Raw genomic sequence first — 460,071 nt, forward strand, 5'->3', positions numbered from 1 at the left:
CTGATCATCCTTAAACAGTCGGCGCGTTCGTTTGTCGACAAACTCGATTTCATCACCTCCGTCGGTCACGGCGAGGGTGGCGATTCGCGCAAACGTCTGGGCCTGCCGGGTGCCGGGCCGGTGGGGATCATCACCGACCTGTGCATCATGGAACCGGAGGAGGGCACTAACGAGTTCGTGGTCACCGCGTTGCATCCGGGCGTGACCCGCGAGCAAGTGGTCGCCGCCACCGGTTGGGCGATCCGTTTTGCCGAATCCGTTGAAACCACTGCTGAGCCGACCGAAGTCGAGCTGACCGCGCTGCGTGATCTTGAAGCGCGCACCGCCGCCGCCCACGGTCAGGCACCGGGAGAAGCATGATGCGTGACGTGTATATCTGCGACGCGATTCGCACCCCCATCGGCCGTTTCGGCGGCGCACTGTCCGCCGTTCGCGCCGATGACCTGGCCGCCGTGCCGATCAAAGCCTTGATGGAGCGCAATCCATCGGTGGACTGGAATGCAGTCGATGAGGTGTTCCTCGGCTGCGCCAACCAGGCCGGCGAAGACAACCGCAACGTTGCACGCATGGCGCTGCTGCTCGCCGGTCTGCCGGACAGCGTGCCCGGCGTGACCCTCAATCGTCTTTGCGCTTCGGGCATGGACGCCATCGGCACTGCGTTTCGTGCGATCGCCAGCGGCGAAATGGAGCTGGCAATTGCCGGCGGCGTCGAGTCGATGTCCCGCGCGCCGTTCGTGATGGGCAAGGCTGATGCGGCGTTCTCGCGCAACATGAAACTGGAAGACACCACCATCGGCTGGCGTTTCATCAACCCGCTGATGAAGGCGCAGTACGGCGTCGATGCCATGCCGCAAACCGCTGACAACGTCGCCGACGACTACAAAGTCTCGCGCGAAGATCAGGACGCCTTTGCCCTGCGCAGCCAGCAACGTACCGCCGCCGCTCAGGCCGCCGGTTACTTCGCTGAAGAAATCGTCGAAGTGCGCATCGCTCATAAAAAGGGCGAAACCGTGGTCAGCCAGGACGAACATCCGCGCGCTGACACCACGATCGAAGCGCTGGCCAGACTGAAACCGGTCAACGGCGCGGACAAAACCGTCACCGCCGGCAATGCCTCTGGCGTTAACGATGGCGCCGCGGCGCTGATACTTGCCTCGGCTGAAGCGGTGAAAAAACACGGCCTGACCGCCCGCGCGAAAGTGCTCGGCATGGCCAGCGCCGGCGTCGCACCGCGGGTGATGGGCATCGGCCCGGTGCCAGCGGTGCGCAAACTGACCGAGCGCCTCGGCGTAGCGGTCAGCGATTTTGACGTGATCGAACTCAATGAGGCGTTTGCCAGCCAAGGCTTGGCGGTGCTGCGTGAGCTGGGTCTGGCGGATGACGCTGCGCAGGTCAACCCGAACGGTGGCGCGATTGCCCTCGGTCACCCATTGGGCATGAGCGGCGCACGACTGGTGCTGACTGCCCTGCATCAGTTGGAAAAGACCGGTGGCAAGAAAGGTCTGGCGACCATGTGCGTCGGTGTTGGCCAGGGTTTGGCCCTGGCCATCGAACGCGTCTGACGCGCTGCGGCACTTACAAGAATTGAGGAAAGCGAAATGACTGACAAGCCTGGTTACCGTCGCCCACAGGCAGGCACTCAGCCTGACTACCTGCACCCGACTTATCAATCCACCAACCTGCGCTCGCCGTCCAAGCCTTTGGTGTATCTGCCCCATTCACTCTCGGAAATCACCGGTCCGACCATCGGCGCCGAGCACGTTGCCGAGAAAGACAACGACCTGACCGCGCAGCACGCCGGCGAGCCGTTGGGCGAGCGCATCATTATTCACGGCCGTGTGCTCGATGAAGACGGGCTGCCGGTGCCGGGGATTCTCGTGGAGATCTGGCAGGCCAACGCCGCCGGTCGCTACAACCACGCCCGCGACCTGCACGACGCGCCGCTGGACCCGAACTTCACCGGCACCGGCCGCACCGTTACCGATGCCGACGGCTGGTACCAGTTCCAGACCATCAAGCCCGGGGCTTACCCGTGGGGCAACCACCACAACGCCTGGCGCCCGGCGCACATCCACTTTTCGCTGTTCGGGCCGAGCATCCTTACGCGTCTGGTCACGCAAATGTACTTCCCCGGCGATCCGTTGCTCGCGTATGACCCGATCTACAACTGCGTGCCGGACACCTCGGCCAAGGAACGCCTGATCGCCAGCTTCGATCTGGAAAAAACCATTCCGTCCTACGCCCTCGGTTACCGTTGGGACATCGTGCTGCGCGGGCGTGAAGCCACGCCGATGGAGAAATAAGATGACCCTCTATGCGACCACGTCCCACACCGTCGGGCCGTATTACCACATCGGCCTGACCTGGCTGAACCGCGAAACCCTGGCCAACGAGCTGACCCTTGGCGAGCGCGTGGCGATCACCGGCCAGGTGGTCGACGGCAATGGCGATGTCGTCAACGACGCCATGCTGGAAGTCTGGCAGGCCAACGCCGTCGGCAAATATGACCACCCGGAAGACCAGCAGGACAAACCGCTCGATCCGAATTTCGAAGGCTTCGGTCGGGTGCCGGTGGACGCCGAAGGGCGCTTCCGTTTCACCACGATCAAACCCGGCACCGTGCCCGGCTTGAAAGGCTCGACCCAGGCGCCGCATCTGGTGGTGCTGGTGTTTGCGCGTGGCTTGGTCAAGCATCTGCTGACCCGTATTTATTTTGAAGGCGAAGCGGCGAACGTTGCTGATCCGTTGCTGGAGTGTGTGCCGGCAGAGCGTCGCGCAACGTTGCTGGCGAAGCAGGATGCGTCCGGTGTTTACCAGTGGAACGTGATTCTGCAGGGCACTGATGCCGAGACGGTGTTCTTCGATTATTGAAAGAACACCATCAATCCCTGTAGGAGTGAGCCTGCTCGCGATGGCGGTGTGTCAGATTTAAATGGTCTGAATGACACACCGCCATCGCGAGCAGGCTCACTCCTACAAGGGAACTGTGTTGCAGATGGAACTGTGGAACGGGACTGTTGCAAAGTATGTCTAGACTGTGACTGTCCCTATCGAGTGAAAAAACAATGACAACGCCCACCTCCCATTACACCGGTGAAGAGCGCAGCAAGCGCATTTTCGCCATTGTCGGCGCTTCGTCCGGCAACCTCGTCGAATGGTTCGACTTCTACGTCTACGCCTTCTGCGCGATCTATTTCGCCCCGGCGTTTTTCCCCTCCGATAACCCTACCGTGCAACTGGTCAACACCGCTGGCGTGTTCGCTGCCGGGTTCCTGATGCGGCCGATTGGTGGCTGGGTTTTCGGCCGCGTTGCTGACAAGCACGGGCGCAAGAATTCGATGCTCATCTCGATCCTGATGATGTGCTTCGGCTCGTTGCTGATCGCCTGCTTGCCAACGTACAAGGACATCGGCGTCTGGGCGCCGGTGCTGTTGTTGTTTGCGCGCTTGCTGCAAGGCCTGTCGGTCGGCGGCGAGTACGGCACCACCGCGACCTACATGAGCGAAGTCGCGCTCAAGGGCCAGCGTGGTTTCTTCGCTTCGTTCCAGTACGTGACGCTGATCGGCGGGCAACTGCTGGCGGTGTCGCTGGTGGTGGTGCTGCAACAGTTCCTCACTGAAGAAGATCTGCGCGCCTACGGCTGGCGCATTCCGTTCGTGGTCGGTGCGGTGGCGGCGCTGATTTCGCTGTTCCTGCGTCGTTCGCTGAAGGAAACCACCAACGAAGAAACCCGTGCACACAAGGATGCCGGGAGCATCACCGCACTGTTCCGCGATCACAAGGCGGCGTTCATCACCGTGCTCGGCTACACCGCTGGCGGCTCGCTGATTTTCTACACCTTCACCACCTACATGCAGAAATACCTGGTGAACACCGCCGGCATGCACGCCAAGACCGCCAGCTACATCATGACCGGCGCGCTGTTCCTGTATATGTGCATGCAGCCGCTGTTCGGCATGCTTGCCGACAAGATCGGCCGGCGCAACTCGATGCTCTGGTTCGGCGCCCTCGGCACGTTGTTCACCGTGCCGATCCTGCTCAGCCTGAAAAGCATCAGCAGTCCGTTCCTCGCCTTCGTGCTGATCACCCTGGCGCTGGCGATCGTCAGTTTCTACACCTCGATCAGCGGTCTGGTGAAAGCCGAGATGTTCCCGCCGGAAGTGCGCGCCCTGGGTGTCGGCCTGGCTTACGCGGTGGCCAATGCAATCTTCGGCGGCTCGGCGGAATTCGTCGCCCTGAGCCTCAAGGCCGGCGGTATGGAAAACGCCTTCTACTGGTACGTCACGGCGATGATGGCGGTGGCCTTCCTGTTCAGTCTGCGGTTGCCCAAGCAGGCGAAGTATTTGCACCACGATCTCTAACCCGAAGTGCGCGGGCCGTTCTGGCCCGCGCCGGCAAGGACTGTTTATGACTCAGCGACCGGGCAATCAATTGTTCGATGCCTACTTCACCGCCCGCGATATGCGCGAGGTGTTCTGCGATCAGGGCCGGGTGCAGGCGATGCTCGATTTCGAAGCGGCGCTGGCCCGGGCCGAAGCGCGGGTCGGGTTGATTCCTTCTTCGGCCGTGGCACCGATCGCCGCAGCGTGCGATGCGCACCTGTATGACTTCGCCGCATTGGGTGAGGCGATTGCCACGGCCGGCAATTCGGCGATTCCGCTGGTCAAGGCGTTGGGCAAACAGATCGCCTCGAGCGATGCCGAAGCCGAGCGCTATGTGCATCTGGGCGCGACCAGTCAGGACGTGATGGATTCCGGGCTGGTCCTGCAATTGCGTCAGGCGCTGGCGCTGATCGAAGACCAACTGGCGCATCTGGCCGACTCACTTGCCGCCCAGGCACAACGTTTCGCCACCACACCATTGGCCGGGCGCACCTGGCTGCAACACGCGACGCCAGTGACGCTGGGCATGAAGATCGCCGGTTGGCTGGGCGCTATGACGCGCAGCCGCCAGCGTCTGCGAGAACTCAAGCCACGGCTGCTGGTGCTGCAATTCGGTGGCGCGTCCGGCACGCTCGCGGCGCTGGGCGAGCAGGGGTTGCCGATTGCTCAAGCGCTGGCCGAAGAACTGCAACTGAGCCTGCCCGAGCAACCGTGGCACACCCAGCGCGATCGCATCGTCGAGTTCGGCGCGGTGCTTGGCTTGATTGCCGGCAGCCTCGGCAAATTCGGTCGCGACATCAGCCTGTTGATGCAGACCGAGGCGGCGGAAGTGTTCGAACCCGCCGCACCGGGCAAGGGCGGTTCGTCGACCATGCCGCACAAGCGCAACCCGGTCGGCGCGGCGGTGCTGATCGGCGCGGCAACGCGGGTGCCGGGGCTGGTATCGACACTGTTCAGCGCCATGCCCCAGGAACACGAGCGCAGCCTCGGTTTGTGGCACGCCGAATGGGAAACCCTGCCGGAAATCTGCTGCCTGGTGTCCGGTTCGCTGCAGCAGGCGCGTTTGCTCGCCGATGGCCTGGAGGTCGACGCCGCACGCATGGCCAGCAATCTTGAACTGACTCAAGGCCTGGTGCTGGCCGAAGCGGTGAGTATCGTCCTCGCGCAACGAGTGGGCCGCGACACCGCGCATCATCTGCTCGAACAATGCTGCAAGCGCGCGGTGGCCGAACAACGCCATTTGCGCGCCGTACTCGGTGACGAGCCGCAAGTCACCGCCGAACTCAGCGGTGCTGAACTCGATGATCTTCTGAACCCGGCGCATTACCTCGGTCAGGCGCAAGTCTGGGTCGAGCGCGCGGTGGCCGAACACAACGCTTTGACTGTCTGAAGGAGAGGGCTGTGGCTTTCGTTCAACTCGCCGATGGCGAACTGCATTATCAAATAGAAGGCCCGGCCGATGCGCCGGTGCTGGTGCTGTCCAACTCGCTGGGCACCGACCTGCACATGTGGGATGCGCAGATGCCTGCGTTCACCGAGCATTTTCGCGTGCTGCGTTTCGACACTCGCGGCCACGGACAATCGCTGGTCACCGAAGGGCCTTACAGCATCGAGCAACTGGGCCACGACGTGCTTGGTCTGCTGGATGCGCTGCACATCGAGCGCGCGCATTTTTGCGGACTGTCGATGGGCGGGCTGATCGGTCAGTGGCTGGGTATTAACGCCGGGCATCGTTTGCACAAGCTGATCGTCTGCAACACCGCAGCGAAGATCGGTGATCCGTCGGTGTGGAATCCACGCATCGAAACCGTGTTGCGCGACGGCCCGGCGGCGATGGTCGCGCTGCGTGATGCCTCGATCGCGCGCTGGTTTACTCCGGACTTTTCGGCGGCGCATCCCGAGGCGGCGAAGAAGATTACCGACATGCTCGCCGCGACCAATCCGCAGGGCTATGCGGCCAATTGCGCGGCGGTGCGCGATGCCGATTTCCGTGAACAACTGGCTTCGATCAATGTGCCGTTGCTGGTGATTGCCGGCAGCGAAGATGCGGTGACGCCGCCGTCCGGCGGGCATTTCATCCGCGACCATGTGCGCGGCGCCGAGTACGCCGAGTTCTATGCGGCGCATTTGTCCAACGTGCAGGCCGGCGCCGACTTCAGCGACCGGGTGCTGGCGTTTTTGCGAGCTCAGTGAGGAAGATTTTGTGGACGAGAAACAACGTTACGACGATGGCATGCAAGTGCGCCGCGCGGTACTGGGTGATGCCCACGTCGATCGCAGCCTGACCACGCTGACCGAGTTCAACTCGGAATTTCAGGAAATGATCACCCGCCACGCCTGGGGCGACATCTGGACCCGCCCGGGCCTGCCCCGGCACACCCGCAGCCTGATCACCATCGCCATGCTGATCGGCATGAACCGCGAAGGCGAACTGAAACTGCACCTGCGCGCCGCGGCCAATAATGGCGTCAGCCGTGGCGAGATCAAGGAAGTGATCATGCAGAGCGCGATCTACTGCGGGATTCCGGCGGCGAATGCGACGTTTCATCTGGCGGAATCGGTTTGGGATGAATTGGGTGTTGAATCCCGGGATTGATGTTGCCTGAGCCATCGCCTTCGCGAGCAGGCTCGCTCCCACAGTTGGAATGCGTACCCGTGTAGGAGCTGCCGAAGGCTGCGATCTTTTGATTTTGATTTTTTAAAAACAAGATCAAAAGATCGCGGCCTTCGGCAGCTCCTACAAGGGCCGGTAGTTAGAGCAGGCTGATCGGGTAGCTGACGATCAAGCGGTTCTCATCAAACTCGTTATTGCTGAAATCCCGGCGCATGGTCGAGTTGCGCCATCTGACATTCAAGTCTTTCAACGTGCCGCTCTGCACCGTGTAACCCAGTTCCGATTCGCGACCCCATTCCTTGCCGTCGGTAATCGTCCCGGTGTGCACGTTGTCGCCGCTGATGTAGCGGTTCATCAGGGTCAGACCGGGGATGCCCATGGCGGCGAAATTGTAGTCGTGGCGCAGTTGCCAGGAGCGTTCCTGAGCGTTGTCATAACTGGCGTTGTAGCTGTCGTTGGCGAGGGTGCCGCCGCTGGTGCCGTTGACCCGCATCCACGCGCTGTCGCCGGTCAGTTTCTGCAGGCCGACGTAGAACGTGTTGCCGCCGTATTTGGCGGAAAACATCCCGTACCAAGTCTTGTTGTCGAGATCGCCGGCGCGGGCGCTGCCATCTTCCTTGCCATAGAAAAAGCCGAGGTTGGCGCCCAGCGTCCAGTCGCCGAGCGGCTGGCTATGCAGCACGTTGAGGTACTGCTGGCTGTAGATGTCCTTGAGCTGCGCGTTCCATAAGCCGATCTGCGTGCGCTTGTCGTTGAACAGGTATTCGCCGCCCTGGAAGTTGAAACGGTCAGAGGTGAACGCGGCTTTGCCGGTCATCGACATGTCGCTCATGCTGCTGTCGTCGCGCGGGCTGTTGGCGCGGACCTGGCCGCCATAGAGGGTCAGGCCAGCGATTTCCTTCGAAGTGATCTGGCCGCCACGAAAAGTCTGCGGCAACGAACGACCGTCGTCCGAACGCAGGATCGGCAGCACTGGCATCCATTCGCCAACCTTGACCTCGGTCTGCGAGAGTCTGGCCTTGAACGCGACGTTGGTGCGACCGAAGTTGTCCGCCGGGCGACCGTCATGGTCCAGTGGCAACAACTGCGTACCGCCCGTGCCTTTGCCGCCGTCAAGCTTGACCGAATACAGCCCGAGCACGTCCATGCCGAAACCGACGGTGCCTTGGGTGAAGCCGGATTTCGCGTCGAGGATGAAACTCTGCGTCCACTCCTCAGCCTTGCCCTGGGCCTTGGTCGGATTGGTGAAATTGCGGTTGATGTAGAAGTTGCGCAGGTTGAGGTTGACCTTGGCGCCTTCGACGAAGCCACCTTCTTCGGCGCTGGCTGGCAGGGCCAGACCGGCGACGGCCAGGGCGATCACACCGGGCAATGCATAAGGCACAGGGAAAACTGTCATGGACTTGGGTCTCTCTTGTTTTTTAGGCCGAACGGCTGCGCTGTCGCGGCGGGTGCGGCGCAGGCAAAGTGATGCGAGTCTGAGGTGGAGCGTGGCGGTCAGCCGGGCGGGGCAGGGCGCTGGAGCATGGGGTCGAACCTTGTTGTTATTGGTTTTCTGGGTCGAATGGTGCGGGGCGCGGATGATTGGATTCAATTGGGAAAAGCGGGTTTTGGGCGGTTATCGAACGCAAGATTCCTCCGGATTAGGGGTGAGTGTGAGGTCCTCTTCGCGAGCAGGCTCGCTCCCACAATTGGAATGCGTTTCCCTGTGGGAGCGAGCCTGCTCGCGAAGAGGCCAGTTCGGCCGCCAAACCTTTCCGACAGGCAACAAAAAGCCCACCAATAAGGTGGGCTTGATGTATTCAGCCGATGATCAGAACAGCTTCATCTTCGGCGCTTCTTCTTTCAGCGGTTCGTTCTGCGCGGTCTGCGCATTCCAGCCACCGCCCAAGGCCTTGTACAGGTTGACCGCACTGGTCAGCTGCGCGAGGCGGTCGGTGATCAGTGCCTGTTGCGCGCTGAACAACTGACGCTGGGCATCGAGGAAGGTCAGGTTGCTGTCGACGCCGATGCGGTAGCGACGTTCGGCCAGGCGGTAGTAATCCTGGTTGGCCTGGACGAAGTCACGCTGCGCTTGCAACTGCTCGGTGTAGGTCTGGCGTGCAGCGAGGCCGTCGGCGACTTCCTGGAAGGCTGTCTGAATCGACTTCTCGTAATTCGCCACGCCAATGTCCTTCTGGATCTTGGCGTAGTCGAGGCTGGCGCGCAGGCTGCCGGCGTTGAAGATCGGCAGGTTGATCTGCGGCTGGAACAGCCACGTCCCCGAGCCGCCCTTGAACAGGCCGGACAGATCCGGGCTCAGGCTACCCGCGTTGGCGGTCAGGCTGATGCTCGGGAAAAACGCTGCACGGGCCGCGCCGATGTTGGCGTTGGCCGCCTTCAGGTTGTACTCGGCCTGCAGAATGTCCGGACGACGTTGCAGCAGATCCGAAGGCAGGCCGGCCGGCACGTCGCTGAGCAGGTCGTCGGCCAGCGGTTTGGCCGCTTGCAGATTGGCCGGAATACCGGTGCCGAGCAGCAGGGTCAGGCTGTTTTCGTCCTGCGCGACTTGGCGGGTGTAACGCGCCAATTGTGCCCGGGCGTTTTCCACGGAAGTGCGCGACTGCGCCAGATCCAGCGCCGAAGCCACACCGACTTCGTTGCTGCGGCTGGTCAGCTTGTAGCTTTCTTCGAAGGCACCGAGGGTGTCCTGAGTCAGCTTGAGCAGTTCCTTGTCCGCCTGCCAGGTGAGGTAAGCATTGGCGACGTTGGCCACCAGACTGATCTGTGTGCTGCGACGTGCTTCTTCAGTGGCGAAGTATTGTTGCAGCGCTTGCTCGCTCAGGCTGCGCACTCGACCGAACAGGTCGAGTTCGTAGGCGCTGACCCCGACCGTGGCCGAGTAGGAGCTGCTGATAGTCGACTCGCCGGTCTGCGAGGCACGGGCCGGCAGACGCTGGCGGCTGCCGGCGGCAGTGGCCGACACCGCCGGGAACAGGTCGGCGCGCTGGATGCGGTACTGCGCCGCGTAAGCGTCGATGTTCAGCGCCGCGACACGCAGGTCGCGGTTGTTTTCCAGGGCGACCTGGATCAGCTGCTGCAGGGCAGGGTCATGGAAAAACTGCTTCCAGCCCTGTTCGGCCGCGGCTTGCGCCGGAGCCTGGGCCGGCGAATACGCCGGCCCCTGCGGGTACTGGCCTGCGACCGGAGCCTCAGGCTGCTGATAGTCAGGTATCAGCGAGCAACCGCTCAGCACGAAGGCGGCGACTGCGATGGAGAGTAGCGACTTGCTCATTGGCCAGCCTCTTTAGGAGTTTCAGTAGTCTCATCCGCGTCGGTCTTTTTGCGCTGACCGATCGACGACACAGTAACGAAGAACAGTGGGACCCAGAAGATCGCCAGGATCGTGGCCGTGAGCATACCGCCAATCACGCCGGTACCGATCGCATGTTGACTGCCTGAACCGGCGCCGGTGGAAATCGCCAGCGGTACCACGCCGAGGACGAAGGCCAGCGAGGTCATGATGATCGGGCGCAGACGCATGCGGCAGGCTTCGATTGCCGCTTCACGCAGGGTGCGTCCCTGTTCATGCAGTTCCTTGGCGAATTCGACGATCAGAATGGCGTTTTTAGCCGCCAGACCGATGGTCGTCAACAGGCCTACCTGGAAGTACACGTCGTTGGACAGACCGCGCAGACTGGTCGCCATCAGTGCACCGATGATCCCCAGCGGTACCACGAGCATGACCGCGATCGGAATCGACCAGCTTTCATACAGCGCCGCCAGACACAGGAACACCATCAGCAGCGACAGGGCGTACAGCGCTGGCGCTTGCGAGCCGGACAGACGTTCCTCGTAGGACAGACCGGTCCAGGAGATACCGACACCGGACGGCAGCTTCTTGGCAATCGCTTCGACTTCGGCCATCGCTTCACCGGTGGAGTAGCCCGGCGCCGGAGCCCCGAGGACCTCGACCGCTTCCACACCGTTGTAGCGCGCCAGTTTCGGCGAACCGTAGACCCACTCGCCCTTGGCGAATGCCGAGAACGGAACCATGGTGCCTTCGGCGTTGCGCACGTACCACTTCTTCAGGTCTTCCGGGCTCATGCGCGAGTCCGGTTGGCCCTGCACGTAGACTTTCTTCACCCGACCACGGTCGATGAAGTCGTTGACGTAGCTACTGCCCAGCGCGATCGACAGGGTGTTGTTGATGTCGCTGATGGTGATGCCGAGGGCACTGGCCTTCTCGTCATCGATTTCCAGCTGGAACTGCGGTTCATCGTTCAGGCCGTTCGGACGCACCTGGGTCAGCACCTTGCTTTGCGCCGCCATGCCGAGGAACTGGTTACGCGCTTCCATCAGTTTTTCGTGACCGATACCGGCACGGTCCTGCAGGAACACGTCGAAACCGGTGGCGTTACCCAATTCCAGAACCGCTGGCGGGGCGAAGGCAAACACCATCGCGTCGCGGAAGCTGAAGAAGTGTTGCTGGGCACGCGCAGCGAGATTGAACACGCTGTTATCGGCGTTACGTTCGCCCCACGGCTTGAGCATGATGAACGCCATACCCGAGCTCTGCCCACGGCCAGCGAAGTTGAAGCCGGTCACGGTGAACACCGAAGCCACCGCGTCCGCCTCACCGCCGTCCTTGTTGGGACGCAGCAGGTACTCACGCATTTCGTCCACGACCACTTGTGTGCGCTGGGCACTGGAACCGGCCGGGGTCTGCACCTGAGCGAACAGAACGCCCTGGTCTTCTTCCGGCAGGAACGCGGTCGGGATGCGGGTGAACAGCCAGATCATGCCCACGACGATCAGCAGGTACGCCAGCAGGTACGGAGCCTTGCGGGTCAGCATGTTGCCGACGCCGCGCTCGTAGCTGCGTACGCCACGGTCGAAGTTGCGGTTGAACCAGCCGAAGAAACCTTTCTTCGGGGTACCGTGCTCGCCTTTCGGAATCGGCTTGAGCATGGTCGCGCACAGCGCCGGGGTGAAGATCAAGGCAACCAGTACCGACAGGGCCATGGCCGACACGATGGTGATCGAGAACTGCTTGTAGATCACACCGGTGGAGCCGCTGAAGAATGCCATCGGCAGCAGTACCGCCGAGAGCACGAGGGCGATACCCACCAGCGCGCCCTGGATCTGTCCCATGGACTTCTTCGTCGCTTCCTTCGGCGACAGGCCTTCTTCGCTCATCACCCGCTCGACGTTCTCCACCACGACGATGGCGTCGTCCACCAGCAGACCGATGGCCAGCACCATGCCGAACATGGTCAGGGTGTTGATGCTGAAACCGGCAGCGGCGAGGATGCCGAACGTACCGAGCAGTACCACTGGCACGGTCATCGTGGTGATGACGGTGGCGCGGAAGTTCTGCAGGAACAGGAACATCACCAGGAACACCAGCGCGATCGCTTCGACCAGCGTGTGCACCACGCCTTTGATCGACTCGGTCACCACCGGGGTGGTGTCGTACGGGAACACCACTTCCATGCCTTGCGGGAAGAACGGCTTGAGGCTGTCGATGGTGTTGCGCAGTGCTTTGGCGGTGTCGAGGGCGTTGGCGCCGTTGGCCAGTTTCACCGCCAGACCGGACGCCGGGCTGCCGTTGAACTGGGCGCTGATCGCGTAGTTCTCACCGCCAAGACCGACTTCAGCGACGTCTTTGAGGCGAACCTGCGAGCCGTCCTTGTTGACCTTGAGGAGGATTTCCTTGAACTGCTCGGCGGTCTGCAGACGGGTCTTGCCGATGATCGTCGCGTTCAGTTGCTGGCCCTGCACAGCAGGCAAGCCACCGAGCTGACCGGACGAAACCTGAACGTTCTGCGCGGCAATGGCGTTTTTCACGTCGACCGGGGTCAGGTTGAAGTTGTTCAACTTGGCCGGGTCGAGCCAGATACGCATCGCGTACTGCGCACCGAAGACCTGGAAGTCACCGACACCGGCAGTTCGCGAGATCGGGTCCTGCATGTTCGACACGATGTAGTTGGACAGGTCGTCCTTGGTCATGCTGCCGTCACGCGACACCACGCCGATCACCAGCAGGAAGTTCTTCACTGCCTTGGTCACGCGGATACCCTGTTGCTGCACTTCCTGCGGCAGCAGCGGGGTGGCCAGGTTCAGCTTGTTCTGGACCTGAACCTGCGCGGTGTCGGAGTTGGTGCCTTGCTCGAAGGTCGCGGTGATGGTCATGCTGCCGTCGGAGTTACTTTCCGACGACACATAACGCAGGTTGTCGATACCGTTGAGCTGTTGCTCGATGACCTGGACCACGGTGTCCTGCACGGTTTGTGCGGACGCACCTGGGTAGGTCACCTGGATCGCAATGGCCGGTGGCGCAATGCTCGGGTATTGGTTGATCGGCAATTTCAGGATCGAAAGTGCCCCGACCAGCATGATCACCAGGGCGATCACCCAGGCGAAAATCGGACGGTCGATGAAGAATTTTGACATGGGTTACTCCCCTTTGCCGCCGGCGGCTTTGTCAGCTGCCTGTGCGGGGGCCGGGTTCTTGGTGCCGACGTTCGTCGCCTCGGTCGCTTTGACCTCGACGCCCGGTTTGACGTACTGCAGCCCTTCGGTGATCAGACGATCGCCGGCTTTCAGGCCGTCTTCGATCAGCCACTGGCTGCCGACGGTGCGGCTGGCCTTGAGCTGACGCAGCTCGACCTTGTTGTCAGCGCCGACCACCAGTGCCGTCGGGGTGCCTTTGAGGTCGCGGGTCACGCCTTGCTGCGGCGCGAGAATCGCTGCGCTGTTGACGCCGGCCTGCAGCTGGGCGTGAACGAACATGCCTGGCAGCAGGGTGTGATCCGGGTTCGGGAACACCGCGCGCAGGGTCACCGAGCCAGTGGTCTGGTCAACCGAGACTTCGGAGAATTCCAGCTTGCCGTCGAGCTTGTACTGGCTGCCGTCTTCCAGGGTCAGCTTGACTGCCGCGGCGTTGTCGCCGGCCTTCTGCAGACGGCCGCTTTCCAGTTCGCGGCGCAGCTCCAGCAGTTCCACCGACGACTGGGTGACGTCGACGTAGATCGGATCGAGCTGTTGAATCACCGCCATCGCGTCGGCCTGACCATTGCTGACCAGTGCGCCTTCGGTCACCGAGGAACGGCCGATACGGCCGGAGATCGGCGCATAGACCTTGGTGTAACGCACGTTGATCTGCGCGCTCTGAAGGGACGCTTCCGATTGCAAGCGGTTGGCCAGCGCAGTGTCGTATTCCTGACGGCTGACGGCCTGCTCATCGACCAGTTGCTTGTAGCGGTCGGAGATCGACTTGGTCGAACGCAGCTCGGCTTCGGCGCTTTTCAGCGTCGCTTCATAGACCGACGGATCGATCTGATACAGCTGCTGGCCGGCCTTGACGTCGGCGCCTTCCTTGAACAGACGCTTGAGAATGATGCCGTTGACCTGCGGGCGAACTTCGGCGATGCGGAACGCACTGGTGCGGCCCGGCAGCTCGGAGGTGAGGGTAAAGGCTTGTGGTTGCAGAGTGACGACGCCGACCTGAGGGGGCGGAGCGGCAGGGGCCGCTTCTTCCTTTTTACATCCGCTGAGCAGCGATGCCAGGGCGACGGCAGTGACCAGAGCGGTAACAGCTGGCTTGAATTGCATGAAGATCCTCGGGTCAGGCGCGCGAGAAGCGCACAAGAAGTGTGAAAGAGTAAAAATCGGGCACCGGGTGGATAAGTAGCTTGCTAAGTAATATACTTACGTTCATGGTTGTTTGTAAACACCTGCGCCGCGTATCCACCCTGTTACAAAAGTCGTCGCAAGGTTTGAAATTGTAGGCCGGGGAGTCGATTCACGAGAGATCGCCCCCTCTTTATTCAGCGGATATTCAGCCATCCCTGAAACATCCTGTTTGAGGTTTTACTGCCATGGTCCGTCGTACCAAAGAGGAAGCTCAGGAAACCCGCAGCCAGATTCTGGAAGCGGCCGAGAAAGCCTTCTATGAAAGGGGGGTTGCCCGCACCACCCTGGCGGACATCGCGACCCTCGCCGGCGTGACGCGTGGCGCCATCTACTGGCATTTCAGCAACAAGGCCGATCTGGTGCAGGCCATGCTCGACAGCCTGCACGAACCGCTGGATGAACTGGCCAAGGCCAGTGAAAGCGAAGACGAGCCAGACCCGCTCGGTTGCATGCGGCAATTGCTGATTCATTTGTTTCATCAAGTTGCACTGGACCCGAAAACCCGGCGCATCAACGAAATTCTTTTTCATAAGTGCGAGTTCACCGATGAAATGTGCGATCTGCGCCAGCAGCGCCGGACGGCCAGTCTCGATTGCAACCTGCGCATCGGCCTGACCCTGCGTAATGCGGTGAATCGCGGCCAATTGCCGGAAGATCTCGACACTGCCCGCGCGGCCATCAGCATTCATGCCTACATCGACGGCCTGCTGTACGGCTGGCTGCTGGCCCCGGACAGCTTCGAATTGCACGCCGAGGCTGAACGCTGGGTCGACACCGGGCTGGACATGCTGCGCCTGAGCCCGAGCCTGCGCAAATGAAACAAAATGCGCAATTGCCCGGGGAGATGTCAATCAGCCGCCATGGCTGATGATCGCGGCGGGGAGTTTAAACGCAGCGAGCCATGCATTTTGTAGGGAAATTGTGTAGCTCTTGTGAAACCGTGTTTCGCCGCTTTCCCCTCACCCTGGCCCTCTCCCAGAGGGAGAGGGGACCGACCGGGCTGCTCTTACAAGATACGCCGACCTGGAATATCTCCGCCGAACTCAGGTTCTGAAAGCTCTGCAAATCGGCTCCCTCTCCCTCGGGAGAGGGCTGGGGTGAGGGGCTACGCGTCGTGCCACGCAACAAATCTGAAGCCGAACAACAAAAAGCCCCTGACTCTCACAAGTCAGGGGCTTTCTTATTTCTGCGCTACAGCGTGATTACAACGTCGGATAGTCGATATAACCCACCGGACCCTTGCCATAGAAAGTTTCCGGATGCGGCTCGTTCAACGGCGCATCAGCCTGCAAACGGGCGGGCAGATCCGGGTTGGCAATGAACGGCACGCCGAACGCCACCGCGTCAGCCTTACCGCTGGCCAGCCACTCGTTGGCGCTTTCCTTGGTGAATTTTTCGTTGGCGATGTACGGGCCGCCAAAGGCTTCTTTCAGTTGCGGGCCGAGGCTGTCGGCGCCTTCTTTTTCCCGTGAGCAGATGAACGCGATGCCGCGCTTGCCCAGTTCACGAGCGACATAGGTGAAGGTCTCAGCGAGGTTGTCATCGCCCATGTCGTGGGAGTCGGCACGCGGTGCCAGGTGCACACCCACGCGGCCGGCGCCCCAGACGTCGATCGCGGCATCGGTTACTTCCAGCAAGAGGCGCGCACGGTTTTCCAGCGAGCCACCGTACTGATCGGTGCGCTGGTTGGTGCTGCTTTGCAGGAACTGGTCGAGCAGGTAACCGTTGGCGCCATGGATTTCCACGCCGTCGAAACCGGCGGCTTTGGCGTTTTCTGCACCGGTGCGGTAGGCGTCGACGATGTCGGCGATTTCAGCGGTTTCCAGGGCGCGCGGGGTTGGGTAGTCGGCCAGTGGGCGCACCAGGCTGACGTGGCCCTTTGGCTGGATGGCGCTTGGTGCAACCGGCGTTTCACCGTTCAAGTACGAAGGATGGGAGATGCGGCCAACGTGCCACAGTTGCAGGAAGATCTTTCCGCCGGCGCCGTGAATCGCCTTGGTCACATTGGCCCAGCCACGCACTTGATCGTTGGACCAGATGCCCGGGGTGTCCGGGTAGCCAACGCCCATCGGCGTTACCGAAGTGGCTTCGCTGAGGATCAGGCCGGCCGAGGCGCGCTGCACGTAGTATTCGGCCATCAGCGCGTTCGGCACACGACCTTCGTCGGCGCGGCAACGGGTCAGCGGGGCCATGATGATGCGGTTGTTCAGCTCGATGTCGCCAAGTTTGATCGGGTCGAAAATAGTCGCCATGTCTAAAAGTCTCTCTTGATAAGGAAGTTGATCAGTGGGAAGCAGCGGCCAGCTCGGCATTGCCGTTCTGGCGGAAAGTAATCAGGGTCACCAGCAGGGCCAGTACGGCGAGTGCGGCGGCGGCCAGTGGCACGCTGGTCAGGCCGTAGCCGTGGGCGATGACGCTGCCGCCGACCCAGGCGCCGAGGGCGTTGCCGACGTTGAAGGCGCCGATGTTCAGGGTCGAGACCAGATTTGGCGCAGCCTTGCCGAAGGTCACCACATTGACTTGCAGCGCCGGCACAGCGGCGAAACAGACGGTGGCCCAGAGGAAAAGGGTGATCTCGGTCGGGATCAGCGCAACGCTGGTCCAGCTCAGCACCGTGGAAACCACGGCCATGCTGATGAACACGCCGATCAGCGTGGCGGCCATGCCTTTGTCGGCGAGTTTGCCGCCGATGATGTTGCCGACGGTCAGGCCCAGACCGATGAGCATCAGCGTCCAGGTCACGCCACGCGGCGACACGCCGGTAACTTCGCCGAGCAGTGGGGCGACATAGGTGAACAGGGTGAACACCGAGGCGGCGAACAGTGCGGTCATGCTCAGCGACAGCCAGATGCCGGCGCCCTTGAGCGCGGCGAGTTCAGCGCGCATGTCGAGTTTCTCTTCATCACGCTTGGCCGGCAGGAAGCGGATCAGGCCGATCAGCGCGATCACCCCGATGACGGTCACCGCCCAGAAGGTCGAACGCCAGCCGGCTTCCTGACCCAATGCGGTGCCCAGCGGCACGCCCAACACGTTGGCCAGGGTCAGACCGGTGAACATCAACGCCACCGCCGAGGCACGTTTGTTCGGCGCGACCAGACCGGCGGCCACCACTGAACCGATGCCGAAGAACGCACCGTGACACAGCGCCGTGACCACCCGGGCAAACATCAGCACGTTGTAGTCGCTGGCGATGGCGCAGAGCAGGTTGCCGACAATAAAGATGCCCATCAACGCCACCAGCGCGGCCTTGCGCGGCAGCTTCGCGGTGGCCAGCGCCATGAACGGTGCACCGATTGCCACGCCCAGGGCGTAACCGGTGACCAGCCAGCCGGCACCGGGAATCGATACGCCGAGGTCCGCCGCCACGTCGGGCAGCAGGCCCATGATGACGAACTCGGTGGTGCCGATGGCGAAGGCGCTCAGGGCGAGGATGAGGAGCGAAAGGGGCATGCAGTTTTCCTTGTCGGCTGGCTGACGTTAAGGGTCAGAGCTCTTTACTGAGGGTGCTGAGAAACGCCTGGATGACGTCCTCGTTACGTTTGAAGAAATGCCACTGCCCGGCCTTCTGGCTGCTGATCAGCCCGGCCCGCTGCAGGGTCGCCAGGTGTGCCGACACGGTTGATTGCGACAGGCCGCAACGCTGATCGATCTGCCCGGCGCAAATACCGTATTCGTGGTTGTGCAACTGCTCGGGGAATTCGTTTTTCGGGTCTTTCAGCCAGTTGAGGATGTCTCGCCGTACTGGGTGCGCCAGGGCTTTTATTATTTCGTCGAGGTCGAGGTTCATGGCGTGGGCTCGTGGGGGCAGTAGCGATATATCGCGATGAGGTGAACTTTAAATCGTTGGATCGCGATATACCAATATGAAAACGGTCTGAGCATCTTGTAAATCGCTATATCGGGTTATAACGATACAAGGGTGCTGAATGTTCGAACCCAGTGCTAAGCTGCGCCCATGAACTATCTCGCGCATTTGCATCTCGGCGGCCAGCGCCCCGGTCAGTTACTCGGCAGCCTGTATGGCGACTTCGTCAAAGGTCGTCTGCAGGGCCAGTTCGACCCGGAGGTTGAAGCGGCGATTGCGCTGCATCGGCGGATCGACGTGTTCACTGATCGCCATCCGCTGGTGGACATTGCCTTGGGGCGGTTTACCGAAACGCGGCGGCGCTACGCCGGGATCGTCCTCGATGTGTTTTTCGATCACTGCCTGGCGCGGGACTGGCGTTTGTATGCCGATCAACCGCTGGAACAGTTCACCGCAGACGTCTATCGGGTGCTGTCCCGCGAACGGCAATTGCCGGAACGGCTGGCGAAGATCGCGCCGCACATGGTTGCCAATGACTGGCTGGGTTCGTATCGCGAATTTGCCGTGCTGGAGCAGGTCCTGCGCGGGATCTCGCGGCGCCTGACGAGGCCTGAAGAGTTGGCGGGAGCGATGCAGGAGTTGCGACGATTGTATGAGCCGCTCAGCGAAGACTTCAGCCTGTTCTACCCGCAATTGCAGGATTTCGCCCGGCACGCCAAACCACCGAAAATCTAATGTAGGAGTGAGCCTGCTCGCGATAGCGGTCTGTCAGGCACAGTTGCATCCACTGACAGACCGCTATCGCGAGCAGGCTCACTCCTACAATGGAAATGTATTTCAGGCAGCAATTGCCGGGCGCATTGGCGATTGTCGGCTTTCCGGAATCGATCCAAACAACACCTTCTGCACCGCCTGCTGCGCTTCGAACGCCAGCGCCGCGCGCTCGCGGCCCTGACAGGCAATCGGTTTGAGCAGATGCACTTCGACATCGCCGCAGTCATGGCTGAACAGGCGCATCAAGTGCGAGAGCAGATCGTCGTCACCAATGAACGGCGCCAGCGTGTCGATTTTGCCCTCGCGCAGGTAACGGATCGCCACCGGTTGCAGCATTACCTCGGAATCGATCGCTGCCGACAGCAGGCGACCATGAAAAGTGCGCAGCGAACGGCCGTCGGTGGTGGTGCCTTCAGGGAACATCAGCAGTGAATGTTCGGTTTGCAAATGACGGGTCATCTGTTTGCGGATCAACTGGCTGTCGCCCGAACCACGGCGGATGAACAGACTGCCGGCCTTGGCCGCGAGCCAACCGGCCACCGGCCAGGTGCGCACTTCCGCCTTGGACAGAAACGACAGCGGCGTGAGCATGCCCAGCAGCGGAATATCGGTCCACGACACGTGATTGCTGACCCACAGCATCGGCTGTTTCGGCAGCTCACCGTGCACGCTCACGCGAAAGGGCAGGGCGTTGCTCAGCCGCGCCATGAAGAAGCGCGACCAGCGCTGGCGCCGCTCCATCGAATGGGCCAGACCGATGCGTTCGAACACGCCGAAGACGCTGGCCATGGTCAATCCCAGCGTCACCACCAGCAGCACTCGCGCGATTCGCGCGTACACCCGCAACCGGCTCATCACACCGCCGCCTTGAAGTGCCTGGCGTAGCGCGGGCAGAGTTCGTCGCGCTTGAGCAGGATGAACACGTCGGCGACCTGGAAGTCTTCGTCCCAGCACGGCTCGCCGCAGATCTTCGCACCGAGGCGCATGTAAGCCTTGAGCAGCGGCGGCATTTCGGCGATGACGTTGGAGGGGATATCCAGCGTCGGCAGCGGATTTTTCGGCTCGGCCCGCAGGTGTTCGGTGCACAGATAACGTTCGCGCAAACGCTGCATGATTGCGTGGGCCTGAATGCCGCCGTCCTGCATCGGAATGCTCGCGCAACCCATCAGATAGCTGTAGCCGCCCTGATTGAGTACTTCGGCCAACTCGCCCCAGAGCACGGCGATGGTGCCGCCGTTGCGGTACGCCGGGTCGACGCAGGTGCGGCCGATTTCCAGGATCGGGCCTTGCAGATGCGCGAGCCCATGCAGGCTGAATTCTTCTTCGCTGTAGAACTTGCCGAGGCTGCTGGCAGCGGTGTGATCGAGCAAACGCGTGGTCGCGACCAGACGCCCGGTGTTCAGATCACGCACGCCGATGTGGCTGCAGTGAACATCATAATCATCCATGTCCAGACCCAGTTCCGCGCCTTTCAATTTGGCGTTGAACTCGCCGCTAAAGACGGCGAAGCGCAGGGCCTGGGCTTGCTGCAAGGCTTCGGCGCCGATCAGGCGTTCGGCTTGCAGGCGGCGTTCATTGCCGGTGTCGCTGATGCGGGCGATTTGCGTCATGTGAATCTCCGTACGGGCCTTTAACCCGTCGTGGGTTGCAGCCGATCGACTTTCTTTATGCAGCCGTGTTGTGCAAAGTCAGGCTATGTAGCCCCGGTGTCATCGCCATGAACGTTCGGTGATGCTTATATGACAGCCCACAAGGAGGCGCCCGTGCCCTGGACAGAACTGCTGCACCGCCGTGAACGCCTGCCCGCCGCTGCTGATCTGGCCGAAGGTTTTGCAACGTTGTCGCAGGCGCTGGGCAACGTCACGCCGTTCGAATGGCGGTGGCCGGCGGGGGCAAGGGCGAAGCGCCTGGAAGGCTCTGGCGCACGTCTGACTGGCCCTTTCGCGAGCAGGCTCGCTCCCACAGGGGGACCGTGTTTCTTCAGTTGAAACACTGTCGAAATGTGGGAGCGAGCCTGCTCGCGAAGGCGGCCTCAAAAACACACACATCTGTCATCAACGCCACCTAATCTCAGCAGACCAACCCCAGAGCCTCAACCATGTTCAAAGGCCTGTCCCTGTTCCTGCTGCTGATCAGCCTCACCGCTCACGCCGAACAATGGCCGAATGAGCAATGGCCAATCGGCTCGCCGATCGCGGGCCCCGCCGTCGAGGCACTGGAAAGTTACGCCTTCCCGCCCCGTGACGACGCCACCCGTAAGGGCATCCGCACCGACGCCTTGTTGATCATCCGCGACGGCCAGATCGTCTACGAACGCTACGCCGGCCCGACCACCGCTCAGAGCCCGCATTTGACCTGGTCGATCAGCAAAAGCCTGCTGGCTACGGTGCTCGGTGTGGCCTACGGCGAAGGCCGGTTCAAACTCGACGACCCGGCCCTGAAGTTCTACCCGGCGCTGGAAAAACACCCGGCGATCAGCCTCGGCCATCTGCTCAACTGGGCGTCCGGTCTGGACTGGCAGGAAGACTACGAATACGCCCCGCTGAAATCTTCGGTGGTAGCGATGCTCTATACCCGGGGCCATCGCGACATGGCGGCATTCACTGCGAACCACGACGCTTATGCCGCACCGGGTCAGGCTTTCCGTTATTCCAGCGGCGACAGCAATCTGCTCGCCGCCGCGCTGAAAACTATCGTGGGGCCGCAGCGTTATGCCGACTATCCGTGGACAGCACTGTTCGAACCCTTGGGCATCCGCCATGCCGTGTGGGAAAGCGATGCCCGCGGCACCTTTGTCGCCTCGTCCTATGCTTATCTCACTGCACGGGATCTGGCGCGGGTCGGTCTGCTGATGGCGCGCGGCGGGCGCTGGAACGATCGGCAGTTGCTGCCCGAGGATTGGCTCGCGTTCAACCTCACACCGTTTGCCGGCTACAAGGCGCATCAGGACGAAGCCGTGCCGGGCGGCCATTGGTGGCTCAATCGTCCTGTCGATGGCGCAGCATCACCGTGGCCCGACGCCCCGCCCGACACCTTCGCCGCCCTCGGCCACTGGGGCCAGGCGCTGTATGTGATGCCCAGCCGGAAGCTGGTGATCGTGCGTTACGGCGATGACCGCGATGGCAGCTACCGGCACAACGAACTGCTCAAACTTGTGTTGCAGGCGGTGCGGCCATGAAGCGTTTTTTGCTGGTGCTGCTGTTGTTACTGCTCGGCTGGGGCTGGTATGAACGCGAGAATCTCTGGGCGTTTGCGGACATCATCAGCGCCTACACCGCCAAGGAATATTGCTCGTGCCGGTATGTGATGAACAACGATGCCGGGTATTGCCGCGGCTATGTGAAGCAGTGGCTGCCAACCAGCGGTTTTACCGATGACCCGTCGAGCAAAACCATTACCGTCAGCGGCATGGGCCGCAGCAACAGTGCGCAATGGCTGAGCGAACGCCAGGGCTGCCGCTTACAGCCTTGAAAGATCGCAGCCTTCGGCAGCTCCTACTTTGGAATGCATTCCCCTGTAGGAGCTGCCGAAGGCTGCGATCTTTTGATCTTGATGTTGCAATAAACCCAAGGGCGGTTAAGGTTCGTGCAGGTTTATCGCCCCCACGAGTGTTCAATGTTCAACCGCTCCCTCTATACAGTCTTCGCCAGCCTGCTGTTGACCGCCGCTGCACTGCCGGCCCAGGCCAATTGGTATCTGGACGGCGAATCGTCGCGGCTGTCGTTCGTCAGCACCAAAAATGCCAGCGTCTCGGAAGTGCAGCGCTTTCTGGTGCTGCACGGCAAGGTCGATCCCAACGGTCGCGCCGAAGTCGAAGTCGAGCTCGAATCGATCAACAGTGGCATTCCCCTGCGTGATGAACGCATGCGCAAAGAGCTGTTCCAGATCGAGCAATTCCCCGCAGCGACCATCACCACGCAGATCGACCTGCGCCCGATCAACGATCTGGCCCCCGGCGCGCAGCTGGAATTACGCCTGCCGCTGACCGTCAGCCTGCACGGCAAGCAGCACGAATACCCGGCCGAGTTGCTCGCCACGCGTCTCGATGATCGGCGCTTTCAAGTGGTGACCCTGGAGCCGCTGGTAATCAACGCCGAGGATTTCGATCTGGCGTCGGGCCTGGAAAACCTGCGCAAACTCGCCGACCTGTCGGCCATCAGTCTGTCGGTGCCGGTGGGTGCGGTGCTGATCTTCACGGCGCGCTGACATGCGCGGTGCGGTGTTCCCCTGGCGTGACGGCAACCGTTTCGAACTGTTGATCGACGGCCCGCAATTCTTTCCGCGCATGCTCGAGCACATTGCCCTCGCCAAAGAGCAGATCGAACTGGAGCTGTATCTGGTCGAGGCCGGCGCCTGCGCCGAAGCCATCGTCCAGGCTCTGGTCGCGGCGGCCGAGCGCGGTGTGCGCGTCCGGTGCCTGTTCGATGATTACGGCAGTCTCGCGTTTACCCTGACACTGCGTCAGCGCCTGACCGAGGCGGGCGTCGAGCTGCGTTTCTACAATCGCCTGAGCTGGCGGCGCTGGGTCGGCAACTTCTACCGCGATCACCGTAAATTGCTGCTGGTCGATCAATGCCTCGCGGTGGTCGGCGGCACGGGCGTGACCGATGAATTCTGGACGCCGGGCCATGATGTCAGCGAGTGGCACGAAGTCATGGTCGAGATCAGTGGCCCGTTGGTGCTCGATTGGCAATTGCTCTTCGATCGGCAGTGGATTGCCAACCGTTACCGCCGCGCCTGGCGCCCGGCCGCGCATTTCGGTTTGCCGCGTCTGCCCCGCGTACCAGACAAGGGCGAGGGCATGGGCCGTGTGGCTTACGCCGATGCCCGTCAGCACCGCGACATTCTGCAATCACTGTTCCGCGCCTTGAACAGCGGCCAGCAACGCATCTGGATGGCCACGCCGTACTTTTTGCCAACCTGGCAAATCCGCCGCTCCTTGCGCAAAGCCGCGGCACGCGGTGTCGATGTGCGTCTGTTGCTGACCGGGCCGCGGACTGATCACCCTTCGGTGCGCTACGCCGGGCATCGCTACTACCCGCGCCTGCTCAAGGCCGGGGTGCAGATCTTCGAATACCAGCCGTGCTTCCTGCACCTGAAAATGGTTCTGGTGGACGATTGGGTGAGCATCGGCTCGTGCAACTTCGATCACTGGAATCTGCGTTTCAATCTGGAGGCGAATCTCGAGGCACTGGATCCGGCGCTGACGGCAGCGGTGGAGGCGAGCTTTGTGAAGGACTTCGGCTTGAGTCAGTTGGTGAGCCTGGAGCAATGGCAGCGCCGGCCGTTGTGGCGGCGGGTGAAGCAGCGGGTGTGGGGCTGGGTGGATCGGTTGGTGGTGAATATTCTCGACCGCCGCGGTTGAAGCAAGATCAAAAGATCGCAGCCTTCGGCAGCTCCTACAATGGCAGGGTGTACACCCTGTAGGAGCTGCCGAAGGCTGCGATCTTTTGCTTTCATGGGTTACAGCAGTTCAAAGCTCTGCTGCGTCACCGCCTGCGAATCCAGGCCGATCTGTACGTTGAACTTGCCAGGCTCGGCTGCGTATTTGAGCTGGGCGTTGTAGAACTTCAGGTCGTCCTCGGTGATGGTGAAGTGCACGACTTTCTGTTCGCCGGCCTTGAGCATGATCTTCTGGAAGTTCTTCAGTTCTTTCACCGGGCGGATCATCGAGCCGGTGACGTCCTGGATGTACAACTGCACCACGGTTTCGCCATCACGCTTGCCGGTGTTCTTGACCATGACGCTGGCGTCGAGCTTGCCCGTGGCATTCAGCGTGGTCGATGACAGCGCCATGTCGCTCAGGGCAAACGTGGTGTAGCTCAGGCCGTAACCAAACGGAAACAGCGGGCCGGTGGTGTCATCGAAATATTGCGAAGTGTAGTTGCCCGGTTTGCCCGGCGTGAATGGCCGGCCGATGCTCAGGTGGTTGTAGTAGGTCGGGATCTGGCCCACGGAGCGCGGGAAAGTGACCGGCAGTTTGCCCGACGGGTTGTAGTCGCCGAACAGCACGTCGGCGATGGCGTTGCCGCCCTCGGTGCCGCTGAACCAGGTTTCCAGAATCGCGTCGGCCGACTGGTTCTCTTCGAGAATCGTCAGTGGACGGCCGTTCATCAACACCAGCACCAGCGGTTTGCCAGTGGCTTTCAGCGCGCGGATCAATTCGCGCTGGGTTTGCGGGATGTTCAGGTCAGTGCGGCTCGAGGATTCGTGGGACATGCCACGGGACTCACCGACAGCCGCGACGATCACGTCAGCATCCTTCGCCGCTTTCAGCGCTTCGTCGATCAGCACATTGGCCGGGCGCGGGTCATCGACCACTTCCGGGGCGTCGAAGTTGAGGAAGTTGAGGTAATCGAGGACCTTCTTGTCGCCTGTGATGTTGGCGCCACGGGCGTAGATCAGGTTGGCCTTGTCGCCAATCACCGCACTCATGCCATCGAACAAGGTGACCGATTGCGCCGGACGCCCGGCGGCGGCCCAACTGCCCATCATGTCGATCGGCGCCTTGGCCAGCGGGCCGACCAGGGCGATTTTCGCGTCTTTCTTCAGCGGCAGGGTTTCGTTCTGATTCTTCAGCAGCACCAGACTGCGACGCGCCACCTCACGGGCCTCGGCGCGGTGCAGGCGGTTTTCGGCGTAGGTGTCGGCCGGATCATCTGCAGCCTTGCCGATGCGCAGGTACGGATCCTTGAACAGGCCCATGTCGTACTTGGCCGCGAGCACTTCGCGCACGGCGTTGTCGATGTCTTTCTGTTCGATTTCGCCGGACTTGAGCAGCCCCGGCAGCTCTTTGCCGTAGAGGGTGTCGTTCATGCTCATGTCGATGCCGGCCTTGATCGCCAGCTTCGCCGCTTCACGACCGTCGCGGGCGACGCCGTGCTTGATCAGTTCGAAGATCGCGCCGTGGTCGCTGACCGCCAGGCCCTTGAAGCCCCAGTCCTTGCGCAGCAGGTCGTTCATCAGCCAGGTGTTCGCCGTGGCCGGAATGCCGTTGATCGAGTTCAACGCCACCATCACACCGCCAGCGCCGGCATCGATCGCCGCGCGGTAGGGCGGCAGGTAATCCTGGTACATCTTCACCGGGCTCATGTCGACGGTGTTGTAGTCGCGCCCGCCCTCGACCGCGCCGTACAGGGCGAAGTGCTTGACGCTGGCCATGATGCTGTCGGCGGCGCTCGGGGTTTCGCCCTGATAGGCCTTGACCATGACTTTGGCGATGCGCGAAGTCAGGTAGGTGTCTTCACCGAAACCTTCGGAACTGCGGCCCCAGCGCGGGTCGCGGGAGATATCGACCATCGGCGCAAAGGTGATGTCGAGACTGTCAGCGGCGGCTTCTTTCGCCGCAACCCGACCGGACTGGCCGATGGCGTCCATGTCCCAGCTCGACGCGAGGGCCAGCGGAATCGGGAAAATCGTACGGTGACCGTGGATCACGTCGTACGCGAAAAACATCGGGATCTTCAGGCGACTGCGCATGGCAGCGTCCTGCATCGGACGGTTTTCCGCGCGGGTGATCGAGTTGAAGGTGCCGCCGATGTTGCCGGCGGCGATCTCCTTGCGGATCAGCTCGCGGGGCATTTCCGGGCCGATGCTGATCAGGCGCAACTGGCCGATCTTCTCGTCGAGGTTCATTTGTTTCATCAGATTGCTGATGAAAGCGTCCTTGTTCTCCAGGGGTACCGGGGTCGTGGCGGCCAGTACCTGATGACTGGCCAGGCTGACGAACAGACCCAGCAAACACAGCTTCTTCATGAATTTTTTCTCAAGGGCCCAAACGGTGAGGCAACACCGGCCAGCCAAAATGTAGGGAGCGACTATTGTTGTTCGGGTACCGGCGCAAAACCCTGAGCCGGAAAACCGCAGCCGACCGCGGCAATGTGAACACGAAGGGCACTTTTTAGCCGATTAACCCGTCGCATGCCAGTGGCGGCGCCGATTATGCCCCAACCGCTGGCCGGGAATGCCCAGCGCTCGGTTTTTAAATCAAATGTGTCATGGAGCATCACTGCAATGAATATCAGCCCAACCTCTCGTTCACGGCTACAGATCGCCACGTTGCTGGTGTTCGCCACGCTGTTGACCGCGTGCGGCATCAACAATATCCCGACCCTCGATGAACAGGCGAAAGCCGCCTGGGGCCAGGTGCAGAACCAGTACCAGCGCCGCGCCGACCTGATTCCCAATCTGGTGGAAACCGTGAAGGGCTACGCGGCCCACGAACAGGAAACCCTGACTGCAGTGATCGAGGCACGGGCCAAGGCAACGTCGATTCAGGTCGATGCCAGCACCCTCGACAATCCCGAGAAGCTCAAGCAGTTCCAGCAGGCGCAGGATCAACTGACCGGCGCGTTGAGTCGTCTGATGGTGGTCTCCGAGCGCTACCCGGATCTGAAGGCCAACCAGAACTTCCTTGCCCTGCAATCGCAACTCGAAGGCACGGAAAACCGGATTGCCGTGGCGCGTCGCGATTTCATTCTGGCGGTGCAGAAATACAACACCGAGATCCGCACCTTCCCCGGTCGCCTGTGGCACAGCGTGATGTACAGCGATCTGCCGATGCGCGAAACCTTCGAAGCCACCACGCCCGGCGCGGAAAAGGCCCCGGAAGTGAAATTCTGATTCGAGGTTGCCCATGCGTGTGTTGAAACTGGGCCTGGTGCTGATGCTGTGGCTGTTCGCCGTCAGCGCCCGGGCCGAATTGACGTTTCCGCCGCTGAGCGGACGCGTGGTCGATCAGGCACAAATGCTCGAGCCAACGGTGCGCGCGCAACTCAGCCAGCAATTACAGGCGCACGAACAGGCCACTGGCGAGCAATTGGTGGTGGTCACGCTGCCGGACCTGCAGGGCACGACCATCGAGGATTTCGGCGTTCAGCTCGGTCGGCACTGGGGCATCGGCCAGAAGGACAAGAACAACGGTGCGCTGCTGATCGTCGCCCGTGACGAGCGCAAACTGCGCATCGAAGTCGGCTATGGCCTGGAAGATCGCCTGACCGATGCGCAGTCGTCGGTGATCATCCATCAGGTCATCACCCCGGCGTTCAAGACCGGCAACTTCAGCAAAGGCATCAGCGATGGCGTTGCGGCGATGCTGGTGGTATTGGGCGGCAATCCGCTCGATGAGCCGTCCACGGTGTACGAATCCAGCGGCGACCCGGCGGATGATTTCATCTCGCGGCATCCGGCGCTGTTCATGTTTCTGGTGATGTTGTTCATCCTGACGGTGTTTGTCTGCCAGATGCTCGGTATCCTGCCTGCCGGTCGGGGCGGCTCCGGAGGAGGGGGCGGTTTCGGCGGTGGCGGCGGCTTTGGCGGCGGTGGCGGCGGCGGTGGCTTCAGCGGTGGCGGGGGCAGTTTCGGCGGCGGCGGTTCGTCCGGCGGCTGGTGAGATCAAAAGAATAATGAGCAGGCACTTTTCGACATGGCATTACTGACTGAACACGAACAACGCAAAGTCGCCGAGGCCATTGCCCGGGTCGAACGCGACACCGACGCCGAACTGGTCACGGTGCTCGCTGCCCGCGCCGACGATTACGCGTACATCCCGCTGCTCTGGGCCAGTCTGCTGGCGCTGGTGTTGCCGGGCATCGTGCACTACCTCACGGGCTGGCTGACCCTGCGCAGTCTGTTGCTGGTGCAGTGGGGCATGTTCATCGTCCTCTGCCTGCTGTTTCGCCTGCCAAAGATCACCACCCATCTGGTGCCGCGCCGGGTGCGCCACTGGCGTGCCTCCAACCTGGCGCGGCGGCAGTTTCTTGAGCAGAACCTGCACCACACCGTGGGCAGTACGGGCATGCTGATTTTTGTCTGCGAGGCTGAGCGCTATGTGGAGATTCTGGTGGACGAGGGGATTTCCAAACGGCTGGATAACAGCAACTGGGATGCGATTGTCGCGGCGTTTACCGAACAGGTCCGCCAGGGCCGCACGCTGGAGGGGTTTGTCACCTGCGTAGAGGCCTGTGGCGAGTTGTTGAAGGTGCATGTGCCGGTGACGCAGGTGCGGAACGAGTTGCCGAATCGGTTGGTGGTTCTGGGCTGATATTCCTTCTCGCTTGAGATCCAGACCCTCACCCCAGCCCTCTCCCAGAGGGAGAGGGAGCCGACCGAGGTGTTCTGTCGAGTTCCGCCGACCTGAAATGCCGAGTCGAACTCAAATCCTGACAGCCATAGTCGACTCGGTCGTTCAGGTCGATGTCGAGCGCAAGACACCTCGATCGGCCCCCTCTCCCTCCGGGAGAGGGCTGGGGTGAGGGGCTTCTGGACCGTTGGGTAAATAAGAGGGTGTCCCCAATCCCCATCCCCCCTAAAATACCCGCCATTCCCGATTCCGCCCGTCCGAGGCCGTTTGTCCATGTCCGTTTCCGCACCTTCCGCGCCGTCCGCCAGACCGGCCCCAGATCACCACGCCCAGTTCATCGAGCTGCTGCAAACCAGCCTCGACGACAACGGCTTCATCAAACTGGTGCTGGCCAAGTACGTCGGTGAAGAGGCGGATCTGCAGCGGGTCATCATCAAGCCGGTGACGGTCAAGGCGCAGCCGTGCCTGTCGTTCGTTTATCGCTACAAGACCCGCGACATCACCAAGAACCTGCCGCTGAGCGAGGGCGTGGCGCTGATTGCCGGGCTGCTGCCAACCTCGTTCAAAAATGCCCACTTGCTGGCGCTGACCGACGAAGCGCAGCTGGAATACAGCAAAAAGGGCAAGAGTTCGCTGTTCAAGAGCAAGCCTCAGCAATTGCGCGAAGCGCCGTCCGCCGAGCACAACCGCGAGAAAAACCGCTTCCTCGAATTGAGCCGCCCGTTCCTCAAGGACCTGGGCGTGACCAACGCTCAGCATGAACTGATCCCGGCGATGTCGCGCAAGTGGAAGCAGATCAACAAGTTCATCGAAGTGTTCAGTCACGCCTTGACCTCCTCGCCGCTGGCGCTGGACAAACCGGTGCGGGTCGCCGATTTCGGTTCGGGCAAGGGCTACCTGACGTTTGCCATTCACGACTACCTGCGCAACACCCTGAAGGCCGAGGGCGAAGTCACCGGCGTCGAGTTGCGCGAAGAAATGGTCAACCTGTGCAATGCCGCAGCGGCGAAACTCGAGCACCCGGGGCTGGTGTTCAAATGCGGTGACGTGCGCACGGTGGCGCCGAGTGAGCTGGACGTGATGATCGCCCTGCATGCGTGCGACATCGCCACCGATTACGCGATCCACACCGGCATCCGCTCGGGCGCGTCGATCATCATGTGCTCGCCGTGCTGCCACAAACAGATCCGCCTGCAGATCCAGAGCCCGGCGCTGCTCAAGCCGATGCTGCAATACGGTCTGCACCTCGGCCAGCAGGCGGAAATGGTCACCGACAGCCTGCGCGCGCTGTTCCTCGAAGCGTGTGGTTACGAGACCAAGGTCTTCGAGTTCATCTCGCTGGAACACACCAACAAGAACAAGATGATTCTCGCGGTGAAACGCACCGAACCGGTCGATCCGTCGCAGCTGTTGGCGAAGATCGAAGAGCTCAAAGCCTTCTACCACATCAGCGAACACTGCCTGGAAACCCTGCTGCGCGCCGACGGCTATATGCCTTGAGAGGCAGCTGCAAGCTTCAAGCGGCAAGCTGCAAGTGAAGCATGACGCTGGTGTGCCTGATTTGGGTGATCCTGCTTTTTCTTGCAGCTTGCAGCTTGCAGCTTGCAGTCGGCTCAGGCGACAGATCGCAGGTGCTGGTCTTTACTCTGAAGCGCGAGATCTCGCAATCGCCCCCAAGGAGGAACAGGCATGTCCGGATGGTACGAAGTGAGCAAAAGCAGCAACGGCCAATTCAGGTTCGTGTTGAAAGCGGCGAATGCCGAAACGATTCTGACCAGCGAGCTCTACAGCACCCGCGCCAGTGCCGACGGCGGCATTGCTGCGGTTCAGAGCAACAGCCCGCTGGATGAGCGCTACGAGAAAAAGTCGACCAGGGATGGCCATCCCTACTTCAATCTCAAGGCGGCCAATCACCAGATCATCGGCAGCAGCGAGTCGTATTCATCGGATGGCGCCTGTGACAAGGGCATCGCCAGCGTGAAGGCCAACGGCCCGACCACAGTCATCAAGGACAAGACCCTGCCGGTCCTCTGAGGGTACCGAATTCCCTTGTAGGAGTGAGCCTGCTCGCGATGAGGCGATCAGATCCAACTCAGATGTCGCCTGTCGGACCGCTATCGCGAGCAGGCTCACTCCTACAGTTGGAATACATTCCATTGTGGGAGCGAGCCTGCTCGCGAACGCGTCAGCCCGGCCAATATCAAACCTCAACCGGTACCGACAATTTCGGATCACCGAGGGCATGGCTCTTGGCATCAAAAAACCGCAACTCAACCCCGGTACCTTCAAACACCTTGGCGTAGTGACGCTTCTGATGCTGGATGAACGCCGCGCTGCGCGGATAAATCGAGATCGCCACGCACTTCGGGTTAGCCAACCGCAGCGCGCGTACCAGATGCGCATCCTGCTCGCCCAGGGCATGGCCGAAGATGCACAGGCTGTCGCCATGGGCGAGTAATTGCTCATAGCAAAACAACAGATAATCCGAGCTGCGAATAGTCTTGAGCTTGTCGGCGCTCGGTCCTTCGGTGACGAACAGCGGCACGTCATCCAGCGTCTTGATCGTATTGTTGATCGCGAAACTGCCGAGCAGAGTGCCCTCGGTCGAAGTCAGTTTGCGCGCGGTGCCGTCCTGATTGCGCACCAGATGCAGACCACCGTGCAGGTACAGCAGGCGCGGCTTGTCCGTGGCGCTTTGGCTCAGGTCGAAACTGGCGTCCGCGCCGTTGAACAGATCGTCGATGGCTTCGCCCGGGTGTTGCAGCGCCCAATAGTTGAGCAGGTCGTAGTTGGTGGTGAACACCGTGCGATAGCGCGCCAGTTCTGCATTGAGCACCGTCAGCGTCGAAGGCTGCACCAGCCGCCACGGGATGTGCACCGCGTGCACGGTGTTGATCAGCGCTTCCTTGATCGCGTAATAGCGATTGCGCGGCGCCGCCGAGCTGACCGCCAGGGCCTTGTTGACCCGGCTGGTGGTTTTCAGGGCGCCCAGCACTTGCTCGAAGCTGCGGGTTTGCAGCGCGTCGAATACCGCCAGTTCCGATGGGCTCAGCGGTTTCTCTTCGACCGTACGGGCGTTTTCGAACAGCGAGTCGTAGCCGAAGTCATCCCATACCGCGCGACTGGCGCCGTTGCCCACCAGCAAACCGCTGAAAGCGGTCGTGGTGCGCAGGGCATTCCAGTCTTCGAGGGTGGCGTCGACATTGAGAAAATCGGTCATTGCGTGGGCGGTCTCAAAACAAAGGGCAGATGGACGGCGACTTTATCACGAGCGGACATTGAGCCAGATCAACATTGCTGGTGACCGATCGGTCGATGCTGTGTGCACCCGCCGAATCGAGGCAGTCGATCCGGCTCCAGTCAGGAGACACACGATGAGCAGCACCTTCTTCATTCCGGCGGTCAACATCATGGGCAGCGGCTGCCTCGATGAAGCGATGCTCGCGATTCGCAATTATGGCTTTCGCAAGGCGCTGATCGTCACCGACAGCGGGCTGGCCAAGGCCGGCGTGGCCGCAATGATCGCCGAGAAACTGGCGATGCAGGATATCGATTCGGTGATCTTCGATGGCGCCAGACCGAACCCGAGCACGGCCAATGTCGAATCGGGTCTGGGGCTGTTGAAGGAAAGCCAATGTGATTTTGTCGTGTCACTGGGCGGCGGCTCGCCGCACGATTGCGCCAAGGGCATTGCCCTGTGCGCGACCAATGGCGGGCAGATCGGCGATTACGAGGGCGTTGACCGCTCCAGCAAACCGCAACTGCCGCTGATCGCCATCAACACCACCGCGGGTACGGCCAGCGAGATGACCCGCTTCTGCATCATCACCGACGAATCACGCCACGTGAAAATGGCCATCGTCGACCGCAACGTCACGCCGCTGCTGTCAGTCAACGACCCGGAGTTGATGGTTGCGATGCCCAAGGGCCTGACCGCCGCCACTGGCATGGACGCACTGACCCACGCCATCGAAGCCTACGTTTCGACCGCCGCCAACCCGATCACCGACGCTTGCGCGCTGAAGGCCATGAGCCTGATCAGCAGCAACCTGCGTCTAGCGGTGCGCGACGGCAGCGACCTGGCGGCGCGGGAGAACATGGCTTACGCGCAATTCCTCGCCGGTATGGCCTTCAATAATGCGTCGCTGGGTTTCGTCCACGCTATGGCGCATCAACTGGGCGGCTACTATGACTTGCCCCACGGCGTGTGCAACGCCGTACTGTTGCCGCATGTGCAGAGCTTCAATGCGCTGGTCTGTGCTGATCGACTCAGGGATGTCGCTCACGCCATGGGCGCGGATATTCGTGGTTTCAGCGCGGAGGAGGGTGCGCAAGCGGCGATCCATGCCATTCGCAGCCTCGCCAAAGACGTCGAGATTCCCGGCGGACTGCGTGAGCTGGGCGCGAAGCTCAGCGACATCCCGGTGCTCGCCGCCAATGCCTTGAAAGACGCCTGCGGACTGACCAATCCGCGAGCTGCGGATCAACGCCAGATCGAAGAGATTTTCCGTAATGCGTTTTGAGTGAGGGCGCGAAGGCGAGCGACGCCGAGTAGTTCATCGCCTGTTCGTGCCGCGACGGTAAATGTCCGCACACGGCCCCAATCTGAAGTTTCGCCGGCAATGTTGTGAACAGCGGATATCCGGTACTGCCCGACCGGTAAGCGGTGCTCAGCCGAGGTTGCCCATTTTTGGTCGCTTTCGACCCCGGCCCGGGCAATCTCCAGGCCGGTGTCCAGATCGAAAATACTGACGAAACCTTCGGCCCGAGTGACATCTCCCGAGAACACCGGAGGCGCGTCTACCTGTGCTCCCTCTATCGGTTTGAGAACGAGCGGGACGTCGATGGCGGGCCGCAGTCGCACCTCATATGCGCGCTCGTCACTCCATTGCGACGTGTTGCCTGCGTATGTCTGGTGTGCGTGAATCCTTTGCTGGCCCTGAGCCTGAGCGCCGCTGATGCTGAATGCCCATCGTCCATTTGCGCTGACCTTTCCTGCGCCGAGCGAATGGGTATTTTCAATGTTCCAGACCTGCACAAGCGCATCGGGTATGCCGCTGCCGAGCAACAGTGTTGCAGGCCCGGTCGTGCTGCCCTGTTCTGGATAGGTGATGGTCGGGGCCGGTGGCGGTTGTGAAATTTGCTCGTCGCGAGTGCTCATCGTTCTTCTCGTCTACGGCGGATATGAACGCTGAGGTTGGCATGACGTGCCTGACTTAGAACCTGTAAGAACTACCAGTCCTTCAGGCTTTTTTGATCGGTGAGTAATTTCGTTTTCTTCTGAAAAACTGTCATTTATGTCAGTTGTCTGCAATGGCTTCTTCAGGTCGAATGCTCCGGACAAGGGGATCGAGTCGATCTCTTCAAGAGCATACGAACATGTCGAACTCCGCCGCGGCAAACTCACCAAACGCGCAGTCAGCCGGGGAGCTCGATGAGCTGTTTGGGCAACGAACGCTCGAATTTCCCGGCGCGAGCAAAACCATTGGCAGAGGCGTGGCGATCACCCCGTCGGGGCAGATCATGGTCAGCGCAACGGTCGAGCAGTCGGGCCATTCGTACTACGGCCTCGCGCGTCTGGATGGCAATGGAAATCCGGATCCGGCCTTTGGTGATGGCGGCTATCTCTGCGGCCAGTTCGGTACCGGCCTGCTATCGCAAGGCGGATCCTTGATCGTTGATGCGCTCGGACGGATCTGGATGTGCGGTGTGGTCGGCGTGGTCACAGACAAGGCTTTGGAATACCAGCAAGTCATCGCCCGGTTTTCCCCCGACGGCTCGCCGGACATCGAGTTCGGCGGCGACGGAAGCGGCTATCGGATTGTGCCCATGCGTATTCCATCGCTGGGCGGTGCCACGCATGGGCATCTGATCCTGGCGAAATCTGTTCCACAGGTGGCCGAGCCGGACAGACTGCTGTTTGTCACCTCGCAAAAGGGCAGTGGCTTGCTCACGCGGCTGCATTTCGACGGCTCGGACGATTTGACGTTCGCTGCCAACGGCTGGATGCCCCTGACCCTGCCGAGGGTGGCCATTTCCTTGCTCGGGATCGTCCAGCTCGGCAGTGGGCTGATTCTTGTGCACGGCAAGACAGAAATAACCAACCAGGGATTGGTCATGGCGTTCGATCACAGCGGCAACCTCGCAAAAGCATTCGGCGACGAGGGGATTTTGCTGCTGAATATCCAACGGGATGGCAAGCCGCTTGAAAGCAGCGTGGCGGAGATTGTTGTGCAAACGGCAGCGCGACTGCTCCTGCTTGGTTCGGCGGTCGAGTCATCTGAAGGTGAGAAACTTCAACATGCGTTCATCAGCGGTATCACTTACACCGGTGCGATGGATGAAACGTTCAATCGCAAAAATCCTGTGATCACCCCAGCGACAGGGGCTCTGGACCTCAGGCAATGGCAAGCGGGTTTCGCGCTGGACGATATCGATGGCCAACGAATCGTTGCGGTCGGACAGACCTCGGGCAGCACGCGTGGCTTGCTGACGGCGGGCTTTCTGGTTGACGGCGCGGAGGATGATTGTTTCGATGTCGACGGCGCGAAGGATATTTCGTGGCCCGCCATCGATGCCTGTGCGCAAGGCTCTTCGATCCTGGTATTGGGTCGCAAGGACGACAGCGCGAAGTTGGTCCGCTTGCTGACCGCCTCTGCGACGAAACGCCGTGACAGCACTGGCCTTTGAGCAGGCACAGGTAAAACCGGGCTATCCTGCCGACTCGAATGAACCTGTCTTCGAGTCTCCCATGCTGCAAAAAAGCCTGATCCGCCGCCTCGACCTGATCACCCTGCAACTTTTTGTCGCCGTCCACGAGGAAGGCACACTGACCCGTGCGGCCGCGCGCGAAGCCATTGCGGTGTCGGCGGCGAGCAAGCGTCTGATGGAATTGGAGGAGGCGCTGGGCATCGCACTGTTCGTGCGCCAGGCCAAAGGCATGGTCCTCACCGCGGCCGGTGAAACCCTGTTGCACCATGCGCGACAGATGCTTTTCAACGTGGAAAAAATGGGCCTGGAGCTGGGTGAGCACAGCCACGGGGTGCGCGGTTACGTGCGCATGCTGGCCAATCTTTCAGCAATCATTCAGTTTCTGCCCGAAGACTTGCGTGACTTCTCTGCGCAGCATCCGCAGGTCAAGACCGACCTCGAAGAACGGCCCAGCGCCGGGGTGATTCAGGGCGTGCTCGATGGCGTCGCGGACCTCGGCATCTGCTCCGATGACAGCGATACCAAAGGCCTGCACAGCGTGTTGTACCGCCAGGACAAACTGGTGGTGGTGATGCTCCCGGAGCATCCATTGGCGACGCGCGAATCGGTGACCTTCCACGAAACTCTCGACAGTGACTACGTCGGTTTGCACGCGGCCAGTTCGATCAACATGCGCACCCATGCGGCGGCGCGACAGGCCGGCAAAGTTCTGCGCATCCGCATTCATGTGCCGGGATTCGATGCGGTGTGCCGGATGGTGCAGGCGAACATGGGCATCGGCATTCTGCCGCAGCGAGCCTATGAGTTATTTGGTCAGGCACTGGGATTGCACGCGGTGCCGCTGACCGATGCCTGGTCGGACCGTGCGCTGATAGTGGTGGTGCGCGATGAAGCGGGATTGTCGCCGGTGAGCCGAATGTTGTTTGAGCATTTGCGTGCGCCGTAGATCTTCATTGCGGCTGATGGCCTCTTCGCGAGCAGGCTCGCTCCTACAGGGGATTTGGGTGAACTCAAATCTGTGGGCGACGCAAAACCTGTAGGAGTGAGCCTGCTCGCGATGGCTGACCTGAGGTCACCGAAACTTTCTGGAGCATTCGCATTTCGCGAACGCTCATTGCCGAGAGACGGCTGGATTGTCCAATCATCGTTCCTCTAGCCTTGGCCACCTATTCCAAGAACAAGAGGTACCCCGCGATGACTGCCCCTTTGAGTGCGATCAAAGTGATCGAGATCGGCACCCTGATCGCCGCGCCGTTTGCCGCGCGCATGCTTGCCGAGTTCGGCGCCGAGGTGATCAAGATCGAAGCCATGGGCCAGGGCGACCCGCTGCGCAAATGGCGCAAGCTGCACGAAGGCACGTCGCTGTGGTGGTACCTGCAATCGCGCAACAAGAAATCCCTGGCACTCAACCTCAAATCTACTGAAGGCATCGAACTGGTCAAGCAACTGGCCGGCGACGCCGACGTGATCATCGAAAATCTGCGCCCCGGCGCGCTGGAAAAACTCGGTCTGGGTTGGGACGTGCTACATGCGCTGAATCCGAACCTGACCCTGGTGCGTATCTCTGGCTACGGCCAGACCGGCCCGTACCGCGACCGGCCCGGTTTCGGTGCGATTGGCGAGGCCATGGGCGGCATCCGCTACACCACCGGCAATCCCGATTCGCCACCGGCGCGGGTCGGCGTCAGCCTCGGCGATTCGCTCGCCTCGCTGCACGCGGTGATCGGCGCGCTGATGTCGTTGTTGCGGGTCAAGACCGGGCAGGGCGGCGGGCAGATTGTCGATGTGTCGCTGGCCGAAAGCGTGTTCAACGTCATGGAAAGTCTGGTGCCGGAATACGACATGCTTGGTCATGTCCGCGAACGCAGCGGCGGCGCCTTGCCGGGTATCGCGCCCTCCAACACTTACCTCACCGCCGACGGTGCCTACGTGGTGATCGCCGGCAACAGCGACCCAATCTACAAGCGCTTGATGCACACCATCGGCCGCGCCGATCTGGCCGACGCAGAAGAATTCGCCCACAACGACGGCCGCGCCGCCAAGAGCGGATTGCTCGATGCGGCCATCACCCACTGGACCAGCAGCCTGCCGATCGACGAAGTTCTGGCTGCCCTCGAAGCCGCCGAAGTGCCGGCCGGGCGCATCTACTCGGTGGCCGACATCGTCGCCGATCCGCACTATCAGGCGCGGGACATGCTGCTCAATGCCCAATTGCCCGGTGGCGCAACAGTGAAGATGCCCGGCATCGTCCCCAAGCTCTCGGAGACCCCCGGCGGGGTGAACTGGTCCGGGCCGAAACTGGGCCAGCACACCGACGCTATTCTGGCCGGGCTGGGCCTGACTGAACTCGATATCGAACGCCTGAAAGGCCAAGGGGTCGTGCAATGATCACTGACTATTCGCACCAGCTGATCGTCCAGGAAGTCTCGCCCCGCGACGGTTTGCAGATCGAGCCGACCTGGGTGGAAACCGCTGACAAGATCGCCCTGATCGATCAACTGTCGCAGGCCGGATTCAGCCGCATCGAAGCCGGCTCGTTCGTTTCGCCCAAAGCCATCCCGGCCCTGCGTGACGGCGAGCAGGTGTTCACCGGCATTCAGCGCCAGCCGGGGGTGATCTACGTGGCGCTGATCCCCAATCTGAAAGGCGCACAACGGGCAGTGGCGGCGAAGGCCGATGAGTTGAATCTGGTGATGTCCGCCAGCCAGACCCACAACCTCGCGAATATGCGCATGCGTTGCGAGGATTCGCTGGCAGCGTTCGCTGACATCGTCGCGTTTGTCTGCGGCTCGGGTGTACGCCTCAACGGCAGCATCGCCACCACCTTCGGCTGCCCGTTCGAAGGCAAGATTGACGAGGATCGCGTGCTGCAGATCGTCGACGCTTATCAGGAGCTCGGCATTCAGGGCATCAGCCTCGCCGACACCACCGGCATGGCCAATCCGCGTCAGGTGGATCGTTTGGTACGGCGTGTTCTGCAGCGGGTTTCGCCGGCCGATCTGACCCTGCATTTCCATAACACCCGTGGCCTCGGTTTGTGCAACGTGCTGGCCGCTTACGAGGCCGGCGCACGGCGCTTCGATGCGGCGCTCGGTGGTCTTGGTGGTTGCCCGTTTGCGCCGGGGGCGTCGGGCAATATCTGCACTGAAGACCTGGTGAATCTGTGCGAGGAAGTCGGCATTCCCACCGGGATCGATTTGCCGTTGCTGCTGAAACTCTCGCGCGGCTTGCCAGATCTGTTAGGCCACGAAGTCCCCGGCCAACTGGCCAAGGCCGGGCGCAACTGCGACCTGCACCCGATCCCCACCTGATACACATCAATCCCTTGTAGGAGTGAGCCTGCTCGCGATAGCGGTGTATCAGGCGCCGCATAGGTTGCCTGACACACCGCCATCGCGAGCAGGCTCACTCCTACAGTTGAAACCGCATACCAGACAACAAAAACAATCGGACGCCCATCGGCAGTCCGCCTGGAGAAAAGCTATGAGCCTCAATGTAATGGAGGCGGGCGTGAGTCCGTCCGTCGATCACGACGCCGAGAAAGCCCTGGTCAGCAAAGTCGCCTGGCGCCTGATGCCGCTGATCATGGTCTGCTACCTGTTCGCCTTTTTCGATCGCATCAACATCAGCTTCGCCAAATTCCAGTTGCAGACCGACCTGAGCCTGAGCGACACCGCGTACGGCCTCGGCGCCGGGCTGTTCGTGGTCGGTTACGTGCTGTTCGAAGTGCCGAGCAACATGATGCTGTACAAGGTCGGCGCACGGCGCTGGATTGCGCGGATCATGATGTCGTGGGGCGTGGCAACGGCGGCGATGGTCTTCGTCAACAGCGAATGGCAGTTCTATGCGCTGCGCTTCGTCATCGGCGCGATGGAAGCCGGTTTCGCCCCCGGCGTGCTGTATTACCTGACGCTGTGGTTTCCACAGCACTTCCGTGGCCGCATCACGTCGATGCTGTTTCTCGCCTCGGCATTCGCCGGACTGGTCGGCGCGCCGTTCTCCGGGCTGGTGCTGCAACACCTCGACGGCGTATTGCAGATGCGCGGCTGGCACTGGCTGTTCCTGCTCGGTGGCGTGCCGTGCATCGCGCTCGGTTTTCTCGTGCTCACCCAGCTCAAAGACCGCATCGAGGATGCGCACTGGCTGACCGCTGACGAGAAGAAATTGCTTTCCAGCCGCATCGCCCATCACGAGCCGCACAAAAGCGGCGGCTCGTTGCTCGCGGCGCTGAAAATCCCCGGTTTCCTGACGTTGGGTTTGATTTACTTCCTGATCCAGGTCGCGTCCTACGGCCTGAATTTCTGGGCGCCACAATTGATCCGCAGCGCCGGCACCGAAAGCCCGGTGATGATCGGCCTGCTGACCGCCATTCCCTACATCTGCGGGGCGATCAGCATGGTCGTGATCGGACGCTTGTCAGACGCCACCGGTGAGCGGCGCAAGTTCGTCGCCGGGCTGGTGATCGTCGGCGCGATCGGCTTCTTCAGCGCGGGGATCTTCGCCAGCCACACGACATTCCTGATCGTCGCGCTCGGGCTGCTCGGTGCGGGCATCATCGCTTCGATCCCGAGCTTCTGGACCCTGCCACCGAAGTTGCTCGCAGGTGCCGGTGCCGGCGCGGCAGGCGGGATCGCGGTGATCAATACCCTGGGGCAGTTCGGCGGGATCGTCAGCCCGGTCATGGTCGGACGCATCAAGGACCTCACCGGCAGCACCACCCCGGCGCTGTACGTCATCGGCGTCGCCGCGCTGATTGCTGCAGCATTGCTGTTGTGGGGCTTGCCGCAGAAGTTGCGGACGCTGGACAAGTATTGAGATTGGCGGCGTCCGTGATGACGCCTTCGCCAGTCGGCTCGCTCCCACATTTGGAATGCGCTTTCCTGTGGGAGCGAGCCTGCTCGCGAATTCCGACTTCAGACGCATGAGAAGACTGGCTGGCCTGATCTGTTGAATCCTCCGATGCAGAAAGGGATAGTGCTCGCCTGGAAATATCTTCAAGGAGCAGGAATTGACAATGAAGTCCATGTGGATCAGCGCTGCGGTGCTCTACGGATGGTTAATGACTGGGCAGGCGTGGGCCGATTGCACGCCGCCTGCGATCAGCGGGGAAGCGGATTTTTCTCTGTGCAAGGACTGGCCGGCTTATTCGCAGTTGACGATTACCGCGCTGTCGACGTTCGTGCCCGATCCCGTCAATGCCGACGGCGGCAGGGTGGGTTCATACAATCTCGATTTGGCCGTCATCTCGGCAGGCAGTGCCCAACCGCTGGCGACCTATCATCAGCCGTCGGCGTTTCTCTCCGATGCCATCGCGCTGGAGAGTCTGGAACTGGATACCGCGCGCTATAAACTCACGCCCGACCTGCGTGCATTCGGCGTACGCGCCCATTTCAAAGGCTCCTCACGCGTCAATCCGCTGGATGAAACGTTGCTGTCGCTCTATGTGAAAGAGGGCGACAAGTTGCGCCCGGTGCTGGATCGCTTGGTCGTCTACAGCTTCAGCGGCGAATGGGATGGCAACTGCGCGGGCGAGCGCTCGGAGACGGTGCGCACGCTCGAGATGGGCAAAACCGGTGCCCATGGTTATGCCGATATCATTGTCCGCTCAGTCACCACGGGCCTGGCCGGTGAGGGACCACCTGACAGCTGCGAAATGAAGACCACCCACGAAAAGCCAGTGCTGACCACGTTGCGCTACGACGGCAAAACGTACGTGTTGCCGCAAGGTTTCAAGGGCATGTGACTGGCGTTTTCACGACGCGCAGTGATCGGACGTGATCGCCTGATATAGACTTTGTGCCACGTATTCTGGCGCTTGCAGGTTTTCCATGACTCCATCATTGCTGTTGGCCGTTCTGGCATCGGGTTTCATCTACGGGATCACGCCGGGGCCGGGTGTGCTGGCGGTGTTCGGGATTGGCGCGGCGCACGGGCGGCGGGCCGGGGCGGGGTTTCTCTGTGGGCACCTGCTCGGCGATGTGATCTGGTGCAGCACCGCGCTGGTGGCGATTGTTGGCGCGCGGGAAATCGGCAGCACTGCATTTGATGTGCTCGGCGTGCTTAGTGCGGTGTACCTGTTCTGGCTCGGCTGGCGTGCGGTGCGTGCCCAGCGTCGCAATGGCGACGAAGCGCAGGGCGCGGCGCGCCAGCCGTTCTGGCACGGCATCGTCTTCGGCCTGACCAATCCCAAGGCGTACCCGGTAGCGGTGGCGACCTTCACCGCGCTGCTGTCGAGCCGCGCCGAATTGCTCAACTGGTCAATGCTGCCGGCGCTGATCGCCCTGAGTTTCATCGGCGGTGCGCTGGCTTACGCCATTCTTATCGGTGTGGTTGGCGCGCAACGAGTGCGTACGGTGTATCAGCGTCACGAACTGCTGATCACCCGTTTGTGCGGCGTGATGTTTATCGGTTTTGCCATCAATGCGCTGGTGCACGCGCTACCGGGGTTGATGCCGAACAAGGGCTGATGCTGAGCAAGCACCGTTCGTCGCGCCTGGGGCAGTTTTTCTAAACCTTTGACCGTCAAAGCATTACTAACTGAGGCGGACGCTTGTCCGCCGCGATATCTTGAGCAGCGGGAGAAACACGGCCCGCTTGAATTTTCCACGAAGGAGGGCGCGACCATGAGCCGGATGGCCACCCGTTTACGTAACGTCAGTTTTGCAGCCCTGCTGGGCCTGTGCGCCAGCACTGCATTCGCCCAGTCGCCTGCCGAATTCATCAACGATGCCTCCGCCAAAGGCATGGCCGACATCGAAGCCAGCCGTCTGGCCCACGGCAAGACCGAATCGAAAGAGGTCAAGGATTACACCATCGTCGTCATCAACGACCGCACCACGGCCAACCAGCATCTGGCGAAAATCGCCAAGAAACTCGACCTGCCGGTGGCGCCCCGCGAGGAACTAGCCGACAAGGCCAAAGAGTTGATGCCGCAAGTGAAGGACGGCGCAACCTTCGATCAGGCCTATGCCGCCAGTCAGGTCAAAGCCACCGAAGAGGCGATTACCCAGATCGAACAACAGGCACAGACCACCGACGTGCCTGAGATCAAAGCGTTTGCCGATGAGACCTTGCCGAAATTGCAAAGTCATCTGGAGAAGGCCCGCGCGTTGCAGGCCAGTCGCTGAGTTCGCTGCATTATTGCAACGCGACCGAGACCTTCAGTTGAAATGCGATGCGTGCCCTGTGGGAGCGAGCCTGCTCGCGAAAGTTGTGTGTCAGTCAATGAGGTTTTGACTGACCATCCATCTTCGCGAGCAGGCTCGCTCCCACGAGTGTGTTTACACCCTGGATTTGTTCAGCACTCGTTCAAATCCTGCTTGGGCTTGCTCTTGTCACCCAGCCCCTCTAGATCAAACACCTGATTCTCACCCAGTGCGCGGTAATGCCGGCGCAGCGCTTCCAGCTGTTTCAAATCCAGCGCCTCCAGCCCGAGCATCGCGTTCTGCGCCTCCTTGTTCACCCGCAGCAGCTCATCGAGTTTCAAATGCAGAATGTCGGTATCGCGGTTCTGCGTGTTCTGAATCAGGAACACCATCAGAAACGTGATGATCGTCGTCGAGGTATTGATGATCAGCTGCCACGTGTCGTTGTAACCAAAAATCGGCCCGCTCAACCCCCACAACCCGATCAGAATCAACGCCCCCATGAACGTCTTCGGGCTACCGGCCCACAGGGCAAGTTTCTGGGCAATCTTGGCGAATTTCATGATGGAAGTCCTTGTTTTGGGAGCCTGAAATTCAGACATCGGCGTTGCGCTGAAAATTCTGTTTACAACTTCCTCGCTCACTCATACGTCGGGCAGGACTCGCCAATCCAAGGCTTCTATATGGACACCTTTCATTGTGGAGGTTTGAGACTAGTATCAAGTGGCAGTCAAACTGCCATTAGCTCATTCCACGGATAGAAACCCGTAAGAGGCGCCTCATGGAATTCTTCGAAAAGTTAGCCAGCCTAGCCGCAAAAGTCCGCTTGCAGAGCGCTGCGATCCAGACTGAGGAGGCAACGAAAAATGCATTCGTCATGCCATTTATCAGCACGGTTCTGGGTTATGACGTTTTTGACCCGACCGAGGTGACCCCCGAGTTCGTCTGCGATATCGGCACCAAGAAAGGCGAGAAGATCGACTACGCGATCATGAAAGAGGGGGAGGTGCAGATTCTGATTGAATGCAAAAAAATCGGTGAACCGTTGCACATCAATCACGCCTCACAGTTGTTCCGCTATTTCCATGTCACCAGCGCTCGAATCTCCATTCTTACCAACGGCCAAGTCTATAAGTTTTTCACCGATCTGGATGCGCCGAATAAAATGGACGAGAAACCGTTCCTTGAATTGGATTTGTTGGACATTGATGAGTATTCAGTCCCCGAGTTGGTGAAGTTGACGAAGTCAGCTTTTGATGTTGATTCCATCATCAACGCAGCGGGGGAGTTGAAATATGTCAGCCAAATCAAAAAGGTCCTCGCCGCGCAGGTCAGCAAGCCAGACGATGACTTTGTAAAGGTTTTCGCTTCTCGGGTTTATGACGGCGTGATCACACAGAAAGTGCGCGACCAGTTTCACGAGCTGACCAGAAAAGCTGTCGGGCAATTTTTGAATGACCAGATCAATGATCGGCTCAAATCGGCAATGAGCGGCGCTATCCAGCCAGCGCTGGCCTCCCTCCCGTCAGTTCCTGCCGGAACTGATCCGGTAGATCCGCGTGACGAATCAGATGATAAGGTTTTAACGACGCTGGAAGAGCTGGAGGGCTATCACATCGTTCGGGCGTTGGTTCGATCTGTCGTTGATGCCAAGCGCATTGTTCAGCGCGATACGCAGAGCTATTTCGGTATCTTGCTGGACGATAACAATCGCAAACCGATCTGCCGTTTGCATTTCAATCGATCACAAAAGTATCTCGGCATCTTCGATGAAGAAAAAAACGAGACCCGGCATGCGATCAATTCGGTGGATGACATCTATGAGTTCTCGGATCATCTGAAAAAAACTGTCGGCTATTACGATTGATGGAGAGTCGACCATTCACTCAGACACCTCTTGCAACGCTCGCACTGGAATTGCTTTTCATGCTGCCTGTATCGTGAAAAGCAATTGAACGCCCCGACAGGAGAACGCAATGAGTTGGTCTGCCAAGCAATACGTCGCTTTCGAAGATGAACGCACCCGCCCGGCCCGTGATCTGCTGGCGGCAATACCCACGGCGCAGGCGCGGGCGGTGGTGGACATTGGTTGCGGGCCGGGCAATTCCACCGGGTTGCTGGTGCAGCGGTTTCCTGAGGCAAGGGTCAGTGGCCTCGACAGTTCGGCAGACATGATTGCCGCCGCGCGCAAGCGCTTGCCAGATTTGCAGTTTCAGGTGGCCGAGATCGACAAATGGGCTGACCAAGGTCCGTTCGATGTGATCTTCGCCAATGCGGTGTTGCAGTGGGTGCCTGATCACCATTCGTTGCTGCCGGCTCTGGCGAGCAAGCTTTCAGAGGGCGGCAGCCTGGCGATCCAGATGCCGGACAACCTCAACGAACCGTCCCACCGCTTGATGCGCGAAGTCGCTGCGGATGGACCGTGGGCGAGCAAGCTTGCAGGCGCTGCGGGACAGCGTACCGACATGGCAAGTGCCAGCGAGTACTTTTCGATGCTGCGGCCGCACTGCACGCGGGTCGATGTGTGGCGCACGACTTATCATCATCCACTGGCGGACGGAGCGGCGGGGGTGGTTGAGTGGTTCAAGGGCAGTGGTTTGATTCCTTTTCTGAGCCCGTTGACCGAGGAGGAGCGGGCGCAGTATCTGCAGCAATATCTCGCGGTGGTTGCAGAGGCTTATCCAGAGCTGGCCGACGGCTCGGTGCTGTTGCCGTTTCCGCGTTTGTTTATTGTTGCGACTCGCTGAATCACGCCTCTAAGTTTCTTGAGTTCGCCACGTTATCTCAGGTCGGCGCATCTCTCGAAAGCAACCCGGTCGGTTCCCTCTCCCCCGGGAGAGGGTTAGGGTGAGGGGCCTTTCGGAGCATGAAACCCGATCATCGCTGCACTGCCACCAGCATCATCATCGGCCGCTCGCGTTCTTCGGCCAACGCCGGTTGCGCTGCGACCTCTTCGTCACTCGGTCCCCACTCATTGACGTGACGAATATTGAAACCCGCTGCGATCAACGTATTGAGCAACGTGCCCACGGTCCGATGCTGCTTGATCACGCCGTCGGCCAACCAATTCGTCACCCGCTCGCCTTCCATCTGATAGCTTTCCAGCGGCCAGCGCTTGCGACCTTCGTTGTCGATCAGCCAACCCGGATTGCGTGGCGCCATGAAAATCGGATGTTCAATTGAAAAGACAAAATGCGAACCCGGTTTGAGTGCGGCATACAGCTGCGCGAACAACCCCGGGAGATCTGTTATGTAGTGCAGTGCTAGCGAGCTGTAGGCGAGGTCGAAACTGCAGGCGGGCAAGGCGAGGTGTTCGAGGTCGGCGCGTTCATAGCGCACATTCGCGACGGTCGTCGATTGCCGTGCGCGGTCGAGCATCCTCTCGGAGACGTCCAGCCCCAGCACGCTGGCCGCGCCTTGCTCGACTGCCCAGCGGCTGAACCAGCCATACCCGCACCCCAGATCAACCACATTCAGACCGTGCATGACCGGCAGCAATGCCTTGAGCGCTGGCCATTCCGGGGCGGCATCGAGGCCGCCGATCGAGCGATTCATCTGGCTGTAGCCGTGGAAGAACTCGGGATCATCGTAGATGTTTTGCGTCATGTTGACGGTGTCCTTTCAATCCGTTTGCGTTGAATGTGTCGGAGAAATTTCTCTTTTCCCAGCGCTTTTACACGTGGTGCGCCATGGCTGTTTAAAGTCGAATCGCGTTACGTCCCGATGCCTACAAATCCTTGCGCCGCTGCCTACCGGTACGCCAGAATCCGCCGGCTTGTGCGCCTGGAGGGCGGTCGGTAACTTGGTTCGCGTCACTGATTTCCAGTGATCGGGTTTAGCAGCCCGGCCAGCATTGACCAACGGTTGCACATGTACCTTCCAGTCAGGCTTCGCCTGCACTTGATGGTGGCTGTGCGCATGGCACCCTCGGGTGCGCCGGGTTTTGGACTTCCTACCGGTCTGCTAACTTGCGTACAGCTGCCACCCTTTCGTATAGCAGCGGGATGGTCGCAGTTACCACTACAGGAAGATTCCATGTTCAAGGTAACGCCAAATCCGCCGGAAACCGACCCGGCCTCTCCGTACGAGTCCCTCGACTCAAAAAAACTCCACGAAGCCGCCGGACGCGCCCTCGACCACTATCTCATCCCACCGAAAACCACTTCACCGCCGTACCAGACCAGCAGCATGTTCCAGGTCAACCCGAGCACCGACACCGAGTCGCTATTGGTCAATGCCAGCGAATCCCTCGGCTCGGCCAGCGTCATGCTCGGCGATTTCGCTGCCTTGCTCGACGGCAGCCAGCGCAAAACCCTGCTCGGCATCGCCCAGGTCGTCAAGCTGGGCGAACTGGCGGTGAATCAGGTTTTGGATAATGTGGTGCCGGTGGGTTAGCCGGCGTTGATTTCCGGGTAAAAAGAAACCGGTCGTTGCGACCGGTTTTTCGTGCGATATATTTTCTTCAGACACTGGCGAGCAGGCATTCATAAGGAATACGCAAGCCATCGTGCAGACGTTTGATCATCGCCAGACTCAGCTTGCGTTTGCGGTTCAGCACCTCCGAAACGCGGCCACTTGTGCCAATAAAGGGCTCAAGATCCCGCGGTGTCAAACCTTGCTGATCCATACGAAATTTGATGGCTTCAATGGGATCAGAAGGCGGCATCGGAAAATGCTGCTCCTCATACTTTTCGATCAGCAGAGCGAGAATTTCCAACTCATCGCCCTCCGGCGAGTCGATTTCTGCACCCCACAGCTGTTCCATGCGCAGCAATGCTGCGCTCAGGTCTTCCGGGCTACGAATGGGTCTGATGTTCATAAAACGGTCTCCGCGTTGATCTGGTCGTATTGAGCGTGAGTCCCAACGAAGCGAATAAAGCCGAGTTGCCGTTGGTAGTCGATCGCCAGAATCACTCGATATTTATTCCCGCCGATGTTGAATAGCACCCTGGCTCCCTTGAGGACGCTCGCAAGACGCTCGCAGAAAAGGCGGGGGTTTCCGAATCCACCATCAAGCGATTCGAAGCGACCGGGCTCGTGACGTTGGAGGCTTTGATCCTGATCGCCACTGCGCTTGATGAACTCGACGCTGTGACCAAACTGTTCAAACCTGAGCACCCGGGCTCGCTGGATGAGCTGAAGAATGCCAGGCGCAAGAGAGGGATGCGCTGATGATCAAGCCGTTCAAACAAACAGAAGCGCTGAATGTTTTGAAAGACGGCGCCAAGGTTGGTGAGCTGAATAAAGTCGCGGGCCGCTGACTTCGGTGGCCGCGCAAGCGGATCATGGAGATCTGCAGGGATTACTAATACCTCAAGGCCGAAGAATACATCGAGCAGACTCTCGCTGCGCTCGCCGACTGGAGGAAGGTATTCACTCGACTGAATGTCCCACACAAAGCCGGGGAACCGATCTTTAACGTACTGGCGAAGCTGCATCAGGATTTCGAGAAGTAAACCCAAGAGGTAGGGCTCACACTTTCCACGAAAGTCTTTGCCGCGAATACGCGTGAAATCCCGCGCACAAAAAAACCGGTCATCAAGGCCGGTTTTTCTATTCCTGCATCCCCCGTCAGACAACCCAACGCGAGATCAATATTCGGTGGAGCGGGTAGAGGGAATCGAACCCTCATCTAAAGCTTGGGAAGCTTTCGTTCTACCACTAAACTATACCCGCTCAGAGCGGCTGACTTTGTACCAGACTCGGCCACGGATTTGAAGTTTTCTTTTCTTCGTCATGGCTTTGCCACGCAGAAATCAGTCGATCGCGAGCAAGTGGTCCGCCGGTGCAGTAAGGCACCTCAGGCTTGCAGCCTTGCCCGCGATGACGCGGTTTCAAATGGCCAGTGCATGTTGATCCTGCACAAACGAGTAGCGCGTTCGGCTGGCTTGCGGCGCGGGTTTCAGAAAGCCGAGCAGGGCGTTCTGGCTGTCGCGGCAGGCGGCTTTGTGCTCCATGTCGAGGAAGTGCCCGGTGGCTTGCAGGGTGGTGAAGCTGCTGTGGGCAACGTGGTTGCCGAACAGTCGCGCATCCTCGGCGGCGGTGTATTCGTCCCATTCACCGTTGAGAAACAGCACCGGCACGTTGATCTTTTTCGCCGCATTCAGATAGCACTGCCGGTCGCTGTGCAGCACGTCGTTGATGTGAAAGTGCATCTGCCCGTATTCATGCTCGGCGAGGCTGCTGACGTGGCGATAGTTGAAGCGTTTGAACAGCGACGGCAGGTGTTTGCCGATGGTGTTGTTGACCAGATGGCCGACCCGGTCGCCGTCGCGGCTGCCGAGGTAGTCGACGCCGCGCTCGAGGTAATCAAGCATGTGCGCATTGATCACCGGTGAAAACGAGCTGATCACGGCTTTTTCGATACGCCGGGGCTGCTGGGCGAGGGCGACCAATGTTGCCGCACCGCCCCAGGAGAAGGACAGCACGTGCTCGGCAGCAAAGTGGTCGATCAGCTCAAGAAGAATCTGCCCTTCGACTTCCTTCGTCAGATGTTTCTCATGCCGGTTGTGGGCTTTTGACCGGCCCGCGTAGGGCTGGTCGTAGCAGACCACGTTGAATTGCGGGTGCAGGTTTTTCACGGTCTGTGCAAACGACGCAGTCGTGGCCATCGAGCCGTTGACCAGAATGATGGTCTTTTCTGCGGCGTCTGCGCGATAGAACTCCGTGTAAACCCGATACTGACCCTGTATATCCAGCACAGCGATTTCTGGCCTCATGTCATAAGACTCCTGGCAAGCAAGCGGGTATGCGCGCAATCGAGATTGCACGAGCTTTGTGACAGGTAGGCATACGCCTGGAATGTGCTGGCCCATGTCGATCCGGTACGGCAGGTCGACGGGTGTTGTTATTGGCGGGCAGATTGCCGGCTGAGGCGCAGCCCCTAAGGGCAGACGACCGACAAAAAGTTTCTTGGAAGTATGTGGTGACTAATCGGTCACATTTCGCCCGACGTCCTGATTCAAGCAGGGGAGCCAGGATCACGCAAGTGCGGTTGGTAAATTGTTCGACAACTTCGGCTGAGCGGTAGCGGGCTTAGAACAAATGGATCTCTTCGGTGCGTAAAACGCGGTACTCGCCCGGTTTTAGCGCGTGGTCGAGGGCCAGTTCACCGATGGATTCGCGATGCAGGCGCAGCACTTTGTTGTTGAAGAAACCAAACATGCGCTTGACCTGATGGTAGCGGCCTTCAACGATGCTCAGCCGCGCCGAGCGTGGACCGAGCAGCTCCAGATGCGCCGGTTGCGTGGTCAGATCCTCGAAAGCGAAGTAGATCCCCTCGGCAAATTTCAGCGCGTAGCCTGCGTCGATGTCCTGCTCGGTTTCGACGTAATAGACCTTCGGCATTCTGGTTTGCGGCTGCGTCAGTCGCCGCGACCAGGCGCCGTCGTTGGTGATCAGCATCAGCCCGGTGGTATTGAAGTCCAGACGCCCCGCGATGTGCAGCTGTTCCTTGTCCGGTTCATCGAGCAGGTCGAGCACGGTCGCATGCTGCGGATCGCGGGTGGCGCTGACGCAACCCGGCGGTTTGTGCAGCATGAAATAGCGCGCCTGTTTGCCGCTTTGCAGCACCTCATCTTCGACTTCGACCCGGCTGAATTCCAGCACCTCACTGTGCGGGTCGCTGACGATTTTTCCGTCAATCCGCACGCGCTTTTCCACCAGCAACAGGCGAACCTGCTGACGGTTGTAGCGGGGCAGATTGCTGAGGAAACGGTCGACGCGCATGGTCAGAATTCAACGGAAAAAGGGTCGCGCATCTTACGGGATCGGCCGCCGGCCTGCTTGCAGTTGCGCTTCGACCTGCGCGCAGCGCGGGCACAGGCAGGCTTGATTGCGCAGCTCGACCGGCAGCGCCTCGAGCACTGCCGGATCGATGGTTACGCCGTAACACCAGCATTCGCGGTCGGCGGTGCGCGGGTCGGCGAGGCTGCAATCGTTGCGGGCACCGCAGGCCGGGCAGTGGTCGGGTTTGACGTCGAGATCAGGCATAAGTCGAGTGCGGCATTTCCATGCAGGTGCGGTTGCGCCCGGATTGCTTGGCGCGGTACATCGCATGATCGGTCCGGGACAGCAGGCTGTGCAAGGTGTCATCGCGTTGCACGGTGGTGGCGCCGATGCTCACCGTCAGATGCAGGCTGTGGCCGTCGTAGGCATATTCGTGTTGCTCGACGTGCTGACGGATTTTTTCGGCGATTTTCTGCGCGGTCTCGCCGTCGGTGTCTTTCAACAGAACGATGAATTCTTCACCGCCCCAGCGGCAGACGATATCCGCGTGGCGCAGGCAACTTTGCAGATCGCGGGCGAACCCGATCAACACCTGATCGCCGGCCATGTGCCCGTAAGTATCGTTCAACGTCTTGAAGTGGTCGAGGTCAAGCAGCAAAGCGGTCAGCGGCCGGGTTTCGCGTTGAGCCTCGTGCAGTGCCTGTGCGGCAAGAATGTCGAAGCCGCGTCGATTCGGCAGTTCGGTGAGGCTGTCGAGGGTGGCATGCGCCTGAATCTTTGCCTGGAAGCGTTTGATCACCCGATTGAGCAGCGCCAGCACTATCAGCGTCACCAGCAGGCAGATCAGCAGGTTGAGATACAGCGACTGGCGGATTTCGCTCAGCGCGCCGTCCTCGCGTTTATCGACGAACAGGTACCAGTTCAACTCGGGAATAAACCGCACGTTGAGAAAATGTCCCTGGCCGTGGGTGGAGTATTCGTAACTGCCGCTGTGCGGCTTGGGCAACTGGCTGACCAGACTTTTCATGCTTTCCAGTTCGCCGAGGCCCTGGCCGATGTGCGCGCCTTCCGGGCCGCCCTCGGCACCGGTCAACACGAGACGGCCGAAGGTGTCGACGAAGTACACGCTGCGTTGATAGCGCTGTTGATACTTGTCGATCAGCTTGATCACCGCATCCACGGTCAGGCCCACACCCGCGGCGCCGATGAAGCGGTTGTGGTAGTCGTAGACCTTGTAGTTGATGAAGAACGTCAGGTTGTCCTTGTTGGCCAGATCCGGGTCGACGTTGATCTCGTACGGATCCCGCATGTCGCGTACGCGGAAATACCAGGCATCGCGCGGCTCTTCAATTTTGACCTGCTTGAGCACGCCTTTGGCGTGGTAGTAGGTGAGCGTGGCATTGGAAACGAAGAATGCGGTGTAGGCGCCGTAATGGGTCATGACTTCGTCGAGGTAACGGGTCATCTGCTCGGGGTTCTGTTCGCCGTTGACCACCCAGTCGCGCATGAACGTGTCGCGGGACATCATCGAAGAAATCAGGATCGGCCGGACCAGATCTTTCTGGATTTCCGAATAGACTGTGTCGGAGGTCAACGGCAGTTCGGTGTTGACGATGTTGTCGCGGATCGACGCGCGGGACGCGAAATAGCTCAACAGCGAGGTGGCGAGAAACCCGGCGCCGAGCAGGGCGACCAAGGTGAGCACCAGGGAACGTTGCGAGTACAAGGGAGAACGAAGCGGCATGGCAGATCCGTTGGCAGTGGCCCGATGGGATGCATTCTAGTGGGATGGTCGGGAAAACACTGCGGGATTTGTGCCTGAAATGGCGGGGGATATGACTCGGCGGTGTGTCAGGGAAATCGCATCCGTCTACCGGATAGAAAAGCTGATTGTGGTGATGGCGAAATTGGTGATCGGCTCGGTATCAGTCAAATGATCGCCTCTGAAACTCATCTGCGTCAGATAAACAGGATTTCATAATCACTTGTTTCAACTTGTTGCAGGAACGCACCAGATTCGGAAAACGCTGTCTGATTTTTCGACAGTCACAGAATTGTTGACTGTCGCCTGCCAGCGTCGCTGGTGTGGCCAACCCGCGGTCCAGGAGGCCGCCATGTATCGCCGAATCGTACTGCTTGCCGTGATGCTTTTTTCCCTTGGCGGATGCGTCCCATATTCATACGGAGACAGCTATTACAGGTCAGAGGTCTACACATCACCCGCACCGGCCTATTACAGCGGTGGCGGCTCCTATTACCGTAGCGGCGGCACCTATTACACCCAGCCGCGCTATTACCAGCCAGCGCCGCGGTACTACCAGCAACCGCGTTATTACCAGGCCCCGCGTCACTATCAACCGGCTCCGCGCTATTACGAAAGCCGTCGCTGGCATGGCAATGATCGCGGACGTTGGGACGGCCACCGTCGCGGCGGTTGGGACAACGACCACCGTGGCCGCGGCAACTACGATCGCCACAGCGGTCGCCGTGACTACAACGGCCGTGGCAACCGTTGGTAATTAACCGTAAACAAACAAGCGGCGCATCAGGCGCCGCTTTTTTTTGCCCGTCGAAAAGTCGTTTCATTCGCCTTCTCCCAAGGGATTCCCGGAAGCGTCCTACAGTTTCATTTCGTGGCATTTGTTAGCGTTTGTGGATGCCGAACGACGTGAGAGATCCTCAGCTCAATAGCGGCGAAAAATGGACGTTAGCGCTATGAAGCTTCTGGTTATTCACCAAAATTTTCCGGGTCAGTTCCGCCATGTGGTGCTGGCGGCGATGGCCCGGCATGACGAGGTTGTGGCGATAGGCCGGGACACGGCACCGGGCGTCGTCGGGGTGAAAATCTATCGCTATCGAGCGACCAGCCGAGCGCCCGGCAATATGCACCCCTATCTGATTCGCTACGAACAAGCCGTGATGGATGGGCAGCAGGTTTTCGCAATCCTGAGCAGGCTGAAACGGTCGGGTTATCGACCAGACGCGATTCTCGCTCATCCCGGATGGGGAGAGACGCTGTTCGCCAAGGACGTCTATCCCGATACGCCGCTTATCCACTATTGCGAGTACTACTATCGAGCGCAGGGCGCCGATTCCGGCTTCGACCCCGAGTTTGCGCGGGCCACGGCGGAATCGTCACGGCTGCGGGTGCTCAATTCGCTGCATCTTTTGAATCTTGAACAATGTGATATCGCAATTTCGCCTACGCAGTGGCAGCGCAGCCTTTTTCCGGCCGCTTACCGGTCGGCTATTCGGGTCATTCACGAGGGTGTCATACAAGGTTCTGATAGGGCGAAAGTCGGGGCCGTCAGGTTGCCTGACGGAATCGAGCTCAGAGCCAGGCAGCCGATCGTTACCTTTGTCGCGAGAAACCTTGAGCCTTATCGCGGCTTTCACAGCTTTATGCGAGCGATCCCGCGTATTCAGGCTGAGTGCCCGGGTGCGCAAATCATCGTGGTTGGCGGCGATAGCGTCAGTTATGGGAGTAAGCCGGTCGGGTATGCAAACTGGCGCAGCAGAATGGAGGCGGAAGTAAGTTTTGATCACTCCAGAGTGCATTTCACCGGAAAGCTTTCTTACCCGACTTACCGGGCGGTTCTGCAGTGTTCGAAAGTTCATGTCTATTTGACGTATCCGTTTGTTTTGTCGTGGTCGTTATTGGAGGCGATGGCGTCTGGTTGCGTGGTCATTGCGTCGGATACGGCCCCGGTAAAGGAAGTGATCGTTGATGGGATTAATGGAGTGCTGGTGGATTTCTTCGATCATCAAGAAATTGCCAAAAATGTATGCAAGGTTTTGAAATCGGCGGGTGAGTACGATGGTCTTGCCAGCGCTGCGAAGTTGACGGCAAGTCGGTTCAGTGTGAAATCGGGCGTGAGCCAATACTTTGAGATTTTTGAAAGGGCGATGTCCGGGCATGACGATATATCAACCGTTCCGCAGTTTGATCGGGAGGGTTGAAATGTCCAGGAAGTGGCGTAAGCAGGCGATCAAGTGGTTCAAAAGGTTATTGAAGTATGGCCTGTTGGTGTATGTCTGTTACTGCGTAGCGGAATTTTATATCCAAAAAGAACAATCCGCCGAGTCGGCGGCTATTCACCAGGCAACCGAGAAAGCCTGTCAGAACAAGCTGGCGAGCATGAAGCAGGTGCCGATATTAGGCGGTGCCTATGTGGATAAGACGCTGGTCCCGGAGTTTTACGTTGGCATGCCTGAAATGGTGAATAAGAAAGCTTGCCTGGCAATTGCTCTGAAGGGGTTTTTCTGGTGGACCGGCGCGGGACTGCACCGTTACCAGGATCTGCGCCTGGAGCCGATACCCAAAAGTTGGCGGCTTTATAAATTGAATGCCGGACTTTTTACCAGAAAAGAAACCACCGAGCCTCATGAGCGCGGTTATCGGCACGTCAACTGGCCGGATGAGTTGATTGTGAAATTGAAAAATTATCCGGGGCTGGAGATTTGGCTGGATGCACCTCCGCCGCATTTCAAGAATGAAGATTCGGTCAGAACGTTTGTCATTACTGGCTGGCCGCGGCGAGATGGAACCCCTCGGTTGATCAACTGTGATGGCTTGATTCGTCCGGCTTCGGAGGAACAACTGACTGACGAGAAACTGGCACGGTTCAGCCGAGCTGAATTGGAAAACCTTGATTTCGGAAAATTGAATTTTTTCTGCACTATCAATCTGGATAACTTCGACTTCGCTGGGGGACACGGGAGCGTAGGTCTCGGACTAGCGTCATTACGCGAAGCACCTGAGATGCTCAAGTACCTCAGTGATTATCTTTCACGCTCTGTTATTACAAGGAAGTAACAATGAGTTATGTTTTTAGCGATATGGAAAAAACAGAAATTTTCAACGCAGCCAATATTTGCAAAGGAATGAGGCTGCGCTCAAAACAAATTCAGTACGATGCGCTGGAACTAGCAGGAGCCAGCTGCGCTCCTCTGTATCAAAAGCTGTTCGATATTATTGGCGAAAAAGTGTCTGAGGTTTTCGCTGTCGATAAAGAGGCTGGAGAAGTGCTGAAAAACGCCAGGCTCTGGCTGGCCGTGGCTATTGATGCCAACGGTGGAAACGGTGCCTACTCGGCGCTGATTCGTGGTTACACCTCGCGGCAAGGTGAACTCAGACTGAATACAATTTTCAGTGAAGACCTGATGCAGCTTTCATCTAACCAGGTTGCCGTCAATTTCATCAATACCCTGATCAACGGATCCCTCGCCGGTCAACTGGCGCCCTGGACCGTTCCGTCGATCAGCCAGATCGCAGAAATCGATGCCAGCGCGATTGGCGAGGCACTGTTCAAGGAGGTTTGCGGGGAGGACGATACCGCCGTGAAACGCAATTCCGGTTGGTCCGGAACGGTCGGCTTCAGCCTGTTGGGCGGTAAACCGCCCTATGAGACGTGGAGATTGATCTCTGCCGGCGAACAGGATGCGGAAGATGACGGCCCACCCATTCAGGCAAAAGCCAACCGGCTCGACGACTATAAAAACATTCTCTTCGCCATCGATTCCTACAGCGTCGGCCTGCGAGCGGCGATCAGCAATTTCGGCATCAACCCACTGCAAAGTCTGCTTTCAGTGGTGCCGGAGCAGATCAACATTGCTCTAGCCAGTGGCAGTGTGAATCCACTGATCCAGCATGTAGTGAAAGGCACACCTGTCGCCGCCGTGGTCGACCTGATTTTGCGCTACGGCCAGAATGAATTTCTCGACATGTTCAGGCGCACTTACGACGGCGATTCTGCTGCTTCACCCACCTCCAACGAGACCTTCGCCAGCAACGCTTACGCATTCTTCTCAGCACTCTCCCCAGAGCAGTCGCAAAGCATCGTCACCCGAACAATCGGCGAGTTTGGCAATGCGAGTGCATGGGCGAAACTGGCAGGCGAGGAGACACCGCTCGGCCTGGCGTTGCGCAATTCCTTACAGCAACTCAGCGAAGTCGTCATAGAGCGAACCGACGGTTATCCCGGCCGCAAATTTGAACTCTACGATCCGTTGACCGGCGAAGGTTTTATCACCGCGCAGTGGCTGGCGGATCGTGCGCAGATGCTGGCGCGGTTGATTGCCCGGACCCAAGGCTCGTTTGGGGAACACACGCTGCAGAAGTATTCCTACGCCGATCTCGCCTCAGGCAAACAGGCGCCGATGACCACCGGTGTGTTGAACCCGCTGGTCACGTTCGGTGATGACGATGGGCGATCTTTCGCCGGCGGCACCAATGCCGATCATCTGTATGGCGGCGTGGGAAATGACTCGATCGCCGGATTGGCGGGTAACGATGTCATTGAAGGAGGCCGCGGCAATGACTCGCTAAGCGGAGGCGATGGCAATGATGCGCTGTACGCAATGGGCGGTGATGATGTGCTGATCGGAGGTAAGGGCAACGACACTTTGATCGGAGGCGAGGGCAGTGACCGCTACGAGTTCTTCAGCGGCGATGGCATTGATGAGATTTTCGATGCCAACGCCAATGGGCAGCTGTGGATCAACGGCGCGCCGATCCCCACGCTGAAGCGCCGCACACCTTCGAGCAACATTTGGTCTACCGAGGATCAGGCAATCACCCTGACGCTCATTGAAGACACGCTCAACATCAAATACGGCCAGAGCGATCTGGTGGTGATCAAGAACTTCCAGCCCGGGATGCTTGGCATCCGACTCCCCGACCATGAGCGGCAGCCGGTCAGCGTTGCAGATCTGACACTTCAGGGCGACTGGAAAGCCAAAGACGCTGATCCCACTACCCCCGGCGATCAACCCTCCTTTGATGAGCTGGGCAACGTTGTGCTGCTGCCCAAGGTAAAACAGCGCAACAAGGCCGACGTACTTTACGGTTCCGCTGCAGACGACGTTATTCTCGGCCTGGGTGGTTCTGATCGATTGTTCGGCAAGGCTGGAGACGATCGATTATTCGGCGACAAAGAGACCACAATCGAAAAGGCCATGGCCGACGGTGACGCCAAGGGCAAGGCAAGTCGCGGCGACTGGCTCGACGGCGGGCAAGGCGACGATTTGCTTATCGGGACGGCATCGCGAGACGTTCTGCTCGGTGGCAATGACCGGGATACCTTGATCGGTGGCGCTGGCGACGACGTTTTATCCGGAGACGAAACCACCGGTGCGCTTGAGCAGGGTTGGGCGGTCAAGCGCGCTGACGTCCCCATAGCTGGCGGTGTCACCAGTCATCGAACGGTCTATTCAAAGGCCTCGACAAACAGCGCCTCCGAGGGCGGTGATGACGTGCTGTATGGGCAGGGTGGCAAGGACTTCATCAACGGCGGCTGGGGTCAGGACCTGCTCGACGGCGGGGCTGACGACGATTTGCTCGAAGGCGAGCAAGGGAACGACACCCTGGCCGGTGGCAGCGGCGATGACACGATGCTCGGTGACAATCTCGATTGGGGCGGTGGTCTACCCAGCAAGCATCATGGCAACGATGTGCTGGACGGCGGTAGCGGTGATGACTTGCTCGCCGGTAACGGTGGCAGCGACGCGTTGTATGGCGGCCTTGGCAACGACACTTTGCAGGGTGATGACGACGTAATCGACGGCGTCAACGGTAACGCCGCAGATTTTTTTGGCGATGATCTGCTAGACGGTGGTCCCGGTGACGACAGGCTCTGGGGCGGCGGTGGCGATGATCTGCTCTTCGGCGGCGAAGGTAATGACGATCTGATCGGCGATAGCCCTGACCATCCTGTTGGTTATCACGGTAACGACTTTCTCGATGGCGGCGCGGGGGATGACACCCTGCGCGGCATGGGGGGCTCGGACACGCTGCTGGGAGGGGCAGGAGCGGATTTCCTGGATGGCGATGTGTCTGACCTGCAGCCGGGCGGAATCAACAATGACCTGCTTCAGGGCGGCGAAGGAAACGATACCTTACAGGGTGGCTTCGGTGCCGACACACTGTACGGCGGCGCGGGTGACGACATTCTTGCCGGCGATTACGAAAATAGCGCTGAAACCGAGCTGAATGCCGATTATCTGGACGGTGGCTCAGGTAACGACACGTTGCTCGGTGGCGCCGGCAACGACACGTTGCTGGGCGCAGAAGGCACGGACTACCTTCGCGGTGATTCCGGCGACAACGTGTTTGATGGCGGTCCCGGTCACGACGTGTTGGACGGGCTGGAGGGTGCTGACATTTATTATTTCGGCACTGGCGATGGCCTGGATGTTGTTACCGATTCTGGTGGCCGCAACATCATCAGGTTCGGCGCAGGGTTTTCTGCGCAGAGTCTGCAAGCCGACATTATCCAAGTTACCGTCGGCACGGTGTTGCGACTGGCCAATGGCACGGGCGACGCGATACTCATCAAGAATCACGAGAAGTGGAAGGACTCCACATTCAGTTTCAGCGACGGCGTGGTACTGGGTTATGACGATGTCTTGCACAAAACATTGCCGCAGATGGAGGTGCCTGAGTTACCCGTACCGGAAGGTGTAAGCGCCTCAGGAACCGTTGAAAGCAGAGTTGAGGACCCGCTTCAGTCAGACGATGTAACTGCTCCGAAGCCACGCCCAGTGGCATCTGTTCAAACGGTTGACTGGACCGAGGAATTCCTCGCGCAAATCAATTCAAAACGCTCCGCCCGCAGACACGCCACTGGTTTTACCCTGAATGAACAAGGGGTCTGGGTTCGCAGTCATATCACCACCAGCGGCACCGGTTACACCACCCACACTGAGCTGATCGATCACAGCGTCGAAGCAGGTTCACTGTCTGTAACGCCGCAGTGGATGAAAGCTGATGGCGGGCGAGCCGTAGTCAGTGAAAGGCAGTCGAAAACCACAACGCGGGTCGAACATAAACAGGTGAAAGCCGAGGGAACAATGCCCTCCTCAAGCTTGGCGCCTCGCTATTATCGATCCGGTTCTGCCAACGGTTTTTCATTCAATATCGCAGATGTATTGGTTGAAGACCGGCAGGAGTCCGGCGCCCTTGAAGGCTGGTACGTTTATCCGGCGGCAAGTTTCAGTTCGAGCGAAACCGTGCGCAGGGAATTCCGTTGGGATGCCGAGAGCACAACGATCAAAAACAAAATCGTCCAAGGCGACGACGTCGGTGGGCGAGTCAATATCGAAGTGGAGAACGTTTTTCACGGCGGTGCGGGAGATGATCTGATCGTCGCTTATGCAGGCTCCCCACTCGACTACGGCACTGTCGGTGACAGAACACCGGGCGCGTATTTATCCGCAGGGGCAGGGGACGATACCTTGCTGGGCTCCGAGGGCGCCGACTATCTGCTCAGCGGCTCAGGTGACGATTGGCTCTACGGCGAAGACGGCGCCGACACCTACATCGTCCAAGCGCACGCCGGAGCGACAACCACGATTGCGGATGTACCGAACCCGGTTTTCCACCGAGCAGAAGTTGGCGCTGCGGGGTGGAAAGACGAGTTCGGATCGATCGATCAGGACACGGTCGTTCTGCCAGCAGATGCACAGCGCGATGCACTGCACTTGAGCTGGGGTGCTGCGTTGATAGAAACCACCCATGTCGAGCTGGAACCCAACCCAGGTCGCGCGGCTTACCGCAATCCGCCGAGGGCGAAAATGCTCCATCCGACTCTCGATATCCAATGGGGCGGGACGCAGAAAGTCCGCATCGTCTTGCCCCTCAACGGTGAACTTGAGGGGGCCGGGATTGAGCTCGTAAAGTTCGGCGATGGGTCGGTCGTAAGTGTGAAGCAACTCTTGGAATCAAGTCAGCTGAGCCCCGCGCCCGACACTTCTCATACTGGCGTCATCGTCAGCAATCCCACGCGTTTCACTGCCTTGCGAGACGGACGAGCACTTCCCTTGGTGGGCGGTCGTGGCAACGACACGATAACCGGCGCCGGAGAGATTCGCGGCATGCAGGGTGATGACATGCTTACGGGCAGCCCCGGTGATGATCTGCTGCTGGGGGGGGCGGGCAACGACACGCTGTCCGGCGGCGCTGCAAATGATATCTACCGATACGATGGCCTCGGCAGAGATGTGATCATCAACAGCGGAGGTGGCCTGGATGGAATCGATTTTTCCGAGCGCAGGCTGACTATCGACAACCTGAAATTTCACCGTGATCGCGATGATCTGGTGATCGTGGTGGATTACGGCATGGCACCGAAAATCCGGGTTTCCAATCATTTCGCCGCAGGTGAAAGCGCTATCGGCTTCATAAGAGTCAGCCAAGGAGCGACGATTCAGGACTACACCGCAGGGCAAATTGCTGAACGTCTGCACCCGCTTTCGCCACTGAGGGATGTCGAAGACATTTTGATAAAGGGCGACGATGAAGCGCAGCGGGCGATGATGGAAATCATCCAGTTTTACGAGCTGAATGTCTGAGTCGTATGGCGCCCGATTGAGCCAGCTCGCGATGGAAAGCCAGTCGCCATCGCGAGCAACGCGTCAGCTCAATACCGGGTCAGATCCGCCAAGGGATGTCGCCCCTCCCAGACTTTATGGAAGTGCGCCTCGACCACCGCATCCGGCACGTTATTGATATCCGGCCAGTGCCAGTGCGGCTTCTGATCCTTGTCGATCAAACGTGCGCGCACGCCTTCGCTGAATTCCGGGTGCCGGCAGCAGTTGAGGCTCAGGGTGTATTCCATCTGGAATACTTCGGCCAGCGACATATGCCGCGCGCGAAGGATCTGTTGCCAGACCAGATGCGCGGTCAGCGGCGAGCCCTCGGCCATGGTTTTCGCCGCGCGGGCAATCAACGGATCGCTGCTGTCACGGTGCAGGCTGATGGCTTTCCACGCACAGGTGACGTCGCTGACGTCGAGCAATTCGTCGATCTGCTGGCGACGCGGCAGCCATTGCGCTTCGGGCATTTGCTCAAGAGCCTCCTGCTGCAGAGCCTTGAGCAGGCTGTTGAGCTGCATGGCGGTCTGTTCCTGCCAGTTCAATTGCAGCAGGCCTTCGATCAGTTGCGGTTGCTGTTCGTCGAGCAGGAAGCGGTCGGCCAGATCCAGATCCAGCGCATCGCGACCGTTGATGTGCGCGCCGGTCAGCCCGAGGAACAAGCCGAGCCTGCCCGGCAGCCGTGCGAGAAACCAGCTGGCGCCAACATCCGGATACAGGCCAATGCTGATTTCCGGCATCGCCAGACGGCTGCTCGGCGTGACGATCCGCGTGCTGGCGCCCTGCAACAGACCCATGCCGCCGCCCAGCACGTAACCGTGGCCCCAGCAGATCAGCGGTTTGGGATAGGTGTGCAGGCTGTAATCCAGGCGATATTCCGCGCTGAAAAACTGCGCGGCCAGTGGCGGCACTTCGCCGGGATGAGCACGGCAGGCTTCGACCAGGCTGCGCACCTCGCCGCCGGCGCAAAAGGCCTTGGCACCGTTGCCGCGCAGCAATACGCAGACGATTTGCGGATCATCGGCCCAGACTTTCAATTTGTCGCTGAGGACGTTGATCATCGGCAGGGACAGCGCGTTCAGCGACTTTTCGGCATCCAGGCTGGCGATGCCGATGCGGGCGCCGTCGGTGCCGGTGCGTTCTTCGAAGTGCAGATTCATCGTGACCTCGATCGGAAATGTGAGCGATCAGTATGATCGCTGTGGGGGAAAGTGCCGGATCTGCGTCAGATCAATTGACAAGCGTGGCCGGCTTTCCTAGGGTTCGCCCCATTGTTTTTGCCGGAAATGACCATGACTGCTGACGACCGTATCAAACTCGAACCGAGCTGGAAGGAGGCACTGCGTGCTGAGTTCGACCAGCCTTACATGGCAGAGTTGCGCAGCTTTCTGCAGCAGGAGCGGGCGGCCGGCAAGGAGATCTACCCGCCTGGGCCGTTGATTTTCAATGCGCTGAACTCGACGCCGCTGGACAAGGTGAAAGTGGTTATCCTCGGTCAGGATCCCTATCACGGCCCGGGCCAGGCCCATGGTCTGTGCTTCTCGGTGCAACCGGGCGTGCCGGCGCCGCCATCATTGGTCAACATCTATAAAGAGCTGAAGCGCGACCTCAACATCGACATTCCCAACCACGGCTACCTGCAGAGCTGGGCCGATCAGGGCGTGCTGCTGCTCAACACCACCATGACCGTCGAACGCGCCAACGCCAATGCGCACAAGGACAAGGGCTGGCAACACTTCACCGACCGCATCATCGAGGTGGTCAGCGAACGGCAGCCGCATCTGGTGTTCATGCTCTGGGGCGCCCATGCGCAGAGCAAGCAGAAGCTGATCGACGCCACCAAGCACCTGGTGCTGACCTCGGTGCATCCATCACCTTTGTCGGCCTATCGAGGGTTTTTGGGCTGTGGGCATTTCAGCCGGACCAACAAGTTCCTCGAACAGAATGGCGAGACGCCGATCGACTGGCGCCTTCCACCAATCTAAAAGCATCGCGAGCAGGCTCACTCCTACTTTGGAATACATTCCCCTGTAGGAGTGAGCCTGCTCGCGATTGGGGCGACTCGGTCTTAAGACTCATGCGGCATTGCGATTCCAGTACCTGAACAACGGCTCCGCCAGAAACAGCACAAACAGCAGCCGCATCACCTGCAGCGCCGTCACCAGTGGCACCGACAATTGCAGTGTCTCCGCCGTCAGACTCATCTCGGCAATCCCCCCCGGCATCATGCCCAGAGTCAGCGAACGCAGATCCAGATGGGTCAGCGCACTCAAGCCCAACGCCGACAGCGACGCGATCAACATTGTCAGCGCCGTGCCGATCAACGTCCGGCCCATGAACGACGGCGCGCGTCGGAAGAATTGCCGATTGAAGTGACAGCCCAAACCGCTGCCGATCAGCCATTGGCCAATCTGGCTGCCGCCGTTGGGCAAACCGATGTGCAAATCCCAGGTGATGCTCACCGCCGCGCTGACCAGCAACGGCCCGAACAGCCATGGATTGGGTTGGCGCAGACGCTGCCAGAGCCAGGCGAGCAGGGCACCCGCCGGAAACAGAATCGCCAACCAGCGCCAATCGACGCTGCCGGCATGAGAAATCGGCGTGCCGTCACCGAGCAGATACTTGAACGCCGCCGGCACGCACAACACCACCACCAGTACCCGCAGACTTTGTCCCGCCGCGACATGGCTGAGCAAAGCACCGTTGCGCGCGCCGAGGTTGACCATCTCTCCGGAACCGCCGGGCATGCTCGAGAAAAATGCGGTGGCGCGATCTTCGCCGGTGCGGCGCATCAGCCACACCCCGACCACCGCCGACAGGCTGGTGACCAGCGCACCGAAGAAGATCAGACCGAAATGACTGAGCACCTGCTCCATCACCAGCGGGGTGAAGTGCAGGCCGATACCGATGCCGACGATCCACTGCCCGCACTTGCGCCCGCTAGGGATTTCCGCCAGTTGCCACGGGGTCAGGCAGCGCACGAGGATGATCGCCAGCAATGAGCCGACCATCCACGGCAGTGGCCAGCCGATCTGACTGGCGATGAAACCGCCCAGCAGACCGACCAGCGGGGTGCCCCACCAGGCTTTCAGGGACGAGCGATCAGACATCGGCGATAGCGCGACGAGCGACCGCGCGTTTGCGCCAGATGCGAATCAGCGGGAACAGCAGCATCAGCGCGGTCAGCACCCACACACCGAAAGTGATCGGGCTCGACCAGAGGATTTCCAGCGCACCGTTGGAAATCGACAGCGCGCGACGCAGGTTCTGCTCCATCAGACCGCCGAGGATGAAGCCCAGCAATACCGGCGACAACGGGAAGTCGAGCTTGCGCAGGATGTAACCGAAGATGCCGATGCCGACCATCAGGAACAGGTCGAAAGTGGTGGCGTGAACCGCGTAGACGCCGATCCCGGTGATGATCGCGATGACCGGCACCAGTGCCCAGTTCGGCACGGCGAGGATGCGCGTGAAAATGCGGATCATCGGGATGTTGAGGATCACCAGCATGATGTTGGCGATGAACAACGACGCGATCAGGCCCCAGACGATATCCGGTTGTTGCTGGAACAGCAGCGGGCCTGGGGTGATGTTGTACAGCGACAGCGCGCCGATCATCACCGCCGTGGTGCCCGAACCCGGTACGCCCAGTGTCAGCATCGGCACCAGCGCGCCGCAGGCCGAAGCACCGATCGCCGTTTCCGGTGCAGCCAGGCCACGGGCATCGCCCTGGCCGAACTTGCCGCTCGCACCGGCGATGCGTTTCTCGGTCATGTAGGCCACGGCGCTGGCCAATGTCGCGCCCGCACCCGGCAACACGCCCATGATGAAACCGAGCAGGCCGCAACGAATGTTCACCACGAACACCGAAGCCGCTTCCTTGAAGTTGAACATCATGCGCCCGGTCGCTTTTACCGCTTCCTGGCCGCGATGGGTTTTTTCCAGCAGCAAGAGGATTTCGCTGATCGAGAACAGACCCAGCACCAGCACCACGAATTGAATGCCGTCGGTCAGGTGAATGTTGTCGCCGGTAAAACGGTACACGCCGCTGTTCGCGTCGATGCCGACGCTGGACAGGAACAGGCCGATCAATGCCGCGATAAAGGTCTTCAATGGTCGATCACCGGCCATGCCGCCGAGACAGACGATCGCAAACACCATCAACACGAAATATTCCGCCGGTCCGAAAGCAATCGCCCACTTCGCCAGCAGCGGCGCAAACAACACCATCCCGCACGTGGCGATGAACGCGCCGATGAACGAACTCCACGCCGACAGCGACAACGCCACACCGGCCATGCCTTGGCGGGCCATCGGGTAGCCGTCGAGGGTGGTCATGACGGTGGATGCTTCGCCAGGAATGTTCAGCAGGATCGAGCTGATCCGGCCGCCGTATTCGCAGCCCAGATACACCGCCGCGAGCAGGATCAGCGCTGACTCCGGCGGCAAACCGAGCGCGAACGCGATCGGGATCAGCAGCGCCACGCCGTTAATCGGGCCGAGGCCCGGCAGCAGGCCGACGACGGTGCCGATCAAGGTGCCGGTCAGCGCCGTGACCAGGTTGTACGGGCTCAGCGCGACGCCGAAGCCTTGACCCAAATAACCGAGGGTATCCATATCAGTTCTCCAGCACGTCGAGCAGGCCAAGGGGCAGCGGGACTTCCATCACCCGATCGAACAACAGGTACAGACCAATGGCCATCAGCGTGGTGACGACGATGCTCGGCACCCAACGCCCGCCGTACAGGCGTGCCATCGGAATGCCGATCACGATGCTGCTGAGGATGAAACCCAGCGGTTCGAACAGGCCGGCGAACACCAGCAACAGTGCGACGCAGATTGCAATCTTGGTCAGGGTTTCGCGGTCCAGCGGCGGCTCGTCTTCACTGTGTTTGATCGGCGCCGGGCGGAACACCATGTACAGCAGCGCCAGGCCCATCAGGCCAAGCATCAGCAGCGGGAAGGCACGTGGGCCGACCGGTTCGTAGGAAAAAGCCGCCTGGTACGGCCACGCCATCAGTGCCAGACCGGCGCAAACCAGCAGCAACACCGAGGCGAAAATGCGTTGAATAAGCATGAGAACTCCTGTGCCGCGCCCCCGAAGCGGGGAGCGCGGCCACTAGACAGAGACGATCACTGGATCAGGCCGAACTCTTTGGCCAGCACTTTGTAGTCGGCGACCTGCTTCTTCACATAGGTGTCCAATTCCGCGCCAGTCATGGCGAACGGGAACAGTTCACGCTGATCGCGCAGGGTGGCGAACTCGTCGGAGGCCAGCAGTTTGTCGAACGCGTCTTTCCACCAGGCGTAGTCTTCGTCGCTGACTTTCGGCCCGAGGTAGAAGCCGCGCACCACCGGCCAGACGATGTCGTAGCCTTGCTCGCGGGCGGTCGGGATGTCTTTCATTTCCGGCTCGTCGAGACGCTTGTCGGCGAACACCGCGAGCAGGCGCATGTCACCGCTCTGGATGTGTGGCATGGAGTCGGAGATGTCGGTACTGCCGACCTGGATGTGACCGCCGAGCAGAGCAGTGGCGATTTCGCCGCCGCCTTCGAGTGCCACGTAACGCAGTTCGCGCGGGTTTATCCCGGCGGCCTTGGCGATCAATGCAGTTTGCATCCAGTCCTGGCTGCCGACGGTGCCGCCGGAGCCAATGACCACCGAGCCTGGATCTTTCTTCAAGGCCTGCACGAGATCGTCGAGGGTCTTGTAGGGCGAATCGCTTTTCACCGCGATGGCGCCATAGCTGGTGCCGACCGCCGCGAGCCAGCGCACGTTGGTTTCATCGAAGCGACCGAACTTGCCCTGAGCCAGGTTCAACAGCGAACCGCTCGACCAGGCGACCAGCGTGCCGGCATCCGCCGGACGTTGCGCAACCACTGCGTTGTACGCCACCGCACCGACACCGCCGGGCATGTAGGTCACGCGCATCGGCTTGCTCAGCAGCTTCTGGTTGACCAGTGCGCTCTGCACCAGTTTGCAGGTCAGGTCGAAACCACCGCCGGGGGAGGCGGGGGCGATGCATTCAGGCCGTTTCGGCTCGGCCAGCAGTTGCCCGGCAAACAGCATCGCGCCAGCGGCGAGCGCAACTTTACGCAGTGATAAGTTCATCTGAGTCTCCTTGGGAGTTGTTGTTATGGACGTGCAGAATTACCAAAGGGCAACGCTTTGCTCAGCAGCGGGCGCAGGTGTTCGTTGCGCGGACGCATTGACTGGAATATCGGAAGGAAAAACGGCGTAGCCCGTCACGGAAAAACCGGCGAGGGCGGGGTTGCAGCGAAGGGTGTCGGCCTGTGAGAAAGCCCGGGTGTGCATGTACGACATGCGGGGTACTCCGATTATTGTTCTTATTGGTCGAAAACGCTTCGTGGCGTTTTGCGTTGCGCTGTGTGGCAGCAGCGGCGACAGTCGAAACTGTCCGTGAACCGACTCTAACCGGCTAACCTTTCAGCAACCTTTCAGTTGTCTTTCACGGTTTTCAGGCTTCACAGCGGCGGTTGCGGCTGTAAACTCCGCGGCAAAGCGCGGCGTCGGCCGACTCTGAACGAGGTAACAATCCATGCGTGTCCTGCTCGTCGAAGACCATCTGCAACTGGCCGAAAGCGTGGCTCAGGCGCTCAAGAGCACCGGTCTGACCGTGGATGTGTTGCACGATGGCGTGGCTGCCGACCTGGCGCTCGGCAGTGAGGAATACGCCGTGGCGATTCTCGACGTCGGCCTGCCGCGCATGGACGGTTTCGAGGTACTGGCCCGTCTGCGTGCCCGCGGCAAGAACCTGCCCGTCCTGATGCTGACGGCGCGCAGTGACGTTAAGGACCGCGTACATGGTCTCAATCTCGGTGCTGACGATTATCTGGCCAAGCCGTTTGAACTGACGGAACTGGAAGCGCGGGTCAAAGCCTTGCTGCGCCGCAGTGTCCTGGGCGGCGAGCGTCAGCAGCGCTGTGGTGTGCTGGCGTATGACCTCGACACCCGACGCTTCACCCTCGGCGAAGAATTGCTGACCCTGACGTCACGCGAGCAAGCCGTTCTCGAAGCGTTGATCGCGCGGCCGGGGCGAGTGATGAGCAAGGAACAGCTCGCCGCCCAGGTATTCGGCCTCGACGAAGAAGCCAGCCCCGACGCGATCGAAATCTACGTGCACCGCTTGCGCAAGAAGCTCGACGGCCAGCCCGTGGCCATCGTGACTTTCCGCGGCCTCGGCTACCTGCTGGAAAGCCGCGATGCATAAGCCCAGCAGCCTGCGCTGGCGGTTGCTGTGGAACCTCGGATGGTTGCTGGTGGTGCTGATGCTCGCCAGTGGCTTGAGCGCTTACTGGAATGGTCGCGAAGCCGCCGACACCGCGTATGACCGCACACTGCTGGCCTCGGCGCGAACCATTGCGGCGGGGTTGTCGCAGCGCGATGGCAGCCTCAGCGCCGACGTGCCTTACGTGGCACTGGACACCTTCGCCTACGACAGCGCCGGGCGCATCTATTATCAGGTCAACGACATCCACCAGAAGCTGATTTCCGGCTACGAGAATCTGCCCGGGCCACCGCCCGGCACGCCGCGCACGGATAGCTATCCGGCGCTCGCCCGCTTCTATAACGCCAAGTACAACGGCCAGAACGTACGCGTGGTCAGCCTGCTCAAAGCCGTGAGTGAGCCGAACATGAACGGCATGGCGGAGATTCGCGTGGCCGAAACCGACGAAGCGCGCGTCAGCATGGCGCGCAGTCTGGCGGCGGATACGTTGCTGCGTCTGGGCATGCTGGCCGTGGGTGCGTTGTTGCTGGTGTGGTTCGCAGTGAGCGCGGCGTTGCGCCCGCTGGAGCGCTTGCGCACCGCCGTCGAAGAGCGCCAGCCCGACGACTTGCGGCCTCTGCCGCTGGTCGAAGTCCAGCATGAACTCGGGCCATTGGTTCGCGCGCTCAACCATTTCACCGAGCGCCTGCGCGGCCAGTTCGAGCGGCAAGCGCAGTTCATCGCCGATGCTGCCCACGAATTGCGTACGCCGCTGGCGGCGCTGAAAGCTCGGCTGGAATTGGGCCTGCGTTCAGACGAGCCGGAGACCTGGCGTACAACCCTCGAATCATCCGCACAAAGCACTGATCGCCTGACGCATCTGGCCAATCAGCTGCTGTCGCTGGCCCGCGTCGAAAACGGTGCGCGGGCGATCGCCGAGGGCGGCGCGCAACTGCTCGATCTGAGCCAATTGGCGCGCGAGCTGGGTATGGCCATGGCGCCTCTGGCGCACAAGCGCGGCGTAGCGCTGGCCTTGGAGGCGGACGAGCCGGTGTGGCTGCGTGGCGAACCGACCTTGCTCAACGAACTGTTGAGCAATCTGGTCGATAACGCACTGGCGCATACCCCGCAGGGTGGCAATGTGATCTTGCGGGTGACGGCACCGGCAGTGCTTGAGGTAGAAGACGACGGGCCAGGCATTCCGCAGGAAGAGCGCGATCGCGTGTTCGAGCGGTTTTACCGGCGTAATCAGCAGGTCGCCGGATCAGGCCTGGGCCTGGCGATTGTCGGCGAGATCTGCCGGGCGCATCTGGCGCAGATCACCTTGCATGACGGTGAGCAGGCGGGGTTGAAGGTGCGGGTGAGTTTTATCGCTGGGTGATCCTCTTTGCGAGCAGGCTCGCTCCCACATTGAAAATGCATTTTTCCTGTGGGAGCGAGCCTGCTCGCGAAAGCCGCGCCTCGGTCCCGGATCAGTAAAACATCGACCGCGACTCTTCCAGATCCGCGCAAAACTGTTTGTTCTCCGGATCAATCCCCAGCTTTCTGAACGCTGGAACACTCAGCGGATCAATCCGCGCGAAAGGATGGTCGGTACCCTTGCGGCAATACAGGTTCGCTACTTGCACCAAATCGACGTAATCGATTTTGGCCGAGTCGCGCTGAAAGTCCTCGTACAGCAATGGCAGTTGCACCAGCCGTTCGGGAAACTCCCAGACCCGCAGCAACTTCTCGCCCAGCAATGGATGAATCTGCTCGATCACATGAGTGAGGCTGACCGCATCCGAGAGCAACTCGTTGTGGTCTTCGGCGTAGGTCAAAATCGGCAACACACCAATCTGATGCACCAAGCCGCCGAGCGCCGCCTGATCCGGCTTGAGCTGAGTGTGACGACGACACAGCGCATAACTGACACCGGCGATCTCCAGGCTGCTGCGCCAGACTTCGCGCATCTTCTGTTCGACCACTTCGGAGCGGGCGTTGAAGATCTGCTCCATGACCAGACCGATCGCCAGGTTGCTGCTGTAGTTGATGCCCAGGCGGGTGATGGCGGTGTGCAGGTCAGTAACTTCCTGCGCGGCGCGTAGCAGCGGGCTGTTGACCACTTTGATCAGGCGCGCCGACAGCGCAGTGTCACGGCCGATGACTTTGCTCAGATCGCTGACGCTGATTTCCGGATCCTCGGCGGCCTTGCGGATTTGCAGGGCCACTTCCGGCAACGTTGGCAGAACCAAGTCATCGTTATCGATGGCCGCAACCAAATCCTGTTGGACCTTTTCCGCCAGTTCGCTCATTTGGACTCTCTAGGGTGTCGCAACAATGCTGCGATCAGCGCTGGATTTCGCGGTCGCGATCCAGTTCGTAAGGCAGGTCGAGCAGATGCAGCGCGGGGCCTTCGAGGGCGCCCAGATGCAAGTCACCGGCTTCGGCAGCTTCGGCCTGCAACACGGCCAGGAGTTCAATGTTTCCCTCGGCATTGGCCGCCAGCACTACTTCGCCGATCGAGCTGCTGTGGCTTGGGGCGAACAACTGAGTGCCGGGCTCCGGCAGCTCAGCCGTGTCAAGGCGCAAGCGATACAGGCGACGTTTGAGCTTGCCCAGGTACTGCATGCGCGCAACGATTTCCTGGCCGGTGTAGCAGCCTTTCTTGAAACTCACGCCGCCGACCGCCTGCAGATTGAGCATCTGCGGGATGAACAGCTCGCGGGTGCTTGGCATGACCTGACCGATACCGGCGCGGATCTGGCCGAGCAGCCATTGATTCAGATCGCCCTCGGACAGCGTCGTGGACAGTTGGCTCTGGATGTTCTGCGCCTGGGCGGCGGGCACCCAGAGTTCGGCGCGCTCGGGCGAGACGCGAATCGCAATCAGGCTTTCGTGGCGCACGACGCTATCGGTTTCGGCCGGCAGTGCCAGACCGAGGCTGGTCAAGGCTGCGTCGCCATGCTCCAGGCCGAAGCGCACCCAGGCGGCGCTTTCATCGGTCAGTTTCGATTTGGAGAACACCGCGTACTTTTTCAGGTCGGCCAGTTGTGGCTCGAGCAGCTCGCTGGCCATCGCCATCACCACACCGTCACCTTCCAGCAGGATACGGAAGCTCGACTGCATCCGGCCTTTCTGCGTGCAGCGGGCGCCGAGGCTGGCGCGGGTGTCACTCAGGTAATTGATATTGCAGGTCAACTGGCCTTGCAGGAATTTTCCGGCGTCCGCACCGCGAACCGCGAGTACGCCTTCATGAGACAGGGTGCAGAAAGAAGCAGAATCGGCCATGGGTCATCGCAGGGTAAATAGACTGGGGCACATCATAAGGGGGCAGGGTTGAAATGGGTAGTTGATAAAGGATCAAGGGTGCCCGACCAAAGCCGACTGCGCGGCCCGCGCCGGGGCTGTATACTGCCCGGCAAATTCGAGGAGGGCTCCATGGTCGAACAAGTTGAACTGAATCGCCTCTTTTGGCACAGCCGTCGCGGGATGCTTGAGCTTGACGTGTTGCTGGTGCCGTTCGTGCATGAGGTTTATCCGCACCTCAATCAAGTGGATCGTGATCTGTATGTGCGTCTGCTGACCTGTGAGGATCAGGACATGTTCGGCTGGTTCATGGAGCGCAGCGAGTCGGAAGACGCTGAGCTGCAACGCATGGTCCGGATGATTCTGGATCGTGTTCAGCCCAAGTAATACGTTCGAATGCCGCTGGCATGCCTCACGGCAGTTGCTGGCGGCGTATCTGTTGGCCCAGGCGTTCGCCGTGGGCTCGTTGTGTCTACTGTCGATTCCGCTGTGGGCCAGTCTGGCCGGTGTTTCCGGCTGTCTGTTGCATGGCTTTTGGGTGATGCCCCGGCAGATTCTGCTGAGTCATCCGAATGCATTTTGCGGATTGCGACGCGACGGCGATGGCTGGCAGGTCTGGAATCGCGCGTGCGGTTGGCAGGCCGCGCAGTTACGACCGGACAGCCTGGCGCTGCCGCTGATCGTGGTTCTGCGTTTTCGCTTGCGCGGGGAATGGCGGGTCAGATCGATCTGCGTGCCACGGGATTCGCAGGCGGCGGATCTGCACCGACGCCTGCGAGTGCGGCTCAAGTTCAGCCGGCGTAGGTGGGCGGCACCAGAATAGTGTCGAGCGCTTCCGGCAGCAGGTCCGGGTAGTCGAGGGTGTAATGCAGGCCGCGACTTTCCTTGCGTTCCATGGCCGAGCTGATCATCAACTCGGCCACCTGCGCCAGATTGCGCAGCTCGATCAGGTCACGGCTGACTTTATAGTTGCTGTAGAACTCGTCGATCTCGTCCAGTAGCAAGCGCACCCGATGCTGTGCCCGTTGCAGGCGCTTGTTGGTGCGCACGATGCCGACGTAGTCCCACATGAATCGACGCAATTCGTCCCAGTTGTGCGCGATGATCACGTCTTCGTCCGAGTCGGTGACCTGGCTGGCGTCCCAGACGGGCAGGGCGCTCGGCGCCGCAACATGATCCAGCTGCGCGAGAATGTCTGTCGCTGCCGAACGGGCATAGACGAAGCATTCCAGAAGCGAGTTGCTGGCCATGCGGTTGGCGCCGTGCAGACCGGTGAAGCTGGTTTCGCCGATGGCGTAGAGTCCGGGCACGTCGGTGCGACCGTGCTGATCAACCATCACACCGCCACAGGTGTAGTGCGCCGCGGGAACCACCGGGATCGGTTGACTGGTGATGTCGATGCCGAAGCCCAGGCAGCGCTCATAAACAGTCGGGAAGTGGCTTTTGACGAACGATTCGGGCTTGTGACTGATGTCGAGATAAACGCAGTCGATGCCCAGGCGCTTCATTTCATGGTCGATGGCCCGCGCGACGATGTCACGCGGCGCCAGCTCGGCGCGTTTGTCGAAGCGGTGCATGAAGCGCTCGCCGTTGGGCAGCTTCAAATGCGCACCTTCGCCACGCAGGGCTTCGGTGATCAGGAAGCTTTTGGCTTGCGGGTGATAGAGGCAGGTCGGGTGGAACTGGTTGAATTCCAGATTGGCCACCCGGCAGCCGGAGCGCCAGGCCATGGCGATGCCGTCACCGCAGGCGCCGTCCGGGTTGCTGGTATAAAGGTAGACTTTGGCGGCGCCGCCCGAGGCGAGGATCACGAAGCGTGCGCCGTAAGTATCGACTTCGCCGGTGGCGCGGTTCAGCACGTAGGCGCCGAGACACCGCTCGCCTTGCAGGCCCAGTCGGCGCTCGGTGATCAGATCGACGGCGACACGCTGTTCCAGCAATTCGATGTTCGCGCGCTCTTTGGCCCGGGCCAACAAGGTCTTGAAGATCGCAGCGCCGGTGGCGTCGGCCGCGTGGATGATCCGCCGATGGCTGTGGCCGCCTTCGCGGGTCAGGTGAAATTCGAAACCGCCATCCTCTGTGCCGGACTTTTCGTCACGGGTAAACGGCACGCCCTGGTCGATCAGCCATTGAATGGCTTCGCGGCTGTGCTCGACGGTGAAGCGCACGGCATCTTCGTGGCACAAACCGCCGCCGGCATTAAGGGTGTCGTCGACGTGGGATTCGACAGTGTCAGTGTCGTCCAGCACGGCGGCGACCCCACCTTGAGCCCAAAAGGTCGAGCCGTTGGCGAGATCGCCCTTGCTCAATACGGCAATGCGCAGATGACCGGGCAAGGTCAGCGCGAGACTCAAACCGGCAGCACCGCTGCCAATCACCAGAACATCGTGTTGGAACTGTTGGCTCATTTCAGGATTCCGCTCAAAGCGACCCGGATCGGGGTTGGCGCAAGACAGCTGGATCGGCGAGTCAAGACAGCCACACAGCCCACTAGTATATAGAGGGGTTGGACGGCACAATAGCCGGGCCCAGATGGCATTGTGAGACTACAGCGGGGTAAAAAGCGCTGTGCTTCGTCGGAAGATTTTTTCCCAGTGTGTGGGAAAAGACACCTGTATCGGCGCTGAAACAGACTTTTCCGCCCACGGTTGCGCAATGTCAGGTGGGTCCGGCTATAAATAATTGGAACTTTTGCCAAAGGCCCAAGATCAATAGACGGTGCCAGAAACCAGGGACAGTGTCGGCTTCAGTGCGGAATCTGCGTTTGGATTCCTGCCGGCGAAACCGATAACAAGATTATTCGCGCAGCCGGTTTATCCCGCGCTGCGTTTTTCGTGCGTGCCAAATCAGAGCCCGCAGGAAACTTGCTTGGAGGGGGAGAACTTTTGCGAAAAGCCCGAGTCTATGTTTGCAAGTCTGGTCGTTTAGTAATGCAAGTCTCCTCCGGGCTTATCGAGGAGTGTTCATGCTAACCCAGGAAGAGGATCAGCAGCTGGTCGAACGCGTTCAGCGTGGCGACAAGCGAGCTTTCGATCTGCTGGTGCTGAAATATCAGCACAAAATTCTCGGGTTGATCGTGCGTTTTGTGCACGACACCCATGAAGCCCAGGACGTTGCTCAGGAAGCCTTTATCAAGGCGTATCGGGCACTTGGAAATTTCCGCGGTGACAGTGCGTTTTATACGTGGCTGTACCGTATTGCCATTAACACGGCGAAGAACTACCTGGTTTCCCGCGGCCGTCGGCCGCCGGATAGCGATGTAAGTTCGGAGGATGCAGAGTTCTACGATGGCGATCACGGCCTCAAGGATCTCGAATCACCAGAACGTGCGTTGCTGCGGGATGAGATCGAAGGCACTGTCCATCGGACCATCCAGCAACTGCCAGAGGATTTGCGTACGGCTTTAACTTTACGTGAATTCGATGGTCTGAGTTACGAGGACATTGCGAGCGTCATGCAGTGTCCGGTGGGTACCGTGCGCTCCCGGATTTTCCGCGCTCGGGAGGCCATCGACAAAGCCCTGCAACCGTTGTTGCAGGAAAACTGAGACAGCGGCGACAGCCAAGAGAGGAACGCCATGAGTCGTGAAGCCCTGCAGGAATCGCTGTCCGCAGTGATGGATAACGAAGCGGACGAACTGGAATTGCGTCGAGTGCTCAGCGCACTGGATGATGTTGATACCCGTGAGACCTGGGCTCGTTACCAGATCGCTCGGGCAGCCATGCACAAGGATTTGCTGCTTCCGCGTCTGGATATCGCTGCGGCAGTGTCTGCTGCGCTGGAAGACGAAACGGCTCCGGCCAAAGTATCCCGCAGCCCATGGCGTAACCTGGGTCGCCTCGCTGTTGCCGCTTCGGTGACCGTGGCCGTACTGGCCGGTGTTCGCCTGTACAACCAGGACGAAATCGCTGGCGTCGAATTGGCGCAGCAGTCGAATCAACCAACTCTGGCCACTCCACAGGTCAAGGGTCCGGCAGTTCTGGCTGGTTACAGCGAAAGCTCGGAAGCGACTGGCCCGATGGCCAATGGCGTTCTGCAAGGTCAGCCAGGCTGGCATGATCAGCGTCTGCCAGGCTATCTGCGTCAGCACGCTCAGCAGGCTGCACTCAAGGGAACTGAAAGCGCGCTGCCATACGCACGTGCTGCAAGCCTGGAAAACCGTTAAGGAGGATCATGCGCGCCATCCCTCTACTTTCGCTTCTGCTCAGTGGCTGGTTCGTTGTTCCAGCCCACGCTGATGAGGCCCAGGACTGGTTGATCCGTCTGGGCCAGGCCGAGCAGCAGCAAAGCTTCAACGGTACTTTCGTTTACGAGCGCAACGGCAGTTTTTCCACGCACAACATCTGGCATCGTGTCCAGAATGGTCAGGTCCGCGAGCGGCTGTTGCAGCTCGACGGCTCGGCTCAGGAAGTCGTGCGCATTGATGGCCGTACTCAATGCGTCAGCGGCACCCTGATTGCGGGATTGGGTGATTCACCCAACGCTGCTGCCCGTGCGCTGGATCCCAAAAAGCTGAAGAACTGGTATGACCTAGCGGTTATCGGCAAGTCGCGCGTTGCCGGCCGTGACGCGGTGATCGTGTCGCTGACCCCTCGTGATCAGCACCGTTACGGTTTCGAACTGCATCTGGACAAGAAAACCGCGCTGCCGCTCAAGTCGTTGCTGTTGAACGATAAAGGTCAGTTGCTCGAACGTTTCCAGTTCACCAGTCTCGACACTGATGAAATCCCTTCTGACAAGGAATTGCTGGCAGACGCCGATTGCAAGCCGATCAATATCGGCAATGACAAGGCTTCCGCAGCGAAGACCGTGCAGAACTGGCGTTCGGACTGGCTGCCGCCAGGCTTCGAGCTGACCAGCAGCAGTTCGCACAAGGATGCGCAGACCAAGACCCAGGTCAGCAGCCTGATGTACGACGATGGCCTGGCGCGGTTCTCGGTGTTTCTTGAGCCGTTGAACGGTGCAACCGTCACCGACACCCGTACTCAGCTGGGTCCGACCGTCGCGGTATCGCGTCGCCTGACCACGCCGCAAGGTGAAATGATGGTCACGGTGGTGGGCGAAATCCCGATTGGTACTGCCGAACGAATCGCTCTATCGATGCGTAACAACGATGGCGCTGCGACCAGCAAGCAGTGAGCTGATTTCAGTCATTTCCACTTCGTCGTCGAGACGTCGAAATGTTTGCTGAGCATTTTCATTTGCAAAACCCCTGAAAATTTTTTATAGGTCAGAGCCTCACGGCTCTGGCCTTGTTTGTTGTTCCCGGAACAAAAATGCCGGTCTGTGGTTTCCGGTGTTCCTTTGCTCCATATCGCTTAACCCTGCTCGTCGTAACGGGAGCTGTATGTCGATACCTAGTTTGAAGTCTTACCTTTCCATCTTCGCCACTGTGCTATTGCTCGGTCAGGCGGTCCCTGCTGCGCAAGCGGCCGATCTGCCTGATTTCACCCAGTTGGTCGAACAAGCTTCGCCAGCGGTGGTGAACATCAGTACCACGCAGAAACTGCCGGACCGCCGCGTCAATCAGCAGATGCCGGATCTGGAAGGCCTGCCACCGATGTTGCGCGAATTCTTCGAGCGCGGCATGCCGCCTCAACAGCGCTCGCCACGTGGCGACGGGCGCCAGCGTGAAGCGCAATCGCTGGGCTCGGGTTTCATCATTTCGCCGGATGGCTACATTCTCACCAACAACCACGTGATCGCCGATGCCGACGAAATCCTCGTCCGTCTGGCTGACCGCAGTGAGATGAAGGCCAAGCTGATCGGCACTGATCCACGTTCCGACGTGGCATTGCTGAAAATCGAAGGCAAGGATCTGCCGGTGCTCAAACTCGGCAAATCCCAAGACCTGAAAGCCGGCCAGTGGGTCGTCGCGATCGGTTCGCCGTTCGGCTTTGACCACACCGTGACCCAAGGCATCGTCAGCGCCGTCGGCCGCAGCCTGCCGAACGAAAACTATGTGCCATTCATTCAGACCGACGTGCCGATCAACCCGGGCAACTCCGGCGGTCCGCTGTTCAACCTGAACGGTGAAGTGGTCGGCATCAACTCGCAGATCTACACCCGCTCCGGCGGCTTCATGGGTGTGTCGTTCGCGATCCCGATCGACGTGGCGATGGACGTTTCCAACCAGCTCAAGAGTGGTGGCAAAGTCAGCCGCGGCTGGCTGGGCGTGGTCATTCAGGAAGTGAACAAGGATCTGGCCGAGTCGTTCGGTCTGGACAAGCCGGCCGGCGCCCTTGTTGCGCAGATCCAGGATGACGGCCCTGCGGCCAAGGGCGGCCTGCAGGTTGGCGACGTGATCCTGAGCATGAACGGTCAGCCGATCGTCATGTCGGCTGATCTGCCGCATCTGGTCGGCGCGCTGAAGGCTGGCGCCAAGGCCAATCTGGAAGTGATTCGTGAAGGCAAGCGCAAGAACGTCGAGTTGACTGTCGGCGCGATCCCGGACGAAGACAAAGAGCTGAACGCGTTGCCGAAGTCCGGCGCTGAAAGCAGCAGTAACCGCCTCGGTGTTGCGGTCGGCGAATTGACCGCTGAGCAGAAGAAAACCTACGACCTTAAAGGTGGTGTGGTGATCAAGGAAGTGCAGGACGGTCCTGCGGCGCTGATCGGTCTGCAGCCGGGTGACGTGATCACCCACCTGAACAACCAGGCCATTGGCTCGGCGAAGGAGTTCACCGACATCGCCAAGGCGTTGCCGAAGAACCGGTCGGTGTCGATGCGCGTACTGCGTCAGGGTCGTGCCAGCTTCATCACCTTCAAACTGGCTGAATAAGCCCGCAACAGGGTAAAAAGAAACCGCCTCGAAAGAGGCGGTTTTTTTGTGTCTGCACTTTATGTCTTGCGGGAAGACTCAGCCCAACATGTCCTTGACCATGCGCTCCTGCTCCATCAGCTCGCGCTGGCGGGCATCGATGCGCGAGGACAGCGGGAAGTTGCTGCCGGCCTTGCGCTTGGCGAAGTCCAGTTGCTGAATGGCCTGCCGATAGTCGCCGACCAGCGCAAAGTATTCGGCCCGCGCCTGATGCAGGCCGATGATGTTGCCCGACAGGCCGCGGGTTTCGGCAACCTGATACCAGACGTCCGGATCATCCGGGCGTGACTTGAGCAGACTGTCGAGCGCCTTCTCGGCATCGGCGGCGCGATTCTGTTTCAGCAGCAGATCGACGCGCACCTGGTTCAGCGGATAGTTGCCCGGGTATTGCGTGAGCATGCGGTCGACTCGCGACTGCGCATCGGGCAGACGATTGTTGGTGATGTCCAGATCGACCTGCGCGAGGTTGTAGATGATCTCGTTCGGCGATTTGGTCAACAACTGCTTGAGGTTCTCCCGTGCTTCGTTGAGTTGGCCACCCTTGATCTGGGCGATGGCCAGGCCGTAACGGGCGACATCGTTTTTCGGATTCTCATCGAGCAGGGCGCGGAACCGCTTGGCACCCAGCCCCGGGGTTTCCTCGTAGATCAACTGCACCCGCGCGCGGATCAATTGGTAGCGCATGCTGTCTTCGATGCCGCCCGGTTTCGCCTGTTCGGCGCGGTTGCGGGTGTCGGCGATCCGCGATTCGGTAACCGGGTGAGTCAGGAGGAATTCCGGCGGCTTGGCGTCGAAGCGGTACTGGCGCATCAGGCGTTCGAACATGGTCGGCATCGAGCGCGGGTCGTAACCTGCCTTCTCCAGGTTGAGAATGCCGATGCGGTCGGCTTCCTGTTCATTCTGCCGCGAGAAGCGCCGTTGTTCCTGCAGCGCCGCAGCCTGAGTGCCGGCGATGGTAGCGATGCCGGCATCCCCACCACCGGCCGCCGCAATGACAATGCCGGCCAGCAGCGCGGCCATCATCGGCACCTGCATGCGTTGTGAGGCTTCCACTCCGCGAGCAAAGTGACGTTGCGACAAGTGCGCCAATTCGTGAGCGAGCACCGAGGCGTATTCGCCTTCGGTCTGGGCGTTGAGGAACAGGCCGCCATTGACCCCGACCACGCCGCCCGGAGCGGCGAAGGCGTTGAGTTGCGGGCTGTTGATCAGGATGAATTCCAGGCGTCGGTCGGAGACCTGGCTGGTCTCGACGAGCTTGTACACGCTGGATTCAACGTAATCCTTGAGCTGTGGATCGTTGAGCTGGGAAACCTGACTGCGCAGCATGGCCAGCCAGGCGCGGCCGAGCTGGTATTCCTGTTGCGGCGAGACGATGGCAGAACTGGCGTCGCCAAGTGACGGCAGATCGTCGGCAAAGCCTGGTGAGGCGAGCAGGCAAGCGAGCGTCAGCAGGGTAGGGCGCAGAAAAGTCATGCACAAAGCCTTGAAGGACAAAGACCTTACTGTAGCCGGACACCGAAGCCGCGACCAGATATTCTAGGCAGCTCGATAACCCGAACGGAGTGACGCAATGACTGACGCTGTAGACCATGACGTGGAACTGGACGCCAGTGGCCTGAACTGTCCGTTGCCGTTGCTCAAGGCAAAAATGGAACTCAATAAACTGCCAAGTGGTGCCGTGCTCAAGGTGATCGCCACGGACGCCGGTTCGCAGCGCGACTTCCGTACCTTTGCCAAACTGGCCGGTCATGCGCTGCTGCGTGAAGAGGGCGAGTCCGGGATCTACCGTTACTGGTTGAAGAAAGCCTGAAGCGACCGCGTTAACAATCGAAGGGATTATTGATGTTCAAAGTGTTACGCGACTGGATTCAGCGCTACTTCTCCGATGAAGAAGCCGTGGTACTGGCGGTGCTGCTGGTTCTCGCCTTCACCGCCGTGCTCACCCTCGGTGGCATGCTCGCCCCGGTGCTCGCCGGCATGGTGCTGGCGTATCTGATGCAAGGCCTGGTGGTCACGCTCGAGCGGCTGCGCGTGCCCGGCGGCGTGGCGGTGGGGCTGGTGTTCGCGCTGTTCATGGGCGCGCTGATGCTGTTTATCGTCGTGGTCCTGCCGCTGTTGTGGCACCAGTTGATCACGCTGTTCAACGAACTGCCAGGCATGCTCGCCAAGTGGCAGTCGTTGCTGCTTCTATTGCCGGAGCGCTATCCGCATCTGGTGTCCGACGAGCAAGTCTTGCAAGCGATCGAAGCGGCGCGGGGCGAGATCGGCAAGTTTGGCCAGTGGGCGCTGACGTTCTCGCTGTCGAGTTTGCCGCTGCTGGTGAACATCATGATCTACCTGGTGCTGGTGCCGATTCTGGTGTTTTTCTTCCTGAAGGATCGGGCGATGATCGGCGAGTGGGTGCGCGGCTATCTGCCCCGCGAGCGCGCGTTGATCACCCGCGTAGCGCAGGAAATGAACCGGCAGATCGCCAATTACATCCGTGGTAAAGGCATCGAGATCGTGATTTGCGGCGGCGTGACCTACATCGCTTTTATCGCGCTGGGTCTGAACTATGCGGCACTGCTGGCGTTGCTGGTCGGCTTGTCGGTGGTGGTGCCGTATGTCGGCGCCGTAGTGGTGACCGTGCCCGTGCTGCTGATTGCGCTGTTCCAGTGGGGCTGGAGCGATCAGTTCATTTATCTGATGGCGGTCTACGGAATCATTCAGACGCTGGACGGCAACGTGCTGGTGCCGCTGTTGTTCTCGGAAGCGGTCAACCTGCATCCGGTGGCGATCATCTGTGCGGTGTTGTTGTTTGGCGGGTTGTGGGGATTCTGGGGCGTGTTCTTTGCGATCCCGCTGGCGACGCTGTTCAAGGCTGTGCTGGATGCCTGGCCGCGCAAGGAGCCGGTGGTGGCGCCGTTGCTTTAGCGGTTGATCCGGATTTTGCAGAGAGGCTATTCGCGAGCAGGCTCGCTCCCACAGTTGATGGCATTCCAACTGTGGGAGCGAGCCTGCTCGCGAAGGCGTCTTCAAAGACGCAACAGAAACCTCAGGCTTTATTCAGAGCTTCAGCTGCCGCCAGCACGGCATCAACATGCCCCGGCACTTTCACGCCACGCCATTCCTGACGCAGCACGCCGTCCTTATCAATCAGGAATGTGCTGCGATCGACGCCCAGGTATTCCTTGCCATACAGCTTCTTCAGCTTGATCACGTCGAACAACTGGCAAACCGCCTCGTCCTTGTCGCTGATCAGCTCGAAGGGGAATTGCTGCTTGTCTTTGAAGTTTTCGTGCGACTTCAAGCTATCGCGGGAAATGCCGAAGACTTCGGTGTTGGCAGCCTTGAAAGCCGCATATTGATCACGAAAGCCCTGACCCTGAGTGGTGCAGCCTGGGGTGCTGTCCTTCGGGTAGAAGTAGATCACCACTTGCTTGCCCTTGAGTTCGGACAGGCTGACGGTCTGCCCGCTGGTCGCAGGCGCGGTGAAATCCGCAACCGGTTGGTCGATGACAACGGCCATGAAAGCTTCCTTACATTGGGTTTTGTGGGCGCCAGGGCTCGATCAGGGCATCCAGGTTCATTGCGTCGGCGAAGTCGAGGAACTGATCGCGCAGCCAACTGATCTGGGTGCCGGCCGGCAGAGTCACGGTGAACGTGGCGTTGAGCATGGTGCCGCCGGTCTGGGGCGCCTGGTAGGTGTCGCAGGTGAGGTTTTCCAGTTCGACGTTGTGGTCCATGAAGAACTGGCACAGCTCATTGATGATGTCCGGGCGATAGGCCGAGCTGACGTACGCCACGTAAGGCAGGGCCTGCGGACGATTTTCCAGGGCCGCGCTGCGCACCACGTTGACGGTGAACGCATGACGCTTGGCCAGCAGCGGCAGGCTGCCTTCGAGGCGCGCCAGGGCGTCCCAGCTACCGGAAACTTCCAGCACCAGGGCACTGCACTCGCCGTGGCGGGTCAGGCGGGAGGTGACGACGGCGCAGCGGTTTTCATGGCTGGCGCGGCACAGGACGTTTGTCAGCTCCATGGGGTTGGCGCCGAGGGCACTGATGACAAGGAATTGTTCGCGAACTGTGGGGGTGGACATGCAGCATTCCTAAAGCGATGAGCGGTCGGTAGGTTGACGGGCGTTGCTGGTCGGGAGTGCCTGTTCTGGCGGTCCGTATAAAGAGACCCGGCCTGCACTCGCGGCTCGCTCCACTGTGCGGGAGCGCGTCGATGCGACGCAGGAACGGGGCCTGGGAGGCCGAAAAGGGAGGCTGGAACCCGGCGTACAAGCTGATCTGTACCGATCAAAGTCTGAAGGGTAGCGAAAAGCGGCGCCAAGGGGAATGGCGGCGGCGCAGTACTTCGCTTGTGCAAGCATCTTGGCGCCAGTACCATTACCGCTCTCTTTTTCCGGCAGGAGCGGTTTCATGATTGCGGGCAGTATGGTGGCACTGGTCACTCCCATGGATGCACAAGGGCGTCTTGACTGGGACAGCCTCAGCAAACTCGTGGACTTCCACCTCAAGAACGGCACCCATGCCATCGTCGCCGTCGGGACTACCGGCGAGTCGGCCACCCTTGATGTAGAAGAGCACATCGCCGTCATCAAAGCCGTGGTCAAACAGGTTGCCGGGCGCATTCCGGTCATCGCTGGCACCGGCGCCAACTCGACCCGCGAAGCCGTCGAACTGACCCGCAACGCCAAGGCCGCCGGCGCCGATGCCTGCCTGCTGGTGGTTCCTTATTACAACAAGCCGACCCAGGAAGGTCTGTACCAGCACTTCAAGCACATCGCTGAAGCGGTCGACATTCCGCAGATTCTCTACAACGTTCCCGGCCGCACCTCCTGCGACATGCAGGCCGAGACCGTGATTCGCCTGTCCAGCGTGCCGAACATCATCGGCATCAAGGAAGCCACTGGCGATCTGAAACGCGCCAAAGCGATCATCGATGGCGTGAGCAAGGATTTCATCGTGTTGTCCGGCGATGATCCGACCGCAGTCGAGCTGATCCTGCTCGGCGGTAAGGGCAACATCTCGGTCACCGCCAACGTCGCCCCGCGCGAAATGGCTGACCTGTGTGAGGCCGCGCTGAAAGGCGACGCCGACACCGCACGCGCAATCAACGAAAAACTGATGCCGCTGCACAAGGACCTGTTCATCGAAGCCAACCCGATTCCGGTGAAGTGGGCTTTGGTCGAAATGGGCCTGATGCACGAAGGCATCCGCCTGCCACTGACCTGGCTGAGCACTCCTTGTCATGAAACGCTGCGCTCGGCCCTGCGCCAGTGCAGCGTCCTGGTTTAATTGAGGAAGTACAACGCATGAAGCGAATGGCCGGACTTTCCGCACTTGCCTTGATTATCTCCAGCACCAGTGGCTGCGGATGGGTCTGGGGGCCGGAAGGTTATTTCCGCGACCGTGGAAGCGATTACCTGCAAGCGCAACAGACTGCACCGATGCAATTGCCACCGGATGTGAGCACTGCCAAGCGTCTCGATCCGCTGTTGCCGATCCCGCGCAACGTGGCCGACGACACCGCGACCGGCGAATACGTGGTTCCGCGTCCTCAGCCGCTTTCGGCGGTTGCCGATGCCACCGATTACTCGCTGCAGAAAAGCGGTGATTCGCGCTGGGTCGTGGCTCAGCATCCACCGGCCGAAGTCTGGCCAGTGGCGCTGCAGTTCTTCCAGGACAACGGTTTCCGTCTGGATGAACAGCGTCCGCAGACCGGTGAGTTCACCACCACCTGGCAGCACTCCGACGAACTGTCCGCTTCGATGGCCAAGCGCCTGAGCGCGGCCGGTATCGCCAGCGACAGCGAAACCCGCGTGCGCGTACGCATCGAGCCGGGCGTGCAGCGCAACACCAGTGAAATCTACGTGGTCAGCGCCGAGCGTCCTGCCGGCAGCACCGCCGACGTGGCTTTCACCAACCGTTCGGTCAACACTGGCCTGGACGCTGCGCTGGTCGACGACATGCTCGCGAGCATGAGCCGCACCTCCGAGAAGGGTGGTTCGGTGTCGATGCTGGCCTCGCGTGATTTCGATGCGCCGAGCCGCGTCAGCCTCAGCGAAGACGGCAGCGGCAACCCGGTGTTGAACGTCGGTACCGATCTGGACCGCGCCTGGTCGAGCGTCGGCCGTGCGCTGGAACAGGGCGAATGGCGCGTTGAAGACATCAACCGCAGCCTGGGCCTGTACTACATCAACCTGGCCGAAAAAGCCGAGAACAAAGACGACAAGCCTGGCTTCTTCAGCGGCCTGTTCGGCAGCGCGCCGAGCAAGGAAGAAGTCGAAGCCCGCGCCGAGCGTTATCAGGTTCGCCTGAGCAAGGTGGGCGAGAACATCCAGGTCACCGTCGAAAAGAACATCAACACCGTCGCGCCGGCCGATGTCGCGCGTAAAGTGCTGAGCGTGATTCAGGACAACCTGGGCTGACCCGATATGCGTTTTGCCGTTCTCGGCAGCGGTAGCCAAGGGAACGGCACGCTGATCGCCAGTGCCGATACGTACGTGCTGGTGGATTGTGGTTTTTCCCTGCGGGAAACCGAAAGACGTCTGTTGCGCCTGGGTGTGCACCCGGCGCAACTGAGCGCGATACTCGTGACCCACGAACATGCCGACCACGTGCATGGCGTGGGTTTGCTGTCTCGGCGCTACAATCTGCCGGTGTACCTCAGTCGCGGCACGCTGCGCGGGATGCGCAAACCGCTTGAACCGGCAGGCTTTCTGGCCGGCGGCGAGCAGATGCAGATCGGCGCACTGAACGTCGGGGTCATTGCCGTGGCCCATGACGCGCAGGAGCCGACCCAGTACGTCTTCAGCGATCAGGAACAGCGGCGCTTCGGCCTGCTGACCGACCTGGGATCGTTTTGTGAGCGGGTGCTGGATGGCTACCGGGACCTCGATGCATTGATGATCGAGTCGAACCATTGCCGCGACATGCTCGCCCGTGGTCACTACCCGTACTTTCTCAAGCAGCGGGTGGGCGGCGAACGCGGACATCTGAACAACCATCAGGCGGCATTCCTGGTGGCCGAGTTGGGCTGGCAGGGCTTGCAACACCTGGTCCTGGCCCATCTGAGCAGCAAGAACAACCTGCCGCAGCTGGCCCGGCAATGTTTTGTCGACACCCTCGGGTGCGACCCGGACTGGCTGCAACTGGCCGATCAAGATTCAGGGCTCGACTGGCGCCACATCGCCTAGCCCACCTACTTAGCAAGCGGAGCCCATCATGGAAAAACGTGAAGAACTCTACCGCGGCAAAGCCAAATCGGTTTACAAGACCGACGACGCTGACCGCTTGATCCTGCTGTTTCGCAACGACACTTCGGCGTTCGACGGCAAGCGCATCGAACAGCTTGATCGCAAAGGTATGGTGAACAACAAGTTCAACGCCTTCATCATGCAGAAACTCGAAGCGGCCGGCGTACCGACCCAGTTCGACAAACTGCTGGGCGACAACGAATGCCTGGTGAAGAAGCTCGACATGATCCCGGTCGAATGCGTCGTGCGTAATTACGCCGCCGGCAGCCTGGTCAAGCGTCTGGGCGTCGAGGAGGGCATGAAGCTCAACCCGTACACCTTCGAACTGTTCCTCAAGGACGACGCCAAAGGCGACCCGTTCATCAACGAATCCCACGTCGTGGCGTTCGGTTGGGGCACCGCCGAGCAACTGGCGCGCATGAAGGAACTGTCGCTCAAGGTCAACGAAGTCCTGAGCAAACTGTTCGACGACGCCGGCCTGCTGCTGGTCGACTTCAAGCTTGAATTCGGCGTGTTCAGCGACGGCTCCATCGTCCTCGGCGACGAGTTCAGCCCGGACGGCTGCCGTCTGTGGGACAAGGACACCAAGAAGAAGATGGACAAGGACCGCTTCCGCCAGGGCCTCGGTGACGTCATCGAAGCCTACGAAGAAGTCGCCGCTCGTCTGGGCGTACCGCTTTAATCGACGCAAGCATCTGATAGCACGGAAAAAATTTCGTTTGGGGGGTTCGCAACCAACGAAAGTGTTGTTATGATGCGCGCCGTTGGAGAGATGCCAGAGTGGCCGAATGGGACGGATTCGAAATCCGTTGTACCTTCACCGGTACCTAGGGTTCGAATCCCTATCTCTCCGCCATTATTGAACAAGACAAAGCCCCCGTAATCATTGCTGATTACGGGGGCTTTTTCGTTTCTGGCGTTTTGTTCGCGACGCTTTTCGGGTACAACCTGCCGACTGCACAAAAGGACAGCTCGATGAGTGAAGTTCAGCCGTTGGCGGGTGGTGGCGAGGTGAAGCCGCAGGCCGTGAGTTTGCGCGAGGCGTTCTGGTTCTGGTTGAAGCTGGGGTTTATCAGTTTCGGCGGGCCGGCCGGGCAGATTTCGATCATGCACCAGGAGTTGGTCGAGCGGCGGCGGTGGATTTCCGAGCGGCGTTTTCTGCATGCCTTGAACTATTGCATGTTGCTGCCCGGGCCGGAGGCGCAGCAGTTGGCTACCTACATTGGCTGGTTGATGCATCGAAGCTGGGGCGGGATTGTGGCCGGTGCGTTGTTTGTGTTGCCGTCGCTGTTCATCCTTATTTTCCTCTCTTGGCTGTACATCGCTTTCGGTGAAGTACCGGTGGTGGCCGGTTTGTTTTATGGGATCAAGCCTGCGGTAACGGCCATTGTTGTGCAGGCGGCGCATCGCATCGGTTCGCGGGCGCTGAAGAACAATTGGCTGTGGGCGATTGCGGCGGCGTCGTTTACCGCGATTTTTGCGCTCAATGTGCCGTTCCCGCTGATCGTGCTGGGCGCGGCGGTGATCGGCTACTTCGGCGGTCGACTGGCGCCTGAGAAGTTCAGGGTCGGCGGGCATAGCGCGGCGAACAAGTCTTTCGGCCCGGCATTGATCGATGACGACACGCCATCGCCAGCACATGCCCGATTCAGTTGGACGAAACTGGCGATGCTCGCCGTGATCGGCGCCGCGCTATGGGCATTGCCGATGGGCGTGTTGACTGCGCTGTTTGGCTGGCATGGCACGCTGACGCAGATGAGCTGGTTCTTCACCAAAGCTGCGCTGCTTACCTTTGGCGGGGCGTATGCGGTGCTGCCCTATGTCTATCAGGGCGCCGTCGGTCACTACGGCTGGCTGACGCCGACGCAGATGATCGACGGCCTGGCGCTGGGCGAAACCACTCCCGGACCGCTGATCATGGTAGTGGCGTTTGTCGGGTTTGTCGGGGCTTATGTGTCGCAGGTGTTTGGCGCCGATCAGGTGTTTCTCGCCGGCGCGGTCGCCGCTGCGCTGGTGACGTGGTTCACCTTTCTGCCCTCATTTCTGTTCATCCTCGCCGGCGGTCCGTTGGTGGAGTCGACCCACGATGAACTCAAATTCACTGCACCGCTGACCGCGATCACCGCCGCGGTGGTTGGGGTGATTCTCAATCTGGCGTGTTTCTTCGGCTACCACGTGCTCTGGCCGCAGGGCTTCAGCGGCCGCCTGGATTGGCCGTCGGCATTGATTGCCATTGCCGCGGCCATTGCGCTGTTTCGCTTCAAGCGCGGGGTGATTCAGGTGCTGCTGGGCTGTGCGCTGATCGGGTTGCTGGTGCATTTGCTGCGTTGACCCAGGTGGGCCCAGCCAGTTCGAATCGCGGACTGACAACCCGATCTTTTGTCATTGGTTCCATTTAACCAAGTGCGAGTCGTACCAGCGGCAAGCCGCCGTTTCACTTGCCCGTACGGTTCGAACCATTTGTCCTGTTACCGCAAATTTTTTGAAATTTCCCCAAAGACAATGCTTCACAAAAGGGTAGGCAGGCTTTCACCCGACGACTTGCCACGCTTATCCGACTGAGGAGATTTGTCATGTTTCTACATAACAAGCGACTTCAATACACCGTTCGTGTTGCCGAGCCCAATCCGGGGCTGGCAAATCTGTTGCTCGAGCAATTTGGCGGCGCACAAGGTGAACTGGCGGCGGCTTCGCGCTATTTCACTCAAGCCCTGGCCGAGGAAGATCCGGGACGCAAAGACCTGCTGATGGACATCGCCACTGAAGAACTCAGTCACCTGGAGATCATTGGCTCGATCATCGTCATGCTCAACAAAGGCGCAAAAGGCCGGATGGCCGAAGGCGTCGAGCAGGAGGGCGAGCTGTATCGTTCGCTCAATGGCAACGGCAATGACTCGCACATCACCAGCCTGCTCTACGGTGCCGGTTCACCGTTGACCAACTCGGCCGGCGTGCCGTGGACAGCGGCGTACGTCGATACCATCGGCGAGCCCACCGCCGATATGCGCTCCAATATCGCTGCGGAAGCACGGGCGAAAATCGTCTATGAGCGCTTGATGAACGTGACCGATGACCCCGGCGTGAAAGAGGCGCTCGGCTTTCTGATGACCCGCGAGATTGCCCACCAGTTGTCTTTCGAAAAAGCCCTGCACTCGATCCAGCCCAACTTCCCGCAAGGCAAGCTGCCGGGCATGCCGGAGTTCACCAACGTGTACTTCAACATGTCGCAAGGCACCGAAAGCATGCGCGGTCCGTGGAACCAGGGCGACGATTGGGAGTTTGTCGAAGACCCGACGCCAGCAGTCGACGGCGGCGATGGTCTGGCCACCGTGCAACTGGACAGCGCCGACGAAGCGCTGCTGGAAAACATGAAGATGCGCACCATGTCCGACCCCAACAGCGAGCCCGTCACTGGAGCGGATCTGGGCTCCGGCGCGCAAGCCAAGCCTGGGTTGTGAGGCACGTGGGGCGCGCCTGACATGCGACGGCGCGCCCCGGTTGATCATTGGGAAATCATCAAGAAGAGGACTCGACAATGGCTACTCCACAGGAAAATCTGCTCGACTGGCTGCGTGACGCCCACGCCATGGAGCAACAGGCCGAGCAGATGCTCAAGGCGCAGTCCAAGCGTCTGGAGCATTACCCGAAGCTCAAGGCGCGCATTGATCAGCACATCGAAGAAACCCTCGGCCAGCAGAAACTCATCGATGAATGCCTGCAACGTCTGGGCGGGGATTCGTCGACGATCAAAGACCTGGGCGGCAAGCTGATGGCGTTCGGTCAGGCCGTCGGCGGCTCCTTGATGAGCGACGAGGTGATCAAGGGCGCCATGGCCGGTTATGTATTCGAAAACATGGAAATCGCCAGTTACACCGTGCTTATTGCAGCGGCGAAAGCGGCGGGGGACAAGCAGACACAGAAGGCCTGCGAAAAGATTCTGCCGCAGGAAGTGGCCATGTCCGAATGGCTGCTCAAGCACCTGCCGCAACTGACCGAAGCGTTTCTCGAACGCTCGGCGGATCCGGACAAGGAAGCCAAGAAGTAAACCCGCGTGCCAGCGTCCGCCTGTCAGCCGGGCGGACGCGGTAGCGGATTATGGCGCGACCTGCAGCGGTTTGCGCTCAGTCGCCACCGGCTGCAAATGTCCCGACCGATCCAGGTGATAACGCTGCAGGTCACGCGCCAGAATCAGTTGGCCGTGATACAGCGACGCCGCTTCACTACGCACATCTTCGATCGACGGACTCAAAGCCGGATTGGCCTGATAGCGGGCGCTGAAATGCGTCAGCACCAGATTGCGTACGCCGGCGGACTCGGCAAAACCGGCGACAGCGGCGGCGCTGCTGTGGCCGTAACTGGCGCGAGCGCGGTCGATCGCTGCTTGCACAAATGTCGCTTCATGCACCAGCACATCTGCCGATTGCGCCACTTCGGCCAGCAGTGCCGGGCGATCGTTATCGCCGCAGACAATGATGCGCCGATCAGGTCGTGAGCTGAGCAAGTAATCCCGCGCATGCAACAACTGACCGTTGTGCTCTACGTCCTGACCATGGGCCAGCTGACCCCAGAGCGGGCCGCGCTCTATGCCTTCGGCCTCGAGGCGCTGCACGTCCAGACGCGGCTCCGGATCGGACTCGGTAAATACATAACCATGACACGGCACACGGTGGGACAGCTCGACGGTCTGCACTTGAACGTTGACGTTGCGCCACTCTGTGAGCGTTTCCACGGCGTGCAGGTTGATCTCAAAGGGCAAGTGCGATTGCGTCACCTCAAGGCTCATTCTCAGCCACGGATGCAGCGCTGTCGGCAGCACAATATCCAGCGGCCGCGTGCGCCCCGACATGCCCGTGCTCGCCAGCAACCCCGGCAGGCCGAGGCAGTGATCGGCGTGCACGTGAGTGATGAAAATCCCCCGCAGCTCGCTCAGCGACAGCGGTGTGCGCAAAACCTGATGCTGGGTGCCTTCACCGCAATCGATCAGGTACCAGCCCTTGCCCGCAGACGCGATCAATGCCGTGGCGCTGACATTGCGCTGGCGGGTCGGCACGCCGGCTGACGTGCCCAGAAACAACAAATCCACGGTGGTTCTCCCTGGCGGTTCGGATTTGACTATGCAGGCTGCCGAACGCGATAACCGCGTGCAGTGCTCGGTGTGCTTTCGACAATCAGCGACACGCTTCGGATCCCTCGACAGTCTGCGGCAACTCATCGGACACCTGCGCTGCCGGCGTTCGATCGCGGCACTCCGATCGGTGATGGTGGTCTCAGCGAAACGGAAGTAACTCAGCGGAGGTCAACTTGCCTAGAAATTCCAGGCCGATCGTCGACCGAGCCGATGTGGCGGTCCTTTCGCAAGAGCGCAAAGATGTGTTCTTCGCGGCGGTGCAGGTCAGCCGCATGGCCATGATCGTCACCGATCCTGCGCAGGCCGATGATCCCATTATTTTTGCCAACAATGCCTTTCTTGAACTCAGTGGCTACGAGCGGGAAGAGGTGCTCGGGCGCAACTGCCGATTTCTGCAAGGCGAGCAGACCGATCGCGCCGTGTTGCAACAGGTCAAACAAGCGTTGAAACATCACCACGAAACCTGCGTGGAAGTGCTCAACTATCGCAAGGACGGTTCATCGTTCTGGAACGAGCTGTTTATCGCGCCGTTATTCAACGAGCGCGGGCAACTGGTGTATTTCTTCGCCTCGCAAATGGACGTCAGCCGACGCCGTGACGCCGAGGACGGTTTGCGTTACAGCGAGAACATGGAAGCACTGGGGCAGTTGACCGGTGGCATCGCCCACGATTTCAACAACCTGCTGCAAGTGATGATCGGCTACATCGAGCTGATCCAGCACACCGCTAAACGCCCGAGCATCGACCCGCAGCGCATCGTGGTCGGCGCTGGTCACGCCCGTGCGGCGGCGGAAAAAGCCCGTCTGCTGACTCAGCATCTGCTGGCGTTTTCCCGGCGGCAACGGCTTGAGGGCCGGGTGATCAATCTCAATGCCTTGCTCGAGCGGTCAACGCTGCCGGCGCCGGAATCCTGCGATCCGGAGCCGCAATTCGAGTTGGCCGAGGATTTGTGGAATTGCCGCCTCGACCCGGCGCAGGCGGAGATGGCGCTGAACCATTTGCTCTCCAACGCCTGCGATGCGCTGGTTGACCAGCAGCAACCTACGATCACCGTGCAGACCCGCAACGTCGATGTACCGGATCCGACGGATCCGCATCAGGGCGGACTGGCGGCGGGGCGTTACGTCTGCATCGCGGTTGCCGATAACGGCGTGGGCATAGCCGCCGACGATCTCGACAAAGTGATGGAGCCTTTTTTCACCACCAAAGAAGAAGGCAACGGTGCCGGTCTCGGGCTTTCGATGGTCTACGGCTTCGTCAAGCAATCCGGCGGCGTGGTCAAAATCGAATCGACGCCGGGACTCGGCACTACGGTGCGCCTGTTCTTCCCGGCGGACGACAGTCAGCCATCGGCAAGTGGTGCGCCTTACGCCGCCGAAAACCTTAAGGGCACCGAGCGCATCCTGATCGTCGAGGACCGCGCCGAAGTCGCTGAACTGGCGCGCTTTGTATTGTCTGAACAGGGTTATCACACTGACCTCGTTGCTGATGCGAGCGAGGCACTGGCCGTGTTGCAGAGTAGCGAATACGACCTGGTATTCACCGACCTGGTCATGCCCGGCGAGATGAACGGGCTGGCACTGGCGCGGGAGGTCAGCCAACGCTATCCGGCCATTAAAATCCTGCTCACGACCGGGTACTGCGCGGACGAGTCGACGCCGGATGTGCTGACTGACAATGAATTCGAATTGATCGCCAAGCCCTACGCACCGGTGGACCTGTTGCGCAAGCTGCGCTCGATGCTCGATTAAAAAAACGAACTGTCGTCGTGCGGCAGGCGTCCATCCTTAAGACCCCATTGAGCAACCAGTGAGGGGACTGATCCCCGAGGAGATGTTGGTCATGAGCGATTACCCGATGGACGAAACCGATTCCGATCACCGCAACCGTCAGTTCGGCCAGGCGCTGGGGCTGGACGCCGACGAGGTCGAGCTGTGGGTCAGCGCGATCGAGGAGGACGGCAGCGGCATGGGCTATGTCGTGCATTTTTCCAGCGAAACGCCGGTGGATGTGCTGGCCAAGGTGCAGGGGCTGGGTGACGACCTGATGATCAATATCGGGCCGATTGACTGAGCGTCAACGAGGACGGTTCATGCAGGAGCAACCTTTGGTGGTGATAAGCGGCGCCAGTGCTGGCGTCGGGCGCGCAGTGGCGCATCGGTTTGCCGCTGGCGGGTATAGCATCGGCTTGCTGGCGCGCGATCCCGCAGGATTGGCCGCTACGCAACAGGAGCTGGAAATGTATGGGGTCGAGGTGGCTGCCGTCAGCGTCGACGTTGCCGATGCGCTTGCCGTGCAGGAGGCCGCGCAGCAAATGGAAGCGAGGCTCGGGCCTTTGACGGTCTGGATCAATGCGGCGATGGTCACAGTGCTCTCGCCGATAGAGCAATTGTCCGCCGCCGAGATTGAGCGCGTCACCCAGGTGACCTATCTCGGCACCGTCCACGGCACGTTGGCAGCGCTGTCGTTGATGCGCGCGCGCAACAAGGGGCTGATCATTCAGGTCGGCTCGGCGCTGGCATATCGCGCCATTCCGTTGCAGGCCGCTTACTGCGGGGCAAAATTCGCCGTGCGCGGTTTTACCGACGCGTTGCGCTGCGAGTTACTGCATGAGCGCAGCGGTATCCGCGTGTGCATGGTGCAATTGCCGGCGATCAACACGCCGCAGTTCGACTGGGCACGCAACAAATTGCCCAGACGCCCGCAACCTGTGCCGCCGATCCATGACCCGGACGTGGCAGCGCGAGCGATTTTCAGCGTGGTCAAACACCCGCCGCGAGAGTTGTGGCTGGGATGGTCGACGATCAAGGCGATCGTTGGCCAGTCGGTCATGCCAGGTTTGCTGGATCGTTTGCTGGCGCGCAGCGCCTGGACCGGTCAGCAGACCAGTGAACCTGAGGACAACGAGCACCCGGACAACCTGTTCGAAGCGCAGCCAGGTTTACATCAGACTCGTGGCCGCTTCGTCGGCCGTTCCAAGGAGGCGGCGCTGGCGTTCACCTCGACCCAAGTGATGGCGGTATCTGCGGTAATCGCCGTATTGGTGGGTGTGATTCTTTTGCAGTTTTGATCGTTCCGCGGTTCGCTCAAGGGTTGACGGACTTGAGCGCGCCCGCTGACGGTTTGAGTTTTTCCTGCAGATCCCGAGCAGTTTTCGCCTGTTTCTCAATGCCCGGCAAGGCTGCTTGAGCGAACGCCTTGAGCTGCGGATCTTGCGACGACATGGCTTCTTTCTTGAACAGCATCAGCTTTTGCTCGAGGGTTTCGGCTTGGCTGTCGATGTAGATGCGATCGAAGGAATCGTCCCGAGACTCGAGGCGCAGTTGCTTGGCTTTCGAGGCTACTGAAGGTTCTGTCGGCACCGCCATGCGTTGGCTCTCCCCCAGCTGCCGGAGCTGTTTATCGAAACGCTCATGGTCGGCAATCATTTGTCTGGCGAACGCTTTGACCTCGGGCAGGGTGGCTTTTTCCAGCGCGATATGTGCGCTGTTGTTCTGGAACAGGCTCTGCTGGGCCGCTTCTTCGACGAAAGCATCGAGGGTGTCCGCGTGGCCGGGCTGGGCGCTCAGGGCCAGTATTGCAAGGCAGATTGCGGCAAGTGATTTCATCGCGCGTAACCTCTGCGGGATCAATGGACGGTCAGGTGCATGGCAGCAACAATTGCAGCACATGCACCTTTGATGAGCATAGCGGATGAGTATTCAAGCAACCGTTCTGAATGGCGACCAACGGCCCGTCTTTCCAGAAACAACAAGGACCGTCGCCTGGCTCAAATCTCCTTGATCGGCGTCTCGCCCTGTACGGCTTTGATCAGGTTGATCACATGCAGGCAATCGGCCTTGTTCACGTACGACTCACCACTGGCTACCGTCTCGTGGTTGCGCGCACGCAGGCGCCAGCGCCATTGGCCTTTGCCGGTGCTCGGGGTGCCTCGGGTTTGTCGGTAGATTTCGAAATACATACGGTTCGCTCCCTGCGATCGATAGGCGCGCCAACCTGTGTGGCGCATCGACGCAAGCCTAGCGCAGAGGGTTTTTTTGGCTATCGCGGATTTGTTTCCAATCGTTCGCGGATGTTTCTGCAACGCTGTCTCGGAAACGTTTATGGACGCAATGCCCAAGGCCTTTCTACACTGCCGCTATTCCGGGGAGCAGGGGCAGTGGATGAACCGCAATGAACTTCGCAAGGCCGACATCAACCTGATGGTGGTGTTCGAGACTCTGATGCTCGAACGCAACGTTACCCGCGCCGCGGAGAAGCTGTTCCTCGGCCAGCCGACCATCAGCTCGGCGCTCAACCGTTTGCGCACGATGCTCAACGACCCGCTGTTCATCCGCGTCGGTCATCGCATGGAACCGACGGCCCGTGCCGAAGATATTTACCGCCATCTCAAACCGGCACTCGACTCGCTGTCGGCGGCGCTGAGCCTGACCCGCGATTTCGACCCCGCCACCAGCACCATGACCTTTCGCATCGGCCTGTCCGATGACGTCGAATTCGGCCTCCTGCCGCCGCTGTTGCGTGCTCTGCGCCAGGAAGCACCGAACGTGGTGTTCGTCGTGCAGCATGTCGATTACTGGCGGATTCCCGATCTTCTCGCGGCTGGCGATATCACCGTCGGCATCAGCCAGACCCGTGGCCTGCCGGCCAACGCCAAACGCAAACTGCTGCGACATATCCAGCCGAGCATCCTGCGCGCCGACGCCTCTGATACGCCGCTGACTCTCGACGAATATTGCGCTCGCCCGCATGTACTGGTGTCGCACACGGCCAATGTCAGTGGCTATGCCGATGAATGGCTGGCGGAGCTGGGCCGGACGCGCCAGGTGGTGTTGTCGGTGCCGCAGTACAGCGCGCTGCCGGCGCTGCTGGCGGGCACCGACCTGATCGCCAGCCTGCCGGACTACACCGCAGCGGCGATGGCGGCGTCCGGGGCGCTGTTCCAGGAACCGTTTCCGTTCAAGACGCCGACGCTGGACCTGTCGATGGTCTGGCTCAGCCATGTCGACAGCGACCCGGCCGAACGCTGGCTGCGTTCGCGACTGGAAGCATTCATGAGCGAACGGCCAACTGAGCGCCACGATCCCTTGTAGGAACTGTCGAGTGAAACGAGGCTGCGATCTTTTGATTTTGATCTTCAAATGAAGGATCAAAAGCTCGCAGCCTCGTTTCACTCGACAGCTCCTACAGAAAGTCCGCTCAGCGGCATGTGTTATACGTACGCCCCCGCACCCCCTGACTGGAGATCCGCAATGCCACACCTGCACATGGAATACACCGCTAACCTGACGCAGTTGAACGCCGACATTGCCCTGATCAGGCTCAACAACACCCTGGTCGGCTCCGGTCAGTTCGGGGCGGAGTTCGATATCAAGAGCCGCGCGATCAAGGTCGAACACTTCAAGGTCGGCACGGCTCTCGGCGAGCGTGCCTTCGTCCATGTGAAGCTGGCCTTGCTCAGCGGGCGCTCGGCAGAAATCAAGAAGCAGTTGTCGCAAAGCCTGCTGGCGGTGTTGCAGGAGCTCTGCGAATGGCCGGCCGGGCTCGAAGTGCAACTGTGCGTCGAACTGCTCGACATCGATCGCGAGTCCTACACCAAGACCGTGATCGGCATCTGAGGCTCAGGCGCTTTCCAGCTCGCTGCACACCTGAATCACCTGCTCGCGCAGCCAGACATTGGCGCTGTCCTGATCGACGTTCTGGCTCCACTGCATATCGAGGGTGAAGCCCGGCAAACCGTTGGGTGCCTCGCAGTGTTTGAATACCGCGTCGTTGGTCAGCAAACGCTGGATGCGCCGGGGCAGGGTGAGGATGAAGTCAGTGCCGGTGATCATCTTCAACGCGGCGCTGTAGCTGTTCGATCGCGCGACGATCTGGCGTTTCTGCGCCTGGCGCGCCAGCCAGCCGTCGACCATGTTGGTGCTCGATGTCCACGGCGTCGGGAACACATGCCGACGCTCGGTAAATGCTTGAAGGCTCAAACGCGGTTGCAATGGCGTGGCGCGCTTGTCGAAGACGCAGACCAGGTCATCTTCAAGCAACATCCGTGATTTCAGATCCGCATGCTGGCGGTGAAAGTGCGGGCCGAAACTGATCACCAGGTCGAGTGAGCCGTCGCGTAACTCATCGGCGGGCACGTCGGTTTCGAACTTGTGCATGTTGACCATCACCGGCAAATCGTCGAAGTCGAAGCGCTTCAACAGGCGCGGCAGGATCAACTGCTCGAAATATTCCGGGGCGCAGATGTTGAAGGTCACCGCCTGCCGGCTCGGGTCGAAGGCCGGTGCTCCGGCGTGGCAGAGGTTGATGCTTTCGAGGATCTTCTGCACATGGCCGTACATGCTGCAGGCCTTGTAAGTCGGGCGCATGCCCGTGCGGGTGTTGATGAACAATTCGTCTTCGAAACTGGTGCGCAGTTTCTTCAGGCAATAACTGACAGTGGACTGACTGACAAACAGGGTTTCCGAGACATCGGTGACACTGCTCTGCTCATACACAGCAACAAATACCATCAAATCCTGCATGTCGAGCTTGCGAAGCAAATTACTGTTCAGCATGAGTTCCGTCTCGCTGTGCCCCTTGCGCAGAATTCGCGCAAACGTGTGCGTACGATCCTAGCGGAACGATGGTGCCAGGAGAAACCCTCGTAGGACATTTCACGGACACATGTGGGACAGAAACTTTTAGTAACACGACGTTGCCTATTTCGTGCGGAAAAGATGGCCAGAGGCCTCTAGCCCGGGCAAGGCAAGTGACGTGTGTAATGGCGAGGATTGAAGCGCACGACCATCAGCAACATGCTCACCATCACCACAGTCAGCGCCCACCACGCGCCTTCAAAACTGCCCAGCCGATCACGAATTGTCCCTGCCAATAGCGGCGAGAGGCCAGCGATCAGGTAACCGATACCCTGCACAAATGCAGTGAGGCCACCGGCCTGCTGCGGGTCGTCGCAATGATCGAGCGCGACGATCAGGCTCATCGGAAACAGACCGCCAATACCCAGTCCCAACAGACACGGCCAGAGCAGGGCCAGCTGCGCCGGTGCGAGAATCAGCCCGCAGAAACCGCCGATGATCAGTAACAGCAGAGCCGCCAATATTGCGCGTCGATCACGGCTTCGGTTGGCAATCGCAGGCACCGCCAGGCCGGAAATGACCTCCATCGCTGTGAGAAAACCCAACAGCAGCCCGGCGTGTTGTTCGCTCCAGCCCTTTTCCACGTAGTACGGGGCGAGCCAGGCGAGGACACAGGTGTAGGACGCCGTACCGAGGCCAAAGAAAATCGCCAGCAACCAGGCGCGACGGCGGGTGATAACAGACTCCCGCTTGATCCCTCTTGATATGGCACGCGCGGGCTGTAGACACCAGACCAGCAAGGCGAGCACCGCCAGCCCGGCCCAAACGGCCAGCCCTGCGCGCCAGTTGCCGGTCTGCACCATCACCAGTGGCGCCAATGATGCGGCAATCGCCGCGCCGCCCATGATCGACGTCACGTAGACGCCCATGCATAACGCTACTTTGTCGGGAAAGCGCGACTTGATCAGCGCCGGCATCAACGCTTGAATCATGGCGATGCCGATGCCGGCCACTATGGCGCTGAGGATCAGCGCAAGAGCTGAATCGATAAACAACCGCGACAGCGTCGCCAGCCCGATGATCAGCAACGACAGCAGCACCGTGCGCTGTGCGCCGAAGCGCTGGCTGACGCTCAGGCCGAAGAACATCGCCAGCCCCATGGCCATGACCGGCAACATCGTCAGCAGGGAGGCAGCGCTGAAGCTCAACGGGATATCGCCACGGATCGCCGACAGCAACGGTCCCACGGCGGCCATTGATGGGCGCAGATTAAGTGCGACAAGGATGATCGCGAACATCAGCCAAGCGGCGGGGCGGTGATGATTCATCAGCAGGCCTTCGATTGCGGAAGCTGATGATTAGGCGTCGCGTCGCGCAGATCGGCAAATCAGAAAATCCCGCGCCAGACCTGAAAACTCGATAACACCGCATCCCCCTGTAGGAGTGAGCCTGCTCGCGATAGCGATGTATCAGATGAATAAATATTGACTGACACACCGCTATCGCGAGCAGGCTCACTCCTACAGGGGGCGTAGGTGGGCAATTAACTGAATGAAACCTGAACCATTCGCAAATACGCGCAAACTTCCAGAACAATGCCCGAAGGCAACTAATCATTAGCATATTTTTCACGAAAAATTGATCCATGGCTGCCTAAAGTTTGTCATGCCTCGGTGAATGAAATTTTCACAAGTGACGAGGCTCTTCTTTCAGGAACAGTCACTCATCATGTTGAAGTTAAAAGCCGTGCGCCCGGAATGGGTGACGTTGTTCGCCAGCGCCTTTTTGTTGCTCGGTTTCAACCTGGTGCTCTGGCAACATCTGTTCGAGATAACCGCTGCGGATGGCAAGGGCAGCGCCCTGCGCCTGGCGTTCGGCGTAATGATCTTCGCCGCGTTCAATATTGTCCTGACGTTGTTCGCTTTCCGCCCCCTGCTCAAACCGTTATTGACCCTGTTGTTTTTAATCAGCGCTGGCGTGGCTTATTTCATGAGCCAATACGGCGTGATGATCGATGCCGGCATGTTGCGAAACTTCGCTGAAACCAATGCGACGGAAGTGCGTGATCTGCTGTCGTTGAAGTTGTTTGCTTATATTGTCTTGCTGGGTGTTTTGCCCTGTTTGTTGTTATGGAAAGTGCCGGTCACTTATCGGCGCTGGCATCATGAGTTGTTCAGCAAAGTTATTGTCAGTGTCGCCTCTGCGGCGGTGATCGGTGGCGTGGCACTGGCCAACTATCAGGGGTTGTCTTCGTTGTTTCGCAACCATCATGAAATTCGCCTGATGCTGGTGCCGAGCAATTACATCGGCGCGTCCCTCGGCTACCTGCAAGAGCAAGTCGTCTCGGCGCAGCAGCCGTTCATCAAGATCGGCGTAGATGCCCAGCGCAATCCCGACTTGCAATTCCAGCCCCGCAAATCGCTGACCGTGCTGGTGGTCGGGGAAAGTGCGCGGGCGCAGAACTTCGGCATTCTCGGTTACGACCGGGACACCACGCCGCAACTGGACAAAGAGGCGGGGCTGATCGCCTTTACCGATGTGCATTCCTGCGGCACGGAGACCGCGGTCTCGGTGCCATGCATGTTCTCCAACATGGGCCGCAAGGATTACAACGCCAGCAAGGCCAAGAATGAAGAGGGTTTGCTCGATGTGCTCAAGCGCGCCGGCATCGATGTGATCTGGCGCGATAACCAGTCCGGCTGCAAAGGCACTTGCGACCGGGTCACGGTGCAGGATGTCAGCAAATTGCAGGACCCGGCGTTGTGCGCCAACAGCGAATGCCGCGATGAAATCCTCCTGCAGGGTTTGCAGAGCTTTATCGATCACCTGGATAAAGACACGGTGCTGGTTCTGCACCAGATGGGCAGTCACGGCCCGGATTACTTCAAGCGTTATCCCAAGGAGTACGAACACTTCACCCCGGTCTGTGAGAGTAACGCGCTGAATAATTGCAGCCGCGAAAGTATCGTCAACGGTTACGACAACACGCTGGTCTACACCGACCATGTGCTGGCGAGCCTGATCGATGTGCTGCGCAGCAATCAGGACAAAGTCGACACCGCCATGCTCTATCTGTCGGATCACGGTGAATCGCTGGGCGAATACAACCTGTTTCTGCACGGCACGCCGTACATGCTGGCGCCCGAGCAGCAGAAGCATGTAGCGATGCTGGCGTGGTTCTCCGACAGCTATCAGAAAGCCTACTCGGTCGATACGCATTGCCTGCAACTGAGCCGCGACAAGCCGCTGAGTCAGGACAACTTGTTCCACTCCATGCTCGGCCTGCTCGAGGTGCGCAGCAGCGTGTACCAGCCGGCGCTGGACATGTTTGCCGGCTGTCGCGGCGCGGTGATCGACGGCGTACTGGCCAAGCAGTGAGGCATTTCCTGCCCGTCGCGCTGATGCGACGGGCCTTTCTGTTTCCGCTGTCAGACTATTCTTGCTGGCAGGCAAGACATTTCCTTACAGCTCTTGCCCTTCAAAGGCGCGTAAATCGCCAGTGGCGATATATACTGCGCGCCATTCTTCAAGGGAGAGCCGTGTGGCTATCGATATTCACTGGATTCGCGACAACGAAAGCCTCGCGCAGTTTTGCGCTGAGTGGCAGCAACTGCCGTTCGTTGCCCTCGACACCGAATTCATGCGGGTCGACACCTTCTACCCGATTGCCGGCCTGTTGCAGATCGGCGACGGCAAACGCGCCTACCTGATCGATCCGCTGACCATCAACGCCTGGCAACCGCTGGCCGCGTTGCTGGAAAACCCGGCGGTCCTCAAAGTCCTGCACGCCTGCAGCGAAGACCTCGAAGTGCTGTTGCGCCTGACCGGCAGCCTGCCGGCGCCGCTGTTCGACACGCAACTGGCCGCCGCTTACCTGAACCTCGGTTTTTCCATGGGCTACTCGCGATTGGTGCAGGAAGTGCTCGGCATCGACCTGCCCAAGGGTGAAACCCGCTCCGACTGGTTGCAGCGTCCGTTGTCCGAAACCCAGATCAGCTATGCCGCCGAAGACGCCGTGCATCTGGCCGAGGTGTTCGTCGAGTTGCGGCCCAAGCTGTCCGACGACAAGTTCGCCTGGGTGCTGGAAGATGGCGCCGAACTGGTCGCCAACCTGCGCCGCGAAACCGATCCTTACGAGGTCTATCGCGAGGCGAAACTGGCGTGGAAGCTGTCCCGCGCGCAACTGGCCGTGCTGCGTGAGCTGTGCGCCTGGCGCGAAAAAGAAGCCCGCGCCCGTGACTTGCCGCGTAACCGCATTGTTCGTGAACACTCGCTGTGGCCCTTGGCCCGCACGCAGCCGGATAACCTCGCGGCGCTGGGCAAGATCGAAGACATGCATCCGCGTACCGTGCGTCAGGACGGCCAGTTTCTGCTTGATCTGATCAAGCGCTCTGGCAGTGTGGGCCCTGATCAATGGCCACCGGCAGTGCCGGAGCCGTTGCCGATCGAAGCTGCTGCGTTGATCAAGCAACTGCGCGCGCTGGGTCAGGCCGAGGCCGAACGCCTCGGGATCGCCCCGGAACTGATGCTGCGCAAGAAAACCCTCGAAGCCCTGGTCAAAAGCGGCTTCCCCGAGGGGCCTTACCAATTGCCCGATTCGCTGCGTGGCTGGCGCCGCGAATTGCTCGGTCAGAAGCTGCTCGACAGCCTGTCCACCGCCGGAGAACAGCCTTGAAACGTATTTGCTCCATCTACCAAAGCTCCAAGCGCAGCGGCATGTATCTCTATGTGCTCAAGAGCGATGCGCTCGAGCGCGTGCCGGAAGCGCTGATGACGGCTTTCGGCAAAGCGAAGCATTCCTTCGATCTGGTGTTGTCGCCCGAGCGCAAGCTGGCCAGCGAAGACATCACCGTGGTCCTGGAAAACCTCGACAAGCAGGGCTATCACCTGCAAATGCCACCGGCCGAGGACGAGTACATCGAGCACTTGCCCGAAGAGTTGCTGCGACGCAACGACCCGGTCTGACCCGCGAGGCCCTGTCCTGGGCCTCGGTTAACCCTGGAACTGTTTTTACCGCGATGGCCGGCTCGATCCCGGCGGCCGTCTGCACGGTTTGCGAAAGGTTTGAAGATGCGCGTTCTGATTGCCGAACACGACCACGCGATATACGCCCGACTGCTGCGTCAGGCACTGCCCGAGCTTGAAGTCCTGACCAGCGGCGACTCCGCCGAACTGGCGCGTCAGGCCGCCGATTGCCCGGTCTGGCTGGGCCAGCCGGACCTGCTGGCGACCCTGCTGCGCCAGGGCCATCAACCGCAATGGCTGCAATCGACCTGGGCCGGTATCACGCCGCTGCTCGCCGACGGCTTGCGCCGCGATTATCGCCTGACCCGTGCGGTGGGGATTTTCGGTCAGGTCATGGCCGAATACGTGCTGACCTACATCCTCGGCCATGAGCGCGAAGTGCTGGCGCGGCTGGTCAGCCAGGTCGAGCGCAAGTGGGACAACCGCAGCGGCCAGAGTCTGGTCGGGCGCAAGGTACTGATCGTCGGCACCGGTGACATCGGCCAGAGTGTCGCGCAATTTCTCCTGCCATTCGGCGTCGAGTTGTACGGCATCGCCAGCAGCGCCCGCGAACAGGCGCCGTTCGTCGAAGTCGGCGCGCTGGCCGATCTTCCGCGTCTGGTGGGCGAGGTGGATTACGTGGTCAACCTGCTGCCGAACACCGAACACACCCACGATATCTACGACGCGGCGCTGTTCAAGCAATTCAAGCCGACCGGGTTGTTCATCAACGCCGGGCGCGGTGTCGCGGTGGTCGATGCCGATCTGGTCGAGGCCTTGAAGGAAGGGCACCTGGCCGGTGCGGTGATTGACGTCTGCCGTCAGGAGCCATTGCCGCAACGCCATCCATTCTGGACCGCGTGGGGCTTGCTGCTGACCGGGCACAGCTCGGCACCAACGTCGCCGGCGCTGATGGTGGATTTGTTTGTCCAGAACCTGAAGGCGTATGAGGCGGGTGAGGCGTTGCGTGGGGAAGTGGATTTCACCCGCGGTTACTGATTCTGCGCGGTACCTCTTGTAGGAGTGAGCCTGCTCGCGATAACGGTGTCAGTCAACATTGATGTCGACTGACACGGCGTCATCGCGAGCAGGCTCACTCCTACAGTGGTTTTATGGCGTGGCTTATAAAGTGAAATCGCCCTCAGCCACCAGCTCGCTCAGCGGACGACGCGGGCTCGGCGTTTCGCGGGCTTGCAGGTACTCGGCCAGGGTTGCCTTGTCACCGAGCTTGCCCACCGCCACCGCCGCATGCAGGGCATATTCCTCAGGAATGTTCAGCTCCTTGCGGGTCAGCTCCTGATCGAAACCGGCCATGCCGTGGGTGTGCCAGCCGCTGAGGCTCGCCTGCAGCGCCAGATGGCCCCACGCCGAGCCGGTATCGAACGTGCTCCAAAGTGCTGGGGTTTCCTCGGTGGCTCCCGGTGCCACGAAAGTGGTCTTCGAAATCACGATCACCAGCGCTGAAGCATGCTGCGCCCAGCTGCGGTTGAATTCGTTGAGCAGGCCCAGATAACGCTGCCAGTTCTGCGTATCGCGGCGTGCATAGAGAAAACGCCACGGTTGCGAGTTGTACGCCGACGGCGCCCAGCGCGCGGCTTCGAAGAAGCTCAGCAAGGTCTCTTCAGGGATCGCTTCGCCGTTAAAAGCGCGGGGCGACCAGCGCTCGGTGAACTGCGGGTGAATGGCGTAATCGGCAACGCGAGGGTTGGCACTCATGCACGGATTCCTTGCAACGGATGGGGAGAAGTTCGCTGCAAAACCCTACTGGGCGGCGCTGGGGCTGACAAGCGGATTTACCGACAGTCGCCAGCGCTTGGCCACCGCGCCCGCTGGCACTAGACTGGCGGCCTTTTCACCACCTTGATGTTGATGCTTGAACCATGGCCGCCATAGTCGAACCGTTCTGGAAACGCAAAACCCTCGATCAACTCGATCACGAGGAGTGGGAATCGCTGTGCGACGGCTGCGGTCTGTGCTGCCTGCAAAAGCTCGAGGATGAGGAAGACAACAGCGTCTATTACACGCGCATCGCCTGCAAACTGCTGGATCTGAAGACCTGTCAGTGCAGCGATTATCCGAACCGGATCAAGTTTGTCCCTGACTGCATCCAGCTCACCCCGGGGCAGGCGGAAGAGTTCAAGTGGCTGCCGCCGACCTGCGGTTATCGTTTGGTCAGCGAGGGCAAGGATCTGCCGTTATGGCATCACCTGGTGTGCGGTGATCGCGATGCTGTGCACCACGAGCGAATCTCCCAATCCGGACGCATGCTCGCCGAAGGCAGCGTGCCGGAGGATGACTGGGAAGATCACCTGATTTTTCGCGCGGGCTGATGGTGAAGCGATTCGAAACCGCTATCGCGAGCAGGCTCACTCCTACAGGTGAACGCGTTTCAATTGTAGGAGTGAGCCTGCTCGCGATGGCGTAATTCGCCTCAACGCATTATTTGGATCAAACGCCGGCTTTCGGCGAGGTCAGCGAATCATTGCCGGTAACGGTCGCCGTTTCCGTGGCAACTTCGGCGTTGGTCTTCAGCTTGCTCAGTTCTTCCCCGGCGCGTTCGATCTTCGCCCGTACGTTGTTCATGTCCTGACGACCTTTCTCCAACAGGCTTTTCGCCGAGCAATGGCCGGTGATGCCGCGGGCCACGGCCATGCCGCCGAGCGCCACTTGAATCAGGCCGAACACGCCGCCACGGCGCAGGCCCTTGCCGACCATCAGCACGCCGCCGGTCAACGAGCCGACGCGTTCCCAGCCGTGCACGTTCTTGTGCGAAGGCGACTGGAACGGGGTGGATTCGATGCGTTCTACGCGTTTGAGCTCGCTCATGATCTATCTCCAGGCAGGGTGCGATTGATAGATAAGCTGACTGCCGCGGCGGTCAGCTTGTTCCATCGAATGTGCGACGCTTCAGCGGAATTTCGGCCCGGAGCGGGTGTTCAGGCCTTTGGCCATGCGGTCGTAAAGCACGACGTTGACCGTAGCGGCGAGGTTCATGCAGCCGGTGGTCGGGATGTACACGACGTCTTCGCACCAGTCGCGAATCTCCTTATCCAGCGAACCGTCTTCCGGACCGAAGATGTACAGCGCGCGGTCGGGATGGGTGTATTCCGGCAATGGGCGGGCGCCTTCCACCAGTTCCACAGCGACGGGCACGCAGTTGAGCGGGAGGATTTTTTTCAGGTCGTCGATGCCGATCAGCGGGATGTCGTAGTGCACGCGCTTGGTGTCGGTGACGAAATCGGCGGCGCGTTCATAACGCTTGCCGGTGTAGAACACCGAGGCCACGCCATAACAGCCTGCGGCGCGCATCACCGAACCGACGTTCTCCGGTGATTTGGGGTTATACAAACCAATGCAGCTGTACCGTTTGTCTGCCACGAGCGGGGTGCCTTCGGGAAAAAGAGGGCGATTATACGGGGATAAGATCAAAAGATCGCAGCCTTCGGCAGCTCCTACAGTCTAATGGCGTACACCGTGTAGGAGCTGCCGAAGGCTGCGATCTTTGCTTTTAATCTTCTTTTTTCATCAGGCCAGCGAGGGCCGCAAACGGGTTATGCGTGGCCTTGGCGATTTTCGGTGTGCTCAGCGAGCCGTCGCCGAAATACTGCTGGTCGGTGTAACGCGAATGCTCGTTGTCGTGGCAATACAGGCACAACAGCTCCCAGTTCGAGCCGTCCTGCGGGTTGTTGTCGTGATTGTGGTCGCGGTGGTGCACGGTCAGTTCGCTCAGGCGTTTGCCGGAGAACTCGCGGGCGCAGCGACCGCAGACGTGCGGGTACATCTTCAGGGCTTTGTCGCGGTAGCCCATTTCCTTGTCGCGCTGGTTGTCGGCGAGGATGCGGTCCAGCTTCGACGTGTTGGTGGGGGTGGACGAACTCATGGGTTCACCTTTGTAAAAGACTGATGACGGTTATGCGCAGAGTTTAGCTCAGCCCTTGAGCTTCTCGGCAATCCAGATCGTGTGGCGGGTGCCCTTGTTGCCGTGGGCGAAGACCTGGACTTCTTCGGCCTTGAAACCGGCCTTCTTCAATTTGTCGGAAAACTGCCGATCAGCGCTGGCCGACCACACCGCCAGCACGCCTTTGGGGCGCAGGGCCTTGGCGCAGGCACTCAGACCAGCGGCCGAGTACAACCAACTGTTGGCTTTCTGGGTCAGGCCTTCAGGGCCGTTGTCGACATCGAGCATGATCGCGTCGAACCCGTTCGGCTCGCTTTGCAGCACCTTGGCCACGTCTTCCATGCGGATCACCGTGCGCGGATCGAGCAATGGCCGGCCGGACTTTTCTCCGAGCGGGCCGTGATTCCACTCGACCACGCCGGGCACCAGCTCAGCGACCACCACTTCGGCGGCCTTGCCCAAATGCTTGAGTGCCGAGGCGAGGGTGAAGCCCATGCCCAGGCCACCGATCAGCACGCGCGAATTCGGCCGGCCGGCGACCTTGCGGCAGGGAATCTCGGCCAATGCGTCTTCGGAACCGTGCATGCGCGTGTTCATTAATTGCCCGCCGTCGCCGCCCTGGATCTTGATGACGAAGTCCTCGCCATACTCGAACAGGCACAGGGCACCGCCGTTTTCGGGGATCGGGGTGGTGTCGAGCAGAACGAAACGTTTCATGGAAATCTCTAAAGGGGGGGAAGGCAAGCAGGCGCGTTGGGAGTAGCCTGAGCACAGACTAAAGGCCAAACGGAGCCCTTGATGAAGCGCACCATTCTAACGGTCATTACCCTGGCCGCGCTCGCGATTACTGCTGCGCAGGCCCAGCAGAGCATTCCGGTCAGTCCGACGCCACAACCCGGCTCGCCCGGCACCGCGACGCCGACGCCGTATCCGCAGATCACCCCGATTACCCTGCCCAAGTCGGGCGCCGGCAGTGGCAGCCCGCCGCTGGTGCCGATCGAAATGCCCAGCCCGCCGAGCAAGGATCAACCGGTGCCGGGTATCGAGCCGAACGGCAACAAGGCTAAATCCCCCGGCGGTTAAACCTGTTGCGCAGCCAGTTGACCGTCGGCCATGCGCAGGCGTTTGGACAGCGAGACGGCGAGGGCGCGGATGATCTTTGCGGCGATTTTTGGTGCGTCGTTGAGCATTTTTTCCAGCGAGTCCTTGCCCAGGTTCAGCAACTGACAGTTGCTTGCCGCGATGCACGTGGCCGAACGCCGTTCGCCATCGAGCACGGCCATTTCACCGAAGGCACGGCCGCTGCGCAGGGTGGCCATGGTGATGACCTGACCGTCGACGCCGGTTTTCTGCACGGCGACCTGGCCGGTGTGGATGATGCACATGAAACTGCCGGCATCGCCCTCGCGAAAAATCGCTTCGCCTTCAGCCACGGTGCTGATGCTGAAGTAGCCGGAAGCTGCCGCGAAGTCGGCGAGCTGCAATTGATCGAACAGGCCACAGTCCATCAGCCAGTCGCGGATTTCGTTGTTCAGGAAGGTCGGTTCGGACATGTCGATGCGGTCTTTTTGTTTTCACATTTTCCGGGTATCACACGTTCCTTGTGTAGGAGCTGCCGGAGGCTGCGATCTTTTGATCTTGCTGTTAAAAAATCAAAAGATCGCAGCCTTCGGCAGCTCCTACACAGGGGAATCGGTGGAGGCGTTGAGTCTGCTGTTAAGACCCAGGCCACCCGCAGAGTTCCTCAGGCAATCTGCAAAACCTTGAACACAAACGCATATTCGAGTGCTACGTCACGTAATCCCTGATAGCGCCCGCTCATGCCGCCATGCCCGGCGCCCAGTTCGGTCTTGAGCAGCAGCAGGTTGTCGTCGGTCTTGGTCGCGCGCAATTTCGCTACCCACTTGGCTGCTTCCCAATATTGCACACGGCTGTCGTTGTAGCCGGCGATTACCAGCAGTGGTGGATAAGCCTGCGCGGTGACGTTTTCGTACGGCGCATAAGCCTTGATCCGATCATAGACGTCCGGTTCTTCCGGGTTGCCCCATTCGTCGTATTCGGTGACGGTCAGCGGCAGTTCTGGGTCGAGCATGGTGTTGAGTACGTCGACGAACGGCACTTCGGCAATCGCCACGCCGAACAGGTCCGGACGCTGATTGAGCACCGCGCCGATCAGCAGGCCACCGGCGCTGCCACCGCTGATCGCCAGTTTGTCCGCCGTGGTGATGCCGTTGAGCACCAGAAACTCAGCGCAGGCGATGAAGTCGGTGAAGGTGTTGGGTTTGTGTTCCTGCTTGCCGGCGCGATACCAGGCTTCGCCCAGCTCGCCGCCGCCGCGTACGTGGGCGATGGCGAAGGCCATGCCGCGATCGAGCAGGCTCAGGCGCGCGTGGGAAAACCACGGATCGAGACTGGAGCCGTAGGCACCGTAACCGTACAGATACAGCGGCACGGGTTTGCCGACCATCTCGCGCTTCATCACCAGACTGATCGGCACCTGCGTGCCGTCCGGGGCGGTGGCCCACAGGCGCTGACTGACATAGGCGTCGGCATCGAACGGGCCGAGCACCGGGGTTTCCTTGAGCACCGTTTGCTCGCCCGTGGCGAGAATCAACTGGCGCACCTGGGCCGGGCGATTCAACGCTTCGTAGCGCAAACGAATGCGATCGCTCTCGAACTCCAGGCTGTTTTGCACATGGAGGCTGTAGGCCGCATCGGGCAGTTGCACGCGATATGAAGCTTGGCCCTGCGGATGAACTTCGATGATCGGCAGACCGCCTTCACGCAGGCTCAAGGTCACCGCCTCGGTGTTGAGGCTGACGCCGTCGAGCATCACTTCATCGCTGTGCGGGATCAGGTTCTGCCAGTCGGCCTCGCTCGGCGGTACGCCGGTATCCGCAGCCTGATACAGGGCGAAGTTGATGCCGTCGCGGTTGGTGCGGATGAACCACGTCCAGACGCCGTCGAGCAGGCCGTGGTCGACGTCGTATTCGTGATCTTCGACCCGGGGCGCCAGACAGGCGAACGGCAGGTGCGGCTGATTGGCGTCCAGCGCCCAGACTTCGCTGGTGGTCTTGCTGCCCAGCGACAGCAGCAATTGCTGCTCGGAGCTGGCTCGGTAGCAATGCAGGAAGAAACGCCCGTCCGGCTCGTGAAAAACCTCTTCGGCGGCGGTGCCATCGAGTCGATAGCGGAACAGTTTGTGCGGGCGATGGGTGTCGTCGAGCACGCCGAAGAACAGGGTCAGACTGTCGTTGGCCCAAGTCATGCTGCCGTCGCAGTCTGCGAATTCGAGTTCGCTGACCTTGTCGTTGGACAGTTCCTTGACGAACAGCGTGTAGATCTCATCGCCCGAGTCATCGACGCTGTAAGCCAGGCGCTGGTGATCGGGGCTGATGCTGAAAGCACCGAGCGAGAAGAAGCCGCCATTGGCCAGCGCATTCGGATCGAGCAGTAGCTGTTCGCGGCTTTCGTCGAGCGTCAGGCTGTCGTCCGCCGGACGCGGGCAGCGGTAGTGCCGGGCGTATTCGTCACCGGCGGTGGTGCGCGTGTAATACAGATACGGGCCCCAGGGCGAGGGCAGGGACAGGTCGGTTTCCAGAATCCGGCCCTTGATCTCGTTGAACAGGCTTTCGCGCAGTTCGGCCTGATCAGCGGTTTGCGCTTCCTGATAAGCGTTTTCGGCCTTGAGGTAGTCGAGCACCGCGTCGGTATCGCGCTCCTGCAGCCAGGCATACGGGTCGGCGCCGGGCGCCCGGTGGGCAATCGGGGCTGGGATGACATTGGCGGATTGGGGCATGGAAGGCTCTCGGACAGATATACAAATAGGGTTTTTCGCAGCATTTGAAACTGCCGCAATCCCTGTACGAGTGAGCCTACTCGCGATAGCGGTGTGTCATTCAAAATGACTTTGACTGATCAATTGCTATCGCGAGCAGGCTCACTCCTACAGGGGATGTGTCTATTGGGACAAGCCGCATGGGCGAAAAGTCGTTACTATAAGCGCCTCTTTGCCTGCCTTGCCATGGACACCATGACCGAGAACGACTATCTGATCGCCTGGGGCCTTTACGCCTTTGCCGCCGTAGGCTGCCTGCTGGTATGGATGCGCCTGACCACCTGGATGTGGCGCTGGCTGCGCGAGCCGCTGCGTGTGCTGATGGCGGTGTTGCTGTTCAGCCCGACCATCGTCGATCCAGTGAAAGCCAAGGTTGCGCCGGCCATCGCCATCACCGCGCTGGACACGCTGTTCAAGGTCGGCAACAACGCCTGGCGCGCGGTTTCCGATCTGTTCATGTACGGCATGATCGCCTTCGGGGTCTATCTGGTTTTCGTCTTGATCCGTATGCCGATCGAGCGTGCTTCGACAGCCCGACGCGAACGCGCCGAGGCCGCCAAGGCTGCGGCCCGTGCCGAAGAACGCGAAGATGATCAGCCGTTCGGCGGCGCCGGTGACGACCGCTACGGTCGCCCGCCCGTGCCGAACAATCCGCAGCGCATGCGGGTCGAGCCGCGTCTGTAACCCGAGAGTCCGCACATGTGTGAATTACTGGGCATGAGTGCCAACGTGCCGACCGACATCGTGTTCAGCTTCACTGGCCTGATGCAGCGCGGCGGCCGCACCGGCCCGCACCGCGACGGCTGGGGCATTGCCTTCTATGAGGGCCGGGGCTTGCGGCTGTTCCAGGACCCGGCGGCGAGCAGCGAGTCGGAAGTCGCCAATCTGGTGCAGCGTTATCCGATCAAGAGCGAAGTGGTCATCGGCCATATTCGCCAGGCCAACGTCGGCAAGGTCTGCCTGTCCAACACCCACCCGTTCGTCCGCGAACTGTGGGGGCGCAACTGGTGTTTCGCGCACAACGGGCAGCTCGCCGACTTCACCCCGATCAAGAGTTTCTACCGCCCGGTCGGCGATACCGACAGCGAGGCGGCGTTCTGCGATTTGCTCAACCGTGTGCGCGCAGCCTTTCCGGAACCGGAGGATATCGAAGTGCTGCTGCCGGATCTGGTCGCCGCCTGCGCCGAATACCGCAGCAAAGGCGTGTTCAATTGCCTGCTCAGCGACGGCGACTGGCTGTTCTGTTATTGCTCGACCAAACTGGCCCAGATCACCCGGCGCGCACCGTTCGGCCCCGCACGGCTCAAGGATGTCGACGTGATTGTCGACTTCCAGGCCGAAACCACGCCCAACGACGTGGTCACGGTGATCGCCACCGAGCCTTTGACCGAAAACGAAACCTGGACCCGCTACGAACCGGGCCAATGGAGCCTGTGGCGACGCGGCGAATGCGTCAGCCAGGGCAAGACCGAATAAGGATTTGCACCCATGTTGCTCAGTTATGTACGGCTGGTGTTGTTTGCGGCGGGCCTGTTGATCGGTGTCCAGGTGCCGGGGTTCATCAACGATTACGCCCAGCGGGTCGAAGCGCATCTGATCGAAGCGCAGACCGGCCTGCGCGGCTTTCAGGGCACCGCCGATCAGTTTTTCAAGGGCGACATGCAGGCGCTGGTCGCGCATTACCGGGCGAGCGAAGACCCGATTTTTCGCAGCGATGCCGACAGCCTGAACACCTTGCTCACTCGCCAGGTCGCGCTGGATAAACAATTCCAGGCGATGCAAGGCCCGTGGTACGTGCGCTTCCTGCAAGTGGTGCTGGCCGCCGATCCGGACATTCGCAAGGAAACCTGGAATGGCTACAGCTATCAGATCCTGCTGACGCCAGAGGCAATGATCTGGGGCATGAGCGGGGCGTTGCTGCTGTCGTTCGGCATCGAATGCCTGTTCCGCCTGATCGATTGGGTAGTACTCGGCGGCCGCCGTCTGCGCCAGAGCCGGCCGATCGAAGATCGCGACGTACGAGGCCTTTGAGATCGCTCATTTCCCCTGTGGCGAGGGAGCTTGCTCCCGCTGGAGTGCGAAGCGCTCCCGTCCATTTATTCTGAACGAGCGCAGGTAACGATTTTACGACTGCTGCGCAGCCGAGCGGGAGCAAGCTCCCTCGCCACAAGTGTGCTCAGTCAGTGAGGGTGATGCAGTCCTTGCCCACCTTTTGCGCATACCCCGCCAAGACCTGCTGACACAACGTCACTATCTCCTCGACCCACTCAACCCCGACCCGCCACGACACCACCACCGGCAGATTCGCCGGCCGCTGCGCGATGTCGAGCAGGGTCAGTTCGCCGCGTGCCAGTTCCTCGGCCACCAGCACCGGTGGCAGCGCGCCGATACCGAAGCCGTCACGCAACAACCGGGTGATCGCTGACACCGAGTTCACGCAATTCAAGCGTGGCGCCATGACGCCGTTGGCCTGCATCAGCGCGACGATATCCTGATGCGGTCGTGAGTTTTTCGAGTAAGTGACGATCCGCTCCTGCGCCAGTTCGGCGAGGTCGGCGTAGTCGCGGTTGTAGATCGAATTGCTCGCGACGATCCAACCCAACGGATGGCTGGCCAACTCCAGACTACGCACGCTTTCGTGACGGATCAGATCGGTTTGCAGAACCAGATCGAGGAAGCCTTTTTGCAGCTGATCGCAGAGATTCAGCGCCGTATCCGCGACCAGCTCGATTTCCACTCGCGGGTACAGATCGGTCATCTGCGCCACCAGCGGGCTCAGCCAGGTATGGATCACCGTATCCATCACGCCGATCCGCACCCGCCCGACCTTGCTCGAACGAGTCTCGATCGACTGTCTCAGCGCCGCCATGGTGTCGAGCATCTGTTCGGCATAATCGAGCACCTTCAGACCTTCCGGGGTCAGGCTGACGCCGCGTGAGTCGCGTAGAAACAGCTTCACTCCCAGCTCGCCTTCGAGCACTGCGATGCGGCTGGAAATCGACGCCTGAGTGGTGAACAGCTTGTCGGCGGTCAGGCGAAAACTCTTCAGGCGCGCGACCCAGACAAAGGTCTCGAGAAACTTCAGGTTCATGGGCAAGGCTCGGCTGACAAATTTTTCTTATGCCTAAGGCGGGTTTTTATTCGTTGGACGGCGCGGGGCAGGCGACGAAAAATCGGCGCATCCGGTTCCCACGATAGGCGTCGTCGGAGCTTCGAACAAGACCAATAAAAGCCCTGCGGAGATTTGCCATGAGTGCTCCTGACACCCTCCCTTTATCCAAGCCTGCGGCGCGGCCCGGGCCGTTCGACTGGTATCGCAACATCAACCAGCAGGAGCGCCGCACGTTCTGGAGCTGCAAGATCGGTTACGGTCTGGATGGCATGGACACGCAGATGCTCAGCTTCGTCGTGCCGACGCTGATTGCGATGTGGGGCATCACCACTGGCGAAGCGGGGCTGATTCACACCAGCACCCTGATCGCGTCGGCGATCGGCGGCTGGGTCGCCGGGATTCTCTCCGACCGCATCGGCCGCGTGCGCACCCTGCAACTGACAGTGCTGTGGTTCGCCTTCTTCACCTTCCTCTGCGGCTTCGCGCAAAACTATGAACAACTGCTGATCGCCCGGACCTTGATGGGCTTCGGTTTCGGCGGTGAATGGACCGCTGGCGCGGTATTGATCGGCGAAGTGATCCGCGCCAGGGATCGCGGCAAAGCGGTGGGCATGGTGCAATCCGGTTGGGCGCTGGGCTGGGGGCTGACGGCGATTCTGTATGCGCTGCTGTTCTCGGTATTGCCACCGGAAGATGCCTGGCGTGCGCTGTTCATCCTCGGCATCGTGCCGGCGATATTCGTGATTTTTGTCCGACGCCTGGTGAAAGATCCGGAAATCTATCGCGAAGCCAAAGCCGCGCAAACGCCAGAAAACCCGGCGAAGTTCTACGAGATTTTCGCACCGGGCATGCTCTTCACCACGTTTCGCGCGTCGTTGCTGACCACCGGTGCGCTGGGCGGTTATTACGCAATCACCTCCTGGTTGCCGACCTTCCTCAAGAACGAACGCGGTTTGAGCGTGCTTGGTACCGGTGGTTATCTGGCGATGGTGATCGTCGGTTCCTACGTCGGTTACGTGATCAGCGCTTATCTGACCGATCTGCTGGGGCGGAAAAAGAATTTCATTTTGTTCGCGGTCGGCTCGTTCACCATCGTTCTGCTGTACACGCAGATGCCGGTCAGCAACGGCGTGATGCTGTGGCTGGGGTTTCCGCTGGGCTTCTTTGCCTCGGGGATTTTCAGCGGCATGGGTGCGTTTCTCACTGAATTGTTCCCCACGCGGATTCGCGGCTCGGGCCAGGGTTTCTGCTACAACATCGGCCGCGCGCTGGCGGCGTTGTTCCCGCTGCTGATCGGCCTGCTCAGCCAGAAAGTGCCATTGAGCATGGGCATCGGTGCCTTCGCGGCGGTGTCCTACGGCGTGGTGATTATTGCGGCGTTGAGCCTGCCGGAAACCCGCGGCAAACAACTCGACGCGCAGTAACTGATAACCTGCTGGGCAGTGTCCTACAGATAAAAAGACGAGCAGCTACAGGAGTGTTCACCGTGAGCCGCCTGCTATTGAATTGCGACATTGGCGAGAGCTTCGGCAGCTGGACCATGGGTCTGGACGCCGAGGTCATGCCCTTCATCGATTGCGCCAACGTTGCCTGCGGTTTCCATGCCGGCGACCCGAGCATCATGCGCAAGACCGTGGCGCTGGCCCTTGAGCACGGCGTACAGATTGGCGCGCATCCGGCCTATCAGGATCTGGTCGGATTCGGCCGGCGCTCCATGGCCTATTCCGCGCAGGAGCTGCAAGACATCCTGCATTACCAGATCGGTGCGCTCGATGGCATCTGCAAGGCGCAGGGCGGGCGGGTCAGCTACGTCAAACCCCACGGCGCGATGTACAACGACATGATGGCCAACCCGGCGCAACTGCGTGCGGTAGTGCAAGCCGTGGCCGCGTATGACCGCAATCTTCCGCTGATGCTCATGGCGACCCGCGACAACGCTGCGGCGCAGCAAGTCGGCGATGAATATGGCGTGACGCTGTGGTTCGAAGCTTTCGCCGATCGCGCTTACGACAGCGCCGGCCGGCTGGTCTCACGGCAGTTGCCGGGCGCGGTGCATCACGATCCCGAGAAAATCATCGAGCAAGCGCTGACCATCGCCCATGGCGGCGAGCTCACCGCTAGCGACGGCAGCGCCTTGATCCTGCGCGCCAACACCTTGTGCGTACACGGCGACAACGCCAGTTCGGTGGCCGCCGTGCAGCGCATTCGCCAGGCCTTGCAGCAGTCGAGTGCGTCATGAATCCACGGATTGAAGTGGTGGCGCTTGATTGCCTGATGCTGCGTCTGTTCGATGAAATCGCCGAAGCCAACATGCCGTGGATGCTCGCCGCCACCGAGCGTTTGCGCACGGCGTTTGGCGCCCAACTGATCGATCTGGTGCCGTCCTATACGACGTTGATGGTGCATTACGATCTGACGCTGCTGAGTCCGGCTCAGGCGCGCGAATTGATCGCCGAAGCGCTGGTCGATCTGTCGCCGAATGCGCGCAGTGCCGGACAGTGTCACGTCTTGCCGGTCTGGTACGACCTCAGTGTCGGCCCGGAACTGAGCCTGCTGGCTGAACGTAGCGGGCTCGCTGTGGCGGAGGTGATCCGTCGGCACAGCGCACGGGAGTATCAGGTATTCGCCCTTGGTTTTGCGCCGGGCTTTGCCTTCATGGGCCTGGTCGAAAAGATTCTCGCCACGCCGCGCTTGAGCACACCGCGCAAAAAAGTCGCCGCCGGCAGCGTCGGTATCGCCGAGCGGCAGACCGCGGCTTATCCGGTCGTTTCACCCGGCGGCTGGAACCTGATCGGCCGCACCCCGGCGAAACTGTTTGATCGCCATCGCGACGGCTACAGCCTGATGCAGCCCGGTGACACGGTACGCTTCGAAGCGGTCGATCACGCCGAATTCATTCGTCTGGGCGGTGACGACACACCACTGGAGGCGCTGGCATGAGTCGACTGACGATCGAAGCCAGCACACCGCTGTGCCTGTTGCAGGATGCCGGGCGGTTTGGCGTCCGGCACCTGGGCGTGACCCAGGGCGGCGCGGCGGATTGGTGCTCCATGAGCTGGGCCAATTGGCTGCTTGGCAATGAGCTGGATGCTGCGGTGGTTGAAATCACCCTCGGCGGGTTTGCCGTGGTGGCTGAAGAGGATTGCCTGCTGGCGCTGGCCGGGGCGGATCTCGGCGCGCAGGTCGATGGACAGCCAATGACGCCGTGGCGCAGTTTCAAATTGAATAAAGGACAGAAACTGCAATTCACCCAACCCTTGCTTGGCGCCCGGGCTTATCTGGCGGCTCCCGGCGGTTTTGCCGCGCCGTCCGTGTTGGGCAGTTGCGCGACGGTCGTGCGCGAAGAGCTCGGAGGGCTTGATGGTCTGGGCGTGCCGCTGACAAAAGGAGCGATCCTGAGTTATCACGGCGAACCCCGGCCGGTGCGTGACGTACCACAGACGCAGCAACCGGACCTGCGCTCGGTTAAACCGCTGGATCTGGTGATTGGTGCACAGATCGGCCAGTTCAGCGGGCAAAGTCTGTTTGATGTCTTCAACAGCACCTGGACAATCGACAGCCGCGCCGACCGCATGGGCATCCGCCTGCAGGGCGCGACGTTGCACTATCAGGGCGCGGCGATGATTTCCGAAGGGATTCCCTTGGGCGCGGTGCAAGTGCCACCGGACGGGCAGCCGATTGTGTTGCTCAATGATCGCCAGACCATCGGCGGGTATCCGCGGCTCGGCGCGTTGACGCCGCTGGCACTGGCGCGGCTGGCGCAGTGCTTGCCGGGAGCGAAGGTGAGATTGCGGCCGGTGGTGCAGGACGTCGCGCACCGCGAGCATGTCGAATATTTGCAGCGCTTTAAAGATCGCTAAAAGCTTCGCGAGCAGGCTCGCTCCCACAGGTAAAAGCATTCCAATGTGGGAGCGAGCCTGCTCGCGAAGGCGTTCGTCGGGTTAACGATTATTTGGAAAGAAACCGCATCCCTTCCTCAAGCCCGCGCAACGTCAGCGGATACATCTGATCCTCGATCAGGTCGCGGACAATGTTGGTCGACGAGGTATAGCCCCACGTGTCCTTCGGATACGGGTTGATCCAGATGAGTTTCTTGTATTTCTCCATGAAGCGCTGCATCCACACGTAGCCCGGCTCTTCGTTCCAGTGCTCGACACTGCCGCCAGCCTGGGTGATTTCATAAGGCGCCATGGCGGCGTCGCCGATGAAGATCACTTTGTAGTCGGCACCGTACTTGTGCAGCAGATCCTGGGTCGAGGTGCGCTCGGAAGTGCGGCGCATGTTGTTCTTCCACACTGATTCATAAATGAAGTTGTGGAAGTAGAAGTACTCCAGATGCTTGAACTCGGTCTTGCAGGCCGAAAACAATTCCTCGCAGATCTTCACGTGCGCATCCATTGAGCCGCCGATATCGAACAATAGCAGCAGCTTCACCGTGTTGCGCCGTTCCGGGCGCATCTGGATATTCAGCAGGCCGGCATCCTTGGCGGTGTGGTCGATGGTGCCATCGATGTCCAGTTCTTCCGCCGCGCCCTGTCGAGCGAACTTGCGCAGACGACGCAAGGCGACCTTGATATTGCGGGTGCCCAGTTCCACTGAATCGTCGAGGTTCTTGTACTCGCGCTGATCCCAGACCTTGACTGCCTTGCCCTGACGCTTGCCGGCATCGCCAACCCGGATGCCCTCCGGGTTGAAACCGCCGGAGCCGAACGGACTGGTGCCGCCGGTGCCGATCCATTTGTTGCCGCCGGCGTGACGTTCCTTCTGTTCTTCCAGACGCTTCTTGAACTCCTCGATGAGCTTGTCCAGCCCGCCCAGGGACTGGATCTGCGCGCGTTCTTCATCAGTCAGCGAGCGCTCGAACTCCTTGCGCAGCCAGTCTTCGGGAATCAGCGCCTGCAAGTGGTCGTCGAGTTTTTCGAGGCCATTGAAGTAAGCGCCGAATGCACGGTCGAACTTGTCGAAATGACGTTCGTCCTTCACCAGAATCGCCCGCGACAAATAATAGAACTCGTCCATGTCGGCGAAGGTCACGCGCTGTTTCAGCGCGTTGATCAGGTCGAGCAGCTCACGCACCGACACCGGTACCTTGGCTGCACGCATTTCATTGAACAGGTTGAGCAGCATGGCAGCAGCCTCTTAGCGGGTGCCGCGACGGCTCATGAACGCCAGGCGCTCAAGCAGTTGCACGTCCTGTTCGTTCTTCACCAGCGCACCGGCCAGCGGCGGGATGGCTTTGGTCGGGTCGCGCTCGCGCAGCACCGCTTCGCCGATGTTGTCGGCCATCAGCAGTTTCAGCCAGTCGACCAGTTCCGACGTTGAAGGTTTTTTCTTCAGGCCCGGTACCTTGCGCACGTCAAAGAACACGTCGAGCGCTTCGCTGACCAGATCCTTCTTGATGTCCGGGTAGTGCACGTCGACGATTTTCTGCAGGGTAGTGCGGTCGGGGAAAGCGATGTAGTGGAAGAAGCAGCGGCGCAGGAAGGCGTCCGGAAGCTCTTTCTCGTTGTTGGAGGTAATGATGATGATCGGGCGCTTCTTGGCCTTGATGGTCTCGTCGACCTCGTAAACGTAGAACTCCATCTTGTCGAGTTCTTGCAGCAAGTCATTGGGGAACTCGATGTCAGCCTTGTCGATTTCGTCGATCAGCAGAATCACCCGCTCCTCGGACTCGAACGCTTCCCAGAGCTTGCCTTTCTTCAGGTAATTGCGCACGTCGTGGACTTTTTCATTGCCCAACTGCGAGTCGCGCAAACGGCTGACCGCGTCGTACTCGTACAGGCCCTGATGGGCCTTGGTGGTGGACTTGATGTGCCAGGTGATCAGCTTGGCACCGAACGACTCGGCCAGTTGCTCGGCGAGCATGGTCTTGCCGGTGCCCGGTTCACCCTTGACCAGCAGCGGCCGCTCCAGGGTGATGGCGGCGTTGACTGCCAGCTTCAGGTCATCGGTGGCGACGTAGGCCTGGGTGCCTTCGAACTTCATCTGCAAATCCTCGAACGGTAACGCCAACCTTACGGGCAGGGCGGGAGCGAATAATCGGATGCCCGACTATAACGCGCACGCCGCTCGACTGTGAACGCAGACGGCGTATTCAGTCTCTGAATGGGGCGTCACATGTTGACTCAGTCTCGGCGGATGGCCAGTATTCCGGTATCGCCGATTTGGCGATAGCCTTTCTTACTTGGTAGATAAAAAGGCAGAAAATCGATGTTACCCATGAAACGCCCGCGTCTGCGATCTGCGCACGTCCTGTCGGATTTCAGGTTGGCGCTGACATTTATCAATGGTCAGGAACTGACAGTTGATCTGGGGATGGATATCCATACTTATCCAGGTCTGCGGCCACTGCTTGATCGCGAAGTCTTCGCGACTGCCGTAGTCAGTGACGATGGCTGGATCGTCGAATGGCTAGAGCCCGACATACAGATTGGCGCAGACACCTTGTACATGGATGCGCTGGCGCAAAATGCCCAAGACGAGAACACGCGCATTTTTATCGACTGGCGCGCCCGTACGGGACTTTCGCTCAGTGAGGCGGCCGAGGCGCTGGGTGTGAGCGCTCGGAGCATCAGCCGTTACAGCAATGGGCGTGAGGCAGTGCCACGTTCTTTGGCGTTGGCCTGTCTGGGCTGGGATTCGCTGCAACAGCGCTCATCGATCGCGGCCGAAGACACTGGTAGATATGTCGTCAACCGCAAAACTTAACCCTCATCCGGCTTCGGCCTTTCATACCGCGCATTGAAGGCCTGGATAAACCCGTTGCGCAAAATCTGCAAAAACGCCTCGAACGCGTTGACGTTCTGCTGGTGCACATTGCCACTGAGTTGGACCCGGGTGGCGAACTGGTTTTTGTTCTGGTTTTTCAGAACGGTCTCGGTGCCGCCGACCAGTGCTTCCCAGACCGAGCGGAACAGGCCTTTGTTCTTGTTCTCGACGTCCTGCTGCCAGTTGAAAACGTCGACGTCGCGCAGCAGGGGTTTGATGTAGCCGGTGAGTAGGGCTTTCTCTGCCTTGGCTTCGATGACCACATCGCCGTGGCCGGCGTTGAAGTCGAACTTGCCATAGGCCGAGGCGAAGTCGTTCATGCGTTTGAGCTCAATGTCGCGGGCACGCAGGCGGAATTCGAAGTCTTCGAAGTTGCTCAACGGATCGAAGGTGGCGGTGGTTTCCAGTGGCGCGTGGCCCAGCAGCAGCGCCTTGCCTTCGAAGCGGGCGTCGCGCTTGCCTTCCTTGTCGACCACGTTGGTCAGGTTGTAGATGCTGGCGTTGACGTTGCTGGCATTCATGTTCACCGGCGGCTTGGAATTGAAGTTGCGAAAAGTGATACGGCCGTCGTTGATCTGCACTTCATCGAGGGTGATCGGCAGCAGCTTGCCCAGTTGCTCGCGCCAGTCGGTGCCCTGACCGGTCTGCGAGTTCTGCTTGTTGGGGCCGCCGTCGACAAAGTTGATTTCGGGATTGAGGAACTGCACCTGCGCAACCACGGCATGGTCGTACCACAGCGAATGCCAGCTCACCGAGAGGTCGATCAACGGCGCATCGACGAACGGCACCGGCACCTTGCCGTCGACCTTGACGATTTTCAGACCGTTGATTTTGTACGCACCGCGCCACAGTGCGAGGTCGACATCGGTGATCTGGCCACGGTAATCACCCATGTCCGCGAGCTTGTCATTGAGGTAGTCGCGTACCAGATAGGGCAGGGCGAAGTGCAGAGCGACCAGCAGCACCACGACACCCGCCAGGGTCCAGAGCGGCCAGCTGTAACGACGTTTCATGCCATTGTTCCTTCAAGAGTGTGCCTTGACGATTCAAAGCGATTGACTGCGTGCGTTCGCAGACGTTCGCCCCGACTGGACTGTGATCGGTAACAGGCTTACCTTGAAAGGCTGAATTCAACGCTGCATAAGGACCCAGCCATGAGCCGTATCTACGCTGACAACGCCCACTCCATCGGCAATACGCCGCTGGTCCAGATCAACCGCATCGCGCCGCGCGGGGTCACGATCCTGGCCAAGATCGAAGGGCGCAACCCCGGTTACTCGGTCAAGTGCCGGATCGGCGCCAACATGATCTGGGACGCCGAAAGCAGCGGCAAACTCAAACCGGGCATGACCATTGTCGAGCCCACCTCCGGTAACACCGGCATCGGCCTGGCCTTCGTCGCTGCTGCGCGTGGCTACAAACTGATGCTGACCATGCCGGCGTCGATGAGCATCGAGCGCCGCAAGGTCCTCAAGGCCCTGGGGGCGGAACTGGTGTTGACCGAGCCGGCCAAGGGCATGAAGGGCGCCATCGAGAAAGCCGCGGAAATCGTCGCCAGTGATGCCGACAAATATTTCATGCCGGCGCAATTCGATAACCCGGCCAACCCGGCGATACACGAAAAGACCACCGGTCCGGAAATCTGGAATGACACCGATGGGGCCGTCGACGTGCTGGTGGCTGGCGTCGGCACCGGCGGAACCATCACCGGCGTCTCGCGGTATATCAAGAACACCGCCGGCAAACCGATTCTGTCGGTGGCTGTGGAGCCTGCGTCTTCGCCGGTCATCACCCAGGCGCTGGCCGGTGACGAGATCAAGCCTAGCCCGCACAAGATTCAGGGCATTGGCGCCGGTTTTGTGCCGAAGAACCTGGATCTGTCGATGGTCGATCGTGTCGAGCAGGTGACTGACGAAGAATCCAAGGCCATGGCTTTGCGCCTGATGCAGGAAGAGGGGATTCTGTGCGGTATTTCCTGCGGTGCCGCCATGGCGGTGGCAGTGCGTCTGGCGGAAACCCCGGAGATGCAGGGCAAAACCATCGTCGTGGTGCTGCCGGATTCGGGTGAGCGTTATCTGTCGAGCATGTTGTTCAGTGACCTGTTCACCGAGCAGGAGAACCAGCAGTAATCCTGTTGATTCAGGTCAGCCGAGGTTCAGGCGCTGCATGTTAATAAAGGCTTTGTTGCGCGATGCATAACACTGAATCTTGTATCAGGCGGGTTTTTCCCGGAGCCGGTAGTGTTTATCATGGCCGGCTGCCATGCCGGGAAATGGGCATTGCGCAGCGTTGTCTTTATTCAAGGAGTCGTTGATGACCGTTTCGTTTGCCGCCAAGGCGTTTGTGCTGTTGCTGTTTCTGGGCAGCACGCTCTATGTGCATTTGCGCGGCAAGGCGCGTTTGCCGGTATTGCGCCAGTTCGTCAACCACTCGGCGCTGTTCGCCCCGTACAACGCTTTGATGTACCTGTTCTCCGCAGTGCCGTCCAGACCGTATCTGGATCGCAGCAAGTTCCCGGAACTGGATGTGCTGCGCGATAACTGGGAAACCATCCGCGACGAAGCCATGCATCTGTTTGACGAGGGCTATATTCGCGCCGCCGAAAAGAACAACGACGCCGGTTTTGGCTCGTTCTTCAAGAAAGGCTGGAAGCGCTTCTATCTGAAGTGGTACGACAAACCGCTGCCATCGGCCGAAGCCCTGTGCCCGAAAACCGTGGCACTGGTCAGTGCCATTCCCAACGTCAAGGGCGCGATGTTCGCGCTGCTGCCGGGCGGCAGTCACCTCAATCCGCATCGTGACCCGTTCGCCGGCTCCCTGCGTTATCACCTCGGTCTGTCGACACCTAATTCTGACGATTGCCGGATCTTCGTCGACGGTCAGGTTTACGCCTGGCGCGACGGCGATGACGTGATGTTCGACGAGACCTACGTGCACTGGGTCAAGAATGAAACCGATCAGACTCGCGTCATTCTGTTCTGCGACATCGAACGCCCACTGAGCAATCGCCTGATGACCCGCATCAATCGCTTCATCAGCGGCTGGCTCGGCCGCGCCACTGCGCCGCAGAACCTTGATGATGAACGCGTCGGCGGCATCAACCAGGCTTATGCCTGGAGCAAGAACTTCAGCGACCGTTTCAGCGGCGTGGTCAAACAGTGGAAACGCCGGCATCCCAAGGCCTACCGCGTCATGCGCCCGGTGCTGGCGGTGCTGGTGCTGACGTTGTTGGGGTATTGGCTGTTTGGTTGAGGCTGGATCAGGCAATGAAAAACCGCTCTTTGGGAGCGGTTTTTTGTTAGCGGAAGGAAAAGGACGACCCGGCTAATACGCCGCTTGGCTCTTCAACGGCTGGATTGGCCAGTGCATTCCTGATGCGATGCATGTCGGTTTCAGATAACTCAACAGATGGCTGCTTTTTCTCCATCTTTCTGGATTTGGAGTTTGATGCTTTCTTTTCAACGACAGCTTTCATGGGATCTCCGACGTTGATGAGTAAATGAGCAGGTGCTCAGATACTAGACTTGGTCAATGCGCTTCACAAGACGGCCCTCAGAGTCGAATTCGAAACCCAGTTGACGGTATAGAGGTATAGCTCCCGAAAGAGGCTCCTGAATTTCGATCTGCTGGCTGCCGATGATACGGGCGAAGTGAGTGACCGCAGTCAGGGCGAAGGTCGCTATGCGGCTCTTGAGTGGGTGTTCGTCTGGCTGCCCCTCAAGACGCACAATCCTGACTCTCAGCCGGCTTTGGTTCGGATTGGCGAAACAAAGTCCGCACAGTTCACGATCAAACCAGATTGCCAAATCGAAGCTCATTGGTTCTTTGGCTTTCCATCGGACAATTTCCTCCCAGCAGAAATGCGGATCGAGCCATTGCTCATAAGCTTTCATGGCGGACGCATCAATCGCCTCGAAGTGAACCCTGGAATAATCAACGTCAACAATTGCGCGCGTCTCAAGTTCGCTGTGTAGCTTCGCAAATGTAAGTGCGGCCCGCTTCCTGGCCTCTGACCGATAAACCTGATACCGCAAATACGTCCGTTCCCTTGGCATATGATCTCTTGCATTCCATGTCTCCTGACAATCCATTGCCACCGCCAATCACCCTAATCATCCCGCCCCAAACTGTCGCTGCCGGCCCTTTGCCCAAGTCATTGCAATCTGTGTCCCGGGCTGGTTATAGTCAGCCCGCTTGAGCGCCGTGCTCACGCTTTCATTTCCTCAATAAAGATCTGCCTCCATGCCTGCATCCCTCATCAATGCGGTAGTCGATTCAGCGGTCAACGCTGGCGTCGTGCCGTGCGGGAATCAGCAGCCTGTGCAGATCAGTCATTACCCTCCACCTGTCAGTAGCCCGCCGGTGTGCGCAGTTGTATCGCCGCCGGGCGTTGGTGTTCGGGGCTGATCGGCAGTTTCTGCTGACCCCTGCGCCCGCCAGAAAAAACTACTGGATTTCAGCTTCGGCTGAGTTGGCTTCTTGCCTGACTACAGGTGGTATTCATGTTTGTCCTTTCGAAACAATCCGTGCTCGCGGCGGCGTCCACGAGCCTGTTCGTTCTGCTGTGGAGCAGCGGGGCGATTTTCTCCAAATGGGGCCTGGCCCACGCTTCACCCTTTGCCTTTCTGTTGATTCGCTTCGCCATCGCCCTGTGCGGGCTGTTGCTGCTGGCGCCGCTGCTCGAGTTGAAGTTGCCCAAGGGCGGCAAACCGATGCTGTTTGCGATCACCACGGGGTTGGTGTTGCTCGGGGCGTATCAGATTTTTTATCTGTTGGCGCTCGACTGCAAAGTCACGCCGGGGGTGATGGCGACTCTGATGGGGGTACAGCCGATCCTCACGGTGGTGCTCATGGAGCGTCAGCGTTCGGCGAGCCGTCTATTCGGCCTGGGGCTGGGGCTGGCCGGGTTGATCATGGTGGTTTATCAGGGCATCGGTCTGGCCGGAATGTCCTGGGCTGGCATGTTGTTCGGCTTGCTCGCGCTGGCGAGCATGACCCTGGGCTCGATCATGCAAAAACGCATCACCGACAATCCTCTCGGCACGCTGCCAGTGCAGTATCTGGCGGGGCTGTTGCTGTGTGCGATCTTCGTGCCGTTCCAGCCGTTCCACTTCGAGCACAGCACAGGTTTCATCGTGCCGGTGTTGTGGATGGGCCTGGTGGTCTCGGTGCTGGCGACGTTGTTGCTGTATCGGCTGATCGCGCGGGGCAATCTGGTGAACGTCACCAGCCTGTTCTATCTGGTGCCGGCGGTGACAGCGGTGATGGATTATCTGATTTTCGGTAATCGGTTGGCCGCGTTGAGTGTGCTGGGGATGCTGCTGATCATTATTGGATTGGCTTTTGTGTTCCGTAAAACCGGATAAAAGAAAGATAAGCGGTGGCTGTTCGGGCGCCATCGCGAGCAGGCTCACTCCTACAGGGGAACGTATTCCAACTGTAGGAGTGAGCCTGCTCGCGATAGCGATTTTGCCAACAAAGCGGATTACCGATTGATCATCTCACCAGGCTTCACCACCGCCGGCTTCAACACCAGCCACAACGCCGCTGCAATCAGCAACCCGCCATAAATGTGCGCCATCGACAACGGCTCATCCAGCAACAACGCCCCCCACAACACGCCGAACGGCGGGATCATGAAGGTGACGGTCATCGATTTCACCGGGCCGATCGAGCTGAGCAGGCGGAAATAGATGATGTAGGCAAACGCCGTGCAACCCAGACCCAAGCCAAGTAGCGACAGCCAGAGGTGCCAACCGCCCCAACTGACCGGCGGTGCAGTGATCACGCTGTAGGCGAACAGCGGAAGCAAGAACAACGTCGCCCCGAGCATGCTGCCCAGTGCCGACAAACGGCTGTCCAGCCCACCGGCCTGATCCAGCCAGCGCCGCGCGAGAAATCCGGCAAAGCCATAGCAAGTAGTTGCCAGCAGGCAGGCAACCGCGCCCATCAGCAGTTGCAGGTCGAAGGCCACGGGACCCGCCCGCGTCAATACGCCGACGCCGAACAGGCCGAGGAATACGCCGCCCAGCTTCGCAATCGTGAGTTTTTCGCTGAAGAACAGACCACCAATCAACACGCCCATCAGCGGCGTGGTGGCATTGAAAATCGCCGAATAGCCGGCCGGTAGCACTTGCGCCGCCACCGAATACAGCGTCGCCGGGATCCCCGAGTTGATCACCCCCAGCAGCATCACGGTTTTCAGCTTGCCCTTGAAATCCCAGCTGATGCGCATCAGCCCAAGGATCACCAGCAACCCGGCGGCCGCAATCGACACGCGAAAGAACCCGGTCGGGATCGTGCCGATCACCGGCGCAATGATGCGCATGAACAGAAAGCTCGCGCCCCAGATAGCGGCCAGCGACAACATACGGAAAATATCGACAGGGCTCACGGCGGGCTCCTTCCTTGATCGGGACGAGAGTGTTGCCGAGCGTCCGGATCATGGCAACCGCTATTCGGGCTTTTAATTTTGCCTGCCGATGCATCGGCTAGAGAAAGCGCGTCAACGGTCAGCCCTGTATCGGTTTTGGCAGAAATTGCGCTTTTCCTGCGAGCCGTTCCGTGACTAAGCTCAGACGAATCGAATTCCCGCCGAGGTTTCCTCTATGTCGCAGCAATGGCCAGCCACCGAGATCGCCCGGATGATCCTCTCCGGCTTCGACGATTACCGCGAGCATTTCCGTCGCATCACCGATGGCGCGCGGGAGCGCTTCGAGCAGGCGCGCTGGCAGGAGGCGCAGGCCGCGTCGGCGGCGCGGATCAGTCTGTATGAGGAAAAGGTCGGCGAAACCGTTGCTCGCCTGCGCGAGTATTTCGACGAAGAAGCGCTGATGAACGTCAGCTGCTGGCCGCTGGTGAAAAGCGCCTATATCAGTGTTATCGATCTGCGCTTCGACGATGAGCTTTCCGAGACCTGGTACAACTCGATTTTCTGCGGGTTGTTCAGCCACGACCTGATCAGCGACGGCTGCATGTTCATCCATACCACGCGCCCGAGCCTGCGCCGAGCCCGCGCTGCGCAAACCCGCACGTACAAGCCGCAGGGCCAGTTGTCCGCCATGCTCGCGAGCATTTTTGCCGATTACCGCTTCAGCGAGGATTACGCTGATCTGCCCGGCGACTTGCTGCGGCTCGAAGCGCAGTTGCGCGAAAACCTGCCGGACTGGGTGTGCAAGGACCCGGAGCTGAGCGTCGAGCTGTTTTCCTCGGTGCTTTACCGCAACAAGGGCGCCTATCTGGTCGGGCGCATCTACACCCGCGATGAGCAATGGCCGCTGGTGATTCCGCTGCTGCACCGCGAAGGTCGCGGCATTCAGATCGACGCGTTGATTACCGACGAAGCCGATGTGTCGATCATCTTCTCTTTCACCCGCTCTTATTTCATGGTCGATGTGCCGGTGCCGGCGGAGTTCATCGGTTTTCTGCGACGCATTTTGCCGGGCAAGCACATCGCCGAGTTGTACACCTCGATCGGCTTCTACAAGCACGGCAAATCCGAGTTCTACCGCGCGCTGATCAATCACCTGGCCAACACTGACGACCAGTTCATCATGGCCCCGGGCGTGCGCGGCATGGTCATGAGCGTGTTCACCCTGCCGGGTTTCAACACCGTGTTCAAAATCATCAAGGACCGTTTCTCACCGTCGAAAAACGTCGACCGCGCCACAGTGATCGAAAAGTATCGGCTGGTGAAAAGCGTCGATCGGGTCGGGCGCATGGCCGATACCCAGGAGTTTGCCGACTTCCGTTTTCCTCTGAGCAAGTTCGATCCGGCGTGTCTGGAGGAATTGCTAGAAGTCGCGCCGTCGACGGTGTCGGTCGAGGGCGAAACCGTGCTGATCCGCCACTGCTGGACCGAACGCCGGATGACCCCGCTCAATCTCTATCTGGAAAATGCCAACGACGCCCAGGTACGTGAAGCGCTGGAGGATTACGGCCTGGCGATCAAGCAATTGGCCGCGGCGAATATTTTCCCCGGCGACATGCTGCTGAAAAACTTCGGCGTCACCCGCCACGGGCGAGTGGTGTTTTACGACTACGACGAAATCTGCTTTCTGACCGAGGCCAACTTCCGCCACATCCCGGCACCGCGCACGCCGGAGGACGAAATGGCCTCCGAACCGTGGTACTCGATCGGCCCGCTGGACGTGTTTCCCGAGGAGTTTCCGCCGTTTCTGTTCGCCGATGCCGGGCAACGCAAATTGTTCGATCAGTTGCACGGCGAGTTGTATGACGCCGATTACTGGAAGAGCCTGCAGGAGGCGATTCGGGCGGGGAAGGTGATTGACGTCTTCCCATATCGGCGCAAAGGGCGCGATAGCGAATAACAGCAGCGGCAAGCGCCAAGCTACCAGCTGCAAGTCACAACGGCTTCTTACTTGCGGCTTGTAGCTTGGCGCTTGCAGCTGCTTTTCTGCGACAATCCGCCCCCTGCATAAATAGACGACCGAATTGCCTACCCGATGACCGACGAATCGCCCTCCATCGACAAACTGCTGAAAAACCTCGATCACGCCATGCTCGCCGACCGTCACCGGCTGCGGCGGCAGTTGCTTGAGCTGCGCAAGAAGCCCGACGAGGCCAAGCTGGCCCAGTGGGTGGCGCGGATGCAGGCGTCCTGTGATCAGGTGCTGGCGCGCCGTGCCAGCCTGCCGGTGATTCGCTACGACGACAGTTTGCCGATCGCGGCCAAACGCGACGAGATCAAAAAGGCCCTGGAGCAACATCAGGTGCTGATCATCGCTGGCGAAACCGGCTCGGGCAAAACCACTCAGTTGCCGAAAATCTGTTTGGAAATCGGTCGCGGCCAGCACGGTCTGATCGGCCATACCCAGCCGCGTCGGATCGCCGCGCGCAGCGTCGCCAGCCGCGTCGCCGAAGAACTCGGCACGCCCCTCGGTGCACTGGTCGGCTATCAGGTGCGCTTCGAAGATCAGAGCGATGCCAACACCCTGATCAAGCTGATGACCGACGGCATTCTGCTGGCGGAAACCCAGAACGATCGTTACCTCGAACGCTACGACACGATCATCGTCGACGAAGCGCACGAGCGCAGCCTCAACATCGACTTCCTCCTCGGTTACCTGAAAACCCTGCTGCCGCGTCGCCCGGATCTGAAAGTCATCATCACCTCGGCGACCATCGATCTTGAGCGTTTCTCCAAGCATTTCGATGATGCGCCGATTGTTGAAGTGTCCGGTCGCACGTTCCCGGTGGACACCTGGTATCGCCCGCTGACGCTGGAGCAGGACGAGGAGGGCAACCGGGTCGAGGACGACCTTACCGTCGATCAGGCGATCCTCGCCACCCTCGACGAAATCGCCGCCTACGAGCGCAGCGAACGTCGCAGTCCGGGTGATGTGCTGGTGTTCCTGCCCGGTGAGCGCGAGATTCGTGATGCCGCGGACATGCTGCGCAAGGCCCAGCTCAAGCACACCGAAATCCTGCCGCTGTACGCGCGTCTGTCGCCGGCCGAACAGCAGCGGATTTTCCAGTCGCACCCGGGCCGTCGTGTGGTGCTGGCGACCAACGTCGCCGAAACCTCGCTGACCGTTCCGGGTATTCGCTATGTGATCGACAGCGGCACCGCGCGCATCAGTCGCTACAGCTATCGGGCCAAGGTCCAGCGCTTGCCGATCGAAGCGATTTCCCAGGCCAGCGCCAATCAACGCAAAGGACGTTGCGGGCGAGTCGAGCCGGGTATCTGTGTGCGTTTGTACAGCGAAGAGGATTTCCTCGGTCGTCCGGAATTTACCGCCCCGGAAATTCTGCGCACCAACCTCGCCGCCGTTATTTTGCAGATGCTCCATCTGCGTCTCGGCGAAATCACCGCGTTCCCGTTCATCGAACCGCCGGACGGCAAGGCCATCAGCGACGGTTTCAACCTGCTGCAGGAGCTTTCGGCGGTGGACCGCAACAGCCAGCTGACGCCGCTCGGTCGACAGTTGGCGCGCTTGCCGGTCGACCCGCGCATGGGCCGCATGCTGCTCGAAGCGGCCAAACTCGGCAGCCTGCAGGAAGTGCTGATTGTCGCCAGTGCGATGTCGATTCAGGACCCGCGCGAGCGTCCGCCGGAGCGTCAGCAAGCGGCGGATCAGGCCCATGCGCAATGGAAGGATCCGGATTCGGACTTCGCCGGGCTGGTCAATCTGTGGCGTGGTTTTGAAGAACAGCGCCAGGCGCTGACCGCCAATCCGCTGCGTAACTGGTGCCGGAAGAATTTCCTCAATTACCTGCGCTTGCGCGAGTGGCGAGATTCCCATCGTCAGTTGAGCCTGATCTGCCGCGACATGCAGCTGAGCCTGAACAAAGAGCCGGCGGATTATCCGAAACTGCACAAAGCGGTGCTGGTCGGCTTGCTCAGCCAGATCGGCCAGAAAACCGAAGACGGCGATTACCTCGGCGCGCGGCAGCGGCGCTTCTGGATTCATCCGTCGTCGGGCATCGGCAAGAAGCGCCCGCAGTGGCTGATGACCGCCGAACTGGTGGAAACCACCAAGCTTTACGCGCGCATGGTCGCCAAGATCGATGCCGACTGGATCGAACCGCTGGCCGGGCACCTGATCAAGAAGAACCACTTCGAACCGCATTGGGAAAAGAAGCGCGGCCAGGTCGTGGCCTACGAGCAGATCACCCTGTTCGGCCTGATCGTCGTCGGTCGCCGCCCGGTGCATTACGGCCCGGTCGATCCGGTGGTCTCCCGTGAGCTGTTTATCCGCGAAGGGCTGGTGCGCGGCGAGATTCAGTCGCGGGCCAAATGCCTGAGCGCCAATCAGAAACTGCTCGAGCAGCTCGACGAACTCGAGGCCAAGGCGCGCCGTCGCGATATTCTCGCCGACGAGGAAACCCTCTACGCCTTCTACGATGCGCGTCTGCCGGCGGAAATCCACCAGACCGCGACGTTCGACAGTTGGTACAAGGTCAACAGCCAGAAAGACCCGCAACTTTTGATCATGCGCGAAGAAGACGTGCTGGCCCGCGAGGCCAGTGAAGTCACCGCCCGTGATTACCCGGACACCCTGCACATCGGCGATCTGGAGCTGGCGCTCACTTACCATTTCGAACCGAATCACCCGCGCGATGGCGTGACCTTGCGCGTGCCGGCGCCGCTGCTGCCGATGCTGCCACCGGAGCGTCTGGAATGGCTGGTGCCGGGCCTGATCGAGGCCAAGTGCATTGCCTTGGTGCGGAACCTGCCGAAAGCCCTGCGCAAGAATTTCGTGCCGGTGCCGGACTTCATCAAAGCCGCGCTGCAGCGCATGACGTTCGCCGAAGGTTCGCTGCCGCAAGCGCTCGGTCGCGAACTGCTGCGCATGACCGGCGCACGGGTCAGTGATGAGGCGTGGGCGGAAGCCGCGCAACAGGTCGAAAGCCATCTGCGCATGAACCTGGAAATCGTCGACGGCCAAGGCAAGTTTCTTGGCGAAGGTCGCGATCTGGCTGAGCTGACCGCACGCTTTGCCGAGGCCAGTCAGGCCGCGCTGGCGGTGCCGCAGAGTGCGAAAAGCCAGCAACCGGTCGAGGCGAAGGTTTTCGCGCCGGTGGCGGAAAAGACCCAGCAGAAGATCGCCGGGCTGTCGATGACGGTTTACCCAGCGTTGGTGGAAGAGGGCGGCACGGTCAAGGAAGGGCGGTTCTCGACCCCGGCCGAAGCCGAGTTCCAGCATCGTCGCGCCTTGCAGCGCTTGTTGATGCAGCAACTGGCCGAGCCGGCCAAGTTCCTGCGCGGCAAGTTGCCGGGGCAGACTGAACTGGGCTTGCTTTATCGTGAGCTGGGCCGCGTCGATGCGCTGGTGGAAGACATTCTGCTGGCCAGCCTCGACAGTTGCATTCTCGAAGGCGAAGACCCGCTGCCCCGGGATGGTGCCGGGTTGGCGGCATTGGCCGAGCGCAAACGCGGCAACTGGACCGAGCACGCCGAGCGCGTGGCGCGGCTGACCCTGGAAATCCTGAAGATCTGGCACGGTCTGCAAAAACGCTTCAAGGGCAAGATCGATCTGGCCCAGGCCGTAGCGTTGAATGACATCAAGCAGCAGATCGGCAATCTGGTCTATCCGGGCTTCGTCCGTGAAACGCCGATGCAATGGCTCAAGGAGTTGCCGCGTTACCTGAAAGCGGTCGAGCAACGTTTCGAGAAACTCGGCGCGCAGGTGCAGAAGGATCGGGTCTGGAGCGGCGAACTCGCGGGCCTGTGGGCGCAATACCAGAGTCGCGCGGCCAAGCATGCGCAGGAAGGCAAGCGCGACCCGCAACTGGAGTTGTACCGCTGGTGGCTGGAGGAATACCGCGTCTCGCTGTTTGCCCAGCAGTTGGGCACGAAAGTGCCGATCTCCGACAAGCGCCTGAGCAAACACTGGAGTCAGGTCGAACCCTGACCTTCAGAGTTTGTGTAATCCCCTGTGGGAGCGTGCCTGCTCGCGAAAGCGTCATGTCTGGCACCCTTTGTGTGACTGACACACCGTCTTCGCGAGCAGGCTCGCTGCCACATCGGGAATGGCGGAATGTCGGGAATGGCGCCAAAAGCCTAGGTTTATGGCAAACTTCGCCCCCATAACCCGCCGTTTCGCGACCCAGAGCCTTCGGCCGTGTCGCGCTGCGGAATAAAACGATGCCAGGTTTGCGTCCCCCGGATGGGAATAGACCCTTTGCGTGTTGGTACGACGGTTCCAGCACTTTCTGCCTGAACAGATTAGAGAAACGACCATGCATAACGTCGTCATCAGCGGCACCGGCCTGTACACACCGGCCAACAGCATCTCCAACGAAGAGCTGGTGCAGTCTTTCAATACCTACGTCGCCCAGTTCAACGCCGATCACGCCGAGGCCATTGCCAGCGGTGAAGTCCAGGCCCTGACCGAATCCAGCGCCGCATTCATCGAAAAAGCCTCGGGCATCAAGAGTCGCTTTGTCATGGACAAGGACGGCATCCTCGATCCGCAACGCATGGCCCCGCGCCTGCCGGAACGTTCCAACGACGAATGGTCGGTGCTCTGCCAAATGGCCGTCGGCGCGGCTGAACAAGCGCTGCAACGAGCCGGCAAAACCGCAGCCGACATCGACGGCGTCATCGTCGCTTGCTCGAACCTGCAACGCGCTTATCCGGCCATCGCCATCGAAGTCCAGGAAGCACTGGGCATCGAAGGTTTCGGTTTCGACATGAACGTCGCTTGTTCTTCGGCCACCTTCGGCATCCAGGCCGCCGCCAACAGCGTGCAACTGGGCCAGGCGCGGGCGATCCTGATGGTCAACCCGGAAGTCTGCACCGGGCACCTGAACTTCCGTGACCGCGACAGCCATTTCATCTTCGGCGATGCCGCGACTGCGGTGATCATCGAACGCGCGGATCTGGCGACCTCGCCGTACCAGTTCGACGTGGTCAGCACCAAATTGCTGACCAAGTTCTCCAACAACATCCGCAACAACTTCGGCTTCCTCAATCGCGCTGCCGAGGAGGGTGTGGGCGCCCGCGACAAGCTGTTCGTGCAGGAAGGCCGCAAGGTGTTCAAGGATGTCTGCCCGATGGTTGCCGAGCTGATCGGCGAGCATCTGGAAGAGAACCAGCTCAACGTCGGCGACGTGAAACGCTTCTGGCTGCACCAGGCCAACCTGAGCATGAACCACCTGATCGTGCGCAAGCTGCTCGGCCGCGAAGCCAGCGAAGAAGAAGCGCCGGTGATTCTCGACAGCTATGCCAACACCAGCTCGGCCGGTTCGGTCATTGCCTTCCACAAATACCAGGATGACCTGGCCTCGGGTTCGCTGGCGGTGTTGAGCTCGTTCGGTGCCGGTTACTCGATTGGTAGTGTGTTGCTGCGTAAACGCTGAAACAGGTTAATTTCCCCTTAATCGCGTCGATCTTTCCTACATTCGAAGCGAGTGAAACGCTGTAATTTTTCGGACGTCGCGGCAGGTGAATACCTGCCGCGTTCATTTTCGAAGTCCGGACAAGGGGATTGATGGATGGCGGCTGATGACACCCAACTGCTCGCGCGCTTGCTGGCGGGGGAGCAAAAGGCTTTCAAGGAACTGGTTACTACCTATCAGAGCGCCATGCGCGCGGTGGCTTACGCGATTGTCGGCCAGCGTCATGTCGAGGAAGTCGTGCAGGATGCGTGGCTGTCGGTGGTGCGCCATCTGGGCAGCTTCGAGGGCCGTTCCAGCCTGAAGACCTGGTTGCTGACCATCACCGCCAACTCGGCCAAAAGTCGCTACAAGCTCAATCGCCGGGAAGTCCTGCTCGATGACCTGCCATCGCCGCACGGCACCATCGGCGACGATCGGTTTTCATCAAGCGACGGTCACTGGCTGGTGGCGCCGTTCGCCTGGCATCAGGACACCCCCGAAGCGCTGCTCACCGAAAACGAACTGCGCGAATGCCTCGAACATACGTTGCTGAGTCTTTCCGAGTTGCAGCGCAGTGTCTTGCTGTTGCGCGAACGCCAGGGCCTGGAGCTGGAAGAGATCTGTAATCTTCTGGAGATCTCGCTCTCCAATGTCCGCGTGCTGCTGCACCGGGCACGCTTGAAGGTTTTTGCGACCGTGGAACATTTTGAGGAGACGGGAGAATGTTGACCTGCAAGGAGCAAGTGGCACGATCCAGCGATTATCTCGACGGCCAACTGAGCTTTCGCGAGACGCTGATGGTGCGTCATCACCTGTTGTTCTGCCCCAACTGCCGGCGTTTCCTGCGGCAGATGCGCTTGATGCAGGCGACGCTGAAGGCGTTGCCGGAACAACCGGACGAGCATGTCGATGCGTTGGCCGAACGCCTCGCCGATCAACGACGAAAAGATAACCCCCTGTAGGAGCTGCCGAGTGAAACGAGGCTGCGATCTTTTGATCTTGTTTTCAAGATCAAGATCAAAAGATCGCAGCCTTCGGCAGCTCCTACAGGGGGTTCTGCATCCTGCAGAGACAATCCGGCGCGGATGAAACGAACGGATGATGGGGATCGTCCCGCCCGCACCGGGCTATCACTTTTTAGAACTTCGCTTCAGCATCCAGCTGCAGGGTGTTGGCATCTGCATCGCGCTGGCCGCGGCTGGCGAAGTCGGCCTTGGTCAGGAAGTACGTGGCGCCGACGGCGAAGTTCTTGTCGATGTCGTAACCGACCTTGAACTTGTGCCCGCGGGAACCGGTGGTGCCGTTGGCAAAGTCGGAGTCGGTGAAGGCGCCGACCACGGCGTTGCGCTGCACGTCACGGTAGTTGTAGTCGAGGTTGAAGCCGAAGACTTTCGACTTGGCACCGAGCAACCACGCAGTGTCCTGATCGGTCACGGCATCGTTGTTCTTCACGTACTGGCCGTAGAACGACAGCGGCATTGGCAGGCCGCCGATATCGATCTGGCTGAACCCTTCATACAGACGGAATTCGTTGTTCGCCGAGTTGCCGTTGACTGCCAGCGCGCACGGCGTCGAGGTGCCGGTGCAGCGGCTGTCTTCGTCGTTCTGGTAGGCGTAGACGCTACCGCCCAAAGTCATCTTCAGGTTATCGGTGATGTTGAAGCGGCTGCCCAACTGGCCAGCGGTCAGGCGCAGGTCGTGACGGAATTGCACGCCGTCGCCGTCAACGTTGTCCTTGAGGTTGTAGTTACCCAGGCTGCCGAACAGTTCGGCGCTGCCGCCCAGTGGGTACTTGTAGGTAACGGCCAGACCTTCCGGGTTGATGTCGCTGTCCCAGATCACGTCGCCCATGCTCACCCACGGTTGCAGCATCTTGCCGCCGATCACGTGCAGGTTCTTGATCTGATCAGGGTGGTAGTCGATGTAGCCCAGATCGAGCCAGATCTGCTTCTTGTCGAAGTAGTTGTCCTGGTCCTGGTTGGTCGAGCGGGCATCGTCGCCGCCGCCAGTGGCGATGCGGATGCCGGTGTCGACCTGTGGGTTGATCTCGGTGTAGGCGCCCAGACGTGCACGGATGCGCTGGCGATCCTTGTCGCGGCCACCGTTGTTCGGCTCGCCGTCGATCTTGATGGTTTCCTGACGGATGCGCACGTCACCCTTGAACTGGGTCTTGGCCGCCCAGGCCAGTTTCTGGTCGAACAGGCTCTGTTCGTTGGTCTTCTTCGCGACCGCTGCCACTTGTTCGTTGGTTTCCTGCTGCGCCTGTTGGGCGATTTGCTGAGCCTTCTGATCCTTGGCCAGTTCTGTTTGCAGCTCGATGTACTGCGCCTGGGAAATCGACCCGTTGGCCTTGAGCATGTCGAGCAGTTTGGCGTCGACTGCAGCACTGGCCGGAACGCTCATGGCCAGCAACAAGCCGCCGCACAGGGCCGCTGCAGTTTTCGTGGAAGCAAGACGCATAGCAATCTCCGAAGATGAAGGGGATGGCTGAACCATCCTGGGCACAACCGACCCGAAGGCCGGAAAACTGTGTCCGGGTTAGAACCCGGCGCTCTAAAAACAGGCGCCAGTATCGCGATGGTTTATGACAGAGCGGTGGCACAGTGATGGCAGGTTGATGACGATGCATATCCGGCGTGAACTATCGAGTTAGAGCGCTGTCGGCCGATTGAGCGTGTGCAACCGGGTCGCGATCAGCGATACTCGCCGGGCTTTGTCGCCAAGCTGTGGAGTGCCAGTGAATGCCGTTGCAACGCCTGCAAGACCTGTCAGAAATCGCCCCGGCCACTTGGGATGCGCTGGTCCCGGACAACCAGCCTTTTCTGCGCCACGCCTTCCTCAGTGCGCTGGAAGACAGCGGCAGTGTCGGCCCTCATTCAGGCTGGCAGCCCGAGCATTTGCTGCATATCGAAGATGATCGACTGATCGCCGCGCTGCCCAGTTATCGCAAGTGGCATTCCTACGGCGAGTACGTGTTCGATCACGGCTGGGCCGACGCCTGCGCACGTGCCGGCATCGATTATTACCCCAAGCTTTTGACGGCTGTGCCATTCAGTCCCGTGAGCGGCCCGCGCCTGCTGGCGGCCAGTGTCGAAGACGGTTTTGAACTGCTCAAGAGCCTGCCCGGCTATCTGGAGATCGAAGGGCTTTCCAACGCGCACATCAATTTCACTGACCCCTTCACCGACGCGGCGATGGCCGAGCAACCGGGCTGGCTGCAACGCATTGGCTGTCAGTATCACTGGCAGAATCGCGGTTACCGCGACTTTCAGGATTTCCTCGACGCCCTCAGCTCACGCAAGCGCAAGCAGATGCGCAAGGAACGCGAGCAGGTGGCGGGGCAGGGCTTTGACTTCGAGTGGCTGCAAGGGCGGGAACTGGACGAGGCGCAGTGGGATTTTGTTTACGCCTGCTATGCCAACACCTACGCGGTGCGGCGTCAGGCGCCGTATCTGACCCGCGAGTTTTTCAGCCTGCTGGCCGAGCGCATGCCCGAGGCGATTCGCGTGGTCTTGGCCAAACAGGGATCACGGCCGGTAGCAATGGCTTTCAGCCTGGTCGGCGGCGACAGTTTCTACGGGCGTTATTGGGGTTGCCTGGCCGAGTTCGATCGGCTGCATTTCGAGACGTGTTTTTATCAGGGCATGGATTACGCGATTGCCCATGGCATCCAGCGCTTCGATGCCGGGGCGCAGGGCGAGCACAAGTTGATTCGCGGCTTCGAACCGGTGATCACCCATTCCTGGCACTACCTGCGCCATCCGGGGCTGAAAGCGGCGGTGAAGGATTTCCTCCAGCAAGAGCGCGCCGGCGTTCTGGCCTATGCCGAAGAAGCGAGAACGGCGTTGCCCTATCGCCAGGCCTGACCTCTGTGGGAGCGAGCCTGCTCGCGATAGCGGTATGTCAGTCAATGTTATCAATGCTGACACTCCGCCATCGCGAGCAGGCTCACTCCTACAGGGGAATGTGGTGCATTAGTCGATGCCGACAAAGCCTCCGGTCTGGTGCGCCCACAACCGCGCATACAGGCCGCGATGCGCAAGCAATTCGGCGTGGGTGCCGCTCTCGGCGATCTTGCCGTTCTCCAGCACCACCAGGCGATCCATCCGCGCAATGGTCGAGAGACGATGCGCGATAGCGATCACGGTTTTGCCCTGCATCAAGGTCTCGAGGCTTTCCTGAATCGCCGCTTCCACCTCAGAGTCCAGCGCTGAGGTGGCTTCGTCCATGATCAGGATCGGCGCGTCCTTGAGCAGCACCCTTGCAATCGCGATGCGCTGGCGCTGACCGCCGGACAGTTTCACCCCGCGCTCACCGACGTGCGCATCGAAACCGGTGCGGCCTTCAGCGTCGGACAGCAGCGGGATGAACTCATCGGCGCGGGCCTTGTGCACCGCCTCCCACAGTTCGGCGTCGGTGGCGTCGGGTTTGCCGTAAAGCAGATTGTCGCGGATCGAGCGGTGCAGCAGCGAGGTGTCCTGAGTGATCATGCCGATCCGCGCACGCAGGCTTTCCTGGCCGACTTCGGCGATGTTCTGCCCGTCGATCATGATCCGCCCACCCTCTACGTCGTACAGGCGCAGCAACAGGTTGACCAGGGTCGATTTGCCGGCGCCGGACGGGCCGATCAAGCCGATTTTCTCGCCCGGTTTGATCGTCAGGTTGAGGTCGCCGATGATGCCTTTCTTCTTGCCGTAGTGAAAATCCACGTGTTCGAAACGCACTTCGCCCGAGGCCACGGCCAGCGGTTTGGCCTGCTCGCGGTCGGTGACGCCGACCGGTTGCGAGATGGTGCGCAGACCGTCCTGAACCATGCCGATGTTTTCGAAAATGCCGGTGACCACCCACATGATCCAGCCGGACATGTTGACGATGCGGATCACCAGACCGGTGGCCAGGGCAATCGCGCCGACGGTAATCAGCGACTGCGTCCACAGCCACAACGCCAGCGCCGTGGTGCCGACGATCAGCAGGCCGTTCATGGTGGTAATCGCCACGTCCATGCTGGTGACCACGCGACCGGCCAACTGTGCTTTGACGGTCTGTTCTTCGATGGCTTCCTTGGCATAGTGCTGTTCGAAGTTGGTGTGAGCGAACAGCTTCAGCGTGGCGATGTTGGTGTAGCCGTCGACGATGCGCCCCATCAGTTTCGAGCGCGCATCCGAGGCTTCCACCGAACGCTCTTTCACCCGCGGCACGAAGTAGTACAGCGCGCCGATGTAGGCGACGATCCAGGTCAGCAGCGGGATCATCAGGCGCCAGTCAGCTTCGGCGAACAGCACCAGCGAACTGATCGCGTAGATCACCACGTGCCACAGCGCGTCCACCGCTTGCACGGCAGAATCTCGCAGTGAATTGCCGGTCTGCATGATGCGTTGGGCGATGCGCCCGGCGAAATCGTTCTGGAAGAAATTCAGGCTCTGCTTGAGCACGTAGCTGTGGTTCTGCCAGCGGATCATGCTGGTCATGCCGGGGCTCAGGGTCTGGTGCACCAGCAAGTCGTGCAGACCGAAGAAAATCGGTCGCAGCACCAGGGCGACCACCAGCATCCAGGTCAATTCGAGGGCATGGTCGCTGAAGAAATTCGGGTTGGGCGTGCCTTGTGCCAGGTCGATGATGCGGCTCAGGTAACTGAACAGCGCTACTTCGATCAACGCGGCGAACAGGCCAACCACGAGCAGGGCGGCGAAACTCGGCCAGACCTGCTTCAGGTAATAGGTATAGAAGGGCCAGACACGGTCCGGCGGGGACGCCGTCGGGGCGTCGCGGAAGATATCGATCAGTTGTTCGAAACGGCGATAGAGCATCAGATAACCGCCCGGGATACGGGCTCTCCTTTTATCAGTGCGAGCGGCGCAGGCTCAGCCCGGCGCCGCTCGGTATGCCCGGCGAAACTCAGTCGATGCGCTTGGCCGACTTGATGATCACAGGGTCGGAAGGCACGTTTTGCATGCCTTGTTTGGTGATGGTCGGCGAGTTGACGATGATATCGACGACATCCATGCCCTTGACCACTTTGGCGAACACCGCGTAACCGGCGTCACGGCCCGGATCGAGGAAGGCGTTGTCGGCAACGTTGATGAAGAACTGACTGGTCGCCGAATCAGGGTTGGAAGTGCGCGCCATCGACAGGGTGCCACGAACGTTGTGCAGGCCATTGCTGGCTTCGTTCTTGATCGGCGCCTTGGTTTCTTTCTGTTGCATCTGCTGGGTGAAACCGCCGCCCTGAGCCATGAAGCCCGGGATCACGCGGTGGAAAATGGTGTTGTTGTAGAAGCCGCTGTCGACGTATTCAAGGAAGTTCTTGGTGCTGATCGGCGCTTTGACCGGGTCCAGTTCGATTTCGATCTGGCCGTTGGTGGTGTCCAGCAGCACGTGGGGCGCCTTGGCCGGGGTGGCAGCCATCAGGTTGGCGGCAAACAGTACAGAGCCGGCGGCGAGGGCGAGTTTTTTCAGCATGGGTCAGTGATCCTGAGAGTGAAGGTCGGCTGTGGCGAGAAAATCCAGCAGCGTTTGATTGAAGCGTTCGGGTTGATCGAGCGGGGTGGCATGGCGCGAGTCGGCGATGACCACCAGCCGCGCATCCGGCAGCAGTCTTACATAGGTTTCCTTTAACGCCACCGGTGTGTAATCACGGTCGGCGCTGATGACGAGCGTTGGACAGGACACCCGGGAAAGTCGTTCCTGAACGCCCCAGCCAACAATTGCATCGAAGCTGGCGAGATAAGCACGTTTGTCGTTTTTTGCCCAGCGTTCAGCCATTTTCCGCCGCAGATCAGCCTGTTCCGGCTTGGGAAAAAGTTTGCCGCCGAGGGCTTTGCCGATGGTCTCCAGACTAAGCAGGCGCATCAGGCTCCAGCGCTTGAACCACTGCCAATAATCATCGCGCGTGCGCAATTTGACCTGTGGCGCGCTGTTGACGATGGTCAGGCTCTTGAGCGCTTGCGGCTGATCGACGGCCAGCTGAAAACCGATCATCCCGCCCATCGACAGCCCTACGTAGTGCACCGCGCCGAGGCGCAGGTGTTCGATCAAGGCCAGCAGGTCGGCGCTGAATGCGGCGATGCTGTAGCGCTCGCGGGGTTTGTCCGAGCGCCCGTGGCCGCGAATGTCCGGGACGATCACCCGGTACCGCGCGGCCAGCGCCGGGATCTGCATTTCCCAATCCAGCGTGCTCGAGCCGAGCCCGTGAACCAGCAGCAACGGCGTACCGTGGCCATATTCCTCGTAGTGCAGGTTGCAACCTTCGTGCTCGAAATACGCCATCGGTGAACTCCGTGTCAGGCTTGCTCGGGGGCGGCGAACGGGGCATCCAGCGGCAAGGTGTCGAAGGTGCGCAACAACTCGATGAGGATTTGCGTGGCCGGGCCCAGGGGTTTGTCCTTGTTCGAATACAGATAGAAACTGGAGTTGCGGCTGCCGCCCCGATCCAACGGTAGCAGCTTGAGCGAGCCATCCTTCAATTCCCGGTCAATCATGTGTCGCGGTAGCCAGGCAAAACCCAGGCCGCTGCTGACGAAGGTCGCGGCGGTGGCGAGGCTGCCGACGGTCCAGCGCTGTTCGGCGCCGAGCCAGCCGACATCGCGCGGCTGCTGGCGACCGGAGTCGCGGATCACCACTTGCATCTGGGTTTCCAGGTCCTGAAAGCTCAGCTCGCGATTGAGCCGATGCAGCGGGTGATCAGGATGGGCGACGGCGACGAATTCGACATCGCTCAACTCCGCGCCGAGGTAGCCCGGAATGCTCAGGCCGGTGATGGCCAGATCCGCGACGCCTTCGAGCAGCACTTCCTCAACGCCCGACAATACTTCTTCGCGCAGACGCACGCGGCAGCCGCGACTCTGCGGCATGAACGCGGTCAGGGCGCGGACGATCCGCGCACTCGGGTAGGCGGCATCGACCACCAGCCGCACTTCGGCTTCCCAGCCTTGCTCCATGTGATGGGCCAGATCTTCCAGCTGGCTGGCCTGTTTCACCAGTTGCCGCGAACGGCGCAGCAACACGCCGCCGGCCTCGGTGAGCACGGCTTTACGGCCGTCGATGCGCAGCAACGGCACGCCGAGCTGGTCCTGCATGCGGGCGACGGTGTAGCTCACCGATGACTGCGAACGGTGCAGGGCCTCGGCGGCCTGGGCGAATCCGCCGTGGTCGACCACGGCCTGCAACGTTCGCCATTGATCAAGGGTCACGCGGGGCGCTTTCATCAATAGCTCCTCTTGTCCTAAGCTGGCCGTCCCTCATGGAGACTGCCGAATGAAAAAATTCTGTTGTGTGGTGCTGGCGCTGCTGCCGTTGACCGCGTTTGCCTATCCGATCGATGTGCAGAAGGATCTCAACGGCATGAAGATCGACTACGAGACCTTCGACACCGATAACGACATCGGCTCGATCCGCGTGGCCAACTACGGTGATGTCGACGCGACCTGCCGGGCCGTGTTCAGCAACGGGCCGGAAGCACCACGCACGCGCAGCATCGATGTGCCGGCCGGCACGCACAAAAACGCCACGGCCAAGTTCACCCGCGAAATCATCAAGCTGCGCATCAAACTGACCTGCACCCCGAAATAACGGGTTCCACTTGTAGGAGTGAGCCTGCTCGCGATAGCGCTGTGTCAGTCGACATGGGTGTATCTGATACACCGCTATCGCGAGCAGGCTCACTCCTACAGAGCTATGCGTTAGCTTATAAACGAATTTATCGATGGGTTACAGCGGATATTTGCGCTTTTTCATCGATTCGACTCTGTTTAACCTTCACTCCATCGACTTACAACATTCTCGGATGGAGGCTACACACCATGTCCCGCGTTCTGATCATCGAAAGCAGTGCCCGCCAGCAAGACTCGGTTTCCCGTCAACTGACCCAGACCTTCATCGCTCAGTGGAAAGCCGCGCACCCTGCCGATCAGATCACTGTGCGTGACCTCGCCGTGAACCCGGTGCCGCATCTGGACGCCAACTTGCTGGGTGGCTGGATGAAACCCGCCGAACAGCGCAACGACAGCGAACAAGCGTCGCTGGATCGTTCCAACGAATTGACTGATGAGCTGCTCGCCGCCGACGTGCTGGTGATGGCTGCACCGATGTACAACTTTGCAATCCCGAGCACGCTCAAGGCCTGGCTTGACCATGTGCTGCGTGCCGGAGTGACCTTCAAGTACACCGAGACCGGGCCGCAAGGCTTGCTCAATGGCAAGCGTGCCTTTGTGTTGACCGCTCGCGGTGGCGTGTATGCCGGTGGTCCGGCGGATCATCAGGAACCGTATCTGCGTCAGGTGATGGGTTTCATCGGGATCAACGACGTGACCTTTATCCATGCCGAGGGCATGAACCTTGGCGGTGACTTCCAGGAGAAGGGGCTGAATCAGGCCAACGCCAAATTGTCTCAGGTCGCTTGATCGGTTAATCGCCAGATAATCGCTGGATGGTCTAGTGACCTGGCGCAACCCCTTCAAGGTTCCACGCGCATCGAACCTCCCTTTGCACTTTTGCTCCTGAGTGCTGTAGCCCGATTGAACGCTTTAGCGAGATCGGGCTTTTTTTTGTCTGGGTTTTCTTGGCGGCCTTTGGGCCGACCAGGTTCTTGGGGTTTTGGGTGAATATCCGTTTCTGCGGTGTTGCGGCTGGCGGTTCCGCTCTTACAGCGGGTCACTTTTTCAAACGCCAAAAAGTAACCAAAAGGCTGTGCCCCAACGTTCGGCCCGCTCGCTGGGGCTCGGGGTTCCTTCGCTGCGGGATCGATCCGGGCGCAGCGGCTCCGGTTTGCTTCGCTGCACCTACACTCGCTGTGTACGACTGCGTCGTACGGTCGCTGCGCTCCCACGCCCGGATCAATCCCTCCGCTCAGCCTGCCGACGGGGCGGGTGGATCAAGATCAAGAGCGGTACTCGAGCTTGCGCTCATTGTGTTGAGTGGTGGAGGGCCGGTTTTTGGCTTTTTTGGATTCGATGCGGTATTTCATGTGCGTAGCTTGCCCAAACACCTCGGTCAGTCCCCTGTCCCTCCGGGAGAGGGCTAGGGTGAGGGGCTTTTGATCTTTGCAGGACCCGCATTCGGCTCGATATGCCACGTCGGCGTTTCTCGACCAATCCCCTCGGTCAGTCCCCTCTCCCTCCGGGAGAGGGCCAGGGTGAGGGGCTTTTGATTTTTTCAGGCCTGAGTTCGATTCGATATCCCAAGTCGGCGCAGCTAGCCCAAACACCTCGGTCAGTCCCCTCTCACTCTGGGAGAGGGCCAGGGTGAGGGGCTTTTGATTCCGGCGCCGTTTGCTGTTGGAGCCCATCCGAAAAACCGCTATCGTCGCCGCCATTCGATTTTCGAGGCGAGCATGGGCTATCTACTTTTTGTCACGCTGATCCAGGCGTTTTCCTTCAGTTTGATCGGCGAGTACCTGGCCGGGCATGTCGACAGTTACTTTGCGGTGCTGGTGCGTGTGGTGTTGGCCGGGCTGGTGTTTATTCCGTTGACGCGCTGGCGTTCGGTGGAGCCGGCGTTCATGCGGGGCATGTTGCTGATCGGCGCGTTGCAGTTTGGCGTGACTTACGTCTGCCTGTACCTGAGTTTCCGTGTGCTGACGGTTCCGGAGGTGTTGCTGTTCACCATTCTCACGCCGCTGCATGTGACGCTGATCGAAGACGCGCTGAACCGTCGCTTCAACCCATGGGCGCTGGTTGCCGCGCTGGTGGCAGTCGGCGGTGCGGCGGTGATTCGTTTCGACAGCATCAGTCCGGACTTCTTCATGGGCTTCCTGCTGCTACAACTGGCCAACTTCACCTACGCCGCCGGGCAGGTCCTGTACAAGCATCTGGTGGCCAGGCACCCGAGTGATCTGCCGCATTACCGGCGCTTCGGTTATTTCTACCTCGGCGCATTGGCGGTGGTGCTGCCGGCGTTTCTGTTGTTCGGCAAATCGAATTTTCTCCCGGAAGCACCGCTGCAATGGGCGGTGTTGCTGTTTCTCGGGCTGGTGTCGACGGCGCTGGGCTTGTACTGGTGGAACAAGGGCGCGTGCATGGTCCACGGCGGGACGCTGGCGGTGATGAACAATCTGCATGTACCGGTAGGGTTGTTGTTGAATTTGCTGATCTGGAATCAGCATGAGGAACTGGGGAGATTGTTCCTCGGCGGCAGTGTGATTCTGATGGCGGTGTGGATTAGCCGGTTGGGTATTCGCAAATCCCAGGCCACTGCATAACCCCGTGTAGGAGCTGCCGAAGGCTGCGATCTTTTGATCTTGAAAGTCAAAAGATCGCAGCCTTCGGCAGCTCCTACATGTGATTCGTGGGTTACATCAGGTGTTTTTCCGGCTCCGGAATATTCGCCGTGCCCAACACCGCCGGCAGCAACCCCGCGCGCAAATCCCCGCCACTTGGCTGCTGATACAAACTCAGCCCAAACTCCGGCAAAACCGCCAGCAGATAATCGAAAATATCCCCCTGAATCCGCTCGTAATCGGCCCACACCGTGGTGCGGGTGAAGCAGTAGATTTCCAGTGGAATGCCCTGGGCGGTGGTCTGCATCTGCCTGACCATGCAGGTCATGTTCGGCTGAATCTCCGGGTGACTCTTCAGATACGCCAAAGCGTAGGCGCGAAAGGTGCCGATATTGGTCATCCGGCGGCGGTTGGCCGACATTGCGGCGACATTGCCCTGGGCTTCGTTCCAGGCCTTGAGCTCGGCTTTCTTGCGGCCCATGTAGTCGGTCAGCAGGTGCACTTGCGAAAGCTTTTCTTCCTCGTCGTCGCGGATGAAGCGCACGCCGCTGGCGTCGATGAACAGGCTGCGCTTGATCCGCCTGCCGCCGGACTGCTGCATGCCGCGCCAGTTCTTGAACGACTCGGACATCAAGCGCCAGGTCGGGATCGAGACGATGGTTTTGTCGAAGTTCTGCACTTTGACCGTGTGCAACGTGATGTCGACCACGTCGCCATCGGCGCCGACTTGCGGCATTTCGATCCAGTCGCCGACCCGCAGCATGTCGTTGCTGGTCAGCTGCACACTGGCGACGAATGACAGCAGGGTGTCCTTGTAGACCAACAGGATCACCGCCGACATCGCACCCAGGCCCGAGAGCAGCAACAGCGGCGAACGGTCGATCAGGGTGGCGACGATGATGATCGCGCCGAACACGTACAAGACCATCTTCGCCAGTTGCACATAGCCTTTGATCGAGCGCGTGCGCGCATGCTCGGTGCGCGCGTAGATGTCGAGCAAGGCATTGAGCAGGGCGCTGACCGAGAGCAGCAGGAAGAGGATGGTGAAGGCCAGCGCGACGTTGCCGAGAAAATTCATCCCGGTCTTGCTCAGTTCCGGCACCAGGTGCAGGCCGAACTGGATCACCAGCGACGGCGTCATTTGCGCCAGTCGTTGAAACACCTTGTTGTGGCGCAAGTCGTTGATCCAGTGCAGCGCCGGTTGGCGGCCGAGCATGCGGCTGGCGTGCAGGATCAGATAACGCGCCACGCGTCCGAGTACCAGCGCGATGACCAGCAGCACCAGCAGTGCCAGTCCCGATTGCAGCAGCGGGTGCTCTTCGAGTGTGCCCCAGAGGTCCTGGGCTTTGAGCCAGAGCTGTTTGATATCCATGAGCGAAACGTTTCTTCTGTAAGACGCGAGGGCCGATTAGAGCATTTAAGACGCTGTGTATTGCAGCGAGTGACAAATCGGGCAACAAAAAAACCACTGATTGTCGGCGTTTGCACAAAGAAACTCGGCCTGAGCGCTCGAAACCGGTAACCTATGCAGCTGTTTTTTTGCATATCTTCGAGGTAGCACCCGTGTTTTCCCAATTCGCCCTGCACGAACGCCTGCTCAAAGCCGTGGCCGAGCTGAAATTTGTCGAGCCAACGCCTGTGCAAGCCGCGGCCATTCCGCTGGCGCTCCAGGGGCGTGATCTGCGGGTGACGGCGCAAACCGGTAGCGGCAAAACCGCCGCTTTCGTTCTGCCAATCCTCAATCGCCTGATCGGCCCGGCGAAGATTCGCGTCAGCATCAAGACGCTGATCCTGCTACCGACCCGTGAACTGGCCCAGCAGACTTTGAAGGAGGTTGAACGCTTCGCGCAGTTCACTTTCATCAAGTCCGGCCTGATCACTGGCGGTGAAGACTTCAAGGTACAGGCCGCAATGCTGCGCAAAGTGCCGGACATCCTCATCGGCACCCCGGGGCGGATGATTGAGCAGCTCAATGCTGGCAACCTTGACCTCAAAGAAGTCGAAGTGCTGGTGCTCGACGAAGCCGACCGCATGCTCGACATGGGTTTCGCCGAAGACGTGCAGCGTCTGGTCGATGAATGCCCGAACCGTCAGCAGACCATGCTGTTCTCCGCCACCACCGGCGGTTCCGGTCTGCGCGAAATGATCGCCAAGGTCCTGAACAACCCGGAGCACTTGCAGCTCAATGCGGTCAGTCAGCTGAACTCGACGACTCGTCAGCAAATCATCACCGCCGACCACAATCAGCATAAAGAGCAGATTGTGAACTGGTTGCTGGCCAACGAGACCTACCAGAAGGCCATCGTCTTCACCAACACCCGCGCCATGGCCGATCGCATCTACGGCCGCCTGGTGGCTCAGGAATACAAGGCGTTCGTGCTGCACGGCGAGAAAGACCAGAAGGACCGCAAACTGGCGATCGATCGTCTGAAGCAGGGCGGTGTGAAGATCCTCGTTGCCACTGACGTTGCGGCCCGTGGTCTGGACGTCGACGGTCTGGATCTGGTGATCAACTTCGACATGCCACGCAGCGGCGACGAGTACGTGCACCGCATCGGTCGTACCGGCCGTGCCGGCAACGATGGTCTGGCGATCTCGCTGATCTGCCACGGCGACTGGAACCTGATGTCGAGTATCGAGCGCTACCTCAAGCAGAGCTTCGAGCGCCGCACGATCAAGGAAGTCAAAGGCACCTACGGCGGCCCTAAAAAGGTCAAGGCCTCGGGCAAAGCCGTCGGCGTGAAGAAGAAAAAGACCGACGCCAAGGGCGACAAGAAGAAAACCGCCGCCAAGACGCCGACCAAGCGCAAGAGCGTCAACCGTCCGAAGCCGGATTCTCTGGTGAGCAGCGACGGCATGGCCCCGCTCAAGCGTCGCAAGCCAGCAGAACCTGCGGCTGAGTAAGCTTTAGAACGCGCATAAAAAAACCGGACATTGTCCGGTTTTTTTTCGTCCTCAACTTTCGGCCTTTTTCTCTGCCGAACCCAGTTCCTTCAAACGCTGGTCGATCAACTGGCACTTGTCGGGCACATCAGCGCTGGCCGTCTCCAGATCCATTTTCTGCAACTCGGCGTTGATCTCCTTGGCCTTTTCCGGATTCTGTTCGGTGAGCTTCGAGACTTCCTTGGCCAGTTGTTCGCGTTTGATCGTCGCCTCTTCTGGCGTACAGGCCCAGACGGGCAGGGCGCAGGCGAGAGTGGCGGCGAGGGAGAGCTTGATCAGGGTCTTCATGGGCAGGCCTCAGTTCCGGTTAAGGCGGGTTAACCGGTTGAGGGCTGAAGCCTGGCAAAAGTTCAGAAACTGTGGGGTCAGCGTTGCGCTCAATCGGCATGACAGCAACTCGACTTTGTCGCACCTTCATACCGATCATGATGCCGCACCCATCCCATGATCTCGTCCTCGTTCCTGCCCTTGGGCGTCAGATCAAGATAGTGGTAAGCGCCAACCAGCATGTCCAGACCGCGTGCGTATGTGGAATAGGTGTGGAAGATCTCGCCTTGTTCATTGCGATAGAACACGCTCAGCCCCGGCATTTCTTCCTCGGCGCTGTCGGTTTTTTCGTAATTGTAGGTAGCCTTGCCCTCAGCGACATCTTCAGCCCGGGCGCAGACGCCGAAGTCGTAGTTGAAGTCGCAACCTTCTGACGAGACCCAGTCGAATTTCCAGCCCATGCGCTGTTTGAATGCCTGAAACTCGTCGAAAGGCGCGTGGGAAACGGCGACTACCGCGACATCGTGGTGGGCCAGATGCTGATTGGCGCCGTCGATGTGATCGCTGAGGAACGAGCAGCCCTGGCAGCCTTCCTTCCAGCCTTTGGCAAACATGAAGTGGTAGATGATCAACTGACTGTGGTTGCCAAACAGGTCGTTGAGCTTGAGCTCGCCGTTCGGCCCCTTGAAATGATAGTCCTTGTCGATTTTTACCCAGGGCAGGGCGCGGCGCTCGGCGCTGAGGCGGTCGCGTTCGCGGGTAAAGGCTTTTTCGTGAGCCAGATGCTGTTGACGGGCGGCGAGCCATTCTTCGCGTGATACCACCGGGTGATTTGCAACGTTCATGACGATGTCTCCTGCGGGATGAGCCGGCTGTTTTGAGACTAGTCGTTCAACGGGCAGGGGAATCGACACACCGCCGGTCGGTCGGCGTGACAACATGCGGCTGAACGGCTGCGCGGCGCTTGGGTCACAACCTTGAACGCGGCACAAATCACCCGCACCGGAGGTTGAATCAGGATGACGACTTATAACTGGGATTTGATTGAACGTTTGCTGCACGAAGTGCAGAACAGCGCGGGCCACAGCTTCGCTCCCCGCGCTTATGCCGAGGACCATGCGGCCGAGAAAGCCAGCGCCGGCGAGCCGATCGAGAATCTCGATCACCTTAAAACCGTGGCCTGCGGTTACGAGAAGCTCCTGCTGGAACGTGGATTCATCGAGCCGCGTGCGGAGCATGAAGGCAGTACCGGCAATAACTTCAGTCTGACACCGCGTGGCTCCAGCCTGCTGAGCCTGATCGACAGCAGCATTCCCGGCAATGACCACCCGCGGCAGGTGCTGGATGAGCAGGAAGATGCGCTGGATGAAGCGACGTTTGATGAAGTCGCCTCAAAAGCCCAAATTGCCTGACTGACCAACGCCCTCCTGTAGGAGTGAGCCTGCTCGCGATAGCGGTCTGTCAGTTGAATATGTGCTGAATGGATAACTGCTATCGCGAGCAGGCTCACTCCTACAGGGGGATGTGTAATGTCTTAAGGTTTCTTCGCGGCCTTCAGGCATTTCAGGTCATTGAAATCCTTGCGCACGCCTTCGATCTTTTTCAGCAAGCGCTCACGTTGTTGCGGCGTGCTCTCCGCCATCAAGTCCACAAACAACGAGCGCGCCTGGGCTTCTGTGTTGGCGTAGGCCTTACGGTAATCCGCTGTCCACAACCGCTCCCGATTGACCAGAAGCGTCTCGGTACGTTGTGGGAATTCCGGACTTTTGCGTTGCGCAACGGCGGCACTGAACTGTTGCTGCCAATGCGCACGGTTGGCGATCCATTGGGTGTTCTGATCGCCCAAAGCGTTGGTCCAGGCCACCACGCGTTGTTTTTGCGTGTCGCTCAACGGACCCAGCCAATCGTTCAAGCGCTTTTCCATGCGTTCGCCGCGTTCCTTGATTTGCTGGGCCAAGGGTGGTTTTACGTATTCCTGCTGGCGTTTGCGCAAATCCTTGGCAAACGCGTCATTCATTTCCGCCACCTGTTTGTCGTCCAGACCCTGCAGCAGTTCGATCGCCGACGGGGTGATCTCCCGGGCGGTTTCGGCGATTGCCTGTTTGGCTTCGGCGGTGCGCTCCTGCAGCGCGGCGTCGGTGACCTGGTTGCTTTCGACCATGGCCTGCAAACGGTCCAGCCAGTCCAGGTAACCGGGTAACTGCGTGGTGCAGTGCCAGCTCAGGTGTTCCTTCAGTCGTTCGTTGAACCAGTCTTTCTGCTCGCCGTTCATGTCCACGTAGTCGCCGAGCGACCACGGAATGATTACGTCGAGGTTGCGGTAGGCCAGGCCCACGCGGCTGCAGGCGCCGAGGGCGAGGGTGAAGATCAGCAGGGCGGCAATCTGTTTGAACCAGCGAGACATGGGCAAATCCTTGCGAGAGCCTGGCGTCGGAAATCTGATTCTTATGTGATGCGGGAAGCGCGCAGCAGTTCAGCCGATCAATAGAACGTGCGTACGGCCTTGAGCGTGACCAGGCCGTCGCACTCGCTGTTGTGCCCGGAATAGGCCGAGCAATCGCTGCCACTAAGGCTGGAATTGCTGTAGATCAGATCGAGATCGACGCCCATGAACGGCCGCGACAGTTTTACCGACCAATCGGTGAAACTGCTGACATAGCCTCCGTCCACGGCCACCGGGGTGTTCAATTGGTGGGTAGTGTATTTCATGCTCACGCCAATGCCGAACGGCTGGTTGCCACTGAGATCGGCAAACAAGGTGTTGTTCTGTTTATCCGGGTCGTTGCTCAAGGCGATGCCAAAGCGACTGCCGAGCAGGGTCAGGCCACCGAACAGCTCTTGGCTGTCGAGCGTGTCGACGCGGGGATAGCTGTAGTGAATCATCCCGACTTCATAGCCGAGCACCTGATCGAAAGGTTGCTTGAAGCCGACGTAGGAATCGATCTCGAGGTTTTTGCCCGGCGTGATGCCCATGCTCGGCGCGTACTGGCCGAAATACACGCCGCTGTCGTGGCTCAGATCGAGGCCGCCATGGAACGAGCCGACCGCCGCCGGTTTGACCAGTCCCTGGGCCATGCTGCGGCTGGGCGTGGTGCCGAGCTTGAGATCGAAGTCGCCCAGTTGACCCTGAAAAACCTGCGCGTGCGCGGTCGCGCCTGAGAGCAGGCTGACGAACAATAAACCGGGAAATGGGCGCATGCGTCACTCCATGAACCGCGAGCGCAGGGCGAATGCCTGCTGAAACGCTTGATCTAGACGCGTGCAAGCATACCGGCGAATGCTCGGCATTGATGGCCGTTCGTCGATTTTCGGGGATATTTGTTTAAAGCGAAGGGGGGTGGTGCGGTGCCAGTCCAGGCGCTTCGAAGCTCAAAGCGCCTCTGGACGGGGTAAAACCGGTATTACTTCTTGCCCAGGCTGATCTGCTTGGACGGGCCGAACGTCTGGCCACTGACGCCTTTGGCAATTTGCTGGATCTCGCCGCCGGACTTGAGGAACGCTGCGATCTGATCGTTGATCGATTCGCTGGTTTCAACGGCTGGAGCTGGCTTTGCTTTGCTGGTGGATGCTTTTACACGCATGGCGGCCATTAACCTGTAGAAAAGTAACTCGGCCAGGCATCGTACAGGAATAACTTGACAATAGCTTGGTAAATATCCCCGGGAATAACCAGGCTCAGCGCCGCATTAATGCCGGGTCGATACTATTAATATGTCGCTAACCCGCTGTTTTAAATAAGAACATCTGCTCAGACCGAGGCAAATGCGCACAGCAGTGAGCCGCCTCGCCGGACTGACGAGCGGCACCTCACGGGGCGGTGATCAAGCAAAATCAACGCGTTGAAGCAGATTTCCCGCTGCGAGGATCTGCCGCCCGACGTTCGCGGCAAAAACGGGTAGAATGCCGCCCACGTATTGAGGGTTTCGGAAATGGCTTTAGTCGGGCGTTACAACAGTTTGCAAGTGGTTAAACACACTAACTTCGGTTTATATCTGGACGGCGGTGCCGATGGCGAAATTCTTTTGCCCAACCGTTATATCCCTAAGGATATTCCCAGCGAAGATGAAGACTGGCTCAACGTATTCATCTATCTGGACAGCGAAGACAAACTTCTCGCCACCACGGAAAAACCCAAAGTCCAGGTCGGCGAATTTGCCAGCCTGAAAGTGGTTGAAGTGAACAGCATCGGCGTGTTTCTCGACTGGGGCCTGCCGAAGGATCTGTTGCTGCCGTATTCGGAAGAAAAGCGCCAGATGACCGCTGGCGAATATTGCGTGGTGCATGTCTACCTCGACAAACACACGCGCCGCATTACCGCCACCGCGCGCCTCGATCGTTATCTGGACAAGACCCCGGCCACCTACAGCCCGGGCCAGGAAGTGGATCTGCTGGTTGCCGAGGCCACCGACATGGGCTTCAAGGCGATCATCAACAACAAGCACTGGGGCTTGATCCACAAGAACGAGATCTTCAAGTTCATGCGTTCAGGCATGCGCGAGAAAGGCTTCATCAAGGAAGTGCGCGCCGACGGCAAGATCAGCCTGAGCCTGCAACCGGTTGGCCAGGAAGCCGCCAGCAGCCTGAGCTCGAAGATCCTCGGCAAGTTGCGCGAAAACGACGGCACCCTGGCGGTCAGCGACAAGAGTGATCCGGCGTTGATCAGCAGCCTGTTCGGCGTCAGCAAAGGCAACTTCAAGAAAGCCATCGGCTCGCTGTACAAGGAAGGCAAGATCGTCATCCACGCCGATCGCATTGAACTAACCTGACTCACCGCAGGCCCATGGTAGGAGCTGCCGAAGGCTCGGGCCGCGTTCTGACGATCTTTTGATCTTGATCTTGAAAATCGGCGGCTCCCACATCTAAAGGGGTGAGCCAATGAAAAAGGCGCTGATCGCATACGTCTCGACGCTACTGACGTTTCTTCTGCTCGACGGTATCTGGCTCGGGCTATTGATGGCTCCGACCTATCGCGAACTGCTCGGTTCGCTGATGCTGGACAAACCGCTGCTGTTCCCCGCAGCGGTTTTTTATGGCCTGTACGTGATCGGCTGCGTGGTGTTCGTGGTGTTGCCGGCGCTGCGCTGGCAGCGAGCGGCGAAGCTCGGTGCGCTGCTGGGGCTGGTGGCCTATGGCACGTATGACCTGACCAACTGGGCGACCTTGCGCGGCTGGTCGGCGCAGGTGAGTTTGCTGGATTGGGCGTGGGGCACAGTGGCGACGGCGGTTGCCTGCACGGTGGGTTATCTGGTGGCGAAGCGATTCGCCTGACTGATCCAAAAGCTTTATCGCCAGTGCTGGCCTCTTCGCGAGCAAGCTCGCTCCCACATGTTCACCGAACCCTCTTCGCGAGCAGGCTCACTCCTACATGTTCACCGAACCCTCTGTGGGAGCGAGCCTGCTCGCGAATGACGGCGCAGCCGTCAACCATTCAGCGCTGACGTCACTGACCAACTGAATGTCTTTTCCAGACGCCTTTCTCTGCTCATCTGGTTGATAATCCCCGACACTGTTTTCTGACCAATGGATGGCCTGCCATGTTGTGCGTGTTCGAGGTGTTACGGTGAGTGCCGAGCGGCGCAATGCCGACGGTTTTGCCCTGCAAGTGATGATCGGCCTGTGCCTGATCTGGGGTGTCCAGCAAGTCCTGATAAAGTGGGCGGCAACGGACATCGCGCCGGTGATGCAAGCGGCGGGGCGCTCGGGAATTTCCGCGTTGCTGGTCGGCTTGCTGATCTGCTGGAAGGGCGGTTGGGATCAGGTCCCCAGTACTTGGCGCGGCGGGCTGCTGGCCGGTGCCCTGTTTGGTCTGGAGTTCCTGTTCATCGCCGAGGGCCTGCAACTGACCACTGCCGCGCACATGTCGGTGTTCCTCTATACCGCGCCGATCTTCACCGCACTCGGCGTGCATTTCCTCCTCGCCAGCGAGCGCCTGCGCCCATTGCAGTGGTTGGGGATACTGCTGGCTTTCATCGGCATCGCGATTGCCTTCGCCGGCGGTGTGTCGTGGGACAACCTCGACCGCCGCATGCTCCTGGGCGATGCCTTCGGCGTGCTCGCGGGCGCCTGTTGGGGCGCGACCACTGTAGTGGTGCGCGCCTCGCGATTGTCGGAAGCGCCGGTGACGCTGACCTTGTTTTATCAATTGCTGGTCAGCTTCCTCGGCCTGCTGCTGATCGCGCTGTTCAGCGGCCAGATCACGCATGTCAGTCTGACCACGGTGGCGGTAGCCAGCGTGCTGTTCCAGGGCCTGGTGGTGTCGTTTTTCAGTTACCTGGTGTGGTTCTGGCTGCTGCGTCGTTATCTGGCGGCCAACCTGGCGGTGTTCTCGTTCATGACGCCGTTGTTCGGCGTGACCTTCGGCGTGCTGTTGCTCGGTGAAGCGTTGAGCCTGAACTTCGTCATCGGCGCCGTGCTGGTGCTGCTCGGCATCACTTTTGTCAGCGCCGAGCAGTGGCTGCGTCGGCGTTTGCGCAAGGCGCTGGGTCAGTAGCTTTTACCTGCATTGCCAGCGCGCCTGCCACCAACAGGCCTGCGCCGGCGATCAGCAGCGCCGGTTGCAAACCGCCGCTGAAATGGCTGCTCAGCGCCGCCAGCAACGGGCCGCTGAGCTGGCCGACGGCGAAGCACGCCGTGAGCATTCCAGCATTGCGTTGAGTGGCGTGGGGTGCCAGTTCCCGCGAGCGCTGCATCACCAGTTGCATGCAGGCCAGAAACGGCGTGCCGCAGAGGATCACCCCCAACGCCAGGCCGAGGCCGCTGCCCAGCAGACAGGCGAACACGCCGGCCGCTTGCAGCCATAACGTCGCCATCAGCCAGTGCCGTGTGGTCTCGGGATCATGCCGACGCAGGCTCACCAGCCACACACCGAGCGCCGCGCCGAGGCCGAAGCACGGCCAGAACAGATCCGCCTGCCACTGGCCATGAAACTGTGCGTTGGCCATCTGCGCCAGAAACGTCGCCGGAATGATGTAGCCGATGCCGTAGAGCGCATACACCAGTGCCAGTCGGCCAATCCCCCGGTTCGCTGATGTCGCAGGGGCGATCGCCGTCTCCTCTATCGCCGCGGGCTGCGGCAACAACCGCCAGACGCCAAGCATCATCAGCAATGCGGCGGCTGCGTAAATCAGCCACAGCGTCGCTGATGTCTGCTGCAACCGATGTGAGACCAGTGCCAGCAATCCTGTGAGAAAAATCCCCAGCCCCGGCCCTGCGAAAACCAGAGCGCCCCAGCGCGGACGACCCGCTGCCGCCGCCAGCGGCTGGCTGAGCGAAGTGATCATTACCACCACCCAGGCACTCGCCACCCCGGTACCAAAGCGCAACAGCAGGTGCGACCAGAAACCGTTGGCCCAGAAAGACGCCAGTGTCAGCAGCACGCACAGCCACAGCCCGCCATGCAGCCGTCGCTGCACCTGTCGCGGACGCTGCGCGAACATCGCATCCAGCGCCCCGAGCAGATAGCCGAGATAGTTGGCGGCTGCGATCAGACCGGCGGCGGTGAGGTCGATCTGCCCTTCGCTGAGCAGGTGCGGCATCTGGGGCGTCAGGGCGAAACGGCCGATGCCCATGGCCAGCATCAGGGCGACGAAGCAGGCAGATAAACGTATCAACGGCGACATGGTCGGGCTTCCGTCTGAGGAACAATGACCGTCAGGCTAGGACTGATTGACTTTCTTTAAAATTGAATAATAGTGAGTAACTTGTTCTGTTCAGGAGAAAGCAGGTGGAATTCAGTCAGTTGCGGATTTTTCAGGCAGTCGCCGAAGAAGGCTCGATCACCCGCGCTGCCGAGCGCCTGCATCGCGTGCCATCGAACCTGTCGACGCGGCTGAAACAGCTCGAAGAGCAGCTGGGTGTCGAACTGTTCGTCCGCGAGCGGCAGCGCCTGCAGTTGTCGCCGGCGGGCAAGGTTTTGCTCGACTACACCGGCAAACTGTTTGCCCTGCGCGATCAGGCCAGCGCGGCGGTGATGGGCGGGCAACCGGCCGGTGACTTCGTGCTGGGCACCATGTACAGCACGGCGGCGATCCATCTGCCGGCGTTGCTGGCGCGTTATCACAAGCAGTACCCGATGGTGAATTTGCAGGTGCAATCGGCGCCGACCGGCGAATTGCTCGAAGGCTTGCTCACCGGCCGCCTCGACGCGGCATTGGTTGACGGGCCGCTGGAATTGGCGGGGCTAGATGGCGTGCCGCTGTGCGAGGAACGCTTGGTGCTGATCACCGAAATCGACCATCCACCGGTGCGCAGTGCGCGGGACGTAGAAGGGCGTGCGGTGTTCACCTTCCGTCAGGGCTGCTCCTACCGCATGCGCCTGGAGGCGTGGTTTTCTCACTACCATGCGGCGATGGGCCGGCCGATGGAAATCGAGTCGTATCAGGGCATGCTCGCCTGTGTGATCGCCGGCAGCGGTGTGGCACTGATGGCCGAGTCGATGCTCGCCAGCCTGCCGGGCCGCGAAAGCGTCGCCGTGCATCCGCTGGCCGAGCCGTTCGCGGGTGCGACAACGTGGCTCATGTGGCGCAAGGGCATGGCCGGGGCCAACCTGAACGCCTGGATCGACGTGCAGCAAGCGGTCTATCCCGTGGCTTTGGATGAAGTGCGTGAAACAGCGTGAACCAATCGCCGCGGATCCTGTTCAATTCAGTAACAGATCATTGCGGATTTGGCCGAGCATTGCGTAGGACTTCGGACTATTATCAGTGCGAAGCGGCCTCAGAATTCCGGCCGCTCAGCACCACCCTGAAGGGGGCATGACGATGAAAGAGAAAATCCAGAACTGGCTGCACGATTTGGGAGTTGCCCTCGGTTTGATCGAACCGCCTCTGCAACCGGTACCGATTCGCACGGACGACGAACAGCGTCGGCGCCAGCCACGTCGGCGTTAATACCTCCGATCAGAGATTTCAAGATCGCAGCCATCGGCGGTTTCTACAAAAGTAGAAGCTGCCGAAGGCTGCGATCTTTTGCTTTTCGCCAGGCGAAAAAAATGGGCATGGCCACCGACGCCATACCCGCTGAAGAAAACATCAAAGCGTTACCGCCGGTTCACACCGCAGTCGCCACCACTGCCGGGCGACGGGACATCAGGCTGACCACGACAAAACTCACCAGACCCACAGCCAGGCTGTAGTAAATCGGCGTATTGGCATCCAGACCATCCTTGAACATGAACAGCAGCGCCGTGGCAAAGCCCAGGCCCATGCTGGCGATCGCGCCGGCGGTGGTTGCGCGCTTCCAGAAAATCGCCCCGATCAGCGGAATCAGCATGCCACCGACCAACAGGTTGTAGGCGAGGGTGAGGGCGCTGATCACGTCATTCACCACCAGCGCGATTCCCAAAACCACTACGCCAGTCAGTAGAGTGAACAAGCGGTTCACGCCCAGGCTCGACTGTTTGCCGCCACGCAGTTTCGGCAGCAGATCTTCGGTCAGTGTCGTGGCTGCGGCGAGCAGGCCGGCGCTGGCGGTGGACATCATCGCCGCCAGTGCAGCCGCGATAACCAGACCACGGATGCCATCGGGTAGCGACAGTTTGACGATGGCCGCAAAGGCATTGTTGACGTTGTCCAGATCCGGAATCAGCACGTGCGCGGCCATGCCGATCAACGCGCAGGCCAGGCCGTAAACGATGCAATAGATGCCGGCGATGCTGCCGGCGTATTGCGCGACTTTTGCAGTCTTGACGGTGAACACCCGTTGCCAGATGTCCTGACCGATGAGGATGCCGAAGAAGTAGATCATGAAGTAGGTGATGATCGTGTCCCAACCGATCGTGGTGAAGTTGAACGCGGTGGCCGGCAGTTTCAGCACCAGTTCGTCCCAGCCGCCGACGCGGTACAGGCAGATCGGCAAGAGGATGAACATCAGGCCGACGGTCTTGATGATGAACTGGACGATGTCGGTGAGGGTCAGCGACCACATGCCGCCGATCGCCGAATAGATCACCACCACGCCACCGCCGAGCAGTACCGAAATCCAGAACGGCAGGCCGAACAGCACTTGCAGCACGGTGCCGATCGCGAGGATGGAGGTCACGCCGATCATCAGCGCATAAGCCAGCATGATCGCCGCGCTCGCCGAGCGGGCCATCGGGTTGTAGCGTTTTTCCAGGACCTGGGTGACGGTGTAGATCTTCAGTTTCAGCAGCGGCTTGGCGAGGAACAGGTTCAGCGCAACGATGCCGCAACCCAGTGCCGCACACAGCCAGAAACCGGAAATCCCATGCACGTAGCCCAGACGCACGGTGCCGACGGTCGACGCACCGCCCAGCACGGTGGCGGCCATGGTGCCCATGTACAGACTCGGGCCGAGGTTGCGCCCGGCAACGAGAAAGTCCTCGTTGGTCTTGGCCTTGCGCATGCCGAAGTAGCCGAGCAAGAGCATGCCGGCGGCGTAGATGAGGACGACGAATAAATCCAAAGCCATGATGGCGTGTCTCCGATTGTCTTTTTTATATCGAGGCTGAAATCAGTTCCCTTGTAGGAGTGAGCCTGCTCGCGATAGCGGTCTTTCAGTCACATCGATGGCGAATGTGCTGCAGTCATCGCGAGCAGGCTCACTCCTACAGGGTTTTGTGTGTAATCAGGCGGCCTGACGTAGTTCGGGTTTTATGGCGGCTTCGCTGCGCACATCGCTCGGCCCGAACACTTCGCGCGGTTCCGGGAACAGCTTGAGCAGCGTCAGATAAACCACCGAGGCCAGGCCCAACGTCACCGGCAGGCTGATGTCGATGCCGCCGGCCATTTCGCCGAGCGGGCCGACGAACTGACCCGGCAGGTTGACGAAGCACAGGCCAACCAGCGCGCTGGGGATCCATGCGCCGAGACCGCGCCAGTTCCAGCCGTGGTTGAACCAGTAGCGTCCGCCCTGTTCGCCGCGGGTGAACACTTGCAGGTCATCCGGGCAATAGAAGCCGCGCCGCACCAGCAGGCCGATGATCATGATCACCATCCACGGGGTGGTGCAGGTGATGATCAGCACGGCGAAGGTCGACACGCTCTGCACCAGATTCGCCGCAAACCGGCCGATGAAGATGAAGGCGATCGACAGCACGCCGATCAGCAAAGTCGCTTTGACGCGGGAGAGGACGCGGGGGAACACGCTGGACATGTCCAGTCCGGTGCCATACAGCGACGTGGTGCCGGTGGACATGCCGCCGATCACCGCAATCAGGCACACCGGCAGGAAGAACCAGCTCGGTGACACCGCCAGCAAGCCGCCGACGTAGTTGTTCGCGGCGATGTAGTCCGGTGCCTTGATCGCCACGATGGTAGCGGTGGCGAGGCCGAACAGGAACGGGATCAACGTTGCCAGTTGCGCAGCGATCACCGCCAGCATGATCCGGCCTTTCGGTGTCTCACGCGGGATGTAGCGCGACCAGTCGCCGAGGAATGCGCCGAAGGAAATCGGGTTGCTCATCGCCACCAGCGCCGCGCCGATGAATGCCGCCCAGAACCCCGCCTGACCGAGCGCCACGCTGCCGGCGTACTGGCTGTCGAAAGCAGGGGCGAAGGCGAAGATGCCGAGCAGGAACAACAGGCTCGCGGCCCACACGGCGATGCGGTTGACCCACAGCATGATGCGAAAACCGTAGATGCACACGGTCAGCACCAGCAGCGCGAAGAGGCCATAGGCCAGGCCGAGAGTCAGGTCGGTTTCCGGCAGGTCGACGAGGCGTTTGGCGCCGCCCACCAGCGCATCGCCGGAGCTCCACACCGACAGCGAGAAGAACGCGATCGCCGTCAGCAACGACAGGAACGAACCCACAATCCGCCCGTGCACGCCGAAGTGCGCACCGGAAGACACGGCATTGTTGGTGCCATTGAGCGGGCCGAACAGGCCCATCGGCGCGAGGATCAGCGCACCGACCAGCACACCCAGGACAATCGCCCAGACGCCGGCCTGAAACGACAGGCCGAACAGTACCGGGAAACTGCCGAGCACAGCGGTGGCAAACGTATTGGCGCCGCCGAAGATCAAGCGAAACAAGTCGCTGGGTCGGGCGTCGCGCTCATGATCCGGGATCTGTTCGACCCCGTTTGTTTCAATGCTGCTAAGGCTTTTTTCGTTGTTGTTGTTATTCATGATCTGCTCCGATCATCAGGCGCGCTCATCGTGCGTGAGCGTCACCATTGGCTAAGGGGGTGGCAGCCCTTCCGGCATTGCGGACAAATGTTCGTGACAGGCCAGCCATAGGCCTTGTTGTTCTAGGCTCGACGCTTGTTTTCTGAAAACAATCGTCTCGCGCTCCTGGCTGAAGTGTTGCTCCCCTTGCATGCGCAGCTCGGTGGCCACGTCATGGATGAAAACCGCCACGTCACCCTGCAGGCTGACGAAGGCGTTGCTCGAGGTGCACGACAGCACCTCGAAACCGTCCTCGGCACGCCAGCTATCCCACAAGGCCTGATAGGCATCGCGCGACAGCAATGGCTGATCGAGGGTGTAGAAAACGAAACTTGCATCGGCGCTGAACGCGCCGAAATAAGCTTCGCGATCGTTACGGGCGAAGGCGGACACCAGATCGGCGGCCGCTTGCAGAACCTGATCACGTGCGTGCATGACCCGACCCTCAGCGATGAACCACGCCAGGCAGTACGCAGAGCATTTCGTACAGCAGGTTGGCGGCCAGCAGCGAGGTGTTGCCGGTGGTGTCGTAAGCGGGCGAGACTTCTACCAGATCGCAACCGATCAGGTCGAGGCCCTGACAGCCACGGATGATTTCAATCGCCTGAATGGTGGTCAGGCCGCCGATTTCCGGGGTGCCGGTGCCGGGCGCCCAGGCCGGGTCGATGCCGTCGATGTCAAAACTCAAATAGACCGGACCGCCGCCGACTTTTTCGCGCACTTCGGCCATCAGTGGCGCCAGCGATTTGTGCCAGCACTCTTCGGCCTGGACCACGCGGAAGCCTTGGTCGCGGCTCCAGTTGAAGTCGTCAGCGGTGTAACCCTGAGCACGCAAACCGATCTGCACCACGCGCTCGCAATCGAGCAGACCTTCTTCGACGGCGCGACGGAACGTGGTGCCGTGGGCGATTTTCTCGCCGAACATGTGGTCGTTGACGTCAGCGTGGGCATCGATGTGCACCAGGCCAACCTTGCCGTGCTTTTTATGGATCGCGCGCAGGATCGGCAGAGTGATGGTGTGGTCGCCACCCAGCGTCATCGGAACAACATTGTGCTCGAGAATGTTGTCGTAGGCTTCTTCGATGATGCGCACGGCGTCGAGCAGGTTGAAGGTGTTGATCGCCACGTCACCGATGTCGGCAACCGACAGCGAGTCGAACGGCGCGGCTCCGGTGGCCATGTTGTACGGGCGGATCATCACCGATTCGGTGCGGATGTCGCGCGGCCCGAAACGCGTGCCGGGGCGCAGCGAAGTGCCGATGTCCAGCGGCACGCCAACAAAGGCAGCGTCGAGGCCGGCAGCGGTCGGTACATGGGGAAGTCGGAGCATGGTGGCGATGCCGCCGAAGCGCGGCATTTCGTTGCCGCCCAGTGGTTGGTGAAGAATCTTGTCCACGGGTAGGGCCTCATCGTCGTTGTTTTATTTATGTCGGCGCGCCGTTGAGCACAGGTCGCACGCCGCTGTGGGGCCGATGATGCGAAATGCAGTGGCGGGGAAGAATCGCTACGGGCAAAAACTTAGTTCAGATTTTTCTAAACTAATACTGAAGTGCGGGATAGACTCGTTGGCCATGTGTATATGAACCTGTGGCGAGGGAGCTTGCTCCCGCTGGACGGCGAAGCCGGCCCGAAACCATTCGACTCGGTACTTCAGATGAACTGTATTCACCGGGTTTGCGACTGCTTCCCAGCCGAGCGGGAGCAAGCTCCCTCGCCACAAGGGATGTGGTGTTCCAGATCTTTTTGTGGAGTCTTTGATGGCCAACGCTTTACCCGACCTGAAACTCTTGCGCATTTTCGTCAGCGTCGTACGCCATCAGGGTTTCGCCAATGCGCAGCAGGAACTCAATCTCTCGACCTCGGCGATCAGCACCTACATGAGCCAACTCGAGGCCGCGCTCGGTCTGGTGCTGTGCCATCGTGGGCGCGGCGGGTTCAGCCTGACCAGCAAGGGCGAATTGTTCCATCAGGAAACCCTGCGCCTGCTTGCCGAGCTTGAAGGCTTCGAGCAATACGCCGCCGCGCTCAAGGGCGAACTGCGCGGCACGCTCAACCTCGGGGTGATCGACTCGACGGTCAGCGACAAGGCCTTGCCGTTCGCCGAGGCCATCGGCGCCTACAGTCAGGAACACCCGGCGGTGCATTTGCACCTGTCGGTGATGAGCCCTTATGAGTTGCAACTTGGGGTGCAGGACAATCGCCTCGATCTGGCCATCGGCGCGTTTTCCACGCGCATGAGCGGTCTGGTCTACATGCCGTTGTACCGCGAGCAGCACTGGCTGTATTGCAGCAGTCGTCATCCGCTGTTCAACGAGCGGCGCATCCCCGAGCAGGTCATCACCCAGCAACGGATGGTCGGGCGCGGTTACTGGAGTCAGGCGGAACTGGCGCGGCACGGTTTCAAACACAGCGCCGCGACCGTGGAAAGCATGGAAGCGCAGCTGATTCTGGTGCTCTCCGGCGCGTACATCGGATATCTGCCGGAACACTATGCGCAGGCCTGGGCCGACAAGGGTGATCTGCGTGTCTTGCTGCCAGCAACTTTCGGTTATCAGGCGCCGTTTTCGATGATCATGCGCCGCGGTCGCAGTCGCGAGCCGCTGATCCAGACTTTCCGTGATTTGCTCAAAGCGCAATTGAATCAGGCTTAACCCATCATGTCCCGACCCCAATGCCCGCGCTGCCTGCGCCCCCTGACCCATTGTCTGTGCCCGTTGATTCCGCACCTCGACAGCCGCACCCGGGTATTGCTGCTGCAGCACCCGAATGAGGTCAGTCACGCGCTCAATACCGCGCGCCTGGCGGCGCTTGGCCTGAGCAATGCCGAGCTGATTGTCGGTGAAGTGTTCGAGGATTTGCCGACGCTGCTGAACCGGCCGGGTTATCAAACGCGATTGTTGTTTCCGGCTGAGGACGCACAGCCGTTGCAGGCCTACACCGCGTCAGACGAGCCGCTGTTGCTGGTGGTGCCGGATGGAACATGGCGCAAGGCGCGCAAGATGTTGCACCTCAATCCGCTGCTGGCGGCGTTGCCACGGGTGACGTTGGCCGAAGGTGGCGTGTCGCGCTATCGCTTGCGCAAGGCACCGGGGCCGGGGGCGTTATCGACTATCGAGGCAATTGTGCAGGCGTTGGAAACACTTGAAGCGCCAACGACGTTTGCGCCGTTACTCAAGCCGTTTGAGGCGTTGATTGAAGGGCAGATTGCGGCGATGGGGGAGGAGACTTATGAGAGGAACCATGGGCCGCAATAGGGGGCGCTGTGGCGAGGGAGCTTGCTCCCGCTGGGCTGCGCAGCAGACCCAAGACCCTTCACCTGATTGAGTCAGGCAGACTCCGCCAACAGGTTTTACGACGGCTGCGCCGTCGAGCGGGAGCAAGCTCCCTCGCCACAGGGTTGAGTCGAGCCCGGCTCAGCGCTCCCGCATCGCCTCGGTCCGCGCCTTCAACACCGGTTTGAGCAGGTAATCCAGTACGCTTTTCTCGCCGGTAATAATGTCCACCGTCGCCACCATCCCCGGGATGATCAGCAGCGGTTTCACATCGCCGCCCAAGTGATTCTTGTCGGTGCGCACCTGAATCAGATAGAAGCTGTTGCCCTTGTCGTCGGTGATCGTATCGGCGCCGATCAGCTCCAGTTTGGCGCTCAGCCCGCCGTAAATCGTGTAGTCGTAAGCACTGAACTTGACCATGGCTTTCTGGCCCGGATGCAGGAACGCGACGTCCTGCGGGCGGACCTTGGCTTCGATCAGCAGGTTGTCTTCCAGCGGCACGATTTCGACCATGTCGCTGCCCGGCTGAACCACGCCGCCAATGGTGTTGACCTTCATCTGCTTGATCACCCCGCGTACCGGCGAGGTCACCGTAGTACGGCTGACGCGGTCGTCGATGGCGATGCTCGAGGCGGTGATTTTCGACAGGTCGGTGCGTTTCTCATTCAGCTCTTTTGCCGCTTCCGAACGGAAGGTTTGCTCGGATTCGTCGATCTTGCTGCGGATCTCGGCGATGGCTGATTCGGCGCGGGGAATCGCCAGCGTGGTGGCGTTCAGCGAACCACGGATCTCCACCGCGCTGCGTCTGAGCCGGAGGATTTCCACCGGTGACACGGCGCCGGTTTTCACCAGCGGTTCGGACATGTTCATCTCTTGTTGCAGCAGCGCCAGGCTCGAGCTGAACTGGCCCTGCTTGGAGCGAAATTCGGCCAGCTCCTGGGTTTTCTGGCGCAGCTGTTCGCTGAGGGTGCGCTGTTCGCTGGCCAAGCGGCGCTGACGCTGTTCGTGCAGCGAGCGCTCGTCCTCGGCGACTTGCGGTGCCTTGGCGATTACTTCGGCAGAAAGCTTGAAGGGGCGTCCTTCGGCCTCTGCTGACAAGCGTTCGACCTGCGCCGTCAGGGCGTAACGGTCGGCTTCGCTTTCACCCTTGTTCGAGCGAAAGCGCGTGTCATCCAGACGCAGGAGGGTGTCGCCCTTGCCGACCATCTGACCTTCGCGGACGAAAATCTCGGTGACGATGCCGCCTTCCAGGTTCTGGATCACCTGAACCTTGCTCGACGGAATCGCCTTGCCTTCGCCCATGGTCACTTCTTCGAGCACGGCGAACTTGGCCCAGACCAGGGCGGCGATCAGCAGCGCTGCCGCCAGCCACACGGTGATCCGCGATTTGCGCGGCGAATCCTGCAACGCCGCGCCGGCGGTTTCCGGCATGAACTCGGCTTCGGCGCTTTTGCCGAAACTGTCGAAGTAGCCGCGAGGCTGGTTTTCTGAAGCAGCGGACATGGGGCGGTCCCCCTCTTAAAAGATCGTCAAACTGAGTACTCCGTGGCGAGGGAGCTTGCTCCCGCTTGGGTGCGTAGCGCCCACAAAATCCTTGGGGCTGCTGCGCAACCCAGCGGGAGCAAGCTCCCTCGCCACAGGGGGCGTGTAGATCATGAGTCGAGTGAACGTATCTAAACTGCCGCCGAGCCGACTCGGCCCTTGCGCAGTGCATCGATGACCGCTTCTTTCGGGCCGTCAGCGACGACCCGGCCGTTGTCCAGCACCAGCAACCGGTCCACCAGGCTCAGCATCGAGGTGCGGTGAGTGACCAGCAGCAGGGTTTTGCCTTGCACCCAGCCATGCAGTTTCTGCCGCAGCGCATCTTCGCTGCTGTTGTCCATGGCGCTGGTGGGTTCGTCGAGCAGCATGATCGGCGGATCGAGCAGTAATGCCCGGGCCAGCAACACTGCCTGGCGCTGGCCGCCGGAAAGCAGTTGCCCGCGTTCGCCCACCGGCCGGTCGAAGCCTTGCGGATGTTGCCTGGCCAGTTCGGTGACGCCGGTCAGTTCGGCGACTTCGAGCATGCGTGAATCGCTGATGTAGCGCGCACCCAGGGTCAGGTTGTCGCGCAGGCTGCCGGCCAGCAGCGGCAGGTCGTGGGCGACATAACCGATCTGCTGGCGCAGGTCAGCCACGTCCAGTTGGCGCAGGTCGAGGCCGTCGAGCAGCAACTGGCCTTCCTCCGCTTCGTAGAAGCCCATGACCAACCGCGCCAAGGTACTTTTGCCCGAGCCGCTGCGGCCGATGATGCCGACCCGCTCCCCGGGTTTCAGGCTGAAGCTGACCTCGCTCAGCGCTGGCGCATTCTGGCCGTGGTAATGAAAGGTCACGCCGCTGACATCCAGCGCACCCTGCAACTGCGTGCGCTCCAGTGGCCGTTGTTTGCCGTCGCGTTCCTGCGGCAGGGCCATCAGCGCATCGGTGCTTTTCATGGTCAGTTGCGCTTGCTGGTAACGGGTGATCAGCCCGGCGATCTGGCCGAGCGGGGCGAGCACACGGCTGCCGAGCATGTAGGTGGCGACCAGTGCGCCGACGCTGAGGTTGCCAGCGATGATGCTGTAGACCCCGGCGACAATCGTCGCCATCCCGGAAAACTGCTGAATGAACAGGGTGCCATTGGTGGCCAGCGCCGACAGGTTGCGCGCGTGGCTGTCGAGGCGGGTGAGGGCGCCGTGGGTGCTTTCCCATTTGTGCTGGCGCTCGCTTTCGGCGCCGCAGGCCTTGAGGGTTTCCAGGCCGCCGAGGGTTTCGATCAGCAGCGCCTGACGCTCGGCGCCGAGGCTCAGGCTTTTCTGCACGGTGTCGCGCAGGCGCACCTGAATCGCCATGGCGAAGATGATCGTGATTGGAAACGCCAGCAGCGGAATCACCACCAGCCAGCCGCCGAGCAGGCCGATCACCACCAGCATCAACACCACGAAGGGCAAGTCGATCAGGCTGGTCAGAGTCACGGCGGTGAGGAATTCACGCAGGCCCTGAAAGTCATGAATGCTCTGGGCGAATCCGCCGATGGTCGCTGGCCGCGCTTTCATCGACATGCCGGTGATGCGCTCGAACAAAGTGGCCGAGAGGATCACATCGGTTTTTTTCCCGGCGGTGTCGAGCAGGTGTGCACGCACCACGCGCAGCACCAGTTCGAAACCGGTGCCGATCAGCAAGCCGATCGACAGCACCCACAAGGTCGAGGTCGCTTGATTCGGTACCACGCGGTCGTAGGTCTGCATGACGAACAATGGCACCATCAGGCCCAACAGGTTGATCAGGAAACTGGCGAGGATCGCATCGCTGTACAGCCATTTCGACAGTTTCAGGGTGTCGCGAAACCACGCATGCACCCGTGGCACCAGCGGCGCGCGCAGGTCTTCGAGTTCATGTCGCGGGCGGGCGAACAACGCCTGGCCGCTGTAGTGCTCGTTGAGTTCTTCGCGACTGACCCATTGCTCGCCGCCATCGGCTTCACTGGGCAGCAGCAGGGCTTTGCCGTCCTCGCCAAACCGGCGCAGCACGGCGGTGCGGCCATCGTTGAGCAGCAACAGGATCGGCAGGTTCAGCGGCGAAATGTCTTTCAAGTCACGCCGTAATAACCGCGCCTGCAACCCGGCCCTCGCCGCCGCACGGGGTAGCAGATCCAGGCTCAGGCGTTGTTTGTTCAACGGCAGCCCGGCACTCAGGCTGGCACGACTGACCGTGGCGCCGTGCAGCTTGCAGAGGATCAGCAGACCGTCGAGTAACGGATCATCGAAGCTCAAGCGCGGATCGACCCCGGTGGCGCCGGGTTCCATGCTGGTCATAGTGATTGCCTCTCCTGAAGACGACTCGATAACTCTGTGGCGAGGGAGCTTGCTCCCGCTGGGCTGCGCAGCAGCCCCAGACTTCAGTCATGCGCAAAGAATGAGCGCTGCGCACTCAAGCGGGAGCAAGCTCCCTCGCCACAATTGATCGTTTCCACGCTCTGCGTGGGAACGATCAGAGATCGCAGCCTTCGGCAACTCCTGCACGGATCTACTTCAACTCGGGCAGGCGCGCCTGGTTTTTCACTTCGGTGGTGGCAATCGCATCAGCCGGCAGCACTACGCGTTGTTTGCTCAGCAGTTGGCCCATGTTCGCCAAGACGCGGTACATCGAGTATTCCTCGGTGTAGCGGATTTCGGTGTAGCGACGGTTGGCGTTGTACAGCTCGTTTTCGCTGTCGAGCAGGTCGAGCAGGGTGCGTTGGCCAAGGCCGAACTGGTCCTGATAAGCGGCGCGTACGCGTTTGGTGGTCTCGGCGTATTCGCGGGCGGTCGGCGTCTGCTTCTTGGCGTTTTCCATGGCGTTCCAGGCCAGACGGATGTTCTCGTTGAGCTGACGCAGGGCGTTGTTGCGGATGTCCATCGCCTGGTTGATGTCGTGGGCATTCGCGGCCAGACGTGCCTTGTCGCTGCCGCCACGGAACAGGTTGTAGTTCATCACCACGCCAACCCGCCATTCGTTGTCGTGGCCTTCATCGCCCTGCACGTTGTTGTTGGCGCCGACTGCCGCCTCCGCGTCAAAGCGTGGATAGAACGGCGACTTGGCCACTTCGTACTGGCTCTCGGCGGACTGCACGTCAGCCTGGGCCGATTTCAGGTACGGGTTGTTGTCGACCATGCTCTGCTGCGCTTCACGCAGGTCCGGCGGCAGTTCGCCACGGGTCGAGGCCGGGGTTTCCAGCTCGTCGGGCATGCGTCCGACCACACTGTAGAAATTCGATTCGGCATCGGCCAGATCGACCTCGGCGGTGTCGAGGTTGTTCTGCGCCAGCGCACGACGGGCGACCGATTGATCGGAGTCTGCGGTGCTGCCAATGCCGCGCTCGGTGCGCAGGCCGATCTGATCGTTGACCCGCAAGTGCGCCTGCAGGTTGTTCTTGGCCAGTGTCACCAGCTCACGACGCTTGAGCACTTCGAGGTAGACCTCAATGGTGCGCAGGGCCAGATCCTGTGCGGTGCCTTGCGCGTAATAGGCGCGGGAGTTGGACACGCCCTTGGTGCGCTCGACCTCGTTGGCGGTGTTGAACCCGTCGAAGATCATCTGCCGCAAGCGCAGCTCCGATTGGGTGTAATTGAGAATTTCGGTGTTGTGATTACCGAAGGCGCGGGTGTTGGTGTTGTCGCTGTAGCCGCGACCGTAGGCAGCGTTCAAGTCGACCGACGGATAGAACCCGCCCTTGGCCACTTTCACCTGTTCATCTGCCGACAGGCGAGCGTCCACGCGCGAAGCCAGTTCCGGGTGGGTGGCGATAGTGCTTTGAATCGCCTCGGTGAGGTTCATCGCCTGGGCTTGGGAAGTGCAAGCCATGGCCAGCAAAACCGCGCTGCAGAGGGGGGTTAAAACGCGCATGGGTGCATCTCCCTGGATCTCAATGTTGTGTTACCGTCGCCAAATATTTGACGTAAATTTAGGGTGTAAGCGTTTCACTCTTGTAACAACAGAGCTAAGAACATCCTAGAGCGTAGCTAAGAAAAAATTTTCATAAGGCTTATTCCAAAAAAAACTTATGCGGTTTTTCAAAAGCAGCACATTGTTCAGCTCGAAAGCCTTTGTTTTATGCGCTTTAGGGAGCTCGATAAGGCTTGAGGAAAGTTCCATTCACTTTGCGAGACACTGCGAAGTACTGCTGAAGGGGAGGGACGCGTAGCGGCAAATGAGCGACAGATTTTTGTCACTTGGATGAGTCACCGCCGTTACGTAGCGCTAGTGGGTCGATGAATTGAACAGGGTTGGCAAGTGCTTAATAGCGCTGACAATCCTCTTCAAAACGGGCCTGCGAAACGAACTGTCGAGGGTGCGAGCGTCGCCCCCGGCAACCCGATTGAGCCATGGGCTGCTTCGCGAACGAGTGCCGACGGTGGTCGGCAGCGGAGGATTTCACATGGCAACGCTCATCGGTACGGTCACAAAAGTCATTGGTCAGGTGTTCGCTCAGGCGAGCGATGGCATCAAACGTCCGCTGTTCGAAGGCGATCGTTTGTACGCCGGCGATCAACTGATCACCGGCGCGGAAGGCGCGGTGGCGGTGAAACTGCAAAATGGCGAGGAATTGACCCTCGGCCGTGGCAGCAGCATCACCATGACCGGGCAACTGCTGGCCGATCAGGCTGTGCCGGTGAACGTCGACGAAGCGCAGACCCCGAGCCAGGCGCAACTGACCGATGTCGAGCAGATCCAGAAAGCCATCGCCGCCGGTGAAGACCCGAGTAAAACCGCCGAAGCCACCGCTGCCGGCCCCAACGCGCCCACCGGCAATACCGGTGAACTGGGCGGCGGGCACAGCTTCGTTCTGCTGACCGAAGTCGGCGGCCGGGTCGATCCGGTGATCGGTTTCCCAACTGCCGGTTTCAATGGCATCCCCGAATTTCCCGATTATCGCCGCGACGCGGACAACGACACTGGCGACGACACCCCAGCGCCGGTCGTGGTGCCACCGCCAGCGGTGAACAACCCGGTCATCCTCAATGGCCTTGACGCAGCGGGCGGCGAGCTGAACCTCAATGAAGCCAATCTGCCTGACGGTACAGCGGCCAATCCGGGCGCTCTGACCCAGAGTGGCAGCTTCAGCGTTTCGGCGCCGGATGGTCTGAACAGCCTGAGCATCGGCGGCATCAACGTGATCGTTGGCGGCGTGCCGATCGCCTTTCCGCAATCGATCACTACGCAGCTCGGCAACACCCTGACCATCACCGGCTACAACCCGGCGACCGGCACGGTCAGCTACAGCTACACCCTCACCGGCAACGAGACCCATGCGGCCGGCGATGGCGTGAACAACCTCAGCGAACAGTTCACCGTGATCGCCACCGACAGCAATGGCGACAGCGCCACTGGCACGCTGGACGTGAACATCACTGACGATGTGCCCAAAGCGTTTGATGACGCCAACGGCGTTGCCTCGGAAACCTTGCTGACCCTGACCGGCAACGTCCTCACCAATGACATACAAGGCGCTGACCGTGTGCCCACCGGCCCAGTCACGCCCGGCACCTTCACCGGTACTTACGGCACTTTGGTTCTGAACGCTGACGGCACCTACACCTACACCCTCAATACCAACGACGCCGATTTCAAAAACCTGCACGGCGGCGGCAACGGCACCGAGACTTTCGCCTACACCATCACCGATGCCGACGGTGATACCAGCAGCGCCAATCTTGTTCTGCAAATTCATAACAACGACGACCCGGTGACCATCGACGGCCTGAACGTCGCTGGCGGCGAGCTGACGGTTTACGAGAAAAACCTCAGCGATGGCAGCACTCCGGATGCTGGTGCGCTGACGCAAAACGGCACGTTCACCATCACCGCACTCGATGGCGTCACCACGCTGACCGTTGGCGGTATCGCCGTGGTCACCAATGGCGTGGCCGCAGGCTTTCCGCAGTCGATTACCACACCACTGGGCAGCACGCTGACCATCACCGGTTTCAACGCGGCAACCGGTGTGGTCAGTTACAGCTACACCCTGGCCGACAACGAAGCGCATCCGAATGCCAACGGCGCGAATAATCTGCCTGAGCAGTTCGCGGTCACGGTAGTCGATGACAACGGCACGACGGCCACCGGCACCCTCGACGTCAACATCGTCGACGACCTGCCGAAAGCCATCGACGACAGCAACGGCACCGCGTCAGAAAGCCAATTGACCCTGACTGGCAATGTCCTGACCAATGACACACAAGGCGCTGACCGGGTGCCCACCGGCCCAGTCACGCCCGGCACCTTCACCGGTACTTACGGCACTTTGGTTCTGAACGCTGACGGCACCTACACCTACACGCTGAATACCAACGACGCCGATTTCAAAAACCTGCACGGCGGTGGCAACGGCACCGAGACCTTCGCCTACACCATCACCGATGCCGATGGCGATACCAGCAGCGCCAATCTTGTTCTGCAAATTCATAACAACGACGACCCGGTGACCATCGACGGCCTGAACGTCGCTGGCGGCGAGCTGACGGTTTACGAGAAAAACCTCAGCGATGGCAGCGCCCCGGAGGCTGGTGCGCTGACGCAAAACGGCACGTTCACCATCACCGCACTCGACGGCGTCACCACGCTGACCGTCGGCGGTATCGCCGTGGTCACCAATGGCGTGGCCGCAGGCTTTCCGCAATCGATCACCACGCCACTGGGCAGCACGCTGACCATAACCGGTTTCAACGCGGCAACCGGTGTGGTCAGTTACAGCTACACCCTGGCCGACAACGAAGCGCATCCGGATGCCAACGGCGCGAATAATCTGCCTGAGCAGTTTGCGGTTACGGTCGTTGATGACAACGGCACGACGGCCACCGGCACCCTCGACGTCAACATCGTCGACGACCTGCCGAAAGCCAACGATGACAGCAACGGAACCGCGTCAGAAAGCCAGCTGACGTTGACCGGCAATGTTCTGACCAACGACATACAAGGCGCTGATCGCGTACCCACAGGACCAGTCACGCCCGGCACCTTCACCGGCACTTACGGCACTTTGGTTCTGAACGCTGACGGCACCTACACCTACACGCTGAATACCAACGACGCCGATTTCAAAAACCTGCACGGCGGCGGCAATGGCACCGAGACTTTCGCCTACACCATCACCGATGCCGACGGCGATACCAGCACTGCCAATCTCGTATTGAACATCCACAACAACGACGACCCGGTGCTGCTCAATGGCCTCGACGTCAACGGTGGCGAGCTCACCGTCTACGAGAAAAACCTCGGCGACGGCACCAGCCCCGACACGCCCGCGCTGACCCAGAACGGCACTTTCACCGTCAGTGCTCTCGATGGTCTGCAGACCCTCACGGTTGGCGGCATCGCGGTGATCACCAATGGAGTGGCCGCAGGTTTCCCGCAATCGGTGATCACGCCGCTGGGCAGCACCTTGACCATCACCGGTTATGACCCGGCGACCGGCGTGGTCAGTTACAGCTACAGCCTGGCTGACAACGAAGCCCATCCAACCGCCAACGGCGCCAACAGCCTCACCGAAAACTTCGACGTCGTCGCGACCGACACCGATGGCAGCAACGCCAGTGGCCAGATCAACGTCAACATCGTCGACGATTTGCCGACCGCCCATGCGGACGCGGCTTCGGTGACGGAGGGCGGCACCGTCAGCGGCAATGTGCTCAACAACGATATCGGCGGCGCGGATGGCCCGGCGGTTACCGGTGCAGTGGTCGGCGTGCGCGCCGGTGCCGACACCTCGACGTCGGCCATCGGTGGACTCAATTCGCAGATCAACGGCACCTACGGCTACCTCACCCTGGATGCCAACGGCAACGCGGTTTATCACAGCAATCCCAACACGGTGAACGGCCCGGGCGCGGTGGACATATTCACCTACACCGTGCGCGATGCCGATGGTGATGAAAGCACTACGACGATCACCATCGATGTCTACAACAGCTGCCTGAAAGCGTTCAGCGACACCGACGTCACCGTCTACGAAAAAGCCCTCGACCTGAACCAGGACGGCCAGGATCTGGCGGCGGGCAGCGTGGTCGGCAGCGATCCGAACAGTACTGGTGAAACCGCCTCCGGCACGCTGGTCGGTTCGGTCACTGGCGCGGTCGGCGCGATCAGCTATGCGCTGGTCGGCAGCGCCACCGGCAATTACGGACAGATCGTTCTCAATGCCAATGGCACTTACACCTACACCCTGACTTCACCCGCGACGACCACGCCGCATGCCGACGACGGCGCCAATAGCCTGAGCGAAACCTTCACCTATCAGGCGACCGATTCGCTGGGTAACGTCGTCACCAGCAGCATCGTTGTGAGCATCGTCGATGACGTGCCGAAAGCGCTGAACGACAGCAACGCCAATAACGCGACCGAAGCCCAGTTGACCCTGACCGGCAACGTCCTCGACAACGACGTGCAAGGCGCCGACCGCGTCGCCAGTGGCCCGGTGACCGCCGGCACCTTCACCGGCACCTACGGCACGCTGGTACTCAACGCCAACGGCACTTACACCTACACGCTGGATGCCAACGACGCTGACTTCAAAAACCTCCACGGCGGCGGCAACGGCACGGAAACCTTCGCCTACACCATCACCGATTCCGACGGTGACACCAGCACTGCAAACCTGGTGCTGAACATCCACAACAATGACGATCCGGTGTGCCTCGATGGCCTCAACGTGAAGGGCGGCGAGCTCAGCGTCTACGAGAAAAACCTCAGCGACGGCAGCACTCCCAATGCCTCGGCGCTGACCCAGAGCGGCAGCTTCACCGTGACCGCTCTCGATGGCCTGCAAACCCTGACGGTCGGTGGTATTGCCGTGATCAGCAACGGCGTCGCCGCCGGTTTGCCGCAGTCCGTGGTCTCGCCGCTGGGCAGCACCTTCACCATCACCGGTTACGACCCGGCTACCGGTGTGGTCAGTTACAGCTACACCCTGGCCGACAACGAAGCCCATCCGAACGCCAACGGTGCCAATAGCCTTAGCGAGAATTTCGAGGTCGTGGCGACTGACACCGATGGCAGCACGTCCAGCGGTCAGATCAACGTCAATATTGTCGATGATTTGCCCACCGCGCATGCGGACGCGGCTTCGGTGGCGGAGGGCGGCACCGTCAGCGGCAATGTGCTGGACAACGACATCGGCGGTGCTGACGGCCCGGCGGCCACAGGCGCAGTGGTCGGCGTGCGCGCCGGTGCCGACACCTCGACGTCGGCCATCGGCGGACTCAATTCGCAGATCAACGGCACCTACGGCTATCTGACCCTGGATGCCAACGGCAACGCGGTCTATCACAGCAATCCCAATGTGGTGAACGGCCCGGGCGCGGTGGATGTGTTCACCTACACCGTGCGCGATGCCGATGGCGACGAAAGCACCACGACGATCACCATCGACGTGCACAACAGTTGCCTGACTGCCGTCAGCGACACCGACGTCACCGTCTACGAAAAAGCCCTCGACCTGAGCAAGGATGGCCTGGATCTCGCCCCCGGCACAGTCACCGGCAGTGATCCGGGCAATACCGGCGAAACCGCCTCCGGCACGCTGGTCGGTTCGGTCAGCGGCGGCAGCGGCGCGATCACGTACACCTTGGTCGGCAACGCCACCGGCAGCTACGGACAACTGCAGCTCAACGCCGACGGCACCTACACTTACACGCTGACCTCGGCGCCGAAAACCGCGCCGAACGCCAACGACGGGCCGAACACCCTCAGCGAAACGTTCACCTACAAAGCCACCGATGCGCTGGGCAACGCCACCACCAGCACCCTCGTGGTGAACATCGTCGACGACGTGCCGAAAGCTGTTGCCTCGGATCGTTCGGTGACGGCGGTGGAGATCGATTCCAACGTGCTCATCGTCCTCGACATCTCCGGCAGCATGGCCGATGCCTCCGGTGTACCTGGTCTGTCGCGGCTGGCGCTGGCCAAGCAGGCCATTGGTGCCCTGCTCGACAAGTACGATGATCTGGGCGATGTGAAAGTGCAGTTGGTGACATTCAGCAGCAATGCCGCCGACCGCACCACGGTGTGGGTCGATGTCGCCACCGCCAAGACGCTGCTTGCGGGTCTGAATGCCGGCGGCGGCACCAACTACGACGCTGCCGTGGCGGTGATGCAGAACGCGTTCAACACCTCAGGCAAACTTACCGGGGCGCAGAACGTCGGCTACTTCTTCTCCGACGGCAAGCCCAACGAGGGCGACATCGGCAGCGCTGACGAAGCCGCGCTGAAAAACTTCCTCGATGCCAACAACATCAAGAACTACGCCATTGGCTTGGGCAACGGTGTGAGCAACGCCTACCTCGATCCGCTGGCCTACGACGGTATCAGCCACACCAACACCAATGCGGTGGTGGTCACCGATCTCAACCAGCTCAACTCGGTATTGTCCGGCACCGTGCAGGGCGCGCCGGTCACCGGTTCGCTGCTGGGCGAGGGCGGTTCGTTCGGCGCCGATGGCGGTTTCATCAAATCCATCATGGTCGACGGCACCACCTACACCTACGATCCAAAAGCCCTCGGTGGCCAGGGGTCGTTGACCGCGAGCGGCGGCGCCAACCACGGCACCTTCAACACGGCGAACAACACCGTCAGCATCGCCACCAACAACAGTGGCACGCTGGTGATCAACCTGGATACCGGCGAATACAGCTACACCTCGCAGAAAACCACCGCCGTGGTGATCACCGAAAACATCGGCTTCAGCGTCAGCGACAACGACGGCGACCTCGCCAGCTCCACGCTGACGGTGAAAGTGATTCCCAACGCGCCGCCCGTGGCGATGGACGATCACGTCATCACCAACGTGCTCTCGGGCAACATCGTGGTGCCGGGCGAGCTGTTGCTGGCCAACGACACCGATCCGAACGGCGACGCCCTCAGCGCGACGCCAACCAGTTTCAACACCGGGTGGGTGTCGAAAGCGGCGGACTTCACCGGTACCGGCCTGATCGGCTTCACCGGGCAGACCAATAACTCGGCCAACCAGAACCTGGCCAATGTGCGCAGCGCCTTCAGCGCCAATGCCGCGACCATGACCGCCGTGCTGGTAGTCAGCGGTTATCTCGGCATGGTGAGCAACAGCAACGCCAACGATGAAGACCGCATCACCGTCCACCTGCGTCAGGGCGAAACCCTCAATCTGGATCACAACCTCGCTGCCGGTCATGTCGGCATGGAGTACTCGCTCAACGGCGGCGCCTGGATGGCGCTGGCGGACGGGCAAACCCTGACCGCGTCGGCCGATGGTATCTATCAGATCCACATCACCAACATTGCCAATCCTACGGGCACCGGCAACCCGAACGCGGGGGAAAACTATCAACTGACCATGACCCTCAACTACGCCGGGGCCCATGACATTACGCCGGACTATCACAGCACTTACACCGCCAACGACAACCACGGCGGCAGCGACACGGCCAACGTCAGCATCAGCTATCAGGACGGCCACACTCTGACCGGCACGGCTGGCGACGATGTCTTGGTGGCGGGCAGCGGCAACAACGTGATCAATGCCGGCGATGGCAACGACGTACTCAGCGGCGGATCCGGCAACAACGAAATGCACGGCGGCGCCGGCAACGATTTGCTCTACAGCGGCGCCGGCAATGACCTGCTCGACGGCGGCACCGGCAGCGACACCGCCAGCTACGCCCACGCCACGGCTGCGGTCACCGTCAACCTCGGCCTGCTTGGTGCGCAAAACACCTTCGGCGCCGGTACCGATACGCTGACCGGCATCGAAAACCTGCTCGGCTCCAACTTCAACGACAGCCTCACCGGCGATGGCAACAACAACGTGATCAACGGTGGCCTCGGCAACGACTTCCTCAACGGTGGCGCTGGCGATGACTTGCTGATCGGTGGCATGGGCAACAATACACTGACGGGCGGGGCAGGGGCCGACACCTTCCAGTGGCTCAAGGGCAACAGCGGCCACGACCTGATCACCGACTTCACCCCCGGCACCGACAAACTCGACCTGTCGCAACTGCTGCAAGGCGAAAACACCAGCACCGCGTCGCTGGACGACTACCTGCACTTCACCGTCAGCGGCAGTGGTGCTTCGGTGATGACCAGCATCGACATCAGCGCCATGGCCGGCGCCACGCCGAACCAGACCATCGACCTCGCTGGCGTCAACCTCGCCAGCCACTACGGCGTGACGCCGGGGGCGGGTGGGATGGTGGCTGGCGGGCATGACACGGCGACGATCATCAGCGGAATGCTCAATGATCATTCGTTAAAGGTGGATACGGTGTAAGCGCAGTTTGAAACGACAAAACCCGCCGTCCCGTTCAACCGGGGCGGCGGTTTTTTTCTGCCTGGAGGCAAGGCGTTGTATTCCGTCAGTCTTCGCGAGCAGGCTGATGCGCCTTGATGTTGGGCGGACGGTCAAATCCGATCACTGATTCGTCAGCGACCGACCCTCAATATAATCCGTCCCCCAAGCGCACAGCCGGCGGATTCTGGCGTAGCTGCAGGCAGTGAAGCAAGGTCGTGTAGCTCGAAATCCCCGTCTGCGAGACAACTGACCAACATTCCGTTTAATGGGACTAAGCCGGGAGCTAATTCCGACAAGCGGTAGCGAAACCTGTAATTTCTGACAGTAGGCAGCACCCGCCATTGCGCATTAAATCGAACCCATGCAGCAGCGGTATCAACGTGTCGATACCCGCACACCAGCGTTTGATCAATTGTCGCGGAGCGTCCTACATGCAGCCCCCGGAACACACACAAGGCCCGCACAGTGCAAATCCGCAACCATCAGGGGTCACCGCTTTGCCGGTTCCGCAAGTGCCGGTCATTCTCAAGGACGAACACGGTGCAGAGAGTCCCGACGGACTGTTGCCGCGTACGGAGTTGAACCGTGATCTGCAGTTGATTGTTCCAGCGTGGAACTTCTCAACCGATCCTGATCTCGGACCTGATGTGATCAAAGTGGGATTCCGCCCTTTTGGGGATGCCTTTCGCGAAGTCAATGAATTTAAATTTCCAGTTCCCATCGACCCTGGGAACAAGATCGTATCAGTGCCCAGAGACTATCTGGACAATGGCATCTACGACCTGTCTTACATCCTGATCCAGGGGGGCAACCCTGCTGAGTCCGAGAAAAAACGTATTACTGTGGACCGGGTGGCCCCGGATGATGGTCAGGAACCCGCCGTGCTGGAAATGCTGGATGTCGTCGGCAATATTACCGACGACTACTTGAAGGAACATGGACAGGTTCGTTTTCAAGTGCGCAGTTATGTGGGAATAAAAGCCCGGGACAGAGCCATTTATTTCTGGACCGATACGGATAAACCTTCCGATTCGGAAACCGAGATTGACGAACAGGAATTCAGTCAGACAGACATTGACCGTAACGAACTGTTTATCACCATGCGCGAACAGGACATTCGTGATCGGGGTCAGGGAACCCGTTATATCTATTACCGTCTACGAGACTGGGCGGGTAATAAAGGCCCCAGATCAGAACTGTTGGAATTGTATGTCGATCTGCTCCCGGCGCCCGGAAATCTCAAACCGCCTCGCGTGCCGTTGTCGGATCGAGGGTTGATTGACCGTCAGCATGCCCGTGAAGGTGCGGTGGCTCAGGGTGCCGTGACGGTAGAAATCGATCGTTATGACAATTCAGGCAGTGACAACGAAATCCTGCTCGACTGGAATGGCACACTGCTAGCGCCGGCGCCGGTTGATCCTTCCGGCTTTCCCGTGGTCGTGCCGGTGCCTTGGTCAGCCCTGACAGCCAAGGGGCTGGGGCCCTTGACGGCTTCGGTGACTTACAGAGTGCGGCGTCCTTCAGGCACCACGCCATCCTCTCTGGAAACCCGGGTCCCGGTAGATTTGACCCTCGCCGGCCAGGACCATGCCAATGCCCCGGCATTACTCAACCCTGATCTGGCAAAAGTGGAAATATACGGCGTCAATTCGAAACTCCTCAACACGCTGACGTCGGATGATTTTGGCGAGCCCGCCGAAGGAATTCTCGCGCTGTTTGATGCGCCACTTGCCGGGCAGACAATCAGCCTGTTCTGGGGAGCAATCACCACCCCTGCCGCACAATATATCGTCCAGCCCGGTGATGGAGCCGGTAAGCGCGTGCCGTTCACCATTCCCTGGACGATCATTGACCAGGACCGGGATAACCCTGCATTACCGGTCTATTACACGACCAGCAACAACGTCAATCTGCAACAGGCTCTGCCAACGTCAGTCAATGTATCGATTGTGGTAATCGAAAACCTGAAGGAGCCATCCTTTCCACATGCAACCAGGGATGGTGTTCTTGACTGTTGTGCATGTCCGCGACTCTGGAAAGGGGTCTGGGTGAAAATCGAGGGGAATGCCGCCTTCGACAAAGATGATGAAGTGACTGTGCATTGGCAAGGATCTGAAGGACTGAATGGCTCTGAGCCTATTCCCGGAGTGACAGACAAGTTCCTCACGATATTGAGCGAGGCGCAAGCGCGTGACGGTTTTGAAGTGCATGTCGCGGACTTTGAACGTTTGATTGCCCCTATGGTGAATGATGGCTCTGCACTGTGTCATTACACACTTAAGAAAGCCAAGGGCGGCGTGGGCAGTTCAAAAGAGGAGCTCGTCATTATTAATAGAACCCTGCCCAGCGGTATTGTCTGTTCCGAGAAGGAGGGCGAGGATTACTGCGGTTCGCCCTGCGAGAATTCCGGATGGGGTCAAAAGTTTGCAGAATACTTGTCTGCGAAGTTGCCAGGCTTGTTGAAATAAGCAGTTCCTGAATTTCACGTTTTCGTGTCTGACTTGAGTAATGCCTTTCGATTGCAAGAAATTCAACCAGTGTTAAACGTATGCCTGCGTGGTTGCGTATGCGTGGGCGTTCTCTCTAGGAGCGATAAAATGACCGTTTATAAAAAACTCACCCCTGCACAGCAAAGTCGGCTGGAATATAAGCGAATCCGTCTTGCAGCCCCGAATATGGATGCAGAGCCCCCTCAAATACACCCTGATAATCCCGTGCTGCCTCCTCTAGGTGATGATAAAAATCAGCTTCCGCTTTCATTACAGGGCTTGCCATTAAAAGTAAATGTGCCTCGGCCTCCAGAAGCAGGTAATTTTCCCCCAGTGGATGGGTTTATTGAGTTGATGTGGAATGGCACGAGGTTGCCACTCACGCGATTTAACTACAAAACGCCTCTTGACGATGACATTAAGTTGATCTTGATGGCGCTGCCGGCCAACCTGACCGACAAAGAGGGATCACATGAATTGAGCTACTTCCTCAATCAAGGTGGGAACATCGGTCAAGTAACACCCGTGGAGATTAATGTTGACAGACGTGCGCCGCTGCCGATAACAGAGGTCATTGTTCCCGCCGACGTAGAGCGTGACGGTATCACTAAAAAATATCTCGACGATAATGGTCATGTGCTGATAACTGTTGAGGAATATGTCGGCAGCATGCTCGATGATGTAGTCGAGTGTTTTATTGGCACTTCCGTACCTTTGCCGACCTTGATTGGAACAATTATTCGTAAGGATCTGACTACGCCTCTGGAATTTCAACTGACCGCGGCAATGCTGGACGATGAAGAGGGATTAAGGGCTATTTATTGGCAGGTGACGGATCGCAAGGGCAATAAAAGCCTTCATTCACCTTATAAACGCTTGAACGTCACGCTGACAGATCCACCAGCAGATTTGCTGCCGCTGGATATTCCCCTGTATAGCGATAACCTGATTGATCTGGCGGATGCTCAGCAGCCGATTGGTGTGGGGATTAAAGAGAAATACACCAACTTTATTGAAGGCGATCAGTTGGAAGTCACTTGGGATAGCCAGTTACAGTCGGCTCTCACGATTCCCGGGTTTCCCTTTTATGTCGATGTGCCATTCCGCAATGTCTTCAACGACAATGCGGGCCCGAAGACTGTTACAGCCAGTTATCAGATAAAGCGCAAGGGTGTCGCTCATCCTCTTCTTCCGATCGAGCTGAACAACATCAGCGTGGATTTGCGCAAGCCAGGCGAGCCAATTGATCCAGACAAGCCAGGCAACCCTAACCCCGATCTGCCAAGAGTGACAGTACAAGGCGACTCTGGCGGGGCTCCAAATCAGTTGAGGGAGGCGGATAACACTGGTCCGGTAGTTGTGACGGCTCCGCTCTATACCGGGGCCAAGGAGAATGATGAGGTACAACTTTACTGGAAGGGTGAGCCGGTAGACGCCGGAGACGGCGGGGTTGTAACAATCGGTACTACGCTTCCAACCGAATTGGAATTTTCTGTTGAATGGCGCGTTTTCGACGGCGCAGGTAACGGTAATCCGATCAAGGCCCATTATGTAATCGGCCACGATGTAAACGATAACGTCGATGTTTCGATGCCGACCGATGTTGATGTGCTTATTCGTCCAGGTGTTGTCCCGGAAGTGAAGTTCCAGCACCTCGACCAAGACTTAGGCTTGCTCAATTGCTCGTCTTTGCGAAGGCATGACGTTGCCGGCGTAGTAGTCGAAGTATTGGTGGCGGGGGGCGAGTCTCAATTGGCAGAACAGGAATTAACGTTCACTTATCAAGGCTACAGTGACGCCGCAGGTACAATTAAAGACGATACCGAAGCCAAAGTTACCTATACCCCCTCCGGTCAGGAGGCAGCCGACGGGTTCATTGTAAGGATCCCCTATGATCCGGCTGTCCTGACCACGGGAAACGCGTGGGGAGGTATACGCTACTCGGCTCTTATCGATGGGCGCGACACACCCTCTGCAGAACATTCGGTAAGGGTTTATATGGTTAATCCGTCGGGTGGTTCATGCCCCCTGCCTTAAAAAAGTACTGAAGTCGCCAGGGAAGGTACTGCATGTACCTTCCTTTTCAAATATGTAACGAGTAGCCAGTGGAAAATTGTTAGGAATTATTTAAGGAGTTTTCACCTGCGTATTTCAGAAAAATCCTACGTTGGTTGGGTTGTGGCAATCGGTATCGTTCGACGCTGAATTGTCTGGCTGGCAAACAAATTTGCCGGAGTTAATTAATCGAAGGATAGTCAATCATGAAACCCGAAGTCTTTTCATTCCGCAGAGTCGCTTCCACCGGAAGCTTTCGAATGCTGGTAGCGATACCGGCATTTTTTATGTTGGGTTCACCCGCGTTGGCGGTCATCGTCGATAACCGTACGCTGGATGTGGACTCGACAGTGCCGCCCACTGATTACCTGGTGCGCAATAGCGGAGTACTGAATCTTGCCCAGGCCATGACTCATACCCTGAATGTGATTTCCGGATCGACACTGAACATCAATGGCGCGACGGTGAATGCTGAAAGTGGCATTGAGGGGATTTCCATCACGGCCAGTCAAGGCAATCTTGTGCAGGCCGATGTCACCAGCGACTCGATAGGAATGATGGTCAATCGGTTTTTCTCTTCGACGCAAGGGTCGACTGTCACCGCGACTGACAGTCAATTCAGGGGGGGCGAAGCCGGGATACAGATAACCGCGTTAAGCAACCTGACACTGATCGGCAGTGAAGTGACGGGACAGGCCGCGGGCAGTGTCGGCCTGAATATGATCGGCGGTGAAGTGCACGCTACAGACGGTACTCGTATCAGCGGCGACCGGGCGGGTGTGCGGATGGTCAATGACTCGTCCGTTTCAGGCAGCAATGCGCTGGTATTGGACGGTGCCAGTGTAGAGGGGCGCAATGGGCCGGCGATAGAGGTTGCCGGTGGTGCAAACGTCAGCATCGAGGTGCTGAACAACTCCACTTTGCAAGGTAGCGATAATCAATTGCTGGCGGTTCGAGAGGCTTCGACCGCCGCTGTAACGGTTGGCAACAGTACGTTGATTGGTAACTTTTCAGTGACGGGTTCCAGCACGGCTGATTTCATTTTCGACCGAGGCGATATGACCGGAGACGTGCTGGTTGAGGACGGCTCGACGGCCAACGTCACCCTGCAGGATCAGTCGCAATTCACCGGTCGTCTGGACAAGGTCGCCAGCGTCAACATCAATGACAATTCAAACTGGACCCTCACTGGCAATGACTCTGTTGGCGCAATGCGCCTGGAGGGCGGCCGGGTTACTTTCGGCGCAGCCCAGGCACCCACGACCTACTATCAACTTACGGTCGGCACACTCGCCGGTACCGGCACGTTTGAGATGAAAGGGGATTTTGCCAACGGGCAGAGTGATTTCCTCAATGTTCTTGGTCAGTCAGAGGGGCAGTTCGATCTCGCGGTGCAGGCTTCGGGGCTGGATGCGGCGTCGCCTCAGCAATTGACGCTAGTGCGTACCGGCACAAGCGATGGAGCGAACTTTGCGCTGGCCGGCGATCAGAGAGTGGATGTCGGCACCTGGTCGTACGGTTTGGCCAGTCGGGAAATCGCGGGGGGAGCGAAGGAGTGGTTTCTCGACCCGACCACCGAAGTCATCAGCCCGGGCGCGCGCTCGGTACTGGCCTTGTTCAACACAGCGCCAACCGTCTGGTATGGCGAGCTGTCGTCGTTGCGCAGCCGTATGGGTGAGTTGCGTTTGAACGGTGGCGAGGGCGGAGGGTGGAGTCGTGTTTACAGCAACAGACACGACGTCGCTGATGGGTCAGGTGTCGGTTATCAGCAAACACAACAGGGATTCTCCCTCGGCGCCGATGCGCGGGTGGGCGAAAGCCAGGTGCTGGTCGGGGTGCTCGCCGGCACGAGCGAATCCGATCTGGATCTGAATCGCGGAACCTCGGGTACGGTGAAAAGTTACTACGTCGGTCCCTATGTCACGTGGGTCGACAGTGACACCGGTTACTACTTCGACGGCGTGCTCAAGTTCAACCGGTTTCGTAACGAGTCCAAAGTCAACCTGAGCGATGGCAGCCGCACCAAAGGCGATTACGACAACTGGGGTGTAGGCGGTTCCGCCGAGTTCGGTCGGCATATCAAACTGGCCGACAACTACTTCGTCGAACCGTTCGCGCAACTGTCGGCGGTGCAGATCCAGGGCAAGCACTACACGCTGGACAACGACATGGACGCCGACGGCGATCGCATGCGCTCACTGCTCGGCAAGGCCGGGGCCACGGTGGGGCGAAACTTCGGTTTCGACGACGGTGCTGTTGCCCAGCCTTATGTACGTGCGGCGATTGCTCACGAGTTCGCTTCGAACAACGAAGTGAAAGTCAACAACAACGTGTTCAACAACGATTTGTCAGGCTCCCGGGCGGAGTTTGGGGCGGGGGTGGCTGTGGCGATGTCCGAGCGGTGGCAGATGCATGTCGATCTGGACTATGCCAAAGGGGAGCATATTGAGCAGCCTTACGGGGTGAATCTAGGGTTACGGTATTTTTGGTAAAGAGCCATCGGGATGACCCCAAGTGAAGGCGCCCCACGATTTGTGGGGCGTTTTTTTATCCCTAAGGGTCAATGCCCACTCCCAAGCCGGATCCGTAGTACTGGACGTGCGCTTCTGCACCATTGACCAGGTTTTTTAACCAGTACCGGGCTGGCCAGCCACCTGCGGAGTCAGCGGCCCAGTACCAATAGTCACCCATCGGCCAACGACCACCCCAAGCGTTATGGATTTCCCGCAACTCACCCATTGATGGCAATCGCTTTCCTCGGGCTGCTGCCCTGTCTCTGATCGTGTGCCAGTTTCCACCGTCCAGTCCCACAACGAATTTTACCCCTGTGACATGAACGTTGTAGCCCTTGGACTGGCTTGCGTTGTCGATGACAGTGATTGTTGCGACTCCATTACCTCTGACAGTCACCAACCCTGAACCGTCTACCGCGGCGACGTTGTTGTTACTCGACGTGTAACGATAGGGAAAAACTCCGCCGCTTGCCGTGTGCTGTACATATGTGCCAGGACCGAAGTTTGGATATGCAGCCCAGTCAGGTATGAGGTAACACCTGCCACTCAATGTCACGCTGCCCGTGTTGAAATGCAACGGCGGAATCGGTGAGATCACAGTGAAGGTTCGCGTATTTGAATCCTGCCCGGTACTCAACTCTTTTACTCTCAGCGAATGTCCGCCCAAACCAACCGACAAGGTAGTGTTCCAGGCGCTGCCCACGGCAGTCACCGTGTGCCTTGGGTTGTTGTTGTCGTAAATCTGGACCTGACGATTCGGTGTGACCGTACCGCGCAGGGTCACCGAAGTGCTTTTGGTTTGCCCGCCATTGCCTATTTCACTGATGCCGTCATGCACAGACGTCAGCGTCGGCGCGATGTGGGCGGCGACGTTAAAGGCTCTCGCCGGGCTCTCTACAGGAACCACGTCATACATGGCCAAGGCAGTCAGGCTGTGCGAGCGGATGGCCAGACCGGTGACAGACGTTGTCCATTGTTTATCGGCATTGACGGTGACCGGCGTACCAACGGGGGCGCCATTGTCGTACATCTGGATCTGCTCGCGCGGGGTGGCTTCGCCTTTGACGGTCACTGCGGTGTCATAGGTCGTTTCGTTCTGTCCCACCGTGCCGACCGAGTCGGTGACTGTGGTAATCGTCGGTGAAATAAAGGCTGCAACTGTAAAGACCCGAGGGGGACTGGACTCCGGATTGCTGCCGTAATCGCCTCTCGCGGTCAGGCGGTAAGTGCTCAGGTTCAGGCTGCTGAAAACATATTGCCAATCGCCTCTGGCGTTGACACTCACCGTTTCGACGGCCGCACCGGCATTGAGCAGAATGATCTTTTCGTTTGGACTGGCCTTGCCCGTCAGGGTGACGGCCCGGTAGTAGGTCGTACCATTGGCGGCGACCTCACCGCGCAGGTCACTCACACGGGAGATCGTCGGTGTGACCGCTTGCGCCACGACGAAATCCCGCGGCGGACTGGTCGCAGGGTCTATCTCGTACAACGCCTCGGCAGTGAGGCTGTAGCTGCGAACTTGCAGATCGTTGAGGCGGTGGTTCCAGTCACCCTTATCGTCGACGTCAAGGGTAATGAGCGACTGTTTGTTTTCCAGCAATTTGATCTGCAGGTTTGGCGTCGCGCTGCCGGCCACCAGCACGCTGTTGTCATAGGTGGTTGCCCCATGGGCGACGTCCCCCCGTGAATCGCTGACCACAAGAATTTCCGGCGTCTGTGCGAATTTCACGTTGAATGTTCGCGGCTCGCTGGACACCGGGTCGGCGTCATAAAGAGCCTTGGCGCTGATGCGGTAAGACTTCTCGGTCAATGGGCCGATCTCGCAGCTCCAGGTGCTGTCGGCGTCCACTTGCGCCGTACCCATTGATGTCGTCGTTCCATCGAACAGCTCAACCGTTTCGCCACGCGTGGCCGTGCCGGTGACGGTGACTTTTTCGTCACGGGTTTTGCCGCCTTCTTCCACCTCGCCCCGCGAATCCGTCACACCGGTGATGACCGGTTGCACGTAGTCGTAGCGGGTTCTGATGGTCAGGGGCAACTGTGGAAATATGCAGGCAGTGTCCTCTTTTTCACTGCCATCGAATGCCACTTTGCAAATCACAGTGGCGGGCGTGGAGTGACCCAGTTTCATCAGTTCGCTTCTCAGCAAGCTTTCGTTGAGTCCGCTGCTGACTTGGGTCGGGGTTATTTCCTGGCCGGTGATTAGCGGGATCGTATGGGACGCGCCTGAACTTGTTTGTCCTGTCAGGTAGAACCAGGGGCGCTGTTTCAGTGCAATGTACGGCCATATAGCGAGGACAGCTTTTGCATCGCCGCTGAATGTCATCAGATCCAGGACATTGTTCTGTGCCTGAGGCACATGCGGGTGGGGCAGTTCGTTTTCTGGGTCCTGGAAGTCTGAAACATACAGGTCGAGCATTTGTGAGGGCGTTGTGAGGGTATAGCGGGTTACTTCGTATTCAACCGACACCGTTTTCGCAATATTGGCGCCAATCACCGAAGGTGGTAAATGGAATTGAACGGTGCCAGTGGGACTGCCTGGCAGCTCCAGATCATCAGAGGTTCCCGCGCCGGGCGCTCCTAACCACTTTAAACGGATCTTGTCCCGGTCCGGGTTCATGCTGGAGTAACTGGCGTTGATGTCTACGCCACTCAACCCATCCATTGGGTTGAGCGTCTTGTCGGGTGCCTGTACCACCTCGGGCGGCGGCAACTCGCCGACGAGTTCGCCTATGAGCAAATTGAGCGTGGCCGAGTGCTCGTATTGTTTGTTCGACGCCCGCAACACCGAGTAGCGCACTTTCACATACTGGCCAATGTTGGGCGTCACGAATTCAGCGTCCACCTGAAAACGTACAGGTTGGCCTTCAGTCACTGTGGTGATGGGCAACCAGTCGCTGGTGCTGGCGAAGGGATTGGGACTGCGCCAGTAATACGTAAGAATATCGCCCCTGAGGGTCTTCGCCTCGCTGATATACACATGCACCTTATCGAACACCTTGGACGGGTCCAGCACATCCCCCGGCGGATCGGCCTCTTCCACTTCGGGGGCCGGCAGCGTCGCGCGGACCTTTTCAATCCTGGCCAGCAGCCGCTCCGACTCTCTTATGTCGAGGAGGCCAGGTGCATCGTTTGCCACCACGTAGAACAGGTCGAGCGTGCCGTTTTCAAGCACTTTGATGTGCTCCGCGTCGATGTAGAGCGTCACCAGCCCGTCCTTGGCTTCGTTCTCGCTGACGATATGGGAAACCTCATGCAGATAGGTGTCGCCATCGGACTTGATGCCAGACCATCTCAGGCAGATCAGGTCGCCATTTTTCATCGCGTAGCGCACGTCGACCGTAGCGTAAGGCTCGTCCGGTTCGAGGGTATCGCCGATCAGCTCACGAATGTTCGGCTCGGGGAGCATGTTGACGTCGCCCTCTACCCTTGCAAAGGCACGCTTTGAAGACAGCGGGTCGTCCCCGTTTTTTTTGTAGAGAATGTAAGACGCATCGGCGCGCCCTTGGGCGATGGCCCTGACCAACTCATAGGGCACGTTGATGTCCAGCACGGAAGGGATGTTGTCGATGTCGCGGGTTTCACTGCAGATGATCGGTTCACCGTTATTCGGCGGTGTGCCGATGAAGGTCATTTTCACGCTGTCGCCCAAGCCGAAGTACTGGCCGCTGACGAAGATCTGAATAGTCACCGGCTGCTTGTTCAAATCCCTGATGGTAATGACGCCGTTGACGGCTTCCTTGATGATCGGTGGATCCAGGCGCCAGCCCCCGGCGTCCACGTCGATGTAGGTGCGTTTGGAGTGGCGGTCGGCCCAGTTCCAGACTTCGTCATTGATGTCGTATCTGATTTCCCGTTTGAGCCCGTCACCGGCGCCGAGAATGGCGTCCTGATCAATAAGGATCTCGATCGGCTGCAGACCTTCGGCTTGCTCCGGCGTGATGCGGTGCGCCGGAAGCCGGTATTCGCCCAGCTGTAAACGGACCTTGTCGTTGCGCGTGCAACACACATAATGAGGGACCGTCGCCAACACGCCATTTTTGGCCCATTCGGCGTCTATCACGCCCTGTTCGACCAGCTCGGGCGGCAGTTGCACGATGTTCAACTCTGAGTGGCCGTCCTCCTTATGAGGTTCCCTGTCAAAGTTCCCCGGCTTGTACAGTTTGATCAGCACCCGCAAGGATGCCGACGGCGGGTCTGGTTCGGTTTCACCCACTCGGGTCAGCACATAATGGCAGTTTTCGACCCAGCCGGACTCTTCAGGCGTCGGCAAGTAGAAGAACACCCGCTGATTGACCTCGTCGGCCTTCACGAAGCGTTCGAGCACTTTCTCGTTGTTCCACCAGATATCCAGCCTGTCCCTCTCGCTCATGAGGCCCAGATAAGGATTGATGACGCACAGCACGCCATCGGGGTCGTCGGTGGCTACCTGGATACTGATCCCGCCATCGCCGTCCTGCACCGGCTCGACCATCCCCGGAATCAGCAGGGGGCGCAGCGCCAGTGTGTTAGTGCCTTCGGTGAGGGGAGGGAAGCGGAAGTTCTTGTGAGAAGGCATCAGGCAAGTCCTCTGTAAGCGAATTCAGGCGTTTTCTGGTGACGACCGGTGCAGTCGGACTCGGTGAGAATCAGGTGAGATTCAGGCTTGAGATGGTTAACGACACGGGAATGCACTCCAGCCGGGTGATGGAGTGATTGAACCTGCATTGACGGGTTAGCGCACCTGTCAGATCTGACAGGTGGGTGGGGGTATCCGACGAGTGGTATTAACGGGGTGCCCTGTTTCGCTCTCGTTCAAACACGGTTCAAGGCTTGTGCAGCGTCTTCTGCCGCAAGATATAAACCGTCACCAGCACCGCACTGGTCAACATGAACCCTCGAGCCCAAACCAGGGGCACCAGATAACACGAGAACAGAATGCTCACCCACATCAGCCCGATCGCGTAGACCTTGCCTTTGAGTGGAATGCCATTGCCTTCGAGGTAGTCGCGAATCCATGGACCCAGCCGTGGATGTTCGACCAGCCAGCGATAGAAGCGCGGAGAGCTGCGCGCGAAGCAGGCTGCGGCGAGCAGGAGGAAGGGGGTGGTGGGCAGGACCGGCAGGAAAATGCCGATCACCCCCAATGCCACGCTGAGCCAGCCGATGGCCAGCAGGACGTAACGCAACATCAGGGGGCGGTTGCCTATGGGGTTGTCCATAGGCCAGGTCTTAGTGGTGGCGTGGCTTGAGGATCGCCGGTTTTTCGTCGGGCGCCTGGCACAGCAGGTACAGCGCGGTCAGGGCTTCCGGAATCTGAACGATCATGTCGTCCATCAGGTTGGCGTCCTTGGCGATGTCTTCAAACTCCGGTTGTTCGTCGAACAGGCCGGAACCGACCATGATCGGCAGGAGCATCTCGCTGACTTCTTCTTCGGCGGTTTCGAACCAGGCCGCTTCGCGCAGGAACACGCCTTCCATGAAACCAATGCACCAGCCGCGCAGTTCGGAATCGTCCGGCTCTTCGCCCAGATCCAGTTCGCACGGCAATTCGAATTCTTCATCCGAGGCCAGTTGACGAGCGATGTGGGCCTTGAGGCCGATCAGCGTGGCTTCGATTTCGGCACGCTGGGCTTCGTCGCTGTAATGCGGCTCTTCGGCGAACAGCGCATCGATCCACTCGCGCTCGGGGACGTCTTCGGAGCAGATCGACAGTGCGGTCAGGTAACCGTGGGCGGCGACGTAATCCAGCGCCTCTTCGTGCAGCTCGTCGGCGTCGAGGAAGACTTGCAGGCGGGTCAGTTGCTCAGCGAAGGACATTACGGGGCTACCTTGGGGAATAAACAATGCGGGAATTCTAGGCCTTCTTGCGCGCTCTAGCCAGCCGCTTGGCAGATTTGCCGGTCGCAACACAAAACCCTGTAGGAGTGAGCCTGCTCGCGATGCGGTATACCAGTCACTTCAATGTCCGATGTGCTGACGCGATCGCGAGCAGGCTCACTCCTACAGGGGGCATATGTTGCAAGTCGGGCGATGTCTTCTCAGCGGCACCCTCTGCGGCGAAGGCCTCGGGTATACTGCCGCGTTTTGCGATCCCTGCCGGCGCTGCGCTGGTCATGCAATGTGTTCTTACGTTTTGTTTAAGCAGCCGAGGCTGCTCTGAACCAGCCTGAGCAGGGATGTATCGGTAGATTTTTGGAGTTTTTATGCTCGAACAGGCTCAACGCGTCCTCAAGGACATCTTCGGCTACGACAGTTTCCGTGGCCGTCAGGGTGCGATCATTGAGCGCGTGGCCAGCGGCGGTGATGCGCTGGTGCTGATGCCTACCGGTGGCGGCAAGTCGTTGTGCTTTCAGGTACCGGCGCTGCTGCGCGAAGGCCTGGCCGTAGTGGTATCGCCGTTGATCGCACTGATGGACGATCAGGTCGCAACCCTCGAAGAACTGGGCGTCGCCGCTGCTGCGCTGAACTCCACGCTGAGCGCCGAGCAACAGCGTGATCTCGCCGTGCGGATCAAGCGCGGCGAAGTGAAAATGCTTTATCTCGCCCCCGAGCGCCTGGTGCAGCCGCGCATGCTGGCGTTCCTGCAAAGCCTGGAAATTGCCCTGTTCGCCATCGACGAAGCGCATTGCGTATCGCAATGGGGCCACGATTTCCGCCGCGAATACCTGCAACTGGGCCAGTTGGCAGAGCTGTTCCCCCACGTTCCGCGCATTGCCCTCACCGCGACCGCCGACAAGCGCACCCGCGAGGAGATTGTCGATCGCCTGCACCTGCAGAACGCCGAACGCTTCCTGTCGAGCTTCGACCGTCCGAATATTTTCTACCGCATCGTCCCGAAGGAGCAGCCGCGCAAACAGTTGCTGGCGTTCCTCGCCGAACGGCGCAGCGACGCCGGCATCGTGTATTGCCTGTCGCGCAAGAAAGTCGAGGAGGTCGCGGCATTCCTCAGTGAACAGGGCTTCCCGGCGCTGCCGTACCACGCCGGTCTGCCCAACGATCTGCGCGCCTATCACCAGAAGCGCTTCCTCAATGAGGAAGGGCTGATCATGGTCGCCACAGTGGCGTTCGGCATGGGCATCGACAAACCCAACGTGCGCTTTGTCGCGCACCTCGATCTGCCGAAATCCCTTGAGGCGTATTACCAGGAAACCGGGCGTGGCGGCCGTGATGGTCTGCCGGCGGATGCGTGGATGGCCTACGGTCTGCAAGACGTGGTGATGCTCAAGCAAATGCTGCAGAACTCCGAAGGCGACGAACGGCATAAACGTCTGGAGCAGCACAAGCTCGACGCCATGCTCTCGCTGTGTGAAGAGACCCGCTGCCGGCGTCAGGCGTTGCTGGCCTATTTCGATGAGGACATGCCCGAGCCGTGCGGCCATTGCGACAACTGTGTCGACGGCGTACAGACGTGGGATGCGACAGAGCCAGCGCGCCAGGCCTTGTCGGCGATTTTCCGCACCGGTCAGCGATATGGCGTCGGTCATCTGGTCGACGTGTTGCTGGGCAAGGACAACGAAAAGGTGCGCAGCTTCGGCCATCAGCATTTGTCGGTGTTTGGCGTTGGCAAGGCGTTGAGCGAGAGCGAATGGCGCTCCCTGTTCCGCCAACTGGTGGCGCGCGGGCTGGCTGATGTCGATCACGAGGGGTATGGCGGTCTGCGCTTGAATGACAGTTGCCGACCATTGCTCAAAGGCGAAGTGAAACTGGAGCTGCGCCGCGACCTGAAACCGCAAGTCACCGCCAAGACCGGCAGCAAGAGCCAGGCCAGCCAACTGGTGCGCGGCGAGGAGCGCGAACAGTGGGAAGCCTTGCGCGCACTACGGCGCAAGCTCGCCGAAGAACACGGCGTACCGCCGTACGTCATCTTTCCCGACTCCACGCTTTTGGAAATGCTCCGCAGCCAGCCGACCTCGCTGGCGGAAATGGCCCGGGTCAGCGGCGTCGGCGCACGCAAGCTGGAACGTTATGGCGAAGCGTTCCTCGAGGTGCTCGGCGGCGAGGCCGAGGCGCCGAAGGTGGTGGCCGATGTCCGTCACGAGCTGATCACCCTGGCCCGCGCCGGCATGACGCCGCTGCAGATCGCCGGGCAGCTGCAGTGCTCGGAGAAGAACGTCTACGCGATGCTCGCCGAAGCCATCGGCAAGCAGCAATTGTCGCTGGAGCAAGCGCTGGACTTGCCAGAAGAGCTGATGGGTGAAGTGCAGGACGCGTTTCTCGATGGCGAGGGCGAGTTGCCGTCCGTCGCCGAAGTCGCCGAATTGTTCGCCGGGCGAGTTCCTGAAGGCGTGCTTTATTGTGTGCGGGCGGCGTTGCAGTCTGAATTCGAGATGTAATCTGGCCCGACCCCTCACCCCAGCCCTCTCCCCGAGGAGAGGGCTGGGGTGAGGGGTCTGGTGTCATATGTCGACCCGCAAAATCGAGTCGATTATGAATTCAGCACAGCGCTTTGACGTTGGCGAATTTCAAAAGCATCCCCCACTCAGTTCCCTCTCCCTCTGGGAAAGGGCTAGGGTGAGGGACTTTTGATCTTTGCGCAGTTGTAACGATTCAGTACAGAGCGACTCTTGCCTATAACTGCCACCCATGCTTAGCTGACTAATAATTAGATTTTCCGTATTTTCAGTCTGACCGTGAGTGTTTTATGCCGTTAACCGATCAACATCGCTTTGGTATGCAACTGGCCCAGATGTCCCGTGGCTGGCGTGCCGAACTGGATCGCCGCCTCGCCGGGCTGGGCCTGTCGCAGGCACGCTGGCTGGTACTGCTGCATCTGGCGCGCTTTGAAGAAGCGCCGACCCAGCGCGAACTGGCGCAGAGTGTCGGCGTCGAAGGCCCGACTCTGGCGCGCTTGCTCGATAGTCTGGAAAACCAGGGACTGGTGCAACGCCAGTCGGTGATGGAAGACCGTCGGGCGAAAAAAATCGTTCTCTGCGCACCTGCGCTGCCGCTGATCGAACAAATCGAAACCATTGCCACACAACTGCGCCACGAATTGTTCGAAGGCGTCGACGAGGCGGATTTGAAGGTGTGCATGCGCGTTCACGGGCACATTCTGGCCAATCTGGAAAAATCTTGAGGCACATCCCGACGGCGATTTTTTGAGAGATCGCGCTGAGCCGACTATAAGAACTACTGGGCAATATCGTGTTCGTACCGGATGTGCGAACGCTTAGAAACCGGTTTTGCTTATTTAAGGGATGCTCATGCTCGCAAGTCGGCACATGCTGCGCGGGGGCGCCAAATGGCTGCTCGCTGCCGGTGTATTCAGCTATTCGACCTGGTCGATGGCATTGGGGTTGGGCGAAATCACTGTTCACTCAGCCCTCAATCAGCCGTTCAAGGCCGACATCGCACTGGTCGATGTCGGCACGTTGACGCAAAACGATCTCTCGGCCAGCCTGGCCTCGGCGGATGAATTCGGCCGCGCCGGCGTCGAGCGGGTGTTCTTTCTCAACAACCTCAAGTTCACCCCGATCCTGCGTGGCAATCGCCAGATGATCCGGGTGACGTCGGGCAAACCGGTCAACGAACCCTTCCTGAATTTCCTCGTGCAGCTCGATCAGCCCAACGGCCGTCTGCTGCGTGAATACACGGTATTGATCGACCCGCCGGGTTCGCCGGGCATCGTGCCGGCCACCAACGAGCCGGATCCGCGCCCGCAATCCTCCGCTTTTCCCACCGTCGAACCTGTCACCGCAACGGCCCAGGCGCCTCAGGGCAAACGTGCTGAGGCGTCCTTGCCGCCAGCGCCGGCCGCGCCTGCGAATGACGCGCAGGCCGAACAATTGGCGGCCAGCGTGCTGCTGACCCAGCAACTGCAAAAGACCCTCGACGAACAGAACCTCAGACTGCAAGAACAGCAAGTGCAAATAGCCGACGGCAGGAAGCAGGTGGAAGATTTGCAAACCCGTCTGGCCGAATTGCAGAAAGCGCCGCCGCCGGTGGTCGCGCCGGCCCCGACCCCTGTTTCAGCCCCGGTCGAGTCAACCGACGACGGCCTGAACTGGCCACTGCTCGGCGGGCTGATAGTGCTGCTGGGCGCGCTGGCCGCTTTGTTCATACGCCGCCGTCAGCAGCGTTCGACCGTCGATGGCACGCCGCTGCCGCTGTTGCCTGTGAGTGCCGACGACGTCGATGAACCCGAACTGCAACATGCCGTTGGTTCGCACGCGGCCGCCGATCATCGCGACGAACCCGCTGCCGGCGACGTGCTGGAGGCCGTGGGGATCTATCTGGCCTACGGCCGACTCAGCGAAGCTGCGGGGTTGCTGCGTGATGCGTTGCACAAGGAACCCGAGCGTACCGATCTTGGTTTGCAGCTCCTTGAAGTACTGGGGCGGCAGGGTGACAGCGCCGCTTTTGAGCAGCAGGAAAACCATCTGCGCGCGCTCGGCGTTGATGATCACGCACTGGTTGAAGCCCGCGCTCGCCACCCAAAACTGGCAGGCGTTGCACCGGCGGCGTTTGCAGCAACGGTAAACGCGCCCGAGCTGCCCGCGGCCCCGGTAGCGACTGTAGCCGCGCCGCTTGCATCGACGCTCAGCGCTCCCGAGGATGATTTCGAATTGAATCTGGGCGAGCTGTCGATGGATTCGAACTGGGATCTCAACGACAGCCGCACTGATTCCGCCGCACCGCCGATCAACGATCCGCAGCTGGGCACCAGCCTGTCAGTGCTGCCGGTCGATTTCGAACTGCCACAGGCTGCGTCTGCCGAAGAAGCCGAGCTTGAATGGATTCCCGAACCCGACGCTCAGCCGCTCGACGATGACTTCCTCAACGAGTTCGGCGATCCCGAGCCGTCACTGGTGTTGCAGCCTCTGGATCTGCAATTGCCCGAGTCCAGCGAAACGGAGGCCGCCGGCAAGCTAGAACAGGCGCAAACCTGCATCGACGACGGCGACATCGACAGTGCGATCGCGCTGCTCAATGAATTGCTCAAGGAAGGGGATGAACCGTTGAAGCAGACAGCACGGACGTTGTTGGCAGGGATTCGCTGAGTGTCGACGAATACCGGTTCATCCAAGAGCGCTTTCGCGAGCAGGCTCGCTCCCACAATGAAATTCGCTGTACCTGTGGGAGCGAGCCTGCTCGCGAAGGCGCCAGATCGGCCAACGCCGGTTTCAGGTCAGAACGTCTGCCCCAGATTCAGATAAACCGCCTGCTCATCCGCATCATTCAACCCATAAGTGAAATTCAACGGCCCCAGCGGCGTATCGAAGCCGATGAACACACTCGCGGCATTGATGTAGCCGCTGTCGAACTCATTGTCGTTGTTCCACGCCCGACCGCGTTCCAGTGAAGCGCCGGCGTACAGCGGGAAGTCCAATGGCAGATAGGAGCGTGGTGTCAGGCGCCGGTAATACACAGCGCGCATCAGGCTGACGTTCTGCCCGGACAGCGCGTCCTCACGAAACCCCGACAACTGCCGCGCGCCGCCGAGCAGGAAGCTTGAAGTGACTACGTTGGCATCGTCCAGTGTGCGACCATAGCGCCCGCCCAGAATCAGTGTGTCGGGACCGTGGCTCATGGCCTTGTCGAACTTCGCTTCCCATTGGCGATAGCGGTTGTCTGAACCCAGACCTGGCTCGAACTGGGCGAACGTCAGGCTGACGTCCTTGCCCTCGTGCGGAAAGTACACGTTGTCCAGCGAGTCGTAGGAATACTTCACGGTATAGAAACCTTCGTTGAAGCTCTCGCTCGGCAGATCCTGATCACCGATGCGCACGTCAGCCTTGCCCCAGGCCTGGCCGACACCGAAGCGCACTTCGCCGTTGTTGCCGATCTGCCGACCGAGGTTAAGACCGAAACCGTAACGCTCGACGCGATACTGCGCGATCGGATCGTTATCCAGCACCGAGTCAACGTTCTGCGCCTCGAACGACGCGTAGGGCGCGACGAAGTAGCGCGAGCCAACGTCCAGCGGCTGATAGAACTCGCTGTACAGCTCCTGTTTGTCGCCGATCTGCGCGCGGGTCAGCCATTCCGCGCCGAGGCGATTGATGCCGTTGACGCGGTAACTGGCGCCGAGGTTGAAAGCACTGTCGCCGCGCATGTCGTCCGACAGATTGAGGCCGACCCGCAAGTAATCGGTACCGCTGCGCTTGCCGCTGGCGCTGATGACCAGGGTGTGATCCTGGCCTTTGTGCACCACGCGGTAACGCACTTGATCGAAGTAATCGAGGCCGTACAACGTGCCCATGTCCGAGTGCAGGCGCCCCAGATCCAGCGGTTCGCCGATCGGCTGGCGGATGTAATAGCGAATCACGTCATCATCGACTTTCGAATCGTTCTCGACGCGGATTGCGGTGATGATCGGCGTGCGCTGACCAGGTTGGCGGGCGGCGTTGAGTTCGGCGTCCTGGGTTTGCGCCGGCTTCAGTTGCGCCAGCCGCGCGTCGAGGATTCGCGTGGCGCGGTAGCCGGCATCGATCATCTCCTGAGCCTTGCCGAAATCGGTCCCGCCAAACGCTGCCAGCGCAGGTTGAATCAACACGTCATCGGCATGCAGAGTCGCCAGTTGCTCTTCGGAATTGCGCCGGGTCATCAGGGTGATCGACTGGTTGAGCACATCCACCACCGTGGTCAGCTGCTTGCGGTTGCGCAGCGGCGTGCCGATATCGACGACGATGGCGATGTCGACGCCCATTTCTCGTGCGACATCCAGCGGGATGTTGTCGGTCATGCCGCCGTCGACCAGCAGGCGCCCGTCGAGCTCGACCGGGGCGAACACCGCCGGGATCGACATGCTGGCGCGGATCACCTGCGGCAGGTGACCTTTGCGAAACACCACTTTTTCGCCATTGGCGATGTCGGTGGTCACGGCGCGAAACGGGATCGGCAGCTTGTCGAAGTCGCGGGTGTCGCTGGTGTGGGCCAACAGGCTTTCCAGCAACAGCGCGAGGTTCTGGCCCTGAATCACGCCCAACGGCAGGCCGAGGCTGCCGTCGTCGCGAAAGCTGAGTTTCTGCTTCACCAGAAAGTCGCGGTCATCCTGCTTGCGCCGAAATGGCACGTCCTCACGCGGCGGCGCGTCGGACAGTGCCGCCTGCCAGTCGATGCTCAGGGCGAGTTTTTCCAGCTCGTCGATCTTGTAACCCGAGGCGTACAGGCCGCCGACCACCGCGCCCATGCTGGTGCCGGCAATCGCATCGATCCTGATGCCTTGTTCTTCCAGCGCCTTGAGCACGCCGATGTGCGCCAGCCCGCGCGCCGCGCCACCGGACAGCACCAGGCCGACTTTCGGTCGTGGCGCGTCACTGGCGTGAACCAGCAGGGGAAGGAAACCAAGCAGCAGGCAGAACAGCAAACGGCGCATTGTGAGTCTCGGGGCAAGCGGTAAAGCCGGCTATTATAGCGGCGCCCTCTGTCTCAGGAGTTTCAGCGATCATGACCGTTGCCAAAGCCGAAGTTGTCATCACTTATTGCACCCAATGCCAGTGGCTGCTGCGCGCGGCGTGGCTGGCCCAGGAACTGCTCAGCACTTTCGCTGACGACCTGGGCAAAGTGTCATTGGTGCCGGGCACCGGCGGGGTGTTTCACATCACCTGCGCGGGCGTGCAGATCTGGGAGCGCAAGGCCGACGGCGGCTTCCCGGAGGCCAAGGTATTGAAGCAGCGGGTGCGCGATCAGATCGATCCTGAGCGCGACCTCGGCCACAACGAGCGCACTCAGTGAGAAGCTGCCTCGGCAGCGACGGTTTTCCTGTCGCTGCCGCCTGACATCCGCGCCGACACCACGATCGCCACGATGATCAGCGCGCCACCGATGAGCATGCGCAGGGTCGGTGTTTCACTGAACAGCAGCCAAGCGATGGTAATGCCGTAAACCGGCTCCATAGCAAACACCACCGCCGCCGTGCGCGCCTTGATCACTGCCAGGCTGGCGACGAACAGGCTGTGCGCCACGCCCGTGCAGAACACCCCGAGGAGGGCGATCCACAGCCAGTCCAGCGCGCGCACCGCGCTTAGCTGCGGCGCCGCGACCGGCAACAGACACAAGGCCACGACGACGTTCTGACACAACGCTGCCTGCACCGCCGGGATTCGCCCGGAGCTGGCGCGATTGGTCAACGATAATAGGGAAAACAGCAGGCCGGACAGCACGGCCCAGAGCAAGCCGATGGTCGCGCCGCTGCCCAGATCGAACGCCGGGGTCACCAGTACCAGACCGACGCTGACCAAGACCACCAGCACGATTTCATTGGCGCGGATGCGTTCGCGGAAGATCAGCCCTTCGAGAATCACCGTGAACGCCGGGAAACTGGCAAAGCCCAACGTCGCGATGGCCACCCCGGCGACTTTCACTGATACGAAAAAGCTCACCCAGTGCCCGGCCAGCAACACGCCGCTCAGCGCCAGGCGTCGCCAGTCCACCGCTTGCAGCTTTTGCCAGCCGCTCTGGCTGGCGAATCGAGCAAAAAAGGCCAGGGCAACCACGGCGAAAGCAGCGCGGCCGAACACGATGACCGCCGGCGACGCGGCAGCGAGTTTGCCGAACACACCGGTCAGGCCGAACATCAAAGCGCCGATATGCAGGGCGCCGAGGGCGGTACGCGGAGTCATTGCAATCCTTAATCCAGACACAATTTTCTGTAATCGATCGTTCCCACGCAGGAGCGTGGGAACGATCATCAAAAGAGCGCCAGTCTAAAGGGCTGGCGCCGTCGCGTCTGTCGTCCGATTCGTCAATCAGCTGAAGACAATGGCTGTCACACGACTGACGCGCATCTGTCACGGTCGATTAACGGTGCGCGCGCAAGCTGGCGAAAACATCGCAGAGGGTTGCCCATGACCAGCGCCGAGCTCGCCAGACCCAGTCGCAAACAACGGGTGCGAACCCTATGGATCTCCGATGTGCACTTGGGCACGCGGGATTGTCAGGCCGAGCATTTGTCGCAATTCCTCAAGGGCTACCACGCCGACAAGATTTATCTGGTCGGTGACATTATCGACGGCTGGAAACTGCGCGGTGGCATGTACTGGCCGCAAGCGCACACCAACGTCATCCGCCGGCTGCTGACCATGAGCAAGCGCGGCACCGAGGTGATTTATGTCACCGGCAACCATGACGAATTTCTGCGGCGCTATTCGAAGCTGATTCTGGGCAATATCCAGTTGGTCGACGAGGCGGTGCATGTCACCGCCGATGGCCGGCATTTGCTGGTGATTCACGGCGATCAGTTCGATGTGATCACTCGCTATCACCGCTGGCTGGCCTTTCTCGGTGACTCGGCCTACGAATTCACCCTGACCCTCAACCGCTGGCTCAACCACTGGCGCGCCCGTTACGGCTACGGTTACTGGTCGCTGTCGGCGTATCTGAAGCACAAGGTGAAGACCGCCGTCAGTTTCATCAGCGACTTTGAAGAAGCCATTGCGCACGAATGTGTGAAGCGCGAATTGCATGGCGTGGTCTGCGGACATATCCATCATGCCGAGATTCGCAAGGTCGGCGAGGTGGATTACCTCAATTGCGGCGATTGGGTTGAATCGTGCACGGCGTTGATCGAGCATTGGGACGGCACGATCGAGCTGTATCGGCTGGCGGATGCCCAGGCGCGGGAGGCGGAATTGAAAGCTGCCAAAGTTGCCGAGATCGCCTGAGCGAAAGAGATACCCTGTGGGAGCGAGCCTGCTCGCGAAGGCGTAGTGTCAGACAAAACTTCTGTGCCTGATACAGCGCTTTCGCGAGCAGGCTCGCTCCCATATGTGTTTTCAGGCTGGGCTATGTTCTTGCATCGCGGCTTTGTAAATCGAGTTCTTTGGCTGCGCAAACAGCCTTTCCATCATCGGCTCGAAGAAACTCAGCGGCAACGTGTCGTACCCCGGATCAAACGCCGCTGCGTCGTATTTGGCGCAGAATTCGGCGGTGGCGTGAAACTGCGGATGGTCCTTGAACTGCTCGCGCAGGTGTCGATCCATGCCCAGGTGATGAAAGAAGTAATAGCCCTGAAAGATCCCGTGTTTCTCCACCATCCACAGGTTTTCCGCACTGACGAACGGCTTCAGAATCGCTGCGGCGATGTCTGGATGATTGTACGAGCCGAGGGTGTCGCCAATGTCATGCAACAGTGCACAGACCACGTATTCCTCATCACGCCCGTCGCGAAAGGCACGGGTCGCGGTTTGCAGCGAGTGGGTCAGGCGATCCACCGGGAAACCGCCGAAGTCGCCTTCAAGCAGTTGCAAATGCGCAAGGATCCGCGACGGCAGTTGCTTGGCATAGGCACTGAAATCGGCGGCGATGATCGCCCAGTCTTCCTCGGTGCCGTCCTGCATATGGGTGAAGCGAGCATGGGCATTCATTGGCAGACCCTCATTCAAAACGCCACGCGACCGAGAATCATGTCGCGGTACATGACGAAATCGCCGAGCAGGCTGTACAGCGGGTGCTGAAAGGTCGCCGGGCGGTTCTTCTCGAAAAGGAAATGGCCGATCCAGGCAAAGCTGTAACCGGCCAGCGGCAACGCCAGCAACAGCAGCCACGCGCCCTTGGCGATGCTCAGGGCGAGAATGAAGATGACCAGAGAGGTGCCGATGAAATGCAGGCGACGGCAGGTGCTGTTGCTGTGCTCGGCGAGGTAATACGGGTAGAACTCGGCGAAGCTGTTGAACCGCTTGATGTTTTCCACGACCGCTATCTCTGTGGTGATTATTCTGGCGACAAGTTGTTCGGCGGGGAGCTTATTTGAGTCTAGAGTGATCATTGGCGTGGGCCAGTGACAATCGGCGCCACTTTAGTATCCTTCGCAAATAGGGCGGTCACCTGCAGCCCGTCATGTAAAAGAATAACAACCATGAGCGAACGAACGACCTCTGCAAGCTGGGCGATGGGGATAGTCAAAGCACTGGAAATGGACGGCCTGGATTGCCGGGTTCTGTTCAAGCAACTGGGGCTGGATTTCAGTGCCCTCGACGATCCGGATGCGCGTTTCCCGCAGGACTCCATGACCCGGCTCTGGCAGCGCGCGGTGGAGGTCTCCGGCAACCCGGCGATCGGCCTGAACATGGGCAAGGTGGTGCGCCCGGCCTCGTTTCATGTCGCCGGCTACGCACTGATGTCGAGCAATACGCTGGTTGAAGGCTTCCAGCGCCTGGTGCGCTATCAACGCATCATTGCCGAAAGCGCCGACCTGAGTTTTCGCCTGCTCGATGAGGGGTACGCGCTGATACTCACCGTGCACGGCGATCATCTGCCGCCGACCCGGCAGAGTGCCGAAGCTTCACTGGCCTGCGCACTGGCGCTGTGCGGCTGGCTGACCGGGCGCCCGCTGCATCCGCTCAAAGTGCTGATCCAGGGCAATCAGCCTGCCAATCTGCAACCTTACAAAGAAGCCTTCCACGCGCCATTGGTGTTCGACGCGCCTTACGATGCGTTGATCTTCGAACGTGCCGATATGGAGGCGCCGCTGCCAACCGCCAACGAAGCCATGGCGCTGTTGCATGACCGGTTTGCCGGGGAGTATCTGGCGCGGTTTTCCGAGAGTCGCGTGACACATCGGGCGCGGCAGGTGCTGTGCCGCTTGCTGCCTCAGGGCGAGCCCAAACGCGACACCGTTGCGCAGACCTTGCACCTGTCGCAGCGTACTTTGCAGCGTCGTTTGCAGGAGGAGGGCACGAGTTTCCAGCAGTTGCTCGATGACACTCGCCGCGAACTCGCCGAGCAGTATCTGGCGCAACCGAGCATGACCCTGTTGGAGATTGCTTACCTGTTGGGCTTTGCCGATCCGAGCAATTTCTTCCGCGCTTTCCGTCGCTGGTTCGACACCACGCCCGGCGACTACCGGGCGCGGTTGCTTAAGGCACCGAGCCCGGTCAGTGACGCCAGAACGCCGGAATACACAGCACAAACACAGTAATGATCTCCAGTCGGCCGAGCAGCATGCCGAACGACAGAATCCACTTGGCCGCATCCGGCAGGGTGGCGAAGTTGCCCGCCGGGCCGATGGTTTCGCCCAGGCCCGGACCGACGCCAGACACGGTGCTGGCGGCACCGGTCAGCGCGGTCATCCAGTCGACACCCAAGAGCGACAGCAGCAGGGCGATCACGCAGATGGTGATAGCGAAGAAAAACGAGAAGGTCAGGATCGAGCGGACGATTTCTTCGTCGAGGCGGTGACCGTTGTACTTCTGCTTGATCACTGCGCGCGGGTGGATCAGCTGATTAAGGTTGGCCTTGAGCAGGATGTAGGCGACCTGGAAACGGAAAATCTTGATTCCGCCTGCCGTCGAGCCGGAGCAGCCGCCGACAAAGCCCAGATAGAAAAACAGCATCAGCGAGAAGTTGCCCCACAAGCTGTAGTCACCCAGGGCAAAACCGGTGGTGGTGACCACCGAGGTCACGTTCAGCGCCACATGCCGCAGTGCTTCCAGCCAATGCAGCTTGGTGGTCCACCAGTACCAGGTGCCGAGCACCAGCCAGGTCACCAGCAACATGGCCAGCAAGCCTTGGACTTGTTGATCACGGATCAACGCCTTGCGATTGCCGCGCAGCGTGGCGACGTACAGGGTGAACGGCAGGCTGCCGAGAATCATGATGACGATCGCCACCCAGTGCACCGCCGGTTGCGTCCACTTCGCCAGCGACTGGTCGGAGGTCGAAAAACCACCGGTGGAAATCGCCGACATTGCGTGGTTGATTGCATCGAACGGACTCATCCCGGCCCACCAGAACGCCAGGCCGCCGAGAATGGTGATGCCGACATAGGCCGCCACGATCAGCCGCGCCACCATGTGCGAACGCGGCATGACCTTTTCCGAGCGGTCGGAAGATTCGGTCTGGAACAGGCGCATGCCACCGATGCGCAGCAGCGGCAGAATCGCCACCGCCATACCGATAAAGCCGATGCCGCCGATCCAGTGCAGCATCGAACGCCACATCAGGATGCCCGGGGACATGCTGTCCAGATGATTGAGCACGGTGGAACCGGTGGCGGTGATGCCGGACATGCTTTCGAAAAACGAGTCGGTGTAGCTGATGTGCTGGGTCAGCAGAAACGGCAGCGCAGCGAAAATGCACACCACCAACCAGCTGCTGACCGTCAGCAGATACATGTCCCGCGGGCGCAGATGCACGTGTTCCGGTCGACCGGGAATCACCAGCGCGAGGCCGGCGACGAAGGTGATCATGCTCGCCCAGAGGAACGACGGCAGGTCGCTGGTGCGCTCGAAAATCACCAGCGTGGCCATCGGCACGACCATCGCCACAGCCAGGGTGATCAGGAAAATGCCGATGATGAAACCAATGGTCCGTAAGGTCGGCAACGCCATGAAATCCGCTCGGGCTGGTGGAAGGAGGGCGCCATTCTACCTGCGAGGCAAGGCATGTAAACCGGCAGGCGTTGTGCAGTTGCAGCTAGAATAGCCGCACATTTTTCAAAGGAGGTGGCCGATGCAGGCTCTCGACGCGTTGCTCAACCGTGTTTCCGTACCCCGACTGGTCGAACCGGCCCCCACTGCCGAGCAGCGCGAAGCCCTGTTCGGCGCAGCGTTGCGCGCCCCGGATCACGGGCATCTGCAGCCGTACCGCTTTTTGACCGTCGAAGGCGCGGCACGTGAACAAATGGGCGAGCTGCTGGCCGAGGCGGCTCGCCAGCAGGGCGGCGAAGTCACTGAAGCGATGATCGACAAGGCCCGCAATGGCCCGTTGCGCGCGCCGCTGGTGGTTGTGGTGATCGCGAAACTGCAGGAACACGTGAAATATCCGAAGGCTGAGCAATTGCTCACGGCGGGCTGCGCCGCCCACGGCATTCTGCTGGCGGCGTACGCGCAAGGGATTGGTGCGGTGTGGCGCACCGGGGATCTGGCGTATTCGAAGCATGTCGCCGAAGGTTTGGGGCTGGTGGAAGGCGAGGAAGTCATTGCGTTTCTCTACCTTGGTACGCCGCAGAAAGAGCCGCGCGTGGCAGAGAAGGTCGATCTGGCCGAGTTCGTCAGCGCCTGGCCCGGTAAGGCTTGAAATCAAAAGATCGCAGCCTTCGGCAGCTCCTACAGGTGTTCACATGACGTTGTAGGAGCTGCCGAAGGCTGCGATCTTTTTTGTCTCACCGTAAAGCTACGGCTGAGCGATAACTCCCGGTACGAGGGGCAATTCCAGACTCGCCACAAACCCGCCCTGCGCATGATTGGCCAGCGTCAGCGTGCCGCCATGCCGTTCCGCCGCCCGTTTGGCGATCGCCAGTCCCAAGCCATGCCCGGCGGCCGTCTGCCCTGGCGCTCGGTAGAACGGCTCGCCCAGCTGACTCAGATGCTCCGCCTGCACGCCCTGCCCGTGGTCGCGCACGCTAATGACAATCCGTTCACCCTGCCGCGAGGCCTGCAGTTCGATCGGCTGATCGCTGGGGTTGAAGCGCTGGGCGTTGCGCAGCAGGTTATCCACGGCGCGTTCGATCATCGTTGGCCAGCCTTTGAGATTCAGCTGCGGCTCGGCTTGCAGGCGCACGGTCTGTTCGGGCGAGCTCAACTGCGCATCCTTTTGCAGCGTGGCGAGCAACGCATTGAGGTCCACTTCTTCAGCGCTGGCATTGTCGGCATCGACCCGCGCCAGCACCAGGATTTCACTGATCAACGCCTCCAGCCGATCGCATTCGCGGGTCAGCCGTGGCCACAGTTTCTCGCGTTCTTCAGGATTGGCGCGTTCGGCCAAGGCCAAGGCAATACGCAGGCGCGCCAGGGGTGAGCGCAATTCATGGGAGACATCGCGCAGCAGCTGCCGCTGACTGCCGATCAGGCTTTGCAGACGTGCGCCCATGCGGTTGAAATCGGTGGCGAGCACGCCGAATTCGTCGCGTCGGTTGGCCAGTTTTGCCAGGCTGTTCTGCTGATAAGTGGTCTGTCCCAGATCATGCACCGCGCCACGCAAGCGACTGAGCGGGCGGGTGATGGAGAAGGTCACGAGCAAACTGAACAGGGTCAGCACCACCAGTGCAATGCCCAGCGCACTCAGCGGCCAGAGCAGGCTTTCGCGGTGCCAGGCGTCGAGTTCCGGGTGTGGGATGCGGTAGATGAACAGGTAGGTGTCACCGGTTTTTTCACTGGTGATCTCGTCAGTCAGACGCCGCCACGGCAGACGGCGATCGTCGTTGTTCTGCCGCGCTTCGAACGCGGCGGCGCGACGCGGGAAGGTGCCACGCACCACCGGGTCGCCGGTTTCGTTGAGTACCTGAACGTCGATGTGATACTGGCGTTTGCGTTGTTCAAGAATGTCCTGCGCCGCTTCTTCGCCCTGGGCCTCGTAAGTCTGCGTCCATTCTGCCGCCAGTGTGTTGAGGCCGGGATGGCGGCTGAGTATCCACGCGTCCTGATTGAGCATGTGCCCAAGCAGGATCGACAGCCCGGCTACCAGAGCGATGGCCAGCCAGAAGCTCGCAAGAATCCGCCAGAACAATGAACGCACAGAAACTCCTCAAAAAACACAAAACCCTGTAGGAGTGAGCCTGCTCGCGATAGCGGTGGGTCAGACAAAAATCTGTCAACTGACACACCGCTTTCGCGAGCAGGCTCACTCCTGCATTTGGATCGATGAAAACAGGCCCGACGATTTGAGTCGTCGGGCCCAGGGTCAAGCCATTATTGCGCCTTTTGTGCCTGCTGCGCTTTCCAGGCCTTGAACTCGGCCCATTCGGCGCGGCGTTCGGCGCGTTTTTTCTGGATCTCGTCGAACTGCTTCTGTTGCTCGGGTTTCAGCAGTGCGCGGACATCGGATTCGGCTTTCTTGTGGTTGGCCGCGATCTCGTCCTTCATCGCTTTCTGGTCGGCCGGCGAGAGTTTTTCCAGGTACTTGTCGACCACCTGCTTACGCTCATGCATCTGCTCGCCCATGATCTTGCGGATCTGCTCGCGCTGTTCGCGGGTCAGGTCGAGCTGGCTGTACGGGCCTTTGCCGTGCATGCCGCCGTGCATCTGACCGCCGTGGCGCGGGCCATCAAGCGGACCACCCAGCGGACCGCCATCCTGCGGCATGGCCATGGCCACGGTTGGCAGAGCGGCAGCGAACATCAGAGCGATAAGAGTCTTGCGCATGGTGTATCTCCTTGTCTCGTTCCCGGTACGTTCCGGATGAGTTCAGATTACGCAGATCAAGGTCAGCGGCGGTCAGCGCAGCGTAAAGCTTCGGTAAAGAGGTGTTGTCATCGTCCTGACATACCACTATCGCCAGCAGGCTCCCACACGGTTTGCAGCCATGCTCAGCATGTCGACGGGCTCGAAAATCAAAAGCCACGTCAAAAGCCCCTCACCCTAGCCCTCTCCCGGAGGGAGAGGGGACTGACCGTGGTGAATGCCATCGATACGCCGACGTGAGATACCGAGTCGAATGCGATTTCGAAGTCAACGCAGATTGGCTCCCTCTCCTTGGGGAGAGGGCTGGGGTGAGGGGTAGCCTCACCACGAATCCAAAGCCAGCCGCCCGCTTCTAACCACCCAACAATGAGCGTGAGCTCAAGTGCTTTTGATCTTGCCTCACCGGCGACGTCGGAAGGCTGAGCGGACCTTGAGTAGCCGTTACCGCAGCAACGGATATATACGCAAAACCCTCGACCAAACGAACACCATCCCGGCGGGCCCGACAGGAGAAGTGCGCTGGTTCAAAGGCTGTAGTAGTAACCACGGCTACGCAGCGCAACGATGCGCGGGCGGCCGTCGGGGTGGGGGCCGATTTTCTTGCGCAGGTTGCTGACGTGCATGTCGAGGCTGCGATCGTAAAGGGTCAGCTTGCGGCCGAGGGCCAGTTGCGCCAGTTCCTGTTTGTCCAGCGGCTCGCCGGGCTGCTTGAGCAGGGCTTCGAGCAGGCGGCTCTCGGAGACGGTGAGGGTCAGTTCTTTTTCGTCGATGCTGACCACGCCGCGCACCGGGCTGAAACTCAGATCACCCAGCTCGAGCTGCGTCGATACGGCCGCCGGGTGGCTGCGGCGCAACACGGCGCGCAGGCGTGCAGTGAGTTCGCGTGGGTCGCAGGGTTTGGCCAGATAATCGTCGGCACCGAGTTCGAGGCCGAGGATGCGGTCCAGCGGTTCGCCACGCGCCGACAGCATCAGCACCGGCAGGTCCGCATGGTCGTTGCGCAATTGCTTGAGCAGTTCCAGACCGCTGCCGTCGGGCAGCATAACGTCCAGCACCACCGCCGCCGGGGCGGTTTCGGCCAACGCCTTGCGGGCGCTCTGGCCATCGTGGCAGGCGCGCACCTGGAAGCCTTCCTGGCTCAACCAGCTACTCAGGAGTTCGCACAACTCCTGGTCATCATCAATCAGTAACAGCTCGCTCATGACTCACTCAATTTAGCCATTGCCGACGTTTTCGGCTTGCACCACTGGCAAAGATACCGCAGAGCAGCGCCAATAGCGCTACCCCGGCGCCAGTGACGAACCACTGCTGTTGATCGGTCAGCAAACGCGGCAGCGGGCTGGCCTGGGCTTCCTTGAGTTGCAGCTTCAGACGCTGGTTCTCCTGGCGCAACCGGGCAAGCTGGGCGCTTTCGCGAGTGTTGTCGGCATTCTGCAGTTGTTTGTTCAGTTCTTCGCGCTGCTGTTCACTGGCCTTGAGCCGCTGTTGCAGCTCGGTGATCTGGCTGCCGGCGCTCAATGACAATGGCGTGGAGCTGCCGCTTTCGGTGGTTTCCTCACCATGGGCGGGCGCCATGATCGACAACGTGAGCAACATCAGACACAACGGACCCTTGCGCATCGCGACACCTGTTTCCAAATGGATATTGGGCAGGTTGTCGGCAGGCAAACGAGAATAATGAGCGATTGAGAGCGTGATGAACCGAGAAGGTTCAGTGCCGCGAGTAGTACGAAGGGATGGCACATATTGAAACTGTGGCGAGGGAGCTTGCTCCCTTGCCACAGGTTTTCTCTTGCTTCTTAAGGCAGGACTTGCTTGAACGGTTTGACGGTCACGTTGGCATAGACGCCGGCGGCGATGTACGGATCGGCGTCGGCCCAGGCCTGGGCAGCGCTGAGGGACTCGAACTCGGCGACGATCAGGCTGCCGGTGAAACCCGCTGCGCCCGGATCATTGCTGTCGACCGCCGGATGCGGACCGGCCAGCACGATGCGGCCTTCGCCCTTGAGCGCTTGCAGGCGTTCCAGATGCGCCGGGCGCGCGGACAGGCGGGCTTCGAGCGAGTTGGCAACGTCGGTGGCAATGATGGCGTAGAGCATGTCAGTCCTCGGTTTTTGGCGTTGTGGTATCGGTGTCATGCAGATGACGCGACAGGTAGATGCCCTGTGCAACCAGGAACAGCACGGTCATGCCCAGGCTGCCGAACACCTTGAAGTCGACCCAGATGCTCTGGAAGGTGAAGGCGACGAACAGGTTGGCGGCGCCGCAGAACAGAAAGAAGGCGATCCAGGCGATGTTCAGACGGGTCCAGACTGGATCCGGCAGGGTCAGCGCGTGGCCCATGATGCGCTTGATCAGCAGGCGATCACCGATGAAGTGGCTGCCGATGAACGCCGCAGCGAACAGCCAGTTGACCACCGGCGCTTTCCATTTCAGGAAGGTTTCGCTGTGGAAGGCCAGCGTCAAACTACCGAATACCAGGCAGGCGATCAGCGTCAGCCATTGGCTCTTTTCCAGCTTGCGCTGCTTGATGAACAGCGCGCCGTACACCACCAGGGAGCTGATGATCAGCATCGCCGTGGCGCTGTAGATACCGCCTACGGTCACTTGCTGGCCGGCAATGTCGACGACCCGTGGATCAAGTTTGTAAACGATGAAGAACAGCAGAAGCGGGATGAAATCGATGAATTGTTTCACAGTGAGAGCCAGAAGCTGGATGTGGCGGCATAATAACAAACATACGGGCGCGCGATAGCGCCAGCTGATTTGAGGTTACAACTCCCCGTGAATGTTGATTTGCACTGCCACAGCACGGCCTCCGACGGCGCCCTGGCGCCCGCGGTTCTGGTTGCGCGTGCGTTCGAGAACGGCGTGCGGGTCCTGGCGTTGACCGACCACGACACCCTCGAAGGCCTCGCCGAAGCGCGGACGGCGGCCACCGCGCTGGGCATGCAACTGGTCAACGGCGTCGAATTGTCCTGCACCTGGGGCGGGGCGACCATTCATGTGTTGGGCTACGGTTTCGACGTCAACGCCGCGCCGTTGGTCGAGGCGATCGCGAAACTGCACGATGGCCGCTGGCTGCGGTCGGAAGAAATAAGCCGCAAGCTCGCCCTCAAGGGCATGCCCGGCGCCCTTGAGGGCGCCCGGCAGATCCAGCAGGAACTGGGCGACAGCGGCAACGCGCCGGCCCGTCCGCATTTCGCCGACTGGATGGTGCGTGAAGGTTTTGTGAAGGATCGCGCCGAGGCGTTTCGCAAATGGCTCGGCGCCGGCAAGCTCGGCGACGTCAAGCTGCACTGGCCGACCTTGGAAGACACCGTCGGCACCCTGCGCGCCGCCGGTGCCTGGGTCAGTCTGGCGCATCCCTGGCACTACGATTTCACCCGCAGCAAACGCCGAAAGCTGATTGCCGACTATATTCAAGCAGGCGGGCATGCAATCGAGGTGGTCAATGGCCACCAGCCCGCGGAACAGGTGGGCAGCCTGGCGATCCTTGCCCGTGAGTTCGGTCTGCTGGTCAGCGCCGGCAGTGACTTCCATGGCCCTGGCGGCTGGTCCGAGATCGGCCAGTACCGGCCGGTTCCCGAGGACCTTCCACCCCTGTGGTGTCGGTTCAAACATGACACAGATATTGCCGCCGTCTGAACAGGTAGAGAATGTGAGTCAATTTTTCCAGATACATCCGGAAAACCCGCAAGCGCGCCTGATCAAACAGGCGGTCGAGATCATCCGCAAGGGCGGGGTGGTGATTTATCCCACGGACTCGTCCTACGCCATCGGTTGCCAGATCGGCGACAAGACCGCCATCGAGCGTGTGCGACGTCTGCGCCAGCTCGATGAAAAGCACAACTTCGCGCTGATCTGCAGCGACCTGTCGCAACTGGGCAACTACGCCAAGATCGACACCGGCACCTTCCGCATTCTCAAGGCGCATCTGCCGGGGCCTTACACTTTTATTCTCAACGCTACCCGCGAAGTACCGCGCCTGTTGCTGCATCCGAAGAAACGCACCATTGGCCTGCGCGTGCCCAGCCATCCGATTGCGCTGGCGCTGCTGGCCGAACTCGGCGAGCCGCTGATGAGCGTGACGCTGATCATGCCCGGCGACGAAGACCCACTGAGCGATCCGTACGAAATGCGCCAGTTGCTTGAGCATCAGGTCGATCTGATCATCGACGGCGGTTTCGGCGGCATCAAGGCGTCGACGGTGATTGACCTGACCGGCGATGACCCGCAAGTGGTCCGCGTCGGTTGCGGCGATCCGACGCCGTTCATGGTCGAGGCCTGAATGTCCGCAGTGGAAACCGTGGTCGATCCCCAGGCTGGCGCCCAGCAGGAACTGCCATTTGCCATGGTCTATGGCCAGGCAGTCATGGAAATGCCGCTGGACCTGTACATCCCGCCGGATGCGCTGGAAGTCTTTCTTGAAGCCTTCGAAGGCCCGCTCGACCTGCTGCTGTACCTGATCCGCAAACAGAACATCAACATCCTCGACATCCCGGTGGCGGAAATCACCCGCCAGTACATGGGCTATGTCGAGTTGATGCAGTCGGTGCGTCTGGAGCTGGCCGCCGAGTATCTGGTGATGGCGGCGATGCTCGCCGAGATCAAGTCGCGCATGCTCCTGCCGCGCGCGGAAACCGTCGAAGACGAAGAAGACGACCCGCGCGCCGAACTGATCCGCCGCTTGCAGGAATACGAACGCTTCAAGGCTGCCGCTGAAGGTATCGATGGCCTGAGCCGGGTCGGTCGCGATGTGATCGTGCCCAAGCTCGATGCCCCGGAAGCACGGGCGCGTAAACTGCTGCCGGACGTGGCGCTGGAAGAAATCCTGATGTGCATGGCCGAAGTGCTGCGCCGTGGCGACATGTTCGAAAGCCACCAGGTCAGCCGCGAGGCGCTGTCCACCCGCGAGCGCATGAGCGATGTGCTGGACCGGCTCAAAGGCGGCGGCTTCGTGCCGTTTGTCGAGCTGTTCACCGCTGAAGAAGGTCGCCTGGGTGTGGTGGTGACCTTTATGGCGGTCCTTGAACTGGTCAAGGAATCCTTGGTCGAGCTGGTGCAGAATGAGCCGTTCGCCGCGATCCACGTGCGAGCCCGAGCCGAATAACGAGTCCCTACATGAACCTGACTGAACCCCGCGAGCTGGCGCCCCTGCTTGAAGCCTTTCTGTTGGCCTCGGGAAAGCCGCAATCCCTTGAGCGCTTGTTTGAACTGTTTGAAGAAGGCGAGCGGCCGGAGCCGGCGGTCTTCAAGAAAGCCCTGACCCTGCTCGGCAAGTCCTGCGAGGGCCGAGCGTTTGAGCTCAAGGAAGTCTCGTCGGGCTATCGCTTGCAGATCCGCGAGAAGTTTTCGCCGTGGGTCGGCCGGCTGTGGGAAGAGCGCCCACAGCGCTATTCCCGTGCTTTGCTGGAAACCATTGCGCTGATCGCCTATCGCCAACCGATCACCCGTGGCGAAATCGAAGACGTGCGTGGCGTCGCGGTCAACAGCAACATCGTCAAGACCTTGCTTGAGCGTGAGTGGATCCGCGTCGTCGGCTATCGCGACGTGCCGGGCAAACCGGCGATGTTCGCCACGACCAAGGCGTTTCTCGATCACTTCAACCTGAAAAACCTCGAGGACCTGCCGCCGCTGGCCGAACTGCGCGAAATGGAAGCCGAGCCGGTGCTCGATTTCGACGACGCGCCGGTGCCGCAGAGTCTGCAGGAACTGGCCGACGCCAGCGCCGAGCCCGAGGAGGCAAAGGAAGAAACCAGTTTCCATTCCCTGCTGCTGGAACTGGACAGCATGGAAGAGGGGATCAAGACCGACTTCGACGATTTGCTGCGCGATGCGGCGGATGGCGAAGCGCCGGTGCCCGAGCCTGAGATCATCGAACACGCGATTGAAGTGGAACTTGAGACCGCGCCTGACGCCGAACCGGAAGACGACATTCTCGGTGTCGCCGAGGCCCGCGAGAAACTTCTGGCCGCTGTCGCCGCTCTCCAGCAGCCGGAACCCGAACTCAGCGAAGAAGAAGCCGAAGCCCGCGCCCTGGCCGAAGCGATCGAAGCCGAACGGCGCGAATTCGACGATTGACCCGATTCCCGGAACACCGCCATTCCCTGTAGGAGTGAGCCTGCTCGCGATAGCGGTGTAACTGACAAGATGATGTCGACTGACCCACCGCTATCGCGAGCAGGCTCACTCCTACAATGGATTCGTGTTTTTCCGGAGACCTCGATGAGTTCAACCAAAGACCCCTGCATCAGCCTCTGCAAATTCAGCGACGACATCTGCCTCGGCTGTGGCCGCAGCAAGCGCGAGATCAAGGCCTGGAAAAAGCTCGACAAGGACGACAAGCGCACTGTGCTGGCCGAAGCCGCGCTGCGCCTGATCAAACTCGGCGGTGCCGGTCGGCGGAAAAAGAAATAACTGGCAATCGATCAGCTAGTCTCTGATGCGCGACGGCGCACATCCGCGTATGATTCGCGACCCTTCGCCGATCCCTTCGGCCGAATACCGAGATTTCAATGCTTCAGGCGTCGCCTGAACAGACCACACCGGGAGGTGCCCAGATGAGTGACATCAATCAGAAAGACGACCAGGAAATCGGCCCAGCAGGCGAAAAGCTGCAGAAGGTCCTCGCCCGTATCGGCGTCGGCTCGCGCCGTGACGTCGAAGCCTGGATCAGCCAGGGCCGGATCAAGGTCAATGGCAAAGACGCCACCCTTGGCCTGCGTGTCGACATGCACGACGCCATCACCATCGATGGCAAGGTGATCAAGCGCGAAGAGGCCGCCGAATCGGTACGCCGCGTGATCATGTACAACAAGCCCGACGGCGAGATCTGCACCCGTGACGACCCGGAAGGCCGTCCAACCGTGTTCGACAAGCTGCCGCGCCCGAAAGAGGGGCGCTGGATCAACATCGGCCGTCTCGACATCAACACTACCGGTCTGCTGATGTTCACCACCGACGGTGAGCTGGCCAACCGTCTGATGCACCCGTCCTACGAGATGGACCGTGAGTACGCTGTGCGTGTACGCGGTGAAGTCGACGACGAGATGATCGAACGCCTGAAAGCTGGCGTGGTGCTCGAAGACGGTCCGGCGCGTTTCACCGACATTCAACAGGCCCCGGGCGGTGAGGGCTTCAACCACTGGTACCACTGCGTGGTCATGGAAGGGCGTAACCGCGAGGTTCGGCGTCTGTGGGAATCGCAGGGTCTGGTGGTCAGCCGTTTGAAGCGCGTGCGTTTCGGTCCGGTGTTCCTCAACTCCGACCTGCCGATGGGCCGCTGGCGCGAAATGAGCCAGTACGAAGTTGACGTGCTCAGCGCCGAAGTCGGCCTGACGCCGGTAGCAATGCCGCAGCTGAACGCCAAGAGCAAGGACAAGCTCGAGCGCATGCAGCGCAAATCGTCGCGACCAATGGCCAAGACCGAGCGCGTGCGCACCCTGCGCCCAGCCGCTGGCGCACCGACCGGGCCACGCCCGGGCCGCGAGCCGCAGATCGAAGGCGAGCGTCCAGGTCGCAAACCGGTTGCCCGAGACGGCGAGCGCGCACCGCGTCCAGCCATTGGCCGTACTGAGCGTGGCGAACGCGGCGCTCCTGCCGGTCGCGGTACGCCAGTAGCGGATCGCCCGGCCGACACCACCAACAAGCGCCCGGCCAAACCGGCGCCGAAGCGTCCGGGGATCAAACTGGTCGACGGCGACAAGCCATCGGGCAAGCGCCGCGGCGCACCGGCCGGCTCGGGCCAGCGCCCGGGTTTCGGACGCAAGAAGCCGGAATAAGGCAGCTGTGAGTTTCTAGCTGCAAGCTGCAAGCTGAAGAAAAAACGCCAACCTCAGGGTTGGCGTTTTTTTTCTGGCTCTCATATGCGGTGCGCTCACTCGTCAGCTCCTACAGGGCTCATGCGGAGGCTGGAACACGAATCGTCCGTCGAACACCGGCCGATAGCAAGCTAGCTACCGTCAAGACGCAGACATCCTTCAGAAATTTCTGATTCGGAAAATTTACGTTACGGGTTGTAAAGAAAAGCTGACGGTTCGGTGCGATCTATACGGTGCTTTCACGCGTTGCGTGCGGTTGTAAGGAAAAGCTTCCGTACGCCGTTCGATGTGGTGCTGCGCGAGGCTCTGGGGCGCTTGTTTCCGTTGTTCAGGCGAGGTGTGATGCGCGGCATGCCTGTCGTGCAGGCCAATAACAAGAAGGAGGCGCAATGAACGCCGCGACTGATTTCCACTTCTCCCCGTGGGACGGTTTTCTCCTCGTCCCCGTCGATGGCCCGCAAAGGCCTGACTCATATTTTGCAGCCGCTCGGGACTGTCGAGACGGACACACGCAATTCCGGCAACCGACACGCTGATCAGGCGGGTCTGGCAGCAGGGGGTTAGCGGTGTACAATGCGCCGCGTTTTAACTGTGACCCTCTGCGTAATCGCAAAAATCTCGAGGCTACCCGCCTTGTTCACTCCGCCGCGCCACAAGCGTGCCGGGTTCGATTTCGTCACAGATAAAAACAAACAGGTGACGCATGACCGTTGTAAATGAGCTGAACTCCTGGTGCCTGCGCTGGGGTTTGATCGGGGCTGCCTGAAATCGCAACCTTGCAGCAACGTCTACTGAACATCATCAAACCTTGCGTGAGACCTTTTTCATGAGTGGACAACCCTCGCAATCAGGCGAGCTTAAGCGCGGCCTGAAAAATCGCCATATTCAACTGATCGCCCTCGGTGGCGCGATCGGTACCGGATTGTTCCTTGGTTCTGCCGGGGTACTGAAATCCGCCGGCCCGTCGATGATCCTCGGCTACGCCATCTGCGGCTTCATCGCCTTCATGATCATGCGCCAACTCGGCGAGATGATCGTCGAAGAGCCGGTGGCCGGTTCCTTCAGCCACTTCGCGCACAAATACTGGGGCGGTTTCGCCGGCTTCCTCTCGGGCTGGAACTGCTGGATTCTGTACATTCTGGTGGGCATGTCCGAGCTGACAGCGGTTGGCAAATACATCCATTACTGGGCGCCGGATATCCCGACCTGGGTCTCCGCTGCGGCGTTTTTCGTACTGATCAACGCGATCAACCTGGCCAACGTCAAAGTCTTCGGTGAAGCCGAGTTCTGGTTCGCGATCATCAAGGTTGTGGCCATTGTCGGCATGATCGCCCTTGGCAGCTACCTGCTGGTCAGCGGCCACGGCGGCCCGCAGGCCTCGGTGAGCAACCTGTGGTCCCACGGCGGTTTCTTCCCCAACGGGGTGAGCGGTCTGGTCATGGCCATGGCGATCATCATGTTCTCCTTCGGTGGTCTGGAAATGCTCGGTTTTACCGCGGCTGAAGCCGACAAGCCGAAAACCGTGATCCCGAAAGCGATCAACCAGGTGATCTACCGCATCCTGATTTTCTACATCGGCGCACTGGTGATCCTGCTGTCGCTGACCCCATGGGACAGCCTGCTGGCAACCCTTAACGCGTCCGGCGATTCGTACAGCGGCAGCCCGTTCGTGCAGGTGTTCTCGATGCTCGGCAGCGACACCGCTGCGCACATCCTCAACTTCGTCGTGCTCACCGCCGCGTTGTCGGTGTACAACAGCGGCACCTACTGCAACAGCCGCATGCTGCTGGGCATGGCCGAGCAGGGCGATGCGCCGAAAGCGCTGGCGAAGATCGACAAGCGCGGCGTGCCGGTGCGTTCGATTCTGGCTTCGGCGGCAGTGACCCTGGTTGCGGTGCTGCTCAACTACCTGATCCCGCAGCACGCGCTGGAACTGCTGATGTCGCTGGTGGTTGCAACGCTGGTGATCAACTGGGCGATGATCAGCTACTCCCACGTCAAATTCCGTCAGCACATGAACCAGAGCAAACAGACGCCGCTGTTCAAGGCGCTGTGGTACCCGTACGGCAACTTCGTCTGCCTGGCGTTCGTGGTGTTCATCCTCGGCGTGATGCTGCTGATCCCGGGGATTCAGATCTCGGTGTACGCGATTCCGGTGTGGGTGGTGTTCATGTGGGTCTGCTACCTGATCAAGAACAAGCGCAGTGTGCAGCCGGTGGTGGCTGCAACGGCGAAATAACAGCGCATGCAGTAACGACAAACCCGGCCAGAGTGCCGGGTTTGTTGTTTCCAGGGTTCATGCAAAACCCCTGTAGGAGTGAGCCTGCTCGCGATAGCGGAATGTCAGGAACATATTTGTCGACTGACACCCCGCTATCGCGAGCAGGCTCACTCCTACAGGGGGTCTCCAGCAGGATTGCGATGATTTTCAGGTTATCCTGCACGCTCTGATTACGGACGCTTTTCCATGCTGGTGATTTCCAACAATGTGCATCTGCCGGATGCCGAGATCGAGTTGACCGCCATCCGCGCGCAAGGCGCCGGTGGGCAGAACGTCAACAAGGTTTCCAGCGCCATGCACCTGCGCTTCGACATTCCCAATTCGTCCTTGCCGGAGTTCTACAAGGAACGCCTGCTCGCACTGCGCGACAGTCGCATCACCAGCGACGGCGTGCTGATCATCAAGGCGCAGCAATATCGCACCCAGGAAGCCAATCGCGCCGATGCGCTGGAGCGGCTGGTCGAGCTGATTCTCAGCGCCACCAAAGTCGAAAAGAAACGCCGCCCGACCAAGCCGACCCTCGGTTCGAAGAAGCGTCGGCTGGAGTCGAAAACCAAGCGCGGCAGCATCAAGGCCGGACGCGGCAAAGTGGATTTTTAAGCCTCGCGGTATTTCGCCGTGTGCTTGTACAGATAGACACTCAAGCCAAGTCCGCTCAGCGCCGCGAATGCGGCAAACAGGAAGATCGAAGCAAAGCCGAACCCGGCGGCAATCGCCCCGGCCAATGGCCCGGTGATCCCCAGCGACAAATCAATGAACAGTGAATAGGCACCGACCGCCGCACCACGGCTGGAGGCCGGCACCAGATTCACTGCTTCGACGCCCAACGCCGGGAACACCAGCGAAAAACCAAAGCCGCTGAGCGCCGCACCGGCCAGGGCCCAGTGCGCATCCGGCGCGATCCAGAGCAGCAACAACCCCAACGTTTCCACCGACAGGCAGGCGATCGCCACGCGGAAACCGCCGAGGCGGTTGATCAGGTTGCCGAACAGCAGCCGCGCGCCGATGAAGCTGGCGCCGAACAGGCTCAGGCACAGCACCGCGTTATCCCAATGCTGGGTCGCGTAGTACAGGGTGATGAACGTGGCGATGGTGCCGAAGCCGATCGAGCCCAGCGCCAGTCCGCAGCCGTGAGGGAAGACTTTGCCCAGCACATGCATGAACGGCAAACGCTCACCAGCGACAATCGGCGCCGCGGTCTTCGGCCATGCCAGCGCCAGACCGAGCAAGGCGAGGAGGATGATGCTCACGCCCATGCTCCACAAACCCAGGCGGCTCACCAGCCACACGCCGAATGGCGCGCCGATCGCCAGAGCGCCGTAACTGGCGATGCCGTTCCAGGAAATCACTTTCGCGGTATTCGCCGCGCCGACGCGACCGATGCCCCAGCCAATCGAACCGGAACCGACCAGACTCTCGGCGCTGCCCAGTACCAGGCGGCCGATCAACAGGCTGATCAGGCTGAGCAGCGGCAGGTTCGGTGTCCATGCGGAAATCAGCATGAACACACCGCTCACGCCACAACCCGCGAGGCCAATCATTACCGCGCGCTTGCTGCCCTGATTGTCGATGATCTTGCCGGCATACGGACGGCTGAGCAGGGTGGCGAGGTATTGCACGCTGATCACCAGCCCGGCGATCACCGCGCCGAAACCGAGGTCACTGTGAACGTAACCCGGCAACACGGCGAGCGGGATGCCGATGTTCAGGTAACCGATGAAGGTGAAGAGGACGATGGAAACCACTTGCAGCGTAACCGCCAGCGGGCGCTGGGGCTCGGATATAGACGACATGGGTAACGATCCACGGGAGCAGCAGATTGGATAGGCTGCTCATGATACCGGCGTGAACCGTTCAGGGGCGGGGAAAAGTAAAACTATTTGCCGGGCGGCGCTTTCAGGATTTTGCCGGGGCGACCAGTTGCGTGGTGACGAGGGCGGCGAGGGCGTTCTCTTCGCTGCCGAAACGTTCGAGCAGGGCAGCTTGCTTCTCGGGCGAGAGGCGATTCCAGATCTCGATCATTTTCTCGGTGGCGCCGATCAGTACGGCAGCTTGGCTTTCGGAGAATTCGTCGGTCATGGCGGGCTCGGGTTTCAGGCAGTGTGGAAAGCGCATGTTAGCGCTTTCCACACGGTCTGTACGGCGGGTCTTACTCTTCGCTGTCGGCTTTGCGGCTGTCAGCGGCTTCTTGCGGCTCGGGCTTTTCAGCGCCGGCGTGTTGCGGGGTCGTCTGCTCAGGTACGTGCAGGCTCGGGAAGGGGAGATTGGGAATCTCGTGCATGGTTGCGCTCCTCGCTAAGTCTGTTGATAGATCAGGTGCTCCGCGCTTTACAAAGCCTGCGCAGGATACAGCAGGAAAAATGACAATCAGACTTTTAATTCAAATTAATGCGACAGATGGCCGCAGGGGAGGGCAACCCCCAAAGGTCACCACAAAACAAATGTGGGAGCGAGCCTGCTCGCGAAGGCAGTGTGTCAGGCAACATTTTCGTTGAATGACACGCCGCTTTCGCGAGCAGGCTCGCTCCCACAGGGTTTTGTGTTGCAGTAACTATTTGCAGGCGTCGGCGATGGCGTCGGCCAGCGAGGTGAGGCGGGTGGCGTCGATGCCGGCGACGTTGGCCCGGCCGGAGCTGACCATGTACACGCTGTGCCGTTCGCGCAGGTGCTGCACCTGTTCCGGCGACAGGCCGGTGTAGGAGAACATCCCGCGTTGCACGCCAATGTGCGCGAAACGCTCGCGCAAACCGTGCGGTTCCAGCGCTTCGACCAGACCGCTGCGCAGCTGCGCGATCCGCAGACGCATGGCTTCCACTTCATCGGCCCAGCGCGCTTTCAGCTCTGGATCGGCAAGGATGGTCGCGACCACTGCCGCGCCGTGATCCGGCGGCGTCGACCACAGATTGCGGGCGATGTTGGCCAGTTGGCTGCGGATGTCGGTGAGCTTGTCGGCGTTGTTGGCGCAGACGATCAGCGCACCGGTGCGGTCGCGGTACAGGCCGAAGTTCTTCGAGCAGGAACTGGTGATCAACAGCTCCGGCACCTGTGACGCGAACAGCCGGGTCGACCAAGCGTCCTGTTCGAGGCCATCACCAAAACCCTGATAAGCGAAGTCGATCAGCGGCAGCAGATCGCGGCTGCGCACCACTTCAAGCACGCGCTTCCAGTCGTCATGGTTCAGGTCGAAACCGGTCGGATTGTGGCAGCAGGCATGCAGCAGCACCACGTCGCCCTTCGGCACTTCCCTGAGCACGGCGAGCATCGCTTCGACGTCGAGGCGGTTGTCGCTACCGACGTACGGGTAGTGGCTGACCTTGACCTTGGCTGCGGCGAAAATCGTTTCGTGGATCGGCCAGGTCGGGTTGCTCAACCACACACCTTTGCCCGGCAGGCATTGCGCGATGAAGTCGGCAGCCAGACGCAGGGCTCCGGTGCCGCCCGGGGTCTGGGTGGCGCCGGCGCGTTGTTCGGCGATCAACCGCGAGTCGGCACCCAGTACCAGCTCATTGATGACCTTGTCGAACAGCGGGTTGCCGTGGCCACCGATGTAGGTCTTGGTGTCCTGGCTTTCGACCAGCCGCGCTTCGGCGATCTTCACCGCTTCCGGGATCGGCGTCAGACCCTGGGCATCCTTGTAGACACCAACGCCGAGGTCGAATTTGCGCGGATTGGCATCCTGCGCATAAGCCTCCATCAAACCGAGGATCGGGTCGCCGGGGACCCGGCCGATGGCGTCGAAGTGCATTACTTGCGTCCTTCTGCGGTCTTCGCCACTTCGTCAGTGCGCGCAGCCATGATGAAGTCGTTGCGGTGCAGGCCTTTGATCGAATGGCTCCACCAGGTCACGGTGACTTTGCCCCATTCGGTCAGGAGGCCCGGGTGGTGACCTTCGGCCTCGGAAATCTCGCCCACGGCGTTGGTGAAGGCCAGCGCATGTTTGAAGTTCTTGAACAGGAAAACCTTCTCCAACTGCATGATGCCGTCGCGTACTTCGATGTTCCAGTCAGGGATCTGCTTGATCAGGATCGGCAGTTCTTCATCGCTGACTTGTGGCGCATCGGCGCGGCAGGCTTCGCAGTGGGCTTGGTTCAGAGTCGACATGGTGTATTCCTGAAATCGAGTGTGTTTTTTATTAAAGCGCATGTGCCGTCATTGCCGTCACGCTAAAGCAAAGCGGCGGCGACGCACAGACGCAATTGTCAGCAAAAGTCGGGGTTCAGGCGGCTTTCGGTTTCGGCGGAAATTTTGGCGCGTGCAAGCCCAACTGCATGCCCTGGCGAACCATGGCCATGATGTCTTCATGGGCGACATCGAACAGGCGCTTGAGATTCGGCAAGACGAAGTACAGCGGTTGCAGGATGTCGATGCGATACGGCGTGCGCATGGCTTCCAGCGGATCGAACAACTGATGCTCAGGCTCGTCCGACAAGCAGTAAACGCTTTCTTTCGGCGAGGACAGAATCCCGCCACCGTAAATGCGCTTGCCCTGCGGGGTGTCGACCAGACCGAATTCGATGGTCATCCAGTACAATCGCGCCAGGTACACGCGCTCTTCCTTGGTCGCCTGCAGACCGAGCTTGCCGTAGGTGTGGGTGAATTCCGCGAAATACGGGTTGGTCAGCAGCGGGCAGTGGCCAAAGATCTCGTGAAAGATGTCCGGCTCCTGCAGATAGTCGAGTTCTTCGCGGGTACGGATGAAGGTAGCGACGGGGAATTGCTTGCTGGCGAGCAATTCGAAAAAAGTCTGGAAAGGAATCAGCGCCGGCACCCGGGCGACCTGCCAGCCTGTGGTCTCGCCAAGGACTTTGTTGATCTCGGCCAGTTGCGGAATGCGGTCGTGGGGCAGACCGAGTTTTTCGATACCGTCCAGGTATTCCTGGCACGCACGACCTTCAATCACCTTCAACTGGCGAGTGATCAGCGTGTTCCACACCGCATGTTCTTCGGCGGGGTAGTCGATAAAACCTTGCGCATCGGGCTCGCGAGCCACGTATTGCGTCTGCTTCATGCTGCTCTCCTGCTAGGGGAATCTGGTTTTTGTTATGTCCAGCGATAGCTACAGGAATACCCGAGAGTGTGATGGCGTGCAGCATGTTGACCCGCAGGTGCGTAGGAAAATTCTGCTTGTTTCGTAAAGTTATCGTTACGGTTTGTCGGCTAGAGCGCATTTACGGCGATTGGTGGGTTTGAAAAGGGCAGGGGCTGTCACATAATCTTGACAACTATCTGCGTGCCTCGACAGAAAATCGGGCGCCGTTCCCCTGTAGGAGTGAGCCTGCTCGCGATAGCGGTGTGTCAGTCGATGAATATGAACTTGATAGACCGCTATCGCGAGCAGGCTCACTCCTACAGGTTTCTCTTCGTTCAACCGGGCCTTTTTTTATGCGCATCAAAGTCCACTGCCAGAACCGCATCGGCATCCTGCGCGACATTCTCAATCTGCTGGTGGCGTACGGAATCAACGTTGCCCGCGGTGAGGTGGGTGGTGAGCATGGCAATGCGATCTATCTGCACTGTCCGAACCTGATCAACATCCAGTTCCAGGCGCTGCGGCCGAAGTTCGAGGCGATTGGTGGAGTGTTCGGGGTCAAGCGTGTCGGGCTGATGCCCAGCGAACGCCGGCATATGGAATTGAATGCGTTGCTCGGCGCGCTGGAGTTTCCGGTGTTGTCGATCGACATGGGCGGCTCGATCGTTGCGGCCAACCGCGCGGCAGCGCAATTGCTCGGGGTGCGCGTCGATGAAGTGCCGGGGATTCCGCTGTCACGTTATGCCGAGGATTTCGACCTGCCGGAACTGGTGCGCGCCAACAAGTCGCGGATCAACGGCATGCGGGTCAAGGTCAAGGGCGACATCTTTCTTGCCGACATCGCGCCGCTGCAATCGGAGCACGACGACAGCGAGGCCATGGCCGGCGCGGTGCTGACCCTGCACCGCGCCGATCGCGTCGGCGAGCGCATCTACAATGTGCGCAAACAGGAACTGCGGGGCTTCGACAGTATCTTCCAGAGCTCGAAAGTCATGGCCGCCGTGGTCCGCGAAGCGCGACGCATGGCGCCGCTGGATGCGCCGCTATTAATAGAAGGCGAAACCGGCACCGGCAAGGAACTGCTCGCGCGCGCCTGCCACCTCGCGAGTCCGCGTGGGCAATCGCCGTTGATGGCGCTCAACTGCGCCGGGTTGCCGGAGTCGATGGCCGAGACCGAACTGTTCGGCTACGGCCCAGGCGCCTTCGAAGGTGCGCGGGCCGAAGGCAAGCTCGGCCTGCTGGAGTTGACCGCTGGCGGCACGCTGTTTCTCGATGGCGTTGGCGAGATGAGCCCGCGTTTGCAGGTCAAGCTGTTGCGCTTTCTCCAGGACGGTTGCTTCCGCCGTGTCGGCAGCGATGAAGAGGTCTATCTCGACGTGCGGGTGATCTGCGCGACGCAGGTGGATTTGTCCGAACTGTGCGCACGCGGCGAGTTTCGCCAGGATCTCTACCACCGCTTGAATGTGCTGTCGCTGCACATCCCGCCGCTGCGCGAATGCCTCGACGGTTTGACGCCGCTGGTCGAGCACTTCCTCGATCAGGCCAGTCGGCAGATCGGCTGCCCGCTGCCGAAACTCGCCCCGGCGGCGATGGAACGTCTCAGCCATTACCACTGGCCGGGCAACGTGCGGCAACTGGAGAACGTGCTGTTCCAGGCGGTTTCGTTGTGCGACGGCGGTAAGGTCAAGGCCGAACATATCCGCCTGCCGGATTACGGCGTGCGTCAGCCGCTTGGCGATTTTTCCCTCGACGGAAATCTCGACGAGATCGTCGGGCGCTTCGAGAAAGCGGTACTGGAACGGTTGTATTCCGAGCACCCGAGCAGTCGACAACTGGGCAAGCGGCTGGGTGTTTCGCACACCACGATTGCCAACAAGCTGCGTGAGTATGAGGTGGGCAAAGACGCGGCCGAATAACCTTGTGGCGAGGGAGCTTGCTCCCGCTGGGTTGCGTAGCAGCCCAAAATCCATTCAGCCGGGTGAGTCAGGCACACCGCACTCACCGGGTTTACGACTGCTTCGCAGCCGAGCGGGAGCAAGCTCCCTCGCCACAGGGACTGATTTCACTCGTAATCAGGGATTGCCGCGAAGCGGCATGACACCGCCGGTTTTTCGTCTTCTGCACATTTCAGATTCCCCCTCTATCCCCCTCAAGTCCCTTGTTTACCGGGCCTTCGTCCGCCAATAAAAAGTTGGTCTGCAAATTGCTTATGGCTGAGCAGTACAGCGGTGGGCGGCAAACGTCCGGCATGCAGAGGAAACACAGTGGACAAGTACCTTTATGTGGCAATGACCGGCGCCAGCCAGAACGCACTGGCGCAGCGGGCGCATGCCAACAACCTGGCGAACATCTCCACCAACGGCTTTCAGCGCGACCTCGAACAGGCGCGGTCGATGCCGGTGTTTGGTGACAGCTTTCCGGCGCGCGCGTTTGCCATGAGCGAGCGTCCCGCCACCGATTTCACCCCGGGCTCGCTGGTGCAGACCGGTCGTGAACTCGACGTCGCGGTATCCGGCAACGGTTTCATCGCCGTGCAGAACCCCGGTGGCGGTGAAAGCTACGTGCGCACCGGCAGCCTGAACATCGACGCCCTCGGCGTATTGCGCGCCGGCAACGGCATGCCGGTAATCGGTAACGGCGGCCCGATCGCTGTGCCGCCCGAGCAGCAGGTCGAAGTCGGTGAAGACGGCACCATCAGCATCCGCGCCATGGGTGAAGGCCCGCGCGTGATGGCCGAAGTCGACCGCATCAAGCTGGTCAACCCGGACATCAAGAACATGAACAAAGGTCTCGACGGTTCGATTTACACCAAGGACGGCCAGCCGGCGCAAGCCGACGCCAACGTCAAACTGGTCTCGGGTTTCCTCGAGTCGAGCAACGTCAATGCCGTGGAAGAAATGACCTCGGTGCTGGCCCTGGCCAAGCAGTTCGAGTTGCACGTCAAGATGATGAACACCGCCAAAGACGACGACCAGGCCATGGCTCGGGTCTTGCAGATCAGCTAATTATCAGAACGTCGCGCCGTAAAACAGGCGCACGAGGAGAATCGAATGCTTCCGGCTCTATGGGTTGCCAAAACCGGTCTGTCCGCCCAGGACACCAACCTGACCACCATTTCCAACAACCTGGCGAACGTCTCGACCACGGGTTTCAAACGTGACCGTGCCGAGTTCCAGGACCTGCTGTATCAGATCAAGCGTCAGCCAGGTGCTCAGTCGACCCAGGACAGCGAACTGCCGTCGGGTCTGCAAGTGGGTACCGGTGTGCGCATTGTCGGCACCCAGAAGAACTTCACCGCCGGCAGCCTGCAAACCACCGAGCAGCCGCTGGATATGGCCATCGACGGTCGCGGTTTCTTCCAGATCCTGCAGCCGGACGGCACCACGTCCTACACCCGTGACGGTACGTTCCACCTCGACTCCAATGGCCAGATCGTCAACGCCAGCGGTTTCGCTCTGGAGCCGGCGATCATCATCCCGAACGATGCGCAGACCTTCACCGTCGGCCGTGACGGCACCGTGTCGATCACCATCGCCGGCAACCCGGCTTCGCAAGTGATCGGCAACCTGCAGACCGCCGACTTCATCAACCCGGCCGGCCTGCAAGCCGTGGGCAACAACCTGTTCCTCGAAACCGCTGCTTCCGGCGCGCCGCAAATCGGCACTCCGGGCCTGAACGGTTTCGGTACCACGCTGCAGAACACCCTGGAAACCTCGAACGTCAGCACCGTTGAAGAGATGGTCAACATGATCACCACTCAGCGCGCCTACGAGATGAACTCCAAGGTGATCTCCACCGCCGACCAGATGCTCTCGTTCGTAACGCAGAATCTGTAATCCAGTCTATGGGGCGGCCTGAGGTCGCCAGCAACACCGTGAGGTAGGGTCATGAAGCGCTTTGTATCTGTTCTGGCATTGGGTGGGGTCGTCTCGCTCGCGGGCTGCGTCGCTCCGGCGCCCAAGCCCAATGACCCTTACTACGCCCCGGTGTTGCCGCGCACACCGTTGCCGGCGGCCGCCAATAACGGCTCGATCTATCAGGCCGGCTTCGAGCAGAACCTGTATAGCGACCGCAAGGCGTTCCGGGTCGGTGACATCATCACCATCACCCTCAACGAGCGTACCCAGGCGAGCAAGAACGCCAACTCGCAGATGGACAAGAACAGCGACAACAAGATCGGTCTGACCTCGTTGTTCGGCTCCAGCCTGACGACCAACAACCCGATCGGTGGCAACGACCTGAGCCTCAACGCCGGCTACAGCGCCGACCGTTCGACCAAGGGCGACGCCAAGTCCGGGCAGAGCAACAGCCTGACCGGCTCGATCACCGTGACCGTGGCCGACGTGCTGCCCAACGGCATCATCGCCGTTCGTGGCGAGAAGTGGCTGACGCTCAACACCGGTGACGAACTGGTGCGCATCGCCGGCATGGTCCGCGCCGATGACATCGCGACCGATAACACTGTGTCGTCGACCCGCGTCGCCGATGCGCGCATCACCTACTCGGGTACCGGCGCGTTTGCCGATACGAGTCAGCCAGGCTGGTTCGACCGTTTCTTCCTCAGCCCGCTGTTCCCTTTCTAGGTGGCTACGTTGAATCTGAAAAGCCTTATGGTGGCCGCATTACTGATGTCTGCGGCTTTCACCGCACACGCCGAGCGGCTGAAAGACATCGCCAGCATTTCCGGCGTGCGCTCCAACCAGTTGATCGGTTACGGCCTGGTGGTCGGGCTTAACGGCACCGGTGACCAGACGACGCAGACTCCGTTCACCCTGCAGACCTTCAACAACATGCTCTCGCAGTTCGGCATCAAGGTACCGCCGGGATCGGGCAACGTGCAGTTGAAGAACGTCGCGGCGGTGTCGGTGAGTGCCGATCTGCCGGCGTTTGCCAAACCGGGTCAGCAGGTCGATATCACCGTGTCCTCGATCGGTAACTCCAAGAGCCTGCGTGGCGGCACCTTGTTGCTGACCCCGCTCAAGGGTATCGACGGCAACGTCTATGCGATTGCTCAGGGCAACCTCGTGGTCGGCGGTTTCGATGCCGAAGGTCGTGACGGTTCGAAGATCACCGTCAACGTTCCGTCGGCCGGTCGCATCCCTGGCGGTGCGTCGGTGGAACGTGCGGTGCCGAGCGGTTTCAACCAGGGCAACAGCCTGACGCTGAACCTCAACCGCTCCGACTTCACCACCGCCAAGCGCATCGTCGACAAGGTCAACGACATGCTCGGTCCTGGCGTCGCCCAAGCCATCGACGGCGGTTCGGTGCGCGTGACTGCGCCACTGGATCCGAGCCAGCGCGTCGACTACCTGTCGATCCTGGAAAACCTCGAAATCGATCCGGGTCAGGCGGTGGCGAAGGTCATCATCAACTCGCGCACCGGCACCATCGTCATCGGCCAGAACGTGAAAGTGTCGCCAGCCGCCGTGACCCACGGCAGCCTGACGGTAACCATCACCGAAGACCCGATCGTCAGCCAGCCGGGGCCGCTGTCCAACGGCCAGACCGCCGTCGTGCCGCGCTCGCGGGTGAATGCTGAACAGGAAGCCAAACCGATGTTCAAGTTCGGCCCGGGCACCACCCTCGACGAGATCGTCCGTGCGGTGAACCAGGTCGGCGCGGCGCCGGGTGACTTGATGGCGATTCTTGAAGCTCTGAAACAGGCCGGCGCATTGCAAGCCGACCTGATCGTGATCTGAGGCCGACCACCATGGATATGCGCAAAAGCGGTCTGGTCAGCAGCAGCGATTCGGGTTCCTACTCGGACCTCAATCGTCTGAACCAGCTCAAGGTCGGCGACAAGAACAGCGACGAAAACATGCGCAAGGTGGCGCAGGAGTTCGAGTCGCTGTTCCTTGGCGAAATGCTCAAGTCGATGCGTTCGGCCACCGAAGCGCTCGGCCAGGACAACCCGCTGAACACGCCAGCGGCCAAGCAGTACCAGGAAATGTACGACCAGCAACTGGCGGTTTCCATGTCCCGCGAGGGCGGTGGTATCGGCCTGGCTGACGTGCTGATCCGGCAGATGTCGAAGAACAAACCGATGGCGCCGGGCGAGGCTGCGGCTGCGTCCGCCGCCAAGCAACAGGAAGCGCTGGCCAAGGCCGCCGCCGTGCCGACACCGATTGCCGCCGGCACCGTCGCCACCGGTCCGCTGTCCCGCGTCAACGGCGAGCGTCCGTTGTGGGCATCGCGCTCGGTGCATGCGCCGAACACCGATATTTCCCATCGCAACGACATGGCGCTGATCAATCAGCGGCGTCTGGCGCTGCCGCCGAAACTGGCCGATCGCTTGCTCGCGGGCCTGGTGCCGTCGGCGCCGAGCGCTGCCACTGCGACCACCACGACGGCCGCGACCAACGCCTTGCCGCAACGTGCTGCGACCACCGCCATCAGCGGTTCCGGCGCGTTGTACAACGGCGACTGGCTGGCCCGTGCCGAAGAGCAGAAAGCCGCCGGCGGGCAGATGCAGGTCTACGGCCGCGCCATGGCGCAGATTCCGCTGGCACCGGCGAAGAAGGCCTTCAGTTCGGCCGACGAGTTCGTCAACACCATGCTGCCGATGGCCAAGGAAGCCGCCGACCGCATCGGCGTCGATCCGCGTTATCTGGTGGCGCAAGCGGCACTGGAAACCGGCTGGGGCAAATCGGTCATGCGCGCCCAGGACGGCAGCAGCAGCCACAACCTGTTCGGCATCAAGGCGAGCAGTAACTGGAAGGGCGATTCGGCCCGCGCGATCACCAGCGAGTTCCGCAATGGTGCGATGGTCAAGGAGACCGCGGAGTTCCGTTCCTATGCCTCGTACAAGGACAGCTTCCACGATCTGGTGACGTTGCTGCAGAGCAACAATCGCTATCAAGAAGTGCTTAAGTCTGCCGATAACCCAGAACAGTTTGTACGCGAGTTGCAGAAGGCCGGTTACGCCACCGACCCGAACTACGCGACGAAGATTTCGCAAATTGCCAAGCAGATGAACAGTTTTGAAAACTACGCTGCGGCGGGTGTCTCCACCACGCCTTTATAAGGCACCAGGTAATAAGGTCTGAACCATGAGTTTGCTCAATATCGGGATGTCGGGACTGTCGGCCAGCCAGTCCTCTCTGGCTACGACAGGCAACAACATTGCCAACGTCGACACCGCCGGTTATTCACGTCAGCAAACCGTGCAGGGCACCAAGTCCTCGCAGCAGTACGGCAGCGTTTTCATCGGCACGGGCACGACCCTGGCCGACGTGCGTCGGGTGTACAACTCGTACCTGGAGTCGCAGCTGCACACCGCGACTTCCCTGGACAGCGAATCGGCCGCGTTTCTCAAGCAGGCGACGCCGCTGGATTCCATTCTGTCGGACACCAACACCGGCCTGACCGGTGTGCTGCAGAAATTCTTCACCTCGATGCAGGGCGTATCGACATCGGCCACCGATGACACTTCGCGTCAGTCGGTGTTGACCGGTGCGCAGGCGCTGACCAGCCGCTTCAATACCCTGGCCAAGCAGCTCAACGATCAGAACACCACGATCAACGGCAGCCTCGGCGACATGACCGCCCAGGTGAACAAACTCGCCACGTCGATCGCCAATCTCAACCAGAAGATCGGCGAAATCTCCACCAGTGGCGGGGCGCCGAACGACCTGCTCGACAGCCGTAACGAAGCGGTGCGTCAGCTGTCCGAGCTGACCGGCGCCCAGGTCGTCGAGCGCGGCACCAGCTTCGACATTTATGTCGGCAGCGGTCAGCCACTGGTCATCGGCAACACCACCAACAGCCTGAGCATGGTCGCGAGCAAGACCGACCCGTCGCGCATGGCGATCCAGATGGATCGCGGTTCGAGCACCATCGACATCACCTCGGTGATCAGCGGTGGCGAAATCGGTGGCCTGCTGACCTATCGCAAGGAAGTCCTCGACCCGTCGCTCAACGAGCTCGGTCGCGTGGCCCTGGTGATTGCCGATCAGATCAACAGCCAGCAAGCCCAGGGCATCGACAAGAACGGTGACTTCGGCGCGGCGATTTTCAACAACATCAACAGTGCCGCACTGATCAGTCAGCGCAGCATTGCGAAGGATGGCAACAGCGCCGGTTCGGGCAACCTCGATGTGACCATCAAGGACACCGGCAAGCTGACCACCAGCGATTATCAGGTGACCTTCACCAGCGCCACCGATTACACCGTCAAGCGTTCCGACGGCACCGATCTGGGCGCGTTCAGCACCACGACCAACCCGCCGCCAGTGATTGACGGCTTTACCCTGGCCTTGAATGGCGGCGCGCTGAGCGCGGGTGACTCGTTCAAGATCACGCCGACCCGCAACGCGGCGGCGAGCATTCAGACCGTGCTCAGCGATCCGAAGAAAATCGCTGCGGCAGGTCCCTTGACCGGCGTCGCCAGCGCCAACGGCCTGGGCAATTACACCCAGCCGACGCTCAGCGACAAGATCGACATCTACAACCCGACCGCCCAGGCCGACATGCAGGCGGCGTTGAAGAATTCGACGCCGGTCAAACTGGTATTCGGCGCAGCCAGCGGCGGCAGCCAGTCATACAATCTGGTGGATGCCAAGGGCGCGACCATCGGCACCGGCACCATCGTGCCTGGCCAGTCGAACACGCTGAACCTGAAAGTCGGCATCGTCGATGCCAGCGGCAACCCGGTGATGGACACTACCGTCACGCCGAACGTACAGAAGACCTTCACCGTGCAGACCACCGTGGGCGGCACGCCGAAATCCGGCGAGACCTTCACCATGAACCTGACCGGCGCGGCGTCTTCGGACAACCGCAACGCCCAGGCACTGGTCGCGTTGCAAACCAAACAAACCGTGGACACCGGTTCGGCGAGCAAGGGCATCAGCCTGACCGATGCCTACAACACCCTGGTGACCAACGTCGGTACCAAGACCGCCCAAGGCAAATCCGACAGCGCCGCGACCACGGCGATTCTGGAGAACGCCAAGGGTGCCCGCGATTCGCTGTCCGGGGTCAACCTGGATGAAGAAACCGGCAACCTGGTCAAGTACCAGCAGTACTACACAGCGTCTTCGCAGATCATCAAAGCTGCGCAGGAAACTTTCGCCACGCTGATCAACAGCCTTTAAGGAGTCGTAATTCATGCGCATTTCCACCGCCCAGTATTACGGAACGCAAGCTTCGGATTATCAGCGTAACTTCAACAAGGCCGTCGCCACCGCGAGCGAGGCGAGCAGCCTGCAGCGCATCAACACCGCCGCCGATGACCCGATCGGCGCCGGACGTCTGCTGCAGCTGGGTCAGCAGGCAGCGATGCTGGATCAGTACAAGACCAACGTCGATACCACCAAAAGCGCGTTGAATGTGCAGGAGTCCACGCTGGACTCGATCACCACGGCGTTGGCCCGTGCCAAGGAACTCGCGCTGGCCGCGAACAACGGCACGATCACCGACAAGGATCGCCAGGCTTACGCCTCGGAGATGGGCGAGATCCAGCAACAAGTGCTGGGCCTGATGAACGCCAAGGACGCCAACGGTAATTACCTGTTCTCCGGTTCGAAAACCGATACCGCGCCTTACTCGAAGAATTCTGACGGCACATTCACCTACAACGGCGACCAGACCACCATCAATCTGGGCATCGGCGACGGCATGACCGTGGGCACCAATACCACCGGTTGGGACGCGTTCCAGCAGACCATCAACACCGGCCGCACCAACACCAAAATGACTGCGCCAGCCGTCGATGACGGCCGTGTCGTGCTGTCCAACGGCACCGTCGGCACTGTTGCCACCTACGATGCCAAGTTCACTGCCGGGCAGCCGTACACCGTCGATTTCGTCAGCAGCACCCAGCTGAAGATCACCGATGCCTTGGGCAACGACGTGACCGCCGAGGCCAGCCAGAATGGCCTGATCAGCAACAGCAGCGGCGCCAACCAGACTGTCAGCTTCCGTGGCGTAGACCTCAAGCTGAACGTCAACCTGAAGGCCGGCGATACCAATCCGGACGCGGTTATCGCAGGGCACAGCTTCCAGCTGTCGGCCTCGCCGGACTCGTTCACCACCACGCGCAATCCGGGTAACCCGTCGACCAGCGTGATCACTGGTTCGACCATCACCGATCAGGCGGCCTATAACGCAGCGTTCCCGCAGGGCGGCGCGGTGCTCAAGTTCACCAGTGCCACCGATTTCGATCTGTATGCCGCGCCGGTGACGGCCGACAGCAAGCCGGTTTCCTCGGGCACGGTAGTGGGCGGTAACGCGACGGCTGCCGGTGTGACTTTCGCCCTGGGCAACACGCCGGCAACGGGTGATCAGTTCTCGATCCAGCCAAACAATCACCAGACCCAGAACGTGCTCGACACCCTGGGCCAGATGATCTCCGCGCTGAACACGCCGGTCGATGGCGATCCGGTTGCCAAGCAGAAGTTGCAGGGCGCGATGGAGGCAGGCCTCGGCAACATCGACGCCGCCGCCAATCAGATCGGCACCGCAGTCACCACCATTGGTGCGCGCGGCCAGGCGCTGGACATGCAGGCCATCACCAACGACAGCCTGACCACGGCGAACAGCACGACCCAGGGTTCGATTCGTGATTCCGATCCGGCTGAAGTCATGACCCGTCTGACGCTGCAACAGACCATGCTGCAAGCCGCGCAACTGGCGTTCAGCAAGATCAGTCAGTTGGGTTTGTTCAATAAGATCTGATGGTTGGCGGGCGCGTGAGCGCCCGCTAACGTTGTCCCTCTGTTAATGATTTTTTGCGGTATCAAGGGCTCGTTTTTCCGAGCGGGCTCGTACCGCCTGTGAGCCCGCCGTGAATTCACTTCCTCTCGTCAGCATCGCTATTCCTGCCTTCAATCCGCGCTTCTTCGAGCGGACGCTGAGCAGCGCCGTCAGTCAGACTTACGGCCATCTGGATATCGTCGTGTGCGATGACAGCTGTGGCGACCAGATCGAGTCCATTGTCAACGCGGTCGTGGAGCAGACGGGCGTGATGGTGCGTTATGTGCGCAATCCTCAGACGCTCGGGCTGGTAGGCAATCTGAAGGTCTGCCTCGAGCAGGCGCGTGGCGAGTTCATCAAGTTTCTGTGTGACGATGACTTGCTTTATTCGGCCTGTATCGAACAGCAAGCCCATGAGCTGCAACGCGAAGAAGTCAGTCTGGTAATCGCGCAGCGGCTGTTGTGGGACGCCAACGACATCATTCTGCCGGGGCGTCTGGAAAACAGTTCGTTGTCGCCGGTCAGTGGGTTGCTCAAGGGGGACGATCTCCTGAGCATCTTCGAAAAATTTCCGGTCAACGTCCTCGGCGGCTTCAGCAGCGCGTTGTTCCGCCGTTCCGACGTTGGCGAGCTGTTGCCGGCCCTGACGGAAGAGGGCGCGTGCTTCGTCGCCACTCTGGATTTTGCCTTGTATGTCTGCCTGCTGCGGCGCGGCAACATGGTCACCTCCAACAATGTACTGAGCGCCGAGCGACTTTATCCTGAGCGTCTGAGTGCGCAGCAGGCGATGAAGGACGCGGCGGAAACCGAGCGCGAGTGGATTTCGCAAATGCTCAAGGTCCGCAGCGGTGAGTCGGCACCCGCACCAGGCTGGGTTCGCTTTGTGCGACTGACCAGGGCGGACGAGTCACCGCGCATTTGGGAAGAGTTGCCGCTGAGCCGTACCCTTGGCACCAAGCAGAGCCGTCAGGAGTTGGGCGTGGGTGTCGACAGCTTCAGTTTCGGCGAGCTCTATGCGCAGTGGCTGGCGTGTCGGGTGCTCACCGAGGCGCAGCGCAAATGGCTGCCAGAAACCCTCGCCGGCTGGCCGCATCAACCCCGAATCGTACCGATCATTATCGACGTGCAGGGCAGTCGCGATGCTCTGGAGCGCACCTTGGCCGCGCTCGCCGCCCAGGACTATCCGCCGGAACTGGTGCTGGTGTTGTCCGCGGCCTGTAGCGAAGCGCAGTTGCAGGAAAGGGTGTTCCATATGCCGTTGCAGGATGACGGTCTGGAACAGATCAACACGCTGCTGCCGCAACTCGAAGGCGCCGACTGGTTCTATCTGCTGCAACCGGGTGATTGCCCGGTGGCGCCGGCGTTGCTGGTGATGGCCGACCGCATTGCGCATTCGCGGTCGCTGACCTGCCTGTACAGCGACGAAGGCAGTCTGCGCGACGGCGAATCGGCGGAGCCGGCGTTCAAGCCGGATTTCAACCTCGACCTGATGCGCAGCTATCCGTACGTCGGCCGTGCACTGGCATTCCAGCGTGAACGCTTTCTGGCGCTCGGCGGTTTTGCTCCGGCGTTCGCCGAACTGGCACCCCACGATGTGCTCTGGCGGATGGTCGAAAGCGATGGCCTGCAAGTCGTCGGGCATATCGCCGAGGTGTTGCTGGAATCGAAATTCGACCTGTCGCAATGGCTCACTGAGCCGGGCGTCGTCGAACAGAGTCCGCGCATTCTCGAGGCGCATCTGCAGCGTCTGGGAATTGCTCACGACATCCGCCGCGGCAGCCGGGAACTGCTCAACCGTGTCGACTACCATCACCCACGGCGCCCCTTGGTTTCGGTGATCATCGTCACCCAGGATCAGACCGCAGCCTTGCAGCGTTGCGTCGAGACGTTGCTGGAAAAGACCGCTTACAGCGAGTACGAATTACTGCTGGTCGACAACGGCAGCGAAAGCGCCGAAGCGTTGGCCTGGCTGGATGGCATGGCGCAATTGGGTGGTGAGCGCATTCGCGTGCTGAGGTATCGGCAAAAGGGCAATGCTGCTGCCGTGCACAATTTTGCCGTGCAACAGGCGCGCGGTGAGTACGTGCTGATGCTCAATGCCTTCGCTGTGATCACCCAGGCTGACTGGCTCGATGAATTGCTCAATCATGGGCAACGACCGGAAGTCGGTGTGGTCGGTGCCAAGCTGTTCAACCCGGACGGCGGTATATTGCACGCCGGCCTGATTCTCGGATTGAACGGGCCGGTCGGGCTGCCGTTCTATGGCCAGCCGATGCAGTCGGAAGGTTACATGTACCGCTTACAGGCAGTGCATGACCTGAGTGCCGTAGGCGGTGATTGCCTGATGATTCGAAAGTCGGTGTTCGACGCCGCTGGTGGCCTGGATGAGCAGGATCTCAAACAAACGCTGAATGTCGCAGACTTGTGTCTGCGCGTCGGCCGCGACGGTTATCTGGTGGTGATGAATCCGCACGCCGTGCTGGCCGTTGGCGCACGGCCAAGTGCGGCGACCACCCCGCAAGAGGAAGCGCAGCACGCCGAGGAAAAAGACACGTTTTATCAACGCTGGTTGCCACTGGTTGCCCGTGACCCGGCTTACAATGTCAACCTAACGTTGCAGGGTGTGGGCGCCACCAATTTCAGTCTGGAACCGGGTCTGCGCACCGGCTGGAACGCTTTCTCCACGGCCCTGCTGCCTAACGTGCTCGCGGTGCCGATCAACGCTTCTGCCATCGGCCACTACCGGATCAGCCAGCCGATGATCGAGCTGGAAGCAGCCAATCGGGTAGAAGGGCGCATCTGCTATGGCTTGCCGTCGATCATCGATATCGAACGGCAGTCACCCGATGTGATCGTTCTGCAGGGGCGTTACTCGGAGCACACCATCGATGAAATCCCGCCGCTGAAAAAGTTTTTCAACGCGCGACGGATCTTCGAACTCGACGATTATGTCATCGACGTTCCCCATCGCAACGCACACATCCGCAATATGCCGGGCAAGGCGGACATGGAGCGCATGGTGCGCCGGGCGATCGGCCTGTGTGATCGCGTGGTGGTCTCGACTGCGCCGCTGGCCAACGCATTGGCGGACATGCACCACGACATTCGTGTGGTGCCGAACATGCTGGCCAAGGATTTGTGGGGGCACCTGCGCAGCCAGCGTCGCACCTCGAAAAAACCGCGCGTCGGCTGGGGCGGCGGCACCAGTCACCATGGTGACCTGGCGGTGATCGCCGACGTAGTGCGGGAATTGGCCAACGAGGTGGACTGGGTGTTCTTCGGTATGTGCCCGGATGATTTGCTGCCGTACATGCATGAGTTTCATGGCGTTATTGCGCTGGATGTCTATCCGGCAAAACTGGCCAGTCTGAATCTGGACCTGGCGTTGGCGCCGTTGGAGTTCCACATCTTCAACGACTGCAAAAGCAACCTGAGGCTGCTCGAGTACGGCGCCTGCGGGTTTCCGGTGGTCTGTACCGATACCGAGGCTTATCGCGGCTACCTGCCGTGTACGCGGGTCAAGACAAACACGACCGATGAATGGCTACAGGCTATCCGCATGCATTTGGCTGACCCGGATGCCAGTTATCGCATGGGCGATGAATTGCGTGAGGTGGTGCTGCGCGACTATGTCTTGCGGGGGGATAACTTGCGGCATTGGGAATATGGGTGGTTGGCGGATTGATTGGAATGCAGTCGTGACCATACGAACAGGTGCCTTTGACAAAAGCCGCCTGTTTTTTCTAGCTTGTTATTTACGCTTCTCTCGAAAGAATTTCTGTTCACGGCTAAAGCTTTAATCATTTGCTGTCGGTATTTACCTAATCGTCTGTCTTCAACGTTCGCTGCAATGACCTGTGATCACCACACGAACCTGTACCGATTCACAACAAGGCAAGGAAGAAAAATTGGCGGTCATAAACGGAACAAACGGCGCGGATACGCTGGTGGGTACTGCCATGTCATTGCAAAGGACGAGGGTGGGCGATGACCTGATCCTTAATGACTCCGGCAGAACCGATCAGGGAGTCAAGCTGCAGGACTGGTTCGCAGGCCAAAACACTATCGAGTACTTCGAGGCGGCCAACGGCGATGTTCTGCCAATCAATGATGGGTTCAGTATGTTTGGCTAGTTTTCCGACTCGTCTGAGTAATTGAATGAAAGGGATGAATCCGCCAAAGGATTCATCCCTTTTTTTGCTCTACGGCCCATCCAATACGGAAGCCATCGAGCTGGCGCGTTTCCTGCAGGCTCCCCTCAAATCGCCATAAAACGAGCGCTCGCGGTCATTCCTCCTGCGCCCGGATCGGCAGAAGGTTCAGCGAGAAGGCCCGCAACGCTCAACAAAGCAGTGCGCAGCGCGGTGAACGTACGAGAGGGGAGATGATGAAGGCAGTTATTTTGGCGGGTGGCCTCGGCACGCGCATCAGTGAAGAGTCGCACCTCAAGCCCAAGCCGATGATCGAGATCGGCGGCAAGCCAATTCTCTGGCACATCATGAAGCAGTATTCCGCCCACGGGATCCACGACTTCGTCATCTGCCTGGGCTACAAGGGCTACGCGATCAAGGACTTCTTCGCCAACTATTTCCTGCACACCTCCGACGTCACTTTCAACATGCGCGAGAACCGCATGGACGTACATCAGAACTACAGCGAGCCGTGGAGCGTCACCCTCATCGACACCGGCGAGGAGACCATGACCGGTGGCCGTCTGTTGCGCGCCGGCCGTTATCTGCAGGATGAAGAGGCGTTCTGCTTCACCTACGGCGATGGCGTTTCCGATTTGAACATCCGTGAATTGGTCGATTACCACAAGGGCCATGGTCGTTTGGCTACCGTCACCGCCGTGCAGCCGCCGGGGCGTTACGGCGCGCTTGAGCGTCAAGGCGATCAGGTCCTCGGCTTCACTGAAAAACCCCGTGGCGACGGCGGCTGGATCAATGGCGGCTTCTTCGTCCTGTCGCCGAAAGTCTTGCCCTACATCGCTGGCGATGAGACCACCTGGGAAGCCGAGCCATTGGCGCGTCTGGCCCGCGAGGAGCAATTGAAAGCGTTTGAACACGACGGCTTCTGGCAACCGATGGACACCCTGCGCGACAAGAACCATCTCGAAGCGCTGTGGCAGACCGGGGAGGCCCCATGGAAGCAATGGGCCTGAATGCGGATTTCTGGCGTGGCAAACGCGTGCTGGTCACCGGACACACCGGTTTCAAGGGCAGTTGGCTGACCCTGTGGCTGCAAAGCCTCGGCGCGCAGGTCAGCGGTTTTTCGCTAGACCCATCGACCGAACCGAGCCTGTTCGAACTGGCGCGCGTACACGAAGGCATCAACGACCAGCGCGGCGATTTGCGTGACCTCGGTGCCTTGCTCGAGATCATCGCCGAGACCGAGCCGGAGATCGTTCTGCATCTGGCGGCGCAGCCCTTGGTGCGCGAGGGCTATCGCGATCCGCTCGGCACCTATTCCAGCAACGTCATGGGCACGCTGAATCTGCTCGAAGCGATCCGTCAGGTCGGCGGCGTGCGGGCATGCGTGCTGGTGACCACCGACAAGGTCTACGCCAACAAGGAATGGCTGTGGCCGTACCGCGAAGACGAAGCCCTCGGTGGCCACGATCCTTACAGCAGCAGCAAGGCCTGCTGCGAATTGCTCGCGCAGTCCTATGCCGCGTCGTTTTTCCCGGCGGACAAACATGCCGAACACGGGCTGGCCCTGGCTACCGCACGCGCCGGCAATGTGCTGGGCGGTGGTGATTTTGCACCGGAGCGACTGATCCCCGACGTACTGAAAGCCTGGACCGCCGACGAGCCGGTGACTCTGCGCTACCCGCAAGCCGTGCGCCCGTGGCAGCACGCGCTGGAGCCGCTGGCCGGATATCTGCAACTGGCTGCCGCGCTGTACGAATACGGCCCGGAATACGCCGGTGCGTGGAACTTCGGCCCCGGTGAGGCAGACATGTGCAGCGTCGGTGAAGTGGTTGAACTGCTCGCCAATCGCTGGCCGCTGGCCCGTGGCTTGCGCATCGAACCGAGTGAACTGCACGAAGCCGGTCTGCTGCGTCTGGACAGCAGTCGCGCGCGGCAGGTGCTCGGCTGGCAGCCGCGCTGGTCGTTGCAGGCTTGCTTGGCGCAGACCCTCGATTGGCACTTGGCGTGGCAGAACGGCGATGACATGCGCGCCGTAACTCTGGGCCAATTGAATTTGTACCGAGGCGCGCTGTGAGCGAGTTTTCCCTGAAAGCGTTGCCGCTGGCCGGTCTGTTCTGCGTTCAGCACAAGCGCTTCGAAGATCAGCGCGGGCACTTTGCCCGGTTGTTCTGCGAGGGCAGCCTGAGTGCGTTTGGCAGCGCTTTCCACATCCGCCAGATCAACCATTCCTGCACTCGCGAGAAGGGCAGTGTGCGGGGCCTGCACTATCAGAATGCCGACGCCCCGGAAGCCAAACTGATCACGTGCCTGCGCGGTGAAGTCTGGGATGTCGCGGTGGATCTGCGTCCTGACTCGGAAACCTTTTTACACTGGCACGCCGAGCACTTGAAGGCGGGCGATGGCCGCAGCCTGTTGATTCCGGCCGGTTTCGCTCATGGCTTTCAGACGCTCACCGACGACGCCGAATTGCTCTATCTGCACAGCGCCGATTACGCGCCGGAACACGAGGGCGGCTTGTCGGTAAACGATCCTCGACTGGCGATTGCCTGGCCGTTGCCTGTCAATAATTTGTCAGCGCGTGATTCCAGCCATCCCGCGCTCGATCAACACTTTGCTGGAGTGCGTCTATGAATTGCCGTGGGTGCGCCGCACCGCTGAGCCTGCCGCTGATCGACCTCGGCACTTCGCCGCCGTCCAACGCCTATGTGCATGCCGATCGCCTGGAGCAGGCCGAGCAATGGGTGCCGTTGAAGGTTGCCGTGTGTGAGCAATGCTGGCTGGTGCAGACCGAGGACTACACCAGTGCCGACAGCCTTTTCGACGCCGAATATGCCTATTTCAGCTCGTTCTCCAGCACTTGGCTGAATCACGCCGAGCGCTATGTCGCCGAGATGAGCGAGCGCTTCGGTCTCAGCGCCGACAGTCGCGTGGTCGAAGTCGCCGCCAACGATGGTTACCTGCTGCAATACGTCGCCGCGCGCGGCATCCCGTGCCTGGGTGTCGAGCCGACCCGCAGCACCGCGCAAGCGGCACGGAAAAAAGGCCTGGAAATTCGCGAGCTGTTCTTCGGCCGCGACACCGCCACGCAATTGCGCAGCGAAGGCTGGAGCGCTGACCTGATGGCCGCCAACAACGTGCTCGCCCATGTGCCGGACATCAACGATTTCCTCGCCGGCTTCGCGACGTTGCTCAAGCCGACCGGCGTCGCCACCTTCGAGTTTCCGCAACTGCTGACGCTGATGGCTGGCGCGCAGTTCGACACGCTGTATCACGAGCACTATTCCTACCTGTCACTGACCGCCGTGCAGACCTTGTGCGAGCGCAATGGCCTGGAAGTGTTCGACGTCAGCCAGTTGAGCACCCACGGCGGATCGCTTCGCGTATTCGTGCAACGCAAGGACGGCCAGCGTCGTGCTGTTCTTCCGGCAGTGCAGCAACAACTGCAGGCCGAACTTGCTGCCGGGGTGAAAACCGCCGAGTACTACGCGACCCTCGCGCCGGCTGCCGAACGCATCAAACATGACCTGCTGCGCTTCCTGTTGCAGGCCAAAGCCGACGGTAAACGTGTGGTCGGATACGGCGCGGCGGCCAAGGGCAATACCTTGCTCAATTACGCCGGCGTCAAAGCTGATCTGCTGGCCTGGGTGGCCGATGCCAATCCGCACAAGCAGGGCAAATTCTTGCCGGGCAGTCGCATTCCGATCGTGGCGCCGGCGCAGATCGAAATCGACAAACCGGACTACGTGCTGGTGCTGCCGTGGAACCTGCTGCGAGAAGTCAGTCAGCAACTGGCGCAGGTGCGTCAGTGGGACGGGCGCTTCGTCATCGCCGTGCCTGAGTTGAAAGTACTGTGAAGGTTCTGGTTACCGGTGCTACCGGTTTTGTCGGTCGGCATCTGGTTGCTGCATTGCTTGAACGCGGCTGCGAAATTCGTGCGGTGGCGCGCAACGCAGAAACGGCGCGAAGCATGCCGTGGATCGATGACGTGGAGTTCGTCAGCGCGGATATTCACGCTGCTGATCTGAATGTCGTCGCGCTGACCGAAGGCATCGACGCACTCGTGCATCTGGCCTGGCCGGGGCTGCCGAACTATCGGGCGCTGTTTCATTTCGAGCACAACCTGATGGCCGATTACCGCTTTATCAAAAGGGCGGTCGAGGCGGGCGTGCAGCAGGTTCTGGTGACCGGCACCTGTTTCGAATACGGCATGCAAAGCGGCCCGCTCAGCGAGTCAACCGAGCCACGTCCGAGCAATCCTTACGGTCTGGCCAAACACACGCTGCACCTGTTTTTGCAGAACCTGCAGCAGGAGCGGCCGTTCACTTTGCAGTGGGCGCGGTTGTTCTATCTGCATGGTGAAGGGCAGAACCCCAACAGCCTGTTGGCCGCGCTTGACCGGGCGATCGATAGCGGTGAGCCGAACTTCAACATGTCGGCCGGTGAGCAGTTGCGCGATTTTTTGCCAATCGAAAACGCGGCGCAATACCTCGCCTCGATACTGCAAGAACGCGGTTTCAACGGCGTTATCAACTGCGCCAGTGGCCAACCAGTGTCGGTGCGTGCGCTGGTCGAACAGCGCTTGCGTGAGCGTGGCGCAACGCTGGATTTGAACCTCGGCCATTACCCCTATCCGACCCATGAGCCCATGGCGTTCTGGGCTGTGGTGGAGCGGTTACAACAATTACTCGAGGCCCAGCGCAGCAACTGATGCGCCTGCCGCGAAGGCCTTTTGGCCATGTGCAAACCCAATGAATTTTCAGTGAGACCGGACAATGAGCGATAACCTGATCAAGACCTTCGAAGCAGAGTGCCAGGCTGAAGTGGTTGCCCAAGGCCAGAACCAGGAACTCAAGGCGTTGGCCCAGCAGTTTTATAACGAGTCGGCCAAGCACAAGTACACCTATCACTTCTCGTGGATGGGCCGACCGATCATTCAGTTGCCGCAAGACATGATGGCGATGCAGGAACTGATCTGGCGGATCAAACCGGACTTGGTCATCGAGTGCGGTATCGCCCACGGCGGTTCGATCATTTACTACGCTTCGTTGCTGGAGCTGCAGGGCCATGGCGAAGTGCTCGGCATTGATCGCGATATCCGCGCGCACAACCGTGAGGCCATCGAAAGCCATCCGATGATCAAGCGCATCAGCATGATCGAAGGTTCCAGCCTCGACCCGGCGGTGGTCGAGCAGGTTCGTCAGGCGGCTGCTGGCAAGAAAGTCATCGTGGTGCTCGACTCCAACCATACCCACGAACACGTCCTTGAAGAGTTGCGTCTCTACGCACCGTTGGTGTCGGTGGACAGCTATTGCGTGGTCATGGACACCGTCGTCGAGGACATGCCGGCCGATGCTTTCCCGGATCGTCCGTGGGGCCCTGGTGACAACCCGAAGACTGCGGTGTGGGCTTATCTCAAGGAAAACGCTGATTTTGAGATCGATCAGCAGATGCAGGACAAGTTGCTGATCACCGTTGCTTCGGACGGTTATCTGCGTCGGGTTCGTTGACAGTTTTTTCATTACAGCGTTTTCGCACGGTTTGATCGCGGCAGGAGAAGTTATGCAAGGCAAGTACGGTTCTGAAAACACGCTGCCATTGAGCGAGTTGCTGACAGTGGTACTGATCACCCACAACCGCCCGGCTTTTTTGCGCCGAGCGCTGCAGTACTACAGCAGCCTGCCTTGCAAGGTGCTGGTGCTGGACTCTTCCCCCGAGCGCCCGGAAGGTGATTTTTCGGCGGTCGATTATCAGCACTTGCCGCAATTTGCCTACTGGGGCATGCAGGCCAAACTGACTTACGGCGTTGCGCAGTTGACCACGCCGTACATGGTGTTTGCCGCCGACGACGACTTCATCCTGCATGAGTCGCTGGCCGAATCGGTCAGGTTCCTCGAAGCGAACCGTGACTACGGCCTGTGCCACGGTTACTGCCTGATGTACCTGGCGCTGGCGGGCAGCGTCAGCTACTACCGTCGCGACAAGAAGATCTGTGAAGACTACGCGTCCGAGCGCGCCGAGGATCGCGTCCTCGATTTCATGCATCAGTACGTACCGCCCTTTTACGGCGTGTGCCGTACTTCGATAATTCAGGACTGGTACGCCGCTTTGCCGGCGGGCACCAGTTTCCAGTGGCAGGAAATCGGCCATACCTATTATCTGCTGGCGAACGCCAAGGCGCGGATCCTGCCGATCCCGTACGTCGTACGCGAAATCAACGTCGGCTTCTCCGATCACAACACCGATGTCTACCACTCGCTGTCTTATACCGACGCCAAGTCGGTGGCCGAGCGGGAGGCCTTCGCCGAATTCCTCGCGTCCTTGCCGACCGCTATTACCGGCCTTGATCAGGCGCAGCGCAAGGCATTTGTCCTGAAAAGCTTCGAAGCCATGACCGACAGTCTGGTCTCCGGGCGGGCATTGACCAACGAGCTGATTTTCGAGTCGACCTGGAATCAGGTCACCAAAGAGCCAGAGCGAAAATTCGGCCCACGGCAATACGTCGAGATGCCGTTTTACAACCAGCACTTCTTCGACTTGCTGACCCAGTTCGAATTCCTCCTGCATGCGATGCCCGCCGGGCGTATTCAGCTTGAGAAGCTTGAAGGCGTCTGGGCCCGGCAGGAGTATCTGTTGCAGGCGCGAAATAACGACACTCCGGAAAGCGTCATCGACCGGCTGTGGCAAGCCCATGACAGCAACGCGTTCAACCGTCGCGTGGTCAAGCGTCTGGCCGAGCAACTGCAGTCGGCTGGCGAGGAAGCTCCAGCGCAGGAAATGCTTGAGTGGGGCGCGCGTCTTCAAGCCGTGTCGAACCTTGATCACTACCCGGTCTTTGGCAAGATGCGCTCGGGGCGTTTGCTCGATTGGCTGGCGGCGCGCAAGCCTGACGCCGAACAATCTGCTTCAATCGCTGCCCGTCTGGCCGCCAGCAACGGCGGACCGCAGTTCGGTATTTTCCTGCTTGACCTGGATGACAGCGTCGAGAAGCTGCAAATTACCCTCGACAGCCTCGTCGAAGGTGTCAGCAAAGCGTTCAAGATCGTGGTCTTCACCACTGGCGAACCGCAGACCGCGACCACCGCGCAAAACACCTTGCACTTTGTTCGGGTTACCCCGGGCAATCTCGTCGACAAGCTCAACCAGAGCGCTGCGCAGTCGCCTTGCGACTGGTTGCTGCTGGCGAACGTGGGCGACGAATTCACACCGGCCGGCCTGGCGCGCGCCGGTTTGGAACTGATGGCGGCCAGCGGTGTTCGCGCAGTAGCGACTGATGAAATTCAGCGCACTGCCGAAGGCGCACTGGTCGACTTATTCCGCCCCGGTTTCAATCTTGATCTGCTGCACAGCGTGCCGTCGCTGATGGCGCGGCACTGGCTGATCCGCCGCGAAGTCCTGCTTGAAGCCGGCGGTTATCAGGCCGACTTCAGCAAGGCGCTGGAATTCGATCTGTTGCTGCGCATCATCGAACAGGGCGGCCTCGACGGCCTGGCGCATCTTGATGAGCCGCTGCTGATCACCGAGCAGGCGCCTCTGGAAGAAAACGCCCATGAGCGTCTGGCGCTGCTGCGTCACTTGGGCAATCGCGGTTACAAGGCCAAGGTCACCTCGGCGCTGCCGGGTACCTGGCAGATCGATTATCGCCATACCGAACAACCGCTGGTGTCGATCATTGTGCCGGTCATTGATGATCTGCCGGCACTGCGTCGCTGCCTCGAAGGCGTGCTGCTGCGCACCCGTTACAGCCGCTACGAAGTGCTGCTGGCCGCCAACGGCAATCAGTCGGCCGAGGTCAACGATTGGCTGGGCACGCTGCGCCACGCCAAGGTCAACGTACTGCGTGCCGATCAGCCGCTCGGCGAAATCGCGTTGTATAACGCCGCCAGCGAGCAGGCGCAGGGTGAATACCTGGTGCTGCTGGCCGCCGACAGCGAAGTGGTCAACCCGAACTGGATCGATTCGCTGCTCAATCACGCCCAGCGTCCGGAAGTCGGCGTCGTCGGCGCCAAACTCGTAGATCGTGATGGCAAGGTTGCCCAGGCCGGTCTGATTCTCGGCCTCAACGATGGCGTGGGTTCGCCCTTCATCGGCGAGAAACACAAGGCCGAGGGTTACATGCAGCGTCTGGCTGTCGAGCAGAATTACTCGGCGGTGTCCAAGGTGTGCCTGATGATTGGCAAGGACATGTTCAATGCCCTTGGCGGCCTGGACGAGGTGACCTTCGCTGCGGGCTATGCCGATGTCGATCTGTGCCTCAAGGCCGGTCAGGCCGGTTACCTCACCGTGTGGACGCCACTGGTGCAGGTGCTGCACACCGGCGAGCTGCCACAGGCGCCAGCGGCATTGGCGGCATTGCGTGAAAAATGGCCCGACGCCTTTGCCCAGGATCCGGCGTACAACGCGAACCTGGCCCTGAGTGGCAAAGGTTTCACTCTTGGCGAAAACGCCTCGATCAATTGGGCGCAGTTGCTCGCCTGAGCAGGCCGGACAGGAATCACCACATGTTCAACGGACAATCGATTTTCATCTCCGGCGGCACTGGCTCGTTCGGCCGTAACTTCATTCGCCGCTTGCTCGAGCAATACCAGCCCAAGCGCGTCGTGGTGTTCTCTCGCGACGAGCTGAAGCAGTACGAGATGCAGCAGACGTTCAACGCGCCATGCATGCGTTATTTCATCGGTGACGTGCGTGACGCCGAGCGCTTGCGTCAGGCCATGCGCGGCATCGATTACGTCGTCCATGCCGCTGCGTTGAAGCAGGTGCCGGCGGCGGAATACAACCCGACCGAATGCATCCGCACCAACGTCAATGGCGCGGAGAACATCATCGCCGCCGCCATCGACAATGGCGTGAAGAAGGTCGTCGCGCTGTCCACCGACAAGGCGGCCAGCCCGATCAATCTGTACGGTGCGACCAAGTTGCTCTCGGACAAATTGTTTGTCGCCGCCAACAACATTGCCGGCGAGCAGCAGACCCGTTTCGCTGTGGTGCGCTACGGCAACGTCGCTGGCTCGCGCGGTTCGGTGGTGCCGTTTTTCAGCAAGCTGATCGCTGACGGCGCGCAGGAGCTGCCGATCACCGACGAGCGCATGACGCGGTTCTGGATCACCCTCGATCACGGCGTGCAGTTCGTCCTCGACAGCTTCGCGCGCATGCACGGCGGTGAAGTGTTCGTACCGAAGATCCCGTCGATCCGCATCGTCGATCTGGCGCGCGGCATGGCCGAGCATCTGCCGCACAAGAACGTCGGCATCCGTCCCGGCGAGAAGCTGCATGAGCTGATGGTGCCGCTGGACGATGCGCGCATGACCCTTGAGTTTGACGACCATTACACGATCCAGCCGTCGATTCGTTTTACCAGCGTCGACGTCGATTTCGCCGTCGATAAACTTGGCGAACGTGGCCGTGCCGTGGGCGAGGATTTCGAGTATCGCTCGGATACCAACCCGCATTTTCTTTCGGTCGGGCAGATCGCCGATCTGCACGCGAAGCTGTCGGTATGATCCCTTACGGTCGGCAGAGCCTCGATCAGGCAGACATCGATGCGGTGGTCGAGGTGTTGCAATCGGACTGGCTGACTCAGGGGCCGACCATCGAACGCTTCGAGCAGGCCATGGCCGAGCGCTGTCAGGCGGATTTTGCCGTGGCGTTGTGCAATGCCACGGCGGCGCTGCACATTGCCTGTCTGGCGGCGGGTCTGGGGCCGGGCGATCGCTTATGGACTTCGCCTAATACCTTTCTCGCCTCGGCCAATTGCGGGCGCTACTGCGGCGCCGAGGTGGATTTCGTCGACATCGATCCGCTGACCTGGAACCTCGATGCGTTCGCGCTTGAAGCAAAGCTCGAACAGGCGGAGCGCGACGGCACGCTGCCGAAAGTCCTCGTCGCCGTTGCCTTCTCCGGGCAGAGCTGTGACCTGCGCAAGATTGCCGATCTGGCGGTGCGCTACAACTTCACCGTGATCGAAGACGCCTCCCACGCAGTGGGCGCGAGCTACGCCGGGCGTCCGGTCGGTTGTGGTGAATTCGCGGCGATGACGGTGTTCAGTTTTCATCCGGTGAAAATCATCACCAGCGCCGAGGGCGGCATGGTCCTGACCAATCGCCCGGCGCTGGCCGAACGTCTGCGACGCCTGCGCAGCCATGGTATGACCCGGGATGCAGAACAGATGACCGAGCCCAGTCACGGGCCGTGGTATTACCAGCAGGTCGAGCTGGGTTTCAACTATCGGATTACCGATCTGCAAGCGGCGCTGGGTCTGTCACAACTGCGCAAGCTCGACGAATTTGTCGCACGGCGCCGCGAACTCGCAGCGCGTTACGATCAGTTGCTCGCCTACCTGCCGCTGACCTTGCCGAGTGCGCAGCCGGAGGCCGAATCGGCGTGGCACTTGTACGTGGTGCGTTTGCAGGCCGAGCGCTGCAACCTCAGTCATCGCCAAGTGTTCGAAAATTTGCGCGCCGCCGGCATCGGCGTAAATCTGCACTATATTCCGGTGCATCTGCAGCCGTACTATCGCGAGCTGGGTTTTGCCGAGGGCGATTTCCCCGAGGCCGAGCGCTATTACGCCGAGGCGATCAGCTTGCCGCTGTTCCCTTTGCTCAGCGAAGTACAACAGGATCAGGTGGTCGAGCAACTGCGCCGGCTGCTGCTTGAGGAGTAAGGCACCGTGAGCTGCGTCGCGATCATCCCCGCCCGTGGTGGCAGCAAGCGCATCCCGCGCAAGAATCTCAAACCGTTCGACGGCGTACCGATGATCGTCCGCTCGATTCGCACGGCGCTGGAATCAGCGCTGTTCGACGCCGTGGTGGTCAGCACCGACGATGCGGAAATTGCCGACGTCGCACGGGCGCACGGCGCCGAAGTGCCGTTCATGCGACCGGCCGATCTGGCGGATGATTTCACCGGTACCGCTGCGGTGATCGTGCATGCCCTGCAGCAGCTGCCGGCATTCGATTACGCCTGTTGCCTGTATGCGACGGCGCCGCTGTTGCAAGTGCGCTACCTGCGTCAGGGCCTCGAATTGCTCAAGCAGCATCCGCACAAGGCGTTTGCCTTTTCGGTGTGCGGCTTCGGTTTCCCCGTGCAGCGCGCCCTGACCCTCAACGAGGAGGGCGCCCTGATGTCGCTTTATCCGGAGTTTCGCACCACCCGTTCGCAGGATCTGCCCGAAGCGTTTCAGGATGCCGGGCAGTTTTACTGGGGTCGCAGCGAAGCGTGGTTGCGCGGCGAGACGCTGTTCTCGCCAGCCAGCCTGCCGGTGATCCTACCGCGCCATCTGGTCCAGGACATCGACACCCCCGAAGATTGGCAACGCGCCGAATACCTGTACGCCGCGCTCAAGGCCGGCGGAGAACTGCCATGAGAGTGCTGATCCGTGCCGACGCTTCGCCGGCCATCGGCAGCGGCCATATCGCCCGCTGCCTGACGCTGGCGCGAGTGTTGCGCGGGCAGGGCAGTCATGTTGCGTTTGCCTGTCGGCGCTTGCCGGGACATCGACTCGAAGCCTTGAATGCCGAAGGCTTCGAGACCTTCGCGCTGCCCGAGCGCTATCGTGATGAAGACCCGCTGCAGGCCATCGAATCGATGTTGCCGTGGCAGTTCGACATTGATGCGCTGGGTCTGATGCTGGATGGGCAAGCGCCGTTCGACTGGATCATCGCCGACCACTACGGCCTAGACCATCACTGGCAAACCGCTGCCCGGCGCTGGGCGCATCGAATCGCCGCAGTGGATGATCTGGCGACGCGGCGCTACAGCGTCGATCTGCTGCTCAATCAGAACCTGTCCGGCTTAAGTGAAAACTACGCGCCGCTGCTGCCGCCGGGCTGTCGCACCTTGCTCGGCCCGCGCTACGCCATGCTCCGTGAAGAATTCAACTGCGAAGCCATCGAGATCAAACCGAAGGCGCGGCGGGTGCTGGTGAATTTCGGCGGTTTCGACGCGGCGATGCAGACTCATCACGCGATGTTGGCGCTGGCTGATTTCACTGAGTTGCAGGTTGATTTCGTCGCGGGCGCCGACAACCCGGCGTGGGCGCAGATGCAGGCCTTGGCCGAGACACGGCCGAACTGGCGCCTGCACAGTTTCGTCAGCGATTTCCATCAACGCATGACTGAAGCCGATCTGTTTATCGGCGCCGGCGGCGGCACCAGTTGGGAGCGTGCGGCGCTCGGCTTGCCGACCATCTGCATCGCTGTGGCGAACAATCAGCAGGCCAACGGTGAAGTCATGGCGGCGGCCGGCGCGCATGTGTTCATGGGTGCGCGCGAGCAGGTCAGCGTCGAGCAACTGCGCGATGCGGTCGGCTTTGTGATGGACAATCATTTTCTGCGCCAGAGCCTCGCCGAGCGCTCGCGGCAACTGGTCGACGGACGCGGTGCCGAACGCGTGGCGGCGGCGCTGGCCGGCGCGGTGCTGAAACTGCGCCCGGCGACGCTGGACGATGCGCAGTTGCTGTTCGATGGACGCAATGCCGAGCCGGTGCGGCGCTGGTCGCTGGAATCCGGCGTGATCGATTGGGCGCAGCATCTGAACTGGTTGATGGCAAGTTTGCGCAATCCGCAGCGGCTGCTGTTGATCGCCGAGGCGGATGACGGCCCGGTCGGGGTGCTGCGCTACGACTTGCGCGGATTCGAAGCGGAAGTGTCGATCTATCTGCTGGAAGGGCGTTTCGGCCTCGGTTGGGGCAGGGCAGTGCTCAGCCGTGGCGAAGCGTTCGTCGCTGCGCACTGGCCGCAATTGACGCGCATCAATGCCCGGGTCATGCCCGCCAATCAGTCTTCATTGAAAGTCTTCCGCGACGCCGGGTTCATCCAGGAAACCTGCGCGTTCAGCCGTGTTTTGAAGGATCACTCGCATGTCTAGTTTCAAGATTGGCCACCGCACGATTGGTGCCGACGCGCCGCCGTTCATCATTGCCGAGATGAGTGGCAATCATAACCAGTCTCTCGATGTCGCCCTGCAAATCGTCGAGGCTGCTGCGAGGGCTGGTGCGCATGCCTTGAAGCTGCAAACCTACACCGCCGAAACCATGACCCTGGATCTGGCCGAAGGCGAATTCTTCATCAAGGATCCCGGCAGTCTGTGGGCCGGCACTTCGCTCTACGATCTGTATGAAAAAGCCCACACACCATGGGAATGGCACGCGCCGATTTTTGCTCGAGCCAAGGAGTTGGGGATGCTCGCGTTCTCGACGCCGTTCGACGACAGCGCGGTGGATTTTCTCGAAAGCCTCGAGGTGCCGGCGTACAAGATCGCCAGTTTTGAAAACACCGATCTGCCGTTGATCCGCCGTGTCGCCGCCACCGGTAAACCGCTGATCATCTCCACCGGCATGGCCAGCATTGCTGAACTGGATGAAACCGTGCGCGCCGCACGCGAGGCCGGCTGCAAGGATCTGGTCCTGCTCAAGTGCACCAGCACTTATCCGGCCACGCCCCTCAACAGCAACGTGCGCACGATCCCGCATCTGCGTGAGTTGTTTGGCTGCGAGGTCGGGCTGTCGGACCACTCGATGGGCGTTGGCGTATCGGTGGCGGCGGTGGCGCTGGGCGCGACGGTGGTGGAGAAACACTTCACCCTCGATCGTTCGGCCGGTGGCGTCGACGCGAGCTTTTCCCTGGAACCGGCGGAACTGGCCAGTCTGGTGGTCGAAACCGAACGTGCCTGGCAGGCCATGGGGCAGGTGCATTACGGCGTGACCGAGGCTGAGCGAAAATCGCTGGTCTATCGCCGTTCGCTGTACGTCACCGCTGACATGGCCGCCGGTGAAGCCTTTACCGGGGACAATCTGCGCGCCATCCGTCCTGGCCTCGGTCTGCCGCCCAAGCACACCGATGCCGTTCTCGGACGCCGCGCGCGCACCGCGATCAAGCGTGGTACGCCACTGGATTGGTCGCTGATCGAATAAGCCAATCTGCCATCGATTCGGCAAAATAGCGTGACCTGCGAGTCATAACGCGCATCTTCACTGTATTGTATTGACCGGGGAGATGGCGCCTGGCCCGTTTTGCGGTTCCAGTGATAGCCCTTTGCGCTTCCCGTGGCTGCCCGTTGTGGCGGCCGTTTTCTGTTTGTCGGCGCCCCTCGAATCCTTGCGAGCGGTGGTTTTGGGCTGTTTTTTATTGGGAAGCCGTAATGATTGGCATAAAAAGCATTGCGAGCTACGTTCCTGTAGCCGGCGTGGACAATTACGCACAAGGTGCAAAATTCGAGAAGGATGAAGAATTCATCCTTGGCAAGATCGGTTCGGCGTTCCTGCCGCGCAAAGACGCTGAGCAGGAAACCTCCGATCTGTGCGTGGAAGCGGCCAATGCGCTGTTTGCCAGCAACCCTGAACTGAAACGTGAATCCATCGATGCTCTGATCGTCGTCACCCAGAACGGTGACGAAGAAGGTCTGCCGCACACCGCTGCCATCGTCCAGGACAAACTCGGCCTGCCGACCAATGTTGCAGCGTTCGACATTTCTCTGGGCTGCTCCGGTTATGTCTACGGCATTTACGCGATCAAGGGCTTCATGGAAGCCGCCGGCCTGAAGAACGGCCTGCTGATCACCGCGGACCCGTATTCGAAAATCGTTGACCCGGAAGACCGCAACACCACCATGCTGTTTGGCGATGCCGCCACCGCCACGTGGATGGGCGAAAACCCGACCTGGGCGCTCGGCAAGGCCAAGTTCGGCACCGACGGTTCCGGGGCACCGCACCTTAAAGTCAGCAACGGCGTGTTCTTCATGAACGGTCGTCAGGTCTTCAATTTCGCATTGCTGAAAGTCCCGGCGCACTTGCATGAACTGCTTGACGATTCGGGGCTGAAAGCCGATGACATCGATGCATTCTGCATTCACCAGGGCAGCGCGGCGATTGTCGACGCCGTGGCGCGACGCTTCGAAGGCGAGCCGGAGAAATTCATCAAGGACATGGTCGAGACCGGCAACACCGTGTCGTCGAGCATTCCGCTGCTGTTGGAAAAGCACGTGCTCGACTCCGACTGGCAGCGCGTTGCGCTGAGCGGTTTTGGTGTTGGCCTGTCGTGGGGCTCGGCGATCATCTATCGTCCGTAAACTGCAGCAAAAACCACTGATACAAAAATAGCGTTCAAGGTTAACCTTGAACGCTATTTTTTTGCCCGAGAAGGAGCGCGAGGCGCCATGAGCGAGTTTTTCCAAGCCAATGCCGAGGTGTTGCAACGGCGCTGGCCGGCGCTGTTCGAGCGATTGATGGCTGAAGACAGCGCGTCCGTGCAGGCCGAACTCGTGCAAGGGCTGGGCTCGACGCTGAGCGTCGACGGCATTCAGCTCACCAGCCGCCATGATCGCCTGCATGAGGCGAAGATTCAGGCGGCGAGCCTGCCGGAAAAACCGCAACTGCACGTCTATGGCACTGGCTTGGGCGACTTGCCCGGTGTGCTGCTCGAGCGCGCGGGGCTCGAGCGCCTGTACGTACACATCCTCAATGGCGCGCTGTTCGCGCTGGTGCTGCAACTGCTCGATCAGCGCCAGTGGCTGCAGGACCCTCGGGTCGAACTGTTTTACGCCGGCGATCACCCGGACTTCTTCACGCCGTTCTTTGCCCTGCCGGCCGAGATGCTGCTGGCCGATGACTTCAATGCGAAGATTCGCGACCGGCTGATCAATGAAGTGCACCTGACATTCAATAACCGCGATTTCGATCCGCAGTCACCAGAAATCCGGCAGCGCTTGCAGGAAAGTCTGCCAGTGTTGCTCGGCGATGGCGATGTGGCGCAATTGTTCGGTAGCTGCGCTGGCCGCGAAGTCTACGTAATCGCCACCGGGCCGACACTGGAGCAGCATTTCGAACGTCTCGCGGCGATCCGTCAGCTTGCCGAGCGACCGGTGTTCATCTGCGTTGATACGGCCTACCGACCATTGCGCGAACACGGCATCGTGCCTGATCTGGTGGTAAGCATCGATCAACGCATCGGCTTTCGGCATTTGCCCTTCGAGAAGTCTGACGGCATTACGCTGGTGTACCTGCCGATGAGCGATCCGCAGATATTGAAGGCATGGAAGGGCAAGCGCTATGGCGGCTATTCGGCCAGCCCGATCTATGCCGAGCTGAAAGAACAGTATCCACGCGGCGAGCTGCACGTCGGCGGCAGCGTGATCCATCCGGCAGTGGATCTCGCGGTAAAAATGGGTGCGAGTCGAATCACTCTGTTCGGCGCTGACTTCGCCTTCCCGATGAACAAGACCCACGCCGGGTGGGGCGATGGCGATTTGGGTCCGCCGCTGGCCCAGGCGCGGCATTGGGTGCGCGATGGCCATGGTCAGCGCGTCAGTACCCAGCTGAATTTTCGCGGCTATCTGTGTGTGCTCGAGCGTTATATCGCCGCGCATCCACAGGTCGAATTTCTCAACAGCAGCCGCGCCGGCGCGCTGATCGCCGGCACCGCTTTCAATCCGGAGTTCGTGCAATGAGTGCGCTGAATCACAGTCAGGATCAGTGTCGCCAATGCGCTGCATTGTTTCGGCTGGGGCGTGACGTAGAAGCGGCGTTGACCATGGTCGATGTGTTCGAACAGGCCCAGCAATGTCTGTCGTCTGCCCCAATAGAGATCCAGCAGGCGTGGGCGCAGGTGCTCATGCAAATGCTCGATTGCCAGGAGCGCCAGGACTGGTTGGGACTGGCCGACTCTATGGAATACGAACTGGTTGAATTGCTGGAAAGTGCCAGGCGCTGAACTGCTGCGCAGCACTGGCCCGCGGCTTTGCGTGACAGGCAGTTTTATGACGTCATTTTTATGCGGTTGAAGTACAGCTAAGTCATTGTTTTCTCGGGGGTGGCGTGGTGATGGCAAAATTTTTTCAAAAAGCCCTCAAGCAACCTGCAAACCCGACGATAACTATTACGAAGGTTCTCTAGGCCATACCCGGCGGTTGCCAGGGCCGGAAGCCGCAGTACCCAACCAACGAGGAATTCGTCATGGCTTTAACAGTAAACACTAACACCACATCGTTGAACGTTCAGAAAAACCTGAACCGCGCTTCCGACGCTCTGTCCACCTCGATGCAGCGCCTGTCTTCCGGCCTGAAAATCAACAGCGCCAAAGACGACGCCGCTGGCCTGCAGATCTCCAACCGTATGTCTTCGCAGATCCGCGGTAACACCCAGGCCATCCAGAACGCCAACGACGGTATCTCCGTTGCCCAGACCGCTGAAGGCGCTCTGCAAGCCACTACCGACATCCTGCAGCGTATGCGTGAACTGGCTGTTAAAGCCCGTAACGGTACCAACGGCACCGCTGACCAGACCGCTACCAACTCTGAATTCGCTCAGATGTCGGACGAGATCACCCGTATCTCCGCTTCGACCAACCTGAACGGCAAGAACCTGCTGGACGGTTCGGCTGGTACTGTGACTCTGCAAGTTGGCGCAAACACTGGTTCGGCTAACCACATCGACCTGGTACTGAGCTCCAAGTTCGACGCCGTCAGCCTGTCGGTTGGTAGCGGTACTCTGGCCCTGACCGGCGCCAGCCCGTCTGACGCAGCCGTTGCCATCGACAGCGCGATCACTGCAATCGACGCCGCTATCGCTGCAATCGGTGCAACCCGTGCCAGCCTCGGTGCTTCGCAGAACCGTCTGACCAGCACCATCTCCAACCTGCAGAACATCACTGAAAACACCACCGCTGCTCAGGGTCGTGTACAGGACACCGACTTCGCCGCAGAAACTGCTAACCTGACCAAGCAGCAAACTCTGCAGCAAGCTTCCACTTCGGTTCTGGCCCAGGCCAACCAACTGCCTTCCGCTGTACTGAAACTGCTTCAGTAATTCGGAACAGGTTTGAGCGGGGGAGTGCGCTGGTCGTGCTCTCTCGCTTTTTTTCGTTAAGAGGTGATGGGCATGGACATGAGCGTGAAGCTTAACGTGTCTTATCCGGCTCCCAAGCCAGTGCCACCGGTTGCTGACAAAACGTCAGAGCTGCCTAAAGTCCAAAAGACTGAAGCGCCGGTCGCTGCCAAGGATCAGGATTCGGACGGCGCCAAGTTGAAACTGGCGGTGCAAGAGATCGAAAAATTCGTCCAGTCGATCAAGCGTAATTTGGAGTTCTCGATTGACGAGCATTCCGGCAAGGTCATCGTCAAGGTGATTGCGAGCGAGACGGGTGAAGTTGTTCGACAGATTCCTTCCGCTGAAGCCCTCAAACTGGCGGACAGCCTCGCCAACGCAAGCCACGTGTTGTTCGACGCCAAAGTCTGATAAATGGCATGAATAGTGTTTGTTCGTTCTCAAGACGCCTGTAACGGTCAAAAGAATGGCAACAATCTGAAGGGAGATGCACATGGCAAGTCCAATTCTACCGGGTTCCGGACTGGGTTCCGGCCTGGACATCGGCGCGATCGTGACCGCGCTGGTCAACGCCGACAAATCGCCGAAGCAGACGCAAATCGATTCTGCGACCAAAACCAACAGCCTGAAAATTTCTGGTGTCGGGTCGTTGAAGAGTGCGCTGACCGCATTCCAGACCGCGATGACCAATCTGAGCAGCAAAACCAATCCTGCGTTTGCCGGCTTCACGGCGACTTCGGGTAACGCGGATATCCTCAGCGCCACGTCCGACAGCACCGCAGTTTCGGGCAAATACAATGTTGTTGTGAGCAAACTGGCCACGGGCTCGAAAATTGCCAGTGCTTCTTTCGCCGGCGGTGCCGCCAGTGCCATTCCGAGTGGTACCCTGAAAATCAGTCAGAATGGCACTGATTACAACGTCGATATCCCGGCTGGCGCGACCTTGCAGAGCACGCGTGACGCGATCAACAAAGCTCAAGGCGCTAACGGAATCTCTGCGAACATTGTTACCGACAGCAGCGGGTCCTCGCGCCTGGTGATCAGCTCAAGCAAGACCGGCGCCGGTTCTGACCTTACCGTCAGCGGCATTGCCGGTCTGGAAATCGATGGCACTCAGCCGCTGGGAACCAGTCCGGCGGCAGGCGCTTCGGGTGCTGTCAACGGCGTAGCACAAGACGCCCAGCTGACCATCGACGGGCTGACAGTAACCAGCAAGAGTAATACGGTGAGCGGCGCAATCAGCGGGCTGACCCTGAATCTCACTTCGGTCACGCCAGCCAATGGCGCGCCTACTGTCGTCAGTGTTGATGCCAACACCAAAGGGTTGCAGACATCGATCCAGTCGTTTGTCGACGCTTACAACACGCTGAAGAAAACCATCGATACCCTGTCCAAGGCGACGCCGGACGAAGACGGCAAGCTGACCGTGCAGGCTGCATTCACGGGCGATTCGCTGCCGCGTACACTGATAGCCGATATTCGTGCTGAACTGACGGCTCCGGGTGCAGGCGGCCCCCTGTCTGTGCTGTCGCAATTGGGTGTAATGACCGACCGCACCAGCGGTAACCTGACCTTCGATACCGCTGCCTTCAACAAGACTATGGACCAGCCCGGAATGACGGGTCAGGTTCAGCAGTTGTTTACCGGGACCAACGATACCAACGGTCTGTTGGCGCGCATGAGCAAGGCGGTTGATCCGTACCTCAAGGCGCCTGTGGGCGGCAAGGTCACAACCGGTTTGCTGGATCAGCGCCTCGCCATTCTGAATAACAACACACGCAATCTGACCAACCAGCAGTTGGCGCTGGATCTGCGTGTCGCCAACCTGACCAAGACATTGACCGCCAAGTACAATGCCATGGACTTGCTGGTCGGGCAGATGAAGGCAACGGCGAGCAACATCACCTCGTTCTTCAGCTCGCTGAACGCGCAGCAGTCGGCGAAGTAACAGTCAGTCACGACAAAAACCCGGCTACGCTTTATCGGCGTGCGCCGGGTTTTTGTCTTTTGATCTAAAGTTTTCGGACCGGTTGGCGATACACTGGTTATACGAGTCAACGTGGCAATGAGGTAGAACATGAACCCGATGTTAGCCCTTCGGCAATACCAGAAAGTCGGCGCCCATGCGCAGACGTCCGAAGCGAGCCCGCACCGCCTGGTGCAAATGTTGATGGAAGGCGGCCTCGCCCGTATTGCTCAGGCAAAAGGTGCCATCGAGCGCAAGGACATTCCCGGCAAATGTACGGCGATCAGCAAGGCCATCGGCATCGTCAGTGGCCTGCGCGAAGGTCTCGATCTCGAAAGTAATGCAGAGGCACTGGCCGATCTGGATGGCCTGTACATCTACATGATGAAGCGCCTTGCCGAAGCAAATATCAGCAGCGATCCACGTGTCCTCGACGAAGTGGCCGGTCTGCTGACAACGGTCAAAGAAGGCTGGGACGCCATCGCGCCTGTGCCGGCTCCGCAGTTCTGAAGGAGATCACCATGAGTCTTGTATTGCAGCGAATAGCCGATACCCGTGAAGCGTTGGTCGGTGCTCTGGCCGAGCGAAACTGGGAAGCCATTGGCGAGCTGGATCTGGCTTGCCGTTCCTGCATGGAAGACGTCATGGCGGAATCTTCGATGGATGAAGTTGCGCTACGCGACAACCTTGAGGAGCTGCTGCATGTGTACAAAGAGCTTCTTGAGGTGGCAATGGGCGAGAGGCAGGCGATAGCCAACGAGATGTCGCAGATCACCCAAGCGCAAAAGGCTGCAAAGGTTTACCATCTGTTTGGTTGATTAACCGTCAGTTGAACCGGAGATGTGCGCCATAAATTTGACTGTGCACGGTTTTTTGACTTAACTAGTGGCTATTATCAGGTTTAGGGCGTCTACAGGCACATGGTGTCCTGCAAGCGTCTCGCTTGCCTTATTTTTCGGGCATTGAGTTGACTAGGGAAGTTGCTATTGCATGTGGCGTGAAACCAAAATTCTGCTGATCGATGACGATAGCGTCCGCCGCCGCGACCTGGCGGTGATTTTGAATTTTCTTGGCGAAGAAAATTTACCCTGCGGCAGCCATGACTGGCAGCAGGCAGTCGGCTCTTTGTCGTCTAGTCGTGAGGTCATTTGCGTACTGATCGGGACCGTCAATGCTCCTGGCGCGCTTTTGGGCTTGCTAAAGACACTCGCAACCTGGGATGAGTTCCTTCCGGTTTTGTTAATGGGCGATAATTCTTCCGTTGACCTGCCTGAAGACCAGCGTCGCCGCGTCCTTTCGACCCTGGAAATGCCGCCCAGCTACAGCAAATTGCTCGATTCGCTGCACCGCGCTCAGGTCTATCGCGAGATGTACGACCAGGCCCGTGAACGCGGCCGTCATCGCGAACCCAATCTTTTCCGCAGCCTCGTCGGCACCAGTCGTGCGATTCAGCATGTCCGTCAGATGATGCAGCAGGTGGCCGACACCGACGCCAGCGTGCTGATCCTTGGCGAGTCCGGCACTGGCAAGGAAGTGGTCGCGCGCAACCTGCACTACCACTCCAAGCGCCGCGACGCGCCGTTCGTCCCGGTCAACTGCGGGGCGATCCCTGCTGAGCTGCTGGAAAGCGAACTGTTCGGCCACGAGAAGGGCGCCTTCACTGGTGCAATCACCAGCCGTGCCGGACGCTTTGAACTGGCCAACGGCGGCACGCTGTTCCTCGACGAAATCGGCGACATGCCGCTGCCTATGCAGGTCAAGCTGCTGCGCGTGCTGCAGGAACGCACCTTCGAGCGCGTGGGCAGCAACAAGACCCAGAGCGTCGACGTGCGCATCATTGCCGCGACCCACAAGAATCTCGAAAGCATGATCGAGATCGGCTCGTTCCGCGAAGACCTCTACTATCGCCTGAACGTGTTCCCGATCGAGATGGCGCCGCTGCGCGAGCGTGTCGAAGATATCCCGCTGTTGATGAACGAACTGATCTCGCGCATGGAGCACGAGAAGCGTGGTTCGATCCGTTTCAACTCGGCGGCGATCATGTCGCTGTGCCGTCACGGCTGGCCGGGCAACGTCCGCGAACTGGCCAACCTCGTTGAGCGTATGGCGATCATGCACCCGTACGGGGTGATCGGCGTGGTCGAGCTGCCGAAAAAATTCCGCTACGTCGACGACGAAGACGAGCAAATGGTCGACAGTCTGCGTAGCGATCTTGAAGAGCGCGTGGCGATCAATGGCCATACTCCGGACTTCAGCGCCAACGCACTGCTGCCGCCGGAAGGTCTGGACCTCAAGGACTACCTCGGTGGCTTGGAGCAGGGCCTGATTCAGCAGGCGCTGGACGATGCCAATGGCATTGTCGCCCGTGCCGCTGAGCGTCTGCGTATTCGTCGCACCACGCTGGTCGAGAAGATGCGCAAGTACGGCATGAGCCGGGCTGGAGGAGACGAACAGGCGGATGATTGACGCCTGTTTTTCAACCGCTTCATTTATAAGCGGTTTTTTTTAGGCACGGGTATTGCTATAGCCCTCGCAACGTTCCGTTTCACTGACGGTCAGCCAAGCGAGAGAGCCCAATGCCCCAAGCCGCCCAGATCTCTTCTGCCTCCAATATCGTGGGGCAACCCTCGTCCGTAGAGCAGGCAAGCCGTCAGGGACTTGAGCAGGCCTTTCAGCTGTTCAACCAGATGTCGAGCCAGCTGACCGACTCTTACAGCCTGCTCGAAGCCCGCGTCACCGAGCTCAAGGGTGAGCTGGCGGTGGTCAGCGCCCAGCGCATGCAGGAGCTGGCGGAAAAAGAACGCTTGGCCAATCGTCTGCAAAACCTCCTCGACCTGTTGCCCGGCGGCGTGATCGTTATCGACGGCCACGGTCTGGTGCGCGAAGCCAACCCGGCCGCCATCGACCTGCTTGGCTCGCCACTCGAAGGCGAACTCTGGCGCCATGTGATCGCACGCTGCTTCGCTCCGCGTGAAGACGACGGTCATGAAATCTCTCTTAAAAACGGTCGACGCCTGTCGATCTCCACCCGCTCGCTGGACGCCGAGCCGGGGCAGTTGGTGCTGCTCAATGATTTGACGGAAACCCGTCATCTTCAAGATCAACTGGCACGGCACGAGCGGTTGTCTTCGCTGGGGCGCATGGTCGCGTCTCTGGCCCATCAGATTCGCACGCCGCTGTCCGCCGCTTTGCTTTACGCCAGTCATTTGACTGAGCAGCAATTGCCGGTGGAAACCCAGCAGCGCTTTGCCGGACGCCTGAAAGAGCGTCTGCACGAACTCGAACATCAAGTGCGCGACATGCTGGTGTTCGCCCGTGGTGAATTGCCCCTGACTGATCGCCTCACCCCCGATGCCTTGATTCAGTCGCTGCAGGCCGCGGCGCTGACCCACGTGCAGGATCTGCCGATTCGCTGGCAGTGCGACAGCCATGCCGGTGAGCTGCTGTGCAACCGCGATACGCTGGTCGGCGCATTGCTGAATCTGATTGAAAATGCCATCCAGGCCAGCGCCGGCGAAGCGCGGCTGAAAGTGCATTGCTACACCAGGGGCAACACCCTGCGCGTGTGTGTCAGCGACAGCGGCAGCGGCATTGAGCCGACAGTTTTGGCGCGCCTCGGCGAGCCTTTTTTTACTACCAAAGTCACCGGGACCGGCCTTGGCCTGACCGTGGTCAAAGCGGTGGCGCGTGCCCATCAGGGAGAATTGACCCTGCGTTCGCGGGTCGGGCGCGGTACCTGCGCGCAGGTCAGCCTGCCGCTGTTTTCCGCTGCACAGGGAGTTGAATGATCGTCATGGGCATCAAGGTGTTGCTGGTCGAGGATGACCGTTCGTTGCGCGAAGCGCTGGCCGATACGCTGTTGCTCGCCGGCCACGACTATCACGCCGTCGGCAGCGCCGAAGAAGCACTGACGGCCGTCGCGCAGCAAGCCTTCAGTCTGGTGGTCAGCGACGTCAACATGCCGGGCATGGACGGCCATCAATTGCTTGCCCTGCTGCGCGCGCGCCAACCGCAATTGCCGGTGCTGCTGATGACCGCCCACGGCGCAGTCGAGCGTGCGGTCGATGCCATGCGCCAGGGCGCGGCGGATTATCTGGTCAAGCCGTTCGAACCCAAAGCGTTGCTTGATCTGGTGGCCCGGCACGCGTTGGGCAGCATTGATGCTGGCGAAGCGGAGGGCCCCGTTGCTGTCGAGCCGGCCAGTGCGCAGTTGCTTGAACTGGCCGCGCGGGTCGCGCGCAGTGATTCGACTGTCCTGATCTCCGGCGAGTCCGGCACCGGTAAAGAAGTATTGGCGCGCTACATTCACCAGCAATCGCGGCGGGCCAGTCAGCCATTTATTGCGATCAACTGTGCGGCGATTCCCGACAACATGCTTGAAGCGACACTGTTCGGGCATGAGAAAGGCTCGTTTACCGGCGCTATCGCCTCGCAGGCCGGCAAGTTCGAGCAAGCGGACGGTGGCACCATTCTGCTCGATGAAATTTCCGAAATGCCGCTGGGTCTGCAAGCCAAACTGTTGCGGGTCCTGCAGGAGCGCGAAGTCGAGCGCGTGGGCGCACGCAAGCCGATCAGTCTGGATATCCGCGTGGTCGCCACGACCAACCGTGATCTGGCTGGCGAAGTGGCAGCGGGGCGCTTCCGTGAAGACCTGTTTTACCGCTTGTCGGTTTTTCCTCTGGCCTGGCGTCCACTTCGCGAGCGTACTGCCGATATCCTGCCGCTGGCGGAAAAGTTGTTGGCCAAACACGTCAATAAAATGAAGCACGCTGCGGCGAAGCTTTCCCCCGAAGCACAAGCCTGCCTGACCGAGTACCCGTGGCCGGGCAACGTGCGGGAGCTGGACAACGCCATTCAGCGCGCGCTGATTCTGCAGCAGGGCGGCTTGATCCAGCCGCAGGATTTCTGCCTGAGCGGTGCGGTGACATTTGCCCCGTTGCCGGTCGCGGCACCGGTGATTCGCGAGGTGGAAATCGAGGCGGATTCCACCGGAGCCCTGGGCGACGACCTGCGCCGCCGGGAGTTTCAGATGATCATCGACACCCTGCGCGCCGAGCGTGGCCGCCGCAAGGAAGCTGCCGAAAAGCTCGGCATCAGCCCCCGCACCCTGCGCTACAAACTGGCGCAAATGCGCGACGCCGGGATGGACGTCGAAGGCTATCTGTTCGCCACCTGACGGAAGCTGCAAAACATTCCAGATGCTTTTCTCAGAAGGGTGCCCATGAGCTGGCACCCTTGTTGCTAATACCTGTGTACCCGCCGAGTGAGTGTCAAAAAATTGCGGGCCGCCCAAGAGAGTAGACCATGAGCCAAGGTATTGAATTTAATCGGTTGATGATGGACATGCAGGCCATGAAAGTGGATGCCATGTCTGCGCGTAAATCGACTGCCGCTGTCCCTGAAATTGCCGGCAGCAGCTTTTCCGACATGCTCGGTCAGGCGATCAATAAAGTCAGCGATACCCAGCAGGCGTCGACTCAACTGGCCAATGCGTTCGAGATCGGCAAGAGCGGTGTCGACCTGACCGACGTGATGATCGCATCGCAAAAAGCCAGCGTGTCGTTCCAGGCTCTGACCCAGGTGCGCAACAAGCTGGTCCAGGCTTACCAAGACATCATGCAGATGCCGGTTTAAGGGCGAAATAAGTCATGGCAGAAGCAGTCGCTGATAACGTTCCGGCCAAGGCCACCCCGATCGACGGCAAACCGCCGCTGTTCGGCCTGTCCTTTCTGGAAAACCTTTCCCAGATGACCGTGCTGCGTCAGGTCGGCCTGTTGGTCGGCCTGGCTGCGAGCGTGGCGATTGGCTTTGCCGTGGTGCTGTGGTCGCAGCAGCCGGATTACCGTCCACTGTACGGCAGCCTTGCCGGCCTGGACGCCAAGCAGGTCATGGAAACCCTGGCCGCCGCTGACATTCCCTACAACGTAGAACCCAATTCCGGCGCCTTGCTGGTCAAGGCCGACGACCTGTCCCGTGCGCGGATGAAACTCGCTGCCGCTGGTGTCACTCCCAGCGACGGCAATATCGGTTTCGAAATCCTCGACAAGGAACAGGGTCTGGGCACCAGTCAGTTCATGGAAGCGACCCGTTATCGTCGCGGCCTCGAAGGCGAACTGGCGCGCACCATCTCCAGCCTGAACAACGTCAAGGGTGCCCGCGTGCACCTGGCAATTCCGAAGAGCTCGGTGTTCGTCCGTGACGAGCGCAAGCCGAGCGCTTCGGTACTGGTCGAGCTGTATAGCGGGCGTTCGCTGGAGCCGGGTCAGGTGGTAGCGATCATCAACCTGGTCGCGACGTCCGTGCCGGAGTTGAGCAAATCGCAGATCACCGTCGTCGATCAGAAGGGCAATCTGCTCTCCGATCAGGCGGAGAACTCGGAAATGACCATGGCCGGCAAGCAGTTCGATTACAGCCGCCGCATGGAAAGCATGCTCACCCAACGCGTGCACAACATTCTGCAGCCGGTATTGGGCAATGATCGCTACAAAGCGGAAGTCTCCGCCGACATCGATTTCAATGCCGTCGAATCGACTGCCGAGCAGTTCAACCCGGACCAACCGGCGTTGCGCAGCGAACAGTCGGTCAACGAACAACGCACCGCCAGCAATGGCCCGCAAGGTGTGCCGGGTGCCCTGAGCAACCAGCCACCGTCGCCAGCCTCGGCGCCGCAGACCACCGGTGGCACCGCCGCACCGGCCGGCATGATCCAGCCGGGTCAGCCACTGGTTGACGCCAACGGTCAGCAGATCATGGACCCGGCCACCGGCCAGCCGATGCTCGCGCCGTATCCGGCCGACAAGCGTCAACAATCGACGAAGAACTTCGAACTCGACCGTTCGATCAGCCACACCAAACAGCAGCAGGGCCGTCTCAATCGCCTGTCGGTGTCGGTGGTGGTCGATGATCAGGTCAAGATCAACCCGGCCAACGGTGAAACCAGCCGTGCGCCGTGGAGCGCCGACGAATTGGCGCGCTTCACGCGTCTGGTGCAGGACGCCGTCGGTTTCGACGCCAGCCGTGGTGACAGCGTCAGCGTGATCAACATGCCGTTCTCCGCCGAGCGCGGTGAAGTGATTGCCGATATTCCGTTCTACTCCCAGCCATGGTTCTGGGACATCGTCAAACAAGTGCTGGGTGTGCTGTTCATCCTCGTGCTGGTGTTTGGTGTGCTGCGTCCGGTGCTCAACAACATCACCGGCGGTGGCAAAGGCAAGGAGCTGGCCGGTCTGGGCAGCGACGTGGAACTCGGTGGCATGGGCGGCCTGGACGGCGACCTGGCCAACGACCGCGTGAGCCTCGGTGGTCCGCAGAGCATTCTGTTGCCGAGCCCGAGCGAGGGTTATGACGCGCAGCTGAATGCAATCAAGAGTCTGGTAGCTGAAGACCCGGGTCGCGTGGCTCAGGTCGTAAAAGAGTGGATTAACGCAGATGAGTGATAACCGAGCCGCCGCCGTCAAACTGACCAAGGTCGACAAAGCCGCGATTCTGCTGCTGTCCCTGGGTTCGACCGATGCCGCGCAAGTGCTGCGCCACATGGGCCCCAAAGAGGTTCAGCGCGTTGGCGTGGCCATGGCGCAGATGGGCAACGTGCACCGCGAGCAGGTCGAGCAGGTGATGAGCGAGTTCGTCGACATCGTCGGCGATCAGACCAGCCTCGGCGTCGGTTCCGACGACTACGTGCGCAAGATGCTCACCCAGGCCCTGGGCGAAGACAAGGCCAACGGCCTGATCGACCGCATCCTGCTCGGTGGCAACACCAGCGGCCTCGACAGTCTGAAATGGATGGAGCCGCGCGCCGTCGCCGACGTCATTCGTTACGAACACCCGCAGATCCAGGCAATCGTGGTCGCGTACCTCGACCCGGATCAGGCCGGTGAAGTGCTCGGCAACTTCGACCATAAGGTGCGTCTGGACATCATCCTGCGCGTTTCGTCGTTGAACACCGTGCAGCCGGCAGCCTTGAAAGAACTCAACCAGATTCTCGAGAAACAGTTCTCCGGCAACTCGAACGCCTCGCGCACCACCCTGGGTGGCATCAAGCGTGCGGCCGACATCATGAACTTCCTCGACAGCTCGATCGAAGGCCAGCTCATGGACTCGATCCGCGAAGTCGACGAAGACCTGTCCGGTCAGATCGAAGATCTCATGTTCGTCTTCAACAACCTTGCCGACGTCGACGACCGTGGCATTCAGGCACTGTTGCGCGAAGTCTCTTCCGATGTGCTGGTACTGGCCCTCAAGGGCTCGGACGAAGGCGTCAAGGAAAAGATCTTCAAGAACATGTCCAAGCGTGCCGCCGAACTGTTGCGCGACGACCTCGAGGCCAAAGGCCCGGTGCGCGTCAGCGATGTCGAAACCGCGCAGAAGGAAATCCTCACCATCGCCCGTCGTATGGCCGAAGCCGGCGAGATCGTGCTCGGTGGCAAGGGCGGCGAGGAAATGATCTAAGCCCATGGATAAGCCTGACGAGTCTGTGACGGATCTGATCCGCGCCCGCGATGTTCGTGGCTTCGAATCCTGGGCGATGCCCAGCTTCGATCCGCCAAAACCGGAACCCGAACCTGAGCCGGAACCCGAACCGCCGGAAATGGAAGAAGTGCCGCTGGAAGAAGTCCAGCCACTGACTCTGGAAGAGCTCGAAAGCATCCGTCAGGAGGCTTACAACGAGGGCTTTGCCATTGGCGAAAAGGAAGGTTTTCACAGCACCACGCTGAAGGTGCGTCAGGAAGCCGAAACAGCGCTGGCGGCAAAAATCGCCAGCCTTGAGCTGTTGATGGGCAACCTGTTCGAGCCGATCGCCGAGCAAGACACACAGATTGAAAAGTCGCTGGTCGACCTCGTGCAGCACATCACCAGGCAGGTGATCAAGCGCGAACTGGCCATCGATTCGACGCAGATCGAACACGTCATGCGCGATGCCCTCAAGCTGTTGCCGCTGGGCGTGGAAAACGTCCGCCTGTACGTCAATCCGCAGGACTTCGCCCAGGTCAAAGCCCTGCGCGAACGCCACGAAGAAACCTGGCGCATCGTCGAAGACGAGTCGCTGTTGCCGGGCGGCTGCCGGGTTGAAACCGAGCACAGTCGGATCGATGCCAGCGTCGAATCGCGGGTGACTCAGGTCATGGCCAAACTGTTCGACCAGTTGCACGAACAAGCGTTGCACCCGGCAACGCCTGACCTGAGCCTGGAAATTCCTCAAGACACCCCAGCGCCTGTCGACTCCGACGAGCCGCGCGTGGACGCCAGCGATGCGCCTTGAACGCACCAGCTTCGCCAAGCGCCTGAGCACCTACGCCGAGGCCACCGAGATTGCCGGCGCGCCGATCCTTGAAGGTCGGCTGCTGCGCATGGTCGGTCTGACCCTGGAAGCCGAAGGGCTGCGCGCCGCCATGGGCACCCGCTGCATGGTGATCAATGACGACAGCTATCACCCGTCCCAGGTGGAAGCGGAAGTCATGGGTTTTTCCGGCAGCAAAGTATTTTTGATGCCGGTGGGCAGCGTCGCCGGCATCGCCCCGGGCGCCCGCGTGGTGCCGCTGGCCGACACCGGTCGGCTGCCGATGGGCATGAGCATGCTCGGCCGAGTACTCGACGGCGCCGGCCGCGCGCTGGACGGCAAGGGCGGCATGAAAGCCGAAGACTGGGTGCCGATGGACGGCCCGACAATCAACCCGCTCAACCGTGACCCGATCAGCGTGCCGCTGGACGTCGGCATCCGTTGCATCAACGGTTTGCTGACCGTCGGCCGTGGCCAGCGTCTGGGTCTGTTCGCCGGTACCGGTGTCGGTAAATCGGTGCTGTTGGGCATGATGACCCGCTTCACCGAGGCAGACATCATCGTCGTCGGCCTGATCGGTGAACGTGGTCGCGAAGTTAAGGAATTCATCGAGCACATCCTTGGTGAAGAAGGCCTCAAGCGTTCGGTGGTAGTCGCCTCGCCAGCGGACGATGCGCCGCTGATGCGTATGCGCGCGGCAATGTATTGCACGCGCATCGCTGAGTATTTCCGCGACAAGGGCAAGAACGTTCTGCTGTTGATGGACTCGCTGACTCGTTTCGCCCAGGCCCAGCGGGAAATCGCTCTGGCCATCGGCGAACCGCCGGCGACCAAAGGCTATCCGCCCTCGGTGTTCGCCAAACTGCCGAAACTGGTGGAGCGCGCCGGTAACGCGGAGAAGGGCGGCGGTTCGATCACGGCGTTCTACACCGTTCTGTCCGAAGGCGATGACCAGCAGGATCCGATTGCCGACTCGGCGCGGGGCGTGCTCGACGGCCACATCGTGCTGTCGCGGCGCCTGGCTGAGGAAGGTCACTATCCGGCGATCGACATCGAAGCCTCGATCAGCCGGGTCATGCCGGCGGTGGTTTCGCCGGATCACATGCAGCGTGCGCAGTACTTCAAGCAGTTGTGGTCGCGCTATCAGCAGAGCCGCGATCTGATCAGCGTCGGCGCTTACGTCGCCGGCGGTGATCGCGAGACCGATCTGGCGATTTCCCTGCAACCGCAACTGGTCAGGTATCAGCGCCAGGGCCTCAACGACAAAATCACCATGGGTGAAAGCCAGGCCTACCTGGAAACCCTGTTCGCCCCAGCGGCGGGCGGGTAACCGGCCGTGGCCGTCAGCCGAGCAGCGCGCCTGGCGCCGGTGGTGGAAATGGCCGAGAAGGCCGAAAAAGCCGCCGTGCAACGACTGGGCTATTTCCAGGGTCAGGTCAAAGTTGCGGAAAGCAAACTGGCCGACCTCAATGCCTTTCGTCTGGATTACTCGCAGCAATGGATAGTGCGCGGCAGTACCGGCGTGACCGGGCAGTGGCTGCTGGGTTTTCAGGGCTTTCTGGCGCAACTCGACACCGCCGTCGATCAGCAACGGCAGAGCCTGGTCTGGCACCAGAACAAGCTCGACAAAGCGCGTGAGGAATGGCAACAGGCGTTCGCCCGGGTTGAAGGGCTACGCAAGCTGGTGCAACGTTATCGCGAAGAGGCGCAACGCCTTGAAGACAAGCGCGAGCAGAAGTTGCTGGATGAACTGTCGCAGCGGTTACCGCGGCAGAATCCGTTCTAAGATCATGCCGCGGAAACACTGGTTATTTTTCTTCTACAAAAAAGTTCAAATCGTGGGATTGGCCCGGGATCGGGGTGCCGTTCCTGGAAACAGTGAAGTAAGCCACTGCGTCATTTCCCTGCAACTGCCAATCCCGAGTTGGGTCGAGCTTTATGCCGACTTTCCCCTGCTCTACACCTGAGGGTGTCACGCTCGCCGATCTCGAGTATTCAGGGTTGCTACCGCCTCGGATATTAAAGGTCACGGCATCATTCAGTTCGAAAATGTAAAAAGCCATCAATGTCGCTTTGGCGTCCTCGAATTCTTTTTTTGTGACCCTGTTTGGGCTGGATGTTCCTTCCAGGGAGATTTCAAAGGTTTTACTGGTCATGGCAAATTTTCTCCATCCTGTGTGAGTGCTGGCGGCCTGCCAGTCACACGCAGTAGGCGTCGAGGCGAGTTGTAGCTTCCACTGTCAGATCTGACAGTCCCGACGGACGGTAAATGGTGACTTGTGAGTCGCCGATCGACATCCTCCTGCGGTAGTCCGGGTTGCTGCGCGCTTGATCAAGTGCTAAACCTTGTACAGGTTCGTCAATGACAAGGAAGCCAGTCAATGTCAGTCGTTACACAAGTATCACCGGATGGTCACAAGCTGACGATCTCGGTCAAAGGGCGCTTCGATTTCGGTCGCCATCAGGAATTTCGCGAGTCGTATGAGCGACTCGACAAGAAACCCGAATCCATCGTGGTCGATCTCAAAGAGGCCACTTACCTCGACAGCTCGGCGCTGGGCATGCTGCTTCTGCTGCGGGATCACGCCGGCGGCGATAACTCGGATGTGCGAGTCGTCAACAGCAACTCCGACGTACGCAAAATCCTCGCGATTTCCAACTTCGACAAACTCTTCGACATCAGTTGACGCCCATGCAGGCGCAAGAGCCGCTGACCATTCTCATCGCCGAAGACAGCGCCGCCGACCGGTTGCTGCTGTCGACCATCGTCCGTCGTCAGGGCCATCAGGTACTGACGGCCGCCAACGGTGCTGAAGCGGTCGATACGTTCCAAAAGCAGCAACCCGATCTGGTGCTGATGGATGCGCTGATGCCGGTGATGGACGGCTTTGAAGCGGCGCGGCAGATCAAGGCGCTGGCGGGCGAAGCGCTGGTGCCAATCATTTTTCTTACCTCGCTGACCGAGAGCGAAGCGCTGGCCCGTTGTCTTGAGGCCGGCGGCGACGATTTTCTGGCGAAGCCGTACAACCAGGTGATCCTGGCCGCCAAAATCAAGGCGATGGATCGCTTGCGCCGGCTGCAGGCGACGGTTCTGCAGCAGCGCGACTTGATCGCCAGACATCACGACTATTTGCTCAACGAACAGCGCGTGGCCAAAGCGGTGTTCGACAAGGTTGCGCATTCTGGCTGCCTGAGTGCGCCGAACATCCGTTACCTGCAATCGCCGTACGCACTGTTCAACGGCGATTTGTTGCTGGCGGCCTACACGCCGGCCGGTGACATGCACGTCATGCTCGGCGATTTCACCGGGCATGGCTTGCCGGCGGCAGTCGGCGCGATGCCTCTGGCCGAAGTGTTCTACGGCATGACCGCCAAGGGCTACGGTCTGGCCGAAACCCTGCGCGAGATGAACGCCAAGCTCAAGCGCATCCTACCGGTGGACATGTTCTGCTGCGCCACGTTGCTCTGTCTGAGTTTCCAGAGCCGCTCGGTGGAGGTGTGGAACGGCGGCATGCCCGACGGTTACTTGCACCGCATGGCGAGTGGCGAGCGCGTGCCGCTGCCAGCGCGGCATTTACCGTTGGGAATTCTCAGTGCGCAGGCCTTCGATGACCGTACGGATGTGTATCCGATGGCCGTTGATGATCGGGTGTTTCTGTTATCGGACGGGGTGATCGATACCTGCGATGCCAATGACCAGTTGTTCGGTGTCGAGCGTTTGCAGCAGGTCTTTGCCGCCAATAGCGAGCCGGATCGGCTGTTCGAGGACATCGAGCAGGCGTTGCGCGATTTTCGCGGACAGGCCCGTGATGACGTGAGCATGGTCGAGGTCAGCCTGCTCGAGTCGACGCAGGCCCACGGCGCGGCACCGGTGTATTCCGACAGCGGCCAGTCGTGCCCGCTGGACTGGTCGGCCAGTTTCGAGTTTCGCGGTGCCACGCTCAGGCGCTTCAATCCGCTGCCATTTCTCTTGCAGTTGTTGCTTGAGGTGCACGGCCTGCGCTCGCAAAGCGGAGCCATGTACAGCGTACTCGCCGAGTTGTATTCCAATGCGCTGGAGCATGGCGTGCTCGGGCTCGATTCCAGCCTCAAGCGCGATGCGGCCGGGTTTGCCCGCTACTACGAAATGCGTGCGGCACGCCTGGAGGCGCTGCAGGAGGGTTTCGTGCGGGTGCATCTGCAGGTGCAACCGCGAGGCAAGGGCGGGCGTCTGGTCATCCGGGTCGAGGACAGCGGCAAGGGTTTCGATGTGGCGCGGGTCATGCAGCGGCCTCTGGACAATGTCCGCCTGTCGGGACGCGGCATCAGCCTGGTTCGGCAACTGGGGCACAACGCCAGCTGGTCGGACCAAGGTCGTAGTGCCAGCGTGGAGTTTTTCTGGGAGATTGAGGCATAATCCGCCCATTCTTGATCAAGGAGTGAGCAAGTGACTGACCCAAGTGTAGATCGCGACGTTCTCGATACCTTGCGCGAGGTAATGGAGGGCGATTATCCAGAGCTTCTGGATACTTTTCTGAATGACTCTGAGGAGCGCTTGAGCAACTTGCGCGCAACCAAAGACGCCGATCAGCTAATGAGTTGTGCCCACAGTTTCAAAGGCAGCGCCTGCAACATGGGCGCGGTCCGACTCGCTGAGTTGTGCCAGGACCTGGAGTCGAATGCCAAGGACAAAAGCCCGGAAGCACTCGCTCAGCTGGTTGCCGACATCCATTCCGAGTTCGCCGACGTACGCCCCGTGTACGAAGACGAAAAGCACCACGCCCATACCCACTGAAGCCGCCTTCCGGCGTTTTTCGCAAGTGCCTGGCCAAACTGGCCCGGCACTTGCAGTCATCTTGCTCAACTGTACCTACGATCCCAGTGCAGCGGAGACCGTGTCATGCCTGCGACCCCCAACATTCTTCTTCAGACCGCCGCCCAGGCCAAGGCGCAAGCCGCCTCTGCCAAATCGTCGGCAATGGCCGCAGACGCCGGGGACAAGGCTTCGAGCTTCGCCAAAGTGTTCGCCAATCAAGCGCCGGCCAAGCCTGCCGCCAGCGCCGATAATTCAGTCAAACCGGCACGCGACAAGGTCGCTGACAACAGCGGCAAAAAGGATATCGGCAAAGATCAGTCTGCCGCGCCCGAGCCAGCAGTTGCCGATAGCGGCAAAGCGTTGCCTGCGGACAAAGCGGCGGCGAGTGACGACGCAGCTGCCACTGCCGATGACACCGCTGAAACCGCACAAACCCCTGTGGTCGATACCGCGCCTGTAGACCCGGCGCTGGATCCAGCCCTGGCTCAAGTCGTCCAGCCATTGGTCGCCGCGCCTGTCGTGCAAACCCCGGTAGTCGCAACGCCAGCTCAGCCGGAAGCTGAAACGCCTGCTTTGGCCGCCGTGCCGGGCATGGTCAAAGATCCGGCGGCTACCGACAGCGATTTCGACCCCTCGGCCGACCCGCTCGACTCGATGCCGGCCGTGCGCATGGCGATGGAGCAGGGCGGGCATATTTCTGCCGCCAGTCAGGCACAACCGAAAGCCTCTCCCGCCCAGGCTCAGGCCGACGGCGAATTGTCCGCTGCGCAGAACTTTGCCGCCGGCATGGCCAGCATGCTTGACGTCCAGGCCGACAAGGACAGCACCAGCCAAGGTGGCGAAAAAGCCTTCAGCGGGCTGATCGATGATGGTCTGAAAGATCTGAAATCAACCACCAGCGATACCCGCGTCGACGACTTCGCCAACCGTCTGGCGGCACTGACCCAGGCCGCTACGCCAAAAACCGCGAATGCGCTGCCGGTGAATCAGCCGATCGCCATGCACCAGAGCGGCTGGACTGAAGAAGTGGTCAACCGCGTCATGTATCTGTCCAGCGTCAACCTGAAGGCCGCCGATATTCAGTTGCAACCGGCTGAACTGGGGCGCCTGGATATCCGCGTGAACATGGTTCCCGATCAGCAGACCCAGGTGACCTTCATGAGCGCGCACCCGAGCGTGCGTGAAGCGCTCGACAGCCAGATGCATCGCCTGCGCGACATGTTCAACCAGCAGGGCATGGGCCAGGTCGACGTCAACGTTTCCGACCAGAACCGTGGCTGGCAGGGCCAGCAAGGTCAGGAACAGGCGCAGCAGGGCCACACCGGACGCACCAGCGCCGCCGGCGGGCGTCTGGATTCGGCGGATGAAGAATTGGCACCGGCCACTGTGGCTGAAGTGGCGGCGCAGACCACCAGCGTCATCGGTACCAGCGCGGTCGACTATTACGCCTGATAAAGCACAGCCCCCCCTGTAGGAGTGAGCCTGCTCGCGATTGCGGTGTGTCAGTTAGCGGACTCGTTGACTGACACACCGCAATCGCGAGCAGGCTCACTCCTACATTTGTTTTATGTCGCCCTCCCTTCAGCCTCCGACACTTCTGGCATAACACTTGCTCTTGCCTTGCCGTGCGACTGTGAAACCCCCGATTAGTGACGGATTATTGGCATGGCGAAGAGCGAAGCTGCAGCAGTAAAAGACCCCGCAACCAAAGGCAAACTTAAGCTGATCATCGTGATCGTGCTGGCGTTGCTGGTGGCCATTGGTGCATCCGTCGGGGCGACCTGGTTCTTCATGCACGGCGCCCAGAGCAAGCCTGCCGAGGCCGCTGAAGCAGCGCCGGTCGGCAAACAGGCAGCGATTTTCGAGCCGATGGCGCCAGCCTTCGTTGCCAACTACAACCAGAACGGCCGTCAGCGCTACATGCAGGTGAGCATCACCATGCTGGCGCGTAACCAGGCCGATCTGGACGCGCTCAAAGTGCACATGCCGGTTATCCGCAACAACCTGGTGATGCTCTTCTCCGGTCAGGATTTCGCCACACTGGCGACCCCGGTCGGCCAGGAGATGTTGCGCCAGAAGGCCACCGCCAGCGTCCAGGAAGTGGCGCAGAAAGAGCTGGGCAAAGTGGTTATCGAACAGTTGCTTTTCACTAATTTCGTACTGCAGTAGGAACACGACATGGCCGTGCAGGATCTGCTGTCCCAGGATGAAATCGATGCGCTGTTGCATGGCGTCGATGATGGTCTGGTACAGACCGATAATGCTGCCGAACCCGGCAGTGTCAAAAGCTACGACCTGACCAGCCAGGATCGCATCGTCCGTGGACGCATGCCGACGCTGGAAATGATCAACGAGCGTTTCGCCCGCTACACCCGCATCAGCATGTTCAACATGCTGCGCCGCTCGGCGGACGTTGCCGTCGGTGGCGTGCAGGTGATGAAGTTCGGCGAATACGTGCACTCGCTGTACGTGCCGACCAGCCTCAATCTGGTCAAGATCAAACCGCTGCGCGGCACTGCGCTGTTCATCCTCGACGCCAAACTGGTGTTCAAACTGGTGGACAACTTCTTCGGCGGCGACGGCCGTCACGCCAAAATCGAAGGGCGTGAATTCACCCCGACCGAACTGCGCGTGGTGCGCATGGTTCTCGAGCAGGCCTTCGTCGATCTGAAGGAAGCCTGGCAGGCGATCATGGAAGTCAATTTCGAGTACATCAACTCGGAAGTGAACCCGGCCATGGCCAACATCGTCGGCCCGAGCGAAGCGATTGTCGTCTCCACCTTCCACATCGAACTCGATGGCGGTGGCGGCGACCTGCACGTGACCATGCCGTACTCGATGATCGAGCCGGTGCGGGAAATGCTCGACGCCGGTTTCCAGTCCGACCTCGACGATCAGGACGAGCGCTGGGTCAATGCCCTGCGCCAGGATGTGCTCGATGTCGACGTGCCCATCGGTGCCACCGTGGCCCGCCGCCAGTTGAAGCTGCGCGACATCCTGCACATGCAACCGGGCGATGTGATCCCGGTCGAGATGCCGGAAGACATGATCATGCGCGCCAACGGCGTGCCGGCCTTCAAGGTCAAGATGGGCTCGCACAAAGGCAACCTCGCGTTGCAAGTGATCGAGCCGATCGAGCGTCGCTGAGGCGGCGCCTTTCACCCCCGTATTTAACCGAATTGTTGCCCGCCGAGGACACATGATGAACGACGATATGAACGCGCAGGACGATCAGGCACTGGCCGATGAATGGGCTGCGGCCCTGGAAGAAACCGGTGACGCCGGCCAGGCTGACATCGATGCACTGCTGGCCGCCGACGCCGGCACTTCCAGCTCCAACCGTCTGTCGATGGAAGAGTTCGGCAGCGTGCCGAAGAACAACGATCCGGTGACCCTCGACGGTCCGAACCTGGACGTGATCCTCGATATTCCGGTGTCGATTTCCATGGAAGTCGGCAGTACCGACATCAACATCCGCAACCTGCTGCAACTCAACCAGGGTTCGGTGATCGAGCTCGATCGTCTGGCCGGTGAGCCGCTCGACGTGCTGGTCAACGGCACCTTGATCGCCCACGGCGAAGTAGTGGTGGTCAACGAGAAGTTCGGCATCCGCCTGACCGACGTGATCAGCCCAAGCGAACGCATCAAGAAGCTGCGCTGAGTGAAAAGGTTTCTCTGGGTTCTGCTGGCATTGCCGTTGAGCGTGCTGGCGGTCGAGCCGAGTGCAACCACGGCTGCGCCTGCCGCCACCGCGCCAATGGTCAACAGCGGCGTGGCCGGGCAGTTGACGCAACTGGTGTTCGGTTTGCTGCTGGTGCTGGGCTTGATCTTCTTCCTCGCCTGGCTGCTGCGCCGCGTGCAGCAGGCAGGGCCGGCGGGCAAGGGGCAGGTGATCGAGTTGATCGGTTCGCGCGCGCTCGGCCCACGTGACCGATTGATGCTGGTGCAGGTCGGCAATGAGCAGATCCTGCTCGGCCTCAGCCCCGGCACCATCACCGCGCTGCATGTGCTCAAGGAACCGGTCGAAGTCCCCTCCGCCAGTGAAAAAGCGACGCCGGAATTTGCTCAGCATCTGCTGAAAATTCTCGGCAAGGATCAGAAGGATACGAAGTAATGGGTGCGCTCCGCATCGTCTTGACGCTGGTCCTGTTGCTGGCCGCGCCGCTGGCGTTGGCTGCCGATCCGTTGTCGATCCCGGCGATTACGCTGGGCACCAATGCCGACGGCGCGCAGGAATATTCGGTCAGTCTGCAGATCCTGCTGATCATGACCGCGCTGAGCTTTATTCCGGCGGCGGTCATTCTGATGACCAGTTTCACGCGGATCATCATCGTCTTCTCGATCCTGCGTCAGGCCCTCGGTCTGCAACAGACGCCGTCGAACCAGATCCTCACCGGCATGGCGCTGTTCCTGACGCTGTTCATCATGGCGCCGGTGTTCGACCGGGTGAACAACGACGCATTGCAACCGTATCTGGCGGAGACCCTCACTGCGCAGCAAGCGGTGGAAAAGGCTCAGGTGCCGATCAAGGACTTCATGCTCGCGCAGACCCGCACCAGCGATCTGGAGCTGTTCATGCGCCTGTCCAAGCGCACCGACATCGCCACCCCGGATCAGGCGCCGCTGACCATCCTGGTGCCGGCGTTCGTGACTTCCGAACTTAAAACCGCGTTCCAGATTGGCTTCATGATCTTCATCCCGTTCCTGATCATCGACCTCGTCGTGGCGAGCGTGCTGATGGCCATGGGTATGATGATGCTCTCGCCGCTGATCATCTCGTTGCCTTTCAAGATCATGCTGTTCGTGCTGGTGGATGGCTGGGCGCTGATCATCGGCACCCTGGCCAGCAGTTTTGGAGGTGTTTCGCCATGACGCCGGAAGTCGCGGTCGATATCTTTCGTGAAGCGCTGTGGCTGACCACCATGATGGTCGCCATCCTGGTGGTGCCGAGCCTTTTGGTCGGCCTGCTGGTGTCGATGTTCCAGGCCGCCACGCAGATCAACGAACAGACCCTGAGCTTCCTGCCGCGTCTTCTGGTGATGCTGGTGACCCTGATCATCGGCGGTCCGTGGATCGTGCAGACGTTCATGGAATACATCATCCAGCTGTACAAAAACATCCCGATGGTCATCGGCTAAGCCATGCAGTCGCTGCTTCAGTTGACCGACACCCAGATCAGCACTTGGGTGGCGTCGTTCATGTTGCCGCTGTTTCGCGTGGCGTCGATGCTGATGGTCATGCCGGTGTTCGGCACCACCCTGATCCCGCGCCGCGTGCGCCTGTATTTCGCCGTGGCGATCACCGTGGTCATCACCCCGGCGCTACCGCCGATGCCCGCCGTCAGCCCGCTTGACCTCAGTGGCCTGCTGTTGATCGGCGAGCAGATTCTGGTCGGCGCCGTGCTCGGATTTTCCCTGCAACTGTTCTTCCAGGCCTTTGCCGTTGCCGGGCAGATTGTCGCGGTGCAGATGGGTATGGGCTTCGCTTCGATGATCGACCCTACCAACGGCGTTTCGGTGGCGGTGATCGGTCAGTTCTTCACCATGCTGGTGACGCTGCTCTTCCTGTCGATGAACGGCCACCTGGTGGTGTTCGAAGTCCTGACTGAAAGCTTCACCACGCTGCCGGTCGGCGGCGGTCTGATGGTTGAGCATTACTGGGAGCTGGCCGGCAAACTCGGCTGGGTGCTTGGCGCCGCGTTGCTGCTGGTGCTGCCAGCGATCACCGCGTTGCTTGTGGTCAACATCGCCTTCGGCGTGATGACCCGCGCCGCGCCGCAACTGAATATCTTCTCGATCGGTTTTCCGCTGACCATGGTGCTCGGCCTGTTCATCGTCTGGGTGGGTCTGGCGGACATTCTCAACCAGTATCAACCGCTGGCCAGCGAGGCCTTGCAGTTGCTACGCGAACTGGCACGGGCGCGCTGAGTCATGGCAGAGAGCGAAAGCGGTCAGGACAAAACAGAAGACCCCACGGACAAACGTAAAAAGGATGCCCGAGAGAAGGGTGAGATTGCCCGTTCCAAAGAGCTCAACACCCTTGCGGTGATGATGGCCGGTGCCGCTGCGCTGCTGATTTTTGGCGGCATGCTCGCGCAAGAACTGATGGACGTGATGCGCCTGAACTTCACCCTGTCCCGTGAAGTGGTCATGGACCAGGGCGCCATGGGCCGTTTTCTGTTGGAGTCAGGGTTGATTGCCTTGCTGGCGATTCAGCCAGTCATGATCACCCTGTTGCTCGCCGCCGTGATCGGCCCGATCTCGCTCGGTGGCTGGCTGTTCGCCGCAAGCTCCCTGGCACCCAAATTCAGCCGGATGAACCCGGCCGCCGGCCTCAAGCGCATGTTTTCGTTCAAGGCTGTGGTCGAACTGCTCAAGGCACTGGCGAAGTTTCTGATTACCCTGGGCGTGGCGTTGGTGGTGCTGTCCGCCGACGTCGATGACTTTCTGCGCATTGCCCACGAGCCACTGGACATGGCGATCATCCACAGCGTTTTGCTGGTGGGCTGGAGCACGCTGTGGCTGGCCTGCGGCCTGATCATCATCGCCGCCGTCGACGTGCCGGTGCAGCTTTGGGAAGCGCACAAGAAACTGCTGATGACCAAGCAGGAAGTGCGCGACGAACACAAGGATCAGGAAGGCCGCCCCGAGGTCAAGCAGCGCATCCGCCAGACCCAGCGCGAAATGTCCCAGCGGCGGATGATGGCGGCGATCCCCGAAGCCGATGTGGTCATCACCAACCCGACCCACTACGCCGTCGCCCTCAAGTACGACTCGGAGAAGGGCGGCGCGCCGGTGCTGCTGGCCAAGGGCAGCGACTTCATCGCCCTGAAAATCCGCGAAATCGCCGTCGCCAACAACGTCATGCTCCTCGAATCGCCGGCGTTGGCGCGGTCGATCTACTACTCCACCGAACTGGAGCAGGAAATCCCCGGTGGTCTGTATCTGGCCGTAGCGCAGGTATTGGCTTACGTCTACCAGATCCGCCAACACCAGGCGGGCAAGGGTAAACGGCCGGATCCGCTCAAGGATGATTTGCCGATTCCGCCGGATCTGCGGCGCGATTCCTGACGGTTACCGTCTGTCTGGAAAACCTCTGAACCTGTCAAGTCTGACAGTAGACGGCTGCGCCCGTCGGCGCTCTCATTGCCATGGGAATTCTCCCGGCATTTCCCTGCATTGGTCGCTCTGATCATTTGATGCGAGTACCAGGGAGCGGCGCCTGCATCGGGTTTCAGAGGAAGCAATCATGGCAGACCAGCCCTATATAAAGTTGCAAGGTATGGAGGTTGAATTCGTCTCGGGAGTGTTGGAACAACGTACAGCCGATCGCGCAATCGGTTACACCGTGACTTTCAAGTTGATGCTGGACTTCACCCATTTCAAGCAGATGGCCAACGCCTACAGCGCCAATTACCTGGAGGTGTCGAGCAACGCGATTCGGCCGGAGCTGGAGGGTTTGGCGTACCACAATCACTACAGTGTGATTGGTGGTTCTGCAGGAAAAATCGTCAACAGTGCGATGCTTTTCGAACTCTTCACCGATCCGGATTTGTACCTGGATGGCTGGATCAACGATGAAATGGAGAGGCGATTTGGTAAGCCGGAATTCGTCCTAGAGGGAAGTGCGCTTTTGATGACGGCGCGGCAGGACTTTCGTTGGGAAGATCCGGAGCGCGAAATCAGGATCGAAGACCTCCCCATCATTTGGTTTGATTGGGCACTGACCCTCATAGAGCAGCGGACAAAAGTGTCTTGGGGGCTGCAGGAGCGTACGACGCCGGTATCGGTGGTGACGTTTATGTACACGCAGGACGCGGTCGTCGTTATCGAGGGTACGGAGCTGCTCAAGGGCGCGCGCTATATCAACGGCAAGAATCTCGGTTTCGGCCCGATTACCCCTGAACAGGTTTTAACGGCGTAGTGATCTGCAACCCGCCGCCCCGATTGAAAGGGGGCAGCGGGCTTTTTTTGCCTCAAGGTTTTGTGTTGCGCCTTAGCCAGTATTCGCGCTCCCACGTTGGAAGCCGTTCAACGGTGGGAGCGAGCCTGCTCGCGAAGGCGTCAGAATTGACGCTGGATCAATCAACTGGTGTCCCCAATGCCTGCGTCAACCCGGCAACTCCAGATTATCCAGCACCCGATTAACCGCCAATTCGCCGAGCATGATCAACTGCGCGATGCCCATCAGCGTCCGGCGCTGGGATGGTTTGACCAGTCCGGCGAATTCCTGGGCGATGGTTTTGGCCGAGGCGAGGGTTTCGCAGGCGTTGGCCAGCAGGTCTTCGTTTTTGGTGTCGGCGGTGACGGCGTACATGGCGCGAGGGCTGAAGGGTGGTGGCGTGGAGCCGGGTGGGCAGAGGTAGTGGTCGAGGGCGCGGTCGGCGGCTTGGTGGAGTTTTTTGGAATCGAGGGATTCGTAGGGGGAGGTGGGGTCGGTTTCGGGTGGGTTGGGTGTTGGTTTGATCATGGTGAAGCTCCTTTGAAGTGGAGCCGCTACAACCTGTCGCTAAACAGGAGGGTGGCGGCTGTACGCAGGTTAGCGAACCGGTCAAAGGCACCCGGCAGACCCGAAGGTCTCCCGCATACAGCCACCATGACGAAATCGCGAAAATACAGATCCGCAACGAAGCCTGGAACGCCGATGCACCTTTGACTTGAGTTCGAGTCGCTAAACCCGATCGCTGATTCGTCAGCGACCGCACCACAATAGAACCCGCCCCCAAGGCGCACAAGCCGGCGGATTCTGGCTTGGCTGTAGGCAATGGCGCAAGGATTTGTAGCCTTGAAGGCGTGACTGGAGGTGTCTTTTAAACGCCTGAGTTTAAAAGGCGATTTGCGCTGACTTCACTGGCCCCTTCGCGAGCAAGCTCGCTCCCACATTTGGAATGCGTTTTCCTGTGGGAGTGAGCTTGCTCGCGAAAGGCCACCCCGGTCAGCAAAACAATCTCGATCAAGACCCGCTGCTCAAATCATTGGTTAAATAAATCTGTCCCCCTTTGTTCCTTTGGTTTATATGGTGAATTTAAAATGGTCGATGTATATCGCATTTAGCTGTGTTGATTGGGGTGCTCTTTTAATTGATAGTTTTTTGATTCCGGTCTTGGAAAACAATATCTGGTCGAGAGCTTTGTTATGTACAATTTGCTTTGCTTCTAAGATATTCCCCTGTGAGTCGTAGGTGATGAAGCTTATGTGTTGGGGGAAAGTCGGATCAGAACTGTAGATCCAGAAGCTTACGCTTGAATATGCAATGTTAAACTCATAATTAACCTCCGGATCATCGTAGTAAGAAAAAACCAACATTTTGCCTTCCATTTTGTTTGGAATCTCAGGGCTGCTTAAGGGGTCGAATATATTGGTGTTTCTATTGCCCTTGATTAACCTTAACTTCCCGCTGCGAAGTGTATAAGGAAACCAACTGTTGTTATCGACACCTTCAAAGTCTTCACCTAATTCCAGCACGGTCAGTGTTCTGGCTGCCGATACGGCGCCGGAGCCATACAAAGCCTTGGCGGTAAAGCTGTGCGCTGCCACAGCCAGGGCACTGACGAGCAGCGTCCAGCCACCGGTTGTGGCATGTGCCCTTGCCTGACCTTTGGAGACCGTGCCGTCAAAGATTTCGACCTTCTGGCCTTTGGCGGCAACGCCTCTCAGTGTCACGGTAGTTTCCATCGTAAGGCCGCCGTGAGGGATTTCATCCCCGCTGGGTGAGCCTTTTACCGAATCCAGGGTCGGCACAACGTTTTCGTAGGCCTTGATCCTGTAAGTCCGTAAGGCAAATGTCACGGCCTCTGTCTCGACTTGACTGCCGCCAAAACCTGCCTTGAACTCCAGTTCCAGGTCTCTGCCATCTTCCAGGCTTTGCAAGTCCGGCAGCGGAAATGTGTGGGTGTAAAAACCCTGGTCGATCCACGTCGCATTGGTTTGCGAACCCGGCGGTTGCCAGAAGGTTTTCGAGTAGTCGCCCCCACCTTTTAATGTCCCTTTCGCTTTCAGCCAGACATATTGTCTCAACGCAATATGCGGGTAACTGTTCGCGCGAAGGGTGGCGTTGGTGGTCAATTGACTGACGTCCAACTCCGGCCCTTCGCCTTGTTCGGAGGCCTGCGTGATCAGCGGCCCGGGCAAATCGCTTTGCGCAATGGGCGACACCGCCAGCGCACGAATCCGCGACTCTTTCGGATCCTGGGTGCCGCGCGTAACCGTGTAATCCAGCGTGATGGACTTGGCGAGGTTGAAGGCGAGCACCGAGACGGCCAGCGGTATTTCCTGCGGGCCGACGGTGGTGACGGGCCATGGCTCGGTGGTGTGCGAACCGGCAGCCGGCGTTCCGGGGGCGCCGGTCCAGCGGACGATAATCTTGTCGCCGACGAGCATGCCGTCATAGTTGATCACCGAGGTCAGGGCGTTCTGGGCCTCCAGCGGGTCAAGGCTGGTGTCGTTCGGGGCTTGCTTGATTTTTGGCTCGTTCAGATCCAGCGCCACGCCGACACCGAACTTCAACGGCTCGGCATAACTGGTCCTCCCATCCGCACGCTTGATTTCGTACCTGGCCACCACCGTTCCGCCTTCGTTGCCCTTGATCATCGCGGCCGGGATGGGGAACGGTACTTCCTTACCGGCGGTAAATTCGTTCAGCTTGATCGAGTCGGGATACTCACCGGTGATCGAGCCGACCCAGAACATGAACACTTCATCGCCTTTGACCGTTTCCGTGTAGATGACCGTCGCGGTGGTGCCGGGGGTGTCGGCGGGCAGGACGCCGCCCACCACGCCGGCCACCACCGGTTCGGGCAGTTCCCGGCGTGGTTTGCCGACTCGCAGGATGTCGGTGTGGATCGACTCGCGAATGGCGCGGGAGGCCAGGTACGCGTCCAGCTTGGTGAACGCCGCGCTCGGGATCAGGAGTTGGTAGTAGAACTCCGCCGTGCCGCCGTTGACCGGGGTCAGGTGGTTGCTGTCAATGCTGTACGACAGCGGTTTGGCTGCCACGATGTCGTTGTGGGTGATGGGGCGCGTTGGCAGAGCAGGCAGGTACGGCTTCAGGCCGGAGGTGGTGCCGAGCATGATCGGCTGCAGGACATGGCCTTCGACGAAGGAGGTATCGAATGGAATGTCCATGAGTACCACGTCCAGCGGTGGGTTCAGGGCACCGGAATCCTCGTCCAGCATGATCGGTTCGGCCAGCCGCTGGACTTCGCCGATGGCGCGGATGAATTGGCCGTTGGATATCAGGTCGGCGCTGCCATCGGCTTTTTTCAGGCGGTAAGACACGGTGATCTGGGACTTGGCCAACTGACGCAGCACGGCATTGGGGGCCTTGGTTTCAACAACGCTCGGCACGCTGATCAACGGGAGGCCTGCTATTTCCAGATCAATCGGTGGACCTTCGACCGGCGTGCCCTTGATCTTGATGAACGGGATGTCACCGATTTTGAAGTGGGCATTGTCTGTGGCGACCACTTGCACGGTGCCATCGGCGTCGCCCAATTGGTCGACGTCCAGCACGTTGTTTAGCGCCTCCTTGAGCAACGGCGCGCCCAGCCGGGTCGCATGAACGGCCACCACCACACGCTGTTCAGGACTCCAGTCCTCGGAACGGTTGAAAACCTTGTCGTACACCTCGAACACCACGGCCACTCCGGGGATCCCTGGACCACCGGCATCACCCGCTTCACGGATGATATCTTCTTTGATTTTCACGATGATCGGCGCCGTGCCTTCGGCCTGGTCCTGGGTCAGTGGAGCACTGAGCACGAAGATTCCACCCCAACTCACGCGGCAAATATCGCCGGCCGCGGCGAAGGGATAGGGGGGTGTGCCGTCGGCCTTGCCAATGCTGATGTCCACGCCAGCGGCCACGTTGTTCTTGTGGATGCCGCCGTCAAGAATCTCCTGCGCAATGATCATGATCAGCTTGGAATGGCCGTCGTCACCGTTGTTATCGTGGCCACCCGGGCGCGTCAGCTTGACCAGCACCTGCATGACTTCGGACGGTTGATCTGTGCCGCCCAGCGGCTTGACGGAATAGGACACCGCAAACTCGCCGTCGTCCATGTGCCGCGAAGGCACGAACATGCGCAGTTGCGTATCGACCTCATCCTTGAGGACGGTCTGGGTCAGCACGTTGTGCCCGGTGCCCCAAAATATCGTCAGCCTGTCGCCGCTCGCCATGTTGCCCCACGGCCCCGCCTCGCACCGCAGGCCATGATACGGAAAGTTGTCCAGCGCGGCGGCGATGTTGATACCCCAGACATCGGGATCCTTCGACACCGGGTCCTTGCTGCGACCAGGAATGCCGAGTTCTGCGAGTAGCAGAGGTTTTTGGGGAGTGGACATGGAGACGGCTCCGACGGGAAGTGACGGAACGAGTTAACGCGACTTGGCGTGAATGCACACCTGTCAGACTTGACAGGTGTGCAGTGATATCCGACGAGCGGTCGCCTTTCCGGACGCTGCGCCCGGGAAAGCTTCGTCGGTTGCAAGCGCCTTACGGCGGTGACGGCGTCCATAGATCAGGGCTTAACGGTGGTTGCGTGGAGTCGGGTGGGCAGAGGTAGTTGTCGAGGGGCAGCTATACGCGGGTCGTAGACCGGGACTCTAGAACCGGCAGACCCTGGGGTCTCCCACGTACAGCCGCCATAAAAAAAACGGGTGTTGTGCGTCCAGAGATCGACGGGCTGCGAGACCCCGATCGCTGATTCGTCAGCGGCCGGACAACAATAGAACCCGCCCCCAAGGCGCACAAGCCGGCGGATTCTGGCTTGGGTGTAGGCAATGGCGCCAAGGATTTGTAGCCTCAAAGGCGTGTCCTGAAGTGTCTTTTGAACTCCTCGGTTTAAAGGGCACTTTGTGCTGATTTCACTGGCCCCTTCGCGAGCAGGCTCGCTCCCACAGTCTGGAAGGCATTTCAATCTGACATCTGGAATGCGGTCCCCTGTAAAAGTGAGCCTGCTCGCGATAGCGGTCTGTCTGATGTAAATGCATTGACTGAAAAGTCCTCATCGCGAGCAGGCTCACTCCTACAGTGGTCGCGTTCACCACCCTGTCTGTTTCAACCAATCGCGAAAGTTGGAAAGCTTCTTGCAGTAGCCGCCCTGCGCCCGTTCGGGGCGTCAAAAGTTTGCTTTAAAGGAACGGGGAAAACCGGTGGATCGCACTCAGTTATTCAATACAGCACGCACCAACGTTGCCGACCTCAGTCGAGGCAATCTGGGCGTGCCGTTGTTGCTGCTGGTCATGCTGGCGATGATGATGTTGCCGGTGCCGCCGTTCCTGCTCGACGTCTTCTTTACCTTCAACATTGCCCTGTCGATCGTCGTCCTGCTGGTCTGCGTATATGCGCTGCGGCCGCTGGATTTCGCGGTGTTCCCGACCATTCTGCTGGTGGCGACGCTGCTGCGCCTGGCGTTGAACGTGGCCTCGACGCGGGTGGTGATGCTCCACGGTCAGGACGGCCACGCCGCGGCCGGTAAGGTGATTCAGGCCTTCGGTGAGGTGGTGATCGGCGGTAACTACGTGGTCGGTATCGTGGTCTTCGCGATCCTGATGATCATCAACTTCGTCGTGGTGACCAAGGGTGCCGGGCGGATTTCCGAGGTGAGCGCGCGTTTCACCCTCGATGCGATGCCCGGCAAACAAATGGCGATCGACGCCGACCTCAACGCCGGCCTGATCGACCAGAACCAGGCCAAGGCGCGCCGTCAGGAAGTTGCCCAGGAGGCGGAGTTCTATGGCTCGATGGACGGTGCCAGCAAGTTCGTCCGCGGTGACGCCATCGCCGGTTTGCTGATTCTGTTCATCAACCTCATCGGCGGCATGGCCGTTGGCATCTTCCAGCACGGCATGAGCTTCGGCGACGCCGGCCGGGTTTACGCGTTGTTGACCATCGGTGACGGTTTGGTGGCGCAATTGCCATCACTGTTGTTATCGACAGCGGCGGCGATCATGGTGACCCGTGCTTCCGGCTCGGAAGACATGGGCAAGCAGATCAACCGCCAGATGTTCGCCTCGCCGAAAGCGCTGGCCGTGGCCGCTGGTTTGATGGCGGTGATGGGCCTGGTGCCGGGCATGCCGCACTTCTCCTTCCTGACCATGGCAGCGCTGGCCGCGGGCGGCGCGTACCTGTTCTGGAAGAAGCAGAACGTCGCCAAGGTCGTGGCGCTGGAAGAGGTCAAGCGTCAGCAGGAGCTGCTGCCGTCGCCGGCTCGCGCCATGGAAACCAAAGAACTGGGCTGGGACGACGTCACGCCGATCGACATGATCGGTCTGGAAGTCGGCTATCGCCTGATCCCGTTGGTGGACCGCAATCAGGGTGGGCAATTGCTCGCGCGGATCAAGGGCGTGCGCAAGAAGCTCTCGCAGGACCTGGGCTTCCTGATGCCGACCGTGCACATCCGCGACAACCTCGATCTGGCGCCGAGCGCTTACCGCCTGACCCTGATGGGAGTGATTCTCGCCGAGGCCGAGATCTACCCGGATCGCGAACTGGCGATCAACCCCGGCCAGGTCTACGGCTCGCTCAACGGTATCAACGCCAAAGATCCGGCTTTCGGCCTTGAGGCGGTGTGGATCGAAATCAGCCAGCGCGCCCAGGCGCAATCGCTCGGTTACACCGTGGTTGACGCCAGCACCGTGGTCGCCACGCACTTGAACCAGATTCTGTACAAGCACTCCAGCGAGTTGATCGGCCACGAAGAAGTGCAGCAACTCATGCAATTGCTGGCCAAGAGCTCGCCGAAACTGGCTGAGGAGCTGGTGCCGGGCGTGGTTTCGCTGTCGCAGTTGCTCAAGGTCCTGCAAGCGCTGCTCTCCGAACACGTGCCGGTGCGCGACATTCGCAGCATCGCCGAAGCGATCGCTAACAACGCCGCCAAGAGTCAAGATACCGCCGCTCTGGTCGCCGCTGTGCGGGTCGGCGTATCCCGCGCCATCGTCCAAAGCATTGTAGGCACTGAGTCCGAGCTGCCTGTGATCACATTGGAACCAAGGTTGGAACAGATATTGCTCAATAGTCTGCAGAAGGCAGGACAAGGCTCGGAAGAGGGCGTTCTGCTGGAGCCAAGCATGGCCGAGAAGCTGCAACGTTCGTTGATCGAAGCGGCCCAGCGGCAGGAAATGCAAGGCCAACCGGTGATCCTGCTGGTAGCAGGCCCGATTCGCGCGATGCTCTCGCGCTTCGGCCGCCTCGCAGTCCCTGGGCTGCATGTGCTGGCCTACCAGGAAGTACCGGACAACAAGCAAGTGACCATCGTTGCGACAGTAGGGCCCAACGGCTGAGGTAGTGGTTTATGCAAGTTAAGCGTTTTTTCGCCGCCGATATGCGTCAGGCCATGAAGCTGGTTCGCGATGAGCTGGGCGCTGATGCCGCCATCATCGGCAACCGCCGCATCGCCGGCGGCGTCGAGTTGACGGCGGCACTGGATTACAAGTTGTCGGCGCTGGCGCCGCGGGTTCCGAACATGGAGCTCGAAGACGAACTGCGCAAGACCCAGTCGCGCATCGTCACCGCCCAGGCCGAACTGAGCCTGCGTGGCGAAGCCGACGGCAACACCAATCAGCAATTGTTCGCCGGGCTGCCATTGACCGCAGGCCTGCCGCTGACCGCTGCCGAGCCGCTGAGCGAGCCGACCTACGCTGCCCCGGCGCGTCCGGCCGCAGCGCCTGCGCAGGCCTCGGCGGGTGTCGATCCGCGTGCGCTGGATTCGATGCGTTTTGAATTGAATAGCCTGCGCGAGCTGATGGAAGTGCAGCTCGGCACCCTGGCCTGGAATCAGCTGCAAGGCAGCCGTCCGGCTCAGGCCAATCTGTATCGCCGTTTGCAGCGCATCGGCCTGTCGGGCCCGCTGTCGCGTGATCTGTTGGCGCTGATCACCGATATCGAAGAGCCGCGTCAGGCCTGGCGCATGCTGCTCGCGCATCTGGCGCGGATGATTGCCGTACCGGAAGTCGAGCCGCTGGAAGAGGGCGGTGTGATTGCCATGGTCGGCCCGGCCGGCATGGGCAAGACCACCACGCTGGCCAAGCTTGCCGCGCGTTATGTGCTCAAGTACGGCGCGCAGAACGTTGCGCTGGTGAGCATGGACAGCTTCCGCATCGGCGCGCAGGAACAACTGAAAACCCTCGGGCGCATTCTCAACGTGCCGGTGACCCACGTCGATCCGGGCCAGTCGCTGGTTCAGGCATTGGATCCACTGCTACGCAAACGCGTGGTTTTGATCGATACTGCCGGGCTGCAAGCCAGTGATCCGGCGTTGCGCATGCAGCTTGAGAGTCTGGCCGGGCGTGGCATTCGCTCGAAAAATTATCTGGTACTGGCAACCACCAGCCAGAAACAGGTTCTAACCGCCGCTTATCACAGTTACAAGCGTTGCGGGCTGGCCGGTTGCATCCTGACTAAACTGGATGAAACGGCCAGTCTCGGCGAAGTGTTGAGCCTGGCGATCAGTCATGAATTGCCGGTCGCGTACCTGACCGATGGCCCACGGATTCCGGATGATCTGCATCTGCCGCGCCGTCATCAACTGGTCAGCCGCGCCGTCAGCGTGCAAATGCAGGAAGAACCCAGCGAAGAAGCCATGGCTGACATGTTCGCTGATATCTATCACAGCCCGACCAAGCAGGTTGGCTGAGGTAATCATGAACAGTTTTTGTACCTACATCGATGGTCTGCCACGCATTGTTCCGATCGGGAACGCGCAGCCAGTAATGTGGCCTCCGTCTATGCAAGACAAGGTAAAGAAATAACATGGGCAGCATGCATCCCGTACAGGTGATCGCGGTGACCGGCGGCAAAGGTGGCGTCGGCAAGACTAACGTGTCAGTGAACTTGTCGCTGGCGCTGGCAGAGCTTGGCCGTCGGGTCATGCTGCTGGACGCCGACCTGGGCCTGGCCAACGTCGACGTTCTGCTGGGGCTGACGCCCAAGCGCACACTGGCTGACGTGATCGAAGGCCGTTGCGAATTGCGCGACGTGCTGTTGCAGGGCCCGGGCGGGATTCGCATCGTGCCGGCGGCCTCCGGCACGCAGAGCATGGTGCACCTGAGCCCGGCGCAACACGCCGGCCTGATCCAGGCGTTCAGCGACATCGGCGACAATCTCGACGTGCTGGTGATCGACACCGCTGCGGGTATTGGTGACTCGGTAGTCAGTTTCGTTCGCGCCGCGCAAGAGGTGTTGCTGGTGGTCTGCGACGAGCCGACTTCGATCACCGACGCTTACGCGCTGATCAAGTTGCTCAATCGCGACTACGGCATGAACCGCTTCCGCGTGCTGGCCAACATGGCGCAGAGCCCGCAGGAAGGGCGCAACCTGTTCGCCAAGTTGACCAAGGTCACGGATCGCTTCCTCGACGTCGCCCTACAATACGTCGGCGCCGTGCCGTACGACGAAAGCGTGCGCAAGGCGGTGCAGAAGCAGCGCGCCGTCTACGAAGCCTTTCCCCGTTCCAAGTGCGCGCTGGCCTTCAAGGCCATCGCCCAGAAGGTCGACACCTGGCCGCTGCCCGCCAACCCGCGCGGTCATCTGGAATTTTTCGTCGAGCGTCTCGTGCAGCAAACCGCAGGGCCTGTGATATGACCGCCAGTGGCATGAATCTTTACAAAAAGTCGGCGCGTGACGCGCAATACGAATTGATCGAGCGCTACGCGCCACTGGTCAAGCGCATTGCCTATCACTTGCTGGCACGCCTGCCGGCCAGCGTGCAGGTCGAAGACCTGATCCAGGCCGGGATGATCGGTTTGCTCGAAGTGTCGACCAAATACGACGCCAGCAAAGGCGCCAGTTTCGAAACGTACGCGGGCATTCGAATCCGCGGCGCGATGCTCGACGAAGTGCGCAAAGGGGACTGGGCGCCACGCTCGGTTCACCGCAATACCCGGATGGTCAGCGACGCAATTCGCTCGATTGAAGCTAAAACCGGCCGTGACGCTAAAGATCACGAGGTTGCGGCCGAACTCCAATTGAGTCTCGACGATTACTACGGGATTCTGAATGACACCTTGGGCAGTCGCCTGTTCAGTTTCGACGACCTGTTGCAGGACGGCGAACACGAAGGGCTGCACGAGGATGGCGCCAGTGCGCATATGGAGCCGTCACGCGATCTGGAAGATGAACGCTTCCAGGCGGCGCTGGCGGACGCGATTGCCAATTTGCCGGAGCGTGAGCGACTGGTGTTGGCGCTGTACTACGACGAAGAGCTGAACCTCAAGGAAATCGGTGAGGTCCTTGGCGTCAGTGAATCGCGGGTCAGCCAGTTACACAGCCAGTGCGCGGCCCGCTTGCGGGGGCGTTTGGGGGAGTGGCGAGCGCGCTGAAGGCAGTGTGGGGACACTGCGAAACGAGGCTGGTGCGGTGATGAGCGGCGCCGGTCTCGATCCGTTGTGCTCCAGACAAACTTTAAGTGCTGCGCCGATTGATTGAAGTGGCGCGTCCAGGTGCTGGGCGCGTTTAAGACTGCTTGGAGGTCGAATTGAACAAAGACATGAAAATCCTCATCGTTGATGACTTCTCAACGATGCGGCGGATCATCAAGAACCTGCTGCGCGATCTTGGGTTCACCAACACCGTCGAGGCCGACGATGGCACCACTGCCATTCCGGTGCTCAACAGCGGCAGCATCGACTTTCTGGTAACGGACTGGAACATGCCGGGCATGACCGGTATCGACCTGCTGCGTCACGTGCGTGCCGATGAAAAACTCAAGCACCTCCCGGTGTTGATGGTGACTGCCGAAGCCAAGCGCGAGCAGATCATCGAGGCCGCACAGGCCGGTGTGAACGGTTACGTGGTCAAACCTTTCACGGCTCAAGCGTTGAAAGACAAAATCGAGAAGATTTTCGAACGCATCGGCTGATGAATGCGCGGGGGAGCTATGGAGCATAACGAATCTTCACAGGGCGATTTTGAATCGACCCTGAAAAAACACGCGGTCGAACTGGTCGAAAGCCTTGAAAAAGGCAGGTTCGGCGACGCGGTGCAACTGATCCATGAGCTCAATCAGACCCGTGACCGCGGCCTGTATCAGGAAGTGGGCAAGCTCACACGTGAACTGCACAGTGCGATCGTCAATTTCCAGATCGATCCGCACATGCCGCAGGCCGAGGAAGTGTCGCAAATCACCGACGCGACCGAACGCCTGGGCTACGTGGTCAAGCTGACGGAAGCCGCGGCCAACCGCACCATGGATCTGGTGGAAAGCGCCACGCCGGTGGTCAACAGTCTGGCTGATGAAGCGCAGACGTTGAGTGCCGATTGGGGTCGCTTCATGCGTCGCGAGGTCGGGGCTGAAGAGTTCCGCGAACTGGCGCGCCGGGTCGACGGTTTTCTGTCACGCAGCAGCACGGACAACCGTGCGGTGTCGAGCAATCTCAACGACATCCTGCTGGCTCAGGATTACCAGGACCTCACCGGTCAGGTGATCAAGCGCGTGACCCAACTGGTCACCGAAGTCGAAAGCAATCTGCTCAAACTCGTGCTCATGGCCAGTCAGGTCGACCGCTTCGCGGGCATCGAACATGACCGCGCCGCAATGCTCGCCGAAAAAGATCCACAAAAACATCTCTCGCAGGGTGAAGGTCCGCAGATTCATGCCGATAAACGAGAAGACGTTGTGTCCGGTCAGGACGATGTGGACGATTTGCTATCCAGCCTTGGATTTTGAAGTTAGGTTTTTAGACCTGTTAGGAGCACCCCATTAATGAGCTTCGGCGCCGATGAAGAGATCCTTCAGGATTTCCTGGTTGAGGCCGGCGAGATTCTTGAGCAACTGTCCGAACAACTGGTCGAGCTGGAAAGCCGCCCGGATGATGCAGATCTGCTCAATGCAATTTTTCGCGGTTTCCACACTGTAAAAGGGGGCGCCGGCTTCCTTCAGCTCAATGAGCTGGTGGAGTGCTGTCACATCGCCGAAAACGTGTTCGACATCCTCCGTAAGGGTGAGCGTCGCGTTGATGCAGAACTGATGGACGTTGTGCTCGAAGCACTGGACGCGGTGAACAGCATGTTCAGCGAAGTCCGTGAGCGCGCACCGATCACCGCCGCCACGCCGGAACTGCTGGCCGCGCTGGCGCGTCTGGCCGAGCCGCAATCGGCGGATGAAGCCGTGGCCGCACCGGTGGAAGTGGTCGAAGAACCGGTCGCCGAAAGCGCATCGGAAGACATCACCGACAACGAATTCGAACAACTGCTGGACTCGCTGAATGCCGTCAAGGCGCAAGCCGAGGCCCCGGCCGCTCCTGTGGCATCCGCGCCGGTTGCCGACACGGCGGCCAGCGATGAAATCACCGACGCCGAATTTGAATCGCTGCTCGATCAACTGCACGGCAAAGGCCAGTTCGCTGTCGATGCAGTCGCTCCGGCGCCAGCAGCAGCGGCTCCGGCCGCGCCTGCTGCGGGCGACAGCTCGGACATCACCGACGACGAATTCGAAGCGCTGCTCGATCAGTTGCACGGCAAGGGCAACTTCGCCGTAGACGCGCTGGAATCGGCGATCGCTTCGGCGCCGGCAGCCCCTGCTGCACCGGCCGCCGCTGCGGCCGGTAGCGACCTGATCAGCGATCACGAATTCGAATCGCTGCTCGACGAATTGCACGGCAAAGGCAAGTTTGACGCCGCTGCGGCGACTGCCGGCTCCGCATCAAGCGTCGCCACGCCAGCCGCGAAAGCTCCGGCCGCCGCTGCTGCGCCGAAACCTGCGGCCAAGCCTGAACCGAAAGCCGAGGCGCCGAAACCGGCCGCCGCTGCTGCTCCGGCTCCGGCCCGCGCGCCAGCCGCTGCACCGGCAGAAAAACCGGCCAGCGAAGCAGAAACTACCGTGCGCGTCGACACCGCGCGGCTCGACGAGATCATGAACATGGTCGGCGAGCTGGTGCTGGTGCGTAACCGTCTGGTGCGCCTGGGCCTCAACAGCGGCGACGAAGCCATGTCCAAGGCCGTGTCGAACCTCGACGTGGTCACCGCTGACCTGCAGACCGCCGTGATGAAGACGCGGATGCAGCCGATCAAGAAGGTCTTCGGGCGCTTCCCGCGTCTGGTTCGCGACCTCGCGCGGCAACTGAAGAAAGAGATCAACCTGGAACTGGTGGGTGAAGAAACCGACCTCGACAAAAACCTTGTCGAGGCTCTGGCCGACCCGCTGGTCCACTTGGTGCGCAACGCTGTCGACCACGGCATCGAGTCGCCGGAAGAACGTGAAGCGTCGGGCAAGGCCCGTGGCGGTCGCGTGGTGCTGGCGGCCGAGCAGGAAGGCGACCACATCCTGCTGTCGATCTCCGACGACGGCAAAGGCATGGACCCGAACGTCCTGCGTTCGATCGCGGTAAAACGCGGTGTGATGGACAAGGACGCAGCCGATCGCCTGAGCGATACCGAGTGCTACAACCTGATTTTCGCCCCGGGTTTCTCGACCAAGACCGAGATCTCCGACGTGTCCGGCCGTGGTGTCGGCATGGACGTGGTCAAGACCAAGATTTCCCAGCTCAACGGTTCGATCAACATCTACTCGACCAAGGGCCAGGGCTCGAAGATCGTCATCAAGGTGCCGCTGACGCTGGCGATCATGCCGACGCTGATGGTCATGCTCGGCAATCAGGCGTTCGCGTTCCCGCTGGTCAACGTCAACGAAATCTTCCACCTCGACCTGTCGACCACCAATGTCGTCGACGGTCAGGAAGTGGTGATCGTGCGCGACAAGGCGCTGCCATTGTTCTACCTCAAGCGCTGGCTGGTCAGCTCCGCCGCTCACGAAGAGCAGCGCGAAGGCCATGTGGTGATTCTTTCGGTGGGCACTCAGCGGATCGGCTTCGTCGTCGATCAACTGGTCGGCCAGGAAGAAGTGGTCATCAAGCCATTGGGCAAAATGCTCCAGGGCACTCCGGGCATGTCCGGCGCCACCATCACCGGTGACGGCCGCATTGCGCTGATTCTCGATGTTCCAAGCATGCTCAAGCGTTACGCCACAAAGCGTATTTGAATCCGGGACGGCGGCGCGATGACGCGCCGCTGCACCTAATGGAGTGTTTATGGCAGTCAAAGTCCTGGTGGTGGACGATTCGGGTTTTTTCCGCCGCCGCGTCTCGGAAATTCTTTCGGCGGATCCGAGCATCCAGGTGGTCGGCACGGCCACCAACGGTAAAGAGGCGATCGATCAGGCCATGGCCCTCAAGCCTGACGTGATCACCATGGACTACGAGATGCCGATGATGGACGGCATCACGGCGGTGCGGCACATCATGCAGCGCTGCCCGACCCCGGTGTTGATGTTCTCCTCGCTGACGCACGAAGGCGCCCGGGTGACCCTGGATGCGCTGGACGCCGGCGCGGTGGATTTCCTGCCGAAGAATTTTGAAGACATCTCGCGCAACCCCGAGAAGGTCAAGCAGTTGCTGTGCGAGAAAGTCCACAGCATCTCGCGCAGCAATCGTCGTTTCAGTGCCTACAGCGCGCCGGCTCCCGCCGCTGCGCCAGCGCCGACGCCTGCCCCGGCAGCGTCGAGCTACAGCAGCCAAAGCAGCCCTGGGCCGGCGCGTCCGGCGCCAGCGCCTGCTCGTGCATCCGCTGCCAGCGCTTCGTCGTCGGCCCCGAAACGCAAGGCCTACAAACTGGTTGCCATCGGCACCTCGACGGGCGGCCCGGTTGCGCTGCAACGTGTACTGACGCAACTGCCGGCGAACTTCCCGGCGCCGATCGTGCTGATCCAGCACATGCCGGCAGCGTTCACCAAGGCCTTTGCCGAACGTCTCGACAAGCTCTGCCGCATCAGCGTCAAGGAAGCCGAGGATGGCGACATCCTGCGTCCGGGCCTGGCGCTGCTGGCGCCGGGTGGCAAGCAGATGATGATCGACGGCCGTGGCGCGGTGAAGATTCTGCCGGGTGACGAGCGTCTGAACTACAAGCCGTGCGTGGACATTACCTTCGGTTCGGCGGCGAAATCCTACGGCGACAAAGTTCTGGCAGTGGTCCTCACCGGCATGGGCGCCGACGGTCGCGAAGGCGCGCGTCTGCTCAAGCAGGGCGGCAGCTCGGTGTGGGCGCAAGATGAGGCAAGCTGCGTGATCTACGGCATGCCGATGGCCATCGTCAAAGCCGATCTGGCTGACGCCGTGTACGGTCTGGACGATATCGGCAAGCACATCGTCGAGGCGTGTATCTGATGGATGTTCTCAGCCTTATCGGCCTCATCATGGCGTTCGTCGCCATCATCGGCGGCAACTACCTTGAAGGCGGTCACCTCGGCGCGCTGGCCAACGGCCCGGCGGCGCTGATCGTGCTGGGCGGCACCGTCGGCGCCGCGCTGCTGCAATCGCCGATGAGCGCGTTCAAGCGCGCGATGCAGATTCTCGCGTGGATCTTCTTTCCGCCGCGTGTCGACCTGGCCGGCGGCATCGACCGCGTGGTCAATTGGAGCCTGACGGCGCGCAAGGAAGGCTTGCTCGGTCTCGAAGGCGTGGCCGACGCCGAACCCGACAGCTACTCGCGCAAGGGCCTGCAACTGCTGGTCGATGGCGCAGAGCCGGAAGCGATTCGGAGCATTCTCGAAGTGGATTTCTACACCCAGGAATCCCGTGATATCGAAGCGGCCAAGGTCTTCGAAAGCATGGGCGGCTACGCGCCGACCATCGGTATCATCGGTGCGGTGATGGGCCTCATCCATGTGATGGGCAACCTCGCCGATCCGTCGCAACTGGGTAATGGCATCGCCGTGGCTTTCGTCGCGACTATCTACGGCGTGGCCAGTGCCAACCTGATCCTCTTGCCGGTCGCCGCCAAGCTCAAGTCCATCGCGTTGCGGCAGTCGCGTTATCGCGAAATGTTGCTGGAAGGAATTCTGTCGATCGCCGAAGGTGAAAACCCGCGCTCTATCGAGCTGAAGCTTCAGGGCTTCATGGATTGATGGGGGATATGGATCATGGCTCGTCGCAGGCATCAGGAAGAACACGTTAACCACGAGCGCTGGCTCGTGTCGTACGCGGATTTCATCACTTTGCTGTTCGCGTTTTTCGTGGTGATGTACTCGATCTCGTCGATCAACGAAGGCAAGTACAAAGTCATCTCCGAAGCGCTGATCGGCGTGTTCACCGATTCCGATCGCTCGCTCAAACCGATTCCGATCGGCGACGAGCGGCCGAAGACCGTGACCCCGGCCAAGCCGCTGGTCAAGGATGCCGAGCAGGTCGACGCCGGTATAGCCGGGGCCAGCGATCCGCTGAAAAGCATCGCCGATGACATCAGCGCCGCGTTCGGTGACTTGATCAGCTCCAACCAGATGACCGTGCGCGGCAACGAGTTGTGGGTCGAGATCGAACTCAATTCCAGCCTGTTGTTTGGCAGCGGTGATGCGATGCCGAGCGACATCGCCTTCAACATCATCGACAAGGTCGCAGCGATCCTGAAACCGTTCGACAACCCGATCCACGTTGAAGGCTTCACCGACGATCAACCGATCCGCACCGCGCAGTACCCGACCAACTGGGAGCTGTCCTCGGCGCGCTCGGCGAGCATCGTGCGCATGCTCGCCATGCAGGGTGTCAACCCTGGGCGTCTGGCGTCGGTGGGCTACGGTGAATTCCAGCCGGTGGCGAATAACGCCACGGTCGAAGGCCGGGCGAAGAACCGTCGCGTGGTGCTGGTGGTGTCGCGCAACCTCGATGTACGCCGCAGCCTCACCGGTACCGGAACCGCCAATGCGCAACCGGACGCGGCGTTGAAGCGCGCTGGCACACAAACTGCACCGACCCCGGTCAAGACGCCGGGACGCGAGAGTGCCGTCAATTCTCCGTCGCCCGCATTAACACGCTGAAGCATGTCTCGGTCAATCAACCTGGCCGGGAGGAACGAACTGAATGAGAGTCTGGGCAGTCGCCAATCAAAAGGGTGGTGTCGGTAAAACCACATCCTCCATCGCTTTAGCCGGATTGCTGGCCGAGGCGGGCAAGCGCGTGGTTGTGGTCGATCTCGACCCGCACGGCTCGATGACCAGCTATTTCGGTTACGACCCCGACAGCCTGGAACACAGCAACTACGACCTGTTCCTGCACAAGGGCAGCGTGCCGCAAGGCCTGCCGGGGCAGTTGCTGCTGTCGACCAGCGACGAACGCATTTCCCTGCTGCCGTCGAGCACTGCGCTGGCCACCCTTGAGCGGCAGTCGCCGGGGCAGAGTGGCCTGGGTCTGGTGATCGCCAAGAGTCTGGCGCAGCTGTGGCAGGACTTCGATTACGCGATCATCGACAGCCCGCCGTTGCTCGGCGTATTGATGGTCAACGCCCTTGCGGCGAGCCAGCAACTGGTGATTCCGGTGCAGACCGAGCACTTGGCCGTGAAAGGTCTGGAGCGCATGGTCAACACCCTGGCGATGATCAATCGTTCGCGCAAACAGCCACTGCCGTTCAGCATCGTGCCGACCCTGTTCGACCGCCGCACGCAGGCGTCGATGGGCACCCTGCGCGTGCTGCGTGACAAATTCCCCGACGATATCTGGCACGGCTACATCCCGGTCGATACCCGCCTGCGCGATGCGAGTCGCGCCGGTGTCACGCCTTCGCAATTCGACGGCAAGAGCCGTGGCGTGCTGGCCTACCGCGCGCTGCTCAAGCACCTGCTCGCGCAGCAACTTGTTCCGCAGGTGGCCTGAACATGATCTTTATTCCTGTAGGAGCTGCCGAAGGCTGCGATCTGTTGATCTGGCCTGTCAGTGCTCCTGAAAAGATCAAAAGATCGCAGCCTTCGGCAGCTCCTACAGGGAGTCGCGCATGAACCGGCCGGTTAAGCTGACGTCACGTCCGCAACAGGCCTTGCAGTCCTATCTGGAAGACCTGCTGCTGGACCTGCCCGAAGACGTGCCGCCACCAGTCGAAGCGCAGCCGCCAGTCGTCGAACAGGCGCAGCCTGAAGTGATGGAAAGCGCCGAGGCCATGGACGAGTTCCAGGCGGCGGTGCTCGAAGAGCAGGCTCGCGACGCGCAGAAAACCGTCAGCCCGGTTGCCGCCCCCGCAGTTGCGCCTGTGGCGAAAGCACCAGTCGCGCTGATCGACGAACCGCGCGCGCCGCTGTCGACGCTGGCGCCGCTGCTGCAAACACAGTTATTGACCGTTCCGGAACCAGAACCCGAGCCAGAACCAGCGCCGCCAGTGGCAGAGCCGCAGGTGCTGATTCCGCCACTGGTCGAAGTGCACCTGCCACCGAACGACCCGCCGCCACCGGTTGAACCCGATGGCCGTCCGGCCTGGGCTGCTGAAGCTTTCGAGTGTCTGTTGTTCGATGTCGCCGGGCTGACGCTGGCCGTGCCGCTGGTGTGCCTGGGGTCGATCTATTCGCTGGCTGGCCATGAGCTGACGCCGCTGTTCGGTCAGCCGGAGTGGTTCCTCGGAATTCTGCCGAGCCAGGCCGGCAACCTGAAGGTCCTGGACACCGCGCGCTGGGTCATGCCGGATCGGTACCGCGATGATTTCCGTCAGGGCCTGCAATACGTGATTTCGGTGCAAGGTTACGAGTGGGGGCTGGCGGTGCATCAGGTCAGCCGCTCGTTGCGCCTGGACCCGAATGAAATCAAATGGAGAAGTCACCGGGGTCAGCGGCCATGGCTCGCCGGCACGGTGATCGAGCACATGTGTGCATTGCTTGACGTATCCGCGCTGGCCGAGTTGATCGCCAGCGGCGGGGCAAAGCACTTGAGCGGCAATAAGCCGCTACATAAACCGACATAGCAGCCGACATAACAATCAGGCGATGGCATTTTTCAATGCCACCACACAGAACACACACCGCCCAGGGCGGTTTTTTCGAGGGGTCAGGGTATGAGTAGTCAGGCGTCGAATGCAAAAGGTTCTGAAGATCCGATCCTGCAATGGGTGACCTTCAAACTGGATAACGAAACCTACGGCATCAACGTGATGCGCGTGCAGGAAGTGCTGCGCTACACCGAGATCGCCCCGGTACCGGGTGCGCCGAGCTATGTGCTGGGCATCATCAACCTGCGCGGCAACGTGGTCACCGTGATCGACACCCGTCAGCGCTTCGGCCTGCACAGCGGCGAGATCAGCGACAACACCCGTATCGTCATCATCGAAGCCGACAAGCAAGTCGTCGGCATCATGGTCGACAGCGTCGCCGAAGTGGTTTACCTGCGTCAGTCGGAAATCGAAACCGCACCGAACGTCGGTAACGAAGAGTCGGCCAAGTTCATCCAGGGCGTGTGCAACAAGAACAACGAGCTGCTGATTCTGGTCGAGCTGGACAAGATGATGAGCGAAGAAGAATGGTCGGAACTGGAGAGCATCTGATTTGATTCTCGAGGTTGCGGTAATTGTTCTGTTCCTGTTCTGGGCCGGCACGCTGGCGATGTTCGTGTCGTACATCAAGGCGCAGCGGGTGATCGCTGCGCAGCAGGCCCAGGGCGATGCGCTGCGTGATCAGCGCATCAAGGAACTGGCCAAACGCGTCGACGATTACCAGAACGGCAACGTGCGCATGGGCGAAGCCCTGCACGAGTTGCGCGCGGTGGTGAGCCCGTTGCCGGACAAGATCGTTGCACTGGAACAACGCGACCCGTCGAGCCTGTCATTCGCCCAGGCGGCGAAACTGGTGGGCATGGGCGCGAGCGTCGATGAACTGACTCAGTCGTGCGGCTTGACCCAGGCTGAGGCGGAGTTGATGCGCAAACTTCACAAGAGCAGCTAGAAGCTTCAAGCAGCAAGCAAGATCAAAAGATCGCAGCCTTCGGCAGCTCCTACATTGGATTCGCATTTCCCTGTAGGAGCTGCCGAAGGCTGCGATCTTTTGCTTTTAAGGCTTAATAATCATCGCCGCGCAGGGTCACATCTTTCTCGACCATCGGCGCGTTCGGGTCTTGTCCTTCGGGGAATTTGCCCTTCAGATTCCACGCAAACGCGATGATCTCGGCGATCGTGCGGTAGAGCTCTTCGGGGATGCTGTCGCCCAGTTCCATCCGCGCCAGCAGGCGCACCAGTTCGGCGTTCTCGTAGATCGGCACTTCGTAATCGCGGGCGATGCGCAGGATTTCTTCGGCCAGTTCATCGTCGCCCTTGGCGGTGAGGGTCGGGGCGTGGTTGCCGTCGTATTTGAGGGCGATGGCCTGGCGTGGGGCAGTGGAATCGTTCATGCGGTTTCGTCGACCCAGCGGTGTTCGAGGCGGGTTTGGTTGCCTTGCGGCGGGGTGCCGTGGTGGCAGTCGAGGTCGCCGACGTTGAGCCCGGAATCGAGCAAGCGCTGGCGCAGTGCAAACAGATTGCTTTCGATCAGGTCGGCGGTGTACGGCCGCTCGGCCCACAGCTGACTGGACAGGCTGCCAGCAATCAGTTGCGCCTGAATCTGCATCGGCCCGAGGGGTTCCAGATCGAAGGCCAGATCGACCCGCCACAGTTGCTGTTTGGCTTCACGCTCGTCGCGGCGTTCGTGGGGTTGCGGTTCGCGCTCCGGCGCTTCTTCACGCTGAAACTTGACCTGCAGCGGCACGATGTCCTGCAAATTGCGCATGGGGATTTCCAGCTGCCAGGTGCTGAGCAGGCGGCCATCGTCGGTGACGCCAGTCTGTTCCAGGCTCGACAACTGATGGCTTTGCAGGCGCGACACCGCAGCGGCGGCGAGGCGCAGCAGCTGTTCGAGATCGCCTTCGCCTTCCAGTTTCGCCAGCAGCCGTTCGGGTAACGGAAAGCTGCTCGGCAGCGGTTTGGCGCTGACCTGACCGAGGGTGCCCAAGGCATTTCGAACGAAACTCGGCAAGGCCTGCGCCAGGGTGTTGGCGGCGATGATCGCGTTGAAATTGGTGTTGCTCGGCAGGCCGGGGGTCAGTTGCGCGATCAGCTTGAGCAGGTCGGCCTTCATGTCCGGGGCAAGCGCCGGGTTTTGTCCGCCGAGCAATTTGGCTTCGAGGAACGCGCCGCTGTTGGCCAGGGCGAGTGCCACGCCTTTGGCCGTGCTCATTTGCTGCACGTCCGGCAGGCTGGCGAGCAGCTTGTCGACCACTGCGCGCAGATCGGCCGAGGTCTGATCGGTGGCCGGCGGCAGATTCTGCAGCAATTTCAGCAAACCATCGAGCGAGCCCTGGCGACTTTGCTGACCGAGCAATTGCTGACTGACCGCCAGTTGCTCCTGACGGCTGCTCAACGGCACGAATTTGAGGGTTTGCGCGTCCTGCACCTGCGCCGACAACAAGGTGCCGATGCGCAGCGGTTGCGGACTGTCGACGGTCAACGTGCTGCCGCTCAACGCAGTGTTGAGCAGGGTCACCATCGAACGGAACACCGCCGCTTGTCCTGGGGTTTGCGGCAGAGCCTGCGAGGTCACGACTTTGCCTTGCAGCAGGGTGCCGGCCGGCAACTGCGCGGTGTCGATGCGGGTGAGGGTGGCGACGCTGCTGGCAATCGCTTGCTGCACGGTGATTGCCAGATTCCCGGCCGATGGCTGGGTGATCGCCAGGTTGGTGCCCTGTGGCAACGGCAGATTGCTGCTGGCCTGCACGGTGGTCTGGCGACCGCTGTCGAGGGTCACTTTGAGCAGCAATTCAAAGGTCTGATCGGCCTGCTTGAGCGACAACACCTCGGCCTTGGCGCTTTGCCCCGCGCCTATCAAGCCCTCGACCGGCGTCAGCAGCTTGAGCAGTTCACCCATCTGCGGGCGAGCGCTCGCCGGCACGGTGGGCGGCAGCGGGAGGATGTTCATTTCGCCTGTCATACGCGGACACAACCTGAGGAAATTGCACTCTTGAGAGTAAGGCACGGCATGTATAATGCCGCGCGTCGTGCGCTTCGTTCAAAAAACCTAGCAATTGTTTGATCCAGCTCGCCAGATCGAGCGATCAAAGCATCTATGCTGCTTCTCTTTAACGGCCGCGCCAGAGCCGACTTGAACCGTATAAGGCCCGTGATCCCTTGACCAGTCCTGTCCTGCAAACCGTTGCCCTGGCGTGTGAACGCGATCTGCGGCTGCTGTTCGAACACCTCGAATTGCGCCTGGTCAGCGGTGACATGGTGCAGATCAGCGGTCCCAACGGCAGCGGCAAGACCAGTCTTTTACGTCTGCTCGCCGGTTTGATGCAACCCACCGATGGCCAGGTGCTGCTCAACGGGCAACCGCTGGCCGAGCAGCGCAGTGAGCTGGCGCGCAATCTGTTGTGGATCGGCCACGCCGCCGGAATCAAGGATCTGCTCACTCCCGAAGAAAACCTGTCGTGGCTCTGCGCCCTGCATCATCCCGCCGAGCGCGAGGCGATCTGGCAGGCACTGGCAGCGGTAGGATTGCGCGGTTTCGAAGATGTTCCCTGCCACAGTCTTTCCGCCGGTCAACAGCGCCGCGTAGCGCTGGCGCGGTTGTATCTGGACAGCCCGCCGTTGTGGATTCTCGACGAACCTTTCACGGCGCTGGACAAGCAGGGCGTCGCGCAACTGGAAGAACATCTGGCCGGGCATTGCGAGCGCGGCGGTCTCGTGGTCCTGACCACGCACCATACGCTGAGCCGCATGCCGGCCGGTTATCGCGACATCGATCTGGGGAAATGGGCGGTATGAGTGTCTTCGGCCTGCTGCTTGCCCGCGAATCGCGCCTGCTGTTCCGCCGCCCGGCGGAGCTGGCCAACCCGCTGATTTTCTTCGCCATCGTCATTGCACTGTTCCCGCTGGCCGTCGGCCCGGAAACTCAAGTCTTGCAAAACCTGTCCCCGGGGTTAGTCTGGGTGGCGGCGTTGTTGTCGGTCCTGCTGTCGCTGGACGGATTGTTTCGCAGTGATTTCGAAGATGGCTCGCTGGAGCAGTGGGTCCTTTCGTCGCACCCGCTGCCGCTATTGGTCCTGGCCAAGGTGCTGGCACACTGGCTGTTCTCCGGTCTGGCACTGGTCCTGCTGTCGCCATTGCTGGCGTTGATGCTCGGTTTGCCGGCCGCCTGTCTGCCGGTCCTGCTGCTGTCGTTGCTGCTGGGCACGCCGGTGCTGAGCCTGCTCGGCGCAGTTGGCGCGGCGCTGACGGTCGGCCTCAAGCGCGGCGGTCTGTTGCTGGCGCTGCTGATTCTGCCGTTGTACATCCCGGTGTTGATCCTTGGCAGCGGCGCGTTGCAGGCCGCGCTGCAAGGCATGCCGGCGACCGGATACCTGTTATGGATGGCCAGCCTCACAGCGCTGGCGATCACCCTGACACCCTTTGCAATAGCCGCTGGCCTGAAGATCAGCGTCGGCGAATAATAATGAGGCCTGGTCAAAAATTGACCACTTCTTCCAGAAGAAAGGCATGACCCTCTGCCAGCTCGCGATGATGAGCGGCAACCGTGATGGAAACAGTATGAACTGGACCTGGTTTCACAAGCTCGGCTCGCCCAAGTGGTTCTACGGCATCAGCGGCAAGTTCCTGCCGTGGTTGAGCATCGCAGCGTTGCTGCTGATTGGCGTTGGTGTGGTCTGGGGGCTGGCGTTCGCGCCGCCGGATTATCAGCAAGGCAACAGCTTCCGCATCATCTACATTCACGTGCCTGCCGCGATGCTCGCCCAGTCGATCTACGTGATGCTCGCGGTGTGCGGCGTGGTCGGGCTGGTGTGGAAGATGAAACTGGCCGACGTCGCTCTGCAATGTGCTGCGCCGATCGGTGCGTGGATGACTGCGGTGGCGTTGGTTACCGGGGCGATCTGGGGCAAGCCGACGTGGGGCTCGTGGTGGGTCTGGGATGCACGCCTGACTTCGATGCTGATTCTGCTGTTCCTGTATTTCGGCGTGATCGCGCTGGGCAATGCCATCAGCAACCGCGACAGCGCCGCCAAGGCCTGCGCGGTGCTGGCGATCGTTGGGGTGATCAACATTCCGATCATCAAATACTCGGTGGAGTGGTGGAACACCCTGCATCAGGGCGCGACGTTCACCCTCACCGAAAAGCCGGCGATGCCGGCGGAAATGTGGCTGCCGCTGCTGCTGACGGTGCTGGGCTTCTACTGCTTCTTCGGCGCTGTGCTGTTGCTGCGCATGCGCCTTGAAGTGCTCAAGCGCGAAGCCCGCGCCAGTTGGGTGAAAACCGAAGTGCAGCAGAGTTTGGAGGCGGCGCGATGAGTTTTGCTTCATTCGGCGACTTCCTCGCCATGGGCCATCATGGCCTGTATGTCTGGTCGGCCTACGGCATCTGTCTGGCGGTGCTGGCCCTCAACGTGGTGGCGCCGATTGCGGCGCGCAAGCGTTATCTGCAACAAGAGGCGCGTCGTCTGCGCCGGGAGAACGGCCAGTGAATGCGCTGCGCAAAAAACGTCTGATCATCATTCTGGCCATCCTGGTCGGGGTCGGCGCCGCTGTCGGCCTGGCCCTGAGCGCGCTGCAGGAAAACATCAATCTGTTTTACACGCCGACGCAGATCGCCAACGGTGAAGCGCCGCAGGACACGCGCATCCGCGCCGGCGGCATGGTCGAGGCCGGTTCGCTGCAACGATCCAAGGATTCGCTGGACGTCAAGTTCGTCGTCACCGATTTCAACAAGTCCGTGACCATCGCTTATCGCGGCATCCTCCCGGATCTGTTCCGCGAAGGGCAGGGCATTGTCGCCCTCGGCAAACTCAACGCCGACGGCGTGGTGATTGCCGATGAAGTGCTGGCCAAGCACGATGAGAAGTACATGCCGCCGGAAGTGACCAAAGCGCTGAAGGACAGCGGTCAATCCGCGCCAACGCCTGTGAAGGAGGGTTGATAGATGGCAGCCGCACTGTTTATTCCTGAGCTGGGCCATCTGGCGATGATTCTCGCCCTGTGTTTTGCGCTGGTCCAAGCGGTGGTGCCGATGCTCGGCGCGTGGCGCGGCGACCGTTTGTGGATGAGCCTGGCGCAACCGGCAGCGTGGGGTCAGTTTGCCTTTCTGCTGTTTGCCTTTGGCTGCCTGACCTACGCGTTCATGACCGACGATTTCTCCGTCGGCTATGTGGCGATGAACTCCAACAGCGCGCTGCCGTGGTACTACAAATTCAGCGCGGTGTGGGGCGCCCACGAAGGCTCGCTGCTGCTGTGGGCACTGATCCTCGGCGGCTGGACTTTCGCCGTGTCGGTGTTCTCCCGGCAGTTGCCGCAAGTCATGCTCGCTCGCGTGCTGGCGGTGATGGGCATGATCAGCACCGGTTTCCTGCTGTTCCTGATTCTTACCTCGAACCCGTTCTCGCGGATCCTGCCGCAGATTCCCGCCGATGGCCGCGACCTCAATCCGTTGCTGCAGGACATCGGTTTGATCGTGCATCCGCCGATGCTGTACATGGGTTATGTCGGTTTCTCCGTGGCCTTCGCATTCGCCATCGCCGCGCTGCTCGGCGGTCGTCTCGACGCGGCTTGGGCGCGTTGGTCGCGTCCATGGACCATCGTCGCCTGGGCGTTCCTCGGCATCGGCATCACCCTCGGTTCGTGGTGGGCGTATTACGAACTCGGCTGGGGCGGCTGGTGGTTCTGGGACCCGGTGGAAAACGCCTCGTTCATGCCATGGCTGGTCGGCACTGCGTTGATCCACTCGCTGGCGGTCACCGAAAAACGCGGCGTGTTCAAGAGCTGGACGGTGTTGCTGGCGATTGCCGCGTTCTCGTTGAGCCTGCTCGGCACCTTCCTCGTCCGCTCGGGCGTACTGACCTCGGTGCACGCGTTTGCCTCGGACCCCGAGCGCGGCGTGTTCATCCTGATTTTCCTGCTGTTCGTGGTGGGCGGTTCGCTGACCCTTTTCGCCCTGCGCGCGCCAGTGGTGAAAAGTCAGGTCGGCTTCAATCTCTGGTCACGTGAAACCTTGCTGCTGGGCAACAACCTGGTGTTGGTCGTCGCGGCGTCGATGATCCTCCTCGGCACCTTGTATCCGCTGATTCTCGATGCCATCAGCGGTGCCAAGCTGTCGGTCGGCCCACCGTATTTCAATGCGCTGTTCATTCCGTTGATGGCGTTGCTGATGCTGGTCATGGCGGTCGGTGTGATCGTGCGCTGGAAGGACACGCCGGTGAAATGGCTGGCGAGCATGCTCACCCCGGTGCTGCTCGGCAGCGTCGCACTGGCCGTGGTGGCCGGTGTGGCCTATGGCGATTTCAACTGGGCGGTGATCGCGACGTTCCTGCTCGCCGCGTGGGTGCTGCTTGCCGGCGTGCGCGATCTGCTCGACAAGACCCGCCACAAAGGCCTGATCAAAGGCTTGCCGACGCTGACCCGCAGCTATTGGGGCATGCAGATCGCCCACCTCGGCATCGCTGTGTGCGCGCTGGGTGTGGTGTTGTCGAGCCAGAACAGTGCCGAGCGCGACCTGCGACTGGCGCCGGGCGAGGCGATGGACCTGGCCGGCTATCAGTTTGTCTTCGAAGGCGCCAAACACTTCGAGGGGCCGAACTTTACCTCGGACAAAGGCACCATCCGCGTCATTCGCGACGGCCAGGTAATCAGCGTGCTGCATCCGGAAAAACGTCTGTACACGGTGCAGAATTCGGTGATGACCGAAGCTGGCATCGATGCCGGTTTCACCCGCGATCTCTACGTCGCCCTCGGCGAGCCGCTGGATAACGGCGCCTGGGCCGTGCGCGTACACGTCAAACCGTTTGTGCGCTGGATCTGGTTCGGCGGCTTGCTCACCGGATTGGGTGGTTTGCTGGCGGCGCTGGATCGGCGTTATCGGGTCAAGGTGAAAAGCAAAGTGCGCGAAGCGCTGGGCATGACGGGAGCGGCGGCATGAGGCGTTGGTTGATGTTATTGCCGCTGGCGATTTTTCTGCTGGTGGCGGTGTTTCTTTATCGTGGCCTGTATCTCGATCCGGCGGAGTTGCCGTCGGCGATGATCAACAAGCCATTCCCGGAGTTTTCCCTGCCGAGTGTGCAGGGTGACAAGACGCTGACCAAGGCCGACATCCTCGGCAAACCGGCGCTGGTCAATGTCTGGGGCACCTGGTGCATTTCCTGCCGGGTCGAGCACCCGGTACTGAACAAACTCGCCGAGCGCGGCGTGGTGATCTACGGCATCAACTACAAGGACACCAACGCCGATGCCTTGAAATGGCTGGCCGAGTTCCACAATCCATACGCGCTGGATATTCGTGATGACGAAGGCTCGCTGGGCCTCAACCTCGGTGTCTACGGCGCGCCGGAAACCTTCTTCATCGACGCCAAGGGCGTCATCCGCGACAAGTTCGTCGGGGTAATCGACGAGCAGGTCTGGCGCGAGAAACTCGCGGCCAAGTATCAGGCGCTGGTCGATGAGGCCACGCCATGAAGCGTTTTCTCGCAGCAGTGCTGTTGGGCTTGAGCCTGGCCGGTGTCGCCCAAGCGGCCATCGACACCTACGAGTTCGCCAACGAGGGCGACCGCGAGCGTTTCCGCGAGCTGACCAAGGAACTGCGCTGCCCCAAGTGCCAGAACCAGGATATCGCCGACTCCAACGCGCCGATCGCCGCCGACCTGCGCAAAGAGATTTTCCGCATGCTCGGCGAGGGCAAGGACAATCAGCAGATCATCGACTTCATGGTCGATCGTTACGGTGATTTCGTCCGCTACAAACCGGCGCTCAATGCGAAGACCGCGCTGTTGTGGTTCGGCCCGGCCGGGCTGCTGCTCGGCGGTTTCGTAGTGATCGTGCTGATCGTGCGCAGGCGTCGCGGGCAACGTGCCGAAACCCCGTCATCGCTGTCTGCCGAAGAACGTCAGCGCCTCGACCAACTGTTGGATAAAAACCAAGAATGATTGATTTCTGGCTCGCCGCAGGGCTGTTGCTTCTGGTCGCCCTGAGTTTTCTGCTGATCCCGGTGCTGCGCGAACGCCGCGCCCAGCGTGAAGAAGATCGCACCGCGCTGAACGTCGCGCTGTATCAGGAGCGGGTTGCCGAACTGCAAGCGCAGCAGGCCGAAGGCGTGCTCGATGCCGCGCAACTGGACAGTGGCCGCGCGGAAGCTGCACGTGAATTGCTCGCCGACACCGAAGGCGTCACCGCACCGCGTGTCTCGCGCCTTGGCAAGCCGTTGCCGCTGCTGGCCGCCGTGTTGGTGCCGGTGCTGGGCCTTGGTCTGTACCTGCATTTCGGCGCCGCCGACAAAGTCGAACTGACCCGCGAATTCGCCCAGGCACCACAGTCGATGGAAGAGATGACCCAGCGTCTGGAGCGTGCGGTCGCCGCACAACCGGATTCCGCCGAAGGTCTGTATTTCCTCGGCCGTACCTACATGGCTCAAGACCGCCCGGCGGATGCGGCGAAGATGTTCGAGCGCGCCGCCAACCTCGCCGGTCGCCAGCCGGAACTGCTTGGCCAGTGGGCGCAGGCGCAGTATTTCGCCGACGGTAAGAAATGGTCAGAGAAGATTCAGGCACTGACCGACGAGGCGTTGAAGGCCGACCCGAAAGAAGTCACCAGCCTCGGCCTGCTTGGCATCGCCGCGTTCGAAGGCGAGCGGTATCAAGAAGCAATCGACTACTGGAATCGCCTGCTCGCGCAACTGCCGCCGGAAGACAACTCGCGCGCTGCGCTGCAAGGCGGCATCGAGCGTGCCGCCGAACGCCTGAAGGCCAGCGGTGGTCAGGTTGCCGAGGCACCGGCGCCGAAAGCTGCATTGCTGAAAGTCAGCGTTGATCTGGCCAGCGAACTCAAAGGCAAGGTGCAACCGGGCGACAGCGTGTTCATCTTCGCCCGCGCCACTTCTGGCCCACCGGCGCCGCTGGCGGCCAAACGCCTGACCGTCGCCGACCTGCCAGTGACCGTCGAACTGGGCGACGCCGATGCAATGATGCCGCAGTTGAAACTGTCCAACTTCCCTGAAGTCCAACTGGTTGCGCGCATCTCACGGGCCGGTCAACCGACTGCCGGGGAGTGGATCGGTCGCAGCGGCCCCTTGGCCAGCAGCACCACTGCGCCACAAAAACTGACCATCGACAGCCCGGACCAGTAACCGGACCCAACAGGAAAGCACCGCCATGCACACCATCGCCCGCATCACAGTCCTCACACTGGCCCTGGGCTTGAGTGCATGTGCGGTACAACGCCCGGAACCGACCACCAGCCTGCCGCCGATTCCGCCGTCGCAACCGAGCCCGACCCCGTCGACCTCGCCGACCCCCGGCAAAAGCATCCCGGCAAAACCGGCCAAACCGGTCCCGCGCACTTCGGCCAGCTTCGCCCCGCCACCGGGCGGCAACAGCCACTGGGACCAGAAACTCGGCGTCTACGTCCTCGACGACCAGACCAACACCTTCTACCGCCAGCGCACCTACTACCGCTGGAACAACGGCTGGAGCCGCTCGGTCAGCCCCAACGGCCCGTGGGAAGACACCAACATCCACGGCGTACCGCCGGGGCTGGGCAAGCAGTTCGGGCAGTAAGAGAAACGGCGATCCTGGGATCGCCGTTTTTTTGCGTCTGATTCTCAGAGAATCGCACGATAGTTACCTAACGCCTTTACCGATTCGACCAAGCCTTGCCGCTGGAGAAAGCCAAGATATTTGTCCACCTCCACAGTGGGCGTTTTCAATTGCCGTCGCTGGCTTTGAGCCGCAGCGACGACGGCAGCCGAATCAAGATGAAAAAGGTTTTCCACAAACTCATCCGGGTGCTGAGCTTCGATGCCATATGGCGCGAGGTGACAGGAGGGGAAATCTTTCAGGTTGAACGTCACTATTACATCGGCACCGCATCGGATAGCGGCCGCCAGAACATGGCGGTCGTTCTCATCAGGCAGCGTCAGACCTGACACCAAGTCTTCATAGCCATCGATACACGCATCTGGAATGGCCAGGTCCATCAATTGCGATGTGCGATCGAGTTGTTCGAGGGTCAGGTCGGACCTGTTCTTCAATAAGTTACGCTTCCATTGTGGTGTATTTCCTGAGTCCAGCGAGCTCGATACAGCCCAGACAACGCGAGCCACATAAGGAAGTCTCTCAAAGGGGCCGGGTATAAGACGCATGCATCATATACAGCAGTGAAAGAGGAATGCCTCACTCGTATCCTGTCCTTAGCGCCTGTGCCTGCTCCGCGAGAAGCGTCATTGCCTGCTCGCTGGCGGTGTCTCGCCGGGTTTTATATTCCATCAGATCGGCAAAACGCACACGTCGGTGCTTGCCTGTTTTGTGGTAGGAAATCTCACCGCTCTCCAGCAGTTTGATCATGTGCGGACGTGAGACGTTGAGCAGATCGGCAGCTTCTTGAGTGGTCAGCTCGGCATGGATCGGCACGACCTTCACAGCGTTGCCCTCCGCCAGCGCTGCGAGGATATCGCTCAGCAAGCGCAATGCCGACGTTGGCAGCTCGACGCTGTGGGCTTCATTCTGCTCATCAAAAATCTGGATTCGCTGGGTATCGAAACCTGTGGCGAGGAAAGCGGTGAGGGTGCGCTGGCCTTCAATCGCGGCTTTGACTTCGCGTTCAACTGGCAAATTTATAGTGGAAGGAATTGGAGTGGGCATAAGACTGTTCCAACATTCTAAAGACGATGCGCGAAAGCTATTCGAATTAAACGCAAATCGCAATAAACGAAACTGGCGCCAGGAATACTTTGCAAAACTACCCACCATCACCCCGTCCCATTCTGTGCTTGAGTAAAGATAACTCTAGAGTTACTTTTAATGGGCCAGGCCAAGGAGGCGGTTGGTGCAGAGCAGGCTATTGATGAAGGAGCTGGAGGAGGCGGGCTGGACGTTGGATCGGGTTGCCGGCAGTCATCACATTTTCACTCATCGTTACAACCCGAACACGATTGCCGTCCCGCATCCGAAAAAGGATTTACCACTGGGGACAGTCACAAGCATCAGGCGGCGCGCGGGGTTGTTCAGCCCGCCAACCCGTCATGAAGGAGATCCGTAATGCAATATCCCATCTGCATCGAGTGGGGTGACGAGAACACTGCCATCGGTATTCAGATCCCCGATATTCCCGGCGCAGTCACGGCCGGGGACAGCTTTGAGGAGGCTTATAACGCGGCCGTGGAAGTCGCGCACCTGATGCTGCAAGAAATCGCGGCGGCCGGGCAGGCGATTCCGATGCCGACTTCGGCAGCGGAGCATCGCAGCCATCCGGATTTTGCCGGGATGGGCTGGGGCATGCTGGAGCTGGATATCTCGCCGTATCTGGGCAAGACCGAGAAGGTCAACGTTACGCTGCCCGGCTATGTGATTCAGCGCATCGACCGCTATGTACGCGAGCACAACGTCAAAAGCCGCTCCTCGTTTCTGGCGGATGCGGCGATGGAGAAACTGGTTCGGTATTGAGGGTCTACGCGATTGTGGGAGCGAGCCTGCTCGCGAAGGCGTCAGGTCAGGCACTGATTTGCGGCAGACACACCGCCTTCGCGAGCAGGCTCGCTCCCACTGTAACAACGTTTCAGGACGCGGCTTTTCGTTGCGCCAGAGAGGTGTTTTGCGATGCACTCAAAAACCGCAACAACGCCAGCAACGGAAACACGCTGCCGACGATCACGATCCACAGCCAGCCGCCATGCTCGTACACCGCGCTGGCTACCGACGAGCCGAAGGCGCCGCCGATGAAGATGCTGGTCATGTACAGCGCGTTCAAGCGGCCGCGACTTTTCGCGTCCAGCGAGTACACCGCGCGTTGGCCGAGGACCATGTTCATCTGCACGCAGAAGTCGAGGACCACGCCGGTCACGGCCAGGCCGATGACGCTGTAGACCGGGTGGATGAAGGCGGGCAGGAAGCTCAGGCTGGCGAAGAGCATGGCCAGCAGCGAGGCGATGCGTGTGTGCCCGGCATCGGCGAGGCGGCCGCTGATCGGTGCGGCAATGGCACCGATGGCGCCGACCAAGGCGAATATAGCGATTTCGCTTTGCGACAGGCCATGGTTGCGCGCCAGTTCCAGCGGCACGGCGGTCCAGAACAGGCTGAACGTGGCAAACATGCAACCCTGATAAAACGCCCGCTGACGCAGCACGGGTTGTTGGCGCAGCAGTGTCCACAGCGAGCCGATCAATTGGCCATAGGTGGCGCTGTGATCGGGCTGGCGCTTGGGTACGGTCAGTGCCAGTACCACGCTGATTGCCGCCATCAACGCTGCGGCGATCATGAACATGGCACGCCAGCCGAGGTGGTCGGCGACCACGCTCGACACCGGTCGCGCCAGCAGGATACCCAGCAGCAGACCGCCCATGATGCCGCCGACCACGCGGCCACGGGATTCTTCCGGCGCCAGATGCGCGGCCAGCGGAATCAGGATCTGCACCGACACCGAGCTGAAACCGACCAGCAGCGAGATCAGCAGGAACACGTTGGGCTGCTCGGTAAACGCCGCGCCCAGCAGACTGGCGATCGCCACCAGCGTGGTGATGATCATCAGCCGCCGGTTTTCCAGCAGATCGCCCAGCGGCACCAGAAAGAACAGGCCCAGCGCGTAACCGATCTGGGTCAGGGAGACGATGAAACTGGCCATGGTGTCGGAGAGGCCGATGTCCGGCGCGATCAGGCCGATGATCGGCTGTGCGTAGTAGATGTTGGCAACGATGGCGCCGCAGCAGAACGCGAACAGCAGGACCATGCCTCGGGTCATTGCGTGAGGAGTGGTGGTCATAGGGGATCTCGGGTCGGGCACAGGAAAGCGGAGAGGCTAATGGACAACGTGGACGGGCAGAAGACGTTTTCGGATGATAACTGTTATTACGTTGTGTAATGACTTCTGGATGGTTACGGGGGAAGGCTGGATGTGTTTGTTCATTCAACAAAAGCCCCTCACCCTAGCCCTCTCCCGGAGCGAGAGGGAACTGATTGGGGGATGCTTGGGATATGCGCCGACCTGAAGGTGCGACAGTGAATCCATGATCGTTCCAAACCATAATCGACTCGGTCCTTCAGGTCGATGTTTGACGCGAGACGGCTCGGTCGGCCCCCTCTCCCTCTGGGAGAGGGCTGGGGTGAGGGGCTTCTGGCTCAACAAAAAGGCGACCTTGGTGGGTCGCCTTTTGATTTTTCAGATCAAGCCTTACTGCCCGCTATAAATCTGATCAAACACCCCACCATCATTGAAGTGAGTCTTCTGCACCGTGCGCCAGTCACCAAAAGTCTTCTCCACCGAAAGGAAATCGACTTTCGGGAAACGGTCGGTGTACTTCGCCAGCACCGCCGGGTCACGTGGGCGCAGGTAGTTGGCTGCAGCGATTTCCTGACCTTCCGGCGACCACAGGTACTTCAGATATTCATCCGCCGCAGCGCGCGAGCCTTTCTTGTCGACCACTTTGTCGACCACGGAAACCGGCGGCTCGGCTTCGGCGGAGACGCTTGGGTAGATCACTTCGAACTGATCGCGACCGAATTCGCGGGCGATCATTTCCGCTTCGTTTTCGAAGGTCACCAGCACGTCGCCGATCTGGTTGGTCATGAACGTGGTGGTAGCGGCGCGGCCACCGGTATCCAGCACTGGCGCCTGCTTGAACAGTTTGCCGACGAAGTCCTTGGCCTTGTTCTCGTCACCGCCATTCTTCAGCACATAACCCCAGGCCGACAGGTAGGTGTAACGGCCATTACCCGAGGTTTTCGGGTTGGGCACGATCACTTGCACGCCATCCTTGAGCAGGTCCGGCCAGTCTTTCAACGCTTTCGGGTTGCCCTTGCGAACGATGAACACCGTGGCTGATGTGAACGGCGCGCTGTTGTTCGGCAGGCGCGTGACCCAATTGTCCGGGACCAGTTTGCCGTTGTCGGCGAGGGCATTGATGTCGGTGGCCATGTTCATGGTGATGACATCAGCCGGCAGGCCATCGATCACCGAGCGTGCCTGCTTGCTCGAGCCGCCGAAGGACATCTGTACGGTGATGTTTTCCTTGTGCTCGGCTTGCCAGTGTTTCTGGAACGCAGTGTTGTAGTCCTTGTAGAAATCGCGCATCACGTCGTAGGAAACGTTAAGCAGCGTCGGTGCTGCCTGGGCGATGTTGGCCAAGGTCAGGCCGGCGGCGAGAAGTGAGGCGCCAAAGAGTTTTTTCACTGCGCATTCCTTATTGGTTATCGATGTAGGAGCTGCCGAAGGCTGCGATCTTTTGATCTTGAAAACAAAGTCAAAAAGATCGCAGCCTTCGGCAGCTCCTACAAGGGGGTGATGTTCAATTGCCAGCGACTATAACGGGCCACGCATAGGCGCTTAAAGATTAAAAAGCTCTGTGCTTATTCCACTTTCTTGAACAGCTGGCTGCCGCATCGCGAACAGAACGCCGCGCTCTGCTCGTGGGTCTTTTTCTGACACCCCGGACAGTCATGTTGCAGCTGCTCGCCGCGCATGGCATTGGCCAGCTCAGCGGTGAAAATCCCCGTGGGCACAGCGATGATCGAATAACCGGTGATCATCACCAGCGAGGAAATCACCTGGCCCAGCGGCGTCTTCGGCACGATGTCGCCGAAACCCACAGTGGTCAAGGTCACGATCGCCCAATAGATGCCCTTGGGAATGCTGGTGAAGCCATGCTCCGGGCCTTCGATCACGTACATCAGCGTGCCGAACACTGTCACCAGCGTGCACACGCTGACCAGAAACACGACGATTTTCTGCTTGCTGCCGCGCAGCGCCGACATCAGATAGTTGGCTTGCTTGAGGTACGGGCTGAGCTTGAGCACGCGGAAAATCCGCAGCATCCGGATAATCCGGATAATCAGCAGGTACTGCGCATCGCTGTAATACAGCGCGAGGATGCCCGGGACGATCGCCAGCAGATCCACCAGCCCGTAAAAGCTGAAGGCATAGCGCAGCGGCTTGGGCGAGCAGTACAGCCGCAGGATGTACTCACCGAGGAAGATCGCCGTGAAGCCCCACTCTATATAGGCCAGTACGTCGGCGTAATTGCGGTGAATGCTGTCGATACTGTCGAGCATCACGATCACCAGACTGGCGAGGATGATCAACAGCAGGATGCCGTCGAAGCGACGCCCGGCCGGGGTGTCGCTCTGGAAAATCATGACGTAGAGCCGTTCGCGCCAATTGTTGCTGCTGTCCATGGATAACGCCTGAATCGAAGATCAGCGCAGCCTAGGGTGATTGTCCTCGTGAGCGCAAGACTCATGCGCGAGCGAAGCTTTGCCCAGCATCTGGATGCCGGCGCGAATCAGCCAGCAGGCGAGGATGAACGGCGCGGTCAGCGTCGCCAGTCCCGCAGCAGCAAACAGCGGCGTCACCAACAGCGCCAGGACAATCCCGAGCAGTGGCAGCCACGGATCTTGCCGTTGGGCGCTGAAGGCGAGGGCGGCGAGCAGGGCGTTGTAGCCACCGAGGCCGAGCAGCGCGGCGGATGTCTCGTGGTGCAGCAGACTGGAGCCGAGGCCGATCGCCGACGCCAACAGCGCCCAGCAGAAAGCGCGGCGATCGGCGAGCAGCAAACCGCTGGCGATCAACGCCCCGGCCAACGGATGGTCGAGGAACATCACCTGGCCAAAGCCGCGCAGTTCAGCGGCCAGCACATTCGCCGTGTTCAGATCGATCGACGCCGCCGGCGCGGACGGTTCGGCGAACACCAGCAGCAACCAACCTATCGCCACGAACGGCGAGGTGTACGCCGGTATGGAACGGCTGCGATACACATGTTTGAGCCATTGCTGAGTGAGCATCGCGCTCAAGCCACCGGCCGCGAGAATCAGCGGCGGCAGCAGCGGCGACCAGGGGAAATACAGGCTCAACAGCAGACCGAGCAATACGCCGTTGTAGCTGAACAGCCCGGCCTGGCGATCAGGCTTGGCGTAGTTGCGCCGCTGCGCGGTGAGCAGACCGGCGACGCCACCGAGCAACGCCCCGGCAAAGAGCACCGGCGCCGTCAGCAGAATTGCCAACAGACACAGCAGGCCGCACAGCGGATGGCGCTGGAAGAAAATCTGACTGAAACCGTTGAGCAAAGCCTCGGCCCAGTCGGGGCAGTGGGTGTTGAAGTGATTGGCAGGCATGGCAGTTCTGAAAGTCAGGGAAAACCGAGGCGCCTGCTTCGCGAGCAGGCTCGCTCCCACATGGATCTGCGTCCAGTCTCGGTTCTGTGATCGACACAGAACCAATGTGGGAGCGAGCCTGCTCGCGAAGAGGCCGGTACAAGCGCTAAATCAACGTCTCGATGCGCAGCGAATTGGTCGAGCCCGGCTGGCCGAACGGCACACCGGCGGTGATCAGCAATGTGTCGCCACGCTCGGCCATGCCTTGCGCCTGAGCAATCTCCAGCGCGGTCGAGCAGACTTCGTCGACCTGACGCAGGCGATCGTTGACCACCGAATGAATGCCCCAGGCCACGCTCAAGCGCCGCGCGGTTTGCAGGTTGGGCGTCAGATTGAGGATCGGTGCTTTCGGCCTCTCCCGCGATGCACGCAGCGTCGAGGCGCCCGACTCGCTGTAATTGACCAGCACCGCCACCGGCAGCACGTTGCTGATACGGCGGATCGCGCAGCTGATCGCATCGGAAACAGTCGCCTCGGCTTTCGGTCGGCTGACGTCGAGCTGGGTCTGATAATCCGGGCCGTTTTCCACCTGGCGGATGATCTTGCTCATCATCTGCACGGCTTCCAGCGGGTATTCGCCGGAGGCAGTTTCCGCCGAGAGCATCACCGCATCGGCGCCTTCGGCCACGGCGTTGGCGACGTCAGTCACCTCGGCACGCGTTGGGGCAGGGGAGAAGCGCATCGACTCGAGCATCTGCGTCGCCACCACCACTGGTTTACCCAGTGCGCGGCAGGTGGTGATGATGTTTTTCTGAATCTGCGGCACGCTTTCCGCTGGCACTTCCACGCCAAGGTCTCCGCGCGCGACCATGATCGCGTCGCTCAGCTCAGCGATTTCATGCAATTGCTCGACCGCCGAAGGCTTCTCGATTTTTGCCATGAGAAACGCCTTGTCGCCGATCAATGCGCGCGCTTCGACGATGTCTTGCGGACGCTGCACGAACGACAGCGCAACCCAGTCCACGCCCAGCTCCAGACCGAAGCTCAGGTCGCGGCGATCCTTGGCGGTCAGCGGGCTCAAGTCGAGCACCGCTTGCGGCACGTTCACGCCTTTGCGGTCAGACAGCTCACCGCCATTGAGCACGGTGGTGTCGATTGCATCGGCGTACTTGGTGACCACGCGCAGGCGCAGTTTGCCGTCGTCGAGCAGCAGGTCCATGCCGGCTTCCAGCGCAGCAATGATCTCTGGATGCGGCAGGTTGACCCGGCGTTCATCGCCCGGTGTCGCATCGAGATCGAGACGGAACGCCTGACCGCGATGCAACTGCACCTTGCCGTCGGCGAACTTGCCGACGCGCAGTTTCGGCCCCTGCAGATCCATCAGAATGCCCAGCGGGTAGTTGAGCTGGCGCTCGACTTCACGGATCCACTGATAGCGTTTGGCGTGGTCGGCATGATCGCCGTGACTGAAGTTCAGGCGGAAGATGTTGACCCCGGCCTCGACCAGCTCGCGAATATCGTCAATGCCATCGACCGCAGGGCCGAGGGTGGCGAGGATTTTGACCTTTTTATCAGGCGTCATGATTTGCAGTTCTCAAGGATCAGAATGGCGCGGAAGTCGTTGACGTTGGTGCGGGTCGGCTCGGTGACGATCAGCGCATCGAGCGCCTGGAAGTAGCCGTAGCCGTTGTTGTTATCCAGCTCGTCGCTGGCGCTCAGACCGAGGGCGGCGGCGCGGGCGTAGCTGTCCGGGGTCATGATCGCGCCGGCGTTGTCTTCCGAACCGTCGATGCCATCGGTGTCGCCGGCCAGCGCGTAGACGCCGGGCTGGCCCTTGAGGCTGTCGGTCAGGCTGAGGAGGAATTCGGCGTTACGGCCGCCGCGGCCATTGCCGCGCACGGTGACCGTGGTTTCGCCGCCGGAGAGGATCACGCACGGCGCCGCCAGTGGCTGGCCGTGGTGGATGATCTGCCGGGCGATGCCGGCGTGGACTTTCGCCACTTCACGGGATTCGCCTTCGAGGTCGCCGAGAATCAAGGTGCTGAAACCGGCCTGCCGGCATTTCACCGCCGCCGCATCCAATGATTGCTGCGGCCGGGCGATCAATTGGAAATGGCTGCGTACCAGGGACGGGTCGCCGGGTTTGACGGTTTCCGATTCCGGACTCTGCAGCCACGTGCGCACGGAGGCGGGGATGTCGATGCCGTAGCGCTTGATGATCGCCAGCGCCTCGGCCGAAGTGCTCGGGTCGGCCACGGTCGGGCCGGAGGCGATGACGGTGGCGAGGTCGCCCGGTACGTCGGAAATCGCATAGGTGTAAACCGTCGCCGGCCAGCAGGCCTTGCCGAGGCGGCCGCCCTTGATCGCCGAGAGGTGCTTGCGCACGCAGTTCATCTCGCCGATAGTCGCGCCGGATTTCAGCAAGGCTTTGTTGATCGCTTGTTTGTCAGCAAGGGTGATGCCTTCGGCCGGCAGGGCGAGCAGGGCAGAACCACCACCGGAGAGCAGAAAGATCACGCGATCGTCTTCGCTGAGGTTGCTGACCAGTTCGAGTACGCGTTTGGCCACGGCCAGCCCGGCGGCGTCCGGCACCGGGTGCGCGGCTTCGACCACTTCGATTTTTTCGCACGGAGCGCCGTGACCGTAGCGGGTCACCACCAGGCCGGTGACTTCACCCTCCCAGCAACGCTCGACCACTTGCGCCATGGCGGCAGCGGCTTTGCCGGCGCCGATGACGATGACTCGACCGCTGCGATCGGCAGGCAGATGGGCTTCGAGGACTTGGTTCGGATGCGCCGCGTCGATGGCTGTGGCAAACAGCTCGCGCAGCAGTTGTTGCGGATCGACCGACATGGCGGGCTCCCGGAATTCTTGTTATTCGAAAGGGCGACTCAGATCCCTTGTGGGAGCGAGCCTGCTCGCGAACGCGGTATGTCAGCCAACATGGATGTTGAATGTGAAGTCGCTTTCGCGAGCAGGCTCGCTCCCACAGGGTTTTGTGCAGGCTTTATTTATTGTCGCGGATCGAGAAATTGGCCATGTGCTCAAGGCCCTTGATCAGCGCCGAGTGATCCCAATTGCTGCCACCGATGGCCGCGCAGGTGCTGAACACTTGCTGGGCGTTGGCGGTGTTCGGCAGATTGATGTTCAGCTCCTTGGCGCCTTGCAGGGCCAGGTTCAGGTCCTTCTGGTGCAGGCTGATGCGGAAGCCCGGGTCGAAGGTGCCTTTGATCATGCGCTCGCCGTGCACTTCGAGAATCTTCGAAGAGGCGAAACCACCCATCAGGGCTTCACGCACCTTGGCGGGATCGGCACCGTTTTTCGAGGCGAACAGCAGCGCTTCGGCAACGGCCTGGATGTTCAGGGCAACGATGATCTGGTTGGCGACCTTGGCGGTCTGGCCGTCGCCATTGCCACCGACCAGGGTGATATTTTTGCCCATGGCCTGGAACAGCGGCAGGGCGCGTTCGAAGGCATCGGCGTCGCCACCGACCATGATGCTCAGGGTCGCGGCTTTGGCACCGACTTCACCGCCGGACACGGGAGCGTCGAGGTATTGCGCGCCTTTCTCGTTGATCTTCGCCGCAAAGGCTTTGGTGGCGGTCGGCGAGATCGAGCTCATGTCGATGACCACTTTGCCCTTGCCGATGCCGGCGGCAACGCCGTCGGCGCGGAACAGCACGTCATCGACCTGCGGGGTATCCGGGACCATGACGATGATGAATTCGGCTTCCTGCGCCACTTCGCGCGGGTTCGCCAGGGCAACGGCGCCAGCGGCGACCAGATCGGCCGGGGCCGCGTCGTGGTGTTGCGACAGGAACAGGCTGTGACCGGCTTTCTGCAGGTTCGCCGCCATTGGGTGGCCCATGATGCCGGTGCCGATGAATCCGATTTTAGCCATGAGAAAATCCTCTTGTTTTTGTCGTGCGCAAGCAAATAGGGGAGCTGCATTTCTGTAGGAGTGAGCCTGCTCGCGATAGCGGTTTGTCAGGCGAGATGGATATTGAATGTGCCGGCCTCATCGCGAGCAGGCTCACTCCTACAGAGGATTTGCTGTGTTCTCAGATTGCGTTGTGGGTTTTCAGCCAGCCGAGGCCCGCTTCGGTGGTGGTCAACGGCTTGTATTCACAGCCGACCCAACCCTGATAACCGATGCGGTCGAGGTGTTCGAACAGGAAGTGGTAGTTGATTTCACCGGTGCCCGGCTCGTTGCGCCCCGGGTTGTCCGCCAGTTGCACATGGTTGATCTCGCCCAGGTGCGATTGCAGGGTGCGGGCCAGATCACCTTCCATGATCTGCATGTGATAGATGTCGTATTGCAGGAACAGATTGGCGCTGCCGACCTGCTCGCGAATCGACAGGGCTTGCGCCGTGTTGTTCAGGTAGAAACCGGGAATGTCGCGGGTATTGATCGCTTCCATCACCAGTTTGATGCCCGCCGCTTGCAGCTTGTCGGCGGCGTATTTGAGGTTGGCGACGAAGGTTTTTTCCACCGTGGCATCGTCAACGCCTTGCGGACGAATGCCGGCCAGGCAGTTGACCTGGGTGTTGCCCAGCACTTGTGCGTAGGCAATCGCCAGATCGACCCCGGCGCGGAATTCTTCGACCCGATCCGGCAGGCAGGCGATACCGCGCTCGCCCTTGGCCCAGTCACCGGCCGGCAGGTTGAACAGCACTTGGGTCAGACCGTTGGCCTCGAGTCTTGCCTTGATTTCGGCGGAGCTGAAGTCGTACGGGAACAGGTATTCCACGCCACTGAAACCGGCCTTGGCGGCGGCGTCGAAACGGGCAAGGAAATCCTGTTCGGTGAACAGCATGGACAGGTTGGCTGCGAAACGCGGCATGGTGGTCTCCTAAAAACTGATGAGGCACGGTAGATCAGACTGAACGCGATCAGTCCCCTCTCCTTCGGGAGAGGGCTAGGGTGAGGGGAGATCCTGAATCTGATCCCGATTGTACGAGCACCGCAAAACCTTTCCCTCACCCCAGCCCTCTCCCAGAGGGAGAGGGGGCTAAAAGCAATCAATCAAGCAACGAAATCGCCGTCGGCGCGTCGTTGCCGACCAGCGCCAGGTCTTCGAATTCGTTGACCGCGTTGATCTCGGTACCCATGGAGATGTTGGTCACACGCTCCAGGATGATCTCGACGATCACCGGCACCTTGAACTCTTCGATCATCTGTTCGGCCTTGCGCAGGGCAGGGGCGATTTCCGACGGTTCGAACACGCGCAGCGCCTTGCAGCCGAGGCCTTCAGCGACTGCGATGTGGTCAACCCCGTAACCGTTGAGTTCCGGCGCATTCAGGTTATCGAAGGACAGCTGCACGCAGTAGTCCATTTCGAATCCGCGCTGCGCCTGACGGATCAGGCCCAGGTACGAGTTGTTCACCACGACGTGGATGTACGGCAGTTTGAACTGAGCGCCGACCGCCAGCTCTTCGATCATGAACTGAAAATCATAGTCCCCCGACAGGGCCACGACTTTCCGGCTCGGATCGGCCTTGACCACGCCCAGCGCTGCCGGAATGGTCCAGCCCAACGGGCCGGCCTGGCCACAGTTGATCCAGTGACGCGGCTTGTAGACGTGCAGGAACTGCGCGCCGGCAATCTGCGACAGACCAATGGTGCTGACGTAGCAGGTGTCCTTGCCGAACACCTGATTCATTTCCTCGTAAACGCGCTGCGGTTTGACCGGCACGTTGTCGAAGTGGGTCTTGCGATGCAGGCTGGCCTTGCGCTGCTGGCAATCCTGCAGCCAGGCACTGCGGTTTTTCAGCTTGCCGGCGGCTTGCCATTCCCGCGCCACTTCAATGAACACGGTCAGCGCGGCGGCGGCGTCGGAGACGATGCCCAGATCCGGGGTGAACACACGGCCGATCTGCGTGCCTTCGATGTCGACGTGAATGAACTTGCGACCTTCGGTGTACACATCAACCGAACCGGTGTGACGGTTGGCCCAACGGTTACCGATGCCCAGCACCACGTCGGATTTCAGCATCGTCGCGTTGCCGTAACGGTGCGACGTCTGCAGACCGACCATGCCGACCATCAGCGGGTGATCGTCAGGGATGGTGCCCCAGCCCATCAGGGTCGGGATGACCGGGATGCCGGTCAGTTCGGCGAACTCGACCAACAGATCGCTGGCGTCGGCATTGATGATGCCGCCACCGGCGACCAGCAACGGACGCTCGGCCTGATCCAGCAGCGCCAGAGCCTTCTCGACCTGCACGCGGGTCGCGGTCGGTTTGGCTAGGGGCAGCGGTTGGTAAGCGTCAATATCGAATTCGATCTCGGCCATCTGCACGTCGAATGGCAGGTCGATCAGCACTGGGCCCGGACGGCCGGAGCGCATTTCATAAAAAGCTTTCTGGAAGGCGTAAGGCACCTGGCCCGGTTCGAGCACCGTGGTCGCCCACTTGGTGACTGGCTTGACGATGCTGGTGATGTCGACAGCCTGGAAGTCTTCCTTGTGCATCCGGGCGCGGGGTGCTTGCCCTGTGATGCAGAGAATTGGAATCGAGTCGGCCGAGGCGCTGTAGAGCCCGGTGACCATGTCGGTACCGGCCGGGCCGGACGTGCCGATGCACACGCCGATGTTGCCGGCCTTGGTGCGGGTGTAGCCCTCGGCCATGTGCGAGGCGCCTTCAACGTGGCGAGCAAGGACGTGATCGATGCCACCGACCTTTTGCAAGGCGGAGTACAGCGGGTTGATCGCTGCGCCCGGGATGCCAAAAGCGGTATCAACCCCTTCGCGGCGCATCACCAGAACGGCGGCTTCGATTGCTCTCATTTTGCTCATGGTTTTGTGCCTCTTTACGTTTTGTAATTGTATACAAGTGGCTTTGCGCAGAGTGTATTCACGGCGGACGGCGCAGGTCAATCCATTTTCTCAAGCGTCTGTTTCATTCGTCGGAAGCCGCTTGTGCTGTGGCTTTTCGTCGCATGCGGCGCTTTTCGAGAATTATTGTATACAAAAAACTAACTCATTGTGTTCTATTTGTTGCATCGGACTGTGGCAGAAACGCGCAGTCCCACGACTTTCCCTATAACAAAATGAGGACGGCACCATGAGCGCTTTAACCTTGAAAGTCGCAGTCAACCTGGTCAGCGAAGCCATCAGTGCGGGGCGCGGCATCAACGCCGCGCCACTGACCATCGCGGTACTCGACACCGGCGGCCACCTGATCGCCCTGCAACGCGAAGACGGCGCCAGCCTGCTGCGCCCCGACATCGCCATCGGCAAAGCCTGGGGCGCCATCGCCCTGGGCAAAGGCTCACGCCTGCTCGCCCAGGACGCCCAACAACGTCCGGCCTTTTTTTCTTCGTTGAACAGCATGGGGCAGGGCAGCGTTGTGCCGGCACCGGGTGGTGTGTTGATTCGCAATCAGGCGGGTGAAGTGCTGGGCGCGATCGGGATCAGCGGGGATTTGTCGGATGTGGATGAGCAGGTGGCGATCAAAGCGGTGGAGGCGCTGGATCTGAGGGCGGATGGGGGGGTGGTTGCTTGAATTTGCGGTGATTGAGCTATCGCCATCGCGAGCAGGCTCACTCCTACAGTGGATCTGGGTTCAGACACAAAATGTCGGAACGCCACAAAACCCCTGTAGGAGTGAGCCTGCTCGCGATAGCTATCTTCCGGACACATCCTGCCAACAGTCTGCCCACTCCATTTGCATCCCCGGTACTAGCCTCTTATGACTTGATCACAGGAGGCAAAGGAATGCCAGATCTACCTGCTGCACATAAATTGCGAGTCGGGCGATATGCCGAAGTCAGCCGAATCTATCTGTTAACCAGCAACACCCATGAACGAAGGCCGGTTTTCAAGGATTTTGCCTTGGGCAAGCTGGTCGCTGATCAATTCCAAAATGCCCAGGATTCCGGGCTGGTGCATTCACTGGCCTGGGTCGTCATGCCTGATCATTTTCACTGGCTGATTGAATTACGGCGGGGCTCATTGAGTGAGCTGATGCAGAAAACCAAGTCGATGAGTACCAGATCCGTAAGACAGGCTACCGGAGATAACAGTGTTCTCTGGCAGAGAGGTTTTCATGATCGGGCGTTGCGGCGGGAGGAGAACCTGGTGAAAGTGGCGCGGTATGCAGTAGCCAACCCATTGCGGGCCGGGCTGGTGGAGAAGCTTGGCGACTATCCACTATGGGGTGCGATTTGGGTTTGAGTGGGGACCGTATCGCCTCGATCGCGAGCAGGCTCACTCCTACAGGGGAACGTATTCCAAATGTAGGAGTGAGCCTGCTCGCGATTGCGTTGCTGCGGTCTTTCAGTCCGGCTCACATCCCTTCAACACCAACCGGATAATCGTCTGCGCGGCCGCTTCATAATCGGCTTCGTCGAGCTTGTCTTTCCCGGTCACCGCAGATATCTGCCAGTCGAAGTCGGCGTAGGTCTGGGTGGCGGCCCAGATGCTGAACATCAGGTGGTTGGGGTCGATCGGGGCGATCTGGCCGCGGTCGATCCAGCTCTGGATGCAGGCGATGTTGTGCTTGGCCTGGGCGTTGAGCTGCTCGACCAGGTCGGCGCTCAGGTGCGGCGCGCCGTGCATGATTTCGCTTGCGAATACCTTGGAGGCGTAGGGCAGGTCGCGGGAGATGCGGATCTTCGAGCGGATGTAGCCGCTCAGCACTTCGCTCGGCACGCCATCCGGGTTGAACGGGGTCGAGGCCTGCAGAATCGGCTCGATGATGCTTTCCAGCACCTCGCGGTAGAGGTTTTCCTTGGATTTGAAGTAGTAGTAGACGTTGGGCTTGGGCAATCCCGCCTTGGCGGCGATGTCGCTGGTTTTGGTCGCCGCAAAGCCCTTGTCGGCAAACTCTTCGCTGGCGGCGCGCAGGATCAGTTCTTTGTTACGCTCGCGGATTGTGCTCATAAACCCGGTGGTTCCTTGCCTGTTCTGGCGGTGGCGCATGGTAGCACCGGCCTTGAGCGGCGCTCAACAATGCAGCCTGTGGCCGGCGGTCGCGTTATGCTTGGCAACATTCATACACAGAAGGAAACAGGATTCATGGCAGGAAGCAGTTTGCTGGTGCTGATCGATGACATCGCCACCGTTCTGGATGACGTTGCATTGATGACGAAAATGGCCGCCAAGAAGACTGCCGGCGTGCTCGGTGACGACCTGGCGCTAAACGCCCAGCAGGTCTCGGGCGTGCGCGCCGAGCGGGAAATTCCCGTGGTCTGGGCGGTGGCCAAGGGCTCGTTCGTCAACAAACTGATCCTCGTGCCGTCGGCGCTGGCAATCAGCGCCTTCGTGCCATGGCTGGTGACGCCGCTGTTGATGGTCGGCGGTGCGTACCTGTGCTTCGAGGGTTTCGAGAAACTTGCGCACAAGTTCCTGCACAGCAAAGAGGAAGACGAAGCTGGGCACGCGCAGTTGACCGAGGCCGTCGCCGACCCGACCACCGATCTGGTGGCGTACGAAAAGGACAAGATCAAAGGCGCGATCCGCACCGACTTCATTCTTTCGGCAGAAATCATCGCCATCACCCTCGGCACCGTGGCAGATGCCTCGCTGACCCAGCAAGTGGTTGTCATGTCCGGCATCGCCATTGTCATGACCGTCGGCGTTTACGGTTTGGTGGCGGGCATCGTCAAACTCGACGATCTGGGCCTGTGGCTGACGCAGAAACCCGGGCAGATGGCGAAAAAAATCGGCGGCGGCATTCTCAGCGCCGCGCCGTACATGATGAAAACCCTGTCGGTGGTCGGCACGGCGGCGATGTTCCTGGTCGGCGGCGGCATCCTGACTCATGGCGTGCCGGTGCTGCATCACTGGATCGAAGGTGTCGGCGCAGCGGCGGGCAGCGCCGGGTTCGCCGTGCCGATGCTGCTCAATGGTGTCGCGGGGATTATCGCCGGCGCCGTGGTGCTGGCGGTAGTGACTGTCGTGGGCAAGCTCTGGCGCGCAATCAAAGGCTGAATACAGCCCCCTGTAGGAGTGAGCCTGCTCGCGATAGCGGTTTGTCAGCCAGACAGGTGGTGACTGGTACACCGCTATCGCGAGCAGGCTCACTCCTACAATTTGATCTGTGTGATGCCATGAAAAAGGGCCATTCGACTCGCATCGAATGGCCCTTTTTTGTACCCGCCGAAATTACTCGGCGATCTGCAACTTGCGTGCTTCGGTGTAGACGTAGCGCACTTTCTCGTACTCGAACGGCGAGTTCATCTGACCGTAGCGGAAGCTGGTCTGGTAGCGCTTGTCGATCGCACGCAGTGCCCAGACTTCCGGATGGTTGGAGCTGACTTCCGCGACATTGAGGAAGTTGATCGCAGTGTCGGCGGTGTAATCCACGGCAAGACCTGCAGTGTCGCGAATGTTCGACGGGCCGAAGATCGGCAGTACGAAGTAGGCGCCGCCCGGCACGCCATAGAAGCCCAGGGTCTGCCCGAAGTCTTCGTTCTGGCGCGGCAGGCCCATGGCGGTCGCCGGGTCCCACAGGCCGGCGATGCCGATCGTGGTGTTGAGCAGCAGGCGCGCGGTGGTTTCCATCGAGCGCTGGCCCTTGAACTGCAGCAGGCTGTTGACCAGGTTCGGCACGTCACCAATGTTGTTGAAGAAGTTGCTCACCCCGGTACGCACAAAGCTTGGCGTGATGTAGCGATAGCCATCGACCACCGGCAGGAACACCCACTGGTCGAAACGGTAGTTGAAGTGATAGACCCGGCGGTTCCACGATTCCAGCGGGTCATAGACGTTCAGCGCATTGAGCGTCGAGCGCTCGAACTCGCGCTGGTCCAGGCCCGGGTTGAATTTGAGTTTGGTCAGCGGTTCCTTGAAGCCGTCGCTGTCGACCACCACCGGTGCGTCGGCTTTACTGTTGTCGGCCTGGGCCACGCCTGCACAGAGGAACGCTGCAATCAGCAGGAGATATTTAGCCACGGAAGAACTCCAGCATGGCGTCGCTGTTGACGCGGTAGTTAAGGTTGCCGCAGTGGCCGCCCAGTGGATAAACGGTCAGGCGATCACCGAAGGTTTTACGCAGGAAGCCCAGGTCGCCAGGGCCGAGGATGACGTCGTCGGCGTTGTGCATCACGGCGATTTTCGGGCTGTCGTGCAGGTAATCCTTGAGCGCATACAGGCTGACCTGATCGATCAGTTGCAGCAGGCTGCCGCCGTCGGTGCGGGCGCGCCACATCGGAATGACCTGTTCGGTGATGTAGCAGTCGAAGTCGCATTGCAGCGCACGCTTGAGGAACGGCGTGAGGCTGGTGCCTTCGGTGATCGGGAATTTCGGCGGGGTGATCAGGCCGCGACGGTTGACCAGGTCAGAGGTGTAGGCAATGTCGGCGGCCGAGAAGCGGAACGACGTGCCGATGAGCATGGCCATCTGTTCGTTGGTCAGATGCTGCTTGGACTGCTGGAAGTCATACAGCAGCGCATCGTTGAGGTCGATGTAGCCTTTCTGCTGGAAGTAGCGGGTCAGTTTGGCCAGCACCAGCTCATAGAAAGTGGTGCTGTTGTTGATACCCTTGACCTCGGTCTGTACCAGCTTGTCGAGGTTGGTCACCGAGGTGTACAGGTTGACCGGCGGGTTGAGCAGCAGGACTTTCTTGAAGTTGAAGCTGCGGCGGGTTTCGTCCAGATGCGCGACGAACGCAGCATCCAGGGCGCCGAGGCTGTAACCGGTCAGGTAGTACTCGGTGACCGGCAGTTTCGGGTTCTGCGCCCGCACGGCCTGCATCACCCGGTACATGTCTTCGGCATCTTCCTTGGTCACGCCCGGGGTGGCGAAACGCGAAGCGGCGCTGATGAAGTCGAAACTGGTCGGCGAGGACAACTGCACGACGTGGTAGCCGGCCTTGTAATACAACTTCTTCAGGTATTCGTTGAGCGTGCTGTCAAAGCGCGCGCCGGTGCCGGCGATCAGGAAGATCAGCGGCGCCGGTTTGTCTTGGGTGGCAATGCGGTAGGTGAGTTTTTTGACTGCCCAGAAATTGTCCGGCAGCTGGAATTCACGCTCCGGGCGCAGGGTAAGGCTGCGATCCGACTGAGTGATGTCGTCGTCCAGCGGCAACTCCGGACGCAGGTCCGGTGGTGTCGTGGCGATCGTCGCCTCGAACGGGTTGGTCAGCGGGTAGCCATAACTGGCGGCGTCGATATCCACCGCCAGCGCGGACGCACTCAAAATTAGGCCGCTGAACAGCGCGGCGAAGCGCAAGGAACGGAGCATGACTAGATCCCTTAGAGGAAGGTGCCGATTGAAGTTCGCAGGCTATGACCACCGGCCAAGCGCCAAAGTGCCATGCTGCGGCACCAAACAGGCGGAATTCGGGGTAATAGTAGCTGGACGATACACGTTGCGAGGGCTCGCTGAACAGTTAACAGTTGTTAGTGCTTGCGAATGCCGGTCGGCAGATTAAGCTGGCCGCCGATTTCCGCAGATTGGAGTGCTCCATGTCCCGCCGCTTGCCCGTGATTGTGCTGCTTGTTTTGTTGCCGCTGTGGCTGGCCGCCAGTTATGCCGCGCGTTACGGCTTCATGGAAGACGGACAGTGGGTGGGCATCTGCGTCGACGAGGCCAGTCGCTGGGAATGCGCGGTGCGGTCGAACCTCGGGCTGCTGATTCATTTCAAGGTGCTGGGCTGGGCGGCGGTAGGCGTAGCGCTGTTGGGATTTGTCGTGCCCGGACGGGCAGGGTGGTGGCTGGCGGTGCTGGCGCTGGTGTTCGGGTTGCCGGCCCTGGCCTTGTACAATACGACGTTGGCGGTGTTTGCCGTGGTGATTGCCGGGTTGCGCTTGGTCAGATCCTCACGCAACGCGTGACAGAACAGATCGCAGCCTTCGGCAGCTCCTACAGTTGCACGTCGTACACCTGTAGGAGCTGCCGAAGGCTGCGATCTTTTGATCTTGCTCAGCCGTTGCGAACCCGCAGACAGCGCCACAATGCCACCACCATCAATCCACTGACCAGCGCCCATCCCCAGGCCTGCTGATTCTGCAATCCTTCCTGATACAACTGCGGCACGATCCCCGCACCGACCATGAAAGTCAGCAACGCAATCTCCCGGCGCGGCACACTCACCGGGCGGCACAGGTAAACCAGCGCTGGCAGCACGAACGCCATGCTGGCAAAACTGCGATAACGCGGATCGAAGACCATTTCCAGCATCATCACCGCCGCGGCAAAACCAGCCGCTGCGACCAGCCAGCCGGCGCGATGCTCAAGGAAATCGAAAGCTCGCGCGCGCCATCCGCTGCGCGCACTCAACGTCAGCGCGGCATGGGCAAGCACCAACAGATTCAACCCGGTCAGCAAACCGACGCACAGCCATTCGCCGGCAAACCGTGTGGTCAACCGCGCCAGATCGCCCCAGGCTCCAATCGAGCAAGCAGCGACGGCGCCCAGCAGCGGCAGCAGCAGCGCCGAACGTGTGGACCGAACGCGACCACCGAGGATCAGCGTGCCGAGCAGAATCACAGCACCGACCGCCAGCCATTCTTTCCAGTACGGCACATTGCTCACCGGCCCGGCGAGTACACCCTTGTCCTGGCGATCGGCATCGAACAGCCCCCAATAGCCGCCAACCGCGCCCTCACTGCCGCGCTTCCACGGTTGATCGAAGGCTTCGATCAGGTTGTAGCGCCAGCTTTCCTGCTCGGCCATCGCCACGAATCCACGAATGAATTTTGCCTCGTTGACCCTGCTCGGTACGGCGGTTTCGCGTTGACGGCCTTCGCTCGGCCAGCCGGTTTCACCGATCATCACGTCTTTGGGCGCGAACTTGTTGCCGAACACCTGACGCACATCCGCCACATGCCGCAGCGCCACGTCGATGTTCGACGGATCGTCTTCCCAGTATGGCAGCAGGTGAATGGTCAGGAAGTCCACAGCGGGCGCGACTTCCGGGTGCTTGAGCCAGAATTCCCAGACGTCGGCGTAGGTCACCGGTTGCTTGACCTGGCTTTTGACCTTGTTGATCAGCCGCGCCAGTTGCGCTCCGGTGACCTCTTTGCGCAGCAGCGCCTCGTTACCGACGATCACCGCCGTCACCACGTCGGGGTTGGCGTTGGCGGATTTGATCAGCAGCTCGACTTCCTGCTCGGTATCGACGGGGTTGCTGTTGACCCAGGCGCCGATCATCAACTTCAGACCGTGCTTGCGCGCCAGATCGGGCAGAGCGTCGAGGCCGGTCATCGAATAGGTGCGGATACATTCGAAGCGCGTCGCCAGGAGCGCGAGGTCGGCGTCCATGCGCTCCGGGCGCAATTTGAACGGCACGTCGAACGGCGACTGGTCCTTGTCGAACGGCGTGTACGAGGCGCATTGCAGCTTGTGCGTCGGCGTTGCAGCGTCCGGCAGGATCACCGGTTGGCCGAGGCCGTACCAGAAACCGCCAAGGGCCAGCAGCCCGAGCAGGCAGGCGAACAGATAAGGCAGAAAAGGAAATCGGAACGTAGCGGACATGGTCGGGCCGAGTGGCTGCAAAGCGACGCATGTTACCTGCATTTATAGAGCGGCAGGGGGCTTGCAGGCGTTGTACATGCAAAGTTCGGGCGGATTGTCTGGCGTCAATTAATCTTGGTTGATTAATGGCTTTCTGATGTCGTTTCTCGTTGCCTTGAGGTCGCTGACAGAGCAGGTCGCTTGCAGCTTGAGGTTGATGATCAAACCATCAGTACCCTTTTTGAAAAATCGGCTGATGTTCGGTGTGTGAGGTCCGGCGTGATGGGGGCGCTGTGCACCATAACAATACGTTGACGATGCCCGGCATCCGTCGGGCGCAGCATTTCGGGGAAGTAAACGATGAAGATGCGACGACTTTTAGGCGCAGGTGCCGCTCTGGTGCTTGCGATGAGTTCCACTTTCGCCAACGCTGAAAAACAGACCCTGAACATCGGTTACGTTGACGGCTGGTCCGACAGCGTCGCGACCACCCACGTGGCGGCCGAAGTGATCAAACAGAAACTCGGTTATGACGTGAAGCTGCAAGCCGTCGCCACCGGGATCATGTGGCAGGGCGTAGCCACCGGCAAACTCGACGCCATGCTCTCGGCCTGGCTGCCCGTGACCCACGGTGACTACTGGACGAAAAACAAGGATCAGGTCGTCGATTACGGCCCGAACTTCAAGGACGCAAAAATCGGCCTGATCGTGCCTGAGTACGTCAAAGCCAAATCGATCGAAGACCTGAAAACCGACGACACCTTCAAAAACCGCATTGTCGGCATCGACGCCGGTTCAGGCGTGATGCTCAAGACCGATCAGGCGATCAAGGATTATGGTCTGGACAAGTACAGCCTCAAGGCCAGTTCCGGCGCCGGGATGATTGCCGAGCTGACCCGCGCCGAGAAGAAAAACGAATCCATCGCCGTCACCGGTTGGGTGCCGCACTGGATGTTCGCCAAGTGGAAACTGCGCTTCCTCGACGACCCGAAAGGCGTGTATGGCCAGGCTGAAACCGTCAACAGCATCGGCAGCAAAGGCCTGGAGGCCAAGGCACCGGAAGTGGCCAAGTTCCTGAAGAACTTCCAGTGGGCCTCGAAAGACGAAATCGGCGAAGTGATGCTGGCGATTCAGGACGGCGCCAAGCCTGATGCAGCGGCCAAGGACTGGGTGGCCAAACACCCGGATCGCGTGGCTGACTGGACCAAATAATTTAAATCCCGCCATACCCCTGTAGGAGTGAGCCTGCTCGCGATAGCGTTCCGTCAGTTGAGAGAAATGTCGACTGACACGACGCCATCGCGAGCAGGCTCACTCCTACAGTTGTTTTGGGTGTCCGGAAAATGGCAGAAGGATCATGGCCATCTACTACTAAGGTCGTCTGGAACCTCTCTCGCAGCCGCATACATTAGCTACGTTCCAACAATAATTTGTGCTGCGAGGATAAAAACAATGAACGACAGCATTTACCTCTCGATTCAAAACAGTCCCCGATTCAAGGAGCTGGTTCAGAAAAGGGAACGATTCGCCTGGATTCTCTCGGCAATCATGCTTGGGCTCTACTCCGCATTCATCCTGCTGATCGCCTACGGGCCGCACGTGCTCGGGGCGAAACTCAGTCCTGAATCGTCGATCACCTGGGGCATCCCGATCGGTGTCGGCCTGATTCTCTCGGCCTTCGTCCTGACTGGCATCTACGTGCGCCGCGCCAATGGCGAGTTCGACGACCTGAACAATGCGATTCTCAAGGAGGCTCAGCAATGATCCGGCGTCTACTGGCTCTTCTGAGCGTTGCCGCGTTCGCACCCGGCGCCTGGGCGGCTGACGCCCTGACCGGTGCGGTGGCCAAGCAACCGCTGAACATCCCGGCGATCCTGATGTTCGTGGCCTTCGTCGGCGCGACCCTGTACATCACTTACTGGGCGTCGAAGAAAAACAACTCGGCCGCCGACTACTACGCGGCTGGCGGCAAGATCACCGGTTTCCAGAACGGCCTGGCGATTGCCGGTGACTATATGTCGGCGGCGTCCTTCCTGGGCATTTCCGCGCTGGTGTTCACCTCCGGCTACGATGGCCTGATCTACTCGATCGGTTTCCTCGTTGGCTGGCCGATCATTCTGTTCCTGATCGCCGAGCGCCTGCGCAACCTGGGTAAATACACCTTTGCCGACGTCGCGTCCTACCGCCTCGGGCAAACCCAGATCCGCACGCTGTCCGCTTGCGGTTCGCTGGTGGTGGTGGCGTTCTACCTGATCGCGCAAATGGTCGGTGCCGGCAAGCTGATCCAGTTGCTGTTCGGCCTCGATTACCACGTTGCGGTGATTCTGGTCGGCGTACTGATGTGCATGTACGTGCTGTTCGGCGGCATGCTCGCGACCACTTGGGTGCAGATCATCAAGGCAGTGCTGCTGCTGTCCGGTGCTTCGTTCATGGCGCTGATGGTGATGAAGCACGTCGGCTTCGACTTCAACACGCTGTTCTCCGAGGCGATCAAGGTGCACGCCAAGGGTGAAGCGATCATGAGCCCGGGCGGTCTGGTCAAGGATCCGATCTCGGCGTTCTCGCTGGGTCTGGCGCTGATGTTCGGTACCGCTGGCCTGCCGCACATTCTGATGCGCTTCTTCACCGTGAGTGACGCCAAGGAAGCGCGCAAGAGCGTGCTGTACGCTACCGGTTTCATCGGTTACTTCTACATCCTGACCTTCATCATCGGCTTCGGCGCGATCCTGCTGGTCAGCACCAACCCGGCCTTCAAGGATGCAGCGGGCGCCTTGCTCGGCGGCAACAACATGGCGGCGGTGCACCTGGCCAACGCGGTCGGCGGCAGCATCTTCCTGGGCTTCATCTCGGCGGTGGCGTTCGCGACCATTCTCGCGGTGGTCGCCGGTCTGACGCTGGCAGGTGCCTCGGCGGTATCCCACGACCTGTACGCCAGTGTGATCAAGAAGGGCAAGGCCAACGAGAAGGATGAGATTCGCGTGTCGAAGATCACCACCATCGCCCTGGCAGTGCTGGCGATTGGTCTGGGCATTCTGTTCGAAAGCCAGAACATTGCGTTCATGGTGGGCCTGGCGTTCTCGATCGCGGCGAGCTGCAACTTCCCTGTGCTGCTGCTTTCGATGTACTGGAAGAAGCTGACTACCCGTGGCGCGATGATTGGCGGCTGGCTGGGGCTGATCAGTGCCGTGGGCCTGATGATCCTTGGTCCGACCATCTGGGTGCAGATTCTGCATCACGAGAAGGCGATCTTCCCTTACGAATATCCGGCGCTGTTCTCGATGATGATTGCGTTCATCGGGATCTGGTTCTTCTCGATCACTGACAAGTCGGCGGCTGCGGACAATGAGCGGGCGCTGTTCTTCCCGCAGTTTGTGCGTTCGCAGACCGGGTTGGGGGCGAGTGGCGCGGTTTCGCACTAAGAGATCAGCTGCAAGCTTCAAGCTTCAAGAAAGCGCCCTGGTTGAGAGATCGGGGCGTTTTTTTGTGGGCGGTTATCGGTTGGTTTGGTGTGTGTATCCGTTGCGATCAATCCCTCCACTCAGCCTTCCGACGTCGCCCGTGGATCAAGATCAAGAGCACTCGAGCTAACGCTCATTGTTGAGTGGTTAGAAGCGTCGCATGGCTTGAGATTTTCGGTGGATTCGCCCCTCACCCCAGCCCTCTCCCGAGGGAGAGGGGGCCGATCTGTGTGGTGTTCAAAACCTGCATTCGACTCAGTATCTCAGATCGGCATACTTCGCCTGTACAACTCGGTCAGTCCCCTCTCCCTCCGGGAGAGGGCTAGGGTGAGGGGCTCTTGATCTGGCTTTTGATCTTTTGCCCCTTCGGCAGGCTTCGCTACGGGATCGATCCGGGGGTGGGAGCGCAGCGACCGTACGACGCAGTCGTACACAGCGAGTGTAGGTGCAGCGAAGCCAACCGGAGCCGCTGCGCCCGGAGCGATCCCGTAACGAAGGTACCCCGAGCCCCAGCGAGCGGGCCGTACGCCGGGGCAAAGCCTTTTTGGTTACTTTTTCGGCGTCTGGAAAAAGTGACCCGCCGTAAGGGCGGAACCCTAAGTAGCCTTCACCGCAGCAACGGATATGCCCCCAATCCAATAAACACCACCAGAAACAAAAACGGCCTCTATATAAGAGGCCGTTCCTGACACACCACTAATCCATCACAAAAAAGCAAAACCCTTATTTGCGATCTTCCAGCGAGGTAATGTCACGCGACTCGTAACCCGTGTACAGCTGGCGCGGACGGCCAATCTTGTACGGGCTCGAGAGCATTTCCTTCCAGTGCGAAATCCAGCCGACAGTACGCGCCAGCGCGAAAATCACAGTGAACATGCTGGTCGGAATGCCGATCGCCTTGAGGATGATCCCCGAGTAGAAGTCGACGTTCGGGTAGAGCGAGCGCTCGATGAAGTACGGGTCGGTCAGGGCGATCTCTTCCAGGCGCATGGCCAGTTCGAGTTGCGGATCGTTGTTGATGCCCAGTTCCTTCAGCACTTCGTCGCAGGTCTGCTTCATGACGGTAGCGCGCGGGTCGCGGTTCTTGTAGACGCGGTGACCGAAGCCCATCAGCTTGAACGAGTCGTTCTTGTCCTTGGCCTTAGCGATGAACTTGTCGATGTTCGACACATCGCCAATCTCGTCGAGCATGGTCAACACGGCTTCGTTCGCACCGCCGTGGGCAGGGCCCCACAGTGCGGCGATACCGGCGGCGATACAGGCGAACGGGTTGGCACCCGAGGAGCCGGCCAGACGCACGGTGGAGGTCGAAGCGTTCTGCTCGTGGTCGGCATGCAGGATGAAGATCCGGTCCATGGCCTTGGCGAGTACCGGGCTGATCGGTTTGATCTCGCACGGGGTGTTGAACATCATGTGCAGGAAGTTTTCCGCGTACGTCAGATCGTTGCGCGGGTACATCATGGGTTGGCCCATGGAGTACTTGTAAACCATCGCTGCCAGGGTCGGCATCTTCGCAACCAGACGGATCGCGGAGATTTCGCGATGCTGCGGGTTATTGATGTCCAGGGAGTCGTGGTAGAAGGCCGAGAGGGCGCCGACTACACCGCACATGACGGCCATCGGGTGGGCGTCGCGACGGAAGCCGTTGAAGAAGGTTTTCAGCTGCTCGTGAACCATGGTGTGGTTTTTCACGGTGCTGACGAACTGGGCCTTCTGTTCTGCGGTCGGCAGTTCGCCGTTGAGCAGCAGGTAGCAGGTTTCCAGGTAGTCCGACTTTTCAGCCAGCTGTTCGATCGGGTAGCCGCGGTGCAACAGAATGCCGTTGTCGCCGTCGATATAGGTAATTTTCGATTCGCACGAAGCGGTCGACATGAAACCCGGGTCGAAAGTGAAGCGGCCCGTGGCCGTCAGGCCCCGAACATCGATTACATCGGGACCAACGGTGCCGGTTAAAATGGGCAGCTCGACGGGGGCTGCGCCCTCGATGATCAACTGCGCTTTTTTGTCAGCCATGTGGCCTCCTATTTATGCTTGAACCATCAGACAGACCCCCCACGCAGGGCCCGCACCACTATAGTGAGATAAATTCGAATGTCAATTTGCCTAAAGTCTTGCTCCAGAAGGCTTTAAGCCGACTTTTTCCTCGAAATTGCCTGCCATTTACGCCTTTTATGCAACTTGTGCAATCCGCTATTGGGGGTAGGTGAACGCGTTGTCATTAGTAGCCTAACTGTCTATACTCGGCCACCGACCGCCAAGGGCTTTTGGGCTTGCTTTCATTGGGGGTCGCATCCCTGGGTGGTGGTTACCTGACCAGTGCACTCCCCAACAACTTTGCCCTGATTGTTAGGGGCTCTTCAGTGTGAAAAAAAAGCCGTGAAAAGCCAACGACCTGTAAACCTAGACCTAAGGACCATCAAACTCCCAGTCACTGCTTACACGTCCATTCTTCACCGTATCTCCGGTGTCATCCTCTTCGTGTGCCTTGCCATCATGCTTTACGCATTGGACAAGTCGCTCAGCTCCGAGGAAGGCTTCGGTCAGGTGAAAGCGTGTCTGACCAGTCCGCTAGCCAAGCTAGTGATTTGGGGCATCCTGTCCGCTCTGCTGTATCACCTGGTAGCCGGTGTGCGCCACTTGATCATGGACATGGGCATCGGTGAGACGCTGGAAGGCGGCAAACTGGGCTCGAAAATCGTTATCGCCGTTTCCGTGGTGGTAATCGTTCTGGCAGGAGTCTGGATATGGTAACTAACGTCACTAACCTGTCGCGTTCGGGCCTCTATGACTGGATGGCACAGCGTGTGTCTGCGGTCGTTCTCGCGGCTTACTTCATCTTTCTGATCGGATACATCGTCGCCAATCCTGGCCTCGAGTATGCCCAGTGGCATGAACTGTTCGCTCACAACGGAATGCGTATTTTCAGCCTGCTGGCCCTTGTTGCTCTGGGCGCTCACGCCTGGGTCGGCATGTGGACCATCGCGACCGACTACCTGACGCCGATGGCGTTCGGCAAGTCCGCAACGGCGATACGTTTCCTTTTCCAGGCAGTATGCGGCGTTGCGATGTTCGCTTACTTCGTCTGGGGTGTGCAGATTCTCTGGGGTATCTGATTCATGGCTAACATTCCAACGATTTCTTTCGACGCCATCATCATTGGTGGTGGCGGTGCCGGCATGCGCGCTGCGCTGCAGCTGGCACAGGGCGGCCACAAGACTGCGGTGATCACCAAGGTTTTCCCGACCCGTTCGCACACTGTTTCCGCTCAGGGCGGCATCACTTGCGCCATCGCTTCCGCCGACCCGAACGATGACTGGCGCTGGCACATGTACGATACCGTCAAGGGTTCCGACTACATCGGTGACCAGGACGCTATCGAATACATGTGTCAGGAAGGCCCGGCTGCCGTGTTCGAGCTGGACCACATGGGTCTGCCATTCTCGCGTACCGAGCAAGGCCGCATCTATCAGCGTCCGTTCGGTGGCCAGTCCAAGGACTACGGCAAGGGCGGTCAGGCTGCACGTACCTGCGCTGCGTCCGACCGTACCGGTCACGCGCTGCTGCACACCCTTTATCAGGGCAACCTGAAAGCCGGTACCACGTTCCTCAACGAGTACTACGCTGTCGATCTGGTGAAAAACCAGGAAGGCGAATTCGTTGGTGTGATCGCGATCTGCATCGAAACCGGCGAAACCTCTTACATCCGTGCCAAGGCCACCGTTCTGGCGACTGGCGGTGCAGGCCGTATCTACGCGTCGACCACCAACGCCCTGATCAACACCGGTGACGGCGTCGGCATGGCTCTGCGTGCAGGCGTGCCGGTGCAAGACATCGAAATGTGGCAGTTCCACCCGACCGGTATCGCCGGCGCTGGTGTACTGGTTACTGAAGGTTGCCGTGGTGAAGGTGGTTACCTGATCAACAAGCACGGCGAGCGTTTCATGGAGCGTTATGCTCCGAACGCGAAAGACCTGGCTGGTCGTGACGTGGTTGCCCGTTCGATGGTTAAGGAAATCATCGCCGGCAACGGTTGCGGTCCGAATGGCGACCACGTAATGCTCAAGCTCGACCATCTGGGCGAGGAAGTGCTGCACAGCCGTCTGCCAGGCATCTGCGAACTGTCGAAGACTTTCGCCCACGTTGACCCGGTGGTTGCGCCGGTTCCGGTTGTTCCGACCTGCCACTACATGATGGGCGGCGTTGCCACCAACATTCATGGCCAGGCGATCACCCAGAATGCCGAAGGTCAGGACCAGATCATTCCTGGCCTGTTCGCAGTAGGCGAAGTGGCTTGCGTATCGGTACACGGTGCCAACCGTCTGGGCGGCAACTCGCTGCTCGACCTGGTGGTATTCGGTCGCGCTGCCGGCCTGCACCTGGAAAAGGCGTTGACCGATGGCATCGAATACGACGACGCTACCGAGTCCGACATCGAAGCTGCACTGTCGCGTCTGAACGCGCTGAACAACCGTACCGACGGTGAAGACGTTGCCACCCTGCGTCGCGAGCTGCAAAGCTGCATGCAGAACTACTTCGGTGTATTCCGTACCGGCGAATACATGCAGAAGGGCATCGCTCAGCTCGCTGACCTGCGTGCTCGCATCGCCAACGTGAAGATCAACGATAAGTCGCAGGCGTTCAACACTGCACGTATCGAAGCGCTGGAACTGCAAAACCTGCTGGAAGTGGCTGAAGCTACCGCCATCGCGGCCGAAGTACGTAAAGAGTCCCGCGGCGCTCACGCCCGTGAAGACTTCGAAGACCGTGATGACGAAAACTGGCTGTGCCACACCCTGTACTTCCCGGGTGACAAGCGCGTCACCAAGCGTGCCGTGAACTTCTCGCCGAAGACTGTTCCGACTTTCGAACCTAAAGTCCGGACTTATTAAGGGTGACCGCCATGTTGCAAGTCAGTGTTTATCGCTACAACCCTGATCAGGACGCTGCGCCGTTCATGCAGGATTTCCAGGTCGATACCGGTGGTAAGGACCTGATGGTGCTGGACGTGCTGGCCCTGATCAAAGAGCAGGACGAAGGTTTCTCCTATCGTCGCTCCTGCCGTGAAGGCGTCTGCGGCTCCGACGGCATGAACATCAACGGCAAGAACGGCCTGGCGTGCATCACGCCGCTGTCCGCTGTTGTAAAAGGTAACAAGCTGATCGTTCGTCCGCTGCCAGGTTTGCCGGTTATCCGTGACCTGGTCGTCGATATGAGCATCTTCTACAAGCAATACGAGAAGGTGAAGCCTTACCTGCAGAACGACACGCCGGCTCCGGCCATCGAGCGTCTGCAGTCGCCAGAAGAGCGCGAAAAGCTCGACGGTCTGTACGAGTGCATCCTGTGCGCCTGCTGCTCGACCTCTTGCCCGTCCTTCTGGTGGAACCCGGACAAGTTCCTCGGTCCAGCTGCGCTGCTGCAAGCCTACCGCTTCCTGGCAGACAGCCGTGACACCAAGACCAGCGAACGTCTGGCTTCACTTGACGACCCGTTCAGCGTTTTCCGCTGCCGGGGCATCATGAACTGCGTCAACGTATGTCCGAAAGGCCTGAACCCGACTAAGGCCATCGGTCACATCCGTAACATGCTGCTTTCGAGCGGCGTGTGATTCAGCTGCTGTAACCGTTGCACCGTAGAGGCTGTGGCGCGGGCTTCAACCCGCGTCATGGCTATAACCAGAGCCGTAGCCATAAGCTGCAGCTCTTCTTTTGAAGAAATGAGACAAGCAGGGGCATCCGGGCTGGTACCCGGACTATCAGTGTGATCCTAGGTGGCTTGTTTTAGTCGCTGCATTCGGACTTCTGCAAGTTTGCTCGGTGTCGACACCGATGGTGTTCCCCTAACCGAGGGTGACCAAGCATGCAAGAAAGCGTGATGCAGCGCATGTGGAACAGCGCCTACCTTTCAGGTGGAAACGCTGCCTATGTGGAAGAGCTTTATGAGCTCTACCTGCACGACCCTAACGCTGTGCCAGAAGAGTGGCGCACCTACTTTCAGAAGTTGCCAGCCGACGGCAACTCTGCCACTGATGTTTCGCACTCGACGATTCGCGATCATTTCGTGCTGCTGGCAAAGAACCAGCGCCGCGCCCAACCGGTTTCCGCCGGCAGCGTGAGCAGTGAGCACGAGAAGAAGCAAGTTGAAGTGCTGCGATTGATCCAAGCCTACCGTATGCGTGGCCACCAGGCAGCCCAGCTTGACCCGCTGGGGCTGTGGCAGCGTCCTGCACCTGCAGACCTGTCGATCAATCATTACGGCTTGACCAATGCCGATCTTGATACGACCTTCCGTGCCGGCGACCTGTTCATCGGCAAAGAGGAAGCGAGCCTACGCGAAATTCACGAAGCGTTGCAGCAGACATATTGCCGCACCATCGGCGCTGAATTCACGCACATCACCGATTCCGAGCAGCGCCAGTGGTTCCAGCAGCGTCTGGAAAGCGTGCGCGGTCGTCCGACGTACTCCGCCGACATCAAGAGCCACCTGCTTGAGCGCGTGACTGCCGGTGAAGGCCTGGAAAAATACCTCGGTACCAAATACCCGGGCACCAAGCGTTTCGGTCTGGAAGGCGGCGAAAGCCTGATTCCGATGCTCGACGAACTTATCCAGCGTTCCGGCTCGTACGGTACCAAGGAAGTCGTCATCGGCATGGCCCACCGTGGCCGTCTGAACGTGCTGGTCAACACCTTCGGCAAGAACCCGCGCGAGCTGTTCGACGAGTTTGAAGGCAAGAAGAAGGTCGAGCTCGGTTCCGGTGACGTGAAATATCACCAGGGCTTCTCGTCCAACGTGATGACCACCGGCGGTGAAGTTCACCTGGCCATGGCGTTCAACCCGTCCCACCTGGAAATCGTTTCCCCGGTGGTCGAAGGTTCGGTGCGCGCCCGTCAGGACCGTCGCAACGACCTGACCGGCGAGAAAGTCCTGCCGATCTCCATCCACGGTGACGCGGCATTCGCCGGTCAGGGCGTGGTCATGGAAACCTTCCAGATGTCGCAGACCCGCGGTTTCAAGACCGGCGGTACCGTGCACATCGTGATCAACAACCAGGTCGGTTTCACCATCAGCAACCCGCTGGACTCGCGTTCCACCGAGTACGCCACCGACGTTGCCAAGATGATCCAGGCGCCGATCCTCCATGTGAATGGTGATGATCCGGAAGCCGTGCTGTTCGTGACCCAGCTGGCCATCGACTACCGCATGCAATTCAAGCGTGACGTGGTGATCGATCTGGTCTGCTACCGTCGTCGCGGCCACAACGAGGCCGACGAGCCAAGCGGCACCCAGCCACTGATGTATCAGCAGATCACCAAGCAGCGCACCACCCGTGAGCTGTACGCCGAACGCCTGACCCAGGCCGGTGTGCTTGACGCTGAACGCGTTCAGGCCAAGGTCGACGAATACCGCAACGCGCTGGACAACGGTCTGCACGTGGTGAAATCGCTGGTCAAGGAGCCGAACAAAGAGCTGTTCGTCGACTGGCGTCCGTATCTGGGCCATGCCTGGACAGCGCGTCACGACACGCGTTTCGATCTGAAGACCCTGCAAGAGCTGTCCGCCAAGCTGCTGGAAATTCCGGAAGGCTTCGTGGTTCAGCGCCAGGTCGCGAAGATCTATGAAGACCGTCAGAAGATGCAAGCCGGCGGCCTGCCGATCAACTGGGGTTACGCTGAAACCATGGCGTACGCGACCCTGGCGTTCGAAGGTCACCCGATTCGCATGACCGGTCAGGACATCGGCCGCGGTACGTTCTCGCACCGTCACGCTGTGTTGCACAACCAGAAAGACGCGGGCACCTACATTCCGCTGCAGAACCTGTACGACGGTCAGCCACGTTTCGACCTGTACGACTCGTTCCTCTCGGAAGAAGCGGTACTGGCATTCGAATACGGTTACTCGACCACCACGCCAAACGCGCTGGTGATCTGGGAAGCCCAGTTCGGTGACTTCGCCAACGGTGCACAGGTCGTGATCGACCAGTTCATCACTAGCGGCGAGCACAAGTGGGGCCGTCTCTGCGGTCTGACCATGCTGCTGCCACACGGTTACGAAGGCCAGGGCCCTGAGCACAGCTCGGCACGTCTTGAGCGTTACCTGCAGCTGTGCGCCGAGCACAACATTCAGGTGTGCATGCCGACTACCCCGGCGCAGATCTACCACTTGCTGCGTCGTCAGGTGATTCGTCCGCTGCGCAAGCCGCTGGTCGTGCTGACGCCGAAGTCGCTGCTGCGCCACAAGCTGGCCATCTCGACGCTGGAAGATCTGGCCGAAGGTTCGTTCCAGACCGTGATCCCGGAAATCGACGCACTGGACCCGAAAAAGGTCGAGCGTGTGGTTCTGTGCAGCGGCAAGGTCTACTACGACCTGCTGGAAAAACGCCGTGCCGAAGGCCGCGAAGATATCGCCATCGTGCGTATCGAGCAGCTGTATCCGTTCCCTGAGGACGACTTGAAAGAAGTCCTGGCTCCGTACACCAACGTCAAGCATGCCGTCTGGTGTCAGGAAGAGCCGATGAACCAGGGTGCCTGGTACTGCAGCCAGCATCACTTGCGTCGCAGCATCGCCAACCTCGACAAGACTCTCGTACTCGAGTACGCGGGCCGTGAGGCGTCGGCTGCCCCAGCTTGTGGTTATGCATCGATGCACGCCGAGCAGCAGGAAAAACTGCTGCAAGATGCTTTCACTGTTTAACGCCTTCGCGCTGACTGAAACCGAATTTTAAGGACCCACAGATAATGGCTATCGAAATCAAAGCCCCGTCATTCCCGGAATCGGTTGCCGATGGCACCGTTGCCACCTGGCACAAGAAACCAGGTGAGGCCGTCAAGCGTGACGACCTGATCGTCGACATCGAAACCGACAAGGTCGTGCTCGAAGTGTTGGCTGAAGCGGACGGCGTGCTGGGCGCAATCGTTGCCGAAGAGGGCGCTACCGTTCTGTCGAACCAGGTCCTGGGCTCGATCGAAGAGGGCGGCGCTGCTGCCGCTGCTCCAGCCGCCGCTGCTGCTCCGGCTGCTACTGCCGCTGCCGCACCAGCTGCTGCCGATGGCGAAGATGATCCGATCGCAGCACCGGCTGCACGCAAACTGGCTGAAGAAAACGGCATCAACATCGCTTCCGTTGCCGGCACCGGCAAGGGTGGTCGTGTGACCAAGGAAGACGTGGTTGCAGCTGTTGCTGCCAAGAAAGCCACTCCGGCTGCCGCGCCTGCCAAGGCTGCCGCTCCTTCGGCCGCTGCGCCTGTGTTCGCTGCCGGCGACCGCATCGAGAAGCGCGTACCGATGACCCGCGTACGTGCCACCGTGGCCAAGCGTCTGGTTGAAGCCCAGTCGAACATGGCGATGCTGACCACGTTCAACGAAGTCGACATGACTGAAGTCATGGCTCTGCGTTCGAAGTACAAGGACCTGTTCGAGAAGTCGCACAACGGCGTACGCCTGGGCTTCATGTCGTTCTTCGTGAAAGCGGCCACCGAAGCGCTGAAACGCTTCCCGGCTGTCAATGCGTCGATCGACGGCGGCGACATCGTTTACCACGGCTACGCGGACATCGGCGTTGCCGTTTCCAGCGACCGTGGCCTGGTGGTACCGGTTCTGCGTAACGCCGAGCTGATGAGCCTGGCGGAAATCGAAGGCGGCATCGCAACCTTCGGCAAGAAAGCCCGTGACGGCAAACTGTCGATGGACGAGATGACCGGTGGTACCTTCACCATCACCAACGGTGGTACCTTCGGTTCGATGATGTCGACGCCAATCGTCAACCCGCCGCAGGCAGCGATTCTGGGCATGCACAACATCATCCAGCGTCCAATGGCCATCAACGGTCAGGTCGTGATCCGTCCGATGATGTACCTGGCACTGTCCTACGATCACCGTCTGATCGATGGCAAAGAAGCTGTGACCTTCCTGGTGACCATCAAGAACCTGCTGGAAGATCCGGCTCGTCTGTTGCTGGATATCTAAAAAGCAGCTGCAAGCTTTTAGCTACAAGCCTCAAGCTCAAGGCGAGCGGGTGGGCTTGCAGCTTGAAGCTTGCGGCTTGTAGCTTTATTGCTAAAGAGGATTTTTTGAATGTCGCAGAAATTTGACGTAGTAGTGATCGGTGCCGGCCCTGGTGGCTATGTAGCGGCCATCAAGGCTGCGCAGTTGGGCCTGACCACTGCCTGCATCGAGAAGTACACCGACGCAGAGGGCAAGCAAGCCCTGGGCGGTACCTGCCTGAACGTGGGTTGCATTCCTTCCAAGGCGCTGCTCGACAGCTCGTGGAAATACAAGGAAGCCAAAGAGAGCTTCAACGTTCACGGTATCTCGACCGGCGAAGTCAAAATGGACGTCGCTGCGATGGTTGGCCGCAAGGCTGGCATCGTCAAAAACCTGACCGGCGGCGTTGCCACCCTGTTCAAGGCCAACGGCGTTACTTCGATCCAGGGCCACGGCAAGCTGCTGGCCGGCAAGAAAGTCGAAGTCACCAAGCCTGACGGTTCGGTTGAAGTCATCGAAGCGGAAAACGTCATCCTCGCGCCAGGTTCGCGTCCGATCGACATCCCACCGGCTCCGGTTGACCAGAAAGTCATCGTCGATTCGACGGGCGCTCTGGAATTCCAGTCCGTACCCAAGCGTCTGGGCGTGATCGGCGCTGGTGTGATCGGTCTGGAACTGGGTTCGGTATGGTCGCGTCTGGGCTCCGAAGTGGTTGTTCTGGAAGCGCTGGACACTTTCCTGATGGCAGCGGACACCGCTGTTTCCAAGGAAGCGCTGAAAACCCTGACCAAACAGGGTCTGGACATCAAGCTGGGCGCTCGTGTTACCGGTTCGAAAGTCAACGGTGAAGAAGTTGTCGTCAACTACACCGATGCCAACGGCGAACAGACCATCACTTTCGACAAGCTGATCGTTGCCGTTGGTCGCCGTCCGGTGACCACTGATCTGCTGTCTGCCGACTGCGGCGTGGAAATCGACGAGCGCGGTTTCATCGCGGTCGATGACCACTGCGTCACCGCCGTACCGGGCGTCTTCGCCATTGGCGACGTGGTTCGCGGCATGATGCTGGCCCACAAGGCTTCGGAAGAAGGCATCATGGTTGTCGAGCGCATCAAAGGCCACAAGGCTCAGATGAACTATGATTTGATCCCTTCGGTTATTTATACTCACCCGGAAATCGCGTGGGTTGGCAAAACCGAGCAGGCGCTGAAGGCCGAAGGCGTTGAAGTCAACGTCGGCACCTTCCCGTTCGCCGCTTCCGGCCGTGCCATGGCTGCCAACGATACCGGTGGTTTCGTCAAGGTCATCGCCGATGCCAAGACCGACCGCGTATTGGGCGTGCACGTGATTGGCCCGAGCGCTGCGGAACTGGTTCAGCAGGGCGCGATCGGTATGGAATTCGGCACCAGCGCTGAAGACCTGGGCATGATGGTTTTCTCCCATCCGACCCTGTCCGAAGCCTTGCACGAAGCTGCTCTGGCAGTGAATGGCGGCGCCATTCACATTGCCAACCGCAAGAAGCGTTAAGACACACAATAAGAAACCACGGCGGTAGCGGCCCGTCGTGAGCCTTGCGAGCAAGACTCACCGCGGAATGTCCCCCGGACGCAGTCTTGCGTAGCTCAGCTACGCAAGCAGCAGTCACAGGTGGCGCGGCACTCAAACGAGCGCAGCGCCGAATGCGCAGTACCTAACGAAGACGGTAAAAAGCATGAATCTTCACGAGTATCAGGGTAAGCAGCTGTTCGCTGAATACGGCCTGCCAGTTTCCACTGGTTACGCAGTAGACACCCCGGAAGCAGCAGCAGAAGCTTGCGACAAGATCGGCGGCAACGAGTGGGTCGTCAAAGCCCAGGTTCACGCCGGTGGTCGCGGTAAAGCGGGCGGCGTAAAGCTGGTTCGCAGCAAAGAAGACGCCAAGGCCTTCGCACAGCAATGGCTGGGCAAGCGTCTGGTGACTTACCAGACTGACGCCAATGGCCAGCCAGTCACCAAGATCCTGGTTGAATCGTGCACTGATATCGCTAAAGAGCTGTACCTGGGCGCTGTCGTTGACCGTTCGAGCCGTCGCATCGTGTTCATGGCTTCCACCGAAGGTGGCGTGGACATCGAGAAAATCGCTCACGACACGCCAGAAAAAATTCTCAAGGCCACTATCGATCCACTGGTTGGCGCTCAGCCATCCCAGGGTCGCGAGCTGGCATTCCAGCTGGGTCTGGAAGGCAAGCAGGTCACTCAGTTCGCCAAGATCTTCGTAGGTCTGGCCAAACTGTTCAAAGACCACGACCTGGCTCTGCTGGAAGTGAACCCGCTGGTGATCAAGGCTGACGGCGATCTGCACTGCCTCGACGCCAAGATCAACATCGACGCCAACGCCATGTACCGTCAGCCTAAGCTGAAGGCTTTCCACGATCCGTCGCAGGACGATCCGCGCGAAGCGCACGCTGCCAAGTTCGAACTGAACTACGTAGCCCTGGAAGGCAACATCGGCTGCATGGTCAACGGTGCCGGTCTGGCCATGGGTACCATGGACATCGTCAACCTGCATGGCGGCAAGCCAGCCAACTTCCTCGACGTAGGTGGTGGCGCAACCAAGGAACGCGTTACTGAAGCGTTCAAGATCATCCTGTCCGACCAGAACGTCGCGGCAGTACTGGTCAACATCTTCGGCGGCATCGTTCGCTGCGACATGATTGCCGAAGGCATCATCGGCGCCGTGAAAGAAGTCGGCGTGAAAATCCCGGTTGTTGTTCGCCTTGAAGGCAACAACGCTGAGCTGGGCGCTAAAGTACTGGCAGAAAGCGGTTTGAACATCATCGCTGCTACCAGCCTGACCGACGCTGCTCAACAAGTTGTCAAAGCTGCGGAGGGCAAGTAATGAGCGTCCTGATCAATAAAGACACCAAAGTTATCTGCCAGGGTATTACCGGTTCGCAAGGTAGTTTCCACACCCAGCAAGCCATCGAATACGGCACCAAGATGGTTGGTGGCGTAACTCCTGGCAAAGGCGGCACCGAGCACCTGGGTCTGCCAGTGTTCAACACCGTCAAAGACGCAGTAGCTGCCACCGGCGCTACCGCCAGCGTGATCTACGTTCCTGCTCCGTTCTGCAAGGACTCGATCCTGGAAGCGGCATTCGGCGGCATCAAGCTGATCGTCTGCATCACCGAAGGCATTCCTACCCTGGACATGCTGGACGCCAAAGTTAAGTGCGACGAACTGGGCGTAGTCCTGATCGGCCCTAACTGCCCAGGCGTGATCACCCCAGGCGAATGCAAGATCGGCATCATGCCAGGTCACATTCACTTGCCAGGCAAGGTCGGTATCGTTTCGCGTTCCGGCACCCTGACCTACGAAGCTGTGAAGCAGACCACTGACGCCGGTTTCGGTCAGTCGACTTGCGTCGGCATCGGCGGTGACCCGATCCCGGGTTCGAACTTCATCGACATCCTGAAACTGTTCCAGGAAGACCCGAAGACCGAAGCGATCGTAATGATCGGCGAGATCGGCGGTTCGGCTGAAGAAGAAGCGGCTGCCTACATCAAGGCAAACGTAACCAAGCCGGTTGTTTCCTACATCGCTGGTGTGACTGCTCCTCCGGGCAAGCGCATGGGCCATGCTGGCGCAATCATCTCTGGCGGCAAAGGCACTGCAGACGAAAAATTCGCTGCGCTGCAAGACGCAGGCGTGAAAACCGTGCGTTCGCTGGCAGACATCGGCAAGGCCCTGGCCGAGCTGACTGGCTGGGAAGTGAAGAAGTAAGCCACGGCTGACTTTTTAGCTCCAGCAACAAAGGCCACCCTCGGGTGGCCTTTGTCGTTTCAGAGCAGCAGCAAGCTCCAAGCGGTTAGCTGCAAGATGGAAGCTTGCAGCTTGAAACTTGTAGCCTGCTGCTGCTTTTCTTATGTAAACGCGACACTGAAACGTCGCGTATCGGATAGTTCGCCCTCTAACAGTGCGTTTATCAGCCGAATTCGTTAGGCTGGCAGCCATTTTTGCGTCCGCCGCCCACAAGGCAGCTACGCGCTTTAAGGGTCAGTCCCATACGGATCGACAGCATTTCCCTAATCCAACAGGGCAATCCCCCTCTAAATTCCGATTTCAGTAGTGTGGTATTACCTTAATGAAAGTTTTGAAAGGTCAGGACATCCTGGCACTTGGTTTTATGACGTTCGCCCTGTTTGTCGGGGCCGGTAACATCATCTTCCCGCCGATCGTCGGCTTGCAGGCCGGGCCTCACGTCTGGATGGCTGCATTGGGCTTTCTGATCACCGCGGTAGGTTTGCCGGTGATCACCGTGGTGGCGCTGGCCAAGGTCGGCGGCGCCATGGATGCGTTGAGCAGCCCGATCGGCAAGATCGCTGGCGGTATCCTCGCGGCGGCGTGCTATCTGGCGGTGGGTCCACTGTTCGCCACCCCGCGTACCGCGACCGTATCGTTCGAGGTGGGTCTGGCGCCGTTGACCGGCGAAAGCCCGCTGGCGCTGTTTCTCTACAGCTCGGTGTACTTCCTGCTGGTGTTCTTTGTTTCGCTCTACCCTGGGCGTTTGCTGGATACCGTCGGCCGCTTCCTCGCGCCGCTGAAAATCATTGCGCTGGCAGTGCTGGGTATCGCAGCATTCGTCTTGCCGGCGGGTGACATCGGTCACGGCACGCCGGAATATGTGGCGGCGCCGTTCTCCCAGGGCTTCATCAATGGTTACCTGACCATGGATACCCTCGGCGCGCTGGTATTCGGCATCGTCATCGTCAACGCGATCCGCTCCCGTGGCGTCGAATCACCGGCGTTGATCACCCGTTACGCGATCATCGCCGGGCTGATTGCCGGTGTCGGTCTGGCGCTGGTCTACGTCAGCCTGTTCCGCCTCGGTTCCGGCAGCCATGAAGTCGCGGTCGGCGCCACCAACGGTGCGGCGGTGTTGCATGCCTACGTGCAACACACCTTCGGCTCGCTGGGCAGCGGTTTCCTCGCTGTACTGATCTCGCTGGCGTGTCTGGTCACGGCGGTCGGCCTGACCTGCGCCTGCGCTGAGTATTTCAGCCGTGTGCTGCCACTGTCCTACAAGACTCTGGTGGTTATCCTTGCGGCGTTTTCGCTGCTGGTCTCCAACCTCGGTCTGACCAAGCTCATTGCCTTCTCGATTCCGGTGCTCACTGCGATCTACCCGCCGTGCATCGTTCTGGTTGCGCTGAGCTTCTGCAAGGATTTCTGGCATGAGCACGCGCGGATTCTTGGCCCGGTGATGCTGGTGTCGTTCCTGTTCGGCACCATCGATGCCTTGAAAGGCGCCGGTCTGGCCGACTGGATGCCAACTCAGCTTACCCATCTGCCGTTGAGCGAGCAGGGGCTGGCGTGGCTGGTGCCGTGCGTGATGACCCTGGTGGTCGCCGTGGTGTGCGATCGCCTGCTGGGCAAGCGCAGCGAAGTCACTGCCTGACGTGATATGACCCGCCACAAACGGGTCAGGCACGGTTAAACAGAAATGCCCCGTATCAATCGATACGGGGCATTTTTTATGCGCGTGAGGCAGTGTCTTTTTTGCTGAGCTAACGTCGAAGGGTTGCTTAGCTTTTATGTAGCAGTGAGCCTGCTCGCGATAGCGGTTCGTCAGTCAACACCGTGCTGACTGACGAACCGCTATCGCGAGCAGGCTCACTTCTACAGGTGTACAGCGTTTACATCTCACAGGGAATTGCATGTCGTTCATCCAAGCCAATCTGATCCACCTGCTCGCCGCTGTCTGGTTTGTCATCTGCTGGGGCGGTTACACCCGTTATGCCTCCTGGAAGGCCCGCGACACGGCGTGTCTGGCCAGCGTGTTGCACCTGTACCGCGAAGACTGGATGCGGCGCATGCTCCTGCGTGACAACCGTATCGCCGACGCCAGCGTGATCGGCAATCTGGAACGCAACGCCTCGTTCTTCGCCTCCAGCACGCTGATCATCCTCGCCGGTATCCTCACCGTGCTCGGTGCGTCCGAACGGGCCGTGTCGTTGTTGGCGGATATTCCGATGGTGCAGCAGGCGTCGCAGGGCATGTCGGAGATCAAATTGCTGTGTCTGGCATTGGTGTTCGTCTACGCGTTCTTCACGTTCAGCTGGTGCATGCGGCAGTACAACTTCGCCGCGATTCTGGTCGGTTCGGCGCCGATGATCGGCGAGCGCCAGGTCACCGAGCAAGAGCGCAAGGCGTTCGCATCGCGGGCGGCGCGGGTGATCTCGATGGCGGCCAACCAGTTCAACTTCGGCCTGCGTTCTTACTACTTCGGCATGAGTATGCTGGCGTGGTTCGTCAGCCCGTGGTTATTCATGATCATGAGCGCGGGCGTCGTGGTGGTTCTGTATCGCCGCGAGTTTCATTCCGACGTTCTCGATGTCATGGTCTATACCCCTACAGAGGCGCCCGTCCCTGAGGCAAACAAAGAGGCTGTTTGATGAGTATTCCGTTCTGGTGTGTGTTTATCAGTGCTTTATTGATTTATGTGGCGCGCATGCCGGTGGCCAAGGCCATGAAAGAGCAGGGTGGGTATGACAATCATCAGCCCCGTCAGCAGCAGGCACAGTTGACCGGCTTCGGTGCGCGAGCGCTGGCGGCCCATCAGAACAGCATCGAAGCCTTCATCCTGTTCGCCGTCGGTGTGCTGATGGCGCACACCACGCAAACCGCAGGCTGGCTGATCGATGCGCTGGCGATCATCTTCGTGATCTCGCGAATCCTCTATCTGTGGTTCTATCTGGCCGACCTGGCGAAGTTACGCAGCCTGATGTGGCTAGTTGGCTTCATCTGCTCGTTGTTGCTGATGATTAGTCCGACTTTTAGAACCGTGTTGCTATAACCGGTAAATCGCAGGCAAAAGAAAACCCGCACTTGGCGGGTTTTCTTTTCACACCAGAAAGCTTATTGCTTTTTGGCGGCTTCTTCTTGAGCAGCGGCGTTCGATTCAGCCTGAGCTTTGGCAGCTTCGGCGTTTTCTTTTGCTGCGTCGTTCACTTTATCCTGAGCTTTGTTCATGTCTTGCTGAGCCTGCTCAGCATGTTGGTTGGCATCTTGAGCTTTGTCCTCGGATTTTTTATCGCAGGCAGCGAGACCGAGGGAAGCGGTCAACATCAAGGCAATAGCTAAAGTCTTACGCATGGGGTGTATCTCCTTATGGAAAATAACTACTGGCCTTAAGAACTCGGCGCTACGGGTTAAGTTCCTCATTTGTTTCAGATATATAAGTTTGTTTTATCACGGAACTTTTGCCGCTTTTCTCACTACTGGCACAAGGCCCAAACGCGAGTAATTATCACATGGCCGAAAACCCCGTTTTTGAGCGCGCCACGCGTTTTTTATCGGCATTGCGTCACTGTCAGGTCTTGGGTCTGCAGGTACACAGTGCCTCCAGCGAAGGCATGACAGTGATCCTGCCCTATAGCGAAAAAATCGTTGGTAATCCCGAAACCGGAGTCATCCATGGCGGCGCCATTACGTCGTTGATGGACACCGCCTGCGGTATGTCGACCTTGTGCGTACTGCCGGAGTTCGAAGTCTGTCCGACCCTTGATCTGCGCATCGACTACATGCACGCCGCTGAACCGAACAAAGCCGTGTACGGCTTTGCCCAGTGCTACCGCGTCACCACTGACGTGATCTTTGCCCGTGGTTTCGCCTACCAGGACAATCCCGAGCAGCCGATCGCCCATGTCGTCGGCACGTTCATGCGCATGGGCATCGGTCTGAAGGGCAGCAGAGGATTCGCGGGCGCTATAAAGGGAGGCGGGAAATGAGCGTCGACCTCAGGGAACAGCTGCAACAGGCCCACGCGCAGGGCGATTACGCGCCGCTGCTGGTGTTGATCCCTTATGCCGGGCTGATAGGTATCGAATGTTCGCGGGTCGGCGATGAGCTGCTGTTCAAGCTACCGGCGAACAAGGACAACATTGGTAACCCTTTATTGCCGGCCATCCACGGCGGGGTGATTGCCGGCTTCATGGAGCTGGCCGCAGCCCTGCATTTGCTGATTTTCACCGGCACGCCGGGTGTGCCGAAGATCATCGATTTTTCCCTCGATTACCTGCGCGCCGGGCAGTTTCGAGACACTTGGGCCAGGTGTCAGGTCTGCCGTCAGGGCCGGCGCGTGGCCAACGTCGCGGTCACTGCGTGGCAGAGTACCGAGGGCGAACCGATCGCCACCGCCCGCGCGCACTTCAAAATCGATGAGCCCTTGAAATCCTGAACAGCGCCCCCAACTCAGATGACAACCCGCCGCAGACCATTCGGGTCGCGGCCAATGCCATCTGATTGGAGTTTGATGACCATGAGTGTGGAAACTCAAAAGGAAACCCTGGGCTTCCAGACCGAGGTAAAGCAGCTGCTGCACCTCATGATCCATTCGCTGTATTCGAATAAGGAAATTTTCCTGCGCGAATTGATCTCGAACGCCTCTGACGCTGTCGACAAGCTGCGCTTCGAAGCCCTGGCCAGGCCTGAGTTGCTCGAAGGTGGCGCTGACCTGAAAATCCGTGTGAGCTTCGACAAGGACGCCAAGACCGTCACCCTCGAAGACAACGGTATCGGCATGAACCGTGACGATGTGATCACCCACCTGGGGACCATCGCCAAATCCGGCACCGCCGATTTCATGAAAAACCTGTCCGGCGATCAGAAAAAAGATTCGCACCTGATCGGCCAGTTCGGTGTGGGCTTCTACTCGGCGTTCATCGTCGCCGACAAGGTTGATGTCTACAGCCGTCGCGCCGGCACCGATGCCAGCGAAGGCGTGCACTGGTCGTCGAAAGGCGAGGGCGAGTTTGAAGTCGCCACCATCGACAAGCCAGAGCGCGGCACCCGCATCGTCCTGCACCTGAAGTCCGGTGAAGACGAGTTCGCTGATGGCTGGCGTCTGCGCAATATCATCAAGAAGTATTCCGATCACATCGCTTTGCCGATCGAACTGCCGAAGGAAGTTACCCCGGCCGAAGGCGAAGAGGCTCCTGCCGTTGAATGGGAAACCGTCAACCGCGCCAGCGCCTTGTGGACCCGTCCGCGCACTGAGGTGAAGGACGAGGAATACCAGGAGTTCTACAAACACATCGCTCACGATTTCGAGAATCCGCTGTCGTGGAGCCACAACAAGGTCGAAGGCAAGCTCGAGTACAGCTCGCTGCTGTACGTACCGGCCCGCGCGCCGTTCGACCTGTACCAGCGTGAAGCGCCGAAGGGCCTGAAGCTGTACGTGCAGCGTGTGTTTGTAATGGATCAGGCCGAGTCGTTCCTGCCGCTGTACCTGCGCTTCATCAAAGGCGTGGTCGATTCCAATGACCTGTCGCTGAACGTGTCGCGGGAAATCCTGCAGAAAGACCCGATCATCGATTCGATGAAAACCGCGCTGACCAAACGTGTGCTCGACATGCTGGAAAAACTGGCGAAGAACGAGCCTGAGCAATACAAGGGCTTCTGGAAGAACTTCGGTCAGGTCATGAAAGAAGGCCCGGCAGAAGACTTCGCCAACAAAGAGAAAATTGCCGGTCTGCTGCGTTTCGCATCGACCCAGGGCGACGACGGCGAGCAGGTTGTCGGTCTGGCTGACTACCTGGCACGCGCCAAGGAAGGTCAGGACAAGATCTACTACCTCACCGGCGAAACCTACGCGCAGGTCAAGAACAGCCCGCACTTGGAAGTCTTCCGCAAGAAAGGCATCGAAGTGCTGCTGTTGACCGACCGCATCGACGAGTGGCTGATGAGCTACCTCAGCGAGTTCGACGGCAAGACCTTTGTCGACGTGGCGCGTGGTGACCTCGATCTGGGCAACCTGGACTCGGAAGAGGACAAGAAAGCTGCAGAAGAAGTCGCCAAGTCCAAAGAAGGTCTGGTCGAGCGTCTGAAAACTGCGCTGGGCGATTCCGTGGCTGAAGTCCGCGTATCCCATCGTCTGACCGATTCGCCGGCCATTCTGGCCATCGGCGAACAGGACCTGGGCCTGCAAATGCGCCAGATCCTCGAAGCGAGCGGGCAGAAAGTCCCGGATTCGAAGCCGATCTTCGAATTCAACCCAAGCCACCCGCTGATCGAGAAACTCGATGGCGAGCAGAGCGAAGAGCGTTTTGGCGATCTGTCGCACATCCTCTTCGATCAGGCCGCCCTGGCTGCGGGCGACAGCTTGAAGGATCCGGCCGCTTATGTGCGCCGTCTGAACAAGCTGCTGGTTGAACTGTCGGTTTGATCACGTTGTAGGAAAAACCCGCTTCGGCGGGTTTTTTCGTTCTGGTGTCTACCCAATCAGGAGTCAGAAATGAGCCAAGTCACTGTACGTTCCGTGGTCTATCAGATCGACGGCCAAGCCTATGAAGGTCGCCTTGCCTTCGACGCCGAGCACAAGGCCGCGCGCCCGGGTTTGCTGATGGCGCCGAACTGGATGGGCGTCAGCGCCGGCGCCGAAGACATCGCCAAAGCGGTGGCCGCCGAGGGTTACGTGGTACTGATCGCAGATGTCTACGGCCAGACCGTGCGTCCGCAGAATGCTGATGAGGCGCTGGCAGCGATGATGCCGCTCAAGGACGACCGTGCGCTGCTGCGCAAACGTCTGCAAATGGCCTTCGAGCAATTGCAAAGCCAGGGCGAAGCAACGGTTGATACGTCGAAACTGGCGGTGTTCGGTTTCTGCTTCGGTGGTTGCTGCGCGCTGGACCTGGCTCGCACTGGCGCGCCTGTGAAAGCGGCGGTGTCATTCCACGGCACGCTGGATTCGCCGAATCCGGCGGATGCGCAGAACATCAAGGGCTCGGTGCTGGTGCTGCATGGCGCATCCGATCCGTTGGTGCCGAAGGAGCAACTGCCGGCGTTCGAAGATGAAATGAACGCGGCGAACGTCGATTGGCAACTGCTCAGCTACGGCGGTGCGGTGCACTCGTTTACCGATCCGCACGCCAACGTGCCGGGCAAAATGATGTACGACGCAAAGACCGCCAAGCGCGCGTTCAAGTCGATGCATGATCTGCTGGATGAAGTGTTCAACGGCTAAAAGCGAAAAGCCCCTCACCCTAGCCCTCTCCCGGAGGGAGAGGGGACTGATTGGGGGATGCTCGGGAGTGACGTCGATCTGAACGTGAATAGGCGAATCCATAATCGCCGGGATTTTTCAGGTCGATGTATAACGCAAGCCAGCTCGGTCGGCTCCCTCTCCCTCTGGGAGAGGGGGCTGATTGGGGGGTGCTCGGGAGTGACGTCGACCTGAACGTGAATAGGCGAATCCATAATCGCCGGGATTTTTCAGGTCGATGTATAACGCAAGCCAGCTCGTTCGGCTCCCTCTACTTCTGGGAGAGGGGACTGATTGGGGGGGCTCGGGAGTGACGTCGACCTGAACGTGAATAGGCGAATCCATAATCGCCGGGATTTTTCAGGTCGATGTATAACGCAAGACACCTCGGTCGGCTCCCTCTCCCTCTGGGAGAGGGCTGGGGTGAGGGTAAGCGGCCTAGCGCGGTAGTTCGATCCGCTCGACTTCCCCCGGCACCGTCGGCCAGTCCTTAGCCGCCCACTTCCGCCTGGCTTCATCAATCGCCGCCGGATCACTGGCGACGAAATTCCAGTTGATCCGTCTCGGACCGTCCAGCGGCGCACCGCCGAACACCACCGCGTGTACATCGCTTTCAGCAAACAGACTCATTTCTTCGCCAGCGGGCAACACCACCAGCGCATGCGGCTCAACCGCCTCGCCATTCAATTGCGCATCGCCGCTCAACACATACACCGCGCGCTCTTGATGCTCGGTCGGAATCAGCAGTGTGGTCGCAGTCTGCATTTTCACTTCGGCATACAGCGTAGGAGCAAGCACCGGCACTGGCGATTCCAGGCAAAAACCTGACCCGGCAATCATCCGAATCTGCACGCCAAGGTTATCGCTGACCGGAAGTGTCGCAGCCGGGTGATGGCTGTAATGCCCCGGGCCCTGTTCGTATTCCCTGGGTGAGGCCAGCCAGACTTGCAAGCCATGCAAGGTGAAGGTCTCGGCAAGCAGCGGCGCAGGGGTGCGCTCGACATGGGCGATGGCGCTGCCAGCGGTCATCCAGCTGACATCGCCAGCACCGACCACCTGATCGGAGCCAAGACTGTCTTTGTGCTGCAGTTGCCCTTCGAACAGATAGGTCAGGGTCGACAGACCGATGTGCGGGTGCTGTCGGATGTCCATCCCTTTGCCCGTCGGATAAATCGTTTCGAGCATGTGGTCGAAAAACACGAAAGGCCCGACGTTGCGGCATTTGGCTGACGGCAGCGGGCGCAGGATCGGCTGGCCTTCGACGTCTTCGGCGCGTGGGCGGATGATCAGGAGTGGCATGTCCATGGTGCATTCCAGGCTGAGCGGGTGATGCCAGAAGCATAACCCGCCGCTGGCATCGGGAGGATTATTGGCTGTCGAAGCCTTGTGGCGCGTGGGTTTCGATGCTGACTTCGCTGGTGGTCATCAGCTTGTGAATCGGGCAGCGATCGGCCACACGCAGCAGTTCCTCGCGCTGGGCGTCGGTCAGTACGCCTTTGAGCGTCAGGGTGACGTGCAGGGCGTATTTGCCTTTCTGCTCTTCGCTGTTGTCGCGCTTGACTTCGACACCCACGCCGGTGAGCGGGATGTCTTTTTTCTTCGCGTACATTTTCAGGGTCAGCGCTTTGCAGGCACCGAGAGCGGCATCGAAGTAGTCGTGCGGCTCCGGCGCGGTGCCTTCACCGCCGGCGGTTTTCGGTACGTCGGCAAACAATTCGTGATCGTCGATCTGGACGGTATGACGAAAACCTTCGGCAGAGACGGTATTGACGGTGACAGTCATGGAAACCTCACAGGCGGCAGGAAAAATCGTTCGATCAAAACAGACCTTGCAGTTATAGAGCATTCCCGGCAGTTGGCGTTCCGCTTTTTGGCAGGGATGAACCCTTGTCGTTCGGGCGCGGTCTAGGCTATGCCCATCTGCCGGAGATTACTTGTGTCCTTGTCTCGTCTGAGTCTTGCCTGTCTGCTGCTGTTCGCTGGAAGCGCGGGCGCCCGCGAATACACCTACAGCGATGCGCACCTGCATTACGTGGATTTTTTCCAGGAAAGCGCCGGCATGCAGAAATTGCTTACGGCCATGAAGGAAAACTCCATCGAGCACGTGATGATTTCCGGCATTCCCGTGGCGAAGAAATGGCATGAAGACGAACCCAAGCGCCCGCGTTACTACGCCGGTGATGATGCCGATGCCTATTGGTACAGCGCCACCGACGTGATCATCGCCGACGCGGTGCAAAAACTCGCGCCGGAGCAGCGCCAGTACTTTCATCCGTTCCTGTCCGGCTTCAATCCCAACGACAAAAACTCCGCTGCGCACATCCAGCGCATGCTCGACCTGTATCCGGGGTTGTGGCAGGGCATCGGCGAGGTGTTTACCCGGCACGACGATCTGACGGCGCTGACCTCCGGCGACACGCCCCGGGCCAACAACGAGGCAATGACCAAGATCTATCACCTCGCCGCGGAAAACGATCTGCCGGTGATGCTGCATTCCAACATCACCTCCAAGCGTGAGAAAAATCCGCTGTACCTGAAGGAAGTGGAAGAGCCGCTGCGCAATCACCCGCACACACGATTCATCTGGGCGCATGCCGGTACCAGCGCCGAGATTCATCGGCATCAGACCCAGTTGCCGTTTCTCTTGCCGACCCTGACGCGCATGCTTGAGGCCTATCCGAATCTGTTTATCGACCTGTCGTGGAGCATGCTCACGCCGTACCTGTTGGACGAGCAGGGCAAGCCGCGCGCGGAATGGCTGGCGCTGGTGGAGAAATACCCCGAGCGCTTCATGCTTGGCTCTGACGTGGTAGGACGATTCAACAAGCTCGGTAAGGAGATGCACGCTTACCGCCCGTTCCTGGATGCCTTGCCGGAAGGGGTGGCGCGTAAAGTCGCTCGTGACAACTTCCTGGCCATACTGCCCCGCGATCCAGGCAGAACCGCTAGTCAGCGCTGAAACGTCAAGGCCAGGGGTTCGAACTAGCCGCTCGTCTGCCTATCGCCTTTTCGTCTTACGCAATTTTCTTGCAATGCCGATACCTTCTAAAGCAACCCGCTGCAGGCTGATGCAGCGCTTTTTGGAAGGAGCCAGTGTCATGAATATCCGTAGTCTCAATATTGCCCCGCGCGCCGGTCTGGGTTTCGGCCTGCTGGCCTTGATGGTGTTCGCCCTTGGGGCGTTCGCCTTGCTGCAAATGTCGAACATGCGTGCGCAGTCCGATGAAGTCGACAACAACTGGCTGCCAAGCGTGATGGCGGTCGGGGAAATGAGTCAGGACATGCTGCGTCTGCGCGCATTGACCATGCGCCTGTTGCTCAACCGTGACCCCAAGGCACTGGAGCAGAACGTCGCCAAGCTCAACGAACTGCGCAGTGGCTTGAGCGAAGCGCAGCAGCGCTATGACCGGTTGATCGCCTTGCCTGAAGAGCGTGCGCTGTTTGATCGCTTCAAGGTTGCCGAGCACAAATACCTCGAGCTGCAGGCACAAGTCCTACAGCTGTCAGCGCAGAATCGGGTCGCTGAGGCCTCCGCGATTCTCAATGATCAGATGAGTCCACTGGCCGATGAGATTGCCGTGACTCTGCGCGATCTGGTCGAGATGAATAAACACAACGCCAACCTGGCCACCGAGGCTGCACGGTTGGTGTTCAGTCAATCGCGGGTGTGGGTCGGGGTGATGATCGCCATGGCCGCACTGATCACCATTGGCCTGGCACTGCTGCTGACACGCAGCATCGTCGTGCCATTGTCGCAATCGCTCAGCGTGGCTGAAGTGGTGGCCAGCGGGGATTTGACCGGTGATATTCACATCGCAGGCAAAGACGAACCGGCGCGCTTGCTGCAAGCGCTGAAAAGCATGCAGCACAATCTGCGCGACACGATCCGGCGCATCTCCGAGTCGTCCACGCAACTGGCCTCGGCGGCCGAGGAGTTGAGCAGTGTCACTGAAGACGCCACGCGCGGTCTGCACCAGCAAAGTCAGGAAATCGAGCAGGCCGCCACGGCGGTCAATCAGATGACGGCTGCGGTGGAAGAGGTGGCGAACAACGCTGTCGCCACGTCCGAAGCTTCCCGCGAATCCGACCGCATCGCTCGGCAAGGTCGCGAGCAGGTGCAGCAGACGGTGACGTCGATCGAGTTTCTCGCCGGTGACGTCACCAACAACGCGGCGCAGGTTGAAGCGTTGGCGCAAAAGGTTCATGGCATCAGCAAAGTGCTGGACGTGATTCGCTCGATTGCTGAACAGACCAATCTGCTCGCCCTCAACGCCGCGATCGAAGCGGCCCGCGCCGGCGATGCCGGGCGTGGCTTTGCGGTGGTTGCCGATGAAGTGCGCGCGCTGGCTCATCGCACTCAGCAGTCGACTCAGGAAATCGAGCAGATGATCGGCGGGATCCAGCAGGGCACCGATTCGGCTGTCAGCTCAATGCAGCAAAGCAACGCACGGGCGCGTTCGACCCTGGAATTAGCCAAGAGCGCAGGTTCTGCTCTGGAGGAAATTGCCTCGGCGTTCACCTTGATCAACGAGCGCAACCTGGTGATCGCCAGTGCCTCGGAAGAACAAGCCGCGGTGGCGCGCGAGGTGGATCGCAATCTGATGAACATCCGGGATCTGGCGATGCAGACCTCGGCGGGGGCCAATCAGACCAGTGCTGCGAGTCAGGATCTGTCGCGTTTGGCAGTGGATCTGAATGGGATGGTGGCGCGGTTTTCTGTCTGAGTTTGACCTTCAAAAGCCCCTCACCCTAACCCTCTCCCGGAGGGAGAGGGGACTGATCGTGCGATGCTTTGCAATCCATATTCGACTCGGTTTCTCAGGTCGATGGATAGCGGCAGGCACCTCGCTCGGCTTCCTCTCCCTCGGGAGAGGGCTGGGGTGAGGGGTAGGGCCGCCGCGCAGTATCGTTGAGCAGATAAACAAAAGCCCCGCATTCGCGGGGCTCTTTGTTCTGCTATGGATCAGCTGCCTTTGACAGTCTTGCCGTTGACCGTGCCGTCCTGGAGCATGATGTTGTACTCCTTGCCGTCAGTCTCGACCTGCTGCAGACGCACCAACAGGTAATCCCAATCCTTGGCGAACCACAGCACGGTGATGCGCTTGCTTTGTGTCGGGTCGCGCACGCGTTCGACCTTGATCGCGTCGATCTGGCCGGCCTTGGTGTCGACCTTTTCCGAACCCAGTACGCGGAAGTCGTAGGTATCGACTTCGCCATCATCGACGACCTGATAGCTCATGCTTTTCTTGCCGGCGGCGACGTCATGTTGCAGCGCCAGCTGGTAGGTCGACTTGTCGACCATGCCACGGTTCAGCGGGATCTTCACCGCGTCGCCACGGTCGGTGCCGGTCACCAGCTTATTGGCCCAGTCGAAGTCCAGATCAGCCTTTTTCGCTTTGCCCAGACCGCCGCGTTCGAAGTGGTAGGACTGCGGCAGCAAGGTGTCCTTGTCCAGCTTCAGGGTGCTTTCTTCGGTCAGGCTGGCGATCATCATCGACGCCTTGAAGCTGAGTTTCCAGACGCCGTTGGCTTCCTTGGTCAGGCTGCGTTCGGCGGTGCCGCTCATGGGCAGCTGCTTCCAGTCGGCGGTGTAGCTGGCGGAGAACGGTTGAAGGTCCGCTGCCTGCGCGAAGGGCAGGGCGAGCAGAGCGCAGGCGAAGAGCAGGGCGCGACGCATAATATCTCCTAGTTTCGAATCAAGTGGCCGCTGGCGGCGAGTAGCTGGCCGTCGAGTAAAGCACCCTGGTCTCCGAGTGTCAGTCTGCCTTCGGCAAACCAGCGTACCGCCATCGGATAGATCAGGTGTTCCTGAGCGTGGACTCGTTGCGCCAGACTCTGCGGCGTGTCGTGCAACTCTACCGGTAATACTGCCTGTACGACCAGTGGTCCGCCATCGAGTTCCTCGGTGACAAAGTGTACGGAGCAGCCATGTTCCGTGTCGCCGGCCTCCAGCGCGCGCTGATGAGTGTGTAACCCTTTGTATTTGGGCAGCAACGACGGGTGGATGTTGAGCAGGCGACCCTGATAGTGGCGAACGAAATCAGCGCTGAGAATGCGCATGAAACCTGCCAGTACCACGAGTTTCGGGTTGAATTGATCGATCAGTTCGATCAGCGCGGCATCGAAGGCCTCGCGGCCCTCGAATGCCTTGTGATCCAGCGAGCGGGTGGCGATACCCGCGTCGCGGGCGCGTTGCAGGCCGTAGGCGTCGGCGCGGTTGGAAATCACCGCAGCGATGCGGACCGGGCTGTCGCCGGTCCGCGTGCTGTCGATCAGAGCCTGCAAGTTACTGCCGGTGCCGGACAACAGCACCACGACATCACAGGGCTTTGGCATCAGTGGGCCTTGAGGTTCTTCAGCTCGACCTGCGCAGCGCCTTCGGCGGCCACGGCGATCTGACCGATGACCCAAGGCTGCTCGCCGGCGTCACGCAGGGTGTTCAGGGCAACTTCGACGTGCTCCTGAGCCACGCAGATGACCATGCCGACGCCGCAGTTGAGCACGCGGTGCATCTCGGTTTCGTCAACGTTGCCTTTCTCTTGCAGCCAGTCGAACACGGCCGGGCGAGTCCAGCTGGCAACATCAACTACAGCCTGAGCGCCTTTTGGCAGTACGCGCGGAATGTTGTCGAGCAGGCCGCCACCGGTGATGTGGGCCATGGCCTTGACCGCGCCAGTGTCTTTGATCAGCTTGAGCAGTGGCTTGACGTAGATGCGGGTCGGGGCCATCAGCAGGTCGGTCAGCGGTTTGCCGTCGAGCTGGGTGTTCTCGATGTCGGCGCCGGAGACTTCGATGATCTTGCGGATCAGCGAGTAGCCGTTGGAGTGTGGGCCGGACGATGGCAGGGCGATCAGCGCGTCACCGGTGGCGACTTTCGAGCCGTCGATGATTTCCGATTTTTCCACGACGCCAACGCAGAAGCCGGCCAGGTCGTAGTCTTCGCCTTCGTACATGCCTGGCATTTCAGCGGTTTCGCCGCCGACCAGCGAGCAACCCGACAGTTCGCAGCCAGCGCCGATGCCGGTCACAACCTGGGCAGCGGTGTCGACGTTGAGTTTGCCGGTGGCGTAGTAGTCAAGGAAGAACAGCGGCTCGGCGCCGCACACCACCAGGTCGTTGACGCACATGGCGACCAGGTCGATGCCGATGCTGTCGTGCTTGTTCAGGTTCAGCGCCAGACGCAGCTTGGTGCCGACGCCGTCGGTGCCGGAGACCAGCACCGGCTGCTTGTAGCCGGCCGGGATTTCGCAGAGGGCGCCGAAACCGCCCAGGCCGCCCATGACTTCCGGGCGCGCAGTGCGCTTGGCGACGCTCTTGATGCGTTCGACCAATGCTTCACCGGCGTCGATGTCTACACCGGCGTCCTTGTAGCTCAGGGAGGGTTGCTTGCTCATGATCCAGGCCTTTAGGGGAGGGGATTCAGGGGGTAACGACCGAGTCCAGCGGGAACGTCGAACTCGATGGGCGATCGCCTCACGCGAGTTTCGAGGGGCCCGGCTGTTGCCGGTCTGCGAAGGCGCGCGATTTTATCAGGCTTGAGGGGCAGCGGCCATCCTCGCACCGACGGGCAGGGCCATATCGGCGGAAATTTTTTGCAATCGCAGGGGATGACTGCCTGTATAAGGTGTGGCGATTAACCGTCTATCGTTAGGACTGTGCAAAAACTTACCGCTACCGTGTGAATGTTTTGCCCGAGGAGGGGGTCACAGCCTTGCTCAAACGGTTCACGCGGCGTGTTCCAGCCGCTCCTGTCGACGGGAATTTTCCATGCGTTTTTGTAAATTTTTATTTGTGGGCTGCCTGACACTGGTCAGCCTGGCGAGCCATGCCGAAAACCTCAAAGGCCTTTATCAGGTGCGTCAGCCGGTCAACGGCCAGGCTGCGCAAGAGCGCGATCGCGCCACGCAGGCAGCGCTCGATACCCTGGTGCTGCGCCTGACCGGCGACCCGAAAGCCGCGCAGAGCCCGGGGCTGGCACCGATCCGCAAGGACCCGCAGCAGATCATCAGCCAGTTCGGTTTCGATGCCGGCCCCCCGGAAGTGCTGAAAGTCGATTTCGATCCGGCAACCACCGAGCAGGCGTTGCGCCGCGCCGGGCTGCCGGTGTGGGGCGCCAGTCGGCCGTCGATTTTGAGCTGGTGGCTGAACGATTCGACTGAAGGTGCGAGTCTGGTCGGTGACGGTCAGGCCGCTGCCTCAACGTTGCGCACGGCTGCGCAACATCGCGGTTTGCCACTGCGTCTGCCGCTGGCGGATCTCAGCGAACAACTCGTCGCCACTGCGCCGGCGCTGGAAAGTGCTGATCCCGCGCCCCTGCGCAGTGCTTCGGAACGCTACAACGCTGACGCCTTGCTCGCGGTGCATGCCCGTGAAGAGAGCGGGCAGTGGCAGGCGAAATGGCGGCTGTGGCTCGGCGATCAGAAAGAGGCCGGCAGCGTGCAGGGCGCCGACCAGGCTGCGGTTGCCGATGCGGTGATGCTGGCGGTGGCCGAGCGTCTGGCGCCGCGATTCGTTGCCAAGCCCGGCGCATCGGGTCAGCAGACTCTGGAAGTGCAGGGCATGAATCTGGAGCATTATGCGGCGCTGCTGCGGTTACTCGAACCGTTCGGCGTGCGTCTGCAGAGCGTGCAGGGCGATCGCATCGTCTATCGGGTCAATGGCAGCGCCGATCAGTTGCGCGCGCAATTGTCGCTGGCGAAATTGCAGGAGCTGCCTGCCGAAGCGGCGGTTCCAGCGGCACCTGTGCAGCCAGCCGTCGAGGGTGCGCCGGCGGTTGCAGCGCCAACCCCGGCAGCGGTGGCACCGTCGTTGCGGTTTCGTTGGTAAGTCTTTTCCTTATATAGAAGCATCAGGAGTGGTAAATGGCCGATACGCGGCGTTGGTTCTGGCTCGGTGGGGTAATCCTGCTTTGCGCGTTTGTATGGTTGCTGCACCCGATCCTCACGCCGTTTCTGGTCGCGTTGTTGCTGGCTTATCTGTTCGATCCGCTGGTGGATCGCCTGGAGCGGCTCGGTTTGTCGCGAACTTGGGGCGTGATTGCCGTGTTTGCCTTGTTCACCCTGATCGTCACCGCGTTGATGCTGGTGCTGGTGCCGATGCTCGCCAAGCAATTGCTGCGTCTGTACGAGCTGGCGCCGCAGATGCTCGACTGGTTGCAGCACACCGCTGTGCCATGGGCGCAGGCGAAACTGGGCCTGTCGGACGGTTTCTGGAAGTTCGACAAGGTCAAAGCCGCAATCAGCGAACACATGGGCCAGACCACCGACATCGTCGGCGTGGTGCTGAGCCAGGCCACGGCCTCGAGCCTGGCGCTGATCGGCTGGCTGGCGAATCTGGTGCTCATCCCGGTAGTCAGCTTCTATCTGTTGCGCGACTGGGACGTGATGATGGGCAAGATCCGCAGCCTGCTGCCGCGTGATCGCGAAGAACGCGTGGTGGCGCTGGCGGGTGAGTGCCACGAGGTACTCGGTGCATTCGTGCGTGGCCAGTTGCTGGTGATGGTTGCGCTGGGGGTGATTTACGCGGCTGGCCTGATGATCGTCGGTCTGGAACTGGGGCTGTTGATCGGCCTGATTGCCGGTCTGGCGGCGATCGTGCCGTACATGGGTTTTGTCATCGGCATCGGCGCGGCATTGATCGCCGGGTTGTTCCAGTTCGGTGGCGATCTCTACCCGATGGTCGGGATTGTCGCGGTGTTCATGGTCGGTCAGGCGCTGGAAGGCATGGTGCTGACGCCGCTGCTGGTCGGGGACCGAATCGGCCTGCACCCGGTGGCGGTGATCTTTGCCATCCTCGCGGGTGGCGAGCTGTTCGGGTTCACCGGCGTGCTGCTGGCGCTGCCGGTGGCGGCGGTGATCATGGTGCTGGTGCGGCATGTCCACGTTCTGTACAAGGATTCCGAGATCTACAGCGGCGTTGACGAACCCGAGCTGTGATGTCGCGGGCGGCCGGGCCTTTGGCCGGGCTGCCCGGTGTCGTACGGGCGAGGGCGCCAGAGAATCCGTCACAAAACCAGTGCTTCAACGCAAACCTTTGATTTTGCTTGGAGTCTGTCGCATTGTGCGCTCAGCCTCACGGGTATAAACTTCGCAAACTTTACACAGAGGCCACTAACGGTTCCTTTGAGAACTGTTCAGTCAGCATGAAACCGATTCAGCTGCCCCTAGGTGTGCGTCTGCGTGACGACGCCACCTTCATCAACTACTACCCAGGCGCCAATGCCGCTGCACTCGGCTATGTCGAGCGTCTCTGCGAAGCCGACGCCGGGTGGACGGAGAGCCTGATCTACCTGTGGGGCAAGCACGGTGTCGGGCGTACGCATCTGTTGCAGGCAGCGTGCCTGCGCTTCGAGCAGATGGGCGAACCGGCGGTGTATCTGCCGCTGGCCGAGTTGATGGACCGCGGCGTAGAAATCCTCGACAACCTTGAACAGTACGAACTGGTCTGCCTGGATGATTTGCAGGTGATTGCCGGCAAGGCGGACTGGGAAGAGGCGATGTTTCATCTGTTCAACCGTCTGCGGGACAGCGGCCGGCGCCTGCTGATCGCTGCATCCACTTCACCACGCGAATTGCCAGTGAAGCTGGCTGACCTGAAATCACGCCTGACCCTGGCCCTGATTTTTCAGATGCGCCCGCTTTCCGATGAAGACAAATTGCGTGCGCTGCAATTGCGCGCCTCGCGTCGCGGTCTGCACCTGACCGATGAAGTCGGGCATTTCATTCTGACTCGCGGCACGCGCAGCATGAGCGCGTTGTTCGATCTGCTCGAGCAGCTCGATCAGGCCTCTTTGCAGGCGCAACGCAAGCTGACCATTCCCTTCCTCAAGGAAACTCTGGGCTGGTGATGGTGGGCTTTTGCCAGCTTTCAGGCGCCAGAAAATCCCCCTGCGAGCGACGATTGGCTGGCCAGGCAAGTTAAGCGCTTAGATGTAAACGCGAAACCGGGAAGTCACATAAAGTTCGATTGAATTTGCAAATGAGGACGATAGCGGGCATAGTCTCGGCTTCTTTACAACTATCAGCCACGGTCGTGCCCATGCTAAAGCGCTTCGCACCCCTCGTGCCTCTCGCACTCGTTACCCTGTTATTCGGTTGTGCTGCTCATTCTCCGGTTCAAGAGCCGCCGCAACAGGTCAAGAATTCTGCCACTGCCCAGTCTTCCGTTATTTACCAGGAAGAGCTGGACACCGAAAAAGAACTCAACCAGTTCAACGGCAGCAAGCCTTATCAGCTGCCTGTGCTGGCTGACAGCATCCTCGAACGCGGCATGTCCCTGATCGGTACACGTTACCGTTTCGGCGGTACCTCTGAAGCCGGTTTCGATTGCAGCGGTTTCATTGGTTACCTGTTCCGCGAAGAGGCGGGCATGAACCTGCCGCGCTCCACCCGCGAAATGATCAACGTTGACGCGCCGCTGGTGTCGCGCAGCAACCTTGAGCCGGGTGATCTGCTGTTCTTCGCCACCAATGGTCGTCGCGGTCGTGTCAGTCACGCCGGTATCTACCTGGGCGACAACCAGTTCATCCACTCCAGCAGTCGTCGCAGCGGCGGTGTTCGCATCGACAGCCTGGGTGACAGCTACTGGAGCAAGACCTTCATCGAAGCCAAGCGTGCACTCGCCATGGCGCCGACCGTGGTCACTGCTCGCAAGTAAGCCCGATGTCGCTGCGTTCGCGGCGACAATACGGTCCGGCAACGGAGTAGACCTAAACTTTACAAGGTGAAGTTAAAGTCTTACTTGAAGTTTGCCGCGTAGCCGCTAGAATCCTGAATCTATATTGATGGCAAACCGCCTGCGTCATGACGCAGGCGGTTTTGTTTCTGTCCATTCGGCAGAGAAAGCCGCAGCGAGATCAGGATGTTCTGCTTATGACGATGTCGGCCCGCCTCACCTTGATTCTTTGCGCCGCGCTGCTCAGCGCCTGCGCCAGCCGCACACCGCCGCCAGCCCCCGTGGTTCGTGCGCCGATCGTGTTCGCTCCCTCGCAAGCCTTTTCTCCCGCCGCGGAAGACGTGCTGTTCCGTGCCCTCGGCCTGGTCGGTACGCCGTATCGTTGGGGCGGCAATACGCCGGATTCGGGTTTTGATTGCAGTGGCCTGATCGGTTTCGTCTACCGCGACGCGGCGGGGATTTCCCTGCCACGCTCGACCCGCGAAATGATCGTCATGCAGGCGCCGAATGTCGGCAAGGAAGGCTTGCAGACCGGCGACCTGATCTTCTTCGCCACCAATGGCGGTTCGCAGGTCAGTCATGCGGGTATTTACGTGGGCGAGGGGCGCTTCGTGCATGCACCTGCCACGGGCGGCACGGTCAAGCTCGACAGCCTGTCGAAGGCCTACTGGCAGAAAGCGTATCTGAGCGCCAAGCGGGTGTTGCAGCCGGGGCAGTTGGCGCATAACCCCTAGCTCGCACACATAACGAACTGGGGAGCGAGCCTGCTCGCGAAGGCGGAGTGTCAGTCGACTATGATTTGACTGATATACCGTTTTCGCGAGCAGGCTCGCTCCCACATTTTTGCGTTGCGCTCAGCTTATTTACTGGCCGAAACGCGCCACACCTTGTTGCCCACATCATCCGCCACCAGCAAACCACCTTGCTGATCGATCACCACGCCCACCGGGCGGCCGAGCGCGTTCTCGTCCTTGTCGAGGAAACCGGTCAGCACATCCACCGGTTGACCGGTCGGCTTGCCGCCAGTGAACGGTACGAAAATCACTTTGTAGCCGCTGTGCGGTTTGCGGTTCCACGAGCCATGCTGGCCAATGAACGCGCCTTCCTTGAATTGCGCCGGCAGGCTGTTGCCCTCGGCGAAGGTCAGGCCCAGCGAAGCGGTGTGCGGGCCGACGGCGTAATCCGGGGCGATGGCCTTGGCCACCAGATCGAGGTTCTGCGGTTTGACCCGAACATCGACGTGCTGGCCGTAATAGCTGAACGGCCAGCCATAGAAACCGCCGTCCTTGACCGAGGTGATGTAGTCCGGCACCAGGTCGCTGCCGATTTCGTCACGCTCGTTGACCGCCGTCCACAGCGCGCCGCTGGTGGGTTCCCAAGCGAGGCCGTTGGGGTTGCGGATGCCCGAGGCGAAGATCCGGTGATTGCCGGTTGCGCGGTCGACTTCCCAGATCGCCGCGCGGCCTTCTTCCTGATCCAGACCGTTTTCGCCGACGTTGCTGTTCGAGCCGACCGTGACGTACAACTTGTTGCCGTCCTTGCTCGCAATAACGTTTTTGGTCCAGTGGTGATTCAGCGTGCCACCCGGCAGATCGACGACTTTGATCGGTTGGGTTTTGATCTCGGTGGCGCCCGGCTCGTAGTTGAAGCGCAGCAGGCGATCGGTGTCGGCCACATACAGGTCGTTGCCGACCAGCGTCATGCCAAACGGCGAGTTGAGGTTTTGCAGAAACACCGTGCGGGTTTCTGCGACGCCATCGTGGTCGGCATCACGCAGCAGGGTGATGCGGTTCGGGCTCGGCACGCCAGCGCCGGCCTTGCCCATGACTTTCTTCATGACCCAGCCGCGAATGCCTTTGCTGTCATCGGGTTTGGGCGGCGCGTTGGTTTCCGCCACCAGCACATCGCCGTTGGGCAGCACATACAGCCAGCGCGGGTGATCGAGGCCTTCGGCAAACGCGGCGACCTGAGTGCCGGCCGCTGCGGTCGGTTTCGCACCTTCCGGCCAGCCCACCGCCGGGGCGATGTTCACTGTCGGGATCAGCGTCTTGTTCGGTTCGGGCAGTTTCGGTGACGGGCCGGTGCCATCGGAGACTTGCAGGCTGGAGGTTTCACCGCAGGCGGCGAGCCCGCCGGCGACGGCGATGATAAGAGCGAGTTGGGCCTTGCGCATTGCTGATCTTCCCTATGAATGCATTCCTAATCATAGAGGAGGGCGCAGGCCCGATGGTTCAACTGCTCAGCCGCGGGCTTCCTTGAACAGCACGGCGATGCCTGGATGATAGTTGCCCGCTTCGCTGTGCAATTTGCGATAGGCGTAAGGGAAATACCAGGCTACGGCGCAGGTGTGCTCTTTTTGCAAGTCGTCGACCATGTCCTGCAGCTCTTCGGGGCTGGCGCTGTGCTGGGCTTTTTGCGGGGCGACGAAGAGGCAGCCGAGCTTCAGGTCGCTGGCGTAGCTGATGCGCCTGGCATCCACGGTGATGTCGAGCAGCGCCTGGGTCAGGTTGAGGTTGTTGACCCGTGGCCAGCGTTGCGTGGCCTGAATGTACGCGCGGTCTTCGCTGCCGGCAATCAGCAGATCGGCGCGGGCATTGCGCTCGCCTTCTTCGCTCTGTTTACGCGTGGCCGTGTCGTTTAGCGTGACCATTTCAGCCATCCACGCCGCCGCTGAAAGCAAGCCGAGGTTGGCTTTTTCGTCGTGCCAGTACGGCGCGTCATTGTCGCCGCGCACGCTGTTGTAGCGATCGATACAGTCAAGCCAGCGTTCCAGCACCGGGCGCAGAAATTCCAGGCGCGGGTTGCTGATGATCATGCCTTGCATCGTCGTCATCCTTATTGTTGTGGTGAGATTGTCGAGAAAAGCATGGCTCTTTGATATCACTTGTCACAGTCTGGCACAATATTGCCGCTGCACAATGGATCAGCGGCAGTTATTCGCGCGCAAAGCGCCTCTTCAATTGACGCTCCACCCCCAACCCTCTAACCTTCGCCGCTTGTTTCAGGTGCTCTGTGGCCCAGTGTCGACAGAGTGAAACAGGGAAGCCGGTGAGCGTGGACTTCAAGCGAAGCCACGACGATCCCGGCGCTGCCCCCGCAACGGTAAATGAGTGAAGATTGCGTGAAATGCCACTGCTCAAAGCGGGAAGGCGCGCAGTCCGGCGAAACGCCGCTCATGAGCCCGGAGACCGGCCTGATCCATCTCAGCGGCATCACGGTGGGCGATGCCAGGCTTTTTGCCGTCTATTCTTGTGCCTGCCCGCCGTTATCCAGCCTCAACGGAGAGCTCCCCATGACTGATTCCCCCGACCGCGACGAGCGCCATCTGGCGCGCATGCAGCGCAAGAAAGCCGTGATCGACGAACGCATCGCCAATTCGCCCGACGAGTGCGGCCTGGTGCTGGTGCTGACCGGCAATGGCAAAGGCAAGAGCAGTTCGGCGTTCGGCATGCTCGCCCGTGCCATGGGCCACGGCATGCAGTGCGGCGTGGTGCAGTTCATCAAAGGCCGCAACAGCACCGGCGAGGAATTGTTCTTCCGCCGCTTCCCCGAGCAGGTGCGTTTTCACGTCATGGGTGAAGGCTTCACTTGGGAAACCCAGGATCGCCAGCGCGATATCGCCGCTGCGACTGCGGCCTGGGACGTCTCCCGCGAATTGTTGCGTGATCCGTCGATCGGTCTGGTGGTGCTCGACGAGTTGAACATCGCCCTCAAGCACGGCTACCTCGACCTCGATCAGGTGCTCAGCGATTTGCAGGCGCGCCCGCCGATGCAACATGTGGTCGTCACCGGTCGCGGCGCCAAGCCGGAAATGATCGAGATGGGCGACACGGTCACCGAAATGGGCATGCTCAAGCACGCTTTCCAGGCCGGGATCAAAGCGCAGAAAGGCGTCGAACTTTGAAGCAACCACGTCACTGCCCGGCGGTGCTCATCGCCGCGCCGGCCTCCGGTCAGGGCAAGACCACCGTCACCGCCGCGCTCGCCCGTTTGCATCGCAACCAGGGGCGCAAGGTGCGCGTGTTCAAATGCGGCCCGGACTTTCTCGACCCGATGATTCTCGAGCGCGCCAGCGGTGCGCCGGTGTATCAATTGGACATGTGGATGGTCGGCGAGCAGGAAAGTCGCCGGCTGTTGTGGGAAGCCGCCGCCGAGGCTGATCTGATTCTGATCGAGGGCGTGATGGGCCTGTTCGACGGCACGCCGTCCAGTGCTGATCTGGCGCGGCACTTCGGCGTGCCGGTGCTTGGCGTGATCGACGGCACTGCCATGGCGCAGACCTTCGGCGCTTTGGCGCTGGGCCTGGCGAAGTATCAGCCGGACTTGCCCTTTGCCGGTGTGCTGGCCAACCGCGTCGGCACCTTGCGCCACGCGCAATTGCTCGAAGGCAGCCTCACCGAAGGTCTGCGCTGGTACGGCGCGTTGTCCCGCGAGACCGGTATCGAATTGCCAAGTCGTCACCTCGGCCTGGTCCAGGCCAGCGAATTGAATGATCTGGATCTGCGCCTCGATGCGGCCGCCGATGCACTGGCCAGCAGCTGCGAAGTCGCGCTGCCACCGGCCGTGGAATTCGCCGCGCCTGACGTTATCGCTGCCGAGCCTCTATTAAAGGGTGTGCGCATCGCCGTCGCCCGCGACGAAGCTTTCGCCTTCACCTATGGTGCCAGCCTCGATCTGCTGCGGGCGATGGGTGCCGAGCTGCAGTTCTTCTCGCCGATCCGCGACACGCAATTGCCCGCCGCCGACAGCCTGTATCTGCCGGGCGGTTATCCGGAGTTGCACCACGTCGCGCTGGCGCAAAACACCTCAATGCTTGCAGCCATCCGCGCGCACCATGCGGCGGGCAAACCGTTGCTCGCCGAATGCGGCGGGATGCTTTATCTGCTTGATTCGCTGACTGACGTGGAAGGCACCCGCGCTGAACTGGTCGGTTTGCTCAAGGGCGATGCGGTGATGCAGAAGCGTCTCGCGGCGCTGGCGTTGCAGGCGGTTGAATTGCCGGAAGGTTCTTTGCGTGGGCATACCTATCATCATTCGCTGACCACCACCGAGCTGACGCCGATTGCCCGTGGACTTAGCCCGAATGGCGGGCGCGGGGCCGAGGCGGTTTATCGTGAGGGGCGGATGACGGCTTCTTATGTGCACTTTTATTTTCCGTCGAATCCGACTGCGATGGCCGCATTGTTTGCGCCAGATCGTGAGGTCGCCTTCGCGAGCAGGCTCGCTCCCACATTGAATGGTGAGCTTCCTGAAGAAATGAGATCCCCTGTGGGAGCGAGCTTGCTCGCGAAAGGGCCATGACCGACAACATATTCTCCGAAGCCGAACGCGCTGCGGTCTACAAGGCCATCGCCGAACGCCGCGACATGCGCCACTTCACCGGTGGCAGCGTCGAGCCGCAACTGCTGCGACGTTTGTTGGAAGCCGCCCACCAAGCCCCAAGCGTCGGCCTGATGCAGCCCTGGCGCTTCATTCGTATCAGCGATCGCGCTCTGCGCGGGCAGATCCGCGATCTGGTGGAAGCAGAACGCATCCGCACCGCCGAAGCCCTCGGCGAGCGCAGCGATGAGTTCATGCAGCTCAAGGTCGAAGGCATCAACGATTGCGCCGAAGTGCTGGTCGCGGCACTGATGGACGATCGCGATAAACACATCTTCGGTCGGCGCACGTTGCCGGAAATGGACATGGCCTCGTTGTCCTGCGCGATCCAGAATCTGTGGCTGGCGTCCCGTGCCGAAGGCCTGGGCATGGGCTGGGTCTCGCTGTTCGAGCCGCAGGCCCTGGCGGACTTACTCAAGTTGCCGGCCGGTGCCAAGCCGCTGGCGGTGCTGTGTCTGGGCCCGGTGAAGGAATTCTATCCAGCGCCGATGCTGGTGCTCGAAGGCTGGGCGCAGGCGCGGCCGCTGAACGAGTTGCTGTATGAAAATTATTGGGGAGTGAGTCAATGAGTGTGGCGTTGCTGAGTGTCGCTGCGGTAGCGCTGGATGCGCTGCTCGGTGAACCGAAACGCTGGCATCCGCTGGTGGCGTTCGGCAATTTCGCCGGGCGCATCGAGCAACGCTTCAACGCCGGCGGTCGTGGCTGGCGCAGCCATGGCGTGACCGCGTGGGTCCTCGCGGTGCTGCCGCTGACCTTGCTTGCCACGGCATTTTCCTGGGCGCCCTACGTGGGCTGGATTGTCGAGATTCTCGCGCTGTATTGCGCCCTGGGCATGCGCAGCCTCGGCGAGCATGTCGCGCCGGTCGCGGCGGCGTTGCGCGCTGATGATCTGGGCGAGGCGCGCAAGCGTGTCGGTTATCTGGTCAGCCGTCAGACCGATGAACTCGACAGCACTGCCGTAGCCCGCGCCGCCACGGAGTCAGTGCTGGAAAACGGCAGCGATGCGGTGTTCGCTGCGCTGTTCTGGTTTGTCGTCGCCGGCGCACCGGGCGTGGTCCTGTATCGCTTGAGCAATACCCTCGATGCGATGTGGGGTTATCGCAACGAACGCTTCGAGCGTTTCGGCTGGGCGGCGGCGAAGATCGACGACGTGTTGAACTACATTCCTGCGCGTCTGGTGGCGTTGACCTACGCGCTGCTCGGCAAAACCCGACTCGCGCTCAAATGCTGGCGCACCCAGGCGCCGCAGTGGGATAGCCCCAACGCCGGCCCGGTGATGGCGGCAGGTGCCGGTGCGCTGGGCGTCGAACTGGGTGGCCCGGCGATTTATCACGGCGAACTGCACGAGCGCCCGCAACTGGGCGAGGGCGCCCCGGCGGACGCCGACTCCATCGACCGTGGCTGGCAATTGGTCCAGCGCGGCGTATGGTTATGGCTGCTGATGCTTTGCCTGGGGGCGGAATTTTATGCTTGAGCACGGTGGCCGGCTGCGCAAGGCTGCACTCGATTACGGAATTGCCGAGGCTGACTGGCTCGACTTGTCCAGCGGCCTCGCGCCGTGGCCATTTGCGATCCCGGAGATCCCGCTGCGCGCCTGGGCCCGCCTGCCGGAAACCGACGACGGCCTGGAACAGGCGGCCTGCGACTACTACGGCGCCGCGCAGGTGTTGCCGGTCGCTGGTTCGCAAATGGCCATCCAGTTGCTGCCGCGTCTGCGCCGGGCCGGCAAGGTCGGCGTGTTGTCGCCGTGCTATGCCGAGCATGCCGAAGCGTGGCGGCGCAGCGGTTATATCGTCCGTGAAGTGCTGGAGCAGGAAGTCGAGTTCTTTCTCGACAGCCTCGACGTGCTGGTGGTGGTCAACCCGAACAATCCGACCGGCCTGAGCCTGACCCCGGCGCGCCTGCTCGACTGGCATGCGCGGCTGGCGCAACGCGGCGGCTGGCTGGTGGTCGATGAAGCATTCATGGACAACACCCCGCAACTGAGCCTGGCGCCCTATGCGCATCAGGTCGGGCTGGTGGTGTTGCGTTCGTTCGGCAAGTTTTTCGGTCTGGCCGGGGTGCGCCTCGGTTTCGTTCTGGCCGAGCGCAAGTTGCTCAAACTGCTCGCCGAACAGGTCGGGCCGTGGGCGGTGAGCGGGCCGACGCGAGTGCTCGGCACGGCGTGCCTGCAAGACACCGAGGGCCACACCCGTCAGCGGATTCGCAGTGACCAAGCGAGCGAGCGCTTGGCGGCGTTGCTGACCCGTTGTGGCTTCGCGCCGCAAGGTGGCTGCGCGCTGTTTCAGTGGCTGATCACCGAGCGCGCCGAAGCGCTGCACGAGTTCCTCGCCCGGCGCGGCATCCTCCTGCGCCTCTTCACGCACAACAGCAGTGTGCGCTTCGGCCTGCCTGCCGATGCCGCGCAAGAACTGCGCCTCGAACAGGCTTTGCAAGCTTTCGCCAAGGAAAAACCATGACCACGCTGATGGTGCAAGGCACCACCTCCGACGCCGGTAAAAGCACCCTGGTGACGGCGCTGTGTCGGTGGGCCACTCGCCAGGGCGTGGCGGTGGTGCCGTTCAAGCCGCAGAACATGGCGCTCAACAGCGCGGTGACGGCTGACGGCGGCGAGATCGGCCGGGCGCAGGCGGTGCAAGCGCAAGCGGCGCATCTTCAGCCGCACACTGACATGAATCCGGTACTGCTCAAGCCCAACAGCGACACCGGCGCACAAGTGATCATTCATGGCCGCGCCGTGACGACGATGAACGCCGTTGCCTATCACGATTACAAAGCTATCGCGATGCAAGCGGTGCTCGCTTCCCACGCGCGGCTCAGCGCGACGTATCCGCTGGTGATGGTCGAAGGCGCGGGTTCGCCAGCAGAGATCAACCTGCGCGCCGGCGACATTGCCAACATGGGCTTTGCCGAAGCGGTGGATTGCCCGGTGCTGCTGATCGCCGACATCAATCGCGGTGGCGTGTTTGCGCATCTGGTCGGCACGCTGGAATTGCTTTCGCCAAGCGAACAGGCGCGGGTCAAAGGCTTCATCATCAACCGCTTTCGCGGCGACATCGCCTTGCTGCAACCGGGCCTCGACTGGCTCGAACAGCGCACCGGCAAACCGGTGGTCGGCGTGTTGCCCTACGTGATGGACCTGCACCTTGAAGCCGAGGACGGCATCGACCAACGCCAGACCGACAAGGCCGAGCAGGTCTTGAAAGTCGTTGTGCCGGTGCTGCCGCGCATCAGTAATCACACCGACTTCGACCCGCTGCGTCTGCATCCGCAGGTCGATCTGCAATTCGTCGGCCCGGGGCAGGCGATTCCACCTGCCGATCTGATCATCCTGCCGGGCTCGAAAAGCGTGCGCAGTGATCTGGCTTATCTGCGCGCCAACGGCTGGGACGCAGCGATCAATCGGCATCTGCGCTACGGCGGCAAGGTGCTGGGGATTTGCGGCGGTCTGCAGATGCTCGGTGAGCAGGTGCACGACCCGCTCGGCCTTGAAGGTATTGCCGGCTCCAGCGCGGGTCTGGGTCTGCTGGCGTTTGAAACGCAGCTTGAATCCGAGAAACAACTGCGCAATGTGCATGGCCGGCTGGCGCTGGAAAACGCTGAAGTCAGCGGTTATGAAATTCATGCTGGCGTGACCACCGGGCCGGCGCTGGAGAACCCGGCGGTACATTTGGACGACGGTCGTTGCGATGGTGCGCAAAGTGCCGATGGCCAGGTGTTCGGCACCTATCTGCATGGCTTGTTCGAATCCGCCGAGGCAAGCGCGACGTTGTTGCGCTGGGCCGGGTTGAGTGATGTGCAAGAGGTCGATTACCACGGCTTGCGCGAGCGCGATATCGAACGATTAGCGGATCTGGTGGAGAATCATCTGGATACCGATTTGTTGCGTCAGCTCTGTGGGATTTGAGTTGTCCGGGCTGGCCTCTTCGCGAGCAGGCTCGCTCCCACAGGGATATGCGATCAACGGTGGGAGCGAGCCTGCTCGCGAAGGGGCGGTTGTCTCACCACACATTTTTGGATGAACCCATGCTCCAACTGATCCTCGGCGGCGCCCGCTCCGGCAAAAGTCGTCTGGCGGAAAAACTCGCCAGCGACAGCCATCTCGCCGTGACCTACATCGCCACCAGCCAGCCGCTCGACGGCGAGATGAACCAGCGCGTCGCCCATCACCGCGCGCGCCGACCCGCCGAATGGTCTCTCATCGAAGAACCCTTGGAGCTGGCCCGCGTGCTGCGCGAATCTGCCGACGCCGAGCGCTGCCTGCTGGTTGATTGCCTGACCCTGTGGCTGACCAATCTGCTGATGCTCGACGACGCCGAGCGTCTCGCCGCCGAGCGTGAAGCCCTGCTTGACTGCCTGGCCGCGCTGCCGGGTGAAATCATTTTTGTCAGCAACGAGACCGGAATGGGTGTCGTGCCGCTGGGCGAATTGACTCGCCGCTACGTCGATGAAGCCGGTTGGCTGCATCAAGCTCTGGCCGAGCGCTGTCAGCGAGTAGTGCTGACCGTCGCCGGCCTGCCCCTGACTTTGAAAGGACCTGCATTATGAGCCCGACCTGGTGGCTGAACCCGTGCCAAGCCGTGAATGCCGACATCGTTACGCAAGCGACCGAGCGCCAGCAGCAATTGACCAAACCGGCCGGTTCGCTCGGGCGTCTTGAATCGGTGGCGGTGCAACTGGCCGGTCTGCAAGGTCAGCTCAAGCCGACGCTCGATCAGGTCTGGATCGCGATTTTCGCTGGCGATCATGGTGTGGTGGCGGAGGGCGTTTCGGCTTATCCGCAGGAAGTCACCGGGCAGATGCTGCTGAATTTCGTCAGCGGCGGCGCGGCGATCAGCGTGCTGGCGCGTCAGCTCGGCGCGCAACTGGAAGTGATCGATCTGGGCACAGTGAATCCGACGCTGAATCTGCCCGGCGTGCGCCATGTGAACATTGGCCCGGGCACGGCGAATTTCGTGGCGGGCGCGGCAATGACTCAGGCTCAGGGCGAACTGGCCTTGCAGGCCGGTCGCGACAGCGTGTTGCGCGCGAAAGCCGCCGGGGCGCGGTTGTTTATCGGCGGTGAAATGGGCATCGGCAACACCACGGCGGCGAGTGCGCTGGCCTGCGCCTTGCTCGACTGCCCGGTGGCGCACCTGACCGGTCCCGGCACCGGGCTGAATGCCGCTGGCGTCAGCCACAAGGCGCAAGTTATCGAACGTGCGCTGGCGCTGCATGCCGCGCAGCGCGGCGATGCCTTGCAGACGCTGTCCAATCTCGGCGGTTTCGAGATTGCCGCGTTGGTCGGCGCTTATCTGGCCTGCGCGCAGGAAGGCATCGCGGTGCTGGTCGACGGTTTTATCTGCACGGTCGCGGCGCTGGTCGCGGTGCGCTTGAATCCGGCGTGTCGCGAGTGGCTGTTGTTCGGCCATCGCGGCGCCGAGCCGGGCCATCGCCATGTGCTGGAAACCCTGAGCGCCGAGCCGTTGCTGGAACTCGGCCTGCGCCTGGGCGAGGGCAGCGGCGCGGCGTTGGCGGTGCCATTGTTGCGCCTGGCCTGTGACCTGCATGGGCAGATGGCGACGTTCGCCGAAGCGGCCGTGGCGGATCGCCCGGCATGAGCCTGCGCCTCGACCTGCTGCGCCACGGCGAGACGGAACTGGGTGGTGGCTTGCGCGGCAGCCTCGACGACGCACTGACCGAAAACGGCTGGGTGCAGATGCGTGCGGCGGTGGTCGAAGGCGGGCCTTGGGATCGCATTGTCAGCTCGCCATTGCAGCGTTGCGCGCGTTTCGCCGCCGAACTCGGCGAGCAACTGAAGCTGTCGGTGCATCTCGACCAGGATCTGCAGGAATTGCATTTCGGCGCATGGGAAGGGCAGAGCGCGGCGGCGTTGATGGAGACGGATGCCGAAGCGCTGGGGCTGTTCTGGGCTGATCCCTATGGTTTCACGCCGCCGCAAGGTGAGCCGGTCAGCGAATTTTCTGCGCGGGTGCTGGCGGCAGTCGCGCGCCTGCATGCCGCCTACGCTGGTGAACGGATTCTGCTGGTCAGCCACGGCGGCGTGATGCGCTTGTTGCTGGCCCAGGCGCGAGGTTTGCCCCGTGAACAATTGCTCAACGTCGAAGTCGGTCACGGCGCGCTGTTTGCGCTGACGGTCGGGGCTGACGGCGCGCTCAAGGAAGGTCACTGAGATGCTGGCGCTGTGGATCGCTTTGCAGTTTCTCAGCAGCCTGCCGATTCGTTTGCAGGGCATGCCCGAGCCGCAACAGCTCGGCCGTTCGCTGCTGTTTTATCCGCTGGTGGGATTGCTGTTCGGGTTGATCCTCTACGCTTCGAATCTACTGCTTGGCGGCACACCAGTGTTGCTGCATGCGGCGCTGTTGTTGACCGTGTGGGTGCTGCTCAGCGGCGCGCTGCATCTCGATGGCCTGGCCGACAGCGCTGATGCCTGGCTCGGCGGCTTCGGCGATCGCGAGCGCACGCTGACGATCATGAAAGATCCACGCAGCGGGCCGATTGCGGTGGTCGCGCTGGTGTTGGTGCTGCTGCTGAAATTCGCCGCGCTGTTGGCGTTGATCGAACAAGGGCAGGGTATGGCGCTGATCATCGTTCCGGTGCTCGGGCGGGCAGCGTTGCTGGGGTTGTTTCTGACCACGCCGTATGTGCGTAAGGGTGGGTTGGGCCAGGCGCTGGCCGATCATCTGCCACGTAAAACGGGTGGGTGGGTGCTGGGGCTGAGTGCGCTGGGCTGCGTGTTGATCGCCGGGTTTGGTGCGGTGCTGATTTCGCTGGGAGTGTTTGTCTGGCTGCGGCGGGTGATGATGCGGCGGTTGGGCGGAACCACCGGCGATACGGCGGGGGCGATGCTGGAGTTGCTGGAAATGGCGGTGTTGGTTGGCCTCGCGTTGGTCTGAAGGATCTGCGTTGATGATGCCGGCCCTTCGCGAGCAGGCTCACTCCTACAGTTGAAATGCGTACCCCCTGTAGGAGTGAGCCTGCTCGCGATAGCGATTTTTCAAACAGCAAAAATGTTATGGGCAATACATCTGTAACTTGATTTAACACACTCGCGGGTATATACACGCATCATGCTTCCTTCTCAGTGTTTGTGCACCAACCTGCGTCGCGCCGCGCGTGGCGTCAGCAGGCATTACGACGGCGCTCTCGACGGCTTCGGGATCAACGTTGCCCAGTATTCTCTGCTGTGCAATCTGCAGCGACTGGAGCAACCGAGCATCTCCGAACTGGCCGAAGCCATGGGCCTGGATCGCAGCACCCTCGGGCGCAATTTGCGTGTGCTTGAGGGCGAGGGCCTGGTGACGCTGGCCGAGGGCGAGGACATGCGCAACCGCATCGTGCGCCTCACCGAAACCGGTGTGCAACGCCTGGCAGCTGCATTGCCAGCGTGGGAAGCGGCGCAACAGCGGCTGATCGACCGTCTCGGTGCCGAGAAGCGCGAAACCTTGCTCAAATTGCTCGACGAGCTGGCCTGACGGCCGTTTCTTCGAGCTCAAGCGGGTATATACCCGCGACTGGAGAATAACAATGACAACAATGTGGCGTACGTGCGGTTGGGTGTTGCTGGGGAGTGCGCTGATCCTGGCGTTGTCGTTGGGCGTCCGCCACGGTTTTGGTCTGTTTTTGTCGCCGATGAGCGCGCAATTCGGCTGGGGGCGCGAGGTGTTTGCCTTCGCCATCGCCCTGCAGAACCTGATCTGGGGCCTGGCGCAACCGTTCACCGGCGCGCTGGCCGACCGCTTCGGCGCGGCGAAAGTGGTGCTGGTCGGCGGTGTGCTCTACGCGTTGGGTCTGGTGTGCATGGGCTTGTCCGATTCGCCGGTGACCCTGTCACTGAGCGCTGGTCTGTTGATCGGTATCGGTTTGTCCGGCACCTCGTTCTCGGTGATCCTCGGCGTGGTCGGTCGCGCCGTACCGGCCGACAAACGCAGCATGGGCATGGGCATTGCCAGCGCCGCCGGCTCGTTCGGCCAGTTCGCCATGTTGCCGGGCACCCTCGGGTTGATTGGCTGGCTCGGCTGGTCGGCTGCGCTGCTGGTGCTGGGCTTGCTGGTGGCGATGATCGTGCCCCTGGTGAGCATGCTCAAGGACAAGCCATTGCCGCTACTCGGCCACGAGCAATCCCTTGGCGAAGCACTGCGCGAAGCCTGCTCACATTCAGGGTTCTGGCTGCTGGCGTTCGGCTTTTTTGTCTGCGGCTTTCAGGTGGTATTCATCGGCGTGCATCTGCCGGCGTATCTGGTCGATCAGCATCTGCCCGCGAGCGTCGGCACTACGGTGCTGGCGTTGATCGGACTGTTCAATATTTTCGGCACTTACACTGCCGGCTGGCTCGGTGGGCGCATGTCCAAGCCGCGTCTGTTGACTGCGCTGTATCTGCTGCGCGCGGTGGTGATCGTGCTGTTCCTGTGGCAGCCGGTGACGACCACATCGGCCTATCTGTTCGGCATGGCCATGGGCTTTCTGTGGCTGTCGACGGTGCCGTTGACCAACGGTACGGTGGCGACCTTGTTCGGCGTGCGCAATTTGTCCATGCTCGGTGGCATCGTCTTTCTGTTCCATCAGCTCGGCTCGTTTCTTGGCGGCTGGCTGGGCGGGGTGGTGTACGACCGAACCGGGAGTTATGACTTGATCTGGCAAGTGGCGATTCTCTTGAGCCTGTTGGCGGCGGCGCTTAACTGGCCGGTGCGCGAGCGTCCGGTGGCACGCCTGCAAGCCGCTGCGAGCGCGACATGAGCCGAATCTGCACGCGCCTGGTCGTCAGCGCACTGGCTGCGGCGCTGTTGGCGCTGGTGTGGTGGGGCTGGCAGCGCGGCGGTCTGGCGCTGATGCAGTTGGGCATGAGCATTTGCTAGATGGCAGCGTGGCGAGTAACGTCGAAACCTGATGACTGCCCAAGGAAGTTCGACATGTTGATGCGCTGGTGTGCTGTTCCCGCGTTGCTGATGGCGTTGACTGGCCTGGCCCAGGCCGCCGATTGTCCTGACCTGTTGCAAGGCTCGCTGCCGAAGTTGCGCGCCAAGGAATCCATCGATCTGTGCAAGCAGTACGCCGACAAGCCACTGGTGGTGGTCAATACTGCCAGCTTCTGCGGTTTCGCTCCGCAGTTCGAAGGACTTGAAGCGCTCAACAAGCGCTACAAGGCGCAAGGGCTGGAGATGCTTGGCGTGCCGTCGAACGACTTCAAGCAGGAATCCAGGGACAGCGCGGAAACCGCCAAGGTCTGCTACGCCAACTATGGCGTGACGTTCAACATGACCGAACCGCAGAAGGTTCGCGGTGATGACGCCACGCATCTGTTCCAGGTGCTGGCGGCGCAGAGCAATGCGCCGAAGTGGAATTTCTATAAGTACGTAGTCGATCGGCAGGGCAAGGTTGTGGCGAGTTTTTCCAGTTTGACCAAACCGGATGATCCCGAGTTTATCGCCGCGATCGAAAAGGCCATTGCCTCCAAACCGCTAAAGCCCTGATTAACGTTGTTCCATGTGGGAGCGAGCCTGCTCGCGAAGCGGTGTGACAGGTCAGCACATCAACATCTGACATACCGCCTTCGCGAGCAGGCTCGCTCCCACAATGGAAATTTGTCGTTTCAGTGAAAAGTTGCAGGCACGAAAAAGCCCCGCCTCTGCAAAGAGAGCGGGGCTTTTTCGTGGGCGAGGATTGCGCCTCGCCACGGTGCATCAGAAGCGGTAAGTCGCGCCGACACCGAAGCCGTTTGCCGAGTTTTCATACTTGGCATCGTAGCTCTGGCCACGCGCGTTTTCGTTGCGGATCTTGACCGACTCTTCTTTCAGGTACGAGTACGCGACGTCGATGGTCAGGTCGTCGGTCGGGCTCCAGCCGGCACCGATACTGAAGATGGTGCGGTCGCCAGTCGGGATGCGTGGCGAGCGGTCTTCGTTGTTAGTTGGCGACTGGTCAAAGGTCAGACCGGTACGCAGTACCCATTCCTTGTTCAACTGGTACGAGGTACCCACCGCGTAGGCCCAGGAGTCATGCCAGTTCTGGTCTTCGTTGATCGAACCGAACTGACCGGCCAGCAGAGGCTGCACGCCGGAGTTCTTCACGGTGATCTTGTCCAGCTGGCTCCAGCGAGTCCAGGTGGTACCGGCGTAGACGTTCCAGCGATCGTTGATCGCCTGGGTGACCGAGAAGTCCACGGATTCCGGCGTGGTGATCTTCAGCGAAGCGTCGTACTTCTGATTGGCGCCTACGCCCACGAGCGCCAGTGCGCCGTAGTTGACCTTGGTGTTGCCTTCGAGTTTGTAGTCGACCTTGGAGTGATAGGTCAGGCCCAGGCGGGTGGTGTCGGTGGCCTGGACCAGCAAGCCTACGTTGTAGCCCAGCGCGGTGTCGTCACCCTTGATCTTGACCTTGCCGTCCGGCAGTGCCTGGGTGATCGAGAGGTTGGATTCCAGCGAGCCGTCGATGCGGTTGATCGTCGGGCCGAAACCGATCGATACCTTGTCGTTGAAGGCGTAGCTGACGGTTGGCTGGAAGGTGATCACCTGTACTTCGGACTTGCTGCCGAAGTAACGGCCGGCGAAGCCTTTTTCGTAATCCGTGATCAGGCCGAACGGCACATAGACACCCAGACCAAAGGCCCAATGGTCATCGATCGGTTTTACATAGAAGCCCATAGGTACGGCGGTGAAGGGCACCATGTCGCCTTTGTTGCTGCCGCCGTTCGGGCTGGAGCTGGCGTTGCTGATATCGGTGTGTGCATCGACAACGGCGACGCCGCCGGTGACTTGTTCGCGCTTGATGCGCGCCATGCCGGCCGGGTTGCCATAAACAGTGCTTGCGTCGTCGGCAGAAGAAGATCGCCCGGCAAAACCTGTCCCCATCCCACTGATGCTTTGTTCGTTGAGGGCAAAACCTGCCGCGAAGATCTGCGTGGAGGCAAGGGTAACGGCGAGGCTAAGGGTGGTTTTGAGCATGACTTTTTTCATTATTAGAACTCCTGGTGATCACCGGGGCGAAAATTACCAACATTTTCGTCCCAGCGCTATAGCCCGTATGCCTTGAGTTAGAGCGGTTTTGTAGGACAATCCGACCAGAATGGCGGCCTGTTGCGAGAACTTGTGGAACCGCACGGTCAGCAAGCGACCTGATTCAGCGGTGAAACACAGGTTTGCCAGGCATAGGTGAAGTCACGCAGACGACCTTGCGGTTGAAAGGTCTGGCGCCAGATGCGCGCCATCCCGAGCAGGTCGGTCGAAGCGGGGAGGGTGGGGTTCTGTTCTTCTACCAGCAGCCAGGCAATGGCAGTGGCGTAACGCAGGTTGACGGTCAGTTCCAGGTGCGGGCCGCTGAGAAATGCGTGCTGGCTGGCGAGGCCGCGCACCAGGCTGGCGCGCTCCGGATCGAGCGCCAGATAATCGTCCCACAGTGCCTGATGCCGATGCTCGGCGATCCGGTAGAGGCCGTGGCCACGGCGGTCATGCAGGGCAGACCCGAGGGCGGACTGGCTGGCGGCGATGCCCAGCAGCAGGGATTCGGCGGTTGCGCAGTGGCGTCCCAGATAGATCAATGTAGGACGGATCACATAGCGGCACAGTTCGCTGGCAGCGATACCCATAACACCCTCGTTTCCTGTTGTGGAGGGCGAGTCCTGAAGGGGGCTTTGGCAGCAGTGGATCGACTCAGGCTCGCCGCAAGCGGGTCACGCCGCTTGAGTTGAAGTGTAGTGTCATATTCAGCGTGTAAAGGCCTGTTTTTAAAATATTTCCGCTATCGCATCCCGAGCGTTAGATCGGAACATGCTTAGCAGCGCAGCGCTAACAGTGAAATATCAGGCAATAAAAAGCCCCGCTTTTCAGCAGGGCTTTGCTTTTGCAGCCTGGTCGGCTTTCAGGCAACCAGTGCCTGACGTGTACGCTCGATCACGGCCTGCAGCGGTTCGGCGCTGGAGTATTGATCGGGGTACAGACGCTCGCTGTGACGAGCGATGCCGTGTTCATTGACCACGGTGAAGCTGAAGCAGCCTTTGCGAGCGGCCATGATCAGGCAGTTCATTGGAGCAAAAGCGTTGGTTAGGGTGCGAATGGCATCCTGAGTCTGGATTTGAGTAGACATAGTTATTAGGTGTTCCTACAAATGACACGGATAAGAACCGTGCAACGTTAAAACGTTCCAGTAACGTTGATCACCATTGATCGAACGAAGAACCCGACTGGAACAAAGCAGCCAGTTTGAAGCGCTGATAAATGAGCGCGCTTGGGCTGGCAGGTAGGTACTTAGGAGGACAGGCATCACAGCGAGGGCAGAGGTTCTGGGCCCGGGGTGAAGATCCTGATCAATTTGCAGGTTGGTTCGGTCAGAGTAAGTGTTCTTCGCAACGCCCTTTGCTTTCATTCAAAGGCAGCGTCGTCGCAAGATTTACCTGGAAACCATCGAGGGGTCGGTCCCGCTTTTTTCGGATATTTCTTCCTGTTGGAAGATTGACCGTGGGAGATGTTCGACCGGAATTGACTTTCAGCTTGGTACTAACGCCGCGGATAGTAACGGATCCATCGAGACGAAGCAAACCCCGCAATGAAAAAAAGCCTGAAGGGACGTGGCTGCACGTGACCATCCGTCGGAGCGCGGGCTTTCTCGCAAAGACGCTTGGCCTCTTCCGCTGCATAAAACGACCCGAAAAAGCGCACGCATATAACCGTCTCACAGGTACTTGTGCACATTAGTTGCACAGGCCGTAACGTCACTGTCACATCAATCCTGACTCCAGCCGCTGCCTGTATCAAAAGTTTAAGTCAATGAAAAATATCGCCTTTTTTTGTTGGTGAAAAAATCGTCAGTTTGACTGCGAGCCCCATTCCACAAGGCTTTGCGAGGATCACAGAGGGGTTGTCCACTGACTTATCCACAGCTTCTGTGGATTGTCCCTAGCGCTTGCTCTAGGACGGGCGTGCCGGGTTTTTTTCGACTTTACCTGTAAGAAAAAGAGAGTAAAGTGGCGCGCCTTCCGATCTGTCCCGCAGTGCTTTATGAAGTTTCGCTCAGTATCAGACTCTGTTACCTCAAACCCGAATCCTGTTACCCCGCCCAAGCGCTTCTCCGTGCGCGTGGCTGAATGGTTGCTCGATGCCCCGCGCCTGAGCGATAGCCCCAGCGCCAAGCATCTCGCCGGCCGTCTGCTCAAGCAACCGGCCCGTGAAGGCGTGGTCGCCGCGCAAAGCCGTCTTGGCCAACTGATCTGCCGTGAATGCGGCAACGCACGTGACCGGCGTATCGGTCAGGAGCTGCTGCGTCAGGCCGCCCGTGCCGGTGACCGGCGCGCGCAGCAGGAACTCGGTCTGATCGAAGACTGAGCTGTCCAAGCCCTGACACCTTGGTTAACCTTCAGGCTTTATCCGATTGGCAGGAGTCGCTATGGCTATGGACTTGACCAGCTTATTGCTTGGTCTGGCGGCAGCAGGGTTGCCGCTGCTGGCGTTGGCCTGGCAACTGCAGCGCCGGGCCAGCGGCGCCCAGGCCGATCTGGCCTTGCTCGAAGAGCGCCTGGCCATGGCGCAAATGGCTCAGGACGGCCTCAACGCGCAGCTTGAAGCCAGCCGCGATGAGATCGCCGACCTTGGCCAGGCCAACGCCGCCAAGCAGGCAGACCTCGCCGCGCTGCGCCGCGAAGTCGAGTTGTTGCAGATCGAGCGCGACGACGCCCGCGATGCGTCCCACGCCTGGAACCTCGAACGCGCCAACAAGGACGCCGAATTGCGCCGTCTCGACGCCCAGGCCGCCTCGTTGAGTGCCGAGTTGCGCGAGCAACAGGAAAGCCATCAACAACGCCTCGACGACCTGCAAGGCTCGCGGGATGAATTGCGTGCGCAATTCGCCGAGCTGGCCGGCAAGATCTTCGATGAGCGGGAGCAGCGTTTCGCCGAAACCAGCCAGCAACGCCTCGGCCAGTTGCTCGACCCGTTGAAAGAGCGCATCCAGTCCTTCGAAAAACGCGTGGAGGAGAGCTATCAGGCCGAAGCCCGCGAGCGTTTCTCGCTGGCCAAGGAACTGGAGCGTTTGCAGGCGTTGAATCTGCGTCTGAGCGACGAAGCGACCAACCTGACCCGCGCCCTCAAGGGCCAGAAAACCCAGGGCAATTGGGGCGAACTGATTCTCGAGCGCGTTCTTGAGCATGCAGGTCTGGAGAAGGGCCGCGAATACCAGACCCAGGTCAATCTCAAAGGCCCGGACGGCGAGCGCTTCCAGCCCGATGTGATCATTTACCTGCCCGGTGACAAGCAAGTCGTGGTCGACTCGAAAGTCAGTCTCACGGCCTATCAACAATATGTGGCGGCCGACGATGACACGTTGGGGCAGATCGCGATCAAGCAGCACGTGCTGTCGCTGCGCAATCACGTCAAAGGCCTGGCCGGCAAGGACTACAAGCGCCTGGAAGGCTTGCACAGCCTCGATTTCGTTTTGCTGTTCGTGCCGATCGAAGCGGCGTTTTCCGCTGCGTTACAGGCTGAGCCTTCGCTGTTTCAGGAAGCCTTTGACCGCAATATCGTGATTGTCAGCCCGACCACGCTGTTGGCTACGTTGCGGGTGATCGACAGTCTGTGGAAGCAGGAACGCCAGAGCCAGAACGCCCGGGAAATCGCCGAACGCGCGGGGTGGCTGTATGACAAGTTCGTGCTGTTTATTCAGGATCTGGATGAAGTCGGCAATCGTCTGCAGCAACTGGACAAGGCCTACAGCTCGGCTCGTAACAAGCTGACAGAAGGGCGCGGTAATCTGGTCAGTCGCAGTGAGCAGTTGAAGTTGCTCGGTGCGCGGGCGAGCAAGAGTTTGCCGGCGGATTTGCTGGAGCGGGCGATGACTGATGTTGATGGGTTGGTTGAGTTGCCTGAGTAAAGGTCGTTTTTTTGGGCTGATTGGGGGCATATCCGTTGCTGCGGTGATGGCGGCTGGCGGTTTCGCCCTTACGGCGAGGCACTTTTTCCAGACGCCCGGAATGCCGGCCCAGAAAAAAGTACCCAAAAAGGCTTGCTCCTGCGTTCGGCCCTCGCAGGCTCGGGTTCCTTCGCTCCGGGACTGATCCGGGCGCAGCGGCTCCGGTTTGCTTCGCTGCACCTACACTCGCTGTGTTTGGCTGCGCCAAACGGTCGCTGCGCTCCCACCCCCGGATCAATCCCTCCGCTCAGCCTTCCGACGTCGCCCGTGGATCAAGATCAAAAGCACTCGAGCTAACGCTCATTGTGTAGGAGCTGCCGAAGGCTGCGATCTGTGCTTTTGCTTTTGCCTTTCTGTGGGAGCGAGCCTGCTCGCGAAGGCGTCGGCGAAATCACCGGCTACAGCGGCAGATAACGACTCAACAGGGCCCGCAAGGCCGCGGGCTTCACCGGTTTGGCCAGATAATCCAGTCCCGCCGCGTGCACTTGCGCCACCGTCTCCGGGCGCCCATCCGCACTGATTACCACGCCGGGCACCGGTTCACCCAGACGCGTACGCAACCAGGCCATCAACTCCGTGCCGGTGTCGCCGTGATCGAGGTGATAGTCGACCAGGGCGAGTTGCGGCCGTACGCCCTCATTCAATATCGCGGCGCATTCGTCGCGATTGCGTGCCGTCCACACCTGGCAGCCCCAGCGGCTGAGCAGGCTGTTCATGCCAATCAAAATGCTGTCTTCGTTATCGATGCACAGCACCTGCGCGCCGCTAAGCAATTTACCGTTCAGTTCCACGGCTGCGTTCGCGGGAGGCGTTTGTGTGTGCGCCAGCGGCACCGTCACGCTGAATACGCTGCCACGGCCCGGCCACGAACGAACGCGCAAGGTATGCCCGAGCACCCGGCACAAGCCGTCGGCGATTGCCAGACCCAGGCCCAGGCCTTTCTCCGCGCGGGTCTGGTGGCTGTCGAGGCGCTTGAATTCTTCGAAGATCACCTGCTGCTTGTCTTCCGGAATGCCCGGCCCGCGATCCCAGACCTCCAGACACAACTCGCCGTCACGCCGGCGCACGCCCAGCAGCACCGGGCCCTTGGCGTAGCGGAAAGCGTTGGTGAGGAAGTTCTGCAGAATCCGCCGCAGCAGCTTGATGTCGCTGTCGATGCGCAATTGACTGCCGCGCACCCGGAACGTGAGCCTCTGCTCTTGGGCAAGCGCTTTGAATTCCGCACCGAGGGTGTCGAACAGTTCATTGACCGCGAAGGGCTTGCGATCCGGGTTGATCTTGCCGTTTTCCAGCCGCGAGATATCCAGCAGATCGCTGATCAGGTCTTCGGCTGAACGCAGCGAGCTGTCGAGGTGTTGCACCAGTTGTTGCGCCTCGGCGCTCAAGCCTTCGTTTTGATGGGAGAGGGCGGCGGAGAACAGCCGTGCGGCGTTCAGCGGCTGCATCAAGTCATGGCTGACGGCGGCAAGAAAGCGGGTTTTCGACTGGTTCGCCGCCTCGGCGGTGCCCTTGGCTTCGGTGAGGGCGACGTTGAGTTGCGAGAGTTCCTGGGTGCGCTCGCTGACCCGTTGTTCGAGGCCTTCGTTGGCCTCGGTGAGCGCCTGTTCGGCCTCGCGGAACGCGGTAATGTCGGTGAAACTCATGACGAAACCGCCGCCGGGCATCGGGTTGCCGATCAGCTCGATCACCCGGCCATTGGGGAACAGCCGTTCGGAGGTGTGCGCGCGGCCCTGGCGCATCCAGTGCAAGCGGCGCGCAACGTGCACTTCGGCCTCGCCGGGGCCGCATAGGCCACGTTCGGCGTTGTAGCGAATGATGTCGGCAATCGGTCGGCCGACGCTGATCAAACCGTCGGGGTAGTTGAACAGTTCCAGATAACGTCGGTTCCACGCCACCAGTTTCAGCGATTGGTCGACCACGCTGATGCCTTGCGTGATGTTCTCGATCGCGCCTTGCAGCAGCGCACGGTTGAACTGCAGCACCTCCGAGGCTTCGTCGGCGATGCGGACTACGTCCTCCAGCTGCATTTCCCGACCTTCGATGGCGGCTTTTACGACGGCGCGCGTCGAAGAGGCACCGAGGACACCGGCGAGCAAGCGTTCGGTGTGAGCAATCCATTCGCTGTCGGCGTTCTGGTTGGGGTTGAAGCCCTTGCCCTGGCGGTAGGCGAAACGAATGAAGCTCTGTCGCGCCCGTTCTTCGCCGACAAAACGCGCCGCCAATTGCAGCAGATCGTCGATCTGCACCGCCAGCATCGAGCGACCATTGGGTCGCGCGCTGATTTCCTGACCGATGAAACGACCGGCCTGCCAGTGTTCCGAAACCCGCGTGCGCGACAGCACCGAGACCCAGGCAAACAGGGTGAAGTTACCCGCCAGCGACAGCACCACGCCTTGGGTCAGCGGTGTGATCGGCAGGTTCAGCGGATTGCTGTGCAGCCACGCCAAGCCGGGGAAGCTCGCCAGCGACCAGCCGAGACTGTGCGCGGCAATCGGCAGCACCAGCGTGTAGAACCACAGGAAAGTGCCGGTGGCGAGACCGGCAAACACGCCACGGCGGTTGGCCTGTTTCCAGTACAACGCGCCGAGCATCGCTGGCGCCAGTTGCGTTACCGCCGCGAAGGCGATCTGGCCGATGGTCGCCAGGCTCGCGGTCGAGCCGAGCAAGCGATAGCTGACGTAGGCCAGCAGCAGAATCACCACGATGCTGACCCGGCGCACCGAGAGCATCCACTGGCGGAACACTTCGAACGGGCGCTCGGCGTTGTTGCGGCGCAACAGCCACGGCAACAGCATGTCGTTGGAGACCATGGTCGACAGCGCGACGCTGGCGACAATCACCATGCCGGTCGCTGCCGAGGCGCCGCCGATGAATGCCAGCATGGCCAGCGCCGGATGCGCCTGGGCCAGCGGCAGGCTGATCACGAAGGAGTCGGGCAGCACGTGGCTGGGCAGCAGCATCTGACCGGCGAGAGCGATCGGGACTACGAACAGTGCGGCCAACGCCAGATAGGCCGGGAATACCCATTTCGCCAGCCGCAGATCCTGCGGGTCGATGTTCTCCACCACGGTGACGTGAAATTGCCGGGGCAGGCAGATGATCGCCATCATCGCCACGCCGGTCTGCACCACCATCGACGGCCAGTTGATGGTTTCCTTCCAATAGGCTTCAAGGCGCGGGGCGAGCATCGCCTGATTGAACAGGTCGTCGAAACCGTCATACAGGCCGTAAGTAACGAAAGCGCCGACGGCGAGAAAAGCGAACAGCTTGACCAGCGATTCGAAAGCGATCGCCAGCACCATGCCACGGTGGTGTTCGGTGGCATCAAGGTTGCGCGTACCGAAGACGATAGTGAACAACGCCAGCACCAGCGACACGATCAGCGCCGTGTCCTGAGCGCGGGTGCCCATGGCGTCGGCGCCGGCGCCGATCAACAGGTTCACGCCGAGGACAATGCCTTTGAGTTGCAGGGCGATATAGGGCAAGACGCCAACCAGGCAGATCAGCGCCACGACCACAGCCAGCGATTGCGATTTGCCGTAGCGCGCGGCGATGAAGTCGGCGATGGAGGTGATGTTCTCCTGTTTGCTGATCATCACCATTTTCTGTAGGACCCACGGCGCGCCCACTAGCAACAGAATCGGCCCGAGGTAGATCGGCAGGAACGACCATAGTTGTTCCGCCGCCTGTCCCACCGCGCCGAAGAACGTCCAACTGGTGCAGTAAACCGCCAGCGACAGGCTGTACACCCAGGCACGCACCCGCGGCGGCAACGGCGTGCTGCGACGGTCGCCGTAGAAGGCGATGGCGAACATGATGGCCATGTAGGCCAGGGCAACGACGGCGATCAGCCCGGTGGACAACGACATGCAGCACTCCCGACAAAAGACTCCCCGGCACTCCTGCCCGGGCGAACAGTCTCGCACGGGCGCGGCGCTTAGTCAGTGTCGACCAAGGTCGTGGCGCGGCGGGGTGTCGCAGGCGGGGTACCGGGTGGTTTTTATGGTAACCGGGCTGGCCTCTTCGCGAGCAGGCTCGCTCCCACGGTTGGAATGCATTCCCTTGTGGGAGCAAGCCTGCTCGCGAAGGCGTCAGTCCAGACGCAGCGCGATATCGATCAGGCGATGGAGCTCTTCAATCTCCAGCGCCGTCGCCGAAAACAGAATCCGGAATACCACCGGCGCTACCACCAGATTGATCAAGCGATCCACGCTCGGCGCCTTCTCATGCGCATAGCGATCGACAATGGTCTGCAACTGCGCACCAATGATTGCCACGCAATAGCCCGGTGTAGCGCTCGCCTGCACGTCACGCATCATGTTGCGCCCGACCTCCGAACTCATCTCGTCGAGATACTGCTCGGCCCACGCGCGGATATCGCCGCGCAGACTTCCAGTGTCCGCCGGTTCGCTGTCCGGGCGCATGCGGGCGAGGGCGACGTCCGCCAGCAACGCCGCCAGATCACCCCAGCGCCGATAGATCGTCGACGGCGTAACCCCCGCGCGGGCGGCGATTTGCGGGACGGTCACGGTGGAACGTTCCTGCTCTTGCAACAGCGCATTGACAGCCGAATGGATCGACTCTTGCACCCGGGCACTGCGGCCACCGGGGCGTAAACCTTCTTTAATAGCCATGGTTCAGACCTTAACACAAAGAATTTGCTTTAAGCGCGAGGCGGTAGCACACTGCGTAAAAGCAAAAAGTTAGCTTTTGCGGAGTGTCCCTATGACCAGCTCTTTGAACAACGTTGCTTCCCATCGATCCAGCCTGTGGTTTCTGGCGATCACCTTACTCAGTTTTCTCGCCGCTTCCACCGCGCCGACGCCGTTGTATCACCTGTATCAGGACCAATTGCATTTCTCGTCAGCGATGCTGACGCTGATCTTCGCCGTTTACGCCTTGAGTCTGTTGGCGGCGTTGCTGACGGTCGGTTCGCTTTCCGACCATTTGGGCCGCAAGCCGGTGATCTTCAGCGCGGTTCTGCTCAATGCCCTGGCGATGCTGCTGTTCATTTATGCCGACAGCGTCGCCTGGTTGATCAGCGCGCGGGTGCTGCAGGGTTTCGCCACCGGCATGGCCACCGCCGTTTTGAGCGCAACATTGCTCGACACCGATCGCCAGCAGGGGCCGTTGATCAACAGCGTCGCGCCGTTACTCGGAATGGCTTTGGGCGGTTTGGGCTGTGGCTTGCTCGCAGAATTCGCACCCGCGCCGTTGCAGCTGACCTACTGGTTGCTGCTGGCGTTGTTCGTGTTGCAGGGCGTGTATGTCTGGCGCTTGCCGGAAAGTGTTTCGCGACAGAGCGGGGCGTGGGCGTCGTTGCGGCCGACCTTGCATGTGCCGGTGCAGGCGCGTTCAACATTGTGGCGAGTGTTGCCATTGAATACTGCAACCTGGGCGCTCGGAGGTTTTTATGCCTCGCTGGCACCGTCATTGGTACGCACGGCCACCGGCTCGACCTCCAACCTGATCGGCGGCGCGACGGTGGCGGCATTGACCGTGACCGGCGCGTTGATGATCTTCACCATGCGCCACCGCCCGGCTGCTCAAGCGCTGCTGCTGGGCGCGAGCTTGCTGCCGGTCGGGCTGATATTGATTTTGCTTGGGGTACACGGCGCCAGTCTGTCGCTGTTTTTCTTTGGCACGGTGGTCGCCGGTTGTGGCTTTGGCTCGGGTTTTCTGGGTGCGGTGCGCACTCTGGTGCCGATGGCCTTGCCCCACGAGCGAGCCGGGTTGATGTCTGCGTATTACGTGCTCAGTTATCTGGCGTTCTGTCTGCCGGCGCTGCTGGCCGGGCATCTGGCGCGCAGCTTCGGATTGCTGGCGACCACCGACGGTTACGGCGTTGTGCTGATCGTGCTGGCCGTGGCTGCGCTGCTGCTCAGTCTGCGGCCCCAGGCGGGTAAAATTTGCAGTACTCCTTGAGCGCCGCGGTTTCGGTTAGCCTTGGCGAACTTCTCTCACGGATCGACTCATGAAGATTATCCGCAGCAAATCGTTTACCGCCGAACGCGCCTGGGGTGCCTTGGACATCGCCAACATGAACGGCATCACCACGCGCCTGCACTGGACCGATCAGCCCTACAAATGGCACGTCAATGACGGAGAAGAAGTGTTCGTAGTGCTCGATGGTCGGGTGCAGATGCATTACCGCGAGGGCGGCGAGGAGCGGCAGGTTGTGTTGGACACAGGCGATATTTTCTATGCCTCGGTCGGCACCGAGCACGTCGCCCATCCGCAAGGCGAGGCGCGGATTCTGGTAATCGAATCGGAGGGTAGCGTTTAGCTGTTTATCTGGGAAACAGATAACAGTTAGAGATATTACCCGTTATATCGATATTCGATTCGGATCTACCATGAGCTCAACCTCACCAGAGGACAGGAGCTCATGATGATTTGCCCCAACAGTGTCACTCCCGGCTTCAAGCCTTTCAGCCAGCTTCACCATCCCCGCGAAGTGATTCGTCAATTCACGCCAAACTGGTTTGCAGCGACCATGGGCACCGGTGTGCTGGCATTGGCGCTGGCACAGTTGCCGCTGGCGATTCCCGGATTGCGCGCCGTGGCTGAAGGGCTGTGGCTGTTCAACATTGTCTTGTTCACGCTGTTTAGTGCTGCCTATGCCGCCCGCTGGATGTTGTTCTTCGATGAAGCACGACGGATTTTCGGCCATTCAACCGTGTCGATGTTCTTCGGCACCATTCCCATGGGCCTGGCGACGATCATCAACGGTTTTCTGCTGTTCGGCGTGCCGCGCTGGGGTGACGGAGTAATCCAACTGGTTGAAGCGTTGTGGTGGATCGATGTGGCGATGTCGCTGGCCTGCGGCGTGCTGATTCCCTACATGATGTTCACTCGTCAGGAGCACAGCATCGATCAGATGACCGCGGTGTGGTTGCTGCCGGTAGTGGCGGCGGAAGTGGCTGCGGCCAGCGGCGGCTTGCTCGCCCCGCATCTGACGGACGCCCATGCGCAACTCATCGTACTGACCACCAGCTACGTGCTCTGGGCCTTCTCCCTGCCGGTAGCGTTCAGCATTCTGACCATCCTGTTGTTGCGCATGGCCTTGCACAAACTGCCCCACGAAAACATGGCCGCGTCGAGCTGGCTGGCCCTCGGGCCGATCGGCACCGGTGCGTTGGGCATGTTGCTGCTGGGCGGTGAGGCCCCAGCGATTTTCGCCGCGAATGGTCTGCCCGGTGTCGGCGAAATCGCCTCGGGTCTGGGCCTGGTGGCGGGAGTGACGTTGTGGGGTTTTGGTCTGTGGTGGATGTTGATGGCCCTGCTGATCACCGTGCGTTATCTGCGTGACGGCATTCCGTTCAACCTCGGCTGGTGGGGCTTCACCTTCCCGCTGGGCGTGTATTCCCTGGCGACGCTGAAGCTGGCGAGCATCCTCAACCTGACGTTTTTCAGCGTGTTCGGTACGGCGCTGGTGATTTTGTTGGCGGCGATGTGGCTGATCGTCGGCAAGCGCACCGTGCAGGGCGCGTGGCGTGGCGAGCTGTTTGTCTCGCCGTGTATCGCAGGTTTGAAGAAATAAACTGAAAAGTTTAGGTAAGGTGTGGCCTGGATCGTGGTGCGGCATTCCAATAACAAGCACCCAGGCCCCTCTACCCAACATCAGGAAACACGGAAGATGAGTCACCCCTCACAGTTCAACCTGTTGCGTACCCGGCGCTTTTTGCCCTTCTTTATTACCCAGTCGCTCGGCGCGTTTAACGACAACGTATTTAAACAGTCGTTGATCCTCGCCATCCTCTATCGGCTGACCATCGAGGGTGACCGCTCGATCTGGGTCAACCTTTGCGCTCTGCTGTTTATCCTGCCGTTTTTCCTGTTCTCGGCACTGGCCGGGCAATTCGGGGAAAAATTCGCCAAGGACGCGCTGATCCGCCTGATCAAGCTCGCAGAAATCGCCATCATGGCCGTAGGATCGATCGGCTTTCTCTTCGATCATCTGTCACTGATGCTAGTCGCGCTGTTCGCCATGGGCACGCATTCGGCATTGTTCGGCCCGGTGAAGTATTCGATCCTGCCGCAGGCCTTGCGCGATGACGAACTGGTCGGCGGCAACGGTCTGGTGGAAATGGGCACGTTTCTGGCGATTCTCGCCGGCACCATCGGCGCCGGGATCATGATGTCGACCGAGCACTACGCGCCGGTGGTCTCCGCAGCGATCGTCGGCATTGCCGTGCTGGGTTACCTGGCCAGCCGCAGCATTCCGCGTGCGGCGGCATCGTCGCCGGAAATGCGCCTGAACTGGAACATCTTCAGCCAGTCCTGGGCGACGCTGAAACTCGGCCTGGGCCAGACGCCAGCGGTGTCGCGCTCGATTGTCGGCAACTCGTGGTTCTGGTTTGTCGGGGCGATCTACCTGACGCAGATCCCGGCCTACGCCAAGGAGTGGATGCACGGCGACGAAACAGTGGTGACGCTTATTCTGACGGTGTTCTCGGTGGGGATCGCGCTGGGTTCGATGCTCTGCGAAAAGCTCTCGGGGCGCAAAGTCGAGATCGGTCTGGTGCCTTTCGGCTCGTTCGGCCTGACCGTGTTTGGCCTGTTGCTGTGGTGGCATTCCGGGGGAATCCCGGACAGCGTCACCGGTCATAGCTGGATTGCCGTATTGGGCTTCGTTCACACCTGGGCGGTGTTGATCGATATTCTTGGTCTGGGCATTTTTGGCGGCTTCTATATTGTGCCGCTGTACGCGCTGATCCAGTCGCGCACGGCTGAAAACGAACGGGCGCGAGTGATCGCCGCCAACAATATTCTCAACGCGCTGTTTATGGTGGTGTCGGCGATTGTTTCGATCGTTTTGTTAAGCGTCGCCAAGCTGTCGATCCCGCAACTGTTCCTGGTGGTGTCGCTGCTGAACATCGGCGTCAACGCCTACATCTTCAAGATCGTCCCCGAATTCAGCATGCGCTTCATGATCTGGCTGCTCAGCCATTCCATGTACCGCGTCGAGCATCGCAACCTTGAAGCGATCCCGGACGAGGGGGGGGCGCTGCTGGTGTGCAATCACGTGTCATTCGTTGACGCCTTGCTGATCGGCGGGGCAGTGCGTAGGCCGATTCGCTTTGTCATGTACTACAAGATCTACAACCTGCCGGTGCTGAACTTTATCTTCCGCACGGCGGGCGCGATTCCTATCGCCGGACGCCAGGAAGACATCCAGATCTACGAAAAAGCCTTCACGCGCATTGCTCAGTATCTGAAGGAGGGCGAGCTGGTGTGCATTTTCCCGGAAGGAAAGTTGACCGCTGATGGCGAGATCAATGAATTCCGAGGTGGGGTGACGCGCATTCTCGAGGAGACGCCGGTGCCGGTGATTCCGCTGGCGTTGCAAGGGTTGTGGGGGAGTTTCTTCAGTCGCGATCCGAACAAGGGCTTGTTCCACCGTTTGTGGTCGCGGGTGACGCTGGTGGCGGGGACGGCGATTACCGAAGGGACGGAACCGGCGAAGTTGCAAGGGTTGGTGGGGGAGTTGCGCGGATCCGTCAGATAGTCGGTGCATCAAAAGGCCCCTTCGCGAGCAGGCTCGCTCCCACAGGTGACCGTGTTCCAATGACGGAATGCGGTTGAATGTGGGAGCGAGCCTGCTCGCGAAGACGGTAGTGGCTTAAGCGCTCACTTTAAGGCCTATCAAACCCGTGACGATCAACGCCACACTGGCCAGCCTGATCAGCGCCATCGATTCACCAAACAGAATGATCCCGGCGATCACCGTACCCACGGCACCGACGCCGGTCCAGATCGCATAAGCCGTACCCAATGGCAATTCCTTCATCGCCAGGCCCAATAGACCCAGGCTGATAGCCATGGCGGCAACGGTCAGGGCGGTGGGGAGCGGGCGGGTGAAGCCGTCGGTGTATTTCAGCCCGACGGCCCAGCCGACTTCGAACAGGCCGGCGCAAAACAGAATGATCCAGGACATGCAGGACCTCCATCGATTGACGGGGTCGTCCCCAGGTTAATGACTCGATCGAGCCGCAGGGTCGTCCCCGCGTTGCGCAATAGTGACGAGCATTAACCCGAGGATCAAGTTTCAGGTCAGTCGGCGGCCCGTTGCGCAAGATTGTCGCGGTCTTCCTTTTCACTCATGCGCCGGAAGTACGTCGACAGCAGCGCCCCGGAAATATTGTGCCAGACGCTGAACAACGCGCTCGGCACCGCCGCCAGCGGCGAGAAATGCGCACTGGCCAGCGCCGCACCGAGGCCCGAGTTCTGCATGCCGACTTCCAGTGCCAGCGATTTGCGCTGAGCCAGAGGCAAACCGAACAAGCGCCCGGTGAAGTAGCCGAGCAGATAGCCGAAGCTGTTGTGCAGCATCACCACGGCCATGATCAACAGCCCGGACTCGGCGATTTTCGCCTGACTCGCCGCCACAACAGCGGTGACAATAATCACGATGCTGACCACCGACACCAGCGGCAACACATCCACCGCATGCCGCACCTTGTCACCAAGCAGACGCTGCGCGACTACGCCAAGAATGATCGGCAGCAGCACCACTTGCAGGATCGACCAGAACAGCTCCATGAACGACACCGGCAGCCATGCTGAGGCCAGCAGCCAGATCAGCGCCGGAGTCAGCAACGGAGCGAGGAGGGTGGTGACCGCGGCGATCGCCACGGAAAGCGCCAGATCACCGCGCGCCAGCCAGGTCATCACGTTCGACGAGGTGCCGCTCGGGCAGCAGCCGACCAGAATCACCCCGACGGCGATTTCCGGCGGCAGGTGAAAAATCTGGCAAAGCAACCACGCCACACCGGGCATGATCACGAAATGCGCGACCACACCCAGCGCCACTCGCCACGGATGGCGAGCGACGGCGGCGAAGTCGTCGAGTTTGAGGGTCAGGCCCATGCCGAACATCACCAGACCCAGCAGCGGTACGATCGCGCTTTTCAGGCCGATGAACCACGCCGGTTGCAGGAACGCCACGACGGCGAATATCAGAACCCAGTAAGCGAAGGTATTGCCGACAAAGCGGCTGAGTGCAGCCAGTGCGCGCATGGCTTGATCCTTGTTATTAAAGAACAGCACAAAACAAATGTAGGAGTGAGCCTGCTCGCGATAGCGGTCTATCAGTCAACATATTCGTTGAATGTCAGTCCCTCATCGCGAGCAGGCTCACTCCTACAGTTTGGACCTCGCAGGGCTTTAGATCCCCTGCGGCATCTCTTCCCCGCCCAACGCTTCAACCAGCGCCGGCAGGAAGTCGCCGAAGGTCAGCATCATCAAGGTGAAGCTGGCATCCAGTTGACCCAACGCTTCATCGCCACCGTCCTGTTCCGCCTGATCCTGCAGCAGATCCTCGAACTTCAGGCGCTTGACGGTCATCTTGTCGTCGAGCATGAACGACAGTTTGTCCTGCCAGGCCAACGACAGCTGAGTGACGACTTTGCCGGTGCTCAGGTGCAGCTGGATTTCTTCGCTGGTCAGGTCCTGACGCTTGCAACGGACAATGCCACCGTCTTCATGGGTGTCGCGCAGTTCGCACTCGTCCAGCACATAGAAATCGTCGGCGGCTTTCTGTGTGGTGACCCAATCGGTCATCACCGCAGTCGGCGCCATTTTCACGGTCAGCGGACGGACGGGCAGGGTGCCGATCACTTCGCGCAGGGTCGACAGCAAATCCTCGGCGCGTTTCGGGCTGGCCGAGTTGACCAGGATCAGGCCCTGTTTCGGCGCGATGGCAGCGAAGGTCGACGAACGACGAATGAACGCGCGCGGCAGGAAGGCCTGGATGATTTCATCCTTGATCTGATCGCGTTCCTTTTTATAGACCTTGCGCATCTGCTCGGCTTCGATCTCTTCGACCTTTTCCTTGACCGCGTCACGCACAACGCTGCCCGGCAGAATACGTTCTTCTTTACGGGCAGAGATCAGCAGGAAATCCCCGCTGACGTGCACCAATGGCGCATCTTCGCCCTTGCCGAACGGTGCGACGAAACCGTAAGTGGTCAGCTCCTGGCTTGCACACGGCCGCGCCAGTTTGGTCGCCAGTGCAGTCTCCAGCGCCTCGGCATCGACAGGCAGGTCTTGGGTCAGGCGATAGATCAGCAGGTTCTTGAACCACATGGGGTGAGTCACTCCTTTATACAAAGGGGGGCATTATTGTCTTCGCCGGGGCATAGGCCAACCCTTCTCTAAGCCTTTGGAAGGCCTCGGAAAATTATTTAAAAAAGTGCTTGCCAGAGGTTGGGGTGCTCCGTAGAATGCGCGCCACACCGAAGCGAAGGGTGATTAGCTCAGCTGGGAGAGCGTCTGCCTTACAAGCAGAATGTCGGCGGTTCGATCCCGTCATCACCCACCATTCGTTTCAAGTGTTTAGCGCAGCGGTAGTTCAGTCGGTTAGAATACCGGCCTGTCACGCCGGGGGTCGCGGGTTCGAGTCCCGTCCGCTGCGCCATATTCGGTAACCTGGACCACTGAACGCCAGGTCACCACGGAAAAACCCGCTGAGGCGGGTTTTTTTCTGTCTCAAGGTTGTACCCGCGGGATGTGTCGTTTCACCGGTTTTCAGATTTTTTTGAAAAATATTCAATTAAATCAACACTTTACGAAAACTTGTGGCATAATGCGCCCCGTAACGAAGCGAAGGGTGATTAGCTCAGCTGGGAGAGCGTCTGCCTTACAAGCAGAATGTCGGCGGTTCGATCCCGTCATCACCCACCATTCGTTCAAGCGTTTCGCGCAGCGGTAGTTCAGTCGGTTAGAATACCGGCCTGTCACGCCGGGGGTCGCGGGTTCGAGTCCCGTCCGCTGCGCCATATTCGGTATCTGGAACTGAACGCCAGAAACCACGGAAAGCCCGCCTTGTGCGGGCTTTTTGCTGTCTGCGATTTATAAAATCGCCGCGCTACTGCGCCGCATTGCGGGCATGCCGATAATCGCTCACCGCCTCGTACACCGCCTTGCGCAGGCGATTGATCCCGCCGATCGGCCGATGCGCTTCGATGCCGAACCACGGATTGAACGACAGGTTGTCACATTGCAGATTCAGCGCCGGCGTGTCGAAGTCCTGCGCGGGCAAAGTGATCCGCGCCACCGTTTCGAACGGTGCATCCTGCTCACGCCACTCGATACTGGTGTCTTCGATAGGCATGTACTTGTGCGCGTCCTGGCGCTGGATCTGCAGGACGAAACACGCCGGCACCCGATCCGTCGACAACTGCTGATTAAGTGCGCTGCGCAGGAAATTCGGCAGGTCGTGATTCTGTTTGGGCAGGGTATACGCCGGGCAACTGTCCGGATCCGGCGCTACGCGGAATTTCGCATTGGCCTCACCGAATTTGTAGGGCGATACCGAGAAGTAGGTGGTCGCGGTCGGGCTGTCCGGCGGCGCTGACAGCGTAGCCAGCGCGATGAATAGATGGCGGACCTGCCAGGTACGCGGATCCCATGTCGGAAAAAACGCCATGACCTTCTTGCCGTCAGCCTGCGCCGCCACATTCTGACGGTACTCGGCGACATCGCTGACAAAGAAGTTCGGGTGGCTGAACATCACGAAATCCTGTTCATGCCGGTCACCGCTATCGCTGAGCAATTGCTTGCCCGGTACGTCGAGAAGCTTGATCGCCATCCCTCGAGCGTCGCGGATGCTGTCGAATTGCGGATACGCATTGCCGTTGGACAGCCGGATCAGCGCCTGCCAGGTCTTGCCCGGCTCGCTGAACACACCTTGCCGAAGCGACTGCTCCAATTCTGGTAGCACCTGGAGTTGCGCCTTCACGCGGCCATGCGCCTTGGCGTGGGCATCACGCAGATAACGCGTGCTTTCGCGGTGTTGGTCGACGATCCGCACTGCGGTTTGAATGATGTCCTGCGTCATCGCCGCTTCGCCGGTGGGAATCTGTTCCTGGGCCGACACCGGCCCGCGGTGCTGCCAGGCAAACCACGCGGTGGCGATGGCCCAGCCGAGCAGGGCGATGACCAGCACGATCAGCAGCATCTTGCCGAGCAAACGCCCCAGCCATAGCCAGAAGCGCGCCAGTGGCGGCAGTTGTTTTTTGAATGTCGGCATGATCATGGCAACTGCGCCTCCAGTGGTCCGCCCAGTACTTTCAGGTATTCGAGCAACGCCCAGCGCTCCTCGGGTTGCAGGAGGCGGCCGATCACCCCGTTGTCGCGAGCGCCGGCGCGGAATTCGTGGCCGCTGTTGTGATTGCCGCTGATGCGCGTGTCGAACAGGAACGCGTTGGTGAAGGCTTCGGTGCGATAGCCGAGGTGGCGCGGGTCATATTCGAGCGTGCCTTTATAGAAGGTCGTTGCGCGCTCATCCTGCGGTGACAACAACTGATAGAGGCTCGGCACTGAACCGTTGTGCAGAAACGGCGCAGTCGCCCATACGCCAGCCAGCGGTCGGGCCTTGTAAGCGACTTTCTCGCGCACGCCGATCGGCAGGCCAAAGCCATCCATTCGCGGCTTTTCCTCCGGCGTGATCTTCGCTTCGCGATAGGCGCGGTTTTCCACGAACGCGGTGACGTAAGCCAGGCCCTTGGCCACCGATAGTTGGCTCGGATCGAGCGACTCTTTGGGTTCGGGGTGCAGCTTGACGTCCATCTTTTCCAGCTCTTTGACATCCCATTGCAGTGCGCTCAGGTCGAAACGGTGGCTGGCAATGTTGTTGGCCGCGTTCGGATCCGTGCCGATGACATTCACCGGAATCATGTGCAAGTGCTGCACCCAGCGTTCGCCTTCCCGGGATTGACGCGGGACATGACAGCCGGCGCAGTTTTCGGCGAACAGCACGCGGCCCTTGGCGGCCAGCGGCTTGTCGATCGCACCGAGCAGATCCTCGGGCCAGGTTGGCGGCTTCAGTTGTTGCAAGGTTTCTTCGATGGCGTGCAGATCGCGCACGCGTACGCTGGAGGGGTAGCGCTCAGCGCCTTGCAGGGGTTGGCCGTTGGCGTCAAAGAAACTCAGTGTGGCGCCGACACCGAGCGCTTCGCCGATATTGCGCGCCATCGGCTGCTGTGCCGAGCCGTTCCACTGCACCCAATCGAACGTCCACATGTCCCACAGTTGCGGGTAATCCACCGGCGCATCGGCCACGCGGTAGTTGGCAGGAGAAATCGCATCGCCAAACGTCGCGTTGGCAATCCGGCCGAACGCGTCGGTGCGCCCCGGGCCTTCCTCGGTCGGGTAGAGGCCACGATGGGTATCGTTCCAGGCCACTTTGAGGAAAGTGTTGAGCGAGGTTTTGAAGTCTTTGCGCAATTGCTCGTGGCGCGCATCGTAATCGGCACCGAGGACCTGGCGGGCGAAGCGTTCGAATTTCCACGGGTTGTAGTAGGTCGAGGCCAGACTTGCGACCAGGGCCTGGCCGAAACTGCCGCCGCGCAATGTGGGAACGCTGGAAGGCAACACATGTTGCGCGGTGCCGCCATCGATGCGCACGGCCTGACCTTTGAAGCGCAACTCGCCGGTGTGGCAAGCGGCGCAGGTGATGTCCAGATAGTGCTCGGAAGCATTGCCGGGATTCTGGTGCCGGGCGAAACCGACTGGCAGGTTGCCCGGGTTGCTGGCGCTCGCTTTCTGCTGCGGATCGACCAGGAAACCGAAACGGGCGAGGTACTCGGGGGAGGCGAAGCGCTGTTCTGAGAAGGGCAGTTCCAGCGCCTCGAACCACTCGTAACGCAGGCCTTTGACTTGCGTACCTTGCGGCGTGAAGTAGTAGGTCTGCCGTTGCTCTGCGCTCCATTGATCCAGGTAGCGCACCTGTTGGGGTGGAGCGTAGAAGGGCAATTTCGGATTGGCGACGTAATAGACAATCACCGCAACGGCGATTACCGCCAGTACGATCACCAGAGTGAGAACGCGGAATAGGAGGCGCAAGTTAAACATCCTTGTCGAATTGTTGCGCTGTTATGCCTGAGCCGTGACTGCTGGGCAAGTGGCCATTACGCCAGAGGCTGTGGCAAGTGCCGACGACCTTTGTCGTCCGCGGATGACAGAAGCTTCATCCACACGTTGCGCAAATGCGTTTTAATCCCTGAACTTATCAGAAGATTCCTGCTCTCATGCCGGTAGCCATTGGTCGTGGCGGCCTGATAAGCTCGCGGCTTTACTCGATTGCCCATTCGGCGCATGAACAAGGAAATAGCATGAAACAGCATCGGTTGGCGGCGGCGGTAGCCCTGGTTAGCCTGGTACTCGCGGGTTGTGACTCGCAGACCAGCGTAGAGCTGAAAACCCCGGCGCAAAAAGCTTCCTACGGCATCGGCCTGAACATGGGCAAAAGCCTTGCCCAGGAAGGCATGGATGATCTGGACTCCAAAGCGGTAGCCCAGGGCATCGAAGATGCCGTTGGCAAGAAAGAACAGAAGCTGAAAGATGAAGAACTGGTCGAAGCCTTCGCGTCGCTGCAAAAGCGTGCTGAAGAGCGTATGGCCAAGATGAGCGAAGAGTCGGCAGCCGCCGGCAAGAAATTCCTCGAAGAAAACGGCAAGAAAGCCGGTGTAACCACCACCGCTTCCGGCCTGCAGTACGAAGTGGTGAAGAAAGCCGATGGCCCACAGCCTAAGCCGACCGACGTCGTCACTGTGCACTACACCGGCAAGCTGACCAACGGCACCGTGTTTGACAGCTCCGTCGAGCGCGGCAGCCCGATCGATCTGCCAGTCAGTGGCGTGATCCCGGGTTGGGTAGAAGGTCTGCAACTGATGCACGTTGGCGAGAAGTACAAACTGTACATCCCTAGCGATCTGGCTTACGGCGCTCAGTCGCCAAGCCCGGCAATCCCGGCCAACTCGGTTCTGGTTTTCGACCTGGAATTGCTGGCCATCAAGGATCCAGCCAAAGAAGACGCCGCTGCCAAGTAACAGGCAACGGTATCGACAACAACGCCTCGCTTATGCGGGGCGTTGTTGCATCTGAAGGCTGGCAAAGGTAAACAGAGCGAACTGACGCCCGTCGACACAGTCATAGCTTTGAGGCTGCTCGCGCTAGCCGCCCTGAGCCGCCAAGTCAATGAAATATTGGGCTTTTTTATGTGAGTAAAAAACGCCCGATCTGAGCGCAGCCCTTATGAAACGGGGCTCTCAGCGCTGAAATGCAGCTCTGTTCACAAGGTTATCCACAATTTGTGTGGATAACATTTCAACGGGAAGAATAGATGAAAGCTCCATGGAATTTTGCTCGATTCCTGCCCTTGGCCGGTCGCCTGCTGGCCCGTGGACGTCTGCCAACCCTATTGTTCGCCGTGGCCAGCAAGGGTGCCGCGCAAGGCAATCGTCTCGGCAAACTCAAGGATGATCTGCGCTTGCTGCAGTCGCTGTGCCTGGCCTACTGGAGGGGTGAATACCGGGCGATCAGTGCCAAGTCGCTGATCTCGGTGGTCGCGGGCTTGATGTATTTTCTCAGCCCTGTCGATGCGATCCCGGATTTCATTCCCATGTTCGGCATGCTCGATGATATTGCCGTTCTCGCCTGGCTGATGAAAACCCTCGATGACGAGCTCAATGCCTTCCGCCTGTGGCGCAGGCGCCAGCAACCGGAGAAGCTGGCGGTGGTCGAACGCCTGCCCGACACCCCTGAGCAATTGCAACTGCAAGGCCCGAAAAAGCCTTGACTGACAAAGTCTGCCTGTAGATAGATACCCCCCGCGACCTTGGCCGCTGTTAGGATTACACTTCTAGGGAAAAGTGCCGACTCGCTAAGTGTTGTTGTCCTACGGGGTAGTCATGGATATTCAGATAATTGCACGCGATGGCGAACCCGAATACGCGGTTCTGCCGTGGGCTCAATATCAGGCTCTACTGAAAGCAGCAGGGATCAACGCAACACCGGCGCAGCAGCCCGCAGTGCCGCTCGCCACTTCACCAGAGCCGATTCTTCCGGGTCTGGATCAACTACGCAGTTTGCGCGAAGGGAAGGGCATCGCCATCGAGGCGCTGGCCCGCACGGTAGGCATCAGCCCGTCTTATCTGGCCATGATCGAAAGTGGTGAGCGTCAACCCGACGCCGCGATTCGCCGCAGCCTGGCCTGGGAACTGACGGTGCCAGGTTGGAGGGATGAATCGTGAGCGTACGCATCAGCCGTCAACATTGGGACGGATTGCTGGGGGAACTGGATCAGGCGCGCCGCCAGCGCCATCTTCTGACTTATCGAGCCTTGCTTGAGCGTTTGCAGCTGCCGACTCCGGCGATGCAGACGCTGACGGCGGCGCTTGAGCATCTGGCCGCACTGGATGCCAAAGCCGAGCAGCCGTTGCGCAGTTCGCTGGTCATCAGTCAGGGTGCGAGTCGTTTGCCGCGTACCGGTTTTTTTGAATGTGTCGAGCGTCTGGGTCGCTTTTCCGGGCCGTCGGATGGCGTGGCGGCGGCGTCCTGGCATGCGTCAGAAGTGGTGCGCGTCTTCGAATACGAGTACCCGGAATCGGCGGAGGCCTGAGTGTTTCTGCGCCTCAAGGCGCGGGCCGGATATTGGCTGGCCCGCAGGCTGTTTCATTGGTCGTGGTTCGTTCGCCAGCCGCGCGGCTGGCGCTGGCTTGAAGGCCAGTTTGCGCGCATGGCCAACCTCGGCGATGTCGGCGCGCAAAGCTTTTACGGGCACATTCTGACCTTTCGTGGCGTCGGTCTGGGCGCGCGTGAAGAAGGCGTGCGTTTACTGCGTCTGGCGGCGTTGGCCGGCGACGCTAAAGCGGCCTATCAAGTCGGCGTGATCAGCCTCGCCGGTACCCCGAGCAAAGCACCGGATCCCGCTGAAGCCGTTCGTTGGTGGAGCATGGCCGCCAAGGCCGGGCATCCGTTGGCCGAGCTGAAGCTGCAACAGCTGAAAGCTGGGGATTCAACGCTGTAATTCCAGGTATGTCTTTCAAATAAACGCGGCGTGAGGTTTTCCTCACGCCGCGTTTTGCGTTTTTGCCTGCGCGTTTTGCGAGATGCGGGATTGCAGATTAGTCCTACATCCTTTGCCTACTCGCCTGACTTCTTTCCTTTCTGATCCCCCGCACAGTTCCCGCGACTAATTTCTTGCGCGAGGGACCGCTCATGCTTCAGCCCGTTTTTCAGCTCACCTTGTCTGCCTGCGTGTGTTGATGGAAGCCATCGCTCGCATCGAGCAGGAACTCGACAGCTTTCCGCAAACGCTCAACCTCTATCGCAAACAGCTCGATCACTGGCTCAGTCGGAGCGCGGACCAGATCAGCGAGGCCGCGGACCTGCCGTCGCTGGTGGGCATGGAGCGGATCATTCGCTTCGGTGATCGCAGCACGGCGGTCAGCAGCAGCGACGAGGCGTTTTCCTCCAGCGTCGTCCAGTGCCCGCAGGGCGGGCTGATGCAGATCGAGAGCAAGTTCGAATCGGTCTACGACATCCCGCTGGGTAACATCACCGTCGATGTGGTTGACGTGGCGGGCGGCAAGATCACCCCGATCACCCTTGATCAGCACGGCAAGGGTGAGTTCAGAGGCGGCGAGGGCAAGTTCTACCGCGTTCTCGTGCACAGCGCTGTCACCTCCAAGCAAGTCGCCGAGCTGTTCAAATCCTATGACGGTTTGACCGGCGAACTGGACAGTTGGCTGCGCAGCGAGTGGCAGGGCTTCAAGCCACAGTGGTCACAGTCGGCGGCCACAGCGACCAGCAACGGCATGCTCGCCGGCAGTTGGGCGGCTATAGAAGGCGTGTGGGACAGCCTCGGTCTGCTCTCGGAAATTCTTCAGGATCCCGGCAAGTTTGCCGAGCGTTTGGGCAGCGGCGCAGCTGAACTGATCGAGCTGGCGCAGACCGCACCTGAGCTCATGGAAAAGCTGCAACTGCTGGTCAGTGACGAGGCGGCGATGTGCTTGTTGCTGCGGTCGTCGAGCCTGTGGCTGGACATGCTGCCGCCCAGCGAGATTGCCGGCAAGTCCGCTGAAATGGCGTCGATGATGATCGTGCAACTGATCATCGATGTCCTGATCAGCGTGGTGCTGACCTTTGTCGGAGCGGGGGCGGGGATCGCTTATCTGACGCTGCGTCTGGCCGACCGTGCAGTTCAGTTGTTCAACGTGGCCAAGCGTCTGGTCAAAGCGCTGTTCAGCATCATCAACGCCTTCATCGGATACGTCGACCGCTACAAAGCCGTCGCCGCACGCGGCATCGCCGCCGGGGTGAAAAAGGGTCGGATGCAATTGCGCTGGGACGCCAAGCGCAACGCCATGTTGAAGAAAGACGAGCCTCACGACGACGCCCCCGACCAGGCGAAAAACCCCAACGGCGATGCCGCCGACTGCGTGCCCAACACCTGCACCAACGGCTGTCCGGTGTCGATGGTCACCGGCGAAGAACTGCTGACCCTGACCGACGCGGTGCTCGATGGCGTACTGCCGTTCGAGTTCACCCGTTTGTATCGCAGCAGCGCCGTCGAGATCGACATCGGCCTGGGCTTCGGCTGGAGCCACACCCTGGCCCATCGCCTGGCTTTCGACGGCGATGGCGTGATCTGGATCGACCACGAGAACCGCCGCACCCGCTTTCCCCTGCCCAATGTCGCGCGCCCGGCGATTCACAACAGCCTGTCACGGGCGGCGATTTTTTTGGGTGATGAACCGGAAGAACTGATCCTCGCCATGGCCGGCGACAGCGCGCGGTTCTATCACTTTCGCGCCGGCCGGCTGACCGCAATCAGCGATGTCTACGGCAATCGTCTGACCCTGCAACGCGATCGCTCCGACCGCATTCAGCGTCTGGACAACGGCGCCGGCCGCTCATTGCTGTTGCGTTATGACCGGGCGCAACTGGTGGCGGTCGATTATCAGGTGTTCGTGCAGGGTGAGTGGAGCACCCAGCAAAACCTCGCCACCTACCGCTTCGATGCCCGGCAACGGCTGCTGACCGCGACCAACGCGGTTGGCGACAGCGAGCGCTACGACTACGACGACCACCACGTCATCCTCCAGCGCCAGCTCACCGGCGGCGCAAGCTTTTTCTGGGAGTGGCAACGCGAGGGCAAGGCGGCGCGCTGCGTGCGCCATTGGGCCTCGTTCTCGCAGATGAACACCCGCTACGTCTGGAACGATGACGACACCAGCGTGACCGTGCATTACGTCGACGGCACCGAAGAAGTCTACGTCCACGACGAGCGCGCGCGGCTGGTGCGTCAGGTCGCGGCCGATGGCGGCGAGCAGCTCAAGGCCTATGACGAGCAGGGCCGCTTGATCGCCGAGCAGGATGCTCTGGGCGCGGTCACCGAATACCGCTACGACGAGGTCGGACGGCTGATCGCGCTGATTCCGCCGGACGAGGCGCCAACGTCCTACGAGTACCGCAACGGTTTTCTCTACAAGCGTTGCCGAGGCGACGCGGTGTGGATCTATCGGCGCAACGCCGAAGGTGCGGTCACCGAAGCGGTCGATCCTGACGGTCAGGTCACCCATTACTACTACAACCTGCGCGGCCAGTTGTTGTCGCTGCGCTACCCCGACAGCAGCCGCCATCGCTGGGTGTGGAACGAGCTCGGCCAGCTCATCGAAGAAACCCTGCCGGACGGCGGCGTGCGGCGTTTTTCCTACGATGCGCTGGGCCGGCGGATTACCACCCAGGACGAATTTGGTGTCGTCAGCCGTCAGCAGTGGGACGCCGCCGGCCGACTGATCCTGACGACTTCTCCGACGGGCAGCACCCGCGCCTACAGCTACGGCGCCTACGGCCAGATCACCGCCGAACGCGACGAACTCGGGCGCATCACCCGCTACGAATATGACGACGACCTGCATCTGGTCTCGCGGCGCATCAACCCCGACGGCACCCGCGTGCAGTACCGCTATGACCATGCGCGGTTGCTGCTGACCGAGATCGAAAACGAGTCGGGGGAAAAATACCGCCTGGATTACACGCCGACCGGATTGATCCGACAGGAAACCGGGTTTGATGGGCGGCGTACCGCGTACGTTTACGACCTCAATGGCCATCTGCTGGAGAAGACCGAGTTCGGCGAGCAGGGTTTATCGCTGATCACCCACTACCAGCGCGACAAGGCCGGACGTTTGCTCGTCAAAACCCTGCCCGACGGGATCAAGGTGCGTTATGACTACGACCGCCTCGGCCGCTTGGTTGCCGTCGATGACGGGCAGAACCATCCGCTGGCCTTCGAGTACGACCGTCAGGATCGGCTGATCACCGAGCATCAGGGCTGGGGCACCTTGCGCTACGCCTATGACGCCTGCAGTCAGCTCAAACGCCTGCGCCTGCCGGACAACAGCAAGCTCGATTATCACTACGCCAAGGGCGGCGCGCTGAGTGCCATTGACCTCAACGGCACGCCGCTCACGCGCCACGTCTACCAGTCCGGTCGCGAGCAGCAACGTCAGCAAGGTCTGCTGCTCAGCGAATATGCCTACGACGATCAGGGCCGACTACTTGCTCACGCCGTAGGCCATCGCGGCGCCTCGCTGTACCGCCGCGATTATGCCTACAGCGCCAACGGCAATCTCGAGCACATTGCCGACAGTCGCCACGGCCAGCGCACCTACGGCTACGACGCCCTTGACCGATTGATTCGGGTTCGCCATTCGCGCGACGAACTGCCCGAATCCTTCGCCCACGACCCGGCCGGCAACCTGCTGATGCAGGACCGCCCCGGCCCCGCGCAGATCAAAGGCAATCGCCTGCTGATGCAGGGCGATCACCACTACGACTACGACGCCTTCGGCAACCTGATCCGCGAACGCCGAGGCCACGGCCAGACCCTCGTCACCGAATACCGCTACGACTGCCAGCACCGCCTCATCGGCCTGACCCGCCCCGACGGCCAGACCGCCAGCTACCAGTACGACGCCTTCGGCCGGCGCATCCGCAAAACCATCGATGGCGCAGTCACCGAATTTTTCTGGCAAGGCGAGCACCTCGTCGCCGAAAGCAGCGCGACGCAATACCGCAGCTTCCTCTACGAACCCGGCACCTTTCGCCCGCTGGCGCTGCTCGACGGCAAAGGCCCGAAAAAAGCCTGCCCGTTCTACTACCAACTCGACCACCTCGGCACCCCGCAGGAACTCACCGACTACAGCGGCGAAATCGTCTGGTCCGCGCAATACGACGCCCACGGCAAAGTCGCCGCCGTCACCCTCGCCGGCGAAGACTACCTCGACCAGCCGCTGCGTTTTCAGGGGCAGTACTTCGATGTTGAAAGCGGCCTGCACTACAACCGCCATCGGTATTACGACCCGAGGTTGGGGCGTTACCTGACGCCGGATCCGGTGAAGCTCGCGGGCGGGTTGAATCAGTACCAGTACGTGCCGAATCCGACGGGGTGGGTGGATCCGTTGGGGTTGAGTAATTGTCCGGACGACAAATGCAACAAACCAGTATTCCAACCGATCGATCCCACGAAAGGAATACAGGGAGGTGAAGATCATCCATCTCAGTCACTACCACAACAAGCCTACTTATATCGGGGGGCAGCAACAGATCCGTCTGAAGTTTTCGAGAATGGATTCAAAAGTAAGGGAGATAGCAACGATCTATTCCTACATTCGATCGATAGTGACTTTCCCCCTAGTAATTTCATCAGCACCTCTTTATCTCGTGATATGGGTAAAGCATTCGCTACCAGCTATTTTACGAGGCCGGGATTTCTCTACACCCTCAAGATGATTCCTGGTCGAGACCTCAAAAAAGAGTTGGGTGCAGCATATAATTTTAGTCAAGAGCAGGAAATTGCTATTCCCGGTGAAATTAAGCGAGAGGATATTCTTGGCGCTACGCTAATAATCGATGATGGTAGAGAGTTTGGCTATTCTATTCCTAATCCGTACAGGAGGGTTGGTAAGTGAAGACACAGTTTTCGGTTGTCGTCGTAAAAGATGGCGAAAAGCAGAAGGTCAATCTCGTATGCGATGATGAAGAGATATCTATTGCGATTGCGAATATTTGCGGACGGAAAAAAACCTATGTTGAACGTGATTTTTATAAGTGTTTTGCATTGTTGAGAAAAGATAATCCTCAGCTGGATTTTTACTGTAAGGGAGCGAAGTTGAATGTTCATCCCTCAAGCATGTCGTCGCAAATGTCTCTGGGTCTTAAAGCTTACGAGTTGGAGGTTGGCAGGGAGCCCACTGTGAACGATCTGGTTTTTATATTTGACTATGAAGATCAAGGTTTAACAAAAAATCCAGACGAGCAACGATTATTCTATCTAGCCTGGATGGGAGCTTGAGGTTGTTGAAGGATTTTGTATCTATCAGCTCACATGATATCGGTTCTTTGCGTGTAACTACGCCCGCACAGGATGGGAACTGGCTGAGTAGGCTTTCCTTCAGTGATTATGTAATGTCAAGTAAAACTGTCTAAGGTACGAAAACAATATGGTTGATATTTTGATGAAGTCCGATTGCTATGTTGAATCTTCTGCGCAAGAAAATGAGTTTAGAGGTGTGTACGGTTCTAGGTTCCTAACTCACCGAGCGCAGATGAACGCTTATCAAGAATCGCTGACGAGGGAGGCGAGAAATATGCCGCGATTTACGGGTGAAGACGCTATGGGGAACTTGGTTGTTCGTATGCCGGCAGAAAACGTTGGAGAAGGATACGAGCCTAACCCATCGAATCCTTCAGAGCCCCGATTCATCTCTAAGATGAGCGGGTTCGAAATGAAATTTGACTTTGAGACTTTGCAGCCTTTCGCATTGTATCCGGTGGAGACCGTCTGATGTTAATGCATCCCTATCTCGATGCTCCATACAATCCGCAATTGAAGCATTTTCTTGGAGGGTTCGATATATATGATCGCGAGGAGACCTTGGGTGCTGAGTTGGAGCAGTATGATCCTGAGTGTCCTATAGACAGAGCCGAGTTAATTCGCAGGTTTATAGTGAAAAGATTTTCTGGTTTGACTCCTCGGCACAAGCTTGTCTTGGTTTCTGTATTGAGACGGTCTCTTGATGGCGAAACAAGTAAGCTTTCTGACGTTTTTAAACATGATCCTTTCTCGCATTCGTTGCTCCCCCTCGGATGGAATGAAATGAAAGATCCGCGGGGTTTTTTCGAACATGTGTACTCTATCCTGACCGAAGTTTGGGCTAACGAGTTATCTCTTGCCAAACGATAAAAGTGCTGAGCGTTTGCCGATGATTCTCGGTAAAGCTCAGAATGGCCTTTTTTAGACACTTTCTCCAGTAAACCCGCCAACGTGATCCGCATCGTTAGCTGATCAACGTTGGCCGATTAGCTGTGTCGGCTGAAGGATAGGAGCGGTGCCAGTTTCCAACAAATAAACACTAAACCCCACAACCCCCTTCGCATGATGCTTCGCCTGCGAAGCCATCTCCGCAAGCTGGCTGGCATCAAGCGTTGCGCAAGCTTCAGGTCGCAAATGCACCACCCCGATCGATAACGACAACAGCGCAAACTCCTGCCGCACGCCTTGGCGATTGGGTGCAACGAAGCAGCCGGCTTCCAGATGTTCGGGGCGGTAGAAGCGGCGGCATTGGCTCTGGAAGTCGTCGAGGAGTTGGTTGAGGCGTTTGCGCCAGTCTTCGGGGCCGAGGACGAGGAGGAAGTCGTCGCCGCCGATGTGGCCGACGAAGTCGCGGGTGGGGTCGATGCGTTCGTTGAGACATTGGGCGAGGCAGAGCAGAACTTCGTCGCCGCGGCCGTAGCCGTAGATGTCGTTGAAGGGTTTGAAGCTGTCGATGTCCACGTAGCAGATGATCGACTCGCGGGCCTGTTGCAGCAGGCGGGTGAGGCATTGCTGGATCGGTACGTTGCCCGGCAGCAGGGTGAGTGGATTGGCGTAGCGCGCCTGTTGGATTTTCAGTTCGGTGATCAGTTTCAGCACGTCGATGACCCGGCCGAGGCCTAGGTAGCCGCCGTTGAGAGTGATGATGAAGTCTTCTTCGATGCGTTGGCGGGCGCGGCTGGTGATCAGGCGGCTGACTTGTTGCAGTGACTGGCTCATTTCCACGGCGAGAAAATCATCGTTCATCAGGCGGCTGATCGGTTTGCGCGCAAACAGGTCGGTGGCAAACGGTTTGAGCAGGGCGTCGGAAAGCGAATGGCGATGGACGATGCCGCAGGGCTGGCCTTGTTCGTCGAGCACGGCGAGTGAATTGAGGTTGGCCTGGCGACGGAAGGCTTCCAGCACGGTGGCGGTCGGCGTATCACGCTGCACGGCGGGCTGGTCGTTGAGCAGGGCGCTCAGGTCGCTGCCTTCGTCGTTCAGCGCGACGGCGCTGCTGTCGTGTTTGGGCATCATGGCGCGGGCGTCGCGGGATGGATGTTCCTGCGGACGGCCGAGCAGGTAACCCTGTACCAGATCGACGCCCATTTCAGTCAGCACCGCGAGTTCTTCCGGTAGCTCGATACCCTCGGCAATGACTTGCGCGCGGGACGCCTTGGCTATCTGCAGAATTGAACCGACAAACTCTCTTTTCAAGGCATCCTGATGAATGCCATCGATAAAGTGCCGGTCGATCTTCACATAATCCGGACGCAACTCCGACCACAGGCGCAGGCTTGAATACCCCGCACCCAAATCATCCAGCGCGATGGAAAATCCCATCGCCCGGTAATGGTGCAGAGCGGTTTGCAGCAAATGGAAGTCATCGATTGGCGTCTGCTCGGTGAGCTCGATCACCACTTGGCTTGGCGCGATGCCCAAGTCCTGCAGCAGTTGCAGGGTGCGCCCCGGTTGGTGCGCGGCTTCGAGCAGGGACTCCGGGGAAACGTTGAGGAACAGTTTGCCCGGCAACTGCTGCTCGTTGAAGCGACGGCAGGCGCTTTGTCGGCAGGCGATTTCCAGTTCGCTCAAGCGACCAGCCTGCCGGGCTACGGCGAACAGGGCAATTGGCGAGTGAAGAGGGCTGTTGGACGGGCCACGGGTGAGGGCTTCGTAGCCGAGAATGCGGCGTTCGGAGAGGCAGATGATCGGCTGGAACAGACTGTGTAAACCGCTTTGAGTCAGGATCGAGCTCAAGGCGCTCAGCTGTTCGGTCGTGGTCATGGCAGTCTCTGGCGATAAAAAAAGGACCGGGAGCGATTGCTCCCGGTCCTTTATTGCACGACAGAATGATGACTGTTTGATGACGATCCGAGGATCGTCATCACTAAATTGCCATCACTTACTTCTTGGCCACCTGATTGCTCAGTTTCAGGTAATCCAGCAATACGCGCCCGGTTTCGCTCAGGTAGGCATCGTCTTCCGGCTTGACCTTGTCCGGCTCGGCAGCGGCCAGTGCGTCTTCGTCTTCTTTCTTCAGCTCTTTGAGCGGCTCCTCGCCTTTGGCCTTGCGACGGATGTTCTCCATTGCCAGCTGCTTGGCGTCGATGTCGGCGTGCTGGGCACGACGATCGGCTTCGTTGAGGCTGACGGTTTTTTCTTCCATCAGTTTCTGCGCCAGGGCCAGCTTGTCGCGAATGAACACGAACTCGGCATCCTTGTTGGTGCGCGCGTCATGCTCGGACTTCAGCTGGGCGAGGAACGGCTTGAACGGATCGGCGGCCGGTTTGATCGCCGCGCGGATGGTGTCCCACGGCATGGCCTCTGGCAGGGCGCTTTCGCCGATTTCCTTGGTGTCGATCAGCGACGGATAGTCGATGTCCGGCAGCACGCCCTGATGCTGGGTGCTCTGCCCGGAGACGCGGTAGAACTTGGCCAGGGTCAGTTTCAGTTCGCCATGGTTCAGCGGCTGAATGGTCTGCACGGTGCCTTTGCCGAAGGTCTGGCCGCCGATGATCAATGCACGATGGTAGTCCTGCATGGCGCCGGCGAAGATCTCCGAAGCCGAGGCGGACAGGCGGTTGACCAGCAGTGCCATCGGGCCTTTGTAGAACGCACCCGGGTTTTCGTCTTCAAGCACGTCGACGCGGCCATCGGCGTTACGCACGAGTACGGTCGGGCCTTTGTCGATGAACAGGCTGGTCAGCTCGGTGGCCTCCTGCAGGGAGCCGCCGCCGTTGTTGCGCAGGTCGATGACCACGCCGTCGACTTTGTCTTTCTGCAACTCGGTGAGCAGCTTCTTGACGTCGCGAGTGGTGCTCTTGTAATCCGGGTCACCGGCACGGAACGCCTTGAAGTCGAGGTAGAAAGCCGGGATCTCGATCACGCCGAGTTTGTAGTCCTTGCCGTCCTGTTTCAGGCTGAGGATCGACTTTTTCACGGCCTGGTCTTCGAGCTTCACCGCTTCACGGGTGATCGGCACGATCTTGGTGGTCTGGTCATTCGGCGCATTGCTCGCCGGGATGACTTCCAGACGCACCACGGTGCCTTTCGGACCGCGAATCAATTTGACCACTTCGTCCAGACGCCAGCCGACCACGTCGACCATTTCCTTGTTGCCCTGGGCAACGCCGATGATCTTGTCCGCCGGAGCGACCTGCTTGGTTTTGTCCGCCGGGCCTGCCGGTACCAGACGTACGACTTTCACTTGATCGTTGTCGCTCTGCAACACGGCACCTATGCCCTCGAGGGACAGGCTCATGTTGATGTCGAAGTTTTCCGCGTTATCCGGCGACAGATAGTTGGTGTGCGGGTCGTAGGACATGGCGAAGGTGTTGATGTACGCCTGGAAGATGTCCTCGGCACGGGTCTGGTCGAGGCGCGCCAACTGGTTCTTGTAGCGCTTGGTCAGGGTTTCCTGGATCTGCTTCGGCTCTTTGCCGGCGATCTTCTGGCGCAGCACTTCATCCTTGACGCGTTTGCGCCATAGGTCGTCGAGTTCTGCGGTGGACTTGAGCCAAGGCGCGTCCTTGCGATCGATCAGCAAGGTCTCCTTGGTATTGAAGTCGATCTTGTCGACGCCCTTGTTCAGCTCGGCAAGGGCGAAGTCCAGACGCGCCTTGACGCGGTCCAGGTAGCGCTTGTAGATGGTGAATCCGGCATTGAGGTCGCCGCTTTTGAGGAAATCGTCGAACTGGGTTTTCCACTTGTCGAATTCGGCAATGTCGCTGGCCATGAAATAGCTGCGGGACGGGTCGAGCAGCTTGATGTAGCTGTCGTAGATGATCACCGAGCGCGCGTCATCGAGCGGCGGCTTGCTGTAGTGGTGACGCTTGAGCAACTCGACGACGTTCAGGCTGGCGATGACTTCATCGCGATCAGGCTGCAACTTGTCCCAGCTGTTGGCTGCGAATGTGGTGCCCGACACCGGCAACAGACCGATACCGATGAAAAGAGCGAGGGCGGTGCTGGGGAGCAGATGCTTCATGCTGATTCGACGCGGGGACAATTGATAACGCATATTAGGCCGTCTTTGAAGTCGCCGGTTCTTTGAGAGCCGGTCGCATAATGCAAAAAGCCCGGCGCTACAGCTTCGGGCTCAGTCCAGACTCACTATGGAGGCACTGTGAAGGCATTGCAAGGCGTTGAAGGTCAAGTGGCATGGGTTGAAGAGCCGAGTCCTACATGCGATGTAGGACAAGTCCGCATCCGTGTGGCGGCAGCCGGCCTCAATCGCGCCGATTTATTACAGAAGGCAGGGCTTTATCCGCCGCCGCCCGGGGCCAGCCAGGTGCTCGGTCTTGAGTGCTCGGGCGTGATCAGCGAGGTCGGCGCGGGCTCGGCCTGGCAGGTCGGCGATCGGGTCTGCGCCTTGCTGGCCGGGGGCGGCATGGCCGAAGAAGTGGTCGTCGACGGACGGCATGTGTTGCCGGTCCCTGAAGGTGTTTCGCTGATCGAGGCAGCGGCATTGCCCGAGGTTTACGCCACCGTCTGGCTGAATGTGTTTCAACTTGCAGCGCTGAAACCCGGTGAGAAAATTCTCCTGCACGCCGGCGCAAGTGGAATCGGTTCAGCGGCCATTCAGCTGTGCAAAGCGTTTGGTAACCCGTGCTGGGTCAGCGTCGGTACCGCCGAACGCCTGGCTTACTGCGAAGCACTGGGGGCTCAGGGCGGCGTGGTGCGCACCGATGATATCGAGGGCCTGCGCGACTTCGGGCCATTCGACGTGATTCTCGATCCGGTGGGCGGCAATTATTCGGCGTTGAACCTCAAACTGATAGCGCTGGACGGACGTTGGGTGTTGATCGGCTTGATGGGCGGCCGCGAGGCAAAACTGGATCTGGCCCAGGTGCTGGGCAAGCGCGTGCAACTGCTCGGCTCGACGTTGCGCAGTCGTAGTGATCAGTTCAAGGCGGATCTGCTCAGCGATCTGGGCCAGCACGTGTGGCCGTTGTTTGCCGAGGGCCGCTTGCGTGCGCAATTGGCCAAAGCGTTTGCGGTGAAGGATGCCGAAGCGGCGTTCGCCGAGCTGGCGAGCAATACGGTGGCGGGCAAGTTGGTGTTGGTGATTAACGACAGTCTCACCTGACATCACCAAGCCTTGTGGCGAGGGAGCTTGCTCCCGCTGGGTCGCGGAGCGGCCCCAATCAGTCAATGCGCTGGGGCAGTTCATACCGGTTGCATCGATTTGCGACTGCTGCGCAGCCGAGCGGGAGCAAGCTCCCTCGCCACAGGTAGCGTGCACACTGGATCTTCGGTTATTTCCAGTGATGGATCGGCCAGCCGGCCTTTTCTGCGTGCTCCAGCAGCACCGGATCCGGGTTGACCACGTGCGGGAAATCCACCTTCAGCAGCAGCGGCAGATCATTGCGTGAGTCGGAATAGAAACTCGCGCCTTCGAGGTTTTCCTCTTCGGCATCGAGCCATTCCAGCAAGCGGGTGATCTTGCCTTCGCGGTACGTCAGGGTGCCGACGGTGTTGCCGCTGTACACGCCATGGGCGACTTCAAGTTCGATGGCCAGTATCTCGTCGATGCCCAGACGATCGGCGATCGGACGAACCAGGTGCGTACCGGACGCCGAGATCACCAGAATCCGGTCGCCGGCCTTGCGATGGGCGGCGATGGTTCTCGTCGCGTCGCTGAAAATGATCGGCTCGATGAAGTCTTCAACCCAAGGCCCCACGAGGTGCTCGACCTCTTCCGGGGTACGCCCGATCAGCGGTTCGAGGCTGAAATCCATGTACTCTTCCATGCGCAATTTGCCATGGCTGTAGGCGTCCATCAGCTCATTGTTGCGACGCATGAACGACTCGGGATCGACCCAGCCCAGGCGCCCCATCTGCTCGCTCCAGAGGGTCGCGCAGTCGCCGTGGATCAGCGTTTCGTCCAGATCAAAAATTGCCAAAGCCATCGGGTTCTCTCCGAGAACAGCTGCAAGCTACAAGCCTCGAGCTGCAAGAATTAAAATCAGGTGGACCGAAGTCTACAGCTTGAAGCTTGTAGCTCGAAGCTTGCAGCTGTTTTTAAGCTACTTCGCACAAGGCCGTCGGATCGATGGAAAGTGCCAGGCGCTGTCCGTCGGGATGCAGATCGGCGGCCGAACGGTTGAGCACATCGACCACCAATTCCACACCGCGCGCTTCGACGCGATAACGAATGACGTTGCCGAGCAGGCTGTGGCTGCGGATCTGTGCGTCCAGTTCGCCGTCGAGGCTCAGCTCGATGGCTTCCGGGCGGATGGCGATGCGGTGGTTGACCGGCCGTTGCAACAGCTTGGAGGCGGCATCGGCGTCGAGCAGGTTGTAGTTGCCGATGAAGCCGGCGGCGAATAAATCCACCGGCGCGGTGTAGAGGGTTTCGGCGTCGCCGCTCTGGACGATCTTCCCCTGGTTCATCAGGAAAATGCGATCGGACATGGTCAGCGCTTCTTCCTGATCGTGGGTGACGAAGATCGTGGTCAGGCCGAGCTCCCGCTGGATCTGGCGGATCTGCTCGCGCAGGTGCTTGCGAATCCGTGCGTCGAGTGCTGACAGCGGCTCATCCAGCAGCAACAAACGCGGGCGGGTCACTAGCGAACGGGCGAGGGCAACCCGTTGGCATTGGCCACCGGACAGTTGATGCGGATAGCGGCTGGCGAAGTCATGCAACTCAACCAGTTTCAGCACTTCAGCGACGCGCTTGTGACTGTCATCGGCATTGACCTTTTGCATGCGCAAGCCGAAAGCGACGTTCTGCTCGACGGTCATGTTGGGGAACAGCGCGTAACTCTGAAAAACCATGCCAATGCCACGTTTTTGCGGGCTCAACGGCACGATATCGACGCCGTCGAGGAGGATCTGGCCGCCATCCACCGGGGTCAGCCCGGCAATGCAACGCAACAGCGTGGATTTGCCGCACCCGGACGGGCCGAGCAGGGTGACGAACTCGCCCTTGTGGATTTCGCAATCGATATCGCTGAACACCGTGGTGCCGGCATAACTTTTCTGCAGGTGTTGGACGCTGACATAGCTCATTCGCTTTTGTCCTTGTTCAAGATGTTGGCGATCCAGGTCAGGACCAGCACGAAGAAGAAATACGAGATGACCAGCGCACTGGTGAAGTGACCGCTGCTGTTGCGCATGTTGTTCAGATACACCTGCAGGGTTTCGTAGCGGGTGCCGACGAGAATATTGGCGAATACGAACTCGCCGAAGAGGAATGAGAACGACAGCAGCAACGCCACCATCAGACCCTTGCGCAAATTCGGCAGCACCACCAGGAACGCCGCTTGAAAGGTGCTGGCGCCGAGCAGTTGCGCGGCGTCCATCAGGTCGCGCAGGTTGATCGCTTGCAGGTTGTTGGTGATCGCCCGGTACATGAAGGGCAGCGCCACGGTGAAGTAGCAGCCGATCAGAATCCACGGCGTGCCGACCATCGCCATCGGCCCGGAACCGTAGAGCTGCAACAACCCCACCGAGGACACCACTGGCGGCACCGCGAAGGGCAGCAGGATGAGGATGTTCATCAGCGCATCGAGCCTGGGAAAGTAGTAATGCACGACGAACAGCAGCGGCAGGATCAGCACCACCGAGAGCACCAGGGCACCGACGCAGACGATCAGCGACTGGCCGAAGGCGTGCAGAAAGCGCGGATCGCTCCACAGCTGGATGTACCACTTGAAGGTGAAGCCGCTGGGCAGAATCGTCGCCGACCAACTGCTGGCGATCGAGTAGACCAGTGTGCCCGCCAGCGGCAACAACAGGATGGCGAACAGCAGGTAGACCACGACGCGGTGGTAGAGGCCGGCCGGGCCGGATTCAGCGCGAGACATGGTAGCTCCTCTTCAGCAGCAGTTGATGCACGACGGTGACGATGGTCATCAGCGCCACGAGCACCACGGCCAATGCACTGGCCAGGTTCGGATCGAGGGAAATGTCCCCGGACACCATCGCTGCGATACGGATCGGCAGAACGTTGAAGTTGCCGGTGGTCAGCGCATAAACCGTGGCGTACGCGCCAAGGGCGTTGGCCAGCAGGATGACGAAAGTGCCGAGCAGTGCCGGGGTCAGCACCGGCAGACCGATGTGCCGCCAGAACTGCCAGCCGTTGGCGCCGAGCAACGCAGCGGACTCGCGCCAGTCTTCACGCAAGGCGTCGAAGGCCGGGTAGAGCAGCAGCACGCCGAGGGGAATCTGGAAGTAGGTGTAGAGAATGATCAGGCCGGTTTTCGAATACAGGTTGAAGTCCTGAATGATCCCCGACTGCTTGAGCATGATGGTGATGCTGCCGTTGAAACCGAGCAGGATGATGAACGCAAACGCCAGCGGCACGCCGGCGAAGTTGCTGGTCATGTTGGCGAAGGCATTCACGAAGTTGCGCAGCTTCGAATCGACTCGGCGCAATGAATATGCGCCGAGCACGGCGATGATGATGCCGAATAAGCTCGACCAGAAACTGATCTCGAGGCTGTACTGGATCGCCTGCCGATAGAATTTCGATCCAAAGACCTTGCTGAAATTGGCCAGGCCCCAACCGGACTCTTCCGATTGCAGGCTGTTGATCATCACCCAGACCAGCGGGGCGATTTCGAAAACGATGAAGAACAGCGCGAAGGGCACCAGACACAGCGCCGCGAGCCATTTGCCGCGAGTCATGGAGTTCACTTGAGCAGCTCCCGGCACACAGGTTTGTCGTGGGGCACGCCGAGCAGTTCGCAGACTGTGCCGCAGAGCTCGGTCTGTTTCGGTGTGGCGTCAGGGTTGAGGCTGAACGCATCGCCGAGGACGAACAGCGGCACCTGACGTTCTTCCACCAGCAGGCCGTTGTGCGAGCGATCGTTGTTCATGCCGTGGTCGGCGGTCACCAATGCCTGATAACCAGCGTCGAGCCAGGTCTGCAGATAGTCGGCGAGGATGATGTCCGCTGAGCGCGCGCTGTTGCGGTATTGCGAGCTGTCGAGGCCGTGCTTGTGCCCGGCATCGTCGATGTTCATCGGATGGATCAGGAGGAAATTGGGCGCGTGACGCAGTCGCAGGTTTTCCGCGTCGGCGAACAGGTGCGAATCCGGATAATGATCGTTCCAGTAGAAATGGCCGTGCTGGATCGGCAACGTCGGATCGTCGGTGTGGCGGTCGCGCGCCGCCACGAACGGTGAGCGGTTATACAACTCGCTGACCCAGTGGTACGCCGCAGCGGCGGTTTTCAGTCCGGCATCGCGGGCGTAGTGATAGATGCTGCGCTGGCTGGACAGGCGCGAGACGTTGTTGTGGACGATGCCGCTGTCGATCGGCGGCACGCCGGTGAGAATGCACTCATAGAGCGGCCGGGACAGGGCGGGCAGTTCGCACTCCAGTTGATAGAGCGCCGCGCGTCCTGCGCCGACATAAGCCTGCAGATGCCCCATGGCGTGACGCGCAACCTCGTAATTGAGGCCGTCGAGCACGACAAGGATGACGTTGTGCTTCATAGGGGCAAGAACTCCGCGAAACAGGAAAATTCAGATCCAACCGAGATCCCCTGTAGGAGTGAGCCTGCTCGCGATGGCAGTGGTTCAGCCAACATCGTCGTTGAATGTTCGACCGCTATCGCGAGCAGGCTCACTCCTGCATGGGGATTTGTTTCAGGTCACATAGTGGTGATCAGGTTTATTTCATCTCTACGATGACTTCCTCGTTCCACTGCTGCGGCAGGGCTTTGGAGGTCTTTTCCCACGCGTCGGCATCCTTGACCGGCGTGACCTTCTTGTACTGCTCGTTCGGCAGCAGTTTGGCTTTCACGTCTTCCGGCAGTTGCAGGTGTTCGGCGCGGATCGGACGGGCGTTGCCGCGGGCGAGGTTGGTCTGGCCGGCGTCGCTGAAGATGTATTCGCGGGTCAGCTTGGCGGCGTTGGGGTTTTTCGCGTATTTGTTGATGATCGTGGTGTAGCCGGAAATCACCGAACCATCGGACGGGATCAGCACCACGTAATCATCCGGATTGGCCATCTTGGCTTTGTAGCTGAGGCCGTTGAAATCCCAGACCACACCGACTTCGATTTCGCCTTTTTCCATGGTGGCGATGGTCGGGTTGGCCATCGACAGGCGACCCTGTTTGGCGAGGTCGGCGAACAGCAGCAGGGCTGGCTTGATGTTCTTCTCGTCACCACCGTTGGCCAAAGCCGCAGCGAGCACGCCGTTGGCGGCCTGGGCGGCGGTGCTGACGTCGCCGATGGAGACCTTGTACTTGCCGGTTTTCAGATCCGCCCATTTGGTCGGCACGTCGGAGCCATGCAGCAGCTTCTTGTTGACGATAAAGGCGATGGTGCCGGTGTAGGCCAGCGCCCAGTTGCCGTCCTTGTCCTTGGCCCAGTCCGGAACCTGATCCCAGGTGCTCGGCTTGTACGGTTGCACCACACCTTGCTTGACCGCGATCGGGCCGAAGGCGGCACCGACGTCGCCAATGTCGGCAGTAGCATTGTCTTTTTCGGCGGCGAACTTGGCGATTTCCTGGGCCGAACTCATGTCGGTGTCGATGTGTTTCAGGCCGTATTTCTTGGCCAGGTCTTCCCAGGTGCCTTTCCAGTTGGCCCAGTCATCGGGCATGCCGACGCTGTTGACGGCGCCTTCCGCCTTCGCAGCGGCTTCGAGGGTTTTCAGATCGGTGTCGGCCGCCATCGCGGCGGTGCACATTGCGATGGTCGAGCCTAACAGTGTTGCCAGGAAAAGCTGTTTCATTCCGAAGCTCCTTGGTCGTGTTCAACGCTGCGATTGCGGTTGTGTTGGTCTAGGTCAGCAATACCTGAGCCAATTTAGGCGGGCTGGATGACACTTTGATGTCGATGGCCCTGTGGCAGGTCGTTTGCCTGGCCGGGATCGGTGGCTGCCAAATAAGCGTAGACCATGGCGCAGGCCCGGCGGACATGGGACTTGGCCGATGTATTGCAAGCCGTGAACGCGACCGTTCGGCAGTTTTGTCATCTGTCGGTCATCTGCACTGCCTAGGCTTGCAATCTACGCAAGCGCTTTGATCGGCGGTCAGTTACGCCCCGAAACAGTGCTGGTCTAGTCCAGATAGGTAACGTTGATGCGCGACGAGGCAACGAAAGCGGTGACAACCATTGGCCAAGTGCTGCAGGAGCAGATTGATCATGGTTTGCTGGCGGCCGGGAGCAAATTGCCGGCCGAGCGCAAGCTCAGTGAGTTGTTCGGGACCACGCGGATCACTGTGCGTGAGGCGTTGTTGCAACTGGAGGCGCAGGGGCAGATTTATCGCGAGGAGCGGCGCGGCTGGTTCGTGTCGCCGCCGCGTCTGGCTTACAACCTGATGCAGCGCAGTCACTTTCACGCGATGGTCAGTGCGCAGGGGCGCGAGCCTTCGACCGAGGTGATTTCGGCGCGCTTGCAGCCGGCTTCGGCGGCGGTGTGTGCGTGGTTGCAGTTGCCGGCGTTGTCGAGCGTCATTCAGATTTGCCGTTCGCGGCGCATCGATGGGCGGTTGGTGTTGTATGTGGAGCACTATTTGAATCCGCAGTTTTTTCCGGGGATTCTTGATTTTGATTTGAATCAGTCGATTACCGAGCTGTATGCCGGGCATTACGATTTGCACTATGGCCGGGTGCGGTTTGAGATTGTGCCTACGTCTTTATCTGTCGATGCGGCGGCGGCTTTGCGGGTGTCGGTGGGGAGTCCGGGGTTGCGCATTGCGCGGGTCAATTATGATCAGCATGGGCGGTTGATTGATTGTGATCTGGAGTTTTGGCGGCACGATGCGATTCACGTTGGGGTTGATGTGGTTTGACCTTTTTTGACCTTGGCGGCCTCTGGGCCGACCAGGTTTTGGGGTTTTTGGGTGTATATCCGTTGCTGCGGTAACGGCTTCTTATGGTTCCGCCCTTACGGCGGGTCACCTTTTTCAAACGCCAAAAAGGTAACCGAAAAGGCTGTGCCCTGACGTTCGGCCCGCTCGCTGGGGCTCGGGGTTCCTTCGCTGCGGGATCGATCCTGGCGCAGCGGCTCCGGTTTGCTTCGCTGCACCTACACTCGCTGTGTACGACTGCGTCGTACGGTCGCTGCGCTCCCACGCCCGGATCAATCCCTCCACTCAGCCTGCCGACGGGCCCTGAGATCAAGATCAAAAGCTACTCGAGCTTGCGCTCATTGTTTTGAGTGGTGAAAAGCATGCGGTGTCTGGCTTCGGTTTTGTGGTGGATTTTCCCCTCACCCCAGCCCTCTCCCGAGGGAGAGGGAGCCGATTTGTGAGTTGTTCAAAATCTGCATTCAACTCGGTATCTCAGGTTGGCATACCTCATCCAAACAACCCGGTCAGGCCCCTCTCCCTCTGGGAGAGGGCTAGGGTGAGGGGCTTTTGACCTTCAGGATTCCAGCCATCTGGGTTTACTTGCCCAACCCCGCATTCCCATACAGATAATCCGTGGCCAACGAAGCCAATGTCCTGACCCCAACCACCAGCGCCGATTCATCCACGAAGAACCCCGGATTATGATTCGGCGCGGCTTTGCTCATGTCCTGATCCCGGGGCGTCACTCCGAGAAACACGAACAACCCTGGCGCCTCTTTGGCAAAGAACGAGAAATCTTCCGCACCACCCACCAGTGGACCCTGCACCACATCATCCTTGGCGGCCCACTTCAGGGTCGGCAGCATCTTTTCCGTCAGTGCCGGGTTGTTGATCGTCGGGTCGTACTTTTCGATGATGGTGACGTCGGCTTTGGCGCCGCCGCTTTCGGCGATTTTCTCGATGGTCTGGCGTACGTCGGCATGCAGTTTCTGGCGGATGCCGTAGTCGTAGGAGCGGATGGTGCCGGTCATGTCGAGTGATTCGGGGATGATGTTGTAGCGGGTGCCGCCGTTGATGGTGCCGATGCTGACTACCGACGGGTAAGAGGAAATGTCGGTGCGACGGCTGACCACGGTTTGCAGGCCGACGATGGTTTGCGCGCCGACGGTGATCGGGTCGATGCCGTCCCACGGGCGGCCGGCGTGGGTTTGTTTGCCGTGGATCTTGATCCGCAGGTCGTCGGAACTGGCCAGGGTCGGCCCGGGGCGGTAGGCGATCTGGCCGGCGGGAACGCCGGCCCAGACGTGCAGGCCGAACACTGCGTCGGGTTTCGGCGATTTCATCACGCCTTCTTCGACCATCATTTTTGCGCCCCACGTGTTTTTGCCGTCGGGAATGAAATCGCTCGGGCCTTCTTCGGCGGGCTGGAAGTAGAACACCACGGTGCCGGGCAGGCTGTCGCGCATGCCCGTCAGAATTTTCGCGGCGCTGAGCAGGATCGCGGTGTGGGCGTCGTGGCCGCAGGCGTGCATGACGTCGACTTCCTTGTCGAGATACGTGCCTTTGGCTTTCGAAGCGAACGGCAAGTCGGAGACTTCCTTGACCGGCAGCGCGTCCATGTCGGCGCGCAGCGCCACGGTCGGGCCGGGCAGGGCGCCCTTCAGGATGGCAACCACACCGGTGCGGGCGACGCCGGTTTTCACTTCCAGGCCCATGGCTTGCAGCTGTTTGGCGACCAGCTCAGCGGTGCGTTTTTCGGTGTTGCCGAGCTCCGGATGAGCGTGAAGGTCGCGGCGGGTTTCCAGCAGCTCCGGTTCAAGCTTTTGCGCCTGCTCGGCGATCTGTGTGCGGGCGCTGTCCATCGTCGCGGCGCCGGCGTGGCTGGCGATCAGCGTGAGCAGGATGGTTTGGGCAATGCGCGTCAGATGCATGGGGTTCTCCTTGATTATTGTTGTCAGGCTTCCTTGCCTGTGACTGCAACCACGCGCTTGAGTGCTATTCCTTCGGTTGGCCGCCGCCGGCAGTAATCACCTGCACACTCATCCGCGGTGTCGCCAGATCCAGGCCCGCCTCATCCAGTTGCCTTTTCAGCGACAAGTTGAACGCCCGGGAAACCTCCCACTGTTTGATCGGCGCAGTCTTGAAGCGTGCGCGCAGGATCGCGCTGCCGGATTCGAAACTTTCCACGCCCTGGATCTCCAGCGGCGACCAGATGTTGCGGCGTTGCAGCGGATCGCTGCGCATCTTCTGGCCGACGTCGCGCATCAGTTTGATCGCGTCGTCGATTTCCATGTTGTACGGCACGGCAACGCGGAAGATCGCGTAGCCGAATTCCCGCGAGTAGTTCTTGATGCTTTTGATTTCGCTGAACGGGATGGTGTGGACGATACCGTCGATGTCGCGCAGGCGGACGGTGCGGATGGTCAGCCCTTCTACAGTGCCGAGGTGGCCGCCGACGTCGACGTAGTCGTCGATGGCCAGCGAGTCTTCGATGATGATGAACAGGCCGGTGATCAAGTCAGCGACCAGCGACTGCGCGCCGAAACCGATAGCCAGACCGATCACACCGGCACCGGCGAGCAGTGGCGTGACGTTCATGCCCATGTTCGCCAGAGCGACGATCAGCGCGATGATGAAGATCGCCACGAACAGCACGTTGCGGATCAGTGGCATCATCGTCTGCGCGCGGGCGTTGGCCAGGCCTTTGCGCGAGCGGGTGAGGGCGTGGTGCACGGCGGTGTCGGCGAGGATCCAGATCAGCCAGGAGAAAATCAGCGTGCCGATCAGGCTGAACAGTCTGACGCTGATGTCATGGCCATCACCTTCGGCGAACGCGATCAGCGAATGGCCCCAGACACGCAGGCCCAACTCGATGAAGATCAGCCACACCAGCAAATGCGCGAGGGTATAGAAGAAGTTCTTCAGGCGCTCCGAGTACAGCGCATGGCGTTTCGGCCCGCGTTGCGGCTTCAACGAATGACGACGCACGAGGCCGTTGATGACCATGCACAACACCAGCAGAACCGTGCAGATCAGCGACTGCCGCAGCGCGGTGCTGGTGTCGCCGGCGGAGACGAACGTGGCGAACAGCGAGATGCCGACCAGCACCAGCGCCGGCACGTACCAGAAGGTGCCGAGGATCTCGATGGTGTCGCTGAGGGCGCGGCGGGTCAGGCGGCGCGACAGTGGCTGGTTGCGGATCAGGTGCGCGATCGGCCGGCGGAATCGCAGAATGAACAGGCCGGTCGACAGTGCCGCGAGTACGTTGGCGGTGGTCGCTGCAGTGTGGGCCAGATGCACGCCCAGGCTTTCCACCAGACGCGGATCGCTCAGCGCTTCACCGAACGCAGCAAAGCTGCCGATCAGCCACAGTGGCCGGAACGCCTGATGACGAAGAATGTACAGCGCGCGATGGCGGTGCGGGCCGTCGAGCAGAGAGAAGGCAATCACGCAGATCGCCGAGAAACAGGTGCCCACCACCAAGGCATACGCCAGCACCATCGCCAGGCTCTTGCCCAGCGATGACGGCAGCACGTAGCTCATGTAGACCGTCATCACCAACGCGATCAGCCACGGCCCGAGCTTGCGCAGGGCGAAACGCAGCATGTCGAGGGCCTTGGGGTGTTGCGGCAGTTCTTCGGTAAGGCCGAAGCGCATACGGACGCGGTGGCCAAGCCAGATCAGCGCAGCGGCGAGGAGGCTCCAGACCATCAGGATCACGGCGAAGCCGAAGATGATCGGCAGCCATTCATTGGCCGGCAGCAGCTTGCTGGTCAGTTCGTCCTTGGCCAGGTCGAATTCGTTGGACCAGCGGGTGAGCGGGCTGTCGGCGCCGGAAAACTGTTTTTCGAAGTTGGCGAGGGTGCCACCGATCAGGCCCAGCACGCCTTCTTCCGGGGTGGCCTGGGCCTTCTTCGTGGCGTCGCGCAGCTTCTTCAGATCGCTGAGCAACTGTGCGCGTTGCTTATCGTTTTCCAGTGACTTGATCACTTCGTCCAGCGACTGGCCGAGGGGTTCCTGGGCTTCGGGCTGCGGCTTGGAAGTGTTGAGCAGGCCGGGCAGACCGACCGCTTGCGCGGGCGCCAGCGGCAGCAGCGTCATGATCAAGACAAGCAACAGACCGGGTACAGCAAAAAGACGAGCGAACACCAGAAGACAACCTCGCGATAGGCGGATGCGCTGGAGTGTACGAGGCCCTCCGGCGCAATGCGAGCCGGGCGCGGTCATTCGTTGAGTTTGGCGAGGATCTTGTAGACCACGGTGGCGAGGATCATCAGCATGCCGATCCACATGGCCAACACCCCGGCGTTCTTGTCACGGAAGTTGAAGCCGATGGCCAGCAGGATCATTCCGCTGAGGATGGGAATGAGCATGGCATGGAAGGAGGACATCGAGATCATGGAGACTGCCTTGTCTGGTGGGATCCGTTGAGTCTAGGCAGGTTTTCGAGGCGGGGTGTGATGTGGCTCGGGAATGCATCGAGTCAGAGAGGATTCTGCTGCCTGCACAGGCGCTTTCGCGAGCAGGCTCGCTCCCACAGGTTGGAATGCTACTCAATGTGGGAGCGAGCCTGCTCGCGAAGTTTTTCAGCCTTTACGGCAACTCACGACTGGCATAAAACGCGCTGAGCACTTTCACCAAATGCGCCAGGTCATGGCTGCCGCACAGCTCGCGGATCGAGTGCATGGCAAAGGTCGGCAGACCGATGTCGACGGTGCGAACCCCCAGGTGGCTGGCGGTGATCGGACCGATGGTCGAGCCGCAGCCCATGTCGCTGCGCACCACGAAACTTTGCACCGGGACTTCTTCAGCCATGCACAGATGGCGGAAGAAACCGGCGGTTTCGCTGTTGGTGGCGTAGCGCTGGTTGCTGTTGACCTTGATCACCGGGCCGGCGTTGAGTTTCGGGCCGTGATTGGCGTCGTGTTTTTCCGCGTAATTGGGATGCACGCCGTGGGCGTTGTCGGCCGACACCAGCAGGGATTTCTGGATGGTGCGGACGAACTCGTCACCTTCCGGCAGCAGGCGGCGCAAAGTCTGCTCGAGCATCGGGCCATCGGCACCGCAGGCCGAGCAGGAGCCGACTTCTTCGTGGTCGTTGCACACCAGCACGCAGGTTTCGTCGGTCTCGGCGGTGAGCAAGGCTTGCAGGCCGGCATAGCACGACAGCAGGTTGTCGAGACGCGCACCGGCAATGAAATCACCGTTCAGACCGATGACCGCTGCGCTTTGCGTGTCGTAGAAACTCAGCTCGTAATCGAGCACGACGTCGGCATTCAGGCCGTGTTCGCGGGCCAGTTGATCGGTGAGCACGGCGCGGAAATCGACGCGCTCGTCACCGGCGAACTGGGCGAGGATCGGCGGCAGTTCGGTCTGCGCGTTGATCGCCCAGCCCTGATTGGCTTCACGGTTGAGGTGAATGGCCAGGTTGGGAATGATCGCGATCGGTGCCTTGAAGTCGATCAACTGGCTCTCGACCTTGCCGTCACGGCGGAAGGTGACGCGGCCGGCCAACGACAGATCGCGATCAAACCACGGCGCCAGCAACGCGCCGCCGTAGACTTCAACGCCCAGTTGCCAGAAGCCCTGACGCTGCAGTTCCGGCTGTGGCTTGACCCGCAGGCACGGGCTGTCGGTGTGGGCGCCGACCAAGCGGATACCGTCGTGCAGTGGCGAATTGCGGCCCATTTTGATCGCGACGATCGAGGAGTCGTTGCGGGTGACGTAATAGCGGCCGTTGGCCTCGGTGGACCATGGCTCGCGCTCGTCGAGGCGCACATAACCGGCGGCCTCCAGACGCTGCACGAGGCTGGCGGTAGCGTGGAACGGGGTAGGAGAGGCCTTGAGAAAGTCGATAAGGCCCTGGTTCAACTCTGCGCGCATAAGAAACTCCAGACAGCAATGGGCGGGAGTTTAACGTATTGGCCGGGGAATTGAATCCAATGCAGATCCCTGTAGGAGTGAGCCTGCTCGCGATAGCACTGGGTCAGTCAACTGATACTTATCTGACACACCCCTATCGCGAGCAGGCTCACTCCTACATTAAATCGTTGTGGCCGGTCAGAACGGGGCGGGGCACTCGAAGCGCAGGCGTTCGCCGGTTTGCGGGTGGGTGAAGCTGAGCATGCTGGCGTGCAGGCACAGCCGTGGCCAGGCCGCCAGCGCTTGCTCGTGGGCATAGAGCCCGTCACCCAGCAGCGGATGGCCGATCGACAACATGTGTACGCGCAACTGATGGGAGCGACCGGTGATCGGTGTCAGTTCGACGCGGCACCAGTCGCCGCAGCGCTCCAGTACTTTCCAGAACGTCAATGCATGCTTGCCGAATTCGTGATCGACCACGTGACGCGGCTTGGTCGGTGGGTCATAACGCAGGGGCAGGTCGATGCTGCCGCTGTCGAGTTCCGGCTGACCCCAGGCCAGAGCGGTGTAGGCCTTTTCGGTTTCGCGGTCATGAAACTGCCGCGACAGCTCGCGATGGGTGTCGGCATCACGGGCCAGCAGGATGATGCCGGAGGTTTCCCAGTCCAGGCGATGGACGATGCGCGCTTCCGGGTAGCCATTTTCCTGCAGACGGGTAATCAGGCAGTCCTTGTTGTCTTCGGCGCGGCCGGGCACCGAGAGCAGCAGGGTCGGTTTGTCGACCACCAGAACGGCGGCGTCCTCGTGGATGATGCGGATGTTGGACAGCGGCATTAAAACAGCCTCGTAACAAATGCCAACGGCGGTTCAGGGCCATTCCCGCATGGGGATGGCCCTGAACCGCCGTCGTTCCTGCCGGATCGACTCAGCGATCGGGCAGGGTGATGTTGAGTTCCAGAATCGAGCAACTGCCCTGGCTTTCCAGTGCAACGTGTACGTCGTCGTTGCCGATGTTGACGTACTTGCGGATCACGTCGACCAGTTCCTTTTGCAAGGCTGGCAGGTAATCCGGCGTGCTGCGCTGGCCGCGCTCATGCGCCACGATGATCTGTAGACGCTCTTTCGCTACCGAGGCGGTACTTGGCTTTTTGTTGGCACGAAAGAAGTCAAAAAGGTTCATTACCTACCTCCAAACAGGCGCTCGAAGAATCCCTTCTTCTCGACATCGAGGAATCGGTGGGCTTTTTCTTTGCCCAGCAGGCGGTCGACGGTATCGCTGTAAGCCTGACCGGCATCGCTCTGGTCGTCGAGAATTACCGGCACGCCCTGGTTGGAAGCCTTGAGCACTGCCTGGGATTCCGGGATGACGCCGAGCAGGGTTACCGAGAGGATTTCCTTGACGTCTTCAACGCCGAGCATCTCGCCCTTTTCAACGCGCTCCGGGTGGTAGCGGGTGATCAGCAGGTGTTCCTTGATCGGATCTTCGCCACGTTCGGCGCGACGCGATTTGCTCGCCAGCAGGCCGAGCATGCGGTCCGAGTCACGAACCGAGGAGACTTCCGGGTTGGTCACGACGATCGCTTCATCGGCGAAGTACATGGCCAGGTGCGCACCTTTCTCGATGCCCGCCGGGGAGTCGCAGACGACGAACTCGAATTGTTCCTTGAGCTCCATCAGGACTTTTTCCACGCCTTCGACGGTCAGCGCGTCTTTGTCGCGGGTCTGGCTGGCCGCCAGTACGTAGAGGTTTTCCAGGCGCTTGTCTTTGATCAGCGCCTGTTGCAGGTTGGCTTCGCCGTTCACGACGTTGACGAAGTCATACACCACGCGGCGCTCGCAACCCATGATCAGGTCGAGGTTACGCAAGCCCACGTCGAAGTCGACGATCACTGTTTTGTGGCCGCGCAGAGCGAGACCGGTACCGATAGCGGCGCTGGTGGTGGTCTTACCCACACCACCCTTGCCGGATGTAACCACGAGAATCTTGGCCAAGGTGTTTCACCCCTAAGGAAGAAGGACTGTTCAGCCCCTGAAAAACATCTCTTGAAAACTACTGCAGTCGGACAGCCTTGGCTGGAATTTGGCTTTAGGCCTTTTTCCTACTTCGTTTGAGCCGTTTTCGCTACGTTTTAGAGATGCTTGGAAAATGCGGCAGTATCCGTTAAAGCCGAATGATGTTCAACACGTCGCCCGACAGGCTGACCTGGACGCCCGAGCCCCACATCGGATCGCGACGCAGATCCTCAGAGACCTTGTAATGACCGGCGATGGAGATCAGTTCAGCGCTCAATTGCTGACAGAAAATCCGTGCCTTGGTGTCACCTTTGACGCCGGCCAGTGCACGGCCGCGCATCGGGCCGTATACATGGATGTTGCCATCGGCGAGAAGTTCCGCCCCCGGACTGACCGAGGAGACCACGACCAGATCGCCACCCTGGGCGTATATCTGTTGGCCACCACGTACTGGCGTAGTGATCACGCGGGTCGGTTTGACGGTCGGCTCAGGCGGTTTTTCCGGCTTCTTTTTGACCTCGACTTCCGGCGTCTCCAATGGGCGCTCGCGGGCGCCGGAGGGTGGCAGCACGGGAATGTCGATGGCGATGGCGGCGGCGATGTCTTCGATGCGGCTGGCACGGATCGCCAGGGTGCGCAGGCCATGCTGGCGGCAGACACGCATCAGCCCCGGCAGGTCGACTGCGCCCTGGTTCGGCGGCAGTTTGTCCAGCGCCAGAACCAGCGGTGCATTGCTGAAGAAATTCGGCGCCTGGGCGACTTTGGCGGCCAATTGCCGATCGAGGCTTTCGAGGTCGTTACGGGCCAGTTCCAGCACAGTGATGGCCAGCATGCTGCCCTTGAGCTGGAATACGGGATCTTGGTCTAACGGGTCGGTTTGGCTCATGTCGGCATACAACGGCTTGTCACTAAAAGTGCCGAGACTTATAACGAGAACGCCCGCGAGCCGCAAGCCGGGTCGAACGATGTAGAATGCGCGGCCACTGTATTTACGGAAGCTTTAATGGATCGCCCGCGTTTTCGAAAAGCATATCTTGCTCCGCGCTTCTGGCCGCTCTGGTGCGGCCTGGGGCTTTTGTGGCTGATCGTGCAGTTGCCGTATCGGGCGCTGCTGACCATCGGTCGAGTTTTGGGTGCGTTGATGTATCGCGTCGCCAGTGACCGGCGAACCATCGCCCGGCGCAATCTGGAATTGTGCTTCCCGGAGAAATCCGCCGCCGAGCGCAAACGCCTGCTCAAGGAAAACTTCGCCTCCACCGGCATCGCCTTCTTCGAAATGGCGATGAGCTGGTGGTGGTCGCGGGAGCGACTGGCGAAACTGGCGCATGTCGAAGGCCTTGAACATCTGCAGAAGGCCCAGCGCGAAGGCAAGGGCGTGATCCTCATGGCCGCGCATTTCACCACCCTGGAAATCGGCGCCGCGCTGCTCGGCCAGCAGCACACCATCGATGGCATGTACCGCGAGCACAAAAATCCATTGTTCGACTTCGTTCAGCGCCGTGGCCGCGAGCGACACAATCTGGATTCGCTGGCCGTGGAGCGCGACGACGTGCGCGGGATGCTCAAGCTGCTGCGCTCGGGCCGGGCGATCTGGTACGCACCGGATCAGGACTATGGCGCCAAGCAGAGCATCTTCGTGCCGCTGTTCGGCATCCAGGCCGCCACGGTCACCGCAACGACCAAATTTGCCCGCCTGGGCAAGGCGCTGGTGGTGCCGTTCACCCAGGAACGGCTGGCCGATGGCAGTGGTTATCGGCTGGTGATCCATCCGCCACTGGAGGATTTTCCCGGCGAGAGCGAAGAGGCCGATTGCATCAGGATCAATCAGTGGGTCGAGAGCGCCATGCGTGCCTGCCCCGAGCAGTATCTGTGGGCGCATCGGCGCTTCAAGAGCCGCCCGCCGGGCGAGCCGAAGCTTTATCCCAAGCGCCGTTGATTCACCCGTCCTGACAAGCATCCCGGAGTGTTGCGATGAGTCCTGCTGAACCGGTCACAGGTTTGATTCTTTCCGGCGGCGGGGCCCGGGCGGCTTATCAGGTCGGGGTGCTGGCGGCGATTGCCGAGCTGCTTCCGGCCGGCGCGGACAATCCGTTTCCGGTGATCGTCGGCACCTCGGCCGGGGCGATCAATGCGGTCAGCCTGGCCAGTGGCGCCACGGATTTTCGCGCCGCCATCGAACGCCTGACCCAGTTCTGGCAAGGCTTTCGCAGCCACCGCGTATTGCGCAGCGACTGGCCCGGAGTCATCCATCAAGCCAGCCGTTTCGTCAGCCACAGCCTGCTCGGCCTCGGTCGACAAATGCCGGTGGCGCTGCTCAACAGTTCGCCACTGCGCGAACTGCTCGAGGAAAAACTGCACCTGCCCGGCATCGCCGAATCCATCGCGCGCAAGCAACTGCATGCAGTAGCGGTGACTGCGTTCGGCTACGAGTCGGGACAAGCGGTGACGTTCTATCAGGGTGGCGGCACCATCGACGCATGGCTGCGGCATCGACGCATTGGCATGCCGACCCAACTGTCGGTCGATCACCTGTTGGCCAGTTCGGCGATCCCGCTGTTGTTCGCGCCCGTGAAAATCGGTGAGGAATATTTTGGTGACGGCGCGGTGCGTCAGTCGGCGCCGATCAGTCCGGCGTTGCACTTGGGCGCCAGTCGCGTGCTGGTGGTGGGCGTCAGCGGCAACCCGCGCCGCCTCGATCCGCAGCAGCCGCTGGAGCGCGCCTACAGCGGCCAGCAACCGACGCTGGCGCAGATTGGCGGGCACATGCTCAACAGCACGTTCATCGACAGTCTGGAGAGCGACATCGAATTGCTGCAACGGCTCAACCAATTCAGTCATTTGCTCCCGGCCGGCACGCCAACCCGCGCGCTGGGTGTGGCGCCGGTGGAGGTGCTGGTGATTGCGCCGAGTCAGCCGATCGATGAGATCGCGGCACGCCATCGCCAGGAATTGCCAGCGGCGTTGCGTTTGTTTCTGCGTGGGCCGGGAGCGACCAAGACGAGTGGGGCAGGGGTGTTGAGTTATCTGCTGTTCGAGGCGGGGTATTGCAGCGAGTTGATCGAGTTGGGGCGGCGGGATGCGTTGGCCAAGCGCGAGGAGCTGTGCCGGTTTCTGCGGATATCCGAAGCAGTAGCTCCCGCCTGAAATCCGCGGTGAGGCCTTCGCAAGCAGGCTCGCTCCCACATTGGAACTCGGTCGAATGTGGGAACGAGCCTGCTCGCGAAGCTTTTGAGGTCAGAAGTGGAACTTCACCAGGAAGCTCGTGGTGCTCTGATCGGTCTTGAAGTACTGGCTGTCCTTGATCCCGTACTTGTCCGACCAGTAGTCGTATTCGACACCGACATACAACTGCTTCTCGCCGAAATTCAGCGCCTTGCCCAGGTCGTATTTGACCTGCGGGTTGAAGTGCAGGTTGGCGTGGTAGTCGCCTTTGGAGTTGGAGTCGTTGTCGACCACCCAGTCCATGAAGCCGTCGATGAGGATGTTCGATTTGCCCACCGGGATGGTGTAGGACCAGACGGGGGTGATCTGCCAGACATTGTCACCGGCGCGGGCGCCCTGGGTGTGACGCTGGTAGAAGTTCAGCTGGAAGTAATCGAAGCCCGGAATCGCCAGGTCGAAGCCTGGACCGATCAGGTAGGCCTCGGTATCGCCTTCACCGAATTCGTAGGTCATGGCGACCAGGACGTCCTTGACCGGGCCGAACTCGATCTTCTGGTCGAGCACCTTGCCTAGCGAGATGCGTGGGCTGAACTCACCGTAGTAGGTATTCGGGCCGTTGCTGAAGTCTTTGCCACCGTTATAGAAGATCTTGTCGAAGAAGAAGAAATTATCCCCGTACGTCCACGCATCGGCGTGTTCGAAAGTCACGGTCTGCTGAATGCGCGGGTTGACCTGGAAGTCCTTGCCATACAGATAGGTCAGGCTGTTGTTCTGCCACTGCAGCAGGCCTTCGGCCATCGCCTGGCCGCCAGCGAACATCGATCCGGCCAGCATCAGGCTGGTGCACATGCGTTTCATTCGGTTGCTCCCAAAATAGGTGTTCCACGTTATTTTTTTAAGTTCGGCGCTCTGATGTGGCGCCTTTTTTCGTACCGCAAATTTCATCCGATCGGTCAGCTTTGGATGCTGGTAGCAAAAGCTGCGCCAAGGCTTTCGAAAAACCAAAAAACGCCCGTTCGGCTGCTGAAAAACAGTCGACGAGCGTGTTTTCGGGAGGCCTCAGGACTGACCGTGGCCGGGATAAGTTGGCTTTTCGGTCAGAAATTGAATCCGGGCTTTTTTTTACAGCGAATGCGGAAGGCCGCGGAGAATACTGACTCCTCGGCCAGCGCTCAAGTGCCCCGCAACAGAGCACCGACAACAGGCATGGCGCACGGTTGCGGGCCATCTCAGAAGTGCACCTTCAGCAGCAGGCTGGCGGTGTTCTGGTTGGTGTCGAAGGTATGGGTGTTTTCGATGCCGTATTTGTTCTTCCAGTAGCTGTATTCGGTGCCGACGTACACCTGCTTCTGGCTCCAGCCCAGGGCTTTGCCGAGGTCGTATTTGATCTGCGGATTGATGTGCAGGTTGGCGTGGTAAGTGCCGCGCGAGTTCTCGTCGTTGTCGACGACCCAGTCGAGGTAGCCGTCGATCAGCACATCGGAATTGCCGAGCGGGAAGCTCCACGACCACGCGGGGGTGATCTGCCAAACGCCATCGCCGGGGCGCGGGCCTTCGGTGTGGCGGCGGAAAATGTTCAGCGTGAAGTAGTTGAAACCGGGCACTTTCAGGTCGAAGCCGGGGCCGATCAGGTAGGCCTCGCTTTCGCCTTCGCCGTACTCGTAGGTCATCGCCAGCAGCACGTCCTTGATCGGGCCGAACTCGAGCTTGCGGTCGAGGATCTTGCCGAAGGACAGGCGCGGGGTGAACTCGCCGTAGAAGGTGTGCGGACCTTTGTTCGCATCTTCCTTGCCGTTGTAGAAGATCTTGTCGACGAACAGAAAGTTGTCGCCGTACTTCCATTTGTCGGCGTGTTCGAAAGTGACTGTCTGCTGGTACGACGGGTTGATCGCGAAATTCTTGCCGTACAGGTAGCTGAGGCTATTGCTCTGCCACACCAGCAGATCGCCGGCCATGGCCTGACTCGCGGCCAGCAGGCCGCCACTCAACAGAACGTTGCCTTGCGTGCGGATCATCTGTTGCTCCCTTTTGTTTTTATTTTCAAGGCACAGAGTTGCGATCCCTTTGTAGGAGTGAGCCTGCTCGCGATAGCGGGATTACATTCAACAAATCAGTTGACTGAAAAGACGCAATCGCGAGCAGGCTCACTCCTACAGGGGGAATTGGTGAGGCTGTCAATGAGCATGGCAATCGTTGATCGCCGCACGCTCCTTGCCGCCGAGGATGTTGAACAGCAGGTTCAGGGTCAGCGCGCTGAGGGTGGCCATGGCGATGCCGCTGTGGGTGATCGGGCTCATCCACATCGGCAGATGAGCGAAGAATTCCGGACGCACCACCGGGATCAGGCCCATGCCGATGCTCACCGCGACCAGCAACTGATTGCGCCGGTCACCGATGTCGGCTTCTTGCAAGATCTTGATGCCAGTGGCCGCGACCATGCCGAACATCGCAATCGCCGCGCCGCCCAACACCGCCGGTGGAATCGATGCCACCAGAAATGCCGCTTTCGGCAGCAGGCTGAGGACGATCAGCAGACCGCCGGCGACGATCGTCACCGAACGGCAGCGCACGCCGGTCATCTGCACCAAGCCGATGTTCTGCGCGAACGAGGAGTGGGTGAAGGTGTTGAAGAAACCGGCGAAGAACGACGCGCCGGCATCGCACAGCAAGCCGCGACGGAGCATGCGCGGGCAGACTTCCTGGCCGGTGATCTTGCCCAGCGCGAGGAACATCCCGGTGGACTCGACGAAGATGATCACCACCACCAGACACATCGACAGAATCGGCGCGAGCTCGAACTTCGGCATGCCGAAATGCAGCGGGGTGACAAACTGAATCCACGGTGCGCTGGCCATGCCACTGAGGTCGACCATGCCGATCACGCCGCACAATACGTAGCCCAGGCACATGCCGATCAGCACGGAAATGTTCACCCAGAATCCGCGCATGAAGCGGTGGACCAAAAGGATGGTGGCCAACACCAGCGCAGCGATGGCCAGATAAATCGGCGAACCGAATTGGGCGGCGTCGACACCACCACCGGCCCAGTTCACGGCCACGGGGAACAGCGATAAACCGATCGAGGTGATGACCGTGCCGGTGACGAGCGGCGGGAAGAAACGCACGACCTTGGACATGAACGGTGCGATCAGCATGCCGAAGAAACCGGCGGCGATCGTCGCACCGAAGATGCCTTGCAGACCGATACCGGGCATGCCGGCCATGGCGACCATGCTGCCGACCGCGGCGAAACTGGCGCCCATCATCACCGGCATACGAATGCCCATCGGGCCGATGCCGAGCGACTGCACGATGGTGGCAATCCCGGCGACCAGCAGATCGGCGTTGATCAGGAAGGCGATTTCTTCACGACTCAGGCCAGCGGCCTGTCCGATGATCAGCGGCACCGCGATGGCACCGCCGTACATCAGCAGAACATGTTGCAGACCGACCAGGATCAGTTGCAAAAGGGGCAAACGCTGAATGGCGGGTGCGTCGGGGATGCGCGCTTTGGACAGCTCGGACATGCAACACCTCGGATCTTTTTTATTCTTGTGATTAACAGCTGCCGGGTTGCTCACAGCTGTTTATTTGCATCAGGTCTTGTGGCGAGGGAGCTTGCTCCCGCTGGGGCGCGAAGCGACCCCTCTCTTCAGAAGAGCAGGGCCTGCTGCGCAGTCCAGCGGGAGCAAGCTCCCTCGCCACAAAAGCCTGCTTTTACACAGGCTTTTGTGTGGCTTAGTTGGTCTGCGCTCCCTGGGCAATCCAGGCACCGATCAGGTCACGTTCCTGCTGGGTCATCTGGGTGATGTTGCCCAGTGGCATGATCTGCGTGGTGATGGCTTGCGCCTGAATGCGCGCGGCGTTCTGGCGGATCTGCTCGGGGGTGTCGAACATCACCCCGGCCGGGGCTGCGCTGAACAATGGACTGGTCGGTTTGGACGAATGGCACACCGTGCAACGCTCTTGAATCACGTTGTGCACTTTGTCGAAACCGGGGCCGGCATTGGAGGCTTGCGCCGGGGCGGTTGCAGGTGCAGCAGGTGCCGCCGCTTCAGCCGGTTTTGCACCACCGCCCAGTGCCGTTTCCGGCAGCGGTTGGTATTCGATTTTGGCTGGCGCCTTGGCCACTTCAGGTGCGTTCGACATCGGCGTCGGGCCGGTGACGTAGGCCAGGCTGATCATGCCCACCGCTGCGACCGGCAGGGTCCAGGCAAACTTGTGGCTGTCGTGACGGGTGTTGAAGTAGTGACGCACCAACACCGCCAACACCGCGATCCCGGCCAGGATCAACCAGTTGTACTGGCTGCCGTAGGTGCTCGGGAAGTGGTTGCTGATCATGATGAACAGCACCGGCAGGGTGAAGTAGTTGTTGTGCCGCGAACGCAGCAGACCCTTGGCCGGCAGTGCCGGATCCGGCGTGCGGTTCTCGGCGATCGCCGCGACCAGTGCCCGTTGTGCCGGCATGATGATGCGGAACACGTTGCCGACCATGATGGTGCCGATGATCGCGCCCACGTGCAGGTACGCACCCCGACCGCTGAACACTTTGCTGAAGCCATAGGCCGCGGCAATGATCAGGACGAACAGGATGAAGCCGAGCAGGGCGGGCTTCTTGCCCAGGGCCGAATCGCAGAGGAAGTCGTAGACGAACCAGCCGACGATCAGCGAGCCGATACCGATGGCCACGCCTTCAGGGCCACTGAGGCCGCTGCCGGGTGCCACGAGGTAGAGCACCGGGTTGGAGTAGAACACCACGCACAGCAGCGCGATCCCCGACATCCAGGTGAAGTAGGCTTCCCACTTGAACCAGTGCAGGTTGTCCGGCATGGACGGTGGGGCCAGTTTGTATTTTTCCAGGTGGTAGATGCCGCCGCCGTGGATCGCCCACAGATCACCGGCCAGGCCGGTTTTCGGGTTGACGCGGTTGAGGTTGTTCTCCAGCCAGACGAAGTAGAACGACGCGCCGATCCAGGCCACGCCAGTGATCATGTGAACCCAGCGCACGCTCAGGTTCAGCCATTCCAACAGATGTGCTTCCACAGTCTTTACCTCTCGCCTGTCACTCTTGTTGTCGAGTGATCAGACCTTCTCTTATTGGTGGGGGGCGAGGATCAGACGCTCATCCTCTTTGAAAAAATGCTCATCGCAGTTATTGCCTGTGCCACTGCGATCAACCACCAGGAAGTCATCCCGCTTTTCGATCGTCAGCACCGGGTGGTGCCAGACTCCGCGATGGTAATTGATGCCCTGCCTGCCGTTGGTGACGAAGGCGCGGACCAAGCCTGATACAGGTGCATCGCCAATTGGCGCGACCACGATCAGAAAGGGGTTGCCGAGCAGCGGAATGAAAGCCTGGCTGCCCAGCGGATGGCGTTCCAGCATGCAAACGGTCAGCGGCATGTCCTGCGCATCCGCGCGGAAAATGCTGATGATTGCGTTGTCCTCAGGCGTCGCGGTTTCGACCGTCGCCAGTTTGTGGAAGCGCATGGTCGAACCGTTGTTGATCATGAAGTGATCGCTGCCGTCGGTTTCGATCACGTCACCGAAAGGGGCGAAGGCTTCTTTGGTCAGCGGTTCAATCGTCAATGTGCGCATGCTGTTCTTCTTATCCAAAATTCTGTGTTGTTCGGTTCAGCCTTTGTGGCGAGGGAGCTTGCGCCCGCTGGAGTGCGTAGCGCTCCCGCCTTTCCTGGGGCCGCTTCGCAGCCCGGCGGGAGCAAGCTCCCTCGCCACAGGGTGCGGTGTTATTTCGCGACCTTGCCCAGTACACGCAAGCGACTCACGCCACCATCCGGGAACACGTTCAGGCGGATGTGGGTGATCGGGCCCAGCGCTTTGATCTGCTCGACGAAGGTGTGCTCGGCGTGCATTTCCAGCTTCTGGCTTGGCAGCAGTTCGCGCCAGAACAGCGACTGGGTTTCGATCTGGCTGTCGGTGCCACCCTTGACGAACGCGCCCTGGATCGAGCAGGTGTCCGGGTAGTTGCCTTTGAAGTGCAGGGTATCGACGACGATCTTCTCGATCTCGCCCGGATGACCCAGGGCGACGATCACCCAGTCATTGCCCGGGGTGCGACGACGCGCGGTTTCCCAGCCATCGCCCATGTTGATGCCACGGCCCGGGTTGAGGATGTTGCTCATGCGGCCGAAGTGTTCGTCGGAGCAGGCGAGGGCGCGGCCACCGTTCAGGGCTGCGGCCAGATCGACTTGCTCGTTGTCACCCACTGCCGACCAGTCGCGGAACGGAATGCCGTACACACGCAGACGCGCGACGCCGCCGTCCGGGTAGATGTTGAAACGCAAGTGGCTGAAGGCCTGGTCGTTGCTGATTTCGTGGTAGTGGTGGCTGTTGCCCTGCAGCTCGACGGCCGACAGCACTTCAGTCCACTGGGTGTTCTCATCCGGCTCGCCCGACGCCAGGAAGCAGGCTTCCAGCGAGGCCGATGGCGGGTAGTTGCCGGTGAAGAATGAAGTGTCGATGTCCACGCCTTTGATCGAGCCCGGTACGCCCAGACGGATCACCGCGCTGTCGTAACCTTCGAAGCGCTTGCGGCGCGACTCCCAGCCGTCCATCCACTTGCCGTTGTCATCGAACACGCCCTCCTTCCATACGGCCGGGGTCGGCTGAAACAGACGATTGGCGTCTGCGAACCAGTCATCGGTGACCGAAATGATCTTGGTGCCCAGACGGGCGTCGGCCAGGTTGACGTATTTTTCGAAAGGTACGGCGTAAGCTTTCATTCTTCTTGTCTGCCTTTGAATTAGTGGCTGGGGATGCTTGCAGGGCCCTGGGCGTTACGCGTTCATTCACGCTCGGGCCAAGCTTGCTAAAGGGTCAGTAAACGGAACAGGGCAATCTTGTTGATCTCCGCCAGCGCACATTTGAATTCGGCTTCCACCGAATTGTTGATGCGCGTTTCGAACGCCGCGAGGATCTGATGCCGGTTGCTGCCTTTTACCGCCATGATGAAGGGAAACTTGAACTTGGCCTTGTAGGCGTCGTTCAGCTCGGTGAAGCGCTGGAACTCTTCGGCCGTGCATTGGTGAATACCGGCGCCAGCCTGTTCATTGGTGCTGGCTTCGGTCAGTTGGCCCTGGACGGCGGCTTTGCCGGCCAGGTCCGGGTGAGCGTTGATCAGGGCCAGCTGGCTGGCATGATCGGCGCTCAACAGGATATCGCTCATGCGCTGGTGCAGGGTTTCGATCTCGTCGATCGAAGCATCCGCACCGAGGTCGTAGGCCTTTTCGGCCACCCATGGCGAGTGTTCGTAAATGTCGGCGAAAGCGTTGACGAAAGCGTCGCGGCTCAGGGTCGACGGTTGCAGGGTTTGAAAGCGGCTCATTTTGCAGTCCCTTGGTACGGGTGGGTTTGCTGCCAGTGACGCGCGATGTCGACGCGACGGCTGAACCACACCTGTTCATGACTTTTGGCGTATTCGATAAAGCGCTTGAGCGAAGCGAGGCGACCGGGGCGGCCGATCAGACGGCAATGCAGACCGATCGAGAGCATTTTCGGCGCCTCGGCCCCTTCGGCGTACAGCACATCGAAGGCGTCTTTGAGGTATTCGAAGAAATCGTCACCCTTGTTGAAGCCCTGCACTTGCGTGAAGCGCATGTCGTTGGTGTCGAGGGTGTACGGGATCACCAGATGCGGCTTGCCGGTCGGGTTGTTCGGTTCCCAGTAGGGCAGGTCGTCGTCGTAGGTGTCGCAATCGTAGAGGAAACCGCCTTCTTCCATGACCAGGCGACGGGTGTTCGGCCCGGTGCGACCGGTGTACCAGCCCAGCGGACGTTCACCGGTGAGTTCGGTGAGGATGCGGATCGCTTCGAGCATGTGCTCGCGCTCCTGCGCTTCGTCCATGTACTGGTAGTCGATCCAGCGGTAACCGTGGCTGCAGATCTCGTGGCCGGCTTCAACCATCGCACGGATCACATCCGGGTGACGCTGGGCGGCCATGGCCACGGCGAAGATGGTCAGCGGAATGTCGAATTCCTTGAACAGCTTCAGAATGCGCCAGACGCCGGCACGGCTGCCATACTCGTAAAGCGATTCCATGCTCATGTTGCGCGCGCCTTGCAGCGGCTGAGCGGCGACCATCTCGGACAGGAAGGCTTCGGATTCCTTGTCGCCGTGCAGAATATTGCGCTCGCCGCCTTCTTCGTAATTGAGCACGAAGGACAGCGCGATCCGGGCATTGCCCGGCCAGTGTGGGTGAGGAGGGTTACTGCCGTAACCGATCAGGTCGCGTGGGTAGTCAGCGCTCACTGCAGTCTTCCTTCTTGTACGTTGACAGATTGGTGTGGCGGCCTGGCAGGCTGGCGTCACAGCGATGGGCTGATTGTATACAACTTTATTTACATTTTGTAAGCCTGAATTTTCGCATTTTTCACCGGCCGTCATCTTTTGCTGTTAACGGTTCAAGCCTGCAAGAAACCTGCCTGACCAGTCAGCTAATGAATAGAAGGTTCAATGAGCAGGCGCTTTACTTGCAGTTTGGCGATAAACGCCCGGATGGCGGGGGTGAAGCGAAAAATGTCGTTTTTATTGTGTACAATTTTTTTGAAAAGTGTCTTAATCAGTCGCTCGCCGCAACTTTTCGTGCTCCGAATCGGTGCGGTCTCCTTTCACCTGACTTCGGGAGGCGCGAAGTCTGATCGCCCAGGGCGGCCAGGCGCGCAGAATCAATGGGACGTTTGACAACACACGTTTTAGACGCTGCACACGGTTGCCCGGGCAGCTCGATCAAGGTTGAGCTGTACCGCGTTGAAGGATCGCACCTGGAATTGATCGCCAGTGCGACAACCAACAGCGATGGCCGGGTCGATGCACCGCTGCTGCAAGGCGACGATTATCGCACTGGCGTCTATCAGGTGCAGTTCCATGCCGGCGATTACTACCGCGCCCGCGGTGTGCAACTGCCCGAGCCAGCATTTCTCGACGTGGTGGTGCTGCGTTTCGGTATCTCTGCGGAGCAGGAGCACTACCACGTGCCCCTGCTGATTTCGCCTTACAGCTATTCCACGTATCGCGGCAGCTGACCCCCAAGCAGCAGCCCCACCGGGAAGCGACTGCGCATATAGCTTCTTTGGTCTTTCGCCCGCTCACACTGCGGGCTTTTTTTATTGCTGCAAGATGCCCTCCTGACCGCCGTTCGAGGGCGATGCTCAGCGCTCGCGGATGATGAACACCGAGTCAGGCTTGCCGGCAACTTTCAATACACCTCCGATCAGCCACACCACTTTGTGTTGCGCAGCGGCCTCGGTGAGAACCTTGAAGGCGTCCTGCCCGATCCGCGCGGGCAAGCTCGGTTCAGTCAGTTCATTGCCGGGCACGTGAGTCAGGCCCGCCTGGTCGATCGCTCCCAGTTTCAGCAGGAAAACCTGATCGTGATGGGCTCGTCTGAACACCAGCGTCGGCATGCGATGTTCATGCGTCAGCGGGAATATGTCGTAGCCGCTGTTTACCAGCAAGGAGCCGAGCAGACGTCTCAGGTTGAGGTCGGAGGGATAGGTTTTGTAATGATTCCAGGCCAAGGGAAAACGCTGCGGATCGAAGGTCAGCCGTTGCAACTCACTGGCCTCCTCGGACGGCATCCGGATCAGCCTTTTGCTGCCGAGATCGATATCAGGCGCCACGGCCAGCATGCTGATCGGGTGGGCCAGTGTCGGCGTCGTCGAAAGTTGCGGGTGCAGCCACTGATGCAGCGCGGTGTGGATATTCATCAGCCCGGTGCCGGTAATGGTCGGCGAGTGATCTGCCAGCTCAAACAACCGTCTGGCAACCGCACGTGCAGTCACGGCGGAGAAATCAGGGAATGCACGAGCAACAGACTGGCTGATCGGCTCTTCGAACAAACGTTTTCCCTTAGGGATTTTGCGCGGATCGCTGTCGGTTCGAAACGTTGCCACGGGCTGCAGCGCGGGCGTGTGGGCCAGCATGTTTTCGAAAGCCTCAAAGTGTGCCGGCACAAACTCCGGGTGACGCAGGAAATACACACTGGGCGCGAGGTTCGAGCCGATTGGCACGATGGGATAATGCAGCCAGCCAAGCTGCACCGACTCGATGCCTGCAAGCTTGTTCATTTGGCCCCATGACAGCCAGAAGTACGGGGCCTGCTGATCAGGCTCGGCTGCCGCGTGCGTTGCCGCTGGTTCGGCTGCGGTTTCCAGCCGTGGCCGTTTGCTCGGCCCGGCCATCGGTTCGTCTGCGTCAGCGATCGGTTGGCGGCCGGACGACGGCGTGTCGTCGAGCTGTGTGCGGCTGGTTTTCTGCCGCCAGAACACGGTGCCCGGGATCTGCTCAAAATAGATATCAGGCGCCTCGTGGCTTGACGCAAATGCCTGCTGATATTCCCCGGCCTTGTTTTGGCGGACCATCACCGTGCCGTCCGCCGTAGTCACAAAGGTCTGTTTGAGCTTGTTGTAGCGGATGCCATCGGTCGCGAGGTCTGCTTTGGTCAGCCCGCTGGCTTGCGAGGGTGTCAGATAGGTCGGGCGGAGTGGGTCAGTTGAGGCGGGCCGGATCGATTGCCTGTCAGGGCGCTGGATGCGCCAGCTTGGCTGTCCTTCGTTGCGCACCAGGGCAGGGCCGTGGACGCCGGGTGCGAAGGTCAGCGGCAAATGGTAGTGACCGTGCTGATCCCGTTCGACCTCAAACCGTCCTTGGCCGGCGATTTGTGCATAGGTGCGCTGATCCGGACCGGTGAACAGTCCATTGTCGTCCGACAGCGGAACCAGCTCGTGAATACGTTCCTGCGGCCAAGCGCTCGCGCTGCGTGCCGTGCCGGAATTATCCACTGGCGGCGGTATCTCGTGAATCCTCACGGTAGGCATGCTGTCGGCTGCTGCAGGGCTGTTCGCGCCACGGCGGACGGGCGTCGGGTCAATGCCCAGCAACAGCGCGTCAGGCATGTCGAGCCCGACGCTGTTCCTGCGTGTTGGTGCACCTGCACTTGAAGTGGCGGGCGCGTCGGCTTTTGTCGTGACAGAGATTTTTTTCGGTGGTCTGGCCATTGTGAAAACTCATGAGGTGAGGCGCAGGCGCGCACAGGCGCCTGGCTGAAAGCACTATTCGCTAAGGGATCGATAGACGATATTTCGACGTCAAGCGGGTGGAACGTCGCTCTGTGGCGCGGGTATGAAGATGCCGGATTGGTGACTGCAGCGATTCGTCACCCGCACCTCACAGGCTTCAACGCGTGACTTGTCGGTACGCAGTACCCAGCCGTGGGCGGCGAAGTTGTAACTGAGCGCAGTTGTCCCATCGAAAATCCACTCGGCGTTCCTGACCTTGACCACATTGGCAGCCAATGAGGCGAGCGCTGCTGGTAGCGGTTTCGCAGCATCGGGTGCTTCGAAGAAGCGTGCATCCAGGCCATCCGGGTAGACCCGATCGAACACCAGATCGACCGTATGCACTACGCCGTTCGCAGTGATGACGCGGATCTGATCGATCAGGTCTTCGCTTTCATACACTGGTAGATGAATGGTGCAGGTGCCGATGGATAACCGGTTGTCGGTGAGTCCGATATCGACCGTACCAAGCTTTGTGGCGTCGAGTTCCCACGTGGAGGAATTCGCTAGCCGCACGCTCGCTTCGGCGAGTGCACCGGGTGTCGAAAGTTTAAGGGTCGTGTCGGCAACGAGATGAATCAGGTACGTCGAGCCTTCACCGATGAGGCTTTCCATGGCGGTTTGCACGGTCAGGGCAGTGAGCGTGGCACAGGAGTGTCGATTGCCCATTTCGTGCGCCTGGTTTTCCGGCAATGCATAACTGTAACGCCGTGAGCGAAAAGCCAGGGGCAGGGTCATCGGAGTAATCCACTCCCTTGCCACCGCGTAATCGGAAAACGCCGGCAGGGCATCGGTTTCATCCGTGAGGCCGGCATTCAGGGCAACACCGTCCTTGAAAATCAGCACATAGCGAAAAAACGGCCGGCCCGCCATGGTGCGCAGAATTTTAGTCAGATTGTCATGGTCATCTTCATTACGAGCGGCGGCGAAATAATTCAACTTGATACGTTTATCGCCGAAGTGATAAACGAGATGGCAACCTGCAGTCAGCCGATAGGATTCATGTTTGACGGCAAAGAAATGCGCCTCGGCTTTTGTCAGCTCATCGCTGTTGTAGTCCAGATGGATTTTACTGACTATTCCAGGACGAAGTACCGAGTAGAAGGTGGTCATGTTATTAGCGCGCGGCAGGTAGTAACTCGCTTCCTGCTGATGTCTGATCCAGCATTCATCTGCGTAAACGATGATGGGTCTTTGCGGCTGGCCGAGCTTGATAATGGTTTCGGAAAAATCGGCGGTCTTTTCCTCGGTGACTTTCTCTGGCAGATCAAGTGTGAACTGGTAACCGTCGCGGGTGATGAATGTCAGGTTTTTATTGATCAGTTTCCGTTCATCCGCGTCTTCTTCGTAAACGTCATGGATGGTCAGGATATTCTTCGGGATGTCATCGAATTCGAATCCGGAAGTGATGATCAAGTGGTTACCTGCAATTTGCCAGGAATCAATCAGCTCTTTCTTCCAGTTCAATACGATGTAACTCGGCTGTTTGCCATCTTCGAAGATCGAGAAGCGCCCCGCCACGTGAGCGATGAAGTACTGGTCGGCGCCGGCATCGCCGCAGGCCTGAGCGTCCTTGTGCGACAGGTAAATCTGGTCGTCCCCGGCGCCGGCGTTGATGACGTCGCTGCCGCGCGCCTTGATGATGTTGGGTTGTGCTGTGCCGGTCACGATGCTCGCCGCGCTGTCGACGGTTTCAACGTTTTCGATGCTGTCTATCAAGCTGTGCAGGACATATTGCTTGCCCTGTTCGGCAGATGGATCGGTTGAGATGATCTGCAGCGTACCGGCCAGCAAGTCGACGTCATAACCGGTTTTCGCTGTGCGGAAACTCGAATAATGGCCGCCGAGGACCAGTGTGTCGTTGCCATCCGCGCCTCGAAGTGTCGAATAGTGCGTGGCATCCGTGCCTTGTTTGAGAAAGTCCGCCGCATTGTCGAACACGAATTGATCGTCTTTCTCGCCGCCAGCCAGGTTCTTTTTTCCCGACTTGTAATGAAAGACATTCGGTTTCTTTTCGACCCCCTTGATCGAGTCGTCGCCTTCGGTCAGCAGCCAGAGAACGCTCTTGTTCTCCGCTGCAGTGCCCAGGTGCGCACCGGGCGTGTCCTTCGTTACCCCTGCGCGCGCATCGATGGTGTCGTCAGTGCCTACTATTTCCGGGACATGTACCGATTCCCAGGCATCCTGTTTGGTCCACCAGTTCCGCTTCCAGACCTGGGTCGGCCTCAGGCGCACCTCGAACTGACCGTTGACGATGGCTTCGGTGGTGTCCTTGAGAGGGCCATCGAGCAGTTGCCTTGCTGTCGCCTTCAACTTGGCGGAGTGCTGCAGCAAGGTCTTGGCCTTGACGTAGCGATCTTGAATGTTCTGATCGATATCCAGCATGCAGAACGCAAACCATCCGGTGCGCCACCGCTCATCGAGGGTGAGCTCGATGTAGTCATCAATGTCGTCGACGATGCGCACCGCACCATAAACCTGCGAGCCGATAGCGAGAATCGCCCCGGCAGCCAGCCCGACCGGGCCGGCGAACGAAAATCCGGCCATCGCCGCAGTCCCAAGGATCACGGTCATGGCCGCGCTGGTAATGCTCAGGCCGGCGCTGACATAGTGATCCATCGCCTCCTTGCCCGTCGCATTCTCGGCGGCATTCATGGATCGCACCGCGGTGTAGATATCGAATGGCAACGTCAAAGCGCCACCGATCAGGCCGCCCGAACGTCCCAGCCTGACCGCCATTCGCGTCCTGGCGAAGTCGCGGTAGGCGTGCTGCCCGGCGGTGAGCATCTGCGTGGCAATTTTACTGACGGTAACGTCGACAGCGATCGAACCCAGTTCGGATGCGATTCCCACGCTGTTTATCGCGATTTCCGTGGTGTTGTCGGCCTTGATCGCATCGACGACTCCGCGCAGGCCCATGAAAATCCCGAAGCCCTGAATGCCGACACTGGAGCCGAGTGCTGCGTAGCTTTTGGTCAATGTTTTCCAGCGCGGATGGTGCTTGGGCAGATGCACATGCTGCAGGTCGAGTGCCTGCGCGGCGTTGGCAAGTTTCAGGAGTTTGCGGCGGTAGTTACCCGGACCACCTTCGTCGGTGATGGCTTCGCTGAACAGTGCCGGCGCGGTCAGAGGACGGTGACTGGCCATTTCAAACAGCAGGTTCGGCAACAAGTAAGTATCACTGCCAGTGGCGGTCTTCATCGCGTGTTCGACTTTGTTCAGGTCGAATTGCAGGGCATTGATAAAAGAGCGTTTAAGTACTCGACTGAAAGTACTGCGACCATTTAAAGGTTTGCCATCGACCGTCGCGCCCAAGCGGTCCAGCGCTACTCGTGTTATTGATATGTCGCCAATCTGCAAAGGTCCGAATATGTTGTCTGCGAACTTCAACTGGTTCGGCTTGGATGAATCTTCAGGTGCGTCAATGGTTGCAGGCTTGCGCTCGTTGCTCTCGAAACGCATATCCGTGACAACAACCGTGTCGGTAACTTTGTGGTTGTTCGGGGCAATTGCCGGATCGGTTTGAATTGATGCTTCATGTATCAAAGTGGCCATGAGAACTTCCTTGTTCAGGCTGTCGTTATCGAATTGCGGCGGATATTAAGGTGCTCTTTTCAGCGCTGTACATAAGGCGGTTGTTGCCATGTATTGCCTGTCAATGATTACAGGCGTGGTGCGCGGTGATTAATTGAAAACAGCACCCTCCCGATTTGAATCCGTTCAGTCGGGAGGGTGGGCCATACGATGTCTTAATGGCTGCTGAGCAATGATGTCGCGCCGGCACCGCCAAACAATCCGGCACTGATTCGGTTGAACCAGCTCTGCCCCTTGCCACTGCGCAGATAACGCGCTGCGCCATGGGCGCCCAGGCCGTAAGCCAGTTTGCAGCACAGATCGAGTACTACCCAGGTCGCGATCATGATCAGCAATTGCGGCAGGAACGCTTGGTTCGCGCTGAGGAACTGCGGCAGAAACGCGGCGAAGAAGAGGATGTCTTTCGGATTGCTCGCGCCCAGTACAAAAGCGCGCCCGAATAGCGTGCGAAAGCGTGGCACCGGTGCGGCTTGGGGCACCTCGGCTGCCACTGAAGGCTCACGCGATTGCTGCCAGCTCTGCCAGGCAAGATAGAACAAATACAATGCGCCAACGATTTTCAATGCGCTGAACAGTTGCTCCGAGGCCAGCAACAAAGCGCCAAGCCCCAGTGCCGAAGCGCTGAGCAGGCAGATAGAGGCAATCACCCCGCCGAGAAACGCCGGGTACGAGCGGCGCAGACCGTAATTCAGACTGTTGCTGATCATCAGCAGCGACAGCGGCCCCGGGATCAGGATTACCACCAGTGCAGCACCACTGAACAGCAGCCAGGTTTCCAGACTCATCGTTTAGCTCCTTTGTTGTTATCGATATGTGCAAAAGCCCCACCGGTGAGGGTGAGGCTGGTTTGAAGCGTGAACCGCGCAGCGCTTACAGGAAGATGAACTTGGCGATGAAGATCGCGCAGAGCACCCACAGGCTGACGGAGATTTCCTTGTACTTGCCGGTGCCGGCCTTCAGCGCCACATAAGTGATGAAGCCCAGCGCGATGCCGTCGGCCACCGAGAAGGTCAGCGGCATCATGATCGCTGTGACGATCGCCGGAATGGCATCGGTCGCTTCGTCCCATTCGATGTGGGCCATGCCGCCCATCATCAGCATCGCCACGTAGATCAAGGCACCCGCCGTCGCATAAGCGGGAATCATGCCAGCCAGCGGGGCGAAGAACATGGCCGCTATAAATAGCACACCGACTGTGACGGCGGTAAGACCAGTCCGACCACCAGCAGCCACGCCAGCGGCACTTTCCACGTAACTTGTCACGGGCGGCACGCCGACCACGGCGCCGAATACGCTGGATGCGCTGTCAGCCTTCATCGCTCGGGAAAGGTTCTCGATACGACCGTCAGCGGCGACGAGGTTGGCCCGCTGAGCCACGCCCATCAGCGTGCCGGCGGTGTCGAACATGTGCACGAAGAGAAAGGCCAGCACGACGCTGATCATGCTGACGTTGAACACGCCGGCGACGTTCATTGCCATCCAGGTCGGCGCCAGGCTCGGCGGCGCGGACATGATGCCCTCGTAGTGCACCAAGCCCAGACCCCAACCGGCGAGTGTGACGGTGATGATGCTGATCAGGATTGCACCGAACACGCGGTGGTAACTGAGGATCGCGATCATCAGAAAGCAGATCGCGGCGAGCAGCGGGCCGGGTTCACGCAGCGAGCCGAGCTTGATCAGCGTTGCCGGGCTGTCGACGACGATACCGGCAGTCTTCAGACCGATCAGGCCGAGGAACAGACCGACACCGGCGCCCATCGCAAACCGCAAACTGACCGGAATACTGTTGAGCAGCCACTCGCGAATCCGCGAAAAGGTCAGGAACATGAACAGCACGCCCGAGACGAACACCGCGCCCAGCGCCGTTTCCCAGTTGTAACCCATGGTGCCGACCACGGTGTAGGTGAAGAACGCGTTGAGGCCCATGCCCGGCGCCAGGCCGACCGGCCAGTTGGCATAAAGGCCCATCAACAGGCAGCCGAGTGCGGCAGCGATACAGGTGGCGACGAAGGCCGCACCGTGATCGATGCCGGCATCGGCCATGATGTTCGGGTTGACGAAGATGATGTAAGCCATGGTGATGAAGGTTGTCAGACCGGCAATCAGCTCGGTCTTCACCGTGGTGCCATGCAAGCTGAGTTTGAACAGACGCTCCAGCAGGCCATTGCGTAATGGCGGCGTGAGCTCGAGCGGCGGTGCTTCGGATTTGCGGCTTTCCACAGCGAGTACTCCTCAAGAGTTTTATTGTTATTTCCAGGGCCGGACCCATGAGGGGTGGCAGCGGCCCTTTGAGGCATACGCGAATTTGTTGACCGTGTAGTCAGGAACTCGCACGCAGTGGATTATGCTTTTGTGTACAAATAAAGCAAATATTGTTTTGGGTTTTGTCGACGATTTTTTTGCCGATAGGGATATATGGCTATCAAGCCATTCGCTAGCAGGCTCGCTCCCACCTTTGTATTGCGTTCACATGTGGGAGCGAGCCTGCTAGCGAAAGCGCCTGTTGATTCACTCAAGAGTTTCCAGACTGCCACCCAACGCCAGATTCACCGCCAACCAGCCTTTCACCGCCGCTTCGCCAGCCTCGGCAAACACCCGTTCCAGCAATTTCACCTGTTCCCGGCGCAGTGCCTGCTCGAACTTCGCACCTTCCGCCGTCAGCTCCAGTAGCCGCTTACGCTTGTCCGTCTGTGAAGCGACACTGTCGACCAGATGCATTTCCTGCAACTGGCGCAGCGGCATGTTCAATGCCTGTTTGCTCACGCCGAGTAAAGCCAACAACTCCTTCACGCTCAGGTTCGGATAGCGCGCGATGAAAAACACAATGCGCTGATGCACCCGTGAGAGGCCGCGGCGCTCGAGCATTTCATCAGCCTTGGCCGTGAACGCCTGGTAGCCGAAGAAAAACGCTTCCATGGCCTGTTGCTGACTGGTGGGATTTTTAAGGTCAAACATATTGACGTACTCGCTCACGCTGTCGTAATTTCAGTCAAGCAGTTTGACTCATTTTCCGCATGCCTTGCTACGGTGACCTCAATGGCTTTTTCCGAACGTGTCTCACGCCTCAAAAGTTCCTTGATCCGAGAAATCCTTGCGGCGGCCCAGCGTCCGGAGGTGATGTCGTTCGCTGGCGGTTTACCCGCTGAAGCGATGCTGCCGAAAGTGGACTGGGCCGAGATGCCCATAGCGCTGGGCCAGTACGGTATGAGCGAAGGCGAGCCGGCATTGCGCGAGGCGTTGGCGGCAGAGGCGAGGGCGCTGGGCCTTGAATGCCAGGCGAGTCAGGTGCTGGTGGTCAGCGGCTCCCAGCAAACCCTCGATCTGGCAGCCAAGCTTTATATCGACAAAGGCACGGAAATTCTGCTGGAGGCGCCGACGTATCTGGCCGCGTTGCAGATCTTCCAGCTGTTCGGCGCTGATTGCCTGACCGTGCCGCAAGAACCCGACGGCCCGAACCTGGCGCAACTGCGCAGTCGTCTCGAGCGGCATCGTCCAGCATTCATTTACCTGATCCCGACCTTCCAGAATCCATCCGCCGTGCGCTACAGCGAGGCCAAGCGCGCCGCGGTTGCCGCATTGCTTGATGAATTCGGCGTCACTCTCATCGAGGACGAGCCGTATCGCGACTTGACCTTCGACGGTGGCAGCGCAACACCAATTGCCGCCCGCCTGAAAAAAGCCAGTTGGATCTACACCGGTACCGTGTCGAAAACCTTGCTCCCAGGCTTGCGTGTCGGTTACCTGATTGCCAGTGCGGATCTTTTTCCGCACCTGCTCAAGCTCAAGCAATCGGCTGATCTGCACACCAATCGCATCGGTCAGTGGCAGGCGCTGCAATGGATCGGCTCCGAGAAGTATCAGCAGCATTTAAGCGAATTGCGTGATTTCTATCGGCAGCGGCGTGATGCGTTCCAGTTGGCGCTGGAACAACATTTTGCCGACCTGGCTGACTGGAACATGCCCCAGGGCGGGCTGTTTTTCTGGCTGACACTGAAGCAACCGCTGGATACGCGGACATTGCTCGACGAGGCCTTGGCTAACGACGTGGCGTTCATGCCCGGTGAGCCATTCTTTCCCGAGCCGGACAAACATCATGGGCATCTGCGCCTGAATTTCAGCCACATCAATCCGGCTCGGCTGGATGAAGGGTTGAAGCGATTGGCGGCGGTGGTGCGGCGGGCGCAGATTGAGAGGGCGGCGTGAATATAAATGAAACGGCACAAGGACCGGTTTTTTGTCTGAGATTATGGGGGCCTGTAATGGCCTCATCGCGAGCAAGCTCACTCCAACAGTTGGAATGCGTCCCACTGTAGTAGTGAGCCTGCTCGCGATAGCGCTTACGGCATTCCCCGGAAATGTCAGACAGCAGCAAACCGCTTATCCAGATAATCAATGATCACCTTGGATTCATACATCCAGGTGGTCTGCCCATTCTCTTCGATACGCAGGCAAGGCACTTTGATTTTGCCGCCCTGTTCGAGCAGCGTCTGGCGATCCTGCTGGTTGTTCTTCGCGTCTCTCAACGCTACCGGCACGTTCAAGCGATGCAGGGCGCGGCGGGTTTTCACGCAGAACGGGCAGGCGTGGAATTGATAAAGTGTCAGATCTTTCGCGGCGGCGTCGACTTGCGCCTGAGCAGCGGCGGGGCGTTTCTTCTTGGCCGGCCGAGTGATGAAATCGATGAAGACAACCAGTTGGCCGAGGCCGACACGAAGCGCTTTGACGAACACGTTGAAAGCCTCACGGTGCAAATGAAGAAAGGCGCGCAGCTTACCCGATTTTTCACGGGCGAAAAAAAACCGGCGATCAACGCCGGCTCTTTTCTGTTGCGAATTACTTGATGAGGCTGAGGAATTCGCTACGGGTTGCTGCGTTTTCGCGGAACTCACCGAGCATCACCGAGGTGATCATCGAGGAATTCTGCTTTTCGACGCCGCGCATCATCATGCACATGTGCTTGGCTTCGATCACTACAGCGACGCCCAGCGCGCCGGTGACTTGCATCACCGCATCGGCGATCTGCCGGCTGAGGTTTTCCTGAATCTGCAGGCGACGGGCGTACATATCGACGATCCGCGCCACTTTCGACAGGCCCAGCACTTTGCCGCTCGGAATGTAGGCGACATGCGCCTTGCCGATGAACGGCAGCAGGTGATGTTCGCACAACGAATACAGCTCGATGTCCTTGACCAGCACCATTTCGCTGTTGTCGGAGCTGAACAGGGCACCGTTGGTGACCTCTTCGAGCGTCTGTGCATAACCGCGGCAGAGGTACTGCATGGCTTTGGCGGCACGCTTTGGCGTGTCGAGCAGGCCCTCGCGGGACACGTCCTCGCCCAATTGGCCGAGAATCGCGGTGTAATTCTGTTCCAGGGACATGAAACTACCTGTGGGGATTTTCGCAAAGGGCAAGGGTACGGTGGCGGACACAACCCTGCAAGTTCGGTGTGACGGCTTTATTCGTCGCGACCTTCCATCATCGTCCGTTTAAGCATCACATAAACGGCGCCGGCGCCGCCGTGGCGGGCCTGGCAGGAGCAGAAGCCGAGGACTTGGGCGTGCTGGCGCAGCCAGGTGTTGACGTGGCTTTTGATCATCGGCCGCTTGCCATCCAGGCGCACCGCCTTGCCGTGAGTCACGCGTACGCAGCGGATTTCGAATCTGGTGGCTTCGGCGAGAAACGCCCAAAGCGTTTCCCGGGCCTTTTCCACGCTCATGCCGTGCAGGTCGAGGCTGCCTTCGAACGGGATTTGCCCGACCTTGAGCTTGCGCATCTGGCTTTCCTGCACGCCATCGCGGGACCACATCAGCTCGTCTTCCGGGCCGACGTCGATCACGAACTGGTCGGACAAGCCGTCAATGATAGTGGTGTCGCTGCGCACGGTGGCGGACTGACGCAGCTTGGCGATCTGCGCGCGGTCAGCCTTGGGTTTGCCGGTGTCGGCGCGGTCGTGCTTGATCGGCTTGACGCCCTGGATCGCACTTTTGAACAGAGAAAAATCGTCGTCTTGCATGTCAGCCTCCGCGAAGGGCGGCCAGTTTACCCAAGTCGACACGAAACGGCCCGGCAAAAAGCCAGGCCGTCGGTCAGTCGTGTTTTTTCATCAGGTGCGGGGACATGTTCAGTTCCCGCGATTGCCGTGCGCGACGGCGGCAGCGGCGCCACAGGGCAACGCCGAAGTACAGGAACAGCAAACCGACCGCGAGCATGATTGCCGAGCCCAGCGGTGATGCGTTCAGGTCACCCAGCGCCGGCGGGCGCCCGAGCAGGCTGGCTGCGCCGGCCATCGCCAGCAGCACGCCGAACGTCGCCAGAATCGCCGAGATCGCCGCGCCAAATCGAAAACGCCAGTTGCTTTGGCCCTTGGGCCGCAAACGGCGTGCGTCAAATCCATCGGATAACTTCATTCCGACCTTCCTCAATGGTATCGGCCCTTCGACCGGGAGTTGACCGGGTTGTTCCTGAGGCTATGGCATTTGCGGCAAATCAGCGGATATAGCGGATGAGCGGCGCCAACGCACCGCCCACAAGGGCAGGATCAGATCAGCTCCTGGGTCTTGGCCAGCGTGGCAAAGTTGTCGGCCATGATCGCCATTTCCGCTTCCTGGACGCGTTCAGCACTGAGCACGCCGCCCTTGAACGGCAGATCGCGGGTCGCGCAGGCATCTTCGACCAGGGTGCAGCGGAAACCGAGGTTCTTCGCCGCGCGCACCGTGGTGCTGACGCTGGAGTGACTCATGAAACCGCAAACGATCAGGTCGAGCGAACCGAGGTTCTGCAGACGCTCGAGCAATTCGGTGCCATGGAACGCGCTCGGCAGCAGTTTGCCGATAATGGTTTCATCGCCCTGCGGTTCCAGGCCGGGGATGAATTCGCCACGTTCGCCCTGCGGGTCGAACAGGCCACCAACGGTGCCGAGATGACGCACGTGCACGATCGGCCGACCGGCGGCACGGGCTGCGGCAACCACTTGTTTGATGTTCGCGACGGCCGCGTCCATGCCGCTCAGGGCCAGCGGGCCACTGAGGTATTCCTTCTGGGCATCGATGATGACCACGGTGGCATGGCTCAGTGTGGCCGCTGCGTAACCGCGGCCGCTGAGTTGAAACATCGTTTTTGGAACGGACATTCTGGGGCTCCTCGGGGTGGGGCTTTTGCGACATTGTCCTCTGGCTGAGCGGTTCTGTGAATCGCTACCATCGTAGGCACCGTCGTTCTTGGCCTGCAGCCTTGTCAAGTTACACGTTCCGTTCAATGCCTGATGCAAAAAAAAGAAATCTCCTACCGTCGCCGCACGGTTTTTCCTGCGTCGTCGTCGGGCGTTTTGGCTGCTAGAATCGCCAGTCGTTTTTTCTGGAGCTCTACGCCGTGATCACTTCCCGACTTCGTACCCTGCGCGACCACATCCGTTGGGCCGTCAGCCGCTTCCATGGGGAGGATCTGTTTTTCGGCCATGGCACCGACAACGCCTGGGACGAGGCGCGCCAACTGGTACTGGGCGCCTTGCACCTGCCGTGGGAAATCGCCGACAGCTACCTCGATTGCGCACTGGAAGATGACGAACTGGTCAGCCTGCAACGGCTGCTCAAGCGTCGCATCGAAGAACGCATCCCAACCGCCTATCTGCTCGGCGAAGCATGGTTCTGCGGCATGTCGTTCATCGTCGACCAGCGCGTGCTGATCCCGCGTTCGCCGATCGGTGAGCTGATCGAAAACCGCTTTGCGCCGTGGATCGGCGACGAGCCGGCGCGGATTCTCGATCTGTGCACTGGCTCCGGCTGCATCGGCATCGCCTGCGCCTACGAATTCCAGAACGCCGAAGTGGTGCTCGCGGATCTGTCATTCGAAGCGCTGGAAGTGGCCAATCAGAACATCGAGCGCCATGGCGTCGATGAGCGCGTCTACACAGTGCAGGGCGATGGTTTCGATGGTCTGCCGGGGCAGCGCTTCGATCTGATCGTGTCGAACCCGCCCTACGTCGACGCTGAAGATTTCGCCGACATGCCGGACGAATACCAGCACGAGCCGGAACTCGGTCTGGCCTGCGGCGATGATGGTCTGAATCTGGTCCGGCGCATGCTCGCCGAAGCGGCGGATCATCTGACCGAGAAGGGTTTGTTGATTGTCGAAGTGGGCAACAGCCAAGTGCACGTCGAAGCGTTGTACCCGGAAGTCGATTTTGCCTGGCTGGAATTCCAGCGCGGCGGGCATGGCGTGTTCATGCTGACAGCGGAGCAGTGCCGCGCGCATCAGGCACTTTTCGCAGCTCGCGTCTGACCGGTTAAAAGCTTCGCGAGCAGGCTCGCTCCCACAGGGTAATGCATTCCAGGGTGGGAGCGAGCCTGCTCGCGAATAGCCGCGCCGCGGTCTCAAGCCATCAGCGGTGCGTCGCAATCCAGATCAACAACCCCGCCTGAAACACCGCAAACGCCACCAGACAGGTAATGGTGAAACGCAGTCCGGCGTCCTCACGCTTGAACTTGCTGACTTTCTCTTCCTGCTTCTTCAGCTTCACTTCCTGTTCGGCCAGATTCTGTTCGGCTTGCTGCAACATCTGCGCGGCCTCAAGAATCTCGACGATCTGCAGCTTTTCGCTGTTCCAGTCACCCAGCAGATCGCCGACCTGCACAGCCTTGATGCTGCCTTTCAAATGCTGGGCATCGGCATAGGCTACGTCGAAGCCGTGCACGCGCAGAAAATGATCACGCCGCAAACGAGTGTCTTCGTTGAGCGCGTCCTTGTTGTTCAGGTCCATGCCGTCGACGGTGTAACCGGGCCAGCGCTTTTTCGCCCAGTTGATGCCTTGCGCGGCCATGAAGCGGCCGATGCCGCGGTTCAGCGGCTCGATTTGCAAGCCGCTGTCGGGACCGAAGCTCACCCGTTTGGTCGCGTGGTCGACCCACACATCAAGATGATTCTGCTCTTTGCGCACGCGCTGGTTTGGCAGCTTGATCGCCATGCGCATCAGGCTGCGCTCTTTGCTGTTGCGCTCGGCGTAACCGAATTCGACGAAGCGCAACGGCCGGCCACCGGTATTGCGATCGGTCTGCAGCGGCGCGAGGCGGAGCATCTTGTGGTGCTCGGCCTGCACGTCCGCCCACGGCAGTTCGACCGCTGGCGGAGCGTCTTTTTCGGCGGTGGTGTCGGGTGAAGTCTGGGTGTCAGTCATAACGGCGAGATCCTGTCCAAGCCCTGCTTGCCGCCAGACGTTGCGCTGGCGACAAAGGCTTATCGGCCGTTTTCTGCCGGACTGGAGGGCAAACAGCAGTTAACTCGCGCGAATTCCGTCAATAAATTCGATGACGGCGGCGCCCAGTTCGGCGGCCAGTGGCAAATTCGGGTCCTTGTAGGAGGCCAATTGCCGCTTCATATCGTTGTGCACGATGCGCAGCACATGATTCATGCCTTCGATCACCGTCAATTGCGCGTCCGGTTTTGCCGTCTTGAGCAGCTTCGCGTCTTCGGTGCCGACCTGAATGTCGTTGCTGCCCTGGACGATCAGCGCCGGCATTTTCAGCTGTGCAAAGGCTTGCGCCGGGTCCTGGCGGAACAGCGAAATCAGGTACGGCTGGACGCTCGGGCGAAAAATCACCTGCAACGGTTGCGGCACATTGTCATCGGTGTGTCCGGCCTTGAGGCTGTCGAGCAGTTCGTTGCTGCGCAGCATCAGCGGCGGCGGCAGGCTGCGGGCCAATTGCTCGCGGATCACCTGATCGACCGGCCGTGCGCTGCCGGACAGCGAGATCACCGCCGCTGCGTCCAGCTTCGGCGCGGCGAGGCTGGCAATCAGTGCGCCTTCACTGTGGCCGAGCAGAATCAGTTTGCCGAAGCGCGGATCAGCCTTGAGCTTCTGCCCCCACGCCACCGCGTCCGCCGCATAGCCTTCCACTGACAGATTACGTTCATCGGGAGCCGCCGCCAGGCTCGCCGCGACGCCGCGCTTGTCGTAGCGCACGCTGGCGATGTTGTGTTTGGCCAGCACCCAGGCCAGACGCTTGAGGCTGTCATTGCGCCCGCCGTCCGGGTTGTTTCCGTCGCGATCTGTAGGACCCGAGCCAGAAATGATCAGAACAATCGGCACCGGGCTGTCGGACTTGGGCAGCAACAGCGAACCGAAAAGTTCGCCGCTGCCGGTGTCCAGAGTGACCGGGCGTTGTAGGACTGTCGCTTGGGCAAAGCCGGTGAAGAGGGTAAGACTCAAGATAAGAACTCGCAGCATCATCACGCCATCATTGGTCAAGGTGCCGGTTGGACTCGCCAGCACCACTAAGGTTCGAGGATGAACTACTCGGTTAGCCTGCGTATACTGGCGCGCATCAAGAATTCGGGTTTGATTTCACGGAGCGTCCTGCATGTCCGGCAATACCTACGGCAAGTTGTTCACTGTCACCACCGCTGGCGAAAGCCATGGTCCGGCGTTGGTCGCCATTGTCGACGGCTGCCCGCCGGGCCTGGAGATTTCCCTGGAAGATCTGCAGCGCGACCTCGATCGCCGCAAACCGGGCACCAGCCGCCACACCACCCAGCGTCAGGAAGCCGATGAAGTCGAAATCCTCTCCGGCGTGTTCGAGGGCCGCACCACCGGTTGCGCGATCGGCCTGCTGATTCGCAACACCGATCAGAAGTCCAAGGACTACTCGGCGATCAAGGACCTGTTCCGCCCGGCCCACGCCGACTACACCTACCACCACAAATATGGCGAGCGCGATTATCGCGGCGGCGGCCGCAGTTCGGCCCGGGAAACCGCGATGCGTGTGGCGGCCGGGGCGATCGCCAAGAAGTATCTGGCCAGTCAGGGCATCGTCATACGCGGTTACATGAGCCAGCTCGGTCCGATCGAGATTCCGTTCAAGACCTGGGATTCGGTAGAGGAGAACGCCTTCTTCAGTCCCGATCCAGACAAGGTGCCGGAGCTGGAAGCCTATATGGACCAATTGCGCCGCGATCAGGACTCGGTGGGGGCGAAGATCACCGTGGTCGCCGAAGGGGTGATGCCGGGTCTCGGCGAGCCGATTTTCGACCGCCTCGACGCCGAGCTTGCCCACGCGCTGATGAGCATCAACGCGGTCAAGGGCGTGGAGATCGGCGCCGGTTTCGCCTGTGTCGCCCAGCGCGGCACCGAACACCGCGATGAACTGACGCCGGAAGGTTTCCTCAGCAACAACGCTGGCGGCATCCTCGGCGGTATCTCGTCCGGTCAGCCGATCGTTGCGCATCTGGCGTTGAAACCGACCTCGAGCATTACCACGCCGGGGCGTTCGATCGATGTGAACGGCAACCCGGTCGATGTGATCACCAAGGGCCGTCACGACCCGTGCGTAGGCATCCGCGCGACACCGATTGCCGAGGCGATGATGGCCATCGTGCTGATGGATCACCTGTTGCGCCACCGCGGGCAGAACGCCGATGTGCGGGTGAGCACGCCGGTGCTGGGCCAGCTCTGATGGCTGCGCTCGAAGCCGTCGCGGCATAACCGGCGTGGCGGCGCTCCCGTACTGGCGGCTGTCCAGTTTCTATCTGTTCTATTTCGCCTTGCTCGGTTCGACGGCGCCGTTTCTGGCGCTGTACTTCGATCACCTCGGCTTCAGCGCCGCGCGGATCGGCGAGCTGGTGGCGATTCCGATGCTGATGCGCTGCGTGGCGCCGAACATCTGGGGCTGGCTCGGCGATTACACCGGCAGACGCCTGGCCATCGTGCGCTTTGGCGCGGTCTGCACGTTGCTGACCTTTTCGCTGATCTTCGTCAGCCAGACCTATGCCTGGCTGGCGATAGTCATGGCTCTGCATGCGTTTTTCTGGCACGCGGTGCTGCCGCAGTTCGAAGTCATCACCCTCGCGCATCTGCAGGGTCAGACCTCGCGCTACAGTCAAATTCGCCTGTGGGGCTCGATCGGCTTCATCATCACCGTCGTGGTCTTGGGGCGGTTGTTCGAATGGCTGAGCCTGGACATCTATCCGGCGGCACTGGTGCTGATCATGGCCGGCATTGTTCTGAGCAGTCTGTGGGTGCCGAACGCGCAACCCGCACAGGGCAATCGGCCGGCGGGTGAGGGCTTTCTCAGGCAATTGCGCCATCCTGGCGTGTTGGCATTTTATGCTTGTGTGGCGCTGATGCAGGTCAGCCACGGACCGTATTACACCTTTCTGACTTTGCACCTCGAGCGCCTCGGTTACAGTCGTGGCGTCATCGGCATGCTTTGGGCTGTTGGCGTCGTCGCGGAAGTACTGATGTTCATGGCCATGA

Annotated in this window: 420 protein-coding genes, 6 tRNA genes, 2 pseudogenes and 1 riboswitch (2 of these 429 only partly in view); of the genes and pseudogenes, 263 read left to right on the forward strand and 165 right to left on the reverse strand. The window is 60.2% G+C overall.

Features of this window, described 5'->3' with window-relative positions:
- The 8 genes from LIS66_RS06280 to pcaC form a co-directional block, all read left to right on the forward strand.
- Positions 1-360 carry the 3' end of a CoA-transferase subunit beta gene (locus LIS66_RS06280; protein WP_123418040.1) on the forward strand. The gene continues 420 nt to the left of window position 1, outside the view, so only the last 360 of its 780 coding nucleotides appear in the window; the start codon falls outside the window, past its left edge; it ends in the stop codon at positions 358-360.
- Positions 357-1,562, forward strand: a complete 1,206-nt coding sequence (gene pcaF / locus LIS66_RS06285; protein ID WP_227973819.1) for a 3-oxoadipyl-CoA thiolase — start codon at positions 357-359, stop codon at positions 1,560-1,562. The genes LIS66_RS06280 and pcaF overlap by 4 nt, the downstream gene beginning before the upstream one ends.
- 36 nt (positions 1,563-1,598) lie before the next feature.
- Entirely contained in the window at positions 1,599-2,303 is a 705-nt protein-coding gene (gene pcaH / locus LIS66_RS06290) for a protocatechuate 3,4-dioxygenase subunit beta (RefSeq protein WP_042608189.1), read from the forward strand.
- Between the two features lies 1 nt (position 2,304).
- Complete coding sequence (pcaG, locus tag LIS66_RS06295) at positions 2,305-2,871, forward strand: protocatechuate 3,4-dioxygenase subunit alpha (RefSeq protein ID WP_042608188.1); 567 nt, start codon at positions 2,305-2,307, stop codon at positions 2,869-2,871.
- 194 nt (positions 2,872-3,065) lie between these two features.
- Entirely contained in the window at positions 3,066-4,361 is a 1,296-nt protein-coding gene (locus LIS66_RS06300; RefSeq protein WP_227973820.1) for an MFS family transporter, read from the forward strand.
- 46 nt (positions 4,362-4,407) lie between these two features.
- A complete protein-coding gene (locus tag LIS66_RS06305) occupies positions 4,408-5,772 on the forward strand; it encodes a 3-carboxy-cis,cis-muconate cycloisomerase (protein WP_227973821.1) in 1,365 nt (454 codons plus the stop codon).
- A gap of 11 nt (positions 5,773-5,783) precedes the next feature.
- Positions 5,784-6,575 carry a 3-oxoadipate enol-lactonase gene (gene pcaD / locus LIS66_RS06310; protein ID WP_123418037.1) on the forward strand — a complete coding sequence of 264 codons (792 nt, stop codon included), beginning with the start codon at positions 5,784-5,786 and terminating at the stop codon, positions 6,573-6,575.
- A 10-nt stretch (positions 6,576-6,585) separates the two neighbouring features.
- Positions 6,586-6,978, forward strand: coding sequence for a 4-carboxymuconolactone decarboxylase (gene pcaC, locus LIS66_RS06315; RefSeq protein ID WP_007957838.1), 393 nt, complete (start codon positions 6,586-6,588; stop codon positions 6,976-6,978).
- Between the two features lie 157 nt (positions 6,979-7,135).
- On the opposite strand, the gene LIS66_RS06320 is transcribed toward pcaC, so the two are convergent.
- The 4 genes from LIS66_RS06320 to emhA form a co-directional block, all read right to left on the reverse strand.
- Positions 7,136-8,395, reverse strand: coding sequence for an OprD family porin (locus tag LIS66_RS06320; RefSeq protein ID WP_227973822.1), 1,260 nt, complete (start codon positions 8,393-8,395; stop codon positions 7,136-7,138).
- A gap of 414 nt (positions 8,396-8,809) precedes the next feature.
- Positions 8,810-10,270 carry an efflux RND transporter outer membrane subunit EmhC gene (gene emhC / locus LIS66_RS06325; RefSeq protein ID WP_042608184.1) on the reverse strand — a complete coding sequence of 487 codons (1,461 nt, stop codon included), beginning with the start codon at positions 10,268-10,270 and terminating at the stop codon, positions 8,810-8,812.
- Positions 10,267-13,431, reverse strand: coding sequence for an efflux RND transporter permease subunit EmhB (gene emhB, locus LIS66_RS06330; protein WP_039762672.1), 3,165 nt, complete (start codon positions 13,429-13,431; stop codon positions 10,267-10,269). The genes emhC and emhB overlap by 4 nt, the downstream gene beginning before the upstream one ends.
- A gap of 3 nt (positions 13,432-13,434) precedes the next feature.
- Entirely contained in the window at positions 13,435-14,592 is a 1,158-nt protein-coding gene (gene emhA / locus LIS66_RS06335) for an efflux RND transporter periplasmic adaptor subunit EmhA (RefSeq protein WP_016771331.1), read from the reverse strand.
- A gap of 266 nt (positions 14,593-14,858) precedes the next feature.
- Between emhA and emhR the strand changes: the two genes are divergently transcribed.
- Positions 14,859-15,491: an efflux system transcriptional repressor EmhR gene (gene emhR / locus LIS66_RS06340; RefSeq protein WP_016771330.1), complete on the forward strand. Its 633-nt coding sequence runs from the start codon at positions 14,859-14,861 to the stop codon at positions 15,489-15,491.
- A gap of 384 nt (positions 15,492-15,875) precedes the next feature.
- Here emhR and LIS66_RS06345 read toward each other — a convergent pair whose 3' ends face one another.
- Genes LIS66_RS06345 through LIS66_RS06355 form a run of 3 tightly spaced genes read right to left on the reverse strand, consistent with a single transcriptional unit; the run spans position 15,876 to position 18,460 of the window.
- On the reverse strand, positions 15,876-16,925 hold the full coding sequence (locus LIS66_RS06345) for an alkene reductase (protein WP_227973823.1): 1,050 nt from the start codon (positions 16,923-16,925) through the stop codon (positions 15,876-15,878).
- A 31-nt stretch (positions 16,926-16,956) separates the two neighbouring features.
- Positions 16,957-18,123: an MFS transporter gene (locus LIS66_RS06350; RefSeq protein ID WP_042608182.1), complete on the reverse strand. Its 1,167-nt coding sequence runs from the start codon at positions 18,121-18,123 to the stop codon at positions 16,957-16,959.
- Positions 18,124-18,157: 34 nt separating this feature from the next.
- On the reverse strand, positions 18,158-18,460 hold the full coding sequence (locus LIS66_RS06355; RefSeq protein WP_007917068.1) for an ArsR/SmtB family transcription factor: 303 nt from the start codon (positions 18,458-18,460) through the stop codon (positions 18,158-18,160).
- A gap of 168 nt (positions 18,461-18,628) precedes the next feature.
- Between LIS66_RS06355 and LIS66_RS06360 the strand changes: the two genes are divergently transcribed.
- Positions 18,629-19,213, forward strand: coding sequence for an ACP phosphodiesterase (locus tag LIS66_RS06360; RefSeq protein WP_042608181.1), 585 nt, complete (start codon positions 18,629-18,631; stop codon positions 19,211-19,213).
- A 102-nt stretch (positions 19,214-19,315) separates the two neighbouring features.
- On the opposite strand, the gene LIS66_RS06365 is transcribed toward LIS66_RS06360, so the two are convergent.
- Both LIS66_RS06365 and olsB read right to left on the reverse strand, forming a co-directional pair.
- A complete protein-coding gene (locus tag LIS66_RS06365; protein ID WP_227973824.1) occupies positions 19,316-20,107 on the reverse strand; it encodes a lysophospholipid acyltransferase family protein in 792 nt (263 codons plus the stop codon).
- Positions 20,107-20,862: an L-ornithine N(alpha)-acyltransferase gene (olsB, locus tag LIS66_RS06370; protein ID WP_227973825.1), complete on the reverse strand. Its 756-nt coding sequence runs from the start codon at positions 20,860-20,862 to the stop codon at positions 20,107-20,109. The genes LIS66_RS06365 and olsB overlap by 1 nt, the downstream gene beginning before the upstream one ends.
- Positions 20,863-21,015: 153 nt before the next feature.
- Here olsB and LIS66_RS06375 point away from each other — a divergent pair.
- From LIS66_RS06375 to LIS66_RS06395, 5 genes and pseudogenes are all read left to right on the forward strand, one after another.
- Positions 21,016-21,164, forward strand: a pseudogene (locus tag LIS66_RS06375) (acyl-CoA dehydrogenase); the annotation flags it as partial.
- 186 nt (positions 21,165-21,350) lie between these two features.
- Entirely contained in the window at positions 21,351-22,430 is a 1,080-nt protein-coding gene (locus tag LIS66_RS06380) for a serine hydrolase domain-containing protein (protein ID WP_227973826.1), read from the forward strand.
- Positions 22,427-22,723 (forward strand): amidase, encoded by a 297-nt coding sequence (locus LIS66_RS06385; RefSeq protein ID WP_227973827.1) that lies wholly within the window; start codon positions 22,427-22,429, stop codon positions 22,721-22,723. Before LIS66_RS06380 ends, LIS66_RS06385 begins: the two co-directional genes overlap by 4 nt.
- 144 nt (positions 22,724-22,867) lie before the next feature.
- Positions 22,868-23,458 carry a YceI family protein gene (locus tag LIS66_RS06390; protein WP_227973828.1) on the forward strand — a complete coding sequence of 197 codons (591 nt, stop codon included), beginning with the start codon at positions 22,868-22,870 and terminating at the stop codon, positions 23,456-23,458.
- A gap of 1 nt (position 23,459) precedes the next feature.
- The gene (locus LIS66_RS06395; RefSeq protein ID WP_065615220.1) at positions 23,460-24,617 is read left to right on the forward strand and encodes a phospholipase D-like domain-containing protein; all 1,158 of its coding nucleotides are present in this window, start codon (positions 23,460-23,462) and stop codon (positions 24,615-24,617) included.
- Between the two features lie 98 nt (positions 24,618-24,715).
- Here the strand turns inward: LIS66_RS06395 and bglX are convergent, their stop codons facing one another.
- On the reverse strand, positions 24,716-27,007 hold the full coding sequence (bglX, locus tag LIS66_RS06400; RefSeq protein ID WP_227973829.1) for a beta-glucosidase BglX: 2,292 nt from the start codon (positions 27,005-27,007) through the stop codon (positions 24,716-24,718).
- A 258-nt stretch (positions 27,008-27,265) separates the two neighbouring features.
- On the opposite strand from bglX, the gene LIS66_RS06405 reads away from it, so the two are divergent.
- The 5 genes from LIS66_RS06405 to LIS66_RS06425 all read left to right on the forward strand — a co-directional run bounded on the left by LIS66_RS06405 (position 27,266) and on the right by LIS66_RS06425 (position 31,367).
- Positions 27,266-27,874, forward strand: coding sequence for a LemA family protein (locus tag LIS66_RS06405; RefSeq protein ID WP_042608173.1), 609 nt, complete (start codon positions 27,266-27,268; stop codon positions 27,872-27,874).
- A gap of 13 nt (positions 27,875-27,887) precedes the next feature.
- Positions 27,888-28,643: a TPM domain-containing protein gene (locus LIS66_RS06410; protein ID WP_042608172.1), complete on the forward strand. Its 756-nt coding sequence runs from the start codon at positions 27,888-27,890 to the stop codon at positions 28,641-28,643.
- Positions 28,644-28,676: 33 nt separating this feature from the next.
- Complete coding sequence (locus LIS66_RS06415; protein WP_016771315.1) at positions 28,677-29,294, forward strand: TPM domain-containing protein; 618 nt, start codon at positions 28,677-28,679, stop codon at positions 29,292-29,294.
- A gap of 312 nt (positions 29,295-29,606) precedes the next feature.
- Positions 29,607-30,833, forward strand: coding sequence for a class I SAM-dependent methyltransferase (locus tag LIS66_RS06420; RefSeq protein WP_227973830.1), 1,227 nt, complete (start codon positions 29,607-29,609; stop codon positions 30,831-30,833).
- Between the two features lie 189 nt (positions 30,834-31,022).
- A complete protein-coding gene (locus tag LIS66_RS06425) occupies positions 31,023-31,367 on the forward strand; it encodes a YegP family protein (RefSeq protein ID WP_116658814.1) in 345 nt (114 codons plus the stop codon).
- A 166-nt stretch (positions 31,368-31,533) separates the two neighbouring features.
- On the opposite strand, the gene LIS66_RS06430 is transcribed toward LIS66_RS06425, so the two are convergent.
- A complete protein-coding gene (locus LIS66_RS06430) occupies positions 31,534-32,553 on the reverse strand; it encodes a DUF4917 family protein (protein WP_227973831.1) in 1,020 nt (339 codons plus the stop codon).
- 154 nt (positions 32,554-32,707) lie between these two features.
- Between LIS66_RS06430 and yiaY the strand changes: the two genes are divergently transcribed.
- Positions 32,708-33,856: an L-threonine dehydrogenase gene (gene yiaY, locus LIS66_RS06435; RefSeq protein WP_227973832.1), complete on the forward strand. Its 1,149-nt coding sequence runs from the start codon at positions 32,708-32,710 to the stop codon at positions 33,854-33,856.
- Here yiaY and LIS66_RS06440 read toward each other — a convergent pair.
- Positions 33,817-34,494 carry a hypothetical protein gene (locus LIS66_RS06440; protein ID WP_227973833.1) on the reverse strand — a complete coding sequence of 226 codons (678 nt, stop codon included), beginning with the start codon at positions 34,492-34,494 and terminating at the stop codon, positions 33,817-33,819. The two genes, yiaY and LIS66_RS06440, sit on opposite strands and share 40 nt — an antisense overlap.
- Before the next feature lie 218 nt (positions 34,495-34,712).
- Between LIS66_RS06440 and LIS66_RS06445 the strand changes: the two genes are divergently transcribed.
- The 8 genes from LIS66_RS06445 to LIS66_RS06480 all read left to right on the forward strand — a co-directional run bounded on the left by LIS66_RS06445 (position 34,713) and on the right by LIS66_RS06480 (position 43,171).
- Positions 34,713-36,023 (forward strand): hypothetical protein, encoded by a 1,311-nt coding sequence (locus LIS66_RS06445; protein ID WP_227973834.1) that lies wholly within the window; start codon positions 34,713-34,715, stop codon positions 36,021-36,023.
- Positions 36,024-36,084: 61 nt separating this feature from the next.
- A complete protein-coding gene (locus tag LIS66_RS06450; protein ID WP_227973835.1) occupies positions 36,085-36,990 on the forward strand; it encodes a LysR family transcriptional regulator in 906 nt (301 codons plus the stop codon).
- A 248-nt stretch (positions 36,991-37,238) separates the two neighbouring features.
- Positions 37,239-38,432, forward strand: coding sequence for a CaiB/BaiF CoA transferase family protein (locus LIS66_RS06455; RefSeq protein WP_227973836.1), 1,194 nt, complete (start codon positions 37,239-37,241; stop codon positions 38,430-38,432).
- Positions 38,429-39,355 carry a hydroxymethylglutaryl-CoA lyase gene (locus tag LIS66_RS06460; protein ID WP_227973837.1) on the forward strand — a complete coding sequence of 309 codons (927 nt, stop codon included), beginning with the start codon at positions 38,429-38,431 and terminating at the stop codon, positions 39,353-39,355. Before LIS66_RS06455 ends, LIS66_RS06460 begins: the two co-directional genes overlap by 4 nt.
- Positions 39,356-39,527: 172 nt before the next feature.
- The gene (locus LIS66_RS06465; RefSeq protein WP_083353383.1) at positions 39,528-40,859 is read left to right on the forward strand and encodes an MFS transporter; all 1,332 of its coding nucleotides are present in this window, start codon (positions 39,528-39,530) and stop codon (positions 40,857-40,859) included.
- Positions 40,860-41,052: 193 nt separating this feature from the next.
- Positions 41,053-41,787 (forward strand): hypothetical protein, encoded by a 735-nt coding sequence (locus tag LIS66_RS06470; protein WP_227973838.1) that lies wholly within the window; start codon positions 41,053-41,055, stop codon positions 41,785-41,787.
- Positions 41,788-41,872: 85 nt separating this feature from the next.
- Positions 41,873-42,511, forward strand: coding sequence for a LysE family translocator (locus tag LIS66_RS06475; protein ID WP_042608161.1), 639 nt, complete (start codon positions 41,873-41,875; stop codon positions 42,509-42,511).
- A 156-nt stretch (positions 42,512-42,667) separates the two neighbouring features.
- Positions 42,668-43,171, forward strand: a complete 504-nt coding sequence (locus tag LIS66_RS06480; RefSeq protein WP_227973839.1) for a DUF4142 domain-containing protein — start codon at positions 42,668-42,670, stop codon at positions 43,169-43,171.
- Positions 43,172-43,341: 170 nt separating this feature from the next.
- Here the strand turns inward: LIS66_RS06480 and LIS66_RS06485 are convergent, their stop codons facing one another.
- The gene (locus tag LIS66_RS06485; protein WP_016771301.1) at positions 43,342-43,752 is read right to left on the reverse strand and encodes a low affinity iron permease family protein; all 411 of its coding nucleotides are present in this window, start codon (positions 43,750-43,752) and stop codon (positions 43,342-43,344) included.
- A gap of 218 nt (positions 43,753-43,970) precedes the next feature.
- Here LIS66_RS06485 and LIS66_RS06490 point away from each other — a divergent pair, with 218 nt between their 5' ends.
- A complete protein-coding gene (locus tag LIS66_RS06490; RefSeq protein ID WP_083353380.1) occupies positions 43,971-45,056 on the forward strand; it encodes a type I restriction endonuclease in 1,086 nt (361 codons plus the stop codon).
- Positions 45,057-45,165: 109 nt separating this feature from the next.
- Positions 45,166-45,936 (forward strand): trans-aconitate 2-methyltransferase, encoded by a 771-nt coding sequence (tam, locus tag LIS66_RS06495; protein WP_227973840.1) that lies wholly within the window; start codon positions 45,166-45,168, stop codon positions 45,934-45,936.
- 130 nt (positions 45,937-46,066) lie between these two features.
- On the opposite strand, the gene LIS66_RS06500 is transcribed toward tam, so the two are convergent.
- Positions 46,067-46,795: a class I SAM-dependent methyltransferase gene (locus LIS66_RS06500; protein WP_064362611.1), complete on the reverse strand. Its 729-nt coding sequence runs from the start codon at positions 46,793-46,795 to the stop codon at positions 46,067-46,069.
- Positions 46,796-47,224: 429 nt separating this feature from the next.
- Between LIS66_RS06500 and LIS66_RS06505 the strand changes: the two genes are divergently transcribed.
- Positions 47,225-47,584: a DUF6124 family protein gene (locus LIS66_RS06505; RefSeq protein WP_042608156.1), complete on the forward strand. Its 360-nt coding sequence runs from the start codon at positions 47,225-47,227 to the stop codon at positions 47,582-47,584.
- A gap of 67 nt (positions 47,585-47,651) precedes the next feature.
- On the opposite strand, the gene LIS66_RS06510 is transcribed toward LIS66_RS06505, so the two are convergent.
- The 7 genes from LIS66_RS06510 to LIS66_RS06540 all read right to left on the reverse strand — a co-directional run bounded on the left by LIS66_RS06510 (position 47,652) and on the right by LIS66_RS06540 (position 52,661).
- Entirely contained in the window at positions 47,652-48,008 is a 357-nt protein-coding gene (locus tag LIS66_RS06510; protein WP_042608155.1) for a helix-turn-helix domain-containing protein, read from the reverse strand.
- Positions 48,005-48,307: a type II toxin-antitoxin system HigB family toxin gene (locus LIS66_RS06515; protein WP_227973841.1), complete on the reverse strand. Its 303-nt coding sequence runs from the start codon at positions 48,305-48,307 to the stop codon at positions 48,005-48,007. The genes LIS66_RS06510 and LIS66_RS06515 overlap by 4 nt, the downstream gene beginning before the upstream one ends.
- A 484-nt stretch (positions 48,308-48,791) precedes the next feature.
- A tRNA-Gly gene (locus tag LIS66_RS06520) sits at positions 48,792-48,865 on the reverse strand.
- Positions 48,866-49,023: 158 nt separating this feature from the next.
- On the reverse strand, positions 49,024-49,908 hold the full coding sequence (locus LIS66_RS06525) for an alpha/beta fold hydrolase (protein WP_041478884.1): 885 nt from the start codon (positions 49,906-49,908) through the stop codon (positions 49,024-49,026).
- Positions 49,909-50,224: 316 nt separating this feature from the next.
- On the reverse strand, positions 50,225-50,917 hold the full coding sequence (locus LIS66_RS06530) for a pseudouridine synthase (protein WP_227973842.1): 693 nt from the start codon (positions 50,915-50,917) through the stop codon (positions 50,225-50,227).
- A gap of 33 nt (positions 50,918-50,950) precedes the next feature.
- Entirely contained in the window at positions 50,951-51,181 is a 231-nt protein-coding gene (locus tag LIS66_RS06535; RefSeq protein ID WP_042608153.1) for a cysteine-rich CWC family protein, read from the reverse strand.
- On the reverse strand, positions 51,174-52,661 hold the full coding sequence (locus tag LIS66_RS06540) for a sensor domain-containing diguanylate cyclase (protein WP_227973843.1): 1,488 nt from the start codon (positions 52,659-52,661) through the stop codon (positions 51,174-51,176). The genes LIS66_RS06535 and LIS66_RS06540 overlap by 8 nt, the downstream gene beginning before the upstream one ends.
- Positions 52,662-53,031: 370 nt before the next feature.
- Here LIS66_RS06540 and LIS66_RS06545 point away from each other — a divergent pair, with 370 nt between their 5' ends.
- From LIS66_RS06545 to LIS66_RS06560, 4 genes are all read left to right on the forward strand, one after another.
- Positions 53,032-53,436: a hypothetical protein gene (locus LIS66_RS06545; RefSeq protein WP_039760873.1), complete on the forward strand. Its 405-nt coding sequence runs from the start codon at positions 53,032-53,034 to the stop codon at positions 53,434-53,436.
- A gap of 196 nt (positions 53,437-53,632) precedes the next feature.
- Positions 53,633-54,877: a glycosyltransferase family 4 protein gene (locus LIS66_RS06550; protein WP_227973844.1), complete on the forward strand. Its 1,245-nt coding sequence runs from the start codon at positions 53,633-53,635 to the stop codon at positions 54,875-54,877.
- A 1-nt stretch (position 54,878) separates the two neighbouring features.
- Positions 54,879-55,733 carry a hypothetical protein gene (locus LIS66_RS06555; RefSeq protein WP_227973845.1) on the forward strand — a complete coding sequence of 285 codons (855 nt, stop codon included), beginning with the start codon at positions 54,879-54,881 and terminating at the stop codon, positions 55,731-55,733.
- A gap of 2 nt (positions 55,734-55,735) precedes the next feature.
- Positions 55,736-61,267: a calcium-binding protein gene (locus tag LIS66_RS06560; RefSeq protein WP_227973846.1), complete on the forward strand. Its 5,532-nt coding sequence runs from the start codon at positions 55,736-55,738 to the stop codon at positions 61,265-61,267.
- Between the two features lie 68 nt (positions 61,268-61,335).
- Here LIS66_RS06560 and LIS66_RS06565 read toward each other — a convergent pair whose 3' ends face one another.
- Positions 61,336-62,448 (reverse strand): enoyl-CoA hydratase/isomerase family protein, encoded by a 1,113-nt coding sequence (locus tag LIS66_RS06565; RefSeq protein ID WP_227973847.1) that lies wholly within the window; start codon positions 62,446-62,448, stop codon positions 61,336-61,338.
- Positions 62,449-62,580: 132 nt separating this feature from the next.
- Between LIS66_RS06565 and ung the strand changes: the two genes are divergently transcribed.
- Positions 62,581-63,273, forward strand: a complete 693-nt coding sequence (gene ung / locus LIS66_RS06570; RefSeq protein WP_042608147.1) for a uracil-DNA glycosylase — start codon at positions 62,581-62,583, stop codon at positions 63,271-63,273.
- 90 nt (positions 63,274-63,363) lie between these two features.
- Here ung and LIS66_RS06575 read toward each other — a convergent pair whose 3' ends face one another.
- Genes LIS66_RS06575 through LIS66_RS06590 form a run of 4 tightly spaced genes read right to left on the reverse strand, consistent with a single transcriptional unit; the run spans position 63,364 to position 67,399 of the window.
- Complete coding sequence (locus tag LIS66_RS06575; protein WP_227973848.1) at positions 63,364-64,398, reverse strand: AbrB family transcriptional regulator; 1,035 nt, start codon at positions 64,396-64,398, stop codon at positions 63,364-63,366.
- Positions 64,391-65,905: a tripartite tricarboxylate transporter permease gene (locus tag LIS66_RS06580; RefSeq protein ID WP_042608145.1), complete on the reverse strand. Its 1,515-nt coding sequence runs from the start codon at positions 65,903-65,905 to the stop codon at positions 64,391-64,393. Before LIS66_RS06580 ends, LIS66_RS06575 begins: the two co-directional genes overlap by 8 nt.
- 1 nt (position 65,906) lies before the next feature.
- The gene (locus LIS66_RS06585; protein ID WP_039760883.1) at positions 65,907-66,365 is read right to left on the reverse strand and encodes a tripartite tricarboxylate transporter TctB family protein; all 459 of its coding nucleotides are present in this window, start codon (positions 66,363-66,365) and stop codon (positions 65,907-65,909) included.
- 56 nt (positions 66,366-66,421) lie between these two features.
- Positions 66,422-67,399, reverse strand: coding sequence for a Bug family tripartite tricarboxylate transporter substrate binding protein (locus tag LIS66_RS06590; protein WP_042608144.1), 978 nt, complete (start codon positions 67,397-67,399; stop codon positions 66,422-66,424).
- A 448-nt stretch (positions 67,400-67,847) separates the two neighbouring features.
- On the opposite strand from LIS66_RS06590, the gene LIS66_RS06595 reads away from it, so the two are divergent.
- Entirely contained in the window at positions 67,848-68,519 is a 672-nt protein-coding gene (locus LIS66_RS06595; protein WP_034153139.1) for a response regulator, read from the forward strand.
- A complete protein-coding gene (locus tag LIS66_RS06600) occupies positions 68,512-69,897 on the forward strand; it encodes a sensor histidine kinase (protein ID WP_042608143.1) in 1,386 nt (461 codons plus the stop codon). The genes LIS66_RS06595 and LIS66_RS06600 overlap by 8 nt, the downstream gene beginning before the upstream one ends.
- Positions 69,898-69,988: 91 nt before the next feature.
- On the opposite strand, the gene LIS66_RS06605 is transcribed toward LIS66_RS06600, so the two are convergent.
- Both LIS66_RS06605 and LIS66_RS06610 read right to left on the reverse strand, forming a co-directional pair.
- A complete protein-coding gene (locus LIS66_RS06605; protein ID WP_042608142.1) occupies positions 69,989-70,810 on the reverse strand; it encodes an HDOD domain-containing protein in 822 nt (273 codons plus the stop codon).
- A gap of 34 nt (positions 70,811-70,844) precedes the next feature.
- Positions 70,845-71,786: a YgfZ/GcvT domain-containing protein gene (locus LIS66_RS06610; protein WP_227973849.1), complete on the reverse strand. Its 942-nt coding sequence runs from the start codon at positions 71,784-71,786 to the stop codon at positions 70,845-70,847.
- Between the two features lie 150 nt (positions 71,787-71,936).
- Here LIS66_RS06610 and LIS66_RS06615 point away from each other — a divergent pair, with 150 nt between their 5' ends.
- Complete coding sequence (locus LIS66_RS06615) at positions 71,937-72,191, forward strand: succinate dehydrogenase assembly factor 2 (RefSeq protein ID WP_227973850.1); 255 nt, start codon at positions 71,937-71,939, stop codon at positions 72,189-72,191.
- The gene (locus LIS66_RS06620) at positions 72,175-72,627 is read left to right on the forward strand and encodes a protein YgfX (protein ID WP_083353370.1); all 453 of its coding nucleotides are present in this window, start codon (positions 72,175-72,177) and stop codon (positions 72,625-72,627) included. The genes LIS66_RS06615 and LIS66_RS06620 overlap by 17 nt, the downstream gene beginning before the upstream one ends.
- Here the strand turns inward: LIS66_RS06620 and nadB are convergent.
- A complete protein-coding gene (nadB, locus tag LIS66_RS06625; protein WP_227973851.1) occupies positions 72,596-74,212 on the reverse strand; it encodes an L-aspartate oxidase in 1,617 nt (538 codons plus the stop codon). The genes LIS66_RS06620 and nadB overlap by 32 nt on opposite strands.
- A 557-nt stretch (positions 74,213-74,769) precedes the next feature.
- Between nadB and rpoE the strand changes: the two genes are divergently transcribed.
- The 4 genes from rpoE to LIS66_RS06645 all read left to right on the forward strand — a co-directional run bounded on the left by rpoE (position 74,770) and on the right by LIS66_RS06645 (position 78,585).
- The gene (gene rpoE, locus LIS66_RS06630; protein WP_003172477.1) at positions 74,770-75,351 is read left to right on the forward strand and encodes an RNA polymerase sigma factor RpoE; all 582 of its coding nucleotides are present in this window, start codon (positions 74,770-74,772) and stop codon (positions 75,349-75,351) included.
- A 30-nt stretch (positions 75,352-75,381) separates the two neighbouring features.
- Positions 75,382-75,969, forward strand: coding sequence for a sigma-E factor negative regulatory protein (locus LIS66_RS06635; protein WP_008077804.1), 588 nt, complete (start codon positions 75,382-75,384; stop codon positions 75,967-75,969).
- 8 nt (positions 75,970-75,977) lie between these two features.
- Positions 75,978-76,943, forward strand: a complete 966-nt coding sequence (locus LIS66_RS06640) for a MucB/RseB C-terminal domain-containing protein (RefSeq protein WP_042608137.1) — start codon at positions 75,978-75,980, stop codon at positions 76,941-76,943.
- A gap of 208 nt (positions 76,944-77,151) precedes the next feature.
- On the forward strand, positions 77,152-78,585 hold the full coding sequence (locus LIS66_RS06645) for a DegQ family serine endoprotease (protein WP_042608136.1): 1,434 nt from the start codon (positions 77,152-77,154) through the stop codon (positions 78,583-78,585).
- Positions 78,586-78,663: 78 nt separating this feature from the next.
- Here LIS66_RS06645 and LIS66_RS06650 read toward each other — a convergent pair whose 3' ends face one another.
- Positions 78,664-80,097: a M48 family metalloprotease gene (locus tag LIS66_RS06650; RefSeq protein WP_227973852.1), complete on the reverse strand. Its 1,434-nt coding sequence runs from the start codon at positions 80,095-80,097 to the stop codon at positions 78,664-78,666.
- A gap of 97 nt (positions 80,098-80,194) precedes the next feature.
- On the opposite strand from LIS66_RS06650, the gene LIS66_RS06655 reads away from it, so the two are divergent.
- Entirely contained in the window at positions 80,195-80,434 is a 240-nt protein-coding gene (locus LIS66_RS06655; RefSeq protein WP_227973853.1) for a sulfurtransferase TusA family protein, read from the forward strand.
- A gap of 32 nt (positions 80,435-80,466) precedes the next feature.
- Positions 80,467-81,537 (forward strand): AI-2E family transporter, encoded by a 1,071-nt coding sequence (locus LIS66_RS06660; protein WP_041478862.1) that lies wholly within the window; start codon positions 80,467-80,469, stop codon positions 81,535-81,537.
- 121 nt (positions 81,538-81,658) lie between these two features.
- Here LIS66_RS06660 and LIS66_RS06665 read toward each other — a convergent pair whose 3' ends face one another.
- Complete coding sequence (locus LIS66_RS06665; protein ID WP_227973854.1) at positions 81,659-82,132, reverse strand: peroxiredoxin; 474 nt, start codon at positions 82,130-82,132, stop codon at positions 81,659-81,661.
- 10 nt (positions 82,133-82,142) lie between these two features.
- Positions 82,143-82,703, reverse strand: coding sequence for a glycine cleavage system protein R (locus tag LIS66_RS06670; protein ID WP_042607411.1), 561 nt, complete (start codon positions 82,701-82,703; stop codon positions 82,143-82,145).
- Between the two features lie 328 nt (positions 82,704-83,031).
- Between LIS66_RS06670 and dapA the strand changes: the two genes are divergently transcribed.
- From dapA to LIS66_RS06710, 8 genes are all read left to right on the forward strand, one after another.
- On the forward strand, positions 83,032-83,910 hold the full coding sequence (gene dapA, locus LIS66_RS06675; protein WP_083353369.1) for a 4-hydroxy-tetrahydrodipicolinate synthase: 879 nt from the start codon (positions 83,032-83,034) through the stop codon (positions 83,908-83,910).
- 17 nt (positions 83,911-83,927) lie between these two features.
- A complete protein-coding gene (gene bamC / locus LIS66_RS06680; protein WP_042607413.1) occupies positions 83,928-85,043 on the forward strand; it encodes an outer membrane protein assembly factor BamC in 1,116 nt (371 codons plus the stop codon).
- 6 nt (positions 85,044-85,049) lie between these two features.
- Positions 85,050-85,811 carry an MBL fold metallo-hydrolase gene (locus LIS66_RS06685; RefSeq protein WP_042607414.1) on the forward strand — a complete coding sequence of 254 codons (762 nt, stop codon included), beginning with the start codon at positions 85,050-85,052 and terminating at the stop codon, positions 85,809-85,811.
- 28 nt (positions 85,812-85,839) lie between these two features.
- The gene (purC, locus tag LIS66_RS06690; RefSeq protein WP_016771262.1) at positions 85,840-86,553 is read left to right on the forward strand and encodes a phosphoribosylaminoimidazolesuccinocarboxamide synthase; all 714 of its coding nucleotides are present in this window, start codon (positions 85,840-85,842) and stop codon (positions 86,551-86,553) included.
- An 84-nt stretch (positions 86,554-86,637) separates the two neighbouring features.
- Positions 86,638-86,727: transfer RNA gene (locus LIS66_RS06695), tRNA-Ser, on the forward strand.
- A 119-nt stretch (positions 86,728-86,846) separates the two neighbouring features.
- Entirely contained in the window at positions 86,847-88,202 is a 1,356-nt protein-coding gene (gene chrA / locus LIS66_RS06700) for a chromate efflux transporter (protein WP_227973855.1), read from the forward strand.
- A 242-nt stretch (positions 88,203-88,444) separates the two neighbouring features.
- Entirely contained in the window at positions 88,445-89,329 is an 885-nt protein-coding gene (locus LIS66_RS06705) for a manganese catalase family protein (RefSeq protein WP_064362567.1), read from the forward strand.
- Between the two features lie 77 nt (positions 89,330-89,406).
- Positions 89,407-89,916: a ferritin-like domain-containing protein gene (locus LIS66_RS06710; RefSeq protein WP_042607417.1), complete on the forward strand. Its 510-nt coding sequence runs from the start codon at positions 89,407-89,409 to the stop codon at positions 89,914-89,916.
- Between the two features lie 48 nt (positions 89,917-89,964).
- Here the strand turns inward: LIS66_RS06710 and LIS66_RS06715 are convergent, their stop codons facing one another.
- Positions 89,965-90,954: a ribonuclease Z gene (locus LIS66_RS06715; protein ID WP_227973856.1), complete on the reverse strand. Its 990-nt coding sequence runs from the start codon at positions 90,952-90,954 to the stop codon at positions 89,965-89,967.
- A gap of 218 nt (positions 90,955-91,172) precedes the next feature.
- Between LIS66_RS06715 and LIS66_RS06720 the strand changes: the two genes are divergently transcribed.
- From LIS66_RS06720 to LIS66_RS06730, 3 genes are all read left to right on the forward strand, one after another.
- On the forward strand, positions 91,173-92,750 hold the full coding sequence (locus LIS66_RS06720; RefSeq protein WP_227973857.1) for a histidine kinase famiy protein: 1,578 nt from the start codon (positions 91,173-91,175) through the stop codon (positions 92,748-92,750).
- Between the two features lie 91 nt (positions 92,751-92,841).
- Positions 92,842-93,072, forward strand: coding sequence for a hypothetical protein (locus LIS66_RS06725; protein WP_064362564.1), 231 nt, complete (start codon positions 92,842-92,844; stop codon positions 93,070-93,072).
- 19 nt (positions 93,073-93,091) lie between these two features.
- Positions 93,092-94,069, forward strand: coding sequence for an SDR family oxidoreductase (locus LIS66_RS06730; RefSeq protein ID WP_227973858.1), 978 nt, complete (start codon positions 93,092-93,094; stop codon positions 94,067-94,069).
- Positions 94,070-94,085: 16 nt separating this feature from the next.
- Here LIS66_RS06730 and LIS66_RS06735 read toward each other — a convergent pair whose 3' ends face one another.
- On the reverse strand, positions 94,086-94,607 hold the full coding sequence (locus tag LIS66_RS06735) for a DUF4142 domain-containing protein (RefSeq protein WP_227973859.1): 522 nt from the start codon (positions 94,605-94,607) through the stop codon (positions 94,086-94,088).
- 161 nt (positions 94,608-94,768) lie between these two features.
- The gene (locus tag LIS66_RS06740) at positions 94,769-94,960 is read right to left on the reverse strand and encodes a YegP family protein (protein WP_016771242.1); all 192 of its coding nucleotides are present in this window, start codon (positions 94,958-94,960) and stop codon (positions 94,769-94,771) included.
- A gap of 202 nt (positions 94,961-95,162) precedes the next feature.
- On the opposite strand from LIS66_RS06740, the gene LIS66_RS06745 reads away from it, so the two are divergent.
- Together LIS66_RS06745 and LIS66_RS06750 are read left to right on the forward strand one after the other, a co-directional pair.
- Entirely contained in the window at positions 95,163-96,092 is a 930-nt protein-coding gene (locus LIS66_RS06745) for a LysR substrate-binding domain-containing protein (RefSeq protein WP_042607421.1), read from the forward strand.
- A 159-nt stretch (positions 96,093-96,251) separates the two neighbouring features.
- Complete coding sequence (locus LIS66_RS06750; protein WP_042607422.1) at positions 96,252-96,617, forward strand: 5-carboxymethyl-2-hydroxymuconate Delta-isomerase; 366 nt, start codon at positions 96,252-96,254, stop codon at positions 96,615-96,617.
- Between the two features lie 3 nt (positions 96,618-96,620).
- On the opposite strand, the gene LIS66_RS06755 is transcribed toward LIS66_RS06750, so the two are convergent.
- Positions 96,621-97,556: a LysR family transcriptional regulator gene (locus tag LIS66_RS06755; RefSeq protein WP_042607423.1), complete on the reverse strand. Its 936-nt coding sequence runs from the start codon at positions 97,554-97,556 to the stop codon at positions 96,621-96,623.
- A gap of 176 nt (positions 97,557-97,732) precedes the next feature.
- Entirely contained in the window at positions 97,733-98,905 is a 1,173-nt protein-coding gene (locus LIS66_RS06760) for a cyanate transporter (RefSeq protein WP_227973860.1), read from the reverse strand.
- Positions 98,906-99,305: 400 nt separating this feature from the next.
- On the opposite strand from LIS66_RS06760, the gene LIS66_RS06765 reads away from it, so the two are divergent.
- The 4 genes from LIS66_RS06765 to LIS66_RS06780 all read left to right on the forward strand — a co-directional run bounded on the left by LIS66_RS06765 (position 99,306) and on the right by LIS66_RS06780 (position 103,580).
- Positions 99,306-100,955, forward strand: coding sequence for a phosphoethanolamine transferase (locus tag LIS66_RS06765; RefSeq protein ID WP_042607425.1), 1,650 nt, complete (start codon positions 99,306-99,308; stop codon positions 100,953-100,955).
- Between the two features lie 163 nt (positions 100,956-101,118).
- Positions 101,119-102,252 carry a ribonuclease D gene (gene rnd / locus LIS66_RS06770; RefSeq protein WP_064362548.1) on the forward strand — a complete coding sequence of 378 codons (1,134 nt, stop codon included), beginning with the start codon at positions 101,119-101,121 and terminating at the stop codon, positions 102,250-102,252.
- Complete coding sequence (locus LIS66_RS06775) at positions 102,249-102,542, forward strand: YcgL domain-containing protein (protein WP_041478850.1); 294 nt, start codon at positions 102,249-102,251, stop codon at positions 102,540-102,542. Before rnd ends, LIS66_RS06775 begins: the two co-directional genes overlap by 4 nt.
- 105 nt (positions 102,543-102,647) lie before the next feature.
- Positions 102,648-103,580, forward strand: a complete 933-nt coding sequence (locus tag LIS66_RS06780) for a D-2-hydroxyacid dehydrogenase (RefSeq protein WP_016771233.1) — start codon at positions 102,648-102,650, stop codon at positions 103,578-103,580.
- Between the two features lie 123 nt (positions 103,581-103,703).
- Here LIS66_RS06780 and LIS66_RS06785 read toward each other — a convergent pair whose 3' ends face one another.
- Complete coding sequence (locus LIS66_RS06785) at positions 103,704-104,297, reverse strand: nitroreductase family protein (protein WP_042607428.1); 594 nt, start codon at positions 104,295-104,297, stop codon at positions 103,704-103,706.
- Positions 104,298-104,461: 164 nt separating this feature from the next.
- Between LIS66_RS06785 and LIS66_RS06790 the strand changes: the two genes are divergently transcribed.
- On the forward strand, positions 104,462-104,911 hold the full coding sequence (locus tag LIS66_RS06790; protein WP_016771232.1) for a YcgN family cysteine cluster protein: 450 nt from the start codon (positions 104,462-104,464) through the stop codon (positions 104,909-104,911).
- A 118-nt stretch (positions 104,912-105,029) separates the two neighbouring features.
- Here the strand turns inward: LIS66_RS06790 and LIS66_RS06795 are convergent, their stop codons facing one another.
- The 4 genes from LIS66_RS06795 to LIS66_RS06810 form a co-directional block, all read right to left on the reverse strand.
- Positions 105,030-105,407 (reverse strand): DUF2892 domain-containing protein, encoded by a 378-nt coding sequence (locus tag LIS66_RS06795; protein ID WP_042607429.1) that lies wholly within the window; start codon positions 105,405-105,407, stop codon positions 105,030-105,032.
- A gap of 81 nt (positions 105,408-105,488) precedes the next feature.
- Positions 105,489-105,959, reverse strand: a complete 471-nt coding sequence (locus LIS66_RS06800) for an RNA methyltransferase (RefSeq protein WP_007911337.1) — start codon at positions 105,957-105,959, stop codon at positions 105,489-105,491.
- 130 nt (positions 105,960-106,089) lie between these two features.
- A complete protein-coding gene (locus LIS66_RS06805) occupies positions 106,090-106,461 on the reverse strand; it encodes a YajD family HNH nuclease (protein WP_003222612.1) in 372 nt (123 codons plus the stop codon).
- A gap of 48 nt (positions 106,462-106,509) precedes the next feature.
- The gene (locus LIS66_RS06810; protein ID WP_227973861.1) at positions 106,510-107,196 is read right to left on the reverse strand and encodes a spermidine synthase; all 687 of its coding nucleotides are present in this window, start codon (positions 107,194-107,196) and stop codon (positions 106,510-106,512) included.
- Positions 107,197-107,277: 81 nt separating this feature from the next.
- Between LIS66_RS06810 and LIS66_RS06815 the strand changes: the two genes are divergently transcribed.
- Positions 107,278-107,562, forward strand: coding sequence for a hypothetical protein (locus LIS66_RS06815; protein WP_042607431.1), 285 nt, complete (start codon positions 107,278-107,280; stop codon positions 107,560-107,562).
- Here LIS66_RS06815 and LIS66_RS06820 read toward each other — a convergent pair.
- Positions 107,559-108,032 (reverse strand): cyclic nucleotide-binding domain-containing protein, encoded by a 474-nt coding sequence (locus LIS66_RS06820; protein WP_042607432.1) that lies wholly within the window; start codon positions 108,030-108,032, stop codon positions 107,559-107,561. The genes LIS66_RS06815 and LIS66_RS06820 overlap by 4 nt on opposite strands.
- Positions 108,033-108,223: 191 nt before the next feature.
- Positions 108,224-110,278, reverse strand: coding sequence for a S9 family peptidase (locus LIS66_RS06825; protein WP_227973862.1), 2,055 nt, complete (start codon positions 110,276-110,278; stop codon positions 108,224-108,226).
- 225 nt (positions 110,279-110,503) lie between these two features.
- Between LIS66_RS06825 and LIS66_RS06830 the strand changes: the two genes are divergently transcribed.
- From LIS66_RS06830 to LIS66_RS06840, 3 genes are read left to right on the forward strand one after another with little or no spacing between them, the layout of a single operon-like run.
- A complete protein-coding gene (locus LIS66_RS06830; RefSeq protein ID WP_042607434.1) occupies positions 110,504-111,001 on the forward strand; it encodes a hypothetical protein in 498 nt (165 codons plus the stop codon).
- Between the two features lie 15 nt (positions 111,002-111,016).
- The gene (locus LIS66_RS06835) at positions 111,017-111,793 is read left to right on the forward strand and encodes a class II glutamine amidotransferase (protein WP_042607435.1); all 777 of its coding nucleotides are present in this window, start codon (positions 111,017-111,019) and stop codon (positions 111,791-111,793) included.
- Positions 111,794-111,805: 12 nt separating this feature from the next.
- A complete protein-coding gene (locus tag LIS66_RS06840; protein WP_042607436.1) occupies positions 111,806-112,348 on the forward strand; it encodes a DUF2937 family protein in 543 nt (180 codons plus the stop codon).
- A gap of 145 nt (positions 112,349-112,493) precedes the next feature.
- Here LIS66_RS06840 and LIS66_RS06845 read toward each other — a convergent pair whose 3' ends face one another.
- A complete protein-coding gene (locus LIS66_RS06845; RefSeq protein ID WP_227973863.1) occupies positions 112,494-113,408 on the reverse strand; it encodes a LysR family transcriptional regulator in 915 nt (304 codons plus the stop codon).
- 158 nt (positions 113,409-113,566) lie between these two features.
- Between LIS66_RS06845 and LIS66_RS06850 the strand changes: the two genes are divergently transcribed.
- From LIS66_RS06850 to LIS66_RS06865, 4 genes are all read left to right on the forward strand, one after another.
- On the forward strand, positions 113,567-114,853 hold the full coding sequence (locus tag LIS66_RS06850) for an MFS transporter (RefSeq protein WP_227973864.1): 1,287 nt from the start codon (positions 113,567-113,569) through the stop codon (positions 114,851-114,853).
- Positions 114,854-114,915: 62 nt separating this feature from the next.
- The gene (locus LIS66_RS06855) at positions 114,916-115,668 is read left to right on the forward strand and encodes a 5-oxoprolinase subunit PxpA (protein ID WP_227973865.1); all 753 of its coding nucleotides are present in this window, start codon (positions 114,916-114,918) and stop codon (positions 115,666-115,668) included.
- Positions 115,665-116,369, forward strand: coding sequence for a 5-oxoprolinase subunit PxpB (pxpB, locus tag LIS66_RS06860; protein WP_227973866.1), 705 nt, complete (start codon positions 115,665-115,667; stop codon positions 116,367-116,369). The genes LIS66_RS06855 and pxpB overlap by 4 nt, the downstream gene beginning before the upstream one ends.
- Positions 116,366-117,289 carry a biotin-dependent carboxyltransferase family protein gene (locus LIS66_RS06865; RefSeq protein ID WP_227973867.1) on the forward strand — a complete coding sequence of 308 codons (924 nt, stop codon included), beginning with the start codon at positions 116,366-116,368 and terminating at the stop codon, positions 117,287-117,289. The genes pxpB and LIS66_RS06865 overlap by 4 nt, the downstream gene beginning before the upstream one ends.
- Positions 117,290-117,377: 88 nt before the next feature.
- Here LIS66_RS06865 and LIS66_RS06870 read toward each other — a convergent pair whose 3' ends face one another.
- Together LIS66_RS06870 and LIS66_RS06875 are read right to left on the reverse strand one after the other, a co-directional pair.
- Entirely contained in the window at positions 117,378-118,556 is a 1,179-nt protein-coding gene (locus LIS66_RS06870) for a vWA domain-containing protein (RefSeq protein ID WP_007956512.1), read from the reverse strand.
- Between the two features lie 12 nt (positions 118,557-118,568).
- Positions 118,569-119,414, reverse strand: a complete 846-nt coding sequence (locus tag LIS66_RS06875) for an AAA family ATPase (RefSeq protein WP_227973868.1) — start codon at positions 119,412-119,414, stop codon at positions 118,569-118,571.
- Positions 119,415-119,639: 225 nt separating this feature from the next.
- Here LIS66_RS06875 and LIS66_RS06880 point away from each other — a divergent pair, with 225 nt between their 5' ends.
- Positions 119,640-120,137, forward strand: coding sequence for a helix-turn-helix domain-containing protein (locus tag LIS66_RS06880; RefSeq protein ID WP_227973869.1), 498 nt, complete (start codon positions 119,640-119,642; stop codon positions 120,135-120,137).
- Here the strand turns inward: LIS66_RS06880 and LIS66_RS06885 are convergent.
- Complete coding sequence (locus tag LIS66_RS06885) at positions 120,134-121,210, reverse strand: DUF748 domain-containing protein (RefSeq protein ID WP_064362520.1); 1,077 nt, start codon at positions 121,208-121,210, stop codon at positions 120,134-120,136. The genes LIS66_RS06880 and LIS66_RS06885 overlap by 4 nt on opposite strands.
- A 141-nt stretch (positions 121,211-121,351) precedes the next feature.
- Here LIS66_RS06885 and cysK point away from each other — a divergent pair, with 141 nt between their 5' ends.
- Positions 121,352-122,326: a cysteine synthase A gene (gene cysK, locus LIS66_RS06890; protein WP_064362519.1), complete on the forward strand. Its 975-nt coding sequence runs from the start codon at positions 121,352-121,354 to the stop codon at positions 122,324-122,326.
- Between the two features lie 184 nt (positions 122,327-122,510).
- Complete coding sequence (locus LIS66_RS06895) at positions 122,511-123,449, forward strand: aspartyl/asparaginyl beta-hydroxylase domain-containing protein (RefSeq protein WP_039760974.1); 939 nt, start codon at positions 122,511-122,513, stop codon at positions 123,447-123,449.
- A 46-nt stretch (positions 123,450-123,495) separates the two neighbouring features.
- Here the strand turns inward: LIS66_RS06895 and LIS66_RS06900 are convergent, their stop codons facing one another.
- Together LIS66_RS06900 and LIS66_RS06905 are read right to left on the reverse strand one after the other, a co-directional pair.
- Positions 123,496-123,672 carry a hypothetical protein gene (locus tag LIS66_RS06900; protein WP_156889235.1) on the reverse strand — a complete coding sequence of 59 codons (177 nt, stop codon included), beginning with the start codon at positions 123,670-123,672 and terminating at the stop codon, positions 123,496-123,498.
- Positions 123,673-123,715: 43 nt separating this feature from the next.
- Positions 123,716-124,252: a hypothetical protein gene (locus tag LIS66_RS06905; protein ID WP_227973870.1), complete on the reverse strand. Its 537-nt coding sequence runs from the start codon at positions 124,250-124,252 to the stop codon at positions 123,716-123,718.
- 447 nt (positions 124,253-124,699) lie between these two features.
- Between LIS66_RS06905 and LIS66_RS06910 the strand changes: the two genes are divergently transcribed.
- Complete coding sequence (locus LIS66_RS06910) at positions 124,700-125,563, forward strand: DMT family transporter (protein ID WP_227973871.1); 864 nt, start codon at positions 124,700-124,702, stop codon at positions 125,561-125,563.
- A 119-nt stretch (positions 125,564-125,682) separates the two neighbouring features.
- Here the strand turns inward: LIS66_RS06910 and LIS66_RS06915 are convergent, their stop codons facing one another.
- On the reverse strand, positions 125,683-126,591 hold the full coding sequence (locus LIS66_RS06915) for a DMT family transporter (protein ID WP_227973872.1): 909 nt from the start codon (positions 126,589-126,591) through the stop codon (positions 125,683-125,685).
- Positions 126,592-126,805: 214 nt separating this feature from the next.
- Between LIS66_RS06915 and aceK the strand changes: the two genes are divergently transcribed.
- The 5 genes from aceK to LIS66_RS06940 all read left to right on the forward strand — a co-directional run bounded on the left by aceK (position 126,806) and on the right by LIS66_RS06940 (position 135,004).
- Positions 126,806-128,527: a bifunctional isocitrate dehydrogenase kinase/phosphatase gene (aceK, locus tag LIS66_RS06920; protein ID WP_227973873.1), complete on the forward strand. Its 1,722-nt coding sequence runs from the start codon at positions 126,806-126,808 to the stop codon at positions 128,525-128,527.
- A gap of 135 nt (positions 128,528-128,662) precedes the next feature.
- On the forward strand, positions 128,663-132,574 hold the full coding sequence (gene hrpA / locus LIS66_RS06925; protein ID WP_227973874.1) for an ATP-dependent RNA helicase HrpA: 3,912 nt from the start codon (positions 128,663-128,665) through the stop codon (positions 132,572-132,574).
- Positions 132,575-132,902: 328 nt separating this feature from the next.
- Entirely contained in the window at positions 132,903-134,024 is a 1,122-nt protein-coding gene (locus LIS66_RS06930; RefSeq protein ID WP_042607449.1) for a beta-ketoacyl-ACP synthase III, read from the forward strand.
- A gap of 135 nt (positions 134,025-134,159) precedes the next feature.
- Positions 134,160-134,771 carry an RNA polymerase sigma factor gene (locus LIS66_RS06935; protein WP_042607450.1) on the forward strand — a complete coding sequence of 204 codons (612 nt, stop codon included), beginning with the start codon at positions 134,160-134,162 and terminating at the stop codon, positions 134,769-134,771.
- Positions 134,765-135,004, forward strand: a complete 240-nt coding sequence (locus LIS66_RS06940) for an anti-sigma factor family protein (RefSeq protein WP_042607451.1) — start codon at positions 134,765-134,767, stop codon at positions 135,002-135,004. Before LIS66_RS06935 ends, LIS66_RS06940 begins: the two co-directional genes overlap by 7 nt.
- Positions 135,005-135,179: 175 nt before the next feature.
- Here LIS66_RS06940 and LIS66_RS06945 read toward each other — a convergent pair whose 3' ends face one another.
- Entirely contained in the window at positions 135,180-136,502 is a 1,323-nt protein-coding gene (locus LIS66_RS06945) for a putative porin (protein WP_039760990.1), read from the reverse strand.
- Positions 136,503-136,783: 281 nt separating this feature from the next.
- Here LIS66_RS06945 and LIS66_RS06950 point away from each other — a divergent pair, with 281 nt between their 5' ends.
- The gene (locus LIS66_RS06950; protein ID WP_227973875.1) at positions 136,784-137,908 is read left to right on the forward strand and encodes a GNAT family N-acetyltransferase; all 1,125 of its coding nucleotides are present in this window, start codon (positions 136,784-136,786) and stop codon (positions 137,906-137,908) included.
- A 108-nt stretch (positions 137,909-138,016) separates the two neighbouring features.
- Here the strand turns inward: LIS66_RS06950 and LIS66_RS06955 are convergent, their stop codons facing one another.
- From LIS66_RS06955 to LIS66_RS06970, 4 genes are all read right to left on the reverse strand, one after another.
- A complete protein-coding gene (locus LIS66_RS06955) occupies positions 138,017-139,849 on the reverse strand; it encodes an ABC transporter ATP-binding protein (RefSeq protein ID WP_227973876.1) in 1,833 nt (610 codons plus the stop codon).
- Positions 139,850-139,937: 88 nt separating this feature from the next.
- Positions 139,938-140,501 (reverse strand): peptidylprolyl isomerase, encoded by a 564-nt coding sequence (locus LIS66_RS06960; RefSeq protein WP_042607454.1) that lies wholly within the window; start codon positions 140,499-140,501, stop codon positions 139,938-139,940.
- 3 nt (positions 140,502-140,504) lie between these two features.
- Positions 140,505-141,308, reverse strand: coding sequence for an alpha/beta fold hydrolase (locus tag LIS66_RS06965; protein WP_042607455.1), 804 nt, complete (start codon positions 141,306-141,308; stop codon positions 140,505-140,507).
- Positions 141,309-141,322: 14 nt separating this feature from the next.
- Positions 141,323-142,246: a LysR family transcriptional regulator gene (locus tag LIS66_RS06970; protein ID WP_016771199.1), complete on the reverse strand. Its 924-nt coding sequence runs from the start codon at positions 142,244-142,246 to the stop codon at positions 141,323-141,325.
- Positions 142,247-142,295: 49 nt separating this feature from the next.
- On the opposite strand from LIS66_RS06970, the gene LIS66_RS06975 reads away from it, so the two are divergent.
- The 3 genes from LIS66_RS06975 to LIS66_RS06985 all read left to right on the forward strand — a co-directional run bounded on the left by LIS66_RS06975 (position 142,296) and on the right by LIS66_RS06985 (position 145,236).
- Positions 142,296-142,610 (forward strand): hypothetical protein, encoded by a 315-nt coding sequence (locus LIS66_RS06975; RefSeq protein WP_042607456.1) that lies wholly within the window; start codon positions 142,296-142,298, stop codon positions 142,608-142,610.
- A gap of 230 nt (positions 142,611-142,840) precedes the next feature.
- Positions 142,841-143,440, forward strand: coding sequence for an FMN-dependent NADH-azoreductase (locus tag LIS66_RS06980; RefSeq protein WP_042607457.1), 600 nt, complete (start codon positions 142,841-142,843; stop codon positions 143,438-143,440).
- 929 nt (positions 143,441-144,369) lie between these two features.
- Positions 144,370-145,236, forward strand: coding sequence for a carboxylate/amino acid/amine transporter (locus tag LIS66_RS06985; protein WP_042607458.1), 867 nt, complete (start codon positions 144,370-144,372; stop codon positions 145,234-145,236).
- Between the two features lie 91 nt (positions 145,237-145,327).
- Here LIS66_RS06985 and LIS66_RS06990 read toward each other — a convergent pair whose 3' ends face one another.
- Positions 145,328-146,626: a mechanosensitive ion channel family protein gene (locus LIS66_RS06990; protein WP_227973877.1), complete on the reverse strand. Its 1,299-nt coding sequence runs from the start codon at positions 146,624-146,626 to the stop codon at positions 145,328-145,330.
- 191 nt (positions 146,627-146,817) lie between these two features.
- Between LIS66_RS06990 and LIS66_RS06995 the strand changes: the two genes are divergently transcribed.
- Positions 146,818-148,158: a DEAD/DEAH box helicase gene (locus LIS66_RS06995; RefSeq protein ID WP_039761006.1), complete on the forward strand. Its 1,341-nt coding sequence runs from the start codon at positions 146,818-146,820 to the stop codon at positions 148,156-148,158.
- A gap of 51 nt (positions 148,159-148,209) precedes the next feature.
- Here the strand turns inward: LIS66_RS06995 and LIS66_RS07000 are convergent, their stop codons facing one another.
- Positions 148,210-148,485: a hypothetical protein gene (locus LIS66_RS07000; protein ID WP_042607461.1), complete on the reverse strand. Its 276-nt coding sequence runs from the start codon at positions 148,483-148,485 to the stop codon at positions 148,210-148,212.
- Positions 148,486-148,574: 89 nt separating this feature from the next.
- Positions 148,575-149,309 carry a DUF899 domain-containing protein gene (locus LIS66_RS07005; RefSeq protein ID WP_227973878.1) on the reverse strand — a complete coding sequence of 245 codons (735 nt, stop codon included), beginning with the start codon at positions 149,307-149,309 and terminating at the stop codon, positions 148,575-148,577.
- A 174-nt stretch (positions 149,310-149,483) separates the two neighbouring features.
- Between LIS66_RS07005 and LIS66_RS07010 the strand changes: the two genes are divergently transcribed.
- Entirely contained in the window at positions 149,484-149,876 is a 393-nt protein-coding gene (locus LIS66_RS07010) for a hypothetical protein (RefSeq protein ID WP_042607463.1), read from the forward strand.
- Positions 149,877-149,998: 122 nt separating this feature from the next.
- On the opposite strand, the gene LIS66_RS07015 is transcribed toward LIS66_RS07010, so the two are convergent.
- From LIS66_RS07015 to LIS66_RS07025, 3 genes are all read right to left on the reverse strand, one after another.
- Entirely contained in the window at positions 149,999-150,868 is an 870-nt protein-coding gene (locus tag LIS66_RS07015; protein ID WP_227973879.1) for a DUF6279 family lipoprotein, read from the reverse strand.
- A 77-nt stretch (positions 150,869-150,945) separates the two neighbouring features.
- Positions 150,946-151,662 carry a TorF family putative porin gene (locus LIS66_RS07020; protein ID WP_042607465.1) on the reverse strand — a complete coding sequence of 239 codons (717 nt, stop codon included), beginning with the start codon at positions 151,660-151,662 and terminating at the stop codon, positions 150,946-150,948.
- Between the two features lie 203 nt (positions 151,663-151,865).
- Complete coding sequence (locus LIS66_RS07025; protein ID WP_016985943.1) at positions 151,866-152,054, reverse strand: hypothetical protein; 189 nt, start codon at positions 152,052-152,054, stop codon at positions 151,866-151,868.
- A 339-nt stretch (positions 152,055-152,393) separates the two neighbouring features.
- Between LIS66_RS07025 and LIS66_RS07030 the strand changes: the two genes are divergently transcribed.
- The 3 genes from LIS66_RS07030 (at position 152,394) to LIS66_RS07040 (ending at position 154,954) form a co-directional block, all read left to right on the forward strand.
- Positions 152,394-153,230 carry a S1 RNA-binding domain-containing protein gene (locus LIS66_RS07030; RefSeq protein ID WP_016771157.1) on the forward strand — a complete coding sequence of 279 codons (837 nt, stop codon included), beginning with the start codon at positions 152,394-152,396 and terminating at the stop codon, positions 153,228-153,230.
- Positions 153,231-153,339: 109 nt separating this feature from the next.
- A complete protein-coding gene (locus tag LIS66_RS07035) occupies positions 153,340-153,732 on the forward strand; it encodes a DUF2177 family protein (protein WP_227973880.1) in 393 nt (130 codons plus the stop codon).
- A gap of 292 nt (positions 153,733-154,024) precedes the next feature.
- Positions 154,025-154,954: a DMT family transporter gene (locus tag LIS66_RS07040; RefSeq protein ID WP_227973881.1), complete on the forward strand. Its 930-nt coding sequence runs from the start codon at positions 154,025-154,027 to the stop codon at positions 154,952-154,954.
- On the opposite strand, the gene LIS66_RS07045 is transcribed toward LIS66_RS07040, so the two are convergent.
- Positions 154,902-156,083, reverse strand: a complete 1,182-nt coding sequence (locus LIS66_RS07045) for an MFS transporter (protein ID WP_227973882.1) — start codon at positions 156,081-156,083, stop codon at positions 154,902-154,904. The two genes, LIS66_RS07040 and LIS66_RS07045, sit on opposite strands and share 53 nt — an antisense overlap.
- Before the next feature lie 104 nt (positions 156,084-156,187).
- Between LIS66_RS07045 and ptrR the strand changes: the two genes are divergently transcribed.
- Entirely contained in the window at positions 156,188-157,081 is an 894-nt protein-coding gene (gene ptrR / locus LIS66_RS07050; protein WP_065617434.1) for a putrescine utilization regulator PtrR, read from the forward strand.
- A 142-nt stretch (positions 157,082-157,223) separates the two neighbouring features.
- The gene (locus tag LIS66_RS27690) at positions 157,224-157,352 is read left to right on the forward strand and encodes a PA1414 family protein (protein ID WP_003184145.1); all 129 of its coding nucleotides are present in this window, start codon (positions 157,224-157,226) and stop codon (positions 157,350-157,352) included.
- 160 nt (positions 157,353-157,512) lie between these two features.
- Here LIS66_RS27690 and LIS66_RS07055 read toward each other — a convergent pair whose 3' ends face one another.
- From LIS66_RS07055 to speB, 4 genes are all read right to left on the reverse strand, one after another.
- Complete coding sequence (locus LIS66_RS07055; RefSeq protein ID WP_064362490.1) at positions 157,513-158,892, reverse strand: sodium:solute symporter; 1,380 nt, start codon at positions 158,890-158,892, stop codon at positions 157,513-157,515.
- Between the two features lie 156 nt (positions 158,893-159,048).
- Positions 159,049-160,551 (reverse strand): purine-cytosine permease family protein, encoded by a 1,503-nt coding sequence (locus tag LIS66_RS07060; RefSeq protein ID WP_227973883.1) that lies wholly within the window; start codon positions 160,549-160,551, stop codon positions 159,049-159,051.
- Positions 160,552-160,602: 51 nt separating this feature from the next.
- Positions 160,603-161,025, reverse strand: a complete 423-nt coding sequence (locus tag LIS66_RS07065; RefSeq protein WP_064362486.1) for a YybH family protein — start codon at positions 161,023-161,025, stop codon at positions 160,603-160,605.
- A 10-nt stretch (positions 161,026-161,035) separates the two neighbouring features.
- The gene (gene speB / locus LIS66_RS07070; RefSeq protein ID WP_042607473.1) at positions 161,036-161,986 is read right to left on the reverse strand and encodes an agmatinase; all 951 of its coding nucleotides are present in this window, start codon (positions 161,984-161,986) and stop codon (positions 161,036-161,038) included.
- 361 nt (positions 161,987-162,347) lie between these two features.
- Between speB and LIS66_RS07075 the strand changes: the two genes are divergently transcribed.
- On the forward strand, positions 162,348-163,241 hold the full coding sequence (locus LIS66_RS07075) for a LysR family transcriptional regulator (RefSeq protein WP_007956593.1): 894 nt from the start codon (positions 162,348-162,350) through the stop codon (positions 163,239-163,241).
- A 6-nt stretch (positions 163,242-163,247) separates the two neighbouring features.
- Positions 163,248-163,844 (forward strand): tRNA-uridine aminocarboxypropyltransferase, encoded by a 597-nt coding sequence (locus LIS66_RS07080; protein ID WP_227973884.1) that lies wholly within the window; start codon positions 163,248-163,250, stop codon positions 163,842-163,844.
- Between the two features lie 159 nt (positions 163,845-164,003).
- On the opposite strand, the gene LIS66_RS07085 is transcribed toward LIS66_RS07080, so the two are convergent.
- From LIS66_RS07085 to LIS66_RS07095, 3 genes are all read right to left on the reverse strand, one after another.
- A complete protein-coding gene (locus tag LIS66_RS07085) occupies positions 164,004-165,365 on the reverse strand; it encodes an HlyD family type I secretion periplasmic adaptor subunit (protein ID WP_064362482.1) in 1,362 nt (453 codons plus the stop codon).
- Between the two features lie 170 nt (positions 165,366-165,535).
- On the reverse strand, positions 165,536-167,695 hold the full coding sequence (locus tag LIS66_RS07090) for a type I secretion system permease/ATPase (protein ID WP_123417964.1): 2,160 nt from the start codon (positions 167,693-167,695) through the stop codon (positions 165,536-165,538).
- Positions 167,696-167,906: 211 nt separating this feature from the next.
- Complete coding sequence (locus LIS66_RS07095) at positions 167,907-169,265, reverse strand: TolC family outer membrane protein (protein WP_039761048.1); 1,359 nt, start codon at positions 169,263-169,265, stop codon at positions 167,907-167,909.
- A gap of 532 nt (positions 169,266-169,797) precedes the next feature.
- On the opposite strand from LIS66_RS07095, the gene LIS66_RS07100 reads away from it, so the two are divergent.
- The 4 genes from LIS66_RS07100 to LIS66_RS07115 all read left to right on the forward strand — a co-directional run bounded on the left by LIS66_RS07100 (position 169,798) and on the right by LIS66_RS07115 (position 184,717).
- Positions 169,798-177,660 (forward strand): retention module-containing protein, encoded by a 7,863-nt coding sequence (locus LIS66_RS07100; protein WP_227973885.1) that lies wholly within the window; start codon positions 169,798-169,800, stop codon positions 177,658-177,660.
- Between the two features lie 452 nt (positions 177,661-178,112).
- Positions 178,113-180,149 (forward strand): hypothetical protein, encoded by a 2,037-nt coding sequence (locus LIS66_RS07105; RefSeq protein WP_227973886.1) that lies wholly within the window; start codon positions 178,113-178,115, stop codon positions 180,147-180,149.
- Positions 180,150-180,278: 129 nt separating this feature from the next.
- Positions 180,279-182,207 carry a hypothetical protein gene (locus tag LIS66_RS07110; RefSeq protein WP_227973887.1) on the forward strand — a complete coding sequence of 643 codons (1,929 nt, stop codon included), beginning with the start codon at positions 180,279-180,281 and terminating at the stop codon, positions 182,205-182,207.
- A 224-nt stretch (positions 182,208-182,431) separates the two neighbouring features.
- The gene (locus LIS66_RS07115) at positions 182,432-184,717 is read left to right on the forward strand and encodes an autotransporter outer membrane beta-barrel domain-containing protein (protein WP_227973888.1); all 2,286 of its coding nucleotides are present in this window, start codon (positions 182,432-182,434) and stop codon (positions 184,715-184,717) included.
- Positions 184,718-184,778: 61 nt separating this feature from the next.
- Here LIS66_RS07115 and LIS66_RS07120 read toward each other — a convergent pair whose 3' ends face one another.
- The 3 genes from LIS66_RS07120 to LIS66_RS07130 all read right to left on the reverse strand — a co-directional run bounded on the left by LIS66_RS07120 (position 184,779) and on the right by LIS66_RS07130 (position 190,537).
- On the reverse strand, positions 184,779-189,296 hold the full coding sequence (locus LIS66_RS07120) for an Ig-like domain-containing protein (RefSeq protein WP_227973889.1): 4,518 nt from the start codon (positions 189,294-189,296) through the stop codon (positions 184,779-184,781).
- Between the two features lie 247 nt (positions 189,297-189,543).
- Positions 189,544-189,939 (reverse strand): YbaN family protein, encoded by a 396-nt coding sequence (locus LIS66_RS07125; protein WP_042607481.1) that lies wholly within the window; start codon positions 189,937-189,939, stop codon positions 189,544-189,546.
- 10 nt (positions 189,940-189,949) lie between these two features.
- Positions 189,950-190,537, reverse strand: coding sequence for a YecA family protein (locus LIS66_RS07130; protein WP_042607482.1), 588 nt, complete (start codon positions 190,535-190,537; stop codon positions 189,950-189,952).
- Between the two features lie 386 nt (positions 190,538-190,923).
- Between LIS66_RS07130 and recQ the strand changes: the two genes are divergently transcribed.
- The 3 genes from recQ to LIS66_RS07145 all read left to right on the forward strand — a co-directional run bounded on the left by recQ (position 190,924) and on the right by LIS66_RS07145 (position 195,720).
- The gene (gene recQ, locus LIS66_RS07135; protein ID WP_227973890.1) at positions 190,924-193,053 is read left to right on the forward strand and encodes a DNA helicase RecQ; all 2,130 of its coding nucleotides are present in this window, start codon (positions 190,924-190,926) and stop codon (positions 193,051-193,053) included.
- 308 nt (positions 193,054-193,361) lie between these two features.
- The gene (locus tag LIS66_RS07140; protein WP_016771142.1) at positions 193,362-193,796 is read left to right on the forward strand and encodes a MarR family transcriptional regulator; all 435 of its coding nucleotides are present in this window, start codon (positions 193,362-193,364) and stop codon (positions 193,794-193,796) included.
- Between the two features lie 127 nt (positions 193,797-193,923).
- Positions 193,924-195,720, forward strand: coding sequence for a FimV/HubP family polar landmark protein (locus tag LIS66_RS07145; RefSeq protein WP_227973891.1), 1,797 nt, complete (start codon positions 193,924-193,926; stop codon positions 195,718-195,720).
- A gap of 128 nt (positions 195,721-195,848) precedes the next feature.
- Here LIS66_RS07145 and LIS66_RS07150 read toward each other — a convergent pair whose 3' ends face one another.
- Positions 195,849-198,038 carry a patatin-like phospholipase family protein gene (locus LIS66_RS07150; RefSeq protein WP_064362087.1) on the reverse strand — a complete coding sequence of 730 codons (2,190 nt, stop codon included), beginning with the start codon at positions 198,036-198,038 and terminating at the stop codon, positions 195,849-195,851.
- Between the two features lie 71 nt (positions 198,039-198,109).
- Here LIS66_RS07150 and LIS66_RS07155 point away from each other — a divergent pair, with 71 nt between their 5' ends.
- Complete coding sequence (locus tag LIS66_RS07155; protein ID WP_227973892.1) at positions 198,110-198,397, forward strand: SelT/SelW/SelH family protein; 288 nt, start codon at positions 198,110-198,112, stop codon at positions 198,395-198,397.
- Here LIS66_RS07155 and LIS66_RS07160 read toward each other — a convergent pair.
- Positions 198,391-199,284, reverse strand: a complete 894-nt coding sequence (locus tag LIS66_RS07160; RefSeq protein WP_227973893.1) for a DMT family transporter — start codon at positions 199,282-199,284, stop codon at positions 198,391-198,393. The two genes, LIS66_RS07155 and LIS66_RS07160, sit on opposite strands and share 7 nt — an antisense overlap.
- 225 nt (positions 199,285-199,509) lie before the next feature.
- On the opposite strand from LIS66_RS07160, the gene LIS66_RS07165 reads away from it, so the two are divergent.
- Complete coding sequence (locus tag LIS66_RS07165) at positions 199,510-200,325, forward strand: UDP-2,3-diacylglucosamine diphosphatase (RefSeq protein ID WP_025110572.1); 816 nt, start codon at positions 199,510-199,512, stop codon at positions 200,323-200,325.
- 111 nt (positions 200,326-200,436) lie between these two features.
- Here the strand turns inward: LIS66_RS07165 and LIS66_RS07170 are convergent, their stop codons facing one another.
- Positions 200,437-201,027: an HD domain-containing protein gene (locus LIS66_RS07170; protein ID WP_042607488.1), complete on the reverse strand. Its 591-nt coding sequence runs from the start codon at positions 201,025-201,027 to the stop codon at positions 200,437-200,439.
- A gap of 14 nt (positions 201,028-201,041) precedes the next feature.
- Positions 201,042-201,353: a DUF962 domain-containing protein gene (locus LIS66_RS07175; protein WP_227973894.1), complete on the reverse strand. Its 312-nt coding sequence runs from the start codon at positions 201,351-201,353 to the stop codon at positions 201,042-201,044.
- Positions 201,354-201,518: 165 nt separating this feature from the next.
- Here LIS66_RS07175 and LIS66_RS07180 point away from each other — a divergent pair, with 165 nt between their 5' ends.
- Positions 201,519-202,580, forward strand: a complete 1,062-nt coding sequence (locus tag LIS66_RS07180) for an AraC family transcriptional regulator (RefSeq protein ID WP_227973895.1) — start codon at positions 201,519-201,521, stop codon at positions 202,578-202,580.
- Here the strand turns inward: LIS66_RS07180 and LIS66_RS07185 are convergent.
- Positions 202,537-203,991: a TrkH family potassium uptake protein gene (locus LIS66_RS07185; RefSeq protein ID WP_227973896.1), complete on the reverse strand. Its 1,455-nt coding sequence runs from the start codon at positions 203,989-203,991 to the stop codon at positions 202,537-202,539. The genes LIS66_RS07180 and LIS66_RS07185 overlap by 44 nt on opposite strands.
- Before the next feature lie 121 nt (positions 203,992-204,112).
- Here LIS66_RS07185 and LIS66_RS07190 point away from each other — a divergent pair, with 121 nt between their 5' ends.
- A complete protein-coding gene (locus LIS66_RS07190; protein ID WP_064362083.1) occupies positions 204,113-204,679 on the forward strand; it encodes a nitroreductase family protein in 567 nt (188 codons plus the stop codon).
- A gap of 96 nt (positions 204,680-204,775) precedes the next feature.
- On the opposite strand, the gene LIS66_RS07195 is transcribed toward LIS66_RS07190, so the two are convergent.
- From LIS66_RS07195 to LIS66_RS07220, 6 genes are all read right to left on the reverse strand, one after another.
- Positions 204,776-206,116, reverse strand: coding sequence for a sensor histidine kinase (locus LIS66_RS07195; protein WP_227973897.1), 1,341 nt, complete (start codon positions 206,114-206,116; stop codon positions 204,776-204,778).
- Positions 206,117-206,289: 173 nt separating this feature from the next.
- Positions 206,290-206,742, reverse strand: coding sequence for a Spy/CpxP family protein refolding chaperone (locus LIS66_RS07200; RefSeq protein ID WP_042607494.1), 453 nt, complete (start codon positions 206,740-206,742; stop codon positions 206,290-206,292).
- Positions 206,743-207,305: 563 nt separating this feature from the next.
- A complete protein-coding gene (locus LIS66_RS07205) occupies positions 207,306-207,983 on the reverse strand; it encodes a response regulator transcription factor (protein ID WP_016771129.1) in 678 nt (225 codons plus the stop codon).
- Between the two features lie 7 nt (positions 207,984-207,990).
- The gene (locus tag LIS66_RS07210; protein WP_016771128.1) at positions 207,991-208,401 is read right to left on the reverse strand and encodes a translation initiation factor 2; all 411 of its coding nucleotides are present in this window, start codon (positions 208,399-208,401) and stop codon (positions 207,991-207,993) included.
- A 179-nt stretch (positions 208,402-208,580) separates the two neighbouring features.
- Entirely contained in the window at positions 208,581-208,880 is a 300-nt protein-coding gene (locus LIS66_RS07215) for a YciI family protein (RefSeq protein WP_227973898.1), read from the reverse strand.
- Position 208,881: 1 nt separating this feature from the next.
- Positions 208,882-209,478 carry a septation protein A gene (locus LIS66_RS07220; RefSeq protein ID WP_042607495.1) on the reverse strand — a complete coding sequence of 199 codons (597 nt, stop codon included), beginning with the start codon at positions 209,476-209,478 and terminating at the stop codon, positions 208,882-208,884.
- Positions 209,479-209,565: 87 nt separating this feature from the next.
- Between LIS66_RS07220 and LIS66_RS07225 the strand changes: the two genes are divergently transcribed.
- The 8 genes from LIS66_RS07225 to arfB all read left to right on the forward strand — a co-directional run bounded on the left by LIS66_RS07225 (position 209,566) and on the right by arfB (position 217,485).
- Entirely contained in the window at positions 209,566-210,429 is an 864-nt protein-coding gene (locus LIS66_RS07225) for a PHP domain-containing protein (RefSeq protein ID WP_065617421.1), read from the forward strand.
- A gap of 13 nt (positions 210,430-210,442) precedes the next feature.
- The gene (locus LIS66_RS07230) at positions 210,443-211,072 is read left to right on the forward strand and encodes an L-threonylcarbamoyladenylate synthase (protein ID WP_227973899.1); all 630 of its coding nucleotides are present in this window, start codon (positions 210,443-210,445) and stop codon (positions 211,070-211,072) included.
- Between the two features lie 123 nt (positions 211,073-211,195).
- Positions 211,196-211,894 carry a segregation and condensation protein A gene (locus tag LIS66_RS07235; protein ID WP_227974490.1) on the forward strand — a complete coding sequence of 233 codons (699 nt, stop codon included), beginning with the start codon at positions 211,196-211,198 and terminating at the stop codon, positions 211,892-211,894.
- 11 nt (positions 211,895-211,905) lie between these two features.
- Positions 211,906-212,865 carry an SMC-Scp complex subunit ScpB gene (gene scpB / locus LIS66_RS07240; RefSeq protein WP_227973900.1) on the forward strand — a complete coding sequence of 320 codons (960 nt, stop codon included), beginning with the start codon at positions 211,906-211,908 and terminating at the stop codon, positions 212,863-212,865.
- Between the two features lie 144 nt (positions 212,866-213,009).
- Positions 213,010-213,201, forward strand: coding sequence for a DUF1289 domain-containing protein (locus tag LIS66_RS07245; protein WP_016771121.1), 192 nt, complete (start codon positions 213,010-213,012; stop codon positions 213,199-213,201).
- A gap of 143 nt (positions 213,202-213,344) precedes the next feature.
- The gene (rluB, locus tag LIS66_RS07250; protein WP_227973901.1) at positions 213,345-214,565 is read left to right on the forward strand and encodes a 23S rRNA pseudouridine(2605) synthase RluB; all 1,221 of its coding nucleotides are present in this window, start codon (positions 213,345-213,347) and stop codon (positions 214,563-214,565) included.
- Positions 214,566-215,430: 865 nt separating this feature from the next.
- Positions 215,431-216,843, forward strand: coding sequence for an amino acid permease (locus tag LIS66_RS07255; RefSeq protein ID WP_042607500.1), 1,413 nt, complete (start codon positions 215,431-215,433; stop codon positions 216,841-216,843).
- A gap of 228 nt (positions 216,844-217,071) precedes the next feature.
- The gene (gene arfB, locus LIS66_RS07260) at positions 217,072-217,485 is read left to right on the forward strand and encodes an alternative ribosome rescue aminoacyl-tRNA hydrolase ArfB (RefSeq protein ID WP_016771119.1); all 414 of its coding nucleotides are present in this window, start codon (positions 217,072-217,074) and stop codon (positions 217,483-217,485) included.
- Here arfB and LIS66_RS07265 read toward each other — a convergent pair.
- The 6 genes from LIS66_RS07265 to phhA all read right to left on the reverse strand — a co-directional run bounded on the left by LIS66_RS07265 (position 217,482) and on the right by phhA (position 221,893).
- Entirely contained in the window at positions 217,482-218,669 is a 1,188-nt protein-coding gene (locus LIS66_RS07265) for an MFS transporter (RefSeq protein WP_042607636.1), read from the reverse strand. The two genes, arfB and LIS66_RS07265, sit on opposite strands and share 4 nt — an antisense overlap.
- Positions 218,670-218,781: 112 nt before the next feature.
- Positions 218,782-218,964: a hypothetical protein gene (locus tag LIS66_RS07270; protein ID WP_039761215.1), complete on the reverse strand. Its 183-nt coding sequence runs from the start codon at positions 218,962-218,964 to the stop codon at positions 218,782-218,784.
- Between the two features lie 70 nt (positions 218,965-219,034).
- Entirely contained in the window at positions 219,035-219,166 is a 132-nt protein-coding gene (locus LIS66_RS27695) for a hypothetical protein (protein WP_016771117.1), read from the reverse strand.
- Positions 219,167-219,436: 270 nt separating this feature from the next.
- The gene (locus LIS66_RS07275; RefSeq protein ID WP_227973902.1) at positions 219,437-220,630 is read right to left on the reverse strand and encodes an amino acid aminotransferase; all 1,194 of its coding nucleotides are present in this window, start codon (positions 220,628-220,630) and stop codon (positions 219,437-219,439) included.
- The gene (locus LIS66_RS07280) at positions 220,630-220,986 is read right to left on the reverse strand and encodes a 4a-hydroxytetrahydrobiopterin dehydratase (RefSeq protein ID WP_016771115.1); all 357 of its coding nucleotides are present in this window, start codon (positions 220,984-220,986) and stop codon (positions 220,630-220,632) included. Before LIS66_RS07280 ends, LIS66_RS07275 begins: the two co-directional genes overlap by 1 nt.
- 115 nt (positions 220,987-221,101) lie before the next feature.
- Positions 221,102-221,893, reverse strand: coding sequence for a phenylalanine 4-monooxygenase (gene phhA, locus LIS66_RS07285; RefSeq protein WP_042607502.1), 792 nt, complete (start codon positions 221,891-221,893; stop codon positions 221,102-221,104).
- 374 nt (positions 221,894-222,267) lie between these two features.
- On the opposite strand from phhA, the gene LIS66_RS07290 reads away from it, so the two are divergent.
- From LIS66_RS07290 to fliJ, 39 genes are all read left to right on the forward strand, one after another.
- Positions 222,268-223,830, forward strand: a complete 1,563-nt coding sequence (locus LIS66_RS07290; protein WP_042607503.1) for a sigma-54-dependent phenylalanine hydroxylase transcriptional regulator PhhR — start codon at positions 222,268-222,270, stop codon at positions 223,828-223,830.
- 348 nt (positions 223,831-224,178) lie between these two features.
- Complete coding sequence (locus LIS66_RS07295) at positions 224,179-224,919, forward strand: flagellar basal body rod protein FlgF (protein ID WP_042607504.1); 741 nt, start codon at positions 224,179-224,181, stop codon at positions 224,917-224,919.
- A gap of 45 nt (positions 224,920-224,964) precedes the next feature.
- Positions 224,965-225,750: a flagellar basal-body rod protein FlgG gene (flgG, locus tag LIS66_RS07300; RefSeq protein ID WP_016771111.1), complete on the forward strand. Its 786-nt coding sequence runs from the start codon at positions 224,965-224,967 to the stop codon at positions 225,748-225,750.
- 51 nt (positions 225,751-225,801) lie between these two features.
- On the forward strand, positions 225,802-226,497 hold the full coding sequence (gene flgH / locus LIS66_RS07305; protein ID WP_042607505.1) for a flagellar basal body L-ring protein FlgH: 696 nt from the start codon (positions 225,802-225,804) through the stop codon (positions 226,495-226,497).
- 27 nt (positions 226,498-226,524) lie between these two features.
- Positions 226,525-227,613 carry a flagellar basal body P-ring protein FlgI gene (locus tag LIS66_RS07310; protein WP_024012083.1) on the forward strand — a complete coding sequence of 363 codons (1,089 nt, stop codon included), beginning with the start codon at positions 226,525-226,527 and terminating at the stop codon, positions 227,611-227,613.
- A gap of 11 nt (positions 227,614-227,624) precedes the next feature.
- Positions 227,625-228,938, forward strand: a complete 1,314-nt coding sequence (flgJ, locus tag LIS66_RS07315) for a flagellar assembly peptidoglycan hydrolase FlgJ (RefSeq protein WP_042607506.1) — start codon at positions 227,625-227,627, stop codon at positions 228,936-228,938.
- A gap of 25 nt (positions 228,939-228,963) precedes the next feature.
- Positions 228,964-231,009, forward strand: coding sequence for a flagellar hook-associated protein FlgK (gene flgK, locus LIS66_RS07320; RefSeq protein ID WP_064362075.1), 2,046 nt, complete (start codon positions 228,964-228,966; stop codon positions 231,007-231,009).
- 13 nt (positions 231,010-231,022) lie between these two features.
- Positions 231,023-232,591 (forward strand): flagellar hook-associated protein 3, encoded by a 1,569-nt coding sequence (locus LIS66_RS07325; RefSeq protein ID WP_042607508.1) that lies wholly within the window; start codon positions 231,023-231,025, stop codon positions 232,589-232,591.
- Positions 232,592-232,700: 109 nt separating this feature from the next.
- The gene (locus LIS66_RS07330) at positions 232,701-236,294 is read left to right on the forward strand and encodes a glycosyltransferase (protein WP_227973903.1); all 3,594 of its coding nucleotides are present in this window, start codon (positions 232,701-232,703) and stop codon (positions 236,292-236,294) included.
- Between the two features lie 172 nt (positions 236,295-236,466).
- On the forward strand, positions 236,467-236,742 hold the full coding sequence (locus tag LIS66_RS07335; protein ID WP_227973904.1) for a hypothetical protein: 276 nt from the start codon (positions 236,467-236,469) through the stop codon (positions 236,740-236,742).
- A gap of 254 nt (positions 236,743-236,996) precedes the next feature.
- Positions 236,997-237,770, forward strand: a complete 774-nt coding sequence (rfbF, locus tag LIS66_RS07340; protein ID WP_123418118.1) for a glucose-1-phosphate cytidylyltransferase — start codon at positions 236,997-236,999, stop codon at positions 237,768-237,770.
- Positions 237,752-238,834: a CDP-glucose 4,6-dehydratase gene (gene rfbG / locus LIS66_RS07345; protein ID WP_042607511.1), complete on the forward strand. Its 1,083-nt coding sequence runs from the start codon at positions 237,752-237,754 to the stop codon at positions 238,832-238,834. Before rfbF ends, rfbG begins: the two co-directional genes overlap by 19 nt.
- Positions 238,831-239,391, forward strand: coding sequence for a dTDP-4-dehydrorhamnose 3,5-epimerase family protein (locus LIS66_RS07350; RefSeq protein ID WP_116657933.1), 561 nt, complete (start codon positions 238,831-238,833; stop codon positions 239,389-239,391). Before rfbG ends, LIS66_RS07350 begins: the two co-directional genes overlap by 4 nt.
- Complete coding sequence (locus LIS66_RS07355; protein WP_227973905.1) at positions 239,388-240,614, forward strand: class I SAM-dependent methyltransferase; 1,227 nt, start codon at positions 239,388-239,390, stop codon at positions 240,612-240,614. The genes LIS66_RS07350 and LIS66_RS07355 overlap by 4 nt, the downstream gene beginning before the upstream one ends.
- On the forward strand, positions 240,611-241,468 hold the full coding sequence (locus LIS66_RS07360; RefSeq protein WP_227973906.1) for an NAD-dependent epimerase/dehydratase family protein: 858 nt from the start codon (positions 240,611-240,613) through the stop codon (positions 241,466-241,468). The genes LIS66_RS07355 and LIS66_RS07360 overlap by 4 nt, the downstream gene beginning before the upstream one ends.
- A 64-nt stretch (positions 241,469-241,532) precedes the next feature.
- Complete coding sequence (locus LIS66_RS07365; RefSeq protein ID WP_042607515.1) at positions 241,533-242,267, forward strand: cephalosporin hydroxylase family protein; 735 nt, start codon at positions 241,533-241,535, stop codon at positions 242,265-242,267.
- A 52-nt stretch (positions 242,268-242,319) separates the two neighbouring features.
- The gene (locus tag LIS66_RS07370; RefSeq protein WP_227973907.1) at positions 242,320-245,235 is read left to right on the forward strand and encodes a glycosyltransferase family 2 protein; all 2,916 of its coding nucleotides are present in this window, start codon (positions 242,320-242,322) and stop codon (positions 245,233-245,235) included.
- 23 nt (positions 245,236-245,258) lie between these two features.
- Positions 245,259-246,260: a UDP-N-acetylglucosamine 4,6-dehydratase (inverting) gene (pseB, locus tag LIS66_RS07375; protein WP_064362069.1), complete on the forward strand. Its 1,002-nt coding sequence runs from the start codon at positions 245,259-245,261 to the stop codon at positions 246,258-246,260.
- A complete protein-coding gene (gene pseC, locus LIS66_RS07380) occupies positions 246,257-247,420 on the forward strand; it encodes a UDP-4-amino-4,6-dideoxy-N-acetyl-beta-L-altrosamine transaminase (RefSeq protein WP_227973908.1) in 1,164 nt (387 codons plus the stop codon). The genes pseB and pseC overlap by 4 nt, the downstream gene beginning before the upstream one ends.
- A gap of 6 nt (positions 247,421-247,426) precedes the next feature.
- On the forward strand, positions 247,427-248,122 hold the full coding sequence (pseF, locus tag LIS66_RS07385) for a pseudaminic acid cytidylyltransferase (protein WP_227973909.1): 696 nt from the start codon (positions 247,427-247,429) through the stop codon (positions 248,120-248,122).
- Entirely contained in the window at positions 248,119-249,624 is a 1,506-nt protein-coding gene (gene pseG, locus LIS66_RS07390; protein ID WP_227973910.1) for a UDP-2,4-diacetamido-2,4,6-trideoxy-beta-L-altropyranose hydrolase, read from the forward strand. Before pseF ends, pseG begins: the two co-directional genes overlap by 4 nt.
- Positions 249,617-250,669: a pseudaminic acid synthase gene (gene pseI, locus LIS66_RS07395; RefSeq protein ID WP_042607521.1), complete on the forward strand. Its 1,053-nt coding sequence runs from the start codon at positions 249,617-249,619 to the stop codon at positions 250,667-250,669. Before pseG ends, pseI begins: the two co-directional genes overlap by 8 nt.
- Positions 250,670-250,896: 227 nt before the next feature.
- Positions 250,897-251,823: a ketoacyl-ACP synthase III gene (locus tag LIS66_RS07400; protein WP_042607522.1), complete on the forward strand. Its 927-nt coding sequence runs from the start codon at positions 250,897-250,899 to the stop codon at positions 251,821-251,823.
- 87 nt (positions 251,824-251,910) lie between these two features.
- Positions 251,911-253,200: a motility associated factor glycosyltransferase family protein gene (locus LIS66_RS07405; RefSeq protein ID WP_227973911.1), complete on the forward strand. Its 1,290-nt coding sequence runs from the start codon at positions 251,911-251,913 to the stop codon at positions 253,198-253,200.
- A complete protein-coding gene (locus LIS66_RS07410; RefSeq protein ID WP_042607524.1) occupies positions 253,197-253,463 on the forward strand; it encodes a hypothetical protein in 267 nt (88 codons plus the stop codon). The genes LIS66_RS07405 and LIS66_RS07410 overlap by 4 nt, the downstream gene beginning before the upstream one ends.
- A gap of 242 nt (positions 253,464-253,705) precedes the next feature.
- Positions 253,706-254,557 (forward strand): flagellin domain-containing protein, encoded by an 852-nt coding sequence (locus tag LIS66_RS07415; protein WP_042607525.1) that lies wholly within the window; start codon positions 253,706-253,708, stop codon positions 254,555-254,557.
- A gap of 72 nt (positions 254,558-254,629) precedes the next feature.
- Complete coding sequence (locus LIS66_RS07420; RefSeq protein ID WP_042607526.1) at positions 254,630-254,986, forward strand: flagellar protein FlaG; 357 nt, start codon at positions 254,630-254,632, stop codon at positions 254,984-254,986.
- Between the two features lie 82 nt (positions 254,987-255,068).
- Positions 255,069-256,523, forward strand: coding sequence for a flagellar filament capping protein FliD (gene fliD / locus LIS66_RS07425; RefSeq protein ID WP_042607527.1), 1,455 nt, complete (start codon positions 255,069-255,071; stop codon positions 256,521-256,523).
- 129 nt (positions 256,524-256,652) lie between these two features.
- Complete coding sequence (gene fliS, locus LIS66_RS07430) at positions 256,653-257,051, forward strand: flagellar export chaperone FliS (RefSeq protein WP_227973912.1); 399 nt, start codon at positions 256,653-256,655, stop codon at positions 257,049-257,051.
- An 11-nt stretch (positions 257,052-257,062) separates the two neighbouring features.
- Positions 257,063-257,359 carry a flagellar protein FliT gene (locus LIS66_RS07435; RefSeq protein WP_227973913.1) on the forward strand — a complete coding sequence of 99 codons (297 nt, stop codon included), beginning with the start codon at positions 257,063-257,065 and terminating at the stop codon, positions 257,357-257,359.
- A 172-nt stretch (positions 257,360-257,531) separates the two neighbouring features.
- Entirely contained in the window at positions 257,532-259,007 is a 1,476-nt protein-coding gene (locus LIS66_RS07440) for a sigma-54 dependent transcriptional regulator (protein WP_041479014.1), read from the forward strand.
- Positions 259,008-259,117: 110 nt separating this feature from the next.
- A complete protein-coding gene (locus tag LIS66_RS07445) occupies positions 259,118-260,329 on the forward strand; it encodes a sensor histidine kinase (RefSeq protein ID WP_227973914.1) in 1,212 nt (403 codons plus the stop codon).
- Between the two features lie 5 nt (positions 260,330-260,334).
- A complete protein-coding gene (locus LIS66_RS07450; RefSeq protein ID WP_123418117.1) occupies positions 260,335-261,717 on the forward strand; it encodes a sigma-54-dependent transcriptional regulator in 1,383 nt (460 codons plus the stop codon).
- Positions 261,718-261,845: 128 nt separating this feature from the next.
- Positions 261,846-262,175: a flagellar hook-basal body complex protein FliE gene (gene fliE / locus LIS66_RS07455; RefSeq protein ID WP_016771081.1), complete on the forward strand. Its 330-nt coding sequence runs from the start codon at positions 261,846-261,848 to the stop codon at positions 262,173-262,175.
- Between the two features lie 14 nt (positions 262,176-262,189).
- Positions 262,190-263,977 (forward strand): flagellar basal-body MS-ring/collar protein FliF, encoded by a 1,788-nt coding sequence (gene fliF, locus LIS66_RS07460; protein WP_042607530.1) that lies wholly within the window; start codon positions 262,190-262,192, stop codon positions 263,975-263,977.
- Entirely contained in the window at positions 263,970-264,989 is a 1,020-nt protein-coding gene (gene fliG / locus LIS66_RS07465) for a flagellar motor switch protein FliG (RefSeq protein WP_039761172.1), read from the forward strand. Before fliF ends, fliG begins: the two co-directional genes overlap by 8 nt.
- 4 nt (positions 264,990-264,993) lie before the next feature.
- Complete coding sequence (gene fliH / locus LIS66_RS07470) at positions 264,994-265,800, forward strand: flagellar assembly protein FliH (protein WP_042607531.1); 807 nt, start codon at positions 264,994-264,996, stop codon at positions 265,798-265,800.
- Positions 265,790-267,148, forward strand: coding sequence for a flagellar protein export ATPase FliI (gene fliI / locus LIS66_RS07475; protein ID WP_039761176.1), 1,359 nt, complete (start codon positions 265,790-265,792; stop codon positions 267,146-267,148). Before fliH ends, fliI begins: the two co-directional genes overlap by 11 nt.
- A gap of 6 nt (positions 267,149-267,154) precedes the next feature.
- Complete coding sequence (gene fliJ / locus LIS66_RS07480; RefSeq protein ID WP_042607532.1) at positions 267,155-267,604, forward strand: flagellar export protein FliJ; 450 nt, start codon at positions 267,155-267,157, stop codon at positions 267,602-267,604.
- Between the two features lie 22 nt (positions 267,605-267,626).
- Here the strand turns inward: fliJ and LIS66_RS07485 are convergent, their stop codons facing one another.
- Positions 267,627-267,974: a hypothetical protein gene (locus LIS66_RS07485; RefSeq protein WP_042607533.1), complete on the reverse strand. Its 348-nt coding sequence runs from the start codon at positions 267,972-267,974 to the stop codon at positions 267,627-267,629.
- 225 nt (positions 267,975-268,199) lie between these two features.
- Between LIS66_RS07485 and LIS66_RS07490 the strand changes: the two genes are divergently transcribed.
- From LIS66_RS07490 to LIS66_RS07550, 13 genes are all read left to right on the forward strand, one after another.
- Complete coding sequence (locus tag LIS66_RS07490; protein ID WP_042607534.1) at positions 268,200-268,505, forward strand: STAS domain-containing protein; 306 nt, start codon at positions 268,200-268,202, stop codon at positions 268,503-268,505.
- Between the two features lie 5 nt (positions 268,506-268,510).
- Positions 268,511-270,214, forward strand: coding sequence for an ATP-binding SpoIIE family protein phosphatase (locus LIS66_RS07495; RefSeq protein ID WP_290127607.1), 1,704 nt, complete (start codon positions 268,511-268,513; stop codon positions 270,212-270,214).
- A 30-nt stretch (positions 270,215-270,244) separates the two neighbouring features.
- On the forward strand, positions 270,245-270,592 hold the full coding sequence (locus LIS66_RS07500; protein WP_227973916.1) for an Hpt domain-containing protein: 348 nt from the start codon (positions 270,245-270,247) through the stop codon (positions 270,590-270,592).
- A 105-nt stretch (positions 270,593-270,697) separates the two neighbouring features.
- Positions 270,698-272,065: a flagellar hook-length control protein FliK gene (locus LIS66_RS07505; protein WP_227973917.1), complete on the forward strand. Its 1,368-nt coding sequence runs from the start codon at positions 270,698-270,700 to the stop codon at positions 272,063-272,065.
- A 213-nt stretch (positions 272,066-272,278) separates the two neighbouring features.
- A complete protein-coding gene (gene fliL, locus LIS66_RS07510; protein ID WP_016771071.1) occupies positions 272,279-272,782 on the forward strand; it encodes a flagellar basal body-associated protein FliL in 504 nt (167 codons plus the stop codon).
- 9 nt (positions 272,783-272,791) lie between these two features.
- Positions 272,792-273,760, forward strand: coding sequence for a flagellar motor switch protein FliM (fliM, locus tag LIS66_RS07515; protein ID WP_003222890.1), 969 nt, complete (start codon positions 272,792-272,794; stop codon positions 273,758-273,760).
- A gap of 55 nt (positions 273,761-273,815) precedes the next feature.
- Positions 273,816-274,274, forward strand: a complete 459-nt coding sequence (fliN, locus tag LIS66_RS07520; RefSeq protein ID WP_416220742.1) for a flagellar motor switch protein FliN — start codon at positions 273,816-273,818, stop codon at positions 274,272-274,274.
- Positions 274,275-274,727, forward strand: coding sequence for a flagellar biosynthetic protein FliO (gene fliO, locus LIS66_RS07525; RefSeq protein WP_039761190.1), 453 nt, complete (start codon positions 274,275-274,277; stop codon positions 274,725-274,727). It abuts the gene before it with no gap.
- A complete protein-coding gene (gene fliP, locus LIS66_RS07530) occupies positions 274,727-275,485 on the forward strand; it encodes a flagellar type III secretion system pore protein FliP (RefSeq protein WP_042607538.1) in 759 nt (252 codons plus the stop codon). The genes fliO and fliP overlap by 1 nt, the downstream gene beginning before the upstream one ends.
- Positions 275,482-275,751 (forward strand): flagellar biosynthesis protein FliQ, encoded by a 270-nt coding sequence (gene fliQ, locus LIS66_RS07535; protein ID WP_016771067.1) that lies wholly within the window; start codon positions 275,482-275,484, stop codon positions 275,749-275,751. The genes fliP and fliQ overlap by 4 nt, the downstream gene beginning before the upstream one ends.
- 3 nt (positions 275,752-275,754) lie before the next feature.
- Positions 275,755-276,540, forward strand: a complete 786-nt coding sequence (fliR, locus tag LIS66_RS07540) for a flagellar biosynthetic protein FliR (RefSeq protein WP_064362059.1) — start codon at positions 275,755-275,757, stop codon at positions 276,538-276,540.
- Between the two features lie 3 nt (positions 276,541-276,543).
- A complete protein-coding gene (flhB, locus tag LIS66_RS07545; RefSeq protein ID WP_039761196.1) occupies positions 276,544-277,683 on the forward strand; it encodes a flagellar biosynthesis protein FlhB in 1,140 nt (379 codons plus the stop codon).
- Between the two features lie 178 nt (positions 277,684-277,861).
- Positions 277,862-278,536, forward strand: a complete 675-nt coding sequence (locus tag LIS66_RS07550; RefSeq protein WP_227973919.1) for a hypothetical protein — start codon at positions 277,862-277,864, stop codon at positions 278,534-278,536.
- A gap of 186 nt (positions 278,537-278,722) precedes the next feature.
- Here the strand turns inward: LIS66_RS07550 and LIS66_RS07555 are convergent, their stop codons facing one another.
- Both LIS66_RS07555 and LIS66_RS07560 read right to left on the reverse strand, forming a co-directional pair.
- Entirely contained in the window at positions 278,723-279,082 is a 360-nt protein-coding gene (locus tag LIS66_RS07555; RefSeq protein ID WP_042607541.1) for a DUF6124 family protein, read from the reverse strand.
- A 542-nt stretch (positions 279,083-279,624) separates the two neighbouring features.
- On the reverse strand, positions 279,625-282,954 hold the full coding sequence (locus LIS66_RS07560; RefSeq protein WP_227973920.1) for a hypothetical protein: 3,330 nt from the start codon (positions 282,952-282,954) through the stop codon (positions 279,625-279,627).
- A gap of 810 nt (positions 282,955-283,764) precedes the next feature.
- Here LIS66_RS07560 and flhA point away from each other — a divergent pair.
- The 14 genes from flhA to LIS66_RS07630 all read left to right on the forward strand — a co-directional run bounded on the left by flhA (position 283,765) and on the right by LIS66_RS07630 (position 298,289).
- Positions 283,765-285,894: a flagellar biosynthesis protein FlhA gene (flhA, locus tag LIS66_RS07565; RefSeq protein ID WP_042607544.1), complete on the forward strand. Its 2,130-nt coding sequence runs from the start codon at positions 283,765-283,767 to the stop codon at positions 285,892-285,894.
- Positions 285,895-285,905: 11 nt separating this feature from the next.
- Positions 285,906-287,246: a flagellar biosynthesis protein FlhF gene (gene flhF / locus LIS66_RS07570; RefSeq protein WP_042607545.1), complete on the forward strand. Its 1,341-nt coding sequence runs from the start codon at positions 285,906-285,908 to the stop codon at positions 287,244-287,246.
- A 116-nt stretch (positions 287,247-287,362) separates the two neighbouring features.
- A complete protein-coding gene (gene fleN, locus LIS66_RS07575; RefSeq protein ID WP_016771060.1) occupies positions 287,363-288,193 on the forward strand; it encodes a flagellar synthesis regulator FleN in 831 nt (276 codons plus the stop codon).
- Complete coding sequence (gene fliA / locus LIS66_RS07580) at positions 288,190-288,930, forward strand: RNA polymerase sigma factor FliA (RefSeq protein WP_016771059.1); 741 nt, start codon at positions 288,190-288,192, stop codon at positions 288,928-288,930. The genes fleN and fliA overlap by 4 nt, the downstream gene beginning before the upstream one ends.
- Positions 288,931-289,097: 167 nt before the next feature.
- Positions 289,098-289,469 carry a chemotaxis response regulator CheY gene (locus LIS66_RS07585; RefSeq protein ID WP_024012118.1) on the forward strand — a complete coding sequence of 124 codons (372 nt, stop codon included), beginning with the start codon at positions 289,098-289,100 and terminating at the stop codon, positions 289,467-289,469.
- A gap of 18 nt (positions 289,470-289,487) precedes the next feature.
- Positions 289,488-290,276 carry a protein phosphatase CheZ gene (locus tag LIS66_RS07590; protein WP_042607546.1) on the forward strand — a complete coding sequence of 263 codons (789 nt, stop codon included), beginning with the start codon at positions 289,488-289,490 and terminating at the stop codon, positions 290,274-290,276.
- Between the two features lie 36 nt (positions 290,277-290,312).
- Positions 290,313-292,586, forward strand: a complete 2,274-nt coding sequence (locus LIS66_RS07595) for a chemotaxis protein CheA (RefSeq protein ID WP_083353304.1) — start codon at positions 290,313-290,315, stop codon at positions 292,584-292,586.
- A 49-nt stretch (positions 292,587-292,635) separates the two neighbouring features.
- Positions 292,636-293,766, forward strand: coding sequence for a protein-glutamate methylesterase/protein-glutamine glutaminase (locus LIS66_RS07600; RefSeq protein WP_227973921.1), 1,131 nt, complete (start codon positions 292,636-292,638; stop codon positions 293,764-293,766).
- Complete coding sequence (locus LIS66_RS07605; RefSeq protein ID WP_039763601.1) at positions 293,766-294,506, forward strand: flagellar motor protein; 741 nt, start codon at positions 293,766-293,768, stop codon at positions 294,504-294,506. Before LIS66_RS07600 ends, LIS66_RS07605 begins: the two co-directional genes overlap by 1 nt.
- A 12-nt stretch (positions 294,507-294,518) precedes the next feature.
- The gene (gene motD / locus LIS66_RS07610; RefSeq protein WP_371919904.1) at positions 294,519-295,412 is read left to right on the forward strand and encodes a flagellar motor protein MotD; all 894 of its coding nucleotides are present in this window, start codon (positions 294,519-294,521) and stop codon (positions 295,410-295,412) included.
- A 43-nt stretch (positions 295,413-295,455) separates the two neighbouring features.
- Positions 295,456-296,244, forward strand: a complete 789-nt coding sequence (locus LIS66_RS07615) for a ParA family protein (protein WP_024012121.1) — start codon at positions 295,456-295,458, stop codon at positions 296,242-296,244.
- 118 nt (positions 296,245-296,362) lie between these two features.
- A complete protein-coding gene (locus LIS66_RS07620) occupies positions 296,363-297,316 on the forward strand; it encodes a CheW domain-containing protein (protein WP_227973922.1) in 954 nt (317 codons plus the stop codon).
- A 90-nt stretch (positions 297,317-297,406) separates the two neighbouring features.
- On the forward strand, positions 297,407-297,892 hold the full coding sequence (locus LIS66_RS07625; RefSeq protein ID WP_016771050.1) for a chemotaxis protein CheW: 486 nt from the start codon (positions 297,407-297,409) through the stop codon (positions 297,890-297,892).
- A gap of 1 nt (position 297,893) precedes the next feature.
- Positions 297,894-298,289, forward strand: a complete 396-nt coding sequence (locus LIS66_RS07630) for a DUF2802 domain-containing protein (protein ID WP_042607551.1) — start codon at positions 297,894-297,896, stop codon at positions 298,287-298,289.
- 112 nt (positions 298,290-298,401) lie between these two features.
- On the opposite strand, the gene LIS66_RS07635 is transcribed toward LIS66_RS07630, so the two are convergent.
- Together LIS66_RS07635 and LIS66_RS07640 are read right to left on the reverse strand one after the other, a co-directional pair.
- Positions 298,402-298,731 carry an EscU/YscU/HrcU family type III secretion system export apparatus switch protein gene (locus LIS66_RS07635; RefSeq protein ID WP_042607552.1) on the reverse strand — a complete coding sequence of 110 codons (330 nt, stop codon included), beginning with the start codon at positions 298,729-298,731 and terminating at the stop codon, positions 298,402-298,404.
- Entirely contained in the window at positions 298,728-300,302 is a 1,575-nt protein-coding gene (locus LIS66_RS07640; RefSeq protein WP_083353301.1) for a flagellar hook-length control protein FliK, read from the reverse strand. The genes LIS66_RS07635 and LIS66_RS07640 overlap by 4 nt, the downstream gene beginning before the upstream one ends.
- A gap of 197 nt (positions 300,303-300,499) precedes the next feature.
- Between LIS66_RS07640 and ccmA the strand changes: the two genes are divergently transcribed.
- The 10 genes from ccmA to LIS66_RS07690 all read left to right on the forward strand — a co-directional run bounded on the left by ccmA (position 300,500) and on the right by LIS66_RS07690 (position 307,896).
- A complete protein-coding gene (gene ccmA / locus LIS66_RS07645) occupies positions 300,500-301,135 on the forward strand; it encodes a cytochrome c biogenesis heme-transporting ATPase CcmA (RefSeq protein ID WP_065617395.1) in 636 nt (211 codons plus the stop codon).
- Positions 301,132-301,800, forward strand: a complete 669-nt coding sequence (gene ccmB / locus LIS66_RS07650; protein ID WP_039763615.1) for a heme exporter protein CcmB — start codon at positions 301,132-301,134, stop codon at positions 301,798-301,800. The genes ccmA and ccmB overlap by 4 nt, the downstream gene beginning before the upstream one ends.
- Before the next feature lie 97 nt (positions 301,801-301,897).
- Complete coding sequence (locus LIS66_RS07655) at positions 301,898-302,653, forward strand: heme ABC transporter permease (protein WP_038860475.1); 756 nt, start codon at positions 301,898-301,900, stop codon at positions 302,651-302,653.
- Positions 302,650-302,826: a heme exporter protein CcmD gene (gene ccmD / locus LIS66_RS07660; protein WP_039763617.1), complete on the forward strand. Its 177-nt coding sequence runs from the start codon at positions 302,650-302,652 to the stop codon at positions 302,824-302,826. Before LIS66_RS07655 ends, ccmD begins: the two co-directional genes overlap by 4 nt.
- A complete protein-coding gene (gene ccmE, locus LIS66_RS07665; protein WP_064365459.1) occupies positions 302,823-303,278 on the forward strand; it encodes a cytochrome c maturation protein CcmE in 456 nt (151 codons plus the stop codon). Before ccmD ends, ccmE begins: the two co-directional genes overlap by 4 nt.
- 3 nt (positions 303,279-303,281) lie before the next feature.
- Positions 303,282-305,270 (forward strand): heme lyase CcmF/NrfE family subunit, encoded by a 1,989-nt coding sequence (locus tag LIS66_RS07670; protein WP_227973923.1) that lies wholly within the window; start codon positions 303,282-303,284, stop codon positions 305,268-305,270.
- Positions 305,267-305,803, forward strand: coding sequence for a DsbE family thiol:disulfide interchange protein (locus LIS66_RS07675; RefSeq protein ID WP_064365457.1), 537 nt, complete (start codon positions 305,267-305,269; stop codon positions 305,801-305,803). The genes LIS66_RS07670 and LIS66_RS07675 overlap by 4 nt, the downstream gene beginning before the upstream one ends.
- Complete coding sequence (locus tag LIS66_RS07680; RefSeq protein ID WP_064365456.1) at positions 305,800-306,270, forward strand: cytochrome c-type biogenesis protein; 471 nt, start codon at positions 305,800-305,802, stop codon at positions 306,268-306,270. The genes LIS66_RS07675 and LIS66_RS07680 overlap by 4 nt, the downstream gene beginning before the upstream one ends.
- Positions 306,267-307,466 carry a c-type cytochrome biogenesis protein CcmI gene (ccmI, locus tag LIS66_RS07685; protein ID WP_042607559.1) on the forward strand — a complete coding sequence of 400 codons (1,200 nt, stop codon included), beginning with the start codon at positions 306,267-306,269 and terminating at the stop codon, positions 307,464-307,466. The genes LIS66_RS07680 and ccmI overlap by 4 nt, the downstream gene beginning before the upstream one ends.
- Positions 307,467-307,491: 25 nt before the next feature.
- The gene (locus tag LIS66_RS07690; RefSeq protein WP_065617394.1) at positions 307,492-307,896 is read left to right on the forward strand and encodes a hypothetical protein; all 405 of its coding nucleotides are present in this window, start codon (positions 307,492-307,494) and stop codon (positions 307,894-307,896) included.
- Between the two features lie 44 nt (positions 307,897-307,940).
- On the opposite strand, the pseudogene LIS66_RS07695 reads toward LIS66_RS07690, so the two are convergent.
- Positions 307,941-308,515 (reverse strand): annotated as a pseudogene (locus LIS66_RS07695) (PIN domain-containing protein).
- The gene (locus LIS66_RS07700) at positions 308,512-308,979 is read right to left on the reverse strand and encodes a helix-turn-helix domain-containing protein (protein WP_227973924.1); all 468 of its coding nucleotides are present in this window, start codon (positions 308,977-308,979) and stop codon (positions 308,512-308,514) included. Before LIS66_RS07700 ends, LIS66_RS07695 begins: the two are co-directional and overlap by 4 nt.
- 184 nt (positions 308,980-309,163) lie before the next feature.
- Here LIS66_RS07700 and LIS66_RS07705 point away from each other — a divergent pair, with 184 nt between their 5' ends.
- Both LIS66_RS07705 and LIS66_RS07710 read left to right on the forward strand, forming a co-directional pair.
- Positions 309,164-309,376, forward strand: coding sequence for a type II toxin-antitoxin system HicA family toxin (locus LIS66_RS07705; RefSeq protein ID WP_042607563.1), 213 nt, complete (start codon positions 309,164-309,166; stop codon positions 309,374-309,376).
- The gene (locus tag LIS66_RS07710) at positions 309,376-309,780 is read left to right on the forward strand and encodes a type II toxin-antitoxin system HicB family antitoxin (RefSeq protein WP_227973925.1); all 405 of its coding nucleotides are present in this window, start codon (positions 309,376-309,378) and stop codon (positions 309,778-309,780) included. The genes LIS66_RS07705 and LIS66_RS07710 overlap by 1 nt, the downstream gene beginning before the upstream one ends.
- Positions 309,781-309,892: 112 nt before the next feature.
- Here the strand turns inward: LIS66_RS07710 and LIS66_RS07715 are convergent, their stop codons facing one another.
- The 9 genes from LIS66_RS07715 to gcl form a co-directional block, all read right to left on the reverse strand.
- Positions 309,893-311,092 (reverse strand): MFS transporter, encoded by a 1,200-nt coding sequence (locus LIS66_RS07715; protein ID WP_227973926.1) that lies wholly within the window; start codon positions 311,090-311,092, stop codon positions 309,893-309,895.
- 408 nt (positions 311,093-311,500) lie between these two features.
- Positions 311,501-312,499 carry a sulfate ABC transporter substrate-binding protein gene (locus LIS66_RS07720; protein ID WP_123420176.1) on the reverse strand — a complete coding sequence of 333 codons (999 nt, stop codon included), beginning with the start codon at positions 312,497-312,499 and terminating at the stop codon, positions 311,501-311,503.
- A 176-nt stretch (positions 312,500-312,675) separates the two neighbouring features.
- Positions 312,676-313,500: an ion transporter gene (locus LIS66_RS07725; protein WP_064365449.1), complete on the reverse strand. Its 825-nt coding sequence runs from the start codon at positions 313,498-313,500 to the stop codon at positions 312,676-312,678.
- A gap of 21 nt (positions 313,501-313,521) precedes the next feature.
- Positions 313,522-314,436: an urea transporter gene (locus LIS66_RS07730; RefSeq protein ID WP_227973927.1), complete on the reverse strand. Its 915-nt coding sequence runs from the start codon at positions 314,434-314,436 to the stop codon at positions 313,522-313,524.
- A gap of 145 nt (positions 314,437-314,581) precedes the next feature.
- A complete protein-coding gene (gene pyk / locus LIS66_RS07735; RefSeq protein WP_227973928.1) occupies positions 314,582-315,997 on the reverse strand; it encodes a pyruvate kinase in 1,416 nt (471 codons plus the stop codon).
- On the reverse strand, positions 315,994-317,268 hold the full coding sequence (locus LIS66_RS07740) for a glycerate kinase type-2 family protein (RefSeq protein WP_227973929.1): 1,275 nt from the start codon (positions 317,266-317,268) through the stop codon (positions 315,994-315,996). The genes pyk and LIS66_RS07740 overlap by 4 nt, the downstream gene beginning before the upstream one ends.
- Positions 317,269-317,422: 154 nt before the next feature.
- Entirely contained in the window at positions 317,423-318,316 is an 894-nt protein-coding gene (locus tag LIS66_RS07745; RefSeq protein WP_016771028.1) for a 2-hydroxy-3-oxopropionate reductase, read from the reverse strand.
- Positions 318,317-318,476: 160 nt separating this feature from the next.
- On the reverse strand, positions 318,477-319,259 hold the full coding sequence (gene hyi, locus LIS66_RS07750; RefSeq protein ID WP_116658973.1) for a hydroxypyruvate isomerase: 783 nt from the start codon (positions 319,257-319,259) through the stop codon (positions 318,477-318,479).
- 178 nt (positions 319,260-319,437) lie between these two features.
- Positions 319,438-321,213: a glyoxylate carboligase gene (gcl, locus tag LIS66_RS07755; RefSeq protein WP_041479607.1), complete on the reverse strand. Its 1,776-nt coding sequence runs from the start codon at positions 321,211-321,213 to the stop codon at positions 319,438-319,440.
- Between the two features lie 268 nt (positions 321,214-321,481).
- Here gcl and LIS66_RS07760 point away from each other — a divergent pair, with 268 nt between their 5' ends.
- Both LIS66_RS07760 and LIS66_RS07765 read left to right on the forward strand, forming a co-directional pair.
- Positions 321,482-321,922, forward strand: coding sequence for a GlcG/HbpS family heme-binding protein (locus LIS66_RS07760; protein ID WP_064365443.1), 441 nt, complete (start codon positions 321,482-321,484; stop codon positions 321,920-321,922).
- Between the two features lie 212 nt (positions 321,923-322,134).
- Complete coding sequence (locus LIS66_RS07765; RefSeq protein ID WP_227973930.1) at positions 322,135-322,593, forward strand: REP-associated tyrosine transposase; 459 nt, start codon at positions 322,135-322,137, stop codon at positions 322,591-322,593.
- A gap of 102 nt (positions 322,594-322,695) precedes the next feature.
- Here LIS66_RS07765 and LIS66_RS07770 read toward each other — a convergent pair whose 3' ends face one another.
- Positions 322,696-323,301 carry a TetR/AcrR family transcriptional regulator gene (locus LIS66_RS07770; RefSeq protein WP_042607576.1) on the reverse strand — a complete coding sequence of 202 codons (606 nt, stop codon included), beginning with the start codon at positions 323,299-323,301 and terminating at the stop codon, positions 322,696-322,698.
- A 135-nt stretch (positions 323,302-323,436) separates the two neighbouring features.
- Between LIS66_RS07770 and LIS66_RS07775 the strand changes: the two genes are divergently transcribed.
- Positions 323,437-324,351 carry a DUF808 domain-containing protein gene (locus LIS66_RS07775; RefSeq protein ID WP_042607577.1) on the forward strand — a complete coding sequence of 305 codons (915 nt, stop codon included), beginning with the start codon at positions 323,437-323,439 and terminating at the stop codon, positions 324,349-324,351.
- A gap of 174 nt (positions 324,352-324,525) precedes the next feature.
- Here LIS66_RS07775 and LIS66_RS07780 read toward each other — a convergent pair whose 3' ends face one another.
- Both LIS66_RS07780 and LIS66_RS07785 read right to left on the reverse strand, forming a co-directional pair.
- Positions 324,526-325,314 (reverse strand): VacJ family lipoprotein, encoded by a 789-nt coding sequence (locus LIS66_RS07780; RefSeq protein WP_024012144.1) that lies wholly within the window; start codon positions 325,312-325,314, stop codon positions 324,526-324,528.
- Positions 325,307-326,605, reverse strand: coding sequence for a hypothetical protein (locus LIS66_RS07785; RefSeq protein ID WP_064365440.1), 1,299 nt, complete (start codon positions 326,603-326,605; stop codon positions 325,307-325,309). Before LIS66_RS07785 ends, LIS66_RS07780 begins: the two co-directional genes overlap by 8 nt.
- A gap of 224 nt (positions 326,606-326,829) precedes the next feature.
- Here LIS66_RS07785 and LIS66_RS07790 point away from each other — a divergent pair, with 224 nt between their 5' ends.
- Entirely contained in the window at positions 326,830-327,198 is a 369-nt protein-coding gene (locus tag LIS66_RS07790) for a hypothetical protein (protein WP_227973931.1), read from the forward strand.
- A gap of 88 nt (positions 327,199-327,286) precedes the next feature.
- On the opposite strand, the gene LIS66_RS07795 is transcribed toward LIS66_RS07790, so the two are convergent.
- The gene (locus tag LIS66_RS07795) at positions 327,287-328,882 is read right to left on the reverse strand and encodes a beta (1-6) glucans synthase (RefSeq protein WP_227973932.1); all 1,596 of its coding nucleotides are present in this window, start codon (positions 328,880-328,882) and stop codon (positions 327,287-327,289) included.
- Positions 328,883-329,179: 297 nt separating this feature from the next.
- Here LIS66_RS07795 and LIS66_RS07800 point away from each other — a divergent pair, with 297 nt between their 5' ends.
- The 3 genes from LIS66_RS07800 (at position 329,180) to LIS66_RS07810 (ending at position 332,238) form a co-directional block, all read left to right on the forward strand.
- On the forward strand, positions 329,180-330,031 hold the full coding sequence (locus LIS66_RS07800) for a glycine betaine ABC transporter substrate-binding protein (protein ID WP_042607581.1): 852 nt from the start codon (positions 329,180-329,182) through the stop codon (positions 330,029-330,031).
- A 240-nt stretch (positions 330,032-330,271) separates the two neighbouring features.
- Positions 330,272-330,583, forward strand: a complete 312-nt coding sequence (locus LIS66_RS07805; protein WP_042607582.1) for a DUF485 domain-containing protein — start codon at positions 330,272-330,274, stop codon at positions 330,581-330,583.
- Positions 330,580-332,238 carry a cation acetate symporter gene (locus LIS66_RS07810; RefSeq protein ID WP_064365437.1) on the forward strand — a complete coding sequence of 553 codons (1,659 nt, stop codon included), beginning with the start codon at positions 330,580-330,582 and terminating at the stop codon, positions 332,236-332,238. Before LIS66_RS07805 ends, LIS66_RS07810 begins: the two co-directional genes overlap by 4 nt.
- Before the next feature lie 762 nt (positions 332,239-333,000).
- On the opposite strand, the gene gltA is transcribed toward LIS66_RS07810, so the two are convergent.
- Positions 333,001-334,290 (reverse strand): citrate synthase, encoded by a 1,290-nt coding sequence (gltA, locus tag LIS66_RS07815; protein ID WP_042607584.1) that lies wholly within the window; start codon positions 334,288-334,290, stop codon positions 333,001-333,003.
- 363 nt (positions 334,291-334,653) lie between these two features.
- On the opposite strand from gltA, the gene sdhC reads away from it, so the two are divergent.
- From sdhC to LIS66_RS07875, 12 genes are all read left to right on the forward strand, one after another.
- Entirely contained in the window at positions 334,654-335,028 is a 375-nt protein-coding gene (gene sdhC, locus LIS66_RS07820) for a succinate dehydrogenase, cytochrome b556 subunit (protein WP_016773673.1), read from the forward strand.
- Positions 335,022-335,390 carry a succinate dehydrogenase, hydrophobic membrane anchor protein gene (gene sdhD, locus LIS66_RS07825; protein ID WP_008049683.1) on the forward strand — a complete coding sequence of 123 codons (369 nt, stop codon included), beginning with the start codon at positions 335,022-335,024 and terminating at the stop codon, positions 335,388-335,390. The genes sdhC and sdhD overlap by 7 nt, the downstream gene beginning before the upstream one ends.
- A gap of 3 nt (positions 335,391-335,393) precedes the next feature.
- Positions 335,394-337,166 (forward strand): succinate dehydrogenase flavoprotein subunit, encoded by a 1,773-nt coding sequence (gene sdhA, locus LIS66_RS07830; RefSeq protein WP_042607585.1) that lies wholly within the window; start codon positions 335,394-335,396, stop codon positions 337,164-337,166.
- 11 nt (positions 337,167-337,177) lie between these two features.
- Positions 337,178-337,882, forward strand: a complete 705-nt coding sequence (locus LIS66_RS07835; protein WP_016773675.1) for a succinate dehydrogenase iron-sulfur subunit — start codon at positions 337,178-337,180, stop codon at positions 337,880-337,882.
- Positions 337,883-338,133: 251 nt separating this feature from the next.
- The gene (locus LIS66_RS07840; protein ID WP_042607586.1) at positions 338,134-340,965 is read left to right on the forward strand and encodes a 2-oxoglutarate dehydrogenase E1 component; all 2,832 of its coding nucleotides are present in this window, start codon (positions 338,134-338,136) and stop codon (positions 340,963-340,965) included.
- 44 nt (positions 340,966-341,009) lie between these two features.
- Entirely contained in the window at positions 341,010-342,236 is a 1,227-nt protein-coding gene (odhB, locus tag LIS66_RS07845) for a 2-oxoglutarate dehydrogenase complex dihydrolipoyllysine-residue succinyltransferase (RefSeq protein WP_227973933.1), read from the forward strand.
- 108 nt (positions 342,237-342,344) lie between these two features.
- Positions 342,345-343,781, forward strand: a complete 1,437-nt coding sequence (gene lpdA, locus LIS66_RS07850) for a dihydrolipoyl dehydrogenase (RefSeq protein ID WP_042607587.1) — start codon at positions 342,345-342,347, stop codon at positions 343,779-343,781.
- A 184-nt stretch (positions 343,782-343,965) separates the two neighbouring features.
- The gene (sucC, locus tag LIS66_RS07855) at positions 343,966-345,132 is read left to right on the forward strand and encodes an ADP-forming succinate--CoA ligase subunit beta (RefSeq protein ID WP_016773679.1); all 1,167 of its coding nucleotides are present in this window, start codon (positions 343,966-343,968) and stop codon (positions 345,130-345,132) included.
- On the forward strand, positions 345,132-346,016 hold the full coding sequence (gene sucD, locus LIS66_RS07860; RefSeq protein WP_016773680.1) for a succinate--CoA ligase subunit alpha: 885 nt from the start codon (positions 345,132-345,134) through the stop codon (positions 346,014-346,016). Before sucC ends, sucD begins: the two co-directional genes overlap by 1 nt.
- Before the next feature lie 361 nt (positions 346,017-346,377).
- A complete protein-coding gene (gene brnQ / locus LIS66_RS07865; protein ID WP_227973934.1) occupies positions 346,378-347,691 on the forward strand; it encodes a branched-chain amino acid transport system II carrier protein in 1,314 nt (437 codons plus the stop codon).
- Positions 347,692-347,950: 259 nt separating this feature from the next.
- Entirely contained in the window at positions 347,951-348,688 is a 738-nt protein-coding gene (locus LIS66_RS07870) for a DUF599 domain-containing protein (protein ID WP_042607589.1), read from the forward strand.
- Complete coding sequence (locus LIS66_RS07875; RefSeq protein ID WP_065615116.1) at positions 348,688-349,089, forward strand: MAPEG family protein; 402 nt, start codon at positions 348,688-348,690, stop codon at positions 349,087-349,089. The genes LIS66_RS07870 and LIS66_RS07875 overlap by 1 nt, the downstream gene beginning before the upstream one ends.
- 62 nt (positions 349,090-349,151) lie before the next feature.
- Here LIS66_RS07875 and LIS66_RS07880 read toward each other — a convergent pair whose 3' ends face one another.
- On the reverse strand, positions 349,152-349,388 hold the full coding sequence (locus LIS66_RS07880) for a hypothetical protein (RefSeq protein WP_007959016.1): 237 nt from the start codon (positions 349,386-349,388) through the stop codon (positions 349,152-349,154).
- 158 nt (positions 349,389-349,546) lie between these two features.
- Between LIS66_RS07880 and LIS66_RS07885 the strand changes: the two genes are divergently transcribed.
- The 4 genes from LIS66_RS07885 (at position 349,547) to LIS66_RS07900 (ending at position 353,256) form a co-directional block, all read left to right on the forward strand.
- Positions 349,547-350,023, forward strand: a complete 477-nt coding sequence (locus LIS66_RS07885) for a PaaI family thioesterase (protein ID WP_083353289.1) — start codon at positions 349,547-349,549, stop codon at positions 350,021-350,023.
- The gene (locus LIS66_RS07890; RefSeq protein ID WP_227973935.1) at positions 350,020-350,472 is read left to right on the forward strand and encodes a PaaI family thioesterase; all 453 of its coding nucleotides are present in this window, start codon (positions 350,020-350,022) and stop codon (positions 350,470-350,472) included. The genes LIS66_RS07885 and LIS66_RS07890 overlap by 4 nt, the downstream gene beginning before the upstream one ends.
- An 81-nt stretch (positions 350,473-350,553) precedes the next feature.
- On the forward strand, positions 350,554-352,458 hold the full coding sequence (gene htpG, locus LIS66_RS07895) for a molecular chaperone HtpG (RefSeq protein ID WP_227973936.1): 1,905 nt from the start codon (positions 350,554-350,556) through the stop codon (positions 352,456-352,458).
- 69 nt (positions 352,459-352,527) lie between these two features.
- Positions 352,528-353,256: a dienelactone hydrolase family protein gene (locus tag LIS66_RS07900; protein ID WP_227973937.1), complete on the forward strand. Its 729-nt coding sequence runs from the start codon at positions 352,528-352,530 to the stop codon at positions 353,254-353,256.
- A 456-nt stretch (positions 353,257-353,712) separates the two neighbouring features.
- Here LIS66_RS07900 and LIS66_RS07905 read toward each other — a convergent pair whose 3' ends face one another.
- Together LIS66_RS07905 and LIS66_RS07910 are read right to left on the reverse strand one after the other, a co-directional pair.
- Entirely contained in the window at positions 353,713-354,579 is an 867-nt protein-coding gene (locus LIS66_RS07905; protein ID WP_042607594.1) for a pirin family protein, read from the reverse strand.
- 61 nt (positions 354,580-354,640) lie between these two features.
- Positions 354,641-355,057, reverse strand: a complete 417-nt coding sequence (locus LIS66_RS07910; RefSeq protein ID WP_042607595.1) for an OsmC family protein — start codon at positions 355,055-355,057, stop codon at positions 354,641-354,643.
- A 129-nt stretch (positions 355,058-355,186) separates the two neighbouring features.
- On the opposite strand from LIS66_RS07910, the gene LIS66_RS07915 reads away from it, so the two are divergent.
- Together LIS66_RS07915 and LIS66_RS07920 are read left to right on the forward strand one after the other, a co-directional pair.
- Positions 355,187-356,233: an amidohydrolase family protein gene (locus tag LIS66_RS07915; protein ID WP_416220743.1), complete on the forward strand. Its 1,047-nt coding sequence runs from the start codon at positions 355,187-355,189 to the stop codon at positions 356,231-356,233.
- Between the two features lie 139 nt (positions 356,234-356,372).
- Entirely contained in the window at positions 356,373-357,998 is a 1,626-nt protein-coding gene (locus tag LIS66_RS07920; RefSeq protein ID WP_042607597.1) for a methyl-accepting chemotaxis protein, read from the forward strand.
- 239 nt (positions 357,999-358,237) lie between these two features.
- Here the strand turns inward: LIS66_RS07920 and LIS66_RS07925 are convergent, their stop codons facing one another.
- Genes LIS66_RS07925 through purM form a run of 3 tightly spaced genes read right to left on the reverse strand, consistent with a single transcriptional unit; the run spans position 358,238 to position 360,668 of the window.
- Positions 358,238-358,951, reverse strand: coding sequence for a DUF3108 domain-containing protein (locus tag LIS66_RS07925; protein WP_016773693.1), 714 nt, complete (start codon positions 358,949-358,951; stop codon positions 358,238-358,240).
- A gap of 8 nt (positions 358,952-358,959) precedes the next feature.
- The gene (gene purN, locus LIS66_RS07930; RefSeq protein ID WP_227973939.1) at positions 358,960-359,610 is read right to left on the reverse strand and encodes a phosphoribosylglycinamide formyltransferase; all 651 of its coding nucleotides are present in this window, start codon (positions 359,608-359,610) and stop codon (positions 358,960-358,962) included.
- The gene (purM, locus tag LIS66_RS07935; RefSeq protein ID WP_039763675.1) at positions 359,610-360,668 is read right to left on the reverse strand and encodes a phosphoribosylformylglycinamidine cyclo-ligase; all 1,059 of its coding nucleotides are present in this window, start codon (positions 360,666-360,668) and stop codon (positions 359,610-359,612) included. Before purM ends, purN begins: the two co-directional genes overlap by 1 nt.
- Positions 360,669-361,041: 373 nt before the next feature.
- Between purM and LIS66_RS07940 the strand changes: the two genes are divergently transcribed.
- From LIS66_RS07940 to LIS66_RS07960, 5 genes are all read left to right on the forward strand, one after another.
- Positions 361,042-362,100 (forward strand): DUF2066 domain-containing protein, encoded by a 1,059-nt coding sequence (locus LIS66_RS07940; RefSeq protein ID WP_042607600.1) that lies wholly within the window; start codon positions 361,042-361,044, stop codon positions 362,098-362,100.
- A gap of 35 nt (positions 362,101-362,135) precedes the next feature.
- A complete protein-coding gene (locus LIS66_RS07945) occupies positions 362,136-363,209 on the forward strand; it encodes an AI-2E family transporter (protein WP_042607601.1) in 1,074 nt (357 codons plus the stop codon).
- A 206-nt stretch (positions 363,210-363,415) separates the two neighbouring features.
- Positions 363,416-364,120, forward strand: a complete 705-nt coding sequence (gene hda / locus LIS66_RS07950) for a DnaA regulatory inactivator Hda (protein WP_007919828.1) — start codon at positions 363,416-363,418, stop codon at positions 364,118-364,120.
- Positions 364,121-364,311: 191 nt separating this feature from the next.
- Positions 364,312-364,929, forward strand: a complete 618-nt coding sequence (locus tag LIS66_RS07955) for a C40 family peptidase (protein ID WP_016773699.1) — start codon at positions 364,312-364,314, stop codon at positions 364,927-364,929.
- Between the two features lie 215 nt (positions 364,930-365,144).
- On the forward strand, positions 365,145-365,681 hold the full coding sequence (locus tag LIS66_RS07960) for a C40 family peptidase (RefSeq protein ID WP_116658902.1): 537 nt from the start codon (positions 365,145-365,147) through the stop codon (positions 365,679-365,681).
- Between the two features lie 125 nt (positions 365,682-365,806).
- On the opposite strand, the gene LIS66_RS07965 is transcribed toward LIS66_RS07960, so the two are convergent.
- Together LIS66_RS07965 and LIS66_RS07970 are read right to left on the reverse strand one after the other, a co-directional pair.
- Positions 365,807-367,120, reverse strand: coding sequence for a PQQ-dependent sugar dehydrogenase (locus tag LIS66_RS07965; protein WP_064365428.1), 1,314 nt, complete (start codon positions 367,118-367,120; stop codon positions 365,807-365,809).
- Positions 367,121-367,186: 66 nt separating this feature from the next.
- Complete coding sequence (locus LIS66_RS07970; RefSeq protein WP_227973940.1) at positions 367,187-367,771, reverse strand: hypothetical protein; 585 nt, start codon at positions 367,769-367,771, stop codon at positions 367,187-367,189.
- A gap of 162 nt (positions 367,772-367,933) precedes the next feature.
- Positions 367,934-368,159: riboswitch (cobalamin riboswitch) on the forward strand.
- Between the two features lie 80 nt (positions 368,160-368,239).
- Here LIS66_RS07970 and cobO point away from each other — a divergent pair.
- From cobO to LIS66_RS08035, 14 genes are all read left to right on the forward strand, one after another.
- The gene (gene cobO / locus LIS66_RS07975) at positions 368,240-368,851 is read left to right on the forward strand and encodes a cob(I)yrinic acid a,c-diamide adenosyltransferase (RefSeq protein ID WP_227973941.1); all 612 of its coding nucleotides are present in this window, start codon (positions 368,240-368,242) and stop codon (positions 368,849-368,851) included.
- Complete coding sequence (locus tag LIS66_RS07980; RefSeq protein ID WP_227973942.1) at positions 368,848-370,248, forward strand: cobyrinate a,c-diamide synthase; 1,401 nt, start codon at positions 368,848-368,850, stop codon at positions 370,246-370,248. Before cobO ends, LIS66_RS07980 begins: the two co-directional genes overlap by 4 nt.
- Complete coding sequence (gene bluB / locus LIS66_RS07985) at positions 370,245-370,895, forward strand: 5,6-dimethylbenzimidazole synthase (protein WP_227973943.1); 651 nt, start codon at positions 370,245-370,247, stop codon at positions 370,893-370,895. Before LIS66_RS07980 ends, bluB begins: the two co-directional genes overlap by 4 nt.
- Positions 370,892-371,800, forward strand: a complete 909-nt coding sequence (gene cbiB / locus LIS66_RS07990) for an adenosylcobinamide-phosphate synthase CbiB (protein ID WP_227973944.1) — start codon at positions 370,892-370,894, stop codon at positions 371,798-371,800. Before bluB ends, cbiB begins: the two co-directional genes overlap by 4 nt.
- Positions 371,793-372,785 (forward strand): threonine-phosphate decarboxylase CobD, encoded by a 993-nt coding sequence (gene cobD, locus LIS66_RS07995; protein WP_227973945.1) that lies wholly within the window; start codon positions 371,793-371,795, stop codon positions 372,783-372,785. Before cbiB ends, cobD begins: the two co-directional genes overlap by 8 nt.
- Positions 372,782-374,233, forward strand: a complete 1,452-nt coding sequence (locus LIS66_RS08000) for a cobyric acid synthase (RefSeq protein WP_227973946.1) — start codon at positions 372,782-372,784, stop codon at positions 374,231-374,233. The genes cobD and LIS66_RS08000 overlap by 4 nt, the downstream gene beginning before the upstream one ends.
- Before the next feature lie 119 nt (positions 374,234-374,352).
- Entirely contained in the window at positions 374,353-374,874 is a 522-nt protein-coding gene (gene cobU, locus LIS66_RS08005) for a bifunctional adenosylcobinamide kinase/adenosylcobinamide-phosphate guanylyltransferase (protein WP_227973947.1), read from the forward strand.
- On the forward strand, positions 374,871-375,926 hold the full coding sequence (gene cobT / locus LIS66_RS08010) for a nicotinate-nucleotide--dimethylbenzimidazole phosphoribosyltransferase (protein ID WP_227973948.1): 1,056 nt from the start codon (positions 374,871-374,873) through the stop codon (positions 375,924-375,926). Before cobU ends, cobT begins: the two co-directional genes overlap by 4 nt.
- The gene (cobC, locus tag LIS66_RS08015) at positions 375,923-376,498 is read left to right on the forward strand and encodes an alpha-ribazole phosphatase family protein (RefSeq protein WP_227973949.1); all 576 of its coding nucleotides are present in this window, start codon (positions 375,923-375,925) and stop codon (positions 376,496-376,498) included. The genes cobT and cobC overlap by 4 nt, the downstream gene beginning before the upstream one ends.
- Position 376,499: 1 nt before the next feature.
- Entirely contained in the window at positions 376,500-377,222 is a 723-nt protein-coding gene (locus LIS66_RS08020; protein ID WP_227973950.1) for an adenosylcobinamide-GDP ribazoletransferase, read from the forward strand.
- A 174-nt stretch (positions 377,223-377,396) separates the two neighbouring features.
- A complete protein-coding gene (locus tag LIS66_RS08025; RefSeq protein WP_064365418.1) occupies positions 377,397-377,801 on the forward strand; it encodes a MarR family winged helix-turn-helix transcriptional regulator in 405 nt (134 codons plus the stop codon).
- Between the two features lie 52 nt (positions 377,802-377,853).
- Complete coding sequence (locus tag LIS66_RS08030; RefSeq protein ID WP_227973951.1) at positions 377,854-379,062, forward strand: MFS transporter; 1,209 nt, start codon at positions 377,854-377,856, stop codon at positions 379,060-379,062.
- Positions 379,059-379,181 (forward strand): hypothetical protein, encoded by a 123-nt coding sequence (locus tag LIS66_RS27700; protein ID WP_258640897.1) that lies wholly within the window; start codon positions 379,059-379,061, stop codon positions 379,179-379,181. The genes LIS66_RS08030 and LIS66_RS27700 overlap by 4 nt, the downstream gene beginning before the upstream one ends.
- A 54-nt stretch (positions 379,182-379,235) precedes the next feature.
- Positions 379,236-379,796 carry a glutathione peroxidase gene (locus LIS66_RS08035; protein WP_064365416.1) on the forward strand — a complete coding sequence of 187 codons (561 nt, stop codon included), beginning with the start codon at positions 379,236-379,238 and terminating at the stop codon, positions 379,794-379,796.
- A gap of 210 nt (positions 379,797-380,006) precedes the next feature.
- On the opposite strand, the gene LIS66_RS08040 is transcribed toward LIS66_RS08035, so the two are convergent.
- The 3 genes from LIS66_RS08040 to LIS66_RS08050 form a co-directional block, all read right to left on the reverse strand.
- The gene (locus tag LIS66_RS08040) at positions 380,007-381,278 is read right to left on the reverse strand and encodes an OmpP1/FadL family transporter (RefSeq protein ID WP_042607617.1); all 1,272 of its coding nucleotides are present in this window, start codon (positions 381,276-381,278) and stop codon (positions 380,007-380,009) included.
- A 146-nt stretch (positions 381,279-381,424) separates the two neighbouring features.
- Positions 381,425-381,907 (reverse strand): hypothetical protein, encoded by a 483-nt coding sequence (locus tag LIS66_RS08045; protein ID WP_227973952.1) that lies wholly within the window; start codon positions 381,905-381,907, stop codon positions 381,425-381,427.
- Between the two features lie 272 nt (positions 381,908-382,179).
- Complete coding sequence (locus tag LIS66_RS08050) at positions 382,180-382,404, reverse strand: hypothetical protein (protein ID WP_016773719.1); 225 nt, start codon at positions 382,402-382,404, stop codon at positions 382,180-382,182.
- Positions 382,405-383,315: 911 nt separating this feature from the next.
- Between LIS66_RS08050 and LIS66_RS08055 the strand changes: the two genes are divergently transcribed.
- Both LIS66_RS08055 and rmuC read left to right on the forward strand, forming a co-directional pair.
- Positions 383,316-383,639: a sel1 repeat family protein gene (locus LIS66_RS08055; protein WP_064365415.1), complete on the forward strand. Its 324-nt coding sequence runs from the start codon at positions 383,316-383,318 to the stop codon at positions 383,637-383,639.
- Positions 383,640-383,814: 175 nt separating this feature from the next.
- Positions 383,815-385,179 (forward strand): DNA recombination protein RmuC, encoded by a 1,365-nt coding sequence (rmuC, locus tag LIS66_RS08060; protein WP_165839196.1) that lies wholly within the window; start codon positions 383,815-383,817, stop codon positions 385,177-385,179.
- A gap of 437 nt (positions 385,180-385,616) precedes the next feature.
- Here the strand turns inward: rmuC and LIS66_RS08065 are convergent, their stop codons facing one another.
- Both LIS66_RS08065 and LIS66_RS08070 read right to left on the reverse strand, forming a co-directional pair.
- Entirely contained in the window at positions 385,617-389,087 is a 3,471-nt protein-coding gene (locus LIS66_RS08065; RefSeq protein WP_227973953.1) for a PAS domain-containing hybrid sensor histidine kinase/response regulator, read from the reverse strand.
- 222 nt (positions 389,088-389,309) lie between these two features.
- Positions 389,310-389,852 carry a TetR/AcrR family transcriptional regulator gene (locus LIS66_RS08070; protein WP_083353267.1) on the reverse strand — a complete coding sequence of 181 codons (543 nt, stop codon included), beginning with the start codon at positions 389,850-389,852 and terminating at the stop codon, positions 389,310-389,312.
- Positions 389,853-389,943: 91 nt separating this feature from the next.
- On the opposite strand from LIS66_RS08070, the gene LIS66_RS08075 reads away from it, so the two are divergent.
- From LIS66_RS08075 to LIS66_RS08090, 4 genes are all read left to right on the forward strand, one after another.
- Positions 389,944-391,143, forward strand: coding sequence for an MFS transporter (locus LIS66_RS08075; RefSeq protein ID WP_416220744.1), 1,200 nt, complete (start codon positions 389,944-389,946; stop codon positions 391,141-391,143).
- Between the two features lie 49 nt (positions 391,144-391,192).
- Positions 391,193-391,504, forward strand: a complete 312-nt coding sequence (locus LIS66_RS08080; RefSeq protein ID WP_227973954.1) for a cupin domain-containing protein — start codon at positions 391,193-391,195, stop codon at positions 391,502-391,504.
- Positions 391,505-391,609: 105 nt separating this feature from the next.
- Positions 391,610-392,761: a TDT family transporter gene (locus tag LIS66_RS08085; RefSeq protein WP_227973955.1), complete on the forward strand. Its 1,152-nt coding sequence runs from the start codon at positions 391,610-391,612 to the stop codon at positions 392,759-392,761.
- Between the two features lie 96 nt (positions 392,762-392,857).
- Positions 392,858-394,729 carry an MFS transporter gene (locus tag LIS66_RS08090; protein ID WP_227973956.1) on the forward strand — a complete coding sequence of 624 codons (1,872 nt, stop codon included), beginning with the start codon at positions 392,858-392,860 and terminating at the stop codon, positions 394,727-394,729.
- A 114-nt stretch (positions 394,730-394,843) separates the two neighbouring features.
- Here the strand turns inward: LIS66_RS08090 and sugE are convergent, their stop codons facing one another.
- From sugE to rdgC, 3 genes are all read right to left on the reverse strand, one after another.
- A complete protein-coding gene (sugE, locus tag LIS66_RS08095; protein WP_041479526.1) occupies positions 394,844-395,158 on the reverse strand; it encodes a quaternary ammonium compound efflux SMR transporter SugE in 315 nt (104 codons plus the stop codon).
- 116 nt (positions 395,159-395,274) lie between these two features.
- A complete protein-coding gene (locus tag LIS66_RS08100; protein ID WP_042607626.1) occupies positions 395,275-396,240 on the reverse strand; it encodes a bile acid:sodium symporter family protein in 966 nt (321 codons plus the stop codon).
- Positions 396,241-396,387: 147 nt separating this feature from the next.
- Positions 396,388-397,308 (reverse strand): recombination-associated protein RdgC, encoded by a 921-nt coding sequence (gene rdgC / locus LIS66_RS08105; RefSeq protein WP_042607627.1) that lies wholly within the window; start codon positions 397,306-397,308, stop codon positions 396,388-396,390.
- A gap of 159 nt (positions 397,309-397,467) precedes the next feature.
- On the opposite strand from rdgC, the gene LIS66_RS08110 reads away from it, so the two are divergent.
- The 4 genes from LIS66_RS08110 to LIS66_RS08125 all read left to right on the forward strand — a co-directional run bounded on the left by LIS66_RS08110 (position 397,468) and on the right by LIS66_RS08125 (position 398,000).
- A tRNA-Val gene (locus tag LIS66_RS08110) sits at positions 397,468-397,543 on the forward strand.
- 19 nt (positions 397,544-397,562) lie between these two features.
- Positions 397,563-397,639, forward strand: a tRNA-Asp gene (locus LIS66_RS08115).
- A 190-nt stretch (positions 397,640-397,829) separates the two neighbouring features.
- A tRNA-Val gene (locus LIS66_RS08120) sits at positions 397,830-397,905 on the forward strand.
- A gap of 18 nt (positions 397,906-397,923) precedes the next feature.
- Positions 397,924-398,000, forward strand: a tRNA-Asp gene (locus LIS66_RS08125).
- Positions 398,001-398,089: 89 nt separating this feature from the next.
- On the opposite strand, the gene LIS66_RS08130 is transcribed toward LIS66_RS08125, so the two are convergent.
- Together LIS66_RS08130 and LIS66_RS08135 are read right to left on the reverse strand one after the other, a co-directional pair.
- Positions 398,090-399,259 (reverse strand): catalase family protein, encoded by a 1,170-nt coding sequence (locus LIS66_RS08130; protein WP_227973957.1) that lies wholly within the window; start codon positions 399,257-399,259, stop codon positions 398,090-398,092.
- Entirely contained in the window at positions 399,256-401,067 is a 1,812-nt protein-coding gene (locus tag LIS66_RS08135) for a di-heme-cytochrome C peroxidase (RefSeq protein WP_227973958.1), read from the reverse strand. Before LIS66_RS08135 ends, LIS66_RS08130 begins: the two co-directional genes overlap by 4 nt.
- A 269-nt stretch (positions 401,068-401,336) precedes the next feature.
- Between LIS66_RS08135 and LIS66_RS08140 the strand changes: the two genes are divergently transcribed.
- From LIS66_RS08140 to LIS66_RS08175, 8 genes are all read left to right on the forward strand, one after another.
- On the forward strand, positions 401,337-402,053 hold the full coding sequence (locus LIS66_RS08140; RefSeq protein ID WP_016773732.1) for an FKBP-type peptidyl-prolyl cis-trans isomerase: 717 nt from the start codon (positions 401,337-401,339) through the stop codon (positions 402,051-402,053).
- A 293-nt stretch (positions 402,054-402,346) separates the two neighbouring features.
- Positions 402,347-402,802, forward strand: a complete 456-nt coding sequence (locus LIS66_RS08145; RefSeq protein ID WP_064365408.1) for a YkvA family protein — start codon at positions 402,347-402,349, stop codon at positions 402,800-402,802.
- 112 nt (positions 402,803-402,914) lie between these two features.
- Complete coding sequence (locus LIS66_RS08150) at positions 402,915-403,256, forward strand: helix-turn-helix domain-containing protein (protein ID WP_042608528.1); 342 nt, start codon at positions 402,915-402,917, stop codon at positions 403,254-403,256.
- Positions 403,253-403,624, forward strand: a complete 372-nt coding sequence (locus LIS66_RS08155) for a hypothetical protein (RefSeq protein WP_003223109.1) — start codon at positions 403,253-403,255, stop codon at positions 403,622-403,624. The genes LIS66_RS08150 and LIS66_RS08155 overlap by 4 nt, the downstream gene beginning before the upstream one ends.
- Positions 403,625-404,032, forward strand: a complete 408-nt coding sequence (locus tag LIS66_RS08160; RefSeq protein ID WP_042608527.1) for an SEL1-like repeat protein — start codon at positions 403,625-403,627, stop codon at positions 404,030-404,032.
- A 238-nt stretch (positions 404,033-404,270) separates the two neighbouring features.
- The gene (locus tag LIS66_RS08165; RefSeq protein WP_227973959.1) at positions 404,271-408,983 is read left to right on the forward strand and encodes an RHS repeat-associated core domain-containing protein; all 4,713 of its coding nucleotides are present in this window, start codon (positions 404,271-404,273) and stop codon (positions 408,981-408,983) included.
- On the forward strand, positions 408,980-409,366 hold the full coding sequence (locus LIS66_RS08170; protein WP_227973960.1) for a hypothetical protein: 387 nt from the start codon (positions 408,980-408,982) through the stop codon (positions 409,364-409,366). Before LIS66_RS08165 ends, LIS66_RS08170 begins: the two co-directional genes overlap by 4 nt.
- 492 nt (positions 409,367-409,858) lie before the next feature.
- The gene (locus LIS66_RS08175) at positions 409,859-410,257 is read left to right on the forward strand and encodes a hypothetical protein (RefSeq protein ID WP_064364642.1); all 399 of its coding nucleotides are present in this window, start codon (positions 409,859-409,861) and stop codon (positions 410,255-410,257) included.
- A gap of 102 nt (positions 410,258-410,359) precedes the next feature.
- Here the strand turns inward: LIS66_RS08175 and LIS66_RS08180 are convergent, their stop codons facing one another.
- Both LIS66_RS08180 and LIS66_RS08185 read right to left on the reverse strand, forming a co-directional pair.
- Entirely contained in the window at positions 410,360-412,150 is a 1,791-nt protein-coding gene (locus LIS66_RS08180) for a bifunctional diguanylate cyclase/phosphodiesterase (RefSeq protein WP_227973961.1), read from the reverse strand.
- A 118-nt stretch (positions 412,151-412,268) separates the two neighbouring features.
- Positions 412,269-414,353 carry a carboxy terminal-processing peptidase gene (locus LIS66_RS08185; RefSeq protein ID WP_162276424.1) on the reverse strand — a complete coding sequence of 695 codons (2,085 nt, stop codon included), beginning with the start codon at positions 414,351-414,353 and terminating at the stop codon, positions 412,269-412,271.
- A gap of 138 nt (positions 414,354-414,491) precedes the next feature.
- Between LIS66_RS08185 and LIS66_RS08190 the strand changes: the two genes are divergently transcribed.
- Positions 414,492-415,454, forward strand: coding sequence for a zinc-binding dehydrogenase (locus LIS66_RS08190; protein ID WP_227973962.1), 963 nt, complete (start codon positions 414,492-414,494; stop codon positions 415,452-415,454).
- A gap of 169 nt (positions 415,455-415,623) precedes the next feature.
- Here LIS66_RS08190 and LIS66_RS08195 read toward each other — a convergent pair whose 3' ends face one another.
- The 6 genes from LIS66_RS08195 to LIS66_RS08220 all read right to left on the reverse strand — a co-directional run bounded on the left by LIS66_RS08195 (position 415,624) and on the right by LIS66_RS08220 (position 421,057).
- Entirely contained in the window at positions 415,624-416,277 is a 654-nt protein-coding gene (locus LIS66_RS08195) for an HAD family hydrolase (RefSeq protein ID WP_064364638.1), read from the reverse strand.
- A 112-nt stretch (positions 416,278-416,389) separates the two neighbouring features.
- Complete coding sequence (locus tag LIS66_RS08200; RefSeq protein ID WP_227973963.1) at positions 416,390-417,379, reverse strand: ABC transporter ATP-binding protein; 990 nt, start codon at positions 417,377-417,379, stop codon at positions 416,390-416,392.
- Positions 417,376-418,176, reverse strand: a complete 801-nt coding sequence (locus LIS66_RS08205) for an ABC transporter permease (protein ID WP_042608520.1) — start codon at positions 418,174-418,176, stop codon at positions 417,376-417,378. Before LIS66_RS08205 ends, LIS66_RS08200 begins: the two co-directional genes overlap by 4 nt.
- On the reverse strand, positions 418,163-418,999 hold the full coding sequence (locus tag LIS66_RS08210; RefSeq protein ID WP_161806100.1) for an ABC transporter permease: 837 nt from the start codon (positions 418,997-418,999) through the stop codon (positions 418,163-418,165). The genes LIS66_RS08205 and LIS66_RS08210 overlap by 14 nt, the downstream gene beginning before the upstream one ends.
- Positions 419,000-419,004: 5 nt before the next feature.
- Positions 419,005-419,811: an alkaline phosphatase family protein gene (locus tag LIS66_RS08215; protein ID WP_227973964.1), complete on the reverse strand. Its 807-nt coding sequence runs from the start codon at positions 419,809-419,811 to the stop codon at positions 419,005-419,007.
- A 178-nt stretch (positions 419,812-419,989) separates the two neighbouring features.
- On the reverse strand, positions 419,990-421,057 hold the full coding sequence (locus LIS66_RS08220) for an ABC transporter substrate-binding protein (protein ID WP_042608517.1): 1,068 nt from the start codon (positions 421,055-421,057) through the stop codon (positions 419,990-419,992).
- Between the two features lie 349 nt (positions 421,058-421,406).
- On the opposite strand from LIS66_RS08220, the gene phnR reads away from it, so the two are divergent.
- Positions 421,407-422,120, forward strand: coding sequence for a phosphonate utilization transcriptional regulator PhnR (gene phnR / locus LIS66_RS08225; RefSeq protein WP_042608516.1), 714 nt, complete (start codon positions 421,407-421,409; stop codon positions 422,118-422,120).
- Positions 422,121-422,716: 596 nt separating this feature from the next.
- Here the strand turns inward: phnR and LIS66_RS08230 are convergent.
- The 8 genes from LIS66_RS08230 to minC all read right to left on the reverse strand — a co-directional run bounded on the left by LIS66_RS08230 (position 422,717) and on the right by minC (position 430,881).
- Entirely contained in the window at positions 422,717-424,051 is a 1,335-nt protein-coding gene (locus LIS66_RS08230; protein WP_227973965.1) for an amidohydrolase, read from the reverse strand.
- A gap of 64 nt (positions 424,052-424,115) precedes the next feature.
- Complete coding sequence (locus LIS66_RS08235; protein ID WP_042608514.1) at positions 424,116-426,269, reverse strand: mechanosensitive ion channel family protein; 2,154 nt, start codon at positions 426,267-426,269, stop codon at positions 424,116-424,118.
- 74 nt (positions 426,270-426,343) lie between these two features.
- Positions 426,344-426,520 carry a hypothetical protein gene (locus LIS66_RS08240; RefSeq protein ID WP_165839208.1) on the reverse strand — a complete coding sequence of 59 codons (177 nt, stop codon included), beginning with the start codon at positions 426,518-426,520 and terminating at the stop codon, positions 426,344-426,346.
- Positions 426,521-426,713: 193 nt separating this feature from the next.
- Positions 426,714-428,003, reverse strand: coding sequence for a M18 family aminopeptidase (locus LIS66_RS08245; RefSeq protein WP_064364632.1), 1,290 nt, complete (start codon positions 428,001-428,003; stop codon positions 426,714-426,716).
- A 177-nt stretch (positions 428,004-428,180) separates the two neighbouring features.
- Positions 428,181-428,816: an RluA family pseudouridine synthase gene (locus LIS66_RS08250; protein WP_227973966.1), complete on the reverse strand. Its 636-nt coding sequence runs from the start codon at positions 428,814-428,816 to the stop codon at positions 428,181-428,183.
- A 91-nt stretch (positions 428,817-428,907) separates the two neighbouring features.
- Positions 428,908-429,162, reverse strand: coding sequence for a cell division topological specificity factor MinE (gene minE / locus LIS66_RS08255; RefSeq protein WP_003223146.1), 255 nt, complete (start codon positions 429,160-429,162; stop codon positions 428,908-428,910).
- Positions 429,162-429,974: a septum site-determining protein MinD gene (gene minD, locus LIS66_RS08260; protein ID WP_007913953.1), complete on the reverse strand. Its 813-nt coding sequence runs from the start codon at positions 429,972-429,974 to the stop codon at positions 429,162-429,164. Before minD ends, minE begins: the two co-directional genes overlap by 1 nt.
- Positions 429,975-430,143: 169 nt before the next feature.
- Positions 430,144-430,881, reverse strand: coding sequence for a septum site-determining protein MinC (minC, locus tag LIS66_RS08265; RefSeq protein ID WP_038861964.1), 738 nt, complete (start codon positions 430,879-430,881; stop codon positions 430,144-430,146).
- A gap of 117 nt (positions 430,882-430,998) precedes the next feature.
- Here minC and LIS66_RS08270 point away from each other — a divergent pair, with 117 nt between their 5' ends.
- Both LIS66_RS08270 and LIS66_RS08275 read left to right on the forward strand, forming a co-directional pair.
- Entirely contained in the window at positions 430,999-431,931 is a 933-nt protein-coding gene (locus LIS66_RS08270) for a lipid A biosynthesis lauroyl acyltransferase (RefSeq protein WP_227973967.1), read from the forward strand.
- Positions 431,932-431,966: 35 nt separating this feature from the next.
- Positions 431,967-433,139 (forward strand): patatin-like phospholipase family protein, encoded by a 1,173-nt coding sequence (locus tag LIS66_RS08275; protein ID WP_227973968.1) that lies wholly within the window; start codon positions 431,967-431,969, stop codon positions 433,137-433,139.
- 90 nt (positions 433,140-433,229) lie between these two features.
- On the opposite strand, the gene LIS66_RS08280 is transcribed toward LIS66_RS08275, so the two are convergent.
- From LIS66_RS08280 to puuE, 8 genes are all read right to left on the reverse strand, one after another.
- Positions 433,230-434,015, reverse strand: a complete 786-nt coding sequence (locus LIS66_RS08280; protein WP_042608510.1) for an outer membrane protein OmpK — start codon at positions 434,013-434,015, stop codon at positions 433,230-433,232.
- 371 nt (positions 434,016-434,386) lie between these two features.
- Positions 434,387-435,172: an outer membrane protein OmpK gene (locus LIS66_RS08285; protein WP_116658262.1), complete on the reverse strand. Its 786-nt coding sequence runs from the start codon at positions 435,170-435,172 to the stop codon at positions 434,387-434,389.
- Between the two features lie 159 nt (positions 435,173-435,331).
- A complete protein-coding gene (locus tag LIS66_RS08290; RefSeq protein ID WP_042608508.1) occupies positions 435,332-436,684 on the reverse strand; it encodes a nucleobase:cation symporter-2 family protein in 1,353 nt (450 codons plus the stop codon).
- A gap of 211 nt (positions 436,685-436,895) precedes the next feature.
- On the reverse strand, positions 436,896-438,200 hold the full coding sequence (locus tag LIS66_RS08295) for a urate hydroxylase PuuD (protein ID WP_227973969.1): 1,305 nt from the start codon (positions 438,198-438,200) through the stop codon (positions 436,896-436,898).
- A gap of 51 nt (positions 438,201-438,251) precedes the next feature.
- On the reverse strand, positions 438,252-438,755 hold the full coding sequence (locus LIS66_RS08300; protein WP_227973970.1) for an ureidoglycolate lyase: 504 nt from the start codon (positions 438,753-438,755) through the stop codon (positions 438,252-438,254).
- Between the two features lie 149 nt (positions 438,756-438,904).
- Positions 438,905-439,900, reverse strand: coding sequence for an allantoicase (gene alc / locus LIS66_RS08305; RefSeq protein WP_042608506.1), 996 nt, complete (start codon positions 439,898-439,900; stop codon positions 438,905-438,907).
- 86 nt (positions 439,901-439,986) lie between these two features.
- Positions 439,987-440,502 (reverse strand): 2-oxo-4-hydroxy-4-carboxy-5-ureidoimidazoline decarboxylase, encoded by a 516-nt coding sequence (uraD, locus tag LIS66_RS08310; protein WP_064364561.1) that lies wholly within the window; start codon positions 440,500-440,502, stop codon positions 439,987-439,989.
- Positions 440,499-441,425 (reverse strand): allantoinase PuuE, encoded by a 927-nt coding sequence (gene puuE, locus LIS66_RS08315; protein WP_042608504.1) that lies wholly within the window; start codon positions 441,423-441,425, stop codon positions 440,499-440,501. Before puuE ends, uraD begins: the two co-directional genes overlap by 4 nt.
- Before the next feature lie 419 nt (positions 441,426-441,844).
- Between puuE and uraH the strand changes: the two genes are divergently transcribed.
- Positions 441,845-442,198, forward strand: a complete 354-nt coding sequence (gene uraH / locus LIS66_RS08320; RefSeq protein ID WP_227973971.1) for a hydroxyisourate hydrolase — start codon at positions 441,845-441,847, stop codon at positions 442,196-442,198.
- A gap of 126 nt (positions 442,199-442,324) precedes the next feature.
- Here the strand turns inward: uraH and LIS66_RS08325 are convergent, their stop codons facing one another.
- From LIS66_RS08325 to LIS66_RS08345, 5 genes are all read right to left on the reverse strand, one after another.
- Positions 442,325-444,172, reverse strand: a complete 1,848-nt coding sequence (locus LIS66_RS08325; protein ID WP_227973972.1) for a hypothetical protein — start codon at positions 444,170-444,172, stop codon at positions 442,325-442,327.
- Positions 444,173-444,262: 90 nt separating this feature from the next.
- Entirely contained in the window at positions 444,263-447,787 is a 3,525-nt protein-coding gene (locus LIS66_RS27705; RefSeq protein ID WP_265583217.1) for a calcium-binding protein, read from the reverse strand.
- Between the two features lie 194 nt (positions 447,788-447,981).
- A complete protein-coding gene (locus LIS66_RS08335; protein WP_227973973.1) occupies positions 447,982-448,611 on the reverse strand; it encodes a LysE family translocator in 630 nt (209 codons plus the stop codon).
- 85 nt (positions 448,612-448,696) lie between these two features.
- Positions 448,697-450,046 carry an NCS2 family permease gene (locus LIS66_RS08340; RefSeq protein ID WP_024012217.1) on the reverse strand — a complete coding sequence of 450 codons (1,350 nt, stop codon included), beginning with the start codon at positions 450,044-450,046 and terminating at the stop codon, positions 448,697-448,699.
- 288 nt (positions 450,047-450,334) lie between these two features.
- Positions 450,335-450,781, reverse strand: a complete 447-nt coding sequence (locus LIS66_RS08345; RefSeq protein WP_042608500.1) for a MarR family winged helix-turn-helix transcriptional regulator — start codon at positions 450,779-450,781, stop codon at positions 450,335-450,337.
- Between the two features lie 81 nt (positions 450,782-450,862).
- Here LIS66_RS08345 and LIS66_RS08350 point away from each other — a divergent pair, with 81 nt between their 5' ends.
- The gene (locus LIS66_RS08350; protein WP_227973974.1) at positions 450,863-452,029 is read left to right on the forward strand and encodes a PLP-dependent aminotransferase family protein; all 1,167 of its coding nucleotides are present in this window, start codon (positions 450,863-450,865) and stop codon (positions 452,027-452,029) included.
- A 155-nt stretch (positions 452,030-452,184) separates the two neighbouring features.
- On the opposite strand, the gene LIS66_RS08355 is transcribed toward LIS66_RS08350, so the two are convergent.
- The 5 genes from LIS66_RS08355 to LIS66_RS08375 form a co-directional block, all read right to left on the reverse strand.
- A complete protein-coding gene (locus LIS66_RS08355) occupies positions 452,185-452,556 on the reverse strand; it encodes a glutathione S-transferase N-terminal domain-containing protein (protein WP_227973975.1) in 372 nt (123 codons plus the stop codon).
- A gap of 103 nt (positions 452,557-452,659) precedes the next feature.
- Positions 452,660-453,205, reverse strand: a complete 546-nt coding sequence (gene folE / locus LIS66_RS08360) for a GTP cyclohydrolase I FolE (protein ID WP_016773769.1) — start codon at positions 453,203-453,205, stop codon at positions 452,660-452,662.
- 77 nt (positions 453,206-453,282) lie between these two features.
- Positions 453,283-453,840 carry a Smr/MutS family protein gene (locus LIS66_RS08365; protein ID WP_042608498.1) on the reverse strand — a complete coding sequence of 186 codons (558 nt, stop codon included), beginning with the start codon at positions 453,838-453,840 and terminating at the stop codon, positions 453,283-453,285.
- A 73-nt stretch (positions 453,841-453,913) separates the two neighbouring features.
- Positions 453,914-454,234 (reverse strand): hypothetical protein, encoded by a 321-nt coding sequence (locus LIS66_RS08370; RefSeq protein WP_016773771.1) that lies wholly within the window; start codon positions 454,232-454,234, stop codon positions 453,914-453,916.
- 131 nt (positions 454,235-454,365) lie between these two features.
- On the reverse strand, positions 454,366-454,956 hold the full coding sequence (locus tag LIS66_RS08375) for a cysteine hydrolase family protein (protein WP_042608497.1): 591 nt from the start codon (positions 454,954-454,956) through the stop codon (positions 454,366-454,368).
- A 239-nt stretch (positions 454,957-455,195) separates the two neighbouring features.
- On the opposite strand from LIS66_RS08375, the gene prmB reads away from it, so the two are divergent.
- Entirely contained in the window at positions 455,196-456,104 is a 909-nt protein-coding gene (prmB, locus tag LIS66_RS08380; protein ID WP_042608496.1) for a 50S ribosomal protein L3 N(5)-glutamine methyltransferase, read from the forward strand.
- Between the two features lie 100 nt (positions 456,105-456,204).
- On the opposite strand, the gene LIS66_RS08385 is transcribed toward prmB, so the two are convergent.
- Both LIS66_RS08385 and LIS66_RS08390 read right to left on the reverse strand, forming a co-directional pair.
- Positions 456,205-456,996: a hypothetical protein gene (locus tag LIS66_RS08385; RefSeq protein WP_042608495.1), complete on the reverse strand. Its 792-nt coding sequence runs from the start codon at positions 456,994-456,996 to the stop codon at positions 456,205-456,207.
- Positions 456,997-457,095: 99 nt separating this feature from the next.
- Positions 457,096-458,049, reverse strand: coding sequence for an alpha/beta hydrolase (locus LIS66_RS08390; protein WP_042608535.1), 954 nt, complete (start codon positions 458,047-458,049; stop codon positions 457,096-457,098).
- Positions 458,050-458,179: 130 nt separating this feature from the next.
- Between LIS66_RS08390 and aroC the strand changes: the two genes are divergently transcribed.
- Together aroC and LIS66_RS08400 are read left to right on the forward strand one after the other, a co-directional pair.
- Positions 458,180-459,271 (forward strand): chorismate synthase, encoded by a 1,092-nt coding sequence (gene aroC, locus LIS66_RS08395; RefSeq protein WP_042608494.1) that lies wholly within the window; start codon positions 458,180-458,182, stop codon positions 459,269-459,271.
- Positions 459,272-459,305: 34 nt separating this feature from the next.
- Positions 459,306-460,071, forward strand: the 5' portion of a protein-coding gene (locus LIS66_RS08400; RefSeq protein ID WP_227973976.1) for an MFS transporter. The gene runs 380 nt beyond the window's last position; 766 of the gene's 1,146 nt are visible here — the first part of the coding sequence; its start codon is at positions 459,306-459,308; its stop codon lies beyond the right edge, outside the window.

The sequence above is a fragment of the Pseudomonas sp. HN2 genome, assembly GCF_020736465.1.
Classification (GTDB): Bacteria; Pseudomonadota; Gammaproteobacteria; order Pseudomonadales; family Pseudomonadaceae; genus Aquipseudomonas; species Aquipseudomonas moraviensis_A.

Bases quoted from the DNA above. Each gene is read 5' to 3' on its own strand.
- pcaF (WP_227973819.1), top strand. From the start codon at position 357: ATGATGCGTGACGTGTATATCTGCGACGCGATTCGCACCCCCATCGGC.
- pcaH (WP_042608189.1), top strand. From the start codon at position 1,599: ATGACTGACAAGCCTGGTTACCGTCGCCCACAGGCAGGCACTCAGCCT.
- pcaG (WP_042608188.1), top strand. From the start codon at position 2,305: ATGACCCTCTATGCGACCACGTCCCACACCGTCGGGCCGTATTACCAC.
- LIS66_RS06300 (WP_227973820.1), top strand. From the start codon at position 3,066: ATGACAACGCCCACCTCCCATTACACCGGTGAAGAGCGCAGCAAGCGC.
- LIS66_RS06305 (WP_227973821.1), top strand. From the start codon at position 4,408: ATGACTCAGCGACCGGGCAATCAATTGTTCGATGCCTACTTCACCGCC.
- LIS66_RS06320 (WP_227973822.1), bottom strand. From the start codon at position 8,395: ATGACAGTTTTCCCTGTGCCTTATGCATTGCCCGGTGTGATCGCCCTG.
- emhC (WP_042608184.1), bottom strand. From the start codon at position 10,270: ATGAGCAAGTCGCTACTCTCCATCGCAGTCGCCGCCTTCGTGCTGAGC.
- emhB (WP_039762672.1), bottom strand. From the start codon at position 13,431: ATGTCAAAATTCTTCATCGACCGTCCGATTTTCGCCTGGGTGATCGCC.
- emhA (WP_016771331.1), bottom strand. From the start codon at position 14,592: ATGCAATTCAAGCCAGCTGTTACCGCTCTGGTCACTGCCGTCGCCCTG.
- emhR (WP_016771330.1), top strand. From the start codon at position 14,859: ATGGTCCGTCGTACCAAAGAGGAAGCTCAGGAAACCCGCAGCCAGATT.
- LIS66_RS06345 (WP_227973823.1), bottom strand. From the start codon at position 16,925: ATGGCGACTATTTTCGACCCGATCAAACTTGGCGACATCGAGCTGAAC.
- LIS66_RS06350 (WP_042608182.1), bottom strand. From the start codon at position 18,123: ATGCCCCTTTCGCTCCTCATCCTCGCCCTGAGCGCCTTCGCCATCGGC.
- LIS66_RS06355 (WP_007917068.1), bottom strand. From the start codon at position 18,460: ATGAACCTCGACCTCGACGAAATAATAAAAGCCCTGGCGCACCCAGTA.
- LIS66_RS06360 (WP_042608181.1), top strand. From the start codon at position 18,629: ATGAACTATCTCGCGCATTTGCATCTCGGCGGCCAGCGCCCCGGTCAG.
- LIS66_RS06365 (WP_227973824.1), bottom strand. From the start codon at position 20,107: ATGAGCCGGTTGCGGGTGTACGCGCGAATCGCGCGAGTGCTGCTGGTG.
- olsB (WP_227973825.1), bottom strand. From the start codon at position 20,862: ATGACGCAAATCGCCCGCATCAGCGACACCGGCAATGAACGCCGCCTG.
- LIS66_RS06380 (WP_227973826.1), top strand. From the start codon at position 21,351: ATGTTCAAAGGCCTGTCCCTGTTCCTGCTGCTGATCAGCCTCACCGCT.
- LIS66_RS06385 (WP_227973827.1), top strand. From the start codon at position 22,427: ATGAAGCGTTTTTTGCTGGTGCTGCTGTTGTTACTGCTCGGCTGGGGC.
- LIS66_RS06390 (WP_227973828.1), top strand. From the start codon at position 22,868: ATGTTCAACCGCTCCCTCTATACAGTCTTCGCCAGCCTGCTGTTGACC.
- LIS66_RS06395 (WP_065615220.1), top strand. From the start codon at position 23,460: ATGCGCGGTGCGGTGTTCCCCTGGCGTGACGGCAACCGTTTCGAACTG.
- bglX (WP_227973829.1), bottom strand. From the start codon at position 27,007: ATGAAGAAGCTGTGTTTGCTGGGTCTGTTCGTCAGCCTGGCCAGTCAT.
- LIS66_RS06405 (WP_042608173.1), top strand. From the start codon at position 27,266: ATGAATATCAGCCCAACCTCTCGTTCACGGCTACAGATCGCCACGTTG.
- LIS66_RS06410 (WP_042608172.1), top strand. From the start codon at position 27,888: ATGCGTGTGTTGAAACTGGGCCTGGTGCTGATGCTGTGGCTGTTCGCC.
- LIS66_RS06415 (WP_016771315.1), top strand. From the start codon at position 28,677: ATGGCATTACTGACTGAACACGAACAACGCAAAGTCGCCGAGGCCATT.
- LIS66_RS06420 (WP_227973830.1), top strand. From the start codon at position 29,607: ATGTCCGTTTCCGCACCTTCCGCGCCGTCCGCCAGACCGGCCCCAGAT.
- LIS66_RS06425 (WP_116658814.1), top strand. From the start codon at position 31,023: ATGTCCGGATGGTACGAAGTGAGCAAAAGCAGCAACGGCCAATTCAGG.
- LIS66_RS06430 (WP_227973831.1), bottom strand. From the start codon at position 32,553: ATGACCGATTTTCTCAATGTCGACGCCACCCTCGAAGACTGGAATGCC.
- yiaY (WP_227973832.1), top strand. From the start codon at position 32,708: ATGAGCAGCACCTTCTTCATTCCGGCGGTCAACATCATGGGCAGCGGC.
- LIS66_RS06440 (WP_227973833.1), bottom strand. From the start codon at position 34,494: ATGAGCACTCGCGACGAGCAAATTTCACAACCGCCACCGGCCCCGACC.
- LIS66_RS06445 (WP_227973834.1), top strand. From the start codon at position 34,713: ATGTCGAACTCCGCCGCGGCAAACTCACCAAACGCGCAGTCAGCCGGG.
- LIS66_RS06450 (WP_227973835.1), top strand. From the start codon at position 36,085: ATGCTGCAAAAAAGCCTGATCCGCCGCCTCGACCTGATCACCCTGCAA.
- LIS66_RS06455 (WP_227973836.1), top strand. From the start codon at position 37,239: ATGACTGCCCCTTTGAGTGCGATCAAAGTGATCGAGATCGGCACCCTG.
- LIS66_RS06460 (WP_227973837.1), top strand. From the start codon at position 38,429: ATGATCACTGACTATTCGCACCAGCTGATCGTCCAGGAAGTCTCGCCC.
- LIS66_RS06465 (WP_083353383.1), top strand. From the start codon at position 39,528: ATGAGCCTCAATGTAATGGAGGCGGGCGTGAGTCCGTCCGTCGATCAC.
- LIS66_RS06475 (WP_042608161.1), top strand. From the start codon at position 41,873: ATGACTCCATCATTGCTGTTGGCCGTTCTGGCATCGGGTTTCATCTAC.
- LIS66_RS06480 (WP_227973839.1), top strand. From the start codon at position 42,668: ATGAGCCGGATGGCCACCCGTTTACGTAACGTCAGTTTTGCAGCCCTG.
- LIS66_RS06485 (WP_016771301.1), bottom strand. From the start codon at position 43,752: ATGAAATTCGCCAAGATTGCCCAGAAACTTGCCCTGTGGGCCGGTAGC.
- LIS66_RS06490 (WP_083353380.1), top strand. From the start codon at position 43,971: ATGGAATTCTTCGAAAAGTTAGCCAGCCTAGCCGCAAAAGTCCGCTTG.
- tam (WP_227973840.1), top strand. From the start codon at position 45,166: ATGAGTTGGTCTGCCAAGCAATACGTCGCTTTCGAAGATGAACGCACC.
- LIS66_RS06500 (WP_064362611.1), bottom strand. From the start codon at position 46,795: ATGACGCAAAACATCTACGATGATCCCGAGTTCTTCCACGGCTACAGC.
- LIS66_RS06505 (WP_042608156.1), top strand. From the start codon at position 47,225: ATGTTCAAGGTAACGCCAAATCCGCCGGAAACCGACCCGGCCTCTCCG.
- LIS66_RS06510 (WP_042608155.1), bottom strand. From the start codon at position 48,008: ATGAACATCAGACCCATTCGTAGCCCGGAAGACCTGAGCGCAGCATTG.
- LIS66_RS06525 (WP_041478884.1), bottom strand. From the start codon at position 49,908: ATGAGGCCAGAAATCGCTGTGCTGGATATACAGGGTCAGTATCGGGTT.
- LIS66_RS06530 (WP_227973842.1), bottom strand. From the start codon at position 50,917: ATGCGCGTCGACCGTTTCCTCAGCAATCTGCCCCGCTACAACCGTCAG.
- LIS66_RS06535 (WP_042608153.1), bottom strand. From the start codon at position 51,181: ATGCCTGATCTCGACGTCAAACCCGACCACTGCCCGGCCTGCGGTGCC.
- LIS66_RS06540 (WP_227973843.1), bottom strand. From the start codon at position 52,661: ATGCCGCTTCGTTCTCCCTTGTACTCGCAACGTTCCCTGGTGCTCACC.
- LIS66_RS06545 (WP_039760873.1), top strand. From the start codon at position 53,032: ATGTATCGCCGAATCGTACTGCTTGCCGTGATGCTTTTTTCCCTTGGC.
- LIS66_RS06550 (WP_227973844.1), top strand. From the start codon at position 53,633: ATGAAGCTTCTGGTTATTCACCAAAATTTTCCGGGTCAGTTCCGCCAT.
- LIS66_RS06555 (WP_227973845.1), top strand. From the start codon at position 54,879: ATGTCCAGGAAGTGGCGTAAGCAGGCGATCAAGTGGTTCAAAAGGTTA.
- LIS66_RS06560 (WP_227973846.1), top strand. From the start codon at position 55,736: ATGAGTTATGTTTTTAGCGATATGGAAAAAACAGAAATTTTCAACGCA.
- LIS66_RS06565 (WP_227973847.1), bottom strand. From the start codon at position 62,448: ATGAATCTGCACTTCGAAGAACGCACCGGCACCGACGGCGCCCGCATC.
- ung (WP_042608147.1), top strand. From the start codon at position 62,581: ATGACTGCTGACGACCGTATCAAACTCGAACCGAGCTGGAAGGAGGCA.
- LIS66_RS06575 (WP_227973848.1), bottom strand. From the start codon at position 64,398: ATGTCTGATCGCTCGTCCCTGAAAGCCTGGTGGGGCACCCCGCTGGTC.
- LIS66_RS06580 (WP_042608145.1), bottom strand. From the start codon at position 65,905: ATGGATACCCTCGGTTATTTGGGTCAAGGCTTCGGCGTCGCGCTGAGC.
- LIS66_RS06585 (WP_039760883.1), bottom strand. From the start codon at position 66,365: ATGCTTATTCAACGCATTTTCGCCTCGGTGTTGCTGCTGGTTTGCGCC.
- LIS66_RS06590 (WP_042608144.1), bottom strand. From the start codon at position 67,399: ATGAACTTATCACTGCGTAAAGTTGCGCTCGCCGCTGGCGCGATGCTG.
- LIS66_RS06595 (WP_034153139.1), top strand. From the start codon at position 67,848: ATGCGTGTCCTGCTCGTCGAAGACCATCTGCAACTGGCCGAAAGCGTG.
- LIS66_RS06600 (WP_042608143.1), top strand. From the start codon at position 68,512: ATGCATAAGCCCAGCAGCCTGCGCTGGCGGTTGCTGTGGAACCTCGGA.
- LIS66_RS06605 (WP_042608142.1), bottom strand. From the start codon at position 70,810: ATGAGCGAACTGGCGGAAAAGGTCCAACAGGATTTGGTTGCGGCCATC.
- LIS66_RS06610 (WP_227973849.1), bottom strand. From the start codon at position 71,786: ATGGCCGATTCTGCTTCTTTCTGCACCCTGTCTCATGAAGGCGTACTC.
- LIS66_RS06615 (WP_227973850.1), top strand. From the start codon at position 71,937: ATGGTCGAACAAGTTGAACTGAATCGCCTCTTTTGGCACAGCCGTCGC.
- nadB (WP_227973851.1), bottom strand. From the start codon at position 74,212: ATGAGCCAACAGTTCCAACACGATGTTCTGGTGATTGGCAGCGGTGCT.
- rpoE (WP_003172477.1), top strand. From the start codon at position 74,770: ATGCTAACCCAGGAAGAGGATCAGCAGCTGGTCGAACGCGTTCAGCGT.
- LIS66_RS06635 (WP_008077804.1), top strand. From the start codon at position 75,382: ATGAGTCGTGAAGCCCTGCAGGAATCGCTGTCCGCAGTGATGGATAAC.
- LIS66_RS06640 (WP_042608137.1), top strand. From the start codon at position 75,978: ATGCGCGCCATCCCTCTACTTTCGCTTCTGCTCAGTGGCTGGTTCGTT.
- LIS66_RS06645 (WP_042608136.1), top strand. From the start codon at position 77,152: ATGTCGATACCTAGTTTGAAGTCTTACCTTTCCATCTTCGCCACTGTG.
- LIS66_RS06650 (WP_227973852.1), bottom strand. From the start codon at position 80,097: ATGACTTTTCTGCGCCCTACCCTGCTGACGCTCGCTTGCCTGCTCGCC.
- LIS66_RS06655 (WP_227973853.1), top strand. From the start codon at position 80,195: ATGACTGACGCTGTAGACCATGACGTGGAACTGGACGCCAGTGGCCTG.
- LIS66_RS06660 (WP_041478862.1), top strand. From the start codon at position 80,467: ATGTTCAAAGTGTTACGCGACTGGATTCAGCGCTACTTCTCCGATGAA.
- LIS66_RS06665 (WP_227973854.1), bottom strand. From the start codon at position 82,132: ATGGCCGTTGTCATCGACCAACCGGTTGCGGATTTCACCGCGCCTGCG.
- LIS66_RS06670 (WP_042607411.1), bottom strand. From the start codon at position 82,703: ATGTCCACCCCCACAGTTCGCGAACAATTCCTTGTCATCAGTGCCCTC.
- dapA (WP_083353369.1), top strand. From the start codon at position 83,032: ATGATTGCGGGCAGTATGGTGGCACTGGTCACTCCCATGGATGCACAA.
- bamC (WP_042607413.1), top strand. From the start codon at position 83,928: ATGAAGCGAATGGCCGGACTTTCCGCACTTGCCTTGATTATCTCCAGC.
- LIS66_RS06685 (WP_042607414.1), top strand. From the start codon at position 85,050: ATGCGTTTTGCCGTTCTCGGCAGCGGTAGCCAAGGGAACGGCACGCTG.
- purC (WP_016771262.1), top strand. From the start codon at position 85,840: ATGGAAAAACGTGAAGAACTCTACCGCGGCAAAGCCAAATCGGTTTAC.
- chrA (WP_227973855.1), top strand. From the start codon at position 86,847: ATGAGTGAAGTTCAGCCGTTGGCGGGTGGTGGCGAGGTGAAGCCGCAG.
- LIS66_RS06705 (WP_064362567.1), top strand. From the start codon at position 88,445: ATGTTTCTACATAACAAGCGACTTCAATACACCGTTCGTGTTGCCGAG.
- LIS66_RS06710 (WP_042607417.1), top strand. From the start codon at position 89,407: ATGGCTACTCCACAGGAAAATCTGCTCGACTGGCTGCGTGACGCCCAC.
- LIS66_RS06725 (WP_064362564.1), top strand. From the start codon at position 92,842: ATGAGCGATTACCCGATGGACGAAACCGATTCCGATCACCGCAACCGT.
- LIS66_RS06730 (WP_227973858.1), top strand. From the start codon at position 93,092: ATGCAGGAGCAACCTTTGGTGGTGATAAGCGGCGCCAGTGCTGGCGTC.
- LIS66_RS06735 (WP_227973859.1), bottom strand. From the start codon at position 94,607: ATGAAATCACTTGCCGCAATCTGCCTTGCAATACTGGCCCTGAGCGCC.
- LIS66_RS06740 (WP_016771242.1), bottom strand. From the start codon at position 94,960: ATGTATTTCGAAATCTACCGACAAACCCGAGGCACCCCGAGCACCGGC.
- LIS66_RS06745 (WP_042607421.1), top strand. From the start codon at position 95,163: ATGAACCGCAATGAACTTCGCAAGGCCGACATCAACCTGATGGTGGTG.
- LIS66_RS06750 (WP_042607422.1), top strand. From the start codon at position 96,252: ATGCCACACCTGCACATGGAATACACCGCTAACCTGACGCAGTTGAAC.
- LIS66_RS06755 (WP_042607423.1), bottom strand. From the start codon at position 97,556: ATGCTGAACAGTAATTTGCTTCGCAAGCTCGACATGCAGGATTTGATG.
- LIS66_RS06760 (WP_227973860.1), bottom strand. From the start codon at position 98,905: ATGAATCATCACCGCCCCGCCGCTTGGCTGATGTTCGCGATCATCCTT.
- LIS66_RS06765 (WP_042607425.1), top strand. From the start codon at position 99,306: ATGTTGAAGTTAAAAGCCGTGCGCCCGGAATGGGTGACGTTGTTCGCC.
- LIS66_RS06780 (WP_016771233.1), top strand. From the start codon at position 102,648: ATGCGCGTTCTGATTGCCGAACACGACCACGCGATATACGCCCGACTG.
- LIS66_RS06785 (WP_042607428.1), bottom strand. From the start codon at position 104,297: ATGAGTGCCAACCCTCGCGTTGCCGATTACGCCATTCACCCGCAGTTC.
- LIS66_RS06790 (WP_016771232.1), top strand. From the start codon at position 104,462: ATGGCCGCCATAGTCGAACCGTTCTGGAAACGCAAAACCCTCGATCAA.
- LIS66_RS06795 (WP_042607429.1), bottom strand. From the start codon at position 105,407: ATGAGCGAGCTCAAACGCGTAGAACGCATCGAATCCACCCCGTTCCAG.
- LIS66_RS06805 (WP_003222612.1), bottom strand. From the start codon at position 106,461: ATGAGTTCGTCCACCCCCACCAACACGTCGAAGCTGGACCGCATCCTC.
- LIS66_RS06810 (WP_227973861.1), bottom strand. From the start codon at position 107,196: ATGAAACGTTTCGTTCTGCTCGACACCACCCCGATCCCCGAAAACGGC.
- LIS66_RS06815 (WP_042607431.1), top strand. From the start codon at position 107,278: ATGAAGCGCACCATTCTAACGGTCATTACCCTGGCCGCGCTCGCGATT.
- LIS66_RS06820 (WP_042607432.1), bottom strand. From the start codon at position 108,032: ATGTCCGAACCGACCTTCCTGAACAACGAAATCCGCGACTGGCTGATG.
- LIS66_RS06825 (WP_227973862.1), bottom strand. From the start codon at position 110,278: ATGCCCCAATCCGCCAATGTCATCCCAGCCCCGATTGCCCACCGGGCG.
- LIS66_RS06830 (WP_042607434.1), top strand. From the start codon at position 110,504: ATGGACACCATGACCGAGAACGACTATCTGATCGCCTGGGGCCTTTAC.
- LIS66_RS06835 (WP_042607435.1), top strand. From the start codon at position 111,017: ATGTGTGAATTACTGGGCATGAGTGCCAACGTGCCGACCGACATCGTG.
- LIS66_RS06840 (WP_042607436.1), top strand. From the start codon at position 111,806: ATGTTGCTCAGTTATGTACGGCTGGTGTTGTTTGCGGCGGGCCTGTTG.
- LIS66_RS06845 (WP_227973863.1), bottom strand. From the start codon at position 113,408: ATGAACCTGAAGTTTCTCGAGACCTTTGTCTGGGTCGCGCGCCTGAAG.
- LIS66_RS06850 (WP_227973864.1), top strand. From the start codon at position 113,567: ATGAGTGCTCCTGACACCCTCCCTTTATCCAAGCCTGCGGCGCGGCCC.
- pxpB (WP_227973866.1), top strand. From the start codon at position 115,665: ATGAATCCACGGATTGAAGTGGTGGCGCTTGATTGCCTGATGCTGCGT.
- LIS66_RS06865 (WP_227973867.1), top strand. From the start codon at position 116,366: ATGAGTCGACTGACGATCGAAGCCAGCACACCGCTGTGCCTGTTGCAG.
- LIS66_RS06870 (WP_007956512.1), bottom strand. From the start codon at position 118,556: ATGCTGCTCAACCTGTTCAATGAAATGCGTGCAGCCAAGGTACCGGTG.
- LIS66_RS06875 (WP_227973868.1), bottom strand. From the start codon at position 119,414: ATGAAGTTCGAAGGCACCCAGGCCTACGTCGCCACCGATGACCTGAAG.
- LIS66_RS06880 (WP_227973869.1), top strand. From the start codon at position 119,640: ATGTTACCCATGAAACGCCCGCGTCTGCGATCTGCGCACGTCCTGTCG.
- LIS66_RS06885 (WP_064362520.1), bottom strand. From the start codon at position 121,210: ATGAAACGTCGTTACAGCTGGCCGCTCTGGACCCTGGCGGGTGTCGTG.
- cysK (WP_064362519.1), top strand. From the start codon at position 121,352: ATGAGCCGTATCTACGCTGACAACGCCCACTCCATCGGCAATACGCCG.
- LIS66_RS06895 (WP_039760974.1), top strand. From the start codon at position 122,511: ATGACCGTTTCGTTTGCCGCCAAGGCGTTTGTGCTGTTGCTGTTTCTG.
- LIS66_RS06900 (WP_156889235.1), bottom strand. From the start codon at position 123,672: ATGAAAGCTGTCGTTGAAAAGAAAGCATCAAACTCCAAATCCAGAAAG.
- LIS66_RS06905 (WP_227973870.1), bottom strand. From the start codon at position 124,252: ATGCCAAGGGAACGGACGTATTTGCGGTATCAGGTTTATCGGTCAGAG.
- LIS66_RS06910 (WP_227973871.1), top strand. From the start codon at position 124,700: ATGTTTGTCCTTTCGAAACAATCCGTGCTCGCGGCGGCGTCCACGAGC.
- aceK (WP_227973873.1), top strand. From the start codon at position 126,806: ATGTCGCAGCAATGGCCAGCCACCGAGATCGCCCGGATGATCCTCTCC.
- hrpA (WP_227973874.1), top strand. From the start codon at position 128,663: ATGACCGACGAATCGCCCTCCATCGACAAACTGCTGAAAAACCTCGAT.
- LIS66_RS06930 (WP_042607449.1), top strand. From the start codon at position 132,903: ATGCATAACGTCGTCATCAGCGGCACCGGCCTGTACACACCGGCCAAC.
- LIS66_RS06935 (WP_042607450.1), top strand. From the start codon at position 134,160: ATGGCGGCTGATGACACCCAACTGCTCGCGCGCTTGCTGGCGGGGGAG.
- LIS66_RS06940 (WP_042607451.1), top strand. From the start codon at position 134,765: ATGTTGACCTGCAAGGAGCAAGTGGCACGATCCAGCGATTATCTCGAC.
- LIS66_RS06945 (WP_039760990.1), bottom strand. From the start codon at position 136,502: ATGCGTCTTGCTTCCACGAAAACTGCAGCGGCCCTGTGCGGCGGCTTG.
- LIS66_RS06950 (WP_227973875.1), top strand. From the start codon at position 136,784: ATGCCGTTGCAACGCCTGCAAGACCTGTCAGAAATCGCCCCGGCCACT.
- LIS66_RS06955 (WP_227973876.1), bottom strand. From the start codon at position 139,849: ATGCTCTATCGCCGTTTCGAACAACTGATCGATATCTTCCGCGACGCC.
- LIS66_RS06960 (WP_042607454.1), bottom strand. From the start codon at position 140,501: ATGCTGAAAAAACTCGCCCTCGCCGCCGGCTCTGTACTGTTTGCCGCC.
- LIS66_RS06965 (WP_042607455.1), bottom strand. From the start codon at position 141,308: ATGGCGTATTTCGAGCACGAAGGTTGCAACCTGCACTACGAGGAATAT.
- LIS66_RS06970 (WP_016771199.1), bottom strand. From the start codon at position 142,246: ATGAAAGCGCCCCGCGTGACCCTTGATCAATGGCGAACGTTGCAGGCC.
- LIS66_RS06975 (WP_042607456.1), top strand. From the start codon at position 142,296: ATGAAAAAATTCTGTTGTGTGGTGCTGGCGCTGCTGCCGTTGACCGCG.
- LIS66_RS06980 (WP_042607457.1), top strand. From the start codon at position 142,841: ATGTCCCGCGTTCTGATCATCGAAAGCAGTGCCCGCCAGCAAGACTCG.
- LIS66_RS06985 (WP_042607458.1), top strand. From the start codon at position 144,370: ATGGGCTATCTACTTTTTGTCACGCTGATCCAGGCGTTTTCCTTCAGT.
- LIS66_RS06990 (WP_227973877.1), bottom strand. From the start codon at position 146,626: ATGGATATCAAACAGCTCTGGCTCAAAGCCCAGGACCTCTGGGGCACA.
- LIS66_RS07000 (WP_042607461.1), bottom strand. From the start codon at position 148,485: ATGAAGACCCTGATCAAGCTCTCCCTCGCCGCCACTCTCGCCTGCGCC.
- LIS66_RS07005 (WP_227973878.1), bottom strand. From the start codon at position 149,309: ATGAACGTTGCAAATCACCCGGTGGTATCACGCGAAGAATGGCTCGCC.
- LIS66_RS07010 (WP_042607463.1), top strand. From the start codon at position 149,484: ATGACGACTTATAACTGGGATTTGATTGAACGTTTGCTGCACGAAGTG.
- LIS66_RS07015 (WP_227973879.1), bottom strand. From the start codon at position 150,868: ATGTCTCGCTGGTTCAAACAGATTGCCGCCCTGCTGATCTTCACCCTC.
- LIS66_RS07020 (WP_042607465.1), bottom strand. From the start codon at position 151,662: ATGCGCCCATTTCCCGGTTTATTGTTCGTCAGCCTGCTCTCAGGCGCG.
- LIS66_RS07025 (WP_016985943.1), bottom strand. From the start codon at position 152,054: ATGGCCGCCATGCGTGTAAAAGCATCCACCAGCAAAGCAAAGCCAGCT.
- LIS66_RS07030 (WP_016771157.1), top strand. From the start codon at position 152,394: ATGGCTTTAGTCGGGCGTTACAACAGTTTGCAAGTGGTTAAACACACT.
- LIS66_RS07035 (WP_227973880.1), top strand. From the start codon at position 153,340: ATGAAAAAGGCGCTGATCGCATACGTCTCGACGCTACTGACGTTTCTT.
- LIS66_RS07045 (WP_227973882.1), bottom strand. From the start codon at position 156,083: ATGTCGCCGTTGATACGTTTATCTGCCTGCTTCGTCGCCCTGATGCTG.
- LIS66_RS27690 (WP_003184145.1), top strand. From the start codon at position 157,224: ATGAAAGAGAAAATCCAGAACTGGCTGCACGATTTGGGAGTTGCCCTC.
- LIS66_RS07055 (WP_064362490.1), bottom strand. From the start codon at position 158,892: ATGGCTTTGGATTTATTCGTCGTCCTCATCTACGCCGCCGGCATGCTC.
- LIS66_RS07060 (WP_227973883.1), bottom strand. From the start codon at position 160,551: ATGAATAACAACAACAACGAAAAAAGCCTTAGCAGCATTGAAACAAAC.
- LIS66_RS07065 (WP_064362486.1), bottom strand. From the start codon at position 161,025: ATGCACGCACGTGATCAGGTTCTGCAAGCGGCCGCCGATCTGGTGTCC.
- LIS66_RS07075 (WP_007956593.1), top strand. From the start codon at position 162,348: ATGGCCAACGCTTTACCCGACCTGAAACTCTTGCGCATTTTCGTCAGC.
- LIS66_RS07080 (WP_227973884.1), top strand. From the start codon at position 163,248: ATGTCCCGACCCCAATGCCCGCGCTGCCTGCGCCCCCTGACCCATTGT.
- LIS66_RS07085 (WP_064362482.1), bottom strand. From the start codon at position 165,365: ATGTCCGCTGCTTCAGAAAACCAGCCTCGCGGCTACTTCGACAGTTTC.
- LIS66_RS07090 (WP_123417964.1), bottom strand. From the start codon at position 167,695: ATGACCAGCATGGAACCCGGCGCCACCGGGGTCGATCCGCGCTTGAGC.
- LIS66_RS07095 (WP_039761048.1), bottom strand. From the start codon at position 169,265: ATGCGCGTTTTAACCCCCCTCTGCAGCGCGGTTTTGCTGGCCATGGCT.
- LIS66_RS07100 (WP_227973885.1), top strand. From the start codon at position 169,798: ATGGCAACGCTCATCGGTACGGTCACAAAAGTCATTGGTCAGGTGTTC.
- LIS66_RS07105 (WP_227973886.1), top strand. From the start codon at position 178,113: ATGCAGCCCCCGGAACACACACAAGGCCCGCACAGTGCAAATCCGCAA.
- LIS66_RS07110 (WP_227973887.1), top strand. From the start codon at position 180,279: ATGACCGTTTATAAAAAACTCACCCCTGCACAGCAAAGTCGGCTGGAA.
- LIS66_RS07115 (WP_227973888.1), top strand. From the start codon at position 182,432: ATGAAACCCGAAGTCTTTTCATTCCGCAGAGTCGCTTCCACCGGAAGC.
- LIS66_RS07120 (WP_227973889.1), bottom strand. From the start codon at position 189,296: ATGCCTTCTCACAAGAACTTCCGCTTCCCTCCCCTCACCGAAGGCACT.
- LIS66_RS07125 (WP_042607481.1), bottom strand. From the start codon at position 189,939: ATGGACAACCCCATAGGCAACCGCCCCCTGATGTTGCGTTACGTCCTG.
- LIS66_RS07130 (WP_042607482.1), bottom strand. From the start codon at position 190,537: ATGTCCTTCGCTGAGCAACTGACCCGCCTGCAAGTCTTCCTCGACGCC.
- recQ (WP_227973890.1), top strand. From the start codon at position 190,924: ATGCTCGAACAGGCTCAACGCGTCCTCAAGGACATCTTCGGCTACGAC.
- LIS66_RS07140 (WP_016771142.1), top strand. From the start codon at position 193,362: ATGCCGTTAACCGATCAACATCGCTTTGGTATGCAACTGGCCCAGATG.
- LIS66_RS07145 (WP_227973891.1), top strand. From the start codon at position 193,924: ATGCTCGCAAGTCGGCACATGCTGCGCGGGGGCGCCAAATGGCTGCTC.
- LIS66_RS07150 (WP_064362087.1), bottom strand. From the start codon at position 198,038: ATGCGCCGTTTGCTGTTCTGCCTGCTGCTTGGTTTCCTTCCCCTGCTG.
- LIS66_RS07155 (WP_227973892.1), top strand. From the start codon at position 198,110: ATGACCGTTGCCAAAGCCGAAGTTGTCATCACTTATTGCACCCAATGC.
- LIS66_RS07160 (WP_227973893.1), bottom strand. From the start codon at position 199,284: ATGACTCCGCGTACCGCCCTCGGCGCCCTGCATATCGGCGCTTTGATG.
- LIS66_RS07165 (WP_025110572.1), top strand. From the start codon at position 199,510: ATGACCAGCGCCGAGCTCGCCAGACCCAGTCGCAAACAACGGGTGCGA.
- LIS66_RS07170 (WP_042607488.1), bottom strand. From the start codon at position 201,027: ATGAATGCCCATGCTCGCTTCACCCATATGCAGGACGGCACCGAGGAA.
- LIS66_RS07180 (WP_227973895.1), top strand. From the start codon at position 201,519: ATGAGCGAACGAACGACCTCTGCAAGCTGGGCGATGGGGATAGTCAAA.
- LIS66_RS07185 (WP_227973896.1), bottom strand. From the start codon at position 203,991: ATGGCGTTGCCGACCTTACGGACCATTGGTTTCATCATCGGCATTTTC.
- LIS66_RS07190 (WP_064362083.1), top strand. From the start codon at position 204,113: ATGCAGGCTCTCGACGCGTTGCTCAACCGTGTTTCCGTACCCCGACTG.
- LIS66_RS07200 (WP_042607494.1), bottom strand. From the start codon at position 206,742: ATGCGCAAGACTCTTATCGCTCTGATGTTCGCTGCCGCTCTGCCAACC.
- LIS66_RS07205 (WP_016771129.1), bottom strand. From the start codon at position 207,983: ATGAGCGAGCTGTTACTGATTGATGATGACCAGGAGTTGTGCGAACTC.
- LIS66_RS07210 (WP_016771128.1), bottom strand. From the start codon at position 208,401: ATGCGCAAGGGTCCGTTGTGTCTGATGTTGCTCACGTTGTCGATCATG.
- LIS66_RS07215 (WP_227973898.1), bottom strand. From the start codon at position 208,880: ATGCTCTACGCCATCATTGCCACCGACGTTGCCAACTCGCTCGAAGCC.
- scpB (WP_227973900.1), top strand. From the start codon at position 211,906: ATGAACCTGACTGAACCCCGCGAGCTGGCGCCCCTGCTTGAAGCCTTT.
- LIS66_RS07245 (WP_016771121.1), top strand. From the start codon at position 213,010: ATGAGTTCAACCAAAGACCCCTGCATCAGCCTCTGCAAATTCAGCGAC.
- rluB (WP_227973901.1), top strand. From the start codon at position 213,345: ATGAGTGACATCAATCAGAAAGACGACCAGGAAATCGGCCCAGCAGGC.
- LIS66_RS07255 (WP_042607500.1), top strand. From the start codon at position 215,431: ATGAGTGGACAACCCTCGCAATCAGGCGAGCTTAAGCGCGGCCTGAAA.
- arfB (WP_016771119.1), top strand. From the start codon at position 217,072: ATGCTGGTGATTTCCAACAATGTGCATCTGCCGGATGCCGAGATCGAG.
- LIS66_RS07270 (WP_039761215.1), bottom strand. From the start codon at position 218,964: ATGACCGACGAATTCTCCGAAAGCCAAGCTGCCGTACTGATCGGCGCC.
- LIS66_RS27695 (WP_016771117.1), bottom strand. From the start codon at position 219,166: ATGCACGAGATTCCCAATCTCCCCTTCCCGAGCCTGCACGTACCTGAG.
- LIS66_RS07275 (WP_227973902.1), bottom strand. From the start codon at position 220,630: ATGCACTTCGACGCCATCGGCCGGGTCCCCGGCGACCCGATCCTCGGT.
- LIS66_RS07280 (WP_016771115.1), bottom strand. From the start codon at position 220,986: ATGTCGACTCTGAACCAAGCCCACTGCGAAGCCTGCCGCGCCGATGCG.
- phhA (WP_042607502.1), bottom strand. From the start codon at position 221,893: ATGAAGCAGACGCAATACGTGGCTCGCGAGCCCGATGCGCAAGGTTTT.
- LIS66_RS07290 (WP_042607503.1), top strand. From the start codon at position 222,268: ATGCGCATCAAAGTCCACTGCCAGAACCGCATCGGCATCCTGCGCGAC.
- flgG (WP_016771111.1), top strand. From the start codon at position 224,965: ATGCTTCCGGCTCTATGGGTTGCCAAAACCGGTCTGTCCGCCCAGGAC.
- flgH (WP_042607505.1), top strand. From the start codon at position 225,802: ATGAAGCGCTTTGTATCTGTTCTGGCATTGGGTGGGGTCGTCTCGCTC.
- LIS66_RS07310 (WP_024012083.1), top strand. From the start codon at position 226,525: ATGGTGGCCGCATTACTGATGTCTGCGGCTTTCACCGCACACGCCGAG.
- flgJ (WP_042607506.1), top strand. From the start codon at position 227,625: ATGGATATGCGCAAAAGCGGTCTGGTCAGCAGCAGCGATTCGGGTTCC.
- flgK (WP_064362075.1), top strand. From the start codon at position 228,964: ATGAGTTTGCTCAATATCGGGATGTCGGGACTGTCGGCCAGCCAGTCC.
- LIS66_RS07325 (WP_042607508.1), top strand. From the start codon at position 231,023: ATGCGCATTTCCACCGCCCAGTATTACGGAACGCAAGCTTCGGATTAT.
- rfbF (WP_123418118.1), top strand. From the start codon at position 236,997: ATGAAGGCAGTTATTTTGGCGGGTGGCCTCGGCACGCGCATCAGTGAA.
- rfbG (WP_042607511.1), top strand. From the start codon at position 237,752: ATGGAAGCAATGGGCCTGAATGCGGATTTCTGGCGTGGCAAACGCGTG.
- LIS66_RS07355 (WP_227973905.1), top strand. From the start codon at position 239,388: ATGAATTGCCGTGGGTGCGCCGCACCGCTGAGCCTGCCGCTGATCGAC.
- LIS66_RS07365 (WP_042607515.1), top strand. From the start codon at position 241,533: ATGAGCGATAACCTGATCAAGACCTTCGAAGCAGAGTGCCAGGCTGAA.
- LIS66_RS07370 (WP_227973907.1), top strand. From the start codon at position 242,320: ATGCAAGGCAAGTACGGTTCTGAAAACACGCTGCCATTGAGCGAGTTG.
- pseB (WP_064362069.1), top strand. From the start codon at position 245,259: ATGTTCAACGGACAATCGATTTTCATCTCCGGCGGCACTGGCTCGTTC.
- pseC (WP_227973908.1), top strand. From the start codon at position 246,257: ATGATCCCTTACGGTCGGCAGAGCCTCGATCAGGCAGACATCGATGCG.
- pseG (WP_227973910.1), top strand. From the start codon at position 248,119: ATGAGAGTGCTGATCCGTGCCGACGCTTCGCCGGCCATCGGCAGCGGC.
- pseI (WP_042607521.1), top strand. From the start codon at position 249,617: ATGTCTAGTTTCAAGATTGGCCACCGCACGATTGGTGCCGACGCGCCG.
- LIS66_RS07400 (WP_042607522.1), top strand. From the start codon at position 250,897: ATGATTGGCATAAAAAGCATTGCGAGCTACGTTCCTGTAGCCGGCGTG.
- LIS66_RS07405 (WP_227973911.1), top strand. From the start codon at position 251,911: ATGAGCGAGTTTTTCCAAGCCAATGCCGAGGTGTTGCAACGGCGCTGG.
- LIS66_RS07410 (WP_042607524.1), top strand. From the start codon at position 253,197: ATGAGTGCGCTGAATCACAGTCAGGATCAGTGTCGCCAATGCGCTGCA.
- LIS66_RS07415 (WP_042607525.1), top strand. From the start codon at position 253,706: ATGGCTTTAACAGTAAACACTAACACCACATCGTTGAACGTTCAGAAA.
- LIS66_RS07420 (WP_042607526.1), top strand. From the start codon at position 254,630: ATGGACATGAGCGTGAAGCTTAACGTGTCTTATCCGGCTCCCAAGCCA.
- fliD (WP_042607527.1), top strand. From the start codon at position 255,069: ATGGCAAGTCCAATTCTACCGGGTTCCGGACTGGGTTCCGGCCTGGAC.
- fliS (WP_227973912.1), top strand. From the start codon at position 256,653: ATGAACCCGATGTTAGCCCTTCGGCAATACCAGAAAGTCGGCGCCCAT.
- LIS66_RS07435 (WP_227973913.1), top strand. From the start codon at position 257,063: ATGAGTCTTGTATTGCAGCGAATAGCCGATACCCGTGAAGCGTTGGTC.
- LIS66_RS07440 (WP_041479014.1), top strand. From the start codon at position 257,532: ATGTGGCGTGAAACCAAAATTCTGCTGATCGATGACGATAGCGTCCGC.
- LIS66_RS07445 (WP_227973914.1), top strand. From the start codon at position 259,118: ATGCCCCAAGCCGCCCAGATCTCTTCTGCCTCCAATATCGTGGGGCAA.
- LIS66_RS07450 (WP_123418117.1), top strand. From the start codon at position 260,335: ATGGGCATCAAGGTGTTGCTGGTCGAGGATGACCGTTCGTTGCGCGAA.
- fliE (WP_016771081.1), top strand. From the start codon at position 261,846: ATGAGCCAAGGTATTGAATTTAATCGGTTGATGATGGACATGCAGGCC.
- fliF (WP_042607530.1), top strand. From the start codon at position 262,190: ATGGCAGAAGCAGTCGCTGATAACGTTCCGGCCAAGGCCACCCCGATC.
- fliG (WP_039761172.1), top strand. From the start codon at position 263,970: ATGAGTGATAACCGAGCCGCCGCCGTCAAACTGACCAAGGTCGACAAA.
- fliH (WP_042607531.1), top strand. From the start codon at position 264,994: ATGGATAAGCCTGACGAGTCTGTGACGGATCTGATCCGCGCCCGCGAT.
- fliI (WP_039761176.1), top strand. From the start codon at position 265,790: ATGCGCCTTGAACGCACCAGCTTCGCCAAGCGCCTGAGCACCTACGCC.
- LIS66_RS07485 (WP_042607533.1), bottom strand. From the start codon at position 267,974: ATGACCAGTAAAACCTTTGAAATCTCCCTGGAAGGAACATCCAGCCCA.
- LIS66_RS07490 (WP_042607534.1), top strand. From the start codon at position 268,200: ATGTCAGTCGTTACACAAGTATCACCGGATGGTCACAAGCTGACGATC.
- LIS66_RS07495 (WP_290127607.1), top strand. From the start codon at position 268,511: ATGCAGGCGCAAGAGCCGCTGACCATTCTCATCGCCGAAGACAGCGCC.
- LIS66_RS07505 (WP_227973917.1), top strand. From the start codon at position 270,698: ATGCCTGCGACCCCCAACATTCTTCTTCAGACCGCCGCCCAGGCCAAG.
- fliL (WP_016771071.1), top strand. From the start codon at position 272,279: ATGGCGAAGAGCGAAGCTGCAGCAGTAAAAGACCCCGCAACCAAAGGC.
- fliM (WP_003222890.1), top strand. From the start codon at position 272,792: ATGGCCGTGCAGGATCTGCTGTCCCAGGATGAAATCGATGCGCTGTTG.
- fliN (WP_416220742.1), top strand. From the start codon at position 273,816: ATGAACGACGATATGAACGCGCAGGACGATCAGGCACTGGCCGATGAA.
- fliP (WP_042607538.1), top strand. From the start codon at position 274,727: ATGGGTGCGCTCCGCATCGTCTTGACGCTGGTCCTGTTGCTGGCCGCG.
- fliQ (WP_016771067.1), top strand. From the start codon at position 275,482: ATGACGCCGGAAGTCGCGGTCGATATCTTTCGTGAAGCGCTGTGGCTG.
- fliR (WP_064362059.1), top strand. From the start codon at position 275,755: ATGCAGTCGCTGCTTCAGTTGACCGACACCCAGATCAGCACTTGGGTG.
- flhB (WP_039761196.1), top strand. From the start codon at position 276,544: ATGGCAGAGAGCGAAAGCGGTCAGGACAAAACAGAAGACCCCACGGAC.
- LIS66_RS07550 (WP_227973919.1), top strand. From the start codon at position 277,862: ATGGCAGACCAGCCCTATATAAAGTTGCAAGGTATGGAGGTTGAATTC.
- LIS66_RS07555 (WP_042607541.1), bottom strand. From the start codon at position 279,082: ATGATCAAACCAACACCCAACCCACCCGAAACCGACCCCACCTCCCCC.
- LIS66_RS07560 (WP_227973920.1), bottom strand. From the start codon at position 282,954: ATGTCCACTCCCCAAAAACCTCTGCTACTCGCAGAACTCGGCATTCCT.
- flhF (WP_042607545.1), top strand. From the start codon at position 285,906: ATGCAAGTTAAGCGTTTTTTCGCCGCCGATATGCGTCAGGCCATGAAG.
- fleN (WP_016771060.1), top strand. From the start codon at position 287,363: ATGGGCAGCATGCATCCCGTACAGGTGATCGCGGTGACCGGCGGCAAA.
- fliA (WP_016771059.1), top strand. From the start codon at position 288,190: ATGACCGCCAGTGGCATGAATCTTTACAAAAAGTCGGCGCGTGACGCG.
- LIS66_RS07585 (WP_024012118.1), top strand. From the start codon at position 289,098: ATGAAAATCCTCATCGTTGATGACTTCTCAACGATGCGGCGGATCATC.
- LIS66_RS07590 (WP_042607546.1), top strand. From the start codon at position 289,488: ATGGAGCATAACGAATCTTCACAGGGCGATTTTGAATCGACCCTGAAA.
- LIS66_RS07595 (WP_083353304.1), top strand. From the start codon at position 290,313: ATGAGCTTCGGCGCCGATGAAGAGATCCTTCAGGATTTCCTGGTTGAG.
- LIS66_RS07600 (WP_227973921.1), top strand. From the start codon at position 292,636: ATGGCAGTCAAAGTCCTGGTGGTGGACGATTCGGGTTTTTTCCGCCGC.
- LIS66_RS07605 (WP_039763601.1), top strand. From the start codon at position 293,766: ATGGATGTTCTCAGCCTTATCGGCCTCATCATGGCGTTCGTCGCCATC.
- LIS66_RS07615 (WP_024012121.1), top strand. From the start codon at position 295,456: ATGAGAGTCTGGGCAGTCGCCAATCAAAAGGGTGGTGTCGGTAAAACC.
- LIS66_RS07620 (WP_227973922.1), top strand. From the start codon at position 296,363: ATGAACCGGCCGGTTAAGCTGACGTCACGTCCGCAACAGGCCTTGCAG.
- LIS66_RS07625 (WP_016771050.1), top strand. From the start codon at position 297,407: ATGAGTAGTCAGGCGTCGAATGCAAAAGGTTCTGAAGATCCGATCCTG.
- LIS66_RS07635 (WP_042607552.1), bottom strand. From the start codon at position 298,731: ATGAACGATTCCACTGCCCCACGCCAGGCCATCGCCCTCAAATACGAC.
- LIS66_RS07640 (WP_083353301.1), bottom strand. From the start codon at position 300,302: ATGACAGGCGAAATGAACATCCTCCCGCTGCCGCCCACCGTGCCGGCG.
- ccmB (WP_039763615.1), top strand. From the start codon at position 301,132: ATGAGTGTCTTCGGCCTGCTGCTTGCCCGCGAATCGCGCCTGCTGTTC.
- LIS66_RS07655 (WP_038860475.1), top strand. From the start codon at position 301,898: ATGAACTGGACCTGGTTTCACAAGCTCGGCTCGCCCAAGTGGTTCTAC.
- ccmD (WP_039763617.1), top strand. From the start codon at position 302,650: ATGAGTTTTGCTTCATTCGGCGACTTCCTCGCCATGGGCCATCATGGC.
- LIS66_RS07670 (WP_227973923.1), top strand. From the start codon at position 303,282: ATGGCAGCCGCACTGTTTATTCCTGAGCTGGGCCATCTGGCGATGATT.
- LIS66_RS07675 (WP_064365457.1), top strand. From the start codon at position 305,267: ATGAGGCGTTGGTTGATGTTATTGCCGCTGGCGATTTTTCTGCTGGTG.
- LIS66_RS07680 (WP_064365456.1), top strand. From the start codon at position 305,800: ATGAAGCGTTTTCTCGCAGCAGTGCTGTTGGGCTTGAGCCTGGCCGGT.
- ccmI (WP_042607559.1), top strand. From the start codon at position 306,267: ATGATTGATTTCTGGCTCGCCGCAGGGCTGTTGCTTCTGGTCGCCCTG.
- LIS66_RS07690 (WP_065617394.1), top strand. From the start codon at position 307,492: ATGCACACCATCGCCCGCATCACAGTCCTCACACTGGCCCTGGGCTTG.
- LIS66_RS07700 (WP_227973924.1), bottom strand. From the start codon at position 308,979: ATGCCCACTCCAATTCCTTCCACTATAAATTTGCCAGTTGAACGCGAA.
- LIS66_RS07710 (WP_227973925.1), top strand. From the start codon at position 309,376: ATGCAATATCCCATCTGCATCGAGTGGGGTGACGAGAACACTGCCATC.
- LIS66_RS07715 (WP_227973926.1), bottom strand. From the start codon at position 311,092: ATGACCACCACTCCTCACGCAATGACCCGAGGCATGGTCCTGCTGTTC.
- LIS66_RS07725 (WP_064365449.1), bottom strand. From the start codon at position 313,500: ATGGACAGCAGCAACAATTGGCGCGAACGGCTCTACGTCATGATTTTC.
- LIS66_RS07730 (WP_227973927.1), bottom strand. From the start codon at position 314,436: ATGCCTGCCAATCACTTCAACACCCACTGCCCCGACTGGGCCGAGGCT.
- pyk (WP_227973928.1), bottom strand. From the start codon at position 315,997: ATGACGCCTGATAAAAAGGTCAAAATCCTCGCCACCCTCGGCCCTGCG.
- LIS66_RS07740 (WP_227973929.1), bottom strand. From the start codon at position 317,268: ATGTCGGTCGATCCGCAACAACTGCTGCGCGAGCTGTTTGCCACAGCC.
- LIS66_RS07745 (WP_016771028.1), bottom strand. From the start codon at position 318,316: ATGGCTAAAATCGGATTCATCGGCACCGGCATCATGGGCCACCCAATG.
- hyi (WP_116658973.1), bottom strand. From the start codon at position 319,259: ATGCCGCGTTTCGCAGCCAACCTGTCCATGCTGTTCACCGAACAGGAT.
- gcl (WP_041479607.1), bottom strand. From the start codon at position 321,213: ATGAGCAAAATGAGAGCAATCGAAGCCGCCGTTCTGGTGATGCGCCGC.
- LIS66_RS07760 (WP_064365443.1), top strand. From the start codon at position 321,482: ATGAGCGCTTTAACCTTGAAAGTCGCAGTCAACCTGGTCAGCGAAGCC.
- LIS66_RS07765 (WP_227973930.1), top strand. From the start codon at position 322,135: ATGCCAGATCTACCTGCTGCACATAAATTGCGAGTCGGGCGATATGCC.
- LIS66_RS07770 (WP_042607576.1), bottom strand. From the start codon at position 323,301: ATGAGCACAATCCGCGAGCGTAACAAAGAACTGATCCTGCGCGCCGCC.
- LIS66_RS07775 (WP_042607577.1), top strand. From the start codon at position 323,437: ATGGCAGGAAGCAGTTTGCTGGTGCTGATCGATGACATCGCCACCGTT.
- LIS66_RS07785 (WP_064365440.1), bottom strand. From the start codon at position 326,605: ATGCTCCGTTCCTTGCGCTTCGCCGCGCTGTTCAGCGGCCTAATTTTG.
- LIS66_RS07790 (WP_227973931.1), top strand. From the start codon at position 326,830: ATGTCCCGCCGCTTGCCCGTGATTGTGCTGCTTGTTTTGTTGCCGCTG.
- LIS66_RS07795 (WP_227973932.1), bottom strand. From the start codon at position 328,882: ATGCAGGTAACATGCGTCGCTTTGCAGCCACTCGGCCCGACCATGTCC.
- LIS66_RS07800 (WP_042607581.1), top strand. From the start codon at position 329,180: ATGAAGATGCGACGACTTTTAGGCGCAGGTGCCGCTCTGGTGCTTGCG.
- LIS66_RS07805 (WP_042607582.1), top strand. From the start codon at position 330,272: ATGAACGACAGCATTTACCTCTCGATTCAAAACAGTCCCCGATTCAAG.
- LIS66_RS07810 (WP_064365437.1), top strand. From the start codon at position 330,580: ATGATCCGGCGTCTACTGGCTCTTCTGAGCGTTGCCGCGTTCGCACCC.
- gltA (WP_042607584.1), bottom strand. From the start codon at position 334,290: ATGGCTGACAAAAAAGCGCAGTTGATCATCGAGGGCGCAGCCCCCGTC.
- sdhD (WP_008049683.1), top strand. From the start codon at position 335,022: ATGGTAACTAACGTCACTAACCTGTCGCGTTCGGGCCTCTATGACTGG.
- sdhA (WP_042607585.1), top strand. From the start codon at position 335,394: ATGGCTAACATTCCAACGATTTCTTTCGACGCCATCATCATTGGTGGT.
- LIS66_RS07835 (WP_016773675.1), top strand. From the start codon at position 337,178: ATGTTGCAAGTCAGTGTTTATCGCTACAACCCTGATCAGGACGCTGCG.
- LIS66_RS07840 (WP_042607586.1), top strand. From the start codon at position 338,134: ATGCAAGAAAGCGTGATGCAGCGCATGTGGAACAGCGCCTACCTTTCA.
- odhB (WP_227973933.1), top strand. From the start codon at position 341,010: ATGGCTATCGAAATCAAAGCCCCGTCATTCCCGGAATCGGTTGCCGAT.
- lpdA (WP_042607587.1), top strand. From the start codon at position 342,345: ATGTCGCAGAAATTTGACGTAGTAGTGATCGGTGCCGGCCCTGGTGGC.
- sucC (WP_016773679.1), top strand. From the start codon at position 343,966: ATGAATCTTCACGAGTATCAGGGTAAGCAGCTGTTCGCTGAATACGGC.
- sucD (WP_016773680.1), top strand. From the start codon at position 345,132: ATGAGCGTCCTGATCAATAAAGACACCAAAGTTATCTGCCAGGGTATT.
- brnQ (WP_227973934.1), top strand. From the start codon at position 346,378: ATGAAAGTTTTGAAAGGTCAGGACATCCTGGCACTTGGTTTTATGACG.
- LIS66_RS07870 (WP_042607589.1), top strand. From the start codon at position 347,951: ATGTCGTTCATCCAAGCCAATCTGATCCACCTGCTCGCCGCTGTCTGG.
- LIS66_RS07875 (WP_065615116.1), top strand. From the start codon at position 348,688: ATGAGTATTCCGTTCTGGTGTGTGTTTATCAGTGCTTTATTGATTTAT.
- LIS66_RS07880 (WP_007959016.1), bottom strand. From the start codon at position 349,388: ATGCGTAAGACTTTAGCTATTGCCTTGATGTTGACCGCTTCCCTCGGT.
- LIS66_RS07885 (WP_083353289.1), top strand. From the start codon at position 349,547: ATGGCCGAAAACCCCGTTTTTGAGCGCGCCACGCGTTTTTTATCGGCA.
- LIS66_RS07890 (WP_227973935.1), top strand. From the start codon at position 350,020: ATGAGCGTCGACCTCAGGGAACAGCTGCAACAGGCCCACGCGCAGGGC.
- htpG (WP_227973936.1), top strand. From the start codon at position 350,554: ATGAGTGTGGAAACTCAAAAGGAAACCCTGGGCTTCCAGACCGAGGTA.
- LIS66_RS07900 (WP_227973937.1), top strand. From the start codon at position 352,528: ATGAGCCAAGTCACTGTACGTTCCGTGGTCTATCAGATCGACGGCCAA.
- LIS66_RS07905 (WP_042607594.1), bottom strand. From the start codon at position 354,579: ATGGACATGCCACTCCTGATCATCCGCCCACGCGCCGAAGACGTCGAA.
- LIS66_RS07910 (WP_042607595.1), bottom strand. From the start codon at position 355,057: ATGACTGTCACCGTCAATACCGTCTCTGCCGAAGGTTTTCGTCATACC.
- LIS66_RS07915 (WP_416220743.1), top strand. From the start codon at position 355,187: ATGCCCATCTGCCGGAGATTACTTGTGTCCTTGTCTCGTCTGAGTCTT.
- LIS66_RS07920 (WP_042607597.1), top strand. From the start codon at position 356,373: ATGAATATCCGTAGTCTCAATATTGCCCCGCGCGCCGGTCTGGGTTTC.
- LIS66_RS07925 (WP_016773693.1), bottom strand. From the start codon at position 358,951: ATGCGTCGCGCCCTGCTCTTCGCCTGCGCTCTGCTCGCCCTGCCCTTC.
- purN (WP_227973939.1), bottom strand. From the start codon at position 359,610: ATGCCAAAGCCCTGTGATGTCGTGGTGCTGTTGTCCGGCACCGGCAGT.
- purM (WP_039763675.1), bottom strand. From the start codon at position 360,668: ATGAGCAAGCAACCCTCCCTGAGCTACAAGGACGCCGGTGTAGACATC.
- LIS66_RS07940 (WP_042607600.1), top strand. From the start codon at position 361,042: ATGCGTTTTTGTAAATTTTTATTTGTGGGCTGCCTGACACTGGTCAGC.
- LIS66_RS07945 (WP_042607601.1), top strand. From the start codon at position 362,136: ATGGCCGATACGCGGCGTTGGTTCTGGCTCGGTGGGGTAATCCTGCTT.
- hda (WP_007919828.1), top strand. From the start codon at position 363,416: ATGAAACCGATTCAGCTGCCCCTAGGTGTGCGTCTGCGTGACGACGCC.
- LIS66_RS07955 (WP_016773699.1), top strand. From the start codon at position 364,312: ATGCTAAAGCGCTTCGCACCCCTCGTGCCTCTCGCACTCGTTACCCTG.
- LIS66_RS07960 (WP_116658902.1), top strand. From the start codon at position 365,145: ATGACGATGTCGGCCCGCCTCACCTTGATTCTTTGCGCCGCGCTGCTC.
- LIS66_RS07965 (WP_064365428.1), bottom strand. From the start codon at position 367,120: ATGCGCAAGGCCCAACTCGCTCTTATCATCGCCGTCGCCGGCGGGCTC.
- LIS66_RS07970 (WP_227973940.1), bottom strand. From the start codon at position 367,771: ATGCAAGGCATGATCATCAGCAACCCGCGCCTGGAATTTCTGCGCCCG.
- cobO (WP_227973941.1), top strand. From the start codon at position 368,240: ATGACTGATTCCCCCGACCGCGACGAGCGCCATCTGGCGCGCATGCAG.
- bluB (WP_227973943.1), top strand. From the start codon at position 370,245: ATGACCGACAACATATTCTCCGAAGCCGAACGCGCTGCGGTCTACAAG.
- cbiB (WP_227973944.1), top strand. From the start codon at position 370,892: ATGAGTGTGGCGTTGCTGAGTGTCGCTGCGGTAGCGCTGGATGCGCTG.
- cobD (WP_227973945.1), top strand. From the start codon at position 371,793: ATGCTTGAGCACGGTGGCCGGCTGCGCAAGGCTGCACTCGATTACGGA.
- LIS66_RS08000 (WP_227973946.1), top strand. From the start codon at position 372,782: ATGACCACGCTGATGGTGCAAGGCACCACCTCCGACGCCGGTAAAAGC.
- cobU (WP_227973947.1), top strand. From the start codon at position 374,353: ATGCTCCAACTGATCCTCGGCGGCGCCCGCTCCGGCAAAAGTCGTCTG.
- cobT (WP_227973948.1), top strand. From the start codon at position 374,871: ATGAGCCCGACCTGGTGGCTGAACCCGTGCCAAGCCGTGAATGCCGAC.
- cobC (WP_227973949.1), top strand. From the start codon at position 375,923: ATGAGCCTGCGCCTCGACCTGCTGCGCCACGGCGAGACGGAACTGGGT.
- LIS66_RS08020 (WP_227973950.1), top strand. From the start codon at position 376,500: ATGCTGGCGCTGTGGATCGCTTTGCAGTTTCTCAGCAGCCTGCCGATT.
- LIS66_RS08025 (WP_064365418.1), top strand. From the start codon at position 377,397: ATGCTTCCTTCTCAGTGTTTGTGCACCAACCTGCGTCGCGCCGCGCGT.
- LIS66_RS08030 (WP_227973951.1), top strand. From the start codon at position 377,854: ATGACAACAATGTGGCGTACGTGCGGTTGGGTGTTGCTGGGGAGTGCG.
- LIS66_RS27700 (WP_258640897.1), top strand. From the start codon at position 379,059: ATGAGCCGAATCTGCACGCGCCTGGTCGTCAGCGCACTGGCTGCGGCG.
- LIS66_RS08035 (WP_064365416.1), top strand. From the start codon at position 379,236: ATGTTGATGCGCTGGTGTGCTGTTCCCGCGTTGCTGATGGCGTTGACT.
- LIS66_RS08040 (WP_042607617.1), bottom strand. From the start codon at position 381,278: ATGAAAAAAGTCATGCTCAAAACCACCCTTAGCCTCGCCGTTACCCTT.
- LIS66_RS08045 (WP_227973952.1), bottom strand. From the start codon at position 381,907: ATGGGTATCGCTGCCAGCGAACTGTGCCGCTATGTGATCCGTCCTACA.
- LIS66_RS08050 (WP_016773719.1), bottom strand. From the start codon at position 382,404: ATGTCTACTCAAATCCAGACTCAGGATGCCATTCGCACCCTAACCAAC.
- LIS66_RS08055 (WP_064365415.1), top strand. From the start codon at position 383,316: ATGAAGTTTCGCTCAGTATCAGACTCTGTTACCTCAAACCCGAATCCT.
- LIS66_RS08065 (WP_227973953.1), bottom strand. From the start codon at position 389,087: ATGTCGTTGTCCACCGGGCTGATCGCCGTCGTTGCCCTGGCCTACATG.
- LIS66_RS08070 (WP_083353267.1), bottom strand. From the start codon at position 389,852: ATGGCTATTAAAGAAGGTTTACGCCCCGGTGGCCGCAGTGCCCGGGTG.
- LIS66_RS08075 (WP_416220744.1), top strand. From the start codon at position 389,944: ATGACCAGCTCTTTGAACAACGTTGCTTCCCATCGATCCAGCCTGTGG.
- LIS66_RS08080 (WP_227973954.1), top strand. From the start codon at position 391,193: ATGAAGATTATCCGCAGCAAATCGTTTACCGCCGAACGCGCCTGGGGT.
- LIS66_RS08085 (WP_227973955.1), top strand. From the start codon at position 391,610: ATGATTTGCCCCAACAGTGTCACTCCCGGCTTCAAGCCTTTCAGCCAG.
- LIS66_RS08090 (WP_227973956.1), top strand. From the start codon at position 392,858: ATGAGTCACCCCTCACAGTTCAACCTGTTGCGTACCCGGCGCTTTTTG.
- sugE (WP_041479526.1), bottom strand. From the start codon at position 395,158: ATGTCCTGGATCATTCTGTTTTGCGCCGGCCTGTTCGAAGTCGGCTGG.
- LIS66_RS08100 (WP_042607626.1), bottom strand. From the start codon at position 396,240: ATGCGCGCACTGGCTGCACTCAGCCGCTTTGTCGGCAATACCTTCGCT.
- rdgC (WP_042607627.1), bottom strand. From the start codon at position 397,308: ATGTGGTTCAAGAACCTGCTGATCTATCGCCTGACCCAAGACCTGCCT.
- LIS66_RS08130 (WP_227973957.1), bottom strand. From the start codon at position 399,259: ATGATCATGCCGACATTCAAAAAACAACTGCCGCCACTGGCGCGCTTC.
- LIS66_RS08140 (WP_016773732.1), top strand. From the start codon at position 401,337: ATGAAACAGCATCGGTTGGCGGCGGCGGTAGCCCTGGTTAGCCTGGTA.
- LIS66_RS08145 (WP_064365408.1), top strand. From the start codon at position 402,347: ATGAAAGCTCCATGGAATTTTGCTCGATTCCTGCCCTTGGCCGGTCGC.
- LIS66_RS08150 (WP_042608528.1), top strand. From the start codon at position 402,915: ATGGATATTCAGATAATTGCACGCGATGGCGAACCCGAATACGCGGTT.
- LIS66_RS08165 (WP_227973959.1), top strand. From the start codon at position 404,271: ATGGAAGCCATCGCTCGCATCGAGCAGGAACTCGACAGCTTTCCGCAA.
- LIS66_RS08175 (WP_064364642.1), top strand. From the start codon at position 409,859: ATGTTAATGCATCCCTATCTCGATGCTCCATACAATCCGCAATTGAAG.
- LIS66_RS08180 (WP_227973961.1), bottom strand. From the start codon at position 412,150: ATGACCACGACCGAACAGCTGAGCGCCTTGAGCTCGATCCTGACTCAA.
- LIS66_RS08185 (WP_162276424.1), bottom strand. From the start codon at position 414,353: ATGAAGCATCTGCTCCCCAGCACCGCCCTCGCTCTTTTCATCGGTATC.
- LIS66_RS08195 (WP_064364638.1), bottom strand. From the start codon at position 416,277: ATGGCTTTGGCAATTTTTGATCTGGACGAAACGCTGATCCACGGCGAC.
- LIS66_RS08200 (WP_227973963.1), bottom strand. From the start codon at position 417,379: ATGAGCTATGTCAGCGTCCAACACCTGCAGAAAAGTTATGCCGGCACC.
- LIS66_RS08205 (WP_042608520.1), bottom strand. From the start codon at position 418,176: ATGTCTCGCGCTGAATCCGGCCCGGCCGGCCTCTACCACCGCGTCGTG.
- LIS66_RS08210 (WP_161806100.1), bottom strand. From the start codon at position 418,999: ATGACTCGCGGCAAATGGCTCGCGGCGCTGTGTCTGGTGCCCTTCGCG.
- LIS66_RS08215 (WP_227973964.1), bottom strand. From the start codon at position 419,811: ATGAAGCACAACGTCATCCTTGTCGTGCTCGACGGCCTCAATTACGAG.
- LIS66_RS08220 (WP_042608517.1), bottom strand. From the start codon at position 421,057: ATGAAACAGCTTTTCCTGGCAACACTGTTAGGCTCGACCATCGCAATG.
- phnR (WP_042608516.1), top strand. From the start codon at position 421,407: ATGCGCGACGAGGCAACGAAAGCGGTGACAACCATTGGCCAAGTGCTG.
- LIS66_RS08230 (WP_227973965.1), bottom strand. From the start codon at position 424,051: ATGCATCTGACGCGCATTGCCCAAACCATCCTGCTCACGCTGATCGCC.
- LIS66_RS08240 (WP_165839208.1), bottom strand. From the start codon at position 426,520: ATGATCTCGATGTCCTCCTTCCATGCCATGCTCATTCCCATCCTCAGC.
- LIS66_RS08245 (WP_064364632.1), bottom strand. From the start codon at position 428,003: ATGCGCGCAGAGTTGAACCAGGGCCTTATCGACTTTCTCAAGGCCTCT.
- LIS66_RS08250 (WP_227973966.1), bottom strand. From the start codon at position 428,816: ATGCCGCTGTCCAACATCCGCATCATCCACGAGGACGCCGCCGTTCTG.
- minE (WP_003223146.1), bottom strand. From the start codon at position 429,162: ATGAACCTTTTTGACTTCTTTCGTGCCAACAAAAAGCCAAGTACCGCC.
- minC (WP_038861964.1), bottom strand. From the start codon at position 430,881: ATGAGCCAAACCGACCCGTTAGACCAAGATCCCGTATTCCAGCTCAAG.
- LIS66_RS08270 (WP_227973967.1), top strand. From the start codon at position 430,999: ATGGATCGCCCGCGTTTTCGAAAAGCATATCTTGCTCCGCGCTTCTGG.
- LIS66_RS08275 (WP_227973968.1), top strand. From the start codon at position 431,967: ATGAGTCCTGCTGAACCGGTCACAGGTTTGATTCTTTCCGGCGGCGGG.
- LIS66_RS08280 (WP_042608510.1), bottom strand. From the start codon at position 434,015: ATGAAACGCATGTGCACCAGCCTGATGCTGGCCGGATCGATGTTCGCT.
- LIS66_RS08285 (WP_116658262.1), bottom strand. From the start codon at position 435,172: ATGATCCGCACGCAAGGCAACGTTCTGTTGAGTGGCGGCCTGCTGGCC.
- LIS66_RS08290 (WP_042608508.1), bottom strand. From the start codon at position 436,684: ATGTCCGAGCTGTCCAAAGCGCGCATCCCCGACGCACCCGCCATTCAG.
- LIS66_RS08300 (WP_227973970.1), bottom strand. From the start codon at position 438,755: ATGCGCACATTGACGATTGAACCGCTGACCAAAGAAGCCTTCGCCCCT.
- alc (WP_042608506.1), bottom strand. From the start codon at position 439,900: ATGAAAGCTTACGCCGTACCTTTCGAAAAATACGTCAACCTGGCCGAC.
- uraD (WP_064364561.1), bottom strand. From the start codon at position 440,502: ATGAGCCGCTTTCAAACCCTGCAACCGTCGACCCTGAGCCGCGACGCT.
- uraH (WP_227973971.1), top strand. From the start codon at position 441,845: ATGGGACGTTTGACAACACACGTTTTAGACGCTGCACACGGTTGCCCG.
- LIS66_RS08325 (WP_227973972.1), bottom strand. From the start codon at position 444,172: ATGGCCAGACCACCGAAAAAAATCTCTGTCACGACAAAAGCCGACGCG.
- LIS66_RS27705 (WP_265583217.1), bottom strand. From the start codon at position 447,787: ATGGCCACTTTGATACATGAAGCATCAATTCAAACCGATCCGGCAATT.
- LIS66_RS08335 (WP_227973973.1), bottom strand. From the start codon at position 448,611: ATGAGTCTGGAAACCTGGCTGCTGTTCAGTGGTGCTGCACTGGTGGTA.
- LIS66_RS08345 (WP_042608500.1), bottom strand. From the start codon at position 450,781: ATGTTTGACCTTAAAAATCCCACCAGTCAGCAACAGGCCATGGAAGCG.
- LIS66_RS08350 (WP_227973974.1), top strand. From the start codon at position 450,863: ATGGCTTTTTCCGAACGTGTCTCACGCCTCAAAAGTTCCTTGATCCGA.
- folE (WP_016773769.1), bottom strand. From the start codon at position 453,205: ATGTCCCTGGAACAGAATTACACCGCGATTCTCGGCCAATTGGGCGAG.
- LIS66_RS08365 (WP_042608498.1), bottom strand. From the start codon at position 453,840: ATGCAAGACGACGATTTTTCTCTGTTCAAAAGTGCGATCCAGGGCGTC.
- LIS66_RS08370 (WP_016773771.1), bottom strand. From the start codon at position 454,234: ATGAAGTTATCCGATGGATTTGACGCACGCCGTTTGCGGCCCAAGGGC.
- LIS66_RS08375 (WP_042608497.1), bottom strand. From the start codon at position 454,956: ATGTCCGTTCCAAAAACGATGTTTCAACTCAGCGGCCGCGGTTACGCA.
- LIS66_RS08385 (WP_042608495.1), bottom strand. From the start codon at position 456,996: ATGACTGACACCCAGACTTCACCCGACACCACCGCCGAAAAAGACGCT.
- LIS66_RS08390 (WP_042608535.1), bottom strand. From the start codon at position 458,049: ATGATGCTGCGAGTTCTTATCTTGAGTCTTACCCTCTTCACCGGCTTT.
- aroC (WP_042608494.1), top strand. From the start codon at position 458,180: ATGTCCGGCAATACCTACGGCAAGTTGTTCACTGTCACCACCGCTGGC.